Source organism: Pseudomonas sp. B21-051 (assembly GCF_024748795.1).
Classification (GTDB): Bacteria; Pseudomonadota; Gammaproteobacteria; order Pseudomonadales; family Pseudomonadaceae; genus Aquipseudomonas; species Aquipseudomonas putida_A.
In genome coordinates, this window is record NZ_CP087166.1 from 3,979,737 (window position 1) to 4,441,109 (window position 461,373).

Annotated in this window: 416 protein-coding genes, 13 tRNA genes, 3 rRNA genes, 3 pseudogenes and 1 riboswitch (2 of these 436 running past the window's edge); of the genes and pseudogenes, 167 read left to right on the top strand and 268 right to left on the bottom strand. The window is 59.8% G+C overall.

The window, feature by feature from the left end; genetic code table 11:
* Together LOY52_RS17785 and tal are read left to right on the top strand one after the other, a co-directional pair.
* Positions 1–718: the 3' portion of a glycosyl hydrolase family 5 gene (locus LOY52_RS17785; protein WP_115989291.1), read on the top strand. The gene continues 233 nt to the left of window position 1, outside the view; the window shows 718 of its 951 coding nt (coding positions 234–951); its start codon lies off the left edge, out of view; its stop codon occupies positions 716–718.
* Positions 719–925: 207 nt separating this feature from the next.
* Positions 926–1,852 (top strand): transaldolase, encoded by a 927-nt coding sequence (gene tal, locus LOY52_RS17790; RefSeq protein WP_027611470.1) that lies wholly within the window; start codon positions 926–928, stop codon positions 1,850–1,852.
* Between the two features lie 239 nt (positions 1,853–2,091).
* Here tal and rssC read toward each other — a convergent pair whose 3' ends face one another.
* Both rssC and rssB read right to left on the bottom strand, forming a co-directional pair.
* Complete coding sequence (gene rssC, locus LOY52_RS17795; RefSeq protein ID WP_003226553.1) at positions 2,092–2,574, bottom strand: anti-sigma factor antagonist RssC; 483 nt, start codon at positions 2,572–2,574, stop codon at positions 2,092–2,094.
* Positions 2,571–3,755, bottom strand: coding sequence for a two-component system response regulator RssB (gene rssB / locus LOY52_RS17800; RefSeq protein WP_258675357.1), 1,185 nt, complete (start codon positions 3,753–3,755; stop codon positions 2,571–2,573). The genes rssC and rssB overlap by 4 nt, the downstream gene beginning before the upstream one ends.
* 274 nt (positions 3,756–4,029) lie before the next feature.
* Here rssB and LOY52_RS17805 point away from each other — a divergent pair, with 274 nt between their 5' ends.
* A complete protein-coding gene (locus LOY52_RS17805) occupies positions 4,030–4,329 on the top strand; it encodes a PilZ domain-containing protein (RefSeq protein ID WP_258675358.1) in 300 nt (99 codons plus the stop codon).
* 52 nt (positions 4,330–4,381) lie between these two features.
* Here LOY52_RS17805 and LOY52_RS17810 read toward each other — a convergent pair whose 3' ends face one another.
* Complete coding sequence (locus LOY52_RS17810) at positions 4,382–5,071, bottom strand: VacJ family lipoprotein (RefSeq protein ID WP_115989289.1); 690 nt, start codon at positions 5,069–5,071, stop codon at positions 4,382–4,384.
* Between the two features lie 196 nt (positions 5,072–5,267).
* Here LOY52_RS17810 and LOY52_RS17815 point away from each other — a divergent pair, with 196 nt between their 5' ends.
* Complete coding sequence (locus tag LOY52_RS17815) at positions 5,268–5,888, top strand: HAD family phosphatase (RefSeq protein WP_258675360.1); 621 nt, start codon at positions 5,268–5,270, stop codon at positions 5,886–5,888.
* Positions 5,889–5,997: 109 nt separating this feature from the next.
* Entirely contained in the window at positions 5,998–6,261 is a 264-nt protein-coding gene (locus LOY52_RS17820; RefSeq protein ID WP_258675370.1) for a DUF4404 family protein, read from the top strand.
* A 190-nt stretch (positions 6,262–6,451) separates the two neighbouring features.
* On the opposite strand, the gene queF is transcribed toward LOY52_RS17820, so the two are convergent.
* Both queF and LOY52_RS17830 read right to left on the bottom strand, forming a co-directional pair.
* On the bottom strand, positions 6,452–7,282 hold the full coding sequence (queF, locus tag LOY52_RS17825) for an NADPH-dependent 7-cyano-7-deazaguanine reductase QueF (RefSeq protein WP_258675372.1): 831 nt from the start codon (positions 7,280–7,282) through the stop codon (positions 6,452–6,454).
* A gap of 61 nt (positions 7,283–7,343) precedes the next feature.
* Positions 7,344–7,877 (bottom strand): cupredoxin family protein, encoded by a 534-nt coding sequence (locus LOY52_RS17830; protein ID WP_258675374.1) that lies wholly within the window; start codon positions 7,875–7,877, stop codon positions 7,344–7,346.
* A 154-nt stretch (positions 7,878–8,031) separates the two neighbouring features.
* Between LOY52_RS17830 and LOY52_RS17835 the strand changes: the two genes are divergently transcribed.
* Entirely contained in the window at positions 8,032–8,712 is a 681-nt protein-coding gene (locus tag LOY52_RS17835) for a heavy metal response regulator transcription factor (protein WP_258675386.1), read from the top strand.
* On the top strand, positions 8,712–10,061 hold the full coding sequence (locus tag LOY52_RS17840; protein ID WP_258675389.1) for a heavy metal sensor histidine kinase: 1,350 nt from the start codon (positions 8,712–8,714) through the stop codon (positions 10,059–10,061). The genes LOY52_RS17835 and LOY52_RS17840 overlap by 1 nt, the downstream gene beginning before the upstream one ends.
* Before the next feature lie 98 nt (positions 10,062–10,159).
* On the opposite strand, the gene LOY52_RS17845 is transcribed toward LOY52_RS17840, so the two are convergent.
* The 3 genes from LOY52_RS17845 to LOY52_RS17855 all read right to left on the bottom strand — a co-directional run bounded on the left by LOY52_RS17845 (position 10,160) and on the right by LOY52_RS17855 (position 13,518).
* Positions 10,160–11,404 (bottom strand): lipoprotein-releasing ABC transporter permease subunit, encoded by a 1,245-nt coding sequence (locus LOY52_RS17845; RefSeq protein WP_258675400.1) that lies wholly within the window; start codon positions 11,402–11,404, stop codon positions 10,160–10,162.
* 169 nt (positions 11,405–11,573) lie between these two features.
* Positions 11,574–12,260, bottom strand: coding sequence for a lipoprotein-releasing ABC transporter ATP-binding protein LolD (gene lolD, locus LOY52_RS17850; protein WP_258675408.1), 687 nt, complete (start codon positions 12,258–12,260; stop codon positions 11,574–11,576).
* 7 nt (positions 12,261–12,267) lie between these two features.
* Positions 12,268–13,518: a lipoprotein-releasing ABC transporter permease subunit gene (locus tag LOY52_RS17855; RefSeq protein ID WP_041068963.1), complete on the bottom strand. Its 1,251-nt coding sequence runs from the start codon at positions 13,516–13,518 to the stop codon at positions 12,268–12,270.
* A 94-nt stretch (positions 13,519–13,612) separates the two neighbouring features.
* On the opposite strand from LOY52_RS17855, the gene LOY52_RS17860 reads away from it, so the two are divergent.
* Positions 13,613–14,194: a PilZ domain-containing protein gene (locus LOY52_RS17860; RefSeq protein ID WP_007968195.1), complete on the top strand. Its 582-nt coding sequence runs from the start codon at positions 13,613–13,615 to the stop codon at positions 14,192–14,194.
* A gap of 14 nt (positions 14,195–14,208) precedes the next feature.
* Positions 14,209–14,931, top strand: coding sequence for a glycerophosphodiester phosphodiesterase family protein (locus LOY52_RS17865; RefSeq protein ID WP_047600122.1), 723 nt, complete (start codon positions 14,209–14,211; stop codon positions 14,929–14,931).
* A 42-nt stretch (positions 14,932–14,973) separates the two neighbouring features.
* Here LOY52_RS17865 and sthA read toward each other — a convergent pair whose 3' ends face one another.
* Both sthA and LOY52_RS17875 read right to left on the bottom strand, forming a co-directional pair.
* Complete coding sequence (gene sthA, locus LOY52_RS17870; RefSeq protein ID WP_003226580.1) at positions 14,974–16,368, bottom strand: Si-specific NAD(P)(+) transhydrogenase; 1,395 nt, start codon at positions 16,366–16,368, stop codon at positions 14,974–14,976.
* A 197-nt stretch (positions 16,369–16,565) separates the two neighbouring features.
* Complete coding sequence (locus LOY52_RS17875) at positions 16,566–17,537, bottom strand: FAD:protein FMN transferase (RefSeq protein ID WP_258679901.1); 972 nt, start codon at positions 17,535–17,537, stop codon at positions 16,566–16,568.
* A gap of 390 nt (positions 17,538–17,927) precedes the next feature.
* Here LOY52_RS17875 and LOY52_RS17880 point away from each other — a divergent pair, with 390 nt between their 5' ends.
* A complete protein-coding gene (locus tag LOY52_RS17880) occupies positions 17,928–19,229 on the top strand; it encodes an MFS transporter (RefSeq protein ID WP_258675418.1) in 1,302 nt (433 codons plus the stop codon).
* Between the two features lie 228 nt (positions 19,230–19,457).
* Here the strand turns inward: LOY52_RS17880 and LOY52_RS17885 are convergent, their stop codons facing one another.
* Positions 19,458–20,921 carry a glyceraldehyde-3-phosphate dehydrogenase gene (locus tag LOY52_RS17885; protein ID WP_003226583.1) on the bottom strand — a complete coding sequence of 488 codons (1,464 nt, stop codon included), beginning with the start codon at positions 20,919–20,921 and terminating at the stop codon, positions 19,458–19,460.
* A gap of 354 nt (positions 20,922–21,275) precedes the next feature.
* Here LOY52_RS17885 and mfd point away from each other — a divergent pair, with 354 nt between their 5' ends.
* The 3 genes from mfd to LOY52_RS17900 are packed head-to-tail and all read left to right on the top strand — an operon-like array spanning position 21,276 to position 28,004.
* Complete coding sequence (mfd, locus tag LOY52_RS17890; protein ID WP_258675421.1) at positions 21,276–24,725, top strand: transcription-repair coupling factor; 3,450 nt, start codon at positions 21,276–21,278, stop codon at positions 24,723–24,725.
* A 10-nt stretch (positions 24,726–24,735) separates the two neighbouring features.
* Positions 24,736–25,302, top strand: a complete 567-nt coding sequence (locus LOY52_RS17895; protein WP_258675422.1) for a peptidoglycan binding protein CsiV — start codon at positions 24,736–24,738, stop codon at positions 25,300–25,302.
* Between the two features lie 11 nt (positions 25,303–25,313).
* The gene (locus LOY52_RS17900; RefSeq protein WP_258675424.1) at positions 25,314–28,004 is read left to right on the top strand and encodes a DEAD/DEAH box helicase; all 2,691 of its coding nucleotides are present in this window, start codon (positions 25,314–25,316) and stop codon (positions 28,002–28,004) included.
* Between the two features lie 138 nt (positions 28,005–28,142).
* On the opposite strand, the gene LOY52_RS17905 is transcribed toward LOY52_RS17900, so the two are convergent.
* The 3 genes from LOY52_RS17905 to LOY52_RS17915 all read right to left on the bottom strand — a co-directional run bounded on the left by LOY52_RS17905 (position 28,143) and on the right by LOY52_RS17915 (position 30,767).
* Complete coding sequence (locus tag LOY52_RS17905) at positions 28,143–28,880, bottom strand: S-methyl-5'-thioinosine phosphorylase (protein ID WP_202370466.1); 738 nt, start codon at positions 28,878–28,880, stop codon at positions 28,143–28,145.
* A 10-nt stretch (positions 28,881–28,890) separates the two neighbouring features.
* Complete coding sequence (gene nagZ, locus LOY52_RS17910) at positions 28,891–29,901, bottom strand: beta-N-acetylhexosaminidase (protein ID WP_258675425.1); 1,011 nt, start codon at positions 29,899–29,901, stop codon at positions 28,891–28,893.
* A 158-nt stretch (positions 29,902–30,059) separates the two neighbouring features.
* Positions 30,060–30,767, bottom strand: coding sequence for a TetR/AcrR family transcriptional regulator (locus tag LOY52_RS17915; protein WP_007961819.1), 708 nt, complete (start codon positions 30,765–30,767; stop codon positions 30,060–30,062).
* A 229-nt stretch (positions 30,768–30,996) separates the two neighbouring features.
* Here LOY52_RS17915 and lexA point away from each other — a divergent pair, with 229 nt between their 5' ends.
* Positions 30,997–31,605: a transcriptional repressor LexA gene (gene lexA / locus LOY52_RS17920; RefSeq protein ID WP_258675427.1), complete on the top strand. Its 609-nt coding sequence runs from the start codon at positions 30,997–30,999 to the stop codon at positions 31,603–31,605.
* A 10-nt stretch (positions 31,606–31,615) separates the two neighbouring features.
* The gene (gene sulA, locus LOY52_RS17925) at positions 31,616–32,089 is read left to right on the top strand and encodes an SOS-induced cell division inhibitor SulA (protein ID WP_258675431.1); all 474 of its coding nucleotides are present in this window, start codon (positions 31,616–31,618) and stop codon (positions 32,087–32,089) included.
* A 92-nt stretch (positions 32,090–32,181) separates the two neighbouring features.
* Here sulA and LOY52_RS17930 read toward each other — a convergent pair whose 3' ends face one another.
* The 7 genes from LOY52_RS17930 to LOY52_RS17960 form a co-directional block, all read right to left on the bottom strand.
* Positions 32,182–32,415: a hypothetical protein gene (locus LOY52_RS17930; protein WP_003226592.1), complete on the bottom strand. Its 234-nt coding sequence runs from the start codon at positions 32,413–32,415 to the stop codon at positions 32,182–32,184.
* 106 nt (positions 32,416–32,521) lie between these two features.
* The gene (locus LOY52_RS17935; RefSeq protein WP_258675433.1) at positions 32,522–33,046 is read right to left on the bottom strand and encodes a DUF6586 family protein; all 525 of its coding nucleotides are present in this window, start codon (positions 33,044–33,046) and stop codon (positions 32,522–32,524) included.
* A gap of 144 nt (positions 33,047–33,190) precedes the next feature.
* Positions 33,191–35,821, bottom strand: coding sequence for a type I DNA topoisomerase (gene topA / locus LOY52_RS17940; protein ID WP_258675435.1), 2,631 nt, complete (start codon positions 35,819–35,821; stop codon positions 33,191–33,193).
* A 114-nt stretch (positions 35,822–35,935) separates the two neighbouring features.
* Entirely contained in the window at positions 35,936–36,172 is a 237-nt protein-coding gene (locus LOY52_RS17945; RefSeq protein WP_007961814.1) for a DUF1653 domain-containing protein, read from the bottom strand.
* Positions 36,173–36,271: 99 nt separating this feature from the next.
* Positions 36,272–37,447 carry an acetyl-CoA C-acyltransferase FadA gene (gene fadA, locus LOY52_RS17950; protein WP_047600135.1) on the bottom strand — a complete coding sequence of 392 codons (1,176 nt, stop codon included), beginning with the start codon at positions 37,445–37,447 and terminating at the stop codon, positions 36,272–36,274.
* A gap of 29 nt (positions 37,448–37,476) precedes the next feature.
* The gene (fadB, locus tag LOY52_RS17955) at positions 37,477–39,624 is read right to left on the bottom strand and encodes a fatty acid oxidation complex subunit alpha FadB (RefSeq protein ID WP_024013640.1); all 2,148 of its coding nucleotides are present in this window, start codon (positions 39,622–39,624) and stop codon (positions 37,477–37,479) included.
* A 599-nt stretch (positions 39,625–40,223) separates the two neighbouring features.
* Complete coding sequence (locus LOY52_RS17960) at positions 40,224–40,661, bottom strand: hypothetical protein (RefSeq protein WP_258675436.1); 438 nt, start codon at positions 40,659–40,661, stop codon at positions 40,224–40,226.
* A 103-nt stretch (positions 40,662–40,764) separates the two neighbouring features.
* On the opposite strand from LOY52_RS17960, the gene LOY52_RS17965 reads away from it, so the two are divergent.
* The gene (locus LOY52_RS17965) at positions 40,765–41,202 is read left to right on the top strand and encodes a universal stress protein (protein ID WP_258675438.1); all 438 of its coding nucleotides are present in this window, start codon (positions 40,765–40,767) and stop codon (positions 41,200–41,202) included.
* A gap of 172 nt (positions 41,203–41,374) precedes the next feature.
* On the opposite strand, the gene LOY52_RS17970 is transcribed toward LOY52_RS17965, so the two are convergent.
* Positions 41,375–43,297: an ATP-binding cassette domain-containing protein gene (locus tag LOY52_RS17970; protein ID WP_258675440.1), complete on the bottom strand. Its 1,923-nt coding sequence runs from the start codon at positions 43,295–43,297 to the stop codon at positions 41,375–41,377.
* 214 nt (positions 43,298–43,511) lie between these two features.
* Between LOY52_RS17970 and LOY52_RS17975 the strand changes: the two genes are divergently transcribed.
* A complete protein-coding gene (locus LOY52_RS17975; RefSeq protein ID WP_258675442.1) occupies positions 43,512–45,440 on the top strand; it encodes a transglycosylase SLT domain-containing protein in 1,929 nt (642 codons plus the stop codon).
* 84 nt (positions 45,441–45,524) lie between these two features.
* Here the strand turns inward: LOY52_RS17975 and LOY52_RS17980 are convergent, their stop codons facing one another.
* Positions 45,525–47,303, bottom strand: a complete 1,779-nt coding sequence (locus LOY52_RS17980; RefSeq protein WP_258675443.1) for an ABC transporter transmembrane domain-containing protein — start codon at positions 47,301–47,303, stop codon at positions 45,525–45,527.
* Positions 47,304–47,559: 256 nt separating this feature from the next.
* Between LOY52_RS17980 and LOY52_RS17985 the strand changes: the two genes are divergently transcribed.
* Positions 47,560–47,739: a PA1571 family protein gene (locus LOY52_RS17985; protein ID WP_258675444.1), complete on the top strand. Its 180-nt coding sequence runs from the start codon at positions 47,560–47,562 to the stop codon at positions 47,737–47,739.
* Positions 47,740–47,897: 158 nt separating this feature from the next.
* Here LOY52_RS17985 and pdxB read toward each other — a convergent pair whose 3' ends face one another.
* On the bottom strand, positions 47,898–49,040 hold the full coding sequence (gene pdxB / locus LOY52_RS17990) for a 4-phosphoerythronate dehydrogenase PdxB (RefSeq protein WP_258675448.1): 1,143 nt from the start codon (positions 49,038–49,040) through the stop codon (positions 47,898–47,900).
* 309 nt (positions 49,041–49,349) lie between these two features.
* Between pdxB and LOY52_RS17995 the strand changes: the two genes are divergently transcribed.
* Positions 49,350–50,759, top strand: coding sequence for an MATE family efflux transporter (locus tag LOY52_RS17995; protein ID WP_258675451.1), 1,410 nt, complete (start codon positions 49,350–49,352; stop codon positions 50,757–50,759).
* Between the two features lie 49 nt (positions 50,760–50,808).
* Here the strand turns inward: LOY52_RS17995 and tusA are convergent, their stop codons facing one another.
* The gene (tusA, locus tag LOY52_RS18000; protein WP_007961802.1) at positions 50,809–51,060 is read right to left on the bottom strand and encodes a sulfurtransferase TusA; all 252 of its coding nucleotides are present in this window, start codon (positions 51,058–51,060) and stop codon (positions 50,809–50,811) included.
* 166 nt (positions 51,061–51,226) lie between these two features.
* Positions 51,227–52,300 (bottom strand): 23S rRNA (cytidine(2498)-2'-O)-methyltransferase RlmM, encoded by a 1,074-nt coding sequence (rlmM, locus tag LOY52_RS18005; RefSeq protein ID WP_258675453.1) that lies wholly within the window; start codon positions 52,298–52,300, stop codon positions 51,227–51,229.
* 218 nt (positions 52,301–52,518) lie between these two features.
* Between rlmM and acnA the strand changes: the two genes are divergently transcribed.
* A complete protein-coding gene (acnA, locus tag LOY52_RS18010; protein ID WP_258675454.1) occupies positions 52,519–55,260 on the top strand; it encodes an aconitate hydratase AcnA in 2,742 nt (913 codons plus the stop codon).
* 341 nt (positions 55,261–55,601) lie between these two features.
* Here acnA and LOY52_RS18015 read toward each other — a convergent pair whose 3' ends face one another.
* Positions 55,602–56,090, bottom strand: a complete 489-nt coding sequence (locus LOY52_RS18015) for an SRPBCC family protein (RefSeq protein WP_258675455.1) — start codon at positions 56,088–56,090, stop codon at positions 55,602–55,604.
* 185 nt (positions 56,091–56,275) lie between these two features.
* Between LOY52_RS18015 and LOY52_RS18020 the strand changes: the two genes are divergently transcribed.
* The 5 genes from LOY52_RS18020 (at position 56,276) to LOY52_RS18040 (ending at position 59,453) form a co-directional block, all read left to right on the top strand.
* Positions 56,276–57,196 carry an ADP-ribosylglycohydrolase family protein gene (locus LOY52_RS18020; protein WP_258675456.1) on the top strand — a complete coding sequence of 307 codons (921 nt, stop codon included), beginning with the start codon at positions 56,276–56,278 and terminating at the stop codon, positions 57,194–57,196.
* A gap of 56 nt (positions 57,197–57,252) precedes the next feature.
* A complete protein-coding gene (locus tag LOY52_RS18025; protein WP_258675457.1) occupies positions 57,253–57,657 on the top strand; it encodes a lysozyme inhibitor LprI family protein in 405 nt (134 codons plus the stop codon).
* A gap of 219 nt (positions 57,658–57,876) precedes the next feature.
* A complete protein-coding gene (locus LOY52_RS18030) occupies positions 57,877–58,482 on the top strand; it encodes a hypothetical protein (protein WP_258675458.1) in 606 nt (201 codons plus the stop codon).
* A 9-nt stretch (positions 58,483–58,491) separates the two neighbouring features.
* Positions 58,492–58,698 (top strand): helix-turn-helix transcriptional regulator, encoded by a 207-nt coding sequence (locus LOY52_RS18035; protein ID WP_003226632.1) that lies wholly within the window; start codon positions 58,492–58,494, stop codon positions 58,696–58,698.
* Between the two features lie 83 nt (positions 58,699–58,781).
* On the top strand, positions 58,782–59,453 hold the full coding sequence (locus LOY52_RS18040; protein WP_258675459.1) for a hypothetical protein: 672 nt from the start codon (positions 58,782–58,784) through the stop codon (positions 59,451–59,453).
* A gap of 75 nt (positions 59,454–59,528) precedes the next feature.
* On the opposite strand, the gene mrdA is transcribed toward LOY52_RS18040, so the two are convergent.
* The 6 genes from mrdA to LOY52_RS18070 all read right to left on the bottom strand — a co-directional run bounded on the left by mrdA (position 59,529) and on the right by LOY52_RS18070 (position 66,864).
* Positions 59,529–61,421, bottom strand: coding sequence for a penicillin-binding protein 2 (gene mrdA / locus LOY52_RS18045; protein WP_258675461.1), 1,893 nt, complete (start codon positions 61,419–61,421; stop codon positions 59,529–59,531).
* A 235-nt stretch (positions 61,422–61,656) separates the two neighbouring features.
* A 5S ribosomal RNA gene (gene rrf, locus LOY52_RS18050) occupies positions 61,657–61,772 on the bottom strand.
* A 153-nt stretch (positions 61,773–61,925) separates the two neighbouring features.
* Positions 61,926–64,817 (bottom strand): 23S ribosomal RNA (locus LOY52_RS18055).
* A gap of 247 nt (positions 64,818–65,064) precedes the next feature.
* Positions 65,065–65,140: transfer RNA gene (locus tag LOY52_RS18060), tRNA-Ala, on the bottom strand.
* 29 nt (positions 65,141–65,169) lie between these two features.
* Positions 65,170–65,246, bottom strand: a tRNA-Ile gene (locus LOY52_RS18065).
* Between the two features lie 81 nt (positions 65,247–65,327).
* Positions 65,328–66,864, bottom strand: a 16S ribosomal RNA gene (locus LOY52_RS18070).
* The 16S, 23S and 5S rRNA genes sit together here with 2 tRNA genes alongside, the layout of an rRNA operon.
* Before the next feature lie 669 nt (positions 66,865–67,533).
* On the opposite strand from LOY52_RS18070, the gene rhtA reads away from it, so the two are divergent.
* On the top strand, positions 67,534–68,421 hold the full coding sequence (gene rhtA, locus LOY52_RS18075) for a threonine/homoserine exporter RhtA (protein ID WP_258675464.1): 888 nt from the start codon (positions 67,534–67,536) through the stop codon (positions 68,419–68,421).
* Positions 68,422–68,590: 169 nt separating this feature from the next.
* Positions 68,591–68,872, top strand: a complete 282-nt coding sequence (locus LOY52_RS18080; protein WP_007965435.1) for a hypothetical protein — start codon at positions 68,591–68,593, stop codon at positions 68,870–68,872.
* 1 nt (position 68,873) lies between these two features.
* Here LOY52_RS18080 and LOY52_RS18085 read toward each other — a convergent pair whose 3' ends face one another.
* Positions 68,874–69,452 (bottom strand): TetR/AcrR family transcriptional regulator, encoded by a 579-nt coding sequence (locus tag LOY52_RS18085; protein ID WP_258675466.1) that lies wholly within the window; start codon positions 69,450–69,452, stop codon positions 68,874–68,876.
* A gap of 92 nt (positions 69,453–69,544) precedes the next feature.
* Between LOY52_RS18085 and LOY52_RS18090 the strand changes: the two genes are divergently transcribed.
* Together LOY52_RS18090 and LOY52_RS18095 are read left to right on the top strand one after the other, a co-directional pair.
* Positions 69,545–70,273 carry an SDR family oxidoreductase gene (locus tag LOY52_RS18090; RefSeq protein WP_258675467.1) on the top strand — a complete coding sequence of 243 codons (729 nt, stop codon included), beginning with the start codon at positions 69,545–69,547 and terminating at the stop codon, positions 70,271–70,273.
* A gap of 40 nt (positions 70,274–70,313) precedes the next feature.
* Positions 70,314–70,910 (top strand): 2-hydroxychromene-2-carboxylate isomerase, encoded by a 597-nt coding sequence (locus LOY52_RS18095; protein ID WP_258675469.1) that lies wholly within the window; start codon positions 70,314–70,316, stop codon positions 70,908–70,910.
* 47 nt (positions 70,911–70,957) lie between these two features.
* Here LOY52_RS18095 and LOY52_RS18100 read toward each other — a convergent pair whose 3' ends face one another.
* The 4 genes from LOY52_RS18100 to LOY52_RS18115 all read right to left on the bottom strand — a co-directional run bounded on the left by LOY52_RS18100 (position 70,958) and on the right by LOY52_RS18115 (position 75,168).
* Positions 70,958–72,766, bottom strand: a complete 1,809-nt coding sequence (locus LOY52_RS18100; RefSeq protein WP_258675471.1) for an aminopeptidase P family protein — start codon at positions 72,764–72,766, stop codon at positions 70,958–70,960.
* A gap of 56 nt (positions 72,767–72,822) precedes the next feature.
* Positions 72,823–73,989 carry an aminotransferase class V-fold PLP-dependent enzyme gene (locus LOY52_RS18105; protein WP_258675472.1) on the bottom strand — a complete coding sequence of 389 codons (1,167 nt, stop codon included), beginning with the start codon at positions 73,987–73,989 and terminating at the stop codon, positions 72,823–72,825.
* A 205-nt stretch (positions 73,990–74,194) separates the two neighbouring features.
* Entirely contained in the window at positions 74,195–74,809 is a 615-nt protein-coding gene (locus LOY52_RS18110) for a LysE family translocator (protein ID WP_003226640.1), read from the bottom strand.
* A gap of 101 nt (positions 74,810–74,910) precedes the next feature.
* The gene (locus LOY52_RS18115; RefSeq protein WP_258675473.1) at positions 74,911–75,168 is read right to left on the bottom strand and encodes a hypothetical protein; all 258 of its coding nucleotides are present in this window, start codon (positions 75,166–75,168) and stop codon (positions 74,911–74,913) included.
* Positions 75,169–75,560: 392 nt separating this feature from the next.
* Between LOY52_RS18115 and msuE the strand changes: the two genes are divergently transcribed.
* The 4 genes from msuE to LOY52_RS18135 all read left to right on the top strand — a co-directional run bounded on the left by msuE (position 75,561) and on the right by LOY52_RS18135 (position 79,719).
* Positions 75,561–76,124: an FMN reductase gene (msuE, locus tag LOY52_RS18120; protein ID WP_258675476.1), complete on the top strand. Its 564-nt coding sequence runs from the start codon at positions 75,561–75,563 to the stop codon at positions 76,122–76,124.
* Positions 76,125–76,134: 10 nt separating this feature from the next.
* Complete coding sequence (ssuD, locus tag LOY52_RS18125) at positions 76,135–77,274, top strand: FMNH2-dependent alkanesulfonate monooxygenase (RefSeq protein ID WP_258675478.1); 1,140 nt, start codon at positions 76,135–76,137, stop codon at positions 77,272–77,274.
* Between the two features lie 128 nt (positions 77,275–77,402).
* On the top strand, positions 77,403–78,590 hold the full coding sequence (locus tag LOY52_RS18130; RefSeq protein ID WP_258675479.1) for an acyl-CoA dehydrogenase family protein: 1,188 nt from the start codon (positions 77,403–77,405) through the stop codon (positions 78,588–78,590).
* A 25-nt stretch (positions 78,591–78,615) separates the two neighbouring features.
* Complete coding sequence (locus LOY52_RS18135) at positions 78,616–79,719, top strand: sigma-54-dependent Fis family transcriptional regulator (protein WP_258675481.1); 1,104 nt, start codon at positions 78,616–78,618, stop codon at positions 79,717–79,719.
* Here the strand turns inward: LOY52_RS18135 and LOY52_RS18140 are convergent.
* Positions 79,716–80,081, bottom strand: a complete 366-nt coding sequence (locus tag LOY52_RS18140) for an antibiotic biosynthesis monooxygenase (protein ID WP_258675484.1) — start codon at positions 80,079–80,081, stop codon at positions 79,716–79,718. The two genes, LOY52_RS18135 and LOY52_RS18140, sit on opposite strands and share 4 nt — an antisense overlap.
* Positions 80,082–80,176: 95 nt before the next feature.
* Here LOY52_RS18140 and soxR point away from each other — a divergent pair, with 95 nt between their 5' ends.
* The 4 genes from soxR (at position 80,177) to LOY52_RS18160 (ending at position 83,277) form a co-directional block, all read left to right on the top strand.
* Positions 80,177–80,626 (top strand): redox-sensitive transcriptional activator SoxR, encoded by a 450-nt coding sequence (gene soxR, locus LOY52_RS18145; protein WP_258675487.1) that lies wholly within the window; start codon positions 80,177–80,179, stop codon positions 80,624–80,626.
* Between the two features lie 103 nt (positions 80,627–80,729).
* A complete protein-coding gene (locus tag LOY52_RS18150; protein WP_258675490.1) occupies positions 80,730–81,188 on the top strand; it encodes a VOC family protein in 459 nt (152 codons plus the stop codon).
* Between the two features lie 238 nt (positions 81,189–81,426).
* Entirely contained in the window at positions 81,427–82,302 is an 876-nt protein-coding gene (locus LOY52_RS18155; RefSeq protein WP_258675491.1) for an alpha/beta fold hydrolase, read from the top strand.
* 24 nt (positions 82,303–82,326) lie between these two features.
* Positions 82,327–83,277 carry a LysR substrate-binding domain-containing protein gene (locus LOY52_RS18160; protein ID WP_309474932.1) on the top strand — a complete coding sequence of 317 codons (951 nt, stop codon included), beginning with the start codon at positions 82,327–82,329 and terminating at the stop codon, positions 83,275–83,277.
* 100 nt (positions 83,278–83,377) lie between these two features.
* Here the strand turns inward: LOY52_RS18160 and leuD are convergent, their stop codons facing one another.
* Positions 83,378–83,992, bottom strand: coding sequence for a 3-isopropylmalate dehydratase small subunit (leuD, locus tag LOY52_RS18165; protein WP_258675493.1), 615 nt, complete (start codon positions 83,990–83,992; stop codon positions 83,378–83,380).
* On the bottom strand, positions 83,989–85,407 hold the full coding sequence (gene leuC, locus LOY52_RS18170) for a 3-isopropylmalate dehydratase large subunit (protein ID WP_258675494.1): 1,419 nt from the start codon (positions 85,405–85,407) through the stop codon (positions 83,989–83,991). Before leuC ends, leuD begins: the two co-directional genes overlap by 4 nt.
* A gap of 408 nt (positions 85,408–85,815) precedes the next feature.
* On the opposite strand from leuC, the gene LOY52_RS18175 reads away from it, so the two are divergent.
* The 8 genes from LOY52_RS18175 (at position 85,816) to LOY52_RS18210 (ending at position 92,262) form a co-directional block, all read left to right on the top strand.
* Positions 85,816–87,012 carry a PepSY domain-containing protein gene (locus tag LOY52_RS18175; protein WP_258675495.1) on the top strand — a complete coding sequence of 399 codons (1,197 nt, stop codon included), beginning with the start codon at positions 85,816–85,818 and terminating at the stop codon, positions 87,010–87,012.
* Positions 87,009–87,551 carry a thiamine pyrophosphate-binding protein gene (locus LOY52_RS18180; RefSeq protein ID WP_258675496.1) on the top strand — a complete coding sequence of 181 codons (543 nt, stop codon included), beginning with the start codon at positions 87,009–87,011 and terminating at the stop codon, positions 87,549–87,551. Before LOY52_RS18175 ends, LOY52_RS18180 begins: the two co-directional genes overlap by 4 nt.
* The gene (locus LOY52_RS18185) at positions 87,548–87,889 is read left to right on the top strand and encodes a hypothetical protein (protein WP_041069739.1); all 342 of its coding nucleotides are present in this window, start codon (positions 87,548–87,550) and stop codon (positions 87,887–87,889) included. Before LOY52_RS18180 ends, LOY52_RS18185 begins: the two co-directional genes overlap by 4 nt.
* Positions 87,886–88,461: a DUF6162 family protein gene (locus LOY52_RS18190; protein WP_258675497.1), complete on the top strand. Its 576-nt coding sequence runs from the start codon at positions 87,886–87,888 to the stop codon at positions 88,459–88,461. The genes LOY52_RS18185 and LOY52_RS18190 overlap by 4 nt, the downstream gene beginning before the upstream one ends.
* A gap of 35 nt (positions 88,462–88,496) precedes the next feature.
* Positions 88,497–89,423 carry a metal ABC transporter substrate-binding protein gene (locus LOY52_RS18195; protein WP_258675498.1) on the top strand — a complete coding sequence of 309 codons (927 nt, stop codon included), beginning with the start codon at positions 88,497–88,499 and terminating at the stop codon, positions 89,421–89,423.
* A gap of 179 nt (positions 89,424–89,602) precedes the next feature.
* Positions 89,603–90,448: a metal ABC transporter ATP-binding protein gene (locus LOY52_RS18200; protein ID WP_258675499.1), complete on the top strand. Its 846-nt coding sequence runs from the start codon at positions 89,603–89,605 to the stop codon at positions 90,446–90,448.
* The gene (locus tag LOY52_RS18205; RefSeq protein WP_003226663.1) at positions 90,448–91,347 is read left to right on the top strand and encodes a metal ABC transporter permease; all 900 of its coding nucleotides are present in this window, start codon (positions 90,448–90,450) and stop codon (positions 91,345–91,347) included. Before LOY52_RS18200 ends, LOY52_RS18205 begins: the two co-directional genes overlap by 1 nt.
* Entirely contained in the window at positions 91,348–92,262 is a 915-nt protein-coding gene (locus tag LOY52_RS18210; protein WP_258675500.1) for a metal ABC transporter solute-binding protein, Zn/Mn family, read from the top strand.
* 143 nt (positions 92,263–92,405) lie between these two features.
* Here LOY52_RS18210 and LOY52_RS18215 read toward each other — a convergent pair whose 3' ends face one another.
* From LOY52_RS18215 to LOY52_RS18235, 5 genes are all read right to left on the bottom strand, one after another.
* A complete protein-coding gene (locus tag LOY52_RS18215; RefSeq protein ID WP_003226665.1) occupies positions 92,406–92,630 on the bottom strand; it encodes an MbtH family protein in 225 nt (74 codons plus the stop codon).
* Between the two features lie 83 nt (positions 92,631–92,713).
* Positions 92,714–94,126 carry an aspartate aminotransferase family protein gene (locus LOY52_RS18220; protein ID WP_258675501.1) on the bottom strand — a complete coding sequence of 471 codons (1,413 nt, stop codon included), beginning with the start codon at positions 94,124–94,126 and terminating at the stop codon, positions 92,714–92,716.
* Between the two features lie 142 nt (positions 94,127–94,268).
* A complete protein-coding gene (locus LOY52_RS18225) occupies positions 94,269–94,754 on the bottom strand; it encodes a GNAT family N-acetyltransferase (protein ID WP_258675502.1) in 486 nt (161 codons plus the stop codon).
* 202 nt (positions 94,755–94,956) lie between these two features.
* A complete protein-coding gene (locus LOY52_RS18230; RefSeq protein ID WP_258675503.1) occupies positions 94,957–96,279 on the bottom strand; it encodes an ATP-binding protein in 1,323 nt (440 codons plus the stop codon).
* The gene (locus tag LOY52_RS18235) at positions 96,279–96,959 is read right to left on the bottom strand and encodes a response regulator (protein WP_258675504.1); all 681 of its coding nucleotides are present in this window, start codon (positions 96,957–96,959) and stop codon (positions 96,279–96,281) included. The genes LOY52_RS18230 and LOY52_RS18235 overlap by 1 nt, the downstream gene beginning before the upstream one ends.
* A gap of 284 nt (positions 96,960–97,243) precedes the next feature.
* Between LOY52_RS18235 and LOY52_RS18240 the strand changes: the two genes are divergently transcribed.
* The 4 genes from LOY52_RS18240 (at position 97,244) to dsbG (ending at position 101,700) form a co-directional block, all read left to right on the top strand.
* On the top strand, positions 97,244–97,939 hold the full coding sequence (locus LOY52_RS18240; protein WP_258675505.1) for a hypothetical protein: 696 nt from the start codon (positions 97,244–97,246) through the stop codon (positions 97,937–97,939).
* A 412-nt stretch (positions 97,940–98,351) separates the two neighbouring features.
* Positions 98,352–100,085 (top strand): protein-disulfide reductase DsbD, encoded by a 1,734-nt coding sequence (gene dsbD / locus LOY52_RS18245; RefSeq protein WP_258675506.1) that lies wholly within the window; start codon positions 98,352–98,354, stop codon positions 100,083–100,085.
* The gene (locus LOY52_RS18250) at positions 100,085–100,954 is read left to right on the top strand and encodes a TlpA disulfide reductase family protein (protein ID WP_258675507.1); all 870 of its coding nucleotides are present in this window, start codon (positions 100,085–100,087) and stop codon (positions 100,952–100,954) included. The genes dsbD and LOY52_RS18250 overlap by 1 nt, the downstream gene beginning before the upstream one ends.
* Entirely contained in the window at positions 100,930–101,700 is a 771-nt protein-coding gene (gene dsbG, locus LOY52_RS18255) for a thiol:disulfide interchange protein DsbG (RefSeq protein WP_258675508.1), read from the top strand. The genes LOY52_RS18250 and dsbG overlap by 25 nt, the downstream gene beginning before the upstream one ends.
* A 63-nt stretch (positions 101,701–101,763) precedes the next feature.
* Here dsbG and LOY52_RS18260 read toward each other — a convergent pair whose 3' ends face one another.
* Both LOY52_RS18260 and LOY52_RS18265 read right to left on the bottom strand, forming a co-directional pair.
* Positions 101,764–102,576 (bottom strand): alpha/beta fold hydrolase, encoded by an 813-nt coding sequence (locus LOY52_RS18260; RefSeq protein WP_258675509.1) that lies wholly within the window; start codon positions 102,574–102,576, stop codon positions 101,764–101,766.
* A 190-nt stretch (positions 102,577–102,766) separates the two neighbouring features.
* Positions 102,767–115,765: a non-ribosomal peptide synthetase gene (locus LOY52_RS18265; RefSeq protein WP_258675510.1), complete on the bottom strand. Its 12,999-nt coding sequence runs from the start codon at positions 115,763–115,765 to the stop codon at positions 102,767–102,769.
* A gap of 370 nt (positions 115,766–116,135) precedes the next feature.
* Here LOY52_RS18265 and LOY52_RS18270 point away from each other — a divergent pair, with 370 nt between their 5' ends.
* A complete protein-coding gene (locus tag LOY52_RS18270) occupies positions 116,136–116,690 on the top strand; it encodes an RNA polymerase factor sigma-70 (RefSeq protein ID WP_027613402.1) in 555 nt (184 codons plus the stop codon).
* A 134-nt stretch (positions 116,691–116,824) separates the two neighbouring features.
* Here the strand turns inward: LOY52_RS18270 and LOY52_RS18275 are convergent, their stop codons facing one another.
* The 3 genes from LOY52_RS18275 to LOY52_RS18285 all read right to left on the bottom strand — a co-directional run bounded on the left by LOY52_RS18275 (position 116,825) and on the right by LOY52_RS18285 (position 119,435).
* Positions 116,825–117,838 (bottom strand): GNAT family N-acetyltransferase, encoded by a 1,014-nt coding sequence (locus tag LOY52_RS18275; protein WP_258675511.1) that lies wholly within the window; start codon positions 117,836–117,838, stop codon positions 116,825–116,827.
* An 83-nt stretch (positions 117,839–117,921) separates the two neighbouring features.
* Entirely contained in the window at positions 117,922–118,719 is a 798-nt protein-coding gene (locus tag LOY52_RS18280; RefSeq protein WP_258675512.1) for an ABC transporter substrate-binding protein, read from the bottom strand.
* A gap of 92 nt (positions 118,720–118,811) precedes the next feature.
* Positions 118,812–119,435, bottom strand: a complete 624-nt coding sequence (locus LOY52_RS18285; protein WP_047599881.1) for a TetR/AcrR family transcriptional regulator — start codon at positions 119,433–119,435, stop codon at positions 118,812–118,814.
* A 182-nt stretch (positions 119,436–119,617) separates the two neighbouring features.
* On the opposite strand from LOY52_RS18285, the gene LOY52_RS18290 reads away from it, so the two are divergent.
* The 9 genes and pseudogenes from LOY52_RS18290 (at position 119,618) to LOY52_RS18325 (ending at position 128,983) form a co-directional block, all read left to right on the top strand.
* Complete coding sequence (locus LOY52_RS18290; protein ID WP_258675513.1) at positions 119,618–121,408, top strand: acyclic terpene utilization AtuA family protein; 1,791 nt, start codon at positions 119,618–119,620, stop codon at positions 121,406–121,408.
* A 12-nt stretch (positions 121,409–121,420) separates the two neighbouring features.
* Positions 121,421–122,290 (top strand): SDR family oxidoreductase, encoded by an 870-nt coding sequence (locus LOY52_RS18295; protein WP_258675514.1) that lies wholly within the window; start codon positions 121,421–121,423, stop codon positions 122,288–122,290.
* A 3-nt stretch (positions 122,291–122,293) separates the two neighbouring features.
* Positions 122,294–123,910: a geranyl-CoA carboxylase subunit beta gene (gene atuC / locus LOY52_RS18300; protein ID WP_258675515.1), complete on the top strand. Its 1,617-nt coding sequence runs from the start codon at positions 122,294–122,296 to the stop codon at positions 123,908–123,910.
* 30 nt (positions 123,911–123,940) lie between these two features.
* On the top strand, positions 123,941–125,098 hold the full coding sequence (atuD, locus tag LOY52_RS18305) for a citronellyl-CoA dehydrogenase (RefSeq protein WP_258675516.1): 1,158 nt from the start codon (positions 123,941–123,943) through the stop codon (positions 125,096–125,098).
* Positions 125,095–125,892, top strand: coding sequence for an enoyl-CoA hydratase/isomerase family protein (locus tag LOY52_RS18310; RefSeq protein ID WP_258675517.1), 798 nt, complete (start codon positions 125,095–125,097; stop codon positions 125,890–125,892). Before atuD ends, LOY52_RS18310 begins: the two co-directional genes overlap by 4 nt.
* A gap of 117 nt (positions 125,893–126,009) precedes the next feature.
* Positions 126,010–127,492: pseudogene (locus tag LOY52_RS18315) on the top strand (acetyl/propionyl/methylcrotonyl-CoA carboxylase subunit alpha); the annotation flags it as partial.
* 287 nt (positions 127,493–127,779) lie between these two features.
* A complete protein-coding gene (locus LOY52_RS27480) occupies positions 127,780–127,971 on the top strand; it encodes a biotin/lipoyl-containing protein (RefSeq protein ID WP_408980442.1) in 192 nt (63 codons plus the stop codon).
* Between the two features lie 70 nt (positions 127,972–128,041).
* Positions 128,042–128,584 (top strand): exonuclease domain-containing protein, encoded by a 543-nt coding sequence (locus LOY52_RS18320; protein ID WP_258675519.1) that lies wholly within the window; start codon positions 128,042–128,044, stop codon positions 128,582–128,584.
* 114 nt (positions 128,585–128,698) lie between these two features.
* Positions 128,699–128,983 carry a pyrimidine/purine nucleoside phosphorylase gene (locus tag LOY52_RS18325; protein ID WP_064391359.1) on the top strand — a complete coding sequence of 95 codons (285 nt, stop codon included), beginning with the start codon at positions 128,699–128,701 and terminating at the stop codon, positions 128,981–128,983.
* A 72-nt stretch (positions 128,984–129,055) separates the two neighbouring features.
* On the opposite strand, the gene LOY52_RS18330 is transcribed toward LOY52_RS18325, so the two are convergent.
* Entirely contained in the window at positions 129,056–129,862 is an 807-nt protein-coding gene (locus LOY52_RS18330; RefSeq protein ID WP_258675520.1) for an MOSC domain-containing protein, read from the bottom strand.
* A gap of 189 nt (positions 129,863–130,051) precedes the next feature.
* A complete protein-coding gene (locus tag LOY52_RS18335; protein WP_123466466.1) occupies positions 130,052–130,987 on the bottom strand; it encodes a chemotaxis protein CheV in 936 nt (311 codons plus the stop codon).
* 454 nt (positions 130,988–131,441) lie between these two features.
* On the opposite strand from LOY52_RS18335, the gene LOY52_RS18340 reads away from it, so the two are divergent.
* The 3 genes from LOY52_RS18340 (at position 131,442) to LOY52_RS18350 (ending at position 133,953) form a co-directional block, all read left to right on the top strand.
* Complete coding sequence (locus LOY52_RS18340; protein WP_258675521.1) at positions 131,442–131,912, top strand: hypothetical protein; 471 nt, start codon at positions 131,442–131,444, stop codon at positions 131,910–131,912.
* 491 nt (positions 131,913–132,403) lie between these two features.
* Positions 132,404–133,297, top strand: a complete 894-nt coding sequence (locus LOY52_RS18345; RefSeq protein ID WP_258679903.1) for a sensor histidine kinase — start codon at positions 132,404–132,406, stop codon at positions 133,295–133,297.
* Complete coding sequence (locus LOY52_RS18350; protein ID WP_258675522.1) at positions 133,294–133,953, top strand: response regulator transcription factor; 660 nt, start codon at positions 133,294–133,296, stop codon at positions 133,951–133,953. The genes LOY52_RS18345 and LOY52_RS18350 overlap by 4 nt, the downstream gene beginning before the upstream one ends.
* Here the strand turns inward: LOY52_RS18350 and yegS are convergent.
* Entirely contained in the window at positions 133,937–134,854 is a 918-nt protein-coding gene (gene yegS / locus LOY52_RS18355; RefSeq protein ID WP_258675523.1) for a lipid kinase YegS, read from the bottom strand. The two genes, LOY52_RS18350 and yegS, sit on opposite strands and share 17 nt — an antisense overlap.
* 318 nt (positions 134,855–135,172) lie before the next feature.
* Between yegS and LOY52_RS18360 the strand changes: the two genes are divergently transcribed.
* The gene (locus tag LOY52_RS18360) at positions 135,173–135,481 is read left to right on the top strand and encodes a hypothetical protein (protein ID WP_258675524.1); all 309 of its coding nucleotides are present in this window, start codon (positions 135,173–135,175) and stop codon (positions 135,479–135,481) included.
* 57 nt (positions 135,482–135,538) lie between these two features.
* Here the strand turns inward: LOY52_RS18360 and glp are convergent, their stop codons facing one another.
* Complete coding sequence (gene glp, locus LOY52_RS18365) at positions 135,539–136,765, bottom strand: gephyrin-like molybdotransferase Glp (RefSeq protein WP_258675525.1); 1,227 nt, start codon at positions 136,763–136,765, stop codon at positions 135,539–135,541.
* A complete protein-coding gene (moaB, locus tag LOY52_RS18370) occupies positions 136,749–137,288 on the bottom strand; it encodes a molybdenum cofactor biosynthesis protein B (RefSeq protein ID WP_003226719.1) in 540 nt (179 codons plus the stop codon). The genes glp and moaB overlap by 17 nt, the downstream gene beginning before the upstream one ends.
* Positions 137,289–137,370: 82 nt before the next feature.
* Between moaB and mobA the strand changes: the two genes are divergently transcribed.
* Together mobA and LOY52_RS18380 are read left to right on the top strand one after the other, a co-directional pair.
* On the top strand, positions 137,371–137,973 hold the full coding sequence (gene mobA, locus LOY52_RS18375) for a molybdenum cofactor guanylyltransferase MobA (RefSeq protein WP_258675526.1): 603 nt from the start codon (positions 137,371–137,373) through the stop codon (positions 137,971–137,973).
* A gap of 78 nt (positions 137,974–138,051) precedes the next feature.
* On the top strand, positions 138,052–138,273 hold the full coding sequence (locus LOY52_RS18380; RefSeq protein WP_027613420.1) for a YgdI/YgdR family lipoprotein: 222 nt from the start codon (positions 138,052–138,054) through the stop codon (positions 138,271–138,273).
* 76 nt (positions 138,274–138,349) lie between these two features.
* Here the strand turns inward: LOY52_RS18380 and LOY52_RS18385 are convergent, their stop codons facing one another.
* From LOY52_RS18385 to LOY52_RS18395, 3 genes are all read right to left on the bottom strand, one after another.
* A complete protein-coding gene (locus LOY52_RS18385) occupies positions 138,350–139,240 on the bottom strand; it encodes a pseudouridine synthase (protein WP_258675527.1) in 891 nt (296 codons plus the stop codon).
* An 81-nt stretch (positions 139,241–139,321) separates the two neighbouring features.
* Positions 139,322–139,639 (bottom strand): transcriptional regulator, encoded by a 318-nt coding sequence (locus LOY52_RS18390; RefSeq protein WP_003226726.1) that lies wholly within the window; start codon positions 139,637–139,639, stop codon positions 139,322–139,324.
* A 168-nt stretch (positions 139,640–139,807) separates the two neighbouring features.
* Positions 139,808–140,044, bottom strand: a complete 237-nt coding sequence (locus LOY52_RS18395; RefSeq protein ID WP_027613422.1) for a glutaredoxin family protein — start codon at positions 140,042–140,044, stop codon at positions 139,808–139,810.
* A 201-nt stretch (positions 140,045–140,245) separates the two neighbouring features.
* On the opposite strand from LOY52_RS18395, the gene LOY52_RS18400 reads away from it, so the two are divergent.
* On the top strand, positions 140,246–141,958 hold the full coding sequence (locus LOY52_RS18400) for a monovalent cation:proton antiporter-2 (CPA2) family protein (RefSeq protein ID WP_258675528.1): 1,713 nt from the start codon (positions 140,246–140,248) through the stop codon (positions 141,956–141,958).
* On the opposite strand, the gene LOY52_RS18405 is transcribed toward LOY52_RS18400, so the two are convergent.
* The gene (locus LOY52_RS18405) at positions 141,955–143,163 is read right to left on the bottom strand and encodes an ammonium transporter (protein ID WP_258675529.1); all 1,209 of its coding nucleotides are present in this window, start codon (positions 143,161–143,163) and stop codon (positions 141,955–141,957) included. The two genes, LOY52_RS18400 and LOY52_RS18405, sit on opposite strands and share 4 nt — an antisense overlap.
* A 305-nt stretch (positions 143,164–143,468) precedes the next feature.
* On the opposite strand from LOY52_RS18405, the gene LOY52_RS18410 reads away from it, so the two are divergent.
* From LOY52_RS18410 to LOY52_RS18445, 8 genes are all read left to right on the top strand, one after another.
* Positions 143,469–143,783 (top strand): YqjD family protein, encoded by a 315-nt coding sequence (locus LOY52_RS18410; RefSeq protein ID WP_003226733.1) that lies wholly within the window; start codon positions 143,469–143,471, stop codon positions 143,781–143,783.
* 2 nt (positions 143,784–143,785) lie between these two features.
* Positions 143,786–144,172, top strand: a complete 387-nt coding sequence (locus tag LOY52_RS18415; protein ID WP_007969088.1) for a phage holin family protein — start codon at positions 143,786–143,788, stop codon at positions 144,170–144,172.
* A complete protein-coding gene (locus LOY52_RS18420; RefSeq protein ID WP_202368630.1) occupies positions 144,169–144,507 on the top strand; it encodes a hypothetical protein in 339 nt (112 codons plus the stop codon). Before LOY52_RS18415 ends, LOY52_RS18420 begins: the two co-directional genes overlap by 4 nt.
* Positions 144,508–144,631: 124 nt before the next feature.
* Entirely contained in the window at positions 144,632–145,795 is a 1,164-nt protein-coding gene (locus LOY52_RS18425; RefSeq protein WP_258675530.1) for an EAL domain-containing protein, read from the top strand.
* Between the two features lie 76 nt (positions 145,796–145,871).
* The gene (locus LOY52_RS18430) at positions 145,872–147,200 is read left to right on the top strand and encodes a deoxyguanosinetriphosphate triphosphohydrolase (RefSeq protein ID WP_003226741.1); all 1,329 of its coding nucleotides are present in this window, start codon (positions 145,872–145,874) and stop codon (positions 147,198–147,200) included.
* A gap of 347 nt (positions 147,201–147,547) precedes the next feature.
* The gene (locus LOY52_RS18435; protein ID WP_007969092.1) at positions 147,548–148,174 is read left to right on the top strand and encodes a response regulator transcription factor; all 627 of its coding nucleotides are present in this window, start codon (positions 147,548–147,550) and stop codon (positions 148,172–148,174) included.
* Between the two features lie 8 nt (positions 148,175–148,182).
* On the top strand, positions 148,183–151,827 hold the full coding sequence (locus LOY52_RS18440) for a transporter substrate-binding domain-containing protein (RefSeq protein WP_258675531.1): 3,645 nt from the start codon (positions 148,183–148,185) through the stop codon (positions 151,825–151,827).
* Positions 151,828–151,875: 48 nt separating this feature from the next.
* On the top strand, positions 151,876–154,821 hold the full coding sequence (locus LOY52_RS18445; protein WP_258675532.1) for an HD domain-containing phosphohydrolase: 2,946 nt from the start codon (positions 151,876–151,878) through the stop codon (positions 154,819–154,821).
* On the opposite strand, the gene LOY52_RS18450 is transcribed toward LOY52_RS18445, so the two are convergent.
* Positions 154,822–155,304 (bottom strand): GAF domain-containing protein, encoded by a 483-nt coding sequence (locus tag LOY52_RS18450; RefSeq protein WP_258675533.1) that lies wholly within the window; start codon positions 155,302–155,304, stop codon positions 154,822–154,824.
* Positions 155,301–156,191, bottom strand: coding sequence for an ATP-binding protein (locus LOY52_RS18455; protein WP_258675534.1), 891 nt, complete (start codon positions 156,189–156,191; stop codon positions 155,301–155,303). The genes LOY52_RS18450 and LOY52_RS18455 overlap by 4 nt, the downstream gene beginning before the upstream one ends.
* A gap of 165 nt (positions 156,192–156,356) precedes the next feature.
* On the opposite strand from LOY52_RS18455, the gene LOY52_RS18460 reads away from it, so the two are divergent.
* Complete coding sequence (locus tag LOY52_RS18460) at positions 156,357–158,678, top strand: response regulator (RefSeq protein WP_258675535.1); 2,322 nt, start codon at positions 156,357–156,359, stop codon at positions 158,676–158,678.
* Here LOY52_RS18460 and LOY52_RS18465 read toward each other — a convergent pair.
* The 3 genes from LOY52_RS18465 to msrB form a co-directional block, all read right to left on the bottom strand.
* Positions 158,662–159,123 carry a MarR family winged helix-turn-helix transcriptional regulator gene (locus LOY52_RS18465; protein ID WP_258675536.1) on the bottom strand — a complete coding sequence of 154 codons (462 nt, stop codon included), beginning with the start codon at positions 159,121–159,123 and terminating at the stop codon, positions 158,662–158,664. The genes LOY52_RS18460 and LOY52_RS18465 overlap by 17 nt on opposite strands.
* On the bottom strand, positions 159,120–159,605 hold the full coding sequence (locus LOY52_RS18470; protein WP_258675537.1) for a glutathione peroxidase: 486 nt from the start codon (positions 159,603–159,605) through the stop codon (positions 159,120–159,122). The genes LOY52_RS18465 and LOY52_RS18470 overlap by 4 nt, the downstream gene beginning before the upstream one ends.
* Before the next feature lie 204 nt (positions 159,606–159,809).
* On the bottom strand, positions 159,810–160,205 hold the full coding sequence (msrB, locus tag LOY52_RS18475) for a peptide-methionine (R)-S-oxide reductase MsrB (protein ID WP_258675538.1): 396 nt from the start codon (positions 160,203–160,205) through the stop codon (positions 159,810–159,812).
* A gap of 223 nt (positions 160,206–160,428) precedes the next feature.
* On the opposite strand from msrB, the gene LOY52_RS18480 reads away from it, so the two are divergent.
* Both LOY52_RS18480 and htpX read left to right on the top strand, forming a co-directional pair.
* Positions 160,429–161,640 (top strand): pyridoxal phosphate-dependent aminotransferase, encoded by a 1,212-nt coding sequence (locus LOY52_RS18480; RefSeq protein ID WP_003226761.1) that lies wholly within the window; start codon positions 160,429–160,431, stop codon positions 161,638–161,640.
* 303 nt (positions 161,641–161,943) lie between these two features.
* Entirely contained in the window at positions 161,944–162,831 is an 888-nt protein-coding gene (gene htpX, locus LOY52_RS18485) for a protease HtpX (RefSeq protein WP_007964827.1), read from the top strand.
* 183 nt (positions 162,832–163,014) lie between these two features.
* Here htpX and LOY52_RS18490 read toward each other — a convergent pair whose 3' ends face one another.
* Complete coding sequence (locus tag LOY52_RS18490) at positions 163,015–163,659, bottom strand: thiopurine S-methyltransferase (protein ID WP_258675539.1); 645 nt, start codon at positions 163,657–163,659, stop codon at positions 163,015–163,017.
* A gap of 104 nt (positions 163,660–163,763) precedes the next feature.
* On the opposite strand from LOY52_RS18490, the gene LOY52_RS18495 reads away from it, so the two are divergent.
* Positions 163,764–164,531 carry a class III extradiol ring-cleavage dioxygenase gene (locus LOY52_RS18495; RefSeq protein WP_258675540.1) on the top strand — a complete coding sequence of 256 codons (768 nt, stop codon included), beginning with the start codon at positions 163,764–163,766 and terminating at the stop codon, positions 164,529–164,531.
* A gap of 172 nt (positions 164,532–164,703) precedes the next feature.
* On the opposite strand, the gene LOY52_RS18500 is transcribed toward LOY52_RS18495, so the two are convergent.
* Positions 164,704–166,377, bottom strand: a complete 1,674-nt coding sequence (locus LOY52_RS18500; RefSeq protein ID WP_047599851.1) for a DEAD/DEAH box helicase — start codon at positions 166,375–166,377, stop codon at positions 164,704–164,706.
* A 423-nt stretch (positions 166,378–166,800) separates the two neighbouring features.
* On the opposite strand from LOY52_RS18500, the gene LOY52_RS18505 reads away from it, so the two are divergent.
* Positions 166,801–167,592, top strand: coding sequence for a crotonase/enoyl-CoA hydratase family protein (locus LOY52_RS18505; RefSeq protein ID WP_258675541.1), 792 nt, complete (start codon positions 166,801–166,803; stop codon positions 167,590–167,592).
* Positions 167,593–167,704: 112 nt separating this feature from the next.
* On the opposite strand, the gene LOY52_RS18510 is transcribed toward LOY52_RS18505, so the two are convergent.
* Positions 167,705–168,460, bottom strand: coding sequence for a spermidine synthase (locus tag LOY52_RS18510; RefSeq protein ID WP_258675542.1), 756 nt, complete (start codon positions 168,458–168,460; stop codon positions 167,705–167,707).
* 153 nt (positions 168,461–168,613) lie between these two features.
* Here LOY52_RS18510 and LOY52_RS18515 point away from each other — a divergent pair, with 153 nt between their 5' ends.
* Positions 168,614–169,960: a class II 3-deoxy-7-phosphoheptulonate synthase gene (locus LOY52_RS18515; RefSeq protein ID WP_041069567.1), complete on the top strand. Its 1,347-nt coding sequence runs from the start codon at positions 168,614–168,616 to the stop codon at positions 169,958–169,960.
* Positions 169,961–170,122: 162 nt separating this feature from the next.
* On the opposite strand, the gene LOY52_RS18520 is transcribed toward LOY52_RS18515, so the two are convergent.
* Both LOY52_RS18520 and LOY52_RS18525 read right to left on the bottom strand, forming a co-directional pair.
* Entirely contained in the window at positions 170,123–171,349 is a 1,227-nt protein-coding gene (locus tag LOY52_RS18520; RefSeq protein ID WP_258675543.1) for a winged helix-turn-helix domain-containing protein, read from the bottom strand.
* Between the two features lie 64 nt (positions 171,350–171,413).
* On the bottom strand, positions 171,414–171,635 hold the full coding sequence (locus LOY52_RS18525) for a DUF1127 domain-containing protein (RefSeq protein WP_258675544.1): 222 nt from the start codon (positions 171,633–171,635) through the stop codon (positions 171,414–171,416).
* 96 nt (positions 171,636–171,731) lie between these two features.
* Here LOY52_RS18525 and LOY52_RS18530 point away from each other — a divergent pair, with 96 nt between their 5' ends.
* Positions 171,732–172,586 (top strand): LysR substrate-binding domain-containing protein, encoded by an 855-nt coding sequence (locus LOY52_RS18530; RefSeq protein WP_025113145.1) that lies wholly within the window; start codon positions 171,732–171,734, stop codon positions 172,584–172,586.
* Here the strand turns inward: LOY52_RS18530 and LOY52_RS18535 are convergent.
* Positions 172,576–173,325, bottom strand: coding sequence for a sulfite exporter TauE/SafE family protein (locus LOY52_RS18535; protein WP_178085247.1), 750 nt, complete (start codon positions 173,323–173,325; stop codon positions 172,576–172,578). The genes LOY52_RS18530 and LOY52_RS18535 overlap by 11 nt on opposite strands.
* Positions 173,326–173,435: 110 nt before the next feature.
* Here LOY52_RS18535 and LOY52_RS18540 point away from each other — a divergent pair, with 110 nt between their 5' ends.
* The 3 genes from LOY52_RS18540 to LOY52_RS18550 all read left to right on the top strand — a co-directional run bounded on the left by LOY52_RS18540 (position 173,436) and on the right by LOY52_RS18550 (position 175,686).
* On the top strand, positions 173,436–174,392 hold the full coding sequence (locus LOY52_RS18540; protein ID WP_096794959.1) for a LysR family transcriptional regulator: 957 nt from the start codon (positions 173,436–173,438) through the stop codon (positions 174,390–174,392).
* A gap of 73 nt (positions 174,393–174,465) precedes the next feature.
* Positions 174,466–174,921 (top strand): MarR family winged helix-turn-helix transcriptional regulator, encoded by a 456-nt coding sequence (locus tag LOY52_RS18545; protein WP_258675545.1) that lies wholly within the window; start codon positions 174,466–174,468, stop codon positions 174,919–174,921.
* 345 nt (positions 174,922–175,266) lie between these two features.
* On the top strand, positions 175,267–175,686 hold the full coding sequence (locus tag LOY52_RS18550; protein ID WP_258675546.1) for an organic hydroperoxide resistance protein: 420 nt from the start codon (positions 175,267–175,269) through the stop codon (positions 175,684–175,686).
* Between the two features lie 144 nt (positions 175,687–175,830).
* On the opposite strand, the gene LOY52_RS18555 is transcribed toward LOY52_RS18550, so the two are convergent.
* Together LOY52_RS18555 and earP are read right to left on the bottom strand one after the other, a co-directional pair.
* Positions 175,831–176,400, bottom strand: a complete 570-nt coding sequence (locus tag LOY52_RS18555; RefSeq protein ID WP_003226785.1) for an elongation factor P — start codon at positions 176,398–176,400, stop codon at positions 175,831–175,833.
* Between the two features lie 48 nt (positions 176,401–176,448).
* Positions 176,449–177,591 (bottom strand): elongation factor P maturation arginine rhamnosyltransferase EarP, encoded by a 1,143-nt coding sequence (gene earP, locus LOY52_RS18560; protein ID WP_258675547.1) that lies wholly within the window; start codon positions 177,589–177,591, stop codon positions 176,449–176,451.
* Between the two features lie 125 nt (positions 177,592–177,716).
* On the opposite strand from earP, the gene LOY52_RS18565 reads away from it, so the two are divergent.
* Both LOY52_RS18565 and LOY52_RS18570 read left to right on the top strand, forming a co-directional pair.
* Positions 177,717–178,127 (top strand): hypothetical protein, encoded by a 411-nt coding sequence (locus LOY52_RS18565; protein ID WP_041069540.1) that lies wholly within the window; start codon positions 177,717–177,719, stop codon positions 178,125–178,127.
* Between the two features lie 2 nt (positions 178,128–178,129).
* Positions 178,130–178,612, top strand: a complete 483-nt coding sequence (locus tag LOY52_RS18570; protein WP_258675548.1) for a transcription elongation factor GreAB — start codon at positions 178,130–178,132, stop codon at positions 178,610–178,612.
* A gap of 9 nt (positions 178,613–178,621) precedes the next feature.
* Here the strand turns inward: LOY52_RS18570 and cysB are convergent, their stop codons facing one another.
* The 5 genes from cysB to LOY52_RS18595 all read right to left on the bottom strand — a co-directional run bounded on the left by cysB (position 178,622) and on the right by LOY52_RS18595 (position 182,590).
* Positions 178,622–179,596 (bottom strand): HTH-type transcriptional regulator CysB, encoded by a 975-nt coding sequence (gene cysB / locus LOY52_RS18575; protein ID WP_007908591.1) that lies wholly within the window; start codon positions 179,594–179,596, stop codon positions 178,622–178,624.
* A 113-nt stretch (positions 179,597–179,709) separates the two neighbouring features.
* Complete coding sequence (locus tag LOY52_RS18580) at positions 179,710–180,213, bottom strand: universal stress protein (protein ID WP_123587438.1); 504 nt, start codon at positions 180,211–180,213, stop codon at positions 179,710–179,712.
* A gap of 99 nt (positions 180,214–180,312) precedes the next feature.
* Entirely contained in the window at positions 180,313–181,218 is a 906-nt protein-coding gene (locus LOY52_RS18585) for a 5'-nucleotidase (RefSeq protein ID WP_027613454.1), read from the bottom strand.
* Positions 181,219–181,246: 28 nt separating this feature from the next.
* Positions 181,247–182,203, bottom strand: a complete 957-nt coding sequence (locus LOY52_RS18590) for a putative 2-dehydropantoate 2-reductase (protein WP_258675549.1) — start codon at positions 182,201–182,203, stop codon at positions 181,247–181,249.
* The gene (locus LOY52_RS18595) at positions 182,204–182,590 is read right to left on the bottom strand and encodes a co-chaperone YbbN (protein ID WP_258675550.1); all 387 of its coding nucleotides are present in this window, start codon (positions 182,588–182,590) and stop codon (positions 182,204–182,206) included. It abuts the gene before it with no gap.
* On the opposite strand from LOY52_RS18595, the gene LOY52_RS18600 reads away from it, so the two are divergent.
* Positions 182,589–183,032, top strand: a complete 444-nt coding sequence (locus LOY52_RS18600) for a PilZ domain-containing protein (protein WP_258675551.1) — start codon at positions 182,589–182,591, stop codon at positions 183,030–183,032. The two genes, LOY52_RS18595 and LOY52_RS18600, sit on opposite strands and share 2 nt — an antisense overlap.
* A 129-nt stretch (positions 183,033–183,161) precedes the next feature.
* Positions 183,162–184,238, top strand: coding sequence for a 3-deoxy-7-phosphoheptulonate synthase (locus tag LOY52_RS18605; protein ID WP_008079929.1), 1,077 nt, complete (start codon positions 183,162–183,164; stop codon positions 184,236–184,238).
* A 60-nt stretch (positions 184,239–184,298) separates the two neighbouring features.
* Here LOY52_RS18605 and LOY52_RS18610 read toward each other — a convergent pair whose 3' ends face one another.
* Positions 184,299–184,580 (bottom strand): GNAT family N-acetyltransferase, encoded by a 282-nt coding sequence (locus LOY52_RS18610; RefSeq protein ID WP_003226804.1) that lies wholly within the window; start codon positions 184,578–184,580, stop codon positions 184,299–184,301.
* 635 nt (positions 184,581–185,215) lie between these two features.
* On the opposite strand from LOY52_RS18610, the gene oprI reads away from it, so the two are divergent.
* The gene (gene oprI / locus LOY52_RS18615) at positions 185,216–185,467 is read left to right on the top strand and encodes an outer membrane lipoprotei OprI (RefSeq protein WP_003199355.1); all 252 of its coding nucleotides are present in this window, start codon (positions 185,216–185,218) and stop codon (positions 185,465–185,467) included.
* Between the two features lie 123 nt (positions 185,468–185,590).
* Here the strand turns inward: oprI and LOY52_RS18620 are convergent, their stop codons facing one another.
* The 3 genes from LOY52_RS18620 to LOY52_RS18630 all read right to left on the bottom strand — a co-directional run bounded on the left by LOY52_RS18620 (position 185,591) and on the right by LOY52_RS18630 (position 187,655).
* Positions 185,591–186,562, bottom strand: a complete 972-nt coding sequence (locus LOY52_RS18620; protein WP_258675552.1) for a L,D-transpeptidase family protein — start codon at positions 186,560–186,562, stop codon at positions 185,591–185,593.
* A gap of 136 nt (positions 186,563–186,698) precedes the next feature.
* Positions 186,699–186,992: a hypothetical protein gene (locus LOY52_RS18625; protein ID WP_003226812.1), complete on the bottom strand. Its 294-nt coding sequence runs from the start codon at positions 186,990–186,992 to the stop codon at positions 186,699–186,701.
* 57 nt (positions 186,993–187,049) lie between these two features.
* A complete protein-coding gene (locus LOY52_RS18630; RefSeq protein ID WP_007964780.1) occupies positions 187,050–187,655 on the bottom strand; it encodes an arylesterase in 606 nt (201 codons plus the stop codon).
* Between the two features lie 10 nt (positions 187,656–187,665).
* Between LOY52_RS18630 and LOY52_RS18635 the strand changes: the two genes are divergently transcribed.
* Genes LOY52_RS18635 through greB form a run of 3 tightly spaced genes read left to right on the top strand, consistent with a single transcriptional unit; the run spans position 187,666 to position 191,385 of the window.
* Positions 187,666–188,349 carry an ABC transporter ATP-binding protein gene (locus tag LOY52_RS18635; protein WP_003226816.1) on the top strand — a complete coding sequence of 228 codons (684 nt, stop codon included), beginning with the start codon at positions 187,666–187,668 and terminating at the stop codon, positions 188,347–188,349.
* A complete protein-coding gene (locus tag LOY52_RS18640; protein WP_258675553.1) occupies positions 188,349–190,853 on the top strand; it encodes an ABC transporter permease in 2,505 nt (834 codons plus the stop codon). The genes LOY52_RS18635 and LOY52_RS18640 overlap by 1 nt, the downstream gene beginning before the upstream one ends.
* A gap of 34 nt (positions 190,854–190,887) precedes the next feature.
* On the top strand, positions 190,888–191,385 hold the full coding sequence (greB, locus tag LOY52_RS18645) for a transcription elongation factor GreB (protein ID WP_258675554.1): 498 nt from the start codon (positions 190,888–190,890) through the stop codon (positions 191,383–191,385).
* A gap of 5 nt (positions 191,386–191,390) precedes the next feature.
* On the opposite strand, the gene LOY52_RS18650 is transcribed toward greB, so the two are convergent.
* The 3 genes and pseudogenes from LOY52_RS18650 to LOY52_RS18660 form a co-directional block, all read right to left on the bottom strand.
* A complete protein-coding gene (locus LOY52_RS18650; protein ID WP_258675555.1) occupies positions 191,391–191,699 on the bottom strand; it encodes a class I SAM-dependent methyltransferase in 309 nt (102 codons plus the stop codon).
* A gap of 249 nt (positions 191,700–191,948) precedes the next feature.
* Positions 191,949–192,383, bottom strand: a complete 435-nt coding sequence (locus LOY52_RS18655; RefSeq protein WP_007964771.1) for a DoxX family protein — start codon at positions 192,381–192,383, stop codon at positions 191,949–191,951.
* 108 nt (positions 192,384–192,491) lie between these two features.
* Positions 192,492–193,912 (bottom strand): annotated as a pseudogene (locus LOY52_RS18660) (transglycosylase SLT domain-containing protein).
* Positions 193,913–194,147: 235 nt separating this feature from the next.
* Between LOY52_RS18660 and LOY52_RS18665 the strand changes: the two are divergent.
* The 3 genes from LOY52_RS18665 (at position 194,148) to LOY52_RS18675 (ending at position 197,197) form a co-directional block, all read left to right on the top strand.
* On the top strand, positions 194,148–194,954 hold the full coding sequence (locus LOY52_RS18665) for a TatD family hydrolase (protein ID WP_258675556.1): 807 nt from the start codon (positions 194,148–194,150) through the stop codon (positions 194,952–194,954).
* A 211-nt stretch (positions 194,955–195,165) separates the two neighbouring features.
* Positions 195,166–196,647, top strand: a complete 1,482-nt coding sequence (locus tag LOY52_RS18670) for a methyl-accepting chemotaxis protein (RefSeq protein ID WP_258675557.1) — start codon at positions 195,166–195,168, stop codon at positions 196,645–196,647.
* 184 nt (positions 196,648–196,831) lie between these two features.
* Entirely contained in the window at positions 196,832–197,197 is a 366-nt protein-coding gene (locus LOY52_RS18675; RefSeq protein ID WP_047295495.1) for an Mpo1-like protein, read from the top strand.
* A gap of 5 nt (positions 197,198–197,202) precedes the next feature.
* Here the strand turns inward: LOY52_RS18675 and LOY52_RS18680 are convergent, their stop codons facing one another.
* From LOY52_RS18680 to LOY52_RS18690, 3 genes are all read right to left on the bottom strand, one after another.
* Positions 197,203–197,997 (bottom strand): acyl-CoA thioesterase II, encoded by a 795-nt coding sequence (locus tag LOY52_RS18680; RefSeq protein ID WP_258675558.1) that lies wholly within the window; start codon positions 197,995–197,997, stop codon positions 197,203–197,205.
* A 218-nt stretch (positions 197,998–198,215) separates the two neighbouring features.
* Complete coding sequence (locus tag LOY52_RS18685; protein ID WP_258675559.1) at positions 198,216–198,983, bottom strand: CHAD domain-containing protein; 768 nt, start codon at positions 198,981–198,983, stop codon at positions 198,216–198,218.
* A gap of 79 nt (positions 198,984–199,062) precedes the next feature.
* Positions 199,063–199,341 carry a hypothetical protein gene (locus tag LOY52_RS18690; protein ID WP_007963692.1) on the bottom strand — a complete coding sequence of 93 codons (279 nt, stop codon included), beginning with the start codon at positions 199,339–199,341 and terminating at the stop codon, positions 199,063–199,065.
* A gap of 216 nt (positions 199,342–199,557) precedes the next feature.
* On the opposite strand from LOY52_RS18690, the gene LOY52_RS18695 reads away from it, so the two are divergent.
* A complete protein-coding gene (locus LOY52_RS18695; RefSeq protein WP_047598663.1) occupies positions 199,558–200,595 on the top strand; it encodes a patatin-like phospholipase family protein in 1,038 nt (345 codons plus the stop codon).
* A 120-nt stretch (positions 200,596–200,715) separates the two neighbouring features.
* Here LOY52_RS18695 and LOY52_RS18700 read toward each other — a convergent pair whose 3' ends face one another.
* From LOY52_RS18700 to kdpF, 6 genes are all read right to left on the bottom strand, one after another.
* Positions 200,716–201,411, bottom strand: a complete 696-nt coding sequence (locus tag LOY52_RS18700; protein ID WP_258675560.1) for a response regulator — start codon at positions 201,409–201,411, stop codon at positions 200,716–200,718.
* Positions 201,412–201,459: 48 nt separating this feature from the next.
* Positions 201,460–204,111, bottom strand: a complete 2,652-nt coding sequence (locus tag LOY52_RS18705; RefSeq protein ID WP_258675561.1) for a sensor histidine kinase KdpD — start codon at positions 204,109–204,111, stop codon at positions 201,460–201,462.
* A 130-nt stretch (positions 204,112–204,241) separates the two neighbouring features.
* The gene (kdpC, locus tag LOY52_RS18710; RefSeq protein ID WP_258675562.1) at positions 204,242–204,787 is read right to left on the bottom strand and encodes a potassium-transporting ATPase subunit KdpC; all 546 of its coding nucleotides are present in this window, start codon (positions 204,785–204,787) and stop codon (positions 204,242–204,244) included.
* 131 nt (positions 204,788–204,918) lie between these two features.
* Positions 204,919–206,982, bottom strand: coding sequence for a potassium-transporting ATPase subunit KdpB (kdpB, locus tag LOY52_RS18715; protein WP_258675563.1), 2,064 nt, complete (start codon positions 206,980–206,982; stop codon positions 204,919–204,921).
* A 10-nt stretch (positions 206,983–206,992) separates the two neighbouring features.
* Entirely contained in the window at positions 206,993–208,687 is a 1,695-nt protein-coding gene (kdpA, locus tag LOY52_RS18720) for a potassium-transporting ATPase subunit KdpA (protein WP_258675564.1), read from the bottom strand.
* 8 nt (positions 208,688–208,695) lie between these two features.
* Positions 208,696–208,785, bottom strand: a complete 90-nt coding sequence (gene kdpF, locus LOY52_RS18725) for a K(+)-transporting ATPase subunit F (protein WP_007963673.1) — start codon at positions 208,783–208,785, stop codon at positions 208,696–208,698.
* A gap of 408 nt (positions 208,786–209,193) precedes the next feature.
* Here kdpF and eat point away from each other — a divergent pair, with 408 nt between their 5' ends.
* The 5 genes from eat to LOY52_RS18750 all read left to right on the top strand — a co-directional run bounded on the left by eat (position 209,194) and on the right by LOY52_RS18750 (position 215,156).
* The gene (eat, locus tag LOY52_RS18730; protein WP_258675565.1) at positions 209,194–210,558 is read left to right on the top strand and encodes an ethanolamine permease; all 1,365 of its coding nucleotides are present in this window, start codon (positions 209,194–209,196) and stop codon (positions 210,556–210,558) included.
* Positions 210,559–210,779: 221 nt separating this feature from the next.
* A complete protein-coding gene (locus LOY52_RS18735; RefSeq protein WP_003226857.1) occupies positions 210,780–210,947 on the top strand; it encodes a DUF2897 family protein in 168 nt (55 codons plus the stop codon).
* A 395-nt stretch (positions 210,948–211,342) separates the two neighbouring features.
* Positions 211,343–212,821 carry an MBOAT family protein gene (locus tag LOY52_RS18740; protein ID WP_258675566.1) on the top strand — a complete coding sequence of 493 codons (1,479 nt, stop codon included), beginning with the start codon at positions 211,343–211,345 and terminating at the stop codon, positions 212,819–212,821.
* A gap of 11 nt (positions 212,822–212,832) precedes the next feature.
* Positions 212,833–214,371, top strand: coding sequence for an alginate O-acetyltransferase AlgX-related protein (locus tag LOY52_RS18745; RefSeq protein WP_258675567.1), 1,539 nt, complete (start codon positions 212,833–212,835; stop codon positions 214,369–214,371).
* Positions 214,372–214,583: 212 nt separating this feature from the next.
* On the top strand, positions 214,584–215,156 hold the full coding sequence (locus LOY52_RS18750; RefSeq protein WP_258675568.1) for a TetR/AcrR family transcriptional regulator: 573 nt from the start codon (positions 214,584–214,586) through the stop codon (positions 215,154–215,156).
* Between the two features lie 92 nt (positions 215,157–215,248).
* On the opposite strand, the gene LOY52_RS18755 is transcribed toward LOY52_RS18750, so the two are convergent.
* The 10 genes from LOY52_RS18755 to LOY52_RS18800 all read right to left on the bottom strand — a co-directional run bounded on the left by LOY52_RS18755 (position 215,249) and on the right by LOY52_RS18800 (position 226,996).
* Positions 215,249–215,599 (bottom strand): helix-hairpin-helix domain-containing protein, encoded by a 351-nt coding sequence (locus LOY52_RS18755; protein ID WP_258675569.1) that lies wholly within the window; start codon positions 215,597–215,599, stop codon positions 215,249–215,251.
* Between the two features lie 113 nt (positions 215,600–215,712).
* On the bottom strand, positions 215,713–217,707 hold the full coding sequence (locus LOY52_RS18760) for a nucleoside-diphosphate sugar epimerase/dehydratase (RefSeq protein ID WP_258679906.1): 1,995 nt from the start codon (positions 217,705–217,707) through the stop codon (positions 215,713–215,715).
* A gap of 111 nt (positions 217,708–217,818) precedes the next feature.
* Positions 217,819–218,841: a glycosyltransferase family 4 protein gene (locus LOY52_RS18765; protein ID WP_258675570.1), complete on the bottom strand. Its 1,023-nt coding sequence runs from the start codon at positions 218,839–218,841 to the stop codon at positions 217,819–217,821.
* Positions 218,842–218,938: 97 nt separating this feature from the next.
* Positions 218,939–219,307 carry a GtrA family protein gene (locus LOY52_RS18770; RefSeq protein ID WP_258679908.1) on the bottom strand — a complete coding sequence of 123 codons (369 nt, stop codon included), beginning with the start codon at positions 219,305–219,307 and terminating at the stop codon, positions 218,939–218,941.
* A gap of 29 nt (positions 219,308–219,336) precedes the next feature.
* A complete protein-coding gene (locus LOY52_RS18775; protein ID WP_258675571.1) occupies positions 219,337–220,623 on the bottom strand; it encodes an NAD(P)/FAD-dependent oxidoreductase in 1,287 nt (428 codons plus the stop codon).
* Positions 220,624–220,625: 2 nt separating this feature from the next.
* Positions 220,626–221,576, bottom strand: a complete 951-nt coding sequence (locus LOY52_RS18780) for an NAD(P)-dependent oxidoreductase (RefSeq protein WP_258675572.1) — start codon at positions 221,574–221,576, stop codon at positions 220,626–220,628.
* Entirely contained in the window at positions 221,573–223,501 is a 1,929-nt protein-coding gene (locus LOY52_RS18785) for a hypothetical protein (RefSeq protein WP_258675573.1), read from the bottom strand. The genes LOY52_RS18780 and LOY52_RS18785 overlap by 4 nt, the downstream gene beginning before the upstream one ends.
* 23 nt (positions 223,502–223,524) lie before the next feature.
* On the bottom strand, positions 223,525–224,265 hold the full coding sequence (locus LOY52_RS18790) for an SDR family oxidoreductase (protein WP_258675574.1): 741 nt from the start codon (positions 224,263–224,265) through the stop codon (positions 223,525–223,527).
* The gene (locus LOY52_RS18795; protein ID WP_258675575.1) at positions 224,262–225,578 is read right to left on the bottom strand and encodes an FAD-binding oxidoreductase; all 1,317 of its coding nucleotides are present in this window, start codon (positions 225,576–225,578) and stop codon (positions 224,262–224,264) included. The genes LOY52_RS18790 and LOY52_RS18795 overlap by 4 nt, the downstream gene beginning before the upstream one ends.
* Positions 225,575–226,996: a UbiA family prenyltransferase gene (locus LOY52_RS18800; protein WP_258675576.1), complete on the bottom strand. Its 1,422-nt coding sequence runs from the start codon at positions 226,994–226,996 to the stop codon at positions 225,575–225,577. The genes LOY52_RS18795 and LOY52_RS18800 overlap by 4 nt, the downstream gene beginning before the upstream one ends.
* 78 nt (positions 226,997–227,074) lie before the next feature.
* On the opposite strand from LOY52_RS18800, the gene LOY52_RS18805 reads away from it, so the two are divergent.
* Positions 227,075–227,257, top strand: coding sequence for a hypothetical protein (locus LOY52_RS18805; RefSeq protein ID WP_258675577.1), 183 nt, complete (start codon positions 227,075–227,077; stop codon positions 227,255–227,257).
* 138 nt (positions 227,258–227,395) lie between these two features.
* On the opposite strand, the gene LOY52_RS18810 is transcribed toward LOY52_RS18805, so the two are convergent.
* The 23 genes from LOY52_RS18810 to mtnA all read right to left on the bottom strand — a co-directional run bounded on the left by LOY52_RS18810 (position 227,396) and on the right by mtnA (position 257,304).
* Complete coding sequence (locus LOY52_RS18810; protein WP_258675578.1) at positions 227,396–229,393, bottom strand: bifunctional 2-polyprenyl-6-hydroxyphenol methylase/3-demethylubiquinol 3-O-methyltransferase UbiG; 1,998 nt, start codon at positions 229,391–229,393, stop codon at positions 227,396–227,398.
* Positions 229,390–230,724 (bottom strand): ABC transporter ATP-binding protein, encoded by a 1,335-nt coding sequence (locus LOY52_RS18815; RefSeq protein ID WP_408980443.1) that lies wholly within the window; start codon positions 230,722–230,724, stop codon positions 229,390–229,392. The genes LOY52_RS18810 and LOY52_RS18815 overlap by 4 nt, the downstream gene beginning before the upstream one ends.
* 92 nt (positions 230,725–230,816) lie before the next feature.
* Positions 230,817–231,860: a glycosyltransferase gene (locus tag LOY52_RS18820; protein WP_258675579.1), complete on the bottom strand. Its 1,044-nt coding sequence runs from the start codon at positions 231,858–231,860 to the stop codon at positions 230,817–230,819.
* On the bottom strand, positions 231,860–232,804 hold the full coding sequence (locus LOY52_RS18825) for an NAD-dependent epimerase/dehydratase family protein (protein WP_258675580.1): 945 nt from the start codon (positions 232,802–232,804) through the stop codon (positions 231,860–231,862). Before LOY52_RS18825 ends, LOY52_RS18820 begins: the two co-directional genes overlap by 1 nt.
* Entirely contained in the window at positions 232,801–236,289 is a 3,489-nt protein-coding gene (locus LOY52_RS18830; RefSeq protein ID WP_258675581.1) for a glycosyltransferase, read from the bottom strand. The genes LOY52_RS18825 and LOY52_RS18830 overlap by 4 nt, the downstream gene beginning before the upstream one ends.
* A 44-nt stretch (positions 236,290–236,333) precedes the next feature.
* Positions 236,334–237,164 (bottom strand): ABC transporter permease, encoded by an 831-nt coding sequence (locus LOY52_RS18835; RefSeq protein WP_258675582.1) that lies wholly within the window; start codon positions 237,162–237,164, stop codon positions 236,334–236,336.
* Positions 237,165–237,277: 113 nt separating this feature from the next.
* Positions 237,278–238,189, bottom strand: a complete 912-nt coding sequence (locus tag LOY52_RS18840; protein ID WP_258675583.1) for a glycosyltransferase family 2 protein — start codon at positions 238,187–238,189, stop codon at positions 237,278–237,280.
* A 464-nt stretch (positions 238,190–238,653) separates the two neighbouring features.
* Complete coding sequence (locus LOY52_RS18845) at positions 238,654–239,616, bottom strand: SDR family oxidoreductase (RefSeq protein WP_258675584.1); 963 nt, start codon at positions 239,614–239,616, stop codon at positions 238,654–238,656.
* Entirely contained in the window at positions 239,616–240,536 is a 921-nt protein-coding gene (locus tag LOY52_RS18850; RefSeq protein WP_258675585.1) for a glycosyltransferase, read from the bottom strand. The genes LOY52_RS18845 and LOY52_RS18850 overlap by 1 nt, the downstream gene beginning before the upstream one ends.
* A 56-nt stretch (positions 240,537–240,592) precedes the next feature.
* The gene (rfbA, locus tag LOY52_RS18855; protein WP_258675586.1) at positions 240,593–241,483 is read right to left on the bottom strand and encodes a glucose-1-phosphate thymidylyltransferase RfbA; all 891 of its coding nucleotides are present in this window, start codon (positions 241,481–241,483) and stop codon (positions 240,593–240,595) included.
* Complete coding sequence (gene rfbD / locus LOY52_RS18860) at positions 241,480–242,373, bottom strand: dTDP-4-dehydrorhamnose reductase (RefSeq protein WP_258675587.1); 894 nt, start codon at positions 242,371–242,373, stop codon at positions 241,480–241,482. Before rfbD ends, rfbA begins: the two co-directional genes overlap by 4 nt.
* Positions 242,370–243,446 (bottom strand): dTDP-glucose 4,6-dehydratase, encoded by a 1,077-nt coding sequence (rfbB, locus tag LOY52_RS18865; RefSeq protein WP_258675588.1) that lies wholly within the window; start codon positions 243,444–243,446, stop codon positions 242,370–242,372. Before rfbB ends, rfbD begins: the two co-directional genes overlap by 4 nt.
* A 222-nt stretch (positions 243,447–243,668) precedes the next feature.
* Entirely contained in the window at positions 243,669–243,908 is a 240-nt protein-coding gene (locus LOY52_RS18870; protein WP_096794924.1) for a LapA family protein, read from the bottom strand.
* Between the two features lie 30 nt (positions 243,909–243,938).
* Entirely contained in the window at positions 243,939–244,235 is a 297-nt protein-coding gene (ihfB, locus tag LOY52_RS18875) for an integration host factor subunit beta (protein WP_003189779.1), read from the bottom strand.
* A gap of 153 nt (positions 244,236–244,388) precedes the next feature.
* Positions 244,389–244,667 carry a hypothetical protein gene (locus tag LOY52_RS18880; protein WP_258675589.1) on the bottom strand — a complete coding sequence of 93 codons (279 nt, stop codon included), beginning with the start codon at positions 244,665–244,667 and terminating at the stop codon, positions 244,389–244,391.
* A 216-nt stretch (positions 244,668–244,883) separates the two neighbouring features.
* Entirely contained in the window at positions 244,884–246,569 is a 1,686-nt protein-coding gene (gene rpsA, locus LOY52_RS18885) for a 30S ribosomal protein S1 (protein WP_007963626.1), read from the bottom strand.
* 119 nt (positions 246,570–246,688) lie between these two features.
* The gene (cmk, locus tag LOY52_RS18890; protein ID WP_250606030.1) at positions 246,689–247,378 is read right to left on the bottom strand and encodes a (d)CMP kinase; all 690 of its coding nucleotides are present in this window, start codon (positions 247,376–247,378) and stop codon (positions 246,689–246,691) included.
* Positions 247,375–249,582 (bottom strand): bifunctional prephenate dehydrogenase/3-phosphoshikimate 1-carboxyvinyltransferase, encoded by a 2,208-nt coding sequence (locus LOY52_RS18895; RefSeq protein ID WP_258679912.1) that lies wholly within the window; start codon positions 249,580–249,582, stop codon positions 247,375–247,377. The genes cmk and LOY52_RS18895 overlap by 4 nt, the downstream gene beginning before the upstream one ends.
* 28 nt (positions 249,583–249,610) lie before the next feature.
* Positions 249,611–250,723, bottom strand: a complete 1,113-nt coding sequence (gene hisC, locus LOY52_RS18900) for a histidinol-phosphate transaminase (protein ID WP_258675590.1) — start codon at positions 250,721–250,723, stop codon at positions 249,611–249,613.
* A gap of 13 nt (positions 250,724–250,736) precedes the next feature.
* Positions 250,737–251,831 (bottom strand): prephenate dehydratase, encoded by a 1,095-nt coding sequence (gene pheA / locus LOY52_RS18905; RefSeq protein WP_086794155.1) that lies wholly within the window; start codon positions 251,829–251,831, stop codon positions 250,737–250,739.
* On the bottom strand, positions 251,831–252,916 hold the full coding sequence (serC, locus tag LOY52_RS18910) for a 3-phosphoserine/phosphohydroxythreonine transaminase (RefSeq protein ID WP_204895184.1): 1,086 nt from the start codon (positions 252,914–252,916) through the stop codon (positions 251,831–251,833). Before serC ends, pheA begins: the two co-directional genes overlap by 1 nt.
* 231 nt (positions 252,917–253,147) lie before the next feature.
* Positions 253,148–255,802, bottom strand: coding sequence for a DNA gyrase subunit A (gene gyrA, locus LOY52_RS18915; protein WP_098964976.1), 2,655 nt, complete (start codon positions 255,800–255,802; stop codon positions 253,148–253,150).
* Positions 255,803–256,227: 425 nt separating this feature from the next.
* A complete protein-coding gene (mtnA, locus tag LOY52_RS18920) occupies positions 256,228–257,304 on the bottom strand; it encodes an S-methyl-5-thioribose-1-phosphate isomerase (RefSeq protein ID WP_096794920.1) in 1,077 nt (358 codons plus the stop codon).
* A 108-nt stretch (positions 257,305–257,412) separates the two neighbouring features.
* Here mtnA and LOY52_RS18925 point away from each other — a divergent pair, with 108 nt between their 5' ends.
* The 5 genes from LOY52_RS18925 to LOY52_RS18945 all read left to right on the top strand — a co-directional run bounded on the left by LOY52_RS18925 (position 257,413) and on the right by LOY52_RS18945 (position 262,390).
* Positions 257,413–258,747, top strand: coding sequence for a TRZ/ATZ family hydrolase (locus LOY52_RS18925; RefSeq protein WP_258675591.1), 1,335 nt, complete (start codon positions 257,413–257,415; stop codon positions 258,745–258,747).
* Positions 258,748–258,805: 58 nt separating this feature from the next.
* Entirely contained in the window at positions 258,806–259,504 is a 699-nt protein-coding gene (gene ubiG / locus LOY52_RS18930; RefSeq protein ID WP_047598712.1) for a bifunctional 2-polyprenyl-6-hydroxyphenol methylase/3-demethylubiquinol 3-O-methyltransferase UbiG, read from the top strand.
* A 4-nt stretch (positions 259,505–259,508) separates the two neighbouring features.
* Positions 259,509–260,180 (top strand): N-acetylmuramic acid 6-phosphate phosphatase MupP, encoded by a 672-nt coding sequence (gene mupP / locus LOY52_RS18935; RefSeq protein ID WP_108592505.1) that lies wholly within the window; start codon positions 259,509–259,511, stop codon positions 260,178–260,180.
* Positions 260,181–260,360: 180 nt separating this feature from the next.
* Positions 260,361–261,101 carry a YciK family oxidoreductase gene (locus tag LOY52_RS18940; protein ID WP_258675592.1) on the top strand — a complete coding sequence of 247 codons (741 nt, stop codon included), beginning with the start codon at positions 260,361–260,363 and terminating at the stop codon, positions 261,099–261,101.
* A 362-nt stretch (positions 261,102–261,463) separates the two neighbouring features.
* Positions 261,464–262,390, top strand: a complete 927-nt coding sequence (locus LOY52_RS18945) for a GGDEF domain-containing protein (protein WP_027612413.1) — start codon at positions 261,464–261,466, stop codon at positions 262,388–262,390.
* Between the two features lie 139 nt (positions 262,391–262,529).
* Here LOY52_RS18945 and LOY52_RS18950 read toward each other — a convergent pair whose 3' ends face one another.
* Both LOY52_RS18950 and LOY52_RS18955 read right to left on the bottom strand, forming a co-directional pair.
* Positions 262,530–263,291, bottom strand: a complete 762-nt coding sequence (locus LOY52_RS18950) for a TenA family transcriptional regulator (RefSeq protein WP_408980407.1) — start codon at positions 263,289–263,291, stop codon at positions 262,530–262,532.
* Between the two features lie 79 nt (positions 263,292–263,370).
* Complete coding sequence (locus LOY52_RS18955; RefSeq protein WP_258679915.1) at positions 263,371–265,830, bottom strand: EAL domain-containing protein; 2,460 nt, start codon at positions 265,828–265,830, stop codon at positions 263,371–263,373.
* A 173-nt stretch (positions 265,831–266,003) separates the two neighbouring features.
* Here LOY52_RS18955 and LOY52_RS18960 point away from each other — a divergent pair, with 173 nt between their 5' ends.
* Positions 266,004–270,620, top strand: a complete 4,617-nt coding sequence (locus tag LOY52_RS18960) for a deaminase domain-containing protein (protein ID WP_258675594.1) — start codon at positions 266,004–266,006, stop codon at positions 270,618–270,620.
* On the opposite strand, the gene LOY52_RS18965 is transcribed toward LOY52_RS18960, so the two are convergent.
* The 5 genes from LOY52_RS18965 to LOY52_RS18985 all read right to left on the bottom strand — a co-directional run bounded on the left by LOY52_RS18965 (position 270,621) and on the right by LOY52_RS18985 (position 275,010).
* Positions 270,621–272,438 carry an ABC transporter ATP-binding protein gene (locus tag LOY52_RS18965; RefSeq protein WP_258675595.1) on the bottom strand — a complete coding sequence of 606 codons (1,818 nt, stop codon included), beginning with the start codon at positions 272,436–272,438 and terminating at the stop codon, positions 270,621–270,623. It abuts the gene before it with no gap.
* Positions 272,431–273,033, bottom strand: coding sequence for a DsbA family protein (locus tag LOY52_RS18970; protein ID WP_258679919.1), 603 nt, complete (start codon positions 273,031–273,033; stop codon positions 272,431–272,433). The genes LOY52_RS18965 and LOY52_RS18970 overlap by 8 nt, the downstream gene beginning before the upstream one ends.
* Before the next feature lie 35 nt (positions 273,034–273,068).
* The gene (locus LOY52_RS18975; RefSeq protein ID WP_027612407.1) at positions 273,069–274,010 is read right to left on the bottom strand and encodes a rhodanese-related sulfurtransferase; all 942 of its coding nucleotides are present in this window, start codon (positions 274,008–274,010) and stop codon (positions 273,069–273,071) included.
* A 169-nt stretch (positions 274,011–274,179) separates the two neighbouring features.
* On the bottom strand, positions 274,180–274,479 hold the full coding sequence (locus LOY52_RS18980; RefSeq protein ID WP_007963599.1) for a BolA family transcriptional regulator: 300 nt from the start codon (positions 274,477–274,479) through the stop codon (positions 274,180–274,182).
* Positions 274,480–274,491: 12 nt separating this feature from the next.
* On the bottom strand, positions 274,492–275,010 hold the full coding sequence (locus LOY52_RS18985) for a DUF2059 domain-containing protein (RefSeq protein ID WP_003226938.1): 519 nt from the start codon (positions 275,008–275,010) through the stop codon (positions 274,492–274,494).
* Between the two features lie 193 nt (positions 275,011–275,203).
* Here LOY52_RS18985 and LOY52_RS18990 point away from each other — a divergent pair, with 193 nt between their 5' ends.
* Positions 275,204–276,598 (top strand): class II fumarate hydratase, encoded by a 1,395-nt coding sequence (locus LOY52_RS18990; protein ID WP_139054911.1) that lies wholly within the window; start codon positions 275,204–275,206, stop codon positions 276,596–276,598.
* A gap of 123 nt (positions 276,599–276,721) precedes the next feature.
* Here LOY52_RS18990 and LOY52_RS18995 read toward each other — a convergent pair whose 3' ends face one another.
* Positions 276,722–277,681, bottom strand: a complete 960-nt coding sequence (locus LOY52_RS18995) for a DMT family transporter (protein ID WP_258675596.1) — start codon at positions 277,679–277,681, stop codon at positions 276,722–276,724.
* Positions 277,682–277,890: 209 nt separating this feature from the next.
* Between LOY52_RS18995 and LOY52_RS19000 the strand changes: the two genes are divergently transcribed.
* Positions 277,891–278,079: a DUF6316 family protein gene (locus LOY52_RS19000; RefSeq protein WP_258675597.1), complete on the top strand. Its 189-nt coding sequence runs from the start codon at positions 277,891–277,893 to the stop codon at positions 278,077–278,079.
* Between the two features lie 132 nt (positions 278,080–278,211).
* Here the strand turns inward: LOY52_RS19000 and LOY52_RS19005 are convergent, their stop codons facing one another.
* Together LOY52_RS19005 and pap are read right to left on the bottom strand one after the other, a co-directional pair.
* Positions 278,212–279,396 (bottom strand): thiolase family protein, encoded by a 1,185-nt coding sequence (locus LOY52_RS19005; RefSeq protein WP_258675598.1) that lies wholly within the window; start codon positions 279,394–279,396, stop codon positions 278,212–278,214.
* Positions 279,397–279,499: 103 nt separating this feature from the next.
* A complete protein-coding gene (gene pap / locus LOY52_RS19010) occupies positions 279,500–281,014 on the bottom strand; it encodes a polyphosphate:AMP phosphotransferase (RefSeq protein ID WP_258675599.1) in 1,515 nt (504 codons plus the stop codon).
* Positions 281,015–281,369: 355 nt separating this feature from the next.
* Here pap and mnmC point away from each other — a divergent pair, with 355 nt between their 5' ends.
* The 5 genes from mnmC to LOY52_RS19035 all read left to right on the top strand — a co-directional run bounded on the left by mnmC (position 281,370) and on the right by LOY52_RS19035 (position 288,767).
* Positions 281,370–283,349, top strand: coding sequence for a bifunctional tRNA (5-methylaminomethyl-2-thiouridine)(34)-methyltransferase MnmD/FAD-dependent 5-carboxymethylaminomethyl-2-thiouridine(34) oxidoreductase MnmC (mnmC, locus tag LOY52_RS19015; protein WP_258675600.1), 1,980 nt, complete (start codon positions 281,370–281,372; stop codon positions 283,347–283,349).
* A gap of 149 nt (positions 283,350–283,498) precedes the next feature.
* Positions 283,499–285,271: an N-acetylglutaminylglutamine amidotransferase gene (locus LOY52_RS19020; protein WP_258675601.1), complete on the top strand. Its 1,773-nt coding sequence runs from the start codon at positions 283,499–283,501 to the stop codon at positions 285,269–285,271.
* A 3-nt stretch (positions 285,272–285,274) separates the two neighbouring features.
* Positions 285,275–287,023, top strand: coding sequence for an N-acetylglutaminylglutamine synthetase (ngg, locus tag LOY52_RS19025; RefSeq protein WP_258675602.1), 1,749 nt, complete (start codon positions 285,275–285,277; stop codon positions 287,021–287,023).
* 161 nt (positions 287,024–287,184) lie between these two features.
* Positions 287,185–288,375 (top strand): osmoprotectant NAGGN system M42 family peptidase, encoded by a 1,191-nt coding sequence (locus tag LOY52_RS19030; protein ID WP_123587489.1) that lies wholly within the window; start codon positions 287,185–287,187, stop codon positions 288,373–288,375.
* Between the two features lie 164 nt (positions 288,376–288,539).
* Entirely contained in the window at positions 288,540–288,767 is a 228-nt protein-coding gene (locus LOY52_RS19035) for a YheU family protein (protein WP_007965656.1), read from the top strand.
* A 4-nt stretch (positions 288,768–288,771) separates the two neighbouring features.
* On the opposite strand, the gene csrA (LOY52_RS19040) is transcribed toward LOY52_RS19035, so the two are convergent.
* The 3 genes from csrA (LOY52_RS19040) to LOY52_RS19050 all read right to left on the bottom strand — a co-directional run bounded on the left by csrA (LOY52_RS19040) (position 288,772) and on the right by LOY52_RS19050 (position 290,315).
* Complete coding sequence (csrA, locus tag LOY52_RS19040; protein ID WP_258675603.1) at positions 288,772–288,957, bottom strand: carbon storage regulator CsrA; 186 nt, start codon at positions 288,955–288,957, stop codon at positions 288,772–288,774.
* A 146-nt stretch (positions 288,958–289,103) separates the two neighbouring features.
* A complete protein-coding gene (locus LOY52_RS19045; RefSeq protein WP_003226957.1) occupies positions 289,104–289,436 on the bottom strand; it encodes a YnfA family protein in 333 nt (110 codons plus the stop codon).
* Between the two features lie 63 nt (positions 289,437–289,499).
* Positions 289,500–290,315, bottom strand: a complete 816-nt coding sequence (locus LOY52_RS19050) for an SDR family oxidoreductase (protein WP_258675604.1) — start codon at positions 290,313–290,315, stop codon at positions 289,500–289,502.
* Between the two features lie 322 nt (positions 290,316–290,637).
* On the opposite strand from LOY52_RS19050, the gene LOY52_RS19055 reads away from it, so the two are divergent.
* Positions 290,638–290,796 (top strand): DUF3309 family protein, encoded by a 159-nt coding sequence (locus LOY52_RS19055; RefSeq protein ID WP_169432680.1) that lies wholly within the window; start codon positions 290,638–290,640, stop codon positions 290,794–290,796.
* 56 nt (positions 290,797–290,852) lie between these two features.
* Here LOY52_RS19055 and LOY52_RS19060 read toward each other — a convergent pair whose 3' ends face one another.
* The 10 genes from LOY52_RS19060 to LOY52_RS19105 all read right to left on the bottom strand — a co-directional run bounded on the left by LOY52_RS19060 (position 290,853) and on the right by LOY52_RS19105 (position 300,408).
* Positions 290,853–292,946: an LTA synthase family protein gene (locus tag LOY52_RS19060; RefSeq protein ID WP_258675605.1), complete on the bottom strand. Its 2,094-nt coding sequence runs from the start codon at positions 292,944–292,946 to the stop codon at positions 290,853–290,855.
* 311 nt (positions 292,947–293,257) lie between these two features.
* The gene (locus LOY52_RS19065; protein ID WP_258675606.1) at positions 293,258–293,863 is read right to left on the bottom strand and encodes an START domain-containing protein; all 606 of its coding nucleotides are present in this window, start codon (positions 293,861–293,863) and stop codon (positions 293,258–293,260) included.
* A gap of 41 nt (positions 293,864–293,904) precedes the next feature.
* On the bottom strand, positions 293,905–294,159 hold the full coding sequence (locus LOY52_RS19070) for a YkgJ family cysteine cluster protein (protein ID WP_041069283.1): 255 nt from the start codon (positions 294,157–294,159) through the stop codon (positions 293,905–293,907).
* Positions 294,160–294,324: 165 nt separating this feature from the next.
* Positions 294,325–294,816, bottom strand: a complete 492-nt coding sequence (locus tag LOY52_RS19075; RefSeq protein ID WP_258679927.1) for a translation initiation factor 2 — start codon at positions 294,814–294,816, stop codon at positions 294,325–294,327.
* A gap of 78 nt (positions 294,817–294,894) precedes the next feature.
* Complete coding sequence (locus tag LOY52_RS19080; protein ID WP_003226969.1) at positions 294,895–296,334, bottom strand: PLP-dependent aminotransferase family protein; 1,440 nt, start codon at positions 296,332–296,334, stop codon at positions 294,895–294,897.
* A 316-nt stretch (positions 296,335–296,650) separates the two neighbouring features.
* Positions 296,651–297,463, bottom strand: coding sequence for an OmpA family protein (locus LOY52_RS19085; protein WP_258675607.1), 813 nt, complete (start codon positions 297,461–297,463; stop codon positions 296,651–296,653).
* Positions 297,460–297,816, bottom strand: a complete 357-nt coding sequence (locus LOY52_RS19090) for a DUF4398 domain-containing protein (RefSeq protein ID WP_258675608.1) — start codon at positions 297,814–297,816, stop codon at positions 297,460–297,462. Before LOY52_RS19090 ends, LOY52_RS19085 begins: the two co-directional genes overlap by 4 nt.
* Before the next feature lie 9 nt (positions 297,817–297,825).
* Positions 297,826–298,647, bottom strand: a complete 822-nt coding sequence (locus LOY52_RS19095; RefSeq protein ID WP_098964995.1) for an ABC transporter substrate-binding protein — start codon at positions 298,645–298,647, stop codon at positions 297,826–297,828.
* Between the two features lie 79 nt (positions 298,648–298,726).
* Positions 298,727–299,656 carry an electron transfer flavoprotein subunit alpha/FixB family protein gene (locus tag LOY52_RS19100; protein ID WP_007961977.1) on the bottom strand — a complete coding sequence of 310 codons (930 nt, stop codon included), beginning with the start codon at positions 299,654–299,656 and terminating at the stop codon, positions 298,727–298,729.
* A 2-nt stretch (positions 299,657–299,658) separates the two neighbouring features.
* Positions 299,659–300,408 (bottom strand): electron transfer flavoprotein subunit beta/FixA family protein, encoded by a 750-nt coding sequence (locus tag LOY52_RS19105; protein ID WP_003226982.1) that lies wholly within the window; start codon positions 300,406–300,408, stop codon positions 299,659–299,661.
* 526 nt (positions 300,409–300,934) lie between these two features.
* Here LOY52_RS19105 and LOY52_RS19110 point away from each other — a divergent pair.
* Entirely contained in the window at positions 300,935–302,599 is a 1,665-nt protein-coding gene (locus LOY52_RS19110; protein WP_047598758.1) for an electron transfer flavoprotein-ubiquinone oxidoreductase, read from the top strand.
* 183 nt (positions 302,600–302,782) lie between these two features.
* Here the strand turns inward: LOY52_RS19110 and LOY52_RS19115 are convergent, their stop codons facing one another.
* Positions 302,783–303,673 (bottom strand): AraC family transcriptional regulator, encoded by an 891-nt coding sequence (locus tag LOY52_RS19115; protein WP_258675609.1) that lies wholly within the window; start codon positions 303,671–303,673, stop codon positions 302,783–302,785.
* A gap of 190 nt (positions 303,674–303,863) precedes the next feature.
* Here LOY52_RS19115 and LOY52_RS19120 point away from each other — a divergent pair, with 190 nt between their 5' ends.
* On the top strand, positions 303,864–304,916 hold the full coding sequence (locus tag LOY52_RS19120; RefSeq protein WP_183785949.1) for an NAD(P)-dependent alcohol dehydrogenase: 1,053 nt from the start codon (positions 303,864–303,866) through the stop codon (positions 304,914–304,916).
* 4 nt (positions 304,917–304,920) lie between these two features.
* On the opposite strand, the gene LOY52_RS19125 is transcribed toward LOY52_RS19120, so the two are convergent.
* The 10 genes from LOY52_RS19125 to LOY52_RS19170 form a co-directional block, all read right to left on the bottom strand.
* Entirely contained in the window at positions 304,921–305,724 is an 804-nt protein-coding gene (locus LOY52_RS19125) for an IclR family transcriptional regulator (protein WP_258675610.1), read from the bottom strand.
* 60 nt (positions 305,725–305,784) lie between these two features.
* Entirely contained in the window at positions 305,785–307,089 is a 1,305-nt protein-coding gene (locus tag LOY52_RS19130; protein WP_258675611.1) for an MFS transporter, read from the bottom strand.
* A gap of 181 nt (positions 307,090–307,270) precedes the next feature.
* Complete coding sequence (gene dgoD / locus LOY52_RS19135) at positions 307,271–308,419, bottom strand: galactonate dehydratase (protein WP_016770960.1); 1,149 nt, start codon at positions 308,417–308,419, stop codon at positions 307,271–307,273.
* A gap of 48 nt (positions 308,420–308,467) precedes the next feature.
* A complete protein-coding gene (locus LOY52_RS19140; RefSeq protein ID WP_041069252.1) occupies positions 308,468–309,088 on the bottom strand; it encodes a 2-dehydro-3-deoxy-6-phosphogalactonate aldolase in 621 nt (206 codons plus the stop codon).
* A gap of 19 nt (positions 309,089–309,107) precedes the next feature.
* Entirely contained in the window at positions 309,108–310,097 is a 990-nt protein-coding gene (locus tag LOY52_RS19145) for a 2-dehydro-3-deoxygalactonokinase (protein ID WP_258675612.1), read from the bottom strand.
* A 206-nt stretch (positions 310,098–310,303) separates the two neighbouring features.
* A complete protein-coding gene (locus tag LOY52_RS19150) occupies positions 310,304–310,831 on the bottom strand; it encodes a hypothetical protein (RefSeq protein WP_258675613.1) in 528 nt (175 codons plus the stop codon).
* Positions 310,828–311,562, bottom strand: coding sequence for an alpha/beta hydrolase (locus LOY52_RS19155; protein ID WP_258675614.1), 735 nt, complete (start codon positions 311,560–311,562; stop codon positions 310,828–310,830). The genes LOY52_RS19150 and LOY52_RS19155 overlap by 4 nt, the downstream gene beginning before the upstream one ends.
* A 5-nt stretch (positions 311,563–311,567) precedes the next feature.
* Entirely contained in the window at positions 311,568–312,062 is a 495-nt protein-coding gene (locus LOY52_RS19160; protein ID WP_103484718.1) for a PAAR domain-containing protein, read from the bottom strand.
* Positions 312,059–312,721, bottom strand: a complete 663-nt coding sequence (locus LOY52_RS19165) for a hypothetical protein (protein ID WP_258675615.1) — start codon at positions 312,719–312,721, stop codon at positions 312,059–312,061. The genes LOY52_RS19160 and LOY52_RS19165 overlap by 4 nt, the downstream gene beginning before the upstream one ends.
* A 158-nt stretch (positions 312,722–312,879) precedes the next feature.
* The gene (locus LOY52_RS19170; protein ID WP_003226995.1) at positions 312,880–313,359 is read right to left on the bottom strand and encodes a GNAT family N-acetyltransferase; all 480 of its coding nucleotides are present in this window, start codon (positions 313,357–313,359) and stop codon (positions 312,880–312,882) included.
* 223 nt (positions 313,360–313,582) lie between these two features.
* Here LOY52_RS19170 and LOY52_RS19175 point away from each other — a divergent pair, with 223 nt between their 5' ends.
* The 4 genes from LOY52_RS19175 to LOY52_RS19190 all read left to right on the top strand — a co-directional run bounded on the left by LOY52_RS19175 (position 313,583) and on the right by LOY52_RS19190 (position 315,500).
* Complete coding sequence (locus LOY52_RS19175) at positions 313,583–314,236, top strand: HD domain-containing protein (protein ID WP_258675616.1); 654 nt, start codon at positions 313,583–313,585, stop codon at positions 314,234–314,236.
* Between the two features lie 97 nt (positions 314,237–314,333).
* Positions 314,334–314,678 (top strand): hypothetical protein, encoded by a 345-nt coding sequence (locus LOY52_RS19180; RefSeq protein ID WP_258675617.1) that lies wholly within the window; start codon positions 314,334–314,336, stop codon positions 314,676–314,678.
* 44 nt (positions 314,679–314,722) lie between these two features.
* Positions 314,723–314,977, top strand: a complete 255-nt coding sequence (locus LOY52_RS19185; protein ID WP_007961959.1) for a hypothetical protein — start codon at positions 314,723–314,725, stop codon at positions 314,975–314,977.
* Between the two features lie 142 nt (positions 314,978–315,119).
* The gene (locus LOY52_RS19190) at positions 315,120–315,500 is read left to right on the top strand and encodes a Rho termination factor N-terminal domain-containing protein (protein ID WP_258675618.1); all 381 of its coding nucleotides are present in this window, start codon (positions 315,120–315,122) and stop codon (positions 315,498–315,500) included.
* A gap of 116 nt (positions 315,501–315,616) precedes the next feature.
* Here LOY52_RS19190 and LOY52_RS19195 read toward each other — a convergent pair whose 3' ends face one another.
* The 27 genes from LOY52_RS19195 to LOY52_RS19325 form a co-directional block, all read right to left on the bottom strand.
* Positions 315,617–316,546, bottom strand: a complete 930-nt coding sequence (locus LOY52_RS19195) for a PfkB family carbohydrate kinase (RefSeq protein WP_258675619.1) — start codon at positions 316,544–316,546, stop codon at positions 315,617–315,619.
* Complete coding sequence (locus tag LOY52_RS19200) at positions 316,539–318,005, bottom strand: cytosine permease (protein ID WP_258675620.1); 1,467 nt, start codon at positions 318,003–318,005, stop codon at positions 316,539–316,541. The genes LOY52_RS19195 and LOY52_RS19200 overlap by 8 nt, the downstream gene beginning before the upstream one ends.
* 201 nt (positions 318,006–318,206) lie before the next feature.
* The gene (locus LOY52_RS19205; RefSeq protein WP_258675621.1) at positions 318,207–319,205 is read right to left on the bottom strand and encodes an ADP-ribosylglycohydrolase family protein; all 999 of its coding nucleotides are present in this window, start codon (positions 319,203–319,205) and stop codon (positions 318,207–318,209) included.
* On the bottom strand, positions 319,202–319,915 hold the full coding sequence (locus LOY52_RS19210) for a GntR family transcriptional regulator (RefSeq protein ID WP_027612372.1): 714 nt from the start codon (positions 319,913–319,915) through the stop codon (positions 319,202–319,204). The genes LOY52_RS19205 and LOY52_RS19210 overlap by 4 nt, the downstream gene beginning before the upstream one ends.
* 230 nt (positions 319,916–320,145) lie before the next feature.
* Positions 320,146–321,114: an L-arabinose ABC transporter permease AraH gene (gene araH / locus LOY52_RS19215; protein WP_027612371.1), complete on the bottom strand. Its 969-nt coding sequence runs from the start codon at positions 321,112–321,114 to the stop codon at positions 320,146–320,148.
* Positions 321,115–321,126: 12 nt separating this feature from the next.
* Positions 321,127–322,671: an L-arabinose ABC transporter ATP-binding protein AraG gene (araG, locus tag LOY52_RS19220; RefSeq protein ID WP_041069226.1), complete on the bottom strand. Its 1,545-nt coding sequence runs from the start codon at positions 322,669–322,671 to the stop codon at positions 321,127–321,129.
* Between the two features lie 33 nt (positions 322,672–322,704).
* Complete coding sequence (locus tag LOY52_RS19225) at positions 322,705–323,709, bottom strand: substrate-binding domain-containing protein (RefSeq protein WP_027612369.1); 1,005 nt, start codon at positions 323,707–323,709, stop codon at positions 322,705–322,707.
* A 277-nt stretch (positions 323,710–323,986) separates the two neighbouring features.
* A complete protein-coding gene (locus LOY52_RS19230) occupies positions 323,987–324,805 on the bottom strand; it encodes an SDR family oxidoreductase (protein ID WP_258675622.1) in 819 nt (272 codons plus the stop codon).
* A gap of 270 nt (positions 324,806–325,075) precedes the next feature.
* Positions 325,076–325,951 carry an SMP-30/gluconolactonase/LRE family protein gene (locus LOY52_RS19235; RefSeq protein WP_258675623.1) on the bottom strand — a complete coding sequence of 292 codons (876 nt, stop codon included), beginning with the start codon at positions 325,949–325,951 and terminating at the stop codon, positions 325,076–325,078.
* A gap of 129 nt (positions 325,952–326,080) precedes the next feature.
* Positions 326,081–326,797 carry a FadR/GntR family transcriptional regulator gene (locus LOY52_RS19240; protein ID WP_096794885.1) on the bottom strand — a complete coding sequence of 239 codons (717 nt, stop codon included), beginning with the start codon at positions 326,795–326,797 and terminating at the stop codon, positions 326,081–326,083.
* A 192-nt stretch (positions 326,798–326,989) separates the two neighbouring features.
* The gene (locus LOY52_RS19245) at positions 326,990–327,550 is read right to left on the bottom strand and encodes a DUF1285 domain-containing protein (RefSeq protein WP_258675624.1); all 561 of its coding nucleotides are present in this window, start codon (positions 327,548–327,550) and stop codon (positions 326,990–326,992) included.
* A gap of 15 nt (positions 327,551–327,565) precedes the next feature.
* Complete coding sequence (locus tag LOY52_RS19250) at positions 327,566–328,171, bottom strand: DUF4823 domain-containing protein (RefSeq protein WP_007950810.1); 606 nt, start codon at positions 328,169–328,171, stop codon at positions 327,566–327,568.
* A gap of 169 nt (positions 328,172–328,340) precedes the next feature.
* Positions 328,341–329,309 (bottom strand): GTP 3',8-cyclase MoaA, encoded by a 969-nt coding sequence (locus tag LOY52_RS19255; protein ID WP_258675625.1) that lies wholly within the window; start codon positions 329,307–329,309, stop codon positions 328,341–328,343.
* Between the two features lie 137 nt (positions 329,310–329,446).
* On the bottom strand, positions 329,447–330,085 hold the full coding sequence (locus LOY52_RS19260) for a TetR/AcrR family transcriptional regulator (RefSeq protein WP_007950805.1): 639 nt from the start codon (positions 330,083–330,085) through the stop codon (positions 329,447–329,449).
* 466 nt (positions 330,086–330,551) lie between these two features.
* Positions 330,552–331,337 (bottom strand): TatD family hydrolase, encoded by a 786-nt coding sequence (locus LOY52_RS19265; protein ID WP_258675626.1) that lies wholly within the window; start codon positions 331,335–331,337, stop codon positions 330,552–330,554.
* A 15-nt stretch (positions 331,338–331,352) separates the two neighbouring features.
* Positions 331,353–331,709 carry a PilZ domain-containing protein gene (locus LOY52_RS19270; RefSeq protein ID WP_027612362.1) on the bottom strand — a complete coding sequence of 119 codons (357 nt, stop codon included), beginning with the start codon at positions 331,707–331,709 and terminating at the stop codon, positions 331,353–331,355.
* A gap of 42 nt (positions 331,710–331,751) precedes the next feature.
* Positions 331,752–332,735, bottom strand: a complete 984-nt coding sequence (locus LOY52_RS19275; RefSeq protein ID WP_258675627.1) for a DNA polymerase III subunit delta' — start codon at positions 332,733–332,735, stop codon at positions 331,752–331,754.
* On the bottom strand, positions 332,728–333,360 hold the full coding sequence (tmk, locus tag LOY52_RS19280) for a dTMP kinase (RefSeq protein WP_258675628.1): 633 nt from the start codon (positions 333,358–333,360) through the stop codon (positions 332,728–332,730). The genes LOY52_RS19275 and tmk overlap by 8 nt, the downstream gene beginning before the upstream one ends.
* A gap of 19 nt (positions 333,361–333,379) precedes the next feature.
* Positions 333,380–334,576: an endolytic transglycosylase MltG gene (gene mltG, locus LOY52_RS19285; RefSeq protein ID WP_258675629.1), complete on the bottom strand. Its 1,197-nt coding sequence runs from the start codon at positions 334,574–334,576 to the stop codon at positions 333,380–333,382.
* A 3-nt stretch (positions 334,577–334,579) separates the two neighbouring features.
* On the bottom strand, positions 334,580–335,395 hold the full coding sequence (gene pabC, locus LOY52_RS19290) for an aminodeoxychorismate lyase (RefSeq protein ID WP_258675630.1): 816 nt from the start codon (positions 335,393–335,395) through the stop codon (positions 334,580–334,582).
* Entirely contained in the window at positions 335,395–336,639 is a 1,245-nt protein-coding gene (fabF, locus tag LOY52_RS19295) for a beta-ketoacyl-ACP synthase II (RefSeq protein ID WP_027612357.1), read from the bottom strand. The genes pabC and fabF overlap by 1 nt, the downstream gene beginning before the upstream one ends.
* A gap of 108 nt (positions 336,640–336,747) precedes the next feature.
* Positions 336,748–336,984 carry an acyl carrier protein gene (gene acpP, locus LOY52_RS19300; protein WP_003175607.1) on the bottom strand — a complete coding sequence of 79 codons (237 nt, stop codon included), beginning with the start codon at positions 336,982–336,984 and terminating at the stop codon, positions 336,748–336,750.
* A 196-nt stretch (positions 336,985–337,180) separates the two neighbouring features.
* Complete coding sequence (gene fabG / locus LOY52_RS19305) at positions 337,181–337,921, bottom strand: 3-oxoacyl-ACP reductase FabG (protein ID WP_027612356.1); 741 nt, start codon at positions 337,919–337,921, stop codon at positions 337,181–337,183.
* 16 nt (positions 337,922–337,937) lie between these two features.
* Complete coding sequence (fabD, locus tag LOY52_RS19310) at positions 337,938–338,876, bottom strand: ACP S-malonyltransferase (protein WP_258675632.1); 939 nt, start codon at positions 338,874–338,876, stop codon at positions 337,938–337,940.
* A gap of 123 nt (positions 338,877–338,999) precedes the next feature.
* Complete coding sequence (plsX, locus tag LOY52_RS19315; RefSeq protein ID WP_258675634.1) at positions 339,000–340,010, bottom strand: phosphate acyltransferase PlsX; 1,011 nt, start codon at positions 340,008–340,010, stop codon at positions 339,000–339,002.
* 4 nt (positions 340,011–340,014) lie between these two features.
* Positions 340,015–340,197, bottom strand: coding sequence for a 50S ribosomal protein L32 (rpmF, locus tag LOY52_RS19320; protein WP_003179396.1), 183 nt, complete (start codon positions 340,195–340,197; stop codon positions 340,015–340,017).
* Between the two features lie 13 nt (positions 340,198–340,210).
* A complete protein-coding gene (locus tag LOY52_RS19325) occupies positions 340,211–340,738 on the bottom strand; it encodes a YceD family protein (RefSeq protein WP_003204262.1) in 528 nt (175 codons plus the stop codon).
* A gap of 105 nt (positions 340,739–340,843) precedes the next feature.
* Here LOY52_RS19325 and LOY52_RS19330 point away from each other — a divergent pair, with 105 nt between their 5' ends.
* Positions 340,844–341,422 (top strand): nucleoside triphosphate pyrophosphatase, encoded by a 579-nt coding sequence (locus LOY52_RS19330; protein ID WP_258675635.1) that lies wholly within the window; start codon positions 340,844–340,846, stop codon positions 341,420–341,422.
* A gap of 91 nt (positions 341,423–341,513) precedes the next feature.
* Here LOY52_RS19330 and sppA read toward each other — a convergent pair whose 3' ends face one another.
* The 3 genes from sppA to rluC are packed head-to-tail and all read right to left on the bottom strand — an operon-like array spanning position 341,514 to position 344,139.
* On the bottom strand, positions 341,514–342,503 hold the full coding sequence (gene sppA / locus LOY52_RS19335) for a signal peptide peptidase SppA (protein WP_027612352.1): 990 nt from the start codon (positions 342,501–342,503) through the stop codon (positions 341,514–341,516).
* 24 nt (positions 342,504–342,527) lie between these two features.
* Entirely contained in the window at positions 342,528–343,190 is a 663-nt protein-coding gene (locus tag LOY52_RS19340) for an HAD-IA family hydrolase (RefSeq protein ID WP_258675636.1), read from the bottom strand.
* Positions 343,177–344,139, bottom strand: coding sequence for a 23S rRNA pseudouridine(955/2504/2580) synthase RluC (rluC, locus tag LOY52_RS19345; RefSeq protein ID WP_258675637.1), 963 nt, complete (start codon positions 344,137–344,139; stop codon positions 343,177–343,179). Before rluC ends, LOY52_RS19340 begins: the two co-directional genes overlap by 14 nt.
* A 699-nt stretch (positions 344,140–344,838) precedes the next feature.
* Between rluC and rne the strand changes: the two genes are divergently transcribed.
* Positions 344,839–348,072, top strand: a complete 3,234-nt coding sequence (gene rne, locus LOY52_RS19350; RefSeq protein ID WP_258675638.1) for a ribonuclease E — start codon at positions 344,839–344,841, stop codon at positions 348,070–348,072.
* 126 nt (positions 348,073–348,198) lie between these two features.
* Here the strand turns inward: rne and LOY52_RS19355 are convergent, their stop codons facing one another.
* The 10 genes from LOY52_RS19355 to LOY52_RS19400 all read right to left on the bottom strand — a co-directional run bounded on the left by LOY52_RS19355 (position 348,199) and on the right by LOY52_RS19400 (position 356,782).
* The gene (locus LOY52_RS19355; protein WP_258675639.1) at positions 348,199–348,789 is read right to left on the bottom strand and encodes a nucleotidyltransferase family protein; all 591 of its coding nucleotides are present in this window, start codon (positions 348,787–348,789) and stop codon (positions 348,199–348,201) included.
* Positions 348,786–349,766 carry an XdhC family protein gene (locus tag LOY52_RS19360; RefSeq protein ID WP_258675640.1) on the bottom strand — a complete coding sequence of 327 codons (981 nt, stop codon included), beginning with the start codon at positions 349,764–349,766 and terminating at the stop codon, positions 348,786–348,788. The genes LOY52_RS19355 and LOY52_RS19360 overlap by 4 nt, the downstream gene beginning before the upstream one ends.
* 172 nt (positions 349,767–349,938) lie before the next feature.
* On the bottom strand, positions 349,939–350,958 hold the full coding sequence (murB, locus tag LOY52_RS19365; RefSeq protein ID WP_258675641.1) for a UDP-N-acetylmuramate dehydrogenase: 1,020 nt from the start codon (positions 350,956–350,958) through the stop codon (positions 349,939–349,941).
* Positions 350,955–351,419, bottom strand: coding sequence for a low molecular weight protein-tyrosine-phosphatase (locus tag LOY52_RS19370; protein WP_007967581.1), 465 nt, complete (start codon positions 351,417–351,419; stop codon positions 350,955–350,957). The genes murB and LOY52_RS19370 overlap by 4 nt, the downstream gene beginning before the upstream one ends.
* Positions 351,419–352,183 carry a 3-deoxy-manno-octulosonate cytidylyltransferase gene (gene kdsB, locus LOY52_RS19375; RefSeq protein ID WP_258675643.1) on the bottom strand — a complete coding sequence of 255 codons (765 nt, stop codon included), beginning with the start codon at positions 352,181–352,183 and terminating at the stop codon, positions 351,419–351,421. Before kdsB ends, LOY52_RS19370 begins: the two co-directional genes overlap by 1 nt.
* A complete protein-coding gene (locus LOY52_RS19380; protein ID WP_003174668.1) occupies positions 352,180–352,365 on the bottom strand; it encodes a Trm112 family protein in 186 nt (61 codons plus the stop codon). The genes kdsB and LOY52_RS19380 overlap by 4 nt, the downstream gene beginning before the upstream one ends.
* Positions 352,366–352,386: 21 nt before the next feature.
* The gene (lpxK, locus tag LOY52_RS19385; protein ID WP_258675644.1) at positions 352,387–353,397 is read right to left on the bottom strand and encodes a tetraacyldisaccharide 4'-kinase; all 1,011 of its coding nucleotides are present in this window, start codon (positions 353,395–353,397) and stop codon (positions 352,387–352,389) included.
* Complete coding sequence (locus LOY52_RS19390; protein ID WP_097088472.1) at positions 353,397–353,825, bottom strand: biopolymer transporter ExbD; 429 nt, start codon at positions 353,823–353,825, stop codon at positions 353,397–353,399. The genes lpxK and LOY52_RS19390 overlap by 1 nt, the downstream gene beginning before the upstream one ends.
* Positions 353,822–354,457 carry a MotA/TolQ/ExbB proton channel family protein gene (locus LOY52_RS19395; RefSeq protein ID WP_003227083.1) on the bottom strand — a complete coding sequence of 212 codons (636 nt, stop codon included), beginning with the start codon at positions 354,455–354,457 and terminating at the stop codon, positions 353,822–353,824. Before LOY52_RS19395 ends, LOY52_RS19390 begins: the two co-directional genes overlap by 4 nt.
* Positions 354,458–354,568: 111 nt before the next feature.
* Positions 354,569–356,782, bottom strand: coding sequence for a DNA internalization-related competence protein ComEC/Rec2 (locus LOY52_RS19400; protein ID WP_258675645.1), 2,214 nt, complete (start codon positions 356,780–356,782; stop codon positions 354,569–354,571).
* A gap of 136 nt (positions 356,783–356,918) precedes the next feature.
* Here LOY52_RS19400 and LOY52_RS19405 point away from each other — a divergent pair, with 136 nt between their 5' ends.
* Positions 356,919–357,437 carry a DUF2062 domain-containing protein gene (locus LOY52_RS19405; protein WP_258675646.1) on the top strand — a complete coding sequence of 173 codons (519 nt, stop codon included), beginning with the start codon at positions 356,919–356,921 and terminating at the stop codon, positions 357,435–357,437.
* Between the two features lie 176 nt (positions 357,438–357,613).
* On the opposite strand, the gene LOY52_RS19410 is transcribed toward LOY52_RS19405, so the two are convergent.
* The 4 genes from LOY52_RS19410 to LOY52_RS19425 all read right to left on the bottom strand — a co-directional run bounded on the left by LOY52_RS19410 (position 357,614) and on the right by LOY52_RS19425 (position 360,782).
* A complete protein-coding gene (locus LOY52_RS19410; protein WP_098965044.1) occupies positions 357,614–358,393 on the bottom strand; it encodes an ABC transporter permease in 780 nt (259 codons plus the stop codon).
* Positions 358,390–359,322 (bottom strand): ABC transporter ATP-binding protein, encoded by a 933-nt coding sequence (locus LOY52_RS19415; RefSeq protein ID WP_027612335.1) that lies wholly within the window; start codon positions 359,320–359,322, stop codon positions 358,390–358,392. The genes LOY52_RS19410 and LOY52_RS19415 overlap by 4 nt, the downstream gene beginning before the upstream one ends.
* A gap of 133 nt (positions 359,323–359,455) precedes the next feature.
* A complete protein-coding gene (locus LOY52_RS19420; RefSeq protein ID WP_258675647.1) occupies positions 359,456–360,079 on the bottom strand; it encodes a glutathione S-transferase family protein in 624 nt (207 codons plus the stop codon).
* Between the two features lie 43 nt (positions 360,080–360,122).
* Entirely contained in the window at positions 360,123–360,782 is a 660-nt protein-coding gene (locus LOY52_RS19425) for a transglutaminase family protein (protein ID WP_258675648.1), read from the bottom strand.
* Positions 360,783–361,030: 248 nt separating this feature from the next.
* Between LOY52_RS19425 and LOY52_RS19430 the strand changes: the two genes are divergently transcribed.
* Complete coding sequence (locus LOY52_RS19430; protein ID WP_258675649.1) at positions 361,031–363,478, top strand: acyl-CoA dehydrogenase; 2,448 nt, start codon at positions 361,031–361,033, stop codon at positions 363,476–363,478.
* An 89-nt stretch (positions 363,479–363,567) separates the two neighbouring features.
* Positions 363,568–363,975: a PA2817 family protein gene (locus tag LOY52_RS19435; RefSeq protein ID WP_008087850.1), complete on the top strand. Its 408-nt coding sequence runs from the start codon at positions 363,568–363,570 to the stop codon at positions 363,973–363,975.
* Positions 363,976–364,087: 112 nt separating this feature from the next.
* Here the strand turns inward: LOY52_RS19435 and LOY52_RS19440 are convergent, their stop codons facing one another.
* Positions 364,088–365,086 carry a LysR family transcriptional regulator gene (locus LOY52_RS19440; RefSeq protein WP_258675650.1) on the bottom strand — a complete coding sequence of 333 codons (999 nt, stop codon included), beginning with the start codon at positions 365,084–365,086 and terminating at the stop codon, positions 364,088–364,090.
* A 90-nt stretch (positions 365,087–365,176) separates the two neighbouring features.
* Between LOY52_RS19440 and LOY52_RS19445 the strand changes: the two genes are divergently transcribed.
* The 4 genes from LOY52_RS19445 (at position 365,177) to LOY52_RS19460 (ending at position 369,245) form a co-directional block, all read left to right on the top strand.
* Positions 365,177–365,803, top strand: coding sequence for a hypothetical protein (locus LOY52_RS19445; RefSeq protein WP_007967562.1), 627 nt, complete (start codon positions 365,177–365,179; stop codon positions 365,801–365,803).
* 91 nt (positions 365,804–365,894) lie between these two features.
* Positions 365,895–366,665 (top strand): 2OG-Fe(II) oxygenase, encoded by a 771-nt coding sequence (locus tag LOY52_RS19450; RefSeq protein WP_258675651.1) that lies wholly within the window; start codon positions 365,895–365,897, stop codon positions 366,663–366,665.
* 1 nt (position 366,666) lies between these two features.
* The gene (locus tag LOY52_RS19455) at positions 366,667–367,305 is read left to right on the top strand and encodes a LysE family translocator (RefSeq protein WP_258675652.1); all 639 of its coding nucleotides are present in this window, start codon (positions 366,667–366,669) and stop codon (positions 367,303–367,305) included.
* Positions 367,306–367,505: 200 nt separating this feature from the next.
* Positions 367,506–369,245, top strand: a complete 1,740-nt coding sequence (locus LOY52_RS19460) for a dipeptidase (RefSeq protein WP_258675653.1) — start codon at positions 367,506–367,508, stop codon at positions 369,243–369,245.
* A gap of 130 nt (positions 369,246–369,375) precedes the next feature.
* Here the strand turns inward: LOY52_RS19460 and LOY52_RS19465 are convergent.
* The 6 genes from LOY52_RS19465 to LOY52_RS19490 form a co-directional block, all read right to left on the bottom strand.
* A tRNA-Gly gene (locus tag LOY52_RS19465) sits at positions 369,376–369,451 on the bottom strand.
* 2 nt (positions 369,452–369,453) lie between these two features.
* Positions 369,454–369,529 (bottom strand) — tRNA-Glu (locus LOY52_RS19470).
* Between the two features lie 55 nt (positions 369,530–369,584).
* A tRNA-Gly gene (locus LOY52_RS19475) sits at positions 369,585–369,660 on the bottom strand.
* 3 nt (positions 369,661–369,663) lie between these two features.
* Positions 369,664–369,739, bottom strand: a tRNA-Glu gene (locus LOY52_RS19480).
* 104 nt (positions 369,740–369,843) lie between these two features.
* Positions 369,844–369,919, bottom strand: a tRNA-Gly gene (locus LOY52_RS19485).
* 3 nt (positions 369,920–369,922) lie between these two features.
* A tRNA-Glu gene (locus LOY52_RS19490) sits at positions 369,923–369,998 on the bottom strand.
* A 384-nt stretch (positions 369,999–370,382) separates the two neighbouring features.
* Here LOY52_RS19490 and LOY52_RS19495 point away from each other — a divergent pair.
* The gene (locus LOY52_RS19495) at positions 370,383–371,141 is read left to right on the top strand and encodes a hypothetical protein (protein WP_185022185.1); all 759 of its coding nucleotides are present in this window, start codon (positions 370,383–370,385) and stop codon (positions 371,139–371,141) included.
* 41 nt (positions 371,142–371,182) lie between these two features.
* Positions 371,183–371,398, top strand: coding sequence for a hypothetical protein (locus LOY52_RS19500; RefSeq protein WP_258675654.1), 216 nt, complete (start codon positions 371,183–371,185; stop codon positions 371,396–371,398).
* Between the two features lie 317 nt (positions 371,399–371,715).
* Here LOY52_RS19500 and LOY52_RS27485 read toward each other — a convergent pair whose 3' ends face one another.
* From LOY52_RS27485 to LOY52_RS19515, 4 genes and pseudogenes are all read right to left on the bottom strand, one after another.
* Complete coding sequence (locus LOY52_RS27485; protein WP_408980444.1) at positions 371,716–372,597, bottom strand: methyl-accepting chemotaxis protein; 882 nt, start codon at positions 372,595–372,597, stop codon at positions 371,716–371,718.
* Between the two features lie 27 nt (positions 372,598–372,624).
* Positions 372,625–373,683: pseudogene (locus tag LOY52_RS27490) on the bottom strand (methyl-accepting chemotaxis protein); the annotation flags it as partial.
* Positions 373,684–373,791: 108 nt separating this feature from the next.
* Positions 373,792–375,138 (bottom strand): PLP-dependent aminotransferase family protein, encoded by a 1,347-nt coding sequence (locus LOY52_RS19510; protein WP_258675656.1) that lies wholly within the window; start codon positions 375,136–375,138, stop codon positions 373,792–373,794.
* 193 nt (positions 375,139–375,331) lie between these two features.
* Complete coding sequence (locus LOY52_RS19515; protein WP_003227117.1) at positions 375,332–376,093, bottom strand: SDR family oxidoreductase; 762 nt, start codon at positions 376,091–376,093, stop codon at positions 375,332–375,334.
* A 239-nt stretch (positions 376,094–376,332) separates the two neighbouring features.
* Here LOY52_RS19515 and LOY52_RS19520 point away from each other — a divergent pair, with 239 nt between their 5' ends.
* Positions 376,333–377,337: an NADP-dependent oxidoreductase gene (locus LOY52_RS19520; protein WP_258675657.1), complete on the top strand. Its 1,005-nt coding sequence runs from the start codon at positions 376,333–376,335 to the stop codon at positions 377,335–377,337.
* Positions 377,338–377,463: 126 nt separating this feature from the next.
* Here LOY52_RS19520 and pyrF read toward each other — a convergent pair whose 3' ends face one another.
* A complete protein-coding gene (gene pyrF / locus LOY52_RS19525; RefSeq protein WP_258675658.1) occupies positions 377,464–378,162 on the bottom strand; it encodes an orotidine-5'-phosphate decarboxylase in 699 nt (232 codons plus the stop codon).
* A 283-nt stretch (positions 378,163–378,445) separates the two neighbouring features.
* On the opposite strand from pyrF, the gene LOY52_RS19530 reads away from it, so the two are divergent.
* From LOY52_RS19530 to xopAW, 3 genes are all read left to right on the top strand, one after another.
* The gene (locus LOY52_RS19530) at positions 378,446–379,207 is read left to right on the top strand and encodes a response regulator (protein WP_123588814.1); all 762 of its coding nucleotides are present in this window, start codon (positions 378,446–378,448) and stop codon (positions 379,205–379,207) included.
* Entirely contained in the window at positions 379,207–380,256 is a 1,050-nt protein-coding gene (locus tag LOY52_RS19535; RefSeq protein WP_258675659.1) for a HAMP domain-containing sensor histidine kinase, read from the top strand. The genes LOY52_RS19530 and LOY52_RS19535 overlap by 1 nt, the downstream gene beginning before the upstream one ends.
* A 234-nt stretch (positions 380,257–380,490) precedes the next feature.
* Positions 380,491–381,339: a XopAW family type III secretion system calcium-binding effector gene (gene xopAW / locus LOY52_RS19540; protein WP_258675660.1), complete on the top strand. Its 849-nt coding sequence runs from the start codon at positions 380,491–380,493 to the stop codon at positions 381,337–381,339.
* A gap of 573 nt (positions 381,340–381,912) precedes the next feature.
* Here xopAW and LOY52_RS19545 read toward each other — a convergent pair.
* The 9 genes from LOY52_RS19545 to LOY52_RS19585 all read right to left on the bottom strand — a co-directional run bounded on the left by LOY52_RS19545 (position 381,913) and on the right by LOY52_RS19585 (position 389,930).
* The gene (locus tag LOY52_RS19545) at positions 381,913–382,953 is read right to left on the bottom strand and encodes an AI-2E family transporter (protein WP_123588793.1); all 1,041 of its coding nucleotides are present in this window, start codon (positions 382,951–382,953) and stop codon (positions 381,913–381,915) included.
* A 68-nt stretch (positions 382,954–383,021) separates the two neighbouring features.
* Positions 383,022–383,828, bottom strand: coding sequence for a DUF4892 domain-containing protein (locus tag LOY52_RS19550; RefSeq protein ID WP_258675661.1), 807 nt, complete (start codon positions 383,826–383,828; stop codon positions 383,022–383,024).
* Positions 383,829–383,943: 115 nt separating this feature from the next.
* A complete protein-coding gene (locus LOY52_RS19555) occupies positions 383,944–384,798 on the bottom strand; it encodes an alpha/beta hydrolase (protein WP_258675662.1) in 855 nt (284 codons plus the stop codon).
* Positions 384,795–385,601 carry an alpha/beta fold hydrolase gene (locus LOY52_RS19560; protein ID WP_258675663.1) on the bottom strand — a complete coding sequence of 269 codons (807 nt, stop codon included), beginning with the start codon at positions 385,599–385,601 and terminating at the stop codon, positions 384,795–384,797. Before LOY52_RS19560 ends, LOY52_RS19555 begins: the two co-directional genes overlap by 4 nt.
* Positions 385,602–385,799: 198 nt before the next feature.
* Positions 385,800–386,243, bottom strand: a complete 444-nt coding sequence (locus LOY52_RS19565) for a hotdog fold thioesterase (protein ID WP_123588789.1) — start codon at positions 386,241–386,243, stop codon at positions 385,800–385,802.
* Positions 386,244–386,274: 31 nt separating this feature from the next.
* Complete coding sequence (locus LOY52_RS19570) at positions 386,275–387,930, bottom strand: AMP-binding protein (protein WP_258675665.1); 1,656 nt, start codon at positions 387,928–387,930, stop codon at positions 386,275–386,277.
* 159 nt (positions 387,931–388,089) lie between these two features.
* Positions 388,090–388,542: a phosphohistidine phosphatase SixA gene (gene sixA / locus LOY52_RS19575; RefSeq protein WP_135296348.1), complete on the bottom strand. Its 453-nt coding sequence runs from the start codon at positions 388,540–388,542 to the stop codon at positions 388,090–388,092.
* Positions 388,539–388,886, bottom strand: coding sequence for a DUF4389 domain-containing protein (locus tag LOY52_RS19580; RefSeq protein ID WP_095137170.1), 348 nt, complete (start codon positions 388,884–388,886; stop codon positions 388,539–388,541). Before LOY52_RS19580 ends, sixA begins: the two co-directional genes overlap by 4 nt.
* An 18-nt stretch (positions 388,887–388,904) precedes the next feature.
* A complete protein-coding gene (locus LOY52_RS19585; RefSeq protein WP_258675667.1) occupies positions 388,905–389,930 on the bottom strand; it encodes an NAD(P)H-dependent glycerol-3-phosphate dehydrogenase in 1,026 nt (341 codons plus the stop codon).
* A 196-nt stretch (positions 389,931–390,126) separates the two neighbouring features.
* On the opposite strand from LOY52_RS19585, the gene LOY52_RS19590 reads away from it, so the two are divergent.
* From LOY52_RS19590 to LOY52_RS19615, 6 genes are all read left to right on the top strand, one after another.
* Complete coding sequence (locus LOY52_RS19590) at positions 390,127–392,250, top strand: TonB-dependent siderophore receptor (protein WP_258675668.1); 2,124 nt, start codon at positions 390,127–390,129, stop codon at positions 392,248–392,250.
* A 1-nt stretch (position 392,251) separates the two neighbouring features.
* A complete protein-coding gene (locus tag LOY52_RS19595; protein WP_258675669.1) occupies positions 392,252–393,184 on the top strand; it encodes an ABC transporter substrate-binding protein in 933 nt (310 codons plus the stop codon).
* Positions 393,181–395,085, top strand: coding sequence for an ATP-binding protein (locus tag LOY52_RS19600; protein ID WP_258675670.1), 1,905 nt, complete (start codon positions 393,181–393,183; stop codon positions 395,083–395,085). The genes LOY52_RS19595 and LOY52_RS19600 overlap by 4 nt, the downstream gene beginning before the upstream one ends.
* A gap of 247 nt (positions 395,086–395,332) precedes the next feature.
* Complete coding sequence (fabA, locus tag LOY52_RS19605) at positions 395,333–395,848, top strand: 3-hydroxyacyl-[acyl-carrier-protein] dehydratase FabA (RefSeq protein ID WP_003227150.1); 516 nt, start codon at positions 395,333–395,335, stop codon at positions 395,846–395,848.
* Between the two features lie 11 nt (positions 395,849–395,859).
* Positions 395,860–397,080, top strand: a complete 1,221-nt coding sequence (gene fabB, locus LOY52_RS19610; RefSeq protein ID WP_003227152.1) for a beta-ketoacyl-ACP synthase I — start codon at positions 395,860–395,862, stop codon at positions 397,078–397,080.
* 389 nt (positions 397,081–397,469) lie between these two features.
* Positions 397,470–397,658 (top strand): hypothetical protein, encoded by a 189-nt coding sequence (locus tag LOY52_RS19615; protein ID WP_258675671.1) that lies wholly within the window; start codon positions 397,470–397,472, stop codon positions 397,656–397,658.
* Positions 397,659–397,805: 147 nt separating this feature from the next.
* Here the strand turns inward: LOY52_RS19615 and LOY52_RS19620 are convergent, their stop codons facing one another.
* The 8 genes from LOY52_RS19620 to LOY52_RS19655 form a co-directional block, all read right to left on the bottom strand.
* Complete coding sequence (locus LOY52_RS19620; RefSeq protein ID WP_007968960.1) at positions 397,806–398,348, bottom strand: DUF2058 domain-containing protein; 543 nt, start codon at positions 398,346–398,348, stop codon at positions 397,806–397,808.
* Positions 398,349–398,374: 26 nt separating this feature from the next.
* Entirely contained in the window at positions 398,375–399,208 is an 834-nt protein-coding gene (mazG, locus tag LOY52_RS19625; protein WP_258675672.1) for a nucleoside triphosphate pyrophosphohydrolase, read from the bottom strand.
* Positions 399,209–399,314: 106 nt separating this feature from the next.
* Complete coding sequence (gene relA, locus LOY52_RS19630; protein WP_095137164.1) at positions 399,315–401,558, bottom strand: GTP diphosphokinase; 2,244 nt, start codon at positions 401,556–401,558, stop codon at positions 399,315–399,317.
* A 101-nt stretch (positions 401,559–401,659) separates the two neighbouring features.
* Positions 401,660–403,036, bottom strand: a complete 1,377-nt coding sequence (rlmD, locus tag LOY52_RS19635) for a 23S rRNA (uracil(1939)-C(5))-methyltransferase RlmD (RefSeq protein WP_258675674.1) — start codon at positions 403,034–403,036, stop codon at positions 401,660–401,662.
* The gene (gene cysM / locus LOY52_RS19640; RefSeq protein ID WP_027612303.1) at positions 403,036–403,938 is read right to left on the bottom strand and encodes a cysteine synthase CysM; all 903 of its coding nucleotides are present in this window, start codon (positions 403,936–403,938) and stop codon (positions 403,036–403,038) included. The genes rlmD and cysM overlap by 1 nt, the downstream gene beginning before the upstream one ends.
* 109 nt (positions 403,939–404,047) lie before the next feature.
* Positions 404,048–405,058 (bottom strand): YhcG family protein, encoded by a 1,011-nt coding sequence (locus tag LOY52_RS19645; RefSeq protein WP_258675675.1) that lies wholly within the window; start codon positions 405,056–405,058, stop codon positions 404,048–404,050.
* 182 nt (positions 405,059–405,240) lie between these two features.
* Positions 405,241–406,665, bottom strand: a complete 1,425-nt coding sequence (locus tag LOY52_RS19650; protein ID WP_258675676.1) for a sensor histidine kinase — start codon at positions 406,663–406,665, stop codon at positions 405,241–405,243.
* Positions 406,652–407,374: a response regulator transcription factor gene (locus LOY52_RS19655; protein WP_258675677.1), complete on the bottom strand. Its 723-nt coding sequence runs from the start codon at positions 407,372–407,374 to the stop codon at positions 406,652–406,654. Before LOY52_RS19655 ends, LOY52_RS19650 begins: the two co-directional genes overlap by 14 nt.
* Positions 407,375–407,591: 217 nt before the next feature.
* On the opposite strand from LOY52_RS19655, the gene LOY52_RS19660 reads away from it, so the two are divergent.
* Positions 407,592–410,345: a response regulator gene (locus LOY52_RS19660; RefSeq protein ID WP_258679938.1), complete on the top strand. Its 2,754-nt coding sequence runs from the start codon at positions 407,592–407,594 to the stop codon at positions 410,343–410,345.
* Between the two features lie 82 nt (positions 410,346–410,427).
* Positions 410,428–411,417 carry a 2-hydroxyacid dehydrogenase gene (locus LOY52_RS19665; RefSeq protein WP_258675678.1) on the top strand — a complete coding sequence of 330 codons (990 nt, stop codon included), beginning with the start codon at positions 410,428–410,430 and terminating at the stop codon, positions 411,415–411,417.
* A gap of 12 nt (positions 411,418–411,429) precedes the next feature.
* On the opposite strand, the gene LOY52_RS19670 is transcribed toward LOY52_RS19665, so the two are convergent.
* On the bottom strand, positions 411,430–411,882 hold the full coding sequence (locus LOY52_RS19670; protein ID WP_258675679.1) for a hypothetical protein: 453 nt from the start codon (positions 411,880–411,882) through the stop codon (positions 411,430–411,432).
* A gap of 133 nt (positions 411,883–412,015) precedes the next feature.
* Here LOY52_RS19670 and LOY52_RS19675 point away from each other — a divergent pair, with 133 nt between their 5' ends.
* Together LOY52_RS19675 and LOY52_RS19680 are read left to right on the top strand one after the other, a co-directional pair.
* Positions 412,016–412,450 (top strand): hypothetical protein, encoded by a 435-nt coding sequence (locus LOY52_RS19675; RefSeq protein WP_258675680.1) that lies wholly within the window; start codon positions 412,016–412,018, stop codon positions 412,448–412,450.
* The gene (locus LOY52_RS19680) at positions 412,450–412,854 is read left to right on the top strand and encodes an META domain-containing protein (RefSeq protein ID WP_098965082.1); all 405 of its coding nucleotides are present in this window, start codon (positions 412,450–412,452) and stop codon (positions 412,852–412,854) included. Before LOY52_RS19675 ends, LOY52_RS19680 begins: the two co-directional genes overlap by 1 nt.
* A gap of 252 nt (positions 412,855–413,106) precedes the next feature.
* Here LOY52_RS19680 and LOY52_RS19685 read toward each other — a convergent pair whose 3' ends face one another.
* On the bottom strand, positions 413,107–413,574 hold the full coding sequence (locus LOY52_RS19685) for a TlpA disulfide reductase family protein (protein ID WP_258675681.1): 468 nt from the start codon (positions 413,572–413,574) through the stop codon (positions 413,107–413,109).
* A gap of 114 nt (positions 413,575–413,688) precedes the next feature.
* Between LOY52_RS19685 and arsC the strand changes: the two genes are divergently transcribed.
* The 3 genes from arsC to LOY52_RS19700 are packed head-to-tail and all read left to right on the top strand — an operon-like array spanning position 413,689 to position 415,063.
* On the top strand, positions 413,689–414,042 hold the full coding sequence (gene arsC / locus LOY52_RS19690) for an arsenate reductase (glutaredoxin) (protein WP_258675682.1): 354 nt from the start codon (positions 413,689–413,691) through the stop codon (positions 414,040–414,042).
* Complete coding sequence (wrbA, locus tag LOY52_RS19695; RefSeq protein ID WP_202368767.1) at positions 414,039–414,635, top strand: NAD(P)H:quinone oxidoreductase; 597 nt, start codon at positions 414,039–414,041, stop codon at positions 414,633–414,635. Before arsC ends, wrbA begins: the two co-directional genes overlap by 4 nt.
* A gap of 2 nt (positions 414,636–414,637) precedes the next feature.
* The gene (locus LOY52_RS19700) at positions 414,638–415,063 is read left to right on the top strand and encodes a DUF2069 domain-containing protein (protein ID WP_258675686.1); all 426 of its coding nucleotides are present in this window, start codon (positions 414,638–414,640) and stop codon (positions 415,061–415,063) included.
* 88 nt (positions 415,064–415,151) lie between these two features.
* On the opposite strand, the gene LOY52_RS19705 is transcribed toward LOY52_RS19700, so the two are convergent.
* Positions 415,152–415,826 carry a DNA-3-methyladenine glycosylase I gene (locus LOY52_RS19705; RefSeq protein ID WP_121186706.1) on the bottom strand — a complete coding sequence of 225 codons (675 nt, stop codon included), beginning with the start codon at positions 415,824–415,826 and terminating at the stop codon, positions 415,152–415,154.
* A gap of 131 nt (positions 415,827–415,957) precedes the next feature.
* Entirely contained in the window at positions 415,958–416,782 is an 825-nt protein-coding gene (gene ttcA / locus LOY52_RS19710) for a tRNA 2-thiocytidine(32) synthetase TtcA (RefSeq protein ID WP_041067551.1), read from the bottom strand.
* A 373-nt stretch (positions 416,783–417,155) separates the two neighbouring features.
* Between ttcA and LOY52_RS19715 the strand changes: the two genes are divergently transcribed.
* Both LOY52_RS19715 and LOY52_RS19720 read left to right on the top strand, forming a co-directional pair.
* Positions 417,156–417,758, top strand: a complete 603-nt coding sequence (locus LOY52_RS19715; RefSeq protein WP_007917515.1) for a Yip1 family protein — start codon at positions 417,156–417,158, stop codon at positions 417,756–417,758.
* A gap of 148 nt (positions 417,759–417,906) precedes the next feature.
* On the top strand, positions 417,907–418,401 hold the full coding sequence (locus LOY52_RS19720) for a SprT family zinc-dependent metalloprotease (protein WP_003227192.1): 495 nt from the start codon (positions 417,907–417,909) through the stop codon (positions 418,399–418,401).
* A gap of 111 nt (positions 418,402–418,512) precedes the next feature.
* Here LOY52_RS19720 and LOY52_RS19725 read toward each other — a convergent pair whose 3' ends face one another.
* Together LOY52_RS19725 and LOY52_RS19730 are read right to left on the bottom strand one after the other, a co-directional pair.
* The gene (locus LOY52_RS19725) at positions 418,513–419,694 is read right to left on the bottom strand and encodes a CaiB/BaiF CoA-transferase family protein (protein WP_258675687.1); all 1,182 of its coding nucleotides are present in this window, start codon (positions 419,692–419,694) and stop codon (positions 418,513–418,515) included.
* 257 nt (positions 419,695–419,951) lie between these two features.
* Positions 419,952–421,286, bottom strand: coding sequence for a dicarboxylate/amino acid:cation symporter (locus LOY52_RS19730; RefSeq protein ID WP_258675689.1), 1,335 nt, complete (start codon positions 421,284–421,286; stop codon positions 419,952–419,954).
* 350 nt (positions 421,287–421,636) lie between these two features.
* Here LOY52_RS19730 and LOY52_RS19735 point away from each other — a divergent pair, with 350 nt between their 5' ends.
* Entirely contained in the window at positions 421,637–422,635 is a 999-nt protein-coding gene (locus LOY52_RS19735; protein WP_258675690.1) for an AraC family transcriptional regulator, read from the top strand.
* Positions 422,636–422,738: 103 nt separating this feature from the next.
* Here LOY52_RS19735 and LOY52_RS19740 read toward each other — a convergent pair whose 3' ends face one another.
* From LOY52_RS19740 to LOY52_RS19750, 3 genes are all read right to left on the bottom strand, one after another.
* Positions 422,739–424,085 carry an ATP-binding protein gene (locus LOY52_RS19740; RefSeq protein WP_027612289.1) on the bottom strand — a complete coding sequence of 449 codons (1,347 nt, stop codon included), beginning with the start codon at positions 424,083–424,085 and terminating at the stop codon, positions 422,739–422,741.
* Positions 424,082–424,759: a response regulator transcription factor gene (locus tag LOY52_RS19745; protein WP_027612288.1), complete on the bottom strand. Its 678-nt coding sequence runs from the start codon at positions 424,757–424,759 to the stop codon at positions 424,082–424,084. Before LOY52_RS19745 ends, LOY52_RS19740 begins: the two co-directional genes overlap by 4 nt.
* A 151-nt stretch (positions 424,760–424,910) precedes the next feature.
* A complete protein-coding gene (locus LOY52_RS19750; RefSeq protein WP_258675691.1) occupies positions 424,911–425,516 on the bottom strand; it encodes a hypothetical protein in 606 nt (201 codons plus the stop codon).
* Between the two features lie 142 nt (positions 425,517–425,658).
* On the opposite strand from LOY52_RS19750, the gene LOY52_RS19755 reads away from it, so the two are divergent.
* Both LOY52_RS19755 and LOY52_RS19760 read left to right on the top strand, forming a co-directional pair.
* Positions 425,659–426,450: a dienelactone hydrolase family protein gene (locus tag LOY52_RS19755; protein WP_258675693.1), complete on the top strand. Its 792-nt coding sequence runs from the start codon at positions 425,659–425,661 to the stop codon at positions 426,448–426,450.
* Positions 426,451–426,611: 161 nt separating this feature from the next.
* Positions 426,612–427,337: a 4'-phosphopantetheinyl transferase gene (locus LOY52_RS19760; protein ID WP_258675694.1), complete on the top strand. Its 726-nt coding sequence runs from the start codon at positions 426,612–426,614 to the stop codon at positions 427,335–427,337.
* A 73-nt stretch (positions 427,338–427,410) separates the two neighbouring features.
* Here the strand turns inward: LOY52_RS19760 and LOY52_RS19765 are convergent, their stop codons facing one another.
* The 3 genes from LOY52_RS19765 to LOY52_RS19775 all read right to left on the bottom strand — a co-directional run bounded on the left by LOY52_RS19765 (position 427,411) and on the right by LOY52_RS19775 (position 430,458).
* On the bottom strand, positions 427,411–429,021 hold the full coding sequence (locus tag LOY52_RS19765) for an ATP-binding protein (RefSeq protein ID WP_258675695.1): 1,611 nt from the start codon (positions 429,019–429,021) through the stop codon (positions 427,411–427,413).
* Positions 429,018–429,740 (bottom strand): response regulator, encoded by a 723-nt coding sequence (locus LOY52_RS19770; protein WP_258675697.1) that lies wholly within the window; start codon positions 429,738–429,740, stop codon positions 429,018–429,020. The genes LOY52_RS19765 and LOY52_RS19770 overlap by 4 nt, the downstream gene beginning before the upstream one ends.
* A gap of 502 nt (positions 429,741–430,242) precedes the next feature.
* A complete protein-coding gene (locus LOY52_RS19775; protein ID WP_258675698.1) occupies positions 430,243–430,458 on the bottom strand; it encodes a hypothetical protein in 216 nt (71 codons plus the stop codon).
* A gap of 139 nt (positions 430,459–430,597) precedes the next feature.
* Between LOY52_RS19775 and LOY52_RS19780 the strand changes: the two genes are divergently transcribed.
* Positions 430,598–433,492, top strand: a complete 2,895-nt coding sequence (locus tag LOY52_RS19780) for a ribonucleoside-diphosphate reductase subunit alpha (protein ID WP_096796807.1) — start codon at positions 430,598–430,600, stop codon at positions 433,490–433,492.
* Positions 433,493–434,194: 702 nt separating this feature from the next.
* Here the strand turns inward: LOY52_RS19780 and flgE are convergent.
* From flgE to flgB, 4 genes are read right to left on the bottom strand one after another with little or no spacing between them, the layout of a single operon-like run.
* Positions 434,195–435,526 carry a flagellar hook protein FlgE gene (flgE, locus tag LOY52_RS19785; protein WP_096796809.1) on the bottom strand — a complete coding sequence of 444 codons (1,332 nt, stop codon included), beginning with the start codon at positions 435,524–435,526 and terminating at the stop codon, positions 434,195–434,197.
* A gap of 30 nt (positions 435,527–435,556) precedes the next feature.
* On the bottom strand, positions 435,557–436,282 hold the full coding sequence (gene flgD, locus LOY52_RS19790; RefSeq protein WP_258675699.1) for a flagellar hook assembly protein FlgD: 726 nt from the start codon (positions 436,280–436,282) through the stop codon (positions 435,557–435,559).
* Positions 436,283–436,297: 15 nt separating this feature from the next.
* A complete protein-coding gene (flgC, locus tag LOY52_RS19795; protein WP_007963049.1) occupies positions 436,298–436,741 on the bottom strand; it encodes a flagellar basal body rod protein FlgC in 444 nt (147 codons plus the stop codon).
* 3 nt (positions 436,742–436,744) lie between these two features.
* Positions 436,745–437,152 carry a flagellar basal body rod protein FlgB gene (gene flgB, locus LOY52_RS19800; RefSeq protein ID WP_007917581.1) on the bottom strand — a complete coding sequence of 136 codons (408 nt, stop codon included), beginning with the start codon at positions 437,150–437,152 and terminating at the stop codon, positions 436,745–436,747.
* 15 nt (positions 437,153–437,167) lie between these two features.
* Here flgB and LOY52_RS19805 point away from each other — a divergent pair, with 15 nt between their 5' ends.
* Positions 437,168–437,416: a hypothetical protein gene (locus tag LOY52_RS19805; protein ID WP_258675702.1), complete on the top strand. Its 249-nt coding sequence runs from the start codon at positions 437,168–437,170 to the stop codon at positions 437,414–437,416.
* Between the two features lie 65 nt (positions 437,417–437,481).
* On the opposite strand, the gene cheR is transcribed toward LOY52_RS19805, so the two are convergent.
* Positions 437,482–438,309 carry a protein-glutamate O-methyltransferase CheR gene (gene cheR, locus LOY52_RS19810; RefSeq protein WP_007963053.1) on the bottom strand — a complete coding sequence of 276 codons (828 nt, stop codon included), beginning with the start codon at positions 438,307–438,309 and terminating at the stop codon, positions 437,482–437,484.
* A gap of 46 nt (positions 438,310–438,355) precedes the next feature.
* Positions 438,356–439,288, bottom strand: a complete 933-nt coding sequence (locus LOY52_RS19815) for a chemotaxis protein CheV (protein WP_095137138.1) — start codon at positions 439,286–439,288, stop codon at positions 438,356–438,358.
* Positions 439,289–439,370: 82 nt separating this feature from the next.
* Here LOY52_RS19815 and flgA point away from each other — a divergent pair, with 82 nt between their 5' ends.
* From flgA to LOY52_RS19835, 4 genes are all read left to right on the top strand, one after another.
* A complete protein-coding gene (gene flgA, locus LOY52_RS19820; protein WP_081755196.1) occupies positions 439,371–440,132 on the top strand; it encodes a flagellar basal body P-ring formation chaperone FlgA in 762 nt (253 codons plus the stop codon).
* A 160-nt stretch (positions 440,133–440,292) separates the two neighbouring features.
* Positions 440,293–440,619, top strand: coding sequence for a flagellar biosynthesis anti-sigma factor FlgM (gene flgM, locus LOY52_RS19825; RefSeq protein ID WP_007917589.1), 327 nt, complete (start codon positions 440,293–440,295; stop codon positions 440,617–440,619).
* 48 nt (positions 440,620–440,667) lie between these two features.
* Positions 440,668–441,135 carry a flagella synthesis protein FlgN gene (locus LOY52_RS19830; protein ID WP_258675703.1) on the top strand — a complete coding sequence of 156 codons (468 nt, stop codon included), beginning with the start codon at positions 440,668–440,670 and terminating at the stop codon, positions 441,133–441,135.
* 92 nt (positions 441,136–441,227) lie between these two features.
* The gene (locus LOY52_RS19835) at positions 441,228–441,974 is read left to right on the top strand and encodes a flagellar brake protein (protein WP_258675704.1); all 747 of its coding nucleotides are present in this window, start codon (positions 441,228–441,230) and stop codon (positions 441,972–441,974) included.
* A gap of 229 nt (positions 441,975–442,203) precedes the next feature.
* On the opposite strand, the gene LOY52_RS19840 is transcribed toward LOY52_RS19835, so the two are convergent.
* The 4 genes from LOY52_RS19840 to LOY52_RS19855 form a co-directional block, all read right to left on the bottom strand.
* Entirely contained in the window at positions 442,204–443,586 is a 1,383-nt protein-coding gene (locus LOY52_RS19840; protein WP_258675705.1) for an MFS transporter, read from the bottom strand.
* Between the two features lie 69 nt (positions 443,587–443,655).
* The gene (locus tag LOY52_RS19845) at positions 443,656–444,897 is read right to left on the bottom strand and encodes a glutamine synthetase family protein (protein ID WP_177325707.1); all 1,242 of its coding nucleotides are present in this window, start codon (positions 444,895–444,897) and stop codon (positions 443,656–443,658) included.
* Between the two features lie 303 nt (positions 444,898–445,200).
* Entirely contained in the window at positions 445,201–445,893 is a 693-nt protein-coding gene (locus LOY52_RS19850) for a sensor histidine kinase KdpD (protein ID WP_258675706.1), read from the bottom strand.
* Positions 445,890–447,494, bottom strand: a complete 1,605-nt coding sequence (locus LOY52_RS19855; protein WP_003227240.1) for a tetratricopeptide repeat-containing response regulator — start codon at positions 447,492–447,494, stop codon at positions 445,890–445,892. Before LOY52_RS19855 ends, LOY52_RS19850 begins: the two co-directional genes overlap by 4 nt.
* Positions 447,495–447,730: 236 nt before the next feature.
* Here LOY52_RS19855 and LOY52_RS19860 point away from each other — a divergent pair, with 236 nt between their 5' ends.
* Entirely contained in the window at positions 447,731–449,074 is a 1,344-nt protein-coding gene (locus LOY52_RS19860) for a lysozyme inhibitor LprI family protein (RefSeq protein ID WP_258675707.1), read from the top strand.
* An 84-nt stretch (positions 449,075–449,158) separates the two neighbouring features.
* Here the strand turns inward: LOY52_RS19860 and LOY52_RS19865 are convergent.
* Positions 449,159–449,235 (bottom strand) — tRNA-Arg (locus tag LOY52_RS19865).
* A gap of 294 nt (positions 449,236–449,529) precedes the next feature.
* Between LOY52_RS19865 and LOY52_RS19870 the strand changes: the two genes are divergently transcribed.
* The gene (locus LOY52_RS19870; protein WP_258675708.1) at positions 449,530–449,760 is read left to right on the top strand and encodes a hypothetical protein; all 231 of its coding nucleotides are present in this window, start codon (positions 449,530–449,532) and stop codon (positions 449,758–449,760) included.
* Positions 449,761–449,780: 20 nt separating this feature from the next.
* Positions 449,781–449,960, top strand: coding sequence for a PA3371 family protein (locus LOY52_RS19875; RefSeq protein ID WP_258675709.1), 180 nt, complete (start codon positions 449,781–449,783; stop codon positions 449,958–449,960).
* Here LOY52_RS19875 and phnN read toward each other — a convergent pair.
* Entirely contained in the window at positions 449,935–450,504 is a 570-nt protein-coding gene (phnN, locus tag LOY52_RS19880) for a phosphonate metabolism protein/1,5-bisphosphokinase (PRPP-forming) PhnN (protein ID WP_258675710.1), read from the bottom strand. The two genes, LOY52_RS19875 and phnN, sit on opposite strands and share 26 nt — an antisense overlap.
* A gap of 388 nt (positions 450,505–450,892) precedes the next feature.
* Here phnN and LOY52_RS19885 point away from each other — a divergent pair, with 388 nt between their 5' ends.
* Positions 450,893–451,219, top strand: coding sequence for an Arc family DNA-binding protein (locus tag LOY52_RS19885; RefSeq protein WP_003178899.1), 327 nt, complete (start codon positions 450,893–450,895; stop codon positions 451,217–451,219).
* A gap of 127 nt (positions 451,220–451,346) precedes the next feature.
* Here the strand turns inward: LOY52_RS19885 and mgtE are convergent, their stop codons facing one another.
* On the bottom strand, positions 451,347–452,789 hold the full coding sequence (gene mgtE / locus LOY52_RS19890; protein ID WP_007963078.1) for a magnesium transporter: 1,443 nt from the start codon (positions 452,787–452,789) through the stop codon (positions 451,347–451,349).
* 321 nt (positions 452,790–453,110) lie between these two features.
* Here mgtE and LOY52_RS19895 point away from each other — a divergent pair, with 321 nt between their 5' ends.
* Positions 453,111–453,629 (top strand): cell envelope protein SmpA, encoded by a 519-nt coding sequence (locus LOY52_RS19895; protein ID WP_258675711.1) that lies wholly within the window; start codon positions 453,111–453,113, stop codon positions 453,627–453,629.
* An 18-nt stretch (positions 453,630–453,647) separates the two neighbouring features.
* On the opposite strand, the gene LOY52_RS19900 is transcribed toward LOY52_RS19895, so the two are convergent.
* From LOY52_RS19900 to ltaE, 8 genes are all read right to left on the bottom strand, one after another.
* A tRNA-Arg gene (locus tag LOY52_RS19900) sits at positions 453,648–453,724 on the bottom strand.
* A 72-nt stretch (positions 453,725–453,796) separates the two neighbouring features.
* Positions 453,797–453,873 (bottom strand) — tRNA-Arg (locus LOY52_RS19905).
* Positions 453,874–453,944: 71 nt separating this feature from the next.
* Positions 453,945–454,021 (bottom strand) — tRNA-Arg (locus tag LOY52_RS19910).
* Positions 454,022–454,128: 107 nt separating this feature from the next.
* Positions 454,129–454,219: transfer RNA gene (locus tag LOY52_RS19915), tRNA-Ser, on the bottom strand.
* 62 nt (positions 454,220–454,281) lie between these two features.
* Positions 454,282–454,470 carry a carbon storage regulator CsrA gene (gene csrA, locus LOY52_RS19920; protein WP_002554426.1) on the bottom strand — a complete coding sequence of 63 codons (189 nt, stop codon included), beginning with the start codon at positions 454,468–454,470 and terminating at the stop codon, positions 454,282–454,284.
* Between the two features lie 187 nt (positions 454,471–454,657).
* Positions 454,658–455,899, bottom strand: coding sequence for an aspartate kinase (locus LOY52_RS19925; RefSeq protein WP_025112914.1), 1,242 nt, complete (start codon positions 455,897–455,899; stop codon positions 454,658–454,660).
* A gap of 90 nt (positions 455,900–455,989) precedes the next feature.
* Positions 455,990–458,608, bottom strand: coding sequence for an alanine--tRNA ligase (gene alaS / locus LOY52_RS19930; protein WP_258675712.1), 2,619 nt, complete (start codon positions 458,606–458,608; stop codon positions 455,990–455,992).
* A gap of 146 nt (positions 458,609–458,754) precedes the next feature.
* Entirely contained in the window at positions 458,755–459,759 is a 1,005-nt protein-coding gene (gene ltaE / locus LOY52_RS19935; RefSeq protein ID WP_258675713.1) for a low-specificity L-threonine aldolase, read from the bottom strand.
* A 275-nt stretch (positions 459,760–460,034) separates the two neighbouring features.
* Positions 460,035–460,206, top strand: a riboswitch (FMN riboswitch).
* A gap of 101 nt (positions 460,207–460,307) precedes the next feature.
* Between ltaE and LOY52_RS19940 the strand changes: the two genes are divergently transcribed.
* On the top strand, positions 460,308–460,817 hold the full coding sequence (locus tag LOY52_RS19940; protein ID WP_003227266.1) for a 6,7-dimethyl-8-ribityllumazine synthase: 510 nt from the start codon (positions 460,308–460,310) through the stop codon (positions 460,815–460,817).
* A 113-nt stretch (positions 460,818–460,930) separates the two neighbouring features.
* On the opposite strand, the gene astE is transcribed toward LOY52_RS19940, so the two are convergent.
* Positions 460,931–461,373, bottom strand: the 3' end of a protein-coding gene (astE, locus tag LOY52_RS19945; RefSeq protein ID WP_258675714.1) for a succinylglutamate desuccinylase. 568 nt of this gene lie beyond the right edge of the window; only the last 443 of its 1,011 coding nucleotides appear in the window; its start codon lies beyond the right edge, outside the window — the gene reads right to left on this strand; its stop codon occupies positions 460,931–460,933.

Sequence of the window (461,373 nt, forward strand, 5' to 3'; positions counted from 1 at the left end):
GAAGCAGATCAGTGATGCCTTCGCCGTGGCCCGCGCGGCCGGTCTGCCGGTGTTGATGACCCTGCGCGCGACCAAGCCGTTACCGGCCAATGATCTGGCGAATGCGGGGGTCGCGTATGCCAACGCGCTGACCAGCCTGGCAGCGACCTATGGCTCACAACTGGTGGCGATCGAGCTATGGAATGAGCCGGACCTTGGCACCTACTGGCCGACCGGCAATTTCGATACGACGTTCGTGCCGTTCATGAGCGCTGCGTGCAAGACCCTGCAAGACAAGCCCCAGACCGTCCCGGTGATCGGTTTTGGCTTCGCCCGGCCGCCGACTGCCGGCTCGGCGTCCACCGTGGCACTCAACCGAATCGTCAGCGAATACCCCAAATGTCTCAACGCGGTTTCCTACCATCCCTACGGCATGAGCGGCACGCAGATCAGCAACGCCCAGGCGTTTATCCAGCAGAATTTCCATCTGCCGGGGGTGATCAGCGAATGGGGCATCTCGGCGCTCGCCTCCAACGGCGGGATTGAGGGTCAGGCCAGCAAAATCAGCGCATTCGTCGCCGATATCAAAACCCGCAACATTGCCCTGACCTCGATCTACGAATGGAAAAACAGCGACACCGGCAGCAATGACCGCGAGAAGAATTTCGGTCTGTTGACGTCCGATGGCCAGCCGAAACCGGCAGAAACTGCGGTCAAAACCCAGCTAAGCCAGCAATAACCTCCATCAATGTGCTCAAGGGGCGCTGGCCGTCAGTTGCTTTGAACCTGCGGCCGATTTTGGCATCGTATTCATCGATACCGCGCCCCACCGTTCAAACAGCCGTTCTCAGGTTGTTGCCCCCGGGGAACCCGTTGCGCCTTGATGCCCTTGAGTGGCTGTCAACGCTCGGGTAATGTCGTCAAACCCACAGGACAGAGCACACCCATGACTTCCAAGCTGGAACAACTCAAACAGATGACCACCGTAGTTGCCGACACCGGCGACTTCGAAGCGATCGCCCGGGTCAAGCCGGTCGACGCCACCACCAACCCTTCCCTGCTGCTCAAGGCAGCCGCCATCCCCGCCTACGCCGAGCTGCTGAACGCCTGCGTCAGCGACTGCAAGGGCGACGTGGGCCTGGCCAGCGACCGCTTCGGCGTCGCCGTGGGCCAGGAAATCCTCAAAGTGATTCCGGGCCGCATTTCCACCGAAGTGGATGCGCGCCTGTCGTTCGACCAGGACGCCGTGCTCAAGCGTGCGCATCGCCTGATCGAGCTGTACGACAAGGCCGGCATCGGCCGTGACCGCGTGCTGATCAAGATCGCTTCGACCTGGGAAGGCATCCGCGCTGCCGAGATCCTTGAGAAGGAAGGCATCCAGACCAATCTGACCCTGCTGTTCTCCTTCGCTCAGGCTGCCGCTTGCGCTGACGCCGGGGTGTTCCTGATCTCGCCGTTCGTGGGCCGCATCTACGACTGGTACAAGAAGGCTAACGGCAACGACTACACCGGCGCCGATGATCCGGGCGTGCAGTCGGTGACCCGCATCTACAACTACTACAAGGCCAATGACTACAAGACTGTGGTCATGGGCGCCAGCTTCCGCAACCTGAGCCAGATCGAGCAACTGGCCGGCTGCGATCGCCTGACCATCAGCCCGGACCTGATCGACAAGCTCGCGGCAGACACCGGCAAACTGGAGCGCAAACTCGCCCCGGGCCACGCCGGCGAAGCGCGCCTGAGCCTCAACGAAGCGCAATTCCGCTGGCTGTCCAACGAAGACGCGATGGCCACCGAGAAACTGGCTGAAGGCATCCGTCAGTTCGCCCGTGACCAGGAGAAGCTTGAGGCGCTGCTGCAGGCCAAGCTGTGATCTGAGTCGTTGAAATGCAAAAAGGGCGAACCCGGTTGGGTTCGCCCTTTTTTGTTGGCGTTGTCCAGTGCAAATGATGACTTACGGCAGTTGGCATCCCTGTGGCGAGGGAGCTTGCTCCCGCTGGGCTGCGAAGCGGCCCAATTGGCTATCCGAGTTTTTCAGAAACACCGTGCCGGCAGGTTTTTATGGCTGCTGCGCAGCCAAGCGGGAGCAAGCTCCCTCGCCACAGAGGCCACTCAGTGGCGTTCGAGAGCGTTCACCAGGTCATGGAAGGCTTCACGATTGGAGTCGTTCAGGCCCATGAGGATCTTGTGCGCTTCGAGCACCTTGATCCGCACCACTTCTTCTGACTGGTCCTGATCCGGCAGGTCGTCCAGGCACTCGGGGCACGGCACCGGGTGGTTGACGATGTTGAACACCTGCTCGAAGCCCATCGATTGCAGCAGACGGGTGATGTCTTCGTGGGTGGTGACGACGGTCGGCAGCAGGCCGACCTTTTGCCGCGACAGGATCGACAGTTTGGCCAGCAGGCCGAGGGTGGTGCTGTCGATGCTGCGGGTTTCGGTCAAATCGATCACGATCGCGTTGAAATTCAACGCGGTGAAGATTTTCTCAATAGTCGCATCCAACGCCGAACACAGGGTCAGGCGAACTTCACCGACGAACTTCAGGACGAAGGTGCCGTCCTGTTCGGCGAACTGGATTCTACCGGTACTCATTGAAGGTTCCTGCTCAACACCAACAGGGCGATATCATCCGGCATCTCCCCTAGCGTGGCCAATTCAAACACTTGCCGCAGACCATCCAGGCTGCCGCCCGCCGCCTTCACCCGTTGAGGCAAGGCAGCTTCTTTTTCCTTGAGCGTCGGTTCTGGCAACAGATCCAGAATGCCGTCGGACATCAGCGTCAGGCTGAAGGTCGGAGGCAGCTCAAGCACGTGATCTTCGTAGGTGGCCTCATTGAACAGGCCCACCGGCAAACCGCGGCCTTCGAGGTAACGAACACTGTCAGGCGTGTACAACACAGGCAACGGCAGATGGCCGCCGATGCTATAGGTCAACAAACCGGTCTCCTCGTCGATGACTCCACCGACCATTGTGACGTGTTTGCCCAGCTTACAACTGATCAGCCCCCGGTTGATATGACCCAGGACTTCCGAAGGCTTGAATTCCGGCAACGTGCCGTTGCGCTTGGACTCGAACAGCAGGCGCGTGGTCATGAACTTCAGCAGCACGGTGACGAACGCTGACGAGGCGCCATGGCCCGATACGTCGGCCAGGTAGAACGCCACCCGACGCTCGTCGACGCGGAAGTAGTCGACAAAATCTCCCGACAGGTACAGCGACGGGATGATCTGGTGGGCAAACTGGAATTCGTCAATGCGCCACGGACTTTCCGGCAGCATGTTCATCTGCACCTGGCGACCGGCGTTCTGGTCTTCCTGGAGCAGGTTCAGGCTGGCTTCGAGCTCGCGGTTGGCCTTCTCCAGCTTCTCGCGGTAGCGCTGGTTCTCCAGCAACAGGTGCGCACGATCAAGCGCACGACGCACCGAGTGCTCGAGCACAGCCAGGTCTTCGAGAGGCTTGATCAGGTAGTCCGCCGCACCCAGGCGCAGCGCCTCGACCGCGTCGTTCATCACGCCGGCACCCGAAACGACGATCATCGGCGTTTGCGGTGACCGCTCGGTGACCTGACGGATAAGTTCGAGACCACCCATCTGCGGCATGCGCAGATCGCAGATGACCAAGTCGGGCTTGTCTTGCTCGAATACCTGAAGACCCTGTTGGCCGTTGCTGGCCTGCAGGACGCTGAAACCACTGTCTTCCAAATAGGCCGCGAGGCTCGCGCGCACTACTTCGTCATCATCGATTATCAGCAGCGTGGCACTGGTTTTTGGCATGTGGGCAAACGGCGCCAGAATTAGGTTGGCGTAGCAGGCGGGGCATCGGCCCGGCTCAGACTACTGGATTCGCTTTCTAGCCTCTCTGCTGCACCGCTTTCGAGCACTGAGCCGGAACGCGGTTGCACCAGAGGTGCCCTTCTAAGGCGCAGACGGTACTCCCATCCGCGGGGCGTTTCAAGCATGCGCCGATGGTCGCTTGACGACTTTACTTGTCAAATCACCGAGAGTTATAAGAACAGCTCAAACCGTAACCCAATGGAAGGTCGAAGCCATGAGTCAAACCGGTCGGGACTACAGCGAAAAGCGCGATTTCATCCGCATGCGGGTCGATGCCGATGTGGTGCTGATTCATGAAGGCGATGAGATCGCCGGCGTGTGCATCGACCTCTCGAGCAGCGGCATGCAGGTCGAAGCGCCGCGCCAGTTCGCGGTTGGCGACCGCTTGAGCGTACGCATCGACTCCGAGCATGCCGCGTTGAGTGGGCTGGAAGCGGAGACCAAAGTGGTCTGGGTCAAGGCCCAGGAAGGCGATGGACAGAAGCTCGGACTGACCATTCTGAAGATGAAATAAGCGCACACAAAAAAGGCGGCCTCACGTGCCGCCTTCTTGTCATCGGTCGAGATTAAAAATCGTCTTCGACCTGACCATCCTTGACCTTGAACTCGCGGTTCTGCAGATAGGCGTTGCGGATGAAGGTGTACTTGTCACCGCTGATCAGCTTCTCGCTCGACAGCAGGCTGGCGCGGGTATCGACGATGTTCAGGCCAAAGACCGAGTTACGGACAGGCACGTCGTTGATGTAGCGGTACGGACCGGTGTAGCTGTCGACGTACTTGGACGGTGCATCACGCAGGGTGCTCGGGCCGAGCAACGGCAGCATCACGTACGGGCCGCTGCTGACGCCCCAGTAACCGAGGGTCTGACCGAAGTCTTCGTCGCTGCGATTCAGGCCCATTTTGGTGCCGACATCGAAGAAGCCCAGCAGGCCGAAGGTGGTGTTGAAGATGATACGCGCGGTATCGACACCGGCTGCTGCGGGCTTGGCCTGCAGAATGTTGTTCGCCAGGTTGGTGACGTCACCGACGTTGCGGAACATGTTGTGGATGCCGTCTTCGAGGAACTGCGGCGTCACGAACTCATAGCCCTGCGCCAGCGGCTTGAGCGCGTAGGTGTCGACGAAGTCGTTGAACTGGAAGATCGGGCGGTTGACGCTTTCCCAAGGGTCTTCTTCCGTTGCAGCGTTGGCGGCGAACGGAACCAGCAAGACGCTGGCACATACACATAGCTGAGCGAGAGGATTGCTCCAGCGCATAGAAAACTCCTTGGATTTTTACTGGCGCGGGCACCCGGGCCCAAGCGTTAAGAGCGCTAGTATAAGCGCAAAAGCCGTTTTGGGCAGTCTGCCCGTGAAGAGTAATGCAGGACGTTTCGAGAGCGCGTCTTCACACACCTGTCATCCAACTGTCATCGATGTCCCCTAGCCTCATGACTATTTCAGGGATGTTGCCATGACCCACGCTGAAGCCTTGCCTGTCGCCGCGCCCGGCCTGACCGCCGTGCTGTTCGGACTCAGTGGCTGTCTGGTGGATTTCGGTGCCCGTGCCCATCAACACGCCAGCATGCTGCCCGAGCACGCCGACGCCACACCCGGCGCCCTCGACAGCCTGCTCAGCCTGCAGCGCCAGCAGATTCCCTGTGCATGGATCGATGAACTGCCCCCTGCCCTCGCGCATCCCCTGGCGGCCTCTCTGCCGGCGTGGATCAAACCGACGCAATATTCAGCAACAATCAATCTATGGCCCGCGCCGAACGCCTGCTGGCAGGCGCTGATGGGCTTGAACGTCAGCCGTCTGGATGGCTGCGTACTGGTCAGCGGCGAGCCGCGCCTGCTGCAATCGGGCCTCAACGCCGGGTTGTGGACCATTGGCCTGGCGTCCTGCGGCTCGCTGTGCGGCCTGTCGCCGAGCGAGTGGCAAGCGCTGAGCCAGAACGAACGCGACCAACGACGCGGTAAGGCAACCCTGCAGTTGTTCGGGCTGGGCGTGCATTCGGTGATCGATCATCTGGGCGAACTCGACACCTGCCTGGCCGACATCAACCTGCGCCGCCTCAAGGGCGAAAAGCCCTGACCGGGATCATGCAGGTTGCAGCAGAGTGGATTAATCTAAAGGTCAGCCATAGACCTTTGGCGCGCGGCTGCGGTCAATGCCAGTGCCTCTTGATAAAAGGAACCCCACCATGCCCGCCCAAGAACTGCAAAAACAACTCGACACCCTGCGCGAGCAACTGGAGCAGAATCCGCCGCTGTCCGAAGCCGAACGTGAAGATCTGCATGCGCTGATGTCGCAGATCGAATCGGAAATCAAACTGGAGAGCGCCACTCAGGATGCCAGCATCGCCGATGGCGTGAACCTGGCGGTGGACCGCTTCGAACTCGAACACCCGGCCATTGCCGGCACCCTGCGCAATATCGTCAATGCGCTGGGTAGCATGGGGATCTGATTTCCCAGCCACACAAAAAAAGCCCTGCCAGCACTGGCAGGGCTTTTTCATTTCCACAATTTGAAACACAGTCCCCTGTGGGAGCGAGCCTGCTCGCGAAGGCGTCGTGTCAGTCGACATCATCGTTGAATGACATACAGCCTTCGCGAGCAGGCTCGCTCCCACATTGGATATGCCACATCCTGATTCTTTATTGACGGACCAGACGATGGTTCGGCAGTTGTACCGCTTCAGTGCTGCGATACGGATTGATATCCAGCCCGCCACGACGCACATAGCGCGCAAACACCGTGAGCTTCTCCGGCTTCAACAAACGCTGCAGGTCGAGGAAGATCCGCTCCACGCACTGCTCGTGGAAGTCCGAGTGCTGGCGGAAGCTGACGATGTATTCCAGCAGACTGGCGTGATCCAGCGCCGCACCACGATATTCCACCACCACGCTGCCCCAGTCCGGCTGACTGGTCACCGGGCAGTTGGATTTGAGCAGATGGCTGTGCACGCTCTCTTCGACAATCCGCGAATCATCGCAACGCAGCAATTCCGGACGCGGATGCTCATAGTTGCTGACGCTGATGTCCAGATCGTCGATGCACACGCCGGGCAACGCCACGACGCCTTCGGCCTCGACGTCCTTCAGGCTGCGTACCCGTACGCCGACCGGTTTGCCGGCAGCGGCCGACAGGTCCTTGATCAGCGTCGCTTCCAGGCTGGCGATGTCCACAAACGATGTCTGGTTCAGCGAATTCAGGTACAGCTTGAACGACTTCGATTCGATGATGTTCGGCGAATCCGCCGGAATGCTGAATTCACCGATCGCCACCACCGGCTTGCCCGACGGCAACAGCCACGACAGTTCGAAGCAGTTCCAGAAATCCACGCCTTTATACGGCAGGGTTTCGGCGGTCAGGCCCAGCTCGGCCCATTTCGCGGTGCGCGGAATCGGGAACAGCAGGGACGGCGTGTACGTGGCGATGTATTCGCTGGATTTGCCCAGCGGCGAATGTTCGGCTGCGGGATGCATGGCGGAAACCTGACTGAAGAATCAGCGGATTCTATCAGCCTTTGCGCCCGCCTTTGAGTGCTTACTGACTGACAGTCAGTTTGCCGACCATGCCCGCCTGGTAGTGACCGGGAATATTGCAGGCGAATTCCAGGCTGGTGGCCTTGCTGAAGGTCCAGGTCAGCTCGGCGGTCTTGCCCGGCTCGACCAGCACGCTGTTCGGGTCGTCGTGCTTCATGTCGTGGCCCATGCTGCCGTGATCCATGCCCGCCATGTCGTGGGACATTTCTTTCATCCCGGTAGGCGTGAGCATGCCGCTTTGCTGCATCTGCAACATTTCCTGCTGGTGTTGGGCATGCATCGCGGCGTCACCGAGGTTGAATTCGTGCAGCAACTGGCCTTTATTCACCAGCACAAAGCGAACCGTCTCACCGGCCTTGACCTGAATCGCCTTGGGATCGAACGACATGTCGTTCAGTACAACTTCGATGCTGCGGGAGGCCTTGGCCGCAGGGGCCGGCTGGCCGAAATCATAAGTGTGCGCGGGCGCGGCCCAGACAGGTGAACTCAGCGCCAGCAAACAGGCGGCGACGGCCAGAGGATTGCGCAAAAACATAGTCATACTCCAACAAGATAAGGTTCAGCCTGTGGGAAACTCTAGCCCGCCTGCGCTGGCAGCTACCTGACAGGCAGATTACAACTTTGTCAGGTTGGCGCGTGTCGCCTGCTCCCACGGTATAACGCCTTTGTTCCTACATCCCGAGCCGCCCATGAAACTGCTGATCGTCGAAGACCAACCGAAAACCGGCCACTACCTGCGCCAAGGCCTGACCGAGGCCGGGTTCAACACGGAACTGGTGGCCGACGGCGTCGGCGGTCAGCAACTGGCCTTGAGCGGTGATTATGCGCTGTTGATTCTCGACGTGATGCTGCCCGGGCGCAGTGGCTGGCAGATTCTACACGCGGTGCGCAGCGCCGGCCTCGACACGCCGGTACTGTTTCTCACCGCCAAAGATGCAGTCGAGGATCGGGTTCACGGCCTCGAACTCGGCGCCGACGACTATCTGGTCAAACCGTTCGCCTTCTCCGAGTTGCTGGCCCGGGTGCGCAGCCTGCTGCGCCGTGGCAGCGCCCTGCCCCAGGAAACCAGTCTGCAACTGGCCGACCTGCGTCTGGACCTGATTCGCCGTCGGGTCGAACGCGGCGGCCAGCGCATCGACCTCACCGCCAAGGAATTCGCCCTGCTGGAAATGCTCCTGCGCCGCCAGGGTGAAGTGTTGCCCAAATCGCTGATTGCCTCGCAGGTCTGGGACATGAACTTCGACAGCGACACCAACGTGATCGAAGTGGCGATCCGTCGCCTGCGCCTGAAGATCGACGATGACTTCCCCAACAAACTGATCCATACCGTGCGCGGCATGGGTTACGTGCTTGAAGAGCGTCCGGCCTGATGCGTCGCCTGTCCCTGAGTTCTCGTCTGGCGCTGCTGTTTGCCGCCTGCACCGCTGTAGTCTCGCTGTTCGCCGGGGTGCTGTTCAGCCGCGCCAGCGAGGCGCACTTCATTGAGCTCGATCAGCAATTGCTCGACGGCAAGTTGATCGGTTTGCGCCGTGCCCTGCAGGATGTGCAACCCGCTCAGCGAGAGGCGCGGCTGGCGGATGAGCTGAGCCGTCAGGCCGACCTGGCACTGCGTATTACTGGCAGTGACGGCCAGCGCTGGTACGACAGTTCGATCAATTTATCGCAGGACTTGCCGCAACAGCCGGGCCTGTCGACCATCAGCCATGACGGCGCCGACTACCGCGTGCTTAACGCCCCGCTCGATCCAGACCAATCCGATTCGCCGCAACTGACGCTGCTGCTGGACATCACCCATCACCAGCACTTTCTGCAACGCATGCAGCACCTGATCTGGCTGACCGTCGGGTTGTCGGCGCTGGCCACCGCGCTGCTCGGCGCCTGGGCTGCACGCAGCGGCTTGCGTCCGCTGCGACGCATGAGTGCAGTGGCGCGTGGGATTTCTGCGCATTCGCTCAACGCCCGACTGCCGGAAGCGCAAATGCCGCCGGAGCTTGCGGAAATGGCCCACAGCTTCAACGCCATGCTCGGACGCCTCGATGACTCGTTTCAACGGCTGTCGGCGTTTTCTGCCGACATCGCCCATGAACTGCGCACACCGCTGTCGAACCTGCTGACCCATACCCAGGTCACCCTCACCCGCCCACGCCCGCTCGAGGATTACCGCGAAGCCCTGCACAGCAACCTCGAAGAACTGCAATGGATGGCACAATTGGTCAACGACATGCTTTATCTGGCCAAGGCTGACCATGGTTTGCTGGTGCCCAAGCGCGAGTCGCTGGAGCTGGCGGACGAGAGCGATGTGTTGCTGGAGTTTTTCGCGCCATTGGCCGAGGACGCCGGGGTGACGCTGAGCCGCGAAGGTCATGCGCGCATGAAAGGTGATCGCAATATGTTGCGCCGGGCCTTGTCGAATCTGCTGGATAACGCGCTGCGCTTCACCCCGGCGGCGGGCAGCGTGCGCCTGTCCATCGTCGATCAACCGCATGCGGTGCAGGCGTCGGTGGAGAACAATGGTGAAGGGATTTCAGCAGAACTGTTGCCACGGCTGTTTGACCGGTTTTATCGGGCGGATCCGGCGCGGCAGGAAGGCAGCAGTGAACATGCGGGGTTGGGGTTGGCGATTACCCAATCGATCGTCCGCGCGCATGGTGGGCAAATTCATTGCGAATCGGCTGCGGGGTGGACGCGGTTTGTGATCGAGTTGCCCAAAGGAGAATGAGGTCGATAGGACCGGCCCCTTCGCGAGCAGGCTCGCTCCCACAATTGGAATGCATTTCCCTGTGGGAGCGAGCCTGCTCGCGAAGACGGTATTGGCGCTTACGAATATCTCAACGCGTGAGCCGGCTCGATCTTCGCCGCCCGCAATGCCGGGTACACCGTCGCCAAAAAGCTCAGAATAAAGCCCGCCGAGCAGATCAACAGCACATCCCCGCCCTGCAATTCCGAAGGCAGGTTGCTGACGAAGTACACGTCGGAACTGAAGATGTGCTGCCCGGTAACGCGCTCGACCCAGCCAACCATTTCGCTGACGTTCAGCGCAGCGATCACGCCGAGCACGCCACCAATCAATGTGCCGACAATGCCGATCACCGTGCCCTGCACCATGAAGATCGCCATGATCTGCCGTGGCGTGGCGCCGATGGTGCGCAAGATCGCGATGTCCGCGCCTTTGTCGTTCACCACCATGATCAGCGTGGCGATGATATTGAACGCCGCCACGGCGACAATCATCAGCAACAACAGGCCGATCATGGTCTTTTCCATTTTCATCGCGCTGAACAGGCTGCCCTGGGTGTGGGTCCAGTCGTCAGCCTTGAACTCGGCCCCGAGGCCTGTAGCGATGTCCGAGGAGACTTTCGGCGCGGCGTACAGATCCTTCACCGCCAGGCGAACGCTCTGTACCTGATTCGGCTGCCAGTGCTGCATGGTCGCGGCATCGGCCACGTGGATCAGGCCCATCGAGCCGTCCAGCTCGGCGCCGACCTTGAACACGCCGACCACGTTCAGGCGCTGCATGCGCGGGGTGATGCCACCCGGTGCGGTGCTGACTTCCGGGACGATCAGGGTGATCTTGTCGCCGACATTGAGTCGGAAGCGGCGCGCGGTGATTTCACCGATCACCACACCGAACTCGCCCGGCTTCAGGTCATCGAGACGTCCCTGCACAATGTGCTGGGCCACGATCGACACCTTGCCTTCCTGGGCCGGATCGACGCCGCTGATCTGAATCGGCTGCATCAAACCCTTGTAGGACAGCATGCCTTCCATCTCGGTGAACGGCACGGCGGCGGTCACTTCCGGATTTTTCAGTGCGGCGGCGGCGACCGGCTGCCAGTCATCGATCGGCTTGACGCCAACGATGGTCGCGTGCGGCACCATACCGAGGATGCGCGAGCTCATCTCGCGCTGGAAGCCGTTCATCACCGACAGCACCACGATCATCGCCAGCACGCCGAGGGCGAGCCCGATCATCGAAGTCATCGAGATGAACGAAACAAAGCGATTGCGGCGCTTGGCGCGGGTATAGCGCGTGCCGATAAAGATCGATAACGGTCTGAACATTCGCTGGGGCACCGTATAAAAAATCAAGCTTAAAAAAGCGGCCAATCGCTTGAGAGCGTAGCGAGCGAAGGAAAGACAAGGCAAAAACAGGCGAGGAAGCGGAGTCTACTGGCTGTAAATGAGCATTCCGAGCCTGTTTTTAACGCAGTATTTCCGAGCGCAGTAGCTCTCAAGTGATTGGAGTCAGGCAACCTTCCTGCAATTGCAGGACGCGGTCCATCTGGCGGGCCAGGTTCATGTCGTGAGTCACCACCAGGAACGCCGTGCGCATCGAAGTGCTGAGTTCCAGCATCAAATCCTGAATGCCTTCGGCGGTGTGCGAATCGAGGTTACCGGTTGGCTCGTCGAGCATCACCAGACCTGGATTGTTCACCAGCGCACGGGCGATGGCCACGCGCTGGCGTTCGCCACCGGACAGCTCGGCCGGTTTGTGCTCCAGACGATGGCCCAGCCCCACGCGCTCCAGCAACGCGGTAGCGCGCTGACGTGCTTCCGGGATCGCGGTCTTGCCGATCAGCAGCGGCATGCAGACGTTTTCCAGCGCGGTGAATTCCGGCAGCAAGTGGTGGAACTGGTAAACGAACCCGAGGGCACGGTTACGCAGCAGGCCACGCTTCTTCTCGCTCAGCGCCGACAGTTCTTCACCGTCGAGCCAGACACTGCCCTCGGTTGGCGTATCGAGACCGCCCAGCAGGTTGAGCAAGGTACTTTTGCCGGAACCGGATTTGCCGACGATCGCCACGCGCTCGCCAGGGTGCAACTCCAGTTGCAGACCGGCCAACACTTGCACCGACTCCGGGCCTTCCTCGTAGGATTTGCCCAGGTTGCGGCAGCTCAAGATTGCTTTATCACTCATGCCCGACTCACTCATAACGTAGCGCCTCCGCCGGCTGGGTGCGCGCGGCACGCCAGGCGGGATACAGGGTGGCGAGGAAACTCAGGACCAACGCAGCGGCGCAGACCATGACCACGTCCTGGCTCTGCACCTGCGACGGCAGGTAATCGATGAAATACACGTCGGCGTTGAGGAACTTGTGGCCGATCAGCCCTTCGAGGGCGGAAATCGCCGCACTGACGTTGAGCGCAGCGAGAATACCGAGCACCGCACCAATCGCCGTACCGACCACGCCGATCACGGTGCCCTGCACCATGAACGTGCGCATGATCGTCCCCGGCGTAGCGCCGAGGGTACGCAGAATGGCGATGTCGCTCTTCTTGTCATTTACCACCATCACCAGCGTGGAAATGATGTTGAACGCAGCCACCGCGACGATCAGCAGCAACAGCAGACCGATCATGGCTTTTTCCATGCGGATCGCCTGATACAGGTTGCCGTGGGTACGGGTCCAGTCGCGGGCGTAGTAATGGTCTTCGCCCAACTGCTGGGCGATGGTCCAGGCCACGCGCGGCGCCTGGAAAAGATCATCGAACTTCAACCGGATGCCCTGTACCTGATCAGGCTTCCAGCGGTGCATCTTCGCCAGATCCTGCAGGTTGGTGACGCCCAGATAGCCGTCCAGCTCACCGGCGCCGACATGGAAGATGCCGACCACGGTAAAGCGCTTCATGCGCGGGAACATCCCGGCCGGGGTCACGCTGACCTCCGGCGCGACGAAGGTGACTTTGTCACCGAGGCCCACGCCGAGCTTGGTCGCGGCCTTGTCGCCGATGACGATGCCGAAGCTGCCCGGCGTCAGGTCGTCGAGTTTGCCCTGCTTCATGAAGTTGTCGATGATCGACACATTGCGCTCGAGCGCGGGGTCGATGGCGTTGAGCAACACCTTGGACACCTGGCCGTTGTTGGTCAGCAAACCCTGCATCTGAGTAAACGGCGCAACGGCCGTCACCTCCGGGTTGCGTTTGACCTTGGCGGCCAGGCTCTGCCAATCGTTGATCGGTTCGCCGGTTTCAAGAGTCGCGTGAGGCACCATGCCCAACACGCGGGTGCGCATCTCATGATCGAAGCCGTTCATCACCGAAAGCACCACGATCATCACGATCACGCCAAGGGCGAGCCCGATCATCGAAGTCAGGGAAATGAATGACACAAAATGATTGCGACGCTTTGCACGGGTATAACGCGTGCCGATAAATACGAAGAGAGGTCTGAACATGTCGGGGCTTGTTCGGAGGGAAAAGGAACGTCCTTGTGGCGGGGGTCGATAACCAGCTTTACACTCAGACCACCGCCGCTACCATGGGTTCGCCATGTCGACATTAGATGAAGAAGATCGCCGCGAATACTACCGTATCGAGGACATGATCGCACTGGAAATTCGGCCCCTGTCCGCTCCCGAAGCCGCAGGCCAGGAAGTGTTGCAGGATGCTTCCCCGCTGTTCAACCTGCTCAGCGAACTGCACCTGAGCGAATTCGAATCGCAGCACCTGTTGCGCCAGATCAGCGAGCGCGACCGGGCGATCGCCGCGTTTCTCAAATCCCAGAACAAACGCATCGACCTGCTCAGCCAGGTGGTCGCCCTGACCGTGCTCGGCCATATCGGCGAGCCACAACCGGTGATCATCTCCGAAGGCGGGATCGACTTTCAGCACCCGACCCCGATTGCCACTGGCGCGCACCTGTCGGTAAAACTGGTGCTGATGCCGCAGGCGCTGGGCCTGCTGCTGCGCGCCCGCGTCACTCATTGCGACCGCAAGGGCGACGGCTATGACGTCGGCACTGAGTTCGAACACTTGACCGACGCCCAGCGCCAGTTGCTCGCCCGCTATATCTTGCAGAAACAGGCCCAGGAACGACGCCTGGCCCGTGAACAGAACGAATCAGGCATTTAAATTAAGGAAGCACCGTGACCCTCATCTACGGCCACCGCGGCGCCAAGGGCGAAGCACCGGAAAATACCCTGACCAGTTTTCAGGAATGTCTCAAGCACGGCGTGCGCCGTTGTGAACTGGATCTGCACCTGTCCAAGGACGGCGAGCTGATGGTGATCCACGACCCGACCCTCAAGCGCACCACCGACCGGCGCGGCAAGGTGGTCGAGCACACCGCCGCCGAACTGGTGACCTACGACGCGCGCAAGGGAGGCCCGGGCTGGATCAAGCCGTGCCCGATTCCGACCCTGGAAGAGTTGTTCGAGCAGTGTGATTTCGAGCACTGGCAACTGGAAGTCAAAAGCGCTTCACGCACCCGCGCCGCGACTACCGTACTGGCGATTCGCGAAATGGCTCAGCGTCATGGCTTGCTGGACAAGGTGACTATCACTTCGAGCTCACGGGAAGTGCTGAAAGCGGCGCTGGACCTGGTGCCGGACGTGTCGCGTGGACTGGTGGCCGAATACGCTTGGCTCGACCCGTTGAAGGTCGCGGCCAGCTATGGCTGTGAGATTCTGGCATTGAACTGGACGCTGTGTACGCCGGAACGCCTGCAGAAGGCGCAGCGTCAGGGGCTGCATGTGTCGGTGTGGACCGTCAACGAGCCTGCGCTGATGCGCAGACTCGCCGACTTCGGCGTTGACAGCCTGATTACAGACTTTCCCGGTTTGGCCACTGCCACCCTCGAGAATTGCTGAAATCGGTCTCCCCGGCCGGCTCAGGCCACCGGCCGGAGCCCGTCAAAAAAGCCGGTTGAGGCCATCGTACGCCGCTACCCGATAGGCTTCGGCCATGGTCGGGTAGTTGAACGTGGTGTTGACGAAGTACTTCAGCGTATTCAACTCGCCCGGCTGGCTCATGATTGCCTGACCGATGTGCACGATCTCCGACGCCTGATAACCGAAGCAGTGAACGCCCAGCACTTCCAGGGTTTCACGGTGGAACAGGATCTTCAGCATGCCTTGCGGCTCGCCGGCGATCTGCGCACGCGCCATGCTCTTGAAGAACGCCTTGCCGACTTCGTACGGCACCTTGGCTTGGGTCAGCTCCTGCTCGTTCTTGCCGATCGAGCTGATCTCCGGAATGGTGTAGATACCGGTCGGCACGTCATTCACAAAGCGCCAGCTACCGTTATCGACGATGCTGCCGGCCGCCGAACGACCCTGGTCGTGGGCGGCACTGGCCAGGCTCGGCCAGCCGATCACGTCGCCGGCGCCGTAGATGTTCGGCACGCAGGTGCGGTAAGCCTCGTCGACTTCGATCTGGCCACGGCTGTTGACCTTGACCCCGATGTTTTCCAGACCGAGCTGGTCGGTGTTGCCGGTACGGCCGTTGCACCAGAGCAAGGCGTCGGCCTTGATCTTCTTGCCGGACTTCAGATGCAGGATCACGCCGTTATCGACGCCTTCAACGCGATCGTAATCCTCGTTGTGGCGCACGGTGATGTTGTTGTTGCTGAAGTGATAGCTCAACGCCTGGGAAATTTCCGAGTCGAGGAAGCTCAGCAACTGACCACGGTTGTCCACCAGTTCAACCAGTACACCCAGACCGCTGAAGATCGAGGCGTATTCACAGCCGATCACGCCGGCGCCGTAAACGATCAGTTTGCGCGGGGTGTGGCCGAGGCTGAGGATGGTGTCGCTATCGTAGATGCGCGGGTGATTGAAATCGATGTCCGCCGGGCGATAAGGGCGCGAACCGGTGGCGATGATGATGTGCTTGGCCACCAGCTTCTCGACCACACCGTTGGCGCAGACCACTTCGATGGTTTGCTCGTCGGCGAAGCTGCCGGTGCCGAAGAACACGTCGACGCGGTTACGGGCGTAGTAGCCAGTGCGCGAAGCGACTTGTTTGGAGATAACCTTTTCAGCGCTTTTCAACACGTCCGGGAAGGAGAACCAGCGCGGCTCGCCGATCGCCCGGAACATCGGGTTGGTGTTGAACTGCATGATCTGCCGCACCGAGTGACGCAGGGCCTTGGACGGGATGGTACCGAGGTGGGTGCAGTTACCGCCGACCTGGCGACGGCTGTCGACCATCGCCACCTTGCGCCCTGCTTTGGCGGCGTTCATTGCCGCGCCTTCTCCCGCCGGGCCGGAACCCAACACCACCACGTCGTAGTTGTAGACAGCCATGCGTACTCCTCAGAACAGGCCGCGGTGCCAGCAGCACCGGCGGCTAAATCACGCCGAATCGCGGCGCGAAGGAACAATTGGGGGTCAGTAAAGAACCCGGACACAGTCTATAGAAGCGTCAACGCCGCGCACATTAACCCTTGGTCGCGTCGTAGGCTACTTTTGCCTGCACTACAACGCCAGCTTTCGTACTGTTTTCAGTCAACTTTTGCGCCACTGAGGCGTTCGAAAGCTGCACTGGTGCGGATAACAAAACCTGTATCGGCACGAATCACGAAGAATGCACCAATGTCATGTTTTTCGGCATAGTCCCAAGCCCTTTCAGGTCCGAGAATCAGCAACAGCGTCGATAGTCCATCGGCCATCAACGCTGAAGGATGAATCACCGTGACTGACGCCAGGTTGTGTAGGACTGGCGCCCCGCTCCGCGCGTCGAAGGTGTGGGAATAGCGCCGACCGTCCTGCAGGAAATAGTTGCGGTAATCACCGGAGGTGGACACGCCGTAGCCATCGACCTGAATGATCCGTTCGGCCACCTGTTGATCGTCACGCGGCTCCTCCAGCGCGATGCGCCATGCCGAGCCGTCGAGCTTCTTGCCCTTGGCCTTCAGCTCGCCGGTGGCTTCGGCAAGATAGTCATGGATGCCCATCGATTCGAGCCTGGCAGCGATAGTATCGACCGCGTAACCGGCAGCGATGCTGTTGAAGTCGACCTCGACAGCGGCGTCCTTGCACAAGCGGTCGCCGTCGATATGCAAATGGTGGTAGCCGACTCGCTGCACCTTTTCGGCCAACGCGGCGGGGTCGGGGACTTTCTCTTCACGCCCTTGCGGGCCGAACCCCCACAGGTTCATCAGTGGTTCGACGGTCAGGTCGTAGGAACCTTCGCTTTGCTCCGACAGTTGTTCGCCAACGCGGATCAATTCGAGCACGGCAGCAGGCATGGCTTGGCAGGTGTTCGCTGGCAGAGCATTGAAGCGCTCAATGTCGGAGTCATTGCGATAGGTCGACATCTGCTGGTCGACGTCGCTGAGGATTCTTTCAACTTCAAGTTGGACCTGCGCAGCTTCGGGAAGACCGCCGTGGCGCACGTACTTGATCGAATAGGTGCTGCCCATGGTCGGGCCGCCGAAGCTTTCCATGGAGTCGCCGTTGCCGCAGCCGGACATGGCGCCCAACAGCAGCAAAAGGCCAATCAGCCTCCTTTTAGCCAAATCCCCTACTCCCCACACAAAGCTGAAGATTATGCGCCAGAACCTGTAGGAGCTGCCGAGTGAAACGAGGCTGCGATCTTTGCTCTTGATCTTTGGAAGCAAGATCAAAAGATCGCAGCGTTCCGCAGCTCCTACATGAGTTCTTCATTCGCCAGTCAGACACCAAACGCCCCTGCTAATGGCTATATCGTTTAAGCAGCGCCCTAACCAGTTGTTGCCTAACGATCTTTATACACATATGGTTACAAAACTGTTCACGGGTACTGCCTGAGTTTGCCGCGTGACGGCGAGGACGTGTCTAGATCAGGGATTTCCAATAAGACAGCCAACAGAGAGTACGAACCAATGTCCTCCACCACGGGCAAAGGCAAAGCGATTTTTCGCGTTGTCAGCGGCAATTTTCTCGAGATGTTCGACTTTATGGTCTACGGCTTCTACGCCACGGCCATCGCCAAAACCTTCTTCCCGGCCGACAGCGCCTTCGCTTCCCTGATGCTCTCTCTGGCCACTTTCGGCGCAGGCTTCCTGATGCGTCCGCTGGGGGCGATTTTCCTTGGCGCCTACATTGACCGTCATGGTCGTCGCCAGGGGCTGATCATTACCTTGGCGCTGATGGCCGCCGGTACGATTCTCATCGCCTGCGTGCCGGGCTATGCCACCCTGGGTGTCGCAGCGCCGTTAATCGTGCTGTTCGGTCGCTTGCTGCAAGGCTTCTCGGCCGGCGTCGAGCTGGGCGGTGTTTCGGTGTATCTGGCGGAAATCGCCACGCCGGGCCGCAAAGGCTTTTTCGTCAGTTGGCAGTCCGCCAGCCAGCAGGCGGCGGTGGTGTTTGCCGGCCTGCTCGGGGTTGGCCTCAACCACTGGCTGAGCCCGGAACAGATGGGTGACTGGGGCTGGCGCGTACCGTTCCTGATCGGCTGCATGATCGTTCCGGTGATCTTCGTCATTCGTCGTTCGCTGGAGGAAACCCCGGAATTCCAGGCGCGCAAACATCGCCCTACCCTGCGGGAAATCGTCCGTTCGATTGGTCAGAACTTTGGCATCGTCATCGCTGGCATGGCGCTGGTGGTGATGACCACGGTTTCGTTCTACCTGATCACCGCCTACACCCCGACCTTCGGCAAGGCTGAACTGCATCTGTCGGACTTCGACGCGCTGCTGGTAACGGTGTGCATCGGTCTGTCGAACTTCTTCTGGCTGCCGGTGATGGGCGCGGTGTCCGACAAGATCGGGCGCAAACCCCTACTGCTGGCGGCGACCATTCTGGCGATCCTGACCGCCTACCCGGCGCTGTCGTGGCTGGTGGCGAACCCGAGTTTCAGTCATCTGCTGATCGTCGAATTGTGGCTGTCGTTCCTTTACGGTTCGTACAACGGCGCGATGGTCGTGGCCCTGACCGAAATCATGCCGGTGGAAGTGCGCACCACCGGGTTCTCGCTGGCCTATAGCCTGGCGACGGCGACCTTTGGCGGTTTTACACCGGCGGCGTGCACTTACCTGATTCACGTGCTCGACAACAAGGCTGCACCGGGGATCTGGCTCAGCGGTGCAGCGGTGCTGGGGTTGATTGCGACGCTGGTGCTGTTCCGTGGCAACAAACATGAACTGCGGACTGCGCAAGCGGCCGTGGCGGCTGGCGCCCGATAGGACGCCATCGCTGGCAAGCCAGCTCCCACAGGGGATTTGTGAATGACACAGATCTCCTTCTGGCACTACATTTTTCATCGACCTTAAAGAAAAGATCGCAGCCTTCGGCAGCTTCTACAGAATCAAATGCGATCCTCTGTAGGAGCTGCCGAAGGCTGCGATCCTTTGATCTTCTCCAAACAAAAACGCCCCGACCTAAGTCGGGGCGTTTTCATTTGCAGCTAAAGCTTAGCGCGGGAACGCTGGCGGGTTTACACCGGCCATGTCTTCCATCACGCGAACAACCTGGCAGCTGTAGCCGAACTCGTTGTCGTACCAGACGTACAGCACAACGCGGTTGTCCTGAACGATGGTCGCTTCAGCGTCGACCACACCGGCGTGACGCGAACCCACGAAGTCAGTGGAAACCACTTCCTGCGAGTTGACGAAGTCGATTTGCTTGTGCAGATCGGAGTGCAGCGCCATGTAGCGCAGGTACTCGTTCATCTCTTCACGGCTGGCGGCTTTCTCGAGGTTCAGGTTGAGAATGGCCATCGACACGTTTGGCGTCGGAACGCGGATCGCGTTACCGGTCAGCTTGCCGGCCAGTTCAGGCAGAGCCTTGGCAGCAGCGGTGGCAGCACCGGTCTCGGTGATGACCATGTTCAGCGCGGCGGAACGGCCACGGCGATCGCCCTTGTGGAAGTTGTCGATCAGGTTCTGGTCGTTGGTGTACGAGTGAACGGTTTCGACGTGACCGTTGATGATCCCGAACTTGTCATTCACAGCCTTCAGCACCGGCACGATGGCGTTGGTGGTGCAGGAAGCGGCGGACACGATCTTGTCGTCAGCGGTGATTTCGTTGTGGTTGATACCGTGAACGATGTTCTTCAGCTTGCCTTTGCCAGGCGCGGTCAGAACAACGCGGGCGACACCCGGGCATTGCAGGTGCTGACCCAGGCCATCGGCGTCACGCCATACACCGGTGTTGTCCACCAGCAGCGCGTCTTTGATGCCGTACTGGGTGTAATCCACCTCGGTCGGGTTCTTCGCGTAGATCACCTGGATCAGGTTACCGTTGGCGGTGATGGTGTTGTTTTCTTCGTCGATGACGATGGTGCCGTTGAACGGACCGTGTACCGAATCGCGACGCAGCAGGCTGGCGCGTTTGGTCAGGTCGTTTTCGGCGCCTTTGCGCACGACGATGGCACGCAGACGCAGACCGTCGCCACCACCGGTTTTCTCGATCAGGATGCGCGCCAGCAGGCGGCCGATACGACCGAAGCCGTACAGCACAACGTCGGTGCCTTTGCGGGCCGAAGCGTTTTGCTGGCCAACCACGTCAGCGAGTTCTTCACGCACGAACTGCTCGGCGCTGCGGCCATTGCCTTCGCTGCGGAATTTGAACGCCAACTTGCCCAGATCTACCGAAGCTGCGCCGAGCTTGAGCTCGCTCATGGCTTTCAGCAGAGGGAATGTTTCGTGGACGGAGAGTTCGCTATCGTCGGAGGAACGGTGGCGAGCAAAGCGGTGAGCTTTGAGAATCGCGATGACAGACTGGTTGATCAGGCTGCGGCCATAGATCGAGCTCACCACGTTGTTATTGCGGTAGAGCTGACCGATAAGCGGAATCATCGCTTCTGCGAGTGCTTCACGGTCGATCCATTCACCAAGACACTGGTCGGGCTTCTGAGTCACGGGAACCTTCCACATGTAGGGGCAGAAAAAAGGGGCTACATTATGCCGCCGAGAACCTCTTGTAGCAATGCGCGCTTGTCGCGCAATCGGTAACAAAATTCCGTTCAAAAAAATTACGCCCCGCGCCAGCCCAGTAAAACCGGGGCTTCCAGAGCAGTCAATTTTTCGACGACTGTTAGACGATGTCTGTAACCCTCCGTAACACCAGTCGATTTCGGCACTACATAACCACTAAAAAAGTGCTCGTTTTTATGGTTACCACTACATTTTGCGCAAAGCGCGAAGATAGACGCAGTCTGCAACTGACAGCCGGCACCGGACGCCGCTACAATTACCGACTTTGTCGCAAAGCCTGGAGCTCAACCTTCCGTGCCCGTTCTGCGTCTACCGCTACTCCCTGCCGCGGCAGGTAAACAGCATTGGGGCAACCTGCCCGGTGCTGCCCTCAGCCTCGCGATTGCCGAGGCTGCCAGCGCTGCCAAGCGCTTCACCCTGCTACTGACCGCCGACAGCCAGAGTGCCGAACGGCTGGAACAGGAGCTGAGTTTCTTCGCCCCGGATTTGCCCGTGCTGCATTTCCCCGACTGGGAAACCCTGCCGTACGATCTGTTCTCGCCGCACCAGGACATCATTTCCCAGCGTATCGCCAGCCTTTATAGACTGCCGGAGCTGGCGCATGGCGTGCTGGTGGTGCCGATCACCACCGCCCTGCATCGCCTGGCGCCGACCAAGTTCCTGCTTGGCAGCAGTCTGGTGCTGGATGTCGGGCAGAAGCTCGATGTCGAACAGATGCGCGCGCGGCTCGAAGCCAGCGGCTATCGCTACGTCGATACGGTTTACGAGCACGGCGAGTTCACCGTACGTGGTGCGCTGATCGACCTGTTCCCGATGGGCAGCAAACTGCCGTATCGCATCGACCTGTTCGACGACGAAATCGAAACCCTGCGCACCTTCGACCCGGAAAACCAGCGCTCCATCGACAAGGTCGAATCGGTCAAGCTGCTGCCGGCGCGAGAGTTTCCGCTGCAGAAAGATGCGGTCACCCGCTTCAAGGCACGCTTTCGCGAGCGTTTCGACGTCGACTTCCGGCGCTGCCCGATCTTCCAGGACTTGAGCAGCGGCATCACCCCGGCCGGTATCGAGTACTACCTGCCGCTGTTCTTCGATGAAACTTCGACGCTGTTCGATTACCTGCCGCAGGACACCCAGGTGTTCTCGCTGCCGGGCATTGAACAAGCGGCAGAAAACTTCTGGAACGACGTGCGCAATCGCTACGAAGAGCGCCGTGTCGATCCTTCACGTCCTTTATTGCCGCCCGCAGAATTGTTCCTGCCGGTGGAAGACTGCTTCGCCCGCCTCAAGAGCTGGCCACGCGTAGTCGCCAGCCAGCAGGACGTCGAATCCGGGGCCGGCCGCGAGCGCTTCCCGGCGCAAGCGCTGCCGAACCTGGCGATCGAAGCCAAGGCCACACAACCGTTGGCAGCGCTTTCGGCATTTCTCGACGAATTCCCCGGACGCGTACTGTTCACCGCCGAATCCGCGGGCCGGCGTGAAGTCCTGCTGGAGCTGCTGGAACGGCTGAAGCTGCGGCCGAAAACCGTCGACAGCTGGCCGGACTTTGTTTCGAGCAAGGATCGTCTGGCGATCACCATTGCCCCGCTCGACGAAGGCTTGATGCTCGATGACCCGGCGCTAGCGCTGGTGGCAGAGAGTCCGCTGTTCGGTCAGCGCGTCATGCAGCGTCGTCGCCGGGAAAAACGCGCCGACGCCAACAACGATGCGGTGATCAAAAACCTCACCGAACTGCGCGAAGGCGCGCCGGTGGTGCACATCGATCACGGTGTCGGGCGTTATCTGGGCCTGACGATTCTGGAGATCGACAACCAGGCTGCAGAATTCCTCACCCTCGAATACGCGGAAAACGCCAAGCTCTACGTGCCGGTGGCCAACCTGCACCTGATCGCCCGTTACACCGGCAGCGATGATTCACTGGCGCCGCTGCACCGCCTCGGCTCCGAGACCTGGCAGAAAGCCAAGCGCAAGGCTGCCGAACAGGTGCGCGATGTCGCTGCTGAATTGCTCGACATCTATGCCCGTCGCGCCGCGCGCGAAGGCTATGCATTTGCCGACCCGAAAGCCGATTACGCAACCTTCAGCGCCGGTTTCCCGTTCGAAGAAACCCCCGATCAGCAAGCGACCATCGAAGCCGTGCGCGAAGACATGCTTGCGCCGAAGCCGATGGATCGTCTGGTCTGCGGCGACGTCGGTTTCGGCAAGACCGAAGTGGCGATGCGCGCCGCGTTCATCGCCGTGCACGGCGGGCGTCAGGTAGCGATTCTGGTGCCGACCACCCTGCTCGCCCAGCAACATTACAACAGCTTCCGCGACCGCTTTGCCGACTGGCCGGTGACCGTGGAAGTGATGAGCCGCTTCAAATCGGCCAAGGAAGTGAATGCGGCGATTGCCGATCTGGCGGAAGGCAAGATCGACATCGTCATCGGCACGCACAAGCTGCTGTCCGACGATGTGAAGATCAAAAACCTCGGACTGGTGATCATCGACGAAGAACACCGTTTCGGTGTCCGCCAGAAAGAACAGCTCAAGGCCCTGCGCAGCGAAGTCGACATTCTGACGCTGACCGCCACGCCGATTCCGCGCACGCTGAACATGGCAGTGTCGGGCATGCGCGATCTGTCGATCATCGCCACGCCGCCGGCGCGACGTCTGTCGGTACGCACCTTCGTCATGGAGCAGAACAAGAGCACGGTCAAAGAGGCCTTGCTGCGTGAGCTGCTGCGCGGTGGTCAGGTTTACTACCTGCACAACGACGTGAAGACCATCGAGAAATGCGCGGCGGATCTCGCCGAACTGGTGCCGGAAGCACGGATCGGCATCGGTCACGGGCAGATGCGCGAACGCGAACTCGAACAGGTGATGAGCGACTTCTATCACAAGCGCTTCAACGTGCTGATCGCCTCGACCATCATCGAAACCGGCATCGACGTGCCGAGCGCGAACACCATCATCATCGAGCGCGCCGACAAGTTCGGCCTGGCGCAATTGCACCAGTTGCGCGGACGTGTCGGTCGCAGCCACCACCAGGCTTACGCGTACCTGCTGACGCCGCCGCGCCAGCAAATCACTTCCGATGCAGAAAAGCGTCTGGAAGCGATTGCCAACACTCAGGATCTCGGCGCCGGTTTCGTCCTGGCGACCAACGACCTGGAAATCCGTGGCGCCGGCGAACTGCTCGGCGATGGCCAGAGCGGGCAGATTCAGGCCGTGGGCTTCACGCTGTACATGGAGATGCTCGAACGCGCGGTGAAGTCGATCCGCAAGGGCGAGCAGCCAAACCTCGATCAACCACTCGGCGGTGGCCCGGAGGTCAACCTGCGGGTGCCGGCGCTGATTCCGGAAGACTATCTGCCGGACGTTCACGCCCGCCTGATTCTGTACAAGCGCATCGCGTCGGCCACCGACGAGGAAGGCCTGAAGGATTTGCAAGTGGAGATGATCGATCGTTTCGGTCTGCTGCCGGAGCCGACCAAGAATCTGGTGCGCATCACTGCGCTGAAGTTGCAGGCCGAGCAGTTGGGCATCAAGAAGGTCGATGGTGGCCCGCAGGGTGGGCGCATCGAGTTCGCCGCGCAGACGCCAGTCGATCCGATGACCTTGATCAAACTGATCCAGACTCAGCCAAAACGCTACAAATTCGAAGGCGCCACGATGTTCAAGTTCCAGGTGCCGATGGAACGCCCGGAAGAGCGCTTTAATACTGTAGAGGCGCTGTTCGAGCGCCTCCTCCCGAAAACTGTTTGAAGGACGCCGCATGCGCCTGTTTCGCTCACTGACTTTGCTACTTGCCTTGGTAGCCCCTTCGGTTTTCGCCGATGACCTGTATCTGGTCGAAATGATTCTGGTCCGGCAGAACGCTGTGCCGGCTATCGTCAGCCGTGCCGCGCCGGAAGACTGGGCCGCCGGCGCTCAACGCCTGGGCGATGACAGCCTGCGCACGCCTGCGCTCGGCGACGTTGCCAGCAAACTCAGCGCCAGCGGTGATTACAGCGTGCTGATGCACAAGGCCTGGCAGCAGACCCTCGGCGAGGCGCCGACCAAAGTGGCCGTCAGCGACGGCAAGGAACAGTTCGGCCAGTTCCCGATCGAGGGCACCCTGGAAATGAAACTCGGGCGCTTTACCGACGTGAACGCCGACTTCTGGGTCAACCAGATCGACGCCAACGGCATGGTCACTGCCAGCGAACGCCTGAAACAGGACAGCCACACCAAAAACGGCCAGCTCAACTATCTCGACAACGGCCACCTGGCGCTGCTGATCAAGATCACGTCCCTGACGGCGCCCGCCCCACGGCAAGCCCCTGAAGCGATTCCGGACTGATCGAAGTCCTTATGTCCCCGCCCCTGAGTAAACCGTTGGCACCCTCCTGGGTCAGCCGATTCAAGGAACAGAGCCTGGAGCGTGGCCGCCGCTATGCCCTGGAGAACCGTGTACGCATCGCGCAGGTGGGCGATGCGACCATTACCGCCAGTTGCGAAGGCTCTGGCGGTAACGTCTACCGTCAGACCATTCACCTGCGCGAGTCAGCCAAAGACACCCTGTTGCTGGTTGACGCCACTTGCACCTGCCCGGTGCGCAACAACTGCAAACACTGCGCCGCGGTACTCCTGCAAGTGCAGGAAACCCTCGAATACCCGGCCGCCGCGAAAGACGCCGAACTGCTGGAAAAACTTCAGGCCGTGCTGGAGAACCGCAGCCCCAAGGCGCCGCCGCAAGTGCTGGTGGACAACGTGCAACCGCTGCCGTGCCTGTGGCTGGCCAGCGTCGAGTTCAGCGCGTTTGAGCCACGCAACGGCAAGATGCAGCGCTACATCCAGCATCGCGCGGCGCTGTCGTTCAGCTATCTGGATGAATACGTCAGCGGGCAGAAAAACAGCGACATCCTGATCCGCCAGGAAACCCAGACGCTGCGGATAAAACGCCACCCTGAAGTCGAACAGTCCTACCGCGAACAGTTACGCATCCTCGGCTTTCGCATTGCCACACGTCAGAGCAAGGCCCTGCCGGAAAGCGCCGGTGAGCTGTACGAGATGGTCAACGACAGCGCCTGGCTGACGTTCACCCTCAACGAACTGCCGAAGCTGCGCACCCAAGGCTGGGAATTGCAGATCGACGAGGAGTTCGGTTTCGACCTGACCGCCGTCGACGACTGGTATGCCACCGTCGAACAGGCGCCGGAGCGCGACTGGTTCGATCTGGAACTGGGGATCATCGTCAATGGTGAACGCCTGAGCCTGCTGCCGATCCTGCTCAATCTGATGCGCTCGCACACGGAAATCCTCAACCCGGAACGCCTGGCGCGGCGCCGCGATGACGAGCTGATTCTGGTCAATATTCCGCAACGCAACAGCGAACACGGGCCGCTGCAGGTCGCCCTGCCCCTTGGCCGACTGAAACCGGTATTGGCGACGCTGGGCGAGTTCTATTTGCAGGAGCCGGGCGAAACCACCCTGCGCTTGAGCAAGGCCGACGCCACGCGCCTGAACTCGCTGGAAGGCATTCCCCTGCTGTGGGAGGGCGGCGAGCAGATTCGAAGTTTCGCCCAACGCCTGCGCGACATTCGCGACTTCAGCGCCAAAGCGCCGAAGGGCTTGAACGCGACGTTGCGGCCTTATCAGCTCGAAGGCTTGAGCTGGATGCAGTCCCTGCGTCAGCTTGAGGTCGGCGGGATTCTGGCGGACGACATGGGTCTGGGTAAAACCCTACAGACCCTGGCGCATATTCTCAGTGAGAAAAACGCCGGGCGCCTGGATCGACCCTGCATGGTGGTGATGCCCACCAGCCTGATCCCGAACTGGCTCGATGAGGCTGCGCACTTCACGCCGCAACTGAAAGTGGTCGCGCTGTACGGTGCCGGCCGTAAAAAGCATTTCGAGCATCTGGCCGACTTCGACCTGATCCTGACCACCTACGCGCTGCTGCCCAAGGACGTCGAGCGCCTGGCGCAACAGCCCTTGCACGTGCTGGTGCTCGACGAAGCCCAATACATCAAGAATCCCAACAGCAAGGCCGCGCAGGCCGCTCGTGAACTCAATGCGCGGCAACGGCTGTGCCTGAGTGGCACACCATTGGAAAACCACCTTGGCGAGTTGTGGTCGCTGTTCCACTTTCTGCTACCGGGTTGGCTCGGCGATATCAAAAGCTTCAATGCCGACTACCGCGTACCGATCGAAAAACGCGCCAGCGAAGTCAGGCTGCAGCACCTCAATGGACGGATAAAGCCGTTTCTGCTGCGCCGCACCAAGGAACAGGTGGCCACCGAACTGCCGCCGAAGACCGAAATCATCCACTGGGTCGATCTCAACGAAGCCCAGCGCGACGTGTACGAGACCATGCGTTTGGCGATGGACAAGAAAGTCCGCGACGAGATCACTCGCAAGGGCGTGGCGCGCAGCCAGATCATCATTCTTGAAGCCTTGCTCAAGCTGCGTCAGGTCTGCTGTGATCTGCGCCTGGTCAACGACGCCACCCTGCCCGCCCGCGGCAGCAGCTCGGGCAAACTCGACAGCCTGATGGAAATGCTCGAAGAGCTATTCGAGGAAGGCCGGCGAATTCTGCTGTTCTCGCAGTTCACCTCAATGCTGTCACTGATCGAAGACGAACTGAAGAAACGCAACGTGGCCTACGCCTTGTTGACTGGCCAGACCCGCGATCGGCGCACGCCGGTGAAGGAATTCCAGAGCGGCAAGCGTCAGATCTTTCTGATCAGCCTGAAGGCCGGCGGCGTCGGCCTGAACCTGACCGAAGCGGACACGGTGATCCATTACGATCCATGGTGGAACCCGGCCACCGAGAACCAGGCGACCGACCGCGCCTATCGAATCGGCCAGGAGAAACCGGTGTTCGTCTACAAGATGATTGCCCGGGGCACGGTGGAAGAAAAGATTCAGCACCTGCAGAAGGAAAAGTCTGACCTGGCAGCGGGCGTGCTGGATGGGCGCAAGGCCGGGGACTGGAAGTTGCAGAGCGATGATATTGAAGCGCTGTTTGCGCCGTTGCCGGATAAGCTCGACAAGCGCTGAGACCCTCCTTGCCAGTTAGAGGCTATCGCTGGCAAGCCCACTCCCACAAGGTTATGAGTCGAACACAAAACTGTGATTCAACTCGATACCTGTGGGAGCTGGCTTGCCAGCGATGGGGCCAAATCGGTCTCGGCAGACTCAGCCCTTGAGCACTCGCGCCAGCGTCGATTTCACCTTGCCCATCCCGTCATGCAGCGCCTGCTCGATTTCGGCCATGGTGATCACTGCGGTGGTCTTGCCCGCCGCCGGGTTCACCACCAGCGACAGGCAGGCGTAATCCAGATCCAGCTCACGGGCCAGTGCCGCTTCCGGCATGCCGGTCATGCCGACGATGTCGCAGCCATCGCGCTCCAGACGCACGATCTCGGCCACGGTTTCCAGACGCGGGCCCTGGGTACAGGCATACACGCCCTGATCGCTGTATTCGCACCCTTCGGCAGCCAGCGCGGCGATCAGTTGCTGACGCAGTGGCTCGCTGTAGGGGAAGCTGAAATCGATGTGGGTGACGTGCTCCAGATCATCGGCGAAAAACGTGTGCTCGCGACCGCTGGTGTAATCGACGATCTGGTGTGGCACGCAGAAATGCCCGGTGCCCATGGCCGGATGGATCCCGCCCACCGCGTTGACCGCAATGATCGCCTCGGCGCCGGCCTGCTTCAGCGCCCACAGGTTGGCGCGGTAGTTGACCTTGTGCGGCGGGAAACGGTGCGGATGGCCATGACGGGCGAGGAACAGCACTTCCTTGCCGGCGTATTCGCCGATCTGCACGTCGGCCGATGGCGCACCGTAGGGCGTGTCCACCGCCAGCGACTGGCGAATGGTCAACCCTTCGAGCTGGGTCAGACCGGTGCCACCGATGATTGCGTAAACCGTCATAGCAAAATCCTTAATCGATCAGTTGAGCGTCTTTGAGCGCGCCGATGGCGGTGAGCCAGCGCGGATCCTGGCGGTAATCGGTGCTGGCGAACGCCTGCCCGCGCATCCGCGCAATGCGCGCGGACGGCGTGACCTTCATCCGTTGCGCAGCACTCAGAGCCAGTTCGGCCGCAGCGCGATCGTTGCACACCAGGCCCATGTCGCAGCCGGCAGTCAACGCGGCTTCGATCCGGCTGGCGGCGTCGCCAACCACGTGGGCGCCGGCCATCGACAGGTCGTCGCTGAAGATCACGCCGTCGAACTGCAACTCGCCACGCAAAATATCCTGCAACCAGCGGCGTGAGAACCCGGCCGGCTGCGAATCGACTTGCGGGTAGATGACGTGGGCGGGCATCACTGCGGCCAGCTGTTTGCTGAGTCTGGCGAACGGCACGAGGTCGTTGGCGCGGATCTCGTCGAGGCTACGCTCGTCATTCGGGATCGCGACGTGGGAATCGGCTTCGGCCCAACCGTGACCGGGGAAATGCTTGCCGGTGGCGGCCATGCCCGCGCTGTTCATGCCACGAATGAAGGCACCCGCGAGTAATGCGGCGCGCTCGGGATCACTCTCGAACGAACGGGTGCCGACCACGGCGCTGCGCTGGTAATCCAGATCCAGCACCGGGGCGAAACTCAGGTCGAGGCCGACCGCCAGCACTTCGGTGGCCATGATCCAGCCGCATTGTTCGGCGAGGTATTCGGCGTTCGGGTTGTCGGCGATGGCACGCATCGCTGGCAGGCGCACGAAGCCCTGACGCAGACGCTGCACGCGGCCGCCCTCCTGATCGACCGCCAGCAGCAGATCCGGGCGAACGGCGCGGATCGCGGCGCTCAGCTCGCGCACCTGGCGCGGATGCTCGATGTTGCGGGCAAAAATGATCAGGCCGCCCACTTCGGGCTGACGCAACAATTGGCGATCTTCGGCCGTCAGCCAGGTACCGGCGACGTCCACCATCAACGAGCCTTGCAGGCCAGCAGTCATAGAGATTCCTTGAAAACGAAAAACCCGATCCGCACAACATCGCCACCGGGGGCAATGCCCGGCAGGCTGGCGATGTTGATCGGGAACGGGTTCAGAACGAGAGTCGGCATGGGCGGCTAGCTTAGCGGATGTAAACTGCCGCGCCCACCCGTGTGCGGTTAAACCTTGGCGGCCACCGGAGTCGACTTGCTGCGCGGGCGCAGCTGCGCAGTCGCCATCGCCGGGTCGGTGACACCGGTTTCGGCACGCATGCCGGCGGCGAGGAACGGCACCATCAGACGCATCACCTGTTCGATTGAGGTGTTGACGCCGAAATCGGTCTCGGCAATTGCGCGCAAGGCCTTGATTCCGGACATGCTAAAGGCCGCAGCGCCGAGCATGAAGTGTACGCGCCAGAACAGCTCGATTGGCGGAATGCGCGGAGCCGCTTCGTTGACCAACAGCATGTAGCGGCGGAACACCTTGCCGTACATGTCTTCCAGATAACGACGCAGGTGACCCTGGCTCTGGCTGAACGCGAGGCCGAGCAGGCGCATGAAGATCGACAGGTCGTTACCGCTGCGTGGCTGTACCACCAGCGCCTGCTCGACGAGAATCTCCAGCAGCTCTTCAAGAGTCGGCTTGTTCTCAGGCTTGGCCTGACGCCGCTCCAGCTCCTTGTCGAGGCTGATGCAAAACGGCCCGAGGAAGCGCGAGAAAACCGCCTGGATCAGCGCTTTCTTGGAGCCGAAATGATAGTTCACCGCCGCCAGGTTTACCCCGGCCTTGCTGGTGATCAAACGCAATGAGGTTTCGGCGAAACCTTTCTCCGCGAACAACTGCTCGGCAGCATCAAGAATGCGTTCAACGGTTTCCGACTGGGCCATGGCTACTCCGCCTGACAAACACTTGTTTGAAACATACGTTTCAGCCCCAGCCTTGTCAAGCCTGCCAGTTCGTTTTGGGAATGGTCGGTCAGCTATTTAACCACACTCGCCCGGCGCATTAATAAGCACGGCAACCGACCGTCCGGCGGCCTGCAAAAAAACGGGCATTGCCAAGACCGCTTCACTGTATATAATCCCAGTCACTGTATAAAAAGACAGAGCGATCAATATGCTAAAGCTGACGCCACGCCAAGCCGAGATTCTGGCCTTTATCAAACGCTGCCTCGAAGACAACGGCTACCCGCCCACCCGCGCGGAAATCGCTCAGGAACTGGGTTTCAAGTCGCCCAATGCGGCGGAAGAACACCTCAAGGCCCTGGCCCGCAAAGGCGCAATCGAGATGACCCCGGGCGCCTCCCGCGGCATTCGCATCCCCGGCTTCGAAGCCAAGGCTGACGACTCTACCCTGCCGATCATTGGTCGGGTCGCTGCCGGCGCACCGATCCTCGCCCAGCAACATATCGAAGAGTCCTGCAACATCAACCCTGCTTTCTTTCACCCGCGTGCTGATTACCTGCTACGCGTGCACGGCATGAGCATGAAGGACATCGGCATTTTCGACGGTGATCTGCTGGCGGTTCACACCACCCGCGAAGCACGCAATGGCCAGGTTGTCGTGGCACGGATCGGCGATGAAGTGACGGTAAAGCGCTTCAAGCGTGAAGGCAGCAAAGTCTGGCTGATTGCCGAAAACCCTGAGTTCACCCCTATCGAAGTCGACCTGAAAGATCAGGAACTGGTGATCGAAGGCTTGAGTGTCGGCGTAATCCGCCGCTAAAGGAGGCTTTATGCAGTTCCCACACACACCTCAGCAAACACAACTGCCTTTATTCGAAGCGTTTCTGGCACAACCAATGACGCCGATCCTGAAAGATGTGGTCGAACGCCCATGGATTGCCGAACCGGAAGTATTCAGTGAGCTGTCACTGCGCGGTGCGGCCGGGAACTGCCTGAACCTGCTCGCCCCGATCCTTCGCGAACTGAGCGAGGATCAGGATGCACGCTGGCTGACGCTGATCGCCCCTCCTGCCAGTCTGACCCAGATCTGGCTGCGCGAGGCCGGCCTGAATCGTGAGCGCATTCTGCTGCTGCAACCTCGTGGTGCGCAAAGCGCTCAGCAACTCGCCTGCGAAGCACTTCGCCTGGGTCGTAGCCATACGGTGGTAACCTGGCTCAACCCGTTGAACACAAGCTCACGGCAACAACTGATCAGCGCAGCCCGCACGGGCGACGCTCAGAGCCTGAACATTCGATTGGGCTGATTCACTTGTAACGCGCGCTGTGTGAAGCGCAGGGCTTCTCCAGGGACAGAGAAGCCGACTTATGCGGTAGCGGCAAGCGCCGACAGGCGGGGTCAGTGAAGAACCCGCGGCCCTTCTTCCTTATCAAATTCGCCTTCGACCATACGGCCGGCCATCTGTACGCCGACGCTCAACATCGCCTTGGCGATTTCCACGTGCTGGCCTTGCAGGAACGCCTTGGCATCCTCGGAGAAATCCAGCGTCACCAGAGAACCCTCGTCCTCAGCCCTGCGCAGTTCGATTCGGCCGTCTGGTAACTCGACAATTTCTAGAAAGGACGTTGGCATATAGGTCTGTTCTCCACGAAAGGCAGGGATTATATAGACATCATTCAGGCTTCGCTCGGGATCTTGACCGGCAGCATGTTTCAGATTGCCACCGTGTCAATTGCCGTCAGCATTCGTTCAAGCCTTCGCGAAAGCGGATGGCCAGACCTTTGAGATGCTGCCGCCAGCTCTCCAGCTCTTCCCGACTCAATTCCTGTGGCTCCTCTTCTTCATCCAGATTAACAGCCTGAATCAATGGCTGCGTCACATCACCCTTCGGCTTGTGTGGCACCCGTGGCGGCTGAAACAACGCCGAGTGCGCCGTCAGCAGTTTCGCCAGCCAGGTTTCAGGGTTACCAGCCAGCTCAACCATCTCGGCCAGCTCAGGGATCGCAATCGATTCCAGGACTTCGCGAGACAGCAACGCTTCAGCTCGCGATGCACTGGCCTGAGGCAGACGATAGAAACCGGCGATCTCGTGACACAGCCCCAGAAGCGCACCATAGAGGTGAAACAATGCTGATTCGCGGCCAGCCTGAATCAGCGCCAACGAATTCATCGCCCGCCCCTCTTCGGCGCGAGCCAGAGCCTCCAGCGACAGGCCGGCGAAATAGATCTTCTGATTGGTGCGGGTATAGAGTTCGTGCGCCATGCCGGCAGTCTCCACAGCGAAATAATTGCGTCACACAGACCCGACAGTGTCGTGGATCAGCGGATCCGACCGCAAGCACAAAACAAAAAGGCCGCATGAAATCCCGAGGGTCATCATGCGGCCTTTTGTGGATCAGGCTAACGCTTACTCAGCCTTGGCTTTCGTGCGCTTGTCTTCAACAGTCCACTTGCCACCGTCGTAGTAAGCCTTCCAGCCAGTAGGCTTGCCGTCGACCTCGGTCTGCACATATTGCTCCTTGGTCTTGCGGCTGTAGCGGATGACCGCTGGCAGACCATCAGGATCCTTCTGCGGTGCTTCGCAGAGGAAGTGGTACTTCGGATCGATCTCGTCTTTGTGCGGCAGAATCTCGATCACCAGCGGAGCACGGGTCTCGCGGTTTTTCGGGAACTGGCTGGCCGCCAGGAACAGACCGGAAGCACCGTCACGCAGGATGTAGGTGTCGTTGACCTTTTCGCACTTCAGCTCAGGCATCTTCACCGGGTCCATCTTCGGCGGCGCCGCATCACCGCTCTTCAGCAGTTTGCGGGTGTTCTTGCAGGTCGGATTGGTGCACCCGAAGAACTTGCCGAAACGGCCGGTCTTGAGCTGCATCTCACTGCCACACTTGTCGCATTCCAGGCTCGGACCTTCGTAGCCCTTGATGCGGTAGTTACCCTCTTCGATTTCGTAGCCGGCGCAATCCGGGTTGTTACCGCAGATGTGCAGCTTGCGTTTCTCATCGAGCAGGTAAGCGTCCATCGCCGTGCTGCAGATCGGGCAGCGATGCTTGCCGCGCAGTACCAGCGATTCCGACTCGCCCTCGTCATCCGCGGCAATCTCGTCGCCCGGCACCAGGTTTACAGTGGCCTTGCAGCGCTCTTTCGGTGGCAGGCTGTAGCCCGAGCAACCGAGGAACACGCCGGTCGATGCCGTACGAATCTGCATCGGACGACCGCACGTGGTGCACGGAATATCAGTCATGACCGGCTGGTTGGCACGCATGCCGCTTTCCGGGTTCTCGGCCACTTCGAGCTTCTTCTTGAAGTCACCGTAGAACTCGTCCAGCACGTTTTTCCAGTCGCGTTCGCCCTGAGCCACATCATCGAGGTTCTCTTCCATGCCGGCGGTGAAGCCGTAGTCCATGAGGTTCGAGAAGCTCTCCGACAGACGCTCGGTGACGATATCGCCCATCTTTTCCGAATAGAAACGACGGTTGTGCAGCGTCACATAACCGCGATCCTGAATGGTCGAAATGATCGCCGCATAGGTCGAAGGACGACCGATGCCGCGTTTTTCCATTTCTTTCACCAGACTGGCCTCCGAGTAACGGGCCGGCGGCTTGGTGAAGTGCTGCGACGGATCGAGCTTGATCAGCTTCATCGCGTCGCCCTGTGCCATGTCCGGCAGAACATCGTCATCACCAGGCTTGGCGATCTGCGGCATGACGCGGGTATAACCGTCGAACTTGAGGATACGGCCCTTGGCGCGCAGCTCGAAATCGCCAGCACCTACGCTGACGGTGGTCGACAGGTATTGTGCCGGGAGCATCTGGCAAGCGAGGAACTGGCGCCAGATCAACTCGTAGAGGCGCTCAGCATCACGCTCCATGCCTGCAAGCTTGCTTGGCGTGGTGTTGGCATCCGAAGGACGAATCGCTTCGTGAGCCTCTTGTGCGCCTTCCTTGCTGCTGTAGACGTTTGGCGTTTCCGGCAGGTACTTCTTGCCGAACTCGTCCTCGATGTAAGTGCGCGCCATCGCCACGGCATCAGCCGAGAGGTTGGTCGAGTCGGTACGCATATAAGTGATGTAGCCGGCTTCGTACAGACGCTGGGCCATCATCATGGTTTTCTTCACGCCGAAGCCCAGGCGGTTGCTCGCGGCCTGCTGCAGAGTGGACGTGATGAACGGCGCCGACGGCTTGCTGCTGGTCGGCTTGTCTTCGCGCTTGACGATGCTGTAGCTGGAGGACTTGAGCTTCTCCAGTGCGGCTGTGGCCTGAGCTTCGTTCAGCGGTTTGAAGGCTTCACCCTTCTCGCGCGCCACTTCGAAACGTACGGTCGAACCCTTGGCGGTGCCGAGGTCGGCATGCACTTCCCAGTACTCTTCCGGGTTGAATGCACGAATCTCGCGCTCACGCTCCACCACCAGCTTCACGGCAACCGATTGCACGCGACCGGCCGACAGGCCACGGGCGATCTTGGCCCACAGCAGCGGCGAGACCATGTAACCCACGACGCGGTCGAGGAAACGACGCGCCTGCTGGGCGTTCACACGATCGATGTCCAGCTCGCCCGGCTCGGAGAAGGCTTCCTGAATCGCCTTCTTGGTGATTTCGTTGAACACCACACGCTTGTAGCGGCTGTCATCACCACCGATGGCTTCGCGCAGGTGCCAGGCAATGGCTTCCCCCTCGCGATCCAAGTCGGTTGCGAGATAGATGGTGTCAGCATCCTTGGCGAGCCGGCGCAGCTCTTCGATGACCTTCTCTTTACCCGGGAGGATCTCGTACTGGGCTTTCCAGCCATGATCGGGATCGACACCCATGCGCGAGACCAGTTGCTTGCGCGCTTTCTCTTTCGGTGTGAGCACCGGCCCTTCGCCCGCGGCAGCCTTGCCGCGTTTGGCGGCTGGCTCTTTGCTGGCGCTAGCCGAACCGCTGGTGGGCAGGTCTCGGATATGGCCGATACTCGACTTCACCACGTATTGGTTGCCCAGATACTTGTTGATGGTCTTGGCCTTAGCCGGGGATTCCACAATGACCAGCGATTTGCCCATGGATCAGAAAATTCCTGAATTCTAGAAGTGAAAGGCGGTTGGCGCCTGACGCGGCACCGCTATATATAGTGGCTACAAGGTGAGGTCAAGCACAGGGTTCCGTGCGCACTCGCCTTATGCCTTGGAAAAAAGGCTCGGTTCGGCTTGCACCAAAGCAAAGCGTGGCACCTGCTCGCCGTCAACCTCGACCGACTCGACGAACATGCTCAATGGGCGTACCCAAAAGCCGTAATCGCCATACAGGGCTTGGTAAAAGACCACTTCTTCTTCGGTCTCGGAGTGCCGCGCAACACTGAATACGCGGTACTGCGGACCTTTGTAATGTTGGTAGAGCCCAGGTTGTATCGGCATGCTTCGGGCCTCACTCAAATTTTTTCAAAATAAATACAAAAATAAATCCGCAAAAACAAAAACCGGGGCACTTGGCCCCGGCTTCCATCGACGAGACGCTTAAACGCGTTCGAAGACGGTGGAGATGCCTTGGCCGAGACCAATGCACATGGTGGCCACCCCGAAGGTGCCGCCATTCTGCTTCATCACGTTCAGCAAGGTGCCGGAAATACGCGCACCGGAGCAACCGAACGGGTGACCCAGGGCGATCGCGCCGCCGTGCAGGTTAACCTTCTCGTTCATCTTGTCGAGCACTTTCAGATCTTTCAGCACTGGCAGGGCCTGTGCAGCGAAAGCTTCGTTGAGCTCGAAGAAGTCGATATCGTTGATGCCAAGGCCCGCACGCTTCAGGGCTTTTTGTGTCGCCGGCACTGGACCATAGCCCATGATCGCCGGATCCACACCCGCCACTGCCATCGAGCGGATCACGGCCATCGGCTGGATCCCCAGATCCTGTGCACGCTGCGCCGACATCACGATCATGCACGAAGCACCATCGGTGATCTGCGACGAAGTACCGGCAGTCACGGTACCGCCCTTTGGATTGAAGGCAGGCTTGAGGGCCGCCAGACTTTCCAGGGTGGTTTCCGGACGAATGGTTTCGTCGTAGTCGAACAGCTTCAGGAAGCCGTTTTCGTCGTAGCCCTGCATCGGGATGATTTCGTCTTTGAACTTGCCTTCCACCGTCGCTTTATGGGCGAGCTGGTGGGAGCGCACGCCAAAGGCATCCTGCTGTTCGCGAGTGATGCCGTGCATCTTGCCGAGCATTTCTGCGGTCAGACCCATCATGCCCGAGGCTTTCGCCGCGTACAGCGACATGTGCGGGTTCGGATCGACACCGTGCATCATGCTCACGTGACCCATATGCTCGACGCCCCCAACCACGAACACGTCACCGTTACCGGTCATGATCGCTTGCGCAGCGGTGTGCAGGGCACTCATCGACGAGCCGCACAGACGGCTGACGGTCTGGCCGGCCGAGGTGTGCGGGATCTGGGTCATCAGCGACGCCATGCGCGCGATGTTCCAGCCCTGCTCCAGAGTCTGGTTCACACAGCCCCAGATCACGTCCTCGACTTCAGCAGGATCGACCTTGGCGTTGCGTTCCAGCAGTTTGCTGATCAGGTGCGCCGACATGTCTTCGGCGCGGGTGTTGCGGTGCATGCCGCCCTTGGAGCGGCCCATCGGAGTACGACCGAAGTCGACAATCACGACGTCTCTAGGATTCAAGCTCATAAGTTCACTCTCACTCTAGTTGGGGGCGCTTAACCGAAGAAGCTCTGGCCGTTTTTGGCCATTTCGCGCAGCTTCGCGGTCGGGTGGTACAGCGCGCCCAAATCAGCGTACTGGTCAGCCAGGGCAACGAACTCGGCAACACCGATCGAATCGATGTAGCGCAGCGCACCGCCACGGAATGGAGGGAAACCGATACCGTAGACCAGACCCATGTCGGCTTCGGCGGCGGTTTCAACGATGCCGTCTTCCAGGCAACGCACGGTTTCCAGGCACAGCGGGATCATCATCCAGTTGATGATGTCTTCGTCAGTGACTTCGCGCTGCTCGTAAACGATCGGCTTGAGCACTTCCAGCACCGACGGATCGGCCACCTTCTTCTGCTTGCCTTTCTTGTCGGCCTCGTAGGCGTAGAAGCCCTTGCCGTTCTTCTGGCCCAGACGCTTGGCTTCGTAAAGCACGTCGATGGCCGAACGACGGTCATCCTTCATGCGATCCGGGAAACCTTCAGCCATCACGTCACGACCGTGGTGACCGGTGTCGATGCCGACCACGTCCATCAGGTATGCCGGGCCCATCGGCCAGCCGAATTTTTCCATGACTTTGTCGATGCGGACGAAATCCACGCCGGCGCTGACCAGCTTGGCGAAACCGCCGAAGTACGGGAACAGAACACGGTTGACCAGGAAGCCCGGGCAGTCGTTGACGACGATCGGGTTCTTGCCCATTTTCTTGGCGTAGGCAACGGTAGTGGCAATTGCCAGCTCGCTGGACTTCTCGCCACGGATCACTTCCACCAGCGGCATCATGTGCACCGGGTTGAAGAAGTGCATGCCGACGAAGTTTTCCGGACGCTTGAGGGCCTTGGCCAGCAGGCTGATGGAAATGGTCGAGGTGTTGGACGCGAGGATGGTGTCCTCTTTGACCTTGTCTTCGACTTCAGCCAGTACCGCTTGCTTGACCTTCGGGTTTTCGACCACAGCCTCAACAACCAGGTCGACGTGACCGAAGTCGCCATAGGACAGGGTTGGACGAATGCCGTTGAGTACTTCAGCCATTTTCGCAGCAGTCATGCGACCTTTGTCAACGCGGCCAACCAGCAGTTTGGCGGCTTCGGCCAGACCCTGCTCGATACCGTGCTCGTTGATGTCCTTCATCAGGATCGGTGTGCCTTTGGAGGCCGACTGATAGGCGATACCGCCACCCATGATGCCGGCGCCGAGTACGGCTGCCTGCTTCACGTCCTTGGCGATTTCGTCGTAGGCCTTGGCCTTTTTCTTCAGTTCCTGATCGTTCAGAAACAGGCCGATCAAGCTCTGCGCGGCAGAGGTCTTGGCCAGTTTGACGAAACCTGCAGCTTCGACTTCCAGCGCCTTGTCACGACCGAAGTTCGCGGCTTTCTGGATGGTCTTGATCGCTTCGACCGGCGCCGGGTAATTCGGGCCTGCCTGCCCTGCCACGAAACCTTTGGCGGTTTCGAAAGCCATCATTTGTTCAATGGCGTTCAACTTGAGTTTTTCAAGTTTTGGCTGACGCTTGGCCTTGTAATCGAACTCGCCGGAGATGGCGCGCTTGATCAGTTCAAGGGCAGCTTCCTGCAGCTTCTCTGGAGCAACCACGGCGTCGACGGCGCTGACTTTCAGCGCGTCTTCAGGACGGTTTTCCTTGCCGGCGGCAATCCACTCGATGGCGTTATCGACGCCAATCAGGCGCGGCAGACGCACGGTGCCGCCGAAGCCTGGGTAGATGCCCAGTTTGACTTCCGGCAGACCGATCTTGGCCTTGGTCGACATGACGCGGTAGTCCGCCGCCAGGCACATTTCCAGACCGCCACCCAAGGCGATGCCGTTGATCGCGGCTACGGTCGGAACGTTGAGGTCTTCGAAATCGCTGAAGATCTTGTTGGCTTCGAGATTGCCAGCAACCAGCTCGGCATCCGGCAGCTTGAAGTTGTCGACAAATTCGGTGATGTCGGCGCCGACGATGAACACGTCCTTGCCACTGCTGACGATCACGCCCTTGATCGAAGCATCTGCCTTGATGGTGTCCACGGCCTGACGCAGTTCGTTCAGGGTAAGACGGTTGAACTTGTTGACGGACTCACCCTTGAGGTCGAATTTCAATTCGACGATGCCACTTTCAAGAGCTTTAACCGTGATGGCTTTACCTTCGTAAATCATCAACTGATCTCCACGATATGGAAGCTGAACAGTACACGTCGGACGCAGGTAAACGGCTCGGCAGGACGCTTTTTCGTCGATGCTGACGCCAATCCACCCGGCACACCCGCCAACGCGATAGTCGGGATTCTGTAGGAGCAGTCTGTAAGACAAACGCTCAATTCATACGCCCGTTTGATTTGGGTACGTCACCTTCACGGAATTTCCAACAATTGTCAATCGCCCAAAATACGGGTTGAAATGCGACTTTGTGGTCATTTCCGTTGCACACAGATCCGCAACACGCAGCTGCATGCAAAGCCATTCATAGAATCAATAGTTAGAAAAGTCGCCCTAATTACCGGCGAGCCTTGTTTAACAGGCTACGCTGGCGGAATCCCGGCGAAAAATATGAACGCTTTTGGCGAATGCCCAGCGAAAGATCAGCCCACAGCGAATTACCGGCCTGCCTGGCCAACCCGCCCGATGATGTTGTCGGGCTTTTTATTGCTTGCGAAATGCCCGCTGTAGGAGCTGCCGCAGGCTGCGATTTTTTGATCTTGTTTTTTTAAGATCAAAAAATCGCAGCCTGCGGCAGCTCCTACAGGGGAACTCGTAATTCAGGCGAGGGCTTTGAGAGTGGCGTCGATGTGCCGCAAGACTTCAGTTTCGCCCTTCTCGCCCCAGTACAAGGCGATCATCTGCTTGTTGGCCTCGACCTTGAACACGTTGCCCGGCAACTTTTCGAAATGATCGAGCAGCAGGCGGTCCTCGCAGACCTCCTGCCATTGATTGACCCAGAGGCCCGGCGATTTCTGCCAGTAGGCCCAGCACGCCGGCTGGGTGCCACGCCGGGGCCGATGGTATTGCGCGCAAGGGCTGGGCGGCTCCTGAGACAGCCAGTGTGGCCACTCCTGAGGCGCCAGCTGCATAGCCAGCCCGATGCGCCGCGCCTCCATGCGCAGGGCCATCCGGCCGCTCTGCACGCGCGACGGGCGCAACCACGCCAGTGGACTCAAAACCACCAGCAGGATTGACACCACCAACCAGACCGTCATATCTCTACTCCCGACTTAAGGTGAGCGCATTGTGTCACTTTGGAACCAATGCGCTTGAAACCAGCCATACTTAACAATATTGAACCGTCACGAGGAGCACCTCATGCCCTACAACCATATCCTGGTCGCCGTAGACCTGACCGAAGAGTGCGACCCTGTGATTCACCGCGCCCGAGAGCTGTCGGCGAGCAATGGCGCCAAGCTGTCGCTGGTGCATATCGTCGAACCGATGGCGATGGCGTTTGGCGGCGACGTGCCGATGGATCTGTCACAACTGCAACAGCAGCAGTTCGATCAGGCCAAGGAACGCCTTGAGCGTTTGAAAGGCAAATACACCGAGCTCGAAGGCGCCAACTGCCACCTGACCTATGGCCAGCCACGCCAGGAAATCCATCATTTCGCCAAGGAAAACCAGTGCGACCTGATCGTGGTCGGCAGCCACGGCCGCCACGGTCTGGCGCTGCTGCTCGGGTCCACGGCCAACGACGTACTGCACGGCGCACCTTGCGACGTGCTGGCGGTGCACCTGATCAAACGCTGAAACACCCTTCCATGTAGGAGTGAGCCTGCTCGCGATAGCGTCCTGTCAGTCGACGAAAGTGGCGAATATAAGGATGCGATCGCGAGCAGGCTCACTCCCACAGGAACTGCGTTTACATATGAAAAGCCCGGCGCTCATCACTGAGCGCCGGGCTTTTTTGTTACCGGATCAATCAGGCATCCAGCTCGGCCCAGCGCTCCACCAGTGCATCCAGCTCAGCCTGCAATTGCTCCAGCGAAGCAATCACCTTGGCAGTTTCTGCCGGCGGACGCTGATAGAAACCGGCTTCAGCCATCTCCGCCTCGACCGCAGCGATCTGCTGCTCCTTGGCATCGATGTCGCCCGGCAATGCTTCCAGCTCGCGCTGCAGCTTATAGCTCAGCTTCTTCTTGGCTGCCGGCGCGGCAGCGGCAGGTGCGGCAGCCACGACAGGTTCAGCGGTGACCACAGCCGAATTCAGATCAGCCTTGCCCGACTTGCTCTCGGTCACGCCCAGCAGGCGCGGCGAGCCGCCCTGACGGATCCAGTCCTGATAGCCACCGACGTATTCACGCACCTTACCTTCACCTTCGAAGACCAGGGTGCTGGTGACCACGTTGTCGAGGAATGCCCGGTCGTGACTGACCATCAGCACAGTGCCGTTAAAGGTCAGCAGCACTTCTTCGAGCAGTTCGAGGGTTTCCACGTCGAGGTCGTTGGTCGGTTCGTCGAGGACCAGCAGGTTCGCCGGTTTGCTGAACAGTTTGGCCAGCAGCAAACGCGCACGCTCGCCACCGGACAGCGCCTTGACCGGCGTGCGCGCACGCTGCGGGCTGAACAGGAAGTCACCGAGGTAGCTCAGGACGTGGCGGCTCTGGCCGTCGATATCGATGAAATCGCGACCTTCGGCGACGTTGTCGATCACGGTCTTTTCCAGATCCAGCTGATGGCGCAACTGGTCGAAGTAGGCCACATCGATGCGCGTGCCCTCTTCCACCTTGCCACTGGTCGGTTGCAGACCGTTGAGCATCAGCTTCAGCAGGGTGGTCTTGCCGGTACCGTTGGCGCCGAGCAGACCGATACGGTCGCCGCGCTGCAGGACCATCGAGAAGTCCTTGATCAGGAACGGACCGTCCGGGTGATGGAAGCTGACATTTTCCAACACCATCACTTGCTTGCCGGACTTGTCGGCGGTTTCCAGCTGGATATTCGCCTTGCCGGTACGCTCGCGACGCTCGCTGCGCTCGACACGCAGGGCTTTCAAGGCACGCACGCGACCTTCGTTACGGGTCCGACGGGCCTTGATGCCCTGACGGATCCACACTTCTTCCTGGGCCAGACGCTTGTCGAACAGCGCGTTGGCGGTTTCTTCAGCGGCCAGCGCGGCTTCTTTGTGCACCAGGAAGCTGGCGTAGTCGCCGTTCCAGTCGATCAGGCCGCCGCGATCCAGTTCGAGGATGCGCGTAGCCAGGTTCTGCAGGAAAGAACGGTCGTGCGTGATGAACAGCACGGCGCCCTGGAAATCCTTCAGGGCTTCTTCGAGCCAGGCAATCGCACCGATGTCCAGGTGGTTGGTCGGTTCGTCGAGCAGCAGCAGATCCGGTTCGGACACCAGCGCCTGCGCCAGCAGCACGCGACGACGCCAGCCGCCGGACAACTCGGCGAGGGTCTTGTCGGCCGGCAGTTGCAGGCGGCTCAGAGTGCTGTCGACCAGGGTCTGCAAGCGCCAGCCGTCACGGGCTTCGAGGTCGTGCTGAACGTGCATCAGCTTGTCCAGATCGGCGTCGGTGACGATGTTCTGGCTCAGGTGATGGTATTCGGCGAGCAAGGCGCCAACGCCGTCGAGGCCTTCGGCTACCACGTCGAAAACGGTCCGCCCGTCGGCCACCGGCAATTCTTGCGGCAATTCGCCGATTTTCAGACCGGGGGCACGCCACACCGAGCCGTCATCGGGCTTCTGGTCGCCCTTGACCAGTTTCATCATGCTGGATTTGCCAGTGCCGTTTCGGCCGATGATGCACACCCGCTCACCACGGGCGATCTGCCAGGACACCTTGTCCAACAACGGCATCGCGCCGAATGCAAGGGACACATCGCTGAATTTGAGCAGGGTCATGAGCTTCTCCAAAAACCGGGCGCGCATTCTACCTGATTCAGGCCCTCAGCAGGCCGGCAATTTGTCTGCCGAAGCACTCTGCACAACATTTGTTGCGAACTTGTGCTGCGAGACCGGCAAAGCTTTCGCCCGTTGCTGGCAAAAGGCTAAGCTACAGACAATTCAGTGCTGGCCACGGCCGGTGCTTGTCATGATTTCTCTGCCCGGATGTCTCATGCGCAGTCGCCTTTTCAGTGTCTTGTCCTGTTTGCTACTTACCGCCGCTGCCGCTCAATCCGCCCAGGCGGTGGACCTGTCCACCCAACGCCAGTATTACGATGAAGCCAAACGCGCCTTGGCCAAGGGCGATACCGGCCCTTACTTCCGTTACAGCCAGGCCCTGGCCGATTACCCGCTGGAACCGTACCTGGCCTACGACGAACTGACCGCGCGTCTGAAGACCGCGAGCAACGAGGAAATCGAGAAATTCCTCGCCGAGCACGGCGACCTGCCCCAGGCCAACTGGATGAAACTGCGCTGGTTGCGCTGGCTCGCCGACCGTGGCGACTGGGCCACTTTCACCAAATATTACGACCCGAAACTCAACTTCACCGAACTGGACTGCCTCAATGCGCAGTTCCAGATCAGTAGCGGCCACAAGGCCGGGGGCTACGCCAACGCCGACAAACTGTGGCTGACCGGCAAATCACAACCGGCTGCCTGTGACGGGCTGTTCGGCATCTGGGCCGCCGACGGCCAGTTGACCGAACAGAAACGCTGGGAACGCACCAAACTCGCCGCCCAGGCGCGCAACTATCCATTGGCCAACAGCCTGGTCAACGGTCTGACCACCCTCGCCCCGCGCGGTCGTCTGCTGGTGGATGTGGCGCAGAAACCCGAGCTGCTCAATCAGCCATCGCGCTTCACCCCGGCCGACGAGCCGATGTCCGATGTGGTCAGCCTCGGCCTGCGCCGCCTCGCCCGTCAGGACCCGGACAAGGCCATGGCCCTGCTCGACGGATACGCCAGCAGCATGCATTTCTCCCGTGACGAGAAAGTCGCGATTGCCCGGGAAATCGGCCTCACCCTGGCCCGGCGTTTCGACAGCCGCGCGCTGGACGTGATGACCAAATACGATCCGGAGCTGCGTGACAACACCGTGTCCGAATGGCGCCTGCGTCTGCTGCTGCGCCTGGCACGCTGGGACGATGCCTACCAGCTGACCCGTCGTCTGCCACAGGATCTGGCGACCACCAACCGCTGGCGTTACTGGCAGGCCCGCAGCCTGGAACTGGCGCAACCGCAGAACCCGGAAGCGCAAAGCCTGTACAAGAACCTGGCGAAGGAACGCGATTTCTACGGTTTCCTCGCCGCCGACCGCTCGCAACTGCCTTACTCGCTGATGAACAAGCCGCTGGTACTCAGCCAAGCCACCATCAACAAGGTGCGTAACACTCCCGGCGTACGGCGTGCTCTGGAATTCCATGCGCGCGGGCAGATTGTCGACGGTCGCCGCGAGTGGTATCACGTCAGCCGACATTTCAATCGGGACGAAATGGTCGCTCAGGCCAAACTGGCCTACGACCTGAAATGGTATTTCCCGGCCATCCGCACCATCAGTCAGGCGCAATACTGGGACGATCTGGACATCCGCTTCCCGATGGCCCACCGCGACACCTTGGTGCGTGAAGCCAAGACGCGCGGCCTGCATTCGAGCTGGGTGTTCGCTATTACTCGCCAGGAAAGTGCCTTCATGGACGACGCCCGCTCCGGGGTCGGCGCCAGCGGCCTGATGCAATTGATGCCCGGCACCGCCAAGGAAACCGCGCGCAAGTTCAGCATCCCGCTGGCCTCGCCGCAGCAAGTGCTCGATCCGGACAAGAACATCCAGCTCGGCGCGGCCTATCTGAGCCAGGTACACAGCCAATTCAACGGCAACCGCGTGCTCGCCTCCGCCGCCTACAACGCCGGCCCCGGCCGCGTGCGCCAGTGGCTGCGCGGCGCCGATCACCTGAGCTTCGACGTGTGGGTGGAAAGCATTCCGTTCGATGAAACCCGCCAGTATGTGCAGAACGTGCTGTCGTACTCGGTGATCTACGGCCAAAAGCTCAATTCGCCGCAGCCACTGGTGGATTGGCATGAGCGGTATTTTGATGATCAATGACAGGTGCTGAATACTGAAATGAAAAATGCCCGCATCAATCGATGCGGGCATTTTTTTTGTCTTCATCAAAGGCCTGCGGCAGTTCTACACCGCCACCGCATGCCCATCATTGAACTGCAGCGCCGCTAGCCGCGCATACAGTGGATTGCTCACGATCAGCTCCTGATGGGAACCGATCGCCACCAGGCTACCCTGATCCATCACCGCGATCCGATCGGCGTTTTTCACCGTGGCCAGGCGATGCGCGATTACCAGTGTGGTGCGGTTTTGCATCAGGCTGGGCAAAGCTTCCTGAATCAAGTGCTCGCTCTGCGCATCGAGGGCGCTGGTGGCTTCGTCCAGCAGCAGAATTGGTGCATCCACCAGCAACGCGCGGGCAATCGCCAGGCGTTGACGCTGGCCGCCGGAGAGTCCGAGGCCAGCATCCCCCAAGTGGGTCTGATAGCCGTTGGGCATCTTCTCGATAAAGTCATGGGCGTGGGCAATTCTTGCCGCTTCCTTGACCTGTTCCAACGTCGCACCAGCATTGCCGTAACGAATATTCTCTTCGACGCTGCCGAAAAACAGCGCAGGCGATTGCGAGACCAGGGCGAAGTTGCGGCGCAGATCCAGCGGGTCGAGGCTGGTCAGCGGCACGCCGTCGATCAGAATCCGGCCTTCAATCGGGTCGTAGAAGCGCAACAACAAGTCATACACCGTGGACTTGCCGGCCCCGGAAGGCCCGACAAGGGCCAATGTCTCGCCGGCCCTGATGGTCAGGCTCAAGCCGTTGACGGCGTAGCTGTCCGGACGCGACGGGTAGGAAAAGTGCACATTCTGCAATTGCAGTTCGCCCTTGATCCGTTCTGGCAACTTCACCAGCCCGAGGGTCGGTGGCTGGATGATGTTCTGCGAACTGAGCAGTTCGGCGATGCGCTCAGCGGCACCCGCCGCACGCTGCAACTCGCCGATGACTTCGCTCAACGTGCCGATCGCACTGCCGACGATCAGGCTGTAGAAAACGAACGCCGCCAGTTCACCACCAGTGATGCGCCCGGCAATCACGTCCATGCCGCCGACCCACAACATCACCGCCACCGCGCCGAGCACCAGCACGATCACCACAGTGATCATCCAGGAACGCTGAAAAATCCGTTTGCGTGCGGTGTCGAACGCGTCCTCGACCGTCGTGGCGAAACGCCTCTCGTCCTGCACCTGATGGTTGTAGGCCTGCACGGTCTTGATCTGGCCAAGGGTCTCGGAAACATAGCTGCCGATGTCGGCGACCCGGTCCTGGCTCAACCGCGACAGATTGCGCACACGCCGACCGAAAATCAGGATCGGCGCGACCACGAACGGCAAGGCAATCACCACGATGCTGGTGAGTTTCGGGTTGGTGACGAACAGCAGGACCACCCCGCCGATCACCATCAACAGGTTGCGCAGAAACATCGACAGTGACGAGCCGATCACCGATTGCAGCAACGTGGTGTCGGCGGTCAGCCGTGACTGGATCTCCGAACTGCGGTTGTTCTCGTAAAAACCGGGATGCAGATACACCAGATGGTTGAACACCTCGCGCCGGATATCCGCCACACAACGCTCGCCGATCCACGACACCCAGTAAAACCGCGCAAATGTGCCGACCGCCAAGCCCAGCACCATCAGCATGAAGATGCCGATGCTCTGGTTCAGTTGGTGCGGCGACTGCGTCATGAAGCCCCGATCGACCAGCAATTTGATCCCCTGCCCCATCGACAAAGTGACGGCCGCGGTGACGATCAGCGCCAGCAGCGCAGCGCCGACTTGCCAACGATAAGGCGCCAGAAATCGGCTGGTCAGGCTCAGCGCTCGACGGTGCCGGGAAGAAAGCTTCGAGATCATTCAGGTACACATCCCTATTGGTGAAAGGGCTAGCCTAAACCTTCTATGGGGCGGAACTCTGTAAATCACAATGAGTCAGGTTAAATATGCCCCCAAAGACTAGGCCATAGTTGCTATTGGTCTAATGTCCCGGTTGAGACGAGCGGTCATTTCTGGTGGAGTGGAGATGCCGCTTTTGACAGACCCAAGGGTGTTGTCACAGCCTGGTCACGTGGCGGTTTTAATCTACGCGCACAACCTGATGAGGAGACAGGCCATGTCCTTGCAACACAGCAGCGATGACAAGATTCAAGTGATCCGCACCAAGCCCGGCCAACCTCTGGGATGCTCGATTATCGACAAGGATGGGCGAGAAGTACCGATCACTGAAGACATGATCCAGGACGCTTGCCGCGAACTGGATAAGCGATTGGTCAAGCCTGCCGAACAAAAGTGATATAGCCACCGTCTTCCTGACCCGGCCCCCATTTGGCCGGGTTTTTTCTGCCTGCCGTTCTCTCCTGTGTAGGAGCTGCCGAAGGCTGCGATCCTTTGATTTTGTTTCTCAGAGGCAAGATCAAAAGATCGCAGCCTTCGGCAGCTCCTACAGGATTTTCAGACAGCCACCGCCCCCAGCGCCGCCACAATCTTTTGCAACTGCGGCGAATCCCCGTCGATCCGCACCTTCAGCCCCTCGATCTCGCGTCGTACCGGATATTGCTTGCGCAACACATCGAACGCCGCACGCTGTTCAGCGACATTGCCTACAAGACTGCGGCGAAAATCCGCGTCATCACGGCGCGGGTCGTACACCCCGCGGCACAACATCGCCAGCGCCCAGGCCGGATCGCTGTCGGCGTGCAGGGTCACTTCTGACAGCCAGGGTGCCGGCAGCAGGTCACTGAGCTGGATGCTCGCAGGCTGACCGATCAATTCGCAATAGGCCTGATAAATCTGCGCCGTCCCGCGCTGTTTGCCATCGAGGCTGTAGCCGGCAATGTGCGGCGTGGCGAGCACGCAGAGTTCGGCGAGGGCGACATCGACTTCAGGCTCGGCTTCCCAGACGTCGAGCACCGCTTGCAGGTCTTCGCGCTCCAGCAGCACTTTGCGCAATGCGGCGTTATCCACCACCGGCCCACGGGCGGCGTTGATCAGCCAGGTGCCGGGTTTGAGCTGGAGCAAACGCTGCTCATCGAACAGGTGCCAGGTCGCGCCTTCGCCGGTACGGGTCAGCGGCGTGTGCAGGCTGATCACGTCGCACTGCTCGATGATTTGCTCGAGGCTGACGTAATCGCCGCCCTCGGCTGCCTGACGCGGCGGATCGCAGACTTTGACATTCCAGCCCAGGCCCTTGAGGACATTGATCAGCCGCCCGCCAACTTCACCGGCGCCGATCACACCGTACGTACGTTGCGGCAAATCAACGCCTTCGATTTCCGCCAGAGTCATCAGGCTACCAAGCACGTAATCGACTACGCCCCGCGCATTGCAACCGGGCGCACTGGACCAGCTGATGCCGGCCTCGTTGAAATAATCGAGATCGAGGTGATCGGTACCGATGGTGCAAGTGCCGACAAAACGCACCTTGCTGCCTTCAAGCAACGCGCGGTTGACGTTGGTCACCGAACGCACCAGAAGCACATCGGCCTGCTCGACCGTCGCACGGTCGATGGAACGGCCCGGCACCCGGCGGATTTCGCCGAAACCGGCAAAAAAGGCATCGAGCAGCGGGATATTTTCGTCGGCAACAATCAGCATGGCGGGCTCCTTGGGGGGATCGGCAGTTTAGGTGCAGATCCACCGTTGAGCCAGCGCAGACTGCAGTGTGGCGAGGGAGCTTGCTCCCGCTCGCCTGCGCAGCAGGCGGAAAGTCTGCAATCGGGTTTTTCCTGTTCCACCACACCGGATGGTTTTGGGGCCGCTTCGCACCCCAGCGGGAGCAAGCTCCCTCGCCACAGTGGATGGCATTGATGATTACAAATCCGCAACAGAGGATTTTTCCTGACTGTCACGTCAGCGGCGTAGAATGCGGCGCCTTGCGCATCAACACCTGTGGACGCTTTGCCTGTGAATTCTGTTACTGATCAACCTCTCGCTGCCTCACTCACCCGCCCCGCGCGAATTCGCCTGGAGTTCAGGAACCTGCTCGCCCTGGCCTTGCCGATCATCATCGCGCAACTGGCGACCACCGCCATGGGCTTCGTCGATGCGGTGATGGCCGGCCGCGTCGGGCCGAAAGATTTGGCGGCGGTAGCGCTGGGCAACTCGATCTGGGTCCCGGTGTTTCTGCTGATGACCGGCACCCTGCTGGCCACCACGCCGAAAGTCGCCCAGCGTTTTGGCGCCGGCACCCACCGCGAGATCGGCCCGATCGTGCGTCAGGCGCTGTGGCTGGCGCTGGTGGTCGGCCTGATCGCGACAGCAATGCTGGTCGCCGCCGAACCGGTGCTGCATCTGATGAAGGTCGATCCCGAGCTGATCGGCCCGTGCATGCAATACCTGCACGGCATTGCCAGCGGTCTGCCAGCGGTGGCGTTCTATCACGTGCTGCGCTGCACCAGTGACGGCATTGGCCGTACCCGCCCGGCGATGGTGCTGGGGCTGTGCGGTCTGGCGCTGAACATTCCACTGAACTACATCTTCATCTATGGCCACTTCGGCGTGCCGGCCATGGGCGGCGTGGGCTGCGGCTGGGCCACTGCCATCGTGATGTGGGTCATGGCGCTGGGGCTGGCCGGTTACGAGCGCTGGGCGCCGGCCTATCGTTCGAGTGAAATCTTCAGCCGCTTCGACTGGCCACAATGGGCGGTGATCAAGCGTCTGCTGGCGATCGGTCTGCCGATTGGCATCGCGGTGTTTGCCGAGTCAAGCATCTTTGCGGTGATCGCCCTGCTGATCGGCAGTCTCGGCGCCACCGTGGTGGCCGGGCATCAGATCGCGCTGAACGTCAGCTCGCTGGTGTTCATGATTCCGTATTCGCTGGGCATGGCCGTGACCGTACGCGTCGGCCAGGCACTGGGCCGTGAAGAGCCGCGTGAAGCACGCTTTGCTGCCGGCGTCGGCATGGGCACTGCACTGGCTTACGCCTGTATTTCGGCGAGCATGATGCTTTTGCTGCGCGAGCCGATTGCGTCGATCTATACGGCTGATCCAACGGTGATCCACATCGCGGCGATGCTGATTGTGTACTCGGCACTGTTTCAGTTCTCCGACGCGATCCAGGTCACCGCCGCCGGCGCGCTGCGCGGTTATCAGGACACCCGGGTGACGATGATCCTGACCCTGTTCGCCTACTGGGGCATCGGTCTGCCGGTGGGTTACGCCCTCGGCCTGACCGACTGGCTCGGCGAACCGCGTGGCCCGAGCGGCTTGTGGCAAGGCTTGATCGTCGGTTTGAGCTGCGCGGCGTTCATGCTGTCGATCCGCCTGACCCGCAGTGCGCGCAAGCGTATCCGGATCAGTCGTTCGGTGGGCTGATCAGCCATAAAAAAAGACCTGCACATGCAGGTCTTTTTTTTGCCCGAATTCAATTGGACTTCTTGCGGATCCAGTACAGATAAGTACCGGCCTCTTCGTGCTGCCCCACCAGTTCGTGGTCGAGAAACACGCAGAACTTGGGAATGTCGCGACGGGTCGAGGGATCGGTGGCGATCACCTTGAGCAGGCCGCCAGGCACCAGGTCGCGGATGTGCTGGTGCAGCATCATCACCGGCTCCGGGCAATTGAGGCCGGTGGCGTCGAGGGTGCCGTCGACCGGGGTATCGATCATTTCACTCATGATTCACTCCTGAAACTGGCCGGCATTGTCGCGCATTGCCGGGTGCTCAGTCATCTGTGGTGTTACGCCACACCCCTGTAGGAGCTGCCGCAGGCTGCGATCTTTTGACGTTGATTTAAGATCAAAAGATCGCAGCCTGCGGCAGCTCCTACAGGGATCTACGGTGTTAGCGGGATTTGGCTTTCTTGATGTCATGCCGACGCAGATGGCAGGTCACTTCCTCGCGGTCGTGATACAGCTGCTTGCAGCCAATATCGACCTTGATCCCACGCGCCTTGAAGCCATCGGCGATGCGTTCGAGCAAGCGCTTCACTTCGGCATAGCGCTGTTTCATCGGCAGTTTGAGGTTGACCACCGCCTCGCGGCAGTGGCCGTCGCCAATCCACTCTTCCAGCATCGCCGCATTACGTGCCGGCTTCTCGACGATGTCGCAGACCATCCAGTCCACCGGCTGCTTGGGCTTGAAGGTGAAACCGTCGGCCATCAAGTGTTGCACCAGCCCGGTGTCCATCAGACTTTCAGCCATCGGGCCGTTGTCGATCGCGGTCACCAGCATGCCGCGGTTGACCAGTTGCCAGGTCCAGCCGCCCGGTGCCGCGCCGAGGTCGACGCCGGTCATGTCGCTGTGCAGGCGCTCGTCCCACTGATCACGCGGGATGAAGTGGTGCCAGGCCTCCTCCAGTTTCAACGTCGAACGGCTGGGTGCCTCGCGCGGAAACTTCAAACGCGGAATGCCCATCGGCCACATCGCCGAGTTGCCGGCATCCGCCATGCCGAGGAACACTTCGCGACCACTTTTGAAGGTCAGCAACAGGCGCGGTTTGTTCGCGTCGTCCACCAGTTTGCCGGCGCCGGTCAGCGCCTTGCGCAGCGGGCCTTCGAATTTTTTGCAGAAGTTCGACAGCTCTTTGCCGTCGTTGGTGTCGACCACTTCCAGCCACAGGCTGCCGCAGACCGGGAAGTCCGCCATGTGCTCGAGGATCACGCTGATGCGGTCGGTTTCCGGCAGATTGATGAAAAAGCCCCGCGCCCATTGCCGCGGGAAAATCAGCTCAGCGAAGCGTTGGCCGCGCATCAGGCGCTCGGCGCCGTCTGCTTCGCTGCAGACAAACTCGGCGTACGCGGTGGCCGGTTTGGCCTTGGCGTAACCGGCGACGTTGAGTTGGGCGGCGAGGTCGGAAATCTCCGAACAGACTTCGCCTTCGAAGCCTGGCCGGCAATGCATGAATAGGGTGTTCATTCTTACTCCTGGGCAGAGGGCGGACATTCGGCCCCTGCTGCTCAAGCCTTGCGGTGAAGCAAAGCCTGTCACGAAAACCGGCGCATGATAGCCGATGTCGGAACCTTGGACTTGCTCATAGAGTCCAGTTATTAGCCAGCTACTGAAAACAGGGCTACGTTGATAGCTCTGCCCGTCCCCTCAATCCGTAGCCGTGCGGATTCAAAGGAGTGATCGTAATGCCGTCCCTCGATAGTCTGAAATCGCTTAAAACCTTAAAAGTCGACGACAAGACTTACCATTACTTCAGCTTGCCGGATGCCGCGAAGAGCCTGGGCAATATCGACCAATTGCCGATGTCGCTGAAAGTCCTGCTGGAAAACCTGCTGCGCTGGGAAGATGAAAAAACTGTCACCGGCGCCGACCTCAAGGCCATCGCTGCCTGGCTCAAGGAGCGTCACTCCGACCGGGAAATCCAGTACCGCCCTGCCCGCGTATTGATGCAAGACTTTACCGGTGTACCCGCCGTGGTCGACCTCGCCGCCATGCGCGCCGCCATGGCCAAGGCCGGCGGTGATCCGCAGCGAATCAACCCGCTGTCGCCAGTGGATCTGGTGATCGACCACTCCGTGATGGTCGACAAATTCGCCACCCCGAGCGCCTTCGAACAGAACGTCGACATAGAGATGCAGCGCAACGGCGAGCGTTATGCGTTCCTGCGCTGGGGTCAGAGCGCCTTCGACAACTTCAGCGTGGTGCCGCCGGGTACCGGGATCTGCCACCAGGTCAACCTCGAATACCTCGGGCGCACGGTATGGACCAAGGATGAGGACGGCCGCACCTACGCCTTCCCCGACACCCTGGTCGGCACCGACTCCCATACCACCATGATCAACGGCCTCGGCGTACTCGGCTGGGGCGTCGGCGGCATCGAGGCGGAAGCGGCGATGCTCGGCCAACCGGTGTCGATGCTGATTCCGGAAGTGATCGGTTTCAAACTCACTGGCAAACTCAAGGAAGGCATCACCGCCACTGACCTGGTGCTGACCGTCACGCAGATGCTGCGCAAGAAAGGTGTGGTCGGCAAATTCGTCGAATTCTACGGTGACGGTCTCGCCGATCTGCCACTGGCCGACCGCGCGACCATCGCCAACATGGCCCCGGAATATGGCGCGACCTGCGGCTTCTTCCCGGTCGATGACGTAACCCTCGAATACCTGCGCCTGTCCGGTCGCCCGGCCGAAGTGGTGAAACTGGTGGAGGCCTACTCCAAGGCCCAGGGCCTGTGGCGCCTGCCCGGTCAGGAACCGGTGTTCACCGACAGCCTGGCGCTGGACATGGGCAGCGTCGAAGCCAGCCTTGCTGGGCCAAAGCGCCCGCAGGATCGGGTTTCGTTGCCGAACGTGGCGCAGGCCTTCAGTGATTTCATGGACCTGCAATTCAAGCCCACCAGCAAGGAAGAAGGTCGTCTGGAAAGCGAGGGCGGCGGTGGCGTGGCCGTGGGTAACGCCGACCTGGTCGGCGAAACCGAGTACGAATACGAAGGCCATACCTATCGCCTGAAAAACGGTGCGGTGGTGATCGCCGCGATCACCTCCTGCACCAACACCTCCAACCCGAGCGTGATGATGGCGGCCGGTCTGCTGGCGAAGAAAGCCGTGGAGAAAGGCCTGACCCGCAAGCCATGGGTCAAGAGTTCGCTGGCGCCCGGCTCGAAAGTGGTCACCGACTACTACAAGGCTGCGGGCCTGACGCAGTACCTCGATCAACTGGGCTTTTCGCTGGTCGGTTATGGTTGCACCACTTGCATCGGCAACTCGGGGCCATTGCCGGAGCCGATCGAGAAAGCCATTCAGAAAGCTGACCTCACCGTGGCGTCGGTGCTCTCCGGCAACCGCAACTTCGAAGGCCGCGTGCATCCGCTGGTCAAGACTAACTGGCTGGCCTCGCCACCGCTTGTGGTCGCCTACGCCTTGGCCGGCAGCGTGCGCACCGACATCAGCACTGAACCGCTGGGTAACGACCAGCAAGGCAATCCGGTGTACCTGCGCGACATCTGGCCGAGCAGCAAGGAAATCGCCGAGGCGGTGAATCAAGTGAACACCGCGATGTTCCACAAGGAATACGCCGAAGTGTTTGCCGGCGACGAGCAATGGCAAGCGATCCAGGTGCCGCAAGCCGCCACCTATGTGTGGCAGGACGACTCGACCTACATCCAGCATCCACCGTTTTTCGACGACATTTCCGGCCCGTTGCCGGTGATCACCGACGTCAAGGGTGCGCGGGTTCTGGCGCTGTTGGGCGATTCAGTAACCACTGACCACATCTCCCCTGCCGGCAACATCAAGGCTGACAGTCCGGCCGGGCGCTATCTGCGCGAAAAAGGCGTGGAGCCGCGGGATTTCAACTCCTATGGCTCACGGCGTGGCAACCACGAAGTGATGATGCGCGGCACATTCGCCAACATCCGCATTCGTAACGAGATGCTCGGCGGCGAAGAAGGTGGCAACACCATCTACATCCCGAGCGGCGAGAAAATGCCGATTTACGATGCCGCCATGCTGTATCAGGCCTCGGGCACGCCGCTGGTGGTGATCGCCGGTCAGGAATACGGCACCGGCTCCAGCCGTGACTGGGCGGCCAAAGGCACCAACCTGTTGGGGGTCAAAGCGGTGATCGCTGAAAGCTTCGAGCGTATCCACCGTTCCAACCTGGTGGGCATGGGCGTATTGCCGCTGCAGTTCAAGCTCGATCAGAACCGCAAGAGCCTGAACCTCACCGGCAAGGAAACCCTGGATATTCAGGGCCTGACCGGTGTCGAGCTGACGCCGCGCATGAACCTGACGCTGGTGATCACCCGTGAAGACGGGCGCCAGGAGAAAATCGAGGTGCTGTGCCGCATCGACACATTGAATGAGGTGGAGTACTTCAAATCGGGCGGGATTCTGCATTACGTGTTGCGGCAACTGATCGCCTCCTGAAAAGGCGTGTCCCTGTAGGAGCTGCCGCAGGCTGCGATCTTTTGATTTTGGCTTTCAAAAGCAAGATCAAAAAATCGCAGCCTGCGGCAGCTCCTACAGGGTGAGGTACTTTTCTGCAGGCGAAAAAAAACCCGCCGAAGCGGGTTTTTCCCAAGACCATTATCGACTCCCTGTCGGCAGCGATCCTTGCTATGGTCGATCATCCGTGATCCTGAAACACTCCCTGTGTCTCAGTTGATGGGTGTAGATTACGCCGTGGATCCAATCGGCAATAGTCGCAAAAGCTACCACCGCGTGTAAGACATTCGCTATAGAAGCCCTTCCGAAAACCCTTAGTCGTATCAGCCACCTTCACTTTCCCGAGCCTTGGCGCTTTCGGCGAGAAACTGTTCAAGTCGGCTCAACTGTTCCTCCCAGCCACGGCTGTCCATGTAGTATGCCTCCTTCTGCCGCACGTCGGGAATGTGCGCGAAGCCGGACTCAGACACTTTGAGCAAAGTGCCGCCCTCGTAATCCTGCAGCTCGAACTTGACCAGCGTCGTCGGCTCCTGTGAATAGTCGATCTTCGGATTGACCGCGTACGGGTGCCAGCGAAACGAAAACAACTGCTGCGGCTCGACCCGCTCGACCAAAACGTTCCACAAAACATGTTCATAACCGGGATAGGTGACCTGCCCCTGCGTCCATTCCCCGGCAATGAACCGCCTGCCCTCCAGCGCCACACCAAACCACTGGCCAAACGCCTCGGCATCGACCAATGCGCGCCAGACATAAGAACGCGGCGCCTTCAGCGTGATTTTGCGTTCGAAACTATTGGGTACCGGTTTCATAAGTCACCTCCTGTTTTGAACAGTAGGCTTGTATGACCACATGTCCAACCTGAAGTTGTATCAAAGCCGTGCACCTGTGCAGCGAAGGGAAACATTCGGCGGCATTTCCGATCGTTGAATCGAGCGCCCTCATCCGATGAACCTGTTACCTTTTCCTGCGAAATGGACACAGACAAGGACGAAGCATGCAGCCATCTCTCTCCGAACGTTATCGCGGCGCTCTGCTCGGCCTTGCCTGTGGCGATGCCGTAGGCACAACGGTGGAGTTCAAGCCACGGGGTTCATTCCAGCCGCTGACGGACATGGTCGGTGGCGGTCCCTTCCACTTGAAGCCAGGGCAATGGACGGATGACACCTCGATGGCGCTGTGCCTGGCAGAAAGTCTTCTGAGCAAAAACACATTCGATGCTGCAGATCAGATGGGGCGCTATCTCAACTGGTGGAAATGGGGCTATCTCAGCTCCACAGGTGAGTGTTTCGATATCGGCATGACGGTTAGCCAGGCGCTGTCGCAGTATCAGCAAACCGGCCAGCCCTTCGCGGGGTCCACCGACCCGTTTACCGCCGGCAACGGCTCGCTGATGCGTCTGGCACCCGTGGTGCTGTTTTACTTCCCTGATGCCCGGCAGATCCGCCAGTTCGCCAGCGACAGTTCGCGGACAACCCACGCTGCTCCCGAGGTCATCGAATGCTGTCAGTTGTTTGCCGAGGTGATCAACAAAGCCTTGCTTGGCGCGTCCAAGTCAGAATTGCGCAAACTGTCAGACTCAACCTTCGTTCAAGCAAAAGTCGCAGCCATCGCCCGAGGTGATTACCTCACAAAGTCGGCGGACGAAATCCGTGGCAGCGGCTACAGCGTCGAGTCCCTGGAAGCGGCGCTGTGGTGTTTTCATCACACCGACAGTTTCGCCGCAGCGATTCTGCAAGCGGCCAACCTGGGCGATGACGCCGACACCACGGCCGCTATCGTGGGACAAGTGGCCGGCGCCTATTACGGCGTTCGGGCGATTCCTGCCCACTGGCTGGAAATGCTCCATGACGGCGAGGAGATTGCGGCCACCGCAGATCGCCTGCTCGAAGCTTCCCGGCTACGCGTGCCTGAATAGAAGCCACAGAGTCGCTAAACTGCACTGTATTTTCATCCGACACAGTGAGATTACCCATGTCCCCACGCCTGCTTCTGGCCCTGACACCCTTTCTGTTCACCCCCGTCGTACATGCGGCCGTCGACTGCGCCAATGCCAGCGATCAGGCCACCATGAACCAGTGTGCCGGACAGGAATTCAAGGCGGCGGACAAGGAACTGAACGCGGTGTATCAACAGATCACCGGTCGTTTGAAGGACAACCCTGACAGCAAGAAGCTGCTGGTGGGTGCGCAGCGAGCATGGATCGGGTTTCGCGATGCCGAGTGCAGGTTTTCCGCATCCGGGGTCGAAGGCGGGAGTGTTTATCCATTGATCTACAGCAATTGCCTGACCGGGGTGACCAAGGTGCGGGTCGAGGCGCTGAAGCAGTATTTGAAGTGTCAGGAGGGTGACATGAGTTGCCCGGTGCCCGGGGCCTGATTTTGTAGGGGTTTCGGTCCTGCCGATAGATTTGTTGATTTCACACTTGGAGCACCTTCGGCGCGCTCGCGTACGAGTCGACTCCCCGGAGCATTACAAATAATTGGTCGAAGCCGCGGCAGAAAAGGATGCCGCGGTAACCTAATCAAAATTAATTATTGTAATTAGATAATTTTTAATCGAAAATTCGCTACCAAATTGTAACAACCAGGAATTTTCATGAGTACTCACATCAACGGATTGGCGCCGCAGCGCATGCATTGGATCGGCCTGCTGGCAGCGTTTCTCGTCTGGGTTCTGGGTGTGACGGAGGTCGGCGGCAACGCGACGATCTGGTTCTTCAAAAAAGATGAAATGCTGGCGGGCCTGCTCTATGCCTTTGCAGAAGGCTCGCCGCAATTGCTTGACCCGTTTGTCGAAGGCGCGCTGCTTGATCCCGACACCTGGCTGTCGTCAATGGTCACTGCGCTGATCGTTTTTCTGGATTTCCTGCCCGTTGTCCTGTCGGCTTACGCGTTATGGCTGACCGGGTTGTTTTTCTTGCGCTTGTCACGCGGCGAAACCTGGACCGATCGCAATATCGGAGTCCTGTGGCGAGTGGGGGTGCTGTGCATCGTTTCTCCGGCGGCTTACCCGCTGGTAGAGACTTTGCAAGGTCTGGCTTTGTCGATCGATCTGCCGCCGGGGGATCGCATTTTTCAGTTCTCGATCGGCCTGTCTTCCTCTTCTGCCTACGAGATAATCAAAGGCGTATTGCTCTGTTCGTTTTCAATTATCATGCGCGATGCAAAAGTACTCAGCGATGAGCAAAGTCAATACATATAGAACAACATAATGACCATTATCGTCCGCCTTGACGTTGTCATGGCCACGCAAAAAATTCGCTCGAAAGAGTTAGCCGCCCTGCTCGGGATCACCGAGGCCAATCTGTCATTGCTGAAAAACGGCAAAGTCAAAGGCGTGAAGATGGCAACTCTGGACAAGCTCTGCGCTGCGCTCGATTGCCAACCGGGCGATCTGCTGGAATACCAGAAAGACTGAGACTTTCCTCTGACGGCGAGTTTTTTATCGCAAGTCCCAATCGTTTAACTCTTTTCAATCCTTAGTTTCAAGGCGGCTTTTTCATGTCCCGTTATTTGTTATGCGCGCTGTTATTGCTGACAGCATCACTCAGCGGCTGCACCACACAATTTGACGTAGCGCTCAATGCAATACCTGATCCGGACTATCAGTTCGACCGAAAGGCAACCGTGCTGGTGACCTCGACCAACAGCACCGATGAGAACGCACTGAATGCACGCTACTATCTTCGCGATATGGTCAACGCACTGAAAGACAGGGGCTTCCAGGAGGTCTATACCGACGCCAGCCTGCCTAAAAATCACGCACCGATCAGAATGACCATCAGTCTCGATATCGGCAGCCGGCAAGTGTCTTACCGCTACACCGCCACCGACTATGGGCAAGTGCCAACCAGCACTACGACCGTTTGCAAGAACACCAAGAAAAAAGATGACCGACTGACCTGCACCAGTAAGCCTAATACGACCTATGGCCCGGTGGGTACTTCAGAGCGAATCGGCTACACCACCCTGAGTACTTTCATTGCCACCGCCCGGGATGAGACGAGTAAACGCACGGTGTATCTGCTGCGGGCATCGTCTTATAACGAGGACTGTCAGGCCGCCAAGGTCGAAGCGTTTCTGGTAGAGCAAGGCCTGCAGAACCTGAATTTTCAGGACCGCCTGCAACGCAACTACAGCGTCACGATGCCCGAGGGTTACAGCTGCAAATAGTCAGTTGCCCAGATTTCTGTCTCGACAGCTTCACCGCGCAGCCGATGTGAGCCGGCGCTGTGAAGCTGATCCAGGTTACACGTGCGGATCACCCGGCGGCTTGGCGGGCGCCGCGTATTGCGGCTTGAGGTGGCCGTCCTGATCCAGTAGCCAGGCGTCCATGATCTGCCGCACCACAGGGCCGGCCACTCGGCCACCGGCCTCACCGTTTTCGATCATCACCGAGATGGCGATCTTCGGGTGCTCTGCCGGAGCGAAGCCGACAAACAAGGCATTGTCGCGATGCCTTTCCAGGGTTTTCTCACGGTTGTAGCGCTCACCCTGCTTGATAGCCACCACTTGCGCAGTACCGCTCTTACCGGCAATGCGGTACTGCGCACCGGCCGCTGCGGCGCGCGCGATACCCCGGGCGTCGTGCATCACCATCTGCATGCCGTGGTTGACCTGATCCCAGTCACGCGGGTTCTTCAGCAGGATGTTCGGCATCGGATGCTCGTCAACCGGCGCCACGCCATCGACCGTCTTCGCCAGGTGCGGACGGTTCCATACGCCCTTGTTGGCGATCAGTGCGGTGGCCTGAGCCAGTTGTAGCGGCGTAACCTGCATGTAGCCCTGCCCAATGCCGAGGATCACCGTTTCACCTGGGAACCAGGCCTGACGGCGCGTGGCGCGTTTCCAGGCTTGAGATGGCATCAAACCGGGCGACTCTTCGAACATGTCCAGCGAGACCTTTTCACCGAGGCCGAACATCGCCATGTAGTCGTGCAGGCGATCGATGCCGAGCTTGTGTGCCAGGTCGTAGAAGTAGGTGTCGTTGGAGCGCATGATTGCCGCGTCCATGTCCACCCAGCCATCGCCACTGTGGTTCCAGTTGCGGTACTTGTGATCGAAATCCGGGAGTTGGTAGTAGCCTGGGTCAAAGACGCGGGTCTGCGGCGTTACGACACCGGTGTCGAGGCCGGCAATCGCCACTTCTGGCTTGATGGTCGAGCCTGGCGCGTACAGGCCGCGCAGCACACGGTTGAACAGCGGCCGGTCGATGGAATCGCGTAGTGCCGAGTATTCCTTGGAACTGATGCCCGTGACGAACAGGTTCGGGTCGAAGCTCGGATTGCTGACCATGGCCAGCACTTCACCGGTGGACGGGTCGAGAGCCACCACCGAGCCACGACGGTCGCCCAGTGCGGCTTCGGCAGCCTCCTGCAGTTTGACGTCGAGACTTAGAACGATGTTTTTGCCAGGCACCGGATCGGTGTGCTTGAGCACCCGCAATACTCGGCCCTGGGCGTTGGTCTCAACTTCTTCATAGCCAACGTGACCGTGCAGTTGCGCTTCGTAGAAGCGTTCGATACCGGTTTTTCCGATGGACTGCGTGCCGCGGTACTCTACCGAATCGAGGGTCTTGGACTCTTTTTCATTGATCCGGCCAACGTAGCCGATCGAATGCGCGAAGTGCGGACCCAGCGGGTAATGACGGACAAACTGCGGCTCCACATCCAGGCCCGGCAAACGGAATTCGTTGACCGCTAATACGGCGATCTGCTCTTCGGTCAGCTCATAGAACAACGTCACCGGGGTAAATGGGTGACGGGACTGCTTCATGGCCTTATCGAAAACCGTGCGATCCTCGGCGGGCAGGTGCAGGAGATTGATAACCTCGTCCAACTCCTGATTTACGTCAGTAGCGCGTTCGCGGGTGATGACCAAGTTGTAACTGGGGCGGTTATCCGCGAGCAGCACGCCATTGCGGTCGTAGATCAGGCCTCTTGTCGGCGGGATCGGCAAGACGTGGACGCGGTTATTTTCAGAGATGGTCGAGTGGTAGTCGTATTCAACCACTTGCAGGATGTACAGGCGTACCACCAACGCGCAACTGATGGCGAAGACGAACAGAGCGCACGCGATCAACCGCTTGTTGACCAGGCGCGTCTCTTTTTCGTGATCCTTGATCGGGATGGGTTCAGGCATTTCTACAGCAACTCTTTGACATAAATTGAGTGCCGATCCGTGGGCATGACATCAGTCCGTTAAAAAACGAGCTGCACCATACCAAAAACCGAGTGGTCACTTCAGAAGGATTTTCCCCAATGGCAGTCCCGGCGACGGCTGGAACGCTGGTTCCGTAAAATCCGACGAGCGCAGCACTTTCCTGCGGGCAAAACAAAACCCCAACTGCTTTCGCAATTGGGGTTTCGGAATTTAATCTTGACGATGACCTACTCTCACATGGGGAAACCCCACACTACCATCGGCGATGCATCGTTTCACTTCTGAGTTCGGGATGGGATCAGGTGGTTCCAACGCTCTATGGTCGTCAAGAAATTCGGGTACTGACTCGTGACCTGTTGGCCTCGCTTCAGCAAATCGGGTATGTGATACAGGTGTTTGTGAGCATCGCGAACTTTCGGTTCATTGCGTCTTCACACACCGCAATCTGGTCTCTTTCGAGCATTCAGATTGCTTGGGTGTTATATGGTCAAGCCTCACGGGCAATTAGTATTGGTTAGCTCAACGCCTCACAGCGCTTACACACCCAACCTATCAACGTCGTAGTCTTCGACGGCCCTTCAGGGAACTCAAGGTTCCAGTGAGATCTCATCTTGAGGCAAGTTTCCCGCTTAGATGCTTTCAGCGGTTATCTTTCCCGAACATAGCTACCCGGCAATGCCACTGGCGTGACAACCGGAACACCAGAGGTTCGTCCACTCCGGTCCTCTCGTACTAGGAGCAGCCCCTCTCAAATCTCAAACGTCCACGGCAGATAGGGACCGAACTGTCTCACGACGTTCTAAACCCAGCTCGCGTACCACTTTAAATGGCGAACAGCCATACCCTTGGGACCGGCTTCAGCCCCAGGATGTGATGAGCCGACATCGAGGTGCCAAACACCGCCGTCGATATGAACTCTTGGGCGGTATCAGCCTGTTATCCCCGGAGTACCTTTTATCCGTTGAGCGATGGCCCTTCCATACAGAACCACCGGATCACTAAGACCTACTTTCGTACCTGCTCGACGTGTCTGTCTCGCAGTCAAGCGCGCTTTTGCCTTTATACTCTACGACCGATTTCCGACCGGTCTGAGCGCACCTTCGTACTCCTCCGTTACTCTTTAGGAGGAGACCGCCCCAGTCAAACTACCCACCATACACTGTCCTCGATCCGGATAACGGACCTGAGTTAGAACCTCAAAGTTGCCAGGGTGGTATTTCAAGGATGGCTCCACGCGAACTGGCGTCCACGCTTCAAAGCCTCCCACCTATCCTACACAAGCAAATTCAAAGTCCAGTGCAAAGCTATAGTAAAGGTTCACGGGGTCTTTCCGTCTAGCCGCGGATACACTGCATCTTCACAGCGATTTCAATTTCACTGAGTCTCGGGTGGAGACAGCGCCGCCATCGTTACGCCATTCGTGCAGGTCGGAACTTACCCGACAAGGAATTTCGCTACCTTAGGACCGTTATAGTTACGGCCGCCGTTTACCGGGGCTTCGATCAAGAGCTTCGCGTTAGCTAACCCCATCAATTAACCTTCCGGCACCGGGCAGGCGTCACACCCTATACGTCCACTTTCGTGTTTGCAGAGTGCTGTGTTTTTAATAAACAGTCGCAGCGGCCTGGTATCTTCGACCGGCATGAGCTTACGGAGCAAGTCCTTCACCCTCACCGGCGCACCTTCTCCCGAAGTTACGGTGCCATTTTGCCTAGTTCCTTCACCCGAGTTCTCTCAAGCGCCTTGGTATTCTCTACCCAACCACCTGTGTCGGTTTGGGGTACGGTTCCTGGTTACCTGAAGCTTAGAAGCTTTTCTTGGAAGCATGGCATCAACCACTTCGTCACCCAAAGGGTAACTCGTCATCAGCTCTCGGCCTTAAGATCCCGGATTTACCTAAGATCTCAGCCTACCACCTTAAACTTGGACAACCAACGCCAAGCTGGCCTAGCCTTCTCCGTCCCTCCATCGCAATAACCAGAAGTACAGGAATATTAACCTGTTTTCCATCGACTACGCTTTTCAGCCTCGCCTTAGGGACCGACTAACCCTGCGTCGATTAACGTTGCGCAGGAAACCTTGGTCTTTCGGCGTGGGTGTTTTTCACACCCATTGTCGTTACTCATGTCAGCATTCGCACTTCTGATACCTCCAGCAAGCTTCTCAACTCACCTTCACAGGCTTACAGAACGCTCCTCTACCGCATCACTTGCGTGATACCCGTAGCTTCGGTGTATGGTTTGAGCCCCGTTACATCTTCCGCGCAGGCCGACTCGACTAGTGAGCTATTACGCTTTCTTTAAAGGGTGGCTGCTTCTAAGCCAACCTCCTAGCTGTCTAAGCCTTCCCACATCGTTTCCCACTTAACCATAACTTTGGGACCTTAGCTGACGGTCTGGGTTGTTTCCCTTTTCACGACGGACGTTAGCACCCGCCGTGTGTCTCCCATGCTCGGCACTTGTAGGTATTCGGAGTTTGCATCGGTTTGGTAAGTCGGGATGACCCCCTAGCCGAAACAGTGCTCTACCCCCTACAGTGATACATGAGGCGCTACCTAAATAGCTTTCGAGGAGAACCAGCTATCTCCGAGCTTGATTAGCCTTTCACTCCGATCCACAGGTCATCCGCTAACTTTTCAACGGTAGTCGGTTCGGTCCTCCAGTCAGTGTTACCTAACCTTCAACCTGCCCATGGATAGATCGCCCGGTTTCGGGTCTATTCCCAGCGACTAGACGCCCTATTAAGACTCGCTTTCGCTACGCCTCCCCTATTCGGTTAAGCTCGCCACTGAAAATAAGTCGCTGACCCATTATACAAAAGGTACGCAGTCACCCAACAAAGTGGGCTCCCACTGCTTGTACGCATACGGTTTCAGGATCTATTTCACTCCCCTCTCCGGGGTTCTTTTCGCCTTTCCCTCACGGTACTAGTTCACTATCGGTCAGTCAGTAGTATTTAGCCTTGGAGGATGGTCCCCCCATATTCAGACAAAGTTTCTCGTGCTCCGTCCTACTCGATTTCATGACTAAGAGACTTTCGCGTACAGGGCTATCACCCACTATGGCCGCACTTTCCAGAGCGTTCCGCTAATCTCAAAGCCACTTAAGGGCTAGTCCCCGTTCGCTCGCCACTACTAAGGGAATCTCGGTTGATTTCTTTTCCTCAGGGTACTTAGATGTTTCAGTTCCCCTGGTTCGCCTCTTGCACCTATGTATTCAGTACAAGATAACCATCTTATGATGGCTGGGTTCCCCCATTCAGACATCTCCGGATCAAAGTCTGTTTGCCGACTCCCCGAAGCTTTTCGCAGGCTACCACGTCTTTCATCGCCTCTGACTGCCAAGGCATCCACCGTATGCGCTTCTTCACTTGACCATATAACCCCAAGCAATCTGGTTATACTGTGAAGACGACATTCGCCGAAAATTCGCAAAACTCTTAAGAGTCACTCACAAATTTTACCTTAGCCTGATCCGTTACCAGTGAAAGTAACGTTCAGTCTATCTTTCTATCACATACCCAAATTTTTAAAGAACGATCTAATCAAAAGACTAGAAATCAGCATTCACCATCACAGCGATGGAATGCTCATTTCTAAGCTTTCAAACTTCAGAAGCAGTGGTGGTGGAGCCAAGCGGGATCGAACCGCTGACCTCCTGCGTGCAAGGCAGGCGCTCTCCCAGCTGAGCTATGGCCCCGTATCTCTACAGGTTTCCCACACAAAAATTGGTGGGTCTGGGCAGATTCGAACTGCCGACCTCACCCTTATCAGGGGTGCGCTCTAACCAACTGAGCTACAGACCCAATTTCGGGCTGCTTCTATCGTCTTCTTCAATGAATCAAGCAATTCGTGTGGGAACTTATGGAGCAGCTGATGTCGTCGATTAAGGAGGTGATCCAGCCGCAGGTTCCCCTACGGCTACCTTGTTACGACTTCACCCCAGTCATGAATCACACCGTGGTAACCGTCCTCCCGAAGGTTAGACTAGCTACTTCTGGTGCAACCCACTCCCATGGTGTGACGGGCGGTGTGTACAAGGCCCGGGAACGTATTCACCGCGACATTCTGATTCGCGATTACTAGCGATTCCGACTTCACGCAGTCGAGTTGCAGACTGCGATCCGGACTACGATCGGTTTTGTGGGATTAGCTCCACCTCGCGGCTTGGCAACCCTCTGTACCGACCATTGTAGCACGTGTGTAGCCCAGGCCGTAAGGGCCATGATGACTTGACGTCATCCCCACCTTCCTCCGGTTTGTCACCGGCAGTCTCCTTAGAGTGCCCACCATTACGTGCTGGTAACTAAGGACAAGGGTTGCGCTCGTTACGGGACTTAACCCAACATCTCACGACACGAGCTGACGACAGCCATGCAGCACCTGTCTCAATGTTCCCGAAGGCACCAATCCATCTCTGGAAAGTTCATTGGATGTCAAGGCCTGGTAAGGTTCTTCGCGTTGCTTCGAATTAAACCACATGCTCCACCGCTTGTGCGGGCCCCCGTCAATTCATTTGAGTTTTAACCTTGCGGCCGTACTCCCCAGGCGGTCAACTTAATGCGTTAGCTGCGCCACTAAGAGCTCAAGGCTCCCAACGGCTAGTTGACATCGTTTACGGCGTGGACTACCAGGGTATCTAATCCTGTTTGCTCCCCACGCTTTCGCACCTCAGTGTCAGTATCAGTCCAGGTGGTCGCCTTCGCCACTGGTGTTCCTTCCTATATCTACGCATTTCACCGCTACACAGGAAATTCCACCACCCTCTACCATACTCTAGCTTGCCAGTTTTGGATGCAGTTCCCAGGTTGAGCCCGGGGATTTCACATCCAACTTAACAAACCACCTACGCGCGCTTTACGCCCAGTAATTCCGATTAACGCTTGCACCCTCTGTATTACCGCGGCTGCTGGCACAGAGTTAGCCGGTGCTTATTCTGTCGGTAACGTCAAAATTGCAGAGTATTAATCTACAACCCTTCCTCCCAACTTAAAGTGCTTTACAATCCGAAGACCTTCTTCACACACGCGGCATGGCTGGATCAGGCTTTCGCCCATTGTCCAATATTCCCCACTGCTGCCTCCCGTAGGAGTCTGGACCGTGTCTCAGTTCCAGTGTGACTGATCATCCTCTCAGACCAGTTACGGATCGTCGCCTTGGTGAGCCATTACCTCACCAACTAGCTAATCCGACCTAGGCTCATCTGATAGCGCAAGGCCCGAAGGTCCCCTGCTTTCTCCCGTAGGACGTATGCGGTATTAGCGTTCCTTTCGAAACGTTGTCCCCCACTACCAGGCAGATTCCTAGGCATTACTCACCCGTCCGCCGCTGAATCCAGGAGCAAGCTCCCTTCATCCGCTCGACTTGCATGTGTTAGGCCTGCCGCCAGCGTTCAATCTGAGCCATGATCAAACTCTTCAGTTCAAACATCTTTGGGTTTTTAAGAAACCCTAAACTTGGCTCAGCAATCGTTGGTTACATCTTTGATTTCTCGCGGAGTAACTTGTGATGCTGATAATCTTGTTGACTATCAGTCTGACTCCACAAGCACCCACACGAATTGCTTGATTCAGTTGTTAAAGAGCGGTTGGTTAAGATCTTTCGTCTCAACCGAGGCGCGCATTCTACAGCAGCCTCATTTGCTGTCAAGTGATTATTTTCAGAAGTTTTCGAAGAATTCTTCAACAACTTCAACCACTTGCGCTTCCGATCTCTCGTTAGCGGGAGGCGAATTCTACAGCGTTACACGCTGCTGTCAACACCTCTTTTTCTCCGCTTCGACCGAGAAGATCGAACCGTCAAAAGAGCCAAACATCACCACTCCTTCAACTCCTTCCAGACCTCGATGAACTGAAGCAAGCCGCTGTCGAAAACTGCGTAACCCATTGAATCTCAAGGAGTTTTCCGTTTCGACTGCGCCGGAAGTGGGGCGAATTATAGACCTCCTGAATCTGCCGTCAACCGTTAATTTCAGTTTTCTATCAATGCACCGAAAAAGCCTGCTTCTATATAGACGCAACTGCAGCGAATGCGCAGTATATTGCCCAACACCTAAAACAATACCCCGCTCTCTCCTTCGGATGATGCCTCGCAATGACAGACCAACCTCGCTCTCTGGCCTCAACGCTGTTCCCGGTTGGCCTCTTGTTAATAGCCATGGCATCCATCCAGTCTGGTGCCTCTCTGGCCAAGAGCATGTTCCCGGTGGTTGGCGCTCAAGGGACGACCACTCTGCGCCTGGTCTTCGCCAGCGTAATCATGCTGTTGTTATTGCGCCCGTGGCGCGCAAGGCTGACCGCTCAGTCCCTGCGCACGGTGATCGTTTACGGAATGGCGCTGGGCGGGATGAACTTCCTTTTCTATATGTCATTGCGCACTGTGCCGCTTGGCATTGCAGTTGCGCTGGAATTCACAGGCCCGCTGGCAGTTGCCATTTACGCCTCCCGCCGCGCTATCGACTTTCTCTGGATTGCTCTGGCGGCAGTTGGCCTGCTCCTGTTGATCCCCACCGGAGCGACCTCCACGGGAATTGATCTGGTCGGTGCCGGTTATGCCTTGGGTGCCGGCGTGTGCTGGGCGTTGTACATTCTGTTCGGCCAAAAGGCCGGTGCCGACAACGGCGTAACGACTGCGGCTCTGGGCGTGATGATTGCCGCACTGTTTGTCGCCCCGATCGGCATCGTGCATGCCGGCGCGGCATTACTCACCCCGTCGTTGATCCCGGTCGCCATCGGCGTTGCCATCCTCTCAACCGCTTTACCCTACACGCTGGAGATGGTCGCCCTCACCCGCATACCAGCCCGCACCTTTGGGACGTTGATGAGCATCGAACCGGCCTTTGGCGCGTTGTCCGGGCTGCTGTTCCTGCAGGAATACCTCACGCTGTCACAATGGATGGCGATCCTGTGCATTATTCTGGCCTCCGTCGGGGCAACCATGACCATGGGCAGTAGCGCGAAACCCGTTGTAGCGGCAGATTGAAACAGGATTTGACGAAGGTCTGGCAATTGGCGTTCATTTAGGCCATGTTTAGGCCCCTTAACTCAGTGCCAGGCATGGATTTTTTCGGACAGGGATATCGAACCGCTTAAAGCGCAGGCGAATACAGGCAGACCCGAGCGCCAGACTCGCGGCTACCATAAGGACGTTAATGAAACGAATTTTGATACTGATCGCTGTATTGGCAGTAGCGGGGTGCGCAGCCACCTCCAAGACCCAAGTGAAGCACGGTAAAAAAGGGCTGCACATCAACTGTTCCGGGCTGTCGTCCTCTTGGGACAAGTGCTACACCAGTGCCGCCAATGCTTGCGCCCCAAAGGGCTACAAAGTCATCGCCAAATCAGGGGACGCCGTGGAAGAGCCCGGCGACTATCCGTTCGGCCTCAATCCGGCTGGCTACACAAGCCGTAGCATGATCGTCATCTGCAAATGAATCATGCTGGCTGCTCGCCTTGTCGAGCAGCCAGTTGACGCCCGATTTCCTCATGACTGGACTTCAATACGGTCCGTTGAATGTCCGGCGTCACCAGCATCCGCGCTACCACCAACGCTCCGACGCATTGCGACAGAATCGCCCACGCCAGGCTGTCGCTTTCCAGAATCTGTGCCCAACTTGCTTGCAGCCGACAAATCCACAGTTCTGCCTGCTCGCGAACCTGGTCGTCTGAACGGGCAATTTCCGCCCCCAGTGTCGGCAAGGCACAGCCCGATTCAGGTTGCTCCACATGAGCCATGCTCAGGTACTGCTTGAGACAGCGTTCCAGCCGCTCACGGTCCTGCCCTCCCTGCCCTCCCAGTCGCTCAAGGCTCTGACACAGTTCGCGCTCGACGATCGCCGTGAACAGCTCGTTTTTCGACGAGAAATGGCTATAGAACGCCGCGCCACTCAGGCCGATAGCCTTCATCAAGCCATCAACACCGACTGTGGAAAAGCCTGAACGCTTGGCTGACAACGCGCTGCTGTTCAGCAATTTTTCTCGGGTTTCCAGCTTGTGACCGGCGGAATACCGCATGTGATTGCCCTCTTGATCGACCGCCTTGACGTTGTCCGGATCCTAGCATAACGTTCGTTCACTTAACGATCGTTTACTAAAGGGATAGCCCGATGAATAACAAGAAGGTCGTGTTGGTGGTGGGTGCTGGCGATGCCACCGGCGGAGCGATTGCCAAGCGCTTTGCCAGAGAAGGTTTTATCGCTTGCGTCACCCGGCGCAGTGCCGACAAATTACAGCCGCTGGTCGAGGCGATTCAGGCCGAGGGTGGCGAAGCTCACGGCTTTGCCTGCGATGCGCGCAAGGAAGAAGACGTCATTGCGCTGATTGAAGAGATTGAAACCCGCCTCGGCCCGATCGAGGCGTTTGTCTTCAACATCGGCGCCAACGTGCCTTGCAGCATTCTCGAAGAAACTGCGCGCAAGTATTTCAAGATCTGGGAAATGGCCTGTTTCTCGGGCTTTCTCAATGCCCGCGAAGTGGCCAAGCGCATGGTCACCCGCAAACGCGGCACCATTCTGTTCACAGGCGCCACCGCCGGACTGCGCGGTGCTTCCGGATTTGCCGCGTTTGCCGGCGCCAAACACGGCATCCGTGCACTGGCACAAAGCATGGCGCGCGAGTTGGGCCCGATGAATATCCACGTCGCCCATATAGTGGTCGATGGCGCGATCGATACCGACTTCATCCGCAACAGTTTCCCCGAGAAGTACGCGACCAAGGATCAGGACGGTATTCTCAATCCCGAACACATCGCCGAAAACTATTGGTATCTGCACAGCCAGCCACGGGACGCCTGGACCTTCGAGCTGGATCTGCGGCCGTGGAACGAACGCTGGTAAGCCCCGCCTCCTCCATAACAATAATCAGAGAGCAGCGAAGATGACGAAAACCGTGGAGTTCTATTTCGACCTTGGCAGCCCCGCCACCTATCTGGCCTACACCCAGCTGCCGAAGATCTGCGCCGACACCGGCAGCCAGCTGATCTACATCCCGATGCTGCTGGGCGGCGTGTTCAAGGCGACCGGCAACGCATCGCCGGCGATGATTCCGGCGAAGGGCCGCTACATGTTTCAGGATCTGGATCGCTACGCCAAACGTTATGGCGTGCCGCTGAAATTCAATCCGCATTTCCCGATCAACACGCTGATGCTGATGCGCGCGGTCACCGGCATCCAACTGCGCCAGCCGGAACGCTTTCACGCATTTATCGATTGCCTGTTCAAGGCATTGTGGGTGGAGGGACGCCCTCTCGATGAGCCGGCAACTGTCGCTGCGGTATTGAGCGAACACGGATTCGACCCCAATGAAGTCCTGGCCCTGACCAACGACGAGACAGTCAAGGCAGCCCTCAAGGACAACACCGAGACAGCCATTAAACGCGGTGTATTTGGCGCGCCGAGCATGTTTATCGGCAACCAGATGTTCTTTGGACAGGACCGCCTCGACTTCGTCGAAGAAACCCTGCGCCAGGCTTAGAAAAAACAAAACCCGGACGCTGCCAGCAGCGTCCGGGTTTCAGCCATTCAGATCGCCACTGTGCGCGTGTTCAACCACTCCAGCGCGGCCCCATCGAGCAACGGACTCAGACGCTCTCGCACTTCAGCGTGATAGGCGTTGAACCACTGCTTCTCTTCCTGCGTCAGCAAGGACGACTCCAGGCAGCGTGTGTCGATCGGGCACAGGGTCAAGGTTTCAAACTTGAGGAACTCACCGAACTCGCTGCTCCCCGCCTCGCGATTCATTGCCAGGTTCTCGATGCGCACGCCCCAGCGACCCGGACGATAGGTGCCCGGCTCGATGGACGTGATCATCCCCGGTTGCATCGCCGTTTGCGGAGCCGCTGCGGCCTGATAGGCGATCACCTGCGGGCCTTCGTGCACGTTGAGGAAATAGCCGACCCCATGACCGGTGCCGTGACCGTAATCCACGTTTTCAGCCCAGATCGGGGCGCGGGCGATGGCATCGAGCAACGGCGACAGAATGCCTTTCGGGAAATGCGCCCGCGACAGCGCGATCACGCCTTTGAGTACGCGAGTGCAATCACGCTTCTGCTCAGCCGTCGGCGTACCGACCGGCACCATTCGAGTGATGTCGGTGGTGCCGCCCAGGTACTGGCCACCCGAGTCGATCAGCAGCAAGCCGTCACCCTCGATCACCGCGTGTTCTTCTTCGGTGGCGTGATAGTGCGGCATCGCGCCGTTGGCGTTAAACGCAGCAATCGTGTTGAAACTCAGCGACACATAATCCGGACGACGCTCCCGGGCAGCGGTGAGCTTTTCGTCGATGGTCAGTTCGGTGATGCGTTCACGGCCCCAGGCCGATTCCAGCCAGGCGAAGAATTCGCACAAGGCCGCACCATCCTGCTCCATGGCCTTGCGAATGTGCTGTGCATCGGCCTCGCTCTTCTGCGATTTGGCGAGAGTGGTCGGGTTCAGCCCTTCAACCAGTTTCACCGCGCTGTCGAGATTATCCAGCAAACCGCTGGTCACCCGCGCCGGATCCACCAACAGGCTGGCGCCGCCTGGCACGGCGCGTAGGGCGTCAGCGACTTCGCGGTAATCGCGCAGAGTCACGCCGTCCCGCTCCAGCACCGCGCGCAACTCGGCATCGACTTTGCTCAAGGCCACAAACAGCGTGGCTTGTTGTTGATTGATCAACGCAAAAGAAACAAACACCGGGTTGAACGACACGTCGCCGCCGCGCAGGTTGAACAGCCAGGCGATGTCATCGAGGGTGGCGATGAAATGCCAGTCGGCGCCACGCTCCTGCAGGGTCTCGCGCAGTTTGGCGAGTTTTTCAACGCGGCTGATGGTCGCTTGCGGTGGCAGATGCTGATAGATCGGCGCGCTCGGCAGGCTCGGGCGATCAGCCCAGACTTCCTTCAGCAAGTCGATGTCAGAGCGCAGACGCGCGCCACGCGCTTCAAGCTTGCCGCTCAGGGTCCGCGCCGAAGCCACGGCCATCACCGCACCATCAACCGCCACCACACCACTTTCCGGTGTCTGCTCGGCCAGCCAGTCCAACGGACTCGGCTGACCCGGTTGCAGCTTGACCAGCTCTATGCCGCTGCCCTTGAGTTCCTTGGTCGCCTGTTCCCAGTAACGACTGTCGGCCCAGACCCCGGCGAAATCAGCGGTGACAATCAAAGTACCGACCGAACCGTGAAAGCCCGATAACCATTGCCGCCCCTGCCAGTAACCCGGCAGGTATTCCGACAGGTGCGGGTCGGCCGATGGCACCAGCAACGCATGAATGCCTTCGCGGCGCATCAGTTCACGGGTGTGCGCCAGGCGCTGGGGAACCGTTCCTTCGGTCAAAGTCTGGGTACTCATCATGTCTCCTGCCAATCACTTCATCGTTATTGTTCGTAGCCGTGAAAATCGGCTGGTTAAAGCCCTGTCGCCCAGAATGCCGGGACACTGGCGCAGGCGCCTTTGATCAGTGCTGCCGCCTGATCGACATCATCGGCGGTGGTGAAACGGCCGAGGCTCAGGCGAATGGTGCGACCGGCCAGCCGGGCGTCGTGCCCCAGCGCCAGCAACACGTGAGAAGGCGTGTTGCTCGCCGAGTTGCAGGCCGAGGTCGCGGAAAACGCGATCGAATGGCTCAACGCCGCACTGTTGAACTCACCTTCGCTGAACGTCAGGCTCAGGGTATGCGGGATGCGCTGGCTGACGCTGCCATTGAGGCGCACGCCCGGCAGGCTCAGCAACGGTTCAAGCAACCGCTCACGCAGCGCCACGATGGACTTTTTCTCGGCATCGAATTCGGCTGCGGCCAAGGCGAACGCCGCGCCCATGCCGGCGATCTGATGCGTCGCCAGGGTCCCGGAGCGCAGGCCGCCTTCGTGGCCGCCGCCATGAATCTGCGCCTGCAAACGCTGCTGCGCGCGGGGGCCGACATACAGCGCGCCGATGCCTTTGGGGCCGTAGAGCTTGTGCGCCGAAAACGACATCAAGTCCACCGGCCACTGCTGCAGATCGATCGCCACTTTGCCGGCGCCCTGCGCAGCATCGACATGGAACAACGCGCCACGGCCGCGCGCGACTTCACCGATGGCCGGGATATCGTTGAGGGTGCCGAGTTCGTTGTTGACCAGCATCAGCGACACCAGAAAGGTGTCGTCGCGCATGGCTTCGCTGACCGCCTGCGGGGTGATCAGGCCTTCGGCGTCCGGCACCAGATAGGTCACCGCGACGCCGGCGTCCTGCAATTGCCGGGCAGTATCGAGAATGGCTTTGTGTTCGATCTGGCTGGTAATGATGTGGCCGCCGGCAACGCCGCGGGCCTGGGCCACGCCCTTGAGGGCGAGGTTGTTGGATTCGGTGGCGCCGGAGGTCCAGACGATCTGCCCGGACTCGGCGCCCACCAGTTCGGCGACTTGCCGACGGGCGTGCTCGACCGTGTGCCGGGCCTGCTGGCCGAAGGCATGGGAGCTGGACGCCGGGTTGCCGAAGTTACCGTGAAACCCCAGACAATCGATCATCACCTGGATGACCCGCTCGTCCACCGGGGTGGTGGCGGCGTAATCGAAATACAACGGACGTTTATTCATAAAAGACTCGCAGAGCGTGTTCCGGGATCAGGAGGCTCGTGTCTGCAAACGGCACAGCGCAGCCTTGTGAGCTGCGCCTGGGTTCGAGACCGTCATCATTACCTGATCGGATGCCGTTAAAGAAGAACAACTTCATTTAAAAGTGCGTAGGAACGCTCCTGAAGTCGAGCTTAACAGGCATCGGGCCGGCGGTTGAAGCAATGCGTCAGTGAAAGCTTTCGAGAAGTAGCGGGTACAGCGAAATCACCAACAGCGCCGCCATGCCCCAGTTGAACACGCGCAACCAGCGCGGGTCCTTCAGCACATTGCGCAGCAGCGTGCCGCACGCCGCCCAGACGCCGACGCTGGGCAGGTTGATGATGGCGAACACGGCAGCGATCACCACGACGTTGGTGAAATAACCCTGCATCGGCGTGTAGGTGCTGATGGCACCGATGGCCATGATCCAGGCCTTGGGATTGACCCACTGAAACGCGGCGGCACCGAGATAACTGATCGGCTTGGCCTCCCCTTCGACGCCTTCGCCGACCGGGCCCGAGTGGGCGATTTTCCACGCCAGATACAACAGATATGCGGCGCCGAGATAGCGCAGCACCGTGTAGAGAATCGGGTAAGTCTGGAACACCGCGCCCAGGCCAAAGCCCACGGCGACCACCAAGACGAAGAAACCGCAGGTGATGCCGAGCATGTGAGGAATGGTGCGGTTGAAGCCGAAGTTCACGCCCGATGCCAGCAACATGGTGTTGTTCGGCCCCGGTGTAATCGAGGTGACAAGGGCAAACAGGGCAAAGCCCAACAGCAGGTCAAGCGAGAGGGTCATGGGAGCAATCCGTCAGGGGTCATTCAGGTATTGACCCTATCGCACGGCGGCCGGCGAACCCACGGACAGTTACGCGAAAATTCGAGCAGTACAGTTTTCGATTAACTTGGACGACCGTGCAGCTGTATTGCACGCCCGGCGCTCATTTCAGCTTTCTTGTCGAATTGCGATTCGCCCAGCAGTGCAGCTTTCTTCGCGTGATATTCGTCGAAGGACAAGCCGCTGCGGTTCAGCGCTTCCATCGCCAGTTCGCGGGTTTCTTCGGCGGTGTACGGCCGTTGTTCGGGGGACACGTGGGTCGCGCAACCGGCGAGTACGGAGACAGCGAGCAGCAGCGAAACAGGCAGTAAACGATTCATGGGGAGCGTCCTGGCGAGCGGTGGTAGTCGATGGACAAAGGCTACGCCCGCGCCCGTCCGGGCAAAAATCAACGCTCTCAATAGTGGCTATCAGGATTTCAGCTTCAACACTCTCATATCTCTTAACGATCTATAAATATCGATTAACGTTCTTTTACGGAATAACCAGCAGCCGCTATAAATCCCTGCACACGGCGAACAACTGTTGCTCCAGCAACTGTTGCCCAGGCAACAGCAGATCAGCAAACCCGCCTGATATCTGCACAACGGACTCACGCCAGAGCGCTAAGGCCCAATTAAACCGGGCCTCTCAGGAATTGGTACAGCGCTTGCTCAAGCCTTGGCACTTACTCACTGCTCGCTGAGCAACTGTTGATAAAAAGGAACTCATCATGTCGCGTCCCCTGAAAGTCGTCGCCCTCTCCGGCGGCACCTGGCGTCCATCGCGCACGCTGGTGCTGACCCAAGCGCTGTTGGCCGAACTGGCCGGACACTTGCCGGTCGAGAGTCATCTGATCGAACTCGGTGATATCGCCCGCCCGTTGGGTGCTGCCCTGTCGCGTCAGGAGCTGAGCGCCGAGGTCGAAGCCGAACTGCAAGCCATCGAACAGGCCGATCTACTGATCGTCGCCGCGCCGGTGTATCGCGGTTCCTACCCGGGCCTGCTCAAGCACCTGTTCGACCTGATCGACCTCAACGCGCTGATCGACACCCCGGTGCTGCTCGCCGCCACCGGTGGCAGTGAGCGCCATGCGCTGGTACTCGATCATCAGTTGCGGCCGCTGTTCAGTTTCTTCCAGGCCGTGACCCTGCCCATTGGCGTGTACGCCACCGAGGCCGATTTCACCGACTACCAGATCACCAGCGAACCGCTGAAAGCGCGGATCCGCCTGGCCGCCGAACGCGCCGCGCCGCTGTTCGGCACGCAAATCAAACCGCTGCTGAAAATCGCGTAAGGAGCTGGTCATGGATGTTTTCTGGTTCCTGCCGACCCACGGCGACGGCCATTACCTGGGCACCACCCAAGGCGCGCGCCCGGTCACCCTGAATTATCTGAAACAAGTGGCGCAAGCCGCCGACAGCCTCGGCTACCACGGCGTGCTGATTCCCACCGGGCGCTCCTGCGAAGACTCGTGGGTGATTGCCTCGGCGCTGGTGCCGTTGACCGAACGCCTGCGTTATCTGGTAGCGATCCGCCCAGGGATCATTTCGCCAACCGTTTCGGCGCGCATGGCGGCGACGCTCGATCGACTGTCCAACGGCCGTTTGCTGATCAACGTGGTGACCGGCGGCGACCCTGACGAAAACCGTGGCGACGGCAGCTTCCTCAACCACAGCGAACGCTACGAAGTCACCGACGAATTCCTCAAGATCTGGCGCCGGGTGCTGCAGGGCGAATCGGTGGATTTCGAAGGCAAACACCTGAAAGTACAGAACGCCAAAGCCCTCTATCCGCCAGTGCAGAAACCCTATCCGCCGCTGTATTTCGGTGGCTCGTCCGACGCGGCGCATGACCTCGCTGCCGAGCAAGTCGACGTGTACCTGACTTGGGGCGAACCGCCCGCCGCTGTCGCCGAAAAACTCGCCGATGTGCGTGAACGCGCCGCTCGCCATGGGCGCAAGGTGAAGTTCGGGATTCGACTGCACGTCATCGTCCGCGAGACCGCCGAAGAAGCGTGGAAGGCTGCGGACAAACTGATCGAGCACATCAGCGACGAGACCATCGAGGCCGCGCAGAAATCCTTCTCGCGTTTCGATTCCGAAGGCCAGCGGCGCATGGCGGCGTTGCACGACGGGCGTCGCGACAACCTGGAAATCGCCCCCAACCTGTGGGCCGGCGTCGGTCTGGTACGCGGCGGTGCCGGTACCGCGCTGGTGGGCGATCCGCAGCAAGTAGCCGCGCGAATCAAGGAGTACGCCGACCTCGGTATCGAGAGTTTTATCTTCTCCGGCTATCCGCACCTGGAAGAGGCGTACCGCTTTGCCGAACTGGTGTTCCCGTTGCTGCCCGAGCCGTATGCAAGCCTGGCCGGACGCGGCGTGACCAACCTTACCGGGCCGTTTGGCGAAATGATTGCCAACGATGTGTTGCCCACCAAGTCCTGACCCGACACAAACTCTGTAGGAGCTGCCGCAGGCTGCGATCTGTTGATTTTGCTTGTAAAAATCAAAGTCAAAAGATCGCAGCCTGCGGCAGCTCCTACACGGACGTTGTAGAACATAGGAGATTTGGTGTGACCGCCAAACCACAAAGCACCCTGCTCTCCCCGCTGCAGAACGCGCGTCAACTGGCCGCCGAATTCGCCCTCACCGCTGTCGAGCGTGACGACCGCGGCGGTACGCCGAAGGCCGAGCGCGATGCCCTGCGCGACAGCGGCCTGCTGGCCCTGAGCATTCCCACGCGTTACGGCGGCCTCGGCGCGACATGGAGCGAAACCCTGCAAGTCGTGCGCGAGTTCGCCAAGGTCGACAGTTCCATCGCCCACGTCTTCGGCTTTCATCACCTGATGCTCGCCACCGTGCGCCTGTTCTCGCGGCCCGAACAATGGCAGCCGTGGTTCGAACAGACCGCGCGGCAGAACTGGTTCTGGGGCAACGCCCTCAACCCGCTCGACACCCGCACCGTGGTCAAGGACTTCGGCGGTTGGCGGGAATTTTCCGGAAAGAAAAGCTTCTGCTCCGGCGCCAGCGATTCACAGATGCTGATCGCCTCGGCCGTCGACGAAAGTGCCGGCGGCAAGTTGCTGATCGCCGCGATCCCCAGCGGTCGCAGCGGCATCACTCTGCACGACGACTGGAACAACATTGGCCAGCGCCAGACCGACAGCGGCAGCGCCACGTTCGAACGGGTGCGGGTCGAAGAATCCGAGCTGCTGCTCGATCCCGGCCCGTTGAGCACACCGTTCGCCTGTCTGCGTCCGCTGATTGCGCAACTGACCTTCACTCACATGTTCCTCGGCATCGCCGAAGGTGCGTTTGAGGAAGCGCGCCAGTACACCCTGAGCGAAACCCGGCTCTGGCACAAATCCGCAGCTCGCAATGTGCGTGAAGATCCGTATGTGCTCGCGCATTACGGCGAGTTCTGGGTCGCGCTGGAAGGCATCCGCCTGCTGGTCGAACGGGCCGCCGCGCTGCTCGACGAGGCCTGGGCCAAAGGCCCGAAACTGACTGCAGAAGAGCGCGGACATCTGGCCACGGCGATTGCCACCGCCAAGGTCGCCGCCAGTCGTCAGGGGCTGGAAATTTGCAGCCGCTTGTTCGAAGTCACTGGCGCGCGCTCGACCCACGCCTCGCTGCGTCTCGACCGACACTGGCGCAACCTGCGCACCCAGACCCTGCACGACCCGCTCGATTACAAACTCCACGAGCTGGGCGACTGGGCGCTGAATCAGGCGCTGCCGGTGCCGACGTTCTATTCCTGATCTTGCCTTTAATGGAGCGAGCCCCATGCAACTGCTGACCCTTCCGCCCTCACCCGCCCTGGCGACGTCGATCCGCGCCACCGCGCAGGTCTTCGAAGACCCCAAGTCCCAGGCCCTGCTGGCGCATCTGCAACAAGTCGCGCCGAGCGAAGCCAGCGTGCTGATCATCGGCGAAACCGGCACCGGCAAGGAGCTGGTGGCGCGGCACATCCACAACCTGAGCAATCGCCGGCATCGGCCGTTTGTCGCGGTCAACTGCGGCGCGTTTTCCGAATCGCTGGTGGAGGCCGAGCTGTTCGGCCATGAGAAAGGTGCTTTCACCGGCGCACTCAGCGCCAAGGCCGGCTGGTTCGAAGAGGCGGACGGCGGCACCTTGTTCCTCGACGAAATCGGCGATTTGCCGATGGCGATTCAGGTCAAGTTGCTGCGCGTGTTGCAGGAACGCGAAGTGGTGCGCCTCGGCTCGCGCAAGAGCATGCCCATCGATGTGCGGGTGCTGGCGGCGACCAACGTGCAACTGGAAAAGGCGATCAATGCCGGCAACTTTCGCGAAGACCTGTTCTATCGGTTGAACGTGGTCAATCTGGAACTCAGTCCGTTGCGCGACCGCCCCGGCGATATCCTGCCGCTGACCCGGCATTTCATCGAGGCCTACAGCCAGCGCCTCGGTTACGGACGGGTCAGCATCAGCGCCGGTGCCGAACAGAAACTGCGCAGCTACAGTTGGCCGGGGAACATCCGCGAACTGGAAAACGTCATCCATCACACCCTGTTGATCTGCCGCAACGGCGTGATCGAGCGCGATAATCTGCGCCTGTCGAACCTGCGCATCGAGCGCCCGGATGATCAGCAGTCGAACACCGACGATTCACCGGAAGCGCTGCTGGAGCGAGCCTTCCAGAAGCTGTTCGAACAACAGGCCGGCGCCCTCCACGAAAAGGTCGAAGACGCCCTGCTGCGCGCCGCGTATCGCTTCTGCCATTACAACCAGGTGCACACTGCCGCGCTGCTCGGTCTGAGCCGTAACGTCACCCGCACGCGGCTGATCAAGATCGGCGAACTGGCGGTGAACAAGCGGCGACTCACGGAGAACCTGCACGGTGAACGCCTGATCCAGTTGTCGATCTAGCCGACCAGGTTGCAGTGCAGCGCATCGTCATGACTGCGGGCGATGCTGCTCAACACCTGAAATGAATTGAAGGTCACGGTTTTCGCCTGATGGGCGCGGATCAGTTGCCAGAAATCCTGCTCGCCGCTTTCATAGCGACAGAACGCCGCCTCCCCGGCCTCGCGGCTCTGCCACTGCAGCAAGCTCAGCACCCGCCGACCGTCGTCGCTGACCTGGACGCTGGCGCTGACAAAGCCTGCGTAGCGCTGCGCCAGATGTTCGCTCTGCTGCGCCAGCGCACAGACCAATGCAGATTGCTGGCGCGGTTCGATCTCGAATTCGATCAATTGGGTAAAGCTGCGATTTTTCGCTGAGGTTTGCATGAGAAGTCCCCACTCATCGTAAGCCGAGTCTTGCGACTCGAAGGCCTGCAGGGTAAAACCTCTAGTTAAGTCAAGGTCAAGAGTCCTTTTGCAAAATGATCACCCCGGAAAACCTGCACAAACAGCTCACCGTCGGCGAAGTCGCTGCGCGCAGCGGAGTGGCGGTCACCGCCCTGCACTTTTATGAAACCAAGGGTTTGATCAAAAGCCAGCGCAATGCCGGCAATCAGCGCCGCTATCCACGGGCAGTGTTGCGTCGGGTGGCGCTGATCAAGGTCGCGCAACGCTTGGGCATTCCGCTGGCGGAAATCGGTGAGGCGCTGAAAACCCTCCCGGACGACCGCGCGCCTACAGCGGCAGACTGGAAAGTCCTGTCCGAACAGTGGCGACGGGAGCTGGACGAGCGGATCAACCAATTGACCCTGTTGCGCGACCGGCTCACCGGGTGCATCGGCTGCGGCTGTCTGTCGATGGAAGCCTGCCCGTTGCGCAATCAGGGCGATGTGCTCGGCGAACAAGGACCGGGGGCACACTTTCTCGGCTGACTGCTCGTCGGGGAAAAATCCTGGCCGCGCAGACAGTTCTATAGTGAATCTTCCACAAATCCGGTGGAGCCATACCTCGCAAAACAAAAACAGGGAGAACGTCATGAGCGTCAAACCCATTCCCGAGGGGTATCACAGCATTACCCCGTACCTCGGCATCCTCAAGGCTGCCGAAGCCATCGAGTTCTACAAGAAAGCCTTCGGCGCCACGCAGGTCATGCGCCTGGACATGCCCGGCGGGCGCGTCGGCCACGCCGAACTGCGCATTGGCGACAGCGCAATCATGCTCGGCACACCGTGCGATCAAGGGCCGTTGAGCGATCCGGACAATGCCGTGTCGGTCGGTTTACATCTGTATGTCACCGATGTCGACAAGTCCTTTCAACGGGCGCTGGATGCCGGGGCGAAAGCGGTGTCGGAGGTCAAGGATCAGTTTTACGGCGATCGCAGCGGGACGCTGAAGGATCCCTATGGGCATGTGTGGTTTCTGGCGACACGCAAGGAGGATCTGACCGAGGAGCAGATCAAGCAGCGGGCGATGGAGATGTTTCAGCAGGGTTGAGAATCTCAGCGCCAGAACTGGCTTCTTCGCGAGCAGGCTCGCTCCCACAGTGTCTACTGTGTGACCAGAATTGTGTTCACAACAGAGATCCCTGTGGGAGCGAGCCTGCTCGCGAAGAGGCAGACATTGAGCACACAAACCACACTTCATGAACCACCACACCACGCTTCAACCCTTGCCCCGGATGCCGAACACTTTCAGGATGCATCCCACCCGCACCTGAACAAGGATCAGCCCGATGTTTGCCGGATTCGTCAAAGACCAGCGCCACGTCAACGGCGTCGACATCGCCTATCGCCTCGGCGGCAGCGGCCCGGGGCTGTTGCTGTTGCACGGGCACCCGCAGACCCACGTGATCTGGCACAAGATTGCCGAACAATTGGCCGAGCACTTCACTGTGGTTGCCGCCGACCTGCGCGGCTATGGCGACAGCGCCCGACCGGCTGCCGATGAACAACATCGTAATTACTCGAAACGCGAAATGGCCAGGGACAACCTCGAGTTGATGCAGGCGCTGGGCTTCGAACAGTTTTCGATTCTGGCCCACGACCGTGGCGCGCGGGTCGGCCATCGCCTGGCCCTCGACCACCGCGCTGCGGTGCAACGGATGATGCTGCTGGACATCGCCCCGACCCTGGCGATGTACACCCAGACCAACGAAGCCTTTGCCCGCGCCTATTGGCACTGGTTCTTCCTGATCCGCCCGGCGCCGTTGCCGGAAACCCTGATCGAGGCAGATCCCGCAGCCTATCTGCGCAGCGTGATGGGCAGCCGCAGCGCCGGACTCGCGCCGTTCACCGAGCCAGCGTTCGGCGAATACCTGCGTTGCCTGCAACGTCCCGGCAGCGCCCGGGGCATTTGCGAGGATTACCGCGCCAGCGCCAGCATCGACCTGGAACATGACCGTGCTGACATCGTTGCCGGCCATCATCTTGACCTGCCGCTGCGGGTGCTGTGGGGCGCGCAAGGCACGGTCGGGCACTGCTTCGACCCGCTCAAGGAATGGCAGCACGTGGCAACCAACGTCAGCGGCAAGGCACTGCCCGCCGGGCATTATCTGGCCGAAGAAGTGCCGGAACTGTTGCTCGCCGAAGCGCTGGATTTCCTGCGCTGAATCGAGCCCTGTACAGCCGATGCTATGCTGGCGGCTTGTGCCGCCAGTGCTCCTTCCCACATGTCCCAGAACCAAGACCCCGTGCCCCTGCCCGAAGACCTGCGCGTGCTGCTGACCGTGATCCGCAAGAACGGTTTCGCCGCTGCCGCCGATGAACTGGGCCTGTCCCCGGCCTACGTCAGCAAACGCATCCAGATACTCGAATCGACCCTCGGCACCCGCCTGCTGCACCGCACCAGTCGCCGCGTGTCGCTGACCGAGGACGGCGAGCGGGTGCAGCGCTGGGCCTTGCGTATTCTCGATGACTTCCAGCAACTGCGCGACGACCTCGCCGACGCCCACGACAGCCCGCGCGGGCGCTTGCACATTTGCAGCAGTTTCGGTTTCGGCCGTAACCACGTGGCGCCTGCGGTTTCGCGGCTGGCAGAGCTTCACCCGCAATTGCAGATTCGCCTGGACCTGTTCGACCGCGCGGTGGACATCGTCAACGAGGGCTTCGATCTGGAAATCCGCGTCGGCGACGACCTGCCCGGTCAGCACATCGGCCGGCAACTGGTGAGCAACCGCCGGGTGCTGTGCGCAGCGCCCGCATACCTTGAACGCCGAGGCACACCGAAGACGTTGGACGATCTGCAACAGCATGACTGCCTGGTGATCAAGGAGCGCGACAACGCTTTCGGCGTCTGGCATCTGGATCGTGACGGCACGCAGGAAAGCGTGCGGGTCAGTGGGCCGCTGTCGTCCAACAACGGCGAGATCGTCCTGCAATGGGCGCTCGACGGACGCGGCGTGTTGCTGCGTTCATTGTGGGATGTGAAACCGTTGCTGGAACAGGGCCGACTGCTGCCGGTGCTGACCGATTACAGCCAGAGCGCCAACGTCTGGGCGGTGTACCCGACGCGACTGGCCAACTCCGGGAAGCTGCGGGCGTGTGTGGAGTTTTTGCAGGAGCATTTCAAAGCACTGTCACTGTAAAAACAGCCTCCTGCTCGCGAAAGCGTCGGGTCAGACAATTGAGTGCTGACTGACAAGACGCCTTCGCGAGCAGGCTCGCTCCCACAGGGTAAAAGGCGTGTCAGGCCAGCCATGGGTTGGCGGCCAGGTGTTCGCGCTCGAACGCCTCGATCTGCTGACGCCGCTGCAAGGTACTGCCAATCGCATCCAGCCCCAGCAACAGCGCAGTCTTGCGCAAATCATCAATCTGAAATTCGATGACTTCATCGTCCGCCAGACGAATCTGCTGCGCCTCAAGATCCACATTGATCAGTGCCGTTTCAGGCTGGCTCACCAACCTACCGATACGCTGCACCTGCGCTTCATCCAGCGTGATCAGCAACACCCCGTTGCGCTGGCAGTTGTCGTAGAAAATCCCGGCAAAACTGCTACCGATCAGCGCGCGAATGCCCATTTGCTGCAACCCCCACACCGCATGTTCGCGACTTGAACCGCAGCCGAAATTCGCCCCGACTACGAGAAAACTCGCGCCCTGCCAGGCTGGCTGGTTCAGCACGAATTCAGGGTTGGGCGTACCGTCGGCGAGAAAGCGCAGATCGAAAAACAGCCCACGATCCAGCCCCTGACGGTCGATACCCTTGAGAAACTGCTTGGGCATGATCACGTCGGTATCGACGTTGGCCGCGAGCAGCGGCGCGGCCTGGCCGCTGACTTGCGTGAAGGGTTGCAGGCTCATGGGCGTTCTCCGAAGTGGCGGATGTCGGTGAGGTGGCCACTGATCGCGGCGGCAGCCACCATCGCCGGGCTCATCAGATGCGTGCGCGCTCCGGCGCCCTGCCGGCCTTCGAAATTGCGGTTGGTGCTGGAGGCGCAACGGTCGCCGGGCGCGAGCACGTCATCGTTCATCGCCAGGCACATCGAGCAGCCGGACTGACGCCATTCAAAGCCTGCATCAATGAAGATCTGCGCCAGCCCTTCGGCCTCGGCCTGAGCGCGCACTTCGCTGGAACCGGGCACGATCATCGCCCGCACATGCCCGGCCACCTGCCGTCCACGCACTACGCTGGCGGCGTCACGCAGATCCTCGATCCGCGCATTGGTGCAGGAGCCGATAAAGGCATGACTGATGATGATATCGCGCAGCGCCATTCCCGGCTCCAGGCCCATGTAATGCAGGGCGCGGCGCATGTCCTGACGCAGGATCGGATCGTCGATACCTTGCGGGTCCGGCACCTGCGCACCGATCGGCGCCGCCTGATCGGGGCTGGTGCCCCAGGTGACCATCGGTTCCAGCAGGCTGGCGTCGAGGTGGATTTCGCGGTCGAACACGGCGCCGGGATCGCTGCGCAGTTCACGCCATTTTTCCACGCCGCGCGCCCAGCGTTCGCCTTGTGGTGCGCGGGGTTTGCCGTTGAGATAAGCAAAGACTTTTTCGTCCGGTGCCATGAAGGCGCCGCGTGCGCCCGCCTCTACGGCCATGTTGCAAATGGTCATCCGCGCTTCGACGCTAAGCGCATCGATGGTCGAACCGCAGAACTCAATCGCATAGCCTGTGGCACCCGATGCACCGATCCGGCCGATCAGCGCCATGATCACGTCCTTTGAAGTCAGCCCCGGCGCCAGCTCACCATCCACCGTTACACGCATACTTTTCAGACGCTTGTAGACCAGCGTCTGCGAGGCCAGCAGGTGCTCGATTTGCGAGGTGCCAATGCCAAATCCGAACGCCCCCAGCGCACCGTACGTGGTGGTGTGGCTGTCGCCGGCGGCGATGACCATACCCGGCAGAATAAAGCCCTGCTCCGGGGCGATCACATGCTCGATGCCCTGGCGCTTGTCGAGGATATCCAGCAGTTCGATGCCGAAGTCCCGGCAGTTCTCCGCCAGATACGACACCTGCCGCGCACCGCCGGCGTCAGACATCGCCGCCACCCGTTTAGGGGTGGTCGGGTTGACGTGATCGACCACCGCCAACGCCGTACCCGGCCGCCAGACTTTGCGCCCGGCAGCGCGCAGACCGCTGAAAGCCTGCGGGCTGGTGTATTCGTTGATCACCTGGCGATCGATATACAGCAGCACATGGCCCTGATCGTCGAGGCGGCACACGGTGTGCGAATCGATGTGTTTGTCGTAGAGGGTTCTGGGGCTCATCAGGGTGCTCACTCGGGGAATCCGGTGCTTTCCATCATAGGCAGCGCGAACCGGCCATCAATTGCCCGACAGTGAGAGCGCCATTCATGAATCGTGTTTGATCGCCTGCCCGCAAAAATCCTGTAGGAGCTGTCGAGTGCAACGAGGCTGGGATCTTTTGATCTGTTGTTTAAAGATCAAGATCAAAAGATCGCAGCGTGCCGCAGCTCCTACAGGGGGATCTCGTTGCCCCCTGCGAAGTGCGAAACATTTGCTTTCATATCACCTTTCGGGATTTGTCCGGCTCATCCGTCCTATAAAGATGCAGGCCGTTCGCGTAGGCAACAGCCACGACCGCGCCTTTCGGGGATACCCGCGCTGCGAAGCCCGTAGCCGCGTGCCCTTTCATCGAAATCAAGACGCGCAATCATGTCGAAGAAATCCCGTTCCAAACTGTGGTTCCTGGTGCATAGCTGGCTCGCGCTGCCGATCTGGTTTTTTGTCCTGATCGTCTGTGTCACAGGCACACTGGCGGTGGTCAGCCAGGAAATCGTCTGGCTGGCCAACCCGCAGATGCGCGCCAGCCAGCCATCGGATGACGCGCCGCTGCTCAGTTACGATCAGGTACTGGCCGCGATCAAACAAGCCGAGCCGCAAACCCTGGTACAAAGCATCAGCCGTCCCGACGAGTCACACTTTGCCCTGGACGTCGAAGTCAGCTACCCGGACGGTCGCTCACTGACGGTCTATGTCAATCCGTACACCGGGGTCATTCAGGGCACCGCCCCCGGTTTCGACTTCAAGGCATTCACTCGCGCCCTGCACGGCTGGTGGCTGGTGCCGTTCACCAACGGCTTCAGCTGGGGCTGGTATCTGGTGTCGTTTCTTGGGGTACCGATGCTGGTGTCGTTGATCACCGGGTTGGTGGTCTACAAAAAATTCTGGAAAGGTTTTCTACGCCCGACCCTGCGCATACGCCACGGCGCGCGGATATTCTGGGGCGACTTCCACCGATTGTGCGGCATCTGGTCGATCTGGTTCATCGCGCTGATCTCCATCACCGGCATCTGGTTCCTGATCCGCGCGATCCTGTTCGATAACCAGATATCCATCTCCAGCGAGCCGATCATTCCCGCCATGTCCCGGGAGAGCGTGCCGATATCGGCCGCCGGCACACCTGCTCCACGTATCAGCCTGGACCGCGCCGTCGAGATCGCCCAGCAGAAAATTCCTGGGCTGGAGGCCAGTTTCGTCAGCCTTCCAGGTAACGCCTACAGCCACATGAGCGTCGGCGGTCGCGGCTGGTATCCGCTGATGTTCCAGACCGCAACGCTCAATCCGTACAACGGCGACATGGCCGCGTCCCGCCTGCTGTCCGATCGCACCTCGCTGGAGTTTGTCACCGAGTCGATGCGACCGCTGCACACGGGTGATTTCGGCGGTATCTGGATCAAGCTGATCTGGTTCTTCTTCGGCCTGCTGCTGAGCATGATGGTACTCAGCGGCTTGCTGATCTGGACCAAGCGCACTGCGCTGGCCACCGCCAATGCGCTGAAGCGCGAAGAAAAGAAAAACCGCAAGGCACAACCGGCCCGTACCCGTGTGCCTTCGGAGGTGAGCCTGTGAGCAAGTCCAGCACGATCACACCGCCCTCCCGACTGGCCCGTTACTGGCACAAATGGCGCTTTCACCTCAATGTCCTGCTCCTGCTGATTCCGCTGGGCTTCATGCCCAAGTACTTCGCCGATGCCTCGCTGTTTCGCGGCGACAGCGGTTTGGGTCAACGGGAGATTGGCAACATCCAGGTCGGCCCCTGGAGCCTGCGACTGGCAGAATTGCGCAACGAAGCACCGACTCTCACGGGGCCGGCGGGCTATATGAAGGATTTCAGCGCCGCCCTGTGCGATACCTGTGCCGATCAGGTCAAGGCTACCTACCTGCGCATTGGCAAGCCGCGCAGCCTGCGCGCCGCTGGAACCATCTTCTTCGGTAGCCCGTACCGCATGGGCACACAAATGCCGATTCCGGAAAAGACCCGTCCCGACGCCGAACTGTGGATCACCATGGAAGGCTGGGACGGCAGCATGCATCAGGCCTCGATTCCCCTGAGCCAGGCTTCACCCGCCACCGTCGCCTGGCTGAACCAACAAGGAGCCAAACCATGAACCGCGTTCAACGCCCTTCCCGCCTGCGGTTGCGCGCCGCGTTGCTGCTGCTGTGCGCAGGTTTCAGCGCCGGCGCCCTGGCCCATAACCCGATGTGCGAATGCAAAGCCGTCGATGCCGAGCAGATCAAATGCACCGGCGGCTTCTCCGACGGCAGCGGCGCGCCGGGGGTGACCCTCGATGTGATCGGTTACGACGAAACCATCCTGCTGCCGGGCAAGCTCGGCGCCGACTCGACCGTGACGTTCAAGAAACCGGCGGCCGAGTTTTATGTGCTGTTCGACGCCGGCCCCGGTCACGTCGTGGAAATCGACCAAGCCGACATCGAGGCCCCATGAGCACGCCCACCACCCAAGTCGTACGTCCGGCCGGCGCCGGGCATGAAACCCTGAATGTCCTGATCTTGTGTTTGCTGATCCTTGCCGTCGCCGGATCAGTGGTGGCATGGCGCGGGGTGCCCCATGAGCCGGAGCCGGTTTCCAGCCATCAACTCGATGCACGGCGCGACCTGAGTGCCGCCGAGCAAGGCATTTATGCCGACCTGCGGGTGACCCTCGACGAGATCCGCCTGCTGCGTGAAGAGCAGCAAAGCCTGCCGACCCCGCAAAATCTGGCCGAGGAAGGTTTCGCCCCGTTCGCTCAGGACGCCAGCTCGGTCAGCCGTGGCGGCCATGCCTGGCAGTTACTGGCGGACAGCGCCTATTTCGGCCACAGCCAGGCGCCCGCCGTCGCCGGTTCGTTCGTGATGTTGCTGAGCGCCGACGCCAATGCCGCGCCGGACATCTGGCTTAACCGCGACGCCGATCTGAAAACGCCCGCCGAGCTGACCGATGCCGCGCTGTCCGCCGCTGGCTGGAAACAGATCGTCGCGCAGTTCGATGCCGGTGTAACCCGCGAGCATCGCCACTGAACCTTCGCCTTCACCCGAGAGAAGACCGCTTGCCCATGCTTATTTCACTGACTCGCCGTCCCCTCCTGCGCACCCTGCTGTTAAGCCTGTGCGCGTGCCTGCTGAGCCCGGCGAATGCCGATCCGGGCAAACGCCTGCGCATCGGTATAACCCTGCACCCGTATTACAGCTATGTGGCGAACATCGTCGGCGACAAGGCCGAGGTGGTGCCGCTGATTCCCGCCGGTTTCAACCCGCACGCCTATGAGCCACGCGCCGAAGACATCAAGCGCATCAGCGGATTGGACGTGATCGTGCTCAATGGTGTCGGCCATGATGACTTCGCCGACCGCATGATTGCCGCCAGCGAAACGCCGAACATCAAGACCATCGAAGCCAACGAAAACGTGCCGCTGTTGGCTGCCACTGGTACCGCGGCGCGCGGTGCCGGCAAAGTGGTCAACCCGCACACCTTCCTGTCGATCAGCGCTTCGATTGCCCAGGTCAACAACATCGCCCGCGAGCTGGGCAAACTCGACCCGGACAACGCCAGGACCTACACCCAGAACGCCCGCGCCTACGGCAAACGCCTGCGGCAGATGCGCGCCGACGCGCTGGCCAAACTGACCCAGGCACCGAACGCCGAACTGCGCGTGGCCACGGTGCATGCCGCGTACGACTATCTGCTGCGCGAATTCGGCCTGGAAGTGACGGCCGTGGTCGAGCCGGCCCACGGCATCGAACCAAGTCCGAGCCAGTTGAAAAAGACCATCGACCAACTGCGCGAACTCGACGTGAAGGTGATCTTCTCGGAGATGGATTTCCCTTCCACCTACGTCGAAACCATCCAGCGTGAGTCCGGCGTGAAGCTGTACCCGCTGTCGCACATTTCCTATGGCGAATACAGCGCCGAAAAGTACGAAAAGGAAATGACCGGCAACCTCGACACGGTGGTGCGGGCGATTCAGGAGTCCGGGGCATGACAGCAAAAGAAACCCTCTCTGACACCCCGCCATCCCCTGTGGGAGCGAGCTTGCTCGCGAAAGCGTCCGGTCAGCCAACATCTTTATCGAATGACACACCGCATTCGCGAGCAGGCTCGCTCCCACAAGATGACCGGCAACCTCGACACGGTGGTGCGGGCGATTCAGGAGTCCGGGGCATGACCTCGAAAGAAACTATCTCGAACCAACTCGAATCCCCTGTGGGAGCGAGCCTGCTCGCGAAGGCGTCGGGGCAGCCAACATCTTTATCGAATGACGCGCCGCATTCGCGAGCAGGCTCGCTCCCACAAGGATTGGGGCCGACTCTGGATTTTGCGGGAGTCTCTCTGACCCTCGGGCGCACCACGATCCTCGACAACGTGACCTTCCAGGTTCAGCCCGGTCACGTCCACGCCCTGGTCGGCCCCAACGGCGGCGGCAAGAGTTCGCTGATCAAGACCCTGCTCGGGCAAATGCCGCATCAGGGTCAACTGAGCCTGCACTGGCCCGGCCAACCCGGCACCATCGGCTACGTGCCGCAGGCGCTGGAATTCGATCGCGGCCTGCCGATGACCGTCGACGATTTCATGGCCGCCATGTGCCAGCGTCGCCCGGCGTTTCTCGGTTTGAGCAAGCATTACGCCAACGCCATCGTCGAGGCGCTGGAACGGGTCGGCATGCAGGACAAGCGCAAGCGGCGCATGGGCGCATTGTCCGGTGGCGAACGGCAGCGCGTGCTGCTCGCTCAAGGCTTGATCCCGGCCCCGCAATTGCTGGTGCTGGATGAGCCGATGTCGGCGCTCGACGAAGCCGGGATCCAGGTGTTCGAACGCCTGCTCGGCGACTGGCGCGCCGCTGGCATCACCGTGCTGTGGATCGAGCACGATCTGGAAGCGGTCAAGCGTCTGGCCGACCGGGTCACCGGTCTCAACCGCCGCGTGCTGTTCGACGCCACGCCGCAACAGGCGCTGACCCCGGAACGCCTGTTGAGTCTGTTTTCCACCCATCCACGGAGCGCGGTCTGATGAGTTACGAAGCCTTTCGTCTGATGGTTCAGGGCTGGGCGTCGTCCGGTTACCTGCCGGAAGCGCTGGCCTACGGCTTTGTGGTCAACGCACTGCTCGCCGGCCTGTTGATCGGCCCGGTGCTCGGCGGCCTCGGCACGCTGGTGGTGGTCAAGCGCTTCGCGTTTTTCTCCGAAGCGGTCGGGCACGCGGCGCTGACCGGCGTGGCCATCGGCATTCTGCTCGGCGAACCCTACACCGGGCCCTACGGCAGTCTGTTCGGCTACTGCCTGCTGTTCGGCATCCTGCTCAACTACCTGCGCAACCGCACCGGCCTGGCGCCGGATACCCTGATCGGCGTGTTCCTCTCGGTGTCGCTGGCGCTCGGCGCGAGCCTGCTGCTGATTCTGGCCGGCAAGATCAACGTGCACATTCTGGAGAACGTGCTGTTCGGTTCGGTGCTCACCGTCAATGGCAACGACCTGCTGGTGCTGGCCATCGTCGGTTCGCTGGTCATGGCCCTGGCGCTGCCGCTGTACAACCGGATCATGCTCGCCAGTTTCAACCCGCAACTGGCGGCGGTGCGCGGCGTGGCGGTGAAGACTCTGGATTACCTGTTCGTGATTCTGGTGACGCTGATCACCGTCGCGGCGGTGAAGGTCATCGGCGCGATTCTGGTCGGCGCGTTGCTGGTGATTCCGGCGGCGGCCGCGCGTTTGCTCAGCCAGTCGCTCAAGGGCTTCTTCTGGTGTTCGGTTCTGATTGCCACCGTCAGCACGCTGTGCGGGATTCTCGCGCCGATCGTCTTCGATCTGCCGATCCCGTCCGGCGCCGCGATCATCCTGGTCGCCGGCATCGCCTTCGCCCTCGCCGCCATTGCGCGCGGGGTTGTCCCGAGTCTGAAAGGGAACCTTGGATAAATGACTTTCTCACTGCGAAAACTGACCCTGGCCATGGCCCTGTGCGGCGTGGTCGGCAACCCGTTGCTGGCGGCTGAAACCCCCAAACCATTGCGCGTACTGGCCTCGCTGCCCATCACCTACGGCCTCGGCGAAGTGCTGCTCAAAGGTACCGACGTCAGCCTGGAGCGCGCGGCCCCGGCGAATTTGCCGGGCAGCCGTCAGACCGCGTACTTCACCGGTCGCGGCGCGCCAGCGCTGGGCAAACTGGCAACCGCTGCCGACGCGGTGATCGGCGTGCGCTCGCTGTGGGCGGATGATCCGCTGTACCCGATCGCACGGCGCAGCAACATTCGCATTGTCGAAGTCGACGCGGCGCGCCCGGTGGACGGCGCCCTGCCGGGGATTGCCGTGCAGCCGGGGCTGAAGGTCGATGGTTTAAACAGTCAGCCATGGCTGGCGAGCAACAACATGGGACGGATGGCCGACGTGATCGCGGCGGATCTGGTGCGCCTGGCGCCGTCGGCCAAACCGACGATCGAGGCCAATCTGGCAGCGCTGAAACAGCGCCTGCTCAAGCTCAGTGCCGACAGCGAAGCGCGTCTGGCCGAGGCCGACAACCTCAGTGTGATGAGCCTCAGTGATCACTTCGGTTATTTGATCGGCAGCCTGAATCTGGAGCTGGTCGGCCAGGATCCACGGCCGGATGCCGAGTGGACTACCGAAGACTTGAAAAAACTCACGGCGACGCTCAAGAACAACGATGTGGCGCTGGTGCTGCATCATCGTCAGCCGTCGGAAGCGGTGAAAGCGGCGATTGCCGAGTCGGGGAGTCAACTGCTGGTGTTGAGCACCGATGCCGAAGATCCGGTGGCGGAGCTGGAAGGGAATGTGGATTTGCTGCTCAAGGGTTTGAGCGGCGGGCCTTCGGCCTGAGATCAAAAGATCGCAGCCTTCGGCAGCTCCTACAGGGTGTGAGTATTCCCATGCAGGAGCTACCGAAGGCTGCGATCTTTTGCAGGCCATGAAAAAACCCGCTGCCTGTCACCAGTCCAGCGGGTTTGTTTTTGGCCGACAAATTACTGAGCAGCCGCCTGCCCTTCCATCTTCTGCCGCAGGCTCAGCGGACGCATGTCGGTCCAGACTTCTTCGATATAGGCCAGGCATTCCTTCTTCAAGCCGCTCTTGCCCACGGTGCGCCAGCCCTCCGGCACGGCTTTGTAATCCGGCCAGATCGAGTATTGCTCTTCGTGGTTGACCACGACCTGAAAGAGGATGTCCTCGCGGTCGAATACTGACGTCATGCTGGTTCTCCATCGCTGTAAGGGTGGGCTGCACCAGGGGTGCAGCCGGGTATGTAGTAAGAACGTTCGGCGCTGCGAAAAATTTACACAGCGGCGGTGGCGGCGGCCAAGGCCCGGCCGAAGATCTCGGCGACGCGGTCGATTTCGGCGGCGGTGATCACCAGCGGCGGCAGGAAGCGCACCACCGCACCATGCCGGCCGCCCAGCTCGAGAATCAGTCCGCGCTTGAGGCATTCGCGCTGCACCAGCGGTGCCAGACGCGCGAACGCGGGTGGGTGACCAAGAGCATCCGGCGCGCCGTCCGGGTCAACCAGTTCGACGCCGAGCATCAAACCACGACCACGAATGTCGCCCAGTTGCGGGAAGTCGCGTTGCAGGATGCGCAGGTGTTCGCTCAGGCGCTCGCCCATCGCCGCAGCGTGTTCGCAGACCTTGTGTTCAAGCAGATAACGCATCACCGCGGAACCTGCGGCCATCGCCATCTGATTGCCACGGAAGGTGCCGGCATGAGCGCCCGGCTGCCAGGTGTCGAGCCAGTCGCGATAGACAACCACCGCCAGTGGCAGGCTGCCGCCGATGGCTTTGGACAGCACCACCACATCCGGGACGATATCGGCGTGTTCGAAGGCAAACATCTTGCCGGTGCGGGCGAAACCGCTCTGGATCTCGTCGACGATCAGCGCCACACCGGCCTTCTCGGTGATCCGACGCAAGCCGCGCAGCCACTCGATATCGGCCGGGATCACCCCGCCCTCGCCCTGCACCGCTTCGACGATCACCGCTGCCGGCAACTGCACACCGGCTTCAGGATCATTAAGCAGGTTTTCCAGATAACTCAGGTTGGCTTTGACCCCTGCCGCGCCGCCGAGACCGAACGGGCAACGGTAGTCGTAAGGGAACGGCATGAATTGCACACCGTTGCTGAGCAGGGCGCCCAGCGGCTTTTTCGGCCCCAGGCTGCCCATCAGGCTCAATGCGCCCTGGCTCATGCCGTGATAACCGCCGGAGAACGACAGCACGGTGCTGCGGCCGGTGGCGGTGCGCACCAGTTTCAGCGCGGCTTCCACCGCATCGGTGCCGGTCGGGCCGCAGAACTGGATTTTCGCTTCGGCCGCCAGTGCTGGCGGCAGCAAACCGAACAGGTCCTGGACGAACTGATCCTTCACTGGCGTGGTCAGGTCGAGGGTGTGCAGCGGCAATTCATCCGCCAGTACTTGCTGAATAGCCTCGATCACCACCGGATGGTTGTGCCCCAAGGCCAGAGTCCCGGCGCCGGCCAGGCAGTCGATGAAGGTCCGGCCTTCGACGTCTTCGACATACAGGCCCTTGGCGCGCTTGAGTGCCAGCGGAATGCGCCGCGGGTAGCTGCGGGCATTGGATTCCTGCTGACTCTGGCGGGCCAGCAGCGGCGATTCGTTGAACTGATACAGGGTTTCCGCCGGCGCGGAGGTGATCCGGGCCGACGACTCTTCGATAAGGCTGGTGGCGACTGACATCTCTCGACCCTCAATACGCTATGGATAGTGACCAAAACAGCACACCGCACAGGTGCGCGTTCCGGTCGCGGGGCGCACATGCAGGTTTTCCTGTTCTGGAAACGCTTAAGCGGGGCGAGGATTTAGACCCTTGATCGAGATGTCAGTCGGACAATGGCAACAGCTTGTGCAGCGTAACGCGGTGCAAGCCCTGATCGCTGGCCCGTGGCACCGCATCGTAGTAGCCCAGATGCCGATAAAAAGCCGCGCCGCTGCGTGTGCTGGCGATGCGCGCCTGGGGAACACCACGAATCCGCAGCCAGCCTTCAAGGTCGGTCATCAGGGCGCGCCCTGCGCCACGGCGAAACCATTCCGGCTGCACATGACAAAAGCCTATCTCACCGCTGGCCGTGGCCATGCCGACACCCACCGGTTTGTCCTGCAACAAGGCGATATTCAGGTAGCAATGCGCGTCGGCAAGGTGCGCGCTGATGACGTCGGCAGATTGTCGGCCGATCCAGCGGCTGACCAGTTGCGGATCGTTGCGGTGTTCGAGCGCACAACCGACGCGAATCGAACGCTCGATGATGCGACTGATGATGCCGGCGTCGGCAGGTTTCGCCGGACAGATGCAGATCGATGCTTCCATGGCGCGTTCCCTCAATCCATTGAGTCAGAGCAGCCCCGACCTTAACGCCGCGATTGCCAAATCACCAACGCACAGACGTTACATTTGATGTGCCACACCACAAATCCCCTGTAGGAGCTGCCGCAGGCTGCGATCTTTTGATTTTGTTTTTCAAGATCAAGAGATCGCAGCCTGCGGCAGCTCCTACAGGGGGGTGGTGTTTTCAGAGGGATTGCAGCGGCATGGTCAGCTCGACGCGCAGCCCATCGGGCCGGCTGTCGAAATGCAGGGTGCAGGCGCAGCGCTGGACGATGGCTTGGACGATGGCCAGGCCGAGACCGCAGCCGGTGCTCTGGCCGTTGCGCCAGAAGCGTTGGGTCAGGTGCTGCAGATCTTCAGCCGCAATTCCGGGACCGTGGTCGCGCACCACAAAGCGGGCGCGCTGACCGACGGTTTCCAGACTCAGCTCCACCTCAGCATCCGCCGGGGTATGGCGCAGGGCGTTATCGAGCAGATTGCGCAACGCGGCAATCGACAGCACCGCCGGCATTTGTACCGGCGCACTGGAGAGCTGCTTGGGTAATTGCAGTTTGATGCGCTGACGCTCGCCGCCGGCCGCATCCTGCATCGCCAGTTTCGCCACCTGCTCGGCGCTGCACTGCACGCCGTCATCGAACGACAGACTGCCCTCAACCCGCGCCAGCAACAGCAGTTGCTCAAGGGTGCGGTGCATGCGGTCGGCGCCCTCCTCGGCCCGCGCCAGCGACTGATCGCGGGCGCTGCCCTCGGTCATGCGCGCCACTTGCAGGTGGGTCTTGATCGCCGTCAGCGGGCTGCGCAGTTCGTGGGCGGCGTCACCGGTCAGGCGACGCTCGCGTTCGATGGTCTTGCCAATGCGCTGGAACAGCTGGTTCTGCGTATCGAGCAGCGGCTTCAGTTCGCTGGGAAACGACTGCAATTGCAGCGGTTCAAGCGAGTCGGCGTTACGCCGCATCAGTGCTTCGCGCAGTCGATTGAGCGGCGCCAGGCCCTGGCCGATACCCAGCCACAGTAGACACAGGCAACCGAGCAACGCCACGCCGACCGGCACCGAAGCCGCCAGCAGGATCGACATGTTCAGCGCTTCGCGTTCGATCTGTCGATCGGCGGTGGTGATCCGCACGTCACCTCGCGCGAGAGTGAAACTGCGCCACGGCGCACCGTCGATCATCTGGTCATGAAAGCCCATCTTTTCCGCTTCCAGGGTTTGCTCGGGGCTGCTGTGGCTACGGGCCAGAATCTCCCCGCGCAACGAACTGACCTGACAAGCCATGCCGCCGGGAATGTTCAATTGTTCGGCGCTGAAATGGGTGCCCTCGCCCTTGCTCGGCAATGCCGGCAGTTGCTCCAGCAGCCCGGCGACCATGCGCGCCGAGGCTACCAGCCGCTGGTCGAGGGAAAACATCATCTGATTGCGCAAGTCGCTGAGCATCCACGCCGCGGCCAGCGCCCAGATCAGGGCGAACGCGGCGCCGAGGGTCAGACTCAGGCGCAGACGCAGACTCATCACTTCTGTTGCTCTCCACCATCGGCCGGCCCGAGGCGATAGCCCAGACCGCGCACGGTTTCGACAATGCCCTTCCCCAGCTTGCTGCGCAGGTGATGGATATGCACGTTCAGCGCGTTGCTCTCCAACTCGTCGTTGAAGCCGTAGACGCTGTCCTTCAGCTGTTCGGTGGACAGAACCCGGCCACGGTTGTGCAACAGCGCCTGCAACAGCGATTGCTCGCGGCGCGACAAGTCCACCGGTTGCCCGGCCAGGGTGGTTTCGCGGCTGCTTGGATCGTAGGTCAGCGCGCCGTGTTCGATCAGGTTGACACTGCGTCCGGCGACCCGGCGCAGCAGGGTTTGCAGACGCGCGAACAGTTCACGCAGATCGAACGGTTTGAGCAGGTAATCGTCAGCCCCTGCTTGCAAACCATCGACCCGATCGGTCACCGAGTCGCGCGCGGTCAGGATCAGCACCGGAATTTCCAGACCCTGCTGACGCAATTGTTGCAGCAACTTGAGGCCATCTTCGTCGGGCAGGCCGAGATCGAGCACCATCACGTCGAATTCGGCGACCTTGAGCATCGCCCGTGCTTTCGCGGCGGTGTTGACGTGCTCGACCGTCAGGCCCTGCGCCGTGAGACCGGCAACGATACCGCTGGCGATCAGTTCATCGTCTTCACAAACCAGTACGTGCATGGGGGCTCCATGAGCAAAAACGCCATTCAAGCAGCCGAAGATTAAGCCGCAGTTATGCCAAGTGTACCGTTTAACGAGAGAAACGCTGCGTAGCCGCACCACCACTGCAGTACGTCAGGTAAACAGTCCGGTCATCTACCTGCTTTCCAATCTGATCGACAACCGCCAGACGCAACTTTCAAATTGAAACATACCGGGCATATTAAAAATTAATCCATGCAACTAACATCGACCGTACACGCTTAAAAAACGCTTTTTTTCAACAACCACTCAATGGACTAAACATGTCTCGATTAGGAAAGGCCGTCGCTGTTGACTGGCGCTCGGGCAAAGACCAGATTTACTTCTTCTTCACGCACTACAACTTATATTCACGCTTCAGCCTGGCGGAAAACAAAGTACCTGAAAAGTATCCTTTGGAGGTATCCGGAAATTGGGATGCCTTTCATGACGCTTATCAATTGCGGTTTGGTTTTACGACCACTGGATTCGACACTGACAGAATAGACGGAGACTTCCTGTGGCTATTTCATTATGGAGAAGATCGACTCACTCCATATGTCACCAAATATGATCAGGACGACGAATGCTGCATCAGTACGGTTCCAGTTCAGGCATCACGCTGGCATAAACTTGTGCCTTACTTCGACCGGATCATTGCAGGAACCTGGTGGCAAACCAGACCGGGACGCGCACATTTGTTCCGTTTCCTGATGGACAACGGCAAGGCACTCAGGCTTGATTTTGGTTATGAGACACTTGTCCAAGAAACCATTGACGATGAAACATGGCCTGGGCTGGCCAAGTATCAAGACCGAATCATGACGGGGGCGCAAAACGATCGCACGCTGGCGGACAGTTACTGGTATCTGTTTTTGGACAACGATGAATACCTCCGCTACAACATTCAGGAAAACCAGGTTCAGTCCGGCCCCATCCCGATTAACGACGAAACCTGGCCAGGACTGCTGCGCGGCTGAAAACACTTTGTTTTAAGTAAGTTGTTGTTGGCGATTAAGCATCGATTAATCGCCACCGACACTGCGCACCTTGTCCCTACCCGCCAGAACATTCAAACCCGCACATCATCTCAATAAGCTTTATTCGGCGACCTTGAATAATTGGCAAACAGGAAGATGCCAGCGGCAACGAATCACTCCGAGATTTGAAATATTGCCTTTATGTTTATCTGAATGACAACCGGCCCGCAGATAGGATCAAGACGCGAAAAAAACATGTGGCCCGTATACAATCTCCGAAATCCGCTGGCCCGGGTTGCTGATAAACCGAGAACTCTTCGGGTCGCCCATCCGGCAGCGTGCGGGGCGGTTAATCATCGGTTAATCGCCATCCACCATTGTGCCCACACTTGCACAGGGACAAGGCTCCTCCATGCGTCACTTTTTTCTTTTGTTTGCACTGCTGATCTCCGGCCTGGCCCAGGCCGGGAACAATCCGTTCGAGACCAAACCGGAGTTTCTGCCGGTCGACCAAGCCTTCGTGCTCACCTCCGAACGCCTTGAATCCGGGGAAACCCAGCTGTTCTGGCAAATCACCGACGGCTATTACCTGTACCAGAAACGCCTGAAATTCGACGGTTTGACGACCGACCAACAGCCGGCGCTGCCCGAGGGTGAGTCGCACAGTGACGAGTTCTTCGGTGAACAACCGGTGTATCGCCAAGGGCTGGAAGTAAAAATTCCGGCCTCGGCCAGCGGTCAGATCAAGGTCAGTTACCAGGGCTGCGCCGATGCCGGCCTGTGTTACCCGCCGCAGACCAGGGTCATCGATCTGGGCGGCAAAGCAACGCCAACGACCAGCGCTGAAGCGCCGGATCAGGCCTTGGCCAGCAGCCTGCAACAACGGGCGCTGGGCTGGAGCCTGCTGGTGTTCTTCGGCCTCGGCCTGTTGCTGGCGTTTACCCCGTGTTCGTTGCCGATGCTGCCGATTCTGGCGGGCATGATTGTCGGCAGTGGTGCCACCCCGCGCCGTGGGTTCGCCCTGGCCAGCAGCTATGTGATCTGCATGGCGCTGGTGTATGCAGCGATGGGAGTGATCGCCGCGCTGCTCGGCGCCAACCTGCAAGCGTGGCTGCAAAATCCATGGCTGCTGGGTGCGTTTGCGGCGGTATTCGTAGTGCTGGCGTTGCCGATGTTCGGCTTCTTTGAATTGCAGTTGCCGGTGGCCTTGCGTGATCGCCTCGAACACGCTTCGCGCAGTCGCAATGGCGGCAGCCTGATCGGTGCCGGGGTGCTCGGCGCATTGTCCGGTCTGCTGGTCGGCCCGTGCATGACCGCGCCGCTCGCCGGCGCTTTGCTGTACATCGCGCAGAGCGGCAATGCGCTGCACGGTGGATTGATTCTGTTTGCGCTGGGCATCGGTATCGGGGTGCCGCTGTTGCTGTTGGTGACCGTCGGCAATCGCTTCCTGCCAAAGCCAGGCGCGTGGATGAACCTGCTCAAGGGCATCTTCGGCTTCCTGTTCCTCGCGACCGCGCTGCTGATGCTGCGCCCGGTGCTGGACTCGTCGCTGTGGCTGGGCCTGTGTGGCGCACTGCTGCTGATCGCCGCGTTCTGTGCCTGGAAGCAATCGGAAGGTTTCGGCCGGGTAGCACAGGTGTTCGGCGCCAGTTCGCTGTTGCTCGGTCTGTGGGGCAGCCTGCTGCTGATCGGTGCCGCCGGAGGCAGTGACGACCCGTATCAACCGCTGCAGGTGTACAGCGCCGGCCGAGTCGCCAGCACCACGCCGAGCGGACATGACGCGTTCACCACGATCAAGGATCCGGCCGCCCTGCAGCGCGAACTGGATAGCGCCAAGGCTCAGGGTCAGTGGGTGCTGCTCGATTACTACGCCGACTGGTGCGTGTCGTGCAAAGTCATGGAGAAACAGGTGTTCGGCAAAGACAAGGTCATGCAGGCGCTGAGCGATGTGCGCCTGCTGCGCCTCGACGTCACTGCCGACAATGCCGCCAGTCGCGAGCTGCTCGGCCGCTACAAAGTACCGGGGCCACCGAGTTTTGTCTGGATCGGCACCGACGGCGAAGAACGACGTAGCCAGCGCATCACCGGTGAGGTGGATGCCGAGACGTTCCTGCAACGCTGGACTACCACCCGAGACGCCAATTAATGCTGACGTTCACCCTCGGCACCTTCGCCATCGCGCTTAACCACCTGCTGCTGATCAGTGCCCTGGCGCTGGCGACCTTTGTCGGCTGGCGGGTGGCCAAGCGTGGTGGCGATAATCCCGAGTCGGCGCTGTTCAGCCTGTTCCTGCTGGGCATGCTCGCGGCGCGCGTGGCATTTGTCGCCCTGTACTGGGGGCACTATCGCAACGATCCGTGGCAGATCATCGACCTGCGCGATGGCGGTTTCCTCGCCTGGCCGGGGGTGATCGTGCTGCTGCTCGCCGCTCTCTATCGCGGCTGGCGCCGCCCCGGCCTGCGTCAGCCACTGGGTTTTGGCGTGGCCAGCGGCGTGCTGTTCTGGTTGTTGGCGACCCTGTCACTGAACATCTACGAACAAGGCACGCGCCTGCCGGAAATCACTCTGCGCAACGCCGCCGGGGAGACCATCCAGCTCAGCGACTATCAGGGCGGACCACTGGTGATCAACCTGTGGGCAACCTGGTGCCCGCCGTGCCGGCGCGAGATGCCGGTGCTGGAAAACGCTCAGCAACAACGCCCGGACCTGACCTTTCTGTTCGTCAATCAGGCCGAAAGCATGCAAAGCGTTGCAACCTTCCTTGAAACCCAGGGCCTGAGCCTGAACAACGTGCTGTTTGATCGCAGCGGCCGACTCGGCCAGGCCGTGGGTTCCATGGCGCTGCCAACTACGCTGTTCTATAGCCCTGACGGTCGCTTGCTGAGCAGCCACCTGGGCGAACTGTCGAACGCCAGCCTGGCCCGCGCCCTGGAAAACTTCGACATCCCGAATCCAACCGCCGCACCGGCCACCTCTGCAAGGAAACTGCCATGCCCCGCCTCCGCCACCTGCTGACGCTGACTCTGGGCACTGCCCTGCTGCACCTGCCGTCGGTGCAGGCCGCCGAAGAATTGCCCGCCGCGATCAAGCAGATCGAAGCCAAGGGCGCAAAAATCGTCGGCCAGTTCGACGCCCCGGACGGCCTGCGCGGTTATGCGGCGCAGTACCAGAACCGTGGCATGGCCCTGTACCTGACGCCAGACGGCCAACACGTGTTGCTGGGCAATCTGTACGACGCCGACGGCAAAGACCTGAGCAGCGAGCCGTTGCAGAAACTGGTCTACGCGCCGATGGCCAAGGAAATCTGGGGCAAGTTCGAAGCCAGCAACTGGATTCAGGACGGCAACAAGGATGCGCCGCGTACCGTGTACCTGTTCAGCGATCCGAACTGCCCGTACTGCAACATGTTCTGGGAACAGGCGCGGCCATGGGTCAAGGCCGGCAAGGTGCAGCTGCGGCACATCATGGTCGGGATCATCCGCGAAGACAGCCCGGCGAAATCCGCCGCACTGCTGGCGGCGAAAGATCCGGCCAAGGCCCTGGAAGATCACGAGAAGGCCGGCAAGGCCAGTACCCTCAAGCCATTGAAAGACATTCCAAAAGCAGTGCAGACCAGACTGGCCGCCAACATGCAGTTGATGGAAGACCTGGAACTGCAGGCGACACCGGCGATTTTCTACATGGATGACAAAGGAGAGCTGCAACAGCAGCAAGGGGCGCCTTCGCCGGAGAAACTGACGAAGATTCTCGGGCCTAAATAAGCCAGATCAAAAGATCGCAGCCTGCGGCAGCTCCTACAGGGGAACCGCAGGCTGCGATCTTTTTCAATGGCGCTCAGCCAGGAAGGCGAACAACACCTCAGTGACAAACTGCGGGTTCTCCAGACTGGAGATATGCCCCGCTTCCGGCACCAGCACCCACGGGCAACCGATCAATTCAGCCATTTCCTGTGCCTCCGACGGCGGTCGCGGTTTGTCCTGATCGCCGCACAGCACCAGGGTGGTTGCGGCATTCAATTCGCCCAGACGCGGCAACAGGTCATCCCGACTGAACGTGATACGTCCCATCGGCACAATGCTTTCGCGCAGGCGATCCGCCGTGTACGCCGCGAGTTTGGCGCGGAAGTCCTGATACAGCGCCGACTGCGGATCGATGCCCGGACGGAAGAAGATCGGCACCACGATGTCGAGCAACTGAGGCGCAATCTCGCCGCTTTCCTCGATTTGCTTGAACAGCGAGAAATAGTACTGACGGGTTGGCTCAGGCTCGACGCCGACGTAGGTGTCGAGCAGCACCAGACCGTTGATCCGCTGCGGTGCCGACAACGCCAGACGCACACCCCACATGCCGCCGACCGACAGCCCCGCCAGCGTGACCCGTTCGATCTGCAGGTGATCGAGCAAGGCCTCGACCTGTCGCGCAATGTCGTCCAGCGAGGTGGTGCCTGATGGCAGGCGCCCGGACTCACCGTGGCCCCACAGGTCCAGCGCAATCACCCGATAGTGCGGCGACAGCGCAGCGATCTGCGGCGCCCACATGGCCGTGTCCCACAGATAACTGCCCGCCAGCAACACGGCCGGGCCGGTGCCTTGATCAATGTAGTGCAGCGCTTGTCCGTCAACCGTGAAGAAAGGCATCGACCACCCCCGAGACAAAAAAGAGAACCGGCAGACTGAGCTGCCGGTTGTTGATCGTCAACCGTGTAAATGTCTGAAAATGTGCCGCCCCAATCGCGAGCAGGCTCGCTCCCACAGGGGATCTGTGATCGACACAAAACCCATGTGGGAGCGAGCCTGCTCGCGAAGGGGCCGGTACAGACGCCGAAGATTACAAGCCCTCCAGCTCCGCCATCAGATCATTCAAGCGATCCACCTTGTCCTCGGTCATGTCTCCGGCCGCCAGGCCTTCGATGTACTCGGCCAGTTCCTGCACCGTGCTGCACTCGAACATCGCCCGCAGCGGCACATCGCGTTGCAGGGTTTTCTGCACCCGCGAGGCGATCTGCGTAGCCAGTAGCGAGTGTCCGCCCAGCTCGAAGAAGTTGTCGCGCACGCCGACCTTGTCGACCTTGAGCACCTCGGCCCAGATGTCGGCCAGGGTCTGCTCCAGCTCGTTGCGCGGGGCCAGGTAATCCTCGCTCTGCAATTGGCCGATTTCCAGGGCCGGCAGGGCTTTGCGGTCGAGTTTGCCGTTGGCGTTGTGCGGCAACTGATCCAGCCACAACCAGTGCAGCGGCACCATGTATTCCGGCAGTTCGCTGCGCAGGCGTTGCTTGATCCGCTCCAGACGCTCGCTCGGGTTGAGCGCCGAATCCGCCGCGACCAGATAGCCGACCAGGTGCTTGCCATTCACGCCTTCCTGCACGCCGACCGCCGCATCGCGGACTTCCGGTTGTTCGTGCAGACGCGCTTCGATTTCACCCAGTTCGATGCGGTAACCGCGAATCTTCACCTGATGGTCGACCCGGCCAACGTACTCCAGCACCCCGTCACTGCGCCGCCGCGCGAGGTCACCGGTGCGATACAAACGCTCGCCCGGCGCGCCGAACGGGTTCGGCACAAATACCGGCGCGGTGCGCAGCGGATCGCTGACGTAACCGCGACCGACACCGGTGCCGGCCACGCACAACTCGCCCACCGCGCCCAGCGGCACCAGCTCCAGTGCGCCATCGACCAGGTACAGCAAGTTGTTGTCGGTCGGCGTTCCGATCGGCAAATAGCTGCCGCGAGTCGAAGCCATGTCCACACGGAAGAACGCCACGTCATCGGAGCATTCCGCCGGCCCGTAGGCGTTGACCAGACCGATGTCCGGGTAGCGCAGCAGCCACTGGTGCGCCAGTTCCGGCGGCATCGCTTCACCGGTCGGCAGCATCCAGCGCAGACCGTCGAGGCTCAGGCGATCGGAAGCGAGCATGCCCTGAATCAGCGACGGCACACTCTCCAGCACGGTGATGCCCTGCGCCTGCACATGCACCAGCAGACCCTGCGGATCGTGGGCGATGCTGTTCGGCACGATGTCCACCCGCGCCCCGAACAGCGGCGCGGCGAGGAACTGCCAGACCGAAATATCGAAGCTTTGCGAAGCGGTCTGCGCGATCACGTCGGCGTCCGTCAGTTGCAGGTACGGCACCTTGCTCAACTGGTTGTTGAGCATGCCGCGCTGCTCGACCATCACACCTTTCGGCAACCCGGTCGAACCCGAGGTGTAGATCACGTAGGCCAGGTTGTCCGGGCCACTGTAGATCCCCGGGTTTTGCAGCGATGTCGCCAGCGCCTGCACCTCTTCCCAGACCAACAGCCGTGGACGGTTGGCGCAGCTGAATTCATCGAGCAAAGTCTGCGCCTGTTGGCGGCAGGCTTCGCTGCACACCAGCACTGGCGTGCGGCTCAGCTCGATGATCCGCTGCAGACGCTGGCTCGGCAGGCCCGGATCCAGCGGCAGGTAACCGGCACCGGCCTTGAAGCTGCCGATGATCATCCCCAGCAGATCGAGATTACGCTCGGCCAGCAGCGCCACCGGTTGATCCATCTGCACCCCGGCCGCAACCAGTGCATGACCGAGACGGTTGGCGTTGTGGTTGAGCGCGGCATAGCTCAGTTGCTGATCAAGGCACGTAGCGGCGATGCGCTGCGGATGCGCCGCGACCTGCGCTTCGAACAGCGCCACGTAGCTCTGCTCCAGCGGATAATCGTGGGCGCTCTGATTGCAGCCGTGCAGCAGGAAGTCCTGCTCCTCGGCCCCCAGCAGCGGCAGATCAGCCATGTCACCGTGGAAACCATCGACCAGCGCCAGCAGCAGGCGCTTGAACTCGCCGAGCATGCGCTCGATGGTCGATTCGTCGAAGTAACGCTGGTCATACGACAGGTGCAGGCCGAGGTCATCGCCCGGGTAGCACACCGCCGTCAGCGGGAAGTTGGTATGGGTACGGCCCGAATCCGAGGTCGCGTTGAGGCTTTGCGCACGGTCCAGCACCGAGACTTCCACCGGCGCGTTTTCGAACACGAACAGACTGTCGAACAGCGGCTGGCCTTTCGGCAGTTCGCTCTGCTCCTGGATGTTCACCAGCGGCAGGTATTCGTACTCGCGCAGTTGCATGTTGCTGTCGAGCAGCCCGCTCAACCACTGGCGCACACTGGCACGCTGATCGTCCCCCGGGATCTGCACCCGCAGCGCAATGCTGTTGATGAACAGGCCGACTGTGCGCTGCATTTCCGGCATTTCCACCGGACGGCCGGCCACGGTTACGCCGAACAGCACGTCGCGATCACCGCTCAGACGGCGCAGCACCAAGGCCCAAGCGGCTTGAGCGAAGGTGTTGATGGTCAGTTGATGGGCCTGGGCCAGCTCGCGCAGACGAGCGCCATCTTCAACGTCGAGACGGGTGTAGCAGTCACCGACAATCATGCCGCCGCTTTCGCCCGCATGTTCGCGCAGGAACGGCCGGTCGCTCGGAATCGGCGTGGTGCGTTCGAAACCTTGCAGGTTCTGCTGCCACCACTGACGTGCCTCGGCCAGACTCTGGCGTTGCAGCCAGCCGATGTAGTCGCGGTAACGCGGCGGCACCGACAACTGTGCTTCGCGACCTTCACCGAGGGCGGTGTAGATCTCGAAGAAATCGTTCATCAGCAGCGAACGGCACCAGGCATCGATGAGGATGTGGTGGTTGCTCATCATGAACCAGTAGCGCGCCGCGCCGACCTTGATCAGGCGCAGGTGGAACGGTGCCTGATTGAGCAGATCGAACCCGGCTTCGCGCTCGCTTTTCAGCAGCGCCTGCAGCTTCGGTTCTTGCTCGACATCGCTGATGGCGCTCCAGTCCAGGTACTCGATCGGCGTACGGCCCGGGGTGTGGATCACTTGCAGCATGTCCTCGCCGACGTTCCAGCAGAACGACGCACGCAGCGCTTCATGACGGGCGACCACCGCTTGCCAGGCCTGGGCGAAACGCTCGGGATCGAGCTCGCTGTTGATGCGATAGCGATCCTGCATGTAGTACAGACCGGTGCCCGGTTCGAGCAAGGTGTGCAGCAACATGCCTTCCTGCATCGGCGTCAGCGGGTAGACATCTTCGATCTGCGCCGCCGGCACCGGCAGTGCATCGAGTTGCGCCTGGGTCAGTTTCGCCAGCGGGAAGTCCGACGGCGTCAGTCCGCCAGCGTCGTCCTGCAAACAATGTGCGATCAGGCTTTGCAGCTCGCCGAGGTAGGTGTCGGCCAAATCGCTGATGGTCTGCGCGTCATAACGCTCAGCACTGAAAGTCCAGCGCAGCAGCAACTCGCCGCCGTACACCTGACTGTCGATGCTCAATTCGTTGGGCAACGGCGCCTGCGGATCGTGGGCCGCACCGACCGGCTCATCCAGCGGACGGAACAGCGCATCGCTGGCGAAACTCTGATCGAACTGGCCGAGGTAGTTGAAGGTCACCGGGGCATTCGGCAACGCCGCCATGCTGCGCTGGCTGAGGTCATCGGCCAGATAACGCAGCACGCCATAACCGAGGCCTTTGTGCGGCACCGCGCGCAGTTGCTCCTTGATCGCCTTGATCGAGGCGCCCTGCCCGGCAGCCTCTTCGATGTTGTGCGGGGTCAGGCGTAATGGATAGGCGCTGGTGAACCAGCCGACGGTGCGAGTCAGGTCGATCTCGTCGAACAGGGTTTCGCGGCCGTGGCCTTCCAGTTGAATCAACGCCGACGGTTGCCCGCTCCAACGGCACAGCACACGGGCCAGCGCAGTCAGCAGCAGGTCATTGACCTGCGTGCGGTAGGCGCGCGGCGCCTGTTGCAGTAGTTGTTGGGTACGCTCGGCATCCAGGCGCACGCTGACGGTTTGCGCGTGACGATTCTGCTGTCCGCCTTGCGGGTTTTCGCACGGCAGATCGGCGTTCGGTCCGGCCAGTTGGGTTTGCCACCAGTTCAACTCTTCACGCAACGATTCGCTGCCGGCATAGGCCTGCAAGCGTGCCGCCCAGTCCTTGAAGGCACTGGTTTTCGCCGGCAGTTTTACCGACTGCTCGGCCTCCAACTGGCGGTAAACCGTTTGCAAATCGTCGAGCAGTACGCGCCACGACACACCGTCGACCACCAAGTGGTGAATCGCGATGAACAGGCGTTGCTGACCTTCGGGACCATCGACCAGCAAGGCGCGCAGCAGCGGGCCATTCTGCAGATCGAGACTGCGCTGGGCATCGGCAAACAATGCTGCGCACTTGTCCATCGCCGCCACCCGCACCTGCCACAACACCTCGGCGTCGGACACCGGTTGATGCGTTGCCTGCCATTGATCGTTGGCCTGAGTGAAGCGCAGACGCAGGGCGTCGTGCTGTTCGATCACTGCCAGCAGCGCCTGCTCCAGACGATGCGGTTCCAGCGCCACTGTCGGTTCCAGCAACAAGGCCTGGTTCCAGTGCTGACGCTCAGGAATATCAGAGTCGAAGAACCAGTGCTGAATCGGCGTCATGGCCGACTCGCCGAGCACCAGTCCCTGCTCGGCAGTGACTTGCTCGCTGCGGCTGGCGACAGCGGCCAGGGTCTGCACCGTCTGATGCTGAAACAGGTCACGCGGGCTGAAATGAATGCCCTGCTGCCGCGCCCGGCTGACCACTTGAATCGACAGGATCGAGTCGCCACCGAGTTCGAAGAAGTTGTCGTTGAGCCCGACCTGTCCGACGTTGAGCACCTCGCACCAGATCTGTGCCAGGTTCTGCTCCAACTCGCTGCTCGGCGCGACGTAGTGCTGACGGTTCAGCTCGGGATCCGGCGCCGGCAAGGCGCGGCGGTCAAGTTTGCCGTTGGCGGTCAGCGGCATGCTCGCCAGCAGAATCAGGTGCGTCGGCACCATGTAATCCGGCAGTTGCGCCTTGAGGTGTGACTTCAGTGCTTCACGCAGTTCGGCCTGTTGCGCTTCGCCTTGCTCGGCAACTTCGCTGACCAGGTAGCCCACCAGTTGCTTGCCGCTCGGCGCATCCAGCGCCAGCACCACCGCTTCGCGGATCGAGTGGTGATCGAGCAGACGGGTTTCGATCTCGCCCAGCTCGATGCGGAAACCACGGATTTTCACCTGATGGTCGATCCGCCCCAGATACTCCACCAACCCATCGGCACGCTGGCGCACCAGATCGCCGGTGCGGTACATACGCCCGCCATCGGCGGCAAACGGATCAGCCACGAAGCGCTCGGCGCTGATGCCCGGACGGTCGTGATACCCCTGGGCCAGACCGGCGCCGCCGACAAACAATTCACCGGTCGCACCTTGCGGCACCAGTGCCAGATCGGCGTCGAGAATGTACGCAACGCGGTCACCGATCACGCTGCCGATCGGCACGCTGCCGGCGCCCTCTTCCAGCACTTCCGGCGCCAGACTGGCGAGCGGCATGACCACGGTTTCGGTCGGCCCGTAGGCGTTGAAGAACAGACTCGGTTTGAATGCGGCGCGAATCCGTTGCAGGTGTTCGCCGGTCAGCGCTTCGCCGCCGGTGATGATCATCCGCACTGGCAGAACCTGGTTTTGCGTGGCGAGGAACTGCGCCAGCTGACTGCCGTAGCTCGGGGTGAAGCCGAGCACGTTGATCCGATGGGTGCGGATCAAGTTGCAGATCTCTTCCGCGTCCCACTGCCCTTGCGCCCGCAGCACCACCTGCGCGCCGCTGAGCAGCGGCACCAGCAGACGCTCGGTGGCGGCGTCGAAGTTGATCGAATAGAAGTGCAGCTCGCAGTCGTCCGGGCGCATGCCGAAACGCTCGATCACCGCCTGGCAATGCATGGCGATTTCACCGTGGGACACCACCACGCCCTTCGGCTTGCCGGTCGAGCCCGAGGTGTAAATCAGATAGGCCTGATGCTGCGGCAGGCTGATAAATGGCAGTTCGGTAGCCGGGTAATCGGCCAGCGCGGCGCTGTCATCTTCCAGGCACCAGCGCGCCACGCTCGACGGCAGATCGCCGAGGGTGTTGAACATCGCCCGGTCGCTGAGCAGCAGACCGATGCGGCTGTCTTCGATCATGTAGTGCAGACGGTCGAGCGGGTATTCCGGATCCAGCGGCACGTAGGCGCCGCCGGCCTTGAGGATCGCCAGCAGGCCGACGACCATTTCCAGCGAGCGCTCCAGCGCCAGACCGACCCGCACCTGCGGACCGACCCCACGCTCACGCAAGGCCCAAGCCAAGCGATTGGCGCGGGCGTCGAGTTCGGCGTAGCTCAGGGTCTGCCCGGCGAAGGTCAGGGCCGGGGCATCTTTGCGCGCCAGCGCCTGTTCGGCGAACAGGTGATGGAGGCATTGATCGAGACGACGTTCGCCCGGTTCAACGCCGAGGCTGTCGAGCAGTTGCTGTTGTTCAGTCAAGTCGAGCAGCGGCAATTGGCTCAAGCGCTGTTGCGGATCGGTGATCAGCGCTTCCAGCAGATTGCGCCAATGCCGGGCCATGCGTGCAATGGTCGGCTCGTCGAACAGATCGGTGCTGTAGGTCAGGCAGCAACCGAGGCGATGGTCGAGGTCGGTGACTTCCAGATTGAGGTCGAACTTGGTCGCTCGCGCATCGTTGGCCAGGTACTCGACGGTCATCCCGGCGAGCATGCGGCTCTGCTGGAATTCCCAGCGCTGCACGTTGCACATCACCTGGAACAGCGGGTTGTACGCCGCGCTGCGCGGTGGTTGCAGTGCTTCGACCAGATGATCGAACGGCAGGTCCTGATGCGACTGGCCTTCAATCACCGTGTGGCGCACTTGCTCGAACAACTCGCCAACCGACATCTGCCCGTCGAGCTGGCAACGCAGCACCTGAGTGTTGAGGAACGCACCGATCAGCCCTTCGCTTTCCGGGCGAATCCGGTTGGCCACCGGCGCGCCGATGCGCAGGTCGGTCTGGCCGCTGTAGCGGTAGAGCAAGGTGGCGAGCGCAGCGGTCATGGTCATGAACAGGGTCAGACCGTTTTGCGCATTGAACGCACGGACGCGAGCGGCGAGATCGTCACTGAGATCAAAACGGAACAATTCACCCTGATGACTTTGCACCGGTGGCCGCGGACGGTCCCCGGGCAGCTCCAGCAGCGGATGTTCGCGACCGAGTTGCGCAGTCCAGTAGTCGAGCTGGCGCTGACGTTCACCGGACTCCAGCCACTGCCGTTGCCAGACGCTGTAATCGAGGTACTGCACCGGCAACGCTTCCAGCGGCGAATCGCGCTCATCGACGAACGCTTCGTACAGCGCGCTGAGTTCGCGGGCAAAAATATCCATCGCCCAGCCTTCAGTGACGATGTGGTGCAATGTCAGCACGAAGTAATGCTCGTGCTCGGCGGTCTTCACCAGACAGGCGCGCAGCAGCGGTCCGCTTTCCAGGTCGAACGGCAGATGCGCTTCGTCATCGGCCAGTTGCTGGACCTGCTGCTCACGCTGGTCAGCCGGCAGTTTCGAGAAATCCTTCCAGCCCATGCGCACGCCGGTCTCGCCATGCACCTGTTGACGGGCCACGCCATCGACGCTCGGGAAGGTGGTACGCAAGGTTTCGTGGCGCAGGATCAACGCCTGCAACGCCGCCTCGAAATGCTCGACGTGCAACACGCCGCGCAGGCGCGCCATGCCGCCGACGTTGTACGCCGGGCTGTCCGGCTCCATCTGCCAGAGGAACCACATGCGTTGCTGCGAATAGGACAGCGGTACGGGTTGACGGCGGTCGACTTTGGCAATCGGTGGCTGTTGGTTGGTCTGGCCGCTGACCTGGATCAGACGGATCTGCTCGGCGAAGTCGCCGAGTTCGCTGTGCTCGAACAGGGCGCGCAACGGTAGCTCGACGTCACAGGCCTGACGGCTGCGGGAGATGATTTGCGTGGCCAGCAACGAGTGCCCGCCGAGGGCGAAGAAGTCGTCACGCAGACCGATCCGTGGCAGACCCAGCACTTCACGCCAGATCGCGGCGATCTGGTGTTCCAGCTCGGTGACCGGTTTGACGTGCTCACGCACCTGCCACTGCGGCTCCGGCAAGGCGCGACGGTCGAGCTTGCCACTCGGGCTCAGGGGCATCGCGTCCAGACGCATCAGTTGCGCCGGGACCATGTATTCCGGCAGTTCGCCGGCCAGTGCGGTTTTCAGGCGGGCGATCTGCACGTCCTGATCTTCGCTCGCATCGACAGCGGTGAAGTAGCCGATCAGCTGTGCGCCGGCTGCGGTTTCGCGCACCAGCACCACGGCCTGGGCGACGCCGTTTTGCGCCAGCAGCCGCGCTTCGATTTCTTCCGGTTCAACGCGGAAACCACGCAGCTTGACCTGCTGATCGAGGCGCCCGAGGTATTCGATCACACCGTCGGCGGTCCAGCGTGCACGGTCACCGGTGCGATACAGCCGTGCGCCCTGCTCGCCCAGTGGATCGACCACGAAACGTTCGGCAGTCAGTGCCGGACGACCAAGGTAACCCCGGGCCAGACCGATGCCGCTGATGCACAGCTCACCCGGCACACCGGCCGGCACGGGGTTGAGATCAGCATCGAGAATGCGGCAGATCACGTTGCCCAGTGGCCGACCAATCGGCGAGCGCTCGCCATCGGCCGTGGTGCAGTGCCAGTGAGTGACGTTGATCGCGGTTTCGGTCGGGCCGTAACGGTTGTGCAGTTGTACCGCCGGCAGTAGCGCCAACACGCGGTTGCGCAGTTCCGCCGGCAGCGCTTCACCGCCGGAGAACACCCGGCGCAGGCTAGTGCATTCGGCGCTCAGCGGTTCGTCGATGAACAGCGAAAGCAGCGGCGGCACGAAGTGCAGCGTGGTCACACCGTATTCCTGCACCAGTTGCGCGATGCGATGCGGATCACGGTGTTCGCCGGGGCCGGCAATCAGCAGACGCGCGCCAGTGATCAGCGGCCAGAAGCACTCCCAGACCGACACGTCGAAACTGATCGGCGCCTTTTGCATCAGCACGTCGCTGTCGTTCAGGCGATAGCTGTTCTGCATCCACTGCAACCGTTCGGCCAATGCAGCGTGGGTGTTGCCGACGCCCTTCGGTTGACCAGTGGAGCCGGAGGTGTAAATCACATAGGCGAGGTTGTCGCCGTGCAGGTGCAGACCCGGTGCCTGACTCGGCCAGTTTTCCAGGTGCAACGCGTCCATGGCGATGACGCTGACGCCGTCACTGGCTGGCAGACGGTCGAGCAATGCAGTCTGAGTCAGCAGCAGCTCGACACCGCTGTCGCTGAGCATGTAGGCCAGACGATCGGCCGGGTAATCCGGGTCCAGCGGCACATAAGCGCCACCGGCCTTGATGATCGCCAGCAGGCCGATCAACAATTGTGGCGAACGCTCGGCTGCAATTGCCACGCACACATCCGGGCCGACGCCTTTATCGCGCAGATAGTGCGCGAGGCGGTTGGCCTGGGCGTGCAATTCTGCAAAATCGAGACTGCCGCCGTCCCACACCAGCGCGGTGCGTTCCGGAGTCTGGCGCGCCTGTTCGTTGAGCAATTCCGGTAGCCAGTGTTGCGCCGGGGTGCACGGGGCGATGCTCCATGCTTGTTGCTGTTCGTGCTCGCATGGAGTCAGCAATGGCAGGTCGCCGATCGCCTGCTGTGGTTGCTCGCAGACGGCGCGCAGCAGATTGCTGAAGTGTTCGGCCAGACGCGCGATGGTCGCCGCGTCGAACAGTTCATCGGCGTAGTCGAAGGACAGGGTCAAGCGCCCGTTGCGATCTTCTTCGCTGTGCAGTTGCAGGTCGAACTTGGCTTCGCGGCTGTGCCACGGCAGTTCTTCGGCGAGCAGGCCCGGCAGGCGCTTGAGCGCACTCAAGTCGCGTTGCTGGTGGTTGAACATGACCTGGAACAGTCCCTGCTCGCGAGCCTGCGGGAAGGCTTCGAGCAGTTGTTCGAACGGCAGATCCTGATGGGCCTGCGCACCCAGTGCAGCGTCGCGGGTCTGTGCCAGCAACTCGACAAACGACAGCCGCGAATCAACCTCGGCACGCAGCACCTGAGTGTTGATGAAGAAGCCGATCAGGCCCTGGGTTTCCAGGCGCGGACGGTTGGCGTTGGGGATGCCGATGCGGATATCGCGCTGACCGCTGTAGCGGTGCAGCAGGCTCTGGAACGCCGAGAGCAACAGCATGAACGGTGTCGATTGATGCGCCTGCGCAGTCTGCTTGATCGCATCACTGAGGCTGACGCCGAGGCGCACACTGTGGCGCGCGGCGCTGTGCAATTGCTTGGCCGAGCGCGAGTGGTCGGTGGCCAGCTCCAGCACCGGATGTTCGTCGCCCAGTTGCGCTTTCCAGTACGCCAGTTGTCGCTCGCCCTCACCTTGCGCCAGCCATTGGCGCTGCCAGGTGCCGTAGTCGGCGTATTGGGTGGGCAGCGGCGCGAGTTCGGCGCGCAGGCCTTGAGAGGCGGCAGCGTACAGGCGCGAAAACTCGTCGATCAGTACGTTCAGCGACCAACCGTCGGCGATGATGTGATGCAGCGTCACCAGAAGCTGATGATCTTCATCGTCGAGGCGTACGAGTGTCACCCACAGCAGCGGGCCTTTTTCCAGATCGAACTGGGTGCGCGCCTCGTCTTCGCGGATCTGTTGCGCGCGGGCTTCACGCTCGTGCGCTGGCAGGTCGCTGATATCGATCAGTTGCAGATTGAATTCAGGTGCGGCGTCGACTTGTTGCAGCGCCACACCGTCGCGTTCGAAGAAACGCGTGCGCAGCGATTCGTGGCGCTCGATCAGTTGCTGGAAGCTGGCGCGCAACGCGTCTTCGTCCAGCTCGCCACGCAGACGCAGGGCGCCGGGAATGTTGTAGGCGCTGCTGTGCGGGTCGAGTTGCCAGGTGATCCACAGCCGGTTTTGCGCCAGCGATTGCGGCAGTGCTTCGCCGCGCGACAAGGTGTTGATTGCGCCTTGGGCGCTGCCGCCATCCTGTTGCTGCTGCGCCACCGCAGCGGCGAAGGCGGACAGGGTCGGGGTTTCGAACAACAGGCGCAGGTTCAGCTCAAGACCCAGTTCTTCGCGTACCTTGGCGATTACCTGAGTTGCCGCAATCGAGTTGCCGCCGAGCAGGAAGAAATGATCGTCGGCGTTGACTTGTCTGACGCTCAGTTGCTCGGCCCAGATCTTGCCGATCAGCGTTTCCAGCTCGGAAGCCGCCAGGGTCGATTCGGTACCTTGCAGCTCGGCGGACGGGAACACCGCGTAGCTGTCGAGGCTGCCATCGGCCAGACGATTGCGGCACGCCGAGCGTTGCAGCTTGCCGCTGGACGTCTTCGGCAGCGCGCCCGGGTTGAGCAGCACCACCACGCTCGGCGCCTCTTGATACGCCTCGGCAACTGCCTGGCGAATGGCTTTGATCAGCGCTTCGGGCGGCAGGATTTTTTGCACGCTGCGGCTGATTTCCGCCGCGATGCCAATGCCTTCTTCACCGTCCTGAGTGACCGCGAATGCCGCGACGCGGCCTTTGCGCACCACCTCCACTTCGTTCTCGACGGTCTTCTCGATGTCCTGCGGATAGAGGTTGTGGCCACGCACGATCAGCATGTCTTTCAGGCGCCCGGTGATGAACAGTTCACCGTCGCGGATAAAGCCCAGGTCACCCGTGCGCAACCAGGTGCGACCGGCGTGCTGGACGAAGGTCCTGGCGCTGGCCTCGGGGTTGCGCCAGTAGCCGTGGGCGATGCTCGGGCCGGCGGCCCAGACTTCGCCGACCGCATTGTCATTGAGTTCTTGCAGGCTGCCCGGATCGACGATCAGCACCGCGTGCTCCGGCTGGCTGATGCCGCAACTCATGATCGGGCTGCCGTCGCCCGGCTCGGCGCGGTTTTGCGCCAGCGCCTGATCATCGACGCGTAGCGCAGGAATGCCGGTGCCACGCGGTGTGCCGGCGACGAACAGGGTCGCCTCGGCCAGACCATAGGAGGCCATGAAGCTGTCTTCGCTAAAGCCGCACGGGGTGAACTTCTCGGCGAAGCGCTCGAGGGTGTCGAGACGAATCGGTTCGGAGCCGGAATAGGCCACGCGCCAGCGGCTCAGGTCGAGTCGCTCCAGCGCCGATTCGCTGACCCGCTCGCTGCACAGACGGTAGGCGAAATCCGGCCCACCGCTGATGGTGCCGCCGTATTGGCTGATCGCTTCAAGCCAGCGCAACGGGCGACCGAGGAAGTACGCCGGCGACATCAGGATGCACGGCACGCCGCTGAAAATCGGCTGCAGCAATCCGCCGATCAGCCCCATGTCGTGGTACAGCGGCAGCCAGCTGACGATCACGTCGTCGGGGTTCACATCGATGCCGAAACCATGGCGAATCAGCAGCTCGTTGGCCACCAGATTACCGTGGCTGACCTGCACGCCTTTGGGCAGCGCGGTGGAGCCGGAGGTGTATTGCAGGAAGGCGATGTGGTCTTGCGGCAAAGTCGGTTCGACCCAGCGCTCGGCCAGGGTGTTGTCGAGGGTATCGACGCACAGCAACGGCGGCGCGCCGTCGATTTGCTGCAAGGCATCGCGCAGGTCGGCGCTGGTCAGCAGCAGACGCGGTTCGGCGTCGGCAATGATCGACAGCAGGCGTTCCTGGTGATGCCGACGGGCGGACTCCGGCGGATAGGCCGGCACCGCGATCACCCCGGCGTACAGGCAACCGAAAAACGCCGCGACGTAATCCGCGCCGCTGGGAAACAGCAGCACCGCGCGATCACCGAACTCAGCCTGGGCCTGCAACGCGGCAGCAATGGTGCGCGCGCGTTGATCCAGTTCGCGGTAACTGAGCACCACGCCCTGCTCCTCGGTTTCGGCGAGAAAGCGCAGGGCCAGGCGATCCGGCGTCTGTGCCGCACGGCGCTGGAGGGCTTGGACCAGAGTGCTGGGGAGTTCGAACGCGTCGGTCATGAGGTTTCCTGCCTGAATTCGGCTTGCTAAGTGGAATCGGGTTGCTGCGTCACGCCGGTCGAGGGCGTGCAGGGCGCGGTCTGTGCCGACCGCGCGAGGCTGCTGAATGCTGTCTGGCCGGGGCTCGGTACCCGGAACCATTCACCAATGAGAACGGATGACGTCTTGAAATAATTAGTCGGCAGGCTGGATCGCCAACGGGGGCCGGGGTGTGGCGGTGTGTCGCAGTTCTCGATTCGCACCTTTACGGAGCATTAGTTCTCTTTCTCAATTGACAATCATTATCATTCAACATAATTTGTCGCTCGATGTGTAGGACGGCCCCGTCCCCCAGCCGTCCCACTAACCTATTGGCAGCAAGGTGATTTCCATGACGGAACAAGTATCCACAAGCAGGTGCGATTCACCGCTACTTCAGGCCTTTGTCGACAATCGACTGATTCTGGTGAAGATTGCAGCCCGCATTACCGGCTGCCGCTCGCGCGCCGAAGACGTGGTGCAGGATGCGTTCTTCCGCTTGCAGTCGGCCCCGCCGATCACGTCGTCGATCAAGGCGCAATTGAGTTACCTGTTCCAGATCGTGCGCAACCTCGCCATCGATCACTACCGCAAACAGGCGCTGGAGCAGAAGTACTCGGGCCCAGAAGAGGAAGGGTTGAATGTGGTCATTCAGGGCGCTTCGCCGGAAACCTCGCATATCAACTTCTCGACGCTGGAACACATCGCCGACGCGCTGACCGAACTGCCCAGCCGCACCCGCTACGCCTTCGAGATGTACCGTCTGCACGGCGTGCCGCAAAAGGACATCGCCAAGGAACTCGGCGTCTCGCCGACTCTGGTCAATTTCATGATTCGTGATGCGCTGGTGCACTGCCGCAAGGTCTCGGGCAGTCGTGGGGATGCGGCCTCGATGGGGCGTCGTTAATCAGCGAAAGCGTGGTAACCCCATTCGCGAGCAGGCTCGCTCCCACATTTGTCCTGTGTATGCAGAACCTGTGTGGGAGCGAGCCTGCTCGCGAATGCGGCCTCAAGATCACGTAGATCTTTGAGGCCTGAACCTCAGGCCAGCTTGCACCGATCAAAAAACCGCTCACGCCCCAGAATCATCAACGCCGCACGCTTGTGCGGAAAGTCGAATTCCTTCTCGCAGTGAAAGCACTGGTTCTGCATGTGGCCGATCATTTTCGCGTTGTCGGCACGCGGTTCAGCGACCACACGCTGGGTACGCGGATCGTCCAGAAACAAATAGTGCACCAGCGCCGACAACCAGCTCGCGACCTTGTGCGGGCCACGGTGATTCTCTTCCCCCACCAGCATGTGAATACCACGGTCGTAATTGTCGGCGTCGTAGAACGGCGCGATACGATCTTCCTTGGCCCAGTAGGCCTCGAAATAGGCAAACGGTTGATCATCGAAACAGCCGATCAGCGTCAGCGTATGCGGATCGACATCGAGCTTGTTCAAGTATTCGCGATGCTGTTCCAGGCCGCCCTCCTCCTGCCAGAAACTGGCGACTCGCGGACTGTTCTGCCAGCGATTGAACCGCGCCAGATCTTGCTCGATCTCCACCGTGCGCAGGGAAATCCACGCACCCAGACGCGCATCGAAGCGTCGATAGACTTCACCGCGCGGCTTGACCGGACGCAACGGATGGCGCTTGCCCTGGCTGATCACCATTTGTTGCGGGTAGCTGCCCGTCAGCGAGGTGCCCAGCCAGGGTTGTGGCAACTGCCAGAACAGGGTGCGTTCGCAGCGGTATTCGCCAGCCACGTCGGTGTTCACCAGCAGGCCGCTGAGCAACGCTTCGGTGGGTGGCTGATCAAGTTGCCAGATCAATTGTCGGCAGTCCGGATCACGGGCGAACAACCAGTAACAGGCAGCCCACAACGCCTGGCCCACAGGGAGCGCATAACGCTCGTCGAGCTGGATCGGGCCTTTGGCCAGGCGATCCAGGCGCAGGCGAATCAGCGGTTGCCCATCCAGACTCAGGCACAGACGGCTTTCGGTGGCATCGGCTATCAATTGGCTGCCCGAAGGCAAGGCCAGGGCAGTCAGGTCATTCAGATTGGACATGGGTCGGGCTCACGATAATCGTCGACAGTTAACGATGGGACGTGAGCCGAGGGGGGAAATTTAACCGCCGGGGTGAAAATCGCTCAGGGGTGCGGCACCGGCACTACGGCAATCTTGTACGGTTCGAAGATTTTCAGCATCTGGCCGCTGTCGCGCAAACCCTGCAGCAACTTGCTGAACGCCTCGCCGGTGATCGGTGCGTTCGGGCGCAGAATAGCGTAATGGTGGTAGATCTGATCGATGCGCTGCGACACCAGCAGCTCATCTTTGACCTTTTCGTTGCGCTTCAGATAATCGAACAGGTACGAGCGCGTCACCAGCGCTATGTCGGCCCGCCCGCGCAGGACCATCAGCAGGTTGCTGTCGTGGGAATAGGTCAGCGAGGCATTGAATGTATCAGCCAGGTATTTGGGATCGGCGTTGAAGTTGGCGAACTCATAGTGATAACCGCTGTACAGTGCCAGGCGCTTGCCCTTCAGATCGGCGAAATAGTTCTCCTGGCGAGCTTCTTTGCGTTGCGCGACGAAAATCTCGGCATCTTCCAGCCCCATATCGACCGTGGTGTGTGGAATGTCCTTCCAGCCCCACTCCGGGTTTTCGAAAATCGCCATGTCGGTGCGACCTTCCTTCAAGTCGCCGAAGCGCCGGGGAATCGAGGTCGGTACCAGGACAAACTGATACTCCGTTTGCAACGCATTCAGCGCTTCGACCAATTCCGGCAGCAGACCGGTGTCGGCACCGCTTTCCGGGCGGATGGTGTAAGGCGGAAAGTGCGCGGCGCCCACTCGAACCAGTTGCGCTGCCTGCGCAGGCAACCCTGAAAATGCCGTCAGCGCGACGAGTACCAGACCCGTGGCCGTCCGAATTGGCGAAGACTTCAAAACACCCCACTCCCCGAAAAAATACCGATCAATGCATTCAAGCTAGGCGGTTTCGCCCAGTTAGCCAGTTTCCTGACCTGTTGGAACGTGGGTTAACGCTCTTCGAGCACCAGAATCAGCGCTTCATCGGCCAACTGATCGAGGCTCAGGCTGCCGCCGGCACGGAACCAGGTGGTGGTCCAGGACAGTGCGCCGGTGAGAAAACGTCGGGTAACAAATACATCGCCACGGATGAAGCCAGCGTCCTTGGCTTCGCCCAGCACCTGCAGCCAGATGTCTTCGTAGACATCGCGCAGGGCCAGCACGCGGGCCTGACCGTCTTCGGACAACGAGCGCCATTCATAGACCAGCACCGCCATGGCTTCGCCGCTGCCGCCCATGATCGACTGCAACTCGCAGCGAATCAGCGCCAGCACCCGCTCGCGCACGTTGCTCGCTTCGGCCAGCGCGGCGCGCATCAGCGCGGTGTTGTAGCGGATGGTTTCTTCCATCACCGCCCGGAGGATTTCATCCTTGCTTTTGAAGTGATGAAAAATGCTCCCGGACTGGATCCCTACCGCCCCCGCCAGATCACGCACCGTGGTGCGCTCGTAGCCTTTGTTGCGGAACAGGTGAGCGGCCACTTGCAGCAGTTTGCCGCGGGCGCTGTCAGGGTCGGTCAACTGGCCCTGGTCGACCAGTTCGCGCATGACCCTCAGGGCTTTTTGCTCGTCCACCCGTTCTCTCCTACAGTCGATCAGTCTGTTGCCCCCTGAACGCGCAGGGTTGCGCGCAATTTAAGCCCGGGGCCGCAACCAAGCAAGCGCTTGGGCAGAGATATTTCAGCTGTTTACAAACCAAGCGCTTGCTTGGTAGCCTCCAGACACTTCTGTCGCAGGTTCCTGAGTCGGAGATAACCATGCCAACCACCGTCCGCATCGGATGCGCCAGCGCATTCTGGGGTGACACCAGTACCGCCGCCGCACAACTTGTTGCCGGCGGGCAGCTGGATTATCTGGTGTTCGATTACCTGGCCGAAATCACCCTGTCGATCATGGCCGGTGCGCGCATGAAGGACCCGCAGGCCGGATTCGCCGGGGACTTCGTCGAGGTGCTCGCGCCGCTGCTGCCGCAACTGGCCGAACAGAAGATTCGCGTGATCAGCAACGCCGGCGGGATCAATCCGAAAGCCTGTGCCGCCGCCCTGCAGGCTGCCTGCGACAAGGCCGGGGTCAGTCTGAAAATCGCCGTGCTGCTTGGTGACGATCTGCAACCGCAATTCAAGCAACTCGCCGCCCAGGGCATCCACGAAATGTTCAACGGCGCGCCGCTGCCGCCGATGTGCGTATCAACCAACGCCTACCTCGGCGCGCCAGGCATCGTTGAGGCTCTGCGTCTGGGCGCCGACATCGTCATTACCGGCCGGGTGGTCGACAGCGCGGTGGTCAGCGCGGCGCTGGTGCATGAGTTCGGTTGGGCCTGGCACGACTACGACAAACTGGCCCAGGCCGCGCTGGCCGGGCACATCATCGAATGCGGCGCGCAATGCACCGGGGGCAATTTCACCGACTGGCGCGACGTGCCGGACTACGAACACATCGGTTTTCCCATCGTTGAAGTCAGCGCCGACGGCCAGTTCATCGTCAGCAAACCCGAAGGCTCCGGCGGCCTGGTGACGCCGCTGACGGTTGGCGAGCAGATGCTCTATGAAATAGGTGATCCGCAGGCCTATCTGTTGCCGGATGTAGTCTGCGATTTCACTCAAGTGAAACTGCAGCAACAGGGTAAAAACGCCGTGCATGTCCACGGAGCCAAAGGCCTGCCGCCCAGCGATAAATACAAGGTCAGCGCGACCTGGCCGGACGGATTCCGCTGCACCGCCAGTTGCCTGATCGCCGGCATCGATGCGGTGGACAAGGCGCGCCGCGTCAGTCAGGCAATCATCGACAAGACTGCAGAAATGTTCAGCCAGCGCGGCTGGCCACCCTACAGCGAAGTCAACATCGAACTGCTCGGCAGCGAAGCCACATACGGCCCTCACGGCCAGCGTCGTGACAGCCGCGAGGTGGTGATCAAACTCGCGGTGCGCCATCCGCTGAAACCGGCGCTGATCCTGTTCTCCCGGGAAATCGCCCAGGCTGCCACCGGCATGGCACCGGGACTGACCGGCATCGTCGGCGGACGGCCGACGGTTTACCCGCTGATCCGTCTGTTCTCGTTCCTGATCGATAAAACCGCCTGCACCCTGCACATCGACATGGCCGGTGAACAGCATCCCTGCGCCCTCCCTGTGCAAATGCCGCTCGACAGCCATGACCTGCCAACCCCCGACCAGCCACCCAAACCCCTGGGCCGCGCCGACGCCAGTGTGCCGTTGGTGAAACTGGCGGTGGCGCGCTCCGGCGACAAGGGCAACCACAGCAACATCGGCGTCCTGCCGCGCCGCCCCGAGTACCTGCCGTGGATCGCCGAAGCGCTGACGCCAGCGGTGATCGTCGACTGGATGCGCCACGTACTCGACCCGATCCATGGCCGGGTCGAACGCTGGTACCTGCCCGGCACCCACAGCCTGAATTTTCTGTTGGAAAACGCCCTCGGTGGTGGCGGTGTCGCCAGTCTGCGGATCGATCCCCAGGGCAAGGCCTTCGCCCAGCAGTTGCTGGAAATCCAGATCCCGGTGCCGCAGAGCATCGCCGAACAACTCGACTAGAGGTTGGGCTTCATGGCTTACGCATCGATTTTCAAAGCCGATCTGTTCAGCGGCCAGACCATCATCGTCACCGGTGGCGGCAGTGGCATTGGCCGTTGCACCGCGCATGAACTGGCGGCGCTCGGAGCCACTGTGCTGCTGGTCGGGCGCAAACCGGAGAAGCTGCAAAAGGTCGCCGCCGAAATCAGCGAAGACGGTGGCCGCGCGCGCTGGCAGGCCTGCGACATCCGTGACGAAGACGCGGTGAAACAACTGGTCGCCGGGCTGATCGCCGAACACGGGCCGATCCACGGTCTGGTCAACAATGCCGGCGGCCAGTACCCCTCGCCACTGGCCGCGATCAACCAGAAAGGTTTCGAAACCGTTCTGCGCACCAATCTGGTCGGCGGCTTCCTGATGGCCCGGGAAGTGTTCAGCCAGTCGATGAGCAAACACGGCGGCAACATCGTCAACATGCTCGCCGACATGTGGGGCGGCATGCCCGGCATGGGCCATTCCGGCGCAGCACGCTCGGGGATGGACAACTTCACCAAGACCGCCGCCTTCGAATGGGGCTACGCCGGGGTGCGGGTCAATGCAGTTGCGCCGGGCTGGATCGCGTCCAGCGGCATGGACACTTATGAAGGCGCGTTCAAAGCCGTGATCCCGACCCTGCGCGAACACGTGCCGCTCAAGCGCATTGGTACCGAATCGGAAGTCAGTGCGGCGATCGTTTTCCTGCTCAGTCCGGCGGCGGCGTTCATCAGCGGCAGCACCTTGAAAATCGATGGCGCGGCCAGTCTCGGCAGCCGCGCATGGCCGTTGCAAAAGGCGAGCCACAGCGAGTCGTTCAACGGTTTCCATCGGGCGTACCTGCCCGACGTGCTCAAGGACAAGGAGTAAGCCATGCCGCAGATCCAGTCCCAACTCGATCCGCACAGTGAAGCTTTCGCCCGCAACTGCGCGGCGATGCTCGCGGCCATCGAGCACGTCCAGCAACTGGAACAGAACCTGCTGAACAAGGCTGCCGAAGCCAAGACGAAATTCGACAAGCGCGGGCAACTGCTGCCCCGTGAACGCCTGAACCTGCTGCTCGACCCCGGCGCACCGTTCCTCGAACTGGCGAGCCTGGCCGGCTACAAACTGCACGACGACAAGGATGGCAGCGCCGCCGGCGGTGGCCTGATTGCCGGCATCGGTTACGTGTCCGGCATACGCGCGATGGTGGTGGCCAACAACAGCGCGATCAAGGGCGGCACGATCTCTCCCACCGGCCTGAAAAAATCCCTGCGTCTGCAACAGATCGCCCTGGAAAACAAACTGCCGGTGATCACTCTGGCCGAAAGCGGCGGCGCCAACCTCAACTATGCGGCGGAGATTTTCGTCGAGGGTGCGCGCAGTTTTGCCAATCAGGCGCGGATGTCGGCCATGGGTCTGCCGCAGATCACCGTGGTGCACGGCTCGGCGACGGCGGGTGGCGCCTATCAACCGGGGCTGTCGGATTACGTGGTGGTGGTGCGCGGCAAGGCCAAGCTGTTTCTTGCCGGGCCGCCGCTGCTTAAGGCTGCGACCGGCGAAGTCGCCACCGATGAACAACTGGGTGGCGCCGAGATGCACGCCCAGGTCGCCGGCACCGCCGAATACCTGGCCGAGAACGACGCCGATGGCGTGCGCCTGGTGCGCGAAATCCTGCGCATGCTGCCGTGGAACGAACAGCTGCCGTGGCTGCCGGAGCCGCAATACAAGGCGCCGCTGTACCCGATCGACGAACTGCTCGGGCTGATTCCCGACGACCCGAAAAAGCCCTACGACGTGCGCGAAATCATTGCGCGGATTGCCGATGAATCGGAGTTTCTCGAATTCAAAGGCGAGTTCGATCAGCAAACAATCTGCGGCCAGTTGAAAATCCACGGTCGCGCCTGCGGCTTGATCGGCAACAACGGCCCGATCACTCCCGCCGGTGCGAGTAAGGCCGCGCAGTTCATTCAACTGTGCGATCAGAGCCAGACGCCGCTGCTGTTCTTCCACAACACCACCGGATTCATGGTCGGCACCGAGTCCGAGCAGCAAGGCGTGATCAAACACGGCTCGAAACTGATTCAAGCGGTGGCCAACGCACGCGTGCCTAAACTGACAATTGTCGTCGGTGGTTCCTACGGTGCCGGCAACTATGCGATGTGCGGACGCGGTCTCGATCCACGTTTCATCTTCGCCTGGCCCAACAGCCGCACCGCAGTGATGGGCGGCGCGCAGGCCGGCAAGGTGTTGCGCATCGTCACCGAGGCCAAACAGCTCAAAGAGGGCCTGGTGCCGGATCCGAAAATGCTCGACATGCTCGAACAGGTCACCGCGCAGAAACTCGATAGCCAGTCCACCGCGCTCTACGGCAGCGCCAACCTGTGGGACGACGGCCTGATCGACCCACGCGATACACGCACCCTGCTCGGTTACCTGCTGGATATCTGCCACGAAGCCGACATTCGCACGTTGCAACCCAACAGCTTCGGCGTCAGCCGCTTCTGACTGCATCGGAAAACAAGGAGAACAATAAAAATGATCTTCACCCCGGAACACGAAGCACTGCGCCGCACCGTCCGCCAATTCGTCGAGCACGAAATCAACCCGCACGTCGATGAATGGGAAAAGGCCGGGCGCTTTCCGATCCACGAGATTTTCCGCAAGGCCGGCGACCTTGGTCTGCTGGGGATTTCCAAACCGGAAAAATTCGGCGGCATGGGCCTCGACTACAGCTATTCGATTGTCGCCGCCGAAGAGTTCGGCACCATTCATTGCGGCGGTATTCCGATGTCGATCGGCGTGCAGACCGACATGTGCACCCCGGCGCTGGCCCGCTTCGGCTCCGATGAATTGCGCGACGAGTTCCTCCGTCCCGCGATTGCCGGCGAGCAGGTCGGTTGCATCGGCGTCTCGGAAGTCGGTGCCGGTTCCGACGTCGCCGGGCTCAAGACCACCGCGCGCAAGGACGGCGACGACTACGTGATCAACGGCAGCAAGATGTGGATCACCAACTCGCCAAGCGCCGACTTCATCTGCCTGCTGGCCAATACCTCGGACGACAAGCCACACATCAACAAGTCGCTGATCATGGTGCCGATGAACACCCCGGGGATCAGCCTCAGCTCGCACCTGGACAAGCTCGGCATGCGCAGCTCGGAAACCGCCCAGGTGTTTTTCGATAACGTGCGTGTGCCGCAGCGCAACCGCATCGGCCACGAAGGCGCCGGGTTCATGATGCAGATGCTGCAGTTCCAGGAAGAACGCCTGTTCGGCGCGGCGAACATGATCAAGGGTCTGGAATATTGCGTCGACAGCACCATCGAGTACTGCAAGGAGCGCAAGACCTTCGGTAATGCGCTGATCGACAATCAGGTGATCCACTTCCGCCTCGCCGAATTGCAGACCGAAATCGAATGCCTGCGGGCGCTGGTCTATCAGGCCACCGAGCAATATGTGAAAGGTCAGGACGTCACACGTCTGGCGTCGATGGCCAAGCTCAAGGCCGGGCGCCTCGGCCGTGAAGTCAGCGACAGTTGCCTGCAATATTGGGGCGGCATGGGCTTCATGTGGGACAACCCGGTAGCCCGCGCCTATCGCGATGTGCGGCTGGTATCGATCGGCGGTGGCGCCGACGAAATCATGCTGGGGATCATCTGCAAACTGATGGGCATCCTGCCGGGGAAAAAGAAATGAGCCCCCTGCCCGATTGCCAGACCTTACTGCTGGAACAGCACGGCGGCGTGCTGCACATCACCCTCAATCGCCCGGACAGCCGTAATGCGATGAGCCTGCAGATGGTCGCCGAACTGCGTGCGGTATTGGCGGGGGTGCGCGATGACCGCGGGGTTCGCGCTCTGGTCCTCAGCGGTGCCGGTGGGCATTTCTGTGCGGGTGGCGACATCAAGGACATGGCCAATGCCCGTGCCCAAGGGGCCGACGCTTACCGCGAGTTGAACCGCGCCTTTGGAGCCCTGCTGCAAGAAGCTCAGGACGCACCACAAGTGCTGATCACCGTTTTACAGGGCGCAGTGCTCGGTGGTGGTTTCGGGCTGGCATGTGTCAGCGATATCGCAATGGCCGATCATCAGGCGCAATTCGGTCTGCCGGAAACCAGCCTCGGTTTGCTGCCAGCGCAGATCGCTCCGTTCGTGGTGCAGCGCATCGGCCTGACCGAGACCCGCCGACTGGCGCTGACTGCGGCGCGCTTCGACGGCCATCAGGCGCGGCGGCTGGGGCTGGTGCATTTTGTCGAGCAGGACCCGCAGGCGCTGGCCGAGCGCCTCGATGAGGTGCTCGACCATGTTTTGTGCTGCGCGCCCGAAGCGAATGCGGCGACCAAAAAACTGCTGCTGGCCAGTGCCGGGCAGCCCTCGAATGAATTGCTGGATGATGCGGCGCGTTGGTTCAGCGAAGCGGTGACCGGGGCCGAAGGGATCGAGGGCACGATGGCTTTCGTGCAAAAGCGTAAACCTGGGTGGGCCCCTTAAAAGCTTCGCGAGCAGGCTCGCTCCCACAGGCTTTGTTAACGATGCAATTCCTTGTGGGAGCGAGCCTGCTCGCGAAGAGGCCAGCCAACCCACCGCCAAATACTCAGGAAGATCAACATGCCCGCCCTCCACAAAATCCTGATCGCCAACCGCGGTGAAATAGCCTGCCGCATCCAGCGCACCGCCCAGGCCCTCGGCTATCGCACCGTCGCCGTATTCAGCGATGCCGACGCCGATGCCCTGCACGTGCAGATGGCCGATCAAGCGGTGAACATCGGCGCCGCAGCGGTGCAGCAGTCCTACCTGAACATCCCGGCAATCCTCGACGCCGCGCGCCGCAGCGGTGCCGACGCGATCCACCCCGGCTACGGCTTTCTCTCGGAAAACGCCGGCTTCGCCCGCGCCTGCGCAGAGGTCGGCCTGACCTTCATCGGCCCCAGCGCCGACGCCATCGAGCTGATGGGCAGCAAGCGCCTGTCGAAAATCGCCATGCTCGACGCCGGCGTGCCGTGCATTGCCGGCTATCAAGGTGCCGCACAGGACGACACAACGTTGTTGCGCGAAGCCGAGCGCATCGGCTACCCGCTGATGATCAAGGCCAGTGCTGGCGGCGGTGGACGCGGCATGCGCCTGGTGCACAGCAGCGAAGATTTACCAGCGCAATTGCGCACCGCCCGCTCCGAAGCGCTGAACGGTTTCGGCAGTGACGAACTGATCCTCGAGCAGGCACTGATCGAACCGCGACACGTCGAGGTGCAACTGTTCGGCGACTGCCACGGCAACCTGATCTACCTCGGCGAGCGCGACTGCTCGGTGCAGCGCCGCCATCAGAAAGTCATCGAGGAAGCCCCCTGCCCGGTGATGACCCGCGAGTTGCGCCAGGCCATGGGCGAAGCGGCATTGAAGGCTGGCCGCGCGGTGAATTACGTCGGTGCCGGCACCGTCGAGTTTCTGCTCGATGCCCGTGGGCAGTTCTATTTTCTGGAAATGAACACCCGTCTGCAGGTCGAGCATCCGGTGACCGAACTGATCACCGGGCAGGATCTGGTCGCCTGGCAACTGGCCGTCGCCGAAGGCCAGCCGCTGCCGCTGACTCAGGATCAGCTCGCGCTGAACGGTCACGCCATGGAAGTGCGTCTGTATGCCGAAGATCCGACGCAGAATTTCCTGCCGCAGACCGGTCGTGTACAGGCCTGGGAACCGGCGTTGATTCCGGGGGCACGGATCGATCATGGCTTGCGCGAAGGTCAGTGGGTCAGTCCGTTCTATGATCCGATGCTCGGCAAGCTGATCGCCCACGGCGCCACCCGCGAAGAGGCACGGCGCAAGCTGCTGCGCGCGGTGCAGGACAGCGTGCTGCTCGGGGTCCAGAGCAACCAGCGTTTGCTGGTCAGCCTGCTGCAACATCCGCAGTTCATCAGCGGTGAATTCAGCACCGCGTTCATCGCGCAGCATTTCACTGACCACCCGTGCCTGCGCGCTTACGCACCCTCCGCCGAGGAACTGGCCATCGCCGCCGTGCTGTTTTATCAGTCTGGCGCGCAGGCACATCGTGCGCCGCTGAAGGGCTGGCGCAACAATGCGGGCGCGCCGCTCGATTACCGCTTAGGCTTTGAACAACAGGACTGGACTGTACAACTGCTTGCGGGCACAAACGGCATCTTCACCGTGAACACGATGGGGCATTCGAGGGAGCTGAAAGTCATCAATTGCGACGAGCGCTCGGTGATACTGGAAGTCGACGGCCTGCGCCAGCGTCACGCCTACCGGATCGATGGCGAAGAACTCTGGCTGTTCACCCACCCCGGCAACCTGCGCCTGGAGGATCGAACTCACGCGCTGATCAGCAGTCAGAGCAGCGTCAGCTCCGGCACCCTGAAGGCGCCGATGGACGGTGCCATCGTCGACGTGCTGGTCAGCGAAGGCAGCCTGGTCAGCAAGGGTCAGTTGCTAGTGGTGCTGGAGGCAATGAAAATGGAGCACCCGCTCAAGGCCGGCATCGACGGCGTGCTCAAGCGGGTGCAGGTCAAGGTCGGCGATCAGGTAAAAAATCGTCAGGTTCTGTTGCAGGTCGAGTGAGTCGCCAGGCGCAAACGCAAGGTTTGACTACGCTCTGATCTATCAGGACGCGTAAATCAGGAAACCTGCGATGCCCCATTGGCTGGTCATTGATCTGGAAGCCACCACAGATGAAGGTGGCTGGCCGGTTACGGAAATGGAAATCATCGAAATCGGCGCGACGCTGGTCGATCGCGCCGGTCGCGAGCAGGATCACTTTCAGCGGTTCGTCAAACCGACCCGGCGGCCGTTGCTGACGCCGTTCTGCCGTGAGCTCACGCACATCACCCAGGCCAACATCGACACCGCACAGCCGCTGAGCGAGGTCTGGCCGGCGTTTGAACGCTGGCTTGGGCAACATCAGACGCGCCTCGAAGGCTGGGCCAGTTGGGGCGATTACGACCGCAAGCAGTTGCTCCAGGAATGGCAGCACCTGCAACTCGACAGCCTGCTCAGCCGGGTGCCGCACATGAACCTCAAACAGCGCTTCGCCAAAGCCCGCCGCCTGGAGCGGCCACTGGGGCTCAACGGTGCGTTGCAACTGGCCGGCATGCAGTTCAGCGGTCAACAGCACCGGGCGCTGGAAGATGCGCGCAATACCGCGCGATTGCTGCCTTTGGTCTTGCCACTCTGAAGTCAGGTCGAGAACCCGCCGGACACGCTCCGGGCAGGTGACGGCGCCCGGAGCGTTGTGCATACTGGCCAGCCTTTTTTAACCCTTTTTTGCCCTTTTCGAGAGGAATCGCCCATGTTCAAAGTCAACGAGTACTTCGACGGCACCGTCAAGTCGATCGCTTTCGGCACCGCTGAAGGTCCGGCGACCATCGGCGTCATGGCCCCGGGCGAATACGAATTCGGCACCGCTCAGCGCGAGATCATGCACGTGGTCTCCGGTGCGCTGACCGTCAAACTGCCGGACAGCGGCGACTGGGAAACCTTCGCCGCCGGAAGCCAGTTCAACGTTCCGGCCAACAGCAAGTTCCAGCTGAAAGTCGCCGTTGATACCGCTTACCTGTGCGAATACCGCGGCTAAGCCCACGGTTTTTCCCGGTGCAAAAAAATGCCCGTGTCCATGGACACGGGCATTTTTCATTTCCGGCCTCGGTTATTCGAGAATTTCTACCGGCATTCCAACTTCCAGACGACCATTGCTGTCGTTGACCAGGTTCTGCCCGAACATCGCGCCATCGGCCTGCGCACGGTATTTCTGCAGGGTTGCCAGCGGTTCGCGATCAGCACTGCGTTCACCGGTCTGCGGATCGATGGTGGTCAGGATGCAGCGCGAGCAAGGCTTTACCACCCGGAACTCGACATCGCCGATGCGAATGCGCTTCCAGCCATCTTCGGCGAACGCCGCACTGCCTTCGATCACCAGATTCGGCCGAAAGCGCAGCATCTCCAGCGGTCGTCCGACCTTTTGCACCAGATCCTCAAGTGACGCTTCGCCAATCAGCAACAGCGGGAAACCGTCAGCGAACGCGACCTGATCGTCCTCACGGCCATAACCGGCCTGCGTCATGCGCGCGCGATCAAGTGGCACCTGCACCAGACGGGTCGGCTTGCCGATGAAATCGCTGACCCAGCGGGCCGCTGCATCACCGGCATCCGGCACGCGCAGGGTGTCACGCCAGATGGTCACGCCGCGCAGCTCGGCATCGTCCTGCGGCAACGGTATATCCTGCGCCGCGTGGTCGGGCGCACTGAGGGTCAGACCGCCCTGCGCATTCCACAGCGCCGACAGCTGGCTCATTTTCGCCTCAGCCCTTTGTGTCAGGAAGCGGCCGCTGGCCTCGTCCACCAGCATCCAGCGTCGGTCACCTTCAAGGCCGAGTTTGTCCAGGCCAATCGATTGCAGAATCTCGGGCTTGCCGGATTTCAACGGGTAACGATAAAGCGCACTCAGACGCAGCATGTCCAGCTTCCTGATGGGCAAAAATGCCACCCTATACGAGCTTTATCTGTGAATCAAAAGAGTTTGTGCACTGCAAACCTTGTGGGAGCGAGCCTGCTCGCGAAAGCGGAAACTCATTCAACACATGTGTCGATATGGAATCCGCCTTCGCGAGCAGGCTCGCTCCCACAGGAGGCTGAAGCGTCAGGATCAGGCAGGCACTTCATCGAGCATCAGACGCTGACGCACCACATCGACCAGTTTGTCCGGCTGGAACTTGGAGAGGAAGTTGTCACAACCGACCTTCTTCACCATCGAGTCGTTGAAGCTGCCGGACAGCGAGGTGTGCAGTACCACGTACAGGCCCCGTAGGCGCGGGTCGTTGCGGATCTCGGTGGTCAGGCGATAGCCGTCCATTTCCGGCATCTCCGCGTCGGTGAATACCATCAGCAGCTTGTCGGTCATGCTCACGCCGGTATCGGCCCAGGCCTTGAGCATGTTCAGTGCCTTCAGGCCATCACTGGCGATGTGCATCTTCACCCCGAGCTGGCCGAGGGTGTCGCGCAGTTGCGAAAGCGCCACGTTGGAGTCGTCCACCAGCAGCACTTCGCGGCCACGGGCACGCTCCAGCACCGGATCGTCAAGCTTGTCGCGCGAAACCTTGGCGTTGTACGGGACGATTTCGGCGAGGACTTTCTCGACGTCGATGATTTCCACCAGTTGATCGTCGACCTTGCTGATCGCGGTCAGGTAATGCTGGCGTCCGGCGCTGGTCGGCGGCGGCAGGATGGCTTCCCAGTTCATGTTGACGATGCGATCCACGCCACCGACGAGGAAAGCCTGCACCGAACGGTTGTACTCGGTGACGATGATGGTGCTGTTCGGTCCCGGCACCAGCGGACGCATGCCAATCGCCTGAGACAAGTCGATCACCGGAAGCGTCTGCCCACGCAGGTTGACCACGCCGCAGACAAAAGGGTGACGCTGCGGCATCAGGGTCAGCTTCGGCAACTGCAGAACTTCCTGAACCTTGAACACGTTGATCGCGAACAATTGGCGTCCGGCCAGGCGAAACATGAGAATTTCCAGGCGATTCTCACCCACCAGTTGCGTGCGTTGGTCTACCGTGTCGAGAATGCCGGCCATCAATGACTCCTGGGCTTGTTCTGATGAATTCACTATTGAGGGGTTATCGGCTGTTTATGGCGATTCTTGATCCCCGGAAAAATCACTATCAAAATGCCATACACAGGCATTGATGTCACATTAACATCATGGTTTACTGGCCCGGTGTTTTCATCTGCTACATTCTCTTCTGGCGCGACCACGGTTTGCGCCACAGGTTCCCGCGTGTAAGGGAATCCCCTAGGAACAATCAGGCCCAACCTGATGTTCGCAATATCCAATAGCCATTAATGTGACGCCATTCTCATTGCATGAACGGAGTCAGGCTATTGTGTGCGATCGCAGGTCAGTGGAACCCCACCCTCTGGAAAACCTCAGCCAGTGCACTTGCACGGCGGGGCGCGATCTGCCGACGGTTCATGATCGTCGACACACACGGCATTCCCTCATCAGACATGACGCTGTGGAGATAAGCATGCCAATCGATCGTAAAGACTGGGCAAAACGCTTTCCCGAATTTCTCGTCGAAGCTGAAACGCTCCTGGCCAAGTCCGAAGAATGCCTGAGCCACCTGCAACTGATCAGCAACGACAAGGACGCCATCGACTGCATGCGCAGCACCCTGCTCAAGCTTGCGAGCCGAGCTGAAGCACTGGCACTGGAGGCGATCTCCGAGTTTTCCCTGCACATTCATAGCCTGCTCGACCACGCGCCGGATCCTGTCGATCTGCATGCACAGGCCCTGGATGCGCTCAAAGACTGCTTCACCCTGATGGCCTGGCAGATCGAACTGGTCGATCAGAACACCGGTCAGTTGAGCCTGGATGGCAGCGAACAGACCTCCCTTATCGAAGCCCTCGCATTTCAGGTGGGTCAAAGCGAATTTCAGCCGCCACTGGCGACTCGAACGCTGCCACTCATGTCTTATTCGGAACGTCAGGCCTGATTCAGTGCTGACAGGCACAAATCGAGGTAACAAATCCGAAGTGCTGAACGTCGCAAATGAATAGTTCGTACCTGCCAGCGACAATTCGAATTAAATAATTTCACCTGACACCAGCGGAAATTTTCTCGCGGCCTCAGGGTTTGCCTGTGTCCGAGTAACGATCAACTTCGAGTAGCATCGATATCTGCCGAACACAATAAAGCGACTTTTTTCCATTATGGAACTCACGTCCAACATGGCGTCTTTCCTGACTCATTGGACATATATGGCGAACGCGACCAACGGTATCTTAAGTGGTATTATGCCGGCCATTAGTTGCTTTCAATTAATGGCACAGTGATTCACTGACAGTTATCCACCGAAGTTGACGGTCAAACATCGTTCACTGAACCTGGTTGAAACCAATAACATAATTGACAGCATTTTCAGACAGAGATCCGCCCGCCACCGGCCGATCTACCCGCAGCGAACATCCATTGGCTCCATCCGTTATGTACGCCAGCCTCAAGTCAATCACCACATGGCCACCGTCCCGGGAAAATGCACGCCGGTTCACACTCATACTGTGTGTCATCACCGCCGTCGGTAGCCTGCTGACCTACGGATTGTCTGCTCCGATCTCACTAGGCCTGCTGCTGCTGAATATCGCCGCCACCGCTTGCGTCTGGGTGCAATATCGACTGTCGCGCAAATCGATCAAGTTCCAGCCTCAGGAACTCGCCGACCGCTTGCTGGAAGTCCAGGAAAACGAACGCCACCGTCTCAGCCGGGAATTGCACGACGACATCGGTCAGTTACTGACAGCGGCCAAGCTGCAAAGCGAATGGCTGAAAAAACGCCTGCCACCCGACTTGCAAGCGCAATGCTCGACACTCTGCGACACCCTTGAAGAAACCCTCAACAAGGTGCGCGACGTTTCCGCCATTCTTAATCCGCGCCAACTGACCAGCCTCGGGCTGGAGGCCAGTCTGCGTGCGCACCTGCTCAAGACCCTGGCGAATACGTCGGTGCACTGGAGCCTCGATTGCCAGCAGCGGCTCAACGGCATTCCGGAAGAAATGGCGGTCGCGGCTTTCCGCATTACTCAGGAAGCGGTGACCAACATTCTGCGTCACGCGCAGGCCAGTAACCTGTTGATCCGCGTGCAACGCCTGCCACAAGGGCTGACGCTGCTGATCAGCGACGACGGCCAGGGATTTTCGCCTGCTGCGGATCCGGGCCGGGAAGGACAACGCGGGATGGCCGGGATGGCCGAAAGGATCGAACAGTTGGGCGGTACGCTGAACGTCATCAGCGAACCGGGCAAAGGCACTCAAATCGAAGCACTGTTCCCCTGGGCGCCCCGTGCACTCGAACGGGCCAGTACGAATAAGGTTATGCGTTGACTTGTAACTTACTTCTGGTGGATGACCACTCGCTGATCAGGGCCGGCGTGCGCGCTCTGGTGCTCGACATTCCCGGCTACGCAGTCGTTGGCGAGGCCAGCGACGGCTCGCAGCTGCTCGAAATGGTTGAGCAACTGGCGCCCGACATCGTGCTGCTGGATATCTCGATGAGGGAAACCGGTGGCCTGGAAGCCCTGCAACGGCTCAAGCGCGTAAGGCCTCATAGCAAGGTGCTGATTCTGTCGATGCACACCGATCCGGCGCTGATCATGCAGGCGCTGGAGTCCGGCGCACATGGTTATCTGCTCAAGGACACCACGGCCACCGAGCTGGAACATGCCCTCGAAGCCCTGCGCAACAACGAGCGCTACCTGAGCCCGGCGATCGCCCACACCGTGATCAATCAGGCGCTGACCCGCACGCAGAAAAACCAGCCGGAAGTGGCCGACTCTCACAACCTGACGGCCCGTCAGCTGGAAATCCTGCGGTTGATCGTGCGCGGCAAATCCACCCGGGAGATCGCCAACGGCCTGGGCCTGAGCATCAAGACCGTCGAAACCCACCGCTCGCAGATCATGAAGCGCCTGCAGATCTACGATGTGGCGGGCCTGGTGCTGTTCGCGGTGCGCGAGCAGATCATCAGCCTGGACGATTGATCGACCGGCCACCGCCCAACAGCGGCGAATGCTCGGGCAAGTGCACCCGCAAGGCTCCCGGACGCGCCTCGAAGCGCAGGCTTTCGCCCTCCAGCGGCTCGCCGTCAAGATTGATGCTCAGGCCTTCGGCGACCTTGATTTCGACCCAGGGCAAACGAGCACGGACAAACATGTTGTCGAGGCCGAAACCGTCGCTGAGCAGGGTCTTCAGTGTGCCCACCAACTCCTGCGGTGCCGGCAGGATGCTGATGTCCAGCAGGCCATCATCCGCCAGTGCCTGCGGACACAATTCATGTCCGCCACCCGCCTGACGGCCGTTGCCGATCCCCAGCGCCAGTAGTTCGCCACTCCAGTGAAAGTCCGGCCCCTGGAGTTCGCCGTAGGCCGCGTGCAACTCACTGAAGCGCGATAAACCGGTGAACAGATAGGCGGCCCCGCCCAGCACTTTTTTCAGATCCTCGGACGTATTGGCCGTGACCTGGCTACCAAAACCGCCGGTCGCCATGTTGAGGAAAATCTGCCCGCCGACGGCGCCCAGATCAATGTCACGCGGCGGTACATCGAGAAGCTCAAGCGCTTCGGCCGGCTCCAGCGGGATCCCCGCCGCACGGGAAAAGTCGTTGGCCGTGCCCAGTGGCAACAGCACCAGACTGGCCTTGTGCGCATGCGCGGAAAGGGCCTCAGCGATATCGCGCAAGGTGCCATCACCGCCCCCGGCGATGATCTGCCGGTAGCCACCCGCCAGTGCCTCTTCGACCAGACGCTGAGCGTCACCGGCCTCCCAGGTCAGACGTACCGCCAGTTCCCAGCCTTGCTCGCGCTTTGCTTCGACGGCGGCGCGAACCGCCTCATTGAGTGCCTGCTTGCCATGCAGAATCAACAGCGCCCTGCGTTCACTCATAACGGTTACTCCCCACAATTGAATCGGTATGAAACATCTTGACCACTGACGCACGCAAAAAAGTCGCAACAATTCCATTTAATTCAAGCCACCGATCTCTCGCGTCCTACACGGCGGTATTTTTTCTTACAACATGTGAGGAATCGGCTCAATTGACCGGGCCTGCTCATTGATTCACCGTGTGCAGGCTGTATCAATTTTCGACTCAACAACACAAGGATGTGCAGGTAATGATTGGATACACCCTCGGAGCTGGTGGCAGTCTGGATGACGGGAAGGCCGGTGCGCTTACATTTGAAACAGCCGATGGACATTTCCATGCAAAGCCATGAAGCCAGAATTGCAAATAGTCCGGTTGCCCCTCTGGACGAAAGTCGCGCCAGTCACAAATCCGATTTCAGAAAGAACGCCAGAACCGCTGGAGAAGTTGATATGGAACCGCGCGTGACCGAACTGGAAACCCACCTCAAATACATTCGTCGGGATATGGACGAAGTTCGCGGGGATGTAAAGACCATCAAGCACCGTCTCGCCTATTCAGCGGGTGCAACGGCAGTGGTGTTGGGACTGCTGGGGTGGGTTGCCAATAGCCGGTTCGATCAGTTGGTCACACTGATGAGCCATTGACAGAGGAATGCAGGCATCGACGCGGTATCGGTCGAGCCTGCAGTCACCCGGCGCGGATCAGCCGAGCAGGTCACTCAGTGGAATGAACCCAACCTCATCGCCCTCTACCAGCGTACGACCTTCCAGCACTTCCACCAGACCATCCGCCCACGCCGCGCTGCGCAGCACGCCGGAGCTTTGATTGCGGTAGATGATCGCCCGCCCCTGCTCGAGACGACCGCGCAGGTATTCGCGCCGATTGCCGGCCACAGGCCAGACAAAACCTGCCGGTACCGTAAACTTCAGGGGTTCGACATCTTGTACACCCTGACGCCGTAACAAGTAGGGCCGCGTGAGCAGAGCAAAGGTCACCAGTGTCGAAGCGGGATTACCTGGCAAACCGATGACCGGCACCTTGCGGAAATGGCCGAATGTCAGCGGTTTACCCGGTTTGATGGCCAGTTTCCACAGCGCCAGCTCGCCTTCTTCCCGCAATGCGAGGCCAAGAAAATCCGCTTCACCGACCGACACGCCTCCGGTCGAGAGAATCAGGTCGACACCCTGCAAGTCGCCAAGGCGCGCCCGTGTGGTCGCCAGATCGTCCGGAAGAATGCCGGCATCAATCACTTCACAACCCAGGCGCTGCAACCAACTGCACAACACCACCCGATTGCTGTTGTAAATCTGCCCCGCTCCCAACGGCTGGCCCGGCTCGACCAGTTCATCACCGGTGGACAGCACTGCCACTCGAACCTTGCGCACCACGTTCAGCCCGGCACAACCCAACGACGCCGCCAGACCTTGCTCGATCGGTCCCAGCCGGGTACCTGCCGCCAGAATCAACTCACCCACGGTGGTTTCCTGGCCCTGCGGACGAATGTTCTGGCCGACGCACATGGTTTCGATGAAACGCACACTGCCGTCGGCTTGAACCTCGGCGTTCTCCTGCATTTCCACACAATCTGCCCCGGCAGGCACTGGCGCGCCGGTGAAGATCCGTGCGCAGGTTCCGGATTTCAACGGTTCAGGCGCCTGCCCGGCGAAGACTTTCTGGCTGACCGGCAGCGGTGCACCGGTCCAGTCGGCCAGATTCAGGGCATAACCATCCATGGCGCTGTTTGGCCAGGGCGGCAGATCCAGGGTCGAAACCAGGTCTTCGGCGAGCACCCGCCCTTGCACCTCAGCCAATGGCAGAAACTCGCGTTCGACAATCGGCGAGGCTTCAGCCATTTCCAGCAGGCGGGCCAACGCTTGCTCGACAGGCATCAGGCTGCCGGTCTTGCCCGGCTTACCCACGGGATTCACAAGGCGCCGCCTGCTTCAGGTGAGGGACGAAGTTGCACGGACGGTGCCGCGAATCCAGCTGTTCGGCGAGAATGCCGTCCCAACCTGTACGCACCGCATTGGTCGAACCTGGCAGGCAGCATACCAGCGTGCCATTGGCCAGACCGGCCAGTGCCCGCGACTGCACGGTCGAAGTACCGATATCGGCCACCGAAATCTGCCGGAACAGTTCACCGAAGCCGTCAACCTGCTTGTCGAGCAGACAAGCCACGGCTTCAGGCGTGCTGTCACGCCCGGTGAAACCAGTGCCGCCGGTAATCAACACGACCTGCACTACGTCCTCGGCAATCCAGTGGGCAACTTGCGCGCGGATTTTGTACAGGTCATCTTTGAGCAGGACCCGTTCGGCCAAGCGGTGACCGGCAGCAGTCAGGCGGTCGACGAAGACCTGGCCTGAGGTGTCGGTTTCCAGGGTTCGGGTATCGCTGACAGTCAGCACCGCAATGTTCAGCGGCGCAAAAGGTACATCGGCCTTGGCTTTCATTAGGCTCGTCCAGTTGTAGGAGAAACAGCCCGGTGTTATATCACAGCGCTTGAATTTTTCGCCGCCCCGCTGGAGAGCTGCCATGACCTCGAATACGCCATTGCCCCCCTGCTCCATTCTGCTCCTGGCAGGCGGACGCGGCCAGCGCATGGGCGGCCAGGACAAAGGGCTGGTCGAATGGCAGGGTGAGCCGCTGATTGCGCATTTGCAGCGCAAGGTGCGACCGCTGACTGACGATCTGATCATCTCCTGCAATCGCAATCACGAGCGTTATGCAGCCTATGCCGATCAATTGGTCAGCGATGAGGAAGGCGATTTTCCTGGCCCCCTGGCGGGCATCCTTGCCGGACTCAAGGCCGCCCGCCAGCCACACCTGCTGGTCTTGCCCTGCGATGTGCCGCGAATCGACGCAGCGCTATTGCAGGACATGCGTGAAACCGCCGGCCAGTTTCCTGAAAAACCTTTAATGTTGCGTCACGACGACCACTGGGAACCCCTGCTGTGCGTGATCCCGGCAGCCCTTCTGCCGGCGTTCGAAACCGCCTGGAACGCTGGTGAACGCAGCCCCGGCCGGGTCATGCGCAATCTCGGCGCGACTGCCCTGCAATGCCCGGACAATGACCCGCGACTGGCCAACCTGAACACCCCCGAACTGTTAAATACGCACAACACTGTGTCAGACTGACAGCATTCAAGGAACTCTCACGCCTTGTATACGTCTCAAGCTCAGTAACCAAAAGTATTCCCATTCGGAGACACACCCATGACTCAACGGACCCTCGCCACTTTCATGCTCGCACTGGGCCTGGCTACCCTCGCTGGTTGCTCCTCGCCAACAGTGCTTACCTTGAATGACGGTCGCGAAATCCAGGCCGTCGACACCCCGAAATACGATGAAGATTCGGGCTTCTACGAGTTCAAACAACTGGACGGCAAAGAGACCCGCATCAACAAGGATCAGGTTCGTACCGTTAAAGAGCTGTAAGCTTTACGTCGATACCGGATACAGAAAAGCCCGCATCAATGCGGGCTTTTTCATGGGCGCGGGAAAGTGCCTGGCATCACCACTGCAGGGTGATCCGGCTCTCGAATTCACGATCCTCACCGGTCACCGGATCGACAAAGCGCAGCCCCTGCGCCAGCAGCTTGAGCGGATTGGCGTAATCATCCTCAATGTTTTTCAGCACATCCGGGTAAAACGGATCATTGCAGATACTCGCTCCCAGCGCGGTCATGTGTACCCGCAACTGATGCTTCTTGCCGGTTACAGGGTAAAGGCCATAGCGCCACAGATCGCCGTTCTTTTCCCGGACTTCCACCGCTGTTTCCGTATTGGCGTCGCCTGGCCCTTCCTGCATGCGGAAGAACGGTTCGCCATCGATCAGACGGCTTTTGTGCACAAGGGGAAATTCCAGCTCCGGCAGCGCACGGGCAATCGCTTCATAGCGTTTATCGATCTGCCGCGTAGGGAACAGCGACTGATAAGCGGAGCGGGTTTGTGGGTTAGCCGAAAAGATCACCAAGCCTGCCGTGTGCCGGTCAATGCGGTGCAGTGGCACCAGATGCGGATTATCGAGGCGGCGGATCAGACGACGCAGCAACGTCTGTTCGACGTACTCGCCGGCCGGCGTCACAGGCAGGAAATGCGGCTTGTCCGCCACCACCAGATGCTCGTCCGCATACAGGATCGACTCGACCACCGGGATCGGCTTTTCATCCGGCACTTCACGGAAGTAGTGAATACGCAGGCCTTCCTTGTACGGCAGATCCAGCGCAATCGGCTGTCCCTGCCCATCCAGTACCCGGCCCCGGGCGATCCGGTCCAGCCATTGCTCGCGACTGATCGCACTGAAATGCTCACACAGGCAATCCAGTACGGTAAGCCAGGCACCCGGCGGCAGGTAAAGGGTGCTGGCCTGATTCTGCGCAGCGGAAAATGTTGGAGTGGACATACGGAAATTCGAACCCTCAATGCAGGTCGGCATTATCCAACACTGAGCGATACGAACCTAGCGCCGATTCCACCGCCCGCCTCAGGCCGGGATCGACTTGAGCGCCGCAGCTTCGGTGAACTCCTTGAGCCAGCGCAGCACATCGACGGCCTCCCAGCGCCCCGGGTCATACAAGGCGTACAACAACCCCTGATAACCGACCACATCCAGTTGCTTGTGATAACCGGCACGCTGGAACAGCGCCTCGATCTCGGCAAAACAGGTGTTGAAATGCAGTTTGTTGAAAGGCGTCTTGCCCTCCGTGACCAGCCCGTCCAGGCGCAACTCGAGGACCGCCTCGCGCACCACGTCAACCGACATCCGGTTCACGCTGTTCTTCAACTGTTCGACATTGACCACGGGTTCGTCCCTCTGACTGCCGGATTCACCTGCTCAAGTCATGAAAAGCAGCAGGCCCATCCAATTACTGTATGCACATACAGTAACCGAATAATCGGCAAAGTGCCAAGGGAAGGATGCGCGCTCGCGACCGGCGGAAAGCAATGCCCCGTCACCGAAGAAACAGGCTCAGCGCAGGAAGGCCACCACCTGATCGGCACTGAAAGGCCAGCTCAGCTCCGCACCGGTGTCAATTCGGCGCAGTACCGGTATTCGCAGGCTGTAAGCCTCGAACCAGGATTCATCGTCGGCAATATCCACCAGTTCGACCAGCAGCCCATGCTCGACAAAAGGCATCAACTCGGCCTCTGCCACCTCACACAAATGGCATCCCAAGGTGCCGAACAACTGACATTCAGGAGGCATGATCGCTCAACCGGAAAAATGAGCATTCATTCTAGGCCTGCCTCTAAAACCCGTCGAGCCGCTGCCGCCCAAAGGCCCGAGCACGGCAACCAGTACGCAAAACCCTGACGCAAATCAGTCCACAGAAAAGCCAATCAGGCCATGCTCCCGCGCTTTTTGCCTCTACGCTTGAGAAGCCTGAGCCTGACATCGGAGTGCCTAGTGTTTGCCAACCTGCTGATCATTCTCGCCTCATCCCTGGTGATGATTGCCCTGTTTCGCCGCCTGCGCTTGCCGCCGGTGCTGGGCTATCTCTGCGTAGGATTGTTGGTAGGGCCCACTGCATTAGACTGGATCAACGAGAGCGAGCACCTGCCGGACGTGGCCGAGTTGGGCATAGTGTTTCTGCTGTTTTCGCTGGGCCTGGAGTTTTCCCTGTCGAAAATGATCGCGCTGCGCCAGGTGGTGTTTCGCCTGGGCAGTCAGCAGGTGTTGCTCAGCACGGCGTTACTGGGATTGGTGCTGATCCTGCTGGGCATGCCGATGACCCCGGCCCTGATGCTTGGCGCCGGGCTGTCTCTGTCGTCGACGGCGATTGTCACCAAGGAGTTGAGCAGCCTGGGCGAAGTGTTCAGCAGTCACGGGCAAAACGCTGTCGGGGTCTTGCTGTTTCAGGACGTGGTGGCGGTGTTATTGCTGACCCTGGTGCCGGTATTCGCCGGGAGCAGCGCGCAAGCCTGGTACTGGGCGCTGCCGCTGACGCTGGTAAAGACCGTGGTGCTGTTTTTCGGTCTGCTGCTGGCCAGCCGCTGGTTGCTGCCAAGGCTGTTCCACGAAGTGGCGGCCTCGCGCTCGGCGGAATTGTTCGTCCTGCTGGCGCTGGTGATTGTGCTATTGACCGCCTGGCTGACGCACCTGCTGGGCCTGTCCCCTGCCCTTGGCGCATTTCTGGCCGGGATGCTGCTCGGCGAGAGCCACTATCGCCATCAGATCGAGGCCGATATCCGGCCGTTTCGCGACATCCTGCTCGGAGTGTTTTTCGTCAGCATCGGCATGCTGATCGACCTGCAACTGTTTGTCAGTCACAGCTTGCTGATTCTCGGCCTGACCCTTGGTCTGATGCTGATCAAAGGCATTGTCGTCGCGCTGTTGGTGAAGTGGCGCGGCAGCGATCACGAAACTGCCTGGCGCAGCGGCTTGGCCCTGGCGCAGGGCGGGGAGTTCTGCTTCGCCTTGATGGCGCAGATGCAACAGAACCAGATGCTGCCTGCCGAGTTGGGCGCCCTGTTGCTCGCGGCCACCTTCTGTTCGATGCTGCTGACGCCACTGCTATTGCGCGCCGCTCCGCGCATTGCCGCGGGCCTGCACCGCAAGCCGAATCAGGAGGCGCAAATCGAGGAAATCAGCGCCCTCAACGCCGGGCTGGATCAGCACGTGGTGATATGTGGCTACGGCCGTGTCGGCCAATCCATCGGCCGCTTCATGCGCAATGCCAAGCAGCCTTATATCGCGCTGGACAACGATCCGGTGCGCGTGCAGGAAGCCGCGTCCGGCGAAAGCGAGGTGCATTACGGCGACTCGTCGCGCGGCGACCTGCTGACCGCGGTCGGATTGTTGCGCGCGCGGCTGCTGGTGATCGCCGTGGATCAGAGCGATGTCAGCCTGCGGATTCTCAAGGAAGCGCGCCGGCTTCATGCGCGGATACCGATCCTGGTGCGTACCCGCGACGACAGCCAATGGGCCGAACTCAAAGCCGCCGGCGCCACCGAAGTGGTGCCGGAGCTATTGGAATCGAGCCTGATGCTCGCCTCCCACGCCTTGATTATGCTCGGGCTGCCGGCGCATCAGGTGCAGGAGAAGATCGATCAGGTGCGCATTGATCGCTATCGCCTGTTGCACGGCTTCTACCCCGGCGCCGAAGACAAGGAAGCCTAGTCCTGACTGACCGCGCCGATCTTGTGCAGCGACAGATCGGCGCCGTAATACTCCTGTTCCTGACTCAGGCGCAGGCCGTGCAAGGCCTTGATCACGCCGTAGACGACGAATCCGCCGGCCAGCGCGACCAGCACACCCAGCGCAGTGCCGATCAGTTGACTGATCAGGCTGACACCGCCGAGGCCACCCAGCGCAGTCTGGCCGAAGATGCCGCAGGCGATCCCGCCCCACACCCCGCACAAACCGTGCAATGGCCACACGCCGAGCACATCGTCGATGCGCCATTTGACTTGCGCGGCGGTAAAGCACCAGACGAACAGCGCACCGGCAATCGCGCCAGTCACCAGCGCACCCACCGGATGCATCAGGTCGGAACCGGCACAGATCGCCACCAGCCCGGCCAGCGGGCCGTTGTGCAGGAAGCCCGGGTCATTGCGCCCGACGATCAGCGCCGCCACCGTGCCGCCGACCATGGCCATCAGCGAGTTGACCGCCACCAGACCGCTGACACCCTGCAAGGTCTGCGCGCTCATCACGTTGAAGCCGAACCAGCCGACAATCAGAATCCATGAACCCAGCGCCAGAAATGGAATGCTCGACGGCGCGAATGCCACCAGACGCCCGTCGCGATAACGGCCGTTGCGCGGGCCAAGCAGCAATACCGCCGCCAGCGCCAGCCAGCCGCCCATGGCGTGCACCACCACCGATCCGGCGAAATCATGGAACGCCGCACCAAAACGTGCCGTCAGCCAGGCCTGCAGACCGTAGTTGCCGTTCCAGACCATGCCCTCGAAAAACGGGTAGATGAACGCCACGATCAGCGCCGTCGCGCACAGCTGCGGAACGAATCGCGCGCGCTCGGCGATGCCGCCGGAGATGATCGCCGGGATGGCTGCAGCAAAGGTCAGCAGGAAGAAAAACTTCACCAGCCCATAACCGTGATCGGCACTCAGCACCGCCGCCGGTTGCATGAAGGTCACCCCGTAGGAGATCCAATAGCCTATAAAGAAATAGGCCAGGGTCGAAACGGCAAAGTCGCTGAGAATTTTCGACAGTGCATTGACCTGGTTTTTCTGACGCACCGTGCCGACTTCAAGGAAGGCGAAACCGGCGTGCATCGCCAGCACCATCACCGCACCGATCAGAATGAACAACGTGTTGGAACTATGAACCAGTGTGTCCACAGCGCTTTGCAGATTTTCCATAAAGAGGCAGACCTGAAGGCTAAAAAGGCACCAAAGCGGTTCGCGCGGACAATTCATGCACCAAGTTGCGACCGGTCGGTCTGCGCAGTGAAGCTGCGATGAACCGCTTTGGCGCACAAGGTCGATGTCCTGACACGAACCAGGATTATTTGAGTTAAGGTTTTGCTGCATGCACGCCCGCCAACAGCGCACAGCGGCAGCAGGACGCACCACGACATAGCAAAAGCTGTACCAGTCATTTCTACTGAACCTTCGCGCAAGGCTCATACTCGAACGCTTCAGACGTCACTTACGGAGATCCACCCATGGCCAGCATCAAGGCAAAGACTGCTCAAGAAATCCTGATGAACGACTTCCAGACTCTGGTCGCCGACACCGAGCGGCTGCTCGAACACACCGCGTCCCTGGCGGGCGATCAGGCTGATGAGCTGCGTGATCAGATTCACGACAGCCTGTTGCGCGCCCGGGAAACCCTGAAGCTGACCGAAGACACCCTGCGTGATCGCGGCCAGGCAGCGGTCACCGCCACCGAAGACTACGTGTCGGCCAACCCTTGGCAATCAGTGGGCATCGCCGCCGGGGTGGGCTTCCTGATTGGCCTGCTGGCCACTCGGCGCTGATCATGTCGATCGGCGAATCCGGCCTGGGGTCGGGCACTACTTCCTCCACGCGGCGTCTGGGCGCCGCTGTTCTGGGCTTGCTGCACAGCCATGTCGAGCTGTTCGGCATCGAATTGCAGGAGCAGAAAGCACGCACCGTCAGCCTGTTGCTGTTCGCGGGTCTGGCGCTGGTGTTTGCCCTGCTGTTACTGGTCGGTCTGTCGACACTGGTGCTGATCGTGTTCTGGGATACCTATCGCCTGGCAGCGATCATCGGTCTGTGCGTGTTCTACACCCTGGCCGCCGCTTTCTGCGGTTTACGCCTCAAGGCAGCAGTCTTCGATGAATCCTCGCCCTTCCACGGCACACTGGAAGAATTGGCCAATGATCGGGAGCGCCTGCTGCCATGAGCCTGCCTGAACTGCCACACAACAGCTCGCGCCGGGAAATGCGCAAAGCGCTGATCCGTCTGCGCATGGAAATGCATCGTCAGGAAATCCGCCACGAAGCCGGGCAAGTGCTGCAACCCTTGCAACGCATGCGCGGCATGACGCAAAACCTCCAAGGCGGTTTCGGCATCAAGCACGCGCCGCTCTGGGGCGTGGCCGCCGTCACCCTGCTGGGTTTCATCACCGGCAAGGGCGCAAAAAGCGGCGGTGTCGGCGGGCTGACCCGACTGATTCGGCTGGGCACCAGCCTCGGGCCGCTGATCAAACTGGTGATGCAGAGCTCAAGCAAACGCTGAGCCCACGCATCTGGCTGCATTCTTGCAATACCCGCGGGATTGAACCTCTTTACCAAGAGATTCAATCCCGCGTGCCTACCCGGTCGGCGGGTTCATCCAGAACAAGAACGACTAAGGAGGCTCCGTGATCGACGGGCAACCGCTCGCCTGCTTTCAGCCTTTCATCGATACCGCTACCGGACGTATTGCAGGCGTCGAAGCACTGGGTCGCCTGCGCCAGCCTGACGGCCAACTGGCCTCGGTCGGGCCGTTGTTCGCCGACGCGCGCACACCCGCCATCGCCCTGCGCCGCCTCGACCGACAGATCCGCGACAACGCCCTGAGCCGACTGCATGAAGCCCCCGCCGAGTGGTTTCTCAGCTTGAACATGTCGCCACGCTGGATCAGTCGCCTGCGCGCCGATCAGCCATTGCCAAGCCTCAAACAAATGCTGCGCCACGGCGTCGATCCGCAACGCATCGTGTTCGAGATCACTGAACTGGGCGGCAATGGTCAGCGCCTGGCCGAAGTGGTCGCGCGCTATCGCGAGGCCGGAGCGCGGATCGCTATCGATGACTTCGGCGCCGGTTACTCGCAGCTCGATCGGGTGCTGGCGTTGCAGCCGGACATTCTCAAGCTCGACATGCGCCTGTTTCAGGCCGCCGCGTTGGGCGGGCCGAGCAGCGATGTGGTCAAGGCACTGGCGCAAATGGCCGAGAAGACCGGTTGCTGGATCATTGCCGAAGGTGTGGAAACCGAGGCCCAGCTCAATTTCGCCCTGGAATGTGGTTCACGCTACGTTCAGGGTTTCCTGTTCGCCCGGGCGCAGGAAGCGTTTTACCCAACCGACGCCTTTGTGCAGCGCTTCGCCGAACTGCGCCAGCGTTACGTGCGGCAGAAACTGGCCGAACGCGGGCGCCTGATGCAGATGCGCCAGCAACTCGGCGAACTGATGGCGATCCTCCAGGCCTGGGCGCAGGCCCACGCGCCGCTGAGTGCGCTGCCGCAACTGGAAGCCTTCCCGTGGTTGCTGCGGTTCTACCAATGCGACCGTCACGGCACTCAACTCACGCCCAACCTCGAATGGCGGCACAACCGCTGGGTCGCCGATAACCGCTACCTGGGACACAACTGGTCATGGCGTCCGTACTTTTATCATTTGCTCGCCGAGGGCTGGGAAGAGCGACGCCTGACCCTGTCCAATACCTACCGTGATGCCACGAGCAACCAGTATTGCCTGACCGCCGGCCAGTTCTTCGATAACGGCGAACGCCTGCTGCTGATCGATATTGATGCTGCGGGTTTGTAGTTCCGCTTGCAGGGGCGTGGCTGAACCGGGAAGCTAGGGCAACAGTCATCCCAGTCACCGACGGAGAGAACCAGCCTTGGATTGGCAGACCCTGCTCAACCGCGAACGCCTTGGAAAACCGCTGCACAGCCCGCAAGAGCTGGGCCGCAGCCCGTTCCACAAAGACCACGACCGCATCATCTTCTCCGGCGCCTTCCGCCGTCTGGGCCGCAAGACCCAGGTGCATCCGGTATCGAGTAACGACCACATCCACACCCGTCTGACCCATTCGCTGGAAGTCAGCTGCGTCGGGCGCTCGCTGGGCATGCGCGTCGGGGAAACCTTGCGCAGCGCCCTGCCCGACTGGTGCGACCCGAGCGATCTGGGCATGGTCGTGCAATCGGCCTGCCTGGCCCATGACATCGGCAATCCGCCGTTCGGCCACTCCGGTGAAGACGCGATCCGGCACTGGTTCCAGCAGGCGGCCGGGCGCGGCTGGCTCGACGGCATGAGCGAAGCCGAGCGCGGCGACTTCCTCAATTTCGAAGGCAACGCGCAAGGCTTCCGGGTGCTGACTCAGCTTGAGTATCACCAGTTCGACGGTGGCACCCGCCTCACCTACGCCACCCTCGGCACCTATCTGAAGTATCCGTGGACCGCACGTCACGCCGACTCGCTGGGCTACAAGAAACACAAATTCGGCTGCTATCAGAGCGAACTGCCGCTGCTGGAGCAGATCGCCCACAAGCTCGGTCTGCCGCAACTGGAAGACCAGCGCTGGGCAAGGCACCCATTGGTGTACCTGATGGAGGCGGCTGACGACATCTGCTATGCGCTGATCGACCTCGAAGACGGCCTGGAAATGGAGCTGCTGGAGTACGCGGAGGTTGAATCGCTGCTGCTCGGTCTGGTCGGTGACGATCTGCCGGAAACCTATCGCCAGCTCGGCCCGCAGGATTCGCGTCGACGCAAACTGGCGATCCTGCGCGGCAAGGCCATCGAGCACCTGACCAACGCCGCTGCCAGGGCATTCGTCGAGCAACAGGATGCGCTGCTGGCCGGCACCCTGCACGGCGACCTGGTGGAACACATGCACGGCCCGGCCAAACGCTGCGTACTGAACGCCAAGGACATCGCCCGCAAGAAAATCTTCCAGGACAAGCGCAAGACGCTGCATGAAATCGGCGCCTACACCACCCTGGAAATCCTCCTCAACGCGTTCTGCGGCGCGGCCCTGGAGCAACATGGCGGCCGCACGCCGTCGTTCAAGAGCCGCCGCATCCTCGACCTGCTGGGCAACAATGCACCGGATCCCCACGGGCCGCTGCATACCTCGTTTCTGCGCATGATCGACTTCATCGCCGGGATGACCGACAGCTACGCCAGTGACATGGCGCTGGAAATGACCGGGCGCTCCAGCCACTGACAGTGGTACCTTCCTCAACCGGGTCAGTGCGACGCCCGGTTGAAGGATTGGTCCATTAAAGTGGCTCAGCGGTGTTCGATAGGCGCGCAGACCAAACGTAATCCGTTTAACGACGACAGAACTCAAACAAACGCTGTTTTCTCAATAATCCAACAGCAACTTAAAACATTCAGATAAACAAATAATCTAAACACTTCCTTACGCGACACAGAGTTTTGTCGTAGCCAATTTCTCTTTAGTGTGTAGGACTTATCCTATATTGCTGCTAGAGCCCTGTGAGTTCATGCGATCGCTCATTTATCTGAGCTAAGGTGCGCGCTTTATTCGCGTACGTATGGGATTTGATTATGAACTCCGTTTTTATTGTCGATGATCACCCCGTCATCCGACTTGCCGTTCGAATGCTCCTCGAGCATGAAGGTTACAAGGTCGTCGGCGAAACCGATAACGGGGTCGATGCCATGCAAATGGTCCGCGAATGCATGCCCGACCTGATCATCCTCGATATCAGCATTCCCAAACTCGACGGCCTGGAAGTGCTCGCCCGCTTCAATGCCATGGGCACTCCGCTCAAGACCCTGGTACTGACGGCGCAATGCCCGACCCTGTTCGGCATTCGCTGCATGCAGTCCGGCGCATCCGGTTATGTGTGCAAGGAAGAAGACTTGAGCGAACTGGTCAGCGCCATAAAAGCGGTACTTTCCGGTTACAACTATTTCCCCAGTCAGGCATTGAATCCGGTACGCAGTGACGATGTGCGTTACGCCGAGCTGGAATTGTTCAAAGCCGTCAATGACCGCGAACTCATGGTTCTGCAGTTATTTGCCCAAGGGCGCACCAACAAGGAAATTGCCAAGGGCATGTTCCTCAGTAACAAAACCGTCAGCACTTATAAAAAACGTTTGATGCAGAAACTGAAAGCCAGATCCCTGGTGGAACTTATCGAGATGGCCAAGCGCAACGCGCTAGTGTGAGAGCCTGAATGCCCAGTCGTTTAAAGATCTATCTCGCCATATTGTGCGCAAGCCTGTGCCTGACTACTCAGGCACAGGCCGACCTTGTCACAGCGCAGGATTATGTGCTGCGCAGCCGTTCGGGCCACGAAGCGCTGACCATGCACCTGCAGCCCGCGCAACGGCAATGGTTACAGACTCGCCGCGAACTGATACTGGGCACTTCCGCACCGGATTATCCGCCGTTCGACATGACCGCCAGCGGTCGTGATTACGAAGGCTTTACTGCCGACTATGCCGGCCTGCTCGAACAGGCTGTGGGGTTGCCAGTCCGGGTCAAGCGCTTTGCCTCACGGGAAGCCGCGGTACGCGCTCTGATAGCCGGACAGGTCGATATGCTCGGTACCGCCAACGGCTTCGAGGCCAGTAACGCCGACATCCTGCTTTCAACCCCCTACGCCATCGACCAGCCGGTACTGGTCACCCGCGAAGACGAGACGCGTACGCTCACCGAGGGCCTGGCCGGACTGCGTCTGAGCATGGTCTATCACTATCTGCCGCAGGACGAAGTCAAAGCGCTGTACCCCAAAGCCATCCTGACGTCCTACCCGTCCTATCAAAACGCAATCAACGCGGTGGCGTTCGATCAGGCCGATGTGTTTCTGGGCGATACCATTTCCACCCACTACATGATCAACAAGGGCTACCTGAACAACATCCGCATGGCCAATTTCGGTAAACAGGAAGCCCATGGTTTCAGCTTTGCCGTGCACGCCGACAACCCGCAACTGCTGGCCATCATCAACACCGCACTGCAGGCCATACCGGCCAGTGAACGCGACAGCATCGCCAAGCGCTGGAGCGCCGGCAGCGACATCCTGCTGACCGACCAGAAACTGCAATTGACCCACCACGAAGAACAGTGGCTCAAACAACATCCGGTGCTGCGCGTGGTGGTGAACGAGGCGTTCGCGCCGCTGACATTCTTTGACAGTGACGGCAATCTGCGCGGCATCACCGCAGACCTGCTCGAATTGCTGCGCCTGCGTACCGGCATGCGCTTCGAACTGGTGCGCAGCCGCAGCGACGGCGATATGGTCGAGCAGATCAATCAGCATCGGGCCGACCTGATCGCGGCGTTGCTACCCAGCCCGCAACGGGAGAAGACCCTGCAATTCAGCCGCCCCTATCTGGAAAACTCCTTCGTCCTGCTGACCCGCAAATCCACTGACAGCCCGACCCATCCGACGCAGCTCAAGGACAAATATCTGGCGATTGCCCAAGGCAGCCCCATGGTCGACTACCTGCGCCGCGAGTTCCCCGATATCCGCCTGACCGAAACCTCCGACACCTTCGGCGCCGCGACCTTGCTCGCCGAAGGCAAGGCCGATGGTGCCGTCGCCTCGCTAGTGATCGCCAACTATCTGATTTCGTCGCGGATCTTCGAGCATCAGCTGCAGATCACCACCACCCTTGGCACCCGTCAGGCAGCCTTTTCGCTGGCTACAGCCCGTGACAACAGCGAACTCGGCTCGATCCTCGACAAGGCACTGCTGAGCATCAGCCCCGAAGAGCTGGGGGTCATCAACAGCCGCTGGCGCGGTTTTTCCAATGCGGCGCAAAGCAACTGGCATCACTATCAGCGTCTGTTTTACCAACTGATCGGCGCAGCCTGCCTGCTACTGCTGTTATCCCTGATCTGGAACGCCTACATGCGGCGCCAGATCAAGCAACGCCAGGCTGCCGAGCGGGCACTCAATGATCAGTTCGAATTCATGCGTTCACTGGTCAACGGCACCCCTCATCCGATCTACGTGCGTGACCGCCGGGGCTTGCTGCAAAGCTGCAACGACAGCTACCTCGAAGCCTTTAACGCCAAACGCGAAGACGTGATCGGCAAAAGCGTCATGCAAGGCACCCTGAGCAATGCCTTCGAAGCCCGGGCCTTCGAGGCGGATTACCAGCGGGTTGTGGCCGAGGGAACGCCGCTGCTGCTCGACCGGCCGTTGCACATCGGTGGCCGGCGTCTGACGATCTATCACTGGATCCTGCCTTACCGCGACTCCTGCGGCGATGTACAAGGGATCATCGGTGGCTGGATCGATATCAGTGACCGCCGCCAGCTGTTCGATGAACTGCGCACGGCCAAGGAGCAGGCGGACAACGCCAACCGTGCCAAAAGTACCTTTCTGGCGACCATGAGCCACGAAATCCGTACGCCGATGAATGCCATTATCGGCATGCTCGAATTGACGCTCGAACGCATGACCGATCAGGCGCCGGATCGCTCGTCGATCGAAACCGCCTACTGTTCGGCCAAGGATCTGCTGGGGCTGATCGGCGACATTCTCGATATTGCTCGGATCGAGTCCGGACGCCTGAGTCTGACTCCCGAGCGGGTCAATCTGGTCGACACCGTCGCTTCGGTGGTGAGGATCTTCGACGGCCTTGCTCGTCAGAAAAACCTCGCCCTGCCCCTGACCGTCAATCCTCCGGGACTCGAAATCGATGTGGAACTGGATCCGCTGCGCTTCAAGCAGATCCTGTCGAACCTGATCAGTAATGCCATCAAATTCACCCAGAGCGGGCAGGTGCGGGTCACCCTGGACGTGCTGCCCAATGCCGCCGGCATGCGTTCGCTGGTTCAATTGACGATCCACGACACTGGCGTCGGCATCAGCATTGAAGATCAGCAACGCCTGTTCGAGCCGTTCGCCCAGGCTGACAGTGGCCGCCAGCAGGCCCGCAGTGGCGCCGGACTGGGACTGGTGATCAGCCGCAACCTCTGTGAAATGATGGGCGGTCAGCTGCAATTGAGCAGTCAGCCGGGGATCGGCACCCAGGTCTGCCTGTCGCTGCCCCTGCAAACGCTGCCATGCAGGGCGGCCACAGCGAAAACCGAACCGCCGATCCGCGTATCTGGCGCGCCGCTGAACATTCTGGTGGTCGACGACCACCCCGCCAATCGCCTGCTGATGTGCCAGCAACTGGAGTTCCTCGGGCATCGCTTCAGCCTTGCCGAAGAAGGCCGCAGCGGATTGGCGAAGTGGCAGGCCGGTGAGTTCGACCTGGTCATCGCCGACTGCAACATGCCGCTGATGAACGGCTACGAATTGGCGGCGGCTATCCGCCAGGAAGAACAAGCCAGTGGCCGCCCGTCCTGTACGGTTCTCGGCTTTACGGCCAACGCGCAGCCCGAGGAAGTGCAGCGCTGCAAAGAGGCCGGCATGAATGACTGCCTGTTCAAACCCCTGAGCCTCAGTGCGCTGAGCCAGTGGGTCAACGGGCTGCAACCGGCAACCCCTGAACCTGCGTTCAATCTCGAGGGTTTGAATCAATTGACGGGCGGCAATCCGCTTCAAGCCCGACGTCTGCTCGCGCAATTGCTCAAGAGCAGCCGCCTCGATCGTGAGGAGCTGCTGGCCTTGGCGCCGCACAATGATCGTGAGGCGTTGGCGGTGGTGGCGCACAAGATCAAGGGCGCCGCCCGAATCGCGCAAGCCTCGCGCCTGATCGTCTGCTGCGATGCGCTGGAACAAGCCTGTCTGCAGACAACTTCCGTGCCGGCCATCGTGCGCTGCATCAAGGCTACCGACGCGGCGATGGTCGAACTGGAGCAGGCGTTGCAGCAACAATTGGAACCGTTCGCAGAAAGCACAATGACCGAGCCTTAACTATGCTTGAACGCTGAGCAGTGTGTTTACTTCAATGGAGAGTCAGCAATGCCCAGCCCACTGCGCCCGGATCAACGCCGGTTCCCGTTGCACGTGCACATCAGCGTCATGTTCACCTTTCTGCTGTTGCTCACAGGCGTCGTGCTGGGGCTGTTCAATTATCGCCAGACCACCAGGATCATCCTGTCGAGCAGTGAAAACCTGTTCAATCGCATCGAACAGGACGTGCGCCTGGACCTGCATTCAACCTACGAACCGATCCGCCATCTGCTGAGCCTCCTGGCCGACAACCAGGCGGCCGGGGCTACGAACCTGCAACAGCGCCTGGCGCTACTCAAGCCGTTCAGTCAGTCACTCAAGGACAATACCGATCTCGCTTCGCTGTATCTGGGCTACGGCAACGGCGACTTCTTCATGGTTCGGCCGTTGCGTACCAGCGCCCTGAAAATCCTGCTCAAGGCGCCACCGACCGCGGCCTATCAGGTCTGGAGCATCGAGCACGATGCCAGCGGCGCTACGTCGTCGCAGTCACTGTTCTTCGACCAGGCGCTGACGCCCGTCGGGCGCCAGGACAATCCCGACGACCGCTATGACCCACGGACCCGCAACTGGTACAGCAACGCCCTGCAACAGGGAGATCAGATCACCACCGAACCCTATGTGTTTTTCTCCACGCACAACGTGGGCACCACCCTGGCCCGACGCAGCGGCGCAACCCGTGTGATCGGTGCCGACCTGACGCTGGAAGCACTCTCGGCCACCCTGCTCAAACACGTGGTCACCCCCTCCACCGAAATCGTGTTGTTCGATGCCGATGGCAACGCCGTGGCCTATCCCGACAGCCGCCAGCTGATTGTCGACGGCAGCAGCGCACGCCTGGCCAAGGCCGCTGACCTGAGTCCGAACCTGCACGCATTGCTGTCCACCACGCATCAGGGCAAACGGCTGAACGTCGATGGCCGCCACTGGATCGTCGCCCGCAGCCATTTGCAAGAGGGTGGGCCGAGAGGCCTGCAAATGGCCCTGTTGGTGCCAGAGGATGAGTTGCTGGCCGACGCCTACCGCATGCGCTGGCAAGGCGCACTGATCACCCTGGCGACCTTGCTGCTGTGCCTGCCGCTGGGCTGGCTGATCTCGCGGATTCTGGTCAAACCATTGCACGCGCTGGTCAAGGAAGCCGACGCGATCCGCAGTTTCGATTTCAACTTTCCGGTCACCCGCCGCTCGCCGGTGCTGGAGGTTGACCAGTTGAGCCTGTCGATGGCGCGCATGAAGGACACGCTCGCCAGTTTCTTCCGCATCACCGACAGCCTCTGCGCCGAAACCCGCTTCGCCCCGCTGCTGCAACGGGTGCTGTTCGAAACGGTGCAGATCGCCCAGGCGCAGGCGGGTTTGATCTATCTGCGCGAAAGCGATGGCAACCGGATGGAGCCTTACGGACTGGTCATTGATGGCGCCTCGCACGAGCCGGGCGAGTTCGCTGTGCTGGGCCGGGATCTCTTGGCCGATCAAGGGCCGGCGTGGTTTCAGCAACTGATCAACGCTGACAATGTGGTCAGCAGCCTTGGCTTCGAGCAGGCCGGGGACTTGCAGAAGGTCTTGTTGGCAATGGCGTCGCCGCGCATCCACCTGATCGGAATCCGCCTGCGCAACCGCCACAACGAAACCATCGGCCTGCTGCTTTTGCTGATCAACGACAGCGGCAGCGCTCAGGACCTGGAGAAACTGCGCCCGGACCGCATCGCCTTCCTGCAAGCAGTCTCGGGCGGGGCGGCGGTGAGTATCGAAAGTCAGCGCCTGCAAGCGAAGCAGAAGCAGTTGCTCGACGCGTTCATACAGTTGCTGGCCGGCGCCATCGACGCCAAGAGCCCCTACACCGGCGGCCACTGCCAGCGTGTGCCGGAATTGACCCTGATGCTCGCGCAGGCCGCGGCCGCCAGCCAGGCGCCGGCGTTCCAGAGCTATCAGCCCAGTGAAGACGAATGGGAAGCCCTGCACATCGCGGCCTGGCTGCACGATTGCGGCAAGGTCACGACACCGGAATACGTCGTCGACAAGGCAACCAAACTGGAAACCCTCAATGATCGCATCCACGAAATCCGCACCCGTTTCGAAGTGCTCAAGCGCGATGCCTGGATCAGTTACTGGCAGGCGCTGGCGCTGGGCGGCAATGAGGCGCAACTGAGCGAACTGCGTGACGCCACGCTGACGCAGCTGGACGCTGACTTTGCCTTTGTCGCGCGCTGCAATCTGGGCGGTGAGACCATGGCACCCGCCGATCTGCAGCGCCTTGAGCGCATTGCCAAGCACCGCTGGACGCGCACCCTCGATGATCGACTGGGGGTCTCATGGGAGGAAAACCGCCGCCAGGCGCAAACGCCGGCGGCGAATCTGCCAGTCAGCGAGCCACTGTTGGCGGACAAGTCCGAACACCTGATCGAACGCGCCGACAGCGAGCTGATTCCGGAAGACAATCCGTGGGGGTTCAAACTGGATGTACCGCGTTACAAATACAATCGCGGCGAACTGTACAACCTGAGCATTGCCAAGGGCACGCTGACCCGCGAAGAGCGCTACATCATCAATCACCACATGGTGCAGACGATTCTGATGCTCAGCCACCTGCCCTTCCCCGGGCACCTGGACAGCGTTGCGGAAATTGCCGGTGGGCATCACGAAAAGATGGACGGCAGCGGCTACCCCAAACGCCTGAAACGCGACGACATGAGCCTGCCGGCGAGGATGATGGCGATTGCCGATATTTTCGAGGCCCTGACAGCGGCCGATCGGCCGTACAAGAAGGCCAAATCCTTGAGTGAAGCCCTGGGGATCATGGCCACCATGTCCCGCGAGGCGCACATCGACTCCGAGCTGTTTGCGCTGTTCATCAACGATGGGGTGTACATGCAGTACGCCGCACGGTTTCTCGATCCGCGCCAGATCGATGCGGTGGATCCGGCCAGCCTGCTGCGCAAGGCTGGCCTGAGCGCCTGATCAGCAGTCGGTCAGACGCAGGAAGATTGCCGCCAGTTGCTCGATACCGGCCTGATCGTCAGTGCCGAAACGCGCCAGTTTCGGGCTGTCGAGATCGAGTACGCCGATCAGCCGACCGTCCTTGACCAGCGGCACTACCAGCTCGCTGTTGGAGGCGCTGTCGCAAGCGATATGACCGGGGAACGCATGCACGTCTTCAACGCGCTGGGTCTGCCGACTGGCCGCTGCCGCGCCACACACACCGCGACCGAACGGAATGCGCACACAGGCGATCTGCCCCTGAAACGGGCCAAGCACCAGTTCGTCGTTGCGATTGAGGTAGAAACCGGCCCAGTTCAAATCGTCGAGCTGGTTGAACAGGAATGCCGAAAACTGCGCGGCGTTGGCGATGAAATCGCGCTCGTCCGCCAGCAGCGATTCCAGTTGTGCGGCCAACATGCCGTAGCCTTCGAGGCCCTGGCCGCTTTGTTGCAAATCAATCATGCCTTGTGCTCCAACAATTTCAGTCCCACCCAGTAACGGGCGAATTGGTACGCGCAACGTCCGTTGCGATTGCCGCGCCCGGTGGCCCAGCGCACGGCGAGGATGTCGAGCTCTTCGTCGCGCTGCCAGCACAAGCCGGCCTTGGCGGCCAACTGGCCGATCCAGTGTTCGACGACGTTGAGGAAATGTTCCTGGGTAAACGGATAGAACGACAGCCACAGGCCGAAACGGTCGGACAAGGCGATCTTGTCTTCCACCGCCTCGCTCGGGTGCAGTTCGCCATCGACGCGTTTCCAGTTCTCGTTGTCGCTTTCCTTTTCCGGCACCAGATGGCGGCGGTTGGAAGTGGCGTACAGCAGAACGTTTTCCGGGGCCTGTTCGAGCGAGCCGTCGAGCACGCTTTTCAGCACGCGATAATCGCCTTCGCCGGATTCGAACGACAGGTCATCGCAAAACAGCACGAAGCGCTGCGGCAATTTGGCGACCTGCTCGACCACCCGCGGCAGGTCGGCCAGATGGTCGCGCTCGATCTCGATCAAACGCAGGCCGGCCTTGGCGTGTTCGGCCAGCAGCGCCCGCACCAGCGAGGATTTACCGGTGCCGCGCGAACCCCAGAGCAGCGCATGGTTGGCCGGCATGCCGTCGAGAAACTGTTGGGTGTTGCGGCCCAGTTGCTCCAACTGACGGTCGACACCGATCAGGTCGGACAGGCGCATGTCGAGGCTGACTTCCAGCGGCAGCAAATACCCGCTGCGCCCGTCACGCTGCCAGCGCGCGGCCAGGCAGGTTTCCCAGTCGATCAGCGGACGCGGCGCCGGCAGCAGGGGTTCGATCCGCGCCAGAACCGACTCGGCACGTTCAAGAAAAGCATTCAATCGGGAATCCACGTCTTCTCCTCGGGCACGTTCACAGTGATGATGTCGATCCAGCGACGACAGACAGACCTCAATCCCCGCTCAGGCCTTGTTACAAGGCGATTCGGGAACCTCGGTATCCATACATGATCGACTATGCTTGAGCAGCGAAGGGAAACGGAAGTGGTTCAACACCCCATGGATATCAAATTCACCCACCGGCTGTCATACAAGCAAGCCAGATTCACTGTGCTGGTCGGGTTCATTCTGGGCACGCTGCTCAGCCTGCTGCAGATCGGCATCGATTATGCCAGCGAAGACGCCTCCATCAACCGTGAAATCCTGTCTTTGCTGGAAATCAGCCACAATCCGGCGTCGCGTATCGCCTACAACATCGACGCGGAACTGGCGCAGGAGCTGACTCTGGGCCTGTTGCGTTCACCGGCGATCATCTCGGCGCAACTGACCGACAACAACGGCAATGTCCTGGCCAACGTCAAACGCCCGGAGCTGCAAAGCGGTTATCGGGTGATCAGCGACTTCCTGTTCGGTGCCAAGCGCCAGTTCGAAGACCGCCTGTACCTCGATCACCTGCCCGAAGAATCACTGGGCACGCTGAGTCTTGAGGTCGACACCTACGCGTTCGGCAGCCGCTTCCTGCGCCGCGCCGAAGTCACCCTGCTCAACGGTTTTGCCCGCAGCCTGATCCTCACCGGCATTCTGCTGGCGCTGTTCTACGTGATGTTGACCAAGCCGTTGGTGCGCCTGATCCGGGAACTCAGTGCGCGTGACGCACGCAGCGCGGAGCCGACCACCCTCGAATGTCCGGCCGGCCACGCCAATGACGAGATCGGCGTACTGGTCAAAGTCGCCAACCAGCAGTTCGACAATATCGCCACGGAAATCCAGCAACGGCGCAATGCGGAAAACCGTCTGACCGATTACCTCGGGCAACTGGAGCACATCGTCTCGGCCCGCACCGCCGAGCTCAAGGCCATCAACACCCGGCTCAGCCAGTCCAACGAAGAACTGGAGGTAGCCCGCAGCACTGCACTGGACATGGCCGAAGCGCGCTCGGCATTCCTCGCCAACATGAGCCACGAGATTCGCACCCCGCTCAATGGCCTGCTGGGGATGATCGCCCTGTCCCTCGACGGGCCGCTGAATGCCGAGCAGCAGCAACAGCTGTCGATTGCCCACGATTCGGGCAAAGTGCTGGTTGAACTGCTCAACGATATTCTCGACCTGTCCAAGTTCGATGCGGGGCAACTGGAGCTGGAACACATCCCGTTCGATCTCGGCTCGCTGATCGAAGACACCGCCAACCTGCTGTCGCAGAACGCCGCGCCCAGCGTCGAGCTGACCTGCCTGATCGACCCGTACTTCCCGGCGCTGGTGCTGGGGGATCCGACCCGGGTACGGCAGATTGTCAGCAACCTGCTGTCCAATGCCCTGAAGTTCACCCGCTTCGGCCGGGTCGATGTGCGTCTGTCAGCCCATGACGACGGGGTGCGCATCGAGGTCTGCGACACCGGCATCGGCATCGCTCAGGAAGCCCAGGTGAAAATCTTCCAGCCGTTCACCCAGGCCGGTGCCGGCATCACCCGGCAGTACGGAGGCACCGGCCTCGGCCTGGCACTGACCTACAACCTCTGCGAGGCCATGCAAGGCCGATTGACCATCAGTTCCGAGGCCGGTTTCGGCAGCCAGTTCTGCGCTGACCTGCCGCTGCCATGCCATACCCGAGCGGTCATGCCGCCACCGCTGCACGGCAAGGTACTGGCGATCACCGCGGCCAGCAGCGGCTTGGCAGAACTACTCAAGACATTGTTGCCAGTGTGGGGCGTGAGCTATGAACAGCGCACGATGGACGACCCATTGCTGGGCCTGTCACCCGATCTGCTGATCACCGACTGCCCGGAATGCCTGTTCAGTCTGCGCCCGACCCTCAGCGCGCCGATCCTCGTTGTCACCGCTTATGGCAGCTTCATGCCCAGCGAAGAGGCCGCCGCGCTGGCGCCATTGCAGCAACAGGCCCGACCACTGGCGCGCAACGCGTTGTATCAGATCCTGCGGCGCATCCTGCTGGCGGACGTCACCACGATCAACGATGCGCAGCTCGAGAGCCTGCCGGTTCGGCGGCGCGCAAAGGTGCTGCTGGTGGAAGACAATCCGGTCAATCAGCTGGTGGCCAAAGGCATGCTCGGCAAGCTTGGTTGCGAAGTGGTGGTCGCCGCCCACGGTGCCGAGGCGCTCGATCAACTGGAGCACGATGAGTTCGATCTGGTGCTGATGGACTGCAACATGCCGGTGATGGACGGCTACGAAGCGAGCCGACAGATTCGCCAGAGCGGGCGCTGGCCGCACCTGCCGATCGTCGCACTGACCGCCAACGCCATGTCCGAAGAACGCGAGCGCTGCCGTGCGGCCGGCATGAGCGATTACCTGGCCAAGCCGTTCCGCCGCGAAGAGCTGGCGGCCCTGCTTGACCAGTGGATTCCGACTACGTCAGCGCTTTGATCTGCCCCAGCAGGTGATCGAGGCCATTGCGCAAATCGTTGAGCCGATCAAGATCCACCCCGCTGTCGCACAACAATCGGGCCTTGAGCGGCCCGACCTGCTTGCGCAACGCCTGGCCTTGGGAGGTCAGGCTCAGATGCACTTCACGCTCGTCGCGCGCAGAACGCTGGCGTTGCACCCACTGCAATTGTTCAAGACGCTTGAGCAACGGCGTCAGGGTGCCGGAGTCCAGCGCCAGACGCTCGCCCAAGGCCTTGACCGTCGGTTGCTCCGGCGCACTGTCCTGCCATTCCCACAACACCAGCATCGCCAGATATTGCGGGTACGTCAGGCCGAGCTGATCGAGCATCGGCTTGTAAGCGCGAATCACCGCCCGGGACGCGGCATACAACTTGAAGCACAACTGACTGTCGAGCTTCAGCGAATCGTCGGGCAGGCTGTTCATTTGAGCAGGGCTTCGATCTCGCCGCTGATGTCCTGCGGCTTGGTGGTCGGGGCGAAACGCTTGACCAGTTGCCCATCCTGGCCGATCAGGAACTTGGTGAAGTTCCACTTGATGCCCTCGGAGCCGAGCAGACCCGGAGCGCGCTTTTTCAACTGCACGAACAGCGGATGCGCGTCAGAACCGTTGACGTCGATCTTCTTGAACAGCGGGAAACTCACGCCGTAGTTCAGCTCACAGAATTCGCTGATCGCGCCCTCGTTGCCCGGCTCCTGCTTGCCAAACTGATTGCACGGAAACCCCAGCACCACCAGGCCCTGATCCTTGTAGGTCTGCCACAGCTCTTCCAGGCCTTTGTACTGCGGGGTGAAGCCGCATTTGCTGGCGGTGTTGACCACCAGAACGGCCTTGCCGGCAAAATCGGCCAGGATCTTTTGCTCACCCTTGATGGTGGTGACAGGAATATTCAGCAGGTTGTCGCTCATGATCCGCACTCTGAATTCTGTAAGAAGGCGTAAACATAGCGAGCAATTAAATTGCGTGCAATTTAATTAATTGCACATAACCCCGTAGGAGCTGCCGAAGGTTCGGGCCGCGTTCGGACGATCTTTTGATCTTCAAGAATCAAGAGATCGCAGCCTTCGGCAGCTCCTACAGGGTGGATCAAGCGCACCGGTCGAGCGAGCAGTTCACTCGCGCGGCTCAAGATCCAGGCACACCGAGTTGATGCAGTACCGCAGGCCGGTCGGTGGCGGACCATCGGGGAACACGTGCCCCAGATGCGCGTCGCAGCGGGCGCATTTGACCTCGGTGCGGATCATGCCGTGGCTGGTATCGCGGATTTCGGTCATGGCGCTTTCCCCGATCGGCGCGTAGAAGCTCGGCCAGCCGCAGCCGGAATCGAATTTGGTTTTGGAGTCGAACAGCGGCTCATTGCAGCAGACGCAGTGATAGACACCGTCGGTTTTGGTGTCGTTGTATTTGCCAGAGAACGGTCGCTCGGTGGCGCTCAGGCGACATACGTTGTACTGCTCGGGGTCGAGCATCGCCCGCCATTCTTCCAAGGTTTTTTGCAACTTTTCCATCATCACACCTCTGCGGCTGAAAAAGCCCGATCTGTACCTTTTCCACGGATCGGGTGGCACGTATGATTGCGCCTCGTCACACGCCAGTCTGGCAGCCAGACCGGGCGCATTCAAACGGATTCTCGGCGCCACGGCGCAAGACTCCGCCTGTGCGAAGACGCAGGAATCCCAGTACGGTTGGCCATCCGCCGTCTGGATCGTTCATTTTCGGGATCACATCGCCATGCAGTTCAGCAAATCGAACAAGCTCGCCAACGTCTGCTACGACATTCGCGGCCCGGTGCTCAAGCACGCCAAACGTCTGGAGGAGGAAGGCCAGCGCATCCTCAAGCTGAACATCGGCAACCCGGCACCGTTTGGTTTCGAAGCGCCGGACGAAATTCTCCAGGATGTGATCCGCAACCTGCCGACGGCCCAGGGCTACAGCGACTCCAAAGGCCTGTTCAGCGCCCGTAAAGCGGTGATGCAGTACTACCAGCAAAAAAATGTCGAAGGTGTCGGCATCGAAGACATCTATCTGGGCAACGGCGTGTCCGAGCTGATCGTGATGTCGCTGCAGGCGCTGCTCAACAACGGCGACGAAGTGCTGGTACCGGCCCCGGACTATCCGCTATGGACCGCTGCCGTGAGCCTGGCCGGTGGTAACGCCGTGCACTACCTGTGTGACGAGGGTGCCGACTGGTTCCCTGATCTGGCCGACATCAAGGCCAAAATCACCCCGAACACCAAGGCCATGGTGATCATCAACCCGAACAACCCGACTGGCGCGGTGTATTCGAAGGAAGTGTTGCTGGGCATGCTGGAAATCGCCCGCGCGCACAACCTGGTGGTGTTCTCCGACGAGATCTACGACAAGATCCTCTACGACGACGCCGTGCACATCTGCACCGCTTCGCTGGCGCCGGACCTGCTGTGCCTGACCTTCAACGGTCTGTCGAAATCCTATCGCGTAGCGGGTTTCCGCTCCGGCTGGATCGCCATCTCCGGGCCGAAACACAATGCCCAGAGCTATATCGAAGGCATCGACATGCTGGCTAACATGCGCCTGTGTGCCAACGTCCCCAGCCAGCATGCGATCCAGACTGCCCTCGGCGGTTATCAGAGCATCAACGACCTGGTGCTGCCGCAGGGTCGCCTGCTGGAGCAGCGCAACCGTACCTGGGAATTGCTCAACGACATTCCGGGCGTCAGCTGCGTCAAGCCAATGGGCGCGCTGTATGCGTTCCCGAGGATCGATCCGAAGGTCTGCCCGATCCACAACGACGAAAAATTCGTCCTCGACCTGCTGCTCTCCGAGAAGCTGCTGGTGGTACAAGGTACGGCCTTCAACTGGCCGTGGCCGGATCACTTCCGCGTGGTGACCCTGCCCCGTGTCGACGATCTCGAGATGGCCATCGGCCGCATCGGCAACTTCCTCAAGTCCTACCGCCAATAACCGGTCTACGGTGCGCAACGGCCGAACGTTGCGCACTGTCTGATTCAGCAACACTTCTGCTCTCCCCGCCTCGCTGCGCCTTCTACACTTGCGGTTCGTATGGCCCACACGCCTCTGGCGTAGTGGCGGCGGGTGGCGGCTGACTGTCAGCCCTTTCGGTTTCAGTGGTGGGCAATGACCTGCAGACCAGGGAATCCGCTGTAGGACACAGTTTGAAATAGTCACTCAGTTGAATCACCCCGTGCCGCACCTTATATACCCCGCAGTACGCTACATCTTTAGCTTGAGGAGATTTCTACAACCATGATGCGCATCCTGCTGTTTTTGGCCACTAACCTGGCGGTCGTGCTGATAGCCAGCATCACCCTGAGCCTGTTCGGCTTCAACGGGTTCATGGCGGCCAACGGGGTTGATCTCAATCTCAGTCAGCTGCTGGTTTTCTGTGCGGTCTTTGGTTTCGCCGGTTCGCTGTTCTCGCTGTTCATCTCCAAGTGGATGGCGAAGATGAGCACCAGCACCCAGATCATCAGCCAGCCACGTACCCGGCATGAGCAATGGCTGCTGCAAACCGTCGAGCAACTGTCCCGCGAAGCCGGGATCAAGATGCCCGAAGTCGGTATTTTCCCGGCCTACGAAGCAAACGCTTTTGCTACCGGCTGGAACAAGAACGACGCGCTGGTCGCGGTCAGTCAGGGCTTGCTCGAACGCTTTTCGCCAGATGAAGTGAAAGCCGTTCTGGCCCACGAAATCGGTCACGTGGCCAACGGTGACATGGTCACCCTGGCGCTGATCCAGGGCGTGGTGAACACCTTCGTGATGTTCTTCGCGCGGATCATCGGCAACTTCGTCGACAAGGTGATCTTCAAGAACGAAGAAGGCCAGGGTATCGCCTACTACGTGGCGACGATCTTCGCCGAGCTGGTTCTGGGCATCCTCGCCAGCGCCATCGTCATGTGGTTCTCGCGCAAACGCGAATTCCGTGCCGACGAAGCCGGCGCACGTCTGGCGGGTACCAACGCGATGATCGGCGCCCTGCAACGCCTGCGCGCCGAACAGGGCCTGCCGGTGCACATGCCGGACACCCTGAACGCCTTCGGCATCAACGGCGGCATCAAGCAGGGCTTCGCCCGCATGTTCATGAGCCACCCGCCGCTGGAAGAGCGTATCGACGCGCTGCGTCGTCGCGGTTGATTCGACCGGTGTGACCATGAAAAAGGCCCGCAGTGATGCGGGCCTTTTTTGTACATGCGAATAATGGTTGTTGCTGATGACCTCTTCGCGAGCAGGCTCGCTCCCACATTGGATTCTTGTATACAGGTTCAGTGTGGGAGCGAGCCTGCTCGCGAAGGGGCCGGCACGGTCAGCAAAAATGTATCACCAGGAAACCCGGTAAACCCGCTCCTCCAACCGCGTCACGCCCGCCTGCAGGAACCTGACACTCTCCGCCAGCACATCCTGCTCTTCCAGCATCCGCACCTGCCAGACATCACCCATCAAGCGCTGCACCTCATCATCGCTCACCGCAAACGGTGGTCCCGACATCTGCGCCTGATCGTAATCCAGGGTAATCAACAGCCCTTGCACACTTTGCGGCAGGATTTGCTGCAGATGCGCCGCATAGCGCTCACGCATCGCTGGTGGCAAGGCGATCAGCGCTGCCCGGTCGTACAACGCAGCACAGTCCGCTACATCGTCTGCCGTCAGCGCAAAAAAGTCGCCGCACCACAACTCGATGGCGTCACCGCGATAGACCTTGAACGCACCCTTCTGGCTGATCTGCGGCTGCACTTGATGCTCCTTGAAAAAGTCCTCGATAGCCTTTTCCGACAGTTCGATCCCGAGCACCTGATGACCGCGCGCGGCCAGCCACGCCAAATCCAGACTTTTCCCACACAACGGCACGAGCACTCGCGCCGTTGCCGGTACCGCCCAGTGACGCTGCAGATACGGGTTCACCTCTGGCAGATGAAAGCCGATCTGATTGGATTCCCACTTCTTGTGCCAAAACTCAGGCTGCATGCATCACCCCAAAAAATTCGATCAAAAGGCGCTAAAACTTATATTAGATTTAGATCAATGATCTGACTGAAGATGAGGCCATCTTACCGCTCAGGAACCTTTCCATGTTTCCCAGCCTGTTTATCTCTCACGGCTCACCGATGCTGGCCCTGGAACCCGGTGCCAGTGGCCCGGCACTGGCGCGTCTGGCGACCGAGCTGCCCCGCCCCAAAGCCATCGTCATCGTTTCCGCGCATTGGGAAAGCCAGGAATTGCTGGTCAGCAGCCACCCGCAACCGGAGACCTGGCACGACTTCGGCGGTTTTCCCCGCGCCCTGTTTGAAGTGCAATATCCCGCACCGGGCGATCCGCAACTGGCGGCCGAAGTTGCCCAACTGCTGAATGCTGCTGATCTGTCGGCACGCCTTGATCCGCAACGACCGTTCGATCACGGCGTGTGGGTACCCCTGTCGCTGATGTACCCGCAGGCGGATATCCCGGTGGTGCAGGTATCGCTGCCGAGCCGCGGCGGCCCGGCACTGCAAACCCGTGTCGGACGTGCCTTGGCGAGTTTGCGCAATCAGGGCATTTTGCTGATCGGCTCCGGCAGCATCACCCACAACCTGCGCGAGCTGGACTGGCATGCCGGCCCGGAAAGCGTCGAGCCATGGGCCAGGGATTTCCGCGACTGGATGATCGACAAGCTTGCCGCCAATGACGAAGCAGCGTTGCACGACTATCGTCAGCAGGCACCCAATGCCGTGCGCAGCCACCCGAGTGATGAGCATTTGTTGCCGTTGTATTTTGCCCGCGGTGCCGGGGGTGAGTTCAGTGTGGCGCACCGGGGATTCACGATGGGTGCATTAGGCATGGATATTTATCGTTTCGGATAAATGCAACAGCAAAAGCAAAGATCGCAGCCTGCGGCAGCTCCTACATTTTAGAATGCGTTCTCCCTGTAGGAGCTGCCGCAGGCTGCGATCTTTTGATCTTGAAAGACAGGCAAAAAAAATCCCCGAACCAGTCGGGGATTTTTCATGTTCGATCAATCAGCCCAAGGGCGGATCAATCTTCGCGGTAGCGACGCAGTTTCAGCTGCTTGCCAGCGACGCGAGTGTCCTTCAGCTTGGTCAGGAGTTTGTCCAGACCATCTTCCGGCAGCTCGACGAGGCTGAAGCTGTCACGCACCTGGATGCGACCGATCGCTTCACGGGCCAGACCGCCTTCGTTGAGGATGGCGCCCAGCAGGTTCTTGGCGGCGATACCGTCACGCGCACCCAGCGCGGTGCGGCAACGGGCACGGCCTTCGCCCAGAGGCATTGGCGCGCGACGCTCGCGGTCACCACGCTCAGGACGATCACCGGAACGCTCAGGACGGTCGCCACGCGGTGCGTTGTTCGGCACCAGTGGACGTTCCTTCTCGATCGCAGCCAGGTTCAACGCTTGACCGTTGGTAGCCTTGCGCAGCAGAGCTGCAGCCAGGGCACGTGGGGTGCAACCGATGTCAGCGGTCAGGCGATCCAGCAGTTCGCCGTGAGTCGATTCGGCATCAGCGACCAGCGGCGACAGGCTGTTGGTCAGTTTCTTGATGCGTGCATCGAGAACAGCCTGAGCGTCTGGCAGACGCACTTCGGCAACCTTCTGACCGGTGACACGCTCGATCACTTGCAGCATGCGGCGCTCACGTGGAGTCACCAGCAGCAGCGCACGGCCTTCGCGACCGGCACGACCGGTACGGCCGATACGGTGCACGTAGGATTCCGGGTCGTATGGCATGTCCACGTTGAACACGTGGGTGATGCGCGGAACGTCCAGACCACGGGCAGCCACGTCGGTCGCGACAACGATGTCCAGGCGGCCATCTTTCAGCGAGTCGATCACGCGCTCACGCTGGTTCTGGGCGATGTCACCATTCAGCGCAGCGGCTTTGTAGCCTTTGGCGTCGAGGGCGCTGGCCAGATCCAGGGTCGCCTGCTTGGTGCGCACGAACATGATCAGCGCGTCGAAGTCTTCCACTTCCAGCAAGCTCAGAACGGCCGAAGTCTTCTGGTCAGCGTGAACCAACAGGTGAGCCTGTTCGATCGCGGTAACGGTCTGGGTCTTGGTCTGGATCTTGACGTGTTGCGGATCGCGCAGATGGCGTTCGGCAATGGCGCGGATCGACTGCGGCAGGGTCGCCGAGAACAAAACGGTCTGACGGGTCGCTGGCAGAGCCTTGAAGATGACTTCCAGGTCATCCATGAAGCCCAGCTTCAACATTTCGTCAGCTTCGTCGAGAACCAGGTGGTTCACGGTCGACAGCACTTTCTCGTCGCGACGCAGGTGGTCACAAAGACGGCCCGGGGTAGCGACAACAATCTGTGCGCCATTACGGATAGCCTTGAGTTGCGGGCCCATCGGTGCGCCGCCGTAAACGGCAACAACGGTGACGCCTGGCATTTGCTTGGCGTAGGTTTCAAAAGCGGTTGCTACTTGCAGCGCCAACTCTCGGGTTGGCGCCAGGATCAGGGCTTGCGGTTCGCGCTTGGCAGGATCGATGCGGTGCAGAATAGGCAGTGCGAACGCGGCGGTTTTACCGGTACCGGTTTGCGCCTGGCCAATCATGTCCTGGCCGGCCATGATGATCGGGATCGATTGCTGCTGAATCGCCGAAGGCTCTTCGTAGCCGGTCGCTGCGACGGCTGCAAGAATATTCGGGTTAAGATTAAAAGCGGCGAATCCGCCGGTTTCCTGGGTCATGGGTCTGCCTCTAAGTGCATCCGCAAAGACCCATGCTCCAAAGCTGCGCATGCCGTGTTGAGACTCAAGAGTCGCCCTGGCAGCTTTGTCGGCGGGGATTTGCGAAAACGAATGAATGAAAAAAAGAATCGTCCGGGAAGAGCCCGCAATGCGGACGTGCAGCCGAAGCTGACTTCGGGAAATTGCGCTACCTAAACGCGGCCCGGTTAAAGGCCGGCGCGCACTATACCGGATTTTGCCCAAAAAGGGAGCTTTTTTTATCGCCTGAATCCGTGTGTCAGCGCTGTTTAACGGGGTTTTGCGGATAATCGTGCGAAGGTCTATTTTTCAAAGGCCCGGCCTTGCGGGCGATGACGCTTAAACGATTCACCGATGTGCGGCATACCGTCGCTGCACCCGCCCTTCCCGCCCGAGGATCCCCCCATGAATCAGCCCTGCCCCGGCCGCGTCAGCCGTGAACGTCGTGGCCATGTCCACCTGATCGGCCTTGACCGGGCCGCCAAACGCAATGCGTTCGACCTCGATCTGCTCAACGAGCTGAGCCTGGCCTACGGTGAGTTCGAGGCCGACAGCGAAGCGCGGGTGGCCGTGGTGTTCGGGCATGGCGAGCATTTTACCGCCGGTCTGGATCTGCTCAACGCCAGCGCCGCCCTCGCCGAAGGCTGGCAGGTTCCGACCGGCGGTTGCGACCCGTGGGGTGTTTTCGTCGGACCGCGAGTGAGCAAACCGGTAATTGTTGCTGCCCAAGGGTACTGCCTGACCATCGGCATCGAGTTGATGCTGGCCGCAGACATCAACCTGTGTGCGAGCAATACCCGCTTCGCGCAAATGGAAGTGCAGCGTGGGATTTTTCCTTTTGGTGGCGCGACCTTACGTTTTCAGCAGATCGCCGGTTGGGGCAATGCGATGCGCTGGCTGCTGACCGGCGATGAGTTCGACGCACACGATGCGCTGCACCTGGGCCTGGTACAGGAAGTGATGGCCAGCGAAGACCTGTTGCCCCGGGCGATCGAACTGGCCGAACGGATTGCCCGACAGGCACCGTTGGGGGTGCAGGCGACGCTGATGTCGGCGCGACAGGCGCGGTATGAAGGTGAGACAGCGGCGGCGCAGGGATTGCCGGCGCTGGTGAAGAAGTTGCTGGGGAGTGAGGATGCCAAGGAGGGCGTCAGGTCGCTGGTTGAGCGGCGGCCTGGAGTCTTCAAAGGAATCTGATGAACTGCGCCCTGTAGGAGCTGCCGAAGGCTGCGATCTTTTGATCTTGTTTTAAAATCAAAGTCAAAAGATCGCAGCCTTCGGCAGCTCCTACAGTTGACCGCGTCGCTACTCAGGTGGCCGGGCGAATACTGTTGATCAACGACTGCAACGAATACCCCAACCGCGGCGCCAGCGCTTCGGCGCGGGCGGTCAGGGCCTGCATGTCCAGCTCCTGATCCAGATCCGCCGGCACAATCAGAATCACATTGCCCTCCTTCACCGGCAGCTCCCAGTAATGCCGGTGATAGAGCCCGCGCAGCAATGCTGCACCCAACGGCTTGCCGTCATCGGTGGCCCACTGATTGATCACCAGCCAGCCACCCGGACTCAGACGCTTCTGACAGTCGCCGAGAAAACTCCAGGCCAGATGCCCGACACCCGGTCCCACGTCGGTGTAGAGGTCGACAAAGATCAGATCCGCAGGCTCGGCCGTGGGCAGCAACTCCAGCGCATCGCCGACACGAATGTACAAGCGCGGATCGTCATCCAGCCCCAGATACTCGATGGCCAGACGTGGCACGTCCGGGCGCAGTTCGATGGCTTCGACGTCTTCCAGCGGCAGGAACTTGAGACAGGCCTGCGTCAGCGTGCCGGCACCGAGGCCGAGAAACAGCGCGCTCTCCGGTTGCTCATGGCACAACGCGCCAATCAGCATCGCCCGGGTGTAGTCGTATTCGAGCCAGCTCGGATCGGCGGTGAACACGCAGCTCTGCTCGATGGCATCGCCGAATTCCAGAAAGCGGTAATCGGCCACTTCCAGCACGCGAATCACGCCGAACTCATCCTGTACCTCGGCGAGCAACAGCTCGACGCGCTCCTCAGTCATTTCGTCTCCTGATGGTCACCGGGCGCGGTGACGCGATGGCACCGCTTCGGCGCCGTGGCAAAGCGGCGATTGTCGGTGATGGGGCGGGAGCAGGTCACGCACTAATTGCTGGTACCATGGGCTTCCCGTGCGTAGAACCAATTAGAGACCGTGATGAGCCAACCCTGGAGCCCTGACAGCTGGCGCGCCCTGCCGATCCAGCAACAACCCCAATACCCTGACGCGGCGCATCTGCGCCAGGTCGAGCAGACCCTGGCCAGCTATCCGCCGCTGGTGTTTGCCGGCGAAGCACGCGAGCTGCGCCGTCAGTTTGCCGAAGTGACTCAGGGCCGGGCGTTCCTGCTGCAGGGCGGCGATTGCGCGGAAAGCTTTGCCGAGTTCTCGGCGGCGAAGATTCGCGACACGTTCAAAGTATTGCTGCAAATGGCGATCGTCATGACCTTCGCCGCCGGTTGCCCGGTGGTCAAGGTCGGGCGCATGGCCGGCCAGTTCGCCAAGCCGCGCTCGGCCAACGATGAAACCCTCGACGGTGTGACCCTGCCCGCCTACCGTGGCGACATCGTCAACGGCATCGGTTTCGACGAAAAGAGCCGCGTGCCGGATCCGGAGCGCCTGCTGCAGTCGTATCACCAGTCCACCGCCACCCTGAACCTGTTGCGCGCCTTCGCCCAGGGCGGTTTTGCCGACCTGCATCAGGTGCACAAGTGGAACCTGGACTTCATCGCCAACTCAGCGCTGGCCGAAAAATACAGCCACCTCGCCGACCGCATCGATGAGACCCTGGCGTTCATGCGCGCCTGCGGCATGGACAGTTCGCCGCAACTGCGCGAAACCAGTTTCTTCACCGCCCACGAAGCGCTGCTGCTGAATTACGAAGAAGCCTTCGTGCGTCGCGACAGCCTGACCAACGATTACTACGATTGCTCGGCGCACATGTTGTGGATCGGCGACCGCACCCGTCAGCTCGACGGCGCCCACGTCGAATTCCTGCGCGGGGTGAACAACCCGATCGGGGTGAAAGTCGGCCCGAGCATGAATCCGGATGATCTGATCCGCCTGATCGACGTGCTCAACCCGGACAACGATCCGGGACGCCTGAATCTGATTGCGCGGATGGGTGCAAACAAGGTCGGCGATCACCTGCCGGCACTGATCCGCGCGGTGCAGCGTGAGGGCAAGCAGGTGCTGTGGAGCTCCGACCCGATGCACGGCAACACCATCAAGGCCAGCAGCGGCTACAAGACCCGCGACTTCGCGCAGATCCTTGGCGAAGTGAAGCAGTTTTTCCAGGTGCACGAAGCCGAGGGCACTTATGCCGGCGGGATTCACATCGAGATGACCGGGCAGAACGTCACCGAGTGCATCGGTGGCGCGCGGCCGATCACTGAAGACGGACTGTCGGACCGCTACCACACCCACTGTGATCCGCGGATGAATGCCGACCAGTCGCTGGAACTGGCGTTTTTGATTGCGGAAACCCTGAAACAAGTCCGCCGCTAGACCGCCCGCGCCCATCGCCTGTAGGAGCTGCCGAAGGCTGCGATCTTTTGATCTTGATCCTAAAAAACAAAATCAAAAGATCGCAGCCTTCGGCAGCTCCTACAGGGGTCAAGATCACCCAAAGATCTTTGTGGGAGCCAGCCTGCTGGCGATAAGGCCAGTTCAGTCACAGACAATTGCAGACATTGCCACCCGCAACCGCCCCGCACTCTCACGCTGACAATTAAGCTGCACTCGCTCAAGCCCCAGCCAATCGGCCATCTGCCGCAAATTCAACGCCAGCGCCAACATCCCCTGATCATCCAGCCCCGGCTCTTCCTCGTGCACCGCATGCACCGCCAGACGCCCCGCCGCCCGCTCGGCACGCAGATCGACCCGCGCGGCAATCCGCTCGTTGTGCAGGAACGGCAGCACGTAATAGCCATAAACCCGCTTGTCCTGCGGCGTATAGATCTCCAGCCGATAGCGGAAATCGAACAGCCGCTCGGTACGACTGCGCTCCCAGATCAGCGAATCGAACGGTGACAACAAAGCACTGGCGACAACTTTACGCGGGACTTTCGGCTGCGGCAGGCAGTAGGCGATCTGTCGCCAGCCGGCGACTTCGCAGGTCTGCAACTGCCCGTCCTCGACCAGCTCCGCCAGACGCGGGCGCGCATCGCCAGGGTTCAAGCGGAAATAATCGCGCAGATCCTTTTCCGTGCCGACGCCCAATGCCTGGGCCGCGTGCAGCAGCAGACCACGCTGGGCGTCGGCTTCATCCGGCATCGGTCGCTGAAGGATCTGCTTTGGGATGACCCGCTCCGGCAAATCATACAAACGCTCAAAACCGCGGCGACCGGCCACGGTCACTTCACCGGCGGCGAACAACCATTCCAGCGCATGCTTTTCCGCGCTCCAGTCCCACCATTGCCCGGCCTTGTCCTCGCGGGTCGACAGACTGCCGGCGCCCAATGCACCGCGCGCCTCAACCGCACTTAAAACCCGGCGCACAACGTCCTGCTGCTCAAGACCAAACTTCGCCAGTTGCTGATAAATGTCTCTGCCAGTTCTGGCCCGTTGCATGCGCCAACCCATCAGCGGGTACATCGTCAGCGGCAGCAACGACGCTTCATGGCCCCAGTATTCGAACAGCGTGCGCCGACGCCCCGAACTCCAGGCAGCCTGGTCGAGCAGATCGGAAGAATAGGAACCGAGACGAGAAAACAGCGGCAAGTAGTGCGAGCGCACCACGGCGTTGACGGAGTCGATCTGCAACAGCCCCAGCCGTTCGATCAGCCGGTTGAGGTGCGGCGCCTTGACGGTCGGCGGCTGGCGCCCGTTGAACCCTTGGGCAGCCAGCGCCAGACGTCGCGCCTGTTTGAGGGAAAAGGCCAGAGTCGCGGGCATGAACATCTCCTTGTCTGCTCGCAACCTACCTCACCTGAAAGTGGTTTGTGTAGTAAGGCCCTGATCATTTATGCATCGGATCGTCCCAGAACGGCCGAATGGCCTCGTGTTCGACGTCGGCACGGCTGACCCCGATGTCTTTCAGCGCTTCGTCGCTCAGGCTGGCAAGCAACTCACGCTCACGGTGCAGTTCGTACCAGCGGCTAAACTTGTGCAGCAGGTCGGAAACGATATGGCCGTGGCCGGAAAATTTTGTGTCGTCTACATAATCTCTTTGACCTTTCATCGTGTTGCCCTCCTTGTGGATGGCTCAAGTCTCGCGCTGGCGCTAAGATCAATCCAACGAATGTTTCTGATGGCATTCATCACGGAGATTCATCAATTGTCGGCCTACCCCAGTATCGATACCGATGTCCTGCGCACTTTCGTTGCGATTGCCGATCAGGGCGGTTTTACCCGCGCCGGCGAGATGGTCAACCGCACGCAATCGGCCGTGAGCATGCAGATGAAGCGCCTCGAAGAAGACGTGCTGCAGCGACAGTTGTTCGAGCGTGACGGCCGCCAGGTGCGCCTGACCGCCGAGGGCCAGGTGCTGCTGGGTTATGCGCGGCGTATCCTGAAATTGCACAGCGAAGTGTTCAACACGCTGCGCGAGCCGCACATGGTCGGCACCGTGCGCATCGGTACGCCGGACGATTACGTGATGCGGTTTCTGCCGGGGATCCTGTCGCGGTTCGCTCAGTTCTACCCGCTGATCCAGATCGAAGTGCATTGCGAGTCCAGCAAACAGCTGTTGCAGCGCACCGATCTGGACCTGTCGATCGTCACCCGCGAGCCGGGCAACGAGATTGGCCAGTTATTGCGCAAGGAGCGTTTCGTCTGGGCCGAGGCGCAGAATTTCAGCGCCCACGAGCAGACGCCGTTGCCGCTGGCGATGTTCAACAGTGATTGTTTCTGCCGTTTGTGGGCGTGCAATGCGCTGGACGCGATGGGCCGCGACTACCGCATCGCCTATAACAGCACCAGCCTGTCTGCGCTGATGGCGGTGGTGAGCGCGGGTCTGGCGATCACCGCGCAACTGGAAAGCCTGATCACCCCGGACATGCGCATTCTTGGCGCCGCCGAAGATCTGCCGCTGTTGCCCGAGGCCAGCATCATGCTGATCCGCAACCTGAACAATCCGTCGCCGATCACCGAATGCCTGGCCGAGCACATCGTCGAAGGCTTCAAACTTTAAACGCAAGCATCACCGCGCACAGCACCAGAAAGCCGCAAAACAGCCCGCGCAAGAGCCGTTCAGGCATGGCGTGGGCGACTTTCACCCCCCAACTGATGCTGGCCAGACCGCCGATGGCCAGCGGCAGGCCGATCATCCAGTCCACTTCGTGATGCACCGCGTACGTCACCAGGGTCACGCCGGTGCTCGGCAATGCCAACGCCAGCGACAGGCCCTGGGCAACCACTTGGCTGGTGCCGAACAGGCTGGTCAGCACTGGCGTTGCCACCACGGCCCCGCCGACACCGAACAAACCACCCATGGTCCCGGACGCTGCGCCGAGAACACCGAGCCATGGCCATGAGTAACGCATCTCGGAGGTCACGACGGTTTTTTTGCCGAACATCTTCAGCAGGTTGTACGCCGAGAGCACCACAAGGAACGCGACAAAGCCGATACGCATGGTCTGCGCATCGATGCCCACCGCCCAGATCGAACCGATCCACGCAAAGCAAAAACCCATGACCGCCAACGGCAGCGCATGACGCAGCTCGATGCGATTGCGCTGGTGATAGCGCCACAGCGCCAACATCACGTTGGGCACCACCATCACCAGCGCCGTGCCTTGGGCGATCTGCTGATCGAGGCCAAACCACACGCCCAGCAGCGGGATGGCGATCAAACCACCGCCGATGCCGAAGATTCCGCCCAATGTGCCAAGGGCGGCGCCAAACAGCAGGTACAACAAAAACTCGATCACAACGATTTCCTCATCCGTCAGGCGATTCATCCTACGCAGTCGAGGCTGGCGGGGAAACGCACAGCAACGCACAATGGCTATGCCAATTTCGCACAAGCACCGAAGCACTCATGAATCCCAATCAGTTGACCGAACAGCTCGGGCTGTTTCTCGATGTCCTGGAGAGCGGCAGTTTTTCTGCGGCTTCCCGTCGTCATCCGCTGACGCCTTCCGCCGTAGCGCGGCGCATCGACAGCCTGGAAAGCGCGGTCGGCAGCCAGTTGTTCATTCGCAGCACCCACGCCGTGCGGGCGACCCCGGCGGGTCTGGCGTTTGCCGAGCGAGCACGACGCATCGTCAGCGAACTGCAACTGGCCCGTGCCGAGGCGGTGTCGTTGAGCAGTGCGCCGGAAGGCTTGATCCGCATCGATGCCCCCGCCGCTTTTGGTCGCCGCCATCTCGCGCCGGTCATCGCCGACTTTCTGGTGCTGTACCCGGGCCTCGACGTGCAGTTGCACCTGATCGACAGCTTCATCGATATGCACGGCTCGAACCTAGGCAAAGTCGATCTGGTGCTGCGCGCCGGGCAAATGGCCGATACGCGCCTGGTCGCCACCCCGCTGGCGAGCATGGTGCGCATTGCCTGCGCCAGCCCCGACTACCTGAAACGCCGTGGCGCACCGCGCCATCCCGCGCAATTGAGTGAACATGACGGGCTGGATTGGGAAGGCCTCGCCCCACCCTTCGCCTGGCGCTTCGAACTGGACGGGCAAATGCAACTGCATCGCCCCGCACGCATCCGCATGAGCGCCAACAATGCCGAGGCGCTGGTGTGCGGTGCTCTGGCCGGGCTGGGCATCGCGCATTTGCCGACCTGGCTGGCCAGCGAATACCTGCTGCGCGGCGAACTGCTGCCGCTATTCTGCGAGAACGGCCTGCCGCAACCAGAGAGCACTGGCATTTATGCACTGCGCATGGAACAGCAGACCCACTCGCGCAGCCGTCTGCTTCTGGAATACCTGAAGACCCGCTTCAGCCCGGTGCCACCGTGGGATCTGGCGCTGCAACGCGAGCTGGGCCGGCACTAGATTCTGGATAATTATCTGGCGCATTAAACATTCGGGCGCTAGATTCAAGCCCATCATAGAACAAGGCTTTGCCATGACCACCGAACGCGACACCTGCGACGACCTGCTGCTGGATAATCAGGCGTGCTTCGCCCTGCATTCCACTTCGCTGATGATGACCAAGGTCTACAAACCGCTGCTGCAAGCGCTGGGCCTGACCTACCCGCAGTATCTGGCAATGATGGTGCTGTGGGAAAAGGACGGTTTGACCGTGGGCGAAATCAGCACGCGTTTGCTGACCGATCCAGGCTCGCTGACACCGCTGCTCAAACGGCTGGAAGGCGAAGGTCTGCTCAGCAGAACCCGCAGCCGTGAAGACGAACGGGTGGTGATCGTCGAACTGACCGCGCAGGGCCGGGCTCTTCGTGAGCAGGCCAAAAGCGTTCCGCAATGCATCTTGGGCGCCAGTGGTTTCACCCTCGAACGCCTGCAGGATCTTCAATCTGAGCTGCAAGCCCTGCGCAGCCATCTGCAAGACAGCCTGACCTGAGCCCACCTGACTTCCCCTTGTGGGAGCGAGCCTGCTCGCGAAAGCGTTCTTTCACCACACCTCCGCTGACTGGCACACCGCTTCCGCGAGCAGGCTCGCTCCCACCAGGATCCCCTGCTGATCTGAAGATATTGATGCCGTGAAAATTATTTTTTTGGCTTTGATACGTCTTCGGCCGCTCTAAAACAGACTTTCCAGCCAGCCATATCACCCTTCTTCATTACTGATCCGATTTTCTCTACAAATTTATCTTGCGCACTAAACATTAGCGAGCTACATTCATATCGCACTTACTTAGCGCGCAAACAATTAGCGCAAAAACAGACATCCAACGAGGCCCACACCATGCAAACTCTCTACACCGCAATCGCAACCTCCACTGGCGGCCGTGACGGTCGTGCGATCTCCAGCGACAACATCCTCGACGTCAAACTCGCTACCCCGAAAGAACTCGGCGGTGCCGGCGGCGCAGCGACCAACCCTGAGCAACTGTTCGCTGCCGGTTACTCCGCCTGCTTCATCGGCGCGCTGAAATTCATCGCCAGCCAGACCAAACGCAAAATCCCCGACGACGCCTCGATCACCGCGCACGTCGGCATCGGCCAGATTCCCGGCGGTTTCGGTCTGGACATCGACCTGCACATCAGCCTGCCGGGCCTGGAGCAAGCGGATGCGCAGAGTTTGGTTGAAGCGGCGCACCAGGTCTGCCCGTACTCCAATGCCACTCGCGGCAACGTTGACGTTCGTCTGCACACCACCGTGTAACTCAAGCAAAAGATCGCAGCCTGCGGCAGCTCCTACACTGATGTCTGTAGGAGCTGCCGCAGGCTGCGATCTTTTGATCTTTCTTGCACACACAAAAAAGCCCGACTCAATGGTCGGGCTTTTTCTTTCCGCGAAAAGCAGTGCTTATTTGGCACGGCCTTTGTAGGAACCGCCTTCGCGGGTATCGATCTCGATCATGTCGCCGATTTCGATGAAGTCAGCAACCGACAGCTCGGTACCGTTCTTCAGTTTGGCAGGCTTCATCACCTTGCCGGAAGTGTCACCGCGAGCGGAACCTTCGGTGTAGTCAACCTGACGCACGATGGTGGTCGGCAGTTCTACGGAAACCAGACGCTCTTCGAAGAACACGGCTTCGCAAACGTCGGTCATGCCTTCTTCAACGAAAGGCAGAACGCTTTCGATGTCTTCGGCGTTCAATTCGTACATGGTGTAGTCAGTGGTGTCCATGAACGTGTAGGTGTCGCCGCTGATGAAGGACAGGGTCGCTTCTTTACGGTCGAGGATCACGTCGTCCAGCTTGTCGTCCGCACCGTAAACGGTTTCGGTCTTGTAACCGGTCAGCAGGTTCTTCAGCTTGGTCTTCATGATCGCGCTGTTACGGCCCGACTTGGTGAATTCAGCTTTCTGAACCAGCCAAGGATCGTTGTCGATACGGATCACGGTACCGGGTTTGAGTTCTTTACCAGTTTTCATTGCGAATATCCGAATTTGGATGGGATTTACAAAAATCTAGGCCGCGTATCATATCCAATTTAGGTAAAACTGTACCAGCGCCGTGGCAAGATCCGCCTGCAAGCCTTGTTCCAGACACCACGCCTCGGCGTTTTCCTGCAGTTCTGGCCAGTGTTTACGGGCCTCCAGCCAGTGCCCGGCGATCGGTTGTCCGGCACTCCAGGCCCGCCACAGACCGTTCATCGCCTCTGCTGCGGTCGGCGAAAGCCCCTTCGTATACAACGCAAGGAACGCATCGAGCTTGTCGAGGTGGATGTCTTCGTCCTGCTGATAGATGTGCCAGAGCATCGGTCGCCCGGCCCACTGCGCCCGGACGAACGAGTCCTCACCGCGCACCGCGTTGAAGTGGCAGCACCAAAGCAATTGATCGTATTGATCCTGACGGACGAACGGCAGCACCTGCACCGTCAGCGCCTGACGCACATCCAGATCGCCGACAGCCAATGCATCGACCCCGAGCCAACGCGCAACATCACCGAGAATCCGCCCCTCCGGCACCAGCAGATGGGTCGGCGTGCTATCGGCCGCCAATACATCCAGCCAACTGGCCAGCCCGGCATTTTCGTAGGCAAACAACGAGATCAGTTGCGCGTCCGCTGCTCGATCGACGCCCAGGCCTTGCAGGAATTGTCGCTGCGCAACTGCATCCTGCTGAAATTGCCGACGCCGCTCAAGCAGACCGCTTTCACGTAGCAAGCCGCCCGTCCCCGACTGAAATCCGGGAAAGAAAAAGAATTTCTGCACCGACTTGTACTTCACCGACGGCAAACCGTGACAACCGCTGACCCAGTCTTCGGCGCTGAGGTAATCGAGGTTCATCCACAGCGGTGGCCGTTGCCGCTCGGCCATGGCGTCCATGTAAGCCGGTGGCAACTGGCAGGCAAATGCGGCGATCACCACATCGGCGGCTTCCGTTTGCGGCCATTCGCTCGGCCAGTGCCGCACCTCAACACCCCGCTGCGATTGTTGCGCAAGGTTGATGTCGATCTCGGGGCAGATACGTTCGAAGGCGCGCAGGTCATCGACCCACAAGCGCACCGCCAGTCCATGTTCGGCCACCAGTTGCCGGGCCAGACGCCAGGTCACGCCGATGTCGCCATAGTTGTCGACCACGGTGCAAAAAATATCCCAGCGGGTTTTCGGTACCGGCATGCAAAGACTCGCGTTGGCAAAAGGGATGATTGTCCGCATAAATGACCTCGCGCAGAAGAGCCGACGGCGATTAATCTTCGTGCGACAATCGCCACTTGCCCGCAACCATCCGCCAGGAGGCAGCCATGCCCTATCGTCCCAATCCGCGTCGCCCGTTGCCCGTTCAGCTTAGCGCGCTGCAACTGACCGGCAGCATTGCCCTGGGCATGTGGCTGGGCTTTCTGGCCATTGCCCTGACTTGCTGGCTGATTTCGCGGTTCGTGTTGACCGAGCAACTGGCACCGGTTGCCCAGGCCGTGCAGCAACTGGCCAAGCCGCCAGCGGCGGTCCAGGTGCAACCAGACATTCCGCCACAGAGTCCGCTGTTCGAGCAGTACGAAGAAAACCTGCGCAAGAACGAGCAGCAGGCACGGCTGGATCAGGCTCGCGGCAGCAGTCGCAACCAGTCGAATCCGAAATGCCAGTTCTGGCTGCAACAGGACCAGACCGCGCCGAGCGAAAAGAGCCGCGCCAACGTTTTGCAATTCTGCGATTGATCATGAACAAACACACCGTCCACCAACTGATCCTCGACAAACTGCGCGTCGACCTCGACATCGCCGAACGCGCCGCGCAGACCGCTTACGAAACCGCGACCCACGAAGAGAACATCGCCGAGAACAAGTACGACACCCTCGGACTTGAGGCATCCTATCTGGCAGCGGGTCAGGCGAAACGGGTCGAGGAAATCCGTCAGTCACTGGCGCTGTGCCAGAACCTGACGCTGCGCGCCTACGACGAAAACCGTGGCATCGAGATCGGTGCCCTGCTCGGTCTGGAGGACGAAAAAGGTCACGAGCAATGGCTGTTTCTGGCACCGGATGCGGCAGGCCTGAAAGTCGATGTGGTGGGTCAGCCGATTACCGTCATCACCCCGCGCTCGCCGCTGGGCAAAAGCCTGCTGGGCAAGTTCGAAGGCGATGAGGTGGAGATTCTGGTGGCGGGCACCCGGCAACAGTTCGCTGTCACCGAGGTGCTTTGAGGCAGGGTCTTAGTGGACCGGCAGTTCGACGCCGTCGAACAGTTCTTCCAGTTCCTGCTTGTTGTGGCACTGGATGGCTTTGGCCATCACTTCGCGGGTCAGGTGCGGGGCGAACTTCTCGATGAAGTCGCACATGAAACCACGCAGGAAGGTACCGCGACGGAAACCGATCTTGGTGATGCTCGACTCGAACAGTTCACTGGCATCCAGCACCACCAGGTCGTTATCGAGTTTGGTGTCGACCGCCATCTTGGCGACGATACCGACACCCAGACCCAGACGCACGTAGGTTTTGATCACGTCGGCGTCGGCCGCGGTAAACACCACTTTCGGCGTCAGGCCACGATGGCTGAAGGCTTCATCGAGTTTCGAACGGCCGGTGAAACCGAACACGTAAGTCACGATCGGGTATTCGGCCAGCGCTTCGAGGGTCAGCTTCGGCAGCTTGGTCAGCGGGTGGCCCTGGGGCACGACCACACAGCGATTCCAGCGATAGCACGGCATCATCACCAGATCACCGAACAGTTCCAGCGCTTCGGTGGCGATGGCGAAATCGACGGTGCCGTCAGCGGCCATCTCGGCGATCTGCATTGGCGAACCCTGGTGCATGTGCAGCGCCACGTCCGGGTATTGCTTGATGAAATTGCTGATCACCGGCGGCAGTGCATAACGCGCCTGGGTGTGGGTGGTGGCAATCGACAGGGTGCCTTTTTTCTCGTTGGAGAATTCCTGGGCAATCTGCTTGATGCTTTCAACCTTGCGCAGGATTTCGCCCGCGGTGGTGATGATGCGCTCGCCGGCCGGGGTGACGCGGGTCAGGTGCTTGCCGCTGCGGGCAAACACTTCAACGCCAAGTTCGTCTTCCAGCAGGCGGATCTGTTTACTGATACCCGGTTGCGAGGTGTAAAGGCTTTGGGCGGTAGCGGAAACGTTGAGGTCGTGGTGCGCCACTTCCCAGATGTAGCGCAATTGTTGAAGCTTCATATGTATCCCTCAAAGCAGGTAGACGCCACGGGCATCAGCGACGGTATATAACTATATTAATGGTTTGATGAATAAATCTAGAACTTTTTTATCAAAACGCCATTATTCCCGCTTCAGCGATCCTCCCGGCGCCGGCGCTCCACCAACGGCACCAGATAAACCGGCACCTTGGCCAATTGCAGGACCCGGGTCGCCGTGCGCCCCAAAGGCGTTTCCGCTCCTACGCCGTGGCTGTGAGTGCCTACGATCAGCAAATCCACAGAGAGTTTCTGCACCTGGTCGAGAATCACCTGCGCCGGATCACCCTGCACCACCCGAACCGCGCAAATCCGCTGCAGATCCTGCTCACCCTCGTCGCCCAGCTCTTCGCGAAAACTGTCCAGCACCCGTTGCTCGATATTGGCGATGACAGTTTTCAGACCCTGACTGTGAAATTCGTTCAATGCCTGTTCGTCGAGATAACTCTGCAACACCGATTCGGCAAACAGGCCCATGGGTTCCACTGCATGCACCACATACAAGTCGGCATTGAATGTCCGCGCCAGTGCCAGGGCATGCTGCATCACTAAAGGTGCGTACAGACCGAGGTCAGTGGCATACAGCATCGAACGAATCATATGACCTCCTCGCGTGCCAACTATGGCGGAGATTTGATTCAGCTTAGCAGTGCCTTGGCGAGTACGACGTGCGACGCAACGTCTTGAAGCACTGGGGCTTTAGATCGACGGTTCGTTGCTGATGCCATGCGGTACGTGACCGGTGGCGACCACTTCGCGGGCGGCCTCGCAGTGGCCGGTCTGATCGTCGAAGAACACATCGGCAGCGAAGGCTTCGAGAAACGCCGACTTGGTCAGCCCGCCGAGAAACAGCGACTCGTCGAGGCGAATATCCCACTCGCGCAAGGTGCGGATCACCCGCTCATGGGCCGGCGCCGAACGCGCGGTGACCAGCGCTGTGCGGATCGGGCAGTCGTCCTCGGGGAACTCGCGTTGCAGCGCATTGAGCGCCGCCAGAAAGCCCTTGAACGGCCCACCGCGCAAGGGCTCGCGCGCCGACTCACGTTCCTTGGCCTGAAACGCCAGCAGCCCACCGGCCTGATAAACGCGCTCGGATTCGTCGGAGAACAACACCGCGTCGCCGTCGAAGGCGATGCGCAACTCATCACTGGCGGCACGACTGGCCCCGCCGGAGAGAATCGTCGCCGCGGCAAACCCGGCGTCCAGCGCGGCGCGTACGTCTTCGGCATGCGTCGACAGAAACAAGTCACAGCCAAACGCTTTGAGATAGGGATACGGACTGCGTCCGCCGACGAAGGCCGCCCGCGAGATGTCCAGCCCATAATGATCGATCGAGTTGAACGCGCGCAGCCCGGTGTCGGCGCTGTTGCGCGAGACCAGAATCACTTCGACCCGGGCGCGGTCGAGGCGACTGTTGAGGCTCAGGAGTTTTTCCACCAGCGGGAACGCATCGCCGGGCGCGAGAATTTCGTCTTCGTGTTCGATCTGGTATTGCCGATAGGCTTCGACGCCGCTCGCCAGGTAGACCTTGTGACTCTCGCTCAGGTCGAACAGGGCGCGAGACGAGATCGCCAGCACCAGTTTGTCATCGATGTTCTTGGCCATGCCTTCCCCCACTCCCCAGAAAACCGACTCAGGTATTGCGCCGGTCGATGAAACTCAATGTGCGATACAGCGCTTCGATCCGTGGCAACTCACATCCTGCCGCTTTGGCTGCGGCCAATGGCCGGGCGTAAATCGCTTCCAGCTCCAGCGGCCGTTTATGCAGGAAATCGTGGTACATGCTCGGCCAATAGTCAGGCATTTTCTCGGTCATCATGAACAGGTACTCGGCGTAACCGGGCGGTATATCGTGACCACAGGCCTTGGCGCCCTGCACCACTTCGGCCATCAACGCCTGGATCAGCGCGCGACTGTCAGCGTCAGCCATCAGCGGCGTAGTGCCGGCACCGAGTAACACCGAGAGACCGTTGTAGGGAATATTCCACACCAGTTTCTGCCAGCGTGCCTGTTGCAAATTGGGCATCGCCTGCGAATCGATACCGGCGGCGCGGAACAGACCGGCGCCCTCCTCGACCAGTGCCGTGCGCGCCGTTTCATCCGCCGCCGGGCCACTGTGATAACCGACATTCACCGCACCCAAGGCCTGATGAGTGATTTGCCCGGGACCTTCGCGATGCACGCAGATCAGGCACAGACCACCGAGTAGGTGCAGGGAAGCGGGCAGTAACTCGCGCAGGCTGTCTTCGACGTCCAGACCATTTTGCAGCACCAGCACTTTCGCGCCGGGCCTGGCCGCGGCAATGATCGCCGGGGCCAGACCGGCGCTGCTGGTGGTCTTGGCGCCGACCAGCAACCAGTCGCAAGCCGGCATGTCCTCGGCCTTCGCATAGGCCTGCACCGGGTTCAGCGTCAGGGTGCCATGCACGGCACTGTCCACCTGCAAACCACGTTCGGCCACCGCCGAGAATTCACTGCGCAGTAAAAAGCGCACATCGAAACCGGCCCGCGCCAGCATCAGACCGTAAAACCCGCCAATTGCGCCGGTGCCGATAATCCCGATCACCGGCTTGCTGTCTGCTCCCACCATCTATGGCAACTCCTCTGCATTTCGACCCAGCGCCTGCGCCACTGCCGCGTTCAGCGCAGCGGCGGTCAGGCGCGTGTGCAATGCCCCAAAGAACTCGCCGTCGCGCACCACAAACAGCGCCGGCAAATGAAAGACCTGATAGCGCTCCACCAACCCGCCGTTGTTGCCGGCATCGATCCAGCACAGGCGGTCCACCGCCAGCTCGAACCCGGGCAACACCTCTCTGGCATAGCGGCAGCTGGAACAGCCGACACTGGTGAAAATCACCAGCGAAACGCCGCTCATCGCCAGCAGCCGCTGGTCGGCGTCGAAATCGGTCAGCTCGGATTCGACCACTATACTGGGGGAAACAATGTCAAATGGCCGACACAGGGAGTCTGTGCTCATGGGACGTTTCATTCCTCATCCGGACGAAGTGCCGGTTGAATTAACCTTGCTCAAGCCCGAGTGTATTTCCAGGCAACAGCTGCACACTATCAGCCTCGGCGGGATCGCTTGCAATTATCACCGCGCCTGGCGCCACGGCACGGCGCTGCAAGTGCGCATGCCGACACTCAATGCCGACATCTGTTATCCAGGCTATGTCGCATGGTGTCTGCGGCGCAAAAAGGGCTATCTGCTGGGGATCGCGTTCACCGATGAGCAGACGCTGTTCAGCGCCCGAATGGGCGAACAGGTGTGCCAGATCGAACGTTATTGCCGCATGAACGAGGCCCACGACGATCTGCAGGATATTCAGGCGCTGGCCCTGCAATGGGTCGAACAACACGCCGACGAGTTCTCGCACGACAGCGTGCGCAAGGCTTTTGCCCAGCCAGTGCTGGATTAAAGCGGCGTTTGCCCATTGTCGAGCCGCGTCTGACGCGCTAAGGTTCGGCTCCCCGACGCGCTTAAATCTGCTGTGCTCCGCCGCGCGGGGATCGCTGGCGGCCGGCACCCGTGACCTGACGAGTAAACGATGGCTGATTTACCGATCAACGACCTAAACGTCGCCTCTAACGAGACCCTGATCACTCCCGATCAGCTCAAGCGTGATATCCCTCTGAGCGATGCTGCGCTGCGCACCGTCACCAAGGGCCGCGAAGTCATTCGCAACATTCTTGATGGCACCGACCACCGTCTGTTCGTAGTGATCGGCCCGTGCTCGATCCACGATATCAAGGCTGCCCACGAATACGCCGATCGCCTCAAGGTGCTGGCGGAGGAAGTCTCCGACACCCTGTATCTGGTCATGCGTGTGTATTTCGAGAAGCCACGGACCACCGTCGGCTGGAAAGGCCTGATCAACGATCCGTACCTGGATGACTCGTTCAAGATTCAGGACGGCCTGCACATCGGTCGCCAGTTGCTGCTGGACCTGGCCGAGAAAGGCCTGCCAACCGCCACCGAAGCGCTCGACCCGATCTCCCCACAGTATCTGCAGGATCTGATCAGCTGGTCGGCCATCGGCGCGCGTACCACCGAATCCCAGACCCACCGTGAAATGGCTTCCGGTCTGTCCTCGGCTGTCGGCTTCAAGAACGGTACCGACGGCGGCCTGACCGTGGCGATCAACGCCCTGCAGTCGGTTTCCAGCCCGCACCGTTTCCTCGGTATCAACCAGGAAGGTGGCGTGTCGATCGTCACCACCAAGGGCAACGCCTACGGTCACGTGGTGCTGCGTGGCGGCAACGGCAAGCCGAACTACGATTCGGTCAGCGTCGCCCTGTGCGAGCAGGCGCTGAACAAGGCGAAGATCAAACCGAACATCATGGTCGATTGCAGCCACGCCAACTCCAACAAGGACCCGGCCCTGCAACCGCTGGTGATGGAGAATGTCGCCAACCAGATCCTCGAAGGCAACCAGTCGATCATCGGCCTGATGGTCGAAAGTCATCTGAACTGGGGCTGCCAGGCGATCCCGAAAGACCTCGCCGACCTGCAATACGGCGTGTCGATCACCGATGCCTGCATCGACTGGTCTGCCACCGAGAACACCCTGCGCAGCATGCACGCCAAGCTCAAGGATGTTCTGCCGAAACGTCAGCGCAACTGATCAGCGTTTCACGGGCATAAAAAAACGCCGGGCATTGCCCGGCGTTTTTGTGTGTGCGATTCAGATCTTGGCGGCGCGGCGCTGATGACGTTCCATGTAGCGTTCGACGTAGGAGCACGACGGGATCACCGTGTAGCCCATTTCTTCGGCGTACTGCAGCGCGCTTTCGGTCAGCGCGGCTGCAATGCCTCGACCGCGCAGGGCGTTGGGCACGAAGGTACGATAGATATCCAGGGTCTGTTTCCCCAGATCCATATAGGTCAGGTAGGCACGATGACCGTCCACATTGGTCTCGAACTGATGACCAGCCTGGTCATGGTGGATGGACAACGCCTCGCTCATCACTACTCCTCGCGGGTCTTGAATTCTGACCCCTACCTTACCGATGTTTTTCCGGCGAAGGAACATCTACGCCACCCCGTGCCTGATGGACACCGAGAAAAACCACACCGATCTCGCGCAACCGAGCACGTGATAAATAGTAGGCACCATTGGCGAAAATGCTCAAGGTGCGCTCGTCATCATGCTCGTAGACCGGGTGACTCCGATGGACGCAGCGGCAGGCGCAGGGAAGATCTTCCCGAAGCGCTCACCGGAACATTGCCGAATGTCGAGACTTAAGACGCGGGTGCTTCTTTAAAGTCACCTCAAGAGCGACAAAGATATGTGAGGCGTCATGCAAAATCGGAACAAAAGTGTAGACGAATTCATCTAGGCAGACTTGGTGCAAGACGCAGAAACTGCATCAGGCAACGGGAACTTTTTCTCATTAACACGCTCAAGCCGGGGCTTGCAGCTGGATACTTTTTATACAGCCCGGTTAAAAGTTGCTCGAAAAAGAATCAACGCCTACAATTTTTTTTGCTTCTTGCGTTAGGTCAGTTTACTTACTACAAGTAATGGGTAGTATGTACGCCGGCTATTTCCTCAATCGGAGGAGAAAGCCACTTAATTGAAAGTCCTTGAAGGGGAACACGATGAACAACGTTCTGAAATTCTCTGCTCTGGCTCTGGCCGCAGTTCTGGCTACCGGTTGCAGCAGCGCATCGAAAGAAACCGAAGCACGTCTGACCGCTACTGAAGACGCAGCTGCTCGCTCCCAGGCTCGTGCAGACGAAGCTTACCGTAAAGCTGATGAAGCTCTGGCTGCTGCTCAAAAAGCACAACAGACTGCTGACGAAGCTAACGAGCGTGCTCTGCGCATGCTGGACAAAGCTAGCCGCAAGTAATAATCCCTCGGGATTGTTATCAAGCCGACCCATTTTTTGGGTCGGCTTTTTTATTGCCGGTGCTTTCCCCGGGCAATAAAAAAACCCGCCGACGCTTCACGCATCGGCGGGTTCGGATCGACCTTACTGCTGCAGGTCGATCGGTGTGCTCGAAACCATCGGCGCTGCCGCCCCCGGCGTACCGATTTCGGTAGGCAAGCCGTCTTCAGCCGCGACTACATCGCGCACCACGTCCCAGTTCACCCGAACGTTATTGGCAATATCCTCACGCTTGAGCATCGCATTGATCACCGCAGTGTGCTTGTCGACCACCGACGGGTTGCCCTTGTCATCGATCGGCGTGTGCGCCTCGAGATACACCTTGCCACCACTGCGACCGAACTTGTACGCGTCGTTGAGAATGCGCACGGAAGTACCGACCGGCACCATGCTGGCCATTTCCAGCACGTTGTTGTTGAACATGCGGAAGCAACCGTGGCTGGTGCGCATGCCGATGCCGAACTTCTTGTTCGAACCGTGGATCAGGTAGCCCGGCGTGCCCAAGGTGAACTTGAACGGGCCCAGCGGGTTGTCCGGACCGGCCGGCACCACGTTCGGCAGCGGATCACCGTCGGCGGCGTGCTCGGCCTTGATCGACGCCGGAGGGGTCCAGGTCGGGTTCGGCGTCTTGGCAGTGATCGAGGTGTGCGCGATTGGCGACCCCCAACCTTCACGCCCGATCCCCAGCGGGAAGGTGTACACCACGTTCCGGCCTTTCGGGAAATAGTAGAGGCGGTATTCAGCAAGGTTGATCACGATGCCTTCACGCGGACCCGGCGGCAGAATGAACCGGGTCGGCAGGACGATTTCGGTACCGGCGCCCGGCAGCCAGGCATCGACGCCCGGGTTGGCCGCAACCATCTCCGAATAGCCCAGGTCGTATTGGGTTCCCAAGTCAGCGAAGGTGTCTTCGTACTTGGCCTTGATCACCTGCACCTGGCCGATGATGTCCTCACCGGGTGGTGGCAGGGGAAACTCCAATGCAGCAACGGGACCGGCCACACACAGGGCGGCAAGTGACAGGCAGCGGGTGACGGCAGGAAAGCGCGGCAACATCCGGAAAATCCTTCGCATGATCAACAAGGGTATAAGAGCGCGATTGTACACCGCACCTCGAGAATTCGGGGAGATGCGCCGATGGGCAGCCAGAAGTCTTCATGTAGGAGCTGCCGCAGGCTGCGATCTTTTGATCTTAAAGCTCGAAACGCAACTCAGGCCAGATCGGCGAGGTGCCGCGCTTCTGCGACTCAAGGATCGCCCGGCACAACGAACACAGACGCTGATCCTGGAATACCCGGCGATCCACACTCGACCACCGCGGTTGCGCCGGCAGCAGGCTGCCACACAACGTCCGGTCTGCCGAGCCACCGAGTTCGAGCTGACGGGTCACCAGATGCACCCGCACTTCCTGGCAGGCGAACAGATCCAGCTGTTCGTCAGGCTCGATCAGTTGGTAGGCAAACAGGGACCAGGCAGGACGCGGCATCGGGGGCTCCAAATAAGGGGGCGCCACATTAGCCGAAAGCCTGCCGCTAGAAAAGCCTCATAACAGCGGTTTTAGCGTCGGCCAGACATTTTCCAGCAACTTGCCCTGAGCCCCGGCTGCCGGGTGCAGACCATCAGCCTGCATCAGTTCGGGATGCCCGCCTACGCCGTCGAGGAAAAACGGCACCAGCGGGATCTTTTTATCGTCGGCGAGTTTGCCGTAGACCTCGGCGAAGGCATCGGTGTAACGCTTGCCGTAGTTGGGCGGCAATTGCATGCCCAGCAGCAGCACCTTGGCGCCGCTCTGACGCGAGCTGTCGATCATCGCCGCAAGGTTTTGTTGCAATTGCGTTGGCGGCATTCCGCGCAGGCCATCATTGCCCCCAAGCTCGAGGATCACCAGTTCCGGCTTGTGCTCTGCAAGCAGCGCCGGCAGGCGCGCCTGGCCTCCGGCACTGGTGTCGCCGCTGATCGAGGCATTGACCACTTTGTCGTCAAAACCCTCCTGCTTGAGCCGTTGCTCGAGCAGCGATACCCACCCCAGGCGGGTATCCAGTCCGAAACCCGCGCTGATACTATCGCCAACGATCAGGACAGTACCCGCCGCTGCGTTCTGGGCCATGCACATCAAGGCCAGGCCAGCACTCAAAAACCAAACACGCATCGGATTCTCCATGGGCGCAAGCATTCTCACCGCGAAGAACCTCAGCAAAGTGGTTCCCAGCGCGGAAGGTGAACTGACTATCCTGCACGAACTCAGCCTGGAACTGAACCAGGGCGACAGCCTGGCCATCGTCGGCGCGTCCGGTTCCGGCAAATCCACCCTGCTCGGCCTGCTCGCCGGCCTCGATTTGCCAAGCAGCGGCGAGGTCATCCTCGCGGGGCAATCCCTGGGCAATCTCGACGAAGACCAGCGCGCGCGCATCCGCGCCGAACACGTGGGTTTCGTCTTTCAGTCCTTCCAGTTGCTCGACAGCCTCAACGCCCTGGAAAACGTCATGCTGCCGCTGGAACTCGATGGCCGCAAAGACGCCCGTGAGCGCGCCACTGAATTGCTGCAAAGGGTCGGCCTCGGCCAGCGCCTGACGCACTCGCCGCGCCAGCTCTCCGGCGGCGAACAACAGCGCGTGGCGATTGCCCGGGCCTTCGCTGCCGAGCCGGACGTGCTGTTCGCCGACGAACCCACCGGCAACCTCGACAGCCACACCGGCGAGCGCATCAGCGACTTGCTGTTCGAATTGAACAAGGAACGCGGCACCACCCTGGTGCTGGTGACCCACGACGAACGCCTGGCCCATCGCTGCCGGCGCCTGATCCGACTTGAAGCCGGGCTGCTGGTCGCCCCTCTGGAGCCTTGATGGCACGTCTGCCGCTGTTGCGTCTGTTCAGTCTCGCGCTACGTCAACTCATGCGCGATGCCCGCGCCGGCGAATTGCGCGTGTTGTTTTTTGCCTTGGTCGTGGCGGTTGCGGCGAGTACCGCCATCGGCTATTTCGGCGCCCGCCTCAACGGTGCGATGATGCTGCGCGCCACCGAGTTCCTTGGCGCCGACCTGGTGCTTGAGGGCAGCTCGCCGGCCCGCGACGAACAGATTCGCAGCGGCACCGAGCTGCGCTTGAATCATGCGCAGGTGGTGGAATTTTCCAGCGTCATTGCCACCGATAACGGCATTCAGTTATCGAGCATCAAAGCCGTCGACCGCGCCTATCCACTGCGCGGCGAGCTGAAAAGTGCCCCGGCTCCGTTTGCCGCTGAAACCTCGGGCGGCGAGCCGCAACCCGGTGAAGCATGGGTTGAAGCTCGTCTGCTGACTGCGCTGGATCTGAAGATCGGCGACAGCATCGACGTCGGCATGAAAACCCTGAAGCTGACCCGCGTGCTGACCTACGAACCGGATCGCGCCGGCAACTTCTACAGCCTCACGCCTCGGGTGATGATCAACCTCGACGACCTCGCCGCTACCGGCGTGGTGCAACCCGGCAGCCGCGTGAGTTATCGCGAACTGTGGCGTGGTGAACCGCAGGCACTGGAAACCTATCGACAACTGATCAAACCCGGCTTGGCCGCCAATCAGCGCATTCAGGATGCGCGCGACGGTAACCGGCAGATTGGCGGTGCACTGGGCAAGGCTGAGCGTTATCTGAACATGGCCAGTCTGGTCGCGGTGCTGTTGGCCGGTGTGGCCGTGGCACTGTCGGCCAACCGCTTCGCCAGTCGCCGTTTCGATGCCAGTGCCTTGCTGCGCTGCCTCGGTTTGTCGCGTCGGGAAACCATGCTGTTGTTCAGCATTCAACTGACCGTACTCGGTCTATTCGCTGCCCTCAGTGGCGCGGTGCTCGGCTGGCTGGCGCAGTTGGGACTGTTCGCTCTGCTGCATGATCTGTTGCCCGCCGATGTGCCACCGGGCGGCCTGTTTCCGGCGTTCGCCGGGATCGGCACCGGGCTGGTAGCGCTGGCCGGCTTCGCCCTGCCACCGCTTGCCGCGCTGGGTCGGGTGCCACCGTTGCGGGTACTGCGCCGCGACATGCTGCCGATTCCGTCGAGCACCTGGATGGTTTATGGCGCGGCGCTGGGCGCACTCGGGCTGATCATGTGGCGCCTGAGTCTGGATCTGCTGCTGACCTTCGCCCTGCTGGGCGGTGGCGTGGTCGCTGCGCTGGTGCTGGGTGGCTTGCTGCTGTTGTTGCTCAACAGCTTGCGACGGATGCTCGCCCGTGCGCCGCTGCCGTGGCGCCTCGGCCTGGGGCAACTGCTGCGTCATCCACTGGCCGCTGCCGGTCAGGCGCTGGCGTTCGGCTTGATCCTGCTGTCGATGGCGTTGATCGCCCTGCTGCGTGGCGAGCTGCTCGACACCTGGCAAAACCAGTTACCGAAAAACGCCCCCAACTACTTCGCCCTGAACATTCTGCCGGCGGACAAACAGGCCTTCACCGATCATTTGATCAAGGTGTCCGCACAAGCGGCGCCGCTGTACCCGGTGGTGCCGGGACGGCTGATCAGCATCAACGGCGAACCGGTGCAGCAAATCGTCAGCAAGGATTCGGCCGGTGACCGCGCGGTACAGCGTGACCTGAGCCTGACCTGGGCGGCCGACCTCCCGGCCGGCAACAAGCTCACCGCCGGTTCGTGGTGGACCGGGCAACCCTCGGATGACGTACCGGGCGTGTCGGTGGAAGGCAAAGTCGCCGAAAGCCTCAAGCTCAAACTCGGCGATCACATGGTGTTCAGCGTGGGCGGGGTCAATCGTGAAGCCAAGGTCACCAGCCTGCGCGAGATCAACTGGGACAACTTCCAGCCGAACTTCTTCATGATCTTCCAGCCCGGCACCCTGAAGGATCTGCCGGCGACTTACCTGACCAGTTTCTATCTGGCACCCGGTCACGATCAGCAGATCGTCGAGCTGTCACGGGCATTCCCGGCGGTGACCATCCTGCAGGTCGAAGCTCTGCTCGAACAGCTGCGCAGCATCCTCGCCCAGGTCACCCTGGCGGTGGAATACGTGTTGTTGTTTGTGTTGGCGGCGGGGATGGCCGTGCTGTTCTCCGGCTTGCAGGCAACGCTGGATGAACGCATTCGCCAAGGCGCGCTATTGCGTGCGCTTGGCGCGCAACGGCAGTTGCTGATCAAGGCGCGGCGCATCGAGTTCGGCTTGCTCGGTGCGGTCAGCGGCTTGCTGGCGGCCATCGGTTCGGAAGTCGTGAGTCTGGTGTTGTATCGCTTTGCCTTCGATCTGCCATGGCATCCGCATCCATGGCTGCTGATGCTGCCGTTGATTGGCGCCGCACTGATTGGCGGTGCCGGCGTGTTCGGCACGCGTCGGGCATTGAATGCGAGTCCGCTGACAGTCTTGCGCGAGGGTTGATAGACTCCAGCCTTCGTCACCACAAGAAGTTGCCATGAGCCGTTATCGCCCTCCCCGCACCGCCGGCACCGCGCTGATCACCCCTGAAGGTGAAGCGCGGATGCGCGCCGAATTCCATGAGCTGTGGCATGTGCGCCGCCCGCAGGTGACGCAAGCGGTCAGCGAAGCAGCGGCGCAGGGCGATCGTTCGGAAAACGCCGAGTACACCTACGGCAAGAAAATGCTGCGCGAGATCGACAGCCGCGTGCGTTTTCTCACCAAGCGTCTCGAAGCACTGAAGATCGTCAGCGAAAAACCCAGCGATCCGAACAAGGTCTACTTCGGCGCCTGGGTCACCATCGAAGACGAAGACGGCAAGCAATCGCGCTACCGCATCGTCGGCCCGGATGAACTGGATCTGAAACTCGGTCTGATCAGCATCGACTCACCGCTGGCACGCGCCTTGATCGGCAAGGCGCTGGACGCCGAAGTCCGGGTACAGACGCCAACCGGTGAGCAGTTTGTCTATATCGTGGCGATCGAATATCCCTGAGCATTTCAGCGGCGGGTGATCAAACCCTGCCGCGCAACGCGGGTCAAATGCTTGATCATTTCCGGAGCGTCTTCAGCGCTCGGTGCCTGAATCACCGCCAGGTCAAAACTGTCACTGGCAAACCGCGCCAGCGACTCGCCATCTTCAACGAACTGGATCAGGAACGCGGCAGGACCGCCGCTGCGACGTGGCCAGCCATCGAGATAACGCAACAGCGTCGGCTGATGTTTGCCGCCAAGCAGGATTTTCGGGTTGCGCTGGGTGATATGTGCCGTGATCGGCGCGGGACGTGCTGGAGGGCGTAGTGCATTCATCGTGTCGTGTCTCTGCCTCAAAAGTCTGCATGGCAGGTGAGAGGCAACACCGAACCAGCGCTTTAGCGGTATTTCGAAGCCCTGTTCCGGCTTCTGACGGCAACTGTCTGAGTCACCTGGCGCCCCGCAAGTAGCTGTTTAAATCGGCGCATGAGCAACATCCTAGATAACGTGACCAATGAGTGTCAAGAATCGGCCGCAACAAAAAAGGCCCGCACAATGCGGGCCTTTTTGCTTGATCCAGAGCGCTCAACCGGCGATGGCGCGGTCCACCGACAGCTTGCCGGCGCCTTCGATCATCACCGCGAGGCTGCCACCGAGCAGCGCCAGGGCAAACTCGTAACCGTTGTTGGCCATGAACAGACCGTTGCTGATGTGTACGGTGAAGATCGCCACCAGCGACAGGAAGGTCAAACCCAAGGCTGCCGGGCGCACCAGCAGGCCGATGATCAGCGCCAGACCAGCGAAGAACTCGGTACCGCCGGCCAGCGTGGCCATCAGGTAACCCGGGTGCAAGCCGATGCTGTCCATGTATTGCGCAGTGCCCGCCAGACCATAACCACCAAACAGACCAAACAGCTTTTGCGAACCGTGGGCGGCGAAGATCACGCCGACCGCGATGCGCAGAATGGTCAGGCCATAACCGGCGCGGGTGAACAGAACCTTGTTGATCAGAGAGCTCATGGGGCATTCCTTGTTTTGCGAGAAGTGTGTTGGGATTGGCCGCTATATTAATCAGTTAAATTCATGTTAAAAGCGCAATTATTCCGCCATAACAATCAAATTATTAGATCATTTCCGTGAGGCGACTTTCTGTCCCCGGGGCTCCAGTGACTCCCGCTCCCGGTCGAACGCCAGGTAATACTTGTTCACGCTATTAACATAGCTGACGGGGCCCATACCCACCTGCTCCATGGCGATGCGCTCGACCTGAAAGAACCACTGGTTCGGATTCAGCCCGCGCCGCCGTGCCTCGGCGCGCATGCCCTGCACCCGCTCCGGGCCGATATTGTAGGCCGCCAGGGTGAACGCCATGCGCTCGCGCTCATTGAGTTTCGGACTGTTGAAAAACTTGCGGCGGATCATCGCCAGGTACTTGGCCCCGGCCTGCACATTCGCATCGAGATTCTGGATGTTGCTCACCCCGACCCGCTGCGCCGCGGACGGGGTAATCTGCATCAACCCGGTCGGGCCACTGCCGCTGCGGGCGCTGGGTTGCAGGGCTGACTCCTTGAAGGCCAGCGCCGCCAGATTCAGCCAGTCCATGCTTTGCGCGTCGGCGTGTTTTTGCAGGGTCGGGCGCAGTTTCTCCAGACGCTGGCGGTCAGCCTTGGCCAGCGGATAGTGCACTTGGTAGAGCCGTCGATAGATCCGCAGAAACTCTGCGTCCTCGTTCACCGGCTTCTTGTAGCCGCCCAGAAAGCGATCGATGCTCGCCCGCAACATCGAGGCATCGCGGCGCACGAACCAGTATTCCTCACCCGGCTCGCTGATCATCAACTGCCGGTCGAAACGCAGCTTGGGCAGGATCTTGCCCCAACGTTCGGCGATCGGTTGCTCAACGATGGTCAGGTGGAAAATTCCGCCCTGCACCATCTCCAGCACGTCTTCGACCGCCAGTGTCGGGTCGACCCATTCGATTTTGATCGGCGCCAGTTTATGCAACGCCAGTTTCTGATTGAGCTGGCTGACCGCCTCCCCCGCCGCACTGCCGGTGGGCAAGGCCAGGGTCTTGCCGGAAAGCTGCTCGACCTTGGTGTAACGGCGCTCGCCTTTGATGCCGACCAGCACCAGCGGCACGTTGCTGGCGATCGGCTCACTGCTGGCCACCGCGTGGCCGGGTTGCAGATCGAGCAGCTCACCGGGCGCGACCAGATCACCTTCACCACGCTGCAACGCGCCGAGCAGCTGATCCTTGGCTTTGGAATGATCTTGAGGGTAATTTCCTGGCCGTCACGGGCGTGGCCATTGAGGTATTGCTCGAAGGCGCGCAGGCGATGGTATTCGATGCCGATGGCCTGGCCCTGGACTTCACCGGAACTGTTGCGGCTCTGGTTGACCAACACTCGCAACACGCGACTGCTGCGAATTTCCGACAGGTCGCGGACCTTGGCGGCCGGCACGGCTTGCAGGGGCCCGGGCAGACGCGCAACCGCCGTTATCGGCAGCAGCAGCGACGCGCACAACAGGAGCAAAACCGAGGGACGATGCATCCACTCTCCGGAAAGAATACGGGGCGATTTCACCGCTGAACGGTCGAAATCACCGACGAAAACAGAGCGCCTGGAGCGCTGGCAAAGTGCGAGAGACTGGCACAGTGATGGCTTTTCTGCCAACCCGGGCTGCGTCGCGGCATCAAAAGACAGCTATAACTCGTTGTAGTTCTTGGCTTTTCTTATAAATCTACAGCTCTGGTATGCTTTCCGGCCTTCGGCCCGAGGTAGAACCATGCAACTCATCGATATCGGCGTCAACCTGACCAACCCCAGTTTCGCCGAAAAACATCAGGCCGTGCTCGACCGCGCCTACGCTGCAGGGGTCTGCCAACTGGTGCTGACCGGCACCAGCGTCGAGAGTAGCGAGCAGGCGCTGGAGCTCTGCCGGCAACTGGATCAAAGCGGCCAGCGGCTGTTTGCCACCGCTGGCATTCACCCGCATTCGGCCAGTGACTGGAACGCTGACAGCGCGCGTCGTTTGCGCAGTCTGCTGCACGAGCCAAACGTGCTCGCCGTGGGCGAATGCGGGCTGGATTTCAACCGTGATTTCTCGCCGCGCCCGCAACAGGAAAAAGTCCTCGAAGAACATCTGGCGCTGGCGGTAGAACTGCAGTTGCCGGTGTTCCTGCATGAGCGGGATGCCAGTCAGCGTCTGCTGGAAATCCTCAGGGACTTCCGCGATCAACTGCCCGCCGCCGTGGTGCACTGCTTTACCGGCGAGCAAAAAGCCCTGTTCAGTTACCTCGATCTGGACCTGCACATCGGCATCACCGGCTGGATCTGCGACGAGCGCCGGGGCACGCATCTGCACCCGCTGGTCAAGGAGATCAAGCGCGGACGCCTGATGCTCGAAAGCGACGCGCCGTATCTGCTGCCGCGCACCTTGCGCCCAAAACCGAAGAACGGCCGCAATGAGCCGGCGTATCTGACCGAGGTGCTGCGCGAAGTGGCACTGCATCGCGGCGAGACCGAGGAAGATCTGGCGGCGCATACCACGGCGTGTGCCCGGGCGTTCTTCAACCTCCCCGCCCTTCCCTGACACACCAGAATCCCCCTGTGGGAGCGAGCCTGCTCGCGAAAGCGGTGGTTCAGATGTCAATGATGTTGGCCGACACGCCCTCTTCGCGAGCAGGCTCGCTCCCACAGGGGGGCGATGTGTTCTTTTGATATGTATCAAGATCTTCAGATCTGCATGGCGGCACAATGCTGGCACCTTGCCAAAACTGTTTCCGCTATCAGAGAAGACCTCCATGGGTGCCTGGCTTAGCAATATCTCGCTGAAATACAAATTCTGGGCGGTCAATGCGGTCGCTTTCGTCACCACCCTGCTGCTGGTGTTGTACGCCGTGCAACTTGAGCAGCAGGCCCGCAGTCACGCGTCGAAAACCTCCGCGCAAGCCCAGGCGCAATTGCTCAAGGCGTGGCCGGCCGGGCAGGCGCTGCCCAAGGCCGATCAAGTGCTGACCTTCAAACGCGGTGAAGCGCCGCGCATCAACGATCAACCCGTGCTGGAGATCGGCGACAGCAACGGCTGGAACGAGATCAATCATCTGCCGCTGTTCGGCAACAACCCGCTGCTGGGCGCTGAAGTGTTCAGTCGTGCCGACGGCGAGCAAGTCGCGGTCATCGCCTATGCCCCAAGTCTGGCGCAAGTGTTCAGTGAACGCTTTGCCAATTACGCCGTAGCGGTATTCATCCTGATGCTGGCGATGCTCGGCGCTTCGCAACTGCTGATCCGCTTCCTGCTCAGTCAGCTCAACACCTTGAAAGACGTGATGCTGCATGTCGAGAAGAGCGGTGATCTCTCGGCCCGCGTGCCGCTGGCCTGCAAGGACGAAGTCGGGCAAATGGCCAATGCGTTCAACGCGATGCAGGCCGGTTATCAGCGCGTGGTCACCACCGTCGCCAACACGGCGCGGCAACTCGACGTCGGCGCTGCGCGTCTGGCGGCGAGCATGAACGAAGTGCGCCACGGCATGCTCGGTCAACAGAGCGAGACCGATCAGGCCGCCACCGCAATCAATGAAATGACCGCCACGGTTTATCACATCGCCCAGCACGCCGGCGCCACCCGTGACCTGTCGCAGACCGCCGATGGTCTCGCGGGCAGCGGCCAGCAAGTGGTCAGCCGCGTGCAGCAGTCGATTGCCGGACTCTCCAGCGGTGTGCAGCAGACCGCCGAGATGATTCAGCGCCTGGCCGAGGACAGCCAGAAGATCAACGGTGTGGTCAGCGTGATCCACAGCATCGCCGAGCAAACCAACCTGCTGGCGCTGAACGCCGCCATCGAAGCGGCGCGTGCCGGCGAGATGGGCCGCGGTTTTGCGGTGGTCGCCGACGAGGTGCGCAATCTCGCCAAGCGCGTGCAGACCTCCACCGATGAAATCACCACCATGGTCTCGGCGCTGCAGGCCGGCACCCGCGATGCGGTGGACTTCATGCAGGAGAGTTCGTACAAGGCCGACGACTGCGTGCAGCAGGCGCAGGAGGCGGGCGAGGCGCTGGCGGAAATCACTGGCGCGGTGGCGCAGATGCGCGAGAGCAACACGCAGATTGCGGTGGCGGCGGAGCAGCAGAGTCAGGTGGCCGAGGAGATGAATCGGGCGGTGGTAAGCATTCGTGATGTGACCGAAAACACCGTGCAGCAGACGGTGGATTCGGCGACCACCAGTAATGAACTGGCGACGTTGGCCGGGGAGCTGAGCAAGGCAATCGGGCAGTTGAAGCTCTGAAGATCAAAAGATCGCAGCCTTCGGCAGCTCCTACAGTTGTAGTCATTTCAAGGAGCTGCCGAAGGCTGCGATGTTTTTTTGTCCATCATTACTATGATGCCAATAGCCAACCTTGATTCGCCGCCCTATCCGCCCCGGCCTATTCTTCAAGCATGTGTTCAACATGGATCGAGGAGTAGCCAACATGGGCAAACGTCACCCCAATCTTCCCGCGTGGCAATGGCGCGCGTACCCGAACAATCACCAGCACCCGACCAATCTGGTGTTGCACCTGATTGCCGTGCCGCTGTTCATCGTTGCATTTCTGCTGATCGTGTCCGGGGTGTTCAGCCTGAGCCTTGCGAGTGTCGCCATCGGTGTGATCGGTATTGTCGCGGCGCTGGGTTTGCAGCGGCACGGCCACAGCCTGGAGGCGCAAGCCTCCGAGCCGTTCAGTGATCGTAAAGATGCCGTGTCACGCTTACTGGTCGAGCAGTTCCTGACCTTTCCGCGGTTCTTTCTCAGTGGCGGCTGGTGGCGCGCCTGGCGGGAGCGCCACCGTCGGCACTGAGTGACTCAGGCAAAAATCGTCACGGTCTGGCGACTCATGGCGATCAACTCTCCCTCCGCGCTCCACAACTTGGCGGCGACATGGCCGTAGCCGTCGGCGGCGTATTCGATGTCTGCCAGGTATTTGCACCAGTCCAGGGTGCTCAACTCGCGTAACGGCTGCACGAATTCAATAGTCCAGGTCAGCGTGCTGCCCGGTGCCGGTTTCTTCAGGTACGGCAACAAGGCCGGTGGCCACGCATCCACCAGCGCCAGCAGATGCGCCTCATTGACCGGCTCTTCCTTCACATCGCCACGCAAACGCACCCAGCCGCCCATCTGTCGCGACTTGTTGCCGGTGAACGGCATGCCGCCAACGCTCCAGCGCATCGCCAGGTGACGCATGAACTCCGGGGTCACGCCCTTGATGTAGGGCAACTCCTGGCATTCCTCCCAGTGTTTCATTTCGACTGCAGGATAGGCGGCAACGGCCACTTCCGAAGGACGCGAAGCGCCAAAGCTGCCCTGCACGATCGTCACCACCTGACCGTTCTGCACAGCCCGGCCCAGCACTTGGCTGACCGCTTTGCCTTCGCGCAACACATTGACTTCGAAGCTCACCGGGACTTCCGGTTCGACCGGGCCGACAAAGGTGATCGCCAACGAACGCACCGGGCGCTCCGCCGGCACTTTCGCGCACATGGTTTCGTATTGCAGCGCCGCGACCAGGCCACCAAAACTGGCCCGACCCTGACCCCACTCGGCGGGAATGGTCACTTCTGGCTGGCGACGAACCGCCTCGATCAGATCGGAAAAGCGCATGACAACCTCGGCAAGCGAAAAAAGGAATGCAGCGATCTTAACCAGCATGGCAGAGCGCCGCAGCGTCTATTCCGGTCAAATGGACTGACAGAAAGGCCTTACTCCGATTTCCCATGCAAAGAAAAACCCCTGTAGGAGCTGCCGCAGGCTGCGATCTTTGTTTTTGAAAATCAAAAGATCGCAGCCTTCGGCAGCTCCTACAGGGGTCTGAGGCGTATTCAGGATTTGAAGCAGCTTGAACTGAGTTTATCCAGCACCCGATCGGCCTTGGCTTCAGCCTTGATCAGGCCCTCCTGCCACGTCGCGACGCACGGTTGCAGATCGCTTTCCAGTTCGGCCCGCGCCAGCCACTGCCAGCAATCGTGCCAGTCACCCAGCGCGCCCTGCGCCGACTTCAGCCGCGCCAGCGCCGGCTCAGGCAGGCGATCAAGTTCCGGATAGGCTTCGATGCCATACCGCACGCGCTTGATCAGCAAGCGCAGACGATGGCGGTCGTGTGCCGGATCGTGCAGGGCCTCGTCGAGTTTTTTCCATTGTTTGTGCAGGCGTTTTTCGATGCGTTTGCCCAGGCCCTTGAGCAGGCCCTGGCGCTCGGAGGCACGCAAAAATCGCGGGAAGGCATCGAGGATGATCAGCAGCGAAGCCACTTCGGCACTCGCCGCCAACGTCGGATAGGCCTCAGCCATCTGCGCCAGGCGCCGTTGCGCAGCGTGTGGTTGATCATGCTTGAGCAGATACGACGCCAGCACCTCGCGATCGCGCCATGGCGTGGTCAACTGACCGACCGCCGAGGCGGCACCTTCCAGTTGCTCGACTCCGGGCAAACCACGCAAGGGTCGCAACAGGCTGCGCAAGCGCCGCACCGTGGTGCGCAAGTCATGCAGCGCCTCGGGGTCGGTACGCGCGGTCAGTCGCGCCTGACAGGCCAGCAGCCGCACTTCCAGGCTCAGGACATGAGCCACCAACCGATCCACCAACGCAGACATCGCTTGCTCCTGATTCACATGGCTTGAAGGATGAGTCTGCCGTCAGAAGGCAGGCGCATCCTTGCGTCAAGTCAGCAGCTTAGCGTCCGGCGCGGGATTCGCGAATATAGAAACGGGCTTTCTCGGCCTTGTTGCTGCAGCCTTCAAACCCTTCGAATTGCTGTTGAGTCTTGGCCGCCGTCAGCAACGACAACGCCTTGGAGTAGCTGACCGTGCCGGCGAAACCTTCGGCCTTGGCCAGGTCCAGTTCATGCCACGCCGCATCGAGCTGACTGCCGCAGCTGTCACGATAAGCAGTCTTGCCAGCGCAACCGGCCAATGCCAGCGCGATCAACGGCACACAGATCCAGGCTTTCATCACTCACACCTCAAAATAGGTCAACAGTCGTGCAGGTAAGACGTTGCGGCGCGGGAAAAGTGCCTTGGCGCCCCATGAATCTGCGGTGACCAAAGCATAGCGCCGAGTGGTCACGGAGTATCGAAAAAACGACGCCCCGGCTGCCCCCAACGACCCTGGCGATTGTCGGCCGCCCCCGGATGGGTGCATTGTGGAGCCTTGTCGGGAGGAAGTTTGATGAAAAAGCGTGTCGCACTGGTGCTGGGCTCCGGTGGCGCCCGGGGCTATGCCCATATCGGGGTCATCGAGGAGATCGAAAGACGCGGTTACGACATCGCCTGCATTGCCGGTTGTTCGATGGGCGCGGTGGTCGGCGGGATCTATGCCGCAGGCAAACTTGACGAGTACCGCACCTGGATCGAAACCCTCGATTATCTGGATGTGCTGCGGCTGGTAGATGTGAGTTTTCGCCTCGGGGCGATACGTGGCGAAAAGGTCTTCGGGCAGATCCGCAAGATCGTCGGCGAGATCAACATCGAAGACCTGCGTATCCCCTACACCGCGGTCGCCGCCGACCTGACCAACCAGCAGGAAATCTGGTTTCAGGAAGGCTGTCTGCATCAGGCGATGCGCGCCTCGGCGGCGATTCCCAGCCTGTTCACCCCGGTGATGCAGGGCAACCGGATGCTGGTGGACGGCGGCATTCTCAACCCGTTGCCGATCGTGCCGGTGGTCTCCAGCCACTGCGACCTGATCATCGCGGTCAACCTCAACGCGACCAACCAGCGCCACTACAAATTGCCGGTGATTCAGCGCCCGCCAGCCTTTCGTTCGCGCTTCGACAGTTTGCTCAGTTCGCTGGGTTCGAAGATGCCGTTCCGCCGCAAACAGGCCGAGCAATTGCTGTTGCTGGAACAGGAAGCGCTGCGCGCCGAAGCCGCCGACATCAACCCGTGGCTGGAAGGCAGCGAACCGGAAAGTCAGCAACCGGCAGCGGCACCCGAGCGCGAAGGCGCGCCGAAGTCCGCCACCGGTTCTTTCATCATCGACAACGTCGGGCCGGCGTCACTGCTGGACCTGATCAACCAGAGTTTCGAGGTGATGCAGACCTCGCTGGCGCAATACAAGATCGCCGGCTATCCGCCGGACATCCTGATCAACGTGCCGAAGCGAGTGTGCCGGTTTTTCGAATTCTACAAGGCACCGGAACTGATCGCGCTGGGGCGGGAGATCGCGCGGGATACGCTGGATCGGTATGAGAGTGAGCAGGGTTGATCGGGCCTGATTTCTCGGGTGTGTTTGATGACATCTTCGCGAGCAGGCTCGCTCCCCACAGGGAATTTGTGAACGACGCAGATTCAGTGTGGGAGCGAGCCTGCTCGCGAAGAGGCCAGATCAGCCAACATCACTCAACAGCCGATAGCCAACCCCAGCCTCAGTCACAATAAACCGCGGCCGCGTCGGATCATCCGCCAGCTTCTGACGCAAATGCCCAACAACAATCCGCAGGTAATGACTGTCCTCGGTATGCGTCGGCCCCCAGATGTCCTTGAGCAATTGCTGCTGGGTTATCACCCGACCCGGATGCCGCGCCAGTTGCGCCAGCACCGCGTATTCCTTGCGGGTCAGCGCCACTTCGGTACCGTCGAGCAGCACTCGTCGATAAGCCAGATCCACTGTCAACGGGCCGAACGTCAGCGCCGCTTGCTGGGCCTCGCCGGCCGGCGCCTGACGCAACAAGGCGCGGACCCGGGCGAGAAACTCCTGAATGCCGAACGGCTTGGTCACGTAATCATTGGCACCGCCATCCAGCGCCTGGACTTTCTGCCCTTCGCTGGCCCGCACCGAAAGCACCAGCACCGGCGCGGTGGCCCACTCGCGAAACTCGCGCAGCACCTGCTGGCCGTCCATGTCCGGCAGGCCGAGGTCGAGCACCAGCAGGTCGGGCTTGTTCAGCGCCGCCTGGGCCAGGCCCTCGGCACCGGTGCCGGCCTCCAGCACTTTGTAGCCTTGTGAGGCGAGGCTGATGCGCAGGAATTTACGGATCTGCGGTTCGTCATCGATGACCAAAATGGTCGCGGTCTGGCTCATGAATTCACATCGACACAAAAGATTGGCAAGAGAGTAGCGCAGTCGCGATCAGGCTTCATTGTCCATCCCCGGTTGCGTCTGCAACGGCAGGTGCAGGGTGATGCTGGTGCCGCGCCCGTCAATGCCGTCGGCGACGCTGATCCGCCCGCCATGCGCACCGACCATGCCCTGACAGATCGCCAGCCCCAGACCGGTGCCCTGCCCACCGCGATCACCGCGTGCGGCGGTGTAGAACATATCGAAAATCTTCGCCCGCTCGTCTTCGGGAATCCCCGGTCCTTCATCGCTGACCGTGAAGAAGATCTCTTCGTCATTCGCCCCGGCACTCAATTGCAAACGACCGTGAGCAGGTGAGAAACGTGCAGCATTTTCCAGCACATTGACCAGCGCCTGCTCGATCAGCGCCGCATGCACGAACAGCAGCGGCAACTCGGACGGCACATCAGTGCTGACCTGCAACGGCGCGAGCACTGCACGCAGGCGATTGAGCGAACTGCCGACGATGTCCGCCGGCGCTACCCAGTCGCGCGCGAGCTTCAATGCACCGTGGCCGAGTCGGGTCATGTCCAGCAGGTTCTGAATGTAGCGGTCGAGGCGTTCGGCTTCATCGCGGGTGCCTTCGAGCAACTCGCGGCGATCCTCCAGCGGAATCGCTTCGCCGAGCGCCAGCAGGCTGTCGATGCTGCCGCGCATGGCGGTAAGCGGTGTGCGCAGATCATGCGATACCGAGGCCAGCAGCGCGCTGCGCAATTGCTCGGTTTCACCGTGCAGGCGCGCGGCTTCCAGATCGTCCGCCAGTTGCGCCCGCGCCAGTGCCTGCGCCAGCGGCTGACTCAACGCGGTGAGCAGACGTCGACGCTGGCCGCTCAAGGTCTGGCCCTCTTTGGCGCAGACCCCGAGTAGCGCCAGCGGCCCGTCCTCCACCGACAGCGGCCACCACCACCAGCGACCGAACGGCAGCGTGCCGGTGCCCATGCCGGCCGGTTGATCGTGTTGCCAGGCCCAGTCGGCAGCGGCACGTTCGGATTCGCTGAACTCCAGCGGCCCGCCGGTCTCGACTTTCCAGCCGCCCTGGCCGTCGCGGTTGAGCAGGCATAGTTGCAGATCGCTCCAGCCGTTGAGGTGCTGCGCAGCAGCGCTGATCACGGCCTGACGATCCGTCGCCGCAGTCAGTTTGCGCGACAGGTCGAGCAGCTCCGTGGTCTCTTCCTGCGTATCGCGCAACGCCTGCAACTGCCGCCGCTGACGCGCCGCAAGATTGCCGGTGAGCGCCGCCATCAGCAGGAAGAACAGCAAGGTCAAAACGTCTTCTTCGCGCTGGATGGCGAAGGAAAAATTCGGCGGAATGAACAAAAAATCGTAAGTCAGAAACGACAGCGCCGCGCAGGCCAGCGCCGGGCCCAGACTGCTGCGCACTGCCACCAGCAACACCGCTGCGAGGAACACCAGCGAGATATTCGGCAGCGGCAAAATGCTCGATACCGCCCATGCCAATGCACTGGCCAACAGTGTGGCAACCAGCGCCAACAGATAGTCGAACCAGACCAGCGTTGGCGTAGTTCTCAGGCGCGATTGCGGGTGTTCATGGTCGTTGTCGAGGACGTTGATTTCCAGGCCATGGGCCTGACGCAGCAAACGCGCGGCGAGCCCTCCACCGAACAGGCGACGGCGCAGACTCGGCCGCGACTGACCAACCAGCAGCAGACTCGCACGGCGTTCGGCGGCATGCTGGATCAGGGTTTTTGCCACTTCGCCGGCCCGCAACAACACCACTTCGCCGCCGAGGCGTTCGGCCAGTTGCTGGGCATTTTGCAGACGCAGGCGTGATTGCTCGTCGCGCACCGTGCCGTTGTCGACGTGCACCAGACTCCACGGCAAATGCCGACGCTGGGCCACCCGGCTGGCGTGACGTACCAGGCGTTCGGCATGCGCATCGCCATCGACGCCGACCAGCAAACGCCCGCGCACCGCCGGAGCCGCCTGACCAAGTTGGCGATAGCCTTGAGCGAGATCGTTATCGACCTGCGCGGCCGCCGTTTGCATCGCCAGCTCGCGCAACGCGGTGAGGTTGGTCTGGGTGAAAAACGCATCGATCGCCGCCCGCGCCTGTTCCGGCACGTAGACCTTGCCTTCGCGCAGACGCTCCAGCAATTCACGCGGCGGCAGGTCGATCAGCAGCAGTTCGTAGGCTTCCTGCAGCACCCAGTCCGGCAGGGTTTCGCGCACCTGCACACCGGTGATGCCGCGCACCTGATCGTTGAGGCTTTCCAGGTGCTGGACGTTGACCGTGGTGTAGACGTCGATGCCGGCGGCAAGCAGTTCCTGAATATCCTGCCAGCGCTTGGCGTGGCGACTGCCGGGGGCGTTGGTGTGAGCCAGTTCGTCCACCAGCACCAGCTTGGGTTTGGCCGCGAGCAGGCCGTCGAGGTCCATTTCTTCGAGCATCACGCCACGGTATTCCGAGCGCACCAGCGGCTGCTGCGGCAAACCGCCGAGCAGCGCTTCGGTTTCCGCACGACCATGGGTTTCGACGACACCGGCAATGATTTTCACGCCCTGGCGCAATTGCGTGTGCGCGGCCTGGAGCATGGCGTAGGTCTTGCCGACCCCAGGGGCGGCACCGAGAAAAATCTTCAGCCGACCACGGCCGTCGCGGGGCAGGTCTGCTAACAGCGCGTCGGCGCGGCCGGAGTCGCTCATGCTTGATGTTCTCTCTTCCAGATAGTTATGCGGTGTTCTTTCGGTCCTCTTCGCGAGCAGGCTCGCTCCCACATTTGGAACACGTATTCCTGTGGGAGCGAGCCTGCTCGCGAATGGCCGCGCCGCCGGTTCAGAGTTTTTCCAGCGCGATGTTCAGCTCCAGCACGTTCACCACCGGCGGCCCCACCAGCGGCTGTTCGATGTGCGCATCGAGCAGTTGCTGCAAGGTCGACACCGGCAAGTTGCGCGCTTGCGCGACTCGCGCCAGTTGATAGGCAATTGCCGCCGGTGGCAAGTGCGGATCGAGGCCGCTGCCGGAGGTGGTCAGCAACGCCAAGGGCACCGGCCCCTGGCCGGGCACCTGCAACTTGTTGGCGTCGTCGATCACCCGCGTGGCCAGCGCCGGATTGCTCGGCGCGAGGTTGCTGGCACTGCTGGAAACGGTCGCGAAGGCGCCCGCCGAAGGACGCGGATGGAACCACGCATCACCGACGAAATCCTGGGCGATCAGTGACGAGCCGCGCACCTTGCCGTCGGCATCGTGCACCAGGCTGCCATTGGCCTGTTCAGGGAAAGCGACCTGCGCAACGCCGGTCACCACCAGTGGATAGGCCACGCCAGTGATCAGGGTCATCAGCACCAGCAGGCTCAGGGCCGGACGTATCATTGTGGACATTGCAAAATCCTCGAATTCAGAAAGCGGATACCGCGTTAATTCAGGTGGACTGAGTCGACTTCATCGCCAGCAGGCTGGCTCCCACAGGGGATCGCATTGCAACTGTAGGAGCGAGCCTGCTCGCGAATGGATCACACCAAATGCAAAGCCGTGAGCAGCATGTCGATCGCCTTGATCCCCACGAACGGCACCAGAATCCCGCCCAGTCCGTAGATCAGCAGGTTGCGCCGCAGCAGTGCCGCCGCACTCGCCGCCTGCACGCGCACGCCACGCAGTGCCAGTGGAATCAGCACCACGATGATCAGGGCGTTGAAGACGATGGCCGAGAGGATCGCGCTCTGCGGACTGGTCAGGTGCATGATGTTCAGCACGCCCAGTTGCGGGTAGATTGCAGCGAACAGCGCCGGCAGGATCGCGAAGTATTTGGCGACGTCGTTGGCGATGGAAAAGGTCGTCAGCGCGCCACGGGTCACCAGCAACTCCTTGCCGATCTGTACCACGTCCAGCAGCTTGGTCGGGTCGCTGTCGAGGTCGACCATGTTCGCCGCTTCGCGTGCGGCTTGCGTGCCGTCGTTCATCGCCATACCGACGTCAGCCTGGGCCAGCGCCGGGGCGTCGTTGGCGCCGTCGCCGCACATGGCGACCAGACGACCGTCGTTCTGCTCAAGGCGGATGCGCGCCAGTTTTTTCTCCGGGGTGGCTTCGGCGAGCACGTCATCGACGCCCGCTTCTGCCGCGATGGCCGCAGCGGTCAACGGGTTGTCGCCGGTGACCATCACCGTGCGAATCCCCAGTTTGCGCAGCTCGGCAAAACGCTCGCGAATGCCTGGCTTGACCACGTCCTTGAGGTGGATCGCACCGAGCAGTTTGCCGTCAGCGCATACCAGCAACGGCGTGCCGCCGCTCTGCGCGATCTTGTCGATTTCCCGCGACAGTGCCGGGGCCAGATCGGAGCGTTGTTGGCCGAGGAAGGCCAGCAGCGAATCGACGGCGCCCTTGCGATAAACGCGGCCCTGATAGTCGACACCGGAGAGACGGGTTTCCGCACTGAACGGTACGGCCGTCAACGTATCCAGCGCCGGCTCGGTTTGCGGGTGCAGACCGCGCAGGTATTCGACGATGGATTTGCCTTCGGCCGTTTCGTCCGCCAGCGAAGCGAACAACGCGCCTTCGGCCAGTTCGCGACCATTCACACCCGGCGCGGCATACACTGCGCTACAACGGCGGTTACCGAAGGTGATGGTGCCGGTCTTGTCCAGCAGCAGCACGTGCACGTCACCGGCCGCTTCCACAGCGCGCCCGGATTTGGCGATCACGTTCAGGCGTACCAAACGATCCATCCCGGCAATACCGATGGCTGACAACAGGCCACCGATGGTGGTCGGAATCAGCGTGACCAGCAGCGCTACCAGGAACACCAGCGGCAGGCTGCCGTTGGCGAAGTGGGCGAACGGCTGCAGGGTCACCACCACCAGCAGGAAGATCAGGGTCAGGCCGATCAGCAGGATATCCAGCGCGATTTCGTTCGGGGTCTTCTGGCGTTTGGCGCCTTCAACCAGTGCGATCATGCGGTCGAGGGTCGATTCACCGGGGTTGGCGGTGATTTTCACCAGCAGCCAGTCGGACACCAGGCGCGTGTTGCCGGTGACCGCCGAACGATCACCACCGGACTCGCGAATCACCGGCGCCGACTCACCGGTGATCGCCGCTTCGTTGACCGCGGCAATACCTTCGATGACCTCGCCGTCACCGGGGATCATCTCCCCCGCTTCGACGCGCACCACGTCACCTTTGCGCAGGCTGGCGGCGGGCACCACCTGGAAGCTGCCGTTGGCCAGTTTGCGCCGCGCGCTGAGGCCTTCGCTGCCAGCCTTGAGGCTGTCGGCGCGGGCCTTGCCGCGACCTTCGGCCAAGGCTTCGGCGAAGTTGGCGAACAGCACGGTGAACCACAGCCACAGAGCGATCTGCGCGGCGACGAACGTCGGCACGACGTTGTCCGGGATGAAGCACAGCACGGTGGTGAAAATCGCCGTCAGTTCGACCACCAGCATCACTGGCGAACGCACCAGTTGACGCGGGTCAAGCTTGACGAAGGCTTGCACCAGCGCCGGACGCCACAGGGCCGAGATCGCGGTTTTCGGTGCTTCTGCCGACTGGGTCGGCACCGCAGGTTTTGCAGGAACATGCATATTCATGATCGATTCCTTAGAAGCCCAAGCTCAGGTGTTCAGCAATCGGACCGAGCGCCAGAGTCGGCAGGAAGGTCAGGCCGCCCACCAGCAAAATGGTCACGGTCAACAGGGTCACGAACAGCGGGCCGTGGGTCGGGAAGCTGTTCTGGCTGATCGGTGCGGTTTTCTTCATCGCCAGGCTGCCGGCCAGGGCCAGTACCGGCAGGATGTAACCGAAGCGACCGATCAACATGCCCAGACCGAGCATCAAGTTGTGGAACGGCGTGTTGGCACTCAGGCCACCGAACGCCGAACCGTTGTTCGCGCTGGCCGAGGTGTAGGCATAGAGCAACTGGCTGAAACCGTGCGGGCCGGGATTGCTGATGGTCGCCGCCGGGCCAGGCAGAGCAGCCGCGATCGCACCGAGTACCAGCACGCCCACCGGCATCACCAGCAAGGTCACCACCAGCAATTGCACTTCCCGCGCCTGCAGTTTCTTGCCCAGGTATTCCGGGGTGCGGCCAATCATCAGGCCGGCGAGGAACACCGCGATCAGCACGTTGAGCAACATGCCGTAGAGCCCGGCACCGACGCCGCCGAAGATCACTTCGCCGACCATCATGTTGACCAGCGCGACCATGCCGCTAAGCGGGTTGAGGCTGTCGTGCATGCCGTTGACCGAACCGTTCGATGCCGCCGTGGTGGTCACCGACCACAGCACAGTAGCGGTGGTGCCGAAGCGCGCTTCCTTGCCTTCCAGCGGCGCGGTCTGTTCGACAGCAACGTTGTTCAGCGCGGGGTTGGGCTGATATTCGGCCCACAGCGAAGTCGCGCCGCCGATCAGGAACAGCGCGAGCATGCAGGCGATGATCGCGCGGCTCTGACGCTGGTCTTTCACGTAATGACCGAAGGTGAACACCAGCGCTACCGGAATCAGAATGATCGACGCGAGTTCGAACAGGTTGCTCCACGCGGTCGGGTTCTCGAACGGATGCGCCGAGTTGACACCGAAGAAGCCACCGCCGTTGGTACCCAGTTGCTTGATCGCAATCTGGCTGGCCGCCGGGCCGAGCGGGATCACTTGATCGACGCCCTGCATGGTGACGGCATTGACGTATTGCGCGAAAGTCTGCGGCACGCCCTGCCACACCAGGTACAGCGCCAGCAGCAGGCACAGCGGCAGCAGGCCGTAAAGGGTGGCGCGGGTCATGTCGACCCAGAAATTACCCAGGGTCTTGGTCGACTTGCGACCGATGCCACGGCACAGCGCAACCAGCACCGCCAGACCGGTAGCGGCGCTGACAAAGTTCTGCACGGTGAGTCCGACCATCTGGCTCAGGTAGCTGAGGGTCGCTTCACCGCTGTAGGACTGCCAGTTGGTGTTGGTCATGAAACTGACCGCGGTGTTGAACGCCTGAGTCCATTCCTGGCCCGGCAGATTTTGCGGGTTCAGCGGCAAGTGATCCTGAAACAACAGGATCGCAAACAGCAGCAGGAAACCGGCGAGGTTGAACGCCAGCAAGGCCAGCGTGTACTTCTGCCAGCTCTGCTCAGCCTGCGGATCGACCCCGGCAATCCGATAGCAACCACGCTCGACCGGGCCGAGGATCGGTGTCAGCCAGGTGCGCTGACCCTCCATCACCTTGTAGTAGAAGCGCCCGAGGAAAGGCGCCGGCAGCAAGACCACCGCAAAAAACGCGAGGATCAGCCAATAGTCATAACTGTGCATAGCCGCTCCTAGTTCCGATCCGCGCGCAACAGCGCAACCAACAGATAAATGAACAGCCCGGCTGCCAACAGCAGGGACACCCCGTCCAGAACGCTCATGGAAGATCTCCGTGTTACGGCGTATTGCCGCGTGTGGAGGCATTGTCGGAAAGGAGGCTGTAAAGGAACGAGACCGAGGGGGTTGGCTGGGCATAAAGAAAGCGTAAAGAGTCGGTTTATGCGTTCGTTACAGGTGGGTTTTGCGTCGTGTTGGCGGGCCTCTTCGCGAGCAAGCTCGCTCCCACAGGGGATTTGTGAACGCCACAGATCCAATGTGGGAGCGAGCCTGCTCGCGAAGACGGCATAACCGACAACATCGCACCCAACTGGCGCACAAAAAACACTCATCCAGCCGCGAACATCCCCGATACGACAGCTTTCAGCGCATTACGACCTGACTCACAGCAATGGCACGCCCACTGCACACGCCCTCCCCCGAGCTTTCCAAACCGTTCCGGGAGCATGCGCATGAACACACAACTCAAACCCACGCTGGGCACCTTGCACCTGTGGGGCATCGCCGTCGGGCTGGTGATTTCCGGCGAGTACTTCGGCTGGAGTTACGGCTGGGGCGTGGCTGGCACGCTGGGCTTTCTGGTGACCTCGTTCATGGTCGCGACCATGTACACCTGCTTCATCTTCAGCTTCACCGAACTGACCACGGCGATTCCCCATGCCGGCGGGCCGTTCGCTTACAGCCGTCGCGCGTTCGGTGAGAAAGGCGGGCTGATCGCCGGGCTGGCCACGCTGATCGAATTCGTTTTCGCGCCGCCGGCGATCGCCCTGGCAATTGGCGCTTATCTGAATGTGCAGTTTCCGGCGCTCGATCCGAAACATGCAGCGGTCGGTGCCTACATCGTGTTCATGACCCTGAACATCCTCGGGGTGAAACTGGCGGCGACGTTCGAACTGATCGTCTGCGTGCTGGCGGTGATCGAATTGCTGGTGTTCATGGGGGTGGTCGCTCCAGCGTTCAGCTTCAGCAGTTTTGCGTTGAACGGCTGGGCCGGCTCCGACGTGTTCGGGCCACCAGCGATTGCCGGGATGTTTGCCGCGATTCCATTTGCCATCTGGTTTTTCCTCGCCATCGAAGGCGCGGCAATGGCCGCCGAGGAGGCCAAAGATCCGAAACGCACGATCCCCAAGGCCTACATCAGCGGAATCCTGACCCTGGTGTTGCTGGCGATGGGCGTGATGTTCTTCGCGGGCGGCGTCGGTGACTGGCGCACCCTGGCGAACATCAACGACCCTCTGCCGCAAGCGATGAAGACCGTGGTCGGCGACAATTCCGGCTGGCTGCACATGCTGGTGTGGATCGGCCTGTTCGGGCTGGTGGCGAGTTTCCACGGGATCATCCTCGGCTACTCGCGGCAGTTCTTCGCCCTCGCCCGCGCCGGTTACCTGCCGGCGTCGCTGGCGAAACTCTCGCGCTTCCAGACCCCGCACCGGGCGATCATCGCCGGCGGCATCATCGGCATCGCCGCGATTTACAGCGACGGCCTGATCAACCTCGGCGGCATGACCCTCACCGCGGCGATGATCACCATGGCGGTGTTCGGCGCGATCGTGATGTACATCATGAGCATGCTCAGCCTGTTCAGACTGCGTAAATCCGAACCCAATCTCGAGCGGACTTTCCGTGCGCCCTGCTATCCGCTGATTCCGCTGATCGCACTGGTGCTGGCGGTGGTGTGCCTGATCGCCATGGCCTGGTTCAACGCGCTGATCGGGCTGATTTTCCTTGGCTTCATGGCAGTCGGCTTCGGCTACTTCCTGCTGACCGGGCAACTGCGCGCCGATGCGCCGGCCGATGCGATGCTCACGGGGCGATAACCCATCATGTAGGAGCTGCCGAAGGCTGCGATCTTTTGATCTTGTTTCTGAAAAAGCAAAGTCAAAAGATCGCAGCCTTCGGCAGCTCCTACAGGGAATTAAGGTGCACCGGGGATATCGGGCCTAGAATGGAACCACTGCGAAGTCATTTCGCTCATAAGTGGTATGCAGCGTCGCTGGCGAAACCCTCGCCCGCCGAGCTGCCATTAAGGAGAGCCGTTATGCCCTGGTATGCCTGGTTGATTCTGGTCGTTGCAATCGGCTCGATCGTTGGCGGATTGATGATGCTGCGCGACACCGCCAACAAGGTTGAACTGACCGACGAAGAACGCAAGCGCGTTGCGCAGCGCAATGCCGAAGCTGACATCAAGGACGCGCAGGATCGCTGAACGAAAAACCCCGCCTGAATCGGCGGGGTTTGTTCCCCCCTTAAGCAGTGCCATTGCTACTCAAGCCAGCCGATCAGCATCCCCCAGACCATTCCCCGATCCCCGACTCCGCACAATCACTAGTCTCAATATAAAAACAGCCGTCTTTGTGGTATTTTCCCGCGCAATGGAGTTTTGTTGCTACAGAGTTCCAATAGACGGCAGAGAAAGCAGATCGGTTAGTAACAGGCCAGAAGTTAATTTTTGCGTTACTGAAGCTTCAACGCTCAAGATGCCCGAAAAGCCCGCCGGCCTCGCAGATCAGGCCCCACGTATCACAACAGATCGCGCAGGTTCCCTGGTCTTTCGCCATTTAAAAAAACAAAGATACAGCCAATTTTTATACGAGACGGAAAATGGTATTCAGCTCTCCCACGTTCATATTGCTCTATCTACCCATTGTTTTCCTCGTTTACTTCCTGCTTAACAAGAGACGCCTGATACTCGCGGGAAAATGCTGGTTGGTAGCGGCAAGTCTGTTTTTCTATGGTTACTGGAGCGTTGCTTATCTACCGCTTCTGCTCGGTTCAATTTTTTTCAACTTCATGGTAGGCAGTGCCCTTTCGCCGGCCACGACTGGTTTGCGCCTCAAGCTATCCCGAAAAACCATTTTAACCTTGAGCATAGTAGTAAACCTGGGATTACTGGGCTACTTCAAGTACGCTAATTTTTTTATTGAAAACATCAACTCACTTTCTAATTTTGATATCCAGTTACAGCAGATAATTCTGCCTCTAGGGATCAGCTTTTATACCTTCACTCAAATTGCTTTCCTCGTAGACAGTTATCGGGGTGAAGCTAAAGAATACGACTTCATTAACTATGCGCTTTTTGTAACGTTTTTTCCGCACCTCATCGCTGGGCCAATCCTGCACCACAAAGAAATGATGTCGCAGTTCCAGTCCCGCTGGACGCTTGCCATCAGATACCGCTATATCTTGATGGGCCTGTTTATATTCAGCATTGGACTGTTCAAGAAAGTCATGATCGCAGATACGTTTGCGGTGTGGGCAGACGCAGGCTTCCAGCCTGGCGCACAGCATGATTTTTATAGTTCTTGGGCGACCAGTCTTTCTTATACTTTCCAATTGTATTTTGACTTTAGTGGCTATTGTGACATGGCCATTGGTGCTGCCCTTCTGTTCAACATCTGGTTGCCCATAAACTTTAACTCGCCCTACAAATCGTACGATATCCAGGACTTCTGGCGTCGGTGGCACATGACTCTCAGCCGCTATCTGCGCGACTATCTGTACATCCCACTTGGCGGTAATCGCTGCTCTTCGACAAGAATCTATATCAACTTGATGGCCACCTTTGTACTCGGAGGCCTGTGGCATGGCGCCAGCTGGATGTTCATTATCTGGGGTGCGCTGCATGGTGGGGCTCTGGTACTGCACAGAGTCTGGAAACAATGCGGTATGCGCATGCCAACACCGCTGGCATGGCTGACTACCTTCCTTTTCGTCAATGTAACCTGGGTGTTCTTCAGGGCGCATTCCCTTGATGATGCCAAGCGAATCCTTGCCGGCATGGTGGACTTTGGTTCTGTGGCGATCCCAGTTCAAGATGTCCCGACTTCAAGCTTTGCGTGGGGTGGCGTATTGGAAGACCATTTACTGACAGTGCTTCCGACCGGCATCGCGGCGAACGCCGTCTGCTACCTCATGATCGCTTTCGGTTTTATCCTCATCGCCCAGAAAAACTCTTTTGAATTGACGACTCAAGGCCGGATCAGTTGGCCAAAAATCGTTGGCATGTCGCTTCTGTTCAGCGTAGCCATCTACTCAACGATTTTGACGACCAGTTCTGTTTTTCTGTACTTCAACTTTTGATCGGCGAACTCATGAAAACCAAAATCCATGTATTTCTTGCCTTGGCCCTGATCTCGCTGACTTTGATTCCAGCCGCCAACCTTGTTTCTCATGGCACGCAAGCAGTTCAAAAAAACCAGAACTGGTGGTCGGTCAGCAATTTATACAACACCGACATCCTGATGCCATTGGTGGGCCGTGCGTTTTATGCCGCCGGTATCTCCATCGATCCCAAGCAGGTAATCATCGGCAAAGACGGCTGGTTTTATCTCGGCGATGCGTACGCCAAGTCGATTACCGTAAAAAGAGTCGGTGTGACACCCGAGAGTATTTTGACAAATCAGCTGGTTACTGATGCCACGAAGTCTTGGACGTCTTGGTACAAGGATAACGGTGTCAGCGCCTATCGAATTATCATCGGCCCCGATAAAGACACCCTCTACCCGGAGTTTTTGCCAGGCTGGGCGAAGCACTCGCCTTCGTCCCGGACCGAGTATCTGACCAGCAATGCCAAAATTGATACTTATGTGAATCCCACTGAAGCATTACGCCAAGCCAAGAGCGAAGGACATAGTCCTCTGTATTATCGAACAGACACACACTGGAATTTTGTGGGCGCAGGTATCGCCTTCCAGGAATTGGCAAAAAACCTGTCCATTACCCATCCTGAATTGAAGTGGCCGAGCAAAGATATCAGTCAGCCTACTGAAATCCTCGCCAGAACAGGCGGCGATCTGGCCAGATTCCAAAGAATTACCGACTCGGTTCCGGACGAAGAGGTCATATTGGACTTCATTTATAAAAATCCGATTACGATCGAGCAGTATGAATATCCATCCGGAAAGTTGCTTGCCTCAGGACGTAACTCCGCGCTGGAGGCATCACAACGGCCCCTGCTGGTCAAGTCAGAAAAAGCCCTGAACAAAAAGAAAGTGCTTTGGCTGCGCGACTCGTTCGGTAACGCATTGGCTCCGTACATGGCAGCAACTTTCAGCGAGACCCTGCAGTTGCACTACGCGTTCACCAGCCATCGAGAGATCGCAGAACTCGTAGAGGAATATCAACCGGATTATGTATTTGTAATGGGGGTAGAACGTGAAATCCTCAGCGAATTTTTCCAGAAACCCGCACCATCTTTTTCAATTTCGAAAAGAATCACCTCGTTCAAAAGGATCGCTCAAGGTTTACAGATCGGAGCCAATGATCTCGCTGGCAGAGAGCAGAATACCTACACTGTGACAGGTCCTGATCCGTTCATTGTCTATCGACTCGACTCTCCCGTCGAACCGGCTCAAGCGAGAAGAATCGTCTTCAACGTCCGCTGCCAGTACTCGTCCCAACGAGTACCGATTCAACTGTTCTGGCGCTCGCAAGGGACTCAGTTCAGTGAAGCAGACAGTGTACGGTTCTCGACCAATGGCGGATTGACTGCGCTGACCTTTGCCCCTGACTCCAGTTGGGCCAAAGGAGCCCCGATTACCGAACTGCGCCTTGATCTGGATGCTCCTGGGGCCTGCCCGGAGGTTTCGATTGCAGCACCCGAAACCGGTTCCAGCTCCTTGCCTCTATAGGAAAAAATGGTCGAGTGTCACAGGCACATGAACAGGTGCCTGTGCCGCTCATCACATCACGATTCAACTACAAAAACCTCCTACGCTCTCCCCATGAGGCCCCCAGCGGATAGCACCCACGCTGAACCGGGATCTATGCGCCTTAGCTATAGAAGTACAGTCGCCATCTTATTTAGATTGTTTAAGATGACGTATTGTTGGGGAGACTCCAAATGCGTTACTCGCTGAATCACAAAGCTCAGACACATCAGCGGATCATCAAAGAGGCCTCGATCCGATTTCGCAGGGATGGCATCAGCGCGACCGGCCTGCAACCGTTGATGAAAGCATTGGGACTGACCCATGGCGGCTTTTACTCGCACTTCAAGTCCAAAGACGAACTAGTGGAAAAGGCCCTGATAGCAGCAAGCGAGGAGCTGGACGCGCACTGCACTGTTCTTTTCGCAGAACACAACCCGCTGCATGCATTCATAGACAGCTATCTCTCGGATTGGCATCGAACCTCCCCCGGAGAAGGTTGCCCTCTGCCCACGATGTCATCCGAACTCGGGTTACGCGGACGACCCAGTCCAACAACTGATCGGGTACTCGATGCTCGCCTGGAACAAGTCCAAGCGACTCTCTCGGGCACCGACACGATTGATCGGTCCATTGTCATTATGGCAACTCTGGTAGGGGCGCTATTGTTATCACGCAGCGTAGAGAACCCCGAGACGGCTGACAGAATTCTAGAAGTCGTCGGCACACACCTTAAGCACACGCACATCAACCCGTGTGACGCATAGTCAATGATTGTGTTGATGATTTATCCCTGCGATTGCCCTTCCCAGAAAGTCAAAAGGCCGGTCAAAGACCGGCCTCTCTATTCACTCCGCGCTTAATTGATTTCGAGATTATCGCGATTTCGGTCAAGGATCGCCTTGCCGATGCCTTTCACTTCCAACAGTTCGTCGATCGATGCGAAAGGCCCGTTACTCTCTCGGTACGCAACAATCGCTTTCGCTTTAGCCTCTCCAACACCTGCAAGCGACTTTTGCAAAGTGACTGCATCGGCATTATTGAGATCTACTTTTGCCGACGACGATTGAGACACCGCCATTGGCGGAAGCGCACTGTCGATGGCGACTGGCGCAGCTGGCGCAACTGGCGCAACTGGCGCAGCTATTGCAGCAACCGAAGCGCCCGTCAACAACGCGAAAACCAACGAGTAAAAATAGCCTTTACGCATAAGTGAAGCTCCATGATACCGATTAGAAGAGACAGCTTTTCCAAAGCTGCCTCTCAAACTTAGGCGATATCAGGAAAGAGTCAAAAACCCGTTTATTGCAAGATGTGAAACAATCAAGGATCCAGATGCCGTTGCTGGTAGATCCAGTCGACTATTTCACCGTCTGGCGAGTAACCGCTGACGGTCTCGCGAAGGAGTTGACGCACGCGCGAGTAGTCGTCGTTTTCGACTGACTTCAATAGCTCATCAAGACGTCCCTTCAGAGCCTCCCAAGGCAAATGATCTTCGTTTGCGCTCATGATCATCGGATGTTGGGTAGCGCAAACGTTATCGCCAATCAGCAACTCTTCGTACAGCTTTTCGCCGGGCCTTAATCCAGTAAAATCGATCGAGATGTCACCATGAGGATTCTTTTCTGAGCGAATGCTCAATCCGGACAGATGAATCATTTTTTCTGCCAGTTCGACAATCCGCACCGGTTCGCCCATGTCCAACACAAAGACATCACCGCCCCGCCCCATCGACCCGGCCTGAATGACCAACTGCGCAGCTTCGGGAATAGTCATGAAGTAACGGGTAATTTTCGGATGTGTAACGGTCAACGGGCCCCCGGACTTGATCTGACTGTGAAACAGCGGAATGACCGAACCGGAAGATCCAAGCACATTGCCGAAGCGCACCATCGTGAAGCGGGTTTTGTTAACCCGGGAAACATTGGCCTTGTCACCAAATAGAACAGGGGCCAATTCCCGGCTCAACGCCTGGAGCGTCATCTCGGCAAGACGCTTGGTGCTGCCCATGACATTCGTTGGACGAACCGCTTTATCCGTAGAGATCAGAACGAAGTTGGCGACCCCCGATTGCAGCGCGGCCTGAGCCGTATTGAGCGTACCGATAACATTGTTCAGCACGCCCTCGGCAATATTGTGTTCAACCATCGGCACGTGTTTGTAGGCGGCTGCGTGATAGACAGTATCCACTCGCCAGGTTTTCATCACATCCAAGAGCTTATGGGGATGGCGAATGGAACCGAGGATCGGCAACAGGCGAACGGAAAGTGACTCACGAGAAACCCGCTGCTCCAGCTCGGACAGAATGCTGTAGAGATTGAATTCGCTATGGTCAAATAACAGCAGAGTGGTCGGACCCAAGGCGTAAATCTGCCGACTGAGTTCCGCACCTATCGAGCCACCGGCCCCTGTCACCAGCACAGTCTTGCCCTTGATACACCGTTCGAGCAGATCGGGCTGCGCCGGCACCGCATCGCGACCAAGCAAATCTGCAATATCCACTTCCTGGATATCGTCGACTTTCACCCGTCCACTGGCCAGGTCAGTGAAATTTGGCACACTGCGAACATGCAGCGGAAAGCCCTCCAGCAGGTTGAGAATCTCCCTGCGTCGCGCACGTGTGGATGAAGGCAGCGCGAGCAGAATTTCCTGAGCTCCGGTGACATCAATCATCTGCTGGATATTTTTGGGTTTATAGACTTGAAGCCCGGAAATGGAGCGGTCGGCAATACTGGCGTCATCGTCGACAAACGCAACCGGACGCATCACACGCCCCATCCTGAGCGCCGCTACAAGTTGATTGCCGGCAACACCTGCACCGTAGACGGCCACCTTGGTCAGGCCATCATCACGATTGGCAAAAGGCACATGCTGTGCGGCATTGAACCAGTCGCCCATGAAATACTGGCGCATGCAAAGGCGCAATCCGCCGATAACCACGAGGCTAAGCCACCAATAGTTGAAAATTATTGAACGAGGAACCACCGCTTCGTGATTGCTGTACCAATACACAACCAAGGCAAGGATCAGTGACGATAGGCTGACCGCTTTGATAATGGCGATAAGAGCATCGTTGCCGAAATAGCGCATCACCGCACGATACATACCGAACCGGATGAAAAGCGGGATTGCAATCACCGGAGCGCACGCGAAAAGCCAGAGGTGCACTCTCAAGGGGTTATACATGTCATCAATGCCGAGTCGGACAATAAAAGCCAACCACAGCGCCGCCCACACCAGCACCACATCAGTCGCGACCTGGATTAACCGCTTTTTGCGACGTGGCAGCCCGAGCAGAAAAACCCTGATTTTATCCATAACCCCTTCAGCCACCTCTTAATGCTTCCTGGAATGAGCCGGATCGCTACATTCAAACTGCCGAAACACCCATGGTACTCTAGACCCAAACCACCCGCGGATGCTTCGTTTCTATCGCTGATTTGTTTCCAGTTCCCCTGCTCGATACTTCAACGCGAGAAACACTAATGGTGCATAAGCAACAACGACCCCGACAAGGCCATCAAGTTCAAATTTCGATACGAGCAAAGCGACGGGGAGCAACCAGCAAATATTAATCATTCCGACCGCGAGCGTGACCGCCCTATGACTGCCCATCTTGCGAGAAGCGAATTGGTAGGCATGACTGCGATGCGCTTCATAGACTTTATCGCCTCGAAACAGTCGCCGAAGTAATGTGAAGGTCGCGTCGACGATAAACACACCCAGCAGGATGACCCACGCCCAGAGCATTTGAGGTTTTGTCCATGCTGCATGCAACGAAAGCAGGCCAAGTACGCCGCCCAAAAAGCCACTGCCGGCGTCTCCCATGAAAATCCGTGCAGGGGGGAAATTCCACCACAGAAACCCGATAACAGACGCCGCCAAAAATAATGGAAGCCAGATCAGTTCAGGCATGTCGCCAATCCAATACAGCAGGCACATCCCCAGACAGACGCATATGGCCTCGACACTGGCAATGCCATCTATTCCGTCCATGAAGTTGTAGAGATTCAGCATCCATACCAGATAGAACACCGCAAGGATGTCTCCGACCCAGCCCACATCGAAATCAAATCCCAAAACGGTGACAACTGGTAGGCCCCCCAACCAGAACAGCCCCCAGGATGCAGCGGCGAAATGCCCAAGAAGACGCCAACGCGCGGCGATATGGCCATGGTCATCCATGAACCCGATCACGGCAATCAACCCTCCCGTGCCAACGTACGCCGCAAAAACACCGAGCGAGATCACTCCCGTCGCAAACAACAGTGCAACAGCAAGCAAGAACGACAATACAATGGCTAACCCGCCGCCCCGAGGTGTTGGCACAGCATGGGAGCTACGGGCGTTGGGCACATCAACCAAGCGCTGGACAAGCGCGTAGTGTCGAAGCAGTTGCGTCAGGAAAAACGAGATACCGGCAATGACCGGAACCCACCATGCATTATTCATGAATGATCTCTTTCTGACAGAGGCACTGATACCTGCACAGTTTTATCCAATTGCGAGTCAGCATCAGACCAGAAGCAAGTACGCCGCTTGCCTGAAATCATTTGAACGACCACCGTTTATGCCCAATGTAACTGGTGAAAACCGGCACTGCGACCCCTACTGCGTGAGCGATCTCATGTTGAAACGAATTGACTCCGAGCGCAGGCAGAGCGTAATTGGCGAGTCCGAGACTGATAGCCCAGGTCTGTGCAACCGCGATGACATTGACTAATGTGAACCACAAGACCGATTGCTGAGTGGATTGTTCGCTCTTGGTAAAAACAAAGCATTTTATCAAGCAGAACGCAGTGATCATTCCGGTGATGTACGCGAGAATAACGGCAGTCGAAAAGTCAAACCACAGACTGTAGATAATTCTAGAGCCGAAGTTCACAGCCGCTGCCGTCCCGCCGGTCAACAGGAACATTAGAAACTGACGAGAAGCAAATTGCTTTATCAATGACTTGCATCCCGTGCCATTTTACGGCCGAAGCCGATACTTTCGGAAATACCCCGGTCTTCCGGGTAGTAGTACGAAGTATCCGCCACCCACAAACCCTCGACTGGAAGTGATACCGGTGGAAGACGGTTCAGATAGCCCGGATCGCAAATCGGTTGAGCATAACGATAGCGGCTTGCACGCACATCGATAAAATCAGAATCGGAAAGTTGCGGATTGATCTTCTTCAAATAAGTACGGACTTTTTCAATGAAAACCGCATCGGAATCTGAAAATTTTGGATTTTCACCGGGCATATAAAAAGGCACATATACAATATGCTGATCCAGCGGGCGCAGATTCGTGTACTCAACCAGACCTGGAATATCCATCTCCGGGTCATTGGTATTCAGCCAGAAATTTTCTGTCAACGCTTTTTTCAACTTCGCAATAACGCACACCACGGCGACGTTTTTCAGCGATGAAAATTTCGCCAGAACATCACTTGGCAAGTCAGGCATTATCCTGGGTACATAAGGAAGAGGAATCGTACTGATCACTTTGTCGAATCGCTCAACCTGCCCTGCAACTTCAACACCCTGAACCTTGTTCCCGTTCATGATGACTCGGGTTACCGGCGAACTCAGACGAAACTCCCCACCCTTAGACTCAATGTCTTTCTTCATGGCCTGAAGAAGCGTTTCGGAACCGCCATCAAGATAGCCGAGCTTCTCCCGGAACAAACTGTAACGAGAACGCCCGATACGTCTAATCCGACTCCAGATCCAGGCAGCCGAAAGATTGTCCGTGTACTCGTAAAACTTGAAATCGAACAGCCGACGCCAAAGTACCTCCCACGCCTCCGCTCCGACCCAGCGCTTGATCCAGCCTGTAGCCTCTACATTATCGAGAGGGTGCCAGTCATTTCGCTTGGTGCAAAGAAAAGCATGAAGGCCGTAGCGGACCTTCGCCACCAGACTCAAACCTCGGAACTTGAGCAGCGCCACAGGATTACCCCATGGCTGAAGGCGATTTTGATACCAGTAGCCCATCTTTGTTTCGGTCCAGCGCATTTTGTCAGCCAGACCAAGCTCACCCAGTACATTCAAAAAGTCATGGTCGGAAATACAATGAAAATGATAATAGCGCTCGATGCTGAGGCCTGAAAAATCAAACGCCGCTGTCATTCCACCGACGCGATCATCCGCCTCAAACACAATTGGAGTATGTCCGTCTCGTGCCAATTGATAGGCAACAGCCAATCCCATGGGACCTGCACCCAACACTGCAATACGTTGTCCCATGATTAAAACTCCAGAATTACTTTACCGTAGACCGCGTCATTGAATGTTTCGTTGATCGCCTCGGCAAAAGGCGTACAAGGTACGTTGAAGATGCCGGGCCAGTCGATTACTTCAAACTCATCTTTCGCACTGAGTGCTTCCAGCTGTTGAGTAGTGAACGGCGGATTTTTATCAAACAGGGACCATAACCAAATCAACAAGTAGAACAGTCTGTACGGAATATGCGCGATAATTGTCTTCGCGCCTGTGCTTTTCTTGATTTGCCGAATAATATCCACGTAGTCAATCTTTTCATGACCGGAAATATTATAGATACCCGCACCACGACGCGCCTCAATGCAACTCATGATTACATTGCAGAAATCCCCAACGTACAACGGCTGGCGCATGTATCGGCCATCACCTGGAATGGGAAACACCGGAACCCGCTTCATGAATCTGGATAACCAACCCAAGTGTTTGCGATCAAACCAGCCAAACATCAAGGTTGGTCGTAGTACCGGACAGGCAATGCCGCTCTCAAGCACGATCCGCTCTTGTTCTATCTTGCTCCGAGTGTAGAAGTCGTCCGCAACAGACTCCACTACAGACGAGCTCACGTGCACTAGATAGGGTGAGTTGCCCAACTTGATAGCGTCGAGGATCAACCGGGTGGCATCAACATTGTTACGAACGAAATCCTGATAATCGTTCCCGCCAATTTGCGCCTGAAGCATCACAACCACATCTGCTTCCGTGACACTCTTTTGCCAATCACCAGGTTCTGCAAGGTCAGCGTACTCAACGCGCACATCCGGCTGGACCTGCTTCAAAATCGCCAGGTTGGCCTTATGCTTATCGAATACCGTGATATCCGTATAGCCCTTTGCCCTTAACCGCGCGACCAGGTTCTGGCCGACCAGACCTGCCCCGCCCGGAATGACGATTCGACTGTTTAAATTGATAGCGTTCATTTACCCACCTGCAAATCTTTTTGGAACTGGCAATACTCCAGATGCTTGTCTACAACCCTGGCAATGCCAACGTGATAGGTTCCGGATGGAAGTGACGGGATCATCATGCCAAAACCGGATGGGCCAAGATTTGGAACCCCAAAGTACTCGTCTACGTCAACCCGCGGAAACTGCACTGCGTCGTGGTAAGAAATAGCCCCGGCCGCGTTTATTAATGTCACGTAAACGGCGTCAGGCAAAACGTTGTTTTTACCGGAGACGGTGGTCCAACCGCGTACTCTCACTGCGTGTTCGACCTCTACGCCCTCAGTTCCGACGTAATCAAGGCTGCCCTCGCAATCAGGTGTGTCTACCCGTGGGTAATCCAGCCCGATCTGTTGTTTCTGCACAGCCACATAACAGCCGGCGACCTCTGAAACCTTCCACTGCGGATCAGCAACGAGAGTGCTTAGATGCTGCACGTGCGGCTTTCTGGCATCAGGGCAGATGACTTCACCGCCCAGTTCCGCCTGCCCCAGGAACGACGACGGATTTTTCACAACTGCGTCGTAACCTTTGAACCAACTAGGTACGGTGAAGGATTTACGCTCCGAGTAATACGAGAGCGCAGAACTCCAGTCATTTCCGAATGCCACAAAAGCCTGATCACTGCGAAGGCTGTGTTTAAGCACCGAGGCGATGCCTAGATCCTTGGAGTTACCCGTGGTGTAGGTTTCCTTTATATTTGCGAAATAACCATTGGCGAATGCAATGTAGTTATTAATCATCAACGCGAGGAAGATGCAAAAAAACCATCCTCTGCCTTGCTGATTTGCTTGCAGGCGATCGCCAACGGCCAGTGCCAGTGCAAACACCAGGAACAGAACATTGGCACTTTGATAGTAATTATGTATCAAATGCAAATTGGTAAAAATGAGAAACGGTGCAAGCCCCAAAACCAACGACACTCCGATTGCGCGCTTGAGCATTACGGAGCGGGACCAGAACAGCGCTGCAAACACAAGCAGCACACCAACAAATCCGGAAAAGTTATCCTTTAAAACTCGTCCCCATAAGACGTCTTCGTATAGCTTCGAAGAAAAGCGCTGATCAAAAGTGCCCCAATTCCACTTGGACAGCGCAGCAGAAGTAATGCTGGTGCCAAATTCACTTCTGACTTTTACAATATCTGTGTAACGCGTCCAGCCATACCCTATCGCCAGTGGCACTGCGAACAACACCAGACACCAGAAGATATTCTGAGGGGTGATGGACTTCATCAAGCCTGAATTTTTATGAAGCTCATAAAAAAGAAATACGAACGCCATAACGGCCAACACCGCAAAACCAGTTGTAGCCTTCTGCAGAACCGACAGCACGATAAAAAAAACAAACAGGCCAGCATCCAGTTTTGCACGCGTACGTACAAAGGACACAAAGTAATCTACCGCTACCACTGCAAAAAACAGTGCAGCGGTTTCCATCATGAAGGTACGACCCCAAAACAAGTAGATCGGCGTCGAAAACAACAAAGCGACGAAGACACACAGGACTACATTGTCAATCGACAATTTCTTGCAGATTGATTTGGCCGGTAAAACGCACAATGCGAGAAAAACAAAAGACGTGACACGCCCCACCAAGCCCAGATCGAGGCCAGTCAGCATGGAAACGACTGAAACTATGTATTGATACAGTGGAAACTCAAAGGGAATGGTCCAAGGCGCGCCGCCTACGGGCGTCAGATAAGCAAGACTGAAACCATCCTTTATGAACCAATACGACGTCAGCGCCGTTTGCGTCTGCCGGAAAGCATGCTGTTCCAGCAGTGGCTGTCCGGAATAGTACAACGCGACAAACGCAGCGAAACCAAACGCCAGCAAAGCGACGAGCTTTACCCCAAGCTCAATCGTTATGCATTCCTTTAAAAAAACATTCAGTTTCAACACACACCCCTACTGAGTTTGGCTTACAGATTTATTCTTTTAAAAACGAAATTAGGTACAAGTTTGATAATCAGCATGATTAAACTCCAAAAACGCGGCGTGTAAAGAACCGCTTTTTTGCGCTGTAAGCCACTCAGAATCAATCGCGCCACGTCATCAGGCCTCGCAAGCAAGAGACCTGGTAACTTGAGACCTTGAGTCATCGGCGTATCAACAAAACCCGGTTTGATCGTCATCACGTGAACGCCAAGCTTGAACATACGCGCCTGCAAACCTTCACAAAACGTGGAGACCGCTGCTTTTGCAGTGCCATAAACGTAGTTTGACGGGCGCCCCCTATCTCCGGCAACGGACGAAATGATCGCCATGCTGCCGCAACGTTGGCGCTCGAACTGATTTGCCAACAACGTTAAAAGGCTGATCACCGAAGTGCCGTTATTAGCGAACTCTTTCAAAGCAACATTCACATCTTGCTCGCACGCCTTCTGATCAGGCAGCGTGCCATGAGCAATCAGCGCTATATCGATTTGTCGCAAAGACTGAACGCAACTTTCAACCAGAGTCGAGTGTTCCTCCAAATGGGCTAAATCCAACGTACAGGTGGTTACTGACTTGGCACCGCGCGCCCGCAGATCTGCTGCAGCCTGTTCCAGTTTTTCCGCGTTGCGCGCAACCAGAAAAAACTCGCTGCCTTCTTCTGCCCACAGCCGGGCACAGGCATTGGCGATCGCAGATGTCGCTCCGATAATCAAAACACGTTTCATGCTGTAACTCTTCTCCAAAAGAGGGAATTCAGGGACGGGTCTCGTAGAGCTTCCAGCTTCTCCCACGCCGGATAAAACCGACGGAAGTCACTACCTAGCATGTGCGCATCTTTAGCGGGATACAGGCGGCCGCCGGCCTCTCTGACGATGCAGTCAAGACGGGAAAACAAGTCTTTCTCAAGCCTCGAGTTCTGCGGAAAATCCAGTGCTAATGAAGTGCCTGGACGAGGAAAAGACAGCAAACCGGGAGATGAGATATCTCCGCAACGTTTAAGCACTGCCAAAAACGAACCTTGTCCCGAATCCGCGATGTTCTTTAGCAGTTCACGCGTAGCCGACTCTGCCTCGACATCAGGAATGACACACTGATATTGCTGAAACCCTTTACGACCATAGATTCGATTCCAGTGGAGAATTCGATCCAATGGATAAAAAAACGGTTCGTAGTTGACTCGTTTACGGGTAAGAGCTGCCGGATGTACCCGCCAGTACGTTTCGTTGAAAGCCTTCAAGCTGAGTCGGTTAATGAGCGAAACCGGGGGCGCTACCGGCACCATAAGCCTGGAGCGAGTTTCAGCCTCAAGACTGCCGTATTCGGCGTGATCACCGACAATAAATACGCCGCGTCCGGTTTGACCACCTTTAGCCAGACAATCAATCCACGCAACGCTGTATTCATGCTGTGGATCCAACTCGGAAGAAAGGGAAAAGAACTCTCCCAGATTGTCGAAGCGAACGACCGAACAATCAATTTGACTGGATTGTATCGGGATCAGCTGAATCTCGGCCCAGTTCACAATCCCTGTTAGCCCTAACCCGCCTATGGTTGCTGCGAACAAATCGGCATTCTGCGAGGGAGAGCAGACAACAGGTTCCTGGCAATTGCGCACCAGACCAAAACACCTGACGTGGTTTCCGAATGTGCCGCGGGCGTGGTGGTTTTTTCCATGCACGTCATTGGCAATTGCGCCCCCCAGAGTCACGAACTTGGTGCCCGGTGTCACTGCTAGAAACCATCCTCGCGGAATGGCAAGCGATAGAATTTCCGCCAACGTCACTCCCGCCTCTGCGCGAATGATCCCCGCTGCCCAGTCAACCTCGATAAATCGGTCCAACGTCCGCATGCAGAGCACGTGCCCGCTCGCAGCCATACAGCTGTCGCCGTAACTGCGACCGTTACCAAAAGGCAGTGTCGTGCCGTGGGTATCCACGATGCGCCGAAGTGCAACAGGCAAATCACTCTGCCACTGACAAGCCTCGCCAGTCAGCCGCTCATAAGGATAACGCCCCCAGGAATGGTACGAGGCACTCATGCTGCCGCCCAGAAAACGAGGCAGAACAATGCGCCTACCATCAGACTGACGCGATCCCGTATGGCGAATACAACCGGGTCATCATGCATCTGACCACGATGCGTCAGCATCCAGACTCGCGTCACCCAGAACAGCAAGAGCGGGCAAGCTAGCCAGATGATTTGCGGATGAGCATATAAACTGGTAGTGGCCTGATCATGGATATAAAGAGCCAAAACCATTACCGCGAGGTAACCGGATGATGCTCCCAATGAAGAGATCATCTCTAGATCGCCCGGGTAATATCCACGACCGCGGGTTTTCTGGGTAAGACCTTTGCGCCTGGCTTCTCCAAGCTCCGCGTAGCGCTTGACCAGTGCAAGACTAAGAAACATGAACATGGAAAACGCCAGAATCCAGAAGGTAAGCTCCAGACCGAAAGCCGCCGCGCCTGCGATAATGCGTAAAGTATAAAGTGCTGCCAATGCGATTACGTCCACCGCCATTTGCCGCTTCAGCCAGAGCGAATAAGCAAATGTGAGGATGTAATAGGCAACCAATGTGGCAACAAACGCCCAAGGTAAAAACAACGCGGCGCCGGCAAAGGCGCCGGTCAACAGTAACGGAAACACCATAATCCCGGAACCGATGCTCAAGCGACCGGACGCAAAAGGTCGAAACCTCTTGGTTCCATGGTGCCTGTCATCCGCCAGATCCAATAAATCATTGAGAAGATAGACGCTGGAAGCGCAAAGGCCAAAAAACAAAAAGGCCATGACTCCCTGCCAGATCAATAAATAATTACCCAACTGGTGTGCAGCCAATAGCGGTACAAAAATAAGGATATTTTTCATCCACTGATGTAGCCGCAACGCTTTGCGCCAGTCTTTGACGCCGGCCACGTTGGAGAGCATTACCTCCTTGACGTTACCTATTGCCTGAGCACGCCGCTCCACCCCGCGCTCAGGGTTAACGACATAAGCGTCACGCGACACTTCCCACACAGACAAGTCGTCCGAAGAGTTCCCTACATAGTCAAAGCCTTTCACACCAAAATGCTCGACCAGCAAATCTCGCTTTCGATGGGATGACAGATTGACCTTTTCGTCGGAGGCGAGCACCTGATCGAAAATACCCAGATGCTCAGCAATACGTTCGGCCAGGGAAATGTGGCTGGCCGTCGCCAAGACTACCTTTCGCCCGGAATTTCGCGCTGAATTAACAAGATCAAGAACCGCGGGGTCATAAGGCAAAACGGTGACATCAATGTCTACCGCGCGAGCAAGATTAGCTTTGAGCGTAGCCTTGCCCTTTACAAGCCATTTGAACAGTCGGAGAGCCTTGAGAGGTCGGTGGCGAACAAAGGCCATCCCGGTTTCCAAGAGTAAATCCGAGCGCAATAGGGTGCCGTCGAGATCGACAACGAGGGGGGTATTCAAGCTTTAACTTCCTTGAGTGCGACTCTGGTTGTGCCTGTTTTAAAGCGATCTTGAGCTAGAGACCCCCATCAGCCACTGATGAACAACCAAAGCAAATCAATTCGCCGTCTGCCAATCATTTGGGCGGAGAAATTAACACAAGAGATGACTTTTTTCACGGATTCGAGAGGGCAACAACTGCAGAACGGCCCGCAGCGAGCGGCGCCGGCCCAAAGCGCCAAGGCTGCAAAGATCACAAAAAAGGACGAAAACAGTTGGTAAATCAATCCACCAGACATTTATGCGAGGACACGCAGGCCAGGGACCGAGCAAGACCTGACTGGCAACACACATCGCGGCAAAAGCCGATCGTCGTCTACACCGTATGCGCATTGCCTGTCAGAGCAGTTGATCTCTATGTCAACCTCTCGAAAAAAGGCGTCGAATAGAACGTAAACGGCAAATCAAATTCCAGCTTTTCGATTTTTTTATTGATTCAAGCTCTTTTGCCAGGGCCAGAAGCTTGTTTTCACTTTCGACTGACGAAGCCTGCATTTGCGCCTGAATCTGGCCAACTAACTGATTAAGGTGATCAATCTGCTCGCGTCGCGAGTCATTTTGTCCCTCAAGCCATTTGATCTGAGCCAGATAGGTGTCGGACAAATCCTGTAGCTGGCCGACAAACTCAACCAAAGGTTGCGTCAGAGAGCGTGATCGATCAAGAAAAGTTGGTAATTGATGTGCCGACCAATCAGTGTATTTGACCGCTTCGTTTTTTTCGCCCGAGACAAAAGTCATGAATTGGGCCTCCCGGAGGGAGTACTCCTCAAACATGGATTCGGTAAAATCGACTCCAAGATGAGCAAAAACCACACAAAACAATTGCCCTTGATTCAACAGACGCATATCGGCAGGCACAGCAAAACTGGAAATCATCCGTACCAGAGTAGTCAGTGATCGATAGGCCAGATAGCCCAGCGAGATATCACCTTTTACTGACCACTCCTGATCGATAATCGCAGGAGCGACGTCAGACAGGATAATGTTCTGAGGAATGGTGTCCAGTAACTTACCTGATACTTTGACGAAAAGATCGAGTTCAGACCCTTCCGGCTCCAGACCGGCCGACTGGCGCACGATGTTCAGGTAAGTGGAGAGAAACCGGGCAATCTGTTTCGCCGTCCAACCCGGCGTCTGGACGATACGGACAAATTCAGCACTCATCGCCTGGCCGGAGGAGAAGGCCTCTGCTGGCAAAACATGCTGGTATTCATCTTCTGAACCCACAGCTATCGCATCAGGACATAGACGCTGATGCAACACACTGACCACCTCGCCCATCTGTTTGAATTCCGCAAACTTGCAGAAAGCCGCCTGCCGCTCGCTTGAATAATGAATGGCCAGGGTTTGGTTATCAAAGATGGGCTCATCACTATTCGCAGCAGGTGATACGGCGAACAAGAAGGAGTTCGCCATATCAGGAAACAGGCCATTCTGTGCGATAACTGGCCATACACATTCAAGTGAAAAGTTCAGGTATTCGGATGAGGTTTGTGCGTCCCGAGACGCGGTCTGAGCAGCAAGCACCGAGCCATTGAAGGAAGAATTTTCTGCACTGGCAGCAGGCAATACGACGCTGGATGGCAATTTGTAATCCGGAAGCGGGAGTGCCAGCTCAATGCGCTGAAAACCCGCCTGGAGAAATCGGTTGGAGAGCTCTACGCGACCAAATGTTTCAACACCAGGCCGCTGGTATAGACCCTGAATACCTACCATCGGAACACTTAGATGATCTTCCGGCGCTCCTGCGAAGTATTTAAGCCCCAACTGGTTTTCAATAGCGACAACAAGTATCCCTTCAGGCTTGAGCAACTTTCTGGCCGCCATAAGCATAGACTGAACCGGATCTGCGCCCGCGCCATAAACCCCGGAATATTCCAGAACACCAATCAATGTGATCACGTCAAAGCGTACTTCTGTCTCGAACAGATCAAAGTGATCGTTTATCACTGTGACATTCGGCAGGTCCCGCGTGCGCTCGGCAGCGATCATTGCACGACGACTGCTACCTTCGATTGCGATGATATTGCCACCATTTTCGCCCAGAAAACGGGTAATGGCACCACATCCAGCACCGATCTCAAGCACATCGCCCTTAAGACGCTGCGACAATGGTCGTAATAGATTTCCCCGCGAAGCGCTCAAATGATAGCGCGTGGGCCAGTCATTACACGCGTTACGCAGCTCTTTGGAAAAAATAGAAACGTCGGATGCTTCGTGGATAATCCGATACAGCTTATTTTCGGTTCCATCGCCATCACTGTAATTAAAGGGCGCCGGTGTTGTGCGTGCCCAGATTCGCTGTTCAGCCTGAAATGCATATCCCAGTTCGGCGAGATCAAGAGATGAATGGCTCATTTAATACTCATCCCCATGTTCAAATTTGTAAGTCCAAAAAAACGAGAGTCAGTTTTGACTGCAAAGTGGATTGAGTCATAACGTCGGTCGTGCGGGACGATTTCCTCACCCTCACGAGTTGCAAGACCTAGCGATATGAAAAAATCGCCGTCACCCAGATTACAGTTGAAAGAGATGTCCGCGGTGAGCGTCTTACCCCCTTCGTAAACGGTCTGAACACCATCACATTGTAGAAGCTCAGAGTTGCTGCCAAAAAGGGTAACACCATCTTTGGTTTTTATCGTCATGCCGAGGATCGGCCGCATCAACGGCTGGATAATTTTTATTGCAACTTTCAAATTGACCTGAGAACCATTGCTTATTAGCGCCGGAAACTCCACTCCTTCACTGAAAAACGAAAAATCAGTTATCTGAGCGCTGCCATCTCCCCAGCGATATTCGTAAGAATTATAAAGTGGACGCTTGCTAAAGCTGTCTACATCAAACGATAGCTGAGTAGTGTCCATCGGAACGGGCTCGGCTTCGCTGAGTTCGGACTCAACGTCCACTACATCTTCAGAAGGCGATGGTAGTTCTACTTTTTTCTTCTGTTCCCGGCCAAACAGCAAATCCAAGTAACTATTGATAACGTCTCGCGGGTTACCTTGCTGAACCATATGACCTTGATCAAGCAGCACGGCACTTGAGCAATGCGTCACTACCTGCTCACTACTGTGTGTCACAAGCAAAATACTAGTGCCGTTGTCTTTTAATCTTTTAAGTCGATCAAAACATTTCGCCTGAAACTTTGCGTCGCCTACTGCCAGTGCTTCGTCGACAATCAGAATCTCAGGATCAATTTGTGCCTGAACTGCGAAAGCTAGTCGCACCAGCATGCCACTGGAATAAGTCTTAACGGGCTGATCAATAAAATGACCGATATCCGCAAAAGCGGCAATGCTGTCAAAGCGATTATCGATCTCTTCCTGACTCAATCCCAGCAGCGCGGCGTTCATGTAAACATTTTCGCGGCCAGTGAATTCGGCATTGAATCCGGAGCCTAGCTCAAGCAGCGCCGCGACTCGACCATGACTGGCGACGGAGCCGTTGGTAGGTGTCAGTGTACCGGCGATAATTTGAAGCAACGTCGACTTGCCAGAACCGTTTCTTCCGACAATGCCGACTGTCTCACCACGAGGCACTTCGAAAGAAATGTTCTTCAGCGCCCAAAACTCTCTGAACAGGTTCTGCCGCCCACGAAAGATCATCTGTTTCAGACGATCCTGAGGATTGTCGTAAATATGGTAACACTTGCTAATATCTGAAATGATGATCGCGCTATCTGATGACATTACACAGCCTATATATTTCGGGAGCGGCAACACCACGCTCAATCAAACAATCGTTCCTAGAGCCGCTCAAAAACTGGCTCCTCACGACTCGGTTACGCCTTGATGTATTGCCTGAGCCACATTTTCAACAGCGAAAACAATGACATTCGCTGGACTCCGGCAACACTGACGGGCTCCGCGAGAGGCTGCTCAATCACAATATATTCAATGAAGCCGGCGCGAAGCTCGGCGCTATCCAGCAGAAGTAGCTCTGGCTCCATTACACCCTTGGCTTCCTGCGAGCTGATAAACTGCTGAATCATCCAATAAACTTTGTCGTTACCTTGGAGATTCACCGAATTATGCAATCGGTGGACGTCGACCAGCCAACTCTCGACGCTCGATCCCTTATAAAACAAATCACGTTCAAAACGCCGCATTCCAGTTGCCATCACCCAACAGATCTCAAACAGCATCCATGCTCGATTTGAAGAGATGGTGTTACTCCCGTGAATCCGGTATTGCATAAGCGCTTCAGGCAAAAGGACGCACTTCGACGTTTCAGCAGCACGAAACATAAAATCCCAGTCGTGGGCAAATCTGAGATTGCGCATACCGCCAACTTTTTCGTAAAGCTTGCGGGTGAATACTATATTACTAGTGGTCGATACAAAGTTTGACACGATCAAATTCAAGGAAAAATCGTCTGTCGCTGAAAATGATTTCTCCATATCCGGGATCGACCAAGGCAGCATGTTTTTCCATGCTTCCTTGACGCCTAATGGCTTACCATCGGCATTGATAACCTCGATCCACGTGGTAACCAGGTCAGCATTTTCACGCAGAAGTGCTTCGATGCAACGCTTCAACCTATCGGGATGAAAAATATCATCGGAGTTTAGGATGGCCAGATACTCACCTTGAGCAAGCGCCAACCCTCGATTGATTGCGTTATGTGCCCCCGCATTTTTCTGTTCAACAAGCTTGAATCGCGAGTCACTGATCTGCCGCAGATAAGACAACGAGTCGTCTGTCGATCCATCATCGATAACGATAAGCTCAAGATCGTGCTCACTTTGATTTAAAACGCTATCGACAGCCTTTTCAATATAGTGGCGGTGGTTATAACTTGGAATTACTACCGAAATCTTGGTCATCAGTTACGACTCAGATGGTTCTGAACCCAGTCCCAACTGCCAGGCAAGCCTGCAGCTAGAGTAATGGGTGAAAAATGAATGCAGCGACTCAGCTTTTCTACATCAAGCACGTTGTAAGCAACGTCAATCGCGCGCGCGTCCCTTCTTTCCAACTGCAGATTGTACCCCGCGCTTCTGACAATCGGCAAAACATGCTCTTCAACGAGCTGCAGAACCGAAGTCCCTACTCCGCTACCCACATTGTAAACTTCGCCAATCTGGCCAGCTTCGAGAAGCCCGATAATTGCACAGGCAATATCATTGACGTGCACATAATCACGTACTGCCCCGCCATCACCAAAAATCGTAATGGATTTGCCCTGCAGAGCAGACGCAAACGCCGTCGCCACCAAGCCTTGCCCCTTGAAAGGAATCTGGCCAGGGCCGTAGGCGTTTGCCGGGCGCACAACGATACCCGGCAAACCACGCTGCCGGCAGTACAAGTGCACCATATGCTCAATACAGAGCTTAGAGGTCCCGTAGAGAGAAATGGGCTGTGCTGCCGCGTCTTCTCTTAGCGGGCTTCTGGAATCCGGATTGCCGTAGACTGTGCCACCGGAAGAAACAAATATGAATCGGGCAACGCCAGCAGCAATACACTCCTCCATCAACTGGATAGCGGGTGCGATATTGCGCTGATACTCATCCGCCATATCGCAGGCCTGGTTCAGTTGCAAACTGTCATGAGCCAGATGAACTACCGCGTGTGCCCCTGATAAGACTTTCCGCAACAGCTCACGATCAGCATAATCGCCATAGTGAACATCCAGATTCTTAGTGACGGCGTCAGATTCGGAATGGCTGTTGCGACACAACATATCAACCTTCAGGCCATCTTTTAATAAGTGATGAGCAACGTGCTGCCCAATAAAACCGCCACCGCCGATCAGAACAACCTTCCTCATGACGCAGCCTCTTCATAACCTAGACTGGCTTTATTGAAGCAATCGATGTACTGATTGGCGATCTCAGCGCTAGAGAATCGCTGCAAAATATCATTTTCAAAAGCCAGCAGTGATGCCTTGTATTGGGCCAACGATGCTATCCATTCTGCATATGCGATGTCGCGCGATTCGCCGCCAAGCTCTACCGGGATAGTTCGCCCGCCAGCATAATCGTCCAGGACATTCTGAATATCACCTGTATCCGTGGCAAAAACAGGAACAGCAAAGTTCAACACCTCAATCATTGCAATTGGCAGACCTTCGTATGCCGATGTGATGATCAAGCCTTCCGTTACACTGGCAAGTTCAAGTGTATTTTCGACGTACGGAATACGCATGACATTATCGAGCTTTTCTCGCCGGATGAAATCAACGCACTCTTTCGCAAGTTCCCCATCACCGACAAGAACGTAGAATTCGTCCGGATATCCCTGGCGTGACTTCGCAATCTTCAGGAACTCAACAGGGCGTTTCTGATCAGTCAGGCGCCCGACAAATGTAAACAGCTTACTGCTTGCCGGCAGTCCCAACTTTAGTCGGACAGCCTCGGGGGTGCTCTGCGTCGCCTTGAAATCGATTATCCGCTGAATATCGACTGCCGAATAAATCAAATCAACCTTACTCGTGGGAATGTTCAAATCGCCCACGAAACGCTGACGAATCTTTTGATTGATTGCTATGAACCGATCAAAGGAACGAATACCAGGTTCATGGTAACGATTAATCCATCCTTCCTTGGCGTCATATACTTCTTGATCGACGATTGGAATATCGCGAAATAGCGCTCGCAGGTTCAATGCGTTATCGCAAAGCCATGGCGAACCGTTGCAAATCCATACCAAATCCGGCGCCAGCCAGTTTTTCAAGCGCAGGAGAATACGCAAATACTCGGAGTGCGGCGCAATTTCCGACATCTCGATTACTCTCGCACCCGCATCCTGGAACTGACTGGCCAAGCTACCCTGTTCATGGCGCAAACGCTCCATCGTGACGATTACAAAGTCATAGGAATCCTTGAGTCGTCGGATGACTTCGACCGTATTACGCTCCACCCCACCCACCGCAACAAATACCGGGAACACGAAAACAAGCGGGCGATTCTTTGGTGACTTTATCAGCGCGGGTAAAAAATGACCGGCTGATCGTTGTTTGAATTGGCTGGTCTGAAACCAGGAGTTATGCTCATTGAACTGTACGTCTCTACCTAGAAGCTTAGAAACGGATGAAATGTTATCCGCACTGACATGCCTGCACTCAGTTCGATACAGCTTTCCGCAAAACTCCACGCCCTTCAGGTCCTCGCGCAGAATATTGCTGCTAATGGCCCGCGAGAACACCATCTGATTGCGCAGCTGCCCATAACTAACGTTACCGTCATTGCGCAGGTCATAGGAAAGCAGCACGACGTCGCAAGCATTTTCGACAAGTGCGAGCCAAGCTCCGATCAGATGGTCGCGGTGCGGAAAATCGGCGAGGGTATTGGGCCAAAAATAACAGAACTCCTGCGCCGTATCGTCACTATCAACTTTTTCAGCAGACAACTTTCCGTCATTTTCAAGCCAGGATACCGAGGCGTCGGCGCCCATAATGCCCCGAAAACGCTCGATAATTTGCTCAGACTGCGTATTGTTGCGGTTTACGATCAAACGCAACGAAACCCGTGAGCCTGATGCTGGAAAATCTTGGACCTTCACTTGCGGTGCGGCGGTACGACGCTTCACGGCCTCATGTAGACGTCTGAAAAGATAACGTGGATCCTTGGCAAGGTAGTAGAGCGCCCGGCCAGCCTGTCGTTGGAGACGAACACGCGTGTTGTTATCAGCACTTGGCTGATTGGACAAAACAAACAGCATCTCTAGTTCATCGAACGCCTGGCGCTGCATTTGAGGCTGGAGCAACTCTGAGGCATCGTGACTGATATGAGCGGCAAATAAGTTGGACGTCAACTGGTCATCGAACTCCAGCGACTCTGATTTGTTCGCTTCCAACTGCGTCCAGTAGCTATTCCAGATCGGGCCAAAATGTCGCGACATTGCCAAGGCCAAAACTTGGTCACTACCCGAAATTCTTTGCAGGACGCCATATTCGTACATCGCCCGAAACAGTGTCGTATAAATAAAACTCAAATAAGCGCCGACCACCTTTCTGGCTTTCTTTCCATTTTTCTGGATTAAGCTTTCAAGATAATTGCAACGCTCAACGAGCCTATCCAGCCTCGCCTGCCACTCTGCCTGGCTTACCCCCTGACGCTCCGTTTTGGAGTTCTTCAATGCCTCCGCGAGCGTATCGATCCCGAGTATTCTACCTACGCCCGGGTGAGCGTCTCGAAAAACCACCGCCATACGACCGGCACAGATCTGGCGCTTGCAGAAACCTTCCACAACGTACGGATGATAATGATCGCCCTTGGCACTGGTACTGTAGTAAATCTTCATACCCTGCAAAGAAAGGCGATATCCCAACTCGATATCTTCAAATCCGTATTGATCAAAACGGCCATCAAAAATCGTTTCCTGAGAGGCAACGAGCTCCCGATCAATACAAATATTACAAGTATAAAAGTGCCTAAAATCCACAAAGGACTCGTCCGGCAACCGGTTATAACTAAATTGCTCATTACCGATTTCAGTAATGTGCTCCATCAAGTGGTTGACCGTCAGATCAGAAGCCCAATCAACAACGCCAAGCGTTGCAACATTGCGACCCAGTCGCTTTGCCAGATTTGCGTGGACATTCAAAAGATCCGGTGCGGGGAAAATATCATCGCCAATTATGAGCAAGCGCTCGCCTGCGGCGGCGCGTATGGCAGCATTTCTCGCTTTCGATGCACCACCGTGATCGTTTTTCAGAACCCTGATCGGAAGATTGGAGACCTGCTCAAGAAATTCGACACTGCCATCTTCCGAGCCATCATCCGAAAAAATAATCTCATACGGAAAATCAGTATGCCTATCAACAATACGCCATGCCTCGATTACCGTGGGCAACAGGCGCAGTCTGTTATAGGTCGGAATGATCACACTGATGTAGGGAACCAGGTTTGACGCAGTCGATGAAAGGATCGACGCGGTTGTATCCACATCCTTTTGCTCTGCAAGATGCTTGGCGTTTATCCATTCCAGATCCAGTGACGGATTGAGATGGCGGCCCTCATGACGCCCATGCAGCCAGTAGTGCACTAACGGAGGAACGCCCAAAGCGGCCACATCCGGATAACGGGTGAGATAGTAAGTCCCATCGAACTCCGCGCAGGGATCACGCATCTCTCTCCAGCCGACACTCAGGTAGTGTCGAAGCGGATCAACTCCCGCGGCGGCCACATCGGCATTTTGTGCTAGATACCAAGGGGCGTTGAACAGTGCGCTCGTCTCCAACGCAGCTTGCCATCGCCGCTGCTCAAGTTTTTTTCCCAATCTGGATGGGAGCGTTTTGAGGAGTCGTTTCATGGAATGTTCTCTACGAATACATTTATCGAACGGTTCGCTCATCCTTAAAGGACGTCGGCAAAACCTTTACGGGTTTTTTGGAACCACCAAAAGCCTGCCCACGCGACGACGATGCTCAATAAATAATAGCTAGCCAGTGGAACGATCGAAGGCAAAGTTCCCCAGATCAAAACCCCCCGGGATGTTTCGATAATGAAGGTCAACGGATTCAGGTAAAGAAGATATCTATATTGTTCGGATACGGCGGTCATAGGGTAAAACATCGGTGACAAAAACATCAGAACGGTAGTGATGATACCCGTGAGTTGGGAAATATCCCGAAAGTAGACGCCAGTTGCAGCCAGAAACCAAGAAAACCCCATGGTGAGTAACACCAGAGGAAACAACACGACCGGAAATAATATGGCTGTCCAGGGAATCGACCCCTTCAGCAACAACTCTGCTACCAGCAAAACAAACCAACTGATGGCTGTGTGAAACAGCGCAGCCCCCATCGAAATCCATGGCAGGATTTCTAAAGGGAAAATAATTTTTTTGACATAGTTGGGATTACCGACAATTTGACTGGGCGCGCGATTGAAACATTCTGCAAATAGTCCATGCACAATCATCCCCGAAAAGATAATGATAGCGAACTCACCTGTGTCATGAGTCTCCGTATTACCCCAACGAGACTTGAAAATCACGCCAAAAATAAATGTGTAAACAACCAGTAGTAAAATCGGGTTGAAAAAGGACCACGCCAGGCCCATGACCGAACCGCGGTATCTACCGATGACCTCTCGGACTGTCATTTTTTGGATAATGGATCGGCGCTCCCAAAAGGTGCGGACCATATCGAACATGCTGGAAGGTGACGGTGTATGGGGGTTCATTAGCGAATCCGAGGAAAAGCGAAGTTTGAAATGAAGAGCATCATCCTGGTATTACGTATGCGAAAGCCCGGCTTTTGACCTTTCGGTACGTCGAAGCACTGGCAGGCGCCTCTTCAAATACCGTCGAAGATTGCCGCGAGGATCAGGCCGATATTGCCCAAAAAAGTTTGTCGGTAGACTCCCGAGCGCCGCAGACACAAAAACCGCCTCACGCCCCGGTGCGCCCTCGCCTCCTTGAAACTGTTCAATATGCTACGGTTTTCTTCGCTCAATCGGTAGTCGATCGAGTCCAAGGCACGGATATTCGACTCATTCCAACTGCGAAAACGCCCTTTGAAGATCATGCGCAGCCGATCAATCCGTGAGAAAAATCCGGAATTCGAGCCAATTATATTATCATCGTGCTGCCGGTAAAGGATGGTGGGCGTGGCGTCATAAAGAATACGCCCACCTGCCCCGGTCACGGCCAGATAGGCCCACCAGTCGTGGGATACGATAGTCAGATCCTTGCCCGTTTCTCGCAAAAGGCGGCAGGCTGCATGATTAAACACCATCGTATTTCCCCCACCGATACTTTGTACCAATGCGTTGGAGAATGTGGCGGGACGATTGAATAACGGTGAGAGCCCGATGGATTGGCAATCCTCATTGATCAACTCGGTCCTGCCGCAATAAAGAGCGGGTACATCTTGAGGAATGGACCGAAGCTGATCGAGCGCGGTTTCAAGCTTATGATCACGCCAGATGTCATCCTGGTCAGCCCAGGCGTAAAACGCTGAATTAATTTCACCCCGGCAGGCCAGCGAAATGAAATTTAAAGCAAATCCCTGTCGTGGACCGGAAAAAATCTTGATTTTTTCCTCTCCCCACTTCTCTTTGTATTCCTGAAGAATCTCCAGAGTCGAATCCGTAGAGCCGTCATCAGAAACCGCAACAACCCAGCCAGAATACGTCTGCCGTGCAATTGATTCCAACTGTTCTCTCAAAAACCGCTCACCGTTGTAAGTACACAGGAGTACTGACACCAACGGGACTCCAGTGGAAGCATCTGAACCGAAGGATCCGGGACCCGACTCTTGCTGAACAGATGAAAAAGGGATTACCACCGAGCACTCCATCGCATAAAAATAAAAATAGCACCGTATTCATTCACTACACGAGCGCAGCAAGAGTACAAAGTTCTCGAAAGTCTCATCAATGAGCCAAGGCGACGCAATAAAGGTATTGTATCGAATTAAGCCTTGCCGTTAATAGCTCGATGACATCACCCTACGATTCATTTGATTTGCACATCCACGGATCGGCGACAAACACGACGCCTCGCTGCCCAGTCAGCTAGGGTATCAAAGCGCCCCACATTGGCAAAAGGGTAGCATTCTGCCCTTCTTGCGTTTCGATTTCCAAACGTGTCGACCTCATCTGCCCTGTCCGGCCGAAGACTTCTACCTCGTCGATTTTTGCAAGCCGCCAGACCAAGAAACGCAAGAGCTCAATGCACGCCATGTTGCAAGAACTCATTCGCTGTCCTGCACAAGGCTTGATCTATCTTCTCTGGAGGTGACCACTCCAATATCCTGCAGGTTTTCTGAATATCGACCTGCAACGAGCCGCACAACCGTTGTGCTATCGCAGGACGGCACACAAGAGACGCCCCCAACTGCAGCAGTGCTGGTGGAACCGCCACCAGCCGCGATTTCACACCCATGGCAGCGGCCACGCGCCGGAGCAATTGAGTGGTGCTCAAATCCTCGCCATCGCTGACTAAAAAAGTGTTGCCCGCAGCCGCAGGGTGAGCAATGCAGCGTTCAATCAGATCCACCAGATTACCAATAGAGACCAGGCTCCGATTATTGCACAGCCCACCTAATGGCAGTGGCACCCCCTTGGCGACCCAGCGCATCATGCTATGGAAATTGGCCTTTACCCCCGGCCCGTATACCAGAGGGGGACGGATGATGACGATTTCCATCCCCAACCGCATACCTAGCTGTTGCAGCGCTATTTCGGCCTCCAGCTTTGAGACACCGTAAGGATCTGCCGGGGCCGGCATATCGTCAGGCATGAACCTCCCGCCCCGCGCGGTACTCTCGCCATTCACCTTAATCGAACTCAGGTAAATGAACCTCTTCACTCCCGCCTCTGCCGCCAACCTGGCGAGCCTTAAAGTCCCCTCCACATTGACCTTGCGAAATTCCGCCAGTGCATCCGTCACAGTCTCATGCATCACGTGCACTCTTGCGGCAGCGTGCACGATTACCTCGACATCAGCGAGCGACGGCAAGGTGCGGGATTCGACGAGATCGAAGCGGACGACGGGACACAGTCCCTGTAACCGCGTCTCGCCGCGCACTGCGGCGATCGGCGTGAATTTCTTGCCCAGAAGCAGGTGAAATACCAACGCCTCACCGACGAAACCGTTCGCCCCCGTCACAAGCACTTTGGGCTTTATCATCAGTTCTTACTCCCAAAAACTGCAGCGGCCCAACAGACAAAAAAGAAAAAAAACTTGTCCCGAACCCGACGCCGACACTTCCAGGCACTGAAAGACAAACCAATTAGATGTCGACGGCGAAGCCCCAGCCATGGCTTTACAAACGGCTCATTCTGCAAACCGACCAGACAAGCTATGAGCTGCACCTGATGGAACCACCAGCCTTCATGAATCGTCTTGTAACGAACGACCAGGGAACTAAGGCCCTTGTTCGCCCCCACTTGGTTACGCTCATGCTGTCGGTAATTCATGGAGGGGACAGGGTCGATGTGCCAACGATAGCCATGACTTCGCGCAAAGGCGTAGCAATACCAGTCGTGCAGGCTGACGTCTTGCAATCGCTGCCAATGGGCAAGCATGTCGGTTTTCAGCGCAACGGCCATCTTGTTGCTCATGACATAAGTGCAGCCAGGCCCAGCCGCCTCGAACAGATAGTCCCAAGCGACCTGCGGCTGCGCCTTGTTCACTAGATGGGTATCGCCGTTGGGCCAGAATGCGGTGACATTGCTCGAGTACGCGTCTATATGGCCTGACTGGATGTAACGGGTTGCACGCAAGAGCTTGTCCGGGTGCCAGACATCGTCCTGATCAGCAAAAGCGACATAATCAAAACCCTGAAAGTCGACATCGCGAATCAGCCGGAAAAAGTTACGAGATGCACCGCCAAATTTACCTGCTGCCGGCAGAACAAGAACAGCTGGGTGCCGAGCAGCAAAGGCGCAGCACCATTCTTCCGTACCATCACTGGAGGGATCAATACTGATAAACAATCTGACGTCAACAAGCGACTGCCCGAGAATCGAAGCCAACTGCTCCTCGATCCATTGCATGCCATTGAAGGCCGCCAGCAAAACCGCAACCTTGGGATGTTTTACTGGCATGCCGTTCCTACTTGAACTGATTGAGCGCTACCGTTCGAAAAAAATGTTGTTTCGAATCAGTCAGAGGGCGAGTCCAGGAGCTTCTGCAGGTACTGACCGTAACCCGTCTTTTTCAAGGCTTCAGCCTGTGCAGCCAGTTGCTCGGGAGTGATCCAGCCGTTGTGATAGGCAATCTCTTCCAGGCAGGCGACTTTAAGGCCCTGTCGCTGTTCAATGGTATGTACGAAATGACTGGCTTCCAGCAGGGAATCGTGAGTCCCGGTATCGAGCCAGGCAAAGCCACGGCCCAACATTTCGACGTTAAGATTCTTGCGCTCCAGGTAGGCCCGGTTCACGTCCGTGATTTCCAACTCACCACGCTCGGAAGGCCTGATGTTCTTGGCGATCTCGACCACTTCATTGTCGTAGAAGTAGAGACCGGTCACCGCATAGTTCGACTTGGGCTTGAGGGGTTTCTCCTCAATACTCAAGGCCCGACCGTCTTTGTCAAATTCGACGACACCAAAACGCTCCGGATCGGATACGTGATAGCCGAATACGGTAGCCCCTTTCGCTTGCGAACTGGCGGAACGCAAATTGTCGGAGAAATGCTGACCATAAAAAATATTGTCGCCAAGAATCAAACAGCAAGGATCACTGCCGATAAATTCCTCACCGATGATGAAGGCCTGTGCCAGACCATCCGGACTAGGTTGCTCGGCATAGGTCAGCTTGATCCCGTAAAGACTGCCATCGCCAAGCAGCTTGCGAAACAACGGCAAGTCTTCAGGGGTGGAGATAATCAGAATCTCTCGCATACCCGCCAGCATCAGCACCGACAGCGGATAAAAGATCATCGGCTTGTCGTAGATCGGCAGCATCTGTTTAGACACGCCAAGAGTCAGCGGGTGCAGGCGCGTGCCCGAGCCCCCGGCGAGAATAATGCCTTTACGATTTGTCGTGGTCATTTGTTCAGAACTTCCCTAAGCATTCGGGTTACACCACTTTGCCAATCCGGCAAGTGTAGAGAAAAATTGTCGCGCAGCTTCTGGGTATTCAAGCGTGAATTCAAAGGCCGACGCGCGGGGGTAGGATAAGCGTTTGTATCGATCGCACTTATCGTGGTCACCGCAAGCTGTTCGCCATTGGCCTGAGCAAAATCGATAACGTAACTTGCGTAACCGTGCCACGACACTTCGCCAGCGGCTGCCAAATGATATAAACCTGACAGCCCCGGCCGTTGTAGCACCTGGCGAATCGTCAATGCGGTGACATCGGCAATCAGATCGGCACCCGTCGGCGCACCAACCTGATCGGCAATAACACTCAGCGTTTCGCGATCTTTCGCCAGACGCATCATGGTTTTGGCAAAGTTATTGCCTCGGGCGCCGTAGACCCAGCTTGTGCGGAAGATCAAGTGCTTGCATCCCGACACAATGATCGCCTGCTCACCTGCCAGCTTGCTCGCGCCATACCGGTTGACCGGAGCGGCTGCATCGGTCTCTTGCCACGGGCGGCGGCCTTCGCCGCTGAATACATAATCAGTAGAGTAATGAACCAGCAAGGCACCCAAAAGTGCGGCCTCTTCGCCCAAGAGCCGGCTTGCCTCACCATTCACACGATAGGCCAGCTCTACGTCGGACTCAGCCTTGTCGACTGCGGTGTATGCGGCGGCGTTGACAATGATATCGGGCTTGATCTGCCGAATCGTTGCGCGCAATGCTTCCAGATCGGACAAATCACCGCACAACCCATCCACAGAGTGACGATCCAGGGCGATCAATTCACCAAGCGGCGCCAAGGACCGTTGCAGCTCCCAGCCGACCTGGCCGTTCTTGCCCAGCAAAAGGATTTTCATGCCTTGCCCGAACGATCCGCGTAGTTCTGGTCGATCCACTGCTGGTAGCTTCCACTTTTCACGTGGGCGACCCACTCGAAATTGTTGAGGTACCACTCGACAGTTTTGCGAATACCGGTTTCGAAAGTCTCTTCCGGCGTCCAGCCCAACTCCCGCTGAATCTTGCTCGCGTCGATGGCATAACGCTGATCGTGGCCTGGACGGTCCTGAACGTAAGTGATCAGGTTGGCGTGCGGACGATAAGCCGAGTCCGGGCGCAGCTCATCCAGCAATGCACAGAGGGTATTGACCACCTCAATGTTCTGCTTTTCGTTGTGACCGCCAATGTTGTAAGTCTCGCCAATCACACCTTCAGTCACGACCTTGTACAGCGCGCGAGCATGATCCTCGACATACAGCCAATCACGAACCTGATTGCCTTTGCCGTAAACCGGCAGCGGCTTGCCTTCCAGTGCGTTGAGAATGATCAGCGGGATCAACTTCTCAGGAAAATGGCATGGGCCGTAGTTGTTCGAGCAATTGGTAACCAGTGTTGGCAGACCGTAGGTGCGGGCCCAGGCACGAACCAAGTGATCGGAACTGGCTTTGCTAGCCGAATATGGAGAGCTTGGCTGGTAAGGCGTAGTTTCGGTGAAGAGGTCTTCCGGACCTTCGAGGTCTCCGTAAACTTCGTCAGTCGAAATGTGGTGGAAGCGGAAGTTGGCTTTGCGCGTACCATCCAGCGCAGCCCAGTAATGGCGCGCAGCTTCCAGCAGTGTATAGGTGCCAATGATGTTGGTCTGAATGAACTCTGACGGGCCGGAGATCGAGCGGTCTACGTGGGATTCTGCCGCCAGGTGCATGATTGCGTCCGGCTGGTGCTCGCGCAGGACACGGTCAACCTGATCACGATCGCAGATATCGACGCGCTCGAAAGCGTAACGCGAGTTCTGGCTGACTTCTGCCAAGGACTCCAAATTGCCGGCGTAAGTCAGCTTATCGACATTGACGACAGAATCAGAAGTATTGGAGATGATGTGACGGATGACTGCCGAGCCAATGAAGCCGGCGCCGCCGGTAACTAGAATTTTCACGCGAAACGATACCCTTGAGCTGCGGACAGCGCTGCCTGCGAGCGCGGTCTAATCCATGAATGCAGAAGCCATCATCAGTTGGCATCCGTCAGAGTCAGTCTGAATCGACATGCATTTAGGCACGATCGAACAAGGGTGCATTTTACAGCTTAATGATGGTTTTACTAATGGATAAAGACAGGCCGAGGCGCAAATTCGACAGATGCCGTGCGCCTGTCGCTTTCAGACCAGTCGTTTGCGCGCTGCCTTGGACGAACGCCCCAGAAACCAGCCCAATACAGGGCCAATCATCATACCGATCAGCAATGCCAACACGGCAACAACCGACACTGGCAATTGCGGGCCGGAAAAGCCTAGAAACAAAAGCGAAACCGATTGCTGATTCTCCAGCACAAACGCCAGAACAACCAAAACCATCAACAAAAGAAAAATGCCTAGCAGTATGCGTTTCAGGTTACGCATTCAGACACCCTCGAATTTGAATAGCGAAGATCAAACCCCCTCCTCCTCTTCCTCATTCACCCGGTCACGCAATTCCTTGCCCGGCTTAAAATGCGGAACGAATTTGCCGTCGAGACTAACTGACTGACCAGTCTTCGGATTGCGACCGACCCTCGGCGCGCGATAATGCAGGGAGAAGCTGCCAAACCCACGGATTTCGATGCGATCACCGGTGGCAAGGCATTGGGACATTTGCTCAAGCATGGTCTTGATGGCCAGCTCCACATCCTTGGATGAGAGTAGCCCTTGATGGGTGACAATTCGTTCGATCAACTCCGACTTCGTCATATTTTTCCCTTCTTTTTCACGCAGCTAGATCAGCGCTTGAAAGGTTTTAGCACGCCCGGAAGATTTTGAACAGCCCAGGGATTGACATATCTTCCTTGGCGCCGGAACGCCCGTTTTCAGTACACAAAAACACCAAACCAAGGCAGCACACATTCAACGGCACATCACCAACATGGTTCGAGTGACATAGCCTGCGGGATTGAAGCCAAATGGAAACTCATCTTCGTCTTTAGCATCATCGGACCGGGTGATCACCCTGTAACCCGCACCCTTACACTCCTTCGCCGCGCGCCTTTGGCACTTCTCCCACCCCGACCCCAGACCAGAGCAGTCGATCTCGATACCGCTGACGCCGCGCACGGCATGCGTTTTGGCACTTGTGGTACATCCAGCCAAAACCACCACTGCAATCAACACAATAAATCTGTTCATCCACTTCCTTATGCCAGGCAACGCCCGACTACTGCACGACTAATACCCAGCTTAGTCGCGAATAGGCGATTGATCCGATTAAAGAAACAGACAACCCGTTGAAGGGATTGGTTTCACCGTAGCCTCGATACACGCAAACCGCGGCGCGCACCGCCACCAAATCGCAGGCACAAAAAAGGGCGACCGAAGTCGCCCTTTTTAATGATCAAGCAGAACTTAGTTCTGTTTGGCCATTGCTTGACGCAGCAGTGCCGCCATGGTGGTGTCAGCTGCTTCGCCTTCCGGAGCTGCTTTCAGGCTCTGGATGGCTTCTTTCTCTTCAGCATCGTCTTTCGACTTGATCGAGAGCTGAATTACGCGGCTCTTGCGATCAACGCTGATGATCTTGGCTTCAACTTCCTGGCCTTCTTTCAGAACGTTGCGCGCGTCTTCAACGCGGTCACGGCTGATTTCGGAGGCTTTCAGGGTCGCTTCGATGTCGTCAGCCAGAACGATGATGGCGCCTTTGGCGTCAACTTCTTTCACGGTGCCAGTAACGATAGCGCCTTTGTCGTTAACCGAGACGTACTCGGAGAACGGATCGCTTTCCAGTTGCTTGATGCCCAGGGAGATGCGCTCGCGTTCTGGGTCAACCGACAGGATGACGGTGTCCAGCTCGTCGCCCTTCTTGAAACGACGTACGGCTTCTTCGCCCACTTCGTTCCAGGAGATGTCGGACAGGTGAACCAGACCGTCGATACCGCCGTCCAGACCAATGAAGATACCGAAATCGGTGATCGACTTGATGGTGCCGGAGATCTTGTCGCCCTTGTTGAACTGGCCAGAGAAGTCTTCCCATGGGTTCGACTTGCACTGCTTGATGCCCAGGGAGATACGACGACGCTCTTCGTCGATGTCCAGAACCATGACTTCCACTTCGTCGCCGACTTGTACGACTTTCGAAGGATGGATGTTCTTGTTGGTCCAGTCCATTTCCGAAACGTGTACCAGACCTTCAACGCCTTCTTCCAGCTCAGCGAAGCAGCCGTAGTCGGTCAGGTTGGTTACACGAGCGGTAACGCGAGTGCTTTCTGGGTAACGGGCTTTGATAGCAACCCATGGATCTTCGCCCAGTTGCTTCAGGCCCAAGGAAACACGGTTGCGTTCGCGATCGTATTTCAGAACCTTGACGTCGATTTCGTCACCAACGTTGACGATCTCGGAAGGATGCTTGATGCGCTTCCAGGCCATGTCGGTGATGTGCAGCAGGCCGTCCACGCCACCCAGATCGACGAATGCGCCGTAATCGGTGAGGTTTTTGACGATACCTTTGACTTGCTGGCCTTCCTGCAGGGATTCCAGCAGAGCTTCACGCTCGGCGGAGTTCTCGGCTTCCAGGACGCTGCGACGGGAAACGACAACGTTGTTGCGCTTCTGGTCCAGCTTGATGACCTTGAATTCCAGCTCTTTGCCTTCCAGGTGCGTGGTGTCGCGCACTGGACGGACGTCAACCAGGGAACCTGGCAGGAACGCACGGATGCCGTTAACGTCGACAGTGAAGCCGCCTTTAACCTTACCGTTGATAACGCCCTTGACCACTTCCTCAGCTGCGAAGGCTGCTTCCAGAACGATCCAGCATTCAGCGCGCTTGGCTTTTTCACGGGACAGCTTGGTTTCACCGAAACCGTCTTCAACCGAATCCAGAGCTACGTGAACTTCGTCACCGACATTGATAGTCAGGTCACCAGCATCGTTGTAGAACTGTTCCAGCGGGATGAGTGCTTCAGACTTCAGACCAGCGTGAACGGTTACCCAGCGAGCCTGGTAATCGATATCAACGATAACACCGGTGATGATGGAGCCTGCCTGAAGGTTCAGGGTCTTTAGGCTTTCTTCAAAGAGTTCCGCAAAGCTTTCGCTCATTTTAATTCCTGTAGATGAGGGCGAAGAATACGCCCATCTCCACACCCCAGACGGTGTGGGTTAGTTTCATTTAAAAGAAGCGCTGCAGGACTATGACTGGTCCCCTGCGGCCTTCTTGGTCACCCGGCGATATCGCGAATGGCGATCTCGCTCATGATGCGTTCAAGCACCTGATCGATGGACAACTCCGTGGAATCCAGCTGGATCGCATCAGCCGCCGGCTTGAGCGGGGCTACTGCGCGCTGGGTATCACGCTCGTCGCGTGCACGGATCTCATCTAGCAGACTCGACAGACTAACACCCTCGACTTTGCCCTTCAACTGCAAATATCGGCGGCGCGCCCGTTCCTCGGCACTGGCAGTGAGGAAAATCTTCAGCGGCGCATCCGGAAAAACCACCGTTCCCATGTCGCGACCGTCGGCCACCAGGCCCGGCGCTTCCTGGAAAGCACGCTGGCGCTGCAGCAGCGCCTCGCGTACCGCCGGCAATGCGGCCACCTGAGAAGCACCGGAACCGACGCTTTCAGTACGGATGACATCGCTGACTTCATCGCCTTCCAGAATGATGCGCTGCAGCTGACCGTCGGTCGCCGCGATGAACTGCACATCCAGATGAGCGGCCAGTTTCTTCAGCAGCTCTTCATTGGTCAGGTCGACACCATGGTTGCGCGCAGCGAACGCCAGCAGGCGATACAGCGCACCGGAATCCAGCAGATTCCAGCCCAGACGCTTGGCCAGAATCCCGGCGACCGTGCCCTTGCCCGAACCGCTTGGCCCATCGATGGTGATGACCGGTGCAATGTTTTTCACGACTGAGCCTCTTGAGCCACACGAATGCCGACCTGCGCGCACAATGCGAGGAAGTTCGGGAACGACGTCGCGACGTTGGCGCAATCATGGATGCGGATCGGTGCAGTGGCGCGCAGCGAAGCGACGCTGAAGGCCATGGCGATACGGTGATCACCATGACCATGCACTTCCCCGCCACCGATCTGGCCGCCATCAATGATGATGCCGTCCGGGGTCGGCTGGCATTTGACGCCCAGTGCCAGCAAACCATCCGCCATCACCTGAATGCGATCCGACTCCTTGACGCGCAGCTCTTCGGCACCGGTCAGCACGGTACGGCCTTCGGCACACGCCGCCGCCACGAACAGCACCGGGAATTCGTCGATGGCCAGCGGCACCAACGCTTCCGGAATCTCGATACCCTTGAGTTTAGCAGCGCGCACACGCAGGTCAGCCACTGGCTCCCCGCCAACTTCACGCTGGTTTTCCAGAGTGATGTCCGCGCCCATCAGACGCAGAATGTCGATGACGCCGGTACGGGTCGGGTTGATGCCAACGTGCTCCAGCACCAGCTCGGAACCTTCGGCGATTGACGCCGCCACCAGGAAGAACGCCGACGACGAGATGTCGCCCGGCACTTCAATGTGGGTCGCCGTCAGCTTGCCGCCGGACTCGACCGACGCGGTGGCGCCATCGACGCTCACCGGGTAGCCGAAACCACGCAGCATGCGTTCGGTGTGGTCACGGGTCGGCGCCGGCTCGGTCACGGTGGTCTTGCCTTCCGCGTACAGACCCGCCAGCAGCAGGCAGGACTTCACCTGAGCACTGGCCATCGGCATGGTGTAGGTCAGACCCTTGAGCTTGTGCCCGCCACGAATGGTCATCGGTGGACGACCTTCGGCGGCGGTTTCGATCACGGCGCCCATTTCACGCAGCGGATTGGCCACGCGATTCATCGGACGCTTGGACAACGACGCATCGCCCGTCAGGGTGCTGTCGAAGTTCTGCGCCGCCAGCAGGCCGGACAACAGACGCATCGAAGTGCCGGAGTTGCCCAGATAGATCGGACCCGGCGCAGGCTTCAGGCCGTGCAGGCCGACGCCGTGAATGGTCACACGACCGTGGTGCGGGCCTTCGATGACCACGCCCATGTCGCGAAAAGCCTGCAAGGTCGCCAGGGCATCTTCGCCCTCGAGGAAACCTTCAACCTCGGTCACGCCTTCGGCCAGCGAGCCGAGCATGATCGAACGGTGGGAAATCGATTTGTCACCTGGTACGCGAATCCGACCGGACAGGCGGCCACCAGGTTGAGCCAGGAAAATCAGATCGTTGGAATTCATAGCGTCCACATAGGCCCTGCGGGCCAGGATTTTACTGAAATGCTCGCGGGCAACCCGGGCGCGCGTGAAGACGCCCAACAATTGGTGCCCATCCCCTGCATCGACCGCGTCGCGCAAGGCGTCGAGGTCGCTGCGAAATGTATCGAGTGTGCGCAGGACAGCCTCGCGGTTGGCAAGGAAGATGTCGTGCCACATCACCGGGTCGCTTCCGGCGATTCTTGTGAAATCGCGGAAACCGCCCGCAGCGTAACGGAAGATCTCAAGGTTTTCATTGCGTTTGGCCAACGAGTCGACCAGACCGAAGGCCAGCAGGTGCGGCAGATGACTGGTCGCGGCCAATACTTCGTCGTGGCGCTCGACCTGCATGTGCTCGACGTCGGCACCCAGTTCGCGCCACAAGCGATCGACCACCGCCAGTGCGGCCGGATCGGTCTGCTCGAGCGGCGTCAGGATCACCTTGTGCCGACGGAACAGCTCGGCGTTGGAAGCTTCCACCCCGCTCTGCTCGGAACCGGCAATCGGATGGCCCGGCACGAAACGCGCCGGCATACCGCCGAACGCTTCGGTCGCCGCACGCACCACGTTACCCTTGGCGCTGCCGACATCGGTCAGAATCGCCTGACCCAGATCAACGCTCGCCAGACGGGCCAGGACTTTCTCCATGGCCAGAATCGGCACCGCCAGCTGAATCACGTCGGCGCCCTGACACGCAGCGATCAGATCAGCTTCACAACGATCCACCACACCCAACTCGACCGCCAGCTTGCGCGATTGCGGGTCGAGATCAACCCCGACCACTTCGCGGCAGAGACCGCTTTCACGCAAGCCTTTGGCAAACGAACCACCGATCAAGCCCAGACCGACCACTACAAGGCGACCGATCATAGGTGCAGCAAATTGCAGAGCAGTGACATCACCCACGAGCGAGAACCTTGCGCAGCGCTTCGAGGAAGCGGCTGTTTTCCGCCGGCAGACCGATAGTCACCCGCAGGTGGTTCGGCATGCCGTAATTGGCCACCGGACGCACGATCACGCCTTCGCGCAGCAAGCCCTGGAAAATCGGCGCAGCTACCTGACCGAGATCGACGCAGATAAAATTACCCTTGGACTCGATCCAGCTCAGACCCAACTCACGGAACGCCGCCTGCAACTGTTGCATGCCGGATTCGTTGAGCTGACGGCTTTGCGCCAGATACTCTTCGTCTTTCAGCGCCGCACAGGCCGCGGCCAGGGCCAGGCTGTTGACGTTGAATGGCTGGCGCACACGGTTCAGCACGTCCGCCACCACCGCAGTGGACAGGCCATAACCGACGCGCAGCGCTGCAAGGCCATAGGCCTTGGAGAACGTGCGCGATACCAGCAGATTCGGGTACGCCGCGAGGAAGTCCAGACCGTCCGGCAGATCACTGCCTTCGGCGTATTCGATGTACGCCTCGTCCAGCACCACCAGCACGTGCTCCGGCACGTCTTGCAGGAACTCGTCCAGCGCTTCGGCGCCGAACCAGGTGCCGGTCGGGTTGTTCGGATTGGCTATGAACACCACGCGGGTGTTGGCGTCGATGGCTGCGAGCATCGCAGGCAAGTCGTGCCCCCAGTCTTTGGCCGGAACCACTTTGGCCTGCGCACCGACAGCCTGGGTGGCGATCGGGTAAACAGCGAACGCGTGCTCACTGAACACGGCGTTCAGGCCCGGCGCCAGATAGGCGCGCGCCACCAGCTCAAGAATGTCGTTGGAGCCGTTGCCCAGAGTCACCTGGTTCAGCTCGACGCGGCACTGCTCGGCCAACAGCGATTTCAGCGCGAAGCCGTTACCGTCCGGATAACGGGTCAGCTCGGCCAGTTCTTCGCGGATCGCCGCCAAGGCTTTCGGACTGGCGCCCAGCGGATTTTCGTTGCTTGCCAGTTTGACGATTTTCGCCGGATCCAGATCCAGCTCGCGCGCCAGTTCGTCCACAGGCTTACCCGGAACGTACGGCGAAAGTTGTTGCACGCCCGGCTGTGCCAGAGCGAGGAAGTTGCCACTCATTTGCTACCGCCCCTTAAAGAACTGCTTTCGGGTAGGAACCCAGCACTTTGAGTGCTACTGCTTCCTGACTGATCTTTTCCAGCACACCTTTGATCAGCGGATCACGGTGATGGCCGACAAAGTCGATGAAGAACACGTAGGTCCATTTGCCGCTGCGCGAAGGACGGGTTTCGATCCGGGTCAGGTCGATCCCGTTGTCATGGAACGGCACCAGCAGCTCGTGGAGCGCACCAGGCTTGTTGCTCATCGAGACGATGATCGAAGTCTTGTCGTCGCCAGTCGGCGGCACTTCCTGGTTACCGATCATCAGGAAGCGCGTCGAATTGTCCGGACGGTCTTCAATCTTCTCGGCCAGACGGGTCAAGCCATACAAGCCTGCAGCCATGTCGCCGGCAATCGCCGCCGAATTCCACTCACCCTTGACCCGCTTGGCCGCTTCGGCATTGCTCGCCACCGCTACGCGCTCGACATTCGGGTAATGCGCGTCCAGCCACTTGCGGCACTGGGCCAGCGACTGCGCGTGGGAGTAGATGCGACTGATGCTGTCGGTCTTGGTGTTTTCGCCGACCAACAAGTGGTGGTGAATGCGCAACTCGACTTCGCCGCAGATCACCATGTCGTGTTCGAGGAAGCTGTCGAGGGTGTGGTTGACCGCGCCTTCGGTGGAGTTTTCCACCGGCACCACGCCAAAATTCACCGCACCCGCCGCGACTTCACGGAACACTTCGTCGATTGCCGCCATCGGCTTGCTGATCACCGCGTGGCCGAAGTGCTTCATGGCCGCCGCCTGGGTGAAGGTGCCTTCAGGGCCGAGGTAAGCCACTTTCAATGGCTGCTCGAGCGCCAGGCACGAGGACATGATTTCGCGGAACAACCGCGCCATCTCTTCATTGCCCAGCGGCCCCTGATTGCGCTCCATCACTCGCTTGAGCACCTGAGCCTCACGCTCGGGACGATAGAACACCGGCACTTCGCCTTCGGCCAGCGAGGCCATCTTTACTCGCGCAACTTCCTGGGCGCAGCGGGCGCGTTCGCTGATCAGCTCGAGAACCTTGCTGTCCAGAGCGTCGATGCGAACGCGCAGTGCCTTGAGTTCTTGCTCGGACATCAGCCGTGTTCCTTCTCGAATTCAGCCATGTACGCCACCAGCGCGTTGACGGCGTTGATGTCGACGGCGTTGTAGATGGAGGCGCGCATGCCGCCCACGGAGCGGTGGCCCTTGAGGTTGAGCAAGCCACGCGCATCGGCACCGGCGAGGAACGGCTTGTCCAGGCGATCGTCAGCCAGACGGAATGGCACGTTCATCCACGAGCGGTCCGACTTGTTGATCGGGTTGCTGTAGAGACCGCTGGCGTCGATGAAGTCGTACAGCGTGCGCTGCTTGACGTCATTGAGTTTGGCGATCGCTTCAACGCCGCCCTGCTCTTTCAACCACTGGAACACCAGACCGGACAAGTACCAGGCCAGGGTCGGCGGCGTGTTGTACATCGAGCCGTTATCGGCCGCGACCTTGTAGTCGAGCATGGTCGGGCACAGCGCACGCGCCTTGCCCAGCAGGTCTTCGCGGATGATGTTGACGACGATGCCGCTCGGGCCGATATTCTTCTGCGCGCCGGCGTAGATCATACCGAAACGCGAGATGTCGACCGGACGCGAGAGGATGTCCGAAGACATGTCGGCGACCAGCGGCACATCACCGGTTTCCGGGATCCACTGGAATTCCAGACCACCGATGGTTTCGTTCGGCGCGTAGTGAACGTAAGCGGCGTCTTTCGACAGGCTCCACTCGTTCTGGCCCGGAATGGCGAAATAGTCGTAAGGCTTGGCGGTGGCAGCAACATTGACGTGGCCGTAGCGCGAGGCTTCTTCGATGGCTTTCTGCGACCAGATACCGGTGTCGATATAGTCGGCGCTGCCACCTTCAGGCAACAGGTTCAGCGGAATCTGCGCAAACTGCTGGCTGGCGCCACCTTGCAGAAACAGCACTTTATAGTTCGACGGGATATTCAGCAGGTCACGCAGGTCCTGCTCGGCCTGGGTGGCAATGGACACGAACTCATCACTGCGATGGCTCATTTCCATGACCGACAGACCCTTGCCGTGCCAATCAAGGAGTTCACCCTGGGCACGTTGCAGGACAGCTTCAGGAAGCGCCGCAGGACCGGCACAGAAGTTATAGGCTCGCTTGCTCACATCCAATCTCGCTCTGATTTGGTGGTATCACGCAATAAATCACACTACCGATCAACACAGCCCTGTGGGAGCGAGCCTGCTCGCGAATGCATCACCGCGGTGGGTCAGAGGTACCGCAGCGCCTGCATTCGCGAGCAGGCTCGCTCCCATAGGGGATCTCCATGATGTCGAAATTTCATTCCGGACAAATAACAAGGGGGCGAATTTTCATCCGCCCCCTCGCTTGTCCGCTTATTCCTGCGGCTCTTCGTCAGCTGCGGCGTCGAGTTGCTGATCCTCGGCAACGTCGTCGATCACGACATCCCCCTCGAACCCGGCACCCTCTTCACCTTCAAGCTCTTCGCCTTCGACTTCCGACGGCTCCTGAACCCGCTCCAGACCGACCAGGGTTTCATCCTTGGCCAGTTTGATCAGGGTCACGCCCTGCGTGTTACGACCCAGGCTCGACACTTCGTCGACACGGGTACGCACCAGAGTGCCCTGATCGGAGATCAGCATGATTTCTTCGCCGTCGAGCACCTGAACCGCACCGACCAGACGGCCGTTACGCTCGTTGCTGACCATGGCGATCACGCCCTGACCGCCACGCTTGTACTCAGGGAACTCGGTGATCGCGGTGCGCTTGCCATAACCACGCTCGGAAGCGGTGAGGATCTGGCTGCCTTCTTCCGGGATCAGCATCGAAATCAGCTTCTGCCCTTCCGGCAGACGCATGCCGCGTACACCACGGGCGGTACGCCCCATGGCACGCACGTCGGATTCTTTGAAGCGCGTCACTTTGCCGCCATCGGAGAACAGCATCACTTCACGCTCGCCATCGGTGATGGCTGCGGAGATCAGCACGTCGCCTTCGTCCAGCTCCAGCGCGATCAGACCGACGCTGCGCTGACGGCTGAAGGATTCCAGCGGGGTCTTCTTGACGGTGCCGTTGGCGGTCGCCATGAAGATGTAGTGACCTTCGGTGTATTCCTCGACCGGCAGCATGGTGGTGATGTATTCACCGTCATCCAGCGGCAGCAGGTTGACCAGCGGACGCCCACGGGCGGCGCGGGACGCTTCCGGAATTTCGTAAGTCTTCAGCCAGTACACCTTGCCCTTGCTGGAGAACAGCAGCAGCGTGGTGTGACTGTTGGCCACCAGCAGGTGAGCGATGTAGTCCTCATCCTTGACGCCGGTCGCCGATTTGCCTTTACCGCCACGACGCTGAGCCTGGTACGCAGCCAGAGGCTGGGTCTTGGCGTAGCCACCGTGGGAAATAGTCACGACGCGCTCTTCTTCCGGGATCATGTCGCCCAGGGTCAGGTCGAGGCGCGCATCGAGAATCTCGGTGCGGCGCACGTCGCCGTATTCGGCGCGGATCACTTCCAGTTCTTCGCGGATCACTTCCATCAGGCGCACGGCGCTGTTGAGGATGCGGATCAGCTCGCCGATCTGGTTGAGGATCTCTTGATACTCGGCCAGCAGCTTCTCGTGTTCCAGACCGGTCAGACGGTGCAGACGCAGTTCCAGAATGGCTTGCGCCTGTTCTGGCGACAGGAAGTATTTGCCTTCGCGCAGACCGTATTGCGGATCGAGGTTTTCCGGACGGCACGAATCGGCGCCGGCACGTTCCACCATCGCCACCACTGCCGAGGATTCCCAAGGCGTGCTGACCAGCGCTTCCTTGGCTTCCGACGGAGTCGGCGACGCCTTGATCAGGGCGATCACCGGGTCGATGTTCGACAGGGCAACGGCCTGACCTTCGAGGATGTGACCACGCTCGCGAGCCTTGCGCAGCTCGAACACGGTACGACGGGTGACCACTTCGCGACGGTGACGGACGAAGGCTTCCAGCAGATCCTTGAGGTTGAGGATGCGTGGACGGCCATCGATCAGCGCGACGATGTTGATGCCGAATACCGATTGCAGTTGAGTCTGGGCGTAGAGGTTGTTGAGGATCACCTCAGGCACTTCGCCGCGACGCAGTTCGATCACGACGCGCATACCGTCCTTGTCGGACTCGTCGCGCAGCTCGGTGATGCCTTCAAGCTTCTTCTCTTTGACCAGCTCGGCGATCTTCTCGATCAGACGCGCCTTGTTCAGCTGATACGGGAGTTCGGTGATAACGATCTGCTGACGACCACCGACCTTGTCGATGTCCTCGATGATCGAGCGCGCACGCATGTAAATGCGGCCGCGACCGGTGCGGTAGGCTTCGATGATGCCGGCACGACCGTTGATGATCGCAGCCGTCGGGAAGTCCGGACCGGGGATGTATTGCATCAGCTCATCGACGGTCAGCTCGGGGTTGTCGATGAGGGCCAGGCAACCGTCGATGACTTCACCGAGGTTGTGCGGCGGAATGTTGGTCGCCATGCCCACGGCGATACCGCTGGAACCGTTGACCAGCAGGTTGGGGATGCGCGTCGGCATCACCGCCGGGATCATTTCGGTGCCGTCGTAGTTCGGCACCCAGTCCACGGTTTCCTTGTGCAGGTCGGCCAGCAGCTCGTGCGCCAGCTTGGTCATGCGCACTTCGGTGTATCGCATGGCCGCGGCGTTGTCGCCGTCGACCGAACCGAAGTTGCCCTGACCGTCAACCAGCAGGTAGCGCAGGGAGAAAGGCTGAGCCATGCGGACGATGGTGTCGTACACCGCGGTATCACCGTGCGGGTGATACTTACCGATCACGTCACCGACAACACGGGCAGATTTCTTGTACGGCTTGTTGAAGTCGTTGCCCAGCTCGCTCATCGCGAACAGTACGCGACGGTGCACGGGCTTGAGGCCATCGCGCGCATCCGGCAGTGCACGGCCGACGATTACGCTCATCGCGTAGTCGAGGTAGGACTGTTTCAGCTCGTCTTCGATATTGACCGGGAGGATTTCTTTGGCCAGTTCGCCCATGAGAAGCCTGATTCCTTTTTCTGGTGAAACTTCGTCATGTCCATATGGGATGAACGAAGCTCGTCGGGGCAGGCTGAGTGCCATGCGCCGACTTACGACAAATCAACAAATCGAACCGTGGATTTGCGCAGTAAAGACAGCTCCGTGAAGCTGCCTCGGAAAACGCCGGATGTTATCACAAGAGCCGCCACGCACCTATCCCCCAGATGCGCATGGAGCATAGTTAGTTGACCGGTGACAGGCGTAAAGGGGACGAGAGAGGCTCAGAGCTTCTTTGAATGCAGTTTTGAGGTCAGGTTTTGCGATGTTTATTGACTTTCAGTATCCCTTCGCGAGCAGGCTCGCTCCCACATTGTTCTGTGGTGATCACAAAATCTGTGGGAGCGAGCCTGCTCGCGAAGAGGTCGACGCAGCCATCAAGCCAATCAATGCAGGCGCTTGCGACACATCAACTGGGCCATTTTCGCCGTATCCGGCCTCTCGACGATGCCTTTTTCAGTGACGATCGCGTCGATCAGATCCGCCGGCGTCACGTCGAACACCGGGTTGAACGCCTCGACGTCGGCCCCCACGCGCTTGCCACCCACCTCCAGCAACTCGGCACCGTCACGCTCCTCGATCGGGATGTCGTCGCCACTGGCCAGATGCATGTCGATGGTCGAACTCGGCGCCACCACCATGAAACGCACGCCGTGGTGCATGGCGTTGACCGCCAGTTGATAGGTGCCGATCTTGTTCGCCACGTCGCCATTGGCGGTGATGCGGTCAGCGCCGACGATCACCCAGGTCACGCCTTTGGTCTTCATGATGTGTGCAGCGGCCGAATCGGCATTAAGCGTCACCGGAATGCCTTCGTTCGCCAGCTCCCACGCGGTCAGGCGTGAACCCTGCAGCCATGGCCGGGTTTCATCGGCATACACCCGCTCGACCATGCCTTCCAGATACGCCGCACGAATCACCCCCAGCGCGGTACCGAAACCGCCGGTGGCCAGAGCACCAGTGTTGCAGTGGGTCAGGATCGCCTGGGCATTGCCCTGATGTTTGCGGATCAGATCGACGCCGAGCTGGGCCATGGTCAGGTTGGCTTCGCGATCGCTTTCATGAATGGCAATGGCTTCGGCTTCCAGCGCCACCAGCGGATCGGCATTGTCCTTCAGACGATCGAGCCGATCGTGCATGCGATTCAACGCCCAGAACAGGTTGACCGCCGTCGGGCGGGAATCCGCCAGCAGGGCGAAATCCTCTTCCAGCGCCGCGTACCAGTCGCCGCCTTCAGCCACGCGGGCGCGGGCCGCCAGCACAATGCCATAGGCCGCGCTGATGCCGATGGCCGGTGCGCCACGCACCACCATCGAACGAATCGCCTCAGCCACGCCGGCCGCGCTGGTGTAGGCAATCCAGGTTTCCTCGAACGGCAAAATACGCTGATCCAGCAGGTGGAGCGCGCCATCTCGCCAATCGATGGCCTTTACTTTCTCCGCAGCCAACAGTCGATCGCGCATCCCTCACCCCGCACTCATGAACAAAAGCCGCCGATTATAGCGATCCCCCCGCGAAGACGCTCGGGTATACTTCGCCATCCTTTACAAAAGCACTGGAACCGACCCTCGATGCCGAAACCTGCCATTGCGCTCGACTTATTATTGCTGCCGACCTGGCTGGTACCCGTCGAACCCGCAGGCGTTGTGCTCAAGGAGCATGGCCTGGGCATTCGCGACGGTCGCATCGTGTTTATCGGCCCGCGCGCCGAAGCATTGAAGTGTAACGCCACTGAAGTGCGTGAATTGCCGGACATGTTGCTCAGCCCGGGCCTGATCAACGCTCACGGGCATGCGGCGATGACCCTGTTCCGTGGCCTGGCCGATGATCTGCCGCTGATGACCTGGCTGGAAAACCACATCTGGCCGGCCGAAGCCAAATGGGTCGATGAAGATTTCGTCCGTGATGGCACTGACTTGGCGATTGCCGAGCAGATCAAGGGCGGCATCAGCTGTTTCTCGGACATGTACTTCTTCCCGAAAGTCGCCAGCGAGCGCGTGCACAACAGCGGCATTCGCGCACAGATCGCGATTCCGATTCTCGATTTCCCGATCCCCGGCGCCAGCAGCGCCGATGAGGCGATTCGTCAGGGTGTCGAGCTGTTCGGTGATCTGAAGCATCACGAACGGATCAAGATCACTTTCGGCCCACATGCACCCTACACCGTGGGCGACGAGAACCTGGAAAAAATCCGTGTGATCGCCGAAGAGCTGGACGCGTCGATCCACATGCACGTCCACGAAACCGCTTTCGAAGTCCAGCAATCGCTGGAGCATCGCGGCGAGCGGCCATTGGCCCGGCTCGGTCGCCTCGGCCTGCTCGGCCCGCGCTTCCAGGCGGTGCACATGACCCAGATCAGCGATGACGATCTGGCATTGCTGGTAGAAAGCAACACCAGCGTGATCCACTGCCCGGAATCGAACCTGAAGCTGGCCAGCGGTTTCTGCCCGGTGGAGCGCTTGTGGCAGGCTGGCGTGAACGTCGCCGTCGGCACCGATGGCGCAGCGAGCAACAACGACCTCGACCTGCTCGGCGAAACCCGCACTGCCGCGCTGCTGGCCAAAGCCGTCGCCGGCTCGGCCACCGCACTGGACGCTCATCGTGCGCTGCGCATGGCCACGCTCAACGGCGCACGGGCCTTGGGCATCGAGGCACAGGTCGGTTCGCTGGAGATCGGCAAGGCTGCGGACATTGTCGCTTTCGACCTGTCCGGCCTGGCTCAGCAACCGGTCTATGACCCGGTGTCGCAGCTTATTTATGCCACCGGCCGCGACTGCGTGAAACACCTATGGGTCGCCGGCAAACAGTTACTCGACGACCGGCGCCTGACCCGTCTGGACGAACAACAGCTGGGCGCCACCGCCCGGGCCTGGGGCCAGCGCATCAGCGGCCACACCGAATCGTAAACACCGCGGAGCAGACTCTGCGGCTACAGCCTTTTTCAAGTTTTTCGAGGAATAGATCATGAGCAACGTCGACCACGCCGAAATCGCCAAATTCGAAGCTCTGGCCCATCGCTGGTGGGACCGTGAAAGCGAATTCAAACCGCTGCACGACATCAACCCGCTGCGCGTCAACTGGATTGACGAGCGAGTCAATCTGGCCGGCAAGAAAGTCCTCGACGTCGGTTGCGGCGGCGGCATCCTCAGTGAAGCCATGGCCCAACGCGGCGCTACAGTGATGGGCATCGACATGGGCGAAGCGCCACTGGCGGTCGCGCAATTGCATCAGTTGGAGTCCGGGGTCAGCGTCGAATACCGGCAGATCACCGCCGAAGCCCTGGCTGAAGAAATGCCCGAGCAGTTCGACGTCGTAACCTGCCTGGAAATGCTGGAGCACGTACCGGACCCGTCGTCGGTGATCCGTGCCTGCTACCGCATGGTCAAGCCCGGCGGCCAGGTGTTCTTCTCGACCATCAACCGCAACCCGAAGGCGTACCTGTTCGCCATCATCGGCGCCGAATACATCATGAAGCTGTTGCCACGCGGCACCCACGACTTCAAGAAATTCATCCGCCCGTCCGAGCTGGGCGCCTGGAGCCGCATCGCCGGCCTGACCGTCAAGGACATCATCGGCCTGACCTACAACCCGCTGACCAAGCACTACAAGCTGGCCAACGACGTTGACGTCAACTACATGATCCAGACCCTGCGCGAGGAGTAAGCCGATGGCCATCAGAGCAGTCCTTTTCGACATGGACGGCACCCTGCTCGACACCGCGCCGGACTTCATCGCCATTTGCCAGGCGATGCGCGCGGATCGCGGCTTGCCGCCGATGAACGACAAGCACATCCGCGACGAAATCTCCGGCGGCGCCAAAGCCATGGTCGCCGTGACGTTCTCGATGGACCCGGAATCGCCGGGCTTCGAGGAGCTGCGCCAGGAATTCCTCGAGCGCTATCTGGCCGGGTGCGCGGTACACAGCAAGCTGTTCGACGGCATGGGCGAGCTGCTGGCCGATATCGAAAAGGCCAACCTGATCTGGGGCGTGGTCACCAACAAACCGGTGCGGTTTGCCGAGCCGATCATGCAGCAACTGGGGCTGGCCGAGCGCTCGGCGCTGCTGATCTGCCCGGATCACGTGAAAAACAGCAAGCCGGATCCGGAGCCGCTGATCCTCGCGTGCAAAATGCTTGATCTGGATCCGTCGACGGTTTTGTTTGTGGGCGATGATCTGCGCGATATCGAGTCGGGCCGCGATGCCGGCACCAAGACCTGCGCCGTGACCTACGGCTACATTCACCCGGACGACAACCCGCGGCACTGGGGCGCGGACGTGGTGGTGGATCATCCGCTGGAGTTGCGCAAGGTGCTCGACAGCGCGCTGTGCAGCTGCTGACCCGCCCCCCCCTGTCGCGAGGGAGCTTGCTCCCGCTGGGTCGCGCAGCGGCCCCATTTTTACCTGAGTCCGCATTTTCTCAGGCACACCGCACTGGCTGGCACCACGACTGCTCCGCAGCCGAGCGGGAGCAAGCTCCCTCGCCACAAAGTTCAGCATTCGCCTTATGGAGAGGTTCTTATGTTCGATTACACCGCCCGTCCCGAATTGCTCAAGGATCGGGTCATTCTGGTCACCGGTGCCGGCCGTGGCATCGGTGCGGCTGCCGCGAAAACCTACGCCGCCCATGGCGCCACCGTGCTGCTGCTGGGCAAGACCGAAGCCAATCTGACTCAGGTCTACGACGAGATCGAAGCCGCGGGGCATCCACAACCGGCGGTGATCCCGTTCAACCTCGAGACCGCCGTGCCCCATCAATACGATGAGCTGGCAGCGATGATCGAGAGCGAGTTCGGCCACCTCGACGGCTTGCTGCACAACGCCTCGATCATCGGCCCACGCACGCCGATTGAGCAGCTGTCGGGCGAAAACTTCATGCGCGTCATGCAGGTCAACGTCAACGCCATGTTCATGCTCACCAGCACCCTGCTGCCGCTGCTCAAGCTGTCGCAGGATGCCTCGGTGGTGTTCACCTCCAGCAGCGTCGGGCGCAAGGGCCGGGCCTACTGGGGCGCCTATGGCGTATCGAAGTTCGCTACCGAAGGCCTGATGCAGACGCTGGCCGACGAAGTCGATGGCGTAGCACCCGTGCGCTCCAACAGCATCAACCCGGGCGGCACGCGCACCAGCATGCGAGCACAGGCCTATCCGGGGGAAAACCCGCTGAACAATCCTACTCCGGAAGAGATCATGCCGGTGTACCTGTACCTGATGGGCCCGGACAGCACGGGCATCAATGGCCAGGCATTCAACGCGCAATAACTGCCATACGTCGCTTTTGTTGCCGTGGCGGATTACCGTCGCGGCACACAATTGCCACCTTGCGCCGTCACACTTCAGTCAAATATCCGCCACCCTCCCTCAAAGCAAAAAGCCATCCCGTTGATTCATAAAGGTTTTAATAAACCTGAACCGAATGGCACGACTTTCGCTCTAATTTTCCTCAAAGCATGCCGTGTGAAGGCACTGGGGCAAGGCCGATTTCGATAGCTGACTAATCGTCATCAGGCAGACTAAACTTACGCCAAATGTCCTACGGGACTGATGGATCAGTATGACGCGCAGCCCATAGCCGCTCTCACCCAGCCTGTAAGACAGACTTACTGCTTAGGGGCTCACGCCATATGAAATCACCCTCCCAGACCAATGCAATTGACTTTGACAGTGCCAAATTGCAACGCCTGGGCTTTGGTCAGCTGCCTCCGCTTCTGGAACGCCCGGCCAGCCTGGCGCAATTGCGTCAGCAAATGAGCCTGCAACTGCAAACCAGTCTTGAGCCGCAACGAATCCTTGGTCTGTTTTTCCGCGAGGTTCAGCGCCTTGTGCCGCTGGATGCCTTGAGCTACGTGCATTCGGGCAGCGACCTGCGCCTGGAGTTCGGTGCCCGCGGTCACCATTCGGTCAGCTACAGCCTCAGCCACGAAGGCGAGCACCTGGGCGAACTGGTCTTCCGCCGCAATCAGCGCTTCAGCGAGCAGGATCAGGGCAACCTCGAATCGCTGCTGTCGTCGCTGTTGTTCCCGATGCGCAATGCCCTGCTCTACCGTGCGGCAACGCAAAGTGCATTGCGCGACCCGTTGACCGGAACCGGCAACCGGATCGCCATGGAGCAGACCCTGCAACGCGAGATCGACATGTCACGCCGGCACCTGCAACCGTTGTCGGTGCTGATGCTCGACATCGACCACTTCAAACGGGTCAACGACAGCCACGGCCACAGCGCCGGGGATGACGTACTCAAAGCGGTGGCGGCGTCAATCAAGGGCCAGCTACGCAACGTCGACATGGTGTTTCGCTATGGCGGGGAAGAGTTTCTGATCTTGCTGTGCAACACCGGCCGGGAAGCGGCAGCGATGGTCGGCGAGCGTCTGCGCCATGCTGCGCAGACTGCGGAATACTTCGCGGACGGCAAATTGATCGACCTGACCGTGAGCCTTGGCTGCTCGACTCTGCTGCCGGGTGAATCAGCTGACAGCCTGTTGCGCCGGGCCGACAGTGCGCTGTATGTGGCCAAGCGCGAAGGACGTAATCGATTGGCAATGGCTGGCTGAATACTCTCAGACAGCACACAGCAGTGTGGGAGCGAGCCTGCTCGCGAAAGCGGTGAATCAGTCAAAACCGTGCTGACTGAAGCGCCGTCCTCGCGAGCAGGCTCGCTCCCACATTTTTTGCTACACCTCAGACCTTGAATCAGCTCTCTGCCAACGCCAGACGTTCACGACCGTGGATCGCGCGCTCCGTGTTCTCCAGTTGCATGCAACGCTCAAGGAACAGGTACATGTAGTCGTAGCTCTTGCACACCGCCTGACGCAGTTCGGTCTGCAGAGCCTTGCTCGGGTTCATGCCCGCCAGCGTGCAGATGATTTCCAGCGCTTCCCACGGGTGCGCGTCATCATATTGGGCGTGCATCTTCAGCCACTTCATTGCACGCTTGCGGTCTTCTTCCGGGAACGCTGCCGCGTACACGCCAGTGGAGCAGACCAGTGCCGACCACTCCCCGGTCGCCCCCTCGATAGCGTAGTTGGTCGCAGCGATGGCGACGATCAGCGAATCCGCCGAACTCGTATGCCAGCACCAGTGACTCAATGCATGCAGTTCCGGCGGTACTTGCTGGGCCTGCAGATCCTCCAGGCTGACGCCATGCGCGCGGCTCCAGTTAAGCCAGTAGTCGGCATGATTGAGTTCAACGCGGATGTTGCGCATCAGCCAGCGGCGCGCCATGTCCTCCCCAGGATGGCGAGCAAACTTGGTTTTGGTCAGGTTCTGCGCCATATACAACGCGAACTGTTCAACTACTGGCCAGCCCCCGATCAAGTACTGGCGCATGGTTTTGGCGCTGAGCTTGTTATCGCGCATGCGCAGGTACAGTTCATGTTCGACAACCCGGCGCTTGCTCTCGCTGCAATCTGCAATGAGCTGTTGTGCCCAGGCAGGATAACTTGCAGCTTCCATGAGTGGTCCGGTTCGGTTGAATGTGTCGATCACTGTTCGGCTCCTTTTGATTTGTGATTGTAAGGATCGGCAAGAGATTTCAACGGAACGTGCCAGGCGCCTTGAACAACAGCGGCTGCGGTCTGGCGGGCCGACTTTGCAAACTGTCGCAGGTAAACAACTGCGGGCGTTCGATGACATAACCCTGAGCGTAATCCACCCCGATTTCAAGCAATGCCTGCTCGATCTGGGTTGTTTCAACAAACTCGGCAATTGTCTGCTTACCCATGACATGCCCGATGTGATTGATCACCTCGACCATAGCGCGGTTAATCGGGTCGTCCAGCATATCCTTTACGAAACTCCCGTCGATCTTCAGGAAGTCTACAGGCAAATGTTTCAAATAAGCGAATGAAGACATTCCGGCACAAAAATCATCAAGTGAGAAGTAACAACCTAAGCCTTTGAGTTCATTAATAAATCTAATTGCGCTGCCGAGATTGGCAATTGCGCTGGTCTCAGTAATTTCAAAACAAATCATTTCAGGTGGTATTGCGTAACTAACAAACTGTTCACGCAGAAAGTGCAAGAACGCGTCATCTCCGATAGTAATGCCTGAAAGATTAATCGCACACATTGCCAACGGACCTTCATGTTGTTCGGCAATACATTGGGAAATCACTTTAAAAACATTCTCGACGACCCAACGATCCAGTTGACTCATCAGTCCATAACGTTCGGCCGCCGGAATGAAGCTGTCCGGCAAGATCATCCGCCCGGCTTCGTCATGCAGACGCAAGAGTATTTCGATGTGCCCCCCGCCTTGGGCTATAGCGCCCAGCGGAGCAATTTCCTGGGCATAGAGACAGAAGCGGTTTTCCTCCAGCGCCATGTGCAGGCGCTGCACCCAGGCCATTTCGCCGAAGCGCAGTGACAGTTCGGAGTCGTCGGCATGGTAGACCTGGACCCGGTTGCGGCCCTTTTCCTTGGCCATGTAGCAAGCCATATCGGCGGCGCGCAATGACGCTTCGAGGGTGGTCGGGGTCTGGGCGATGTGCACCAGGCCGATGCTCACAGTGGTCAGGAACGGCCGCCCCTTCCACACAAAGTGCAGGTTCTGCACGGTCTGGCGCAGGCTCTCGGCGATTTTTTCGGCGGCATCCGGGGCGCAGTTCTCCAGCAGAATGCCGAATTCGTCGCCGCCCAGCCGGGCCAGGGTGTCGCTCTCGCGCAAGCCCGATTGCAACAGTGTGCAGATGTGCCGCAGCAATTCATCGCCGGCGGCGTGACCGCAGGTGTCGTTGACCAGTTTGAACTGGTCCAGATCGAGGAACATCAGCGCATGCCGACCGGGCTGGCGCGTCAGATTGTACAGGGCCTGCTCCAGGCGATATTCGAACTCGCGGCGGTTGGCCAGACCGGTCAGGGCATCGTGGGTCGCCTGCCATGACAAGTTGGCGATGTACTGCCGTTCTTGAGTCATGTCATGCAGCACCAGCACCGTACCGATAACCTTCTCGGCATTACGGATCGGCGCGCCCACCAGCGTCACCGAGACCGTGCTGCCATCCAGGCGCTGAATCAGTTTGGAGTGCTCACTGCCGCCGATCAGTTGCCCGCTGAGAATATGCTCGATCAGCGTCAGCCCCTCGGTCTGCGCATTGTCATCGAGCAGATTGAACAGCGCTGCCAAGGGAAGACCCGCCGCGTGCTCGGACTTCCAGTGCGTCATGGCCTCCGCCGCCGGGTTCATGTAATCGATCGCGCCGTTGACGTCGGTGGTGATCACCCCGTCGCCAATCGATTGCAGGGTGATGTGTGCCCGATCCTTCTCCAACTGCAGCGCCTGGGCAAAGGCATGCCGTTGCTTGAGCAGTTTGTGGGTGCGCAACAGTGCCAGCACGATCAACCCCAGCGCCGTGGCCAGGTTGGTGAACAGCAGCAGGCGCAGGATCATCCGTGAACCTTCGCCCAAGGCATCGCTGAACGCCTTGGCTGCCGGCGTCACACCGTCATTGATGGCAAAGATCTGCGCTTTCCAGTGCTGGATATCAGCCGGCGTCGCAATGTTTTCGCTGATGCCCTGATGCATCTCGCGCGCGACATTGTCCAGTTGCACCAGATAGGCGTCACCGATGGTCCAGCGGTCGATCGCGGTTTCCAGATAGCTGAAATGACGGAAATTGAGGTACAGCCAGATCAGGCTCGACACATCATCGGGATGGTTGCCGCCCTTGAGGATCCCCTCCCGTGCCGCCTGCAAGTCCGGCGGCTGACGATCCAGCGCCAGGCGCAACTGGTGACCGCCCTGAGGCACGGCAATCGCTTCCTTGTATTTGAGGAAGATCGCCTCGTCGCGGCTGTCGGCATACAGGTTCAGATAATAGATGGCGTCCTTCTGCCCCTTGGACCAGAGACTCTCGCCGGCGACATAGCCGCGAACGGCCGACAGGACGTAAAGACTTACGCCCCCCAATAACGCCTGAAATAACACGACGGCAATAAATGGCCAGACGATGCCCAACAACCGTGGCGTTCCGAGAGTCCTTTTTTGCTTCATGAGGTCCTTTGCGCACGCACTGTCATCTTCAAGGGGAGACCGCCAGAGCCGGATCAGGGGGCGACCCCTTCCAGCAAGCCAGGACATTTTCAACCGGCGATACGTATGTACCGCACCCGCTGTTCGCCATGCTTCGACACTGACGGCTTTCAATCATTCCAGAGCCGTTTTCCATGCAGTCACCTTCTGCCACGCTGCAACGCCATACTGCCCAACAGAGCGAATACCGCGCAATGATCACCGCCCTGCGCGCAGCGCTCAGCGCATCGACCTCACTGCAAACCTACTACCTGACGCCCCAGACACATTCACGCCTGGGTGCAGCGCACGACCAGGCGCAAAACCTTCTGCAAGCGCTGTTCGATGACAGCCGCGAGCCACAATTGGCGGCGTACCTGCAAACGTCCAGAGGGTCACTGCTGCAAGTCGACGCCGCAGCCGGTCACTGCAGCTTTTCCTTCAACCGTCCCGATGGCAGCTGCGCCCGCTTCACCATCGAGGATGTCACCCGAGCCTCCAGCACAATTCAAGAATTTCAGCGAGCGTTGCTGAGTATAGGCGCACACCTGCGTTCCGACAGGCTGCTGCCGCTATCTCAGTTGCTGCGTGAGTCCGGGTTCACATTCCCGGACACACCGGACGCCAAGACGCTGGCCCGCCTGATCGGCAAGGTCGAAGAACAACGCGCCAGCCATCGACTGAATCTGCGACACCATGCGGCGCTGACGCTACTGATGAGCGACGATGACAAAGCTGCGATTCACGACCTGATTGGCGACTGGCTCACCGGCAAAACTCTGTCAGCCATCGACAGCCTGGCCAGCGAAGTAACGCCTCCCTTCACCCGCCAGCAACTGGAACAGCAGCCCGCCGCTTGCCTGGAGCGCCTGCTCGACACGCCCAAGGCGCGTGACCTGGGCCAGCGCTTGCTGCAGAAACTGCAATGGTATGGCGCGCGGCCCGATGAACCGACCGTCCCCGATATCGGCCTGCGTTTACTGCTCGAAGCGTTGTGTCTGTGGTACGAACTGCCCGGCGAAGGCAGCCCGACCGAAGTGGCCGGTTTTGCGCTGGAACAACGCGCTCACTACGGCGTCAGCTACGCCAGCATTCGCCGCGATTTTTTACAGCACCTGGAGGATTCTCACCGAACCTCGACCACCACCGAAAAACATATGCTGGGATGGGTATGCCTGGCGCAGTTCGGACTGGATTTTCAAGTGCGCGACATTCCTGACGACCTGCCGTACGCCAGCTCGGTGGTCTGGGTCAATTTCGTGCATGGCGTGCACCTCGCCCATGCCCTTGATCCACAGTTGCCGGAACATCTGAGCTTTCAGCAACTGGTCGATCTGCCGTTGCACAAAAGCGAAAACGCCAGCACCGACCTGCAAACCCTGATCGCCATGACCCGAGTGGCTGCCGCAAAGACCTGGACACTGGCTACCGGAGCGCCGGCCGCAGCGAACGAGACATCCGGCGATCACCCGGCCCTGCAAGCGCTGGAAGACCACAAGAAGCAAATGAACGCAGCGATCCTGCAACTGGACATCGAGCCGCCACGGCGACTCGCATTGGCAAAACAGCAACTGGACAAGGCACTGGCCAACGAGCTGTACGATCACACGGCGATTCGCCTCAAACGCCACCATCCTTCAGCGCCCAACCGTACCCGGCGCAGCATTATCGCTACCCCGGATGTGGCATTGCCGACCTGGCCGCTACTGGAGGTTTATGCCTCTGGTGGCCTGAGCAGCGACACGCGCTGGTACGTCAGCAACGATGGCCGCAGCGCCAGCGAATGGATCAGCCTCAACGCAGCAGGCAAACTGCAAAGCGGTTTTGTCGACATTGGACCTCCAGGCCGACGTCTTTCACGGTTTCCGAGCAACCGCACCTTGCCTGATATCAAGACCTTGTTCGACCAGCAGTTCGATGACTATCTGAGCGAGACCCGCAAAGCCTATGAATATCTGATCAAGTCGCTGCTGGTCACACTGCCGTGGCCTGACCGCCGGTCACTGGAACACGGCGAAGTGCGGATTCACAGCCTCAGGGATCCGACACGGCACATCGAATCTCATCTGGAAACACTGGAAAACATCCTGCCGTACAGGGCACGCATGGGCTTCGTGCTGCAGGCGACATATCAGGGCCCGCCACGCTTCTACGAATGCCTGCCACGCGCCGGCATCATTCGCCAACGCCCGGATCTGGATGGCACACATATCGGCGGTCTGTTATTGCGACCACTACCGCCCAAACGTGGACGCACCAAGGGCCAAAGCATTACCCGCATCGTCGCCCGCCGCCTGCCATTCGATCGACAAGCCCACTGGAACGGTTCAATACCCGCCCCCGACGCCAAATGCATCGCCATCCTCGAACCGCTGGGCAACCCCCTCGCCGCTTCGCTGATCCCGGCGACCCATCACGACAGTTCGCCGAACCTGAGCTTCACCTCACCGCGCACAGTGAAAATCGCCTCGTCCATTGCGACCGAGTTGTTCTATGTCGATGAGCAGGCGCTGCACAGTGAGGCCTGGGGTGATACCGGCTTCGAGCGCGACAGCCGCAAAAAGCACTGGATTCATGCCCTAAAGGGCTTCATTCCGTTCTGGGGCAGTCTCGAAGACCTGCAATCGGACAGTCCGGGCAAACGCGCACTGGGCGTACTCGGCCTGCTCCTCGATATCGTCTCGTTCGCGATTCCCTTGGGCAAGTTCGTCGCCGGCAGCATTCGCCTCGCGGCTGTGGCGGGGAAAATGGCGATTCGCGTCGCCCTGCCACGCATGGCGCAATTGTCGAAAAACCTGCTGGTTTCGAGCTTGAGAAACCTCAATCCGCTGGACGCTGCACCTGCCTTGCTCAAGCTCGGTGGCCGAGGCGCGCTCGGCGCAGTGCGGGCTGTGGCGCATCTGGAACAGCGCGCGGTTGCGCGTCTGAAAAGGCTGGCCGGCAGAAGCGCTGACTATGACCTTCTGCACAGCCTGCCTCAGGCACTGGATGCCGGGCGCTGGAAAGCGCTGAACCCGGCCGATCACCTGGCCGTGGTCAGGGGCATTGACGATGTGCCGGTGCGCAACGTCGGCGGCTCGCGGCATCACCTGCTCGATCCGCTGTCCGACCGCCCTTACGGGCCACAGTTGCTCGCACACGAACATGACTTTCTGCTGGGGCGCTCGCACTACAGCGCCGTGAAAAAAACCGACAATCAGATCGATATCGAACTGGCGCCGAACACCCGCATCGAGCTTGTCCCCGAGGCTGGCGGACGCACCACGGTATTGATCGATGATGTGCCTTATCGACTCGACGGTGATCAACTGCGCCGGGTCGATCTGCTCGATGACAGTCAGCACTGGACGCTGCTGCCGTGCCGGATACGCCGCGCACCGGGCGCGGGCGACTGCCGCGTCAGCTACATCACCGCCGAACCCGCTCCGACCCCCGCCCTCGGCACGATCGACAAGGAAAAGGGTTACGCACCGTGGTTCGGCGAGCGGGTTTCGGAGCCGGCCACCCTGCCCCGGCAAGACGGAACGTTCCTGGCGGTCGATGACAAGCTTTATCAAATCATCGATAACCGCCCGAGGCTGTTCACTGGCGATTTGCGTCGGCTGGGCTTCAATCAGGGCAGGCTGGTCCCAAGACAACAGGTTCAAGCCACGTTGCAGTTTCGCAAAGGCATTTATGCGCGGATAAAAACCGGCGGCAGCTATGACGGGATCAACGATTCACATCAGGTCGGCGCCGTGCTGATGCCGGCCATCGATGACTCGGCCTCCTACGTTTTTTTCCGAATCAACAGCCAGGAGTACTACCTGGCCAGCATCGCCAAGGGTCAAAAAGCGCCCGATCAATTGACCTTCAGGCGCCTGATGCCAAATGAACTGGCCGGCAACACCCTTGGAGCGGAACTGCTGACCGTCTACACCGGCTCGCTGCATGCCAACAACATGGTGCGCCTCCATGGCCTGGAATCAGTGCAGCGCGCGATGCACACCATGGAGCAGATCGCGATCCCCATCGGCAGCACCGCCAATCCCCCAGCCAGGATGAACTGGCTGAAGGTCGACACCAGTCCGGGCGAAGCACTGATGTTCGATCACTCGACGCGGATGATCATCACCCGCCGGGACAAAGGCGCCGCCACCTGGGCGCGCAGCGACAAAGCGCCGGAAGCCTTTCGGCAGAAAACCGCAGAGATTTTCGACACGCTGTTTCTATCACCGACGATCAACCCGGCCAACACCAACGCGGCCCTGCGCATCGACAGAGCCATGCAGAAACTGCACAACCTGTCGCCCGTGCATGAGCGGCCGGTCAACGCACGTAACATCGCCTATGCCGAAGTGACCACGCTCAGCGGCAAACGGGAGATCTACGTCAGTGTCTCCGGCGCGCAAGGCAGCACCCAGCGCCTGCCGTTGTTTCGCCACATGGGTGCCAATCACGTGCGGATCGGCGACACCACCTACATCAACATCGATTACAACCCGGCCTTCCCACGCACCTCGCTGGAGGTTACCGAGCAAGGACAATTGGTTGCCGTGCCGCTGACCATCAAGGACTTGAAAACCTATCAGCCGACGCAGACCAGCCGGCCGACCTCGCTGGACAGCGAAAGCAAACTGATCAGCGTGGTGCGCGAGAAATACCCCGATCCGAACGAGATCCGCGCGGTGGACATCGCCACGACCATGCGCCCGTGCGAATCCTGTTCGGTGGTGATGAAGCAGTTCGCCCATGACGGCAGTGAAGCGGCGTTGCAGGTGCTGTGGGGCTGATTACAGGCGCTGCAGGTGGCCGTAGAGCTTGGCGTAGAGGCCGCCATCGGCGATCAGTTGCTGGTGGTCGCCGTCCTCGGCCACCTGCCCGCCATCGAACACCAGCACCCGATCCGCCTGCTTCACCGCCGACAGGCGATGGGCAATGATCAGCGTGGTGCGGCCGCTGAGAAAACGCGCCATGGCCTGATGCAGGTTGTATTCGGTGGCTGCATCAAGGGCCGAAGTGGCTTCGTCGAGAATCACCACTTTCGGCTCGGCGAGGATCATCCGCGCAATCGCCAGACGCTGGCGCTGACCGCCGGACAGGCGCACACCGGAACGTCCGACGATGCTGTCGAGACCGTCCGGCAACGCCCGGATGGTAGTCTCCAACTGGGCGATTTCCAACGCCTGCCAGCAGGCTTCGTCACTGCGGGTGCGGCCCATGGTCAGGTTGGCCCGTACCGTGTCGTTGAACAGCGCCGGATGCTGCAGCACCACCGCGACGTTTTCACGAATCAGCTCCAGGCCGATTTCCTGTTGGGTCGAACCGCCGAAACGGATAGTCCCGGACAACGGCGTGTACAGCCCTAACAACAGTTGCACCAAAGTGCTTTTGCCGCCGCCGCTGGCGCCGACAATCGCGACTTTCTCACCGGGGGCGATGGACAGGTTCATCTGATCCACCACCAGCTCATCGCCGTAACCGAAGCTCAGTCCCTGCACCTCGAGACCCACGGTTTCCCGACCCTTGAACGGATCGACGCCACCGGGGTATTGCGGCTCGTCGGCCCGCGCCAGCAGTTCGTTGATCCGCGCCAGCGCGCCGCCCGCCGCGTAGTAGGCGTATTGCAGATTGAGCAGTTGTTCGACCGGGCCAATCATGAACCACAGGTAGCTGAACACCGCGAGCATCTGGCCGATCGACAGGTCGGAGAACAGCACGGTGAGCATCGCCGCCGCGCGGAAAATGTCGATGCCGAACTGGAACAGCAGACCACTGGCGCGGTTCGACGCATCGGTCTTCCACTGCGAGTTGACCGCATAGTTACGCACTTCCTGCGCGCGCAAGCCGAGTCGCCCGAGGAAGAAGCCCTGACGGTTGCCGGCGCGCACTTCCTGGATCGCATCGAGGGTTTCGCTCAAGGCTTGAGTGAAACGCGAGGTGCTGTCGTTCTCCAGTTTCTTCAGGTGCTTGACCCGCTTGCCCAACTGCACCGTGGCGTAGATCACCAGCGGATTGAACAGCAGGATCAGCAGCGCCAGCTTCCAGTGCATCCACATCAGGATGCTCGCGGTGCCGACCAGGGTCAGCATCGCCACCAGAAACCGGCTGAGGGTTTCGCCGACAAACTTGTCGAGGGTGTCCAGATCGGTGACCAGATGCGTGGTCACGGTGCCGCTGCCGAGGCTTTCGTATTCGCCGAGGGAAATCCTTTTCAGGCGCTCGATCAGCCGCACACGGATGCGGTAGACGATGTCTTTCGCCAGCCGGGCAAACAGCCGCGCCTGCAACACGCCAAAACACAAGGCGCTGCAACGCAGGGTCAGGGTGACCACCAGCATCAGGCCGATATAGCCCGCCGCTTGCTGCCACATCGACGGCAGCACGTGGTTCATGACTTTCAGCGCGGCGTCGCCATGCCCGAGCAGGACTTCGTCCACCAGCAATGGCAACAGCAACGGAATCGGCACGCTGCACAACGTCGCCAGCACGGCCACGCCGTTGGCGATCCACAGGGATTTTTTGTGATGCAGTGCCAAGCGCCGGACTTCTGCCCAGCTCAGCCGGTCGACACGCTTTACGGCTGGCGTGTCATCGGCCAGGTCAGGCACAGGTGGCGCGCTCCAGCCAGCGGCCGAGCAACGGCGACAGCTCACTGAGCGGTTGATAGCCGTTGGTCAGCAAGGCCAGTTGGCCATTGCGTTCGGCGAGCAGGGTCGGGAACCCGGCGATGCCCAGATCCTGCACCCAGGTGAAATCAGCCTGAGTCGCTTTGTGTTGGTCGGCATGATCGAACAAGGCAGCAAATTCGATGCGCGGCACGCCAGCCTTTTCAGCCAGTTCCACCAGCACACTGGCCTGAGTGACATCGCGACCTTCAGCATAAAACGCCTGCTGGATCAGGCCGACTAGCGTCCACGCGCAATCCGGCGCCAGGCTGCGCGCGGTGACGATTGCCCGACAGGCCGGTTCGGTGTCGTAGACGAAACCATCGGGTAGCGCGCCGTCGAACTTGAACGGCTGACCGGTAGCCTCGGTGACCGCCTGCCAGTGCTCAAGAATGTAGCGCCGCGTGGTCGGTTCCAGCGCCGCACCGCTGCCGGTGCGCAAGCCGCCGACCACCAGATGCAGCTCCACCCCGGCTGCCTGCGCCTGCTCGACCAATGCCTTGGCGACCGGAGCGAACCCCCAACACCAGGAACACATCGGATCCATCACATAGAGCAGGCGCGCAGTCATGATCAGGCCTCGGTGGATGCTTGTTTATAGTTGTAGCCGATCGGGTGCGGCATGTTGCGCGCCTTGGCCAGTTCGATCTGCTTCTGCCGATCGATGGCGCTGCGGCGGGTTTTCTCGCTCAGCTTGTCCCAGCAATGCGGGCAGCTGATGCCGGCCACGTAGTGCTCGGAGGCACGATCTTCAACACTGACCGGTGTGCGGCAGGCATGACATTGATCGTAGTCGCCTTCGCTGAGGTCGTGACGCACGGTCACGCGGTTGTCGAACACGAAGCAGTCACCCTGCCACTTGGTTTCTTCCTGCGGCACTTCTTCAAGGTACTTCAGGATGCCGCCTTTGAGGTGGTAAACCTCTTCGAAACCCTCGCCCAGCATGTAGCTGGAGGCTTTCTCGCAGCGAATGCCGCCAGTGCAGAACATCGCGACCTTCTTGTGCACGGCCGGGTCGAAGTGTTCTTTGATGTAGTCGGGGAACTCGCGAAAACTGGTGGTTTTCGGATCGATGGCGCCTTCGAAGGTGCCGATCGCCACTTCGTAGTCGTTGCGGGTGTCGATCAGCAGCACTTCCGGGTCGCTGATCAGCGCATTCCAGTCCTGCGGTTCGACGTAGGTGCCGACCTTTTTGTTCGGGTCCACGCCTTCGACGCCGAGGGTTACGATCTCTTTCTTCAGCTTGACCTTGGTGCGGTAGAACGGCTGCTCGTCGCAGTACGACTCTTTGTGGTCGATGTCGATCATGCGCGGGTCGTTCTTCAGCCAGGCGAGCAGGCCGTCGATGCCTTCGCGGCTGCCGGACACGGTGCCGTTGATGCCTTCTTCGGCGATCAGCAGGGTGCCTTTGATGCCATTGTCGACCATCGCTTGCAGCAGGGGCTCGCGCAGGTCAACGTAATCTTCGAGGGTGACGAACTTATACAGTGCCGCCACGACAATCGGTTGTGTCATGGGTATTTCTCCAGGTGGCTACCCTCGCAAAGGGTGAACCGGATTCAAAAAAAACGCGCCGGGTAAGCGGCGCGTTGCGGATTCTAGCAAAAAAGATCGCAGCCTGCGGCAGCTCCTACAGGGAACTCAATCCAATGCAGGAGCTGCCGCAGGCTGCGATCTTTTGATCTTAATGTTTGCTACCGCCGGCACAGGTCGGCGACGCCGGGGCGGCGCCGACTTCGGCCCATTCCTGCGGGGTGTAGGTGTGCAGCGCCAACGCATGGAACTCGCCCATCAGCTCGCCAAGCGTGCCGTAGACTTTCTGGTGGCGCTTGACCCGGTTCAGGCCTTCGAACTGCGCGCTGACCACCACCGCCTTGAAGTGCGTCTGTAACCCGCGACTGTGCATGTGGCTTTCGTCCAGCACTTGCAGATGCTCAGGCTGCAGCAGGCCCAGCGTCGATTCGATGCGTTGTTGCATGCTCATCACGAACTCCGCTTACTTCTTCTTGGCCGGCGCAGCGCCTTTCGGTGCCAGCTCGTTGGTCATGTCGTCGAGCAGCTTGTTGACGACAGGCACGGCGCTTTCCAGCTTGGCCTGGGTCATCTGGGCCGATTGCTGAGTCAGCTGCGGCATTTTTTCCAGGACTTTCTTGCCCAGTGGCGACTGGTAGAACGCGACCAGGTCTTTCAGCTCCGATTCGCTGAAGTTGCTGGTGTAGAGCTTGACCATGTCAGGCTTGAGCTTGTTCCAGCCGATGGCCTGGTCCAGGGCGGCGTTGGCCTTGGCCTGGTAGGTTTCCAGTACGGCTTTCTTGGATTCCGGAGCTTTGGTCTGCTCAAAACGCTGAGCGAACATTTGCTGCACTTGCATGTACACCGGAGTGCCCAGCTTGTCAGCGTGCGCCAGGGTCAGGAAAGCTTCAGCACTGGCGTTGTGGCTGGCGGTATCGGCAAGCACCTGGCCGCTGGCGCAAACCAGTGCAACCGCGGTGCAGATGGCACGAAGACGAGTCATCGAGTTTCCTTTTCAGCTAGGCGAGGTCAAACCCCAAGGGCGACCATTCTGCGCCTAAAAAACCTCGTGGCTCAACCCCCGAGCCTTGCCGTGCTTGATTGGCGGGGTTTTACCGGTCAACAATCGGTTCGAGGGAACCACCTGGGCCTGACCGGGCCTAAACTGCGCAAACGAACCAACAGGAGTGTGCACGATGAGCCGTATCGAAACCGACAGCCTGGGCCAGATCGAAGTCCCGGACGACGCTTACTGGGGTGCTCAGACGCAACGCTCGCTGATCAACTTCGCCATTGGTCAGGAACGCATGCCGCTGCCGGTACTGCACGCCCTGGCCCTGATCAAGAAAGCCGCCGCCCGGGTCAACGACCGCAACGGCGATCTGCCCGCCGACATCGCCCGCCTGATCGAACAAGCCGCCGACGAAGTCCTCGACGGCCAGCACGACGACCAGTTTCCGCTGGTGGTCTGGCAGACCGGCAGCGGCACCCAGAGCAACATGAACGTCAACGAAGTGATCGCCGGTCGCGCCAACGAACTGGCCGGCAACCCGCGCGGCGGCAAGACGCCGGTGCACCCCAACGATCACGTCAACCGCTCGCAAAGCTCCAACGATTGCTTCCCGACCGCCATGAGCATCGCCACTGCCAAAGCCGTGCAGGAACAATTGCTGCCGGCGATTGCCGAGCTGTCCGGCGGTCTGGCCGAGTTGGCCGCACGGCACATGAAACTGGTGAAGACCGGCCGCACGCACATGATGGACGCGACGCCGATCACCTTCGGTCAGGAGCTATCGGGGTTTATAGCGCAGCTGGATTACGCCGAACGGGCGATTCGCGCCGCGCTGCCGGCGGTGTGTGAACTGGCGCAGGGCGGCACTGCCGTCGGCACCGGTCTGAATTCGCCGCACGGCTTTGGCGAAGCGATTGCCGCGGAACTCGCCGCGCTGTCCGGTCTGCCGTTCGTCACTGCGCCGAACAAGTTTGCCGCGCTGGCCGGGCACGAGCCGCTGACCAGTCTGTCCGGCGCCCTCAAGACCCTCGCCGTGGCGCTGATGAAAATCGCCAACGACCTGCGCCTGCTCGGCTCCGGCCCTCGCGCAGGCTTTGCCGAAGTCAAATTGCCGGCCAATGAACCGGGCAGTTCGATCATGCCCGGCAAGGTCAACCCGACTCAGTGCGAAGCGCTGTCGATGCTCGCCTGCCAGGTGTTGGGCAACGATGTCACCATCGGCATTGCGGCGAGTCAGGGTCACCTGCAACTGAACGTGTACAAACCGGTGATCATCCACAATGTGCTGCAATCGATTCGCCTGCTCGCCGACGGTTGCAGCAACTTCCAGCAGCATTGCATCGCAGGGCTTGAGCCGGATGCGCAGGTCATGGCCCAGCACCTGGAGCGTGGCTTGATGCTGGTGACCGCGCTGAACCCGCACATCGGTTACGACAAGTCGGCGGAAATCGCCAAAAAGGCTTACGGCGAAGGCCTGACCTTGCGTGAGGCGGCGCTGCAGCTGGGCTATCTGACCGATGAAGAGTTCGATGCCTGGGTGCGGCCGGAGAACATGATCGAGGCTGGCGCCAAGGGCTGAGATTTGTAGCGCCTGAAAGTCCGTCTTCGCGAGCAGGCTCGCTCCCACAGTGGACCGCATTCCCATGTTGGAAAAGCGTTCTAATTTGGGAGCGAGCCTGCTCGCGAATGGGAGCAGCGCGGTCTAACTGGCTGCAATGCGCATCCGCCGCGCCTTCAACCCGGCAATCAGCGACGGCCCCAACGCCACCAGCGCCGACCCCAGCACCACCAGCACCGCCCCGCCATAACCCAGACCATTGATCTGCTCGGCATGCACATACTCCGGCCACACCCCGGCGGCAATCGCCACCGCGCCAAAGGTCACCAATGGCGTGATCGCCAGCGTCGCACTGACCCGCGATGCCTCCCAGTGCGCCAGCGCCTCGGCAAAGGCACCATAGGCAATCAGCGTGTTCATACAGCACGCCAGCAGCAGCCAGCCCTGCAACGGGCTTAACTCCAGCGCTTTGAGTGGATGCACCCACGGCGTCAACAGCAGCGCGCAGAACAGGTAGATCACCATCATCACCTGCAGCGAATTCCACACCGTGAGCAACTGCTTCTGACCCAACGCATAGAAGGTCCAGACCGTCGAGGCCAACAGCACCAGCAACACGCCGGCGGTGTAGTCCGACAATGAAGTGAGCAGTTCAGCCAGACGCTGATTGAAGAACAGCACAAAGCCGATCAGCAGCACCGCCAGGCCAATGCCCTGACCGATGCTGAAGCGCTCCTTGAACACAAACAGGCTGGCGATCAGCAACATGATCGGCCCCATCTGCACCACCAGTTGCGCGGTGCCGGGGCTGAGCAGGTTGAGGCCCATCAGATACAGCACGTAGTTGCCCACCAGCCCGAGCACCGCCATCAGCACCAGCCAGCCGCCCCGGGGGCCGAGCACCTTGCGGCTCGGCAACCGTCGGGTGGCCGCCAGGTAGATGAACAGGCAGCCGCCGGAGACCAACAGGCGGAACCAGGTCACGGTGATCGGGTCCATCACCTGCAATACCTGTTTGAGCTTGATTGGCAGGATGCCCCACAAAAACGCCGTCAGCAGCGCCAGGAACAGACCGTAAACCCAGCGACCGGATGAAATGTGCATGCGAACCCCAATGCCTGCTGACAAGAGCGATCATTCTAGGCGCGCCCGCAGACGCAACACAGGGACAGTTCGGGCCAGGCCGCGAATGAAACTGTGCAGGTCGCAGTATTAATTTGACGCTTTGCCGTTGATCGGCTGGCGAGGCGCGCCAAGTGCTTCAGGCATAAGCTGATTGGATCCCTGCAACGGATCACTCAAGGAGCCCGATCATGTACGGAATGCGCGCCGATGACAGCGCCCCCGCCACGCACTTTCGCAGCGACCGTTTGTGCCGGGTCAATGGCGAACTGTTTTTCAGCACGCGGGAGAACACCCTTGAGGGGCCGTTCGATTCCCCAGTGAAGGCAGAGCAGGAAATTCAGGCGTATATCGCGCGGATGCAGGCGCAGACTGCGTAAACCTGTGGCGAGGGAGCTTGCTCCCGCTGGGGCGCGCAGCGGCCCTAGTTTCAGGCTTTACCGGGACATTTCAGGCCTGCTCCGCAGCCCAGCGGGAGCAAGCTCCCTCGCCACAAGGATTGTGTTGGCCCGTCAGCGCACCGCTTCAAACAACCCCGTCGCCCCCATCCCGCCCCCCACGCACATGGTCACGATGCCGTAACGCAGATTACGCCGCTGCAACTCACGCACCAGATGCCCGACCTGCCGCGACCCGGTCATGCCGAACGGGTGGCCGATGGAAATCGAGCCGCCATTGACGTTGTACTTGTCGTTATCGATCTCAAGCCGATCACGGGCATACAGGCACTGCGAAGCAAACGCCTCGTTGAGCTCCCACAGATCGATGTCCGCCACCTGCAAGCCCTTGGCCTTGAGCAGTTTCGGTACCGAGAACACCGGGCCGATGCCCATTTCGTCCGGCTCGCACCCGGCGACGGTGAAGCCACGGAAAAACGCTTTGGGCTTGAGCCCCAGTTGCAGGGCTTTTTCCAGGCTCATCACCAGCGTCATCGAGGCACCGTCCGACAGCTGCGACGAGTTGCCGGCCGTCACCGAACCGTCCTCGGCAAACACCGGTTTCAGCCCGGCGAGACTTTCGTAGGTGGTGTCCGGGCGATTGCAGTCGTCGTGATCGACAATGCCGTCGAGGATCTGCACTTCGCCACTGTTCTTGTCCTCGACCCGGTACTTGACCGCCATCGGTACAATTTCATCATTGAACAGCCCGGCCGCCTGCGCCTGGGCAGTGCGCAGCTGGCTTTGCAGCGCGTAACGATCCTGGGCCTCGCGGCTGACGTCGTAACGGCGCGCGACCACTTCGGCGGTCTGGCCCATGGTGTAGTAGATGCCCGGCACCTGCTGCTTGAGCAACGGGTTGATCAGGTGGTCGGTGTTGACGCTTTTCAGGGTCAGGCTGATCGACTCGACGCCGCCGGCAACAATGATGTCGCTGCAACCAGAGGCGATCTGGTTGGCGGCAATCGCAATCGCCTGCAACCCCGACGAGCAGAAACGGTTGAGGGTCATGCCGGCCACACCGGTGCCCAGACGCGACAGCACCGCCACATTGCGACCGATGTTGTAACCCTGCGCGCCCTCGTTGGAGCCGGCGCCGACAATGCAGTCCTCGACGCTGGCCGGGTCGATGTCATTGCGCGACAGCAGCGCGTTGACGCAATGGGCCGCCATGTCGTCGGGGCGGGTCTGGTTGAACTTGCCGCGAAAGGATTTGGCCAGGCCGGTCCGCACGCTGTCGACGATCACCACTTCACGCATGGCATACCTCAATTGTTGTTGTCGGAGGAGAGTGAACCGAGCATAAGTCCAGCCCGCCGCCGACCGCGACAATCATTCACCCCGCGTATGCGGGTCCATCGGCTCAGTCCTTGTGTTTTTTTGCGCGTTTGTCGGACTTCGCGAACGCCTCTTCGAGGGCACGGTTGATCGTGCGCAGCACCTTGACCCGGGCCCAGCGCTTATCATTGGCCTCGACCAGCGTCCACGGCGAAATCTCGGTGCTGGTGCGGTCAACCATGTCGCCCACGGCAGCCCGGTAGGCGTCCCACTTGTCGCGGTTGCGCCAGTCGTCCTCGGTAATCTTGAAGCGCTTGAACGGAATCTGCTCGCGGGCCTGGAAGCGCTCCATCTGCGTGTCCTTATCGATCGCCAGCCAGAACTTGACGACGATGACCCCGGCGTCGGCGATCTGCTCTTCGAAGTCATTGATCTCGCTGTAGGCGCGCAACCAGTCGGCCGGGCTGCAAAAGCCCTCGACCCGCTCCACCAGTACCCGGCCATACCAGGAGCGGTCGAACACGGTGAACTTGCCCCGCGCCGGCAAATGCCGCCAGAAGCGCCACAGATACGGCTGCGCGCGCTCCTCTTCAGTGGGCGCGGCAATCGGCACGATGCTGTACTGACGCGGATCGAGCGCCGCCGCGACCCGACGAATCGCCCCGCCCTTGCCCGCCGCATCGTTGCCTTCGAACACCGCCACCAATGCATGGCGGCGCATGCGCTTGTCACGCATCAGCCCGGACAGCCGCGCCTGCTCGGTGATCAGTTGCTCTTCGTAGTCTTTCTTTTCCAGTCGCTGGTTCAGGTCGAGGCTGTCGAGCAGGTTGAGTTGATCGACCGCCGTGCCCAACGGGGCGGCGTTGACCTCTTCGGTATGCACCTCTGGGCGCTTGAGCGCATTCTGCAGGCCCTCCAGCAGAATCTTGCCAACCGCGAGGCTGCGGTAGTTGGCGTCCATGCCTTCGATGATGTGCCACGGCGCATAGTCGCGACTGGTGCGGCGCAGCACGCGCTCGCCGTATTGGACGAACTTGTCGTAGGTCTGCGATTGCTGCCAGTCCAGCGGGCTGATGCGCCAGCTGTGCAGCGGGTCGTCGGCCAGCGCCTTGAGCCGCGCTTTCATCTGCTTCTTGGACAGGTGGAACCAGAACTTGAAGATCAGCGCGCCTTCATCGCAGAGCATTTTTTCCAGACGCTCGGCGGCGTTGATCGCCTGATCCAGACGCGGATCCTTGAACAGACCGTGAACCCGGCCCTGAAGCATCTGGCTGTACCAGTTGCCGAAGAACACGCCCATCCGCCCCTTGGCCGGGAGCATCCGCCAGTAACGCCACGCCGGTGGCCGCGCCAGCTCTTCATCGGTCTGCTGATCGAAAGTACGCACCTCGATCAGGCGCGGGTCCATCCACTCGTTGAGCAACTTGACGGTCTCGCCCTTGCCCGCGCCTTCGATACCGTTGATCAAAATGATCACCGGAAAACGCTTCTGCTGCTGCAACTCGAACTGTGCTTCCAGCAGTGCTTCACGCAGTGCAGGCACCGCTGCGTCGTAAGTCTCTTTGTCGATGGCATGGCCGATTTCGGCGGATTCAAACATGGGGACGGCTCCTTCCAGGATTCAGCAAGACTAGCGGATTGGGCACAGATGCAGGGTAGAAATTCCCCACCACAACAAGCTGAAGGAACGAACCCCTGTGGCGAGGGAGCTTGCTCCCGCTGGGTTGCGCAGCAACCCGAAAACCTTTCACCCCGGTTACTCCAGTTAAACCGCGTGCGCCGGCTTTACGACTGCTGCGCAGCCGAGCGGGAGCAAGCTCCCTCGCCACAGAAAAGCTCACTTTCAGCCACAAACAGTGAATTGTCCTTGCCCCCCCTCAACCCAGCCTTGCCATGGATCAAGCACCCTGCGCCCGATCAGCTAGAATGGCCGCCTTGTCGTTGCCGAGCCTGCCATGAAACCTGTATTGCCCCACGCCCAACTCGACTGGGATGACCACGGACGTCCGCGCTCGCGGGTGTTCGATGATGTGTATTTTTCCGACCAGTCGGGGCTGGATGAAACCCGTTACGTGTTCCTCGAACAGAACCGTCTGGCCGAGCGTTTTGCCGCGCTGCCGGCGCACGGGCGGCTGGTGATCGGCGAAACCGGCTTCGGCACCGGGCTGAATTTCCTTTGCGCCTGGCAGTTGTTCGAACAGCATGCGGTGGCCGGTGCGCGGCTGCATTTTGTCAGCGTCGAAAAATACCCGCTGAGTCCGACGGATCTGCAACGGGCCCTGGCCCTGTGGCCGAACCTCAAGCCGCTGGCCGATCAACTACTGACGCATTACGTGGCGATCCATCAGGGCTTTCAGCGGATCGTCCTCGGCAACGGTCGGGTCACGCTGACCCTGTTGATCGGCGAGGCGCTGGAGCAACTGCCGCAACTCGATGCGCAGATCGACGCATGGTTTCTCGACGGTTTCGCCCCGGCAAAAAACCCCGACATGTGGACTGCCGAACTGTTCGCCGAACTGGCGCGACTGGCCGCGCCCGGTTCGACCATCAGCACCTTCACCAGCACCGGTTGGGTGCGGCGTCTGCTCAATGCGGCCGGGTTCAAGATGAAACGCACGCCGGGCATCGGCCACAAGTGGGAGATCCTGCGCGGCGAGTTTCTCGGCTGGCCGCAGGACGTCGCGCCACCGCTGCCGGACAAACCGTGGTTCGCCCGCCCTGCCCCGATAACCGGTGAGCGTCGGGCGTTGGTGATCGGCGCCGGGCTGGCCGGTTGCGCTACGGCCGCCAGCCTCGCCGCGCGCGGCTGGCAAGTCAGTCTGCTGGAGCGTCACGAGGCGGTGGCACAGGAAGCGTCGGGCAATCCGCAGGGCGTGCTGTACCTGAAGTTGTCGGCCCACGGCACCGCGTTGTCGCAACTGATCGTCAGCGGCTTCGGCTACACCCGCCGTCTGCTGGAAACCTTGCAACGCGGCACCGACTGGGACGATTGCGGCGTGCTGCAACTGGCTTTCAACACCAAGGAAGCCGAGCGTCAGGCGCAACTGGCCGCGGCGTTCCCGGAAGATCTGGTGCACTGGCTCGATCAGCCGCAAGCCGCAACTCAGGCCGGAATCGCCGTGGCCCATGGCGGGCTGTTCTACCCCGATGGCGGATGGGTGCATCCGCCCGCGCTGTGCCAGGCGCAAGCCGCGCAAGCAAACATCGAACTGCTCAAGCATCACGATGCGCTGGAACTGCGCAAGGTCGAGGGTCACTGGCAAGCCCTCGACGGCGACCGCCTGCTCGCCAGTGCGCCGGTGGTGGTGCTGGCCGGCGCTGCGGAGATCAAACGCTTTGCGCAAAGTGCCGAGCTGCCACTCAAGCGCATTCGCGGGCAGATCACGCGCCTGCCGCAAACCACCGAGAGCCAGGCGCTACGCACTGTGGTCTGCGCCGAAGGTTATGTCGCCCCGGCACGTCTGGGTGAACACACGCTGGGTGCGAGTTTCGACTTCAACAGCGATGACCTGACACCGACTACCGCCGAGCACCTGGGCAATCTGGCGATGCTCGAAGAAATCTCCAGCGATCTGGTGGCGCGTCTGCGCATCAATGAGCTGCCCCCGGAAACTCTGGAGGGACGCGCCGCATTCCGCTGCACCAGCCCCGACTATCTGCCGATCGTCGGCCCCCTCGCCGACCGCAAAGCCTTCGCTCAGGCCTATGCCGCGTTGAGCAAGGATGCACGACAAGTGCCGGACATCGTCTGCCCGTGGCTCGATGGCTTGTACGTCAACAGCGGCCACGGCTCACGCGGGCTGATCACCGCGCCGCTGTCGGGCGAACTGCTCGCCGCATGGCTGGACAACGAGCCGCTGCCGCTGCCCCGAAGCGTCGCCGAAGCCTGCCACCCCAACCGTTTCGCTTTGCGCACGTTGATTCGCGGCAAATGAAAAATCGCGACTGGCCGCTGGTCAGTCGCCCCCTCTTATAACTCATCGTTCTAAAACTCCCACATCTGCAGCGGGTCAGTTTCTGAGTACCGGCCATTTTGGCCTGACTTGAATCACCCCTCCCCAACGGAAAAACCGGTAAGGACTTTATGTGCGGATTAGCTGGCGAGTTACGTTTTGATCATCAACCTGCAGACCTTGCAGCGGTAGAGCGAATCACCCATCACCTGGCCCCTCGCGGCCCCGACGCGTGGGGCTTCCATGCCCAAGGGCCGATTGCCCTCGGCCATCGTCGCCTGAAAATCATGGACCTGTCGGACGGCTCGGCGCAGCCGATGATCGACAGCCAACTGGGCTTGTCCCTGGCCTTCAACGGCGCGATCTACAACTTCCCGGAACTGCGCGCCGAACTCGAAGCGCTGGGCTATGCCTTCTATTCCGGTGGCGACACCGAAGTGCTGCTCAAGGGCTACCACGCCTGGGGCGAAGCGCTGCTGCCGAAACTCAACGGCATGTTCGCGTTCGCCATCTGGGAGCGCGATGCACAGCGCCTGTTCATCGCCCGTGACCGTCTCGGCGTGAAGCCTTTGTACCTGTCGCGTACCGGTCAGCGTTTGCGCTTTGCCTCGGCCCTGCCGGCGCTGCTCAAGGGCGGCGACATCAACCCGATCCTCGATCCGGTGGCGCTCAATCACTATCTGAATTTCCACGCGGTGGTGCCCGCTCCACGCACCTTGCTCGCGGGCATCGAAAAGCTGCCGCCAGCGACCTGGATGCGCGTCGAAGCCGATGGCCGTACCGAGCAGAAAACCTGGTGGACCCTGCCCTACGGCCCACACGACGACGAGAAAAACCTGACCCTCGAAGACTGGCGCGACCGTGTACTCGACAGCACCCGTGAGGCGGTGGCGATTCGTCAACGCGCAGCGGTGGATGTCGGCGTGCTGCTTTCCGGCGGTGTCGATTCGAGCATGCTCGTCGGCCTGCTGCGTGAAGTCGGCGTGGAGAACCTGTCGACCTTTTCCATCGGTTTCCAGGATGCCGGCGGCGAGCGTGGCGATGAATTCCAGTATTCCGATCTGATCGCCAAGCACTACGGCACTCAACATCATCAATTGCGCATCGACGAAAAAGAGATCATCGAGCAACTGCCCGCTGCGTTCAGCGCGATGAGCGAACCGATGGTCAGCCACGACTGCATCGCCTTCTACCTGTTGTCGCGAGAAGTGGCCAAGCACTGCAAAGTGGTGCAAAGCGGCCAGGGCGCTGACGAACTGTTCGCCGGTTATCACTGGTACCCGCAAGTCGACGGTGCGGCCGATCCGTACGCGGCCTATCGCGCGGCGTTCTTCGACCGCAGCTACGACGACTACGCCGCCACCGTGCAACCGAAATGGCTGACCGCGAATGATGCGGCCGGCGACTTCGTCAAAGAACATTTCGCCCAACCCGGCGCCGAGGCTGCGGTCGATAAAGCGCTGCGTCTGGACAGCACGGTGATGCTGGTGGATGACCCGGTCAAACGTGTCGACAACATGACCATGGCCTGGGGCCTGGAAGCGCGCACGCCGTTTCTCGACTATCGACTGGTTGAACTGTCAGCGCGGATTCCCGGCCAGTTCAAGCTGCCCGATGGCGGCAAACAGGTGCTCAAAGAAGCCGCACGCCTGGTGATTCCAAGCGAAGTGATCGACCGCAAGAAAGGCTACTTCCCGGTGCCCGGCCTCAAGCACTTGCAAGGCGACACCCTGAACTGGGTGCGTGAACTGCTGCTGGATCCGAGCCAGGATCGCGGCCTGTTCAACCCGGCCATGCTCGACAAACTGCTGACTGACCCGCAAGGCCAACTGACGCCATTGCGCGGCTCGAAACTGTGGCAACTGGCGGCTCTGAACCTGTGGCTCAGTGAACAAGGAATCTGATTGATGAAACCTCACGCCACAGCGATCAATCAGCGCCTGTTACGCGGTCAGACACCGTCGTATGAACGCTTGCAGGCGCGTCTGGCCGAAGACGGCAGCGAACTCGGCGCCGACCCCATTGCGGTGCATTGCGGCTGGGGCCGGTTGCTGATCGGTCACACCTTTCCTGACCCGGCGACCCTGGCGCAAGAACTGCTCAACGAACAGCCCGGCGAACGCGATATCGCCCTGTACGTCGCCGCACCGCAGCAGATTCTCGGTCTGGAACCGACGCAACTGTTTCTCGACCCGTCCGACACTCTGCGCCTTTGGTTCAGCGATTACCGCCAGGCCACTCGCGTGTTTCGCGGATTCCGCATTCGCCGGGCGCAAAGCGAAGCGGACTGGCAGGCGATCAATCTGCTGTATCAGGCCCGCGGCATGTTGCCGATCGATGCCACGCGGCTGACCCCGCATCATCAGGGCGGTCCGGTGTACTGGTTGGCTGAAGATGAAGACAGCGGCGCGGTGATCGGCAGCGTCATGGGCCTCAATCACCAGAAAGCCTTCAACGATCCGGAACATGGCAGCAGCCTGTGGTGCCTGGCGGTGGATCCGCAGTGCTCGCGGCCGGGCGTCGGCGAAGTGCTGGTGCGGCACTTGATCGAACACTTCATGAGTCGCGGCCTGAGTTATCTGGATCTGTCGGTACTGCATGACAACCGTCAGGCCAAGAATCTTTACGCCAAACTCGGTTTTCGCAACCTTTCGACGTTCGCGATCAAACGCAAGAACGGCATTAACCAGACGCTGTTCCTCGGGCCCGGGCCGGAAGCCAACTTCAACCCTTATGCGGGGATCATCGTCGAGGAAGCGCATCGCCGTGGCATCGATGTGCAGGTGGATGATGCCGAAGCCGGGCTGTTCACTCTCAGCCATGGTGGACGTCGGGTGCGTTGCCGCGAATCGCTGAGCGACCTGACCAGCGCGATCAGCATGAGTCTGTGCCAGGACAAGAGCCTGACCCACAAAGTGTTGAAAGCCGCCGGGCTGAAGCTGCCTTCGCAGCAACTGGCGGGCAACGCCGACGACAACCTGGCGTTTCTTGACGAGCATCAGCGTGTGGTGGTCAAGCCGCTCGACGGTGAACAGGGCCAAGGGGTGGCGGTCGATCTGCAGAGCATCGAAGAGGTGCAGCAGGCCATCGAAGCCGCCAAACATTTCGACAGCCGCGTACTGCTGGAAAGCTTCCACGAAGGCCTCGACCTGCGGATTCTGGTGATCGGTTTTGAAGTGGTGGCGGCAGCGATTCGTCGTCCCGCCGAGGTGGTGGGTGACGGCCATCATTCGATCGGTGCATTGATCGAGGCGCAGAGCCGCCGTCGGCAAGCCGCTACCAGTGGCGAGAGCAAGATCCCGCTGGATCACGAAACCCAACGCACCCTGCACGCGGCCGGGTATGACTACAGCAGCATCCTGCCGGCGGGCGAGCATCTGTTCGTGCGCCGCACGGCCAATCTGCACACCGGTGGCACATTGGAGGACGTCACCGCGATTCTGCACCCGACGCTGGTCGATGCAGCGGTACGGGCGGCGCGGGCACTGGATATTCCAATGGTTGGCCTCGATCTGATGGTGCCGGCGGCGGATCAAGCGGAGTACGTGTTTATCGAAGCCAACGAACGCGCCGGACTGGCTAATCACGAGCCGCAGCCGACGGCGGAGCGGTTTGTCGATCTGTTGTTTCCGCACAGTCAGCCGGCTGTTTCTTGATCCTGCTTTGTCTGGACTGACGCCTTCGCGAGCAGGCTCGCTCCCACAGGGGAACTCATCCAAATGGTGGGAGCGAGCCTGCTCGCGAAGGGGCCGAATCAGGCACCACAAATCCCTTCTCATCGAAACCATCGATGCGCCTCAACTCATCAGGAGTTTCCATGACCACACAAATCCCTGAACCGGATCTGAACTACCTGCAAAAAGTCCTGCTGGAAATGCTCGCCATTCCCAGCCCTACCGGGTTCACCGACACCATCGTGCGCTACGTCGCCGAGCGTCTGGAAGAACTTGGTATCCCTTTCGAAATGACCCGTCGCGGCACTATTCGCGCCACGCTCAAGGGCAAGAAAAACAGCCCTGATCGCGCCGTCTCCGCGCATCTCGACACCATCGGTGCCGCCGTGCGTGCGGTGAAAGACAACGGTCGCCTGACCCTGGCCCCGGTCGGTTGCTGGTCGAGCCGGTTTGCCGAGGGCAGCCGCGTCAGCCTGTTCACCGACAACGGCGTGATTCGTGGCAGCGTGCTGCCGCTGATGGCCTCCGGGCACGCGTTCAACACCGCCGTGGACGAGATGCCGATCAGTTGGGATCACGTCGAATTGCGTCTGGATGCGTATTGCGCAACCAAGGCCGATTGCGAATCGCTGGGCATCAGCGTCGGCGACGTGGTGGCGTTCGACCCGCTGCCGGAGTTCACCGAAAGCGGCCACATCAGTGCCCGTCACCTCGATGACAAGGCTGGCGTTGCAGCCCTGCTCGCCTCGCTCAAAGCCATCGTCGACAGCGGTCAGGAGTTGATGATCGACTGTCATCCGCTGTTCACCATTACCGAAGAAACCGGCAGCGGCGCGGCGGCAGCATTGCCGTGGGATGTCAGCGAATTCGTCGGCATCGATATCGCGCCGGTCGCGCCCGGCCAGCATTCCAGCGAACACGCGGTGAGCGTGGCGATGCAGGATTCCGGCGGGCCTTACGACTATCACCTGTCGCGGCATTTGCTGCGTCTGGCCAGTGAAAACGAACTCCCGGTAAGGCGCGACCTGTTCCGCTATTACTTCAGCGACGCGCATTCGGCAGTCACTGCCGGGCATGACATCCGTACGGCACTGCTGGCCTTCGGCTGCGATGCGACTCATGGTTATGAACGCACGCACATTGACAGTCTGGCGGCGCTCAGTCGTTTGCTCGGGGCGTACATTCTGAGTCCGCCGGTATTTGCCAGCGATGCGGCGCCGGCCAATGCTTCGCTGGATCGCTTCAGTCATCAGATCGAACATGACACGCAGATGGAGAGCGATACGCGAGTACCGTCGGTGGACAGTCTGGTGGGGCAGCGTTCCGACAGTTGAATCCTTATTGGCAGACCAATCACCTTCGCGAGCGGGCTCGCTCCCACAGAGGACACGCATTCCAAATGTGGGAGCGAGCCTGCTCGCGAATTGGCACGCCACGAAAACTGGCGGGGATATCGTAATCGCCGTAGCATCCCGCCATTGATTTAGCCGAGGTGCCCATGCTGATTCCCTACGACGCTCTTGAAGTCGACACCCTCACCCGTCTGATCGAGGATTTCGTCACTCGCGACGGTACCGACAACGGTGATGACACCCCACTGGAAACCCGTGTGCTGCGCGTACGGCAGGCACTGACCAAAGGTCAGGCGCTGATTGTTTTCGACCCGGAAAGCGAACAATGCCAACTGATGCTCAAGCACGACGTGCCCAAGCACCTGTTCGAGTGAAACCTCAGCGAACCTTTTCCCTGATCTGTTTGCGCTGGATCCGCTCGTAGACTTCAGAGCGATGCACATTGACCTTCTGCGGTGCCTCGACACCAAAACGCACGCTGGAACCGTTGACTGACAACACGCGTACGGAAATGTCGTCACCGATGGAAATCAACTCGCCCACAACACGGCTGAGTACAAGCATGGAGTTCGTCCTTCAGGGTTAGCCAGCCCTGAAGATGCGCGGTGGGCACGCGCTCTACAATGGGTCGCGCGCAATTCAGTCTTGCCCTACACCGTGAGTCGCTGAGCCCTTCAGACGTTTCCTGCAAAAGGCTAAACAGTCTCGCCTCAAGCCGCGGAAAATCGCGGCCCGAACAGGATCACGCTGGCGCCGATCACGCACAGCGCCACGCCGATCCAGTCCGAACCCAGCGGGCGCACGCGCTCGACCACCGCCAGCCAGCCGATCGACGCGACGATGTAGATCCCGCCATACGCGGCATAGGCGCGCCCGGCGTAAGCCGCTTCGACGCGGGTCAATAACAGGGCGAACAGGGTCAGGCTGAGCAGCGCCGGGATCACCCACAAGGCACTCTTGCCCTGACGCAGCCACATGAAAAAGGCGAAACAACCGGCGATTTCAAACAGCGCCGCAAGGAAGAACCACAGGTAATTGAGCATTGATGTGTCTCGACAGGGTGACCATTGCGGCCACACTAACGACGCGACACCCTTCGGGCAAGTTCAGCCGTTGGTTTGTCGGGCCTTGGCGCGCATTTTATCGGCCATGGTGGTCATCTCGTTGTAGATCAGTTGCGGGTTCTTCTGTTTGATCGCCCAGGCCATGCGCCCCTGCTCGTGCGGCAGGATCATGAATTCGCCGGCGGCCACTTGCTGGTAGATATACTCAGCGATGTCAGCCGCCGTGATCGGCGAACTTTCCAGCAACTTGCCGACCTGGGCTTTCATGGCCGGCGTCGGGCCACGGAACGAGTCGAGCAAGTTGGTCTGGAAGAACGACGGGCAGACCACATGCACGCTGACTTCCTGCTGCGCCAGTTCGATCAGCAAACTTTCCGACAGCGCCACTACACCGGCCTTGGCCACGTTGTAGTTGCTCATCGCCGGACCTTGCATCAGTGCAGCCATCGAAGCGATGTTGATGATCTTGCCTTTGCTCTGCTCGAGCAACGGCAGGAACGCCTTGCAGCCCTTGACCACCCCCATCAGGTTGATCGCGATCTGCCAGTCCCAATCCTCCAGCGACAGTTCGCTGAAGAATCCGCCGGACGCCACACCGGCGTTGTTGACGATCACATCGATGCCGCCCAGCTTCACTTCGCAAGCCTGGGCAAACGCGGTGAGCTGGCTGTAATCACGCACATCGCAACGCTGGGTGAAACCGTCGCCACCGGCTTCGCGCACCAGTTTCAGGGTTTCCTGCAGGCCCGGCTCGCTGACGTCGGACAAGGCCAGCTGCCAGCCTTCACGCGCCCAGCGCAGCGCGATTTCGCGACCCAAACCTGAGCCCGCGCCAGTGATCATCATGCGATTTTGCATAGCAGACAGCCTTGTTGTTCCGTAGGAGATGGGCGGAGTGTAGCGAAGGTTGTGAGTGCGCCCACTCTCCATCAAGTTGCTGAATGGAGGATCAAAAGATCGCAGCCTTCGGCAGCTCCTACAGGTAGTTGATGTAGGAGCTGCCGAAGGCTGCGATCTTTTGATCTTGCGCTTAAAGGAAATAAGCCTGCGGACCAAATACCTTAAAAAAACATTGAATTTTCTGTCACGCGCACCGGTCGGAATTTGTAAGCCGTCTGGAATTAGTTAGCCTCCAGTCGCCCTTGAACACCAAGACTTCTCGAATACTTTCAACAAGGAAATCGACATGGGCACAATTCTTATTATTATCCTGATCCTGTTGCTGATCGGTGGTCTGCCGGTCTTCCCGCACTCCAGAAGTTGGGGTTACGGTCCTTCGGGCATTATCGGCGTGGTGTTGGTGGTGCTGTTGGTCTTGCTGTTACTTGGCAGGATATAAAACCCCAAGACAAAAAAAGAGGCCCTCAGGGGCCTCTTTTTTATGCAGCGGTTTTATCAGTCCGGCTTGCCGTTGATCACACCGGCAGTGTTGTCCATCAGGCTCTTGGTCGCCGTTTGCAGGAACGCTTCAAGCTTGAGCTTCAGTTCGGCGGTACGCGGTGCGTCCGGAATGATCTCGGCAGAAGGGTTCGCGCCCAGTTGGTACTGGTAGATCTTCGGCGCCATTTCCTTCTCTTTCGGCAGCACCAGGATCTGGTCGGCGGTGACGATGGCAGTGGTCTGCTCGCTACCCGACGGCTTGATCACACCGAAACCGGTGTCGCCGGCCGGCAGGTTCAGCAGGTCACGACCCCAGCACTGATGACGCACTTCGCCACCCAGGCGACCCATGATGGTCGGCACGATGTCGATCTGCGTACCCACGGTATGATCACGGGTACCGAACTTCTCCTGGATGCCCGGAGCGATCATCAGCATCGGCACGTTGAAGCGGCCCAGGTCCATTTCGGTGATCTGGCGCTCGTTGCCGAAACCGTGGTCACCGACGATCACGAACAGGGTTTCCTTGAAGTACGGCTCTTTGCGCGCCTTCTCGAAGAACCGACCGAGTGCCCAGTCGGCGTAACGCATGGCGGTCAGGTGCTCGTTGAGGCTGCCGCGATCGGTCACGCGCTCCACCGGCAAGGGTGTCGGCAAGGCATACGGCGTGTGGTTGGACAAGGTCTGCAGCAGCGCATAGAACGGTTTGCCGTTTTCCCGTGCCTTCAGTTCCACCAGACCACGGTCGAACATGTCCTGGTCGGACACGCCCCAGGTCGGATCGGAGAACACCGGGTTGACGAAGTCGTTACGGCCAACGAAGTTGGTCATGCCCTGGTTACTGAAGAAGCCCGACTGGTTGTCCCAGGCGAAGTCACCGTTGTAGACGTAGACGTCGTCATACTTGCGCGCACTGAGCAGTTGCGGCAGGCCGGAGAGCTTGTGGCTGCCTTCCGGAGTCTGCATCAGGTATTCGAAGCCCGGCAGGTTCGGGAAGCACGCCATGGTCGCGAACATGCCCTGGTGGGTGTGCGTACCGTTGGAGAAGAAGCGGTCGAACAGCAGGCCTTCCTTCGACAGTTTGTCGAGGTACGGCGTGATGTTGCCCGGTGCGCCAAGTGCGCCCACCGAGTGACCGGCCATGCTTTCCATCAGGATCACGACCACGTTCTTGATCGGCAGGGTTTTGTCCGCTGGTGGCGTGTAGTCACGGCGCACGGCGGCAATGTCGGCATCAACCAGTTTGTCGTCCGGCATCACCAGCATCTCGCGCACCACTTTCTGCGCCTGTTCCTGCGGCAGCGTGGCTTTCCAGATGTTGCTGCGATCCTCGCCCATGCGGTCCTTGGCAGCGGCGATCAGCGACAGCGTGCCGTTGAGGCCGAGCTGGTTGGCGAAGTTCGATTCGGTGGTGTACACGTCACCCCAACGCAGTGGCGGGCCCTGACGCAGGGTGCCACGGGCCGCCACCACGCAGATCAGCAGGCAAACCACGAACACCGCCAGGCGGGTGTACCACGGCGCCACCTGACGGGTGCCGACGTTGCCGCCACTGAACGGGCCGCGTGGACGGGTCGCACGGTCGGCGCCCTTGAACGCCAGGGTCAGGATCACGGTGCCGATGACCCACGCCAGCAGGTAACGCACTACCGGGAAACCGTACCAGAGCATGCTCATCACGGTTTTCGGGTCTTCCTTGACGTACTGGAACACCAGGCCGTTGAGGCGCTGATGGAACTCACGGTAGAAGTCCATTTCCATCAGGCCGAGGAACAGCGCGATGCTGGACGCCACGGTCAGCCACAGACGGAAGAAGCCACGCGCAGCCATTGCACGGGCGCTGAACAGTGCGAGCAGCAGCGGAACGCAGACGTAGACCACCAGGCGCAGGTCGAAACGCAGGCCGTTGGCGAAGGCTTCGAGGAAGGTCGAAGCCGGGGTATCGAGGATCATCTCGCGGTTGTAGACCAGCAGCGCGAGGCGCAGCACGGAAAACATCACCATCATGACCAAGGCACACAACAATGTGTAGGCCAGATGCGATTTGACGGTCGGTTGCAGCAGGCGAGTGGAAGATCGCTGCTGATTCAGGGCGTCCGGGTTTGCCATGTCGTTTTAGGACCCATTGGAAGTTGAAGTTGCAAAATACAGCGGCGCCATGCCCTCTTTTGGCCATTCCAGACCCCGGGGCGTGCGCGGTGCGCAAATGTTGCACGATCAACGACAGCATTGCCATTGATTACTGCCCTACTGCCCGACTCTTTCATATAAGCGATCGGACGGGGACAAGCTGAATTGCGCGGGCGAATTGTCGGGAAAGGTTTGTGAAAATTTCGTGCAGCGCATATCTGGAAACACAATATAGCGACAAAACAAAACGCCCCGAATCGGTCGGGGCGTTTTGCTGTCAGCGCGAAAAATTACTTCTCGGCGCGTTCTTTCAGGGCTTTAAGGGTATTGAAGGGAGCGTCGACCACGAACTTGTTGGCAATCATGCTCGGTACGCTGCCGCCGGGCTCAGTGTGCACCTGATAGGTCACTTCGACTTGGTCACCTTTGGGTACGAACTTCCAGAACCCTTTGACCTGAGCGACACGGACAAAGCCCTTCTCTTCGGGAAGGTACTTCGGCACGCCTTCGAGGTTGCGGGTCAGGCTGCCATCGGCGCCTTCGACGGTGGTGATGTGCAACACCGAATCACGTGGGGTCACTGGCCACGGCGTATTGAACTGGGTGTAGGTCCAGCTCTGATCGCCCTCGTGCTTGAGCAGCTTCTGGGCTTTGCACTCGTGAATCCAGGCGCAGGCTCCGGCCACGTCTTCCTGCAAGGCACGCAGTTTGGCAACGGTGGTCTTCATCAGGGCAACCCCCTGATAGGACTTGTAATCCGAACCCGGCACTTCGGCCAGCGAGACCTTGATCCCGTCTTCGTTCTTGGCGACCTTCCAGTCCTCAGCCTGAGCCACCGAAGTAGCCAGCACAGCCGTCAAACCACACAACACAGCGATACGATGCAGCGAACCCATAGTCTTATTCCTTATTGTTGAAGTTCCGTTCGTTTGACACATCACGCCGCCGTCATCTGCTCCCACCAGCCGATCAGTTTTATCGCTTCCTCGGAGCTGCTGCCACAGACTTCGACATCGGCGGCAAATCCTGAACAGACCGCGGGACGCTCTGGCTGACCGAAAATGCTGCACAGGTTTTCGACCGAGAGTTGCACGCAACGTTCGCCGGCAGGTTTGCCGTTGGGCATGCCCGGAATGGCAGAACTGATGGACGGGGCAATGCAGCAAGCGCCACAGCCTTCACGGCATTTCATGACGAGCAAGTCCTCGCGACGGGCAATGTGTTAAAGAGACACGGACAGAGTAACCGCTAAAACGGTTGTTTCAAATTCCCTGAACCGGGGTTTTTACCGATAACTGAATGTGACTGACCAGTCTCCGACAAAGCGTCTGGTCTGCGGGTCACGGATCGATTGAATCTACTGCTTGAACTCGAAATCCAGCGCTGCGCCTTCGACTTCGCGGCGCTCTTCGTTGCGCAGCTGCAACTGCATTTCATTGCTGAGCAGCCGGCCGTTGAGCTGGAAGCCGCTGTTCTTCTCGCCAAACATCTGCGGCAGGATCGCGTCGTGTTTGGGCATCGGCACGGTGCCGGCAGGTTTGAGCTGCTGGACCATGTCTTTGGGCAGGCTCAGGTCCAGTTTGGCCGGCGGCAGTCTGGTTTTAGCCACTTCACTGGCCGGTTTTGACTTGGAGGCAATCGGGGACCGCTTCTTCACCGGGGCCGCTTTCTTCTGCGGGGCTTTCTTCGTCTGAGCTTTCTTGTCCGCAACGGGTTTGTTGCTGGCCGTTTTGCTCGCCGCAGCTGACGCCGCAGGCTTTTCCTGAACGGCGGCTGCCATGACACCGGGCGCATGGCCCATCGTCAACACACCAAGCAAAATCCAGGCAGCAGGCAAAATCGCTTTCATGAGCCCCACAACACTAACGGCAGAGGGCCATATGCTCGCCTGTTGAGCGTCACAAGACAAGCACGGTGCGCCACTCGTTCAGAAACCGCCTGCGGTTTCCTGACACAGTTGAGTCGCCAGCAAACCGAGGGTCATCAGCGCCCTTTCCGCCTCGCGATTCCACGGCGTGCCGCAGTTCAGGCGGATGCAGTGGTTGAACTGCTCGGTATTACTGAAGATCAGCCCCGGCGCAATACTGATGCCCTGCTGCAAGGCGCGGACATGCAATTCCTGGGTATTGACCCTGCCCGGCAGACTCACCCAGAGGATGAAACCGCCCGTGGGCCGGGTCATTTGCGTGCCTTCGGGGAAGTACTGCTGCACCGCCAACTGGAACGCGCTGAGGTTTTTTCGGTATTCCTGGCGGATGTACCGTAAATGCCGGTCATAACCGCCATTTTCCAGATAAGCGGCAATCGCCATCTGGGTCACACTACACGCCGAATGCGTGGTGAAGGTCTGCAGACGCTGGATTTCCTGCTGATACTTGCCGGCAATCATCCAGCCGACGCGTACACCCGGCGACAACGTCTTGGAAAAGCTCGAGCAGTAGATCACCCGATCCAGTCGATCGTAGGCCTTGAGGGCTTTGGTGCGGCCCTGTTCGAACATCAACTCGCCGTAGATATCGTCTTCGACGATCTGGATATCGAAGTCCGAGGCCAGGCGCAGCAGTTGTTTCTGCCGCTCTTCCGGCATGGTGCCGCCCAGTGGATTGCTCAGGCGAGTGGTCAGAACCAAGGCTTTGATCGACCATTGGTTCGCCGCCAGTTGCAAGGCTTCGAGGCTCATGCCGGTGGCCGGATCGCTGGGGATCTCGATCACTTTCAGGCCCAGCAGGTCGGCCAGTTGCAGCAGACCGTAATAGGTTGGCGATTCGGCAGCGATCAGATCACCTGGACGGGTCAGCACCCGCAGCGACATCTGCAGCGCATCGACACACCCGTGGGTAATCACCACTTCCGATGGATCGACGACGACCCCGGCATCGCGCATGCGGATCGCCACTTGCCGGCGCAACGGTTCGAAACCGGGGCTGAACATGTAGCTGAACGCCCGCGGACTATGAAATCGGGTGACCTTGGCCAGTTGTTGATGCAGCGCGCGAACCGGCAAGTAATCGACGCTAGGTACAGCGGCGCCCAACGGGAAAACTCCCTCGCGCCGGGATTCGACCAATACTTGCTGAATGATGCTGGCGCGGGTGACCAGGCCTGGCCGCTCGACCCGGGCGATGTCCGGGGTCGGCGCTGTCAGTGCCGGGGTCTGGTGCACGTAGTAACCGGACTGCGGTCGTGCACGTATCAGGCCCTGATCTTCGAGATTGGCGTAAGCCTGCAACACCGTTGCATGGCTGACATTGAGCTGCGAACTCATCTTGCGCACCGACGGCACGCGTTCTCCGGGCTGATAGACACCGCGCCGGATGTCTTCCGCCAGTTGTTGAGCAATACGTTGGTAGAGCAAGAGGTTGGTCATGACGCAGCACTCGATTTCACGGGCATTTTATTCTTGTGTGAAACAATACCGGAACAGTTTAGAAGTGTACTGGGACAGTTGCTACCATAGTCGACCGTACAGTGCAGTGTCAGCTACAACTGTACGGATTTGCGCGCTATTCGACAGACGTAAAAAAGCCCGGTAAATCCGGGCTTTCACACTCCTGTAGGAGCTGACGAGTGGAACGAGGCTGCGATCTTTTGATCTTGCTTGTGAAGCCGGATCAAAAAATCGCAGGCTTCGCCAGCTCCTACAGCGGTACGCGTCGTTCAGGAGACTGCGCCGAACCCGCAGTTCAGCGGGCGGCGCCGAGCTGGCCTTTTTCGTCGGAAAACACAATTTCCACCCGACGATTCTGTGCCCGCCCGCGCTCGGAAGCGTTGGCGTCCACCGGGTACTCGTCGCCGTAACCTTCGACCTGAATACGCTTGTCCTCAATTCCGAGGTCCATCAGTACATCGGCTACCGCTTGCGCGCGATCACGCGACAGCTTGAGGTTTTCCTGTTTGCCACCAGTGCTGTCGGTGTAGCCCTCGATGCGCACCACGCGTTTCGGGTTGAGCTGCAGGAACTGCACGATCTTCAGCACCACGCGGTTGGCCGAGTTTTTCAGCTCCGCCTCGCCAGTGTCGAACAGCACGTCACCGAGGGTCATCACCAGTCCGCGATCGGTTTGCGTGGTGGCCAGCGCGACGATCTGCTCCTCAAGCCACTTGCCCTGCTGCTGCACACTCAGCAGTTTGGACTCGCGCAGGGCCAGTTGCAGGCGTTGACGCTCCAGCTCAAGCTTCGCCGCGCGCTCTTCGTTGAGCACCAGATTGGTGTGTTCGCGGGCGATTTCGCTGTAGCGCTGACTCAGGTAGGCGTAATGCACCACGTCCGAGCCACTGCCCCAATAGGTGGACAGGCGATCGGCACGGGCCAGCGACTCACCGGCGCGGATCACATCCTTCGGCGCGATACGCAGCACGTTGGAATCTTCCTTGACCTTCTGGAAATCACTGCCGGCCTGTTGCAATGCGGCCTCACCGTGTTGACCGGCGCAACCATAGAGGCTCGCGCAACCGGCCAGAATCAATCCGCCGAGGGCTTTGGACTTCAGGCTCATTGGGCATCTCCCAGTTGCTTGCGCAGTCGGATGATGCGGGTGTTGAGCACGTTGAGTTGCTCTTCGCTCTTTTGCGTCAGCACCCTGGCTTCGGCCAGACGAGCATCCAGCTCGGCCTGTTCGGCACGCATGCGGGCGTTCTTGAAAGACTCGTCGGTCATGTTGCCCTTGGCCCGGTTGAACTTGTCTTCGGCCAGTTTCATTTCCGGCAGTTCATCGGCGGTCGCACCGACAGCCCTGGCCTGGGTGATGGCCTGCTCGGTCAGACGCATTTGCTCATTGGGTGCCGGATCGTTGGCGCAGCCGGCCAGGGCCAGAACGGCCATGGCCGCGAAAAGAGGTCGAATACTCACTAAGAATCCCTACTGTTTTGGGGCACTGACAGGTGGCTGCGGCTGTTGCTGCTGAGCCTTCCAGCGCTCGATGTTGCGTTGCAGCGCGGCTTCGGTCAGTCCGGACGCGGGCAATTCTGTCATCTTTTTTGCGAGCTGTCCGCGCAACCACGGATCGTTGCAGGCCGAGTTGTGCGAAACCGCGAGGAACAGTCCCGGTCGGTCGATCGGTTGCTCGAACGCCAGCAGATCATTGGCCATACCCAGTGCCTGCGCGGCGGCCATGCCCGAGTAGCGACCGGCGAGTACATATTCCACTTCACCCAGCAGAAGTTTCTGAAAGGCCTGGGTGATGTTTGCCGTCCGGGTCAGGGTCAGATTCTGCTCGGCGAAAGTGCCGAATGCCTGGGTCATTCGAGACTTTTCCGACAGCCCCCCGGTGTGCCCGTGCAGGTCCCTGGCTTCGCTGTAGACCAGCGTCGAGCCTTTGCGCGTCCACACCAGATAGTCGTTTTCCAGCAACGGCGGATAGATGTAGTCGAGGTTTTCCAGCTCGTTGAACATCAGCGGCGTGTCGGCCAGCATGTCCATGCGCCCGCTGCGCACTTCATCAAGGGCCTGCGCGCGTTTGCCGGCGTAGAGCAGCTCGACCTTGATCCCCAGATCCTTGGCCACTTGCTGCAGCAGGTCGGCACTGGCGCCGATCAAGTGCTTGGGATTCTGCGGGTCCTGCCACAGGTACGGCGGCGCATCCGGGCTGCCGGTGACGACGAGGCGCTCGCATTTGCCGGCAGCCGCAGCCATCCCCGGTAACAGGATCAATCCCAATAACAACCCGCGGCGCAGATCCATGGCAAAACACTCCCACGCAAATTCGAGACAAAAAAAGCCCGACCATAAGGCCGGGCTCTTTATAAGTGAAGCCGCCGGATTAGACCAGCTTCTCCAGCTCAGGTACCGCTTCGAACAGATCCGCCACCAGACCGTAATCGGCCACCTGGAAGATCGGCGCTTCTTCGTCCTTGTTGATCGCAACGATCACTTTGGAGTCTTTCATGCCGGCCAGGTGCTGGATCGCGCCGGAGATACCGACGGCGATGTACAGCTGTGGCGCAACGATCTTGCCGGTCTGACCGACCTGCATGTCGTTCGGTACGAAACCTGCGTCGACCGCGGCGCGCGAAGCACCGACGGCAGCGCCCAGCTTGTCGGCCAGGGCGTACAGGTGTTTGAAGTTGTCACCGTTCTGCATACCGCGGCCGCCGGAAACGACGATCTTGGCAGCAGTCAGCTCAGGACGATCGGACTTGGCCAGTTCTTCGCTGACGAAGCTGGAAGTGCCGGCGTCGTGCGCAGCAGCAACCGCTTCAACAGCTGCCGAACCACCTTCAGCGGCAACCGGGTCGAAACCGGTGGCACGCACGGTGATCACTTTGATCGCAGCGGTCGATTGCACGGTAGCGATAGCGTTACCGGCGTAGATCGGACGCTTGAAAGTATCGGCGCTTTCTACCGAGATGATCTCGGAGATCTGGTCAACGTCCAGCGCAGCGGCAACGCGCGGCAGGATGTTTTTGCCGTTGGACGTGGCGGCAGCCAGGATGTGGCTGTAGCCCTTGCCCAGCTCTGCAACCAGCGGCGCAACGTTTTCCGGCAGCTGATGCGCGTAAGCGGCATTGTCAGCGTTCAGGACTTTGCTCACACCAGCGATTTTCGCAGCGGCTTCAGCCACGGCGCCAGCGCCTTGACCCGCAACCAGCACATGGATGTCGCCGCCGATTTTGGCAGCAGCAGCCACGGTGTTCAGGGTGGCTGGAGCCAGCACCTTGTTGTCGTGTTCGGCGATTACCAAGATAGTCATGATCAGATTACCTTCGCTTCGTTTTTCAGTTTCTCGACCAGTTCAGCCACCGATTTGACCTTGATGCCTGCGCTGCGTGCAGCCGGCGCTTCGACTTTCAGGGTCTTGTTGGTGGAGGCGGTGGAAACGCCCAAAGCATCCGGAGTCAGCACTTCGAGAGGCTTCTTCTTGGCTTTCATGATGTTTGGCAGGGACGCGTAGCGCGGCTCGTTCAAACGCAGGTCGGTGGTGACGATGGCCGGCAGTTTCAGGGAAACGGTCTGCGCGCCGCCGTCGATTTCGCGGGTCACGGCAACGCTGTCGCCGGAAACTTCGACTTTCGAGGCGAAAGTGCCCTGACCGTAGCCGCTCAGTGCAGCGAGCATCTGACCGGTCTGGTTGTTGTCGCTGTCGATGGCCTGTTTGCCCAGGATCACCAGCTGAGGCTGTTCCTTGTCGACCACAGCCTTGAGCAGCTTGGCCACGGCCAGCGAAGTCAGGTCTTCAGCGGATTCGACGAGGATGGCGCGGTCGGCACCCAGAGCCAGTGCGGTACGCAGCTGTTCCTGAGCGGTGGACGGGCCGATGGAGACGACGACGATTTCAGTCGCAACACCTTTCTCTTTCAGGCGTACGGCTTCTTCCACTGCGATTTCGCAGAACGGGTTCATCGACATCTTGACGTTGGCGAGGTCTACGCCGGAATTGTCCGCCTTGACGCGAACCTTGACGTTGTAATCCACAACGCGTTTGACAGCTACAAGAACCTTCATGGATTCCTCGTTACTCTCCGGTGAAAAGAAAGTCGCCTAGGCGAACCTGGCGGATGATGCTCATCGGGCACAAGGGCACCTCTAAAAACGCCGGCGGGGGGCGATGACCGTTCGTCAGTGGTGACCAACGAGTCATTGATTCGCACGGTGTGTAAACTGCGCGCCGGACTTGCGCTGCGCATCACCTTGTACTGCCTGTGCCCTGTCTTTAGAGGTGCTCTTGAAACCGCCAGTCTGCCTACGGCGAGCGCAAAACCGCCCGTATCTTGACCGGAACGCCTATTCCGGTCAATACGGCAAAATGGCCGTTCATAAGCCGGGGCTTCTTTGATTTCTCTGGGCTGGAGCCGATTCAAACAAACGTTTGTATTGGACGCTCGGAGTGGTGTAGATATAATGCGCCGCCTAGAGAGAAAGGTGGTTTGCCCATTATTACCCTTGACGTTAACGTAAAGGCAATAACGGATACGACACCGAACCTCCAAATTAGAAAAAAAACTGTTGAGCCTTGAGTAGGAGATAGCCTGTGGAACGCGAATACATGGAATTCGACGTGGTCATCGTCGGTGCCGGCCCCGCTGGCCTGTCCGCCGCCTGCCGTCTGAAGCAGAAGGCCGCCGAAGCCGGTAAGGAAATCAGCGTCTGCGTGGTCGAAAAAGGCTCCGAAGTCGGCGCACACATCCTTTCCGGTGCCGTGTTCGAACCACGTGCTCTGAACGAACTGTTCCCGGACTGGAAAGAACTCGGCGCCCCGCTGAACACTCCGGTCACCCGCGATGACATTTTCGTGCTGAAAAACGCCGACAGTGCGCAGAAAATTCCTGACTTCTTTGTGCCCAAGACCATGCACAACGAAGGCAACTATATTATTTCCCTCGGCAACCTGTGCCGCTGGCTGGCCCAGCAGGCCGAGAACCTGGGCGTGGAAATCTACCCGGGCTTCGCCGCTCAGGAAGCGCTGATCGACGAAAACGGCATCGTGCGCGGGATCATCACCGGTGATCTGGGCGTCGACCGCGAAGGCAACCCCAAAGAAGGCCTGTACACCCCGGGCATGGAACTGCGTGGCAAGTACACGCTGTTCGCCGAGGGCTGCCGTGGCCACATCGGCAAACAACTGATCAAGCGTTACAACCTCGACAGCGATGCCGACGCCCAGCACTATGGCATCGGCCTGAAGGAAATCTGGGAAATCGACCCGGCCAAACACCAGCCAGGCCTGGTGGTGCACACTGCCGGTTGGCCGCTGGACATCATGGGCACCGAAAACACCGGCGGCTCGTTCCTCTATCACCTGGAAAACAACCAGGTAGTGGTCGGTCTGATCGTTGACCTGTCTTACAGCAACACTTACCTGTCGCCGTTCGACGAGTTCCAGCGCCTCAAGCATCACCCGGTGCTGGCTCAGTACCTGGAAGGCGGCAAACGCGTCAGCTACGGCGCCCGCGCCATCTGCAAAGGTGGCCTGAACTCGCTGCCGAAAATGGTCTTCAAGGGCGGCGCGCTGATCGGTTGCGACCTCGGCACCCTGAACTTCGCCAAGATCAAAGGCAGCCACACTGCGATGAAGTCCGGCATGCTCGCTGCTGAATCGGTGGCCGACGCGCTGTTCGCCGAAAAGGATGGCACCGAAGAGCTGACCTCCTACGTCGACGCGTTCAAGAAGAGCTGGCTCTACGACGAACTGTTCGCCAGCCGTAACTTCGGCCCGGCGATCCACAAGTTCGGCGCGATTGTCGGCGGTGGTTTCAACTGGCTGGACCAGAACATCTTCGGCGGCAAACTGCCGTTCACCCTGCACGACACCAAGCCGGACTACGCCTGCCTGAAACTGGCGGCCGACTGCAAGAAGATCGACTATCCGAAGCCGGACGGCAAACTCAGCTTCGACAAACTGAGCTCGGTGTTCATCTCCGGCACCAACCACGAAGAAGAGCAGCCGTGCCACCTGAAGCTGACCGACCCGAGCATCCCGATCAGCAAGAACCTGCCACTGTACGACGAACCGGCGCAGCGCTACTGCCCGGCCGGCGTCTACGAAGTGATCACCAAGGAAGACGGCGAAAAACGCTTCCAGATCAACGCCCAGAACTGCGTGCACTGCAAGACCTGTGACATCAAGGACCCTTCGCAGAACATCACCTGGGTCACGCCGGAAGGCGCTGGCGGCCCGACTTACCCGAATATGTAAGCTGTATCGCTGAACGACGAGGCTCCCGAAATGGGGGCCTTTTTGTTGCCCACAATTCCTCTGACACCACAAAACAACTGTGGGAGCGAGCCTGCTCGCGAAAGCGGTGTGTCGTTAACAATGATGTCGACTGATACACCGCCTTCGCGAGCAGGCTCGCTCCCACAGGGGATTATCGTCGAATCAGGCTACGCGCTCATCGCCAGGGCTGCGCTCGAAGTAGCGCTTGTACTCACGACTGAACTGCGACGTACTCTGATACCCCACCCGATGCGCCACCTGCGCCACGCCTAGCCCTTCGGCGACCAGCAAGGTCTGCGCCTTGAGCAAGCGTAAACGTTTCAGATACTGCACCGGCGACAACAGCGTGCTGCGCTTGAAGTGCTCGTGGAAGGACGAAACGCTCATGTTCGCGCAACTGGCCAGAGTCTCGACATTCAGCGGCTCGGTGTAATGCGCATGCAGGTGACTGATCGACGCCGCGACCCGGGCGAACTGCCCCTGCTGCTCGACCAGCGCGCGCAACACATCGGCCTGTGGCCCGCGCAACGCAGTGAACAACAATTCACGCACCCGCGCCGGCCCGAGAATCTGCCGCTCCAGCGGATCGTGCAGGCAACGCAACATACGTTCGACACAGCCGCGCATGTCATCGTCGAGCACCACCGAGGTCATCGACTCCGGCGTTTGCGCCGGAATGTGCCGCCCCGGCGCCAGCCCCATGGCCAGCACCAATTCACCGAGCAGCACCCGGTCGATCGCCACCGACACCCCCAGCAACGGCGCATCCGGCAAGGCAAAGGTTTCGCACTCGAACGGCACCGGCAGCGCCTGAATCAGGTAGTGCCCGGCGCCGTACTCCATGGTACGCGGGCCGAGGAACGCCAGTTTGCTGCCCTGGGCGATGATCATCAGGCTCGGCTCATAAATGTGCGGGCCACGCGCCACGTCGCAACTGGCGCGCAACACCTGCACGCCGGGTAACCCGGTCTGGCTGTAACCATCGCAGAGCGCCAGCGGCTCGATCAGCGAAACCAGTGTGGCATTGGCATCAAGGTGACGGGTCAACTGCATCGGAGGGGTCTTCAAAAAAGTCACGGAAAAAGGCATGCAAGCATCATCGCAGATCCTTTTGCCAATGCGCTTGCCCAGACCTGCATGCCGGAGGATTAGGCATGAGACCCGGAGGAATCGTCATGGCCGCAGCGGCAGACGGCGCCCAAAATGCGCCACCTCACCTGTCACTGCTTCTGCGAGGTTTCTCATGTACACCGCTATCGGTTATGCCGCCCAATCGGCCACCACTCCCCTCGCCCCGATGAAATTCGAACGCCGCAGCCCACGCGCTGACGACGTGGCGATCGAGATCCTGTATTGCGGCGTCTGCCACTCCGACATCCACCAGGCTCGCAACGAATGGGGCATCGCGGTTTATCCGTTGATGCCCGGCCATGAGATCGTCGGCAAAGTCACCGCCGTTGGTGCGAACGTCACCCAACATAAAGTCGGCGATCTGGTCGGCGTTGGCTGCATGGTCGACTCCTGCCGCACCTGCGCCGCCTGCCAGCAGAACCTCGAGCAATACTGCCTCGAGGGCCCGACCATGACCTACGCCACCCCGGACCGGGTCGATGGCAGCAACACCATGGGCGGCTACTCCGACAGCATCGTGGTCAGCGAGCACTTCGTGGTGCGCATCCCGGAGAAACTGGATCTCGCCAGCGCCGCGCCGATCCTCTGCGCCGGCATCACCACCTACTCGCCGCTCAAGCACTACGGGGTCAAGGCCGGCGACAAGGTCGGGATTCTCGGCATGGGCGGCCTCGGCCACATGGGCATCAAATTCGCCAAGGCGATGGGCGCGGAAGTCACGCTGTTCACCCGTTCGGCGAGCAAGGCCGAAGAAGGTCGTCGTCAGGGCGCCGATCACGTGATCGTCTCCACCGATGCCGAGCAGATGGCTGCCGCTGCAGGCCGTTTCGATTTCCTGCTCGACACCATTCCGGTGCAGCATGATCTCAATCCGTACCTGCAAACCCTGCGCTTTGATGGCGTGCACATTCTGGTCGGTCTGATCGAACCGATTGATCCGCCCGTGCACGCCGCCAACCTGGTGCTGGGCCGTCGCGTGCTGGCCGGTTCGTTGATCGGCGGCATCGCCGAGACCCAGGAAGTGCTGGACTTCTGCGCCGAGCACAACATCACCTGCGACATCGAAATGCTCGACATCCGCCAGATCAACGAGGCTTACGCCCGAATGATTGCCGGTGACGTGAAGTATCGCTTCGTGATCGACATGGCGACGCTCAAGGTCTAAGGCCTCAGACCTTCAAGCCAAGCTCCGCCGACAGCCGGGCTGTGACCCCTTTGATCAGGGGGATCAGCTCGGCCATTTTTTCCAGCGGCATGTACGGCACGGTGCTGGCGATACTGATCGCCGCCACAATGTGTTTGCTCGCATCACGAATCGGCGCCGCCACGCAGCGGATCGACGGTTCGTTATCCTCCAGATCGAAGGCGTAGCCACCGGCCACGTACTCGGCCATGCGCTGCTCAAGCTGTTCCCACGACTGCTGCGGATGCTGCGGCCAGAACTGACTTTTCCCACCCACCGGCAGGCTGATGTCGTACAGGCGCTGCCAATCCTGCGGCGCATCATCGAGCATCAATGCCTTGCCGATCCCGGTGCGCGCCAACGGCATGCGATGGCCGACCCGCGAGCGCATTTCCGGACCGTTACGCCCCGGATTCTTCAGCAGATACAAGACCTCGTCGCCCTCACGAATGCCCAGGTGCACGGTGTCGCCGGTCAGCGCCGACAACTCGTCCAGATACGGCCCGGCCAGACTCACCAGCGGCAACTCTTCGCGCGCCTGAAACCCCAGCTCGATCAGTTTTGGCCCCAGCAGATAGCCGATTTGTGGCACCACGCGCAGATAGCGCTCGTCGACCAGGCAACTGGCCAGACGATGGGTGGTGCTGCGCGTGGTGCCGATCAGCCGGGCGATCTCTTTCAGATCGCGGGCGCCACTGGCCACCGCCTGCACCACACCCAGGCCGCGAAGCAGCGTCTGGGTGCCGGTGGGAGCGGCGTCCTTGGTTTTTTCCGGGGCGTCTTCCTGCATATCCAGCCTTTACCGTTGAGCGAGGGAACGGGCGGCATTATGGTCGCCCGACGCTGACCACTACAACTCGATACGTTCGACCTTGCCCACCAGCAGCACGTAGGACAATGCACCGATCAGCGCCAGCACCGCGATGTAGGTGATCGCCGGGGCGAACGAATCACCGCTGGCGAGGAAACCGATGACAATCGGCGTGGCAATCGCCGACAGGTTGCCGATGAAGTTGAACACCCCGCCGGTCAGCCCCAGCAACCGCGCCGGAGCGAGGGTCGAGACCAGCGACCAGGTGATCGAGGCCAGACCGTTGCCGAAAAACGCCAACGCCAGGAAGGCAATCACCAGCGGTGTCGATTCAACGAAATTGGCGCCGATGATCGAGGTTGAAATCAGCAGCCCACCAATGATCGGCAACTTGCGCGCGAAGCCCACGCTGCAGCCACGGCGGATCAACAGGTCGGAAAAGAACCCCGAACACAGCACGCCGACAAAGGCCGCGAGAAACGGCAGTGAGGCCAACAGGCCGGACTTGATGAAGTCCATGCCACGGTATTTCACCAGGTAAGTCGGGAACCACGTCAGGAAGAACCACAGCGTCGAGTTCAGGCAGAACTGGCCGAGGTAGATGCCCCACAACTTGCGTTTGCTCAGGACGATGCCGAGGTCGGTCCAACTGAACGAGGCCTTGGCCGTTTGCGCTTGAATGTCCACCAGTCCGCCACCCTCGCGGATCAGGTCGATCTCCGCGTCGTTGGCGCCCTTGAAGTCTCGCGGTTCGCGATACACCGCGTACCAGATAGCTGCCCAGATAATGCCCGCCACACCGGTCGCGACAAACACCATGTGCCAGCCGAATTCATGTTGCAGCCAGGCCAGCACCGGGGTCAGAAACGCCAAGCCGACAAACTGCCCGGAGGTGTAAAAACCAATCGCCGTGGCCCGCTCACGCTCGGGAAACCAGGTGGTCACCACGCGGCTGTTGATCGGATACGCCGGTGCCTCCAGCGCGCCGACCGCCATGCGCAAGACGAACAGGGCAATGAAGCTCGCGGCGAAACCGAGCAACACCGTGGCCAACGACCACAGCAGCAGCGCGACGCTGTAGAGAATGCGCGGCGGCACCCGATCCACCAGCCAGCCGCCGGGAATCTGCATCGCGGCGTAGGTCCAGCCGAATGCGGAGAAAATCAGCCCGACATGCACCGGATCGATGCCCAGTTCACTGGTCAGCGCGGGCGCGGCAATCGACAGGTTGCTGCGGTCTAGGTAGTTGATGACCACGGTGATGAACAGCAACACCATGATGAAAAACCGCTTGCGGCTGGGCGTGACTAAAGACGCCTGCCCGGTGAGGGTTTGCGTTGGCATGGGGGGTGCCTCTTCTTATGATTATTTGAGGTCATTGACGCAAATCTCCCATCCATGGAGATCAACACTGTAGGAGCGAGCCTGCTCGCGAAAGCGTCGGGCCAGTCACATCGATGTCGGATGTGACATAGCATTCGCGAGCAGGCCCGCTCCCACAGGGGGACACAGGTGATTCAGGGTCTCACCACTCGGCAAAACTGCCATCGGCATGGCGCCAGATCGGGTTGCGCCAGCGGTGGCCGACCGCCGCACGTTCGATCACGTATTCCTCGTTGATCTCGATGCCCAGCCCTGGCCCGTTCGGAATCTTCACGAAGCCCTGGTCGTAGTCGAACACTCGCGGATCTTTCACGTAGTCGAGCAGATCGTTGCTCTCGTTGTAATGGATACCCAGACTCTGCTCCTGGATAAACGCGTTGTAACAAGCCGCATCCAGTTGCAGGCACGCCGCCAGCGCAATCGGCCCCAGCGGGCAATGCAGCGCCAGCGCCACGTCGTAGGCTTCGGCCATGTTGGCGATCTTGCGGGTCTCGGTGATACCGCCGGCATGCGAGGCATCCGGCTGGATGATGTCGACGTAGCCTTCGCTCAGCACCCGCTTGAAATCCCAGCGCGAGAACAGCCGCTCGCCAAGGGCGATCGGCGTGCTGGTCAACGGTGCCAGCTCTTTCAGCGCTTCGTAGTTTTCGCTGAGCACCGGCTCTTCGATGAACATCAGTTTGTACGGGTCGAGCTCCTTCATCAGCACCTTGGCCATCGGCTTGTGTACCCGACCGTGGAAGTCGACGCCGATACCGACGTTCGGCCCGACGGCATCGCGCACCGCAGCCACGTTGGCCAGGGCCAGATCGACTTTCTCGAAAGTGTCGAGAAACTGCAGCTCTTCGGTGCCGTTCATTTTCACCGCAGTAAAACCACGACTTACCGCCTCTTTCGCGGCACGCGCGGTGTCGGCCGGACGATCGCCACCGATCCACGAATACACACGAATCTTGTCGCGCACCTGACCGCCGAGCAGATCGCTGACCGACACGCCGAGGGCCTTGCCCTTGATGTCCCACAGCGCCTGGTCGATACCGGCCAGCGCGCTCATGTGGATGGCGCCACCACGGTAGAAGCCGCCGCGATACAACACCGTCCAGATGTCCTCGATGTTGCGTGGGTCTTTGCCGATCAGGTAGTCGGACAATTCTTCAACGGCAGCGGCGACAGTGTGTGCGCGGCCTTCGACCACAGGCTCGCCCCAACCGGTCACGCCCTCATCGGTTTCGACCTTGAGGAAGCACCAGCGCGGCGGGACGATGAAGGTGGTGAGTTTGGTGATTTTCATCTGTTTGTCTCTCTTGTTAGATGCAGCGCACGCAGCGCCGGATAAATCTCAGCGAAGGGCCTTCCAGGCAGCCACGTAGGCCTTGGCATTGGCCGCCACTTGCTCAACCGTCATGCCCGGTTTGAACAGGCCGGAACCGAGGCCGAAACCTTTCACGCCAGCGTCGATGAACGCTTGCATGTTGTCCGGGGTGATCCCGCCGACCGGCGCCAGCACCGTCCCGGAGGGCAACACCGCGAGCCACGCCTTGACCACCGCCGGGCCCATCTGCTCGGCCGGGAACAGCTTGAGAATGTCCGCGCCCTCCTCCAGCGCCGCAAACGCTTCGGTCGGTGTCGCAACACCCGGCGACAGGTACAGCCCCGCCGCTTTCGCCGCACGCAGCACTTTGGCGTCGCTGTGCGGCATGACGATCACCTGGCCTCCGGCCTCTTTCACCAGCTCGACCTGCTCCGGGGTCAACACCGTGCCGGCACCGATCAGGCAATCGGCGGGCAAGGTCTGACGCAGGATGCGGATACTTTCGTACGGCGACGGCGAATTGAGCGGTACTTCGATGACGCGAAATCCGGCGGCATACAGGACTTCTCCAACAGCAGCGGCTTCCTGCGGATGCAGGCCACGCAGGATTGCGATCAGACCGTTTTGTGCCAGTGCTTGCTTGAGCATGTCAGGCCTCCAGTCAGGGTTAACGGGATGAGGAATCGAGCAGCCCGGCGGCCAGCGCCAGTTGCCACAGGCCACGCTCGGTGGCCTGCTCGGCCAGCGTGACACGAGCGAAACCGCAGGCATCGAGGGCACGCCCGTAACGGGCGCAGAGTTGCGCGTTGCCGATGAGGATGATCGACGGCAGATGCACGCTGTTGCGGCGGCGCCGCTGGGCTGCGGCAAGCGCCACCAGTTCATGGCCAATCATCAGCCCGGAGAGGTAATCCGCTTGCGCCGTCGGCGCCAGCTCGCCGGTCAGGCCCAGGGTGCGGGCACTGAATAATGTGGAGAGCACACCCAGTTCGCCGTCCGCCGACAGCGCCACTTGCACGCCACGGTCAAATGCCACGCCGTCGAACGCCGCACCCTGTTGCTGGGTACGCCCGAGAATGCTGTGCTCACTGAGCACAGCGAACACTTCGCCGGTCATGAAGGTGTCGAAATGAGTGATGCGGCCCTCGACCACCTCCACCCACTTGGAGTGGCTACCCGGCAGACCGATCAACAGATCGCCGCCCGCCTCGGCCGGCAGGTTCTGCAGTACGCCGAGGACCTGGGTTTCTTCGCCGCGCATCACATTGGGCAGACGCGAACGCTGGATCACCCCCGGCACGATATGTACCCGCGTGCCGCGCAGACTGACCAGTGTTTGTAGGGAATTTCCGAGATTGGCGACGTTCGCCGGCGTCTCGCAGTAGGCGGCTTCGCGCCAGCCCTGGGCGCTGCCGACCATACCGCAGGCGATCACCGGCAGATCCGGCTGCGCATCGAGCCAGTCGCCGCACGCCTCTTCGAAGGCCAGTTCAAAACCGTCGGCGCATTCATCACCGTTGATGAATCGCGGCGTCTTCGGCAACTGCATGATCCCGGACGACAGCGCTCGCTGCTCAAGCACCACCCCGCCCGCCGCGAGTTTGTAAGCACGTAATGAGGTTGTACCCCAGTCGAGCGCGATCAATTGCGCCTGCATCGCTTCACCTGTTTTGTTTTTGACAGTGAGTGCGACGGACTATAGACCTCACAAGCACGAAATCTCAATATGTAATTTTACATCCCATATTTTGGGATGAAATCAATTGATTTTGTTCAACGCTAAACGACGTCCGTTCAGGTGCAGGCAGAACGAACACGTTAAAAAACCAGCAATCAGTAGCAGCCGGAATCCTCTCAGTTCCATCAATCGCGCTTCTCCTGAATCGCACGCACGATGTTAGCCGCTGGAATGAGCATTGGCTTCGAATAATACCCACCGAATGAATAAGCAGAAGTAAACACCTTACAAGAGATGACATTACGCTGACTTAACACCAGCAACAATTCACTGGCAGGCATAAAAATATTTGATACACCCTCATCTTCCTTTTTAAACGAGGACAATTTGGCCACATAAACATGCCCCGCTTCAGATCCAGAACTATCAAGCTCAACAAAATCCCCCACCAAATACTGAGCCAATTTATCAAAATCCTTAAACTCGACTTCCTTATCCAGAGAGCAGAACAAAGACTCGCCCAACTGACTTTCCCCGGTCGCATCCTGAAAAAAATTCAACAGATCGGTTTTCGAACCAAACTTAATACCTAAAGATGAGTGATCATCTCCACCACTGACAGAAATCAAGTCAATATCAATGACCGGAAGAACCGCTTGCTTAGTGCAAGAACAGCACAGCAGCAGCGTCAGAAAAACAAACAACGATTTCATTTCGAAGATTCCAAATACTGACTCAAACGTTCATACACAATATCGCATGCCGATTTACCACCCTGTAGCGTAGCGCCAAACATGACACCTGCCTGACGATGGTTGGCGTCTACCGCTTCGTTGATAGCTGGCCCAGCTGTCATAACCCAACGCTCGCCCATGCTGGCAACGTTATCAGATGAATCCGTTACCTTGGGAGAAGCCAATACATTCACCCAATAATCTGCCGAGGGCTTCGGTGTCGTGAAGTATATATCTGACACCATCCAGACACCTGTGCCACCGCCAACAGGATCAAGCGTTACCAATACCTTTACGGTGTAACCGCGTTCTTTCAAAATCGAAGTCAGATGTGCACCATTCCAACCACCCAAACTATGACCTACAACGACAATGTAGATCGACTTATCACCTTTCAAAGGACGCTCGACGTACTTTTTAATATCTTTTTCACCGCGAACGTCTTTGTAACTTATGTACGGCAGATTAACCTCAACTTTCTGCTCATTAGTGAGACGTTTCTCTAACTGCTTCCATGCATTCATCACGTTATGATGCGGCGGTTCATTTTGATAGTATTCTTCCTTATCCCCAGCCCCACCAACAAAGAACACTGCGACTTTTTTTACTTTAACCGCAGCCTGTTTTACGCTCTGATCAGTCTTGCAAGTCAACTCATGACCAGCCACTTCAGTTTTACAATCGTTGAGTGCGGGATTTTCGACTTCCATTTCGATCACTCTACGAACAGTTTAATAGTTTCGGCCAAATGCGAACTGACCATATGGGTAAAGCCCTGTTCATCGGTGATGCCATGCTCAACACGCCCATCACCTCGCTGAATCGCATAAGGGTGGTCGGGAATAGGTTCGCCCGTGGCTTCATTAACGACTTGCATCCGATCATTGAAATGCACTGGCATCGGCAACAATCCACTAAACGCCGCCCCTCCACCACTCTGTCCAATAATCACCGTGCCCGAACCTCCGACCACGACATTGCCGTGCCCACCGGTGCTGTCGAGGGTTGCGGCGTTCAGGCCGTTGATGAATACGGTGCCGGAAACAGCGCCGGTTATCGGGCTGCCACAGGCTGATTTGTCGGTCATGCGCGCGGCGGCAAGGCCGTCGAAGAAGACGTCGGGCGAGCCGGAAACGATCGGATTGGTGCCATGGCCTGGCAATGGGCAGGCGGTCGGGTCGGTGACGCGGGCGGCGGGTTTACCACTCAATTCAAAGCTCCTTGCTTCAGAGGTTCCGGGTGCGGCTGATGAATGTCGATGTCGGTCGCGGCGAAGCGCCAGCGATTGTCGACAGGGTCGAACAGTGCGTGGCAGTGCTCACGGCTGTCGGGGGATGTGGCAGTTTGCAGATGTCGCCAGGCTTCGTCGGTTTGCCAGGCCAATTCGGCCGGCGAGGCGTCGTCGAGCTCGTTGAGCCAGGCGTTGTAATTGCGCAGGTGATTACGCTCGTAGGTCGTTTGCAGCAGATCGGCCATTTGCACACCGAGGTCCAGATGATGTTCGGCAGTCCATTGGCCGATCTCGGAATAGACGTACCAGCCCATCGGCATCAACGTTCCGTCCTTGAGCAGCGAATGGTTGGCGGGGGCGACGAAACCGCAACAGATGTGCAGCGTCAGCCAGCCATGCTGCGCTTCGATAAACGCGTTCGGTTCGAATTGGCGTAATGCGATCACACGGTATTCATCCAGGCCGGCGCTGCGTGCCATGAGCTCGGCGTCGAGCCGCGACACAAACGCGCGAATGGCTTTGCCACCGGTGCGATTGACGATGCACAGGATGTCTACCGGTTGACGCTGAGGGTTGTCAGAGCAGCCTGAGTTTTTCACCAGGCCATACAGACGCATTGACGCCCGCAGTCCGCTCATCGCCGCTCACTCAGTGACGCAGCGAAGGCTCCACGGGCGTGGAGAAGTTTTGCCAGAAGCATTGCAGGTGTCGTCCGTGAGCGCGCAAAAATGGCGCGTAGAATGCCGGACTAGAGCGGTGGCGGCAATCAATTCAACATTGGATTGCCATCATGCCCTCAGCCTTCGGCAAATTCGCGCAACACCTTGCCATCCATGCGGTAGCGCACCCACTCTTCCTGCGGTTGCGCGCCGAGGGATTTGTAGAATTCGATGGCCGGGGTGTTCCAGTCCAGCACGCTCCATTCGAAGCGCCCGCAGTCATTGGCACAGGCAATTTTCGCCAGATGCCGCAACAGGGTTTTGCCGGCGCCGCCGCCGCGTTGTTCGGGGGTGATGTAGAGGTCTTCGAGGTACAGGCAATTGCTGCCGAGCCACGTCGAATAGCTGAAGAAAAACACCGCAAAACCGATCGGCACACCGTCACGCAGACAGATCAGGCCGTGGGCGGTGGCGCCTTCGCTGAACAGGCTGCGCTCGATGTCGGTGACGCTGGCGATGACTTCGTGGCGGGCCTTTTCGAAATCTGCCAGTTCGGTGATGAAGGCGAGGATTTGCGGAGCATCGCTGGGGGTCGCCGGGCGGATTTCGATCGTCATGGACGGGCCTTGTCGGAAAAAGGAAAACGCCATACTAAGGCCGTGGAAGGCGCTCGTCACACTCCATACCTGAAAGAGAACCTTGTGGTGAGGGGATTCATCCCCGATGGGTTGCGCAGCAGCCCTGAAAAATGCGAGTGCTTCGCACTCCATCGGGGATAAATCCCCTCACCACAGCAGTATCATTCGCTTCAAAAATTTGGATAAGACTTCAAGGATGCTCATGAACGCCACTGATTTCGCGCCGCTCATCTCACTCGCCGCCGAGTTGCTGCCCCACGCGCTGGAGCCGTCCGACGACGGCGCCCATGACCTCGCGCACCTGCAACGGGTCTGGCACAACGTCCGCACCTTGCAGGCCGAGGAAGGTGGGGACCTTGACGTGTTGCTCGCCGCCGTGCTGCTGCATGATTGCGTATCCGTCGAGAAGAACTCGCCGCTGCGCTCGCAGGCTTCGCGTCTCGCCGCAGAAAAAGCCGCCAACGTGCTGGCCGATCTGGATTGGCCCGAAAGCAAAATCAGCGCCGTCACCCATGCCATCGAAGCCCACAGTTTCTCCGCCAACATCACCCCACTCACCCTCGAAGCGAAACTGGTCCAGGACGCCGACCGTCTCGACTCGCTGGGCATGCTCGGCGTTGCCCGCACCTTCTACGTCGCCGGGCGCATGGGCAGTGCGTTGTACGACCCGCTCGACCCTGAAGCCAAGGAGCGCGACTACGATGACACACGCTTCTGCCTCGATCACTTTCAGACCAAGCTGCTGCATCTGGCCGATGGCTTCCAGACTGGCGCCGGTCAGCGTCTGGCGCAGATCCGCCATCAACGCCTGAAGGGTTTCATGGAGCAGTTCAAGGAAGAAATCGGCCTGGACTGATCATCCTGCGTCTCGACCGTTCGTCGTTCATCAGGCACCAATCCAATTCAAGGGCAGACCAAACACAGGTAAGGAATTCAATCACTGGAGAAGCCCTATGATCCCGTCAAGGTTGACTGCCCTCGTTTTCGCCGCCCTGCTGAGCCCTGCGGTTTTCGCCGCTTCTACCACCGCAACGGGCACAGGCCCCACCGATCCGGTTCCATCACCGCGCGCCCCGGCCATTAACAGTGCCCCAGGCATGAACACCGATGGCTCCGGGGTTCCGTTGATCAACCAGCCACCTGCCACCGGCACCGATCCCCGTACCCAAGGCAGTGACCCCGGTCGTCAGGGTGGCATGAACACCCCCGACTCCCCCGCAACACCCGATAACGCCGGCCCCGGCATTGGCTCGAAAACCACCACCGGTGGTTCGGGTTCAGAAGGCAGCGGCCAGTAGTTCGCCGACGCGAGCGTCCTATTCACATCCATGAAGAGGTAACCATGAACGTCGATAAAAACCTGGAAAAAGAAGTCCTCACCCGCCTGCTGCACGCCCATCCAAGCGGATTGGGCAAAGAGGTGCTGGACAATTATCGCGGCGAGAAAGTGGTGGCCAGTGCTCTCGCCGCCCTGCAGGATCGCGGACTGATCCACCATGGTCATGTGACCTGCAACGAGGCCGGCGAACATTCGTTGAATCTGCCGATCAAGCTCAGTGCGGCTGGCGTTGAAGCGGCGCGAAAGCTTGATGTCTAGAAGCTGTGGTTGTGTGAAAGCATGATCGTGTAGGAGCTGCCCCAGGCTGCGATCTTTTGATCTTGTTTTTTAAAATCAAAGGATCGCAGCCTTCGGCAGCTCCTACACATGAAACCCATCTACCGATGCAAGGAGAAATCCGATGCCTCGTGGAAGCAAAGACAAATACACCGCCGAACAGAAGCGCAAGGCCGAACACATCGAAGACAGCTATGAGAAAAAAGGCTTGTCGAAGGATGCAGCCGAAGCGCGGGCCTGGGCGACGGTCAACAAACAGTCGGGCGGCGGCGAAAAGGCTGGTGGTGCCGGACGCAAGAAACCGGCGAGTGCCAAGTCCGAAGATCGCAAGGAGTCGTCACGACGGGCAGTAGCCAGTCGCGAGGGGCATTCGCGTGACAGCAAGGCTTCGCGGGAGACGCAGACTGTCGACAGTCTGCGCAAAGAGGCGCGGGCGAAGAACATTGCCGGGCGCTCTTCGATGCGCAAGGATGAGTTGATTGCGGCGTTGCGCAAAGCGGGCTGATCCATATTTTTTGCTGAGCCGTATGGCCCCTTCGCGAGCAGGCTCGCTCCCACAGAGGGATTTGTGAACGACGCAAATCACCTTGTGGGAGCGAGCCTGCTCGCGAAAGCATCAGATCAGTCGCTGCTGGACTCGCGGATAAACCCATCCACTTCAGCCGCCCCCGGCGCAGTCGCCGGCCCCCAACGCGTCACCGCCAAAGCCGCCGCCGCATTCGCCCGCCGCGCCGCTTCATTGGCGTTCAAACCCTGCGCCAACCCGGCGACAAACACCCCTGCATGGGCATCGCCCGCCCCGTTGCTGTCCACGGCTTTAACCGCAAACCCCGGAACATGCCGACGCTCGCCACGCTGCTGAATCCAGCAACCCTGTGGCCCATCGCGCACCACCATCAGCACATCCTTGGGCAGATGATCCGCTAACCGGTCCAGCGCTTGAGCAATGTCTGCAGCCTCGGTAAAGCGCAACGCCTCGACGCTGTTGCTGGTCCACACATCAATGCGCGGCAGCAGCGCCCGCATCAACGGCGAGTCCGGCGACTCGACCAATGGCCCCGGATCAAACACCACGTTGATCGCCTGCGGCAGCGCCAGCGTCCAGTCCAGCAGGGCTTGCGCCTTACCGGTATGCAGCAGGCTGTAACCGCTCACATAAACGTAATCGCCCGCCTCGGCCGCCACGCTGTTCAAGTCCTCTTCGGTGACCTCACCTTCAGCGCCGATGTAGGAAATGAAGCTGCGCTCGGCCGATGAGTCGGTCAGCGCCACACACAATCCAGTGTCGCGCTGTGCGGGTTGTTCGATACCGATTTGAATGCCTTCAGCGTTCATCGCCTGACGCGCCAGATCACCAAAACGCCCGGTGCCGTGGCGACCGAGATAGACCACCGGCAAACCATTACGCACGGCAGCCGCCATCACGTTGAAACCGCCGCCAGCCTCGAAAGCGGCAGACTGCGCCAGCACATCGCCGCCGATTTGCGGCAGCTGATCCACGGCCATGACCAGGTCGATGATGACCTGGCCGGTGTGCAGCATCTTAGGCATGAGCATTCTCGACTTGCGCGGCGCGACGATCTTTCGCCCCGCCGAGAACCAGGTAAATGCCACCGGCGACTACGAAGGTCACGATCCAGCCCAGACCGTTGTGCCCCAGCCACGAGTCGGACAAAAAGCCCTTGAACCAGACGTTCTCGGCGGTGGTGCCGATGGTGGTAAAGCTGAAGCCGAGCACGATGGCAATCGCCCACGCGCCGAACGCGCGCCACTCGATGCCGCCGCGATACCAGTAGGCGCTGCTCGGGCTGACGTCGAGCAAGTCTTTGGGGCTGTAGTAATGACGGTGAAGCAGGTCAACGACGAAGATCCCGACCCACGCAGTGATCGGCACCGCCAGCAGCGAAATGAAGGTAATGAACGGGCCATAGAAGCTGTCGGCGATCAGCATGAAGTAGATCGAGCCGGCGAAGATCGCCACGATGTCGACCACCACCGCGTAGACGCGTTTGACCTTGAGGCCGAGGGTCAGCGTGGTCAAACCGGCGGAGTACACCGAGAGGTTGTTCGACAGCAGCAGGCCGCCGAATGCAGTGATCAGGTACGGCACGGCCATCCAGGTCGGCAGCATGTCGCGGATCGCCACGATCGGGTCAGTCGCCGATGCCAGATCGTTGTTGCCCACCGACAGCAGGCCGCCGAGGGTGATCAGCAGCACCAGTGGAATCCCCGCACCGAACGCCGCCGAGGCGACCAGCCGCACAGCCTTGACGCTGCGGTGTTGATAGCGCGACATGTCGGCACCGGCGTTGGCCCAGCCGATCCCGGTGCCGGCAGCCATGGTGCCGATGCCGATGATCATCGCGCTCAGCGGCGCCGGGGTGGCATTGAACACCGCGCTCCAGTCGATGGTGGCGCAGAGGAAGCCGCCAACCAGAATGTTCAGCGCGCCGAACACGTAGGTCGCCCACTTCTGGATCACCAGCAAGGTGGCGTGACCGAGGCCGGAAACCGACAGGGTCAGCAGAACGAAAATCGCGATGAAGATCAGCGTCAGCACTGGTGCGCTTTTCGCTTCAACCGGCGAGCCGAACAGGATCGAACACAGCGATAGCAGCACGAACGCGGCGGTGGTGGTGTTGACGGTTTCCCAACCCAGACGCGACATCAGCGAGACCAGCGTCGGGCCGATGTTGCCGCGCACGCCGAAGATCGCCCGCGACAGGGTCAGGCTCGGCGCACGGCCACGGCGGCCGGCAATCGAGATGATCCCGACCACGGCGAACGAACCGGCGGCGCCGACGATGGCAACGATTATCGCCTGCCAGATCGCCAGCCCGCGAAACGCCACCAGCGTGGCGCCCAATGGCAGACCGAGAATGGAAATGTTGGCGGCGAACCAGACCCAGAACAGTTGCAGCGGATGACCGTTGCACTCGGCTTCCGGCACCGGCTCAATGCCGCGGGTTTCCAGTTGCCCGGCGCTTGGCCCGGCGTTTGATGAACTCATGAACAGTGCTCCTGTTTGCCTTTATTGTGGTTGTGGCAATGACTCAAAATTTATTGCTCTTGTGGCGAGGGAGCTTGCTCCCGCTCGGCTACGCAGCAGTCGTAATCCAGACAATGGGGTATGTCTGACACAGGGTGCCGGCAGGGTTTGGGGCCGCTTCGCAGCCCAGCGGGAGCAAGCTCCCTCGCCACAGTTATATGCTCAACGCAGAGCCAACAGCCCCTGCACCAACGGTTCAAGCTCCAGATGATTGACCGCCTTGATCGTGGCAAGCATCGGCGCCGGCCAGCTCTCAAGGCCCAGGCAGGCCCCGAGCATGGCGCCAAGAATCGCCGCGATGGTGTCAGTGTCGCCGCCAAGGCTGGCGGCCATGCACAACGCTTCGAACGCACTCATCTCGCCAACGGCTACTTGCTGCGCCAGGGCGAACGACACCACCACCGATTCCTGCGAGGCCACCGAAGTGCCGATCACGTCGTACAGCAGATCCGCCAGCAGCGCCTTGTCACTGTCGACGCTGATGGTTCGCGCCCAACTGATGCGCGAAGCGATGCGCCCACCGGCCATCCAGTGCCCATGCGCCTCGGCCTGCTGCGCAATCTGCTGGCCGAGGTTCAATGCCTCGCCCAGATCCATGCCGTTGATCCCGGCCGAGACCACTGCCGCGACGGCCGCCGCGCTGGAAATCCCCAGCGTGGTGTTGTGCGTGACCTGACAGGCCTGGACCACGGCTGCGATGAAACGCTCGGGATCGGCGACGTCTCCCGCGATGCCCACCGGAGTAATGCGCATGGCCGCGCCGTTGGTGGTGCCGTAACGCCCGGCCTCCTCCGGCGAGTGACCGGCGAGGATCATTTCAATGGCGCGTTTGGTCGATGGCCCGAGCAGGTCCTGCGAACCCTTGGCCTGCATCTCGGCTTCCCACTCGATCAGCCGTTGGGCGAGGACTTCCGGCTCGATGCGGCCCTTGCCTTCGACCAGCAACTCGCCGACCAGAATTGCCTGTTCGGTGTCGTCGGTGATCGAGCCTTTGGGCATGTTGGCGGCGATCGGTTGCAGAGGACCGGCGTCCTGCAGGTCGGTGATCCGGCCGAAGCGGGTCTTGATCGTTTCGCGGTTCAGCGATTGTGTCGGCATGCCCAGCGCATCACCGAGGGCCAGGCCATAAAACGCACCGAGGGCACGGTTGAGCGCAGTCATTTCGATTCTCCAAATTGCAGGTGCAGGCGGAAATGCACCGGGTCGAGCAGGCTTTCGACCTGCTCCATGAAACGGTTCTGCCGGTCGTAGGTGGTACGCAGGGCCTTGAGGAACACGGTGCCGACCGGGCGCCCGAGCAGTTCGGCGTCTTCGGCGTTGAGTGGTTCGGCGCCGATCCACTGATCGCCGCGCTCGCCGATGTAGCCGTAGGCAGCGAGGGTGATGGTCAGCGAGTTGTCGATCAGACCGACCCGCGGCAGGCTTTCCAGGCCGCCGGTGGCCGGCATCAAAGAGCGTTCGAGGGACACCAGCGTGCCGTCGTTGGAACGACGACGGCGATCGAGGGTGATGAATTGGTCGGTGCCGAAGCGCGAAAGCAAATCAGGCCGCGTCACCGCTTCCAGGCGCAGCACTTCGGTGTTGATCAGCGCCCCGCTGTCGGCCAACGCCTGCGCCCAGCCGCTGCGCTGATCGAGCGCGACACCATCGAAGGTGACGATCGAGCCGACCCCGCTTTGCGTGGCGATGTAATTGCGCCGCTTCAGTTCGGCCAGCGCTTCGCGCAAGGTGCCACGGCTGACGTTGAATTCCTGAGCCAACTGATGCTCGCCGGGCAACAGAAAGCCGTCCTCCATGAGGCCGCTTTCGATGCGCCGGACGAGTTCGTCGACCACCCGTTGTTTCTTGTCAAATCGTACCTGTCTAATCATGTACAAAGTGATACCCGAAACGGGCGCAGAGGGGCAAGAGGTTTTTAGGGGTTCAGACAGAAGGAATGCATAACTGTGGCGAGGGAGCTTGCTCCCGCCGGGCTGCGGAGCGGCCCCAAAACCGGTGACAAGGGTGAGTCTGACACACCGCACTGTCCGGATTTGCGACTGCTGCGCAGCGGAGCGGGAGCAAGCTCCCTCGCCACAAAATTATGCTTCGACAGATAGAATCAGCGTTGTTTGAGGCGATCGATGACGACGGCCAGTAACAGAATCGAACCGCGAATCACATACTGATAAAACGTATCAATGTTCTTCAGGTTCATCGCGTTCTCGATGATCGCCAGAATCAGCACCCCGGCAATCACGTGGCGGATCATGCCGATCCCGCCGCTCAGCGACACGCCGCCGAGCACGCATGCCGAGATCACCGTCAGCTCGAAACCCTGGCCGATCATCGGCTGCCCGGAAGTCATGCGCGACGCCAGAATCACCCCGGCCAGCGCACCGATCACACCGTGCACGGCGAAGATGATGATCTTGGTCCGGTCAACGTTCACCCCGGCGAGCAACGCCGCCTCCTGGTTGCCACCGATGGCCATGGTGTTGCGCCCGTAGGTGGTGTAGTTCAGCAGCCAGCCGAAAAACAGGAAGCAGACGATGGTGATCAGGATCGGCACCGGCACGCCGAACAACTGGCCGTTGCCGAAGACGAAGAACGATTCCTGCGACACGCCCACTGCTTTGCCGTTGGCAAAAATGTACGCCAGGCCGCGAACGATCTGCATGGTCGCCAGCGTGGTGATCAACGCGTTGACCCGCAACTTGGCAATCACGATGCCGTTGATCAGCCCGACAATCAGGCCCATCACCAGCGCCGCGCTGACGCCGAGGAACACGCTGTTGGTGTCGCGCATCACCACCGCCGCCACCACACCGGCGCAGGCGATCACCGAGCCCACCGACAAGTCGAAGTGCCCCGACGCCAGGCAGTAGAGCATGGTGCACGCGGCGATGCCGGTAGTGGAAATCGCCAGGCCCAGCCCGCGCATGTTCAGCGGCGAGAGGAAGTTGTCGATTAGCAAGGTGCAGGCGACGAAGATGCCGATGGCCGCCAGCAGCATGACCCAGTCGTCGAGGAAGCGCCGCAGGTCCAGCGGTTTGCGGGGAGTCGGCAGCGCCTTGTTTTGGATGGTCATCATAGTCACCTCTCAGTTCGCCACGCCGTCAGCGCGATGGCGCGGCAAAGCCAGTTGCAGCAGGTTGGATTCATTGGCCTGGTCGCGGCTGACTTCGCCGCGCAGCGCGCCTTCGCAGAGCACCAGAATGCGGTCGGAAATGCCCATCACCTCCATGAGGTCGCTGGACACCACGATCACCGAAATACCGTCGGCGGCCAGGTTATGGATGATCTGGTAGATCTCGGCCTTGGCGCCGATGTCGATGCCGCGAGTCGGCTCGTCGAGCAGCAGCACCTTCATCGGCATCGACAGCCAGCGGCCGAGAATCGCCTTCTGCTGATTGCCGCCGGACAGGAATTTGATCTGCTGACCGGCGTGCGGAGTTTTGACTTTCAGCGCCTTGATCTGCTTGTCAGCGTTGCCCTTCTCCCACAGCCCGCGCAGCAGGCAGCCGAGGCTGGCATTGGCACCGCGCGCGCTGATGTTGATGTTCTCGGCAACGCTGGCCAGCGGGATAATCCCCTCCTTTTTGCGGTCCTCAGGGCACAGCAGAATCCCGGCGGCAATCGCGTCGCGCGGCGAACGCAGCTTCAGTTCATGGCCGCGCAGTTCGAGGCGTCCGGCGGTGTTGCGTTCAAGCCCGCTGAGCAAGCGAAACAGTTCGGTGCGCCCGGCCCCGACCAGGCCGAACAGCCCGAGAATCTCGCCCTTGTGCGCCTCGAAACTCACCGGCTCACGCAGCCCCGGACCGAGCAAACCGTCGACCTTCAACGCCACCGCGCCGCGTGGACGACTGCGGTAATCGTAGATGTCCTGGATGTCGCGGCCGACCATGCAGGTCACCAGTTGATCGTGGGTCAACTGGCTCATGTCATCGAAGGTGCGCACGTAACGGCCGTCCTTGAACACCGTCACCGCATCGCAAATGCGGAACACTTCTTCCATGCGATGCGAGACGTAGAGCACCACTTTGCCCTCATCGCGCAGGCGGCTGATGATCGCCATCAAACGGTCGATCTCGCGCGCCGAGAGGCTGCTGGTCGGCTCATCGAAGGCGATCACATGCGCGCCACGGGACAGCGCCTTGGCGATTTCCACCAGTTGCCGCTGGCCGAGCGACAGGCGCCCGACCTTGGTCTGCGGATCGATTTCATCGGCCAGGCCCTTAAGGCAGGCCAAGGCATTCTGGCGCAGCAGGCCGCGATTGATCAGGCCGAAACTGGCCGGCAGATGACCGAGAAACAGGTTCTCGGCCACGCTCATTTCCGGCACCAGATGCAGCTCCTGGTGAATCACCGCGACGCCGCTGCCGATGCTGTCGGCGGTCGACTTGAAGGCCATGGTCTGCTCGCCGATCTGCAGCTCACCACTGCTCGGGATGTAGGCGCCGCCGAGGATTTTCAGCAGGGTGGATTTGCCGGCACCGTTCTCGCCCATCAAGGCGTGCACCTGCCCCGGATGGGCGACGAAGCTGATGGCGTCCAGCGCCTTGACCCCGGGGAAGGTCTTGCCGATCCCGTTGAAGCGCAGGCTGCCGCCGGCGCTGCTTGCATGTGTCTGTACTTGCGCGTGCATCTGAGTCACCTCTTCACACCGATCGAGCAGCCATCAATTCCACAGGCCGATTTTTTCCAGCTCTTGCTTGAAGTTCTCACGGGTGATCAGGGTGACGTCGTCCATCGCTGTGTACTTCGGCGGTTCTTTGCCGGTGGTGACCCACTCGTACATCATCTCGGCAGTCTTGTAGCCTTCGATGTGCGGGCTAGGCAGCATCGAACCGAAGAAACCGCTGTTGGGCTTTTTCAGCTCGCCGATGGCGTCGGTGCCATTGATGCCGATACCGATCACGTTGGCCGCAGCGAACCCGGCGGCTTCGGTGGCCCGTACGCCGCCGAGCACGGTGTTGTCGTTCATGCCGCCAATGATCAGGTTCTTCGCTGCGCTGGGCAGCTTGACCAGCGCCGAGTTGGTGGCGTCCATGCTGCCCGGCACGTCGAGAGTTTTCAGCGCAGCGGTCAAGATGTGGTCTTTCGGCAGGCCGGCGTCTTCGAGCGCCTTCATCGAACCGTCGGTGCGCTTCTTGCCGGTATCGAGTTCGTTGTAGGTGTTGACCACCGCGTAGGTGTCTTTCCAGTCCCAGTTGCGTTTCTTCGCCTCGGCGACCATCGCGTTGCCCTGCTTCTGGCCTACTTCGAATGCGGCCATGCCGAGGTACGGAACGTCCTCCATGAACTTGCCGTTGGCGTCGACGAAACGATCGTCCACGGCAATCACTTTGAGGTCATTGAGTTTGGCTTTGGCCATGATCGCCGGGCCAAGCGAGACGTCCGGCGGGCAGATCACGAACCCTTTGGCACCGTTGGCGGCGAGGCTGTCGATGGCCGAGAGGGTTTTCTCGCCGTCTGGAACGGCGATCTTGATCAGTTCGAAGCCTTTATCCTTGGCGGCTTTTTCGGCGAAAGCCCACTCGGTCTGGAACCACGGCTCTTCAGCCTGCTTGACCAGAAAACCGATTTTCACGGCATCGGCAGCCAGCAGCGTACTGCTGAGACTGAATGCGGTGACCGCCAGCGCGGCACTGCACAGGGTACGAATCCCGAAACGACGTTTCATAAGCTGACTCCTTGTTATTTTTTTTGAGCAAATTAAACAGTTTGTGGCGAGGGAGCTTGCTCCCGCTGGGCTGCGAAGCGGCCCTCAAACCGGTTACCTCGGTCAATCAAACACACCGCGCAGCCCGAATTTACGACTGCTGCGCAGCCGAGCGGGAGCGAGCTCCCTCGCCACAGGTGTGGTGGCGTGACACGTACTGCTGCAAAGCCTGTTGAAAATAGTCATATCGTATGATGATTGGATTTCAGTCGGAGTTCACCGACTGAAACCGATCCTTTCAGTCGTGGTACATCACCGAGCGCCCACCATCGATGGTGATGCACGAGGCGTTGATGAACGGCGCTTCATCACTGGCCAGAAACACGGCGGTCATCGCCACTTCGAGCGGCTGGCCGATGCGTTTCGGCGGGTGCAGATCGAATGCTCGCTGACGCTCGGCGTGCGGATCGGCGAAGCCGTTCCAATAATCGACATTCAGTTGCGTCTCGATGTAGCCCGGGGCGATGGCGTTGACCCGAACGCCCTTCGCCGCGTATTCGATGCCCAGCGCCCGGGTCAGCCCAAGCAGGCCGTGCTTGGCCACCGGATACGGGAAGCAGCCGGGAATGATGTGGCTGGAATGGGTCGAGGCGATGTTGATGATGCTGCCGACGCCCTGCTCGATCATCTGTGGCAGCACGGCTTTGCAGCCGTACCAGGCGCCGTCCAGATCAATGGCGAAGCAACGACGCCAGTCTTCTTCGGTCATTTGCAGCGGGTCGCGGAACACGTTGACCCCGGCGCAATTGACCAGCACGTCGATGCGCCCGTGCAGCTCGATCGCCCGTCTGGCCATGGCGTGCAAGTCCTGCTGGTGCGAGACGTCAGCCTTGATCGCCTGCACGTCGTAGCCCTTGTCGCGCCACTGGGCGGCAACCTTCTCGACTTTCTCCGCCTGAATATCGCTGATCACCAGTCTGGCCTGCTGCGAGGCGAAGGTGGCAACGATGGCTTCGCCGATGCCTTGAGCGGCACCGGTCAGCAGCACCACTTTATTTTTCAAACGCTCACCCTTCGGCGGCGCGGGCACCGGCGGCAAGGAAAGAGGTTCAGCCATGGATCAGGACTCCTGTTCGTCAGCACAAAAAAACCGGGCATCTGTCGATGTCCGGTCTGGAAGACTGTGAAAACGAAACAGGCAGGCGCGGCGAGCGACGCCGGGCCGTTGCGAGACGCTGACTCCGCTGAGGAGTGCGATAGAGATTCGCTGCATCACTTCACCTGTTTTGTTCTTTTTAAGTGTGAGTGCGTGTTACTGCTGGAGCCGACTATAAACCCGACCGACAAATAATCTCAATATATAATTTTGCATCCCATATTTTGGGATTCAGCCTGCAAACCGCGTGCAGAGTTTGCCCGCCACATCGACGCGCATCGACAGGACTGCGCCATCCAGCGGATGGTTGTGCGGACTCTGGGCGCTGGTGATGTACAGGGTTTTCAGGTCTTCGCCGCCGAATACGCAACTGGTTGGCCGGCTGACAGGCAGATCGATTTTGCGGTCGACCTTGCCGTCCGGCGTCAGGCGCAACAGGCAACTGCCGTCCCAACGGGCGTTCCAGACATAACCCTCGGCGTCGACTGCCGATCCGTCCGGGCCACCATTCTGGTCAGGGCCATACCAGATCTCGGCGTTATCCAGATTGCCATCGGTGTGAATGAAATAGCGATTGAGCGCCCCGTCGAGGCTGTCGCCGAACAGCAGTCTGGTGCCGTCGTCGCTCCACAACAGCGTGTTGGGAATGCCGAGACCGAGCAGCAATGGCGTGACACGCTGGTCGGGATCAATGCGAAACAAGCCACCGGAACGACGCTCAATCGGCAGGTCTTCGCCGTTGTCGCCGATGTTGTTCTGCATGGTGCCGAGCCACAGTCGCCCCTGACCATCGCAGCGTGCCTCGTTGGGCCGATTGCCCGGTTGCGGGTCGGCGATGCAGAACAACGTCAGGCGTGGTTCGAGGCCCGGGGAATCGAGGTCCAGACGATAGACACCGCTGCTCAGGGTCACCAGCGCATCGCCGCTGGCACAGGGGATGAACGCGGAAACGTGCTCGGGCATCTGCCAGATCTGCACATTGTTGCCGATCAGCCGCAGCGCCTGCTTGCCAGCGATATCGACCCAGTACAGCGCCTGGGTCGGGGCGTCCCAGAATGGCCCTTCGCCGAGCTTGGCGCGGTGTTGGGTTACGGCGGTCAACGGCATATTGAATCCTTCATATTGTTTTAACTGTAGGAGTGAGCCTGCTCGCGATAGCGGTGTGCCACTCGCCATCAACATCATTGACCCACCGCTATCGCGAGCAGGCTCAGGCCTACAGGGGGATTTGTGTTCTCAGCTGGCTTTTTTGTCGGCCATCACCTGCGGGTAAAAGCGTTTGATCGCCAGGTCGGCATTGTCGATCAGGGTCATGCAGGCCCACACGCCGCGTGCTGAGTCACGGGCGGCAATGGCGTCGGCCATGTCTTTGTGGATCGGCAAGGTGCGCCGTAGTTCATCGGGGTCGGCAGCGGATACTTCAAACGACACGGCGAGCAAGGCGCCGAGGGCCGGGACCATTTGCTCGATGAACTGGTTGTGACTGGCGGCCAGAATGCATTCGTGGAAGGACTGGTCGGCACGGTTGTAGTCGATGCCGCTGTCGACCGCTCGCTCCAACGCGTTGTAGGCCAGTTGCACCGCGTGAATCTGCTCCAGGCTGGCGCGCTCGCAGGCCCAGCGCACGGCCATCGGTTCGATGGTACGGCGCAGGTCGAGCAGGTCATCAACAAAGTTTTCCGGCAGGCCGTTGCGTGAGAGCCAGCCGACGACTTGCGGATCGAACAGGTTCCAGCGCCGTACCGGTAACACGCGAGTGCCAACCTTAGGCCCGACTTCGAGCATGCCTTTGGCGACCAGGGTCTTGATCGCTTCTCGGATCACGGTGCGGCTGACACCTAACTGCTCGCCCAGATCCGCCTCGACCTTGATCGCCTGTCCCGGTTTGACCTGGCCCGCAGCAATCCAGCTGCCCAGCCAATCGACCGTTGACGCATGAAAGCTGCTGGACATGGAGACCTCAAAGCAGTTGGCGATGGGTGTCCACGCTAATGATCATATGATTAACAGTCAATCGGGATTTTAAGGTGATTCTCAAAACCAATGTGGGAGCGAGCCTGCTCGCGAAAGCGGTGTATCAGTCAACCTAAGTATCGACTGACTTACCGTCTTCGCGAGCAGGCTCGCTCCCACAGTGATTTGTGTTTAAGGTTCGAGGCCGATCCGGAAGAACTCGCCGCCACTCCATACGCCCAACCAGCGCTGCCCATCGATCTCACGACTGACCGCCAGTTCCACCAGTTGGTAAAACACATTGCGGTGAATCAGCGCTTCGAGGTTGGTGCGCACATGCACGTAAGGCGCAGGTTCCTGGGTTATTGGGTCGATCTCGACGCGGAGCGGATGCTCCGCCCCGGCTTCGGCGGTCTCTTCAACGTTGGTGGTGAAACGCAGGACCTGCGCCTCGCCCTCGCCTTCCACTTCCACGGCAATCGCCACGAACGGCGCGTCGTCGACCTTGATTCCGACCTTTTCGACCGGGGTAATCAGGAAATAATCATCGCCGTCGCGGCGAATGATGGTGGAGAACAGCTTGACCATCGGCTTGCGCCCGATCGGCGTGCCCAGGTAATACCAGGTGCCGTCGCGGGCGATGCGCATGTCGATGTCGCCGCAGAAGTCCGGGTTCCACAAGTGCACCGGCGGCAGGCCTTTGGTTTTGGGAATCTGCCCCAACAGGTCATTGGCTTTTTGCGGTCCACTCATGGCGTACTCCTTGGTTTATTGGTCGCCGACTCCCAGCAGGCTGCGCGCGTATTGCGCCAGCGGCGGGCCGATCAGGTCTTCCGGCTTGTTGTCGTGGAACGTCAGTAAACCGCCACGACTCTTGATCCGTGCAGTATCAATCAAATACTGGGTGCTGGTCTCGATCAACATGATCTGAATCACCCCGCCGTCAATGCCCAGGCGATCCACGGCTTCCTGATCGAGCCATTCGTCAGAGTTGCCGATGCGGTCGTCAGCCTTGGCGAAGCGGGTGTACAGCAGGTAGTGCGCGCCGGCATCTCGAGCTTCGCCCATCGCTTGGTCAAGACCTTCCGGGGCACGGGCGCGGCGGACCATCGGGAAGTATTCGACAAAGCCCTTGAACGCTTCTTCAGCCACCACGTTCGGCCGTGGGTAGGAGCCACCCGGCGGTGCGAATGAACCTTGGGCGATGTAGATGAACGAGTCCGGCTGAATGCGGAAATTGTTCACCCGACGGCTGTCGCTGTGATCCAGCAGCCCCGCGTCGCTCATCTGATAGCGAGTGCCTTCGGCCATATCGCTGACAGTCATACAGCCGCCGAGCGCCAAAACGGCCAGCAGCAAAACCAGGCTACGCATCCTCATCCTCCAGAAGCCGGTGACGGAAAACCGGCGAATGGCCGTTGGATGCAGCTTTTGCGCCAGCTCAGGATCTTTGTCGAATGATGGATTGCTTTCGCGAGCAGGCTCGCTCCCACAGGATTTCGAAAAACCCTGTGGGAGCGAGCCTGCTCGCGAAAAAGAGGGATCAGCCGCCGATGATCTTCATGACGGTCGCGCCACCGGAGAATGCCACTTCCTGCTTGTCGCCCAACGCCTTGACCAACAGACGCTGCAATGCCGGCAATGCCTGATGACGCGGCTTGTCGAGCAGATCACCGACATAGTGGCGGTTGCTCGACGACAGGCAGCCGTGCAGCCAGCCGGTCGACGACAGACGCAAGCGCGAACAGGTGCGGCAGAACGGCACGCTTTCGTTGGCGATCACGCCGAAATGGCCTACGCCCGGGATCGCATAGCGCACGGCTGTGGCATCCACCGGCGCATCAGCCTGGGCGTACTCGTAGCGCTCGCCGATCAGGCTCAGCAGTTGCTGCAGACTGACGAACTGTTGCAGAAAGGCATTCGAGTCGGTGGCGAGGTGGCCCATGCGCATCAACTCGATGAAACGCAACTCATAGCCCCTTTCCAGGCAGTAATCGAGCAGCGGCATCACCTGATCCAGGTTCTGCCCGCGCAACGGCACCATGTTGACCTTGATCTTCAGCCCCGCCGCTTTCGCCTGGTCCATGCCATCGAGTACGGTCGCCAGATCGCCGCCACGGGCGATGCTGCGAAACGCGCCGGCATCCAGGGTATCGAGAGAAACATTGATCCGGCGCAGACCGGCGTCCACCAGCAGCGACAGCTTCTTCGCCAGGAGTTGACCATTGGTGGTCAGGCTGATGTCTTCCAGGCCCATCTTGCCGACGGCGCTCATGAAAGATTCGAGTTTGGGGCTGACCAGCGGCTCGCCACCGGTGATGCGCAAGCGCTCGATGCCGGCGGCTTCGATCAGATAAGCCACGCCGCGGGCCATGGCCTCGGCCGACAGTTCATCCTGCGCAGCCACCAACCGCTTGCCGTTGGGCACACAGTAGGTACAGGCGTAATTGCAGGCTGAAGTCAGGCTGATGCGCAAATTGCGAAAACGCCTGCCTTGTCGGTCAACGATCATGATCACTCCGGCGATAGAATTTCGAGCCGCTAAAACTTGACTCACAAATCAAGTTTTAGCAAGCCCTATGCCTGAGTATATTCCTGCGGTACTGCGTCATGTAGCGAAATCATGGCGCAATAAGGCCGCTGAATGATTCAGCTGCTCGGCGTTTCCGGGTCGCGCTTGCGCTTGTTGCCCATGCGCACGCCGATGTCCATCAGGAACTGGAAGAAACCTTCCTGATCTTCCAGCACATTGCTCCAGAACGGCGAGTGATACAGCGCCACCGCGCCGTGCACCAGCGCCCAGGACGCGCAGTAGTGGAAGTACGGCGGCACGTCTTCGAGCTTGCCTTCGCTGATCCGGCCCTTGATGAGCAGGGTCAGGCGTTCGAAGTTCGAGGCACGGATCTTGTGCAGTTCCTCGACCATTTCCGGCACCTGATTGCCTTTTACGACCTTCTCTTCAAGACGGTCGAACAGGCGGTAGCGCTGCGGGTCGCGCATGCGGAATTCGAAGTAGGCACGGGACAGCGCTTCCTTGTCCTTGTCGACATCGGCCGAATGCAGCAACTCATTCAGATCGCGCTCGTAATCGAGCATCAGGCGCAGATAGATCTCGGCCTTGGATTTGAAATGCTTGTAGATCGTGCCTTTGCCGATACCCACGGCATCAGCAATCATCTCGACGGTGACGCTGTCTTCACCTTGTTCGAGGAACAGCTTGAGCGCGGTATCGAGAATTTCTTGCTCGCGGCGACGAAACTCACGGACCTTACGAGGTTCTTTGTGCATAAGAAAAGGTCTGTAGGGGTCAAAATTCGAAGCCGCGTATTATGCCTAACTTGCACAAAAATGCACGGATCATCCGACCATATCTGCGTTTCTTGTTCATTTTGCGAACGCCAGGGGTGCAATGAGAACTCAACTGAAGCGCACGTATTCCAAATTTGTTTAAAAACCCCGACCGGCTAACTGGACTGAACGCCAGACTGATCAATACTTGAACTGTCGGGCGGCATCTCCCCCAAGTGCCGTGCCGGTAAAGGTACCAAGGGACCGCGTGCCTTTGTTTTACTCCTAATGGTCTTAACCCGGATTCACCCCCCAGAACCCGGGTTTTTTTTGCCTGGAATTTGGTGAAAAACCCCTGTCATTACGTACATCGCACCTGTAGGAGCTGCCGCAGGCTGCGATCTTTTGATTTTGATTCTTTAAAAAAAACATCAAAAGATCGCAGCCTGCGGCAGCTCCTACACGGTCAGCCTTTTACATGCGCCAAGGGAAACAGCCGCTTGAAGTTCTCGGTGGTCTGCTCGGCAAACCGCTCGTAGTTTTCCCCACGCAGCATCGCCAGAAACTCCGCTACTTCACGCACGTACTGCGGCAGGTTGGGTTTGCCGCGATAAGGGATCGGCGCCAGATACGGCGAGTCGGTCTCCACCAGCAGACGATCGGCCGGCACCTTGCTCGCCACATCACGCAGGGCGTCAGCGTTGCGGAAGGTGACGATGCCCGACAGGGAAATGTAATAACCCATATCCAGCGCAGCCTTGGCCATGTCCCAGTCTTCGGTGAAGCAATGCAGCACACCGGCCTGGGGCAACGCCGCTTCACGCAGCAGCTCGAGGGTATCGGCACGGGCGCCACGGGTGTGGATGATCACTGGCTTACCGGTCTGCTGTGCGGCTTGCAGATGCAAACGGAAGGACTCCTGCTGCAGCTCGGCGGCTTCCGGCTCGTAGTGATAATCCAGACCGGTTTCACCGATCGCCACCACTTTCGGGTGATTGAGCTCGTGTAGCAGCCAGTCCAGCGCCGGCGCCGCGCCCGGTTGCACATCCAATGGGTGCACACCGACCGAGCAATCGACGTCGTCATAGCGCTCGGCCAGGGCTTTGACGTCAGCGGCGTTGTCGGCACTCACGCCGATACACAGGAAGTGCCCTACCCCACGCTGGCGAGCCGTATCGAGTGCAGCATCCAGCGAGCCGTCATGGGCGGCGAGGTCGAGGCGATCAAGGTGACAATGGGAATCTACGAGCATAAAAGAGACTGCAACTTACATCGTATGAGTGGGACGGTCGGATTTCAGTGCTCCGGCCAGATGGGTTTCAATGCGACTGCGGGCGGTGTTGTCGCCTTCATTGAATTGCACGCCGACGCCGGCGGCACGATTGCCTTGCGCGCCTTTGGGGGTGATCCAGGCGACCTTGCCGGCGACCGGAATCTTCTCCGCCTCGTCCATCAGGTTCAGCAGCATGAACACCTCGTCGCCCAACTTGTAGCTCTTGTTGGTCGGGATGAACAGACCACCGTTCTTGATGAACGGCATGTAGGCGGCGTAAAGCACCGATTTGTCCTTGATGGTCAGGGACAGGATGCCGTTGCGCGGCCCGGGGCTGATGGCTTCATTCATGTTAACCTCCACTGCTGATGTTCAGAGTCTAGGTACACATTCTTATCTTTGACCAGGCAATCCCGCCCATTGCACCAACAACGCTTCCAGCAGCAGTGCCGGGTTGAGGTTGGCTTTGCTCAGGACTTTCTGCCGCTGGGCGAGAATCCAGTCCTGAATATCAAGGACTTTGCCTTGGGCGCTTTTCTGCGCCAGGTACTGCACGACTTTGCGCATATCGGTCAGACCGAGGCCGTTTTCATCCTGGGTCAGTTGATAACGCAGGATCAGGCTCGACCAGTCGCAGAACCAATCAAACAAACGCAGCATCGGAATGTTTTTCCATTCTTCGGCCAATTGCGTTGGCGACTGCTGTTGCTTGAGCAGCTTCTTCACCCCTTCGACCACCTGCGCCCGCTGTTCGCGCACGCCCTGGGACTGCAGGCTGACCGCAGCCAATGGCGAACCGGCCGCCAGCGTCAGCAATTCGACGCGTTCCTCTTCGGAACACTCCGGCAGCGCTTGCGCCAGCCACTGCAGGCTCATGGCCTCGCCCGGCAGCGGACATGCCTGCTGTACACAGCGGCTCTTGATTGTCGGCAGCAAACGGCTCGGCTGGTGGCTGACCAGCAACAACACGGTATCGCCGGAAGGCTCCTCCAGGCTCTTGAGCAAGGCGTTGGCGGCGTTGATGTTCATCGACTCCACCGGTTCGATCAGCACCACCTTGCGCCCACCGAGTTGCGCGGTCTGCACCACGAAACTGACCAGATCACGGACCTGATCGACCTTGATCGCCTTGTCGGCTTCTTCCGGCTCCAGGATGTAGTTGTCCGGGTGGCTGCCGGCCTTGAGCAGCAGGCAGGACTTGCACTCGCCGCACGCCTCGGGCGTCGGCCGCTGACAGAGCAAGCTGGCCATCAGGCGCTCGGCCAGAGCGCGCTTGCCGATCCCGGCCGGGCCGTGCAGCAGGTACGCGTGGGCGTGCTGACTACGTCCGGCCAGTTGCTGCCAGAGGCTGTCCTGCCATGGATAGGCCTCAGCCACGAATCAGCTCCAGCAAGTTCGGAATCAAGGTGTCCAGTGATTGCTGAACCTTGACCAATGGCTGACCGGCATCGATGCGCACATAGCGCGCCGGATCGGCTTCGGCGCGCTGCAGAAAGGCATTGCGTACCGCTTCGAAAAACGCCCGGCCTTCCAGTTCAAAACGGTCCAGACGGCCACGGGCAGTGGCGCGAGCCAGGCCGATTTCCACTGGCAGATCGAAAATCAGCGTAAGATCCGGACGCAGGTCGCCCTGAACGAACGTCTCCAGCGCAGCAATGCGTTCCAGAGACAAACCGCGACCGCCGCCCTGATAGGCGTACGTCGAGTCGGTGAAGCGATCGCACAGCACCACCGCGCCGCGAGCCAGCGCCGGGCGGATCACTTCGGCCAGATGCTGGGCGCGCGCGGCGAACACCAGCAGCAGCTCGGTGTCGGGGTTCATGACTTCATCGGCCGGGGCCAGCAGCACATCGCGAATCCGCTCGGCGAGTGGCGTACCGCCGGGCTCGCGGGTCAGCACTACTTCGACACCTTCGGCACGCAGGCGCTCGGCGAGGTATTCGCGGTTGGTGCTCTTGCCGGCGCCTTCCGGGCCTTCCAGGGTAATAAACAAGCCAGTCACAGGCAGTCCTTAATCAAAGTCATTGCGCGTTCTGCGGTGCGGTCGCGCCGGGTTCGGCAGCAGGAGCCGGTGTCGGCGCGGGGTCCTGAGCTGGAACCTGCGGCAGCGCTTCAGGCGCGGTATCCGGGGACGCGGCAGGAATCGCCTCCTCGGTCGCAGTGGCCGGAGCGGCCGGCGCATTCGCCGGGGCCGGGCTGGAGCGGTAATCGGCGCGGCGCTTGAGCTGGAACTCGCGCACTGCACTGTTGTGCGCATCAAGGTCATCAGAGAACACATGGCTACCATCGCCACGGGCGACGAAATACAGGCTGTTGCCTTCCACCGGATTGAGCGCGGCGTGAATCGCCTCGCGACCGACCATGGCAATCGGCGTCGGCGGCAATCCGGGAATCACATAGGTATTGTACGGCGTCGGCTCCTTGAGATGAGCACGGGTCAGCTTGCCGGTGTAGCGATCGCCCAGGCCGTAGATCACGGTCGGGTCGGTCTGCAACTGCATGCCCAGCGCCATGCGGCGCACAAACACGCCGGCAATCTGCCCACGCTCCTGCGGCACACCGGTCTCCTTCTCTACCAGCGAGGCCATGATCAGCGCCTGATACGGCTCACTGTACGGGGCATCGGCCGAGCGGTTCTCCCACTCCTTGGCCAACACTTCATCGAGACGATCAAAGGCTTTCTTCAGCAAGTCGACGTCGGAGAAACCCCGCACGAAACGATAAGTGTCCGGGAAGAATCGACCCTCGGGGAACAATCCGCGATGACCGATTTTCTCCATCACTTCGCTGTCGCTCAGACCCTTGAGGGTCTGCTCGATCTTTTCATCTTTGGCCAGCGCGGCGCGGACCTGGTGGAAATTCCAGCCCTCGACCAGCGTCAGGCTGTATTGCACCACATCGCCACGCTTCCACAAGTCGATCAGACCGTTGACGGTCATGCCCGGCTGCATGCGGTATTCGCCGCTGTGGATCGGCGTACCGGCCAGGTTGAAGCGCCAATAAATGCGCAACCAGAAGGCGTCCTTGATGACTCCATCGGTTTCGAGTTCAAGAAAGGTACGGGTCGGTGTCGAGCCTTTCGGCACATCCAGCAGTTCTTCCTGCGTGATGTTCAGGGGCTGTTCCAGCGCCGAATGAATTTTCCAGGCGCTGGCGCCCATCAGCAGCCCTGCCAGAACCAGTCCGGTTTCCAGCAGCAGCAAGAGTTTACGTCTCACGAATCAGGCATCCAGTAGCGCAAGGGCAATGGTTTGCAGTTTACGGGTGAGCGGGCCAACCGGCCAGCTCAGTGCAGCGTAGGCGCGGACCGGCCAGACGCCATACACGCTGTTGCACATGAAGACTTCATCAGCCCATTGCAGCTGTTCGAGGCTGATGTCGGTGATTTGAGTGGGGATGGCCAATGACTCGGCCTGAAACAATATTTCAGCACGCATCACACCGGCCACGCCACAGCGCTTCAGATCCGGAGTGATCAGCACGCCGTCGCGCACCAGAAACAGGTTGCTGAACACGCCTTCGATGACGCGCCCGGCCTGATCGAGCATCAAGCCTTCGGCGTGTTCGACATCGTGCCATTCGGCGCGGGCGAGCACTTGTTCCAGACGATTCAGATGCTTGAGACCGGCCAGCAACGGCTGGTTGGATAACCGCGTGACGCAGGGAAACAGGCGCACGCCCTGCTCGCCATGCACGGCAGGATAAACAGCAGGCGGGTTGCCTTGCAGAATGCGTCGGCCCTGCGCCGCAGGATCGGATGCGTAGCCACGCAAGCCGTCGCCTCGGGTCAGAATGAGCTTGAGCACACCCTCGCCCATCGCTGCCGCATAGCTCAGCAGCTCGGTACGAATCAGCTCGATATCCACCGCGATGGCCAGCCGCGAGCAACCCTCGGCCAGACGCGTCAGATGACGGTCCAGCAATACCGGCTGGCCGCCGTGCACGGCAATGGTCTCGAACAGACCATCGCCGTAAGCCAGGCCGCGATCTTTCAGCGACAGAGCGTCAGCCGGTTGACCGTCGACCCAGCTGTCCATCAACCGGCGAACCGACGGAACGCCAACGTGCCGTTGGTGCCGCCAAACCCGAAGGAGTTGGACAGTACGACATCGATATCCATGTTGCGCGCAGTGTGCGGCACGAAGTCGAGATCGCAGCCTTCATCCGGTTCGTCGAGGTTGATGGTTGGCGGTGCCACCTGGCTGTTGATTGCCAGCACACTGAAGATCGCCTCGACCGCGCCCGCCGCACCCAGCAGGTGACCGGTCATCGACTTGGTGGAGCTGACTGCCAGGTTGTAGGCGTGCTCACCGAACACGGTCTTGATCGCGTTGGCTTCGGCAAGGTCGCCGGCCGGGGTCGAAGTACCGTGGGCGTTGATGTACTGCACCTGGTCGATGTTGATCTTCGCATCGCGCAGCGCATTGGTGATGCAGCGGGCTGCACCGGCGCCATCAGCAGGCGGCGAAGTCATGTGGAACGCATCGCCACTGGTGCCGAAGCCGATCAGCTCGGCGTAGATCGTGGCGCCACGGGCCTTGGCGTGCTCGAGTTCTTCGAGTACCAACGCACCGGCACCGTCAGACAACACGAAACCATCACGGCCCTTGTCCCATGGACGACTGGCGCGAGTCGGCTCGTCGTTGCGGGTCGACAGCGCACGGGACGCGCCGAAGCCGCCCATGCCCAGACCGCACGCGGCCATCTCGGCACCGCCAGCGATCATCACGTCGGCCTCGTCGTACATGATGTTGCGCGCCGCCATGCCAATGCAGTGCGTACCGGTGGTACAGGCAGTGGAAATGGCGTAGTTCGGCCCCTGTGCACCCAGGTGGATGGACAGAAAACCGGAAATCATATTGATGATCGAGCCTGGCACGAAGAATGGCGAAATTCGACGCGGGCCCGTCTCATGCAGGGTACGGCTGGTTTCTTCGATGTTGGTCAGACCGCCGATGCCCGAGCCCATGGCCACGCCAATGCGCTCACGGTTGGCGTCGGTGACTTCCAGACCGGCGTTGCGAACAGCCTGAAAACCCGCGGCCAGACCGTACTGAATGAACAGGTCGAGCTTGCGTGCTTCCTTGACCGACAGGTATTCCTCGACATTGAAGCCCTTTACCGAGCCGCCAAAACGGGTGGAATAGGCAGAAAGGTCGGTGTGTTCGATCAGACCAATGCCACTGCGGCCAGCCAGAATGCCCTGCCAACTGCTCGGCACATCCGTGCCCAGTGGCGACAACATACCCATACCGGTGACTACGACGCGTCTACGCGACACAGCACTCTCCTTTTTCAAATGACGACTTTGCATCAGGCCTAAAGAAAAAACCGCACGCCATGATGGCAGTGCGGTTTTTCCATGACAGCAGACAACGATTACAAACTATTACGCCTGGTGGCTAGTAACGTAGTCGATTGCAGCTTGTACAGTAGTGATCTTCTCAGCTTCTTCGTCAGGGATTTCGGTCTCGAATTCCTCTTCCAGAGCCATCACCAGCTCAACGGTGTCAAGGGAGTCGGCACCCAGGTCTTCAACGAAGGAAGCAGTGTTGACCACTTCTTCTTCTTTAACGCCCAGTTGCTCGGCAACGATTTTCTTGACGCGCTCTTCGATGGTGCTCATACCTTGTTTTCACTCCTAATGGACAAATTCAGGCAGCTGGCCAGTGGGTAAGTGTATAGAAAGGCTTTTCAGCTTTTCAACTGAAAGCTTCACTCCTCAAACCCTGCGGCCCTCTGCCTATAAATAGATTGCAGCTTTATAACGGATTTTAGACAGCTCGTATGACATTTTTTTGAAGCAATCCGTCACATTTTACTTACATGTACATCCCACCGTTCACCGGGATTGTAGCCCCAGTGACGTATGCCGCACCGTCGGATGCAAGAAAAGCGACCACCGAGGCGATCTCTTGAGCTTGTCCCAGACGGCCCAGCGGAATCTGCGTCTGCAAGGCTTCACGCTGTGCTTCCGGCAGTTCGCGGGTCATATCGGTGTCGATGAACCCTGGGGTTACCGAGTTGACCGTAATCGAACGCGAACCGACTTCACGCGCCATCGCACGGCTGAAACCTTCCAGACCGGCCTTGGCGGCTGCATAGTTTACTTGGCCTGCGTTGCCCATGGCACCCACCACCGAGCCAATACTGATAATTCGGCCCCAGCGCGCCTTGGTCATGCCACGCAAAACGCCCTTGGACAGGCGATACAGACTGTTCAGGTTGGTATCAATCACGTCGTACCATTCATCGTCTTTCATGCGCATCATCAGGTTATCGCGGGTGATGCCGGCATTATTGACCAGAATCGCCGGCGCGCCGAACTGCTCCTGAATGCTCGCGATCACGGCGGCAACGGATTCGTCGCTGGTGACGTTCAGTTCCAGGCCGGTACCTTGAATGCCGTGCTCCTTGAGCGTGGCAGCAATCGCCTCGGCACCCTTGGCGGAGGTCGCGGTGCCAACGACGATGGCGCCCTGACGACCCAGTTCCAGTGCGATAGCCTGGCCGATACCGCGGCTTGCACCGGTGACCAGTGCAACTTTACCTTGCAGACTCATGCAAGTTTCTCCTGATTCAGGCCAGCGCTGCACGGGCGGCAGCGAAAGCGTCTGGGGTGTTGAGATTGGAAGTCGAAACGCCTTCGGCGCAACGTTTGTTCAGACCGGCCAGCACTTTGCCCGGGCCGCACTCGACCAGACTGGTAGCGCCTTTGGCAGCCAGCGTCTGAACCGATTCAACCCAGCGAACGGGCTTGTACAGTTGTTCGAGCAGATCACGCTTGAGGGTCTCCAGATCGGCCGGCACTTGCGCGCTGACGTTCTGTACCACCGGGATCTGCGGTGCCTGCCAGTCGATGGCGGCTATGGATTCGGCAAAGCGCTCGGCAGCCGGACGCATCAGTTCGCAGTGCGATGGCACGCTCACTGGCAACGGCATGGCACGCTTGGCGCCACGGGCCTTGCAGCCTTCGATGGCACGTTCAACCGCAGCCTTGGCACCGGCGATGACCACTTGGCCCGGCGAGTTGAAGTTCACCGCGCTGACCACTTCGCCCTGCGCCGCTTCGGCACAGGCTGCCAGCACGTCGGCATCTTCCAGACCGAGGATCGCAGCCATGCCGCCCTGCCCGGCCGGAACGGCTTCCTGCATCAACTGGCCACGGCGTTCAACGAGCTTGACCGCGTCAGCCAGGCTCAGGCTGCCGGCAGCAACCAGCGCGCTGTACTCACCCAGGCTGTGACCGGCAACGAATGCTGGACGCGCGCCGCCTTCAGCCAGCCACAGACGCCACAGGGCGATCGAAGCGGTCAGAATGGCCGGTTGGGTTTTATCGGTTTGATTGAGCAGCTCTTCCGGGCCCTGCTGGGTCAGCGCCCACAGGTCATAGCCCAGAGCATCGGATGCTTCTTTGAATGTTTCGAGGATCAACGGATATTCCGCGCCCAGCTCGGCGAGCATGCCGAGGGACTGCGAACCCTGTCCTGGAAAGACGAATGCGAGGGAAGCAGACATGTAACAAGCCCCTAATGATCTTGTCGTCGATAAATGACGCCCCACTGGGGGACGCAAGAAACTGACAGTTGGATGGCCCTTTGAACCGGGCGGTCACATTTAAGCATTGTCCGACGAAAACGCCTAAGACAACAAATCCTCCAGACGACCGTGGAGGCGCTCGGGCAGGTTCTCCTGAATCTCGATCAGCGCGCGCTGAATCGCGCTCTGAAAGCCCTGAACCCCAGCCGAACCGTGACTTTTCACCACGATACCCTGCAAGCCGAGGAAGCTTGCGCCGTTATGTCGCGCCGGCGCCAGATCAGCCTGCAGGCGCTTCATCAATGGCAGGGCCAAAGCACCTACCACACGGGAAGCAAAGCTTTTTTTGAACAAGGCCTCGATGCGCGCGGCGATCATCGTCGCCAGGCCTTCGCTGGACTTGAGCAGGATATTGCCGACAAAACCGTCACAGACCACCACATCCGCCTCGCCGCGATACAGGCCATCGCCCTCGACAAAACCGATGTAGTTGATGCCGCGCGCAGCCTGCAGCAGGGTCGCCGCCAGCTTGACCTGCTGATTGCCCTTGATGTCTTCGGTGCCGATATTCAGCAACGCGACACGCGGCCGGGCAATGCCCAGCGTCTGCGCGGCCACCGAACCCATCACCGCGAACTGCAACAGATGCTCGGCGCTGCAGTCGACGTTCGCACCCAGATCGAGCAACTGGCAGTAGCCCTTCTGCGTCGGAATCGCCGCCACCATCGCCGGTCGATCAATCCCCGGCAACGTTTTGAGCACGAAACGCGACAACGCCATCAAGGCCCCGGTGTTGCCGGCGCTGACACAGGCCTGGGCCTTGCCGTCACGCACCAGTTCCAGGGCGACACGCATCGACGAATCCGGCTTGCCACGCAAGGCCTGGGTCGGCTTTTCGTCCATGGTGATGACTTCAGACGCCGGAACAATCGTCAGGCGCGCGCGATCGGCAGCCGATTGGCCGTTGATCAGTTCTTCAAGTAGGGAGGGTTGACCGACGAGGGTCAGGTGCAGCGAGGGCGTAGCAGAAAGGCAAGCAAGGCTGGCCTGAACAATGCTGCGGGGACCGAAGTCCCCGCCCATTGCGTCAATCGCGATGACTTGAGCGAACAAGTGATTACTCGTCAGCGCCCTTGTCGATCACTTTACGGCCACGGTATACGCCTTCTGGCGATACGTGGTGACGCAGGTGAACTTCACCAGTGGTTTTTTCTACAGACAGGGTGCTAGCCTCGAGAGCGTCGTGCGAACGGCGCATGTCACGGGCAGAGCGGGATTTTTTGTTCTGCTGAACAGCCATAATTGATTAACTCCTAAACGTTTGGGTCACGCTTTAACTGCGCCAATACACTGAACGGGTTGGACCGCGTTACCTCGTCCTCGCTCGGTTCGGGTTCATCTGCTCCCGCCGGCTGCTGGCATTCTTCCGGATGATGAGCAGGCACAATGGGCAAGGCGAGCAGAAGCTCCTCCTCGATCAGTGACTGCAGATCCAATGGATCTTCGCCCAGTTCCAGCACGTCATAACCTTTCGGTAACGACTGGGTATTCGCACCCTCCTTCACTACAGCGTAACTGCATTCGCTGTGGATCGGCAGGGTGACCAGCTCAAGACAACGCTGGCAAACCATTTTGACTTCGGTGTCGATAAAGCTGTGGATCACCACAGATTTACGTTCATCTCGTTCAAAAACGAATTTGGCCTGCACCGTACCGACATCGTCGGAAAGCGGGTCGCAGAGTCTCTTCAAATCGGCCAGCAGCAGTTCACCTTGAAGGGTGGTGCCACGGTCAGCCAATTTGCGCGGGTCAACGTGAGGTGGAATCGGGTCATTCAACATAGGCGCAGCATTATAGGGATGCACCCACCCATGTCAAAGGAAATTGTGCCCTGTCCGTCACTTGCGTGCCTCCGCTAGAATTCGCGCCTGCCTCAGGAGACGCCAATGCTGCCTTTATTACTTGCTTCGAGCTCGACCTATCGCCGGGAATTGCTCGCCCGCCTGCACCTGCCGTTCGTCTGCAGTTCGCCGGATATCGACGAAAGCCACCGGCCGGGCGAATCCGCCATCGAACTGGTCAAGCGCCTCGCCGAACAGAAAGCCCGCGCACTGGCGGCCAGCCACCCTGCTCATCTGATTATCGGCTCGGACCAGGTCGCAGTGCTCGGCGACCGGATCATCGGCAAGCCGCACATCTTCGACAAGGCTCGCGAGCAACTGCTGGCCGCCAGCGGCGCCAGCGTGACCTTCCTCACCGGCCTGGCCCTGCTCAACAGCCAGACCAGCCACTGCCAGGTCGACTGCGTGCCGTTTACCGTGCACATGCGCCAGCTCGACGAAGCACGCATCGAGCGCTACCTGCGCCTGGAGCAGCCCTACGACTGCGCCGGCAGCTTCAAGGCCGAAGGTTTGGGCGTGAGCCTGTTCCAATCCACCGAAGGGCCTGATGCCACCAGCCTGATCGGCCTGCCGCTGATTCGGCTGATCGACATGTTGCTGGCCGAGGGCGTGCAAATCCCTTAAAGCAAAAGATCGCAGCCCGCGGCAGCGCCTACATTGATCTTGATCTCTGTAGGAGCTGCCGCAGGCTGCGATCTTTTGATCTACCGGTAATTTAACGCAACGAAGGCCCGTGGAACCCCATCCACATCGCCAACTGCTCAGCCACACTGGCGCCGAGCTTCTTCGAGAAGCGGTCGAACGGCGACTCCTGCACAGTGAAATCCACCAGTTCTTTCTCGCCAATCACATCCCGCGCCACCGAGCTGGCATTGCCCAGCCCATCGATCAAGCCCAACGGCAGCGCCTGCTCGCCGGACCAGACCAGCCCGGAGAACAGCTCCGGATGCTCCTTGTCCTTCAAGCGATCGCCACGACCCTGCTTGACGCTATTGATGAACTGCTTGTGCGTGGTATCCAGCACGGTCTGCCAGAATGCGGTTTCGTCAGGCTTCTGCGGCTGGAACGGATCCAGAAACGATTTGTGCTCGCCCGAGGTGTAAGTGCGACGCTCGACGCCCAGCTTGTCCATGGTGCCGACAAATCCGTAACCGGCCGCCGTTACACCGATGGAGCCGACCAGACTGGCCTTGTCGGCATAGATCTGATCCGCGGCACTGGCGATGTAATAGGCACCGGACGCACCGAGATCGGAAATCACCGCATACACCTTGGTATCCGGGTGCAGACCGCGCAGACGCTTGATCTCGTCATACACATAACCCGACTGCACCGGGCTGCCGCCCGGACTGTTGATCCGCAGGATCACGCCCTTGACCTTCTTGTCCTCGAAGGCTGCTCGCAGGCTACCGACGATGTTGTCGGCACTGGCAGGCTCCTTGTCGGCAATCATGCCGGTGACGTCGATCAGCGCGGTGTAGTTCGGGCCACGGGTGGCGCTCTTCTCCATATCCATCAGCGGCGTGAACAGGATCAGCGCAACAAACAGATAAACAAACGTCAGCAGCTTGAAGAAAATCCCCCAACGCCGCGAGCGACGCTGCTCCTGCACACTGGCCAGCAAAGTCTTTTCCAGCAGCTTCCAGCTTTTCTCGTCACCGTCGTCGGCACTTGCCTTGGCCGGTGCTTTCCATTCGTCGGTCATGCGCTGTACCCCAGCAAAAACGTATTAAGCCTGCTGCCCCAGCCAGGCGTGCAATTCACTAAAACGGTCGATCGACAGGCGCGGCTCGAACTGCTGCAGCGACTCGATCGACTGCGCGCCGTAGCTGACCGCAACCGACGCCATGCCCGCGTTACGCGCCATCAGCAGATCGAAGGACGAATCCCCGACCATCAGCGCCTGCTCGGGCCGTACGCGACAATGCGCGAGAATCTGCTCGAGCATCAGCGGATGCGGCTTGCTCGCAGTCTCGTCAGCGGCGCGGGTGATATCGAAATAATCTTCCCAGCCATTGGCCTTGAGCACCCGATCCAGTCCGCGCCGATTCTTGCCGGTTGCGACCGCCAGGTGATAACCCTGCTCGCGAAACGACGCCATCGACTCGACTACACCTTCGAACAACGGCGAAGGCACGGCTTCCGCCGCGATGTAGTGATCGGCGTAATACTCGCGAAACAAGGTCATTTCGGCATCGCTGATGTCCGGGTACAAGGTGCGGATCGCCTCGGGCAAGCCCAGGCCGATGATGCCCTTGACGGTAAAATCATCGCGCAACTCGAAACCGGAACGCGCGGACGCAGAATGCATCGCCTCGACAATCCGACCAATGGAATCGGCGAGGGTGCCGTCCCAATCGAAAATCAGCAGTTTGTAATCAGATGGGCGCACTCAATCGCTCCACGGTCTTGGCCCACATTTCATCCACTGGCGCCTGCAACTTCAGCTCACCGCCATCGGGCAGCGGCACGCTCAGCATGTAGGCGTGCAGGAACAGACGCTTGCCGCCCAGATCACGGATTTCCTTGCTGAAACCGTCATCGCCGTACTTGGTGTCGCCGGCAATGCAGTGCCCGGCGTGCAAGGTGTGGACGCGGATCTGGTGGGTGCGCCCGGTGATCGGCTTGGCTTCGATCAGGGTGGCAAAGTCGCCGAAACGCCGCAGGACCTTGAACACGGTCACTGATTCCTTGCCTTCCTCCTCGTCGACCTCGACCATACGCTCACCGGAGCGCAGGTTGCTCTTGCCCAGCGCCGCACGGACTTGCTTGATCGAGGTCGCCCAGTTGCCGCGCACCAGCGCCATGTAGCGCTTGTCGACACCGTCACCGCGCAAGGCGGCATGCAAGTGGCGCAACATGCTGCGCTTCTTGGCGATCATCAACAGGCCGGAGGTGTCACGGTCGAGCCGGTGAACCAGCTCCAGCTCCTTGGCGTCGGGGCGCAACTGACGAAAGGCTTCGATCACCCCGTAATTCAAGCCACTGCCGCCGTGAACCGCAATGCCGGCGGGCTTGTTGATCACGATCAGGGCTTTATCTTCGTAGACGATCGAGGCTTCCAGACGCTGCAACAGGCCCTGGGCCAGTGGCACCGGTTCGTCGCGCTCAGGCACACGAACCGGCGGCACGCGCACGATATCGCCGGCCTGCAGCTTGTATTCGGGCTTGATCCGACCCTTGTTCACGCGCACTTCGCCCTTACGCAAAATGCGGTAAATCAAGGTCTTGGGCACGCCTTTGAGCCGGGCTAGCAGGAAATTGTCGATTCGTTGGCCGGCATACTCCGGCGAGACTTCAAGCAGTTGAACGCCTGGAGTCGAAGGGGCAGTAGTTGTCATGCCGCGGATGATAACAATTTTTATGGAATTGAAGCACTTAATCATTGCTGCTATAGTCGCGAACGCCGCCAAAAGCGGCCTGGACAGCGGAACCACGGTCAAAAACCGGCCCTGACCAACGCAATTCACCAGGACGCGAGGCCGTCCTACGGGGCTTTCGCTACGTAACGGTGGAGTTTGCAGTTGTAACAAGCGCAGGTGACATGAGGCCTGAATTACACCGTCGAGCAGAGTTTTCACTCGCCTGACAGGCAAATATTCGAGGCCAGTTCACAAAGTGCAGTCAGCTGCAGATGACCCCGAGCGAAGGCTTCGGAAACATCGCCTGAATTAGCCATGATGCGTGACCTCCCCTTTCGGAGCTCACGGTAAATGCCAACCCGCTGCGGATTCTGCGCGCGGCAGCACCCGAATTATCAGGGATACGTGTAGGGTGGAGATGCACAACCGCCGGACTGTGTAGCAATAGGCTTTATCAAGACGCTTCATCTCGTCCACAGCCGCTGGTTGATTCCTCCTCCTGACTGAGTGCTTAAGTAGCCACAGCAAGCAGGACGCGTACGTCGCGATATCGGCCCAATTGGCCTGACATCGCTGGACACGGGAATGGCCAACCACTCCCGACGCACCTGACACCGACCGTGAGAAGTCGTGTGTGCCGAACGCCGTTTCCGGCAGCCCGGAAACCGACGGTACTACATGAAAAGAATGCTGATTAACGCAACTCAACCCGAAGAGTTGCGTGTTGCACTGGTAGATGGCCAACGCCTCTACGACCTGGACATCGAATCCGGTGCACGCGAGCAGAAGAAGGCCAACATCTACAAAGGCCGTATCACTCGCATCGAACCAAGCCTTGAGGCTGCCTTTGTCGATTTCGGCTCTGAGCGCCACGGCTTCCTGCCCCTCAAAGAAATCTCCCGCGAATACTTCAAGAAAGCCCCTGAAGGCCGCGTCAACATCAAGGACGTCCTGAGCGAAGGCCAGGAAGTCATCGTTCAGGTCGAAAAAGAAGAACGTGGCAACAAGGGCGCCGCCCTGACCACCTTCATCAGCCTGGCCGGTCGTTACCTCGTGCTGATGCCGAACAACCCGCGTGCCGGCGGTATCTCCCGTCGCATCGAAGGCGAAGAGCGCAACGAACTGCGTGAAGCGCTGAACGGCCTGGTTGCACCCGCCGACATGGGTCTGATCGTGCGCACTGCCGGCCTGGGCCGCAGCAGCGAAGAAATGCAGTGGGACCTCGACTACCTGCTGCAACTGTGGACTGCCATCAAAGAAGCCTCGCTGGATCGCTCCGCGCCATTCCTGATCTATCAGGAAAGCAACGTGATCATCCGCGCCATCCGCGATTACCTGCGCCAGGACATCGGCGAAGTGCTGATCGACAGCGTTGAAGCCCAGGACGAAGCCCTGACCTTCATCCGCCAGGTGATGCCGCAGTACGCCAGCAAGATCAAGCTGTATGAAGACAGCGTGCCGCTGTTCAACCGTTTCCAGATCGAAAGCCAGATCGAGACCGCTTTCCAGCGCGTCGTCGAACTGCCTTCCGGCGGCTCCATCGTCATCGATCCGACCGAGGCCCTGGTGTCCATCGACATCAACTCGGCGCGCGCCACCAAAGGCAGCGACATCGAAGAAACCGCTCTGCAGACCAACCTTGAAGCCGCCGAAGAAATCGCCCGTCAGTTGCGCCTGCGCGACATCGGCGGCCTGATCGTCATCGACTTCATCGACATGACCCCGGCCAAGAACCAGCGCGCCGTGGAAGAGAAAGTCCGCGAATGCCTGGAAGCCGACCGCGCTCGCGTGCAGATCGGCCGCATCTCGCGCTTCGGCCTGCTGGAAATGTCCCGTCAGCGCCTGCGTCCATCGCTGGGCGAAAGCAGCGGCATCGTCTGCCCGCGCTGCAACGGCACCGGCATCATCCGTGACGTCGAATCGCTGTCTCTGGCAATCCTGCGCCTGATCGAAGAAGAAGCCCTGAAAGACCGCACTGCCGAAGTGCGCGCTCAGGTGCCGATCCCGGTCGCCGCGTTCCTGCTCAACGAAAAACGCAACTCGATCACCAAGATCGAACTGCGCACCCGTGCCCGTATCGTCATTCTGCCGAACGATCACCTCGAAACCCCGCACTTCGAAGTTCAGCGTCTGCGTGACGACAGCCCGGAAGCTGCGACCAACCAGTCCAGCTACGAAATCGCTGCGGCTGCTGCCGAAGTCGAAGAAGTCCAGCCAGCCGCTGCCACCCGCACCCTGGTTCGCCAGGAAGCTGCGGTCAAGACTGCGCCGGCCCGTGCCAATGCGCCGGTGCCGACCGAAGTCGCCGCGCCTGCCGCTGCTGCACCGGCTCCGGTTGCCGCGCCAGAGCCAAGCCTGTTCAAGGGCCTGGTGAAATCGCTGGTCAGCCTGTTCGCGACCAAAGAAGAGCCAGCCGCTCCGGTCGTCGTTGAAAAACCGGCCACCGAGCGTCCGGCCCGCAACGAAGAGCGTCGCAACGGTCGTCAGCAGAGCCGTAACCGTAACGGTCGCCGCGATGAAGAGCGCAAACCGCGCGAAGAACGTGCACCGCGTGAAGAACGCGCACCACGCGAGCCGCGTGAAGAGCGTCAGCCACGTGAAGCCCGTGAAGTCCGCGAGCCGCGTGAAGCCCGTACCGAGGCGCCAGTCGCCCGCGAAGAACGCGCACCCCGCGCTCCGCGTGAGGAACGTGCACCACGTGCTCCACGTGAAGACCGCAAGCCACGTGGCGAGCGTGAAGAGCGTGTACGTGAACTGCGCGAACCACTGGACGCCGCTCCGGCTGCACCAGTAGCCGCTGCCGCTGCCGCTGTGGTCGCAGAAGAGCGTCCGGCCCGTCAGCCTCGCGAAGAGCGTGCTCCACGCCCACCGCGTGAAGAGCGTCAACCACGTGCCGAACAGGCTGGTGCGGTAGCCGAAGAAGAAGTGATTACCGGTGAAGAGCAGCTGTCGGAAGACGGTCAGGACAACGCTGAAGGTGATCGTCCACGTCGTCGCTCCCGTGGTCAGCGTCGTCGCAGCAACCGTCGCGAGCGTCAGCGTGATGCCAACGGCAACGTGATCGAAGGTTCGGAAGAATCCGAGTCCGGCGAAAACGCCGCCGCACCAAGCGCTGCCGATCTGGCTGCCGGCCTCGCCGTCACTGCTGCTGTTGCCAGCAGCGTGATCAGCGCTCCGGCCGAAGCACAGGCTCACGAGCAAGCCGAACGCGCCACCGCCGCTGTTCAGGAAACCGCTCCAGTGGAAGCGCCGGTGGTTGAGGCCACTACCCCAGTGGAAGTGGTTGCTGCTCCGGAAGTCGAAGTGGCACCGGTTCAAGAAACGCTGCCTCAGGTTGAAGCTGCTGCAGAACCTGCCATTGAAGCGCCAGTTGTGGCTGCTGAGCCGGCTGCTGAAACCGTCGCTGAAACCGTGACCGAAACCGTGCGTGAAGTTCGCGAAGAACAGACCGCGTTCAACTGGGTTGCCGAGCCTGCCGTCGCTGAAATGCCAGCGCCAGTCGTTGAAGCCCCAGTGGTTGAAGAAGCCAAGGCTGCCGCGCCAGTGGTCGAAGCCGCCGAACCTGCTCCAGCGCCAGTGGTTGAAACACCGGTGGTCGAAGCGCCAGTGGTTGCCGAAGCCCCTGCTCCAGTGGTTGAAGCCACTCCGGTCAGCGCCCTGACGCCAAACGGCCGTGCGCCAAACGACCCACGTGAAGTGCGTCGCCGCAAGCGTGAAGCCGAGCGTCTGCAGAAGGAAGCCGAACTGGCTGCCGCTGCTGCTCCGGCTGCTGAAGTGGTCGAAGTTGCTGCCGTGACTGAAGAAGCGGTGGTTGAGTCGGTGATCGCCGAAGCACCACGCTCCGTTCAGGACGCGGTCGAGCATCACCAAGCGGCCGAGGAAAAAGAACACGAGCCTAAACCGCTCGTCTGATTCCGAAAGCCAATAAAAAGCCCCGCCCGGTGAAAACCTGGCGGGGCTTTTTTATTCCATTTAGAAGATCAAAAGATCGCAGCTCCTGTATGAGCTGCCGAAGGCTGCGATCTGTTGATCTTGCCGTTATCTAAAAGCCAACGCCTCGGGCACATCGATATCCCACAACACCCCGGGATCATCCACCGCCACTTCCACCACCCGCCCCTGCTTGAACAACGGTCTGGCCCCGCGATCGCCACTCAACGTCTGCAACCCCGGCCCGAACGAACGCCCGAACCCCACCGGATGGCCGAACTCGCCCTCCTGCACCGGCACACTCACCGCATCCTCGGCAATCGCCGCCGCCACCCGTTCAATACTCGACGGCAGGATAAACGGCATGTCACCCAGTACGATCAACCAGCCATCCGCCTCGGGGCAGGCTGCGACGCCAGCCGCAATACTGTCACCCATCCCGGTCGATTCAATCGTGACCACCGCACAGCCATAGGCCTGCGCCATGCGCATGGCCTGCGGTCGTGCTTCAGTGGTCACCAGCACACGCTTGTCGAGATTGGCCGGCAGATTCACCAGCACCTGCTCGATCACCGAACGCACCGCGCCATCGCGCCCGGTGCAATCGGCCAGCAGCTTGTCCTTGTCGGCACCGGCAACCTGACGAAAGCGACTGCCCTCGCCCGCCGCCAGTACGATTACAGCGATGGATCGACTCATGCGCCCTCCACGACATTCTTCTGCTTCAACTCGACGCCGTTCTTGATCGCCACAATCTCCGCCAATAACGACAGGGCAATCTCCGCTGGCGAATGACTGCCGATGTGCAGACCAATCGGCCCGTGCAATCGCGCAATGGCTGATTCTGACAAGCCTAGCTGAGCCAGATTGTCCCGACGCTTCTGGCTGTTGACCCGCGAACCCAATGCACCGACATAGAAGGCCGGTGAATCGAGCGCGGTGAGCAACGCCATATCATCCAGACGGGGATCGTGAGTCAGCGCGACGATGGCTGTGCGTTCGTCCGTCTGAATGCTCAACACCGCGTCATCCGGCATACCCGGGACGAACCGTCCGTGGTGCTCTTCCCAACCGTAGACGAACTCGGTACGCGGATCGCAGATCAGCACTTCGAAATCCAGCAGCCGGGCCATATCGGCCACATAACGGGACAGCTGTCCGGCGCCGATCAACAGCAGCCGCCAGCGCGGGCCATAAATGGCGCGCAAGGTCTTGCCGTCGAATGCCAGCACATCGGATTTGCTCGCCGCCGACAGCACAACCTCACCGGTTTCGATGTTCAGCTCACGGGCGACAATTTCATGCGCTTCACAACGCGCGAGCAACTCGGCGACCCACGCCGGATCAGCGACCCGCTCCTCGGTCAGGCGCAGCGTGCCGCCACAGGGCAAGCCGAAACGCGCGGCTTCTTCCCGGGTGACGCCGTAGGTAATCAGTTGCACCGGTGGCCCGTCGCTGGCGATGCGCCCGTCGTGCAGACGGGCGATCAAGTCATCCTCGACACAACCGCCCGACACCGAGCCGATCACCACGCCGTCCTCGCGCAACGCGAGCATCGCGCCGGGTGCCCGGGGCGCGGTGCCCCAGGTCTGCACCACGCTGAACAGCACCACCCGCTGCCCGGCACGGCGCCATTCGAGCACCCTGCGCAGGACGTTGAGATCGGCGCTGTCCATCAGGCGGATATCCGCTGTTGAGAGTGCCAGACCTGAAGTTTCAGGTTAAACATGGGTTCACCCGCAGAGGGTTTCGGTTATGGTCGACGGTTTGCGTCAACCCCGCGATCAACAAAAAAGCCCTGCATTTTCTATTCGTGCAGGGCTCTGGGTGCTGCGTGAAAGCGTAGCCTCAATAGCGGTTCGGCTCCATTTCCAGCTCGACATTGAAACGTTCGGCAATATCTTTCTGGATGCGTTGCGCCAGATCGAGCAACTGCAGACCGGTCGCGGTGCCGTAGTTGACCAGCACCAGCGCCTGCAATTTATGCACGCCGGCATCGGCCTCACGGAAACCTTTCCAGCCAGCGCGCTCGATCAGCCAGCCTGCGGCCAGTTTCATCTGCCCGTCCGCTTGCGCATAAGCCACCAGATCCGGGTGCTGCGCCTTGATCTGCTCGACCAGCGCCGCTGATACCAGCGGATTCTTGAAAAAGCTGCCTGCATTGCCGAGTACCGCCGGATCCGGCAGTTTTTCGCTGCGGATACTGCAGATTGCGCGGCTGACATCGCTTGGCGTCGGTTGCTCGATGCCTTGCTCGGTCAGGCGCTGACGCACCGGGCCGTATTCCAGATGCAGGTGGGCAACTCGATCAAGCTTGAAGCGCACGCGCAGGATCAGCCAACGCCCCGGCTGCTGCTTGAACAGGCTGTCGCGGTAGGCGAAGTTGCATTCTTCCAGGCTGAAGTCGCGCAGTTCGCCGGTCTGGCGATCCAGCGCGGTCAACCCGGCGAACACATCCTTGATTTCGACGCCGTAGGCGCCGATGTTCTGCATCGGCGCAGCGCCAACAGTGCCGGGGATCAGGCTGAGGTTCTCCAGACCGGAGAAACCCTGCGCCAGCGTGTGCTGCACGAACGGATGCCACGGCTCGCCGGCCTCGGCCTCGATCACCACGCAGTTACCGTCGTCGCTGATCAGCCGAATGCCTCGGCTGGCCATGCGCAGCACCAGCGCCGGGATATCAGCAGTCAGCAGCAGGTTGCTTCCGCCGCCAATCACTAGCAACGGCAGGTTATGGGCAGTTGCATAGGCCAGGGCTTCGCGCACGTCGGCGTCGCTGTGGGCCTCGGCAAACATCTGCGCACGCACATCCACGCCAAAACTGTTGAACGGTTTCAGCGAAACCTGTGATTGAAGCTGCAAACTCATAACCGGCCCTTCACTTCGATCAACAATTGGTCGCACGCCGCCTCGATCAGATCCAGCACCTGCTCGAAACCCTGATCGCCGTCGTAGTACGGATCCGGCACTTCATCGACCACCCCGGCATAACGGCGCAGGAACAGATCCAGCTCAGCCTTGCCAGTGGACGGCTGCAGAGCCTTGAGGTTGCGCAGGTTGCTGTTGTCCATGGCCAGAATCAGGTCGTAACTGGCGAAATCGGCGCGGCTGACCTGCTGCGCACGTTGCGCCGACAGGTCATAACCGCGCACCTTGGCTGCAGCCTGGCTGCGTTTGTCCGGCGGATTGCCGACGTGCCAGTCACCGGTGCCGGCGGAGGCCACTTCGACCTGATCCGCCAGCCCCGCTGCGCGCAATTTGTGACGCAACACGCCTTCGGCAGTGGGCGAACGGCAGATGTTGCCCAGGCACACGAACAGAACGCGCATCAGGCCCCCAGCAGGCGACGAACGCGCTCGAGGTCTTCAACGGTGTCGACCCCGGTCGGCGGCGCGATCAACGCATCGGCAACATGAATTCGCACGCCATGCCACAGAGCACGCAGCTGTTCGAGGGATTCAGTGTTTTCCAGCCAGCACGGGCCCCAGTTCACGAAGTCCTGGAGGAAGCCGGCGCGGTAGGCGTAAATGCCGATGTGGCGACGGTACGGCACGCCTTCCGGCAACTGCTCGCGGCTCTTGGCGAAGGCGTCACGCGCCCATGGCAGGGTTGCGCGGCTGAAGGTCAGCGCCAGACCGTTGAGGTCGCTGACGACCTTGACCACGTTCGGGTTGAACAGGGTTTCGACGTCTTCGATCGGCTCGGCCAGGGTGGCCATGCGCGCTTCGGTGTGGGCCGCGAGATTGGCCGCGACCTGATCGATCACACTTGGCGGGATCAGCGGCTCATCACCCTGCACATTGACCACGATCGCGTCCGGCGCAAGACCCAGCTTCGCCGCGACTTCCGCCAGGCGGTCAGTCCCGGAATTGTGATCTTCACGGGTCAGCACTACTTCCGCGCCGAACACTTTGCACGCCTCGACGATGCGCGCATCGTCGGTCGCGACCACCACACGGCTGGCGCTGCTTTTGCTCGCCTGCTCCCAGACATGCTGGATCATCGGCTTGCCGGCGATATCCAGCAGCGGTTTGCCTGGCAGGCGGGTCGAGGCGTAACGCGACGGGATGACAACGGTGAAAGCAGTGGTCATTTATCCAGACGCTCGTCAGTGGTCAGGGTGCGCGCTTCGCTTTCGAGCATCACCGGGATGCCGTCGCGGATCGGATAGGCCAGACCGGCGCCCTTGCTGATCAGTTCGGTCTTGTCGGCGCTGAGCTTGAGCGGGCCTTTGCAGATCGGGCACGCGAGGATGTCGAGCAATTTGGTGTCCATGAACATTCCCTGGATAAAGAGTTAAGGCAAAAGACGATCGGGCAACAGGCGCATCAGCTGGGTGTCGAACCAGGCCACGAAGGCCGGTGACGGCACGGCATCGACCGCCAGATACCACCAGTCGTCTGCTGCGAAGGCACGGCACTTCACCGCGTCCTTTTCGGTCATCACCAACGGCAATGACGGTGTGAAATTCAAGGCCTGCACGCTGTATTCGGCGTGGTCGGCAAACGCATGGGGCACTGCGCGCCAGTCTAGCGCTTCGAGGGTATTGAAGAAACGTTGCGGATTGCCGATCCCGGCCACCGCGTGCACCGATTGACCGGGCGCAAAATGTGCCAGCGGCTTGCGCTCGCCGCTGCGCAGATTGACCAGTGCGGTCGGTTGCAGGTGAAAGGCGAAACCGTCTTCACGATCCGCAGTGGCACCGTTGAACAACACGCCATCGACGCTTTGCAGGCGCTCGATCGGCTCGCGCAACGGACCGGCCGGCAGGCAGCGCTGGTTGCCCAGGCCACGGGCGGCGTCAATCAGCACCAGCTCCAGATCCCGCGCCAAGCGGTAATGCTGCATGCCATCGTCGGAGAGGATCAGATCCAGCGGTTCACTGGCGAGCAACGCTTTGACCGCTGCGCTGCGATCTGGGTCGATCATCAGTGGCACGCCGGTGCGTTGCACGATCAGCAGCGGTTCATCGCCGGCGACGTCGGCGCTCTGCTCGGCGGTGACCCGCCACGGCAGTTGCGGCGGTTTGGCGCCATAGCCACGGCTGACCACGCCGACGCGCAGGCCGGCACGGCGGCAATGTTCGATCAGCCACAGGATCATAGGTGTCTTGCCGGTGCCGCCGACGGTGATGTTGCCGACCACGATCAACGGTACCGGTGGCTGATAGATCTGGCCTTCACCGTCGAGAAAGCGCTGACGCTTGTTGACCACCACGCGGCGGTAGAGCATTTCCAGCGGCCGCAGCAGCGTCAGGGCAGGATGCCCCTGATACCACGCGGCGAGCAAACGATCGGACAGGCTCATCAGGATTTGGGCGCCGCCTCGACCGTGGTCATGCGCAGATGGCTGAAACCGAGCTTGCCGGCCGCGTCCATGGCGGTGATCACCGACTGGTGTTGGGTCTTGCCGTCAGCGCTGATCGACAACGGCATGCTGGTGTCACCGTTGGCTTCTTTCTGCATGGCTTCCATCAGCGTCGCCAGGTCGTTTTTCGGCAGAATCTTGTTGTTCACCGAGAACACGCCTTCGGCGCTGATTGCGACGTCCAGCTGCTTGAGCTGCTGGTCTTCGGCGGGCGATCCGCTGACCGATTCCGGCAGATCGACGCGCAACTGGGTTTCGCGGGTGAAGGTGGTGGTCACGACGAAAAACAGCAACAGGATGAACACCACGTCGATCAGCGACGCGAGGTTGATGTCGATCGTTTCCCGGGGCTTGCGACGGAATTTCACGCTTTGTCCCCGGCCAGATCGACGTCACGGTCGCCCTGCACCACTTCGACCAGTTTGATCGCTTCCTGCTCCATGCCCACCACCAGCTCATCGATGCGGCGTTGCAGGAAACGATGGAAGAACACCGACGGAATACCGACCATCAGGCCCGCCGCAGTGGTAATCAGTGCCTTGGAAATACCGCCGGCCAGGACCGAGGCGTTGGTGGTCATGCCGGAACCGGTGAAGGCGCTGAAAATGTCGATCATGCCCAGTACCGTGCCCAACAGGCCCAGCAACGGCGACATGGCGGCAATCGTGCCCAGCGCGTTGACGTAGCGTTCGAGCTCGTGAATCACCCGCGCGGCGGCTTCTTCGATGCATTCCTTCATGATCTCGCGACCATGCTTGGAGTTGGCCAGGCCCGCGGCGAGGATTTCACCCAGCGGCGAATTGGCGCGCAATTCCTTGAGTTTTTCTTTATTGAGCTGCTTGTCCTTGATCCAGACCCAGACCTGACCCAGCAGATGCTCGGGGGTGACGCGGCTGGCGCGCAGGGTCCACAGGCGCTCGGCGACAATCGCCATGGCCGCGATGGAACTCAGAATGATCGGCAACATCATCCAGCCGCCGGATTTGACCAATTCCCACACAGTGACAGTCCCCTCGAAAAAGTGCGCCACTTTACCATACCGGTTCGCGATTAAGACCCGCTGCCCCGACGACCTGATGCCGCATTCGGCGATCCTGCGATCAATGGTGTTTCAGCGCCAGAAACGCCGTGGTTGACGCATCAGCCACGGCGACTGAAAGCTGCCCAGACGCAGATGGATGGCGCCGTGCTGCGCGCTGTCGTAGATGCGCAGCCCTTGCTGGCGATAACGCGCGAGCACCAGCGGGTGTGGATGACCGAACGAATTGCCCTGCCCCCGGGAGATCAGCACCGAATGGGGGCGTAATGCCCGCAGCAAAGCCATCGATGAGGAACTGCGGCTGCCGTGGTGCGGTGCTTGCAGCCAGTGCGTCGGCACCGCCAACGGACTCTCCAGCAGACCCCGTTCGGCAGCCGTGTCGATATCACCGGTCAGCAGCAGACGCTCGCCATTGGCCTCGATCTGCAACACGCAAGAGCGCTGATTGCTGTCATGGGCCGCCGACCATTGCCACAGCTGAAACCGGACCCCGTCCCATTGCCATTGGCGCCCGCTTTCACAGGCCTCGGCCTGCAGGATGGCGGGCAGCCCCGGCGGATCGCCGCTGATCACCCGCGTCACTTTCAGGCCCCGCGATACCGCCAATGCACCACCGGCATGGTCGGCGTCGGCATGACTGAGCAGCATCAGATCGATGCGGTTAACCCCCAGTTTGTGCAGCGCCGGCAGCACCACCCGCTCCCCCAGATCGAAATCGCCGAAGCGTGGACCGGCGTCGTAGAGCAACGCATGATGACGCGTGCGGATCAGGATCGCCAGGCCCTGACCGACATCGAGCTGCCAGACATCGGCCAGGCCCTCGGCCACTCGCTCGCGAGGCGGCGCCAGCAGAATCAACAGCAACGGCCAGCCCAACGGTCGCAATGGCACTCCGCGCGGCAACAGCAACAACACGGCGCCGAGACAGCCAATCAACAAGCCCCACCACGGCAGCGACGGCGAGATCCACGCCGGCCAGGCCCCGGCTATTACCGACAAGCCGCGAAACAGCCAGTCGATCAAACCACCGGCCAGCCACAACAAGCCTGCACCGACGTAAGGCACCGGCAACAACAGCGTGCCGAGCAGCGCCGGCGGCAGCACCAGCAGACTGACCCACGGCACCGCGAGCAGATTCGCCAATGGCCCACTGGGGGCGATCGGCAGGTTCAGCGCCAGCAACACCGGGCACAGCCCCAGCGCAATCAGCCATTGCGCGCGAGTCCAGGTCTGCCACCATTTCCACGCACCGAGTCGCCCGCGGAAGGTGAAAATCAAAATCCCCACCGCGGCGAACGACAGCCACAACCCCGGACGCAGACTGGCTAACGGGTCAAGCAACAGCAGCGCATCGAATGCCAGCAACAGCGGCCACCACGCGCCGAGATGGCGAAAGCGCAGGCGCCACAGCAACACCAGCCCGACCATCACACAGGCCCGTTGCACCGGCACGTCAAACCCGGCGAGCAAGCCGTAACCGAGCGCCGCAGCAAACGCCAGCCCACAGGCCCAAGGCAGCCAGGGCCAACGCAGCGGCCACAGTCCTAAACGCGCCAGCCCGGCGACCAACAAATAGATGACCGCCGCCAACATCCCGATGTGTTGGCCGGAAATCACCAGCAGATGCACGGTGCCGGTGTTCTGCAAGATCTGCCAGTCCTCGCGACTGAGCCCGGAGCCGTCACCGAGCACCAGAGCCGCCAATGCACCACCCCGGCCCTGCGCGTCCACTTCAAGCAAGCGCTGCCGAATGCTGTCGCGCCATGCCCAATTTGCCTCGGCCAAGCGCTGACCATCCTTGATCGTGCCGGTCGCGCCAATGCGTTGCGCCAACAGCCAGGCTTCGTAATCAAAGGCATCGGGATTGAGCAAACCACCCGGGCGCTTGAGCTTTACCGCCAGGCGCCAGCGCTCGCCACTGTTGAGCGGCGGCCCGGCGTACCACGCCAGACGCATCAACGAAGGCAGCTTCTCGTGACGCGAGCGGGCATCGGCCAGCTCGAAACGCACCACGCCCTCGCTGGTTTGCGGTAAGCCGATCACCCGCCCTTCGACCCAACGGGTTTCGCCGTCGAGCGCCTCAGGCAGGCGATCATTCAACGCCCATTGCGCACTGACGCACGCCCAGGTGAAACCGAACAGCAGCAACGCCAGGGGATAGCTGCGAAACGGCAGCAACATCAGTCCCACCAACGGCAACAACATCATCAACCCGACCGGCGGTAAAACCGGCAAAAAAACCGCAACCAGCAGACCGACTGCCAGCGCCATCATCCCTGTGCGCATAAGCCCGTCCTTGAGAGTTCCTGCATTAGGCGTAGCGGGTACGAAGGCGGGTCGTCGTCAACAATTGTCACAAAGTCTGAATGGGCGCTTCGTAGAATCCAGACATACTTGCCGCCTTAACCGACCGAGAAGCCTTATGCCCCGGCGCTTATTCAAACGTTACATGCCCGATCCGACGAGCATCAGGGAACACAAATCCTTACGCTTTCTCGGCAAGTTGCTGCATGACCCGAACCTCTGGCACCTCAATCGTCACTCGGTGGCCCGGGCGATGGCCGTCGGCCTGTTCGCCGCGTTCCTGCCGATTCCGGCGCAGATGCTGGTGGCGGCGGCACTGGCGATCACCGTACGAGGCAACATGCCGATTGCCGTCAGCCTCGTCTGGCTGACCAACCCGATCACTATGCCGGCGGTATTTTTCTGCACGTACCAGACCGGCGCCTGGTTAATGAATGTGCCCGCCCGCACCCTGCCCGATTCGTTGACCTGGGAATGGATCAGCGGAGAGTTGTCGACCATGTGGCAGCCGTTTTTGCTGGGATCGGTGGTATGCGGACTGCTACTCGGCATCCTCGCCTACTTCACGGTGATGCTGTATTGGCGTTGGTGGGTGGCGCGGCAATGGGCGCGGCGCAAGAAAAGCCGCAAGTCTTGAATGCAAAACGGCCTCCGCAAGGGAGGCCGTTTGGTTTTTTGCTGTCCGGTCTGACGCGATCGCTTGCAGATCGGTTCCACCTGTAGGAGCTGCCGCAGGCTGCGATCTTTTGACTTCAGGTATCAAGATCAAAAGATCGCAGCCTGCGGCAGCTCCTACAGGGATATTGCGGTCGATCAGGTGCGCATCCCGCGCCCACTCACCAGCAGCCGCGCGCAGCCGAGGTACAACACCACTGTCGCCACCAGCATGAAGGTGATCGCGATGCCGATGCGGATATCCGACACCCCAAGAATGCCGTAGCGGAAAGCGTTGACCATGTGCAGCACCGGGTTGGCCAGCGACACGGTCTGCCAGAACGGCGGCAGCAAGGTGATCGAGTAGAACACCCCACCGAGGTAGGTCAACGGGGTCAGCACAAACGTCGGGATGATCGAGATGTCATCGAAGTTGCGCGCAAACACCGCGTTGATGAAGCCCAGCAGCGAGAAGATCGTCGCGGTCAGGATCACCACCAGCAAGGTCACGCCGAGGTGATGCACCTGCAGATGGGTGAAGAACAGCGACAGAATGGTCACGATCACCCCGACCATCAAGCCACGCAGCACGCCGCCAATGGTGAAGCCGATCAGAATCGTGTGCGGCGACACTGGCGAGACCATCAGTTCCTCGATGGAACGCTGAAACTTGCTGCCGAAGAAACTCGAAACCACGTTACCGTAGGAGTTGGTGATCACCGACATCATGATCAGCCCCGGCACGATGTACTCCATGTAACTGAAGCCACCCATGCCGCCAATCTGCTTGCCGATCAGATTACCGAAGATCACGAAGTACAGAACCATGGTGATCGCGGGCGGCAGCAGGGTCTGCGGCCAGATCCGCGTGAAGCGTTTGACCTCGCGATAAACGATGGTCTGGAGGGCGACGAGGTTGGGTCGGAACTCGGAACTCATACCGCCACCTTCGACAGATTTTTCTCCACCAGGGACACGAACAGCTCCTCGAGGCGATTGGTTTTGTTACGCAGGCTCAGCACTTCGATGTTCTGCTGCGCCAATTGGGTGAACAGCGCGGTGATGCCCATGGATTTATCGACCTGAACCTCCAGGGTATGGCCGTCGAGCAACCGGGCGGGATAGCCGATCAATTGCGGCGCGGCGTGCAAGTCGTTTTTCAGGTCGAGCAGGAAGGTCTCCACGTGCAACTGGCCCAGCAGCTGTTTCATGCTGGTGTTCTCGACGATAGTGCCGTGGTCGATGATGCCGATGTTGCGGCACAACTGCTCAGCCTCTTCCAGATAGTGCGTGGTGAGGATGATGGTGATGCCCTTCTGGTTCAGCTCGGTGAGGAACGTCCACATCGAGCGACGCAGTTCGATGTCGACGCCAGCGGTCGGCTCATCGAGGATCAGCAGGCGCGGCTCGTGCACCAGGGCACGGGCAATCATCAGACGCCGTTTCATGCCGCCGGACAGCGAACGCGACGGCACATCGCGCTTGTCCCACAGGCCGAGCTGGGTCAGGTACTGCTCGGCGCGTTCCTTGGCGATCTTCGCCGGAATGCCGTAGTAACCGGCCTGGGTCACGACGATGTCGAAAGTCTTTTCGAACTGGTTGAAGTTGAATTCCTGGGGCACCACGCCGATCGAGCGCTTGAGCGCGGCGGGGTTCTTGTCCAGGTCATGACCGAAGATATTCACCGTGCCACTGGTCTTGTTGACCAGGGTCGAGAGAATGCCGATGGTCGTGGATTTGCCGGCGCCGTTGGGGCCGAGCAAGGCGAAAAAGTCACCTTCGGCGACGTCCAGATCGATACCACTCAAGGCCTGGAACCCGTTGCCGTAGGTTTTGGTTAGCTGCCGGATGGACAGAGCGGAACTCATATCGGATTTACGCACCAAGAAGGGAAGAAAAGGAAAGATTGGGCCGGGCGGCGAACAAAACAACCACAGCGCATGAGCGCAATGGTGCTTGCCGCCGCTACACAAGTACAGTCAAGAGTGTCGATAGTTATTATCAAGTCAACGCGGTCATGACCGCTTTCTGATAAGCCGGACGCTGCTTCAACCGTGCATACCACGCTTCCAGATGCGGCTGCGCGGCACGTTCGATGGGCATCTCGAACCAGGCATAAATGAAACTGCCCAGCGGAATATCGCCCATGCCGATTTCGCTGCCGGACAGGTATGGCTGGCTGGCGAGGGCCTGATCGGCCATGGCCAGCAGCGCCGTGCACTCCTTGATCGCGGCGTTGATCGCCGGCCAGTCCTGCTTGTCTGCCGGTGTGCGCAATACGCCCCAGAACACGGTGCGGAACGGCCCGGCAAAACTCGAGGTGGTCCAATCCATCCACTTGTCCGCGATGGCCCGGGCTTGCAGGTCTGCCGGGTACCAGGCGCTGTTCGGTGCATGCTTGGCCAGCAGGTATCGCACGATGGCATTCGATTCCCACAGCACGAAGCCGTCATCCTCGATCACCGGTACCCGGCCGTTCGGGTTCATCGCCCGGTATTCAGGCGTGTCGACCACACCGAAGGCGCCACCGGCGTCAATCGCCTCGTAGGCCAGGCCCAGCTCCTCGGCGGCCCATAGTGGCTTCCTGACATTCGATGAGTTTTTCCGTCCCCAGATCTTCAGCATGACCGCCTCTTTTCCAGTGCGTGGGCAGGCAGCATACGCCGGATCAGACCCGACTCAAATCACTCTGCATATCGCCCAAGACCTTCGCCTGATGTTCGCCGAACAGATGCGGGTAGCACTTTTCCAGGTGTTCGAAAAAGAACTGCTCGGGCACATCGGTGAACTGGCCGTGATCGACCAGATACTCCATCAGCAGTGCGCCGTCACGGTTGTACGGGTGGAAAACGCTGTCATTGATCCCGTCAAAGTCCAACGGTGCGACGTTGAACAGTTCGCACAGTTGCTGATTGAAGGCCGGCGTGGCTTTGACCCAGCGCTCGTTGAGGAACAGTTCGGTGTAACCGTGCATGGCGAACACATCGCTGCGCAGCAATTCCAGCAGACGCGGGGTCGACAGGTGATTCTTGACGTCGGCCAGACCGATGCGCGCCGGAATGCCGCAATGCCGAGCACACCCGGCGAGCAATGTGGCCTTGGGCACGCAATAACTTTCCCCGGCCGCCAGCGCATGACTGCCGCACAGGGTCTGTGGGTCGAGGCTGAAGGTATACGGGTTGTAGCGCACCGTTTCGCGCACGGCGTAATAGAGACTGATCGCCTGCGCGAGCGGGTCGCGGCTGGCACCACGCTGTTGTTCGGCGAACTCCACCACCGCCGGGTGGTCACTATCGATGAAGCGGCCGGGGCTCAGATACTCGCGCATGACGATGTTCTCCTGGGTGAGTCCCGAGTCTAGCGACAGCTCAAGCACAGAGATAACGACGTTTCGGCCAAACATGCACGCGAAGACGCGGGAACCGCGAACGATTTCCCACGGGTGTTGCCCACCGAACCTACGAAAACCATCCGGGGTTTCCCACGAGTTCAATCACCATGTTCTGACCACTCCGTTTTACAGATGCCGTCTAAGCTCTGGAGGGTCGGTTTGCCTTGGTTCACGGAGGATTACATATGCTGTTGTTGTGGATACTGGTTCTGATCGTCGGTGTGGCGTATCTCGCCCACCGCCGCAACGCCCCCCTGCCCGCGTTGGGTATCGTCGCCATTTACCTGCTGGCGATGGGCATTTTCAGCCATGCCCCGGGCTGGTTGCTGCTGGTGCTGTGGGTGGTGCTCGCGGCGGTTGCCGCGCCGTTGCTGCTGCCTGACCTGCGCCGCAAACACTTCACCGCGCCGCTGTTCAACTGGTTCCAGAAAACCCTGCCGCCGATGTCGCAGACCGAACGCGACGCGATCGATGCCGGCACCGTATGGTGGGACGGTGAGCTGTTCAGCGGCCGTCCGGACTGGGACAAACTGCTGTCCTACCCGAAAGCGCAACTGACCGAAGAGGAACAGGCCTTTATCGACGGCCCCACCGAAGAACTCTGCGCGATGGTCACTGACTGGCAGATCGGCCAGTCGATGGACCTGCCGGCTGAAGCCTGGAGCCACATCAAGGAACACGGCTTCTTCGCCCTGATCATTCCCAAGGAATTCGGCGGCAAGGGCTTTTCCGCCTACGCCCACTCGCAAGTGGCAATGAAACTCGCGACCCGCAGCGGCGACCTCGCCTCCACCGTGATGGTGCCCAACTCCCTCGGCCCGGCCGAACTGCTGCTGCACTACGGCACCGATGAGCAACGCAACCACTACCTGCCGCGGCTGGCCCGTGGCGACGACATTCCATGCTTCGCCCTCACCGGTCCGCTGGCCGGTTCCGATGCCGGCGCCATGCCGGACACCGGGATCATCTGCAAAGGTGAATGGGAAGGTCAGGAAGTCATCGGCCTGCGCCTGAACTGGGAGAAACGCTACATCACCCTCGGCCCGGTCGCGACCCTGCTCGGTCTGGCCTTCAAGGCCTATGACCCGGAACATCTGCTGGGCGACAAGGAAGATCTCGGCATCAGTCTGGCGCTGATCCCCACCGATACACCGGGCGTGGAAATCGGCCGTCGTCACCTGCCACTGGGTGCCGCGTTCATGAACGGCCCGAACTCGGGCAAAGACGTGTTCATCCCGCTGGACTACCTCATCGGCGGCCAGGAAATGCTCGGCAAGGGCTGGATGATGCTGATGAACTGCCTGTCGGTCGGGCGTTCGATTTCGTTGCCGGCAGTCGGCACCGGCGCGGCCAAGTTCACCAGTCTGGTGACCGGTCAATACGCGCAGATTCGTGAACAGTTCAACGTCCCGCTGTCGGCCTTCGAAGGCATTCAGGAAGCCATGGCGCGCATCGGCGGCAACGCCTGGATGATGGACGCGGCGCGCATGCTCACCGCGAACGCGGTGGATCTGGGCGAGAAACCGTCGGTGCTGTCGGCGATCCTCAAGTATCACCTGACCGAACGCGGCCGCGAGTGCATCACCCACGCGATGGATGTGCACGGCGGCAAGGCGATCATCATGGGGCCGAACAACTACCTCGGGCGCAGCTGGAACGGCGCGCCGATCTTCATCACCGTGGAAGGCGCGAACATCCTTTCGCGCAACCTGATGATCTTCGGTCAGGGCGCCATTCGCTGCCATCCGTTCGTGCTCAAGGAAATGGCCCTCGCCGGCCGCGAAGACAAGGAACAGGCACTGAAAGAATTCGATGGCCTGCTGCTCAAGCACATCGGTTTTGCCGTCGGCAACGCCGCCAGCACCCTGGTGCTGAACCTGGGCTTCGGCCACTTCGAACATGCGCCCGGGGACAAGATCAGTCAGGGCTACTTCCGTGCACTCAATCGGCAGGCAGCGGCTTTCGCCATGCTGGCCGACTTCAGCATGATGCTGCTGGGTGGCGAACTGAAGCGTCGCGAACGCCTGTCCGCACGTCTGGGTGATGTGTTGAGCAACCTGTATCTGGCCTCCGCTGCGCTCAAGCGTTATCACGATCTGGATTCGCCGGCGCATATGGAGCCGCTGTTCCGCTGGGCCATGGAGGAAAGCCTCGGCCAGTCGGAACGGGCACTGGATGAGCTGCTGAGCAACTTCCCGAACAAAGTGTTTGGCTGCCTGCTGCGAGTGATCGTGTTCCCGTTCGGCCGTCGCCACAAAGGCCCGTCGGACAAGCTCGGTGCCGAAGTGGCAGCGGTGATCGGTCGTGCCAAAGGCGATCCGACGCTCGAAGAACTGCTCGCCGGCTGCTACCGCCCGCAGTCCGCAGACGATGCCGTCGGTGCCCTGCAACATGCCAGCGATCTGCTGAATGCCGCACAACCGCTGCACAAGAAACTGCACACCTCGCTCAAGAGCGGTCAGGTCAAACCGGTCGCCGGCGAACACGCTATCGATGCCGCACTGGAGGCCGGGGTGTTGCAACCGCAGGAAGCACAGACCCTGCGCGATGCCGAAGCGGCACGGCGCAAGGTGATCGACGTCGATGATTTCGACAAGGAAGAGCTGAAGCAGGCTGAGGGCAAAGTCCGCTGATGCCGACGACCGTGTAGCTGTTTATTTGTGAAAAACGGGCACGAGAGCTTTATACTCCCGCGCCCGTTTTGCTCTTGAGGACTTATCTCGTGTCCAACGTCGTTGCCGATCATCTGGTTTTGCTCGACCATCTGCGCAGTATCCTGGTCGCCGTAGGTGAGGCCGAACAGGTTCCCGAAGAAAGCCATGCCTTGTTCCTGGAGCGCTTTGACGAACTGCTGGCGTCCCTGCCGATCGATCCGATCGAAAGCCAGTACCTGGGCCAGGACATCCTGACCCAAGTGATTACCCGCTATCCGCAAATTGCCCACCTGATTCCACGGGATCTGCTGTGGTTCTTCGCCGGCGACTGCCTGCACTACCTGTCCGATGAAGAAATCGACATGTATCAGGCACTGGAAGAACGTCGCTACGAGGCCGAACAGAACGACGAACCGTTCGACTGGAATCAGGAAAAACAGTTGCTGGCGATGTCTGCTCAGGACAGCAAGCACTGATTTAATGGTTTGAAGATCAAAAGATCGCAGCCTGCGGCAGCTCCTACAGGGAATCATGTGATTCATGTAGGAGCTGCCGCAGGCTCGGGCCGCGTTCGGACGATCTTTTGCTTTAAAGCAGCCCCTCGCTCTCCGGCAATTCATACGCCAGCGCCAGATTATTCGGCGCCCCCGCCTTGCCCGGCTTGCTCAACGTCGGCTCCTTCTCCAGGCACTCCACCAGATAGTCGATGAACACCCGCAGCTTCGGCGGCAGATAACGCGTCGGCGAATGCAGCAACCACAGACCGCCATGGTAGGAAGCGAGGAATGTCCATTCCGGCAGCACCTGCACAATCAACTTCTGCTCAAGCGCATAGCGCGCGGTGAAGTACGGCAGGCTGCCAATACCAATGTGCTGCAACACTGCCCCGAGCCGCACGCCGGTATGGTTGGCGGCATAACGGCCACGTACGCCGACGGTCACCGCTTTGCTGCCCTTCTTGAATTTCCATCGCGCATCGCTCGGGGTTTCCCCCAGATAGATGCAACTGTGATTGAGCAGATCGTGAGGGTGAGTCGGCGTGCCGTGTTCGGCCAGGTATTGCGGGGTGGCGCAGAGCAAATGGTCGATGGTCAGCAGCTGCCGCCCGACCAGCCCGGCCGGCGGACGGTCAGTAATACGAATCGCCAGGTCGACATGATCGTCGATCAGATCAACCTGACGGTCTTCCAGCAGCAACTCGACATCGACCTTCGGATAACGCCGCAGAAACTCGGGCATGTGCGGATGAATCACGAATCGCCCGACCGCTTTCGGCACACTGACCCGCACCAGCCCTTCCGCCTCGTGGGTGAATTGCCCACTGATCTCCATCACCGATTTGGCGGCGCTGACCATCTCCTGACAACGCTTGAACACTTCTTCGCCACCGTCACTCAGGCGCAGTTTGCGCGTGGTGCGCTGCAGCAAACGCGTGGCCAGGGCCTTCTCCAGCCGGGAAATGCTGCGACTGATCGCGGAAGGCGACGAGCCCAGTTGACGGGCCGCCTCGGAGAAACTGCCGGTCTCCACGACCTTGACGAAGATCGCCATTTCACCGAGCAGTGGCAGCGGAAGATTGATGTTCACAGCGCACAAGTCCTTTGATGTTTGAACGGATTATCACGTTATTGCACGATTCATATAATAAAAAAAGACACTTTAATAAGGGCATGGAATATGACGCTTCGCCTCTTTTTCCATAGTGATGACCTCAAGGCTAATGTGGAAGTCCTCGACTGCACGCCCCACGAGAACGAATTTGCCGTGGTGCTGCGCGCCACGCTGTTTCATCCGCAAGGCGGTGGTCAGCCTTGTGACACCGGCATGATCGGCGAAAGCCAAGTGCTGCGCGTGGTGCAGGAACCTGACCGGATCGTGCATTACGTCGATCGTCCGGTAAAACCCGGCATGACCTGTATTCACGTGGATGAACAACGTCGCCGCTACAACACCCGCATGCATTCGGCCGGGCACCTGATCGGGCATTTCCTGCAGGCCATGGGCTGGACGCCGATCAAGGCGCACCACTGGCCGGACGAGGGCCGGGTGCAATTCAAGCCGGGCGATGCCGCTCAGGAAGTCGACGCGCCAACCGTTCAACACGGTATCAGTCAGTGGATCGAACACGACCTGCCGCGCCTGACCTCGCTGCGCGAAGGCGCACGGGAAATCGGTTTTGGCGAGCTGCCGGCCTATGGCTGCGGTGGCACCCACGTACGCAGCCTGAAGGATTTGGGCACAGTCACGATCGCCTCGCTTTCGCAGAAGAAAGGCACGTTATCCGTCCACTACAGCGTGGATTAAGCATCTCGGACGCTGCTCCGCGCAGCGTTCGACGCCGGGGGGAGCCGCACTCGCCGGTTCCGTTGACTATCGATAGATGGACCTAAAAACAATGATGCTAGACGTCGAGCGTCTCGATGAGACGTGCATAAAAAAACTGGCCAACGAAGAAGTACTCGCCATCCGCGTCAAAGGCTTCTTGCCCGAGCCGCTGGCGATCGAGATTGGCGACAAGATTCTTGCTCCGGGCTTCGAGGGCTACATCAACGCGCCGAGCATCGGCCGCATCGGCATGGCGTTTTACGAGGCGGAAAACCAGCCGCTGCTGATCGAGGACTACTTCGAACGCGCCACCCGCAACATCGCCGAACTGCGCGAGCGCTGTGCGCCCTACTCCTCGCCGGTCGACACCCTGCGCTGCATGCTCGACGAGTCGTGGCCGGCCGGTGCCCACCTGGAAAACCTCTATGGCCGCAAGATGTATGTCGGCCTGTCGCGGGTGGTCAAACCTGGCGTGTGCTTCCTCGCCCACCACGACATTTTCGCCAAGGACGCCCCGGACAGCTTTCAGGCCCGCAGTCTGGAGGCGCAGTTCGCCTGCAACGTGTACCTGAACATGCCGACCGAGGGCGGCGCACTGCAGATGTGGGACGACGACATCACCCCGGATCAGTTCGACCAGATGCGTGGCGACAGTTACGGCATAGACCCGGCGCGGCTCGGCCCACCGACCCTGGAAGTGCGGCCGGAGCCGGGCGATTTCATCATGTTCAATTCGCGCTGCATGCACTCGGTGACTCCGGGCGTGGCGGATCCGCGTCTGAGCCTTTCATTCTTTGTCGGCTATCGCGGCAATGCTTCACCCCTGACCTTCTGGAGCTGAGATGTTATCGAACTACCTGGGCGAGTTTCTGGCGCTGGCCACCATTCACTTTCTGGCCGTGGTCGCTCCCGGTCCGGACTTTGCCGTAACCATTCGCCAAAGCGTGCGCTTCGGCCGACTGGTGGGAATCTGCACCGCACTGGGCATTGGTGCGGGCATTTCGGTGCACGTTCTCTACACCTTGCTCGGCGTTGGCGCCCTGATGCACACCACGCCGTGGCTGCTGACGGTGGCCAAGGTGATCGGTGGCGCATACATCTTCTACCTCGGCATCAGCCTGATCCGCAGTAAACCGAAGACCACGCTCGAGGGCGAAAAAGACGCTGACGAACCGCTGGTCGAGCAGTCGCTGTTCAAGGCGTTCAGCACCGGTTTTCTGACCAATGCCACCAACCCCAAAGCCACGCTGTTCTTCCTGGCGATTTTCACCACGATCATCAGCGCCAGCACCCCACTGGAAATTCAGGCGTTGTATGGGGTGTGGATGTGCTTCGTCAATGCGCTGTGGTTCGTGATCGTCGCGCTGTTTTTTTCCAGCAGCCGGGTGCGAACCCTGTTCATGCGCATGGGCCATTGGTTCGAACGCAGCATGGGGGTGATCCTGATTCTGTTCGCCGGCAGACTGGTGCTGTCGATGTAAACGCTGCGCCCAAAGACAAGGCCCGATCAGTTGCACACTGCTCGGGCCTTTTTCGTTTGTGCGCCGCTTTTGCATTTCTGTGCGACGGATCCCACTTCAGGGACTCCCCTTCAACACCTTCGTGGTGTTAGTTTGGAAAAGATTTGTTTCAACTTTCAAACACTTCCCTCTCAACTGCCTGCAAAGGAATGCCCACCGTAATGAATTTTTCTCTCAAGCGCCTGGCTGCTGCCAGCCTGGCTCTGGCCAGTCTTTCGTCGTTCGCCCTGCCTGCCCAGGCCAACATCACCCCTGAGCAAAGTGCTGCGATCCTCAAGACCTTCAGCGATACGACGGTCAGCGATTTTCGTCAGTTTCTCGGTGCCGTCGCGAAAAGCGATCTGAGCAAGACCGACAACCTCGCCCCGGCGATCAATGGCTTTCTCGACAACAAGACCCTGACCGCCGAGCAGCAGAACGAGATCAATCGCCTGCTGGGCATCTACACCCGAGCCAAGTACGGCAAAGCCGCCCTCGAAACCCTGCGCGAACTGGTGGAAATCCCGACCTTCCAGAAAGAAGGCGTGGCCCAGCACGACAACCCGGAGTTCATCAAGATCGCCGAAAAGATCAAGAACCTCGCCGAATCGTTCAACCTGAAGTTCCGCAACGTCGACAACCGCGTCTATGAAATTTCCCTCGACGGCAGCGGCGACGAAGTCGTGGGCATCCACGCGCATGCCGATGTGGTCCCTGTCACCCCGGAAAACTGGGTGCTGAAAGACGGCACCAAACTCGATCCGTTCAAAGTCACGCTGATCGGCGATCGCATGTACGGTCGCGGCACCGAGGACGACAAGAACGGCATCGTCGTCGCCCTGTACGCGATGAAAGTGATCAAGGAAGAAAAGCTGCCACTGGCACGCAATTTCAAACTGCTGGTGGACACCACCGAAGAAACCACCGGCGACGCGATCCCGTACTACTTCGAACACAACCCGACACCGAACTACAACATGGCGCTGGACGGTGGCTACCCGGTGGTCATCGCCGAGAAAGGCTACGGCACGGTCATGGCCAACTTCCCGCTGCGCAAGGCTGAAGGCAGCGGCGCAGAAATCATCTCGATGACCGGCGGCCTGGCGACCAACCAGATTCCATCGGTCTCGGTTGCGACACTCGTCACCGACAAGCCTGAGCAATTGGCGGCGAGCCTGCAGAAAGCCGGCAACGATTACGCGAAAAAACACGGTGGTGACTTCGAAGTCGCGGCCAAGGTTGACGGCAAAGACGTCAAGCTGAGCGTCACCGGTGTGTCAGCGCACTCCTCCGAACCCGAATCCGGCGTCAACCCGGTCGCGCGGATGCTCGACTTCATCAACAGCCTCGACGGCAAGGTGGCGCTCAAGCACAACCAGATCACCGACGCGGCACGCTATGCGTCCACCAACTGGGGCCTGGATTACCTGGGGAAAAAACTCGGCGTGGGCTTCTCCGATTCGTTCATGGGCCCGCTGACCACCTCGCTGACCTACGTCGGCGTGGACGACAAAGTCTTCAAACTGGCAGTCAACCTGCGCGTGCCGAAGGGCAAATCGCCAGAAGTGCTGAAGAAGCAAATCGCTGACAAGCTGGCGGCCTGGAGCAAGAAAACCCACGTTGCCGTGGACTTCACCTACTCGATCGCCGAGCCGATGTACCGCAATCCGGAAGGCGAATGGGTCAAAGCCCTGCTGGCTGTGGCCACTGAAAACCTTGGCATGAAGCACGAGTTCGGCACGTCTGCCGGCGCGACCTCGGTGCATGAACTGCCGAACGGCGTGCAGTTCGGCCTGGCCCGACCTGAAGTCAAATACACCGGGCATACCGACGGCGAATTCAAGACGGTTGACCAGTTCCTGCTCGACCTGCAGATCGTCACTGAGATGATGGGCCGTGTCGGCCAGCTACCGAAGCTCTGATAAGGCACAGGCCCGTGATTCAGCGGGCCTGAGTGAAAACAGAAAAGGACCCGAAGGTCCTTTTTTGTTGCGTGCTGAATGCTGCACAAAAAAAAACGCCGATCATCACTGATCGGCGTTTTTGTGAAATTGGAGCGGGAAACGAGACTCGAACTCGCGACCCCGACCTTGGCAAGGTCGTGCTCTACCAACTGAGCTATTCCCGCAATGGCGTCCCCTAGGGGACTCGAACCCCTGTTACCGCCGTGAAAGGGCGGTGTCCTAGGCCACTAGACGAAGGGGACAGGCTACAACTTTCACTAATAAAAACGCCGCTCACTGAGCGGCGCTTTTAGAATTTGGAGCGGGAAACGAGACTCGAACTCGCGACCCCGACCTTGGCAAGGTCGTGCTCTACCAACTGAGCTATTCCCGCAAATGGCGTCCCCTAGGGGACTCGAACCCCTGTTACCGCCGTGAAAGGGCGGTGTCCTAGGCCACTAGACGAAGGGGACACGCTACCCGGAACACATGGTGTGTGTTTCGGTGTCCAGATCCGCATCCGAAGACTTGGTTCTGGTTTCACTCAGCCCCGCCCGAAAGCAGTGCTGTTTAAAATTGGAGCGGGAAACGAGACTCGAACTCGCGACCCCGACCTTGGCAAGGTCGTGCTCTACCAACTGAGCTATTCCCGCAAATGGCGTCCCCTAGGGGACTCGAACCCCTGTTACCGCCGTGAAAGGGCGGTGTCCTAGGCCACTAGACGAAGGGGACACGCTACAACATTCACTCCCTGCGGCGTTTCGCTGTGTGCTTTACGCTGCAAGTGGCGCGCATTCTATGGATGGTTTGAGAGGTCGTCAACCCCCGAATATAAATTTATTTAAATCAATGACTTCGACCTGCTTTACGAGAGCATTCGGGCTTTTCCGTCGCCCGACGATTGACGCCTATATTCCGCCACTCGCCAAGGCGTTATAGTCCGCAACACAATGATGGCAATCTGCGCACCTTGCGCCAGCATTCATATAAGCAGTGTGCAGCCGATATAGACAGAAGCTGCTGAATCAACTCGTCGAGCGGCGCTGGGCGCCTGAATGTCCAGCCACTACACTCGCAAGCGAACCCTATAAAGAGGTCTTACCGGTGACACCACTCATGATCACCCTGCTAGTCATAGCCGGGATCGCAATTCTGATCGCCATTGGCTACATGAACCATGTGGTGGAAAACAACAAACTGGAGAAGGCCCGCACCAAAGTCGAACTCAACGACCGCCTGCGCCGCTGCGGCGAACTGACCGAGACCTTCCCCGGCCAGTTCATGACCCCGGCACTCAAGCTGCTGCTGACCCGTCTGGAACTGAACGTCTGCCAGCGCCTGCTGAACCTGGAAAAAACCAGTGCCACGACCAAGGCACGGATCACCGAACTCAGCGCACTGGTGGCCCAGGGCGAATCGATCCCGGTCAACAACCCGCCGGCACCGATCCTGACTGAAGCCAAAGCCAAGGACGTCCGCTTCCTGCTCGAAGCCCTGCACGGCCAGATCACCCGCGCCGCCCATGACGGTTTCCTGCCACCGAACGAAGCCAAACACTGGATCAAGGAAGTCCGCCACATCCTGGTCCTGCTGCACATCGAATTCTTCAACAACCTCGGCCAACAATCCCTGCAACAAAACCAACCCGGCCAGGCCCGCCTCGCCTTCGAACGCGGCGTGCAATACCTGCGCAAACAGCAAGACCCGCAGATGTACGCGGAACAACTGCAATACCTGGAAAAACTGCTGGCCCGCGCCAATGCCCAGGTCATGGACAAGATTGCTCCGGTTGAAGGCGAAGTGAACCAGTTGACCGAAGGCCTCAAAGAAGTCGAAGCCGATGCGGACTGGAAGAAGAAAGTGATTTACGACTGATGGTCGAGAGTTGAGAGAAGCCACCGAGAGGTGGCTTTTTTGTGCATGATGGGTTGACTGCCATTGAGAACATTCAGTTAGAGATTGATCGGATGTCAGGCCGCAATCGCTGGCAAGCCAGCTCCCACAAGATCAAGATCAAGATCAAGATCAAGATCAAGATCAAGATCAAGATCAAGATCAAGATCAAGATCAAAAGATCGCAGCCTGCGGCAGCTCCTACACAGGATGAGCGCAAGCTCGGCTGCAGCTCTTGATCTTGCCGTGCCGGCCCCTTCGGCAGGCTGAGTGGAGGGGTTCATCCGGGGGTGGGAGCGCAGCGACCGTTTGGCGCAGCCAAACACATCGAGAGGAGGTGCAGCGAAGCAAACCGGAGGCGATGCGCACGGATGAATCCCGCAACGAAGGAACCCGAGCCTAAGCGAGGGCCGAACGCCGGGGCCAAGCCTTTTGGTTACTTTTTGGCGTCTGAAAAAGTGACTCGCCGTAAGGGCGAAACCGCCAGCCGCAACACCCAAAAAAACGGATATTCACCCAAAACCCCCAGAACCTGGTCGGCCCAGAGGCCGCCAAGTCAAAGCCGAAAATGCCCAACCATCCCCTTGAGCTCCCCTCCCAACCGCGCCAGCTCAACACTCGAAACCGCATTCCCCCGCATCGCAATCGAAGACTGATCCGCACTCGCACGAATACTCGTCACACTGCGATTGATCTCCTCGGCCACCGAACTCTGCTCCTCCGCCGCCGCCGCAATCTGCTGATTCATCTGCTGAATCAACGAAACCGCCGCCGCAATACTGCCCAGCGCACTCTCGGTCTGCAGCGCATCACTGACCGCCAGCTTCACCAAGTCACCACTGCTCTGAATCTGCTGCACCGACGAATGCGCTGCCGAGCGCAACGCACTGACCAGCCGCTCGATCTCCTCGGTCGATTGCTGTGTACGCCGCGCCAGGGCACGAACCTCATCGGCCACCACCGCAAAGCCCCTGCCCTGCTCCCCGGCCCGCGCCGCCTCGATTGCGGCGTTGAGCGCCAGCAGATTGGTCTGCTCGGCAACGCTCTTGATCACATCCAGCACGGTTCCGATGTTCTGGATCTGCGCACTGAGGCTTTCGATGCTCGAACTGGCCGACGTCGCCGAATCCGCCAGTTGCTCGATCCGCGCCATGCTCTGGCGCACCACCTGCTGTCCGCTCTCGACCTTGCCATCCGCGGTTTGCGCGGCCAGTGCCGCCTCCTCGGCGTTACGCGCCACGTCATGCACGGTGGCGGTCATCTGGTTCATGGCTGTGGCCACCTGCTCGGTCTCTTCCTTCTGGCTGTTGACCTCAAGGTTGGTCTGCTCGGTTACCGCCGACAGCGACTGTGCGGAACTGGCCAACTGCTCGATCCCTGCCTGCAAACCGCTGACGATCGTGCTCAGCCCAGTGCCCATCTGCTGCATCGCCAGCATCAGTTGACCGATTTCATCACGACGGGTGACCTCTATCCTCGCACTCAAATCCCCCGCCGCAATCTGCTGTGCGACCCGCATCACGCTGCGCAACGGCGCGACAATCAAGCGGGTGATGACCCACGCGGCAATCAGCCCGACCAGCAACGCCAGCGCCGAAGAACCGATGATCAACGCCGAGTTCTTCTTCAATTCCGCCTGCATCGCGCCGTCCTCGGCGCCATACGCCTGATCCACGCGCTCCATCACCTGCGCCGCACGCTGGTGCAACTGTTCGTAGACGGTTTTTTCCTGGGCCAGCAGGCCGGTGTACTCGGCGAGCTTGTCGTTGAATCCGGCGATGTGCCCGGACACCTCATTGAGTACCGTCAGGTAGCCCTCATCCTTGACCGTGGTCTTCAACTGCTCGGCCTGAGCCTGCGCCTGAGCGGCCTGCTCGATGTTGCCCTTGCCGGCGCTGTCGGCATCGCCCTTGCGGCTCTGGTCCAGACGAATCCGTGCCTCGTTCATCGCCTGCAACATCAGCCGCGACACCTGGCTGACCTGACTGGCCTGCTCGATGAATTGCGCACCGTCCTTGCCCTCGCTGTCCTTCAAGGTATAGGCGCCGTCATCGGCCAGCCCGGCTTGCAGCACGTCCAGGTTGTTGGCCACGCTGGACACCGACCAACTGGCCATTTCCAGCGCCAGATCCTTGGCCTGGGTCAGCGAGACAAACTCATCGAAAGCCTTGCGATAGGCGCCCAATGCCTGCTCGACATCACTCATCACCGCCACGTTGGCCGGGGATTGCGCCTTGAGTTGCGCCGCCTGGGCCAGCAAACCGTCTACGCCTTCGTGCAAGGCATCAACGGTTTTCGGGTTGCTGTGCAGCGCATAGTCCTGCTCCAGCAGCCGCACCTTGAGCAGTGCACTGTTGAGCGACGACATCTGCTTCAGCCCATCGAAGCGCTGACTGATGGCCTGCAGAGACCAGACCCCCATGGCGGCCACCAGCGCGGTCAACAACAGCACCAGCACGAACCCGATAGCCAGTTTCTTCGCCATACCGAGGTTGGCAAAACGTCCTTGCACGGCGGAAATCATTGCGCGAAGCCCCCTGCCAAAGTCTGTTGCCGAAGATTCGCAACGGCCATGGAGCAGCACAAGTCTCTGGCGTCTGAATAATGGCAAAAAGCTACGCACGCGTCGTTTTCAGAACGTTTGAGGTCGATTCACGCAGGTGCTGCGAAAAAACTGCCGGGCCCGTGGATCACAGGCATAGGCGACATTGATTCGCTGCCACTCACCGACTTCGCCACTCGGACTGAAAGCCCCCGGAGCACACAGGCGCACGCCACTGCACTGCGCCTGCCCGTGCAAGCGGGCAGGATCACTCAGCGGTGCACGGGCCCAGATGAACAGACCACCACAAGGTTTGCCGAAAACCTCCCAGTCGGCATCTTCCAACGCCTGCAACGCAGCAATCCTATCGGTATTCAGGCGCTGACGCTGACGCTGGACCATTTTGCGATACGCACCATTGGCCAGAAGACTGGCCAGCACTGCCTCATTGAAACTCGAAGTGCCCATGCTGCTGATCATCTTGACCCGCGCCAGACGCGCAATCAGCGGCGGCTCGGCATACACGAACCCGACACGCAGCGAGCTGCTCAGGGTCTTGGAGAAACTGCCGACATAGATCACTCGCTCATCGAGAGCCGCCAGGCGTGTGCCGTTACCATTGTGCAGATCAGCGTAGACATCGTCTTCAATTACGCGCACATCGTGGGCATTGCATAACAGCAGTATCTGTTGGGCTACGCCCAGGGTCAGACAGGAGCCGGTAGGGTTGTGGTGGTGGCTGTTGATGAACATCGCCACCGGCCTGAACTGCCGCAACAACGCCTCGAGTGCCTGCGGATCGGGCCCGCTCGGTGTGCGACGCACTTCCAGCATCTGCACGCCGTGCAGGCGCAACAACTCAAAAAGTGGCGCGTACCCGGGGGTTTCGACCACCACGCAATCCCCGGTCTTGAACAGCGTGCGCACAAGCAGATCAAGTGCATGGCTGGCACCGGAGGTCGTCAGCACCTGTTCATCCCGGGCCTGGAGGCTGATCAGCCTGAGACGCTTGATGATCTGTTCGCGCAGGGCCGGCAAACCCAGCGGGCTGCTGTAATTGAACAGACTTGCCATGTCGGTACGGGCTACCTGACGGATCGCATAACTCAAGTCATCGGACTCCCGCCAGCTTTGTGGCAAACCACCTTCTCCGAGTTTCAAGGCGCTCTCGGTCTGCTCGCATTCAGTTCCAGGCAACCCGCCGCCGGCCACCATGAATCCGGCACCCTGACGCGGAGCCAGAAGACCTTGCGCCACCAACCGCTCGCAGGCCTCAGCGACGCATGACTGGCTGAGCAGATTGGCCCGCGCAATCTGCCTGACAGAGGGCAGCCGCGTGCTCGGCGCCACACCACTTCGCGAGATCCACTCGGTCATGCCATCAACAATCTGCTGTACGACCGGCACCATTGCCTGTCGGTCAATTCTCAATTCCATGAGCACGCAAACTCCTGTCCGTTTTGCTGGCGGCAGTAAATCACAGCCACGGCCTACAGGCTGTGCGACAACGCCGTCAAAAGCGACAGTTCTAACTATTTGATACACATTGTTTAACGAATTCCGGGAACTGACGGGCAACAACAAAAAAACCCGCAGCAAGGCGGGTTTTCTCAAGTCTTGCGGCAACCCGTCAGAAGGCGGTGACGCCACCGTCCACAGCCAGGGAATGGCCGGTGGTGAACGCTGCGCCATCACTGCACAAATACAGCACGGCGCTGGCGATTTCCTCGACTTTGCCGATGCGTCCCACCGGGTGCATCGCATTGGCGAACTCGCCTTTCTTCGGGTCGGCCTCGTAGGCGCGGCGGAACATGTCGGTGTCGATCACCGCCGGGCACACGGCGTTGACGCGGATTTTCTTCTTCGCATACTCGATCGCCGCCGATTTGGTCAGGCCGATCACCGCGTGTTTCGACGCCGCATAAATGCTCATCTTCGGCGCCGCGCCAAGCCCCGCCACCGACGCGGTGTTGACGATCGCCCCGCCGCCTTGAGCGAGCAACAGCGGCAACTGATATTTCATGCACAACCACACGCCTTTGACATTGACGCCCATGATCGCGTCGAACTCGTCCATCGAGCCGTCAGCCAGCTTGCCTTGCTCGATTTCGATCCCGGCATTGTTGAAGGCGTAGTCCAGGCGACCGTAAGTATTGATCACCTCGTCCATCAGATTCTTCACTTCGCTTTCGACGGTAACGTTGCAGCGTACGAAGGTCGCTTCGCCACCGGCTGTACGAATCAGCGCCACGGTCCCTTCGCCCCCTGCCGCGTCCAGATCGGCCACCACCACTTTCAGACCTTCGGCGGCGAATGCCTGGGCGGTCGCCCGGCCAATACCGTTGGCCGCTCCAGTGACTACGACCACCTGGCCGGAAAACGTCATGCTCATTGTTATGTCCTCGAAGGGAGAGATGCAGGAGGTATTTGCAGAGTCGCAGCATAGCCACCGGGGCGCGCCCCCCGTCAGCACTATCAGAAGGCTGTTTATGCCTTCATCCGTCGCAGTGATAAAACCTGTCGGGGGACTATCACTGCACTGGATCATTGCGCATTCGCCGCATCAGCCGACCTTGCGGCATTGGCGTCGAGGGTCTATCAACAAGGCTTCATTCAGTTCGAGTGCCTGCCATGACCAGCCAGACCAATCGCCAGTTCCTCCTCGCCAAACGCCCGGTGGGCGCGGCGACCCGTGAGACCTTCACTTATCAGGAAGTCCCGGTCGGCGAACCGGGCGCAGGCCAGATCCTGGTGAAAAACCAATACCTGTCCCTCGACCCGGCCATGCGCGGCTGGATGAACGAGGGCAAGTCCTACATTCCGCCGGTAGAAATCGGTGAAGTCATGCGCGCCTTGGGCGTGGGCCAGGTCATTGCCTCGAACAACCCGGGCTTTGCCGTCGGCGACTACGTCAACGGCGCCCTCGGCGTGCAGGATTATTTCCTTGGCGAGCCCAGAGGTTTCTACAAGGTCGATCCGAAACTGGCGCCGCTGCCGGTGTATCTGTCGGCCCTTGGCATGACCGGCATGACCGCCTACTTCGCCCTGCTCGACGTGGGCGCACCGAAGGCTGGCGACACCGTGGTTCTTTCAGGGGCTGCGGGTGCGGTGGGCAGCATTGCCGGGCAGATCGCCAGGATCAAAGGCTGTCGGGTCGTTGGCATCGCCGGTGGTGCCGACAAGTGCAAATACCTGATTGAAGAACTGGGCTTCGACGGCGCCATTGATTACAAGCACGAAGACGTGCTGGCCGGACTCAAGCGTGAGTGCCCGAAAGGCGTCGACGTGTATTTCGATAACGTCGGCGGCGAAATCCTCGACGCTGTGCTCAGCCGTCTGGCACCGAAAGCCCGGGTGGTGATCTGCGGCGCCATCAGCCAGTACAACAACAAGGACGCGGTCAAAGGCCCGGCCAACTACCTTTCATTGCTGGTCAACCGTGCGCGCATGGAAGGCTTTGTGGTGATGGACTACGCCGCGCAGTACGCCAGTGCCGCGCAGGAAATGGCCGGCTGGATGGCCAAGGGGCAGCTCAAGAGCAAGGAAGACATCGTCGAAGGTCTGCAGACCTTTCCGGAGACGCTGATGAAATTGTTCAGCGGGGAGAATTTCGGCAAGTTGGTGCTGAAAATCTAAGACCACTCAGAAACCAATGTGGGAGCGAGCCTGCTCGAGAAAGCGGTGGATCAGTCGGCAAGGAATTCGACTGACACGCCCTATTCGCCAGCAGGCTCGCTCCCACATTTGGATCTTCGGTGTTGCTTAGGCGATTTCGGTCACGACCGAAGCCAGTGCCTTGGCCGGGTCAGCCGCCTGGCTGATCGGACGGCCGATCACCAGGTAGTCGGAACCGGCATCCAGCGCCTGACGCGGGGTCAGGATACGGCGCTGGTCATCTTGCGCACTGCCTGCCGGACGAATCCCCGGGGTCACCAGTTGCAGCGACGGGTGCGCCGACTTCAGCGCGGTAGCTTCCAGCGCCGAGCACACCAGACCATCCATCCCGGCCTTCTCGGCCAGCGCAGCCAGACGCAGCACCTGCTCCTGCGGCTCGATGTCCAGACCGATACCGGCCAGATCCTCGCGCTCCATGCTGGTCAGCACGGTCACGCCAATCAGCAACGGCTGCGGGCCGCTGCGCTTGGAAAGCTCTTCACGGCAGGCGGCCATCATGCGCAGACCACCGGAGCAATGCACGTTGACCATCCACACGCCCATCTCGGCAGCGGCTTTGACTGCCATCGCGGTGGTGTTGGGGATGTCGTGGAATTTCAGGTCGAGGAACACCTCGAAGCCTTTGTCACGCAGGGTGCCGACGATTTCCGCGGCGCAACTGGTGAACAGTTCCTTGCCCACTTTGACCCGGCACAGTTTCGGGTCCAACTGGTCGGCCAGCTTCAGTGCGGCGTCACGGGTGGGGAAATCCAGGGCGACGATGATAGGAGTCTGGCAGGCGGACATGGATGGGCTCTCAGGCAAGTCGAAATCGGCGCGCATTGTAGCGGAAGCGGCGCCAGCGCGGCACCCGATGATCGGTAAATCGTCGCCGCAAACGTGATCAGCATAGCGCTCGGTGCAATTGTGTCGAACCCGATACACAGCCGACATGCCGCCAACAAGCGCCCGCGCTAGCCTCGCCAGCCGCAACACGTCCTTACATCAGCACTTCCCGCCTCACGGCAGGACGCCTATGCTGAAACCACCACCTCGCAGCCCATCTTTGTGGTTGGCGGCCTACTGGCAGATGAACAGCCCCATGCACAACACCCAGACCACCGTGACTGATGAGCATAAAGACGACAAGCGCTGGAGCATCCGCGCGCTGATCGTCGATGACGATGTGCCGATTCGCGAGCTGATGATCGACTACCTCGCACGCTTCAACATCCACGCCAGCGGCGTCACCGACGGCGCGGCCATGCGCCAGGCGATGCAGGCCGAGCATTTCGACGTGGTGGTGCTCGACCTGATGCTGCCCGGTGAAGACGGCCTGTCGCTGTGCCGCTGGCTGCGCGCCGAATCGGACATCCCGATCCTGATGCTCACAGCCCGCTGCGAACCCACCGACCGCATCATCGGTCTGGAACTGGGTGCCGATGACTACATGGCCAAACCGTTCGAACCCCGGGAACTGGTGGCGCGGATCCAGACCATCCTGCGCCGTGTGCGCGATGACCGCACCGAACAGCGCGCCAACATCCGCTTCGACAACTGGCGCCTGAACAGTGTGCTGCGCCAGCTGATCGCCGACGATGGCCTCGTGGTGCCGCTGTCCAACGCCGAATTCCGCTTGCTCTGGGTCTTTATCGAACGCCCGCGCCGGGTACTCAGCCGCGAACAACTGCTGGATGCCGCCCGTGGCCGTTCGATCGAAGCGTTCGACCGCAGCATCGATTTGCTGGTGTCGCGCCTGCGGCAAAAACTCGGTGACGACCCGAAAGCCCCGCAGTTGATCAAAACCGTGCGCGGTGAAGGTTACCTGTTCGACGCGCGAGACATCGGCTGATGCGAGCGCGCTTCGACACGCTGTTCGGCCGCCTGTTTGGCATGCTGTTCGTGGCGATCGTCCTGGCGCACTTGCTGGCCTTTGCCTGGTTTCATCACTACGGCCCGCCCCCACCGCCGCCTCCCCCGGAATTTGCCGAAGGTGTCGACGGCCAGCGGCCGCCGCTGGATCCGCGTTTCGCCCATCGCCCGCCGCGCCCCTGGTTCGGCGGGCCGCTGGTGCCGCTGACCTTCCAGTTCATCTCGTTGATGATCGCTGCGTGGTACGGCGCCAAACTGCTCAGCCGGCCGATCCAGCGCCTGAGCGACGCCGCCGAACGCCTCAGCGAAAATCTCGACAGCCCGCCGCTGGACGAGTCCGGCCCGCGTGAGGCCCGACAAGCGGCGCACACCTTCAACCTGATGCAACAACGCATCCGCGAACAGGTGCAGCAACGGGCACGCATGCTCGGCGCCGTCTCCCACGACCTGCGCACGCCGCTGTCGCGGTTGAAGCTGCGCCTGGAACAGATCGACGACGAAAAACTGCAAGGTCAGATGCGCCAGGACCTTAACGACATGATCGGCATGCTCGACGCCACCCTCACCTACCTGCACGAACAACGCACCAGCGAAGCCCTGCAGTTGATGGATGTGCAGGCGCTGGTCGAATCGTTGTGCGAGAACGCTCAGGATCAAGGCGCAGACGTTGAAGTCAGCGGCCATTGCGCACCGCTGCAGGTGCAGCCGATGGCGCTGCGCTCGTGCATCAACAACCTGATGGACAACGCCCTGCGCTACGCCGGACAGGCGCGCATCGAACTGCAGGATCAACGCGAGCAACTGTTGATCCGCGTGATCGACCACGGCCCGGGCATTGCCGAAGACAAACGCGAGGCGGTGTTCGAACCGTTCTATCGCCTGGAAGGCTCACGCAACCGCAACTCCGGCGGCGTCGGCCTGGGCATGACCATTGCTCGCGAAGCCGCGCAGCGTCTGGGCGGGCAATTGAACCTGGAAGAAACTCCCGGCGGCGGCCTGACCGCGATCATCCGCCTGCCGCGCACCTGAGAAACATCAAAGCCATTTGCAGGAGCTGTCGAGTGCAACGAGGCTGCGATCATTTGATTCTGCTGGGTGCTGGATAGGGCAACGGCAAAAGATCGCAGCCTTCGGCAGCTCCTACAGGGGGATCGGGGCATCTGTGTACCACCCGGTACAAAACCCAAATACCCAGGACAAGTTGCCCCTTGAGTCTGCACAAGCCGGTACACCCACCGGTTTTACAGTCCAAGGAGTGAGCCCATGATCAGTAGCGTCAGCAACTACACGAGCTATACCAGCACCAGCAGCACCACCCAGAACGCCCGCAGCCAGCAACTGCAAAAGCAACTGTTCGCCAAACTCGACAGCAACGGCGACGGCGCAGTGGACCAGGATGAACTGAAAAGTGCGCTGTCGCAGAAGTCCGACGACGGCTTGCTGGTCAACCTGAGCAAACAATTCGGCGATCTGGACAGCGACGCCAGCGGCAGCCTCAGCGCCGAAGAAATGAGCGCCATGGCACCCCCACCGCCACCGCAGGATCAAGCCCCCAACACCGATCTGGCCGACGCCCTGATCAGCGCCCTCGACGCCGATGGTGATGGCGCCATCAGCAGCGACGAACTGAGCAACGGCCTGACCAGCGCCGGCAGTAGCGCCGACAGCAACGAAATCTTCTCGGCCCTGGACAAGAACAAGGACGGCACCGTCAGCCAGGACGAACTCACCGCCAGCCTCACCCCACCACCGCCACCTCCGCAACAAGCCTCCAGTGATGAACTGTTCAGCCAACTGGATGCCGATGGCGACGGCAGCATCAGCGCGACCGAACTGAGCAGCGCGTTGCAAAGCAGCGACAGCACCTCGACGAGTAGCTCGGATACCAGCGCTGCATTGCTCAAGGTTCTCGACAGCGACAGTAACGGTGGCGTGAGCAGCGACGAACTGAAAGCGGCGCTACAGGCAGGTCGGGAACGCCCGCCCGAACAACAGAGCGCCAGCACCCCGACCACCAGCGAAGCGCTGAACCGGATGATTGCCAACTTGAGCAAGCAGTATTCGCTGGACAATGCTGCGCCGGTGGGCAAATACCTGAATGTGGCGACTTGAGGTGATGGGGTGATCGTTTCCATGGATTGGTGTGGGAACGGTCATTTGAATGCAGGCAGTTAGAGAATGGTTGGCTCGCAGGCCGCCATCGCTGGCAAGCCAGCTCCCACAGTGGGGTTGGGGTTGGTCTGTTGGAGATTGGTCGGCTCGCAGGCCGTCTTCGCTGGCAGGCCAGCTCCCACAAGATCAAGATCAAGATCAAAAGATCGCAGCCTTCGGCAGCTCCTACACTGGCCGAGTGTCAGCTCGCCGAAAGCTCTTGATCTTGATCCACAGGCCCCGTCGGCAGGCTGAGTGGAGGGATTTATCCGGGGGTGGGAGCGCAGCGACCGTTTGGCGAAGCCAAACACAGCGAGAGGAGGTGCAGCGAAGCAAACCGTAGGCGCTGCGCCCGGATCGATCCCGGAGCGAAGGGACCCCGAGCCCCAGCGAGCGGGCCGAACGTAGGAGCGAGCGTTTTGGGTTACTTTTTAGGCGTTTGTAAAAAGTGACTCGCCGTAAGGGCGAAACCGCCAGCCGCAACACCCAAAAAAACGGATATGCCCGCCATCCCAAAAAAGCCTGCCGCGACGCCTAGACCCGAGCCTGACTCTTGCTCCAATCCGTCAACAAACTATAAGCCACCGCCAACAACGTAGGCCCGATAAACAACCCGATAAACCCAAACGCAATCAACCCGCCAAACACCCCGAGCAGCACAATCACCAACGGCAGATTCCCACCGCGACTGATCAGATAAGGCTTCAACACGTTATCCACGCCACTGATGATGAACGTCCCCCAAATCCCGAGAAACACCGCCATCCCGTACTCGCCCTTCCACGCCAGCCAGGCCGTGGCCGGAATCCACACCAACGGTGGCCCCATCGGAATCAGACTCAACAGAAAGGTCACGATCCCCAGCACCAGCGCCCCCGGGACCCCGGCAATCAGGAAGCCGATCAACGCCAGAACCGCCTGCGCCGCCGCCGTACCGATCACCCCGTTGACCACCCGCTGCACAGTACCGGCCACCAGTTCGATGTAATACCCGGCACGCTCGCCAATCAGCCGCTGCAGCAGACCGTGCACGAACGCCGCCAGCCGGGGCCCGTCGCGATAGAAAAAGAACACGAAGACAATGCTCAGGGTCAGCTCGAGAATCCCGCCGCCAATCTGCGCACTGCGTGCCAACAGCCAGTTACCCACCTGCCCCAGATACGGCTTGATCGACACCATCAGCGCTGCGCCCTGCTGATCAATGCTGTTCCAGATACCCACCAGCCGCTCGCCCACCAACGGCACGCTGCCGAGCCAGGCCGGCGCCTCCGGCAGACCATCGACCTGCACATCCTTGATGAACGCCGTGGCATCGCGCACGTGATCGGCCAGGTTGAACCCCAGCCACACCAGCGGCGCCGCCACCAGCAACATCCAGCCCAGGGTCAAAATAGCTGCGGCGAGTGATTCGCGGCCATTGAGCCAGCGGGTCAGCAGACGCATCAGCGGCCAACTGGCGAACGCCAGCACCGCGCCCCAGAACAGCGCCGACCAGAACGGCGCCATCACCCACAGGCTGGCACCGAACAGCACCAGCAGGAGGATTTGCACCAACAGCCGATCGTTATTGAGCATGTAAAGTCTCGAAGAAGTCAGTCGGTCAAAGAGTAGGCGAACACGCCACGCGTGCACGCCCGTGCAGCTTACCGCAACAGATCGATGCGCAGGCCAGAGCCATCGGCGCTCCCCGCCTCCATCCGCGCCGCCCGCACACCCTGACCGATCAGTGCCTGCCGCCAGGCCTCGGCCTTGGGTCCGGCAATCGTCACGCGCTGGGTGGTATCGAGGTTCAAGCCACGGGAAATCAGTCGTAGCCAGGTGTCATCCGGATCCCCGGTCAGCTTGGGAAAGTCCAGTTCACCGGTGCTTTTGAGCTGTCGCAACAGCGTGGCCGAGGTCGGCAGCAACTCGCCCAAAGGCGCGCCCGCTTCGAACTGTTCGACATGCAGATAGGCTTTGCGATTGCCGCGGGTGATGCTGTAGAGCGCCACCAGGGTGTTGTCCTTTGGTGCGGCCAGACGCAACAGCAGATAGGCCTGTTGCTCGTCGGCACCGTAGAGCTTGGAGTTGCCGAACACTTCATTGGCCCACAGGCTGCTTTCGCCACAATCGCGGGCCTGGCACCAGAACAGCAATTCGGCGTCCTGCTTTTGCAGGGCTTCGCGGGCGGCGGTGAAGGCTTCAGTGGCGGAATGCTCAGGCGGCAACTCGTAGGTGACCGAAGTGGTCTGGCCGCGCGCCGTGACCTGGCCGTCAAAGCGCAACTGGCCGCTGATCTTGCGGATCGCGCCCAGCGGATAGATCCGCTCAAGCTCCACGGGAGGGCGATAGTCGACGATCTGTGCATCGGCCAGACGCGGCACAATCTGCAGATCCTGGCTGCCGGGCACGTCGGCGGCGAACGAAACGGAACTGAAACAGCACAGCGCCAACAGACTGAGTGACCGCATAGTCAGGCTCATCGGATCGGCATGGCTTGGCGGGTCGGGGGCGCAGCGGTATAGAAATCCATCGTGTTTGTCTCCCATTTCAACCCGCCCAGCCTCGACAGTTGCCCGGTGCAAGTCAAGGAATGGCGAAGAAGCGATTGAAACAGTCTGCGACAAGGTCGGCACCGGACTCATCGTTGAGGTGCAAATGATGCCCGCCCGCCAGCTGTTCCTGGCTAAAGGGTAGACGCTCGAGCAACTCCGGATGTTTGGCCAGCATGCCGTCGGCGGCCACCACCAGTCGCGCCGGACAGGTAATGCGCTGGACGAAGGCCATAGCCTGCTCCTGGGTCAGGCGCAGCGGTGATGGCAGGGTCAGGCGATTGTCGGTGCGCCAGGTATAACCGCCGGGCACCGGCATCAGACCGCGTTGCGCCAACAGTTCGGCGGCTTCGCGACTGACCGCTACCAGCCCCTTCATCCGCGCTTCGATGGCGCGGTCGAGGGTGTTGTAGACCGGTTTTCGCTTCTCACGCAGATCCAGCTGCGCTTGCAGGGCCATGCCCATGCGCTCGGCGGCATTTTCGCCTTTGTCCGTAGGAGGAATCACCCCGTCGATCAACGCCAGGTGGCTGATGCGCTCCGGCAACGAACCGGCCAGCACCAGCGAAACGATCGCGCCCATCGAATGCCCGAGCAGACCGAAGCGTTTCCAGCCCAGTTGCTCGGCGACCTGCAACACATCGTGCGCGTAGTCCCACAGCGCATAACCGGCGCCGTTGGGTCGATGCCCGGAATGCCCGTGCCCGGCCATGTCCAAGGCGATGATGCGCAGGCCTTTGAGCTTGGGCGCCAGGCGCGCAAAGCTGTTGGCGTTGTCGAGCCAGCCATGCAGGGCAATCACCGGCAGACCGTCCTCCGGGCCGAACAAGTGCGCGGCCAGTTCGATATGCGGCAGGCTCAGGCGCACTTCTTCGAAGGTCGGGCTCATGCGCAGTCCATCTGTTGGCGGCGCTCCCAGCGCGTAAACAGCTCTTTGAGCAGGCGCGCCGTGTCTTGCGGACGTTCCAGCGGAAACATGTGCCCGCCGGGCATGCTCAGTGCTTCACCCTGCGGCAGGCGCCCGACGAATCGGCTGTGATGACGCATGACCACGCGGCTCTTGTGACCACGCACCACCGCCAGCGGCACCTGCAATTGGCGCGTACGGCCCGGACTGGTGTGCGGCACGCCGCGATAGATGCTGATTTCAGTGGCCGGGTCGAAGCGCAGACGCAGCTTGCCGCCGACCGTATGCAATCCGTGTTGCAGATAGGCATCGAAGCATTCCGGATCGAAACCGCGAAACAGGCTCTTGCCGGCAAAATAGCTGCGCGCCGTGTCGAGATCGGCGAACTCTTCGCGCCGCCCTAAAGTACGCCCGGCCGGGGTCAGTTTGTCGATGAAGCCGAAGCGTTTGGCCGCGCGGATCACCCACTGGTCTGTGCGAGTCAGCACCGGCGAGTCGAGCATGACCACGCCGCGATACAGCTCAGGGCAGCGCAATGCTGCGTGCAGGTGCAACACGCCGCCAAACGAATGGCCGACGCCCCACACCGGTTGATCCTGCTGCTGCAGATGGTGGATCAGTTCGTCGACCAGGTTGTACCAGTTGTCGTCCGCCGGGAAACGCGGGTCATGGGCATGCTGCTCCAGATGCGCAACCCGGTACTCGGGCGCCAGCGCCGCGAACAACTTGCCATAGGTGCCCGAGGGAAACCCGTTGGCGTGGGCGAAAAAGATCGGTTGCGACATGCGGGCTTATCCATGAACGGGAAACGTGATGTTGATTGTCCGTAAGACCACGATCGGCAGCAATGACCATAACTGCCAGAAAGGGTGGTGGAGATGTCGTGAAAAGCAAAAGATCGCAGGCTGCGCCAGCTCCTACATAGGAATCGCTTACATTCTGTAGGAGCTGCCGCAGGCTGCGATCTTGTGATCTTCAGCAGATCACCGCGCCGGCGGCTGCTCGCCCAGTGGCACCACCGCCATGGTCAAACGCGACACACAACTGGCCTTGCCTTCATCGCTGGTCAGGCGGATGTCCCAGACATGCGTGGTGCGGCCGATGTGAATCGGTTTGGCCACTGCGCTCACCCGCCCGCTGCGCAAACCGCGCAAATGGTTGGCATTGATCTCCAGCCCCACGCAATAGAACTTGCTGGCATCGATGCACAGGTAACTGGCCATCGAACCGACGGTTTCCGCCAGCACCACCGAGGCGCCGCCGTGCAGCAGACCGTAAGGCTGGTGGGTGCGGTGGTCGATGACCATGCTCGCCGTCAGCGATTCCTCGTCGAAGGACTCGAAACGGATATCCAGCACTTCGCCGATGGTGTTTTTCTGGATTGCGTTCAACTGCTCGATGTTCGGAGTGGTGCGCCACAAGGTCATCGCTGGCTTCCTTTGTTGTTTTGGTCGTCGCTCAATCCTGCCACAGCACCGCCTCGCTGCGCGCGCTCCATTCTTCAAACCGCGCGCCGTAGGTGTCTTCGATGACGTTGCGCTTGATCTTCAAGGTCGGCGTGAGAAAGCCGTTCTCCACCGCCCAGCTGTCCTTGACCACCACCAGCCGCCGCAGGCGTTCGTGCTTGTCGAGCACGGCGTTGACCTCTTCCAGCAGTTTTTCCAGGCTCGAATACAGACTGGCCCGCCCTTCGTCCTGATTGACCGTCGAGAGCACGCACAAGCCCAGCGGCGCACTCAAACCATCGCCGACCACACAGACCTGCTCGATCCGCGAATGCACTGCCAGACGGTTTTCAATCGGCGCGGGCGCCACGTATTTGCCTTTGCTGGTCTTGAAGATTTCCTTGAGCCGGCCGGTCAGGCGCAAGCGCCCCTCGGCATCCTGCTCGCCCTTGTCGCCGGTACGCAGGAAGCCGTCTTCGGTGAGGGTTTCGGCGGTTTTCTGCGGCTCCTTGAAATAGCCGAGCATGTTCGCCTGACTGCGCACCTGCACCTCGCCGGACTCGTCGATCCGCACCTCGACCTCCGGGCACGGTTTGCCGATCCAGCCCTGTTTGTATTGGCCCGGCAGACAGATGTGCGAGTAACCGCAACTCTCGGTCATGCCATACACCTCCAGCACATCGAGGCCGAGCTTCTGATACCAACTGAGTAAGGTCTGTGGCACCGGCGCCGCGCCAGACAGGGCAACGCGCAAGGCATCAAGGCCCAGGCCGGCCAGCACCTTGTGCCCGACCCATTTGCCAATGAATGGCAGACCGAGCAGGAAATCCAGACGCTTGGCCGGAATCTTGCCGTACACACCCATCTGGAATTTGGTCCAGATGCGCGGCACGCCGAACATCGCCGTGGGCCGCGCCCGGCGCAGATCGGTGATGAAGGTGTCGAGGCTTTCGGCAAAGAACACCGTTTGCCCGGTGTAGATCGACGCAAGCTCGACGAACATGCGTTCGGCGACATGGCACAGCGGCAGGTACGACAGCAGCCGGTCGTTCTCGTTGAGCCCGAATAACTGCGTCCCGCGAGTGGTGGCAAACCCCAGATTGGCAAAGCTGTGCATCACGCCCTTGGGCAATCCGGTGGTGCCGGAGGTATAGATGATGGTTGCCAGTTGCTCGGCCGCAGGACGCGGATCGTCCTGGATTGGCGAGCTTTTCTGCAGGTCATCCCAACTGAAATCGAACTCGCTGGGCGGGTGCAGCGGCAGGCTGATGGTCGGTAAATCCGCCGGCACACCGACGGACATGCCCGGCCAGTCATCAAGTTTGCCGATGAACGCCAGCACACTTTCCGAGTGCGTCAGGACCTGACTCACCGAGTCTGCGGTGAGGTTGGGATACAGCGGTACCGAGACGTGCCCGGCCATCCAGATCGCCAGATCGGCGATGATCCAGTGCGCGCAGTTTTTCGAGATCAGCGCGATATGGCTGCCCTGCGGTAATTCCCGGGCGCGCAGCCAGTGCGCGGCGCAACGGGCCTGATGACCGACATCGGCCCAGGTCAGGGTCTCGACCTGCCCGCCACCGATGGGCTGCACCAGAAAACGCTGGCGCGGGTGCCGGGCCTCGCGCTCGTAAAACACGTCCAGCGGCAAACGGAAGGCGGCAGACATGCGACTCGCTCCTGTTTTTGGGTCTGGAGCAAGCGTAGTCAACCAAGCAAGTGCTTGGTTGGATTTTTTACCAAAAGAAACAAGATCAAAAGATCGCAGCCTGCGGCAGCTTCTACACGGATCAATGTAGGAGCTGCCGCAGGCTGCGATCTTTTGCTTTTAAGGATGCTTCAGGCTGTTAAGGGTCATCGAGCCAATCAGCAATTCAGGGCTTTCCAGCTCGGCAAGGCCAGCGGTGCCGACCTTCTCCGGCGGATATCCGGCGCCGTGCTGCAGATAGCTCAGCAGGTTGCCCACCAACGGGTTATGGCTGACCAGCAGCACATTGCTCACCGACACCAGTTGATCGGTGACCTTGTCCGGATCGGTTTCCGGGGTCAGCCATTCGACAGTACGAATTTCCGGCTCGAAGCCCAGCGCCTCGCGGACAATCTGCGCGGTCTGTTGCGCACGCAGATAAGGGCTGGCATAGATCGCCGTCAATGGCTGACCGATCAATCGGGCTGCACTGTTCAAGGCCTCTTTGCGACCCTGCTCGGTCAACGCCCGCTCGGAATCGGGGCACGAGCCATAAGGCACCGCCTCACCGTGACGCAATACCCAGAGTTTCATAGCTTGGGTTCCTCATCGCGGGCCGGATGCGGCGCTGGCGGCACGGCGTGCGGTGCTTCGCCTTCCGGGGTACGCGGGGTTGGCCAGTCGGCAAACGGCCAGGGTTTCTGGTCGCTGTGAAAGCTGCCGAAGCGGCCGATCTGCGCGAGGAACTGACTCAGGCTGTCGCCGAAATTCATCAGGCTGGCGCTCGGCGCGCCGTAAATCAAACGATAGATCAGTTGCACCAGCACCACCGCGCCGAGGATGAACTGCGCCACTTGCCAGACCAGCACGTAGACGATCATCCACAGCACCCGCAGGAGGATGGATTCGTACTTGGCTTCGGTTTTCGGATCGTTCATGGCTCGCTTCCTGTTGAATCAGTTGAAACCGCTGGTGGAAATAAAGTCGACGTCGGTTTTCGGCTCGGCACGCATCAGTAGACCGATCACCTGCTCCAGCGTGCGTCCTTCAAACAAAATCGCATGCAGCCCGGCGACCAGCGGCATGTACACGCCAACCTCCTGGGACTTGGCCTTGAGCACCTTCAGGGTGTTCACGCCTTCGGCGACTTCGCCCAGACGCGACACCGCTTCATCAAGGCTCAAGCCCTGACCGAGGGCAAACCCGACCTGGTAGTTGCGGCTCTTCGGCGACGAGCAGGTCACGATCAGATCACCGACCCCGGCCAGACCGAGGAAAGTCATCGGGTTGGCACCCTGATTCACCGCGAACCGGGTCATCTCGGCCAGAGCGCGAGTGATCAACATGCTCTTGGTGTTCTCGCCCATCTCCAGCGCCACCGCCATGCCGGCGATGATCGCGTAAACGTTTTTCAACGCCCCGCCCAGCTCGACGCCGAAACGGTCAGCACTGGCATATACGCGGAAGGTGCGACCATGCAGCGCAGCCTGCACCTGTTTGCACAATTCTTCGTCTTCGCTGGCGACCACCGTGGCGGTCAACGCATGCTCGGCGATCTCCCGCGCCAGGTTCGGCCCGGACAGCACGCCGATGCGCGCCTGCGGGGCGATCTCTTCGAGGATCTGGCTCATCAGTTTGAAGGTCTGGGCTTCGATACCCTTGGTCAGGCTGACCAGCATCTTGCCGCTAAGACGCTCGGCGTGGGCGGCCAGCACCGTGCGCAGCGCGCTCGACGGCAGCGCGACGAAGCACAGCTCGCAGGCGTCGAGGGTGGCCTGCAGGTCAGTGACCGCAGTCACTCCCGGCAGAATCTTGATGCCTTTGAGGTAACGCGGGTTCTCGCGGTTGACCCGGATGGCCTCGGCCTGCTCAGGGTCACGCATCCACTGCCGGACTTGATGGCCGTTCTCGGCCAAAAGATTGGCCACGGCGGTACCAAAACTTCCGCCTCCCAGGACCGCAATCGGGCGCTGTTCAGTCATATGCAATCCGTTAATCCATACCAGTGGCGATGGCGGCATTATACGGGGCGACCGAAGCGCGGCCAGCCCCCGCATCAATTACAGACACTTGTAAGAAGAAGACCAATAAAACCGAGGAAAATGCCAGCATCGTGACTGGAAAAGTCACTGTCCTCGGTTAACATGCGCGCCAATTCTCTGCGATCAAGGCTGTGTCGTGTCTTTTGGCTCTCCCCCCTCGCGTTCGTCGCTGCTGCTGGCGCTGCTGTTCAGCCCGGTGTTGCAGGCGGATGACCTGTTTGTCGACAGTGAAACGCTGCCGCAGGTGCTGACGGCCACGCGCCTGAAACAGACACCGGCGGAAGTGCCGGGGAGCATGACCGTGCTCGACAGTGAGCTGATCAATGCCAGCGGTGCACGAGACATCAGCGAGTTGCTGCGGCTGGTGCCGGGGATGATGGTCGGCAACATCAGCGGCAATCAGGCGGCGGTCAACTATCACGGGACCAACGCCAGCGAAGCGCGGCGCATGCAGGTGCTGATCGATGGCCGTTCGGTGTACCGCGCAGGCCTGGCCACGGTGGACTGGAGTGATATTCCAGTGGCCATGGAAGACATCGAGCGGATCGAGGTTTTCCGTGGGCCGAACACCGTCAGCTACGGCGCCAACGCGCTGATGGCGGTGGTCAACGTCATCACCCGCAACCCGGCAGACAGCCACGGCACGCGCCTGAAGTACACCCGTGGCCAGCGCGGCATCAACGATTTCTACGCAAGCCAGGGCACTGGCTGGAACGGCGGCGACCTGCGTCTGTCGCTGTCCGGCCAGGAAGACGATGGCTTCGACAGCGACCGCACCGGCGCTGGTTATCGCGACAGCCGCCGTTTGGAACGCTTCAGCCTCGTGGTCAGCCAGACCTTGAGCGACAACCAGAGCCTCGACTGGCGGATCAACGCGAAGGACGGCAGCAACCAGCGGCCTTACACCTACCGCCCGGTGTTCTCGGGGATTACTGCTGCCGGGAACAATTCCGACGTGATCGCCAAGGATTACGCCGGCTCGGTGCGCTGGAATCTCGACATCAATCCCGAACACAGCCTTTATATACAGGGTTCGGCCCAGCACTGGGATCGCCAGCAAGTGTGGCGCGCCTGCGATGCCGAAGTGTCGTTCAGCCCGCAACTGACCCAACTGTGGCAGCTCAACCCGAACTACACCGAACGCCTGGCACGCAACATCACCCGCTTCACCGGACCCGGCGCAGCGCCGGGTACCCCGCAGGAAATGGCCCTGGCCAATCAGGTGCTGGATCAGTGGCGCAACGGTGCCGGCCAGACCTTGTGCGGAGACATCGATCAAAGCGCCCGCGAGTCGCGCTACGATCTCGAATTGCAAGACACCCTCAGTCTGTCCGACAGCCTGCGACTGGTCAGCGGCATGAACTATCGTTACGACCTGGCCGATTCCGAGACCTACTTTAACGGCACGCTGGACGACACCACCTGGCGCGCGTTCGGCCAACTGGAGTGGCGCGCCAGTGAACACTGGCTGTTGCAGGGTGGCGCCATGTTCGAAAACACCCAACTGATCGGCAGCTCGCTGACGCCCCGCTTCGCCGTCAACTACCTGATCAATCCGCGCCATGGCCTGCGCGCGGTGTACTCGGAAGCGATCCGCTCGCCGGACATGTTCGAGAACAACGTCAACTGGAGCTATCAGGTAAGTAACCTGCGGCCGTCCGCCTATGGCCAGTCTTCGGCGCGCTACTTCGTCAAGACTCGCGGCCCGGGCGATCTCGATCAGGAGCACATGCGTTCGCGCGAGTTGGGCTACAACGGCTATTTCGCCGAGCTGGGGCTGGCCGTGGACGTGAAGCTGTTCTACGACGAAATCACCGGGATGATCAGCGAGCCGCTGCGCAACAATCAGTACATCGCCAGCAACGCCAACAGCTCGCGCTTTCGCGGCACTGAAACCCAGCTCGACTGGCGCCTGAGCATGATCGATCGCCTGCGCTTCACCTACGCCTTCGTCGACGCCGAGGCGAGCAATCCACTGGATCGGCAATTCACTTCGCGCAACAGCGGGTCTGCCGGCTGGCTGCGTGATTGGGGCCACGGCTGGAACAGCGCCCTGTTCTATTACGGCGACAACGCGCTCAACGGCTACCGCTTCGAACGGGTCGACACGCGCATCGCCAGACACATCCCGCTGGGCAAGGCACAATTGCAACTGGCCGGCGTGCTGCAACAGCGGCTCGACAACCAGCCGACCACTTTCGTCGACAACAATTACGACGAACGCCGGGTGCTGTACTTCAGCGCCGAGCTGGAGTTCTAGGGTGCGCTACGCCACGGCAAACAAGACGCCAACCCTTGGCCACTGGCTGGCCGGTGTCTGTCTGTTTTTCACCGCGTGGCTGCACGGCGTGGCGGTGCAAGCTGCCGATATTCTGTTGACCGGTGCCGAAGAAAGCCCCGGGGTGCAAGCCTTCGTCCAGGCCCTGAGCGAGCTGCGCCCCACTGACAACGTGCGGTTCCAGCCACTGACCAGCCTGCCGGCGCCGGGCAAGTTGCCGAGCAATCTGCGGATGATTCTGCTCGACCTGCCCAGCCTCGACTGGCGTCTGCAGGAGCCCCAGGGCCCGGCGACGCTAGTGTTGCGCATCAGCCGACTGCAAGCGCGGCAACGCCTGGGTGGCGCACAACCGCCGCACTTGAGTCTGCTGTGGAGCGACCCGCCGCTGGGGCGGCAACTGCAACTGATTCGGCGGATTCTGCCGCAGGTGCGGCGGGTCGGCGTGCTGTTCGACCAACACAGCGAATTCCTGCTCAAGGAGCTGCATCAGGCCGCAGCGCCGCTGAATCTGCAAATCGTCAGCCAGCGTTGGGACAACACCCAGGACAGTCGCCCGTTGCAAAGCGTGCTGAGAAACAGTGACGTGTTGCTGGGCCTCGACGATCCCGATCTGTACAACCCGAAAACCGCGAAAAACCTGTTGCTCAGCAGTTACTCCCGGCAAGTGGCGCTGGTCGGGCCGAACGCGGCGTTCGTGCGTGCCGGCAGCCTCGCCAGCACTTACAGCGATCAGCCCGACTGGCTGGCGATCCTTGACCAGTTGCTCGATCGCCCGCCGGCGACGTGGCCGCGAACGCTCTACCCCGATCGCTTCAAGGTCTCAAGTAATGTGCAGGTCGCTCGTTCCCTGGGTATCGAGCCAATCGATGAAGCGTCTGTTGCCCGCCAGTTGGCTGAAGGAGAAAGCCACCCATGAATCTGCGTCGCCGCTGGGACATCAACACCCGCACGCAATTGATCAGCCTCGGCCCGGCCCTGCTGCTCACGCTGCTGCTGATCAGTTTCTTTACCTTCGTGCGGATTCAGGATTTACGGCAGGAGCTCAACCACACCGGGCAACTGATCGCCAACCAACTGGCGCCCGCCACCGAGTACGGGGTGATTTCCGGCAACAACGAGGTGCTGGAAAGCCTGCTCAAAGCGACCCTGGCCACACCGAACGTGCGTTTTCTGGAAGTGCAGGACAGCGCCAACCGGATTCTTGCCTACGTTGAACAAGCCGCCGACGCGCACAACCGCCCGCATCAGGTCGAGGTGTTCCAGGCCCCGGTGCGCCTGCAACGGATCGCCCTCAACAGCGATTTTTTCCACGACGCCAAAGCCAGCAACAACGTGACCAGCGAGGATTACCTGGGCCGGGTGATCGTCGGTCTGTCCAACGATGCCTTCAGTCAGCGCCAGCAGGAAATTCTGCTCAAGGCCGGGATCCTGGCGCTGTTTGCCCTGCTCTTCACGTTTGTTCTGGCGCGGCGTCTGGCCGGCAGTCTGTCGGCGCCGATCCGCGATATCGGCAATGCGGTCAAGGCGATTCAGCAAGGCGACTACAAGACTCCGCTGCCGATCGTTGATGACACCGAACTCGGCGCCCTGTCGCAACACATCAACAACCTCGCCCAGGCCCTGGAACAGGCCAGCCGCGAACAGCATCAGGCGATGGCGCAACTGATCCAGACCCGCGAAGAAGCGGAGAAGGCCAACAATGCCAAATCCGACTTCCTGGCGATGATGAGTCACGAACTGCGCACCCCCATGAACGGTGTGCTGGGCATGTTGCAGTTGCTGGAAACCACGGACATGACCGAGGAGCAGATCGAGTACGCGGCGCTCGCTTCCGAGTCCACCGAACACCTGCTGAAAGTCATCAACGACATCCTCGATTTCTCGCGGATCGAACGCTCGGAGCTGGAGCTTGAGCACATTCCGTTCAATCTGGCCGACCTGATCGGCGCGTGTGCCCAGTCGTTCCAGCACAGCGCGGTGCAGCGTGGCCTGGACCTGAACCTGCGGATCCCCGAGGACATGCGCGCCTTGCAGGTGCAAGGCGACCCGACGCGGATCCGGCAGATTCTGGTCAATCTGGTGGGCAATGCCTTGAAGTTCACCGAGCGCGGCCGGGTCAGCATCGAGGCGCAGTGGCAGGCGCTGGATCACGAGTTGCTGTGGTTCACCTGCTCGGTGCGCGACAGCGGCATCGGCATCTCCCCGGAAAGTCTGGAGTTGATGTTCAACGCCTTCCAGCAGGCCGACAGTTCGATTTCCCGGCGCTATGGCGGCACCGGCCTCGGCTTGCCGATCGCCCGCACCCTGGCCGAACGCATGGGTGGAACGTTGCGCGCGCAGAGCGAAGAAGGCCTGGGGTCAGTGTTCACTCTGGAAATCCCGCTGGCCTTATATAAGAAGACGCTGCCACAGCTGGCGCCACCGCGCGCAGCCAGCGGCAATGGGCATGGCGAAGGACGCAATGTGTTGCTGGTGGAAGACAACCCGGTCAACCAGACGGTCATCGAAGCCATGCTGCGCAGCCTCGGCTTTACTGTCAGCGTCGCCACTGACGGGGCGCAAGCGGTACGCAGCGCCGAAGGCAATGATTACGAAGTGATTCTGATGGACTGCCGGCTGCCGATCATCGACGGCTACGAGGCGACCCGGCAGATCCGCCTGCTGCCCGGACGCGGCGAGGTGCCGATCATCGCGCTGACCGCCAACGCGCTACAGGGCGACCGCGAAACCTGCCTGTCGGCGGGCATGAACGATTACCTGGCGAAGCCGTTCAAACGCAATGACCTACAACAGATTCTTCAGCGCTGGGTGCAGTAGTGACGGTTTTTCGACCATCTGCGACTGGCGTGAAAAGCGAAAGTGCGGCAGTCTTAGGCACCCGAACGAGCCTCAAAAGAGGCTTGAATAAAAATTTCAGTGCACAAGTGTACATTCATGTCCTTGGTGCTGTGACTTTCACCACAACGCAATAGTCTATGAGTAGGCTGCCGGTACGAGGCATGAACGCGTCGATCGGCCGGGAAGATTTGCCCCACCTGCCGCATGGGATTATTGAGGAGCTCGCATGACCAAACAAAACGCCTTTACTCGGGAAGACCTGCTGCGCTGCAGTCGCGGTGAGCTGTTCGGCCCAGGTAACGCGCAACTGCCCGCCCCGAACATGCTGATGGTGGATCGCATCACCCTGATCAGCGAAGAAGGCGGCAAGTACGGCAAAGGTGAATTGGTCGCCGAGCTGGATATCAACCCTGACCTGTGGTTCTTCGCGTGCCACTTCGAGGGCGATCCGGTGATGCCGGGCTGCCTGGGTCTGGACGCCATGTGGCAACTGGTCGGCTTCTTCCTGGGCTGGCAAGGCCTGCCGGGCCGTGGCCGTGCGCTGGGTTCGGGCGAAGTGAAATTCTTCGGCCAGGTCCTGCCGACCGCCAAGAAAGTCACCTATAACATTCATATCAAACGCGTCCTCAAGGGCAAGCTGAACCTGGCCATCGCCGATGGTTCGGTGACTGTCGACGGTCGCGAAATCTACACCGCCGAAGGCCTTCGCGTCGGCGTGTTCACCTCCACTGACAACTTCTAAGGGTTATTCGCATGCGCCGCGTCGTTATCACTGGTCTGGGCATTGTTTCGTGCCTGGGCAATGACAAAGAGACCGTCTCCGCTAACCTGCGTGCAAGCCGCCCTGGCATCCGGTTCAACCCGGAATATGCTGAAATGGGTCTGCGTAGCCAGGTTTCCGGCTCCATCGACCTCAACCTTGAAGAACTGATCGATCGCAAGATCTATCGTTTCGTCGGCCACGCAGCGGCTTACGCCTACCTGGCCATGAAAGACGCCATTGCTGACTCCGGCCTGACCGAAGAGCAAGTGTCCAACCCGCGTACCGGCCTGATCGCCGGCTCGGGCGGCGCGTCGACCCTGAACCAGATGGAAGCGCTGGACATCCTGCGCGAGAAAGGCGTGAAACGCGTTGGCCCATACCGTGTAACGCGGACCATGAGCAGCACCGTTTCCGCATGCCTGGCCACGCCGTTCAAGATCAAGGGCCTGAATTACTCCATCGCTTCTGCCTGCGCCACCAGTGCTCACTGCATCGGTACCGCCATGGAACAGATCCAGATGGGCAAGCAGGACATCGTCTTCGCCGGTGGCGGTGAAGAAGAGCACTGGAGCCAGTCGTTCCTGTTCGACGCCATGGGCGCCCTGTCCAGCAAGCGCAACGACACCCCGGAACAAGCCTCCCGCGCCTACGACGCCGACCGTGACGGTTTCGTCATCGCTGGCGGTGGCGGCATGGTCGTGGTTGAAGAGCTGGAACACGCTCTGGCCCGTGGCGCCAAGATCTACGCCGAAATCGTTGGCTACGGCGCGACGTCCGACGGCTACGACATGGTTGCCCCAAGTGGCGAAGGCGCGATCCGCTGCATGCAGATGGCAATGTCCACAGTCGACACCCCGATCGACTACCTGAACACCCACGGCACTTCGACTCCGGTCGGCGACGTCGCGGAAATGAAAGGTGTGCGTGAAGTGTTCGGCGACAAGGCCCCCGCGATCAGCTCGACCAAGAGCCTGTCCGGTCACTCGCTGGGCGCCGCCGGTGTTCACGAAGCGATCTACTGCATGCTGATGATGGAAGGCAACTTCATCGCCGGTTCCGCCAACATCGACGAACTGGACCCTGAAGTGGCCGATCTGCCGGTGCTGACCAAGACCCGCGAGAACGCCACCATCAACACCGTGATGAGCAACAGCTTCGGCTTCGGCGGCACCAACGCCACGCTGGTGCTGAAGCGCTGGGAAGGCAAGTAATTCCCCGCTGCTGAGCCACACCTGAAAACGCCCCGACTGGTTCGGGGCGTTTTTTTTGGTCCGCACAAAACTCATGGCCGCCACAAATCCCCCATGTAGGAGCTGCCGCAGGCTGCGATCTTTTGATCTTGTCTTTTAAAAATCAAAGTCAAAAGATCGCAGCCTGCGGCAGCTCCTATATAGGGTTGCGTCAGGCTGAAAATGAAACTTCTGTCATGAAACTCCCCGCCCTGCGACCGAATGTCGCGGATTACGCGGGCTGCAGCACTGTTGCAAAAACCGCAACAACACCTTGCGCAAATCAAGCGTTTACTTAGCAAGCTAACAAATCATATAAAAGAGCCCTGCACACGCCTTGCTGCAGATAACTTGAGATTTGGAGCTAGCAGATGACTGTAAAAGTAACTGAACGCGACGATTCACACATGTCCCATGAAGGCGTAGCCGCCGGAGTACGGATCTGGGATGTGCATCAACAAGATTTGCTGGTCGGCATGTTCCACAACGAGATCGACGCCCACAACTACAAGGCCGAACTGGAGCTGCAGGAACAGCAACGGAATCTGAAATCCGCTTAGGCGAATATTGAACCTGTGGCGAGGGAGCTTGCTCCCGCTGGAGCGCGAAGCGGCCCTGTTCTTTAACTCAAGAGCAGGGGGCCTGCTACGCAGTCCAGCGGGAGCAAGCTCCCTCGCCACAGTTTGTGTTGTTACAGCTCTATCGGTTTACCACATCAGGTCATCAGGGATCTGATAGGCCGCGTACGGATCGTCCTCGGCATTGACCTCTTCGGTCTGCACGTTGAGCTGCACGATACGCTGCGGGTCGCGCTCCTGGATCTTCAGGGCCGCTTCACGAGGGATCACTTCGTAGCCGCCGGCATGGTGCACGATCGCCAGCGAGCCGCTGCTGAGCTTGTTGCGCATCAGCGTATTGACCGAGATGCGCTTGACCTTCTTGTCGTCGACGAAGTTGTAGTAGTCCTCAGTGGTCAGCTTCGGCAGACGCGAGACTTCGATCAACTGCTTGACCTGCGCGGCACGGGCCTTGGCCTCGGCTTTCTCTTGCTGCTGACGGTTCAACTCCTGGTCGCGCTTGACCTTCTCGGCCATGGCCTCCTGGGCGGCGCGCTGCTGCGAATCATCCAGCTCAGCCTGCCCTTTGTGGGCCAGACGCTGTTGCTTCTGCTTGTCTTTGCTGACCTGCTTGGCCTGCTTTTGGTTGACCAGGCCTGCTTTGAGCAACTGGTCGCGAAGGGAAAGGCTCATTAATGCTTACTCACTTGGGCAACGGCTCAGCCGCAGCTGGGCAGATTCTTTTCCTGACGTTTGGCTTCACCCCACAGGGCGTCCAACTCTTCGAGGGTGCAATCTTCCATGGGACGACGGGTGTCGCGCAATGCCTGTTCGATAAAACGGAAACGTCTCTCAAACTTGGCGTTGGCGCCACGCAGCGCGGTTTCCGGATCGACCTTCAGGTGCCGGGCCAGATTGACCACGGAAAACAGCAGATCGCCGATCTCGTCGGCCACCGCTTGCGGATCATTTTCGGACATGGCTTCGAGCACTTCATCGAGCTCTTCGCGCACCTTGTCCAGCACCGGCAACGCATCCGGCCAGTCGAAGCCGACCTGCGCTGCACGCTTTTGCAACTTGGCCGAACGCGACAGTGCCGGCAACGCGGCGGGCACGTCGTCGAGCAGTGACAGCTGCTCGGGCGCGGCGGATTTCTCGGCGCGTTCTTCGGCCTTGATCTCTTCCCAGCGCTGCTTGACCTGTTCTTCGCTCAGGCGCGGCACATCCAGCGGTGCGTACAGTTCGCCGGTGGGAAACACATGCGGATGACGGCGGATCAGTTTGCGGGTGATGCTGTCGATCACTCCGGCGAATTCGAAGCGCCCTTCTTCCTTGGCCAACTGGCTGTAATAGACCACCTGAAACAGCAGATCACCCAGCTCGCCCTGCAAGTGATCGAAGTCGCCGCGCTCGATGGCGTCTGCCACTTCGTAGGCTTCTTCGAGGGTGTGCGGGACGATGGTCGCGTAGGTTTGCTTGATGTCCCACGGGCAGCCGTACTGCGGATCGCGCAGACGGCTCATCAGGTGGAGCAGGTCTTCAAGGCTGTACATACAAAATCTCACTCAACCCTGTAGGAGCTGCCGCAGGCTGCGATCTTTTGATCTTAAAACAGAGTCAAAAGATCGCAGCCTGCGGCAGCTCCTACAGGGGACCGCGTTATGGGGTACGGTTACGCCGCGTCTCGATGATGTTCGGCAACTGCGAAATCCGCCCCAGCAAGCGGCCCAGCGCATCCAGCCCGGGGATCTCGATGGTCAGCGACATCAGCGCCGTGTTGTCTTCCTTGTTCGAGCGGGTGTTGACCGCCAGCACGTTGATCCGCTCATTGAGCAGCACCTGCGAGACGTCACGCAGCAGACCGGAACGGTCGTAGGCGCGAATGACAATGTCCACCGGATAGGTGAGCACCGGCACCGGGCCCCAACTGACCTGGATAATCCGCTCCGGCTCGCGCCCGCCCAGTTGCAGCACCGAGGCGCAGTCCTGCCGGTGAATGCTCACGCCCCGACCCTGGGTGATGTAGCCGACAATCGCGTCGCCCGGCAGCGGCTGGCAGCAGCCGGCCATCTGCGTCATCAGGTTGCCGACGCCCTGGATCTGAATGTCGCCGCGCTTGCCCGGCTTGTAGCCAGTGGCCTTGCGCGGGATCAGCTCCAGCTGTTCGTTGCCGCGTTCCGGCTCGACCAGTTGCTGTGCGAGGTTGACCAGTTGCGCCAGACGCAGGTCGCCGGCACCAAGGGCGGCGAACATGTCTTCGGCGGTTTTCATGTTGGCCTTTTCGGCCAGCTTGTCGAAATCCACCGCCGGCAGACCGAGGCGATTGAGTTCGCGCTCGATCAGGGTTTTACCCGCCGCGACGTTCTGGTCACGGGCCTGCAACTTGAACCAGTGAACGATCTTCGCCCGCGCCCGCGAGGTGGTGACGTAGCCCAGGTTCGGGTTAAGCCAGTCGCGGCTCGGCGTACCGTGTTTGCTGGTGATGATCTCGACCTGTTCACCGGTCTGCAGGCTGTAGTTGAGCGGCACGATCCGCCCATTGATCTTCGCGCCACGGCAGTTGTGCCCGATTTCGGTGTGCACGCGGTAGGCGAAGTCCAGCGGCGTCGCGCCTTTCGGCAAATCGATGGCGTGGCCGTCGGGGGTGAAGATGTACACTCGGTCCGGTTCGATATCGACCCGCAGCTGTTCGGCCAGACCACCGATGTCGCCCAGCTCTTCGTGCCACTCGAGCACCTGCCGCAGCCAGGAGATTTTCTCTTCATAGTGGTTGGAGCCGGACTTGACGTCGGTGCCTTTGTAGCGCCAGTGCGCGCAGACGCCGAGTTCGGCCTCTTCGTGCATCGAGTGCGTACGGATCTGTACTTCCAGCACCTTGCCTTCCGGACCGATTACCGCGGTGTGCAGCGAGCGGTAGCCGTTCTCTTTCGGGTTAGCGATATAGTCGTCGAATTCTTTCGGGATGTGCCGCCACAGGGTGTGGACGATGCCAAGCGCGGTGTAGCAGTCGCGCATTTCCGGCACCAGCACGCGCACCGCGCGCACGTCGTAGATCTGGCTGAATTCCAGACCCTTGCGCTGCATCTTGCGCCAGATCGAATAGATGTGTTTGGCCCGGCCGCTGATGTCGGCGTCGACGCCGGTGGCCTGCAATTCGTCCTTGAGCTGGGTCATCACATCGCTGATGAACCGCTCTCGGTCCAGCCGTCGCTCGTGGAGCAGCTTGGCGATCTGTTTGTATTGATCGGGTTCCAGGTAACGGAAGGACAAGTCCTCCAGTTCCCACTTGATATGACCGATGCCGAGTCGGTGCGCGAGCGGCGCATAGATGTCGAAGACTTCCCGGGCGACGCGGTTACGCTTTTCGTCGTCAGCGGTTTTCACCGCGCGAATGGCGCAGGTACGTTCGGCCAGTTTGATCAGCGCGACGCGAACGTCGTCGACCATCGCCACGAGCATCTTGCGCAGGTTTTCCACCTGGCCCTGAGTGCCCATCACCATCGACTGGCGCGGGCTGAGGCTGGCACTGATCGCCGCCATGCGCTGCACGCCGTCGATCAGCTTGGCCACCACCGGGCCGAAGCGCTGACCGACGGCCGCGAGCTCGATCTGGCCTTCGCGCACGCCGCGATACAGCACCGCCGCGACCAGCGAATCCTGATCGAGTTTGAGATCGGCGAGGATCTCGGCGATCTCCAGTCCCGTGCTGAAACTGCCGGAGCCTTCGGCCCACAGATTCTTCTTGGCATTGGACTGCTGTTCGGCCTCGCGAGCGAACTCGCAGGCTTCTTTCAAGGCTTCGCGATCCAGTGCCATGTCGACACTGACCGCATGATCGAGCCAAGCCTCGAGATTGATACTGCCGTCAGTGTTGATCGGCTGGTGTGCTCTCACCTGTACCATGCTGCTTTACCTTCCCTACGACGCAGATTCAATGCGTCAAATCGCTGACCCTCAATGCCCGTATGCGCTCGCGGGGCTAAAGCGAGCGCCGCCCGGACAGGTCAGACGGATTCAGACGAGCCATCCTGGCTCGCTTCAAATAACGCCATGGCCTCGACATGTGCCGTCTGAGGAAACATATCGAGAATCCCGGCACGTTTTAACCGGTAGCCCTGCTTGATCAATTCGACCGTATCGCGCGCCAGAGTTGCAGGGTTGCACGATACATACACCAACCTTTTGGCACCCAGGGTCGCGAGCTTGCGCACCACCTCGAAAGCACCGTCACGCGGTGGGTCCAAGAGTACCGCAGAAAAGCCGTTTCCGATCCACTGAGCATCGGTCAAAGGCTGGGATAAATCGGCTTGAAAAAACTTTGTGTTATGCAAATTGTTGCTAGCAGCATTTGCAGCGGCACGGTCGACCATGGTCTGCACGCCCTCCACTGCCACCACTTCGCGCACGCTTTTGGCCAGCGGCAAGGCGAAGTTGCCCAGACCGCAGAACAGGTCGAGTACCCGCTCGTCACCGGCCGACTTCAGCCAGTCCAGCGCCTGCGCGACCATGGCCTCATTGACCCCGGCGTTGACCTGAATGAAATCCCCCGGCCGCCAGGCCAGATCCAGATCCCATTGCTCCAGGCGATAGCCCAGCGCCTGCGTGGCATCCACCGGTTGCGGCTCGCCGTCACCATGCAGCCAAAGTTGCGCTGCATGGAACTGGCAGAAATCCTTGAGGATCGTCAGGTCGGCTTCGGACAGCGGCGCCATGTGTCGCAACAACACCGCCAGCGATGAACCACTGAACAACTCGACATGCCCCAACGCCTGCGGTTTGCTCAAACGACGGAGCATTTCCGGCAAACGGGTCATGATCGGCTGCAAGGGCTGTACCAGCACCGGGCATTCGTTGATGGCGACGATGTCCTGGCTGCCGGCGGCGCGAAAACCGACTTCAAGCTGCTTCGCTTTCATGTCCCAGCGCACGGCGATCCGCGCGCGGCGGCGATAGCCGAATTCCGGGCCAGTCAACGGCGCCGCCCATTCGTCAGGCGCGACCCCGGCGACCTTCGACAGCTGCTCGGCGAGCATGCGCTGTTTCAGGGCAAGCTGTTCGGCGTGGGGCAAGTGTTGCACGCTGCACCCGCCGCAGCGGCCGGCGTGCTGACAGGCTGCCGGGCGACGCAACTCGCTGGCCTTGAACACGCGCTCGGTGCGCGCCTCGACCACTTTGCCGTGGGCGCCAAGCACCCGCGCCTCGACTTCTTCACCGGCGAGGGCGCCGAGGACGAACCAGGTTTTGCCTTCGAAAAACGCGATGCCGCGACCGTCATTGGCCAGGCGCTCGATGTTCAAGCGCTGTTTTTTACCGGTCGGAATTTGCGCGGCCTTGCTGCCGCCGGTGGGCTGGAAGCGCAGGCCTCTCTCGTGCTTGGCCATCAGTTGGGCGCGTCGAAAATGCCGGTCGACAGATAACGGTCGCCACGGTCGCAGATGATCGCGACGATCACCGCGTTTTCAACTTCCTTGGACAGGCGCAGCATCGCTGCCACCGCACCGCCCGAGGATACGCCACAGAAGATGCCTTCTTCGCGGGCCAGACGCCGGGTGACGTCCTCGGCTTCGCTTTGCGCCATGTCGACAATGCGGTCGACGCGGTCGGCCTGATAGATCTTCGGCAGGTATTCCTGCGGCCAGCGACGGATGCCGGGAATGGCCGAGCCTTCCATCGGCTGCAGCCCGATGATCTGCACGCTGTCGCTCTGCTCTTTCAAGTAGCGCGAGACGCCCATGATGGTGCCGGTGGTGCCCATCGAACTGACGAAATGGGTGATGGTGCCCTGGGTCTGACGCCAGATTTCCGGGCCGGTGGTGGTGTAGTGCGCCTCCGGATTATCGCCGTTGGCGAACTGATCGAGCACCTTGCCACGGCCTTCGGCTTCCATCCGCTGAGCGAGATCGCGAGCGCCTTCCATGCCCTCTTCCTGACTGACCAGAATCAGCTCGGCACCGTAAGCGGTCATCGCCGCCTTGCGCTCGGCGCTGGAGTTGTCCGGCATGATCAGGATCATCTTGTAACCCTTGATCGCGGCGGCCATGGCCAGCGCAATCCCGGTGTTGCCCGAGGTCGCTTCGATCAGCGTGTCGCCAGCGTGAATCTGCCCGCGCAGTTCGGCACGGGTGATCATCGACAGCGCCGGACGGTCCTTGACCGAACCCGCCGGGTTGTTCCCTTCGAGTTTGAGCAACAGGGTGTTGCTGGTGGCACCGGGCAGGCGCTGCAAACGCACCAGCGGAGTGTTGCCGACGCAATCGGCGATGGTTGGGTACTGCAGGGTCATGGCGTATTCGCAATCCAGACGTGCGGGGGCGCCTATCATACCGGCAAACGTTCGCAGGCCATATCACGCAAAGTGCGGTGCTTATGGTTTATGGGAATAAGCAGATGGCTCAGCCTTCCTCTTCCCCTGCGACATTCATGGCATAGAACTCGTGCAATTTGGCTTGCAGCAATTGTTTGTCTGGCAACTGCACCTGATATTCCGCGATCAGTGCCGCAGACAAGCTGCGATTGAGGGCATATTCGACTACCTCGTCCTCCTTGCTGGCGCAAAGCAATACGCCGATGGCCGGATTCTCGTGAGGCTTGCGAACGCCGCGATCCAGCGCTTCAAGGTAGAAATTCAGCTTGCCCAGATATTCAGGTTCAAAACGTCCGACCTTGAGCTCGATGGCGACAAGACAGTTGAGCCCACGATGGAAGAACAGCAGATCAAGGGCGAAATCACGGCCGCCAACTTGTACCGGATACTCCGAGCCGACGAAGCAGAAATCGCGCCCCAACTCGATCAGAAACTCCTTCAGTCGCCCCAGCAAACCTTGGTGCAGATCGGTTTCGGCGTGTACGCCGGGCAGGTCGAGAAATTCGACCATGTAGGCGTCACGGAAGATCTCGAGCGCAGCGGGATGAGTCTGTTTGAGGACAGCAGAAGCCTTTGCTGGCTGGGTGACACTGCGTTCGAAGAGCGCAGCTTTGAGCTGGCGTTCGAGTTCGCGCTTTGACCACTTTTCCTGAATCGCCATCCGGACGTAGAACTCGCGCTCTTCTGGACGTTTGCTTTGGCTGAAAATGATCAAATTGTGAGACCAAGACAATTGTCGCACCAGTGGTGCGACTTTTTCTTCAGCGTGATAAGTCTCGTAGAACTGGCACATGCGGAACAAGTTCGAACGGGTAAACCCACGCAACCCTGGCTGCGTTCGAGCCAGATGTTCGGCCAGCTGCCTAACCACCGCATCGCCCCACTCAGCGCGAGCGATCTTGCGACTGATGTACCCCCCCACCTGCCAGTACAACTCGATCAGTTGAGTATTTACTGCTTGCACGGCTTGCTGCCTGGCGCTCTGAATCAGCGCCAGTACTTCATTGAATCGGTTGCCGGGGATGTCAGTTGCAGTCATGACCAGTTCCTTGAGGACGAGCGGAGCCTCGAGAGTAAACGGTCAAGGACGGGTTAAAACGTCGATAAACTCCTTTAGGAAAGGTCGTACAAAAATACGCGAACCCTCCCGCACGGGCTGACAGCGGTGAAGCGAAATTCCCCATCGCGAGCAGGCTCACTCCTACAGATGGCGTTTGCTATTCACACAATCTGCGGACGACCGACATCCACTGTGGGGGCGAGCTTGCTCGCGATAGCATCAGTCGATGCAACACCATCGTCAGCCACCAATCGCAAATTCAACCGCAACCCGGCCCCACCATTCTCCGCCCACAACATCCCACCCTGCCTTTGCACCGCATTCCTCGCAATGCTCAGCCCCAGACCAAACCCGCCATCCCCCGGACGCGAGCCGTCGAGGCGGGTGAAGGGCGCGAAGATCCGTTGCAGATCGCCCTCGGCCACCCCGCCGCCCTGATCCTCCAGCCACAAATGCCAGTAATCGCCGTCACGCCGTCCATCGAGGCGCACGATGCCGCCCTCGGGCGAATGCCGAATGGCGTTGCGCAGAATGTTCTCCAAAGCCTGCGCCAAAGTATTGAGGTTGCCGCGCACCCAGCACGACGCCGGCACCGCGCATTGCAATTGCAGGCTCGGCCAGCCGCTTTCATAACAGGCATTATCGGTGAGCATTTCCCACAAGGCCTGAATCTGGATCGCCTCGTCCGGCAGCGGCGCGCGCTCGGTGTCGAGCCAGGCCAGTTGCAGGGTGTCTTCGACCAGCCGTTGCATGCCGTCGACTTCACGTCCGATGCGCTCGCGCAGTTGCCGCAGATCCTGTTCGCTTTCACTGGCCACCCGCAGCCGACTCAGCGGCGTACGCAGTTCATGGGACAAATCGCGCAGCAGTTGCTGTTGCAAGGCTACGGTGGATTGCAGGCGTTCGGACATCGAGTCGAAGGCCCGCGCCAGCTCGCCGAGTTCGTCCGGGCGCTGGGTGATGCCGCTCGACAGGCGCACATTCAGTTGATCGGCGCGCCAGGCATTGGCCTGTTCGCGCAGGTTGTTCAGCGGCACCACCAGCAAGCGATACAGACCGACACACAGCAGCAAGGTGAACAATCCCGGAATCACCCCGTTGGTGATCACCCGCCAGAACACCCGGTATTTCCCCGGGAGGAATCGCTCGGGCAATTCGATCACCAGACTGCCGGCAGACGGGTCCTGGGGAAACGGCACACGCAGCCACGGCCGACCCTTCTTGTGGATCGGCCAGTCGAGGCCGCGCAAAAAGGTCAGGTGCTGGATTTCCTGTTCATCCAGCGGATCGCTGCTCAACGACTGCAGATTGCGGTCGATCACTCCGACCCAGGCGGCTTCGCGTAGCTCCATGCTCTGCAACCAGTTATCGACCCCGTCACGCTCAGCGCGCTGCCAGGCCCGCTCGGCTTCGCCGGCATAGCGGCTCAGCGTGCCGCGCGCCTCGTCGGAGAGGAACTGGTTGCGCTCTTCCATGTAGCGGCCCCACGACCAACTGAGCCAGATCATCAACAGACAGAACGCCACCAGCAAACACGCCAGTTTCCAGAACAGCGAATGCCGCCCCGGCAGGTCAGAGATTTTCATCGAATGCACTCAGCACATAACCCTTGCCCCACACCGTGCGCACTTCACGCTCGAGGTAACCGATGGCCTTGAGTTTGCGGCGGATCTGGCTGATGTGCATGTCGAGGCTGCGGTCGTGGGCCGCGTAGCCGCGTTGCAGAACATGCTGATAGAGGAAGGCCTTGCTCAGCACTTCTTCGTTGTTGCGATTGAGGGTTTCCAGCAAGCGATATTCGCTGCGGGTCAGGCCGGCGGCTTGCTGGTTATAGAAGACTTCGCACTGTTCGTCGTCGAAACGCAGCGCGCCGTGGATCGCAGCCGGTGCAATGGCTGCCGGGCGTCGATCCAGCGCTACACGGCGCAAGATCGCTTCGATCCGCACATGCAGCTCAACCATGCTGAACGGTTTGGGCAGGTAATCATCAGCCCCCAGACGAAAACCACTGATGCGATCGGCCTCGGCGCCCAGCGCCGACATCAGCAGCACCGGCGTCGAATGGCTCTGGCGCAATTGCGTCAGCACCTTCAGGCCATCGAGCCCGGGCAACAGAATGTCCATCAGCACCACGTCGAACGGCTGGTGACGCGCGATGTTCAGCCCTTCCTGACCGTTCTGGCACCAGGTCACCGCAAAGCCGCTACGGCCCAGATGTTCGTGAACGTAGGCGCCCAGCACCGGGTCGTCCTCGATGGCAAGAATACGTGGCGTATCGATGGAGACAAGAGTCATGAGTATCTGCAAATAATTCTCAGTTGGCCGATTATTCAAGATTGCCCGCCATCGGGCAACCCAAGGTTGACCGGCCGGACAAACGAACCGTGACCTGCTGACTGATGCCGAGATGATTTTTCCGAAGATTGCCTGCCTGCAAATCGCTACACTGCGCCCATGTCGCGTGCCGGACGCACGTGTGAGTCAACAGTTCAGCGGGATGCAGGAGATGGGTGTGCTCAAGAAACTGGGAATCAAAGGTCGCGTATTGTTGCTGACCCTGTTGCCGACCAGCCTGATGGCGTTGGTCCTCGGGGGCTATTTCACCTGGATGCAACAGTCCGACCTGCAGACCCAATTGATGCAGCGCGGTGAAATGATCGCCGAGCAACTGGCGCCGCTGGTGGCGCCCGCCATGGGCCACGGCAACACCGATCTGCTGGAACGCATCGCCACTCAGTCTCTCGAACAGCCTGACGTGCGCGCCGTCACCTTCCTCGCCCCCGACCGCACCCCGCTGGCGCACGCCGGCCCGACCATGCTCAATCAGGCGCCCAGCGGCGACAGTGCACAACTGCAACGGCGCAGCGGCAATGACGCCACCCGTTACCTGATGCCGGTGTTCGGCAAGCATCGCAACCTCGCCGGCGACGTGATTCCGCAAGAGTCCGAGCGCCTGCTCGGCTGGGTCGAACTGGAGCTGTCGCACAACGGCATGCTGCTGCGCGGTTATCGCAGCCTGTTTGCCAGCCTGCTGTTGATCGCCGCTGGACTTGCCGGCGCGGCCTTGCTCGCGTTGCGCATGGGCCGCACCATCAACCGCCCGCTGAGCCAGATCAAACACGCGGTCGCCCAGCTCAAGGACGGTCATCTGGAAACCCGTCTGCCACCGCTCGGCAGTCAGGAGCTGGACGAATTGGCTTCGGGCATCAACCGCATGGCCGGGACCCTGCAGAATGCCCGCGAAGAACTGCAACACAGCGTCGATCAGGCCACCGAAGACGTGCGGCAAAATCTGGAAACCATCGAAATCCAGAACATCGAACTGGACCTGGCGCGCAAAGAGGCGCTGGAAGCGAGCCGGATCAAATCCGAATTTCTCGCCAACATGAGCCACGAGATCCGCACGCCGCTCAACGGCATTCTCGGCTTCACTCATCTGTTGCAGAAGAGCGAACTGACCCCGCGCCAGCTCGACTATCTGGGCACCATCGAAAAGTCTGCCGACAGCCTGCTCGGGATCATCAACGAGATCCTCGACTTCTCGAAGATCGAGGCCGGCAAACTGGTGCTCGACCATATCCCGTTCAACCTGCGCGACCTGTTGCAGGACACCCTGACCATCCTGGCGCCGGCGGCCCACGCCAAGCAATTGGAGCTGGTGAGTCTGGTCTATCGCGACACGCCGCTGTCGCTGGTGGGCGATCCGCTGCGCTTGAAGCAGATCCTCACCAACCTGGTCAGCAACGCGATCAAGTTCACCCGCGAAGGCACCATCGTCGCCCGCGCCATGCTTGAAGAAGAGCATGAAGACAGCGTGCAGTTGCGCATCAGCATTCAGGACACCGGCATCGGCCTGTCGAGTCAGGATGTGCGCGCGTTGTTCCAGGCCTTCAGTCAGGCCGACAACTCGCTGTCGCGCCAGCCCGGCGGCACCGGTCTGGGTCTGGTGATTTCCAAGCGCCTGATCGAACAGATGGGCGGCGAAATCGGCGTCGACAGCACCCCGGGCGAAGGCTCGGAATTCTGGATCAGCCTGAGCCTGCCGAAAGCCCGCGACGACACCGAAGACCTGCCAGCGCCGCCGCTGCTCGGACGTCGCGTAGCGGTGCTGGAAAATCACGAACTGGCGCGTCAGGCGCTGCAGCATCAACTGGAAGACTGCGGCCTCGATGTCACGCCGTTCAATACGCTGGAGAGCCTGACCAACGGCGTCACCGGCGCGCACCAGACCGATCAGGCCATCGACCTCGCAGTGCTCGGCATCACCAGCAACGACATGCTCCCGGAGCGCCTGAACCAGCACATCTGGGACCTCGAACACCTGGGCTGCAAGGTGCTGGTACTGTGCCCGACCACCGAACAGACGCTGTTCCATCTCTCGGTACCCAACCCCCACAGTCAGCTCCAGGCCAAACCGGCCTGCACGCGCAAATTGCGTCGGGCGCTGGCCGATCTGGCCAATCCGCGCCAGCCGCGCAACGAGCCGGGCGAACCGCTGTCGAGTCGCGCGCCGAAAGTCCTGTGCGTCGACGACAACCCGGCCAACCTGTTACTGGTGCAGACCCTGCTCGAAGACATGGGCGCCAAGGTGCTTGCGGTGGAAAGCGGCTACGCGGCGGTCAAAGCGGTGCAGAGCGAATCTTTCGATCTGGTATTGATGGACGTGCAGATGCCGGGCATGGACGGACGCCAGACCACCGAAACCATCCGCCAGTGGGAAAGCGAACGGCATTGCACGCCGCTGCCGATCGTCGCCCTCACCGCCCACGCCATGGCCAACGAAAAACGCGCCCTGCTGCAAAGCGGCATGGATGACTACCTGACCAAACCGATCAGCGAACGGCAACTGGCGCAAGTGGTGCTGAAATGGACCGGTCTGGCCTTGCGCAATCAGGGACCTGAGCGGGCCAGCGACAGCACGGCGGGCAGCAGCGAACTGCCAGTGCTCGACCACGAGGAAGGCCTGCGTCTGGCCGCTGGTAAGGCGGACCTCGCCGCCGACATGCTGGCCATGCTGCTCGCCTCGCTGGAAGCCGACCGCGAAGCGATTCGCGCTGCCTGTGAAGCCCGCGATCAGAACGCACTGATCGAGCGCGTGCATCGCTTGCACGGCGCGACTCGATACTGCGGCGTGCCGCAATTGCGCGCGGCCTGTCAGCGCAGTGAAACCCTGCTCAAACAGGGCGACCCCAAAGCCGTGGCGGCGCTGGAGGAACTGGAGCGGGCGATCAATCGCCTCGCGACACAAGCCAGGATCAGCGCCTGATCCACGGCAATGCCGGCAGCGGCATTCGCCGTTAAAGTGGTGGCCGTCAACGCTGACTCGCCACCCGTTCCAGGAGGAATTCATGCGCACGCTCGTTTTCAGCAGCCAGACCTACGACCGCGACAGTTTCCTCGGCGCCGCCTGCCCGGCCGGGATAGAACTGCACTTTCAACCGGCCCGGCTCAGTCTCGACACCGCCGCCCTGGCCGACCAGCATCAGGTGGTCTGCGCCTTCATCAATGACGATCTCAGTGCACCGGTGCTGGAGCGCCTCGCCGCCGGAGGCACACGGCTGATCGCCCTGCGCTCGGCAGGCTACAACCATGTCGATCTGCTCGCGGCAAGACGCCTCGGACTGGCGGTGGTGCGGGTTCCGGCCTACTCGCCGCATGCGGTGGCCGAACATGCGGTGGCGTTGATTCTGGCGCTCAACCGACGCCTGCACCGCGCCTACAACCGCACCCGCGAAGGCGACTTTACTCTGCACGGCCTGACCGGTTTCGATCTGGTGGGCAAAACCGTGGGGATTGTCGGCACCGGGCAGATCGGCGCGGCGTTCGCGAAAATCATGCACGGCTTCGGCTGTCAGTTGCTGGCCTACGATCCGTATCCCAACCCCGAGGTGGTGGCCTTGGGCGCACGTTATCTGAGCCTGCCGGAGTTGCTCGCGCAGTCACGAATCATCAGCCTGCATTGCCCGCTCAACGCGCAAAGCAAACACTTGATCAACCGCGAATCACTGGCGCACCTGCAACCGGGAGCGATGCTGATCAATACCGGACGCGGCGGTCTGGTCGACACGCCGGCGCTGATCGACGCCTTGAAGGACGGCCAACTGGGCTATCTGGGACTGGATGTGTATGAGGAAGAGGCGCAGCTGTTTTTCGAGGATCGCAGCGACTTGCCGTTGCAGGACGACGTGCTGGCGCGGCTGCTGACCTTCCCGAATGTGATCATCACCGCGCATCAGGCGTTTCTGACCCACGAGGCGTTGGGCGCAATTGCCGCGACCACCCTGCACAACATCGCGACCTGGGCTGCAGGTGCACCGCAGAACCAGGTCGAAGGCTGAAGGCTTGTCGGTTTACTTCGGCGACAGCGAAGAAGCCAGGATCAACAGCGCCAGCCAGCCAAAACCGAAAAAGCGCTGTTTCATCGAGTGGCCGTTACGCAGCAGGAACCAGACAAAGACCATCGGCAACAGAAACACCATGATCTTCAACCAGCCTTCCACCGGACGCGAACCGTCGGCGTTGGGCTGAAGTTGAGGGGCTGGCTCGGGTTGCCGACGACGGCGGCCGAGCGCGGCCGGTGTGACTTTCGGCGCCGGCTCCGGGGCTGGCGCCGGGACAAAGGCCTCAGGCACGGATTTGTTGCGTGGCAGGCTGCCAAATGAAATCGTCGTCGCTGCAGCGGCGACCGTCGCCTGCTGCGGACTGTGACCGTGTTGCTGCGCCATCGGAGCACCACAATGAATGCACGCCTTGACTTCAGAGCTGATGCTCCGCTTGCATTCATAACATTCGATCAGCGCCATGTTCCGTTCCCTCAGAGTGAAGGGCGGCAGTTTGCCATGAGCGCCAGCCGATTTGAACCGGATCGAAGGTCGCACGCGTACGCCATCCTGCAATCAAGCCCGTGCTAGCATGTCGCGCAGATTTGGAGGACCCATGGTCGAACACGATTTCCGCTATACCCTGATGAACCCGCAACACACCCTCACCGAATGCCGCGCCCTCGTACCGGGCCGCTATCAGGTCACCGGCAACGGTGGCTCGATCCGCAACGGTGACGTCCTGTTGGTCACCCTCAAAGGCAGCAAGGACTTGTCCATGCGCCTGACCGTCGACTCCGTGCGCCACCTGATCAATCCGCCGGGCCAATGGACCGCGATGACCACCGGCCCGGTATTCGGCGAACTGGCGATCCACACCTGGCAGGTCAACTGCGACAGCTGCGCCAAAGAGCTGAACTTCGAGTTCGCCGTGGACGCCAGGCTGGGCAAGACTGCCGAGAAACCGGCCGCCACCGCACGCATCGCCGAGCTGGGCTGGAAAGCCGTCGGCGACAAGCACCTGTGCCCGACATGCCAGGAGCCTGCGTGATGAAACGCCTTGCCCTGCCGCTGCTGGTCGGTGCCGCTCTGGTGGGCTGCGCCGCAGAGCCTGTGCAATTGCAGCAGAACCGCAGCTACATTCTGGAGTGGATCGGCGAGCGGCCATTGATGGATTACAGCCACCTGACCGTGACCCTTGGTGACGATGGCCGCGCATATGGCAACGGCGGTTGCAACCACTGGTTCGCGCCGTACACCCTCGAAGGCGACAAGCTGAGCTTCGGCCCGATCGGCAAGACCCGCAAACTCTGCGCCCCGGCGCTGATGGAGCAGGAACAACGCTTCCTGCAGGCGCTGCAAGGTGTCGAGCGCTGGGACATCTCGCCGATCGAGCAGATGCGCTTCTGGCCGGCCGAAGGCAAGCCGTTGCGCTGGTGGCTGGAAGAGGGCTGATCGTTCAGCCGCAAAAAAGATCGCAGCCTGCGGCAGCTCCTACAAGGTCATGTGCCCACCTGTAGGAGCTGCCGCAGGCTGCGATCTTTTTTGAACGCCATTTACTGTGGCGAGGGAGCTTGCTCCCGCTCGGCTGCGCAGCAGTCGAAAAATCGTTAACCGCGCGTTGCCGCAGACACCGAGCCGGCAGGATTCAGGTCCGCTTCGCCGCCCAGCGGGAGCAAGCTCCCTCGCCACAAAAGCCCATTCAGCTCACTTTGTCGCCTGCAACGCCTCCAGCTTGGCCATCACCCCCGCCGCCGTCTGCTCGCCCATCAACTGCTCACGCACCTTGCCCTTGTTGTCGATGATGTAGGTCACCGGCAAGGCCTCACTGCGCGGCAGGTCGAACAGGTCCGCCGGATCCTGCGCCAGCACGGTGAACTTGATGCCCAGTTTCTCGCTGGCGCTTTTCAGGTCTTCACCCTGGACGTTGTCGAAGTTGACCCCGAACACACCCACATTCTTGCTCTTGAGTTCTTCAGCCAAATGATTGAGCTCAGGAATTTCCGTGCGGCACGGGCCACACCATTCGGCCCAGTAATTGATGACTACCCATTGCTTGTCCAGACGCTCGGACGCCACTTTCTGACCATTCTGGTCAATGCCGTAGTCGTTGCCGCAGCCCCCCAGCATCAACGCCCCGATTATCGTCAATGCCGCTGCCAATCGCCGTGTCATGTCATGTTCCCTGGTCAAAAATTGAAGGCGCCTGCGACCCATCGCCTCTGAAGGTTCTGGATTGCGCGCTGCACAGTTAGAATAGCCGCCACTTTACGCCAGAAGCGACCCGCCATGACCGATCTGACGCTTTATCACAATCCGCGCTGCTCGAAATCCCGCGGCGCGCTGGAACTTCTTGAGGCCCGTGGCCTGACCCCGAATGTGGTGCGTTACCTGGAAACGCCGCTGGACGCCGCGCAGATCAAGGCCTTGCTCGGCAAGCTGAACATCAGCGCGCGACAACTGCTGCGCACTGGAGAAGATGAATACAAAATGCTTCAGCTGGCCGATACGAGCCTCAGCGAAGCGCAACTGATCGCCGCCATCGCCCAGCATCCAAAACTGATGGAACGGCCAATTCTTGAAGTCGGCGACAAGGCCGTGATCGGCCGTCCACCGGAGCAGATCCTGGAGCTGCTGCCGTGAGCGCGCCGTACATTCTGGTGCTGTATTACAGCCGCAACGGTTCGACCAACGAGATGGCCCGGCAGATTGCCCGCGGCGTCGAACAGGCTGGCCTTGAAGCGCGCCTGCGTACCGTGCCGGCGATTTCCAGCGAGTGTGAGGCGGTCGCCCCGGACATCCCGGAAGACGGTGCGCTCTACGCCACCCTCGATGACCTGAAGAACTGCGCCGGCCTCGCCCTTGGCAGCCCGACGCGGTTCGGCAACATGGCCGCGCCGCTGAAGTACTTCCTCGACGGCACCAGCAACCTGTGGCTGACCGGCGCGCTGGTCGGCAAACCGGCTGGCGTGTTCACCTCCACCGCCAGCCTGCATGGCGGTCAGGAAACCACCCTGCTGTCGATGATGCTGCCGCTGTTGCACCACGGCATGTTGATCACCGGCCTGCCGTACAGCGAGTCGGCGCTGCTGGAAACCCAGGGCGGCGGCACGCCGTATGGCGCCAGTCATCACGCCGGGGCCGATGGCAAGAAAGGTCTCGATCAGCACGAGATGGCGCTGTGTCGCGCCCTCGGCCTGCGTCTGGCGAAAACCGCGCAAAAACTGGAGGGCTGAGGGTGGCGAAGAAGCCGAAAGTCCTGCCCTCCGTCGAGTGGCTCGAACCTCGCGTCAAGGCGATGCGGGTCGTCAGCCTGTTGTGCTTCTTCGGCCTCGCCGGGCTGCTCGCCGCTCACTACCTAGTGTTTGCCGACCTGCACGGCGCCCGACCGTGGGTGATCCTGCTGGTCGAGCTGATCCCGTGGCTGATCCTTGCGCCGGGCATGCTGATGGGCAACGCGCGTGCGCACTCGTGGATGTGCTTTGTGGTGAATCTGTATTTCATCAAGGGCGCATTGGCAGCGTATGACCCGAACCGGCAACTGTTTGGCGTGCTGGAGATGGCCGCGAGCCTGGCGCTGTTCTGCTCGGCACTGCTGTATGTGCGGTGGCGGTATCAGTTGAATCGCAAACTCGCGGGCGAAGGCGAGATTTCCGTCGCCTGATAGAAAAAGATCGCAGCCTTCGGCAGCTCCTACAGGGGGAACGCATTCCAAATGCAGGAGCTGCCGAAGGCCGCGATCTTTTAGCGATTCAATGATTGACGGTGTACGCCAGCATCATCGAAATCTGGCTCATCGGCCGCCCGCCACTCTGTTCATGCCACTGGTTGAACGCGTTCTGCACAATCGCCAGATCGCGCAGACTGGTCGGCACCTTGTCGACGATCTTCTGTGCATTCAACGCGGCGACCACGTCGTAACTCGGCACGAAGGTGTCCTTGCCGACCATACGCAAGAAGCGCGGCGCCGACAGCCCACCCAACTGACTCCCGTGCTTTTTCAGGTAAGTCCACAGACCGACGATATCGGTCACCGGCCAGTCGGCGATCAGCGCGCCGAAACTGCCCTTCTCCTGCTCGACATCGAGAATGAACTGCGCATTGCGCGGCACGCTCTTGAGCTTGCCCAGGTGACGAATGATCCGCGCGTCCTGCATCAGGCGTTCGAGGTGTTCGGCGCTCATCAGCACGACTTTTTCCGGGTCGAACTTGAAGAACACTTCTTCGAAGGCCGGCCACTTGGCGTCCACCAGACTGTGCTTGAGCCCGGCACGGAATACGCGCAGGGCCATGGTCGAGAGGTAACGATCGTCGCTGATCTTGCGTAATTGCGCGGGAGTCTTGGGAACGGGCAGATGGGCTTCCAGTTCAGCCGCCGAACCGAAGCGGTTCAGACAGTATTCGTGCAGCCACTTGTAATCGCGCATGCCCTCTCCTGGGAATTGAAACGAAAAAACTATTGTAGGAGTGAGCCTGCTCGCGATTGCGGTGTGTCATCCAACGATGATGCTGACAGACACAATGCAATCGCGAGCAGGCTCACTCCTACAGATGGTGATTAGAGGTTGACCACGTTGACGAAGCGCGAAGCCGCCGTCTCGTCGATCTTCAGGCTGGTGAAGTCGAACAGGTTGCGGTCGGCCAGTTGCGACGGCACCACGTTCTGCAGACTGCGGAAGATGCTTTCAGTTCGGCCCGGAGTCTTGCGCTCCCAGTCCTGAAGCATTTCCTTGACCACCTGACGCTGCAGGTTTTCCTGCGAACCGCAGAGATTGCACGGGATGATCGGAAATTCCTTGAAGTCCGAGTAAGCCTGGATGTCTTTCTCGTTGCAGTAGGCCAGCGGACGGATCACCACGTTGCGCCCGTCATCGGCGCGCAGCTTCGGCGGCATCGCCTTGAGGGTGCCATTGAAGAACATGTTGAGGAAGAACGTCTCGACGATGTCGTCACGGTGGTGACCGAGGGCCATTTTGGTCGCGCCGATTTCGTCAGCAAAGGTGTACAGCGTACCGCGACGCAGACGCGAGCACAGCGAGCAAGTGGTCTTGCCTTCCGGGATCAGTTCCTTGACCACCGAGTAGGTGTCCTTCTCGACGATGTGGTACTCGACGCCCAGCTCTTTCAGGTAGGCCGGCAGTACGTGCTCGGGAAAGCCCGGCTGCTTCTGGTCCATGTTCACCGCGACGATCTCGAACTTGATCGGTGCAACCTTCTGCAGGTGCAGCAGCACGTCGAGCATGGTGTAGCTGTCCTTGCCCCCGGACAGGCAGACCATGACCTTGTCGCCGTCTTCGATCATGTTGAAATCGGCGACCGCTTCGCCGGCCAGGCGGCGCAGGCGCTTTTGCAGTTTGTTCTGGTTGACCGTAAGAGTGCCCATGACGCGAAATCCGTGAGGTGTGACGAAAGGCGGGCATTTTACGCAAAAACCCACCAGCGGCGAAGCGTCCTGACGGACGCACCCTGTAGGAGCTGCCGAAGGCTGCGATCTTTTGATTGTAAAAAACCAGGATCAAAAGATCGCAGCCTCGTTTCACTCGTCAGCTCCTACAGGCATCAATACAAGAGCCGAAGGCGATTACGCCCCGTGTTTACAGCGCGATTTGCTCTAAGCCCCTAGTCCCTGTGCGGTTAAGTCCTTTCTATACTGCGACATAAGGTCGCACACATCTGAAGACCTGAATTTGCTCGGCCACCTTGGCCCGTAGGCGCTCCGTTGGGGGGCGATGGCAATAACAAGAGGAGTGACTGGCATGATCCATCACGTAGTGGGACTTTTTACCCACCCCGATCAGGAATGGAAGGAAATCCGTGGCGACCAAGAGGAAAGCATCAGCCACATGTACCTGACGCACACGCTGATCCTGGCGGCAATTCCGGCGGTTTCGGCGTTTATCGGCACCACGCAGGTCGGCTGGGTGATCGGCAACCGCGCACCGGTGATGCTCACCGTCGAAAGCGCGATCTGGATGACCGTGATGTCGTACCTGGCGATGCTGGGCGGGGTCGCGGTGATGGGGGCCTTCGTGCACTGGATGGCCCGCACCTATGACGCCAACCCGAGCCTGGCCCGTTGCGTGGCATTCGCCACCTACACCGCGACACCGTTGTTCGTCGGCGGGCTGGCGGCACTGTATCCGCACATGTGGCTGGGAATGATCGTCGGCACGGCAGCCATCTGCTACACGGTGTATCTGCTGTACGTGGGGCTGCCAACGTTCATGAACATACCGTCAGACGAAGGCTTCCTGTTTTCCAGCTCGGTGCTGGCGGTGGGTCTGGTGGTGCTGGTGGCCATCATGGCGTTCACCGTGATCGTCTGGGGCCTCGGCGTGGGGCCGGTGTATACCAACTGACAGGCTTTACCCCCGAGAAAAACAAGATCTGCCAATATAGGCCGCCGCAAGGCGGCCTTCTCGTTTGGCGGATGACCATTCGGCAGGTCAGCGATTCGCAAGTCCGGGAGGTTGCGGCATACTCGACGCCTCTGGAGATCCATCAAGCATGCCCGAGCAACTCAATACCCGCGTCGAAGACTGTTACCAACTCGCTGAAGCCTTTTTCAAACGTCATTTCCAACGCCCGGTCGTCAGCCTCAAGCTGCGCGGGCAAAAAGCCGGTGTCGCGCATCTGCACGAGAACCTGCTGCGCTTCAATCCGCAGCTGTACCGGGAAAACACCGAACACTTCCTCAAGCAGACCGTGGCACACGAAGTCGCGCACCTGATCGCCCATCAACTGTTCGGCGACCGCATCCAGCCGCACGGCGAGGAGTGGCAACTGATCATGCGCGGGGTTTACGAGCTGCCACCGGATCGCTGCCACACCTACGCAATCAAACGCCGCAGTGTGACCCGCTACATCTACAAATGCCCGTGCGCCGACAGTGATTTCCCGTTTTCGGCGCAGCGCCATAGCCTGGTGCGACAGGGGCGACGGTATTTGTGCCGTAGATGCCGCAACACTTTGGTGTTCAGTGGTGAAATGCGGGTGGAATAGCCGGTTTTTGTATTGCCCCGACTGGCCCCTTCGCGAGCAGGCTCGCTCCCACAAGGGGAACGCATTTCAAATGTGGGAGCGAGCCTGCTCGCGAAGAGGCCGGTACAGAAGCTAGAGAATTACTTTGGCCGCCCGCAATTGAGCAATCCGCTCAGCATCAAACCCCAACTCCCCCAACACCTGCTCAGTATGCTGCCCCAACCCCGCACCAACATGCCGCGGCGCCGGCAGCGCCTCGGAGAATTTCAGCGGACAGGCTAGCTGCGCTTGCGTCGTACCGTCCCCACGCGGCACCTGGGTCACCAGTTCCCGCGCCTGCAACTGCGGATGTTGCACCGCCTCGCTCAGGTTCAGCACCGGCTCGACACACGCATCGATCCCGGCAAACAACTCGCACAGCTCGGCAAAGTCGTGCTTCTCGAATTCAACTTTCAGCGCGTCCTTCAATAACCGCTGCTGCTCAGGCTTCGACGACAAGCCCTGCGCCGCCAGCTCCGGCCGGCCCAGCGCCGTGCACAGTTGCTGCATGAACCCCGGTTCCAGACTGCCCACCGACAACCAGCGCCCGTCGCGCGAGCGGTAGTAGTCATAGAAGCTGCCGCCATTGAGCATCTGCTCTTCCCAATGCGGTTCGTCGCCACAGGCCAGATAGCCGGCGCCAGCCATGGCGTTCAGGCTGAAGGCGCAATCGGTCATGCTCACGTCCAGATGCGTGCCCTGCCCGCTCTGCTGTCGGGCGATGACCGCCGCCAGCAGGCCGATCACCCCATGCAGCGAACCGCCCGCGATATCCGCCACCTGCATGCCCAGCGGCAACGGCCCGCTGTCGGCGCGGCCGGTGTAACTGGAAAGACCGGCCAGCGCCAGGTAGTTGATGTCATGCCCGGCGCGATCCTTGTACGGCCCGGTCTGGCCGTAGCCGGTGATCGACACGTAAATCAGCTTCGGGTTGATCGCTTTCAGCGCCTCATAACCCAGGCCCAGACGCTCCATCACACCGGGGCGGAACTGCTCGAGGACAATGTCGTATTCGCCCAGCAACTGCCTGACCACCTCCAGCGCTTCCGGCTGTTTGAGATCCAGCGCCAGGCTGCGCTTGTTGCGATTGAGGTAAGCGTGACTGGCTGACACACCTTGATCATGCGGCGGCAACACCCGCAGCAGATCCATGCGCGTGGGCGACTCGATGCGCAGCACTTCGGCGCCCATGTCCGCCAGCAACAGCGAGGCGAACGGCCCCGGCAGCAGGGTCGAGAAATCCAGAATCTTCAGTGAGGCCAGCGGCGCGGACATGGGCGATCTCCTTGGGCGATGCACCCAGACTAGGCAGCGCTGCCGCGCACGGCAATCACCGGATGCATCAGCGGCAGTGACCGTAATGCTCAAATCGCAGGCAATAAAAAACCTGCCAAAGCAGGTTTTTCAGGACACCTGTGGCGAAGGAGCTTGCTCCCGCTGGGGCGCGAAGCGGCCCCGCTCTTCAAAGAGGGGCCTGCTGCGCAGTCCAGCTGGAGCAAGCTCCCTCGCCACAAGGTATTACCAAATTGCAGTTATTTGACGTTGCTCGGGGTTGGGCCTTCAGCCACACCCAGATCGTCTTCCGGACGGGTATCAGCGATACCGCGACCGCCCGACGCCAGCTCGGATTGCAGCACGTCGGTGTCCAGCTCTTTCACCCACTTGGCAACCACGATGGTCGCGACGGCGTTGCCGACCAGGTTGGTCAGGGCGCGGGCTTCGGACATGAAGCGGTCGATACCGAGGATCAGCGCCAGACCGGCCACCGGCAGGTGACCGACTGCCGACAGGGTGGCGGCCAGCACGATGAAGCCCGAACCGGTCACACCGGCGGCGCCTTTGGAGGACAGCAGCAACACCACCAGCAGGGTGATCTGATGGGTGATGTCCATGTGCGTGTCGGTGGCCTGAGCAATGAACACTGCAGCCATGGTCAGATAGATCGCGGTACCGTCGAGGTTGAACGAGTAACCGGTCGGGATCACCAGACCCACGACGGATTTCTTCGCGCCCAGACGCTCCATCTTGATCAGCATGCGTGGCAGTACCGATTCCGAAGACGAGGTACCGAGTACGATCAGCAGCTCTTCACGGATGTAGCGGATCATCTTCAGCACGCTGAAGCCGTGCATGCGGGCGATGGCACCCAGCACGATCAGGATGAAGGCCAGGCAGGTGATGTAGAAGCAGGCCATCAGTTGGCCCAGCTGCACCAGCGAGCCGACACCGTAAGCACCGATGGTGAACGCCATCGCACCGAAGGCACCGATTGGCGCGAGCTTCATGATCATGTTGATGATGTTGAACATCACGTGGGCGAAGCGATCGATGAAGTCGAGGATCGGACGGCCATAGTCACCCAGGCGATGCAGGGCGAAACCGAAGATCACCGAGAACATCAGCACTTGCAGGATGTCACCGGTAGCGAACGCGCCGACGATGGTGGTCGGGATCACGTTGAGCAGGAAGCCGACTACGCTCTGGTCTGCACCTTGCTGCACGTAGGTCGCGACTTTCGACGCGTCCAGGGTGCTGACGTCGATGTGCATGCCGTTGCCCGGCTGCACGATGTTGACCACGATCAGGCCGACCAGCAGGGCGATGGTCGAAACGATTTCGAAGTACAGGAGTGCGTAACCGCCGGTCTTGCCGACCGACTTCATGCTTTGCATGCCAGCGATGCCGCTGACCACGGTGCAGAAGATGATCGGGGCGATGATCATTTTGATCAGCTTGATGAACCCGTCACCCAGTGGCTTTACCGCCACACCGAACTGCGGGTAGTAGTGACCAAGCGCAATACCGATGATGATTGCGACGATCACCTGGAAATACAGGGATTTGTACAGTGGCTGACGAGTCGTCATTGCAAGTTTCCTCAAGCGTCCCGCGGGCAACATCCATCTGTTGGGCGCAGAACCTGAATTGCGAACCCTCCTGCACTGGAGGGATTTGTTGTTCGAGCGGCACTATTCCCGCGGAATAGACGCACACTTCTGTCGCTCTTATCGCAAACGCCGTGCCACTTTGGTGCAATTCGCTGCAAGCCTTTTGATATCAGGGGATGCAGAGTATTTTTTGTCACTGCCCGGTGACGCCAGTGTGGCGGATTTCCGCCAACTCAGCGGATCTCGTCCTACAATTTGGCGGAAATCCGCCTTGTTGCCCTGCGCATGCCCCGGCTACCATCCGGCGTCTGAGGAAGGATCTGCCGCTTATGCGCGAACGTACCATCGCCAGTCATTTCGCCCGTGCCGCCCTCGGTGGCGCACGCCGTTCGGGGTTCGACTATGCGCCGCTGCTGCAGCAACTGGGGATCAGCCCCGAGTTGCTCGATGAGCCACGGGCGCGCATCGCCCCGGAGCAATTCACCCAGTTGATCCAGAGTCTGTGGCTGGCGCTGGATGACGAATACCTGGGCTTTGGCAGCGCGCCGAGCAAACCCGGCAGCTTCGCGATGATGTGCCACGCGCTGATCCACTGCCGCAATCTGGAGAAGGCACTGCAACGCGGTTTATTGTTTTATAGCCTATTCCCCGAGGCTCCGCGCCTGAGCCTGAACCGCGAAGACGAATGGGTGCGCCTGAGCCTCGATGATTCGCAGTTGTGGGACCCGGATCACTTTCTCAGCGAGAGCCTGCTGGTGATCTGGCATCGCCTCGGCAGCTGGCTGATCGGCCAGCGGATTCGCTTGGAGCAGGCCACCTTCAGTTATCCGAAACCGCCTCACGGTGCCGAGTACGACCTGTTATTCCCCTGCCCTTTGGTGTTTTCCGCCCAGCAGAGCAGCCTGTTGTTTCACAGCCGCTACCTGTCGATGCCGCTGTTGCAGGACGAACGCACCCTCAAGCACTTTCTCGAACGCTCACCCGCTGACCTGCTATCGCGCCCGGACGACGGCGACAGCCTCAGCAGTCGCCTGCGCCGCTTGCTCAGCCGCGACAGTGCGCAGTGGCCGGACCTCGAAGCGGTGGCCGCGCAGCTGCACATCAGCCCGCAAACCCTGCGTCGGCATTTGCGTGAGGAAGGCAGCAGTTTTCAGGAATTGAAGGATCAGTTGCGCCGCGACATCGCGATTTATCACCTGGGCCGGGCGGACCTGTCGTTGCAACAGATTGCCGAGCAGTTGGGGTTTTCCGAGCCGTCGGCGTTTCACCGGGCGTTCAAGAAATGGACCGGGCTGACACCGGGGGCGTATCGGGCGCAAGAGCAGTGAGGCTTGCGGTGAACTGACTGACGCCTTCGCGAGCAGGCTCGCTCCCACAGAGGGTTCAATGTGGGAGCGAGCCTGCTCGCGAATAGGCCGGCGAGGCCTGCAATTAAACCGCAGGAAACTGAATCCTGAACGCCGCCCCGCCCATCGGCGAATCCCCGAGCATCAGCTTGGCGTTGTAGCTCTCGATGATGTCCTTGACCACCGCCAGCCCGATGCCCTGCCCCGGATGCTGACGATCCAGACGCTCACCACGCTCGAGAATCCGCGCGCGCTGATTCGGCGGCACACCGGGGCCGTCGTCTTCGATGCACAACTCGATGCCGGCGAGGGTCTCGCGCACGCTGATGCGCACTTCGCCCAGGCACAGGCGATAGGCGTTCTCCAGCAGGTTGCCCATCATCTCCAGCAAGGCGCCCTGCTCGATCGGCACATAGCAGTGCTCCGGCAGATCGAACGCCACTCGAACATGTTTGTCGCGGTAAACCTTGTCCAGCGTGTCGCACAGGCTTTTGAGCACCGGTTGCAGCCGCACCTGATGGCGCACCAGGCCGCTCTTGCGCAGGCTGGCGCGCTGCAGTTGATAGCTGATCTGTTGACTCATGCGCTCGATCTGGGTTTGCAGCACCCAGGCCTGATCGCGATCTTCCGGACGTTGGGCCATGTCTTCACTGACCCCTTGCAGTACCGCCAACGGGGTTTTCAGGCTGTGCGCCAGATCATCGAGGGAGTCACGGTAGCGGCTGCGCTGCTGGCGCTCACTGTGCAGCAAACGGTTGAGCGAGCCGGTCAGGCGCAGCAGTTCCCGCGGGTGCTGTTCGGTGAGGCTTTCACGAGTGCCGCTTTCGATTTCGTCGAGTTCCTGACTCAGCCGGCGTAGCGCCTTGAGGCCCCAGGTCAGGCCGATCCACAACAGCGCCAGCAACACCAGCAACGCGGCGCCGAAACCCAGGTAGAGATTTTCGCGCAGGCCTTCGAGGGTATTTTCGTATTCGCGTACCGGTTGCAGAGCGACGATGCTGAATGCGGCACTTTTACCGCCGAGCAGTTTGACTTCGACGTCGTAGACGAAGAACTCCTGGCCATTGCTCTCACGGATCCGTGCGAACTCATTGCCCATGCCGTCGTAACGCGGCTTGTAGTTGATCTGCTCTTCCTGCGTGCCTTTCGAGCGCCAGACCAGTTTGCCCTCGCGGTCGTAGATGTAGCCGAGCAGACGGTTGTCGGTGAGATTGAAGCGCTCATCCGGCAGCTGCGCCGGCATCACCAGATGGCCACTGTCGACGCGTGCCGCCGAGATCAGCGTGGTGACGTCCGACGCCAGGCGCTGCTCGATCGAATCCTGCAGCGCCAGGCTGAACGCGCCCTGCATGGCCGGCAGCAAGCCGAGCATGAACAACACCGCCAACGTGGTGGCGGCGAGCATCAAGCGAACGCGTAGAGAACGAATCAAGTGCAGCGCTCATTGAACAGGTAGCCGAGACCGCGCACGGTGTCGATCGGCTTGAAACCGCCCGGGCCTTCGAGCTTGCGGCGCAGACGGCCGACCAGCACTTCGATCACATTCGGATCACGCTCGTCGTCATCCGGGTAGAGCTGCTCCATCAGGCGATCCTTGGGCACCACTTGCTGGTGATGACGCATCAGGTATTCGAGGATGCGGTATTCGTAGGCGGTCAGCGCCAGCGGCTCTTCATCCAGCGACGCCTGTTTGCGATTGAGATCGAGCAACAGCGGCCCGGCAACAATCGTCGACTGGGTGAAGCCACTGGAGCGACGCAGCAAGGCATTCAGGCGCGCGTCGAGTTCTTCGAACTGGAATGGCTTGACCACATAGTCGTCAGCGCCGGCCGCCAGGCCTTCGACCTTGTCCTGCCAGTTGCCACGCGCGGTGAGGATCAGGATCGGAAAGGTCTTGCCGCTTGAGCGCAACTGCCGGATCAGGTCCAGACCGCCCATGCCCGGCAGACCGAGGTCGATCACCGCCAGATCGAAGTTGAACTGCCCGGTCTGGTACAGCGCCTCTTCGGCATTGGCCACGGACTCGACCACGTGACCGCTCTCCGTCAGGCGGGTTTGCAGGTGATGGCGCAACAGCGCTTCATCTTCGACGACCAACAGTTTCATAACGCTCTCCCGGGTAAATCAAAAATCTCCAGACAACCCTCTGTGGGAGCTAGCCTGCTGGCGATAGCGTCCTGGCAGTCGACTAGAGGGTCGGCTGCCAAATCGCAATCGCCAGCAGGCTGGCTCCCACAGGGTACTGATGCGAACCGCCTTAGAAAGCGTAGTTCGCCGACAGGTAAGTCTGGGCGCTGCTGGTCAAGTCCAGCGAGCCTTGCTTGCTGCCACCGCTTTCTTTCATTTCGGTGCTGGCGTTGCTCATCAGGTAACGGTAACCGAGTTCCACCGAAACGTTCTGCGCCACTTGTTGCAGCACACCGAACTGGCCGCCGACGGCGTAACCGATGTCGCTGTCGCGGCTGTAGCCTGGCGAATCCTGAGTCAGCTTGGTCAAACCGGCCGTGGCGCCACCGAACAGTTTGGTGCTGCCGCCCACTGGATAGAACAGATCGTAGCTGCCCAGCAGGTTTTCCTGGCGCAGTTTAATGCCATTGTGCGAACCGGACACGTTGTCGTAGGTCGCGTAGTAACGACCTTGCGAGTTTTGCTGGCCGAGGCGCACGCCGTAAGTGTTGTTGCCGTCGATTGCGCCGCTGGCGTCCGGGTGGCCAAGGTTGTCGTTCAGCGCATGGGACTTTTTGATTTTGTCGCTGCTCTGGCCAAAGGTCAGGCCGGCAAAGTTGCTGGTGTCATCGGCGTGTGCCGCAATGCTGGAGCCCAACAAGGTAAAAGCCAGCAGCAGTTTGTTCAGACGATTCATCGCGTTTCCTCTTTCACAGTGCTGTTTGGGTATGGCGCAAGGTTACTGACCTGCCCCTGTACCGGCCCTGAACGTTCTCTGAACCTGCGCTGAATCAAATCGACTAGGCTGTCCTGACCACTTTTCGATAAGGAGACCGACCATGCGCCTGTTCCTCGCCCTCGCCTTGCTCGCTGCCAGCAGTCTGGCCAACGCCGCGATCAAGACTCAGGAGATTCCCTACCAGAGTGCCGACGGCACCAGGCTGATCGGCTACTACGCCTACGACGACGCGATCAAGGGCAAACGCCCGGGCGTGGTGGTGGTGCATGAGTGGTGGGGCTTGAACGACTACGCCAAACGCCGCGCCCGCGATCTCGCCGAACTGGGCTACAGCGCGCTGGCGATCGACATGTATGGCGAAGGCAAGAACACCGAACATCCCAAGGATGCGATGGCGTTCATGCAGGCCGCGACCCAGGATGCTGCGGCCTCCAGCAAACGTTTCGAGGCCGGGTTGAACCTGCTGAAAAAGCAGCCGCAGACCGACGTCAATAAAATCGCCGCCATCGGTTACTGCTTCGGTGGTGGCGTGGTGCTCAACGCCGCGCGTCAGGGCGAGCCGCTGGCGGGCGTGGTGAGTTTCCACGGTGCGCTGGCAACCACCACCCCGGCGACGCCCGGCAGTGTTAAGGCAAAGGTTCTGGTCGAGCACGGTGCGCTGGACAGCATGGTCACCGCGGACAACGTCACCGCGTTCAAGAGTGAAATGGACAAGGCCGGCGCCGACTACACATTCGTCAGCCTCGACGGCGCCAAGCATGGCTTCACCAATCCGGATGCCGATCGCTTGAGCCACGGTGAACACGGTGGCCCGGATATCGGTTACAACAAGGCCGCCGATGAAAAATCCTGGGCGGACATGAAGGCGTTCTTCCAGAAAATCTTTGGCTGATCCACATCCACCCTGTAGGAGCTGCCGAAGGCTGCGATCCTTTGATCTTAAAAAAGCAAGATCAAAAGATCGCAGCCTTCGGCAGCTCCTACAGGATTAGCGCCGCCAGATACAGGATTTGGCTCTACCCAGCATCCGCGCCAACCGGCAAAATGCCCGCCATGAATTCCAGCCCGCCTCTCCCCGCCTGCTGCACCCCGCTCGACGCCCACTGGCCGTTGCCTAACGTGTTGCCCGACACCGTCCTGCTCAGCACCTGTTTCGACCCGAAACAATTGCTCGGCGACGACTTCCAGCGCAGCGCCATCGAGCCGCCGCCGAGCATTCAGCGTTCTGTTGCCAAGCGCCAGGCGGAGTTTCTCGCCGGGCGGATCTGCGCCCGGGCCGCGCTGCAACAACTGGAAGGCTCAAGCGTGATTCCGGCGATTGGCGAAGACCGCGCGCCGGTGTGGCCGGCGCACATCTGCGGCTCGATCACCCACAGCACCGGGCGCGCGGCGGCGATTGTCGCCAACAAGCAGCACTGGCGCGGCTTGGGCATGGACCTGGAAAACCTGCTCGAGACCGAGCGCGCCGAACGCCTGGCCGGAGAGATTCTGACCCCTGCGGAACTGGCACGCATGGCCGCCGGTGCGCGGGAACAACTGGCGTTGCTGGTGACCTTGACGTTTTCGGTGAAAGAGAGCCTGTTCAAGGCGCTGTATCCGATTGTGCAGAAGCGCTTTTATTTCGAGCACGCCGAGGTGCTGGAGTGGACGGAGCAGGGTCAGGTCCGGTTGCGTTTGCTGACCGATCTCTGCGCTGAATGGCGTCACGGCACCGAGCTGGAGGCGCAGTTTGGTGTGCAGGATGGGCAGTTGTTGAGTCTGGTCAGCATTCCTGCCTGAAGGTTTGTCAGCGCCGGTGTGGGCCGAATCGCTGGCAAGCCAGAGATTGGGGCCGGCAAAACCACCACAAAATTCAACGACGTTCCTGATTCCTCGGCCAGCTCAGACTGAAACACGCCCCACCCAGACTTTTGCTCTTGTTGATCAGCGCCCGACCGTCATGCCAGTGGATGATCCGCCGCACAATCGACAGCCCCAGCCCGTGCCCACCAGAGGCTCGCGTACGGCTGTCATCCAGACGCAGGAACGGCGTGAATATCCGCTCCCACGCCGACTCCGGTACGCCCGGCCCGTCATCCTCGACATCGACCCGGCAGCGCAACTGCCCGACCTGATAACTCACCGTGACTTTCGAGCGCGCATGGCGCATCGCGTTGCTCACCAGATTCTGCAACGCACGATGCAGAAAGCGCGGCTCGGCCTCGACCCAGGCGCCGTCGTTATCGGCAGCGGACAGACACAACCCGCATTGCACCGTGACCTCGGCACGCAACGGCGCCAGTTCTGCGATCACCTGATTGACCAGCGCATCGAGGTCAATGCGTTGAAAGGTCAGTGCCGGCGAACCCTGCTCCAGCCGCGCGTAGGTGAGCATTTCATCCACCAGCTTATCGAGGTCCTCGATGTCGTGATCCATGCCCTCGCGGTATTTTTCCAGCGCCTGCGGAGTGGTGGCAGAGCCGATCATCTCCAGCCCGAACCGCAGGCGCGCCACGGGTGTACGCAATTCGTGGGACACCGCGCGCACCAGTTCGCGCTGAATTGCCAGCAACTGCTGCAAGTGCTCAGCCATGCCATTGAACGCCGCCGCCAGCCGCCCCACCGAGTCAGCACCGCGGGCCGGCACGCGGGTTTCCAGGCTGCCCTTGGCGATGCGTGTGGCTGCCGCTTCGAGTCCGCGCAGACGTCGTTCGAGCTGACGCACCAGCAGATACACGATCAGACCGATCAAGGTCAGGCCCAGGGCAGCGATCAACACCAGCCATTGCGGCGGATACGGATTCATCTGATACAGCGGGCCGATCTCCAGCACCCACGGCGTACCGACCATGCCGGCAAACACCCTGATCGAATCCCCGCCCTTGCCCAGCGCCATCACCGTATCGCCCTCGGACACGCGACGGCTCTGGTCTTCGTCCATGTCGGCTTCATTGACCGTGACCAGTCGCAGATCGAAACCGAAGCCCTTCTCTTCCTTTAACTGCGCCAGTCGTTTGGGTTGTTCGCCCACCGGAAAACGTACCAGTTCATCGGCCAGCAGATAAATAGTCGCGCGCGCCAGTTGCTCGCTGATCTGCTGCACGTCGCCGGTGAGCACCAATTGTTCTTTATCACTGACCAGTCTGTAGACTCGCGCCGCATGCGGGCCGGTCTGCTCCACCAAGGCCTGACCGCGCTGCACCCGAGCGCGCTGAGAGAGATCCAGATCGGTCTCGGAAAACTTCTTCAGCGCCAGCGGAATCCCCAGCAGACGCTCCCAGACCAACAACGCCCGATGGCGCTCGGTTTCGTTCATTGGTTGCAGGTTGTCGGCCATCAGCGAGAACGTGCCGTGGGCCAGGCGCTCGCGGTATTGCTCGCTGCGCACCTGATTGAGCAGGTGCAGCGCCAGCACACCAAGCACTGCCACCAGAATCAGCGCCGCGCACATGCCGCCATAGATGCGCAGGAAGATCGAGTTCACAACGCCAGATCCACACAGGCTTCAGGGACGAACAGATAGCCTTTGCTGCGAATAGTCTTGATCAGGCGCGGGTGATCGGGGTCATCACCGATTTTCGGGCGGATGCGCGAGATGCGCACATCGATCGAGCGGTCCTGGCCGTCGTAACCGATGCCCCGCAGCGCAGTGAAGATTTCTTCGCGAGAGAGGATTCGCCCGGCATTCGACACCAGCAGCCAGAGCAGGTCGAATTCGGCGCTGGTCAGTTCGATGCCGCTGTCGCTGAGCCAGGCCTCGCGCAAGGCGTTGTCCACCACCAGCGGGCCGAATTGCAGGCGACGGCTTTTTTCCGCGATCGGTTCGGCGCTGTCGCTGCGGCGCAGCAAGGCCTGAATCCGCGCCAGCAACAGCCGTGGACGCACCGGTTTGCACACGTAATCATCGGCACCGAGGTCGAGGCCTTGAATCTGGTCAGCGTCGTCGGTGCGCGCGGTGAGCATCAGGATCGGCCCGTCGTAACGATTGCGCACCTTGCGGCAAATGCTCAGGCCGTCTTCACCGGGCAGCATCAGGTCGAGGATCACCAGGTCCGGCTGCTCCTTGATGATCCGCGCCGCCGCCAGCGCGCCGTTGCCTTCGATCTCCACGCGCAATCCATTGGCTTGCAGGTATTCGCGGGTGAGTTCGGCCAGACGCTGGTCGTCCTCGACTATCAATACCTGCCAGGCTTCTTGCTCCACCGGTGACCTCTGCTTGCTGTTGTTATTAATAAAGGAAGAACCGTACGACGCAGCACATTTCATGTGGGAGCGAGCCTGCTCGCGAAAGCGTTGGATCAGCCAACATTGATGCTGAACCTACCGACGCATTCGCGAGCAGGCTCGCTCCCACAGTTCTAGATCCTCCCGACCTTTTGTCATCTTTCGGGAGGATAAGAACGGGTAAACACCGCCCGATTGTATAAACGGCGTACAGCCAGAACACAAGTCGGCAAATGCGTTCGGACAAGGCGGTTTTTTGTGATAGGGTTCGCGCCCTTAAAAATCCGCTGAAGCGTTTTTCCCGAGTGAAAAACAGTGACAAACGGTCTAGCTCAGCAGGTTCGCGGCCTACACGGGAATTCCTGGTTTCTTACACAATTTACGCACAGGTTTATCCACAGCTAGTACGTTGCAAGCCCTCTCGAAACGCATTATCTTGTAGCACGGCGCGAGGAGAGACCCTACATATAGGGTTTTCCGCTCAGACGACCAACCACATTTCGGACCTGAAACTCAAGCGCTTTATTGCCAGTTTCCGGTTGAACCAAGCAAGTTTTTCAAAGCCCAAACCGCACTTGCGGATGGCGCCGTTTTTCAGGTCGGAAACGACCGGAACGGTACGGGTGTTGCAGTCATTACTGTCATCCGGGAAGGAATCCGGCTCGAGCCCCTGGCTCGCAGCCAAAAACTTCGGCAAGGATGCGGCGTCATTAGCCTTTTTCCTACTGATCCGAAGTTGTTATGCCCGACGCCCGTCGGTTGTAGTGCTTCGGACCAGAACGGTGAGCACCATGATGGTGCTCAAACAAACATAGAGAATGTGGAGATCACCCCCCATGCAAACCGACACAACTCGCGAGAACCCGCAGGGCACCTTGCCGCAGGCCGCCGATTCGAATTCGGATCTGGCCGCCACCGCGCCTGGTCAACTGCGCGTGATCAAGCGTAATGGCACTGTCGTTCCTTACACCGATGACAAGATCACCGTCGCTATCACCAAAGCGTTTCTCGCAGTTGAGGGCGGCACCGCTGCCGCTTCGTCGCGAATCCACGACACCGTTGCCCGCCTGACCGAACAAGTCACCGCGACCTTCAAGCGTCGCATGCCTTCGGGCGGCACCATCCACATCGAAGAAATCCAGGACCAGGTCGAACTGGCCCTGATGCGTGCCGGCGAGCAGAAAGTCGCTCGCGACTACGTGATCTACCGTGACGGCCGCTCGAAAGAACGCGCAGCCCATGCGCCGGTAGAAGCTGCGGTCGACGCGCACCCGTCGATCCGCATCACCCGTGCCGACGGCAGCCTCGCGCCGCTGGACATGGGCCGCCTGAACACCATCGTTACCGAAGCCTGCGAAGGCCTGGCTGAAGTCGACGGCGACCTGATCCAGCGCGAAACCCTGAAAAACCTGTACGACGGCGTGGCTCTGAACGACGTCAACACCGCGCTGGTGATGACCGCGCGTACCCTGGTCGAGCGTGAGCCGAACTACTCGTTCGTCACCGCCCGCCTGCTGATGGACACCCTGCGTGCCGAAGGCCTGGGCTTCCTCGAAGTGGCCGAAAGCGCCACTCACCACGAAATGGCCGACCTGTACGCCAAGGCGCTGCCGGCTTACATCGCCAAAGGTATCGAGTTCGAACTGCTGAACCCTGTGCTGGCCACCTTCGACCTGGAAAAACTGGGCAAGGCGATCAACCACGAGCGCGATCAGCAATTCACCTACCTGGGCCTGCAGACCCTGTACGACCGTTACTTCATCCACAAGGATGGCGTGCGTTTCGAACTGCCGCAGATCTTCTTCATGCGCGTGGCCATGGGCCTGGCGATCGAAGAGAAGCAGAAAGAAGACCGTGCGATCGAGTTCTACAACCTGCTGTCGTCCTTTGACTACATGGCTTCGACTCCGACCCTGTTCAACGCCGGTACCCTGCGTCCACAGCTGTCGAGCTGCTACCTGACCACCGTTCCGGACGACCTGTCGGGCATCTACCACGCGATCCACGACAACGCCATGTTGTCGAAATTCGCTGGCGGCCTGGGCAACGACTGGACCCCTGTGCGCGCCCTGGGTTCGTACATCAAAGGCACCAACGGCAAGTCGCAAGGCGTGGTTCCGTTCCTCAAAGTGGTGAACGATACCGCCGTAGCCGTTAACCAGGGTGGCAAGCGCAAAGGCGCTGTGTGTGCCTACCTGGAAACCTGGCACATGGACATCGAAGAGTTCATCGAACTGCGCAAGAACACCGGTGATGATCGTCGTCGTACCCACGACATGAACACCGCCAACTGGATCCCTGACCTGTTCATGAAGCGTGTCTTCGATGACGGCAAGTGGACCCTGTTCTCGCCATCCGAAGTACCGGACCTGCACGACCTGACCGGTAAAGCCTTCGAAGAGCGCTACGAGTACTACGAAGCCCTGACCGAGTACCCGGGCAAGGTCAAGCTGTTCAAGACCATCCAGGCCAAAGACCTGTGGCGCAAAATGCTGTCCATGCTGTTCGAAACCGGCCACCCATGGCTGACTTTCAAAGACCCGTGCAACCTGCGTAGCCCGCAGCAGCACGTCGGCGTGGTTCACAGCTCGAACCTGTGCACCGAGATCACCTTGAACACCAACAAGGACGAGATCGCCGTTTGCAACCTGGGCTCGATCAACCTGCCGAACCACATCGTCGACGGCAAGCTGGACACCGCCAAGCTGCAACGCACCGTGAACACCGCCGTGCGCATGCTCGACAACGTGATCGACATCAACTACTACTCGGTGCCGCAAGCGAAGAACTCCAACTTCCGCCACCGTCCGGTCGGTCTGGGCATCATGGGCTTCCAGGACGCGCTGTACCTGCAGCACATCCCTTACGGTTCCGACGCTGCCGTCGAGTTCGCCGACAAGTCGATGGAAGCGGTCAGCTACTACGCGATCCAGGCGTCCTGCGACCTGGCTGACGAACGCGGCGCGTACGAGACCTTCAACGGTTCGCTGTGGTCCAAAGGCATCCTGCCGCTGGATTCGCAACAGATCCTGATTGAACAACGCGGCCAGAAGTACATCGACGTTGACCTGAATGAAACCCTGGACTGGGCACCGGTTCGCGCCCGTGTACAGAAAGGCATTCGTAACTCCAACATCATGGCCATTGCACCGACCGCGACCATCGCCAACATCACTGGCGTATCGCAGTCGATCGAACCGACCTACCAGAACCTGTATGTGAAATCGAACCTGTCGGGCGAATTCACCGTGATCAACCCGTACCTGGTTCGCGACCTCAAGGCTCGCGGTCTGTGGGACTCGGTCATGATCAACGACCTGAAGTACTACGACGGTTCGGTTCAGCAGATCGAGCGCATCCCGCAAGAACTCAAAGAGCTCTACGCGACCGCGTTCGAAGTCGACACCAAGTGGATCGTTGACGCGGCAAGCCGTCGTCAGAAGTGGATCGACCAGGCCCAGTCGCTGAACCTGTACATCGCCGGCGCCTCGGGCAAGAAGCTCGACGTGACCTACCGCATGGCCTGGTACCGTGGTCTGAAAACCACTTACTACCTCCGTGCCCTGGCCGCGACCAGCACCGAGAAGTCGACCATCAACACCGGCAAGCTGAACGCTGTTTCCAGCGGCGGCAACCACGGCGACGATTCGGTTCTGGCAGCTCCAGCCGGTCCAGCGCCAGTGCCAAAGGCTTGCGCGATCGACGAGCCGGATTGCGAAGCTTGCCAATAAGCTGAGCCGGGTCAGGCGTCGCGAGACGCCTGATTCTTCCAGACAAAAGAAACCCCCGACAGACTTCTGGTTTGTCGGGGGTTTTCTTTTGTCCGCCATTTACCTGTAGGAGCTGTCGAGTGCAACGAGGCTGCGATCTTTTGATCTCTACTGCTACAGCCAAAGATCAAAAGATCGCAGCCTTCGGCAGCTCCTACAGTGATTACGTGAATCTGACGGAGATTAGTTAGCTCGCGGGCCGCCATCGCCAGCAGGCTGGATTCCACAGAAGAGCAAAAGCCAAGCGCATGCTTTTCACCACTCAACAGGATGAGCGCAAGCTCGGCTGCAGCTCTTGATCTTGCCTTACCGGCCCCTTCGGCAGGCTGAGTGTAGGGATTTATCCGGGGGTGGGAGCGCAGCGACCGTTTGGCGAAGCCAAACACATCGAGAGGAGGTGCAGCGAAGCAAACCGTAGGCGATGCCCCCCGGATGAATACCGTAGCGAAGGAACCCGAGCCACGGCGAGGGCCGAACGCTGGGGCCAAGCCTTTTGGGTTACCTTTTCGCTGGGCCGGCACTCCGGCGCTTGGAAAAGGTGACTCGCCGTAAGGGCGAAACCCTAAGTAGCCGTTACCGCAGCAACGGATAAGCCCACAAAACAATAGCCCACAAAAAAGCCCCTCAAAAAGAGGGGCTCCCTTGCACAACCAGAAATCGCAATCAGGTCATCTGAATGATGGTCTGCATGATAGTGCTCTGGGTCGAAATGGTCTTGGCGTTCGCCTGATAGTTGCTCTGGCCCTTGATCAGGTCCACCAGCTCGTTGGTCAGGTTAACGTTCGACTCTTCCAGCGAGTTGGACGCGATCGAACCCAGCGTACCGGTTTCCGGCGCATCGTAACCCGGGATACCCGAGGCAAAAGTCTCTTTCCAGCTGGTACCGCCGACCGCCTGCAAGCCTTGTTCGTTGGTGAAGCTGGCCAGCGCAACCTGGCCGATGGCCTTGCTCTGGTTGTTGCTGAAGTTGGCGAACAACGTGCCTGTGCCGTCGATGGTCAGGTTGGTGATCTGACCAGTGGCGTAACCATCCTGAGTCGGGATCGAACGGGCGGTGTCAGCGTTGAACTGAGTGGTCTTGGCCATGGATATGGTCACGCCATTGGTGTTGGCAGACGCGCCGTTTGGCGTGAAGGTGCCGTTGGTCACGGTACCCGGTACCCAGCCGGTCAGCTTCAGGTCGCTGCTGATGATCGGCTTGGTCGGATCTGCCGGGTTAGGCGTGCTGACCTGAGTGAGATTGCCCGAACTGTCGAACGTCAGTGTCGAAGCAGTCGGGGCGGTCTTGGTTGGATCGCTGCCGGTTGCATCTGGATTGCGCCCGTCCACCAGGGTGTAGACTTTCCAGGTGTTTTGGCCGGTTTTCACCATGTACTGATCCATGACGTGCGAGTTGCCCTGAGAGTCATAGATAGGCGTGCTGAAGGACTTGGTGTAGGTTTCGAGTTTTGCCGGGTCGAACTTGCCTGCCGCCGCTGTGTCGTCGATCACGGGTGCCGACGAGTTCAGGTTGATGCTTGAAGTCACCAACGAAGTCGATTTCGGCGCCAGGTTTGAAGTGTCGATCTTCAGGTCGGTCAACACACCGTTGATGATCTTGCCGTTAGCGTCCACACCGTAACCTTGCAGACGCGAGGTGTAGTCAGTGTTGGTGATGAAACCGGCATTGTCGACCTTGAACGTACCGGCACGGGTGTAGGTGATCGCGCCGTTGTTGCTCATGGTGAAGAAACCGGAACCGTTGATACCCATGTCCAACACGTTGCCGGTGTTGTTGATGTCACCCTGGGTGAACTGCTGGGACACGTTGGCCAGGCGCACACCGTTGCCGATGACTTTGCTGCCGCTACCCAGGCGAGTGGCCGAGTAGACGTCTTCGAATTCTGCACGGGACGATTTGAAACCGGCGGTCGCGACGTTGGCGATGTTGTTGCCGGTCACGTCCAGTTGTTTGTTGGCTGCATAGAGACCGCTAAGGCCGATATTGAAAGACATATTCCACTCCTTTGTGCCGGTTAGTCGGCTCTATATACCAATGGTTTGTACTTTGGACAGGGCGACGGTGCCCTTGCCGGACAGGTTGAGCATCAGCTCGCCACCGGTCTGGCTGATGGTCACGCTGTTGACCGTGGCTGGCAGGTAGGTCGCCATATCGGTCGCGGTGCCATTGATCGAGGCGTTGGCTTTGACGGTGTAGGTACCGGTCTTCACCAGATTGCCGTCCTTGTCCTTGCCGTCCCAGGTGAAGCTTGCGCTGCCTGCGGCGCGACTGCCCAGATCGATGGTGCGAACCACCGTGCCGCTGCTGTCGGTAATGCTGACGGTGCCGCCGGCAATCGACGACGGAACGGTGACCGAACCGGTCATGCCTTTGCTCGGGTCGTCCAATTGAACGGTGTTGGTCTGCACGATCACGTTGCGGCCTACCAGCGACGACGCCTGCAGGGCCTGCGAGGAGTTGTAGTTGCCGGCCAGCGAGCTGACGGTGCTGTTAAGCGTGGTGATGCCTTCCAGACTGCTGAACTGCGCCAACTGCGCAACGAAGGCGCTGTTGTCCTGCGGGTCGAGCGGATTCTGGTTCTTCAACTGGGTAACCAGCAGTTGCAGGAACGCATCCTTGCCGAGCGCCTGGCCGCCGGTGGAACTGTTAGTCGCAGAAGCAATGCCATCGGCGGTCGAACTGGTCTTCTTCGACGAGTTCGCCAGGATGTCATTCATGCTCAGGCTGCTGGTGGTATCGGTAACGCTCATGGCAGTCGCCCCTTATTACTGACCGAGGGTCAGTACCTTCTGCATCATGGTTTTGGCGGTGTTCATCATTTCGGCGTTGGTCTGGAACGAACGGCTGGCGGAAATCATGTCAGCCATCTCTTCCACCACGTTGACGTTCGGGTAGTAGACGTAGCCCTTGGCGTCAGCGGCCGGATGGTTCGGCTCGTAACGCGCTTCGAGGTTGCTCTGGTCTTCGACCACGCCGAGTACCTGCACGCCCTGCCCTGCGGCGTCCTGGCTCTGGAACAGCGAGTTGCTGCCAGTGTTCTGGCCGCCCTGGAACATGGTGGCGAACACCGGGTGACGGGCGCGGTAGGTCTGATCGATGCTCGACGAAACGGTTTCGGCGTTGGCGATGTTCGAAGCCACGGTGTTCAGACGCGTGGTTTGTGCGCTCATGCCGCTGCCGGCAATGTTGAAAACGCTGGACAGGGACATGGATTACTCTCCGCGCAGGGCTGACACCAGCCCTTTGAATTTGCTGTTGAGCAGGGTGAAGCTGGCCTGGAAGCCGACCGCGTTTTCCGCGTAGTTCGACTGCTCAAGCTGAGCGTCCACGGTGTTCTGGTCGATCGAAGGCTGCATCGGCGTGCGATACATCAGCGACTCGTCGCCATTGCCCAGGCCTTCAGCTTCGATGTGACGGCTGTTGGTCATGTTCAGGGCGATGGTGCCGTTGGCGTTCTTCTGGGTCTGTGCTTCGAGCACTTTGGAGAAGTCCAGATCCCGAGCCTTGTAGTTCGGGGTATCGGCGTTGGCGATGTTGTTGGCCAACACTTCAGCGCGCTGGGCGCGGAAGCCCAATGCCTTTTCGTGAATGCCGAGCGCTTTATCGAAGCTGATGCTCATGTCGGGAACCTTCGGGTGACCGGTTTTTCGTACCTGAGCTTTAGCAAGCGCCGTGCCAAACAGAACAACCCCCGTAAACCGGGGCTTTGCGAGGAGTCGGCAAAGCGGCAATGCCAGAAAAGCGGCAACCGGTTTCCGCTGGCTGCCGCTTTTCTGCCGCTAGCCTCCCCTGTAGGAGCTGCCGAAGGCTGCGATCTTTTGATCTTGTTTTTTAAAATCAAGATCAAGATCAAAAGATCGCAGCCTTCGGCAGCTCCTACATGAAACAAAGCATCAGGCATAAAAAAGGGAGCCCTAGGGGCTCCCTTTTTTATGCCTGATGCTTTGTTTCACTTCGCCTGGTAAATGATCCCCGGGCTGCACTGGACCATCTGGTAATGATCCGGCAAACCGTTCAGCGCTTCGGACGCGCCAAGGAACAGATACCCGCCCGGCTTCAGCGTGCTGTGAATGCGCAACAGGATGTCTTTCTTCACCTCGGCGGAGAAGTAGATCAGCACGTTGCGGCAGAACACGATGTCGAACTTGCCCAGACTCGCGTAGCTGTCGAGCAGGTTGAACGAACGGAATTCCACCCGGTTCTTGATCGGCGCCTTGATCACCCAGCGCCCCGGCCCTTTCGGGTCGAAGTAGCGCTGCAGACGATCGGCGGACAAACCGCGACCGATCGCCAGGCTGTCGTACTCGCCGGTCTTGCAGTTGGTCAGCATGCTGCCGGACAAGTCCGTGGCAACGATCTGCACGCCCATCTTCAACTGACCGAGGTTGCTGCGCTCGAACTCATCGATCGACATCGACAGCGAATACGGTTCCTGACCCGACGAGCACGCCGCCGACCAGATCCGCAAACGCTGGTTGGGACTGGCCTTGATCGCCTCGGGCAGCACCTTGTTCTTCAAGACTTCAAACGGATAGGTGTCCCGAAACCACAGGGTTTCGTTGGTCGTCATGGCATCGACCACCTGCTCGCGCAAACCGCTGCGCGGCTGGGTCTGGATGCGCTGTACCAGCTCACCCAGGGACTTGATGCCTTGCTGCTCCATCAGTTTGTTGAGACGGCTCGAGACCAGGTACTGCTTGTTTTCACCGAGCAAAATGCCACAGGCTTTTTCCAGGAAGACCCGGAATTGTTCGAAATCCAAATTACCCGTAGACAATGATGCCGCCTCTTAAATCGTGTTGACCGCCAGGGACAAAAGGTCCCTAGCTGATATCTGCTGCTTTGATCCGGTCGACTACCCGGGATGCCAGGTCATCAGGACGGAATTTGGCCAGGAAGTCATCGGCACCGACTTTCTTGACCATCGCCTGATTGAATACCCCCGACAACGAAGTATGCAGGATGATATGAAGCTTTTGCATGCGCGGGTCGCTGCGGATCTCCGCCGTCAGGGTGTACCCGTCCATCTCCGGCATCTCGATGTCGGAAATCATCATCAGGAACTCTTCTTCCGGCTTCTTGCCTTCTTCGACCAGCTTGCGCAGGTAATCCAGTGCCTGCTTGCCGTCGTTCAGCGCCACCACTTCGACCCCGATCGTCTGCAGGCAACGCGTGACCTGCTTGCGCGCCACCGACGAGTCATCGACGGTCAGCACCCGCAGCGACAACGCTTTGCTCTGGGTTTCGACATCGACCACGCCGACCGAAATCGCCTCGGGCGTCGGCGCGACTTCCGCCAGCACCTTCTCGACATCAATGATTTCGACTAACTGATTGTCGACCCGAGTCACAGCGGTCAAGTAGTGATCGCGACCTGTGCCCTTGGGCGGCGGATGGATCTCTTCCCAGTTCATGTTGACGATGCGCTCCACCGAGCGAACCAGGAAACCCTGGGTCTTGGTGTTGTACTCCGTGATGATCACGAACGGACTGTTCTTGTCTTTCAACGCCCCGGAACCGGTCGCCATTGCCAGATCAAGGATCGGAATGGTCGCCCCCCGGATATTCGCCACCCCGCACACGACAGGACTGGACTTGGGCATCAACGTCAGCGACGGGCATTGCAGCACTTCCCGCACCTTGAACACGTTGATGCCGTAGAGCTGTTGACCGTCGAGACGGAACAACAACAGCTCCAGGCGATTCTGCCCTACCAGTTGCGTGCGCTGGTTCACCGAATCCATTACACCAGCCATGCCCAGACTCCTACACCAACGCCAAGTGTTGTTGCGACGCACATTCATTGCTAAACGGCACGGCGCTTGCTTTTTAACTCGTATGAACGCTCAAACGACATTTTTCCGACGCCTGACCTCCCGCACCCGCAAAGCGCTGTGCGCGACGTCTGCCGTCTGTTTGTTTTTCGCTGGCAGCCCTGCCGGTGCAGATACGGTTACCTTGCCTGACATGCTTATCGGCGTCACCCAAGGCTTTCTTGAGTTCACCGTAGAAGACTATCTGGCTACCAGTCAAACGGAAGGCCGCTACGAAATCGAGGTCAACCAGCTCGATCCACGTATGCGCATGCCTATGTGCGACAAGGAATTGACAGCGTCGCTGGAGAGTCCGGCCCGTCCGCTGGGTCGGGTTACGGTCAAGGTCCGGTGCGAAGGAAGCTCGCCCTGGACGGTGTTTGTGCCCGCTCAAGTCCGCCTGTTTCGCGAGATTGTCACTACCACCCGACCGCTGAAACGCGCCGGAATTATCGAACCGCAGGATGTGACCTTGCGTGAACGCGACATCAGCCAGATCAATCAGGGTTTCCTGACGTCGGTGGATGAAGCCATCGGGCAGAAATTGACCCGACCAACGGTAGCCGATCAGGTGATTACCCTGGTGCATCTGGAACAGGCTGAAGTGGTGCGCAAGGGTGATCAGGTGGTCATCATCGCCCGTAGCGGTACGCTCGCCGTGCGCATGCCCGGCGAAGCCCTGGCCAATGGCGGTTTGAAAGAACAGATCCGGGTGAAAAACCTCAATTCCAACCGGGTGATCAAGGCGCAAGTCATCGCGCCGGGCCAGGTGGAAGTGGCCATGTAAAACGCTCAGGCAGAAAACTGGCGCCGGCCTCGATGCTTCCCTAAACTGTGCCGCAGCAGAACACGCTTCGGCACATGCAGCTCATTGCAAAGTGAGCCTAAAGTTTTCCAGGGAATGGCCGAGAACATGGCAAGCGTCCAAATTCCCAGAGGTTTTTAACATGGTCATCGATTTCAGCCGTTTGAACAGCTCCTCGTCACTTACGGGCAGTACACGTACCAGCAACGCCAAGGAAACCGCCGAATCCGGCACCTCCGCGCCGCTGAATACCCAGGCCGAAACGGCCAGTACCGCAAAAAGCGGGGAATCGGTACACCTCAGCAATGAGGCTCAACAGTTGCAGAAGGTCACTGACAAGCTGCGCGATCAGCCTGCCGTCGACAAAGCCCGAGTGGCCGAGTTGAAAGCAGCGATTGCCGATGGCAGCTATAAAGTCGACAGCAACCGTGTAGCCAGCAAACTGCTCAACTTCGAAGCCCAGCGCTAGGCTTTTGCCGGCGCCAGGCTTTTGGACGCTTAAAACCCAAGGCCAGCCATGCACGACACTAATTTATTGCAACTGATCACCGACGACTTTGCTCCAGCTCAACAATTGCTGGAGTTGCTGCAAACCGAGTCCCTCGCTTTGCACGGTCGTGACATGCCTTTGCTCGAAGACATTCTGGCGCGCAAACAGGCATTGATCATTCTGCTTGAACAGCATGGCCGCAAGCGCAGCGAAATCCTCGCCAGCCTCAACCTGCCGCTCGACCGTCAGGGTCTGGAGCAACTGGCCAGCCAGTCGAGCATTGGCGACCAGTTGCTGGCCCAGAGCGACGTGCTGACCGACCTGATTGCCCAGTGCCAGGCGGCCAACGTCAAGAACGGCCAGTCGATTCAGATTCAGCAGGCCGCCACGGCCAATCAGCTGAAAATCCTCACCGGGGGCGAGCCACCCGCGTTGTATGACGCCTCGGGCACTTTCGCCAAACCCACCAAGCCGCGTACGCTCAGCCAGGCGTGAGCCATTCGACGTGCCTGCACTATCAACCCGCGAAACATGCTGGCAAAATGCTGGCTAGTCGTAGTCAAATTTTGTCTGGAGATTGAGAAAACGTGCCAAACGCCCTAAGCGCGGATGATAGTCCGCAGCCACCAAAGGTGCTGACCACGCCCCTGGAAATCTCCAGCAACCTGCGCCAGCTGCAAGAAAGCCACGATCCGCTGATCATCACGTTCCACGAGCGTAGCCAGCGTTTCCAGAGCTACCTGATCAAGGTCGACCGCGATACCGCGACGATTGCCCTGGACGAGATGATCCCGCGCGATGGCGAGCGCTTTCTGCAGGCGGGCGAACCGTTCAAGGTCGAAGGCTTCCACGAGGGCGTGCGCATCGCCTGGGAATGCACCGGCACGCTGAACATTGAAGAGTCCGAGGGCGATCGCTTCTACACCGGCGAACTGCCGACCGAAGTGGTTTACCACCAGCGCCGCAACGCCTTTCGCGCGGCCCTGAAGCTGACAGACCTGGTCAGCGTCGAACTCGGTGGTGAAAAGCTCAAGGCGCCAATCAACGGCAAACTGCTGGATATTTCCGCCACCGGGTGCAAGCTGCGCTTTGAAGGCGACATCACCGACCGCCTGCAACTGGGTCAGGTCTACGACCGCATGATTGCCGCCCCGCTATTCGGCAATCAGCCCATCTCGGTCGAACTGCGTTATCTGCACTTCGAGGAAAAGCTCAACATCACCTTCGCCGGCCTGCGTTTCCACAACATCAGCGGCCAGGCGGCGCGCAACGTCGAGCGCTTCGTTTATCAGCTGCAGCGTGAAGCACGCCGGTTCGATAAAGACGATCTGTAATTCCTACAGGCAAATAGAAAGGGCAGTCCCTGGCGGGACTGCCCTTTTTTATGGCGGAAATTTTTCTGCCAGCACCGGACACCTGTGGCGAGGGAGCTTGCTCCCGCTGGGGTGCGAAGCGCCCCCGCCCTTTATCTGGCAAGCGGGGCCTGCTGCGCAGTCCAGCGGGAGCAAGCTCCCTCGCCACAGTTACAGTGTTTGCCTCTGAACAGCCTTACCCTCACCCGACTCAGGGTCTGGCCCCACTGATGTCCGGTGTCGGTTTATCGCCCTCATCAGCCGGATCAGTTTCCACCGCCGCTTCGGACTGCACTTCGGGTTCCGGCTCCGGTTCCGGTTCCGGCGTAACCGTGGTCTGCATCTGCTCCTGCACCACCTGCTCATCCACCCGTGGGTCGAGGGCAGCCACCAACGGCGAGCTGGACATGCTGTCCGGCATCGCCACGTGATGCAGCGGTGCGTCGTCGACCTGATGCAGATTGGTCACCGCTTTCGGGCGGATGCGCCACACCAGCACCAGCGCAAAGAAACTGAAGAACGCGTACAGGCTCTGACTGCCGAAGAGTTTCATCAGCACACCGGCCAGCAGCGGGCCGATGCTCGCACCGACCCCGTAGGTCACCAGCAGCATCGCCGTCAGCGACACCCGGCGATCGCCCTCGACGTGGTCGTTGGAGAACGCCACCGCCAGCGGATACAGGCAGAACTGCACCAGCGAACACATGAACCCGACGACAAACAGAACTTCCAGCGGCACCTGCGGCAGGATCGCCAGCGGCAACGCCGCCACCGCCAGGAACCCGGCAAAACAGCGAATCAGCAGTGCGCGGTCATAACGGTCAGACAACCAGCCCAGTGGCCACTGCACCAGCAGTCCGGCAAAAATGCAGCTACCCATGAACAGACCGACCTGCTCGGTCGACAGCCCCTGCTGCGAGGCATACAGCGGCGCCAGACCGTAGAACGAGCCGATGATCAGGCCAGCGCCCAGCACCGTGCTCAACGACTGCGGCACCCGCTTGATAAAGAAGCGCGGTTCCATCGGGGCCGGATGCAGCGGCGCCGGGTGAATCCGTCGGGTCAGCGCCACCGGCACCAGACACAGGGCAAAACACAGCGCGACCAGCATCAGCAGCTCCAGACCGAGGCCCGGGTGCATGACCAGAATCAGCTGGCCGAGTACCAGCCCCAGATACGAAGCGATCATGTAGCCGCTAAACACCAGCCCGCGCTGGTTGGCGTCGGCCTGCTCGTTGAGCCAGCTCTCGATCACCATGTACTGGCACATCATGCCCAGACCGACGATGGTCCGCAGCACCAGCCACGCCGGCAGCCAGTCGACCAGGCCATGCCCGAGCACCGCCGCGCCGACGATCCCGGCACACGCCGAATAAGCGCGAATGTGTCCAACCCGGGCAATCAGCCGGTGACCGATCTTGCCGCCCAGCACCAGGCCGAAATAGTTGGCCGCCATCAGCGCACCGACCCACAGTCCGTCGACATGGTCAGCGGCCAGGCGCAATGCCAGATAAGTGGATAGAAGGCCCGAGCCGATCAACATCATCAGCGAGGCGAAATACAGCGCTCGAAAGGATTTCCAGATTTGGCGCATCGGCGTTCCGAGCGGCTCCTTGCAGTGAGTATCGGACTATCAAGACGATAGCCCGACGGCGACAGTTAGTCAGGCCTGGGCTGCTAGAACACGCCGTTCCCAGGGAGTGATTTCATCAAAGAAGCTGGTCAACTCCATGGTCTTCGAAGCGATGTAGCCTTCGATGAACTCCTGTCCGAACAGTTCCCTGGCCAATTGGCTACGTTTCAGACGCTCGAGCGCGGCATGCAAGGTACACGGCAACGAAAGATTGTCCGGCACTTCGAATTCGCCCTGAATCGCCGCGGTCGGCTCCAATTCATGCTCGATCCCATGCAAGCCGGCGGCCAGACTCGCGGCAATCGCCAGATACGGGTTGGCATCGGCGCCGGGCAAGCGGTTTTCGACTCGCCGGGCCACCGGCGAACTGGCCGGAATTCGCAGCCCTGCGGCGCGGTTGTCATGGGACCAGCAGGCGTTGTTCGGCGACGCATACGGGTGACACAGACGCTGATAGGAGTTCACGTTCGGCGCAAACAGCGCGGTGAAATCGGCCATGCCCGCCTGCTGCCCGCCGATGAAATGGCGGAACATCGCGGTTGGCTGGCCACTCTCGTCACTGAACACGTTGTTGCCGGTGGCGATCTCGACCAGGCTCTGGTGAATGTGCATCGAACTGCCCGGTGTGTGCGCCAGCGGTTTGGCCATGCACACCACGCTCAGACCATGCTTGAGCGCGACTTCCTTGAGCAGGTGTTTGAACAGGAAGGTCTGATCGGCGAGCAACAGCGGATCACCGTGCAGCAAGTTGATCTCGAACTGGCTGACGCCCATTTCATGCATGAAGGTATCGCGCGGCAGACCGAGGGCTGCCATGCATTTATAGACTTCGCTGAAGAATGGCCGCAGACCATTGTTGGAACTGACGCTGAACGCCGACTGACCATCCTCGCGACGCCCGTCGAGGCCGACTGGCGGACGGAACGGCTGGGTCGGATCGGTGTTCGGCGCGAAGACGAAGAATTCCAGCTCGGTCGCCACTACCGGCGCCAGACCGCGTGCGGCGTAACGGGCGATGACTTTCTTGAGTTGGCCACGGGTCGACAGATTGGAGCTTTCACCGCTCAGTTCGTCGGCATCGCAGATGGCCAGGGCACGTGGCTCGTCGCTCCATGGCAGGGGATGGATCATGCTCGGCTCGGCCACCAGCGCGAGGTCGCCGTCATCGCTGCCGTAAAAACGCGCCGGCGGATACCCGCCCATGATGCATTGCAGCAGCACACCCCGCGCCATCTGCAAACGCCGCCCTTCGAGGAAACCCTCGGCGGTCATCACCTTGCCGCGCGGCACGCCGTTCAAATCCGGCGTGACACATTCAATCTCATCAATGCCGGTCAGTCGCTGCGCGAGTGAACGCTGGCCATCGGTTGTCATGACGCAATCCTTGTTATTGTGCGAGCCGCGAACGGCGACCGTACAAAATAGGCTCCGGCTGTTCGGAATATCAAGCAGCGTCAAACAAAAAAACCACCTGACATTTTTCCCTGTAGGAGCTGCCGAAGGCTGCGATCTTTTGACTTTGTTTTTAAGATCAAAAGATCGCAGCCTGCGGCAGCTCCTACAGGGGGCATGCCTTCAGGGCAGGTAGAGGCTGAACACCCCGCCACCCAATGGTCCGCCATTGCGAATTTCGGTGTGCCCGACCACGCCATTGCGCTGATGCAGCGCAGCAATGCGGCTGGCGAAATACAGACCCAACCCGGTGCTGCCGCTGCTGTGATTGATGCCCTGCACGTAGTCGGCCTGACGCTCGAGCATCTCGGCCGGGTAACCGTCGCCGTCATCGTTGATGCTCAACACCAGTTGTCCGGCCTCGTCACTGACGGTAATCAGCAGCGACTCGCGGGCATAACGAATGGCGTTGTTGATGCAGTTGCCCAATACCGACGCAACCAGTTCGCGATCAAAGAAACCCAGCGGGCTCAGCGGATCGACTTCGTAGGTGGCGATGATCCCGCGACTGGCGAACACCTCTTGATGCGCGGCCAGTTGCGCCTCGATGAAATCATCCAGCTCGTGATACGCCGGCTGCAGCGGCAACTGGTTGACGCCGAGCTTGTACAGCCCGAGCAACTGCACCAGCATGCCGTTGAGGTGGGCGAACTCGAAATCGATCACACCCTGCTCCGCCCCACCGCGCTGCCCTTCGGGCAAGCGCGCCAACCATTGGCTGTGGGCTTGCATCAGCATCGCCAGCGAGTTCTTCATGTCGTGAACGGTGGAGGCGATCACCGTGGAGAAATCCAGCGCCTGCTCGTCGTGATTCATTCGCCAAACGCCTTGCTTTTCAGCTTCTGATAACGCGCATAGCGCGCGTCGGTGTCGGGCATCAGGCCGACCATTTTCAGGCAGGCCCGACATTCTTCCAGCTCCGCCGACGGCACACTGGTGTCGGTGCCATGCAGCAGCGACTGGGCCATGTTCAGCGCGATACTGATGTTCTTCGGTTGCATCTTCAGCGCCTTGCGGAACACCTCGCGGGCCTCCACCAGGTTGCCGGTCTTGTACACGCGCACGCCCTGACGGTTGAGGTCGGCGGCGGCGTTGCTCGAACTGAGGATAGTCGGGTCGTCGGTGAGCTTGGCGATGTCTTTCATCACCGCCGGATCGTCGCCGTAGATCTCCGCACAGCTCTTGAGCATCGAAGTGCCTGCCTCGGCCTGACCGAGCATCTGCAATTGCTTGGCGACCAGCAGCGCCGCTTCAGGGCTCATGAACTGCTCCATGCCGTCGAGGCGCATCAGTGCTTGCTCGGTGAGCTTGTCGGCGGTCTCGGCATCGTTGAGTAGCAGACTGGTGGCCTTCATCAGGCGCGCACGAATCTGCAGGCCGGGGTCAGACGGGTTCTCTTTGGCGACGGCGCTGAGCGTGGTGTTGATCTCCAGCCGCGTGCGCGTGTCGAGGCCGCGCTCACTGCCCTTGCTGATCAAGGCATGGGCCAGGCCGAGGTTGCTTTCCGGATCCTTGAAACGCGACTGAGCGCCTTGCGCCACGGCCTGCCGATAAGCGCGGGACGCGGTGTCGAAGTCTTCGTTGGCCATTGCCAGTTTGCCGAGCAACGCCTGCCGGCGCACCGCCAGCGGCGACAAGCGAATCGCCTCCTCCAACACCCGCTGCGCGCCTTTGGTATCGCCCTCGGCGACCAGCACATCGGCCATGCCGTCGTACAGCGCCGGCATCATCGGGAACACTTTCAGCGCTTTTTCGTAGACACCCTTGGCCTGCGCCACTTGCCCACGCTTGAACAACAACTTGCCCAACCCGGCAAACGCCCACGGCAACGGCCGGTCAGCGATGATGCTGTCGTAGAGGCGCTCAAGGGCTTCGTTCTGGTTCATGTCGCGCAGCGCATCGGCGCGATAACGCAGGCACAGCGGCGAATAACGGATGTCCTGCTTGCACAGCGCAATACAGGCATTGAGCACCTCGACCGGTTTACCACGATCAAGCGCTTGCAGAATCGGTTTGAGCAACGTCTTGCGCTGCTCCAGACGCTCCAGGCGCTGGGCCAGGCCGGAACGGTTGAACGGCTTGGTCAGGTAAGCATCCGGCTCATGCTCCAGTGCACTGAGTACCATCGCCTGACTGGTCTCGGCCGTCACCATGACGAACACCGCTTCATGGCTGATGAGCTTTTCCGACATCAGGTCTTCGAGCACCTGCTGGCCGTTCTTCTTGCCGTCGCCGAGGTGGAAATCCTGCAGAATGAAATCGTAGGACTTCTGCGCACACATCTTCAGCGCCTGCTCGCCGGTATCGGCGGTATCCACATCCTTGACCCCCAGCTCACGCAGCATCGAGCGTACGGAACTGCGGAAATCCGAGAAATCATCGACGATCAGAAAACTCTTTTGGTGATACGACAGCATCGAGGATTTCCAGGCAATTGAAGTGAGGGCAATTTCAGGCGCGCAGATGATAGCTGCCGGCCAAATGCTATCAAGCGATTTCCACGCGACTTTTAAGTCACCGAGTGGGTTATCGGCCACAAGTGACGTTCTCTGAAGCGGACACTTCAAGATTCCTTGCGCAGCGATTAACCTGCGCACCGACTCACCTTTCCCCCTACAAGGTTTATCTCGTGTACATCAAAGGACGTTGCATCATGTCCGCCTGTGCGCTGCTGTTTTTCCAGCAGGCGATGGCGGGCGGAATGGATTGTGCGAAAGCGGCGAGTGCCGTGGAGAAGGCTGTCTGTGCGGATAAAGGGTTGTATGCGCTGGATGCGCAGATGGGTGCGTCTTATCGGGAGCTGATGAAGATCTCCGGTGATGAGCAATCTGAACTCAAGCGCACACAACGGTTGTGGCTCAAGACACGTAATCAGTGCGAAGCGGATATTGCTTGCCTTGAACAAAGTTATCGTGACCGGCTGAAGTTATTACAGGCGCAGCAGATGGATGCCATTGCGCACAGACCGACCGGCATCGACAAACAGGTTCTGGAAGATCTGCAACGCAGCATTCAAGCGGCCAGCGAGGGCGGCAATCGCGAGGTGGCGGCTGAACGAGTGCTGGCTTCACTGGCTTTCAACTCTGAAGAGACATCGTTTTCAGGCGACTCCGACAAAGAAAACCCCAGCGAGCAAACGCACTTTCCAGCTTCGATTCCCAAAGGCGTTACAGCGGATGAATGGAAGGCATTGACCGCCACCGAAATCGATGCGGCAGCAGAAACCGGTCAAACCTCCTACTCGTTGCTGGACATGGACGGCGACGGGCAACGAGACCTGATCGTCCAGACTTACGCCGGTGGCACCGGCATGTTTACCTACGTGGAAACCTGGCGCCGAGACGGTGACCATTTTGTCAAAAGGTCTCCTGAACCTGAAAGCGCGCTGTTCTATACCAATGATCGCGGAGCCAACCAATCGGCGTACTGGATCAAGGCTCGGGGTAATATTTACCTCGCCTACCGCAACGGTGCCTACGGCGCTGATCACATCTACTTGCTCAATCCATTGAAGATCAACCGTGAAGTCCCCACCGTAACGGTGCGATATGGCTACTACTTGAACGTGCCCACCACCCAACACAAGGATGACGGCACCAGCACCTTTGAGTTGGAGCCTGATCTGCGGCTTACGCTCAATCAGGCAATCACCAAGGCGAACGAAGCACGCCCCCATAAACCGGACACTCAGCGCACGCCTCTTTGCCCGATTCCTGCAACAGGCGCAGGCGAGAGCGATTACTACAGTTACGGCCCGGTGCATTACTCGGTGGAAGATGTTTTCGACCTGCCGGTGATTATCGGTAACGAATGCTACATCGGAAAACTGATTGACTGGTTTGGCAGCTACGACGAAAAACACGGCTTGTTTGCACAACTGGCACTGCGAAAACCGGACGTTGATGCAGATGGGCGCAGTTACGAGGTCAACGGGCGCCGGCATGTGATCGAAGTCAGCACCTCAATTGGCAAGGCCGACGGCGGAGCACTGAACTGAGCCACTTATTATGAGCATGAAAAAGCCCCGCCAGATCATCCTGTGCGGGGCTTTTTATTCGAACCGTTGCAAGGCTCTGAATGATGGTGTCCCAGGGCAGGTTCGAACTGCCAACCTTCCCCTTAGGAGGGGGATGCTCTATCCAATTGAGCTACTGAGACACTGAGTTGTCGCGGCCGGACACGGCGCGACGGACGGCGTGCATGTTAACGGCCAGCCCTTTATTTGTCATGTCGTCCGTGGGCTTTTTAAGTGTAGGCAGGCGCCTTGCAATGCTGCGGGAACATTTACCGTGCAATTTGCACTACCGCAAAAAGCCATCATTGCAGATTGCAACCCACGACTCATGAAAAACCCTTGCAAATGCTTGTTTTTAAAGGACTTCACAGCGGTTAGACTGTTGGCACGCCGGGTGCTTTGTCTGTTCTCATAACAGCACAAACGGAGTCCGCCCCATGAACAGCACTCTCTTGCTTGCAAACGCAATCGCACTGGCGGTTCTGGTCGGCTTTCATTTTGTTCCCGAGAGTGTTGAACCGGTGGCTCAGCGTATGCCGCATTACTTGCAGGTGCAGAAAGCACCGCAATGGGCGGTGTTGAGCGATCAGAGCGACTTCGCTGCGCAGGCCGTCAATGAGCCTGAGCAAGCACTGCCGACGCGCGACACCGAACGTCTGGTTTTTTGAAATATCTTCAGGAGTACAGCATGTCCAAATCAGCCGCAGGATTTCTGATCCTCGCCTTATTGAGTGGCGTTGTGCATTTTTCGCTGTTCGAGGAAACCTCAGTCACCCTGCCCCTGATTGGCTGCGGCGTGTTTGCAGTGTTGTTTGTGCTCGCCCTGGTGGCCGGGCGCAAAATCAAGTTTGATCCGGTGCTGCGTTAAGCCGGATCACGTCCAGCAGTTGCTTGACGGCGTCCCTCAGGTCGCCCGAGTTGTCGATCATGTGCACGGGCAAGTCAGTTGCCCTTCTATCCTTGAACAGCGCATTGCGCGCCAGTCTCGCGTCAATCTGCTCAGGCGTCTCCCGGCCACGTCTGAGCAGGCGTTCACGCAATACCTCATCCTTGACCGTCAGCAGCACCGGTAGCAGCGTCGGATAGCGCTCAAGCGCCTGACGCAGATTGGCGCGTGAGCCGTTCACCAGCACGGATCGTCCAGCGCGTAACCGTTCGTCCATTTCTGCCGGTATGCCATAGGCCAGCCCATTGGCCTGCCAGGAAAGCGAGAAATCTCCAGCTTGCTGGCGTCGCTCGAACTCTTCGGGCGTCACGCCGATGGCATCCTCACCCACCGATTCCGGGGATCGGGTAATCACCCTGCGAATGATTTCGCAGTTCAACGCACGCAAAGACTCACGCGCGGCCTCGATCAGGCTGTCCTTGCCTGAACCGGAGGGCCCCATCAGATAAATAAGCCTGCCATCCATCCTGAAAACGCCCTCCAACGGGTGTTTGCCCTAGTAAATCGGCAAATTGCCACTATCCTGTACACATAAGGAACAAGGATCGAAAGCCGCATAGCATGCACGTTCTGAGGTCTTCGGGCATCAACGGATGTGCATCAGGACGCGGCCAGTGATGCGGGTCGAGGCAAAGTTTTCCAACCAGTCCGCATTTCTGATAATTGGTGCTGGCATTACGCCTTTACCCAGCTCAATATTTGTCACAGAATTGACGCCAATGATCTGGCAATTTTGAGGCATGATGCGCGCCTCTTAACAATTCAGGTTGAACCATTTGGCGCGGATGCTTGTCCTACCACACATCCTGCGGCCAATCCCGAGAACCGCTCCCCTGAACTAACCGGTTAAATATATGCGCCCATTGAAACAGGCAATTTATTCCAGCCGTACGGCTGACAAGTTCGTCGTACGTCTGCCAGACGGGATGCGTGAACGCATTGCCGAGGTGGCTCGCAATCATCATCGCAGCATGAACTCCGAAATCATTGCGCGCCTTGAGCAGAGTCTTATTCAGGAAGGCGCACTGGGCGAAGAGCTGAGCATGCGCCTGGACAGCCCGGAGCTTTCGCTGCACGAGCGTGAGCTGCTGCAACGCTTCCGTCAGCTGTCGCACCGTCAACAGAACGCTCTGGTGTCGCTGATCGCTCACGACGCCGAGATGGCCGCAGACGCGTCCTGAGCTGTACCGAACATCTCAAGCCAGCTTAAGTGCTGGCTTTTTTTTGCCTGAAATCTGACCCTCACCACAATTAAATACACAGGCACAAAAAAGCCCGCCAATTGGCGGGCTTTTGCATTGCAGAGAATCAGAGCAGGAAGATCGTCGCCAGCCCCAGGAAGATGAAGAAGCCACCGCTGTCGGTCATGGCCGTGATCATCACACTGGCGCCCATCGCCGGGTCGCGACCCATTTTGGCCAGCGTCATCGGGATCAACACCCCCATCAGCGCCGCGAGCAGCAGGTTGAGGGTCATCGCCGCCGTCATCACCACGCCCAGCGACCAACTGCCGTAAAGCAGGTAGGCGACCACACCGATCACCCCGCCCCAGACCAGACCGTTGATCAACGCCACCGCCAACTCCTTGCGCATCAGACGCGAGGTGTTGCCGGTGCTGACCTGGTCGAGCGCCATGGCACGCACGATCATGGTGATCGTCTGGTTACCGGAGTTGCCGCCGATACCCGCCACGATCGGCATCAGCGCCGCCAGCGCCACCAGCTTCTCGATCGAGCCTTCGAACAGACCGATCACCCGCGATGCGACAAAGGCAGTGATCAGGTTGATTGCCAGCCACGCCCAACGGTTGCGCAGGGATTTCCAGACGGAGGCGAAGATGTCTTCCTCTTCGCGCAGACCCGCCATGTTGAGGACTTCGCTTTCGCTCTCTTCACGAATCAGGTCGACCATTTCGTCGATGGTCAGACGGCCGATCAGCTTGCCGTTCTTGTCGACCACCGGGGCCGAGATCAAGTCGTAACGCTCGAACGCCTGAGCCGCGTCATAGGCGTCTTCGTCCGGGTGAAAACTCACCGGATCGCTGGCCATGACTTCAGCAACCTGTTTCTCCGGGTCGTTGACCAGCAGACGCTTGATCGGCAGTACGCCCTTGAGCACGCCGTCGTAATCGACCACGAACAGTTTGTCGGTGTGGCCCGGCAGCTCTTTGAGCCGACGCAGGTAACGCAGAACCACTTCAAGGCTGACATCCTCACGGATGGTCACCATCTCGAAGTCCATCAGCGCACCGACCTGCTCCTCGTCATAGGACAGGGCCGAACGCACGCGCTCGCGTTGCTGCTGGTCGAGCGTCTCCATCAGCTCATGGACGACGTCTCGCGGCAGCTCGGAGGCCAGGTCAGCAAGTTCGTCCGCATCCATGTCCTTGGCCGCAGCCAGGAGCTCATGATCGTCCATGTCGGCGATCAGCGTTTCACGAACGGAATCGGATACTTCGAGAAGAATGTCGCCGTCGCGATCAGCCTTGACCAGTTGCCAGAGCGTCAGACGGTCGTCCAGCGGCAAGGCTTCAAGGATGTAGGCAACGTCGGCGGAGTGCAGATCATCGAGTTTGCGTTGCAGCTCGACGAGATTCTGCCGGTGAACCAGGTTCTCGACCCGGTCGTGATGCGCGCCTTCCTGGCGATGAGTCAGGTCTTCGACGACCTTCTGGCGCTGCAGCAGCTCAACGACCTGAGCCAGGCGATCCTGCAGGCTTTCCTGGGTTTTCTTTACTTCGATTTCGGACATAGGCGAACTCCACTCCCAGCAGCGGGGCACGCCGGAAGGATCAATCAGTCAATTCATGATTGGTGAAACGGGCTACTGAGTAACTACTGGGTAAGTCCATGGAGGTTTTCCATAAGCCCCGGCGGGGCTGACGGGCGCAATGATACACCGCCTGACGGTTTTAAACGTTAAAAAATCGCGGTCGAAACAAGTGCTTGCGCGACAAAGCTGAGCACTGTCCTGACCCGTGCAGATGCGACGACTCATCTTGAAAAGAAAACACACCGGCATTGAAAAATGTAGCGACTACCCTTGAGCGTAGACCGTCATGGAGGACGTCGAATGCTATCCAGAACATCCCGTTTTGTAGTCGCCAGCCTGCTCTGCCTGCCGCCCGCCGGGGCCGCCACCACCCTTCACCGTTGCGAAGCGTCCGACGGCGGTATCACCTTCACCACCATGAGTTGTGCGAACGACGAGCAGCGCTCGGTGCAGCAAGTTCACCCTTACTCGCCCGGGTCCGTCGTACCGATCATGCCGGAACACAACCACGAGGAAATATCCGGTATGACAATCAGGGGACGTGAACCGGGCATCGTTGGCCGCCTGGAGGATAAATGTGGAAACCTGATCGATGCCAGGCAGCGCCGTGCAGCGATCATCAATCAACGAGTGATTGCCGGCATGAGCCAGCAGGATGTCGAGAGCGCTCTCGGCAAACCGGACAAGGTGAACATTCGAACGTCGACGACGAGCTATCGCTATGACCTGAAACGAGGCCGCAGTGCTCAAGTCGATTTTGACGAGAAAGGATGCGTGAAAGGAAAAGCCAAATCGCAGACAACAAAAAGCCCGCGTTAAACGCGGGCTTCTTGAATATGGTGCACTCGACAGGATTCGAACCTGTGACCGCTCGGTTCGTAGCCGAGTACTCTATCCAGCTGAGCTACGAGTGCATTTTGTGTTTTTAGACCAGATCACAACTGGTTGAAGCCAAGCTGCCTGTATTGCTACAAACGACTCTTAAATGGTGCACTCGACAGGATTCGAACCTGTGACCGCTCGGTTCGTAGCCGAGTACTCTATCCAGCTGAGCTACGAGTGCATTTGTGTTTTTAAACCAGACCACAACTGGCTGAAGCCGAGTTCTTTATATTGCTATAAACAACTCTTAAATGGTGCACTCGACAGGATTCGAACCTGTGACCGCTCGGTTCGTAGCCGAGTACTCTATCCAGCTGAGCTACGAGTGCATTTGTTGCGCCGCATTATAGCCCGTCTAATCTCTATTCCAACCACTTTTTCTAATAAATTCAACAACTTACAGAAAAAGCCAGATTACAACGTACTAAGAAAATAATGGCGGAGAACGGGGGATTCGAACCCCCGACACCCTTTTGAGGTGTACTCCCTTAGCAGGGGAGCGCCTTCGGCCACTCGGCCAGCTCTCCGCAACACGGGGCGTATATTAACCACCTTCTTCCCCGTTTGCAAACATAAAAATCGATAAAAATTAATGGCTTGGTTCTTCGTCCTTCTCTTTCTTTATACGCAGGTAAATTTCCTCACGGTGCACGGCAACCTCTTTCGGGGCGTTGACACCGATGCGCACTTGATTTCCTTTGACGCCGAGCACGGTCACGGTGATTTCGCCATCACCGATAATCAGGCTTTCTGCGCACCGACGAGTCAGAATCAGCATACCTTTCTCCTCACGCATTTCATTTCAGGGACAACAGTCTGCAAAAAAAAGGCACCCGACCTACAACCGGAGCGATCGTAGCCCTACATGCCTGAGTATTGACCAGCGCGAGCAAAAGAACAGTTCAGGGCTCGCGCCATTCAAAAAATAAAGGGCGCGGTCAGACCGCGCCCTTCAGGTGACCGGATTACTCGCCCTGACGGGCCGGCGCATCCAGTTCGAAAGCCGTGTGCAGGGCGCGCACGGCCAGTTCCAGATACTTCTCTTCGATCACCACGGAAACCTTGATTTCCGACGTCGAGATCATCTGGATGTTGATGCTTTCCTTGGCCAGGGATTCGAACATGCGGCTGGCCACGCCTGCGTGGGAACGCATGCCGACGCCGACGATCGAGACCTTGGCAATCTTGGTGTCGCCCACCACTTCCCGGGCACCGATCTCGCGAGCGGTGTTTTCCAGCACGGTCTGTGCGGCCTGGTAGTCGTTGCGGTGCACGGTGAAGGTGAAGTCGGTGGTGTTATCGTGCGCGACGTTCTGCACGATCATGTCGACTTCGATGTTCGCGGCACTGATCGGGCCGAGAATCTTGAACGCCACGCCCGGGGTGTCTGGCACGCCACGGATGGTCAGCTTGGCTTCATCGCGGTTGAAAGCGATGCCGGAAATGATCGGCTGTTCCATGGTTTCCTCTTCATCAATAGTAATGAGGGTGCCCGGACCCTCCTTGAAGCTGTGCAGTACGCGCAGCGGAACGTTGTACTTGCCGGCGAATTCCACCGCACGGATCTGCAGCACCTTGGAACCGAGGCTGGCCATTTCCAGCATCTCTTCGAAGGTGATCTTGTCCAGACGCTGAGCGACCGGCACCACGCGCGGGTCAGTGGTGTAGACACCATCGACGTCGGTGTAGATCTGGCATTCATCAGCCTTCAATGCAGCCGCCAGTGCCACGCCCGTGGTGTCGGAACCGCCACGGCCGAGGGTGGTGATGTTGCCGTGCTCGTCGACGCCCTGGAAACCGGCGACAACCACCACGCGACCTGCTTTCAGATCACCACGAATCTTCTGGTCATCAATCTGCAAGATACGCGCTTTATTGTGCGCACTGTCCGTCAGGATCCGCACCTGATTACCGGTGTACGACACCGCCGGCACACCGCGCTTGATCAGCGCCATGGCCAACAGGGCAATCGTCACCTGCTCACCGGTGGAAACGATCACGTCCAGTTCACGCGGAACCGGTTGCACGTCACCACTGATTTGCTTGGCCAGATCGATCAGACGGTTGGTTTCGCCGCTCATTGCAGACAGCACAACCACCAGGTCATCGCCGGCATCGCGGAATTTCTTAACCTTGTCGGCGACCTGCTCGATTCTCTCGACAGTGCCGACCGAGGTGCCTCCAAATTTCTGTACGATCAAAGCCATTTCAAAGCCGCCTCTGCCCATGAAGGGCGCCCAATAAACACTCGAACAGCCGCCGGGCCCGCCACTAGACTGCGGGCCCGACGGACCGTCTTATAAACCCTGCTCGACGAATGGAACGGTCAGCGCCAGTGCGCCATCCAGTGCGCCGGCGTCGACACCGCCGCCCTGCGCCATGTCCGGACGACCACCGCCCTTCCCGCCCACTGCCGCAGCAGCCTGTTTCATCAAATCACCGGCTTTGAGTTGGCCAGTCAGGTCTTTGGTTACGCCTGCAACCAGTACGACCTTTTCCTCATGGACACTGCCGAGCAGGATCACTGCGCGGCCGAGTTTGTTTTTCAGCTGATCAACCAGCGCCAGCAGCGCCTTGCCGTCCTGACCATCCAGACGTGCGGCCAGAACCTTCACGCCTTTGACGTCGACTGCCGAGTTCGACAGATCGTCGCCCGCGGCGCTGGCGGCCTTGGCCTGCAACTGCTCGAGTTGCTTTTCCAGCGCGCGGTTACGCTCCAGCACGGCCGACAGCTTGTCGATCAGATTGTCGCGGCTGCCCTTGACCAGGTTGGCCGCTTCCTTGAGTTGTTCTTCTGCAGCGTTCAAGTAGGCCAGTGCCGCAGCACCGGTGACTGCCTCGATACGACGCACACCCGATGCCACACCGCCTTCGCTGATGATTTTCAGCAGGCCGATGTCGCCGGTACGGTTGGCGTGGATACCGCCACACAGCTCGACGGAAAAATCGCCGCCCATGCTCAGCACGCGCACGTTGTCGCCATACTTCTCGCCGAACAGCGCCATCGCGCCTTTCTGCTTGGCGGTTTCGATGTCGGTCTCTTCGGTTTCAACCGCGGAGTTCTTGCGGATCTCGGCGTTGACGATGTCTTCCAGCGCTTTGATCTGCTCTGGCTTGATCGCTTCAAAGTGGCTGAAGTCAAAGCGCAGACGCTGGCTATCCACCAACGAACCCTTCTGCTGAACGTGCTCGCCCAACACCTGACGCAATGCAGCGTGCAGCAAGTGAGTCGCGGAGTGGTTCAACGAAGTCGCGTGACGCACCTCGGCATCGACATGGGTTTCCACTGGCGCGCCGATGGTCAGGCTGCCGGAATCCAGCACGCCGTGATGCAGGAAGGCGCCGCCGGTCTTGGTGGTGTCACGGACGTCGAAACGCGCGTTACCCGCCTGAAGGAAACCGCAGTCGCCGATCTGGCCGCCGGATTCGGCGTAGAACGGCGTCTGGTTCAGCACGATCACCGCCTCTTCGCCTTCACTCAAGACGTCGACCGACTGGCCATCTTTATAGATAGCGATGATTTTTGCCGAACCGCTGGTGTCTTTGTAACCGGTGAACTCGGTGGCCACGTCAACCTTGACCAGGGTGTTGTAGTCCAGACCGAACGAGCTGGCCGAACGCGCACGAACCCGCTGGGCTTCCATTTCACGCTCGAAGCCGACTTCGTCGACCGTCAGGCCGCGCTCGCGAGCGATGTCGGCCGTCAGGTCCATCGGGAAACCGTAGGTGTCGTAGAGTTTGAACACCACGTCGCCCGGCACCACGGTGCCTTTGAGTTCCAGCAGATCCTGCTCGAGGATCTTCAGGCCGTGCTCCAGAGTCTTGGAGAACTGCTCTTCTTCGGCCTTGAGTACGCGCTCGATATTGCTCTGCTGCTTCTTCAGTTCCGGGAAGGCTTCGCCCATCTCGGCGACCAGCGCCGCGACGATCTTGTAGAAGAAGCTGCCGGTGGCGCCCAGCTTGTTGCCGTGACGGCAGGCACGACGAATGATCCGGCGCAGCACGTAGCCACGGCCTTCGTTGGACGGCAGCACGCCGTCGGCGATCAGGAAACCGCACGAACGGATGTGGTCGGACACCACTTTGAGCGACGACTGATCGCCATTTTCGCAGCCGATCGCTTCGGCCGAGGCTTTGAGCAGGTTCTTGAACAGGTCGATGTCGTAGTTGGAATTGACGTGCTGCATCACCGCACTGATCCGCTCCAGGCCCATGCCGGTGTCGACCGACGGCGCTGGCAACGGATGCAACACGCCATCGGCGGTGCGGTTGAACTGCATGAACACGTTGTTCCAGATCTCGATGTAACGGTCGCCGTCTTCTTCCGGCGAACCCGGTGGGCCGCCCCAGATATGGTCGCCGTGATCGTAGAAAATCTCGGTGCACGGGCCGCACGGGCCGGTATCGCCCATGGTCCAGAAGTTGTCGGAGGCGTAAGGCGCGCCTTTGTTGTCGCCGATACGGATCATGCGCTCGACCGGCACGCCGATTTCTTTGGTCCAGATGTCATACGCTTCGTCATCGGAGGCGTAGACGGTGACCCAGAGTTTTTCCTTCGGCAGTTTCAGGACGCCGGTCAGGAAGGTCCAGGCGAAGGTAATCGCGTCGTGCTTGAAATAGTCACCGAAGCTGAAGTTACCGAGCATTTCGAAGAAGGTGTGGTGACGAGCGGTATAACCGACGTTTTCCAGGTCGCTGTTCTTGCCACCGGCACGCACGCACTTCTGGCTGCTGGTTGCGCGGGTGTACGCGCGCTTTTCCTGGCCCAGGAAGCAGTCCTTGAACTGGTTCATCCCCGCGTTGGTGAACAGCAGGGTTGGGTCGTTGCCCGGAATCAAAGAGCTGGAGGCTACACGGGTGTGGCCTTGCTCTTCGAAGAAGCGAAGGAAGGCTTCACGGATTTCTGCGCTTTTCATTAGGTTCTTCCACGGAGGCTGCGGCCAAAGGCCTGTACGAAACGTCAACAGACGAAACGACGGCAAAGGGCCGCATTATATCGGCCCTTCGCGCGGGGTACAGCGTGTTTATACGATAGTAACGGTCAATTGGACGGCTAACGCTGTCACTTGCGCGAAAACTCGACGAATGTCGCGATCACTTGCTCGATTTGCGAGCGATTGACGTCCATGTGCGTGACCATGCGCAAGCGCGCAGCGGCGCTCAACTTGATCCCGCGTTCGGCGGCAAACGCCTTGAGCGCTTCGGCCTGATCGCCCATTTGCACGTAGACCATGTTGGTCTGCACCGGCTCGACGCTGAACCCGGCCTCGCGCAAGCCTTCGGCCAAAAACAGGGCGTTGGCATGGTCATCCGCCAGGCGCTCAACGTGGTGATCCAGCGCATACAGCCCCGCCGCTGCCAGCAACCCGGCCTGACGCATGCCGCCGCCGACCATTTTGCGCAGGCGGCGGGCCTTGCCGATCAGTTGCTCAGTGCCACACAGCACCGAACCAACCGGCGCGCCGAGGCCTTTGGACAGGCACACCGACACCGAATCGAAATGTTGCGTGATCTCGCGGGCATCCACCCCAAGCTTGACTGCCGCGTTGTACAGCCGCGCGCCGTCCAGATGCAGGGCCAGACCGTGCTCCCGCGTGAATTGGCGCGCGCGGGCCAGATACTCCAACGGTAACACTTTGCCCTGCATGGTGTTTTCCAGCGCCAGCAGCCGGGTACGGGCGAAGTGGAAGTCATCCGGCTTGATCGCGGCCGCTACGTGAGCTAGATCCAGCGAACCGTCGGCCTGCACTTCCAGCGGCTGTGGCTGGATCGAACCGAGCACCGCCGCGCCGCCGCCCTCGTACTTATAGGTGTGCGCCTGCTGGCCGACGATGTATTCGTCGCCACGTTCGCAGTGCGCCATCAGGCCCAGCAGATTGCTCATGGTGCCGGTCGGCACGAACAGCGCCGCAGCGAACCCCAGGCGCTTTGCCAGTTCCGCCTCCAGACGATTGACCGTCGGATCTTCGCCGTACACATCGTCACCGGTAGCCGCCGCCGTCATCGCGTCGAGCATGGCAGGAGTCGGTTGGGTGACGGTGTCGCTGCGAAGATCGATAACGCTCATGAACTTGGCCTCTGGTCAGCAGGGGAAATCCCTTTTCGAAGATGAATTACTGCGGTCATGGCGCCGATTAATCAACCCTTGAACGAGAAAAAGCACATTACTTCTTGAAAGGACGCAACCCAATGTGGGAGCGAGCCTGCTCGCGAAAGCGGTCTGTCAGTGACACATCTGCTGACTGACACATTGCTTTCGCGAGCAGGCTCGCTCCCACAGGTTCTGTGCAGGGCCGGAAAATATGTGATAAAAACGCTGCGCCGCCCGACAAAGGGCGGCAAAAACGTTCTCAGGGCGGGGTGCAATTCCCCACCGGCGGTAATTGCGCGCAATGCGCATAGCCCGCGAGCGCTTGGCGACCAACACGGCAAAGGCTGTGATCGGCGACAAGGTCAGCAGACCCGGTGTGATTCCGGGGCCGACGGTCATAGTCCGGATGAAGAGAGAACGGGATTGACGCCAAAGGGCCGCCTGCGCACTGCTGTGCTCGCGCGTACCCTTGAATCCCTTTCGATTCATAACGCCCTGTTTTTCACACAAACAGGAGTCAGAACATGCAACCCACCGCTATTGACAGCAAAACCAAACACCCTCACGGCGAGCGCGTCGCGTTCATCCAGGCCTGCTGGCACAAGGAAATCGTCGATCAGAGCCGTAAGGGCTTCGTCGCCGAAATGCTCGCTCAGGGTTATCAGGAATCGGACATCGACTTCTTCGAAGTCGGCGGCGCCTTTGAAATGCCCCTGCACGCCAAGTTGCTGGCCAAGACCGGTCGCTATGCCGGCATCGTCGCGGCCGCTCTGGTGGTGGACGGCGGCATCTATCGTCACGAATTCGTTGCCCAGTCAGTGGTCAGCGGCCTGATGCAAGTGCAACTGGAAACCGAAGTGCCTGTGTTCTCGGTGTCCCTGACCCCGCACCACTTCCATGCCGGTGAAGAACATCAGAAATTCTTCTTCGAGCATTTCGTGCACAAGGGCCAGGAAGCGGCGCGGACTTGCGCGGATACGCTGCAGAAGGTTCGTGCGCTGCGTCGCACAGAGCCGCGTGCTGTAGCGGTCTGATCCAAATGCAAAACCTGTAGGAGCTGTCGAGTGAAACGAGGCTGCGATCTTTTGATCTTCTAAAAACAAGATCAAAAGATCGCAGCCTTCGGCAGCTCCTACAGGGATTTTTGTCAGGCGAGATTTTCGTCAGTGGCTGGCACGATCAGGATGCCCGCGCGCAAGCCGTTCTTGACCTTGGGATTAGGGAAGATGATCCGCGCGCCCTCCTCCTCAATGACCCAGCGGGTATTGGCCAGATCTTCGGCCAGCACATAGCCCACATCCAATTCAGAAAAGTTCTCGATGTCCGCCGGCAGGTTCAGGCGGAACGCATCGCTGTGCTTGATGATTTCCCGGGCGACGCTAAACAGCTGCAAACCATCCAGTCCCTCCGCGGCCAGGTCCGGCTCATTGCCTTCGATGATCTGCTTCAGACGAGTTTCCAGACGTGAAACATCCACCCCTTCGTTCTGCCCGAACGGCCGTGCCTTGCCCAGCTCCAGGGTGAAAGCCTCGGCGCCGAGCTTGTCGTAGGTGTAGGAACTGAAGACGATCGACGGTTTGTTCTGCAGCA

Coding starts and splice junctions, on each gene's coding strand:
- tal (WP_027611470.1), top strand. CDS start 926: ATGACTTCCAAGCTGGAACAACTCAAACAGATGACCACCGTAGTTGCC.
- rssC (WP_003226553.1), bottom strand. CDS start 2,574: ATGAGTACCGGTAGAATCCAGTTCGCCGAACAGGACGGCACCTTCGTC.
- rssB (WP_258675357.1), bottom strand. CDS start 3,755: ATGCCAAAAACCAGTGCCACGCTGCTGATAATCGATGATGACGAAGTA.
- LOY52_RS17805 (WP_258675358.1), top strand. CDS start 4,030: ATGAGTCAAACCGGTCGGGACTACAGCGAAAAGCGCGATTTCATCCGC.
- LOY52_RS17810 (WP_115989289.1), bottom strand. CDS start 5,071: ATGCGCTGGAGCAATCCTCTCGCTCAGCTATGTGTATGTGCCAGCGTC.
- LOY52_RS17815 (WP_258675360.1), top strand. CDS start 5,268: ATGACCCACGCTGAAGCCTTGCCTGTCGCCGCGCCCGGCCTGACCGCC.
- LOY52_RS17820 (WP_258675370.1), top strand. CDS start 5,998: ATGCCCGCCCAAGAACTGCAAAAACAACTCGACACCCTGCGCGAGCAA.
- queF (WP_258675372.1), bottom strand. CDS start 7,282: ATGCATCCCGCAGCCGAACATTCGCCGCTGGGCAAATCCAGCGAATAC.
- LOY52_RS17830 (WP_258675374.1), bottom strand. CDS start 7,877: ATGTTTTTGCGCAATCCTCTGGCCGTCGCCGCCTGTTTGCTGGCGCTG.
- LOY52_RS17835 (WP_258675386.1), top strand. CDS start 8,032: ATGAAACTGCTGATCGTCGAAGACCAACCGAAAACCGGCCACTACCTG.
- LOY52_RS17840 (WP_258675389.1), top strand. CDS start 8,712: ATGCGTCGCCTGTCCCTGAGTTCTCGTCTGGCGCTGCTGTTTGCCGCC.
- LOY52_RS17845 (WP_258675400.1), bottom strand. CDS start 11,404: ATGTTCAGACCGTTATCGATCTTTATCGGCACGCGCTATACCCGCGCC.
- lolD (WP_258675408.1), bottom strand. CDS start 12,260: ATGAGTGATAAAGCAATCTTGAGCTGCCGCAACCTGGGCAAATCCTAC.
- LOY52_RS17855 (WP_041068963.1), bottom strand. CDS start 13,518: ATGTTCAGACCTCTCTTCGTATTTATCGGCACGCGTTATACCCGTGCA.
- LOY52_RS17860 (WP_007968195.1), top strand. CDS start 13,613: ATGTCGACATTAGATGAAGAAGATCGCCGCGAATACTACCGTATCGAG.
- sthA (WP_003226580.1), bottom strand. CDS start 16,368: ATGGCTGTCTACAACTACGACGTGGTGGTGTTGGGTTCCGGCCCGGCG.
- LOY52_RS17875 (WP_258679901.1), bottom strand. CDS start 17,537: ATGTCCGGCTGCGGCAACGGCGACTCCATGGAAAGCTTCGGCGGCCCG.
- LOY52_RS17880 (WP_258675418.1), top strand. CDS start 17,928: ATGTCCTCCACCACGGGCAAAGGCAAAGCGATTTTTCGCGTTGTCAGC.
- LOY52_RS17885 (WP_003226583.1), bottom strand. CDS start 20,921: ATGTGGAAGGTTCCCGTGACTCAGAAGCCCGACCAGTGTCTTGGTGAA.
- LOY52_RS17895 (WP_258675422.1), top strand. CDS start 24,736: ATGCGCCTGTTTCGCTCACTGACTTTGCTACTTGCCTTGGTAGCCCCT.
- LOY52_RS17900 (WP_258675424.1), top strand. CDS start 25,314: ATGTCCCCGCCCCTGAGTAAACCGTTGGCACCCTCCTGGGTCAGCCGA.
- LOY52_RS17905 (WP_202370466.1), bottom strand. CDS start 28,880: ATGACGGTTTACGCAATCATCGGTGGCACCGGTCTGACCCAGCTCGAA.
- nagZ (WP_258675425.1), bottom strand. CDS start 29,901: ATGACTGCTGGCCTGCAAGGCTCGTTGATGGTGGACGTCGCCGGTACC.
- LOY52_RS17915 (WP_007961819.1), bottom strand. CDS start 30,767: ATGGCCCAGTCGGAAACCGTTGAACGCATTCTTGATGCTGCCGAGCAG.
- lexA (WP_258675427.1), top strand. CDS start 30,997: ATGCTAAAGCTGACGCCACGCCAAGCCGAGATTCTGGCCTTTATCAAA.
- sulA (WP_258675431.1), top strand. CDS start 31,616: ATGCAGTTCCCACACACACCTCAGCAAACACAACTGCCTTTATTCGAA.
- LOY52_RS17930 (WP_003226592.1), bottom strand. CDS start 32,415: ATGCCAACGTCCTTTCTAGAAATTGTCGAGTTACCAGACGGCCGAATC.
- LOY52_RS17935 (WP_258675433.1), bottom strand. CDS start 33,046: ATGGCGCACGAACTCTATACCCGCACCAATCAGAAGATCTATTTCGCC.
- topA (WP_258675435.1), bottom strand. CDS start 35,821: ATGGGCAAATCGCTGGTCATTGTGGAATCCCCGGCTAAGGCCAAGACC.
- LOY52_RS17945 (WP_007961814.1), bottom strand. CDS start 36,172: ATGCCGATACAACCTGGGCTCTACCAACATTACAAAGGTCCGCAGTAC.
- fadA (WP_047600135.1), bottom strand. CDS start 37,447: ATGAGCTTGAATCCTAGAGACGTCGTGATTGTCGACTTCGGTCGTACT.
- fadB (WP_024013640.1), bottom strand. CDS start 39,624: ATGATTTACGAAGGTAAAGCCATCACGGTTAAAGCTCTTGAAAGTGGC.
- LOY52_RS17960 (WP_258675436.1), bottom strand. CDS start 40,661: ATGACGGTCTGGTTGGTGGTGTCAATCCTGCTGGTGGTTTTGAGTCCA.
- LOY52_RS17965 (WP_258675438.1), top strand. CDS start 40,765: ATGCCCTACAACCATATCCTGGTCGCCGTAGACCTGACCGAAGAGTGC.
- LOY52_RS17970 (WP_258675440.1), bottom strand. CDS start 43,297: ATGACCCTGCTCAAATTCAGCGATGTGTCCCTTGCATTCGGCGCGATG.
- LOY52_RS17975 (WP_258675442.1), top strand. CDS start 43,512: ATGCGCAGTCGCCTTTTCAGTGTCTTGTCCTGTTTGCTACTTACCGCC.
- LOY52_RS17980 (WP_258675443.1), bottom strand. CDS start 47,303: ATGATCTCGAAGCTTTCTTCCCGGCACCGTCGAGCGCTGAGCCTGACC.
- LOY52_RS17985 (WP_258675444.1), top strand. CDS start 47,560: ATGTCCTTGCAACACAGCAGCGATGACAAGATTCAAGTGATCCGCACC.
- pdxB (WP_258675448.1), bottom strand. CDS start 49,040: ATGCTGATTGTTGCCGACGAAAATATCCCGCTGCTCGATGCCTTTTTT.
- tusA (WP_007961802.1), bottom strand. CDS start 51,060: ATGAGTGAAATGATCGATACCCCGGTCGACGGCACCCTCGACGCCACC.
- rlmM (WP_258675453.1), bottom strand. CDS start 52,300: ATGAACACCCTATTCATGCATTGCCGGCCAGGCTTCGAAGGCGAAGTC.
- acnA (WP_258675454.1), top strand. CDS start 52,519: ATGCCGTCCCTCGATAGTCTGAAATCGCTTAAAACCTTAAAAGTCGAC.
- LOY52_RS18015 (WP_258675455.1), bottom strand. CDS start 56,090: ATGAAACCGGTACCCAATAGTTTCGAACGCAAAATCACGCTGAAGGCG.
- LOY52_RS18020 (WP_258675456.1), top strand. CDS start 56,276: ATGCAGCCATCTCTCTCCGAACGTTATCGCGGCGCTCTGCTCGGCCTT.
- LOY52_RS18025 (WP_258675457.1), top strand. CDS start 57,253: ATGTCCCCACGCCTGCTTCTGGCCCTGACACCCTTTCTGTTCACCCCC.
- LOY52_RS18030 (WP_258675458.1), top strand. CDS start 57,877: ATGAGTACTCACATCAACGGATTGGCGCCGCAGCGCATGCATTGGATC.
- LOY52_RS18035 (WP_003226632.1), top strand. CDS start 58,492: ATGACCATTATCGTCCGCCTTGACGTTGTCATGGCCACGCAAAAAATT.
- LOY52_RS18040 (WP_258675459.1), top strand. CDS start 58,782: ATGTCCCGTTATTTGTTATGCGCGCTGTTATTGCTGACAGCATCACTC.
- mrdA (WP_258675461.1), bottom strand. CDS start 61,421: ATGCCTGAACCCATCCCGATCAAGGATCACGAAAAAGAGACGCGCCTG.
- rhtA (WP_258675464.1), top strand. CDS start 67,534: ATGACAGACCAACCTCGCTCTCTGGCCTCAACGCTGTTCCCGGTTGGC.
- LOY52_RS18080 (WP_007965435.1), top strand. CDS start 68,591: ATGAAACGAATTTTGATACTGATCGCTGTATTGGCAGTAGCGGGGTGC.
- LOY52_RS18085 (WP_258675466.1), bottom strand. CDS start 69,452: ATGCGGTATTCCGCCGGTCACAAGCTGGAAACCCGAGAAAAATTGCTG.
- LOY52_RS18090 (WP_258675467.1), top strand. CDS start 69,545: ATGAATAACAAGAAGGTCGTGTTGGTGGTGGGTGCTGGCGATGCCACC.
- LOY52_RS18095 (WP_258675469.1), top strand. CDS start 70,314: ATGACGAAAACCGTGGAGTTCTATTTCGACCTTGGCAGCCCCGCCACC.
- LOY52_RS18100 (WP_258675471.1), bottom strand. CDS start 72,766: ATGAGTACCCAGACTTTGACCGAAGGAACGGTTCCCCAGCGCCTGGCG.
- LOY52_RS18105 (WP_258675472.1), bottom strand. CDS start 73,989: ATGAATAAACGTCCGTTGTATTTCGATTACGCCGCCACCACCCCGGTG.
- LOY52_RS18110 (WP_003226640.1), bottom strand. CDS start 74,809: ATGACCCTCTCGCTTGACCTGCTGTTGGGCTTTGCCCTGTTTGCCCTT.
- LOY52_RS18115 (WP_258675473.1), bottom strand. CDS start 75,168: ATGAATCGTTTACTGCCTGTTTCGCTGCTGCTCGCTGTCTCCGTACTC.
- msuE (WP_258675476.1), top strand. CDS start 75,561: ATGTCGCGTCCCCTGAAAGTCGTCGCCCTCTCCGGCGGCACCTGGCGT.
- ssuD (WP_258675478.1), top strand. CDS start 76,135: ATGGATGTTTTCTGGTTCCTGCCGACCCACGGCGACGGCCATTACCTG.
- LOY52_RS18135 (WP_258675481.1), top strand. CDS start 78,616: ATGCAACTGCTGACCCTTCCGCCCTCACCCGCCCTGGCGACGTCGATC.
- LOY52_RS18140 (WP_258675484.1), bottom strand. CDS start 80,081: ATGCAAACCTCAGCGAAAAATCGCAGCTTTACCCAATTGATCGAATTC.
- soxR (WP_258675487.1), top strand. CDS start 80,177: ATGATCACCCCGGAAAACCTGCACAAACAGCTCACCGTCGGCGAAGTC.
- LOY52_RS18150 (WP_258675490.1), top strand. CDS start 80,730: ATGAGCGTCAAACCCATTCCCGAGGGGTATCACAGCATTACCCCGTAC.
- LOY52_RS18155 (WP_258675491.1), top strand. CDS start 81,427: ATGTTTGCCGGATTCGTCAAAGACCAGCGCCACGTCAACGGCGTCGAC.
- LOY52_RS18160 (WP_309474932.1), top strand. CDS start 82,327: ATGCTGGCGGCTTGTGCCGCCAGTGCTCCTTCCCACATGTCCCAGAAC.
- leuD (WP_258675493.1), bottom strand. CDS start 83,992: ATGAGCCTGCAACCCTTCACGCAAGTCAGCGGCCAGGCCGCGCCGCTG.
- leuC (WP_258675494.1), bottom strand. CDS start 85,407: ATGAGCCCCAGAACCCTCTACGACAAACACATCGATTCGCACACCGTG.
- LOY52_RS18175 (WP_258675495.1), top strand. CDS start 85,816: ATGTCGAAGAAATCCCGTTCCAAACTGTGGTTCCTGGTGCATAGCTGG.
- LOY52_RS18185 (WP_041069739.1), top strand. CDS start 87,548: ATGAACCGCGTTCAACGCCCTTCCCGCCTGCGGTTGCGCGCCGCGTTG.
- LOY52_RS18190 (WP_258675497.1), top strand. CDS start 87,886: ATGAGCACGCCCACCACCCAAGTCGTACGTCCGGCCGGCGCCGGGCAT.
- LOY52_RS18195 (WP_258675498.1), top strand. CDS start 88,497: ATGCTTATTTCACTGACTCGCCGTCCCCTCCTGCGCACCCTGCTGTTA.
- LOY52_RS18200 (WP_258675499.1), top strand. CDS start 89,603: ATGACCTCGAAAGAAACTATCTCGAACCAACTCGAATCCCCTGTGGGA.
- LOY52_RS18205 (WP_003226663.1), top strand. CDS start 90,448: ATGAGTTACGAAGCCTTTCGTCTGATGGTTCAGGGCTGGGCGTCGTCC.
- LOY52_RS18210 (WP_258675500.1), top strand. CDS start 91,348: ATGACTTTCTCACTGCGAAAACTGACCCTGGCCATGGCCCTGTGCGGC.
- LOY52_RS18215 (WP_003226665.1), bottom strand. CDS start 92,630: ATGACGTCAGTATTCGACCGCGAGGACATCCTCTTTCAGGTCGTGGTC.
- LOY52_RS18220 (WP_258675501.1), bottom strand. CDS start 94,126: ATGTCAGTCGCCACCAGCCTTATCGAAGAGTCGTCGGCCCGGATCACC.
- LOY52_RS18225 (WP_258675502.1), bottom strand. CDS start 94,754: ATGGAAGCATCGATCTGCATCTGTCCGGCGAAACCTGCCGACGCCGGC.
- LOY52_RS18230 (WP_258675503.1), bottom strand. CDS start 96,279: ATGAGTCTGCGTCTGCGCCTGAGTCTGACCCTCGGCGCCGCGTTCGCC.
- LOY52_RS18235 (WP_258675504.1), bottom strand. CDS start 96,959: ATGCACGTACTGGTTTGTGAAGACGATGAACTGATCGCCAGCGGTATC.
- LOY52_RS18240 (WP_258675505.1), top strand. CDS start 97,244: ATGTCTCGATTAGGAAAGGCCGTCGCTGTTGACTGGCGCTCGGGCAAA.
- dsbD (WP_258675506.1), top strand. CDS start 98,352: ATGCGTCACTTTTTTCTTTTGTTTGCACTGCTGATCTCCGGCCTGGCC.
- LOY52_RS18250 (WP_258675507.1), top strand. CDS start 100,085: ATGCTGACGTTCACCCTCGGCACCTTCGCCATCGCGCTTAACCACCTG.
- dsbG (WP_258675508.1), top strand. CDS start 100,930: ATGCCCCGCCTCCGCCACCTGCTGACGCTGACTCTGGGCACTGCCCTG.
- LOY52_RS18260 (WP_258675509.1), bottom strand. CDS start 102,576: ATGCCTTTCTTCACGGTTGACGGACAAGCGCTGCACTACATTGATCAA.
- LOY52_RS18265 (WP_258675510.1), bottom strand. CDS start 115,765: ATGACCGACGCGTTCGAACTCCCCAGCACTCTGGTCCAAGCCCTCCAG.
- LOY52_RS18270 (WP_027613402.1), top strand. CDS start 116,136: ATGACGGAACAAGTATCCACAAGCAGGTGCGATTCACCGCTACTTCAG.
- LOY52_RS18275 (WP_258675511.1), bottom strand. CDS start 117,838: ATGTCCAATCTGAATGACCTGACTGCCCTGGCCTTGCCTTCGGGCAGC.
- LOY52_RS18290 (WP_258675513.1), top strand. CDS start 119,618: ATGCCAACCACCGTCCGCATCGGATGCGCCAGCGCATTCTGGGGTGAC.
- LOY52_RS18295 (WP_258675514.1), top strand. CDS start 121,421: ATGGCTTACGCATCGATTTTCAAAGCCGATCTGTTCAGCGGCCAGACC.
- atuC (WP_258675515.1), top strand. CDS start 122,294: ATGCCGCAGATCCAGTCCCAACTCGATCCGCACAGTGAAGCTTTCGCC.
- atuD (WP_258675516.1), top strand. CDS start 123,941: ATGATCTTCACCCCGGAACACGAAGCACTGCGCCGCACCGTCCGCCAA.
- LOY52_RS18310 (WP_258675517.1), top strand. CDS start 125,095: ATGAGCCCCCTGCCCGATTGCCAGACCTTACTGCTGGAACAGCACGGC.
- LOY52_RS27480 (WP_408980442.1), top strand. CDS start 127,780: ATGGACGGTGCCATCGTCGACGTGCTGGTCAGCGAAGGCAGCCTGGTC.
- LOY52_RS18320 (WP_258675519.1), top strand. CDS start 128,042: ATGCCCCATTGGCTGGTCATTGATCTGGAAGCCACCACAGATGAAGGT.
- LOY52_RS18325 (WP_064391359.1), top strand. CDS start 128,699: ATGTTCAAAGTCAACGAGTACTTCGACGGCACCGTCAAGTCGATCGCT.
- LOY52_RS18330 (WP_258675520.1), bottom strand. CDS start 129,862: ATGCTGCGTCTGAGTGCGCTTTATCGTTACCCGTTGAAATCCGGCAAG.
- LOY52_RS18335 (WP_123466466.1), bottom strand. CDS start 130,987: ATGGCCGGCATTCTCGACACGGTAGACCAACGCACGCAACTGGTGGGT.
- LOY52_RS18340 (WP_258675521.1), top strand. CDS start 131,442: ATGCCAATCGATCGTAAAGACTGGGCAAAACGCTTTCCCGAATTTCTC.
- LOY52_RS18345 (WP_258679903.1), top strand. CDS start 132,404: ATGTACGCCAGCCTCAAGTCAATCACCACATGGCCACCGTCCCGGGAA.
- yegS (WP_258675523.1), bottom strand. CDS start 134,854: ATGAGTGAACGCAGGGCGCTGTTGATTCTGCATGGCAAGCAGGCACTC.
- LOY52_RS18360 (WP_258675524.1), top strand. CDS start 135,173: ATGCAAAGCCATGAAGCCAGAATTGCAAATAGTCCGGTTGCCCCTCTG.
- moaB (WP_003226719.1), bottom strand. CDS start 137,288: ATGAAAGCCAAGGCCGATGTACCTTTTGCGCCGCTGAACATTGCGGTG.
- mobA (WP_258675526.1), top strand. CDS start 137,371: ATGACCTCGAATACGCCATTGCCCCCCTGCTCCATTCTGCTCCTGGCA.
- LOY52_RS18380 (WP_027613420.1), top strand. CDS start 138,052: ATGACTCAACGGACCCTCGCCACTTTCATGCTCGCACTGGGCCTGGCT.
- LOY52_RS18385 (WP_258675527.1), bottom strand. CDS start 139,240: ATGTCCACTCCAACATTTTCCGCTGCGCAGAATCAGGCCAGCACCCTT.
- LOY52_RS18395 (WP_027613422.1), bottom strand. CDS start 140,044: ATGCCTCCTGAATGTCAGTTGTTCGGCACCTTGGGATGCCATTTGTGT.
- LOY52_RS18405 (WP_258675529.1), bottom strand. CDS start 143,163: ATGGAAAATCTGCAAAGCGCTGTGGACACACTGGTTCATAGTTCCAAC.
- LOY52_RS18410 (WP_003226733.1), top strand. CDS start 143,469: ATGGCCAGCATCAAGGCAAAGACTGCTCAAGAAATCCTGATGAACGAC.
- LOY52_RS18415 (WP_007969088.1), top strand. CDS start 143,786: ATGTCGATCGGCGAATCCGGCCTGGGGTCGGGCACTACTTCCTCCACG.
- LOY52_RS18420 (WP_202368630.1), top strand. CDS start 144,169: ATGAGCCTGCCTGAACTGCCACACAACAGCTCGCGCCGGGAAATGCGC.
- LOY52_RS18435 (WP_007969092.1), top strand. CDS start 147,548: ATGAACTCCGTTTTTATTGTCGATGATCACCCCGTCATCCGACTTGCC.
- LOY52_RS18440 (WP_258675531.1), top strand. CDS start 148,183: ATGCCCAGTCGTTTAAAGATCTATCTCGCCATATTGTGCGCAAGCCTG.
- LOY52_RS18445 (WP_258675532.1), top strand. CDS start 151,876: ATGCCCAGCCCACTGCGCCCGGATCAACGCCGGTTCCCGTTGCACGTG.
- LOY52_RS18450 (WP_258675533.1), bottom strand. CDS start 155,304: ATGATTGATTTGCAACAAAGCGGCCAGGGCCTCGAAGGCTACGGCATG.
- LOY52_RS18460 (WP_258675535.1), top strand. CDS start 156,357: ATGGATATCAAATTCACCCACCGGCTGTCATACAAGCAAGCCAGATTC.
- LOY52_RS18465 (WP_258675536.1), bottom strand. CDS start 159,123: ATGAACAGCCTGCCCGACGATTCGCTGAAGCTCGACAGTCAGTTGTGC.
- LOY52_RS18470 (WP_258675537.1), bottom strand. CDS start 159,605: ATGAGCGACAACCTGCTGAATATTCCTGTCACCACCATCAAGGGTGAG.
- msrB (WP_258675538.1), bottom strand. CDS start 160,205: ATGGAAAAGTTGCAAAAAACCTTGGAAGAATGGCGGGCGATGCTCGAC.
- LOY52_RS18480 (WP_003226761.1), top strand. CDS start 160,429: ATGCAGTTCAGCAAATCGAACAAGCTCGCCAACGTCTGCTACGACATT.
- htpX (WP_007964827.1), top strand. CDS start 161,944: ATGATGCGCATCCTGCTGTTTTTGGCCACTAACCTGGCGGTCGTGCTG.
- LOY52_RS18490 (WP_258675539.1), bottom strand. CDS start 163,659: ATGCAGCCTGAGTTTTGGCACAAGAAGTGGGAATCCAATCAGATCGGC.
- LOY52_RS18495 (WP_258675540.1), top strand. CDS start 163,764: ATGTTTCCCAGCCTGTTTATCTCTCACGGCTCACCGATGCTGGCCCTG.
- LOY52_RS18500 (WP_047599851.1), bottom strand. CDS start 166,377: ATGACCCAGGAAACCGGCGGATTCGCCGCTTTTAATCTTAACCCGAAT.
- LOY52_RS18505 (WP_258675541.1), top strand. CDS start 166,801: ATGAATCAGCCCTGCCCCGGCCGCGTCAGCCGTGAACGTCGTGGCCAT.
- LOY52_RS18510 (WP_258675542.1), bottom strand. CDS start 168,460: ATGACTGAGGAGCGCGTCGAGCTGTTGCTCGCCGAGGTACAGGATGAG.
- LOY52_RS18515 (WP_041069567.1), top strand. CDS start 168,614: ATGAGCCAACCCTGGAGCCCTGACAGCTGGCGCGCCCTGCCGATCCAG.
- LOY52_RS18520 (WP_258675543.1), bottom strand. CDS start 171,349: ATGCCCGCGACTCTGGCCTTTTCCCTCAAACAGGCGCGACGTCTGGCG.
- LOY52_RS18525 (WP_258675544.1), bottom strand. CDS start 171,635: ATGAAAGGTCAAAGAGATTATGTAGACGACACAAAATTTTCCGGCCAC.
- LOY52_RS18540 (WP_096794959.1), top strand. CDS start 173,436: ATGAATCCCAATCAGTTGACCGAACAGCTCGGGCTGTTTCTCGATGTC.
- LOY52_RS18545 (WP_258675545.1), top strand. CDS start 174,466: ATGACCACCGAACGCGACACCTGCGACGACCTGCTGCTGGATAATCAG.
- LOY52_RS18550 (WP_258675546.1), top strand. CDS start 175,267: ATGCAAACTCTCTACACCGCAATCGCAACCTCCACTGGCGGCCGTGAC.
- LOY52_RS18555 (WP_003226785.1), bottom strand. CDS start 176,400: ATGAAAACTGGTAAAGAACTCAAACCCGGTACCGTGATCCGTATCGAC.
- earP (WP_258675547.1), bottom strand. CDS start 177,591: ATGCCGGTACCGAAAACCCGCTGGGATATTTTTTGCACCGTGGTCGAC.
- LOY52_RS18565 (WP_041069540.1), top strand. CDS start 177,717: ATGCCCTATCGTCCCAATCCGCGTCGCCCGTTGCCCGTTCAGCTTAGC.
- LOY52_RS18570 (WP_258675548.1), top strand. CDS start 178,130: ATGAACAAACACACCGTCCACCAACTGATCCTCGACAAACTGCGCGTC.
- cysB (WP_007908591.1), bottom strand. CDS start 179,596: ATGAAGCTTCAACAATTGCGCTACATCTGGGAAGTGGCGCACCACGAC.
- LOY52_RS18580 (WP_123587438.1), bottom strand. CDS start 180,213: ATGATTCGTTCGATGCTGTATGCCACTGACCTCGGTCTGTACGCACCT.
- LOY52_RS18585 (WP_027613454.1), bottom strand. CDS start 181,218: ATGGCCAAGAACATCGATGACAAACTGGTGCTGGCGATCTCGTCTCGC.
- LOY52_RS18590 (WP_258675549.1), bottom strand. CDS start 182,203: ATGGTGGGAGCAGACAGCAAGCCGGTGATCGGGATTATCGGCACCGGC.
- LOY52_RS18600 (WP_258675551.1), top strand. CDS start 182,589: ATGGGACGTTTCATTCCTCATCCGGACGAAGTGCCGGTTGAATTAACC.
- LOY52_RS18595 (WP_258675550.1), bottom strand. CDS start 182,590: ATGAGCACAGACTCCCTGTGTCGGCCATTTGACATTGTTTCCCCCAGT.
- LOY52_RS18605 (WP_008079929.1), top strand. CDS start 183,162: ATGGCTGATTTACCGATCAACGACCTAAACGTCGCCTCTAACGAGACC.
- LOY52_RS18610 (WP_003226804.1), bottom strand. CDS start 184,580: ATGAGCGAGGCGTTGTCCATCCACCATGACCAGGCTGGTCATCAGTTC.
- oprI (WP_003199355.1), top strand. CDS start 185,216: ATGAACAACGTTCTGAAATTCTCTGCTCTGGCTCTGGCCGCAGTTCTG.
- LOY52_RS18620 (WP_258675552.1), bottom strand. CDS start 186,562: ATGTTGCCGCGCTTTCCTGCCGTCACCCGCTGCCTGTCACTTGCCGCC.
- LOY52_RS18625 (WP_003226812.1), bottom strand. CDS start 186,992: ATGCCGCGTCCTGCCTGGTCCCTGTTTGCCTACCAACTGATCGAGCCT.
- LOY52_RS18630 (WP_007964780.1), bottom strand. CDS start 187,655: ATGCGTGTTTGGTTTTTGAGTGCTGGCCTGGCCTTGATGTGCATGGCC.
- LOY52_RS18635 (WP_003226816.1), top strand. CDS start 187,666: ATGGGCGCAAGCATTCTCACCGCGAAGAACCTCAGCAAAGTGGTTCCC.
- LOY52_RS18640 (WP_258675553.1), top strand. CDS start 188,349: ATGGCACGTCTGCCGCTGTTGCGTCTGTTCAGTCTCGCGCTACGTCAA.
- greB (WP_258675554.1), top strand. CDS start 190,888: ATGAGCCGTTATCGCCCTCCCCGCACCGCCGGCACCGCGCTGATCACC.
- LOY52_RS18650 (WP_258675555.1), bottom strand. CDS start 191,699: ATGAATGCACTACGCCCTCCAGCACGTCCCGCGCCGATCACGGCACAT.
- LOY52_RS18655 (WP_007964771.1), bottom strand. CDS start 192,383: ATGAGCTCTCTGATCAACAAGGTTCTGTTCACCCGCGCCGGTTATGGC.
- LOY52_RS18665 (WP_258675556.1), top strand. CDS start 194,148: ATGCAACTCATCGATATCGGCGTCAACCTGACCAACCCCAGTTTCGCC.
- LOY52_RS18670 (WP_258675557.1), top strand. CDS start 195,166: ATGGGTGCCTGGCTTAGCAATATCTCGCTGAAATACAAATTCTGGGCG.
- LOY52_RS18675 (WP_047295495.1), top strand. CDS start 196,832: ATGGGCAAACGTCACCCCAATCTTCCCGCGTGGCAATGGCGCGCGTAC.
- LOY52_RS18680 (WP_258675558.1), bottom strand. CDS start 197,997: ATGCGCTTTTCCGATCTGATCGAGGCGGTTCGTCGCCAGCCAGAAGTG.
- LOY52_RS18685 (WP_258675559.1), bottom strand. CDS start 198,983: ATGTCTGCGTTGGTGGATCGGTTGGTGGCTCATGTCCTGAGCCTGGAA.
- LOY52_RS18690 (WP_007963692.1), bottom strand. CDS start 199,341: ATGAAAGCCTGGATCTGTGTGCCGTTGATCGCGCTGGCATTGGCCGGT.
- LOY52_RS18695 (WP_047598663.1), top strand. CDS start 199,558: ATGAAAAAGCGTGTCGCACTGGTGCTGGGCTCCGGTGGCGCCCGGGGC.
- LOY52_RS18700 (WP_258675560.1), bottom strand. CDS start 201,411: ATGAGCCAGACCGCGACCATTTTGGTCATCGATGACGAACCGCAGATC.
- LOY52_RS18705 (WP_258675561.1), bottom strand. CDS start 204,111: ATGAGCGACTCCGGCCGCGCCGACGCGCTGTTAGCAGACCTGCCCCGC.
- kdpC (WP_258675562.1), bottom strand. CDS start 204,787: ATGTCCACAATGATACGTCCGGCCCTGAGCCTGCTGGTGCTGATGACC.
- kdpB (WP_258675563.1), bottom strand. CDS start 206,982: ATGAATATGCATGTTCCTGCAAAACCTGCGGTGCCGACCCAGTCGGCA.
- kdpA (WP_258675564.1), bottom strand. CDS start 208,687: ATGCACAGTTATGACTATTGGCTGATCCTCGCGTTTTTTGCGGTGGTC.
- kdpF (WP_007963673.1), bottom strand. CDS start 208,785: ATGAGCGTTCTGGACGGGGTGTCCCTGCTGTTGGCAGCCGGGCTGTTC.
- eat (WP_258675565.1), top strand. CDS start 209,194: ATGAACACACAACTCAAACCCACGCTGGGCACCTTGCACCTGTGGGGC.
- LOY52_RS18735 (WP_003226857.1), top strand. CDS start 210,780: ATGCCCTGGTATGCCTGGTTGATTCTGGTCGTTGCAATCGGCTCGATC.
- LOY52_RS18740 (WP_258675566.1), top strand. CDS start 211,343: ATGGTATTCAGCTCTCCCACGTTCATATTGCTCTATCTACCCATTGTT.
- LOY52_RS18745 (WP_258675567.1), top strand. CDS start 212,833: ATGAAAACCAAAATCCATGTATTTCTTGCCTTGGCCCTGATCTCGCTG.
- LOY52_RS18750 (WP_258675568.1), top strand. CDS start 214,584: ATGCGTTACTCGCTGAATCACAAAGCTCAGACACATCAGCGGATCATC.
- LOY52_RS18755 (WP_258675569.1), bottom strand. CDS start 215,599: ATGCGTAAAGGCTATTTTTACTCGTTGGTTTTCGCGTTGTTGACGGGC.
- LOY52_RS18760 (WP_258679906.1), bottom strand. CDS start 217,707: ATGGATAAAATCAGGGTTTTTCTGCTCGGGCTGCCACGTCGCAAAAAG.
- LOY52_RS18765 (WP_258675570.1), bottom strand. CDS start 218,841: ATGAATAATGCATGGTGGGTTCCGGTCATTGCCGGTATCTCGTTTTTC.
- LOY52_RS18770 (WP_258679908.1), bottom strand. CDS start 219,307: ATGTTCCTGTTGACCGGCGGGACGGCAGCGGCTGTGAACTTCGGCTCT.
- LOY52_RS18775 (WP_258675571.1), bottom strand. CDS start 220,623: ATGGGACAACGTATTGCAGTGTTGGGTGCAGGTCCCATGGGATTGGCT.
- LOY52_RS18780 (WP_258675572.1), bottom strand. CDS start 221,576: ATGAACGCTATCAATTTAAACAGTCGAATCGTCATTCCGGGCGGGGCA.
- LOY52_RS18790 (WP_258675574.1), bottom strand. CDS start 224,265: ATGAAACGTGTTTTGATTATCGGAGCGACATCTGCGATCGCCAATGCC.
- LOY52_RS18795 (WP_258675575.1), bottom strand. CDS start 225,578: ATGAGTGCCTCGTACCATTCCTGGGGGCGTTATCCTTATGAGCGGCTG.
- LOY52_RS18805 (WP_258675577.1), top strand. CDS start 227,075: ATGAACAACCAAAGCAAATCAATTCGCCGTCTGCCAATCATTTGGGCG.
- LOY52_RS18810 (WP_258675578.1), bottom strand. CDS start 229,393: ATGAGCCATTCATCTCTTGATCTCGCCGAACTGGGATATGCATTTCAG.
- LOY52_RS18815 (WP_408980443.1), bottom strand. CDS start 230,724: ATGTCATCAGATAGCGCGATCATCATTTCAGATATTAGCAAGTGTTAC.
- LOY52_RS18820 (WP_258675579.1), bottom strand. CDS start 231,860: ATGACCAAGATTTCGGTAGTAATTCCAAGTTATAACCACCGCCACTAT.
- LOY52_RS18825 (WP_258675580.1), bottom strand. CDS start 232,804: ATGAGGAAGGTTGTTCTGATCGGCGGTGGCGGTTTTATTGGGCAGCAC.
- LOY52_RS18830 (WP_258675581.1), bottom strand. CDS start 236,289: ATGAAACGACTCCTCAAAACGCTCCCATCCAGATTGGGAAAAAAACTT.
- LOY52_RS18835 (WP_258675582.1), bottom strand. CDS start 237,164: ATGAACCCCCATACACCGTCACCTTCCAGCATGTTCGATATGGTCCGC.
- LOY52_RS18845 (WP_258675584.1), bottom strand. CDS start 239,616: ATGATAAAGCCCAAAGTGCTTGTGACGGGGGCGAACGGTTTCGTCGGT.
- LOY52_RS18850 (WP_258675585.1), bottom strand. CDS start 240,536: ATGCCAGTAAAACATCCCAAGGTTGCGGTTTTGCTGGCGGCCTTCAAT.
- rfbA (WP_258675586.1), bottom strand. CDS start 241,483: ATGACCACGACAAATCGTAAAGGCATTATTCTCGCCGGGGGCTCGGGC.
- rfbD (WP_258675587.1), bottom strand. CDS start 242,373: ATGAAAATCCTTTTGCTGGGCAAGAACGGCCAGGTCGGCTGGGAGCTG.
- LOY52_RS18870 (WP_096794924.1), bottom strand. CDS start 243,908: ATGCGTAACCTGAAACGCATACTGCTAGGCATTTTTCTTTTGTTGATG.
- ihfB (WP_003189779.1), bottom strand. CDS start 244,235: ATGACGAAGTCGGAGTTGATCGAACGAATTGTCACCCATCAAGGGCTA.
- LOY52_RS18880 (WP_258675589.1), bottom strand. CDS start 244,667: ATGAACAGATTTATTGTGTTGATTGCAGTGGTGGTTTTGGCTGGATGT.
- rpsA (WP_007963626.1), bottom strand. CDS start 246,569: ATGAGCGAAAGCTTTGCGGAACTCTTTGAAGAAAGCCTAAAGACCCTG.
- LOY52_RS18895 (WP_258679912.1), bottom strand. CDS start 249,582: ATGATCGGTCGCCTTGTAGTGGTCGGTCTGGGCTTGATCGGTGGTTCG.
- hisC (WP_258675590.1), bottom strand. CDS start 250,723: ATGAGTGGCAACTTCCTCGCTCTGGCACAGCCGGGCGTGCAACAACTT.
- pheA (WP_086794155.1), bottom strand. CDS start 251,831: ATGTCCGAGCAAGAACTCAAGGCACTGCGCGTTCGCATCGACGCTCTG.
- gyrA (WP_098964976.1), bottom strand. CDS start 255,802: ATGGGCGAACTGGCCAAAGAAATCCTCCCGGTCAATATCGAAGACGAG.
- mtnA (WP_096794920.1), bottom strand. CDS start 257,304: ATGCGCGATCGACTGTTGGCTGCGGAGAAAGTAAAGGCCATCGATTGG.
- LOY52_RS18925 (WP_258675591.1), top strand. CDS start 257,413: ATGCCGAAACCTGCCATTGCGCTCGACTTATTATTGCTGCCGACCTGG.
- ubiG (WP_047598712.1), top strand. CDS start 258,806: ATGAGCAACGTCGACCACGCCGAAATCGCCAAATTCGAAGCTCTGGCC.
- mupP (WP_108592505.1), top strand. CDS start 259,509: ATGGCCATCAGAGCAGTCCTTTTCGACATGGACGGCACCCTGCTCGAC.
- LOY52_RS18940 (WP_258675592.1), top strand. CDS start 260,361: ATGTTCGATTACACCGCCCGTCCCGAATTGCTCAAGGATCGGGTCATT.
- LOY52_RS18945 (WP_027612413.1), top strand. CDS start 261,464: ATGAAATCACCCTCCCAGACCAATGCAATTGACTTTGACAGTGCCAAA.
- LOY52_RS18950 (WP_408980407.1), bottom strand. CDS start 263,291: ATGGAAGCTGCAAGTTATCCTGCCTGGGCACAACAGCTCATTGCAGAT.
- LOY52_RS18955 (WP_258679915.1), bottom strand. CDS start 265,830: ATGAAGCAAAAAAGGACTCTCGGAACGCCACGGTTGTTGGGCATCGTC.
- LOY52_RS18960 (WP_258675594.1), top strand. CDS start 266,004: ATGCAGTCACCTTCTGCCACGCTGCAACGCCATACTGCCCAACAGAGC.
- LOY52_RS18970 (WP_258679919.1), bottom strand. CDS start 273,033: ATGTGTTCCTGGTGTTGGGGGTTCGCTCCGGTCGCCAAGGCATTGGTC.
- LOY52_RS18975 (WP_027612407.1), bottom strand. CDS start 274,010: ATGACACAACCGATTGTCGTGGCGGCACTGTATAAGTTCGTCACCCTC.
- LOY52_RS18980 (WP_007963599.1), bottom strand. CDS start 274,479: ATGAGCATGCAACAACGCATCGAATCGACGCTGGGCCTGCTGCAGCCT.
- LOY52_RS18985 (WP_003226938.1), bottom strand. CDS start 275,010: ATGACTCGTCTTCGTGCCATCTGCACCGCGGTTGCACTGGTTTGCGCC.
- LOY52_RS18990 (WP_139054911.1), top strand. CDS start 275,204: ATGAGCCGTATCGAAACCGACAGCCTGGGCCAGATCGAAGTCCCGGAC.
- LOY52_RS18995 (WP_258675596.1), bottom strand. CDS start 277,681: ATGCACATTTCATCCGGTCGCTGGGTTTACGGTCTGTTCCTGGCGCTG.
- LOY52_RS19000 (WP_258675597.1), top strand. CDS start 277,891: ATGTACGGAATGCGCGCCGATGACAGCGCCCCCGCCACGCACTTTCGC.
- LOY52_RS19005 (WP_258675598.1), bottom strand. CDS start 279,396: ATGCGTGAAGTGGTGATCGTCGACAGCGTGCGGACCGGCCTGGCCAAA.
- pap (WP_258675599.1), bottom strand. CDS start 281,014: ATGTTTGAATCCGCCGAAATCGGCCATGCCATCGACAAAGAGACTTAC.
- mnmC (WP_258675600.1), top strand. CDS start 281,370: ATGAAACCTGTATTGCCCCACGCCCAACTCGACTGGGATGACCACGGA.
- LOY52_RS19020 (WP_258675601.1), top strand. CDS start 283,499: ATGTGCGGATTAGCTGGCGAGTTACGTTTTGATCATCAACCTGCAGAC.
- ngg (WP_258675602.1), top strand. CDS start 285,275: ATGAAACCTCACGCCACAGCGATCAATCAGCGCCTGTTACGCGGTCAG.
- LOY52_RS19030 (WP_123587489.1), top strand. CDS start 287,185: ATGACCACACAAATCCCTGAACCGGATCTGAACTACCTGCAAAAAGTC.
- LOY52_RS19035 (WP_007965656.1), top strand. CDS start 288,540: ATGCTGATTCCCTACGACGCTCTTGAAGTCGACACCCTCACCCGTCTG.
- csrA (WP_258675603.1), bottom strand. CDS start 288,957: ATGCTTGTACTCAGCCGTGTTGTGGGCGAGTTGATTTCCATCGGTGAC.
- LOY52_RS19045 (WP_003226957.1), bottom strand. CDS start 289,436: ATGCTCAATTACCTGTGGTTCTTCCTTGCGGCGCTGTTTGAAATCGCC.
- LOY52_RS19050 (WP_258675604.1), bottom strand. CDS start 290,315: ATGCAAAATCGCATGATGATCACTGGCGCGGGCTCAGGTTTGGGTCGC.
- LOY52_RS19060 (WP_258675605.1), bottom strand. CDS start 292,946: ATGGCAAACCCGGACGCCCTGAATCAGCAGCGATCTTCCACTCGCCTG.
- LOY52_RS19065 (WP_258675606.1), bottom strand. CDS start 293,863: ATGGGTTCGCTGCATCGTATCGCTGTGTTGTGTGGTTTGACGGCTGTG.
- LOY52_RS19070 (WP_041069283.1), bottom strand. CDS start 294,159: ATGAAATGCCGTGAAGGCTGTGGCGCTTGCTGCATTGCCCCGTCCATC.
- LOY52_RS19075 (WP_258679927.1), bottom strand. CDS start 294,816: ATGAAAGCGATTTTGCCTGCTGCCTGGATTTTGCTTGGTGTGTTGACG.
- LOY52_RS19080 (WP_003226969.1), bottom strand. CDS start 296,334: ATGACCAACCTCTTGCTCTACCAACGTATTGCTCAACAACTGGCGGAA.
- LOY52_RS19085 (WP_258675607.1), bottom strand. CDS start 297,463: ATGAGCCTGAAGTCCAAAGCCCTCGGCGGATTGATTCTGGCCGGTTGC.
- LOY52_RS19095 (WP_098964995.1), bottom strand. CDS start 298,647: ATGGATCTGCGCCGCGGGTTGTTATTGGGATTGATCCTGTTACCGGGG.
- LOY52_RS19100 (WP_007961977.1), bottom strand. CDS start 299,656: ATGACTATCTTGGTAATCGCCGAACACGACAACAAGGTGCTGGCTCCA.
- LOY52_RS19105 (WP_003226982.1), bottom strand. CDS start 300,408: ATGAAGGTTCTTGTAGCTGTCAAACGCGTTGTGGATTACAACGTCAAG.
- LOY52_RS19115 (WP_258675609.1), bottom strand. CDS start 303,673: ATGCAGTTGACCCGTCACCTTGATGCCAATGCCACACTGGTTTCGCTG.
- LOY52_RS19120 (WP_183785949.1), top strand. CDS start 303,864: ATGTACACCGCTATCGGTTATGCCGCCCAATCGGCCACCACTCCCCTC.
- LOY52_RS19125 (WP_258675610.1), bottom strand. CDS start 305,724: ATGCAGGAAGACGCCCCGGAAAAAACCAAGGACGCCGCTCCCACCGGC.
- LOY52_RS19130 (WP_258675611.1), bottom strand. CDS start 307,089: ATGCCAACGCAAACCCTCACCGGGCAGGCGTCTTTAGTCACGCCCAGC.
- dgoD (WP_016770960.1), bottom strand. CDS start 308,419: ATGAAAATCACCAAACTCACCACCTTCATCGTCCCGCCGCGCTGGTGC.
- LOY52_RS19140 (WP_041069252.1), bottom strand. CDS start 309,088: ATGCTCAAGCAAGCACTGGCACAAAACGGTCTGATCGCAATCCTGCGT.
- LOY52_RS19145 (WP_258675612.1), bottom strand. CDS start 310,097: ATGCAGGCGCAATTGATCGCGCTCGACTGGGGTACAACCTCATTACGT.
- LOY52_RS19150 (WP_258675613.1), bottom strand. CDS start 310,831: ATGAAATCGTTGTTTGTTTTTCTGACGCTGCTGCTGTGCTGTTCTTGC.
- LOY52_RS19155 (WP_258675614.1), bottom strand. CDS start 311,562: ATGGAAGTCGAAAATCCCGCACTCAACGATTGTAAAACTGAAGTGGCT.
- LOY52_RS19165 (WP_258675615.1), bottom strand. CDS start 312,721: ATGAGCGGACTGCGGGCGTCAATGCGTCTGTATGGCCTGGTGAAAAAC.
- LOY52_RS19170 (WP_003226995.1), bottom strand. CDS start 313,359: ATGACGATCGAAATCCGCCCGGCGACCCCCAGCGATGCTCCGCAAATC.
- LOY52_RS19175 (WP_258675616.1), top strand. CDS start 313,583: ATGAACGCCACTGATTTCGCGCCGCTCATCTCACTCGCCGCCGAGTTG.
- LOY52_RS19180 (WP_258675617.1), top strand. CDS start 314,334: ATGATCCCGTCAAGGTTGACTGCCCTCGTTTTCGCCGCCCTGCTGAGC.
- LOY52_RS19185 (WP_007961959.1), top strand. CDS start 314,723: ATGAACGTCGATAAAAACCTGGAAAAAGAAGTCCTCACCCGCCTGCTG.
- LOY52_RS19190 (WP_258675618.1), top strand. CDS start 315,120: ATGCCTCGTGGAAGCAAAGACAAATACACCGCCGAACAGAAGCGCAAG.
- LOY52_RS19195 (WP_258675619.1), bottom strand. CDS start 316,546: ATGCCTAAGATGCTGCACACCGGCCAGGTCATCATCGACCTGGTCATG.
- LOY52_RS19200 (WP_258675620.1), bottom strand. CDS start 318,005: ATGAGTTCATCAAACGCCGGGCCAAGCGCCGGGCAACTGGAAACCCGC.
- LOY52_RS19205 (WP_258675621.1), bottom strand. CDS start 319,205: ATGACTGCGCTCAACCGTGCCCTCGGTGCGTTTTATGGCCTGGCCCTC.
- LOY52_RS19210 (WP_027612372.1), bottom strand. CDS start 319,915: ATGATTAGACAGGTACGATTTGACAAGAAACAACGGGTGGTCGACGAA.
- araH (WP_027612371.1), bottom strand. CDS start 321,114: ATGACCATCCAAAACAAGGCGCTGCCGACTCCCCGCAAACCGCTGGAC.
- araG (WP_041069226.1), bottom strand. CDS start 322,671: ATGCACGCGCAAGTACAGACACATGCAAGCAGCGCCGGCGGCAGCCTG.
- LOY52_RS19225 (WP_027612369.1), bottom strand. CDS start 323,709: ATGAAACGTCGTTTCGGGATTCGTACCCTGTGCAGTGCCGCGCTGGCG.
- LOY52_RS19230 (WP_258675622.1), bottom strand. CDS start 324,805: ATGGCTGAACCTCTTTCCTTGCCGCCGGTGCCCGCGCCGCCGAAGGGT.
- LOY52_RS19235 (WP_258675623.1), bottom strand. CDS start 325,951: ATGCCGTTGACCGCCGTAACCCAACACCGCGCCAAGCTCGGCGAAGGG.
- LOY52_RS19240 (WP_096794885.1), bottom strand. CDS start 326,797: ATGTCCAGCAGCTTTCATGCGTCAACGGTCGATTGGCTGGGCAGCTGG.
- LOY52_RS19245 (WP_258675624.1), bottom strand. CDS start 327,550: ATGAGTGGACCGCAAAAAGCCAATGACCTGTTGGGGCAGATTCCCAAA.
- LOY52_RS19250 (WP_007950810.1), bottom strand. CDS start 328,171: ATGCGTAGCCTGGTTTTGCTGCTGGCCGTTTTGGCGCTCGGCGGCTGT.
- LOY52_RS19255 (WP_258675625.1), bottom strand. CDS start 329,309: ATGATCGTTGACCGACAAGGCAGGCGTTTTCGCAATTTGCGCATCAGC.
- LOY52_RS19260 (WP_007950805.1), bottom strand. CDS start 330,085: ATGCACAAAGAACCTCGTAAGGTCCGTGAGTTTCGTCGCCGCGAGCAA.
- LOY52_RS19265 (WP_258675626.1), bottom strand. CDS start 331,337: ATGCTCGTAGATTCCCATTGTCACCTTGATCGCCTCGACCTCGCCGCC.
- LOY52_RS19270 (WP_027612362.1), bottom strand. CDS start 331,709: ATGAATGAAGCCATCAGCCCCGGGCCGCGCAACGGCATCCTGTCCCTG.
- pabC (WP_258675630.1), bottom strand. CDS start 335,395: ATGGACAGCTGGGTCGACGGTCAACCGGCTGACGCTCTGTCGCTGAAA.
- acpP (WP_003175607.1), bottom strand. CDS start 336,984: ATGAGCACCATCGAAGAGCGCGTCAAGAAAATCGTTGCCGAGCAACTG.
- fabG (WP_027612356.1), bottom strand. CDS start 337,921: ATGAGTCTGCAAGGTAAAGTTGCACTGGTCACCGGTGCAAGCCGCGGT.
- fabD (WP_258675632.1), bottom strand. CDS start 338,876: ATGTCTGCTTCCCTCGCATTCGTCTTTCCAGGACAGGGTTCGCAGTCC.
- rpmF (WP_003179396.1), bottom strand. CDS start 340,197: ATGGCTGTTCAGCAGAACAAAAAATCCCGCTCTGCCCGTGACATGCGC.
- LOY52_RS19325 (WP_003204262.1), bottom strand. CDS start 340,738: ATGTTGAATGACCCGATTCCACCTCACGTTGACCCGCGCAAATTGGCT.
- LOY52_RS19330 (WP_258675635.1), top strand. CDS start 340,844: ATGCTGCCTTTATTACTTGCTTCGAGCTCGACCTATCGCCGGGAATTG.
- sppA (WP_027612352.1), bottom strand. CDS start 342,503: ATGACCGACGAATGGAAAGCACCGGCCAAGGCAAGTGCCGACGACGGT.
- rluC (WP_258675637.1), bottom strand. CDS start 344,139: ATGACAACTACTGCCCCTTCGACTCCAGGCGTTCAACTGCTTGAAGTC.
- rne (WP_258675638.1), top strand. CDS start 344,839: ATGAAAAGAATGCTGATTAACGCAACTCAACCCGAAGAGTTGCGTGTT.
- LOY52_RS19355 (WP_258675639.1), bottom strand. CDS start 348,789: ATGAGTCGATCCATCGCTGTAATCGTACTGGCGGCGGGCGAGGGCAGT.
- LOY52_RS19360 (WP_258675640.1), bottom strand. CDS start 349,766: ATGGACAGCGCCGATCTCAACGTCCTGCGCAGGGTGCTCGAATGGCGC.
- murB (WP_258675641.1), bottom strand. CDS start 350,958: ATGAGTTTGCAGCTTCAATCACAGGTTTCGCTGAAACCGTTCAACAGT.
- LOY52_RS19370 (WP_007967581.1), bottom strand. CDS start 351,419: ATGCGCGTTCTGTTCGTGTGCCTGGGCAACATCTGCCGTTCGCCCACT.
- kdsB (WP_258675643.1), bottom strand. CDS start 352,183: ATGACCACTGCTTTCACCGTTGTCATCCCGTCGCGTTACGCCTCGACC.
- LOY52_RS19380 (WP_003174668.1), bottom strand. CDS start 352,365: ATGGACACCAAATTGCTCGACATCCTCGCGTGCCCGATCTGCAAAGGC.
- lpxK (WP_258675644.1), bottom strand. CDS start 353,397: ATGAGCCTGTCCGATCGTTTGCTCGCCGCGTGGTATCAGGGGCATCCT.
- LOY52_RS19400 (WP_258675645.1), bottom strand. CDS start 356,782: ATGCGCACAGGGATGATGGCGCTGGCAGTCGGTCTGCTGGTTGCGGTT.
- LOY52_RS19405 (WP_258675646.1), top strand. CDS start 356,919: ATGCCCCGGCGCTTATTCAAACGTTACATGCCCGATCCGACGAGCATC.
- LOY52_RS19410 (WP_098965044.1), bottom strand. CDS start 358,393: ATGAGTTCCGAGTTCCGACCCAACCTCGTCGCCCTCCAGACCATCGTT.
- LOY52_RS19415 (WP_027612335.1), bottom strand. CDS start 359,322: ATGAGTTCCGCTCTGTCCATCCGGCAGCTAACCAAAACCTACGGCAAC.
- LOY52_RS19420 (WP_258675647.1), bottom strand. CDS start 360,079: ATGCTGAAGATCTGGGGACGGAAAAACTCATCGAATGTCAGGAAGCCA.
- LOY52_RS19425 (WP_258675648.1), bottom strand. CDS start 360,782: ATGCGCGAGTATCTGAGCCCCGGCCGCTTCATCGATAGTGACCACCCG.
- LOY52_RS19430 (WP_258675649.1), top strand. CDS start 361,031: ATGCTGTTGTTGTGGATACTGGTTCTGATCGTCGGTGTGGCGTATCTC.
- LOY52_RS19445 (WP_007967562.1), top strand. CDS start 365,177: ATGACGCTTCGCCTCTTTTTCCATAGTGATGACCTCAAGGCTAATGTG.
- LOY52_RS19450 (WP_258675651.1), top strand. CDS start 365,895: ATGATGCTAGACGTCGAGCGTCTCGATGAGACGTGCATAAAAAAACTG.
- LOY52_RS19455 (WP_258675652.1), top strand. CDS start 366,667: ATGTTATCGAACTACCTGGGCGAGTTTCTGGCGCTGGCCACCATTCAC.
- LOY52_RS19460 (WP_258675653.1), top strand. CDS start 367,506: ATGAATTTTTCTCTCAAGCGCCTGGCTGCTGCCAGCCTGGCTCTGGCC.
- LOY52_RS19495 (WP_185022185.1), top strand. CDS start 370,383: ATGATCACCCTGCTAGTCATAGCCGGGATCGCAATTCTGATCGCCATT.
- LOY52_RS27485 (WP_408980444.1), bottom strand. CDS start 372,597: ATGCTGGCGATGCAGCAGATGGGCACTGGGCTGAGCACGATCGTCAGC.
- LOY52_RS19510 (WP_258675656.1), bottom strand. CDS start 375,138: ATGGAATTGAGAATTGACCGACAGGCAATGGTGCCGGTCGTACAGCAG.
- LOY52_RS19515 (WP_003227117.1), bottom strand. CDS start 376,093: ATGAGCATGACGTTTTCCGGCCAGGTGGTCGTAGTCACTGGAGCGGCC.
- LOY52_RS19520 (WP_258675657.1), top strand. CDS start 376,333: ATGACCAGCCAGACCAATCGCCAGTTCCTCCTCGCCAAACGCCCGGTG.
- pyrF (WP_258675658.1), bottom strand. CDS start 378,162: ATGTCCGCCTGCCAGACTCCTATCATCGTCGCCCTGGATTTCCCCACC.
- LOY52_RS19530 (WP_123588814.1), top strand. CDS start 378,446: ATGAACAGCCCCATGCACAACACCCAGACCACCGTGACTGATGAGCAT.
- LOY52_RS19535 (WP_258675659.1), top strand. CDS start 379,207: ATGCGAGCGCGCTTCGACACGCTGTTCGGCCGCCTGTTTGGCATGCTG.
- xopAW (WP_258675660.1), top strand. CDS start 380,491: ATGATCAGTAGCGTCAGCAACTACACGAGCTATACCAGCACCAGCAGC.
- LOY52_RS19545 (WP_123588793.1), bottom strand. CDS start 382,953: ATGCTCAATAACGATCGGCTGTTGGTGCAAATCCTCCTGCTGGTGCTG.
- LOY52_RS19550 (WP_258675661.1), bottom strand. CDS start 383,828: ATGCGGTCACTCAGTCTGTTGGCGCTGTGCTGTTTCAGTTCCGTTTCG.
- LOY52_RS19555 (WP_258675662.1), bottom strand. CDS start 384,798: ATGAGCCCGACCTTCGAAGAAGTGCGCCTGAGCCTGCCGCATATCGAA.
- LOY52_RS19560 (WP_258675663.1), bottom strand. CDS start 385,601: ATGTCGCAACCGATCTTTTTCGCCCACGCCAACGGGTTTCCCTCGGGC.
- LOY52_RS19565 (WP_123588789.1), bottom strand. CDS start 386,243: ATGACCTTGTGGCGCACCACTCCGAACATCGAGCAGTTGAACGCAATC.
- LOY52_RS19570 (WP_258675665.1), bottom strand. CDS start 387,930: ATGTCTGCCGCCTTCCGTTTGCCGCTGGACGTGTTTTACGAGCGCGAG.
- sixA (WP_135296348.1), bottom strand. CDS start 388,542: ATGAAACTCTGGGTATTGCGTCACGGTGAGGCGGTGCCTTATGGCTCG.
- LOY52_RS19580 (WP_095137170.1), bottom strand. CDS start 388,886: ATGAACGATCCGAAAACCGAAGCCAAGTACGAATCCATCCTCCTGCGG.
- LOY52_RS19585 (WP_258675667.1), bottom strand. CDS start 389,930: ATGACTGAACAGCGCCCGATTGCGGTCCTGGGAGGCGGAAGTTTTGGT.
- LOY52_RS19600 (WP_258675670.1), top strand. CDS start 393,181: ATGAATCTGCGTCGCCGCTGGGACATCAACACCCGCACGCAATTGATC.
- fabA (WP_003227150.1), top strand. CDS start 395,333: ATGACCAAACAAAACGCCTTTACTCGGGAAGACCTGCTGCGCTGCAGT.
- fabB (WP_003227152.1), top strand. CDS start 395,860: ATGCGCCGCGTCGTTATCACTGGTCTGGGCATTGTTTCGTGCCTGGGC.
- LOY52_RS19615 (WP_258675671.1), top strand. CDS start 397,470: ATGACTGTAAAAGTAACTGAACGCGACGATTCACACATGTCCCATGAA.
- LOY52_RS19620 (WP_007968960.1), bottom strand. CDS start 398,348: ATGAGCCTTTCCCTTCGCGACCAGTTGCTCAAAGCAGGCCTGGTCAAC.
- mazG (WP_258675672.1), bottom strand. CDS start 399,208: ATGTACAGCCTTGAAGACCTGCTCCACCTGATGAGCCGTCTGCGCGAT.
- relA (WP_095137164.1), bottom strand. CDS start 401,558: ATGGTACAGGTGAGAGCACACCAGCCGATCAACACTGACGGCAGTATC.
- rlmD (WP_258675674.1), bottom strand. CDS start 403,036: ATGGCCAAGCACGAGAGAGGCCTGCGCTTCCAGCCCACCGGCGGCAGC.
- cysM (WP_027612303.1), bottom strand. CDS start 403,938: ATGACCCTGCAGTACCCAACCATCGCCGATTGCGTCGGCAACACTCCG.
- LOY52_RS19645 (WP_258675675.1), bottom strand. CDS start 405,058: ATGACTGCAACTGACATCCCCGGCAACCGATTCAATGAAGTACTGGCG.
- LOY52_RS19650 (WP_258675676.1), bottom strand. CDS start 406,665: ATGAAAATCTCTGACCTGCCGGGGCGGCATTCGCTGTTCTGGAAACTG.
- LOY52_RS19655 (WP_258675677.1), bottom strand. CDS start 407,374: ATGACTCTTGTCTCCATCGATACGCCACGTATTCTTGCCATCGAGGAC.
- LOY52_RS19665 (WP_258675678.1), top strand. CDS start 410,428: ATGCGCACGCTCGTTTTCAGCAGCCAGACCTACGACCGCGACAGTTTC.
- LOY52_RS19670 (WP_258675679.1), bottom strand. CDS start 411,882: ATGGCGCTGATCGAATGTTATGAATGCAAGCGGAGCATCAGCTCTGAA.
- LOY52_RS19675 (WP_258675680.1), top strand. CDS start 412,016: ATGGTCGAACACGATTTCCGCTATACCCTGATGAACCCGCAACACACC.
- LOY52_RS19680 (WP_098965082.1), top strand. CDS start 412,450: ATGAAACGCCTTGCCCTGCCGCTGCTGGTCGGTGCCGCTCTGGTGGGC.
- LOY52_RS19685 (WP_258675681.1), bottom strand. CDS start 413,574: ATGACACGGCGATTGGCAGCGGCATTGACGATAATCGGGGCGTTGATG.
- arsC (WP_258675682.1), top strand. CDS start 413,689: ATGACCGATCTGACGCTTTATCACAATCCGCGCTGCTCGAAATCCCGC.
- LOY52_RS19705 (WP_121186706.1), bottom strand. CDS start 415,826: ATGCGCGATTACAAGTGGCTGCACGAATACTGTCTGAACCGCTTCGGT.
- ttcA (WP_041067551.1), bottom strand. CDS start 416,782: ATGGGCACTCTTACGGTCAACCAGAACAAACTGCAAAAGCGCCTGCGC.
- LOY52_RS19715 (WP_007917515.1), top strand. CDS start 417,156: ATGATCCATCACGTAGTGGGACTTTTTACCCACCCCGATCAGGAATGG.
- LOY52_RS19720 (WP_003227192.1), top strand. CDS start 417,907: ATGCCCGAGCAACTCAATACCCGCGTCGAAGACTGTTACCAACTCGCT.
- LOY52_RS19725 (WP_258675687.1), bottom strand. CDS start 419,694: ATGTCCGCGCCGCTGGCCTCACTGAAGATTCTGGATTTCTCGACCCTG.
- LOY52_RS19730 (WP_258675689.1), bottom strand. CDS start 421,286: ATGACGACTCGTCAGCCACTGTACAAATCCCTGTATTTCCAGGTGATC.
- LOY52_RS19735 (WP_258675690.1), top strand. CDS start 421,637: ATGCGCGAACGTACCATCGCCAGTCATTTCGCCCGTGCCGCCCTCGGT.
- LOY52_RS19745 (WP_027612288.1), bottom strand. CDS start 424,759: ATGAAACTGTTGGTCGTCGAAGATGAAGCGCTGTTGCGCCATCACCTG.
- LOY52_RS19750 (WP_258675691.1), bottom strand. CDS start 425,516: ATGAATCGTCTGAACAAACTGCTGCTGGCTTTTACCTTGTTGGGCTCC.
- LOY52_RS19755 (WP_258675693.1), top strand. CDS start 425,659: ATGCGCCTGTTCCTCGCCCTCGCCTTGCTCGCTGCCAGCAGTCTGGCC.
- LOY52_RS19760 (WP_258675694.1), top strand. CDS start 426,612: ATGAATTCCAGCCCGCCTCTCCCCGCCTGCTGCACCCCGCTCGACGCC.
- LOY52_RS19780 (WP_096796807.1), top strand. CDS start 430,598: ATGCAAACCGACACAACTCGCGAGAACCCGCAGGGCACCTTGCCGCAG.
- flgE (WP_096796809.1), bottom strand. CDS start 435,526: ATGTCTTTCAATATCGGCCTTAGCGGTCTCTATGCAGCCAACAAACAA.
- flgD (WP_258675699.1), bottom strand. CDS start 436,282: ATGAGCGTTACCGATACCACCAGCAGCCTGAGCATGAATGACATCCTG.
- flgC (WP_007963049.1), bottom strand. CDS start 436,741: ATGTCCCTGTCCAGCGTTTTCAACATTGCCGGCAGCGGCATGAGCGCA.
- flgB (WP_007917581.1), bottom strand. CDS start 437,152: ATGAGCATCAGCTTCGATAAAGCGCTCGGCATTCACGAAAAGGCATTG.
- LOY52_RS19815 (WP_095137138.1), bottom strand. CDS start 439,288: ATGGCTGGTGTAATGGATTCGGTGAACCAGCGCACGCAACTGGTAGGG.
- flgA (WP_081755196.1), top strand. CDS start 439,371: ATGAACGCTCAAACGACATTTTTCCGACGCCTGACCTCCCGCACCCGC.
- flgM (WP_007917589.1), top strand. CDS start 440,293: ATGGTCATCGATTTCAGCCGTTTGAACAGCTCCTCGTCACTTACGGGC.
- LOY52_RS19830 (WP_258675703.1), top strand. CDS start 440,668: ATGCACGACACTAATTTATTGCAACTGATCACCGACGACTTTGCTCCA.
- LOY52_RS19840 (WP_258675705.1), bottom strand. CDS start 443,586: ATGCGCCAAATCTGGAAATCCTTTCGAGCGCTGTATTTCGCCTCGCTG.
- LOY52_RS19845 (WP_177325707.1), bottom strand. CDS start 444,897: ATGACCGCCGAGGGTTTCCTCGAAGGGCGGCGTTTGCAGATGGCGCGG.
- LOY52_RS19850 (WP_258675706.1), bottom strand. CDS start 445,893: ATGAATCACGACGAGCAGGCGCTGGATTTCTCCACGGTGATCGCCTCC.
- LOY52_RS19855 (WP_003227240.1), bottom strand. CDS start 447,494: ATGCTGTCGTATCACCAAAAGAGTTTTCTGATCGTCGATGATTTCTCG.
- LOY52_RS19860 (WP_258675707.1), top strand. CDS start 447,731: ATGTCCGCCTGTGCGCTGCTGTTTTTCCAGCAGGCGATGGCGGGCGGA.
- LOY52_RS19870 (WP_258675708.1), top strand. CDS start 449,530: ATGAACAGCACTCTCTTGCTTGCAAACGCAATCGCACTGGCGGTTCTG.
- LOY52_RS19875 (WP_258675709.1), top strand. CDS start 449,781: ATGTCCAAATCAGCCGCAGGATTTCTGATCCTCGCCTTATTGAGTGGC.
- phnN (WP_258675710.1), bottom strand. CDS start 450,504: ATGGATGGCAGGCTTATTTATCTGATGGGGCCCTCCGGTTCAGGCAAG.
- LOY52_RS19885 (WP_003178899.1), top strand. CDS start 450,893: ATGCGCCCATTGAAACAGGCAATTTATTCCAGCCGTACGGCTGACAAG.
- mgtE (WP_007963078.1), bottom strand. CDS start 452,789: ATGTCCGAAATCGAAGTAAAGAAAACCCAGGAAAGCCTGCAGGATCGC.
- LOY52_RS19895 (WP_258675711.1), top strand. CDS start 453,111: ATGCTATCCAGAACATCCCGTTTTGTAGTCGCCAGCCTGCTCTGCCTG.
- csrA (WP_002554426.1), bottom strand. CDS start 454,470: ATGCTGATTCTGACTCGTCGGTGCGCAGAAAGCCTGATTATCGGTGAT.
- LOY52_RS19925 (WP_025112914.1), bottom strand. CDS start 455,899: ATGGCTTTGATCGTACAGAAATTTGGAGGCACCTCGGTCGGCACTGTC.
- alaS (WP_258675712.1), bottom strand. CDS start 458,608: ATGAAAAGCGCAGAAATCCGTGAAGCCTTCCTTCGCTTCTTCGAAGAG.
- ltaE (WP_258675713.1), bottom strand. CDS start 459,759: ATGAGCGTTATCGATCTTCGCAGCGACACCGTCACCCAACCGACTCCT.
- LOY52_RS19940 (WP_003227266.1), top strand. CDS start 460,308: ATGCAACCCACCGCTATTGACAGCAAAACCAAACACCCTCACGGCGAG.